Origin of the sequence: Natranaeroarchaeum sulfidigenes (assembly GCF_017094485.1) — an archaeon.
GTDB lineage: Archaea > Halobacteriota > Halobacteria > Halobacteriales > Natronoarchaeaceae > Natranaeroarchaeum > Natranaeroarchaeum sulfidigenes.
The window spans coordinates 1,737,810-2,190,882 of the sequence record NZ_CP064786.1 but is presented as its reverse complement, the minus strand read 5'-3'; the positions used below and the strand labels follow the sequence as shown (position 1 = coordinate 2,190,882).

Annotated in this window: 455 protein-coding genes, 9 tRNA genes, 3 rRNA genes, 1 other RNA gene and 4 pseudogenes (2 of these 472 only partly in view); 220 read left to right on the top strand and 252 right to left on the bottom strand. The window is 60.4% G+C overall.

The genetic code is table 11. The annotated features are described in order from the left end of the window. The 5 genes in view from cobT to AArcS_RS11270 are tightly spaced (at most 1 nt apart) and all read right to left on the bottom strand, a layout consistent with a single transcriptional unit that may run on beyond the window. Positions 1 to 393 carry the 5' end (the start) of a nicotinate mononucleotide-dependent phosphoribosyltransferase CobT gene (gene cobT, locus AArcS_RS11290; RefSeq protein WP_238477519.1) on the bottom strand. Its footprint begins 639 nt before the window's first position, so only the first 393 of its 1,032 coding nucleotides appear in the window; its start codon is at positions 391 to 393; its stop codon lies off the left edge, out of view. Then, positions 390 to 1,034, bottom strand: a complete 645-nt coding sequence (locus AArcS_RS11285) for an NTP transferase domain-containing protein (protein ID WP_238480004.1) — start codon at positions 1,032 to 1,034, stop codon at positions 390 to 392. Before AArcS_RS11285 ends, cobT begins: the two co-directional genes overlap by 4 nt. Then, entirely contained in the window at positions 1,034 to 1,852 is an 819-nt protein-coding gene (cobS, locus tag AArcS_RS11280; RefSeq protein ID WP_238480003.1) for an adenosylcobinamide-GDP ribazoletransferase, read from the bottom strand. The genes AArcS_RS11285 and cobS overlap by 1 nt, the downstream gene beginning before the upstream one ends. Then, positions 1,849 to 2,763, bottom strand: a complete 915-nt coding sequence (cbiB, locus tag AArcS_RS11275; RefSeq protein ID WP_375139607.1) for an adenosylcobinamide-phosphate synthase CbiB — start codon at positions 2,761 to 2,763, stop codon at positions 1,849 to 1,851. Before cbiB ends, cobS begins: the two co-directional genes overlap by 4 nt. Before the next feature lies 1 nt (position 2,764). After that, a complete protein-coding gene (locus tag AArcS_RS11270; RefSeq protein ID WP_238477518.1) occupies positions 2,765 to 3,388 on the bottom strand; it encodes an HAD family hydrolase in 624 nt (207 codons plus the stop codon). Positions 3,389 to 3,495: 107 nt separating this feature from the next. Here AArcS_RS11270 and AArcS_RS11265 point away from each other — a divergent pair, with 107 nt between their 5' ends. The 5 genes from AArcS_RS11265 to msrB all read left to right on the top strand — a co-directional run bounded on the left by AArcS_RS11265 (position 3,496) and on the right by msrB (position 6,777). Beyond that, positions 3,496 to 4,269, top strand: a complete 774-nt coding sequence (locus AArcS_RS11265) for a nucleotide-binding protein (RefSeq protein ID WP_238477517.1) — start codon at positions 3,496 to 3,498, stop codon at positions 4,267 to 4,269. Continuing rightward, on the top strand, positions 4,266 to 4,832 hold the full coding sequence (locus AArcS_RS11260; protein WP_238477516.1) for a DUF8054 family protein: 567 nt from the start codon (positions 4,266 to 4,268) through the stop codon (positions 4,830 to 4,832). The genes AArcS_RS11265 and AArcS_RS11260 overlap by 4 nt, the downstream gene beginning before the upstream one ends. A 63-nt stretch (positions 4,833 to 4,895) precedes the next feature. Further along, positions 4,896 to 5,228 (top strand): DUF7577 domain-containing protein, encoded by a 333-nt coding sequence (locus AArcS_RS11255; protein ID WP_238477515.1) that lies wholly within the window; start codon positions 4,896 to 4,898, stop codon positions 5,226 to 5,228. Between the two features lie 76 nt (positions 5,229 to 5,304). Then, positions 5,305 to 6,279, top strand: a complete 975-nt coding sequence (locus AArcS_RS11250) for a phosphoadenosine phosphosulfate reductase family protein (protein WP_238477514.1) — start codon at positions 5,305 to 5,307, stop codon at positions 6,277 to 6,279. Between the two features lie 81 nt (positions 6,280 to 6,360). After that, entirely contained in the window at positions 6,361 to 6,777 is a 417-nt protein-coding gene (gene msrB / locus AArcS_RS11245) for a peptide-methionine (R)-S-oxide reductase MsrB (protein ID WP_238477513.1), read from the top strand. A gap of 63 nt (positions 6,778 to 6,840) precedes the next feature. On the opposite strand, the gene AArcS_RS11240 is transcribed toward msrB, so the two are convergent. Continuing rightward, positions 6,841 to 7,275 (bottom strand): bis(5'-nucleosyl)-tetraphosphatase, encoded by a 435-nt coding sequence (locus AArcS_RS11240; protein ID WP_238477512.1) that lies wholly within the window; start codon positions 7,273 to 7,275, stop codon positions 6,841 to 6,843. Between the two features lie 168 nt (positions 7,276 to 7,443). On the opposite strand from AArcS_RS11240, the gene AArcS_RS11235 reads away from it, so the two are divergent. The 3 genes from AArcS_RS11235 to AArcS_RS11225 are packed head-to-tail and all read left to right on the top strand — an operon-like array spanning position 7,444 to position 10,205. Further along, positions 7,444 to 7,773: an uS10/mL48 family ribosomal protein gene (locus AArcS_RS11235; protein ID WP_238477511.1), complete on the top strand. Its 330-nt coding sequence runs from the start codon at positions 7,444 to 7,446 to the stop codon at positions 7,771 to 7,773. Positions 7,774 to 7,825: 52 nt separating this feature from the next. After that, entirely contained in the window at positions 7,826 to 9,130 is a 1,305-nt protein-coding gene (locus AArcS_RS11230) for an amidohydrolase (protein ID WP_238477510.1), read from the top strand. Positions 9,131 to 9,155: 25 nt separating this feature from the next. Next, positions 9,156 to 10,205 carry a M48 family metallopeptidase gene (locus AArcS_RS11225; RefSeq protein ID WP_238477509.1) on the top strand — a complete coding sequence of 350 codons (1,050 nt, stop codon included), beginning with the start codon at positions 9,156 to 9,158 and terminating at the stop codon, positions 10,203 to 10,205. A 1-nt stretch (position 10,206) separates the two neighbouring features. Here the strand turns inward: AArcS_RS11225 and AArcS_RS11220 are convergent, their stop codons facing one another. After that, entirely contained in the window at positions 10,207 to 10,698 is a 492-nt protein-coding gene (locus AArcS_RS11220; protein WP_238477508.1) for a cupredoxin domain-containing protein, read from the bottom strand. 367 nt (positions 10,699 to 11,065) lie between these two features. Here AArcS_RS11220 and AArcS_RS11215 point away from each other — a divergent pair, with 367 nt between their 5' ends. The 4 genes from AArcS_RS11215 (at position 11,066) to AArcS_RS11200 (ending at position 14,443) form a co-directional block, all read left to right on the top strand. Then, on the top strand, positions 11,066 to 11,881 hold the full coding sequence (locus AArcS_RS11215; RefSeq protein ID WP_238477507.1) for a lipoate--protein ligase family protein: 816 nt from the start codon (positions 11,066 to 11,068) through the stop codon (positions 11,879 to 11,881). A 56-nt stretch (positions 11,882 to 11,937) separates the two neighbouring features. Further along, the gene (locus tag AArcS_RS11210; RefSeq protein ID WP_238477506.1) at positions 11,938 to 12,765 is read left to right on the top strand and encodes a deoxyribonuclease IV; all 828 of its coding nucleotides are present in this window, start codon (positions 11,938 to 11,940) and stop codon (positions 12,763 to 12,765) included. A gap of 70 nt (positions 12,766 to 12,835) precedes the next feature. Continuing rightward, complete coding sequence (locus tag AArcS_RS11205; RefSeq protein WP_238477505.1) at positions 12,836 to 13,573, top strand: GNAT family N-acetyltransferase; 738 nt, start codon at positions 12,836 to 12,838, stop codon at positions 13,571 to 13,573. 132 nt (positions 13,574 to 13,705) lie between these two features. Beyond that, complete coding sequence (locus AArcS_RS11200) at positions 13,706 to 14,443, top strand: GNAT family N-acetyltransferase (RefSeq protein WP_238477504.1); 738 nt, start codon at positions 13,706 to 13,708, stop codon at positions 14,441 to 14,443. Between the two features lie 13 nt (positions 14,444 to 14,456). Here the strand turns inward: AArcS_RS11200 and AArcS_RS11195 are convergent, their stop codons facing one another. The 5 genes from AArcS_RS11195 to AArcS_RS11175 are packed head-to-tail and all read right to left on the bottom strand — an operon-like array spanning position 14,457 to position 19,841. Beyond that, positions 14,457 to 17,426 carry a DUF7286 family protein gene (locus AArcS_RS11195; RefSeq protein WP_238477503.1) on the bottom strand — a complete coding sequence of 990 codons (2,970 nt, stop codon included), beginning with the start codon at positions 17,424 to 17,426 and terminating at the stop codon, positions 14,457 to 14,459. Further along, a complete protein-coding gene (locus AArcS_RS11190; protein WP_238477502.1) occupies positions 17,423 to 18,388 on the bottom strand; it encodes a DUF7284 family protein in 966 nt (321 codons plus the stop codon). Before AArcS_RS11190 ends, AArcS_RS11195 begins: the two co-directional genes overlap by 4 nt. Then, entirely contained in the window at positions 18,385 to 18,843 is a 459-nt protein-coding gene (locus tag AArcS_RS11185; protein ID WP_238477501.1) for a DUF7285 family protein, read from the bottom strand. The genes AArcS_RS11190 and AArcS_RS11185 overlap by 4 nt, the downstream gene beginning before the upstream one ends. Further along, positions 18,821 to 19,330 (bottom strand): DUF7283 family protein, encoded by a 510-nt coding sequence (locus tag AArcS_RS11180; protein ID WP_238477500.1) that lies wholly within the window; start codon positions 19,328 to 19,330, stop codon positions 18,821 to 18,823. Before AArcS_RS11180 ends, AArcS_RS11185 begins: the two co-directional genes overlap by 23 nt. A gap of 46 nt (positions 19,331 to 19,376) precedes the next feature. After that, positions 19,377 to 19,841, bottom strand: coding sequence for a DUF7311 family protein (locus tag AArcS_RS11175; protein WP_238477499.1), 465 nt, complete (start codon positions 19,839 to 19,841; stop codon positions 19,377 to 19,379). A gap of 331 nt (positions 19,842 to 20,172) precedes the next feature. Here AArcS_RS11175 and AArcS_RS11170 point away from each other — a divergent pair, with 331 nt between their 5' ends. Further along, the gene (locus tag AArcS_RS11170) at positions 20,173 to 21,351 is read left to right on the top strand and encodes a redox-regulated ATPase YchF (RefSeq protein ID WP_238477498.1); all 1,179 of its coding nucleotides are present in this window, start codon (positions 20,173 to 20,175) and stop codon (positions 21,349 to 21,351) included. A 15-nt stretch (positions 21,352 to 21,366) separates the two neighbouring features. Here the strand turns inward: AArcS_RS11170 and AArcS_RS11165 are convergent, their stop codons facing one another. Next, the gene (locus AArcS_RS11165) at positions 21,367 to 21,507 is read right to left on the bottom strand and encodes a hypothetical protein (RefSeq protein ID WP_238477497.1); all 141 of its coding nucleotides are present in this window, start codon (positions 21,505 to 21,507) and stop codon (positions 21,367 to 21,369) included. Between the two features lie 25 nt (positions 21,508 to 21,532). Then, positions 21,533 to 22,021: a type II toxin-antitoxin system death-on-curing family toxin gene (locus tag AArcS_RS11160; protein WP_238477496.1), complete on the bottom strand. Its 489-nt coding sequence runs from the start codon at positions 22,019 to 22,021 to the stop codon at positions 21,533 to 21,535. A 198-nt stretch (positions 22,022 to 22,219) separates the two neighbouring features. On the opposite strand from AArcS_RS11160, the gene AArcS_RS11155 reads away from it, so the two are divergent. Together AArcS_RS11155 and AArcS_RS11150 are read left to right on the top strand one after the other, a co-directional pair. After that, positions 22,220 to 22,486 carry a hypothetical protein gene (locus AArcS_RS11155; protein ID WP_238477495.1) on the top strand — a complete coding sequence of 89 codons (267 nt, stop codon included), beginning with the start codon at positions 22,220 to 22,222 and terminating at the stop codon, positions 22,484 to 22,486. A 304-nt stretch (positions 22,487 to 22,790) separates the two neighbouring features. Next, a complete protein-coding gene (locus AArcS_RS11150; RefSeq protein ID WP_238477494.1) occupies positions 22,791 to 23,204 on the top strand; it encodes a hypothetical protein in 414 nt (137 codons plus the stop codon). Between the two features lie 19 nt (positions 23,205 to 23,223). Here the strand turns inward: AArcS_RS11150 and AArcS_RS11145 are convergent, their stop codons facing one another. The 4 genes from AArcS_RS11145 to AArcS_RS11130 form a co-directional block, all read right to left on the bottom strand. Further along, positions 23,224 to 24,075, bottom strand: coding sequence for a UbiA family prenyltransferase (locus AArcS_RS11145; protein WP_238477493.1), 852 nt, complete (start codon positions 24,073 to 24,075; stop codon positions 23,224 to 23,226). A gap of 64 nt (positions 24,076 to 24,139) precedes the next feature. After that, positions 24,140 to 25,261, bottom strand: coding sequence for a pyridoxal phosphate-dependent aminotransferase (locus tag AArcS_RS11140; RefSeq protein WP_238477492.1), 1,122 nt, complete (start codon positions 25,259 to 25,261; stop codon positions 24,140 to 24,142). A gap of 65 nt (positions 25,262 to 25,326) precedes the next feature. Continuing rightward, positions 25,327 to 26,394 (bottom strand): type 2 isopentenyl-diphosphate Delta-isomerase, encoded by a 1,068-nt coding sequence (gene fni / locus AArcS_RS11135; RefSeq protein WP_238477491.1) that lies wholly within the window; start codon positions 26,392 to 26,394, stop codon positions 25,327 to 25,329. 52 nt (positions 26,395 to 26,446) lie between these two features. Further along, on the bottom strand, positions 26,447 to 27,190 hold the full coding sequence (locus AArcS_RS11130) for a proteasome assembly chaperone family protein (protein ID WP_238477490.1): 744 nt from the start codon (positions 27,188 to 27,190) through the stop codon (positions 26,447 to 26,449). 136 nt (positions 27,191 to 27,326) lie between these two features. On the opposite strand from AArcS_RS11130, the gene AArcS_RS11125 reads away from it, so the two are divergent. Together AArcS_RS11125 and AArcS_RS11120 are read left to right on the top strand one after the other, a co-directional pair. Further along, positions 27,327 to 28,259 carry an RsmB/NOP family class I SAM-dependent RNA methyltransferase gene (locus AArcS_RS11125; RefSeq protein WP_238477489.1) on the top strand — a complete coding sequence of 311 codons (933 nt, stop codon included), beginning with the start codon at positions 27,327 to 27,329 and terminating at the stop codon, positions 28,257 to 28,259. Beyond that, entirely contained in the window at positions 28,256 to 28,759 is a 504-nt protein-coding gene (locus tag AArcS_RS11120) for a DUF7122 family protein (RefSeq protein WP_238477488.1), read from the top strand. The genes AArcS_RS11125 and AArcS_RS11120 overlap by 4 nt, the downstream gene beginning before the upstream one ends. A gap of 21 nt (positions 28,760 to 28,780) precedes the next feature. On the opposite strand, the gene AArcS_RS11115 is transcribed toward AArcS_RS11120, so the two are convergent. The 9 genes and pseudogenes from AArcS_RS11115 to AArcS_RS11080 form a co-directional block, all read right to left on the bottom strand. After that, positions 28,781 to 29,578 carry a beta-alanine-activating enzyme beta-propeller domain-containing protein gene (locus AArcS_RS11115; protein WP_445668775.1) on the bottom strand — a complete coding sequence of 266 codons (798 nt, stop codon included), beginning with the start codon at positions 29,576 to 29,578 and terminating at the stop codon, positions 28,781 to 28,783. 12 nt (positions 29,579 to 29,590) lie between these two features. Beyond that, positions 29,591 to 29,914: pseudogene (locus AArcS_RS16010) on the bottom strand (outer membrane protein assembly factor BamB family protein); the annotation flags it as partial. A gap of 43 nt (positions 29,915 to 29,957) precedes the next feature. Then, on the bottom strand, positions 29,958 to 31,133 hold the full coding sequence (locus AArcS_RS11110; protein ID WP_238477486.1) for an MFS transporter: 1,176 nt from the start codon (positions 31,131 to 31,133) through the stop codon (positions 29,958 to 29,960). Positions 31,134 to 31,201: 68 nt separating this feature from the next. Beyond that, positions 31,202 to 32,308 (bottom strand): aminotransferase class V-fold PLP-dependent enzyme, encoded by a 1,107-nt coding sequence (locus tag AArcS_RS11105; protein ID WP_238477485.1) that lies wholly within the window; start codon positions 32,306 to 32,308, stop codon positions 31,202 to 31,204. A gap of 95 nt (positions 32,309 to 32,403) precedes the next feature. Further along, on the bottom strand, positions 32,404 to 32,763 hold the full coding sequence (gene trxA, locus AArcS_RS11100; protein ID WP_238477484.1) for a thioredoxin: 360 nt from the start codon (positions 32,761 to 32,763) through the stop codon (positions 32,404 to 32,406). 116 nt (positions 32,764 to 32,879) lie between these two features. Continuing rightward, positions 32,880 to 33,287, bottom strand: coding sequence for a helix-turn-helix domain-containing protein (locus AArcS_RS11095; RefSeq protein ID WP_238477483.1), 408 nt, complete (start codon positions 33,285 to 33,287; stop codon positions 32,880 to 32,882). Between the two features lie 86 nt (positions 33,288 to 33,373). Beyond that, a complete protein-coding gene (locus AArcS_RS11090; protein WP_238477482.1) occupies positions 33,374 to 35,230 on the bottom strand; it encodes a cation:proton antiporter domain-containing protein in 1,857 nt (618 codons plus the stop codon). 91 nt (positions 35,231 to 35,321) lie between these two features. Further along, on the bottom strand, positions 35,322 to 36,344 hold the full coding sequence (locus tag AArcS_RS11085; RefSeq protein WP_238477481.1) for a sulfite exporter TauE/SafE family protein: 1,023 nt from the start codon (positions 36,342 to 36,344) through the stop codon (positions 35,322 to 35,324). Positions 36,345 to 36,347: 3 nt separating this feature from the next. After that, a complete protein-coding gene (locus AArcS_RS11080; RefSeq protein ID WP_238477480.1) occupies positions 36,348 to 36,497 on the bottom strand; it encodes a DUF7512 family protein in 150 nt (49 codons plus the stop codon). A 331-nt stretch (positions 36,498 to 36,828) separates the two neighbouring features. Between AArcS_RS11080 and AArcS_RS11075 the strand changes: the two genes are divergently transcribed. The 3 genes from AArcS_RS11075 (at position 36,829) to AArcS_RS11065 (ending at position 38,998) form a co-directional block, all read left to right on the top strand. After that, complete coding sequence (locus tag AArcS_RS11075) at positions 36,829 to 37,674, top strand: universal stress protein (protein WP_238477479.1); 846 nt, start codon at positions 36,829 to 36,831, stop codon at positions 37,672 to 37,674. An 86-nt stretch (positions 37,675 to 37,760) separates the two neighbouring features. Continuing rightward, a complete protein-coding gene (locus AArcS_RS11070) occupies positions 37,761 to 38,513 on the top strand; it encodes an SDR family NAD(P)-dependent oxidoreductase (RefSeq protein WP_238477478.1) in 753 nt (250 codons plus the stop codon). A 65-nt stretch (positions 38,514 to 38,578) separates the two neighbouring features. Continuing rightward, positions 38,579 to 38,998, top strand: coding sequence for an OsmC family protein (locus AArcS_RS11065; RefSeq protein WP_238477477.1), 420 nt, complete (start codon positions 38,579 to 38,581; stop codon positions 38,996 to 38,998). Between the two features lie 36 nt (positions 38,999 to 39,034). On the opposite strand, the gene AArcS_RS11060 is transcribed toward AArcS_RS11065, so the two are convergent. From AArcS_RS11060 to AArcS_RS11050, 3 genes are read right to left on the bottom strand one after another with little or no spacing between them, the layout of a single operon-like run. Continuing rightward, positions 39,035 to 39,496, bottom strand: coding sequence for a YeeE/YedE family protein (locus AArcS_RS11060; protein WP_238477476.1), 462 nt, complete (start codon positions 39,494 to 39,496; stop codon positions 39,035 to 39,037). Then, positions 39,497 to 40,054, bottom strand: coding sequence for a YeeE/YedE family protein (locus AArcS_RS11055; RefSeq protein ID WP_238477475.1), 558 nt, complete (start codon positions 40,052 to 40,054; stop codon positions 39,497 to 39,499). A gap of 6 nt (positions 40,055 to 40,060) precedes the next feature. Further along, entirely contained in the window at positions 40,061 to 41,254 is a 1,194-nt protein-coding gene (locus AArcS_RS11050) for an MBL fold metallo-hydrolase (protein ID WP_238477474.1), read from the bottom strand. A 239-nt stretch (positions 41,255 to 41,493) separates the two neighbouring features. On the opposite strand from AArcS_RS11050, the gene AArcS_RS11045 reads away from it, so the two are divergent. Both AArcS_RS11045 and AArcS_RS11040 read left to right on the top strand, forming a co-directional pair. Next, a complete protein-coding gene (locus AArcS_RS11045; protein WP_238477473.1) occupies positions 41,494 to 41,739 on the top strand; it encodes a sulfurtransferase TusA family protein in 246 nt (81 codons plus the stop codon). Then, positions 41,736 to 42,320 (top strand): DsrE/DsrF/DrsH-like family protein, encoded by a 585-nt coding sequence (locus AArcS_RS11040; protein ID WP_238477472.1) that lies wholly within the window; start codon positions 41,736 to 41,738, stop codon positions 42,318 to 42,320. The genes AArcS_RS11045 and AArcS_RS11040 overlap by 4 nt, the downstream gene beginning before the upstream one ends. Here the strand turns inward: AArcS_RS11040 and AArcS_RS11035 are convergent. From AArcS_RS11035 to AArcS_RS11020, 4 genes are all read right to left on the bottom strand, one after another. Then, on the bottom strand, positions 42,309 to 42,764 hold the full coding sequence (locus AArcS_RS11035) for a universal stress protein (protein ID WP_238477471.1): 456 nt from the start codon (positions 42,762 to 42,764) through the stop codon (positions 42,309 to 42,311). The two genes, AArcS_RS11040 and AArcS_RS11035, sit on opposite strands and share 12 nt — an antisense overlap. A 154-nt stretch (positions 42,765 to 42,918) precedes the next feature. Continuing rightward, the gene (locus tag AArcS_RS11030) at positions 42,919 to 44,421 is read right to left on the bottom strand and encodes a DUF790 family protein (RefSeq protein ID WP_238477470.1); all 1,503 of its coding nucleotides are present in this window, start codon (positions 44,419 to 44,421) and stop codon (positions 42,919 to 42,921) included. A 53-nt stretch (positions 44,422 to 44,474) separates the two neighbouring features. Next, positions 44,475 to 45,353: an alpha/beta fold hydrolase gene (locus tag AArcS_RS11025; RefSeq protein WP_238477469.1), complete on the bottom strand. Its 879-nt coding sequence runs from the start codon at positions 45,351 to 45,353 to the stop codon at positions 44,475 to 44,477. 48 nt (positions 45,354 to 45,401) lie between these two features. Continuing rightward, positions 45,402 to 46,745, bottom strand: coding sequence for a DEAD/DEAH box helicase (locus AArcS_RS11020; RefSeq protein WP_238477468.1), 1,344 nt, complete (start codon positions 46,743 to 46,745; stop codon positions 45,402 to 45,404). A gap of 99 nt (positions 46,746 to 46,844) precedes the next feature. Between AArcS_RS11020 and AArcS_RS11015 the strand changes: the two genes are divergently transcribed. The 3 genes from AArcS_RS11015 (at position 46,845) to gfcR (ending at position 50,805) form a co-directional block, all read left to right on the top strand. Beyond that, positions 46,845 to 47,930: a nucleotide exchange factor GrpE gene (locus AArcS_RS11015; protein WP_238477467.1), complete on the top strand. Its 1,086-nt coding sequence runs from the start codon at positions 46,845 to 46,847 to the stop codon at positions 47,928 to 47,930. Between the two features lie 185 nt (positions 47,931 to 48,115). Further along, a complete protein-coding gene (dnaK, locus tag AArcS_RS11010) occupies positions 48,116 to 50,008 on the top strand; it encodes a molecular chaperone DnaK (protein WP_238477466.1) in 1,893 nt (630 codons plus the stop codon). A gap of 152 nt (positions 50,009 to 50,160) precedes the next feature. After that, entirely contained in the window at positions 50,161 to 50,805 is a 645-nt protein-coding gene (gfcR, locus tag AArcS_RS11005; RefSeq protein ID WP_238477465.1) for a transcriptional regulator GfcR, read from the top strand. Between the two features lie 4 nt (positions 50,806 to 50,809). On the opposite strand, the gene AArcS_RS11000 is transcribed toward gfcR, so the two are convergent. Together AArcS_RS11000 and AArcS_RS10995 are read right to left on the bottom strand one after the other, a co-directional pair. Continuing rightward, on the bottom strand, positions 50,810 to 51,352 hold the full coding sequence (locus tag AArcS_RS11000; protein ID WP_238477464.1) for an HTH domain-containing protein: 543 nt from the start codon (positions 51,350 to 51,352) through the stop codon (positions 50,810 to 50,812). A 191-nt stretch (positions 51,353 to 51,543) separates the two neighbouring features. Beyond that, on the bottom strand, positions 51,544 to 52,191 hold the full coding sequence (locus tag AArcS_RS10995) for a bifunctional 4-hydroxy-2-oxoglutarate aldolase/2-dehydro-3-deoxy-phosphogluconate aldolase (protein ID WP_238477463.1): 648 nt from the start codon (positions 52,189 to 52,191) through the stop codon (positions 51,544 to 51,546). A 159-nt stretch (positions 52,192 to 52,350) separates the two neighbouring features. Here AArcS_RS10995 and AArcS_RS10990 point away from each other — a divergent pair, with 159 nt between their 5' ends. The 6 genes from AArcS_RS10990 (at position 52,351) to AArcS_RS10970 (ending at position 56,789) form a co-directional block, all read left to right on the top strand. Beyond that, positions 52,351 to 52,938: a DUF7110 family protein gene (locus AArcS_RS10990; RefSeq protein WP_238477462.1), complete on the top strand. Its 588-nt coding sequence runs from the start codon at positions 52,351 to 52,353 to the stop codon at positions 52,936 to 52,938. A gap of 173 nt (positions 52,939 to 53,111) precedes the next feature. Then, entirely contained in the window at positions 53,112 to 53,240 is a 129-nt protein-coding gene (locus tag AArcS_RS15860) for a hypothetical protein (protein WP_259372668.1), read from the top strand. Between the two features lie 118 nt (positions 53,241 to 53,358). Next, a complete protein-coding gene (gene dhaK / locus AArcS_RS10985; protein ID WP_238477461.1) occupies positions 53,359 to 54,360 on the top strand; it encodes a dihydroxyacetone kinase subunit DhaK in 1,002 nt (333 codons plus the stop codon). Positions 54,361 to 54,401: 41 nt separating this feature from the next. Next, positions 54,402 to 55,130 (top strand): dihydroxyacetone kinase subunit DhaL, encoded by a 729-nt coding sequence (gene dhaL, locus AArcS_RS10980; RefSeq protein ID WP_238477460.1) that lies wholly within the window; start codon positions 54,402 to 54,404, stop codon positions 55,128 to 55,130. Continuing rightward, entirely contained in the window at positions 55,127 to 55,507 is a 381-nt protein-coding gene (gene dhaM / locus AArcS_RS10975) for a dihydroxyacetone kinase phosphoryl donor subunit DhaM (protein WP_238477459.1), read from the top strand. The genes dhaL and dhaM overlap by 4 nt, the downstream gene beginning before the upstream one ends. A gap of 76 nt (positions 55,508 to 55,583) precedes the next feature. Beyond that, positions 55,584 to 56,789 carry a GNAT family N-acetyltransferase gene (locus AArcS_RS10970; protein ID WP_238477458.1) on the top strand — a complete coding sequence of 402 codons (1,206 nt, stop codon included), beginning with the start codon at positions 55,584 to 55,586 and terminating at the stop codon, positions 56,787 to 56,789. Positions 56,790 to 56,804: 15 nt separating this feature from the next. On the opposite strand, the gene AArcS_RS10965 is transcribed toward AArcS_RS10970, so the two are convergent. Continuing rightward, positions 56,805 to 57,845 carry a zinc-dependent alcohol dehydrogenase family protein gene (locus tag AArcS_RS10965; RefSeq protein WP_238477457.1) on the bottom strand — a complete coding sequence of 347 codons (1,041 nt, stop codon included), beginning with the start codon at positions 57,843 to 57,845 and terminating at the stop codon, positions 56,805 to 56,807. 121 nt (positions 57,846 to 57,966) lie between these two features. On the opposite strand from AArcS_RS10965, the gene AArcS_RS10960 reads away from it, so the two are divergent. The 4 genes from AArcS_RS10960 (at position 57,967) to AArcS_RS10945 (ending at position 61,323) form a co-directional block, all read left to right on the top strand. Next, positions 57,967 to 58,563 carry a class I SAM-dependent methyltransferase gene (locus AArcS_RS10960; protein ID WP_238477456.1) on the top strand — a complete coding sequence of 199 codons (597 nt, stop codon included), beginning with the start codon at positions 57,967 to 57,969 and terminating at the stop codon, positions 58,561 to 58,563. 70 nt (positions 58,564 to 58,633) lie between these two features. Next, entirely contained in the window at positions 58,634 to 60,067 is a 1,434-nt protein-coding gene (locus tag AArcS_RS10955; protein WP_238477455.1) for a DASH family cryptochrome, read from the top strand. A 155-nt stretch (positions 60,068 to 60,222) separates the two neighbouring features. After that, positions 60,223 to 60,615, top strand: a complete 393-nt coding sequence (locus AArcS_RS10950; protein WP_238477454.1) for a molybdopterin-dependent oxidoreductase — start codon at positions 60,223 to 60,225, stop codon at positions 60,613 to 60,615. Positions 60,616 to 60,657: 42 nt separating this feature from the next. After that, positions 60,658 to 61,323 (top strand): NAD-dependent epimerase/dehydratase family protein, encoded by a 666-nt coding sequence (locus AArcS_RS10945; protein ID WP_238477453.1) that lies wholly within the window; start codon positions 60,658 to 60,660, stop codon positions 61,321 to 61,323. On the opposite strand, the gene AArcS_RS10940 is transcribed toward AArcS_RS10945, so the two are convergent. From AArcS_RS10940 to AArcS_RS10895, 10 genes are all read right to left on the bottom strand, one after another. Then, positions 61,324 to 62,727, bottom strand: a complete 1,404-nt coding sequence (locus tag AArcS_RS10940) for a carotenoid oxygenase family protein (protein WP_238477452.1) — start codon at positions 62,725 to 62,727, stop codon at positions 61,324 to 61,326. It lies immediately after the preceding gene. Beyond that, entirely contained in the window at positions 62,675 to 63,118 is a 444-nt protein-coding gene (locus AArcS_RS10935; RefSeq protein WP_259372685.1) for an SDR family oxidoreductase, read from the bottom strand. The genes AArcS_RS10940 and AArcS_RS10935 overlap by 53 nt, the downstream gene beginning before the upstream one ends. 144 nt (positions 63,119 to 63,262) lie before the next feature. Continuing rightward, the gene (locus AArcS_RS10930) at positions 63,263 to 63,793 is read right to left on the bottom strand and encodes a DUF7261 family protein (RefSeq protein WP_238477450.1); all 531 of its coding nucleotides are present in this window, start codon (positions 63,791 to 63,793) and stop codon (positions 63,263 to 63,265) included. Further along, a complete protein-coding gene (locus AArcS_RS10925; protein WP_238477449.1) occupies positions 63,790 to 64,200 on the bottom strand; it encodes a DUF7262 family protein in 411 nt (136 codons plus the stop codon). Before AArcS_RS10925 ends, AArcS_RS10930 begins: the two co-directional genes overlap by 4 nt. Next, positions 64,193 to 64,888, bottom strand: coding sequence for a DUF7263 family protein (locus AArcS_RS10920; protein ID WP_238477448.1), 696 nt, complete (start codon positions 64,886 to 64,888; stop codon positions 64,193 to 64,195). The genes AArcS_RS10925 and AArcS_RS10920 overlap by 8 nt, the downstream gene beginning before the upstream one ends. Next, a complete protein-coding gene (locus tag AArcS_RS10915) occupies positions 64,888 to 65,337 on the bottom strand; it encodes a DUF7266 family protein (protein WP_238477447.1) in 450 nt (149 codons plus the stop codon). Before AArcS_RS10915 ends, AArcS_RS10920 begins: the two co-directional genes overlap by 1 nt. Next, positions 65,330 to 66,073 carry a DUF7289 family protein gene (locus tag AArcS_RS10910; protein ID WP_238477446.1) on the bottom strand — a complete coding sequence of 248 codons (744 nt, stop codon included), beginning with the start codon at positions 66,071 to 66,073 and terminating at the stop codon, positions 65,330 to 65,332. The genes AArcS_RS10915 and AArcS_RS10910 overlap by 8 nt, the downstream gene beginning before the upstream one ends. Next, positions 66,070 to 67,962 carry a type II secretion system F family protein gene (locus AArcS_RS10905; protein ID WP_375139606.1) on the bottom strand — a complete coding sequence of 631 codons (1,893 nt, stop codon included), beginning with the start codon at positions 67,960 to 67,962 and terminating at the stop codon, positions 66,070 to 66,072. The genes AArcS_RS10910 and AArcS_RS10905 overlap by 4 nt, the downstream gene beginning before the upstream one ends. Continuing rightward, positions 67,955 to 70,303 carry a type II/IV secretion system ATPase subunit gene (locus AArcS_RS10900; protein WP_238477444.1) on the bottom strand — a complete coding sequence of 783 codons (2,349 nt, stop codon included), beginning with the start codon at positions 70,301 to 70,303 and terminating at the stop codon, positions 67,955 to 67,957. The genes AArcS_RS10905 and AArcS_RS10900 overlap by 8 nt, the downstream gene beginning before the upstream one ends. A 1,351-nt stretch (positions 70,304 to 71,654) precedes the next feature. Beyond that, complete coding sequence (locus AArcS_RS10895) at positions 71,655 to 72,437, bottom strand: IclR family transcriptional regulator (RefSeq protein ID WP_238477443.1); 783 nt, start codon at positions 72,435 to 72,437, stop codon at positions 71,655 to 71,657. 407 nt (positions 72,438 to 72,844) lie between these two features. On the opposite strand from AArcS_RS10895, the gene AArcS_RS10890 reads away from it, so the two are divergent. From AArcS_RS10890 to AArcS_RS10870, 5 genes are all read left to right on the top strand, one after another. Next, positions 72,845 to 73,966, top strand: a complete 1,122-nt coding sequence (locus tag AArcS_RS10890; RefSeq protein ID WP_238477442.1) for a sugar ABC transporter substrate-binding protein — start codon at positions 72,845 to 72,847, stop codon at positions 73,964 to 73,966. A gap of 54 nt (positions 73,967 to 74,020) precedes the next feature. Continuing rightward, positions 74,021 to 75,034, top strand: a complete 1,014-nt coding sequence (locus AArcS_RS10885; protein WP_238477441.1) for an ABC transporter permease — start codon at positions 74,021 to 74,023, stop codon at positions 75,032 to 75,034. After that, positions 75,031 to 75,816, top strand: a complete 786-nt coding sequence (locus tag AArcS_RS10880) for an ATP-binding cassette domain-containing protein (RefSeq protein WP_238477440.1) — start codon at positions 75,031 to 75,033, stop codon at positions 75,814 to 75,816. Before AArcS_RS10885 ends, AArcS_RS10880 begins: the two co-directional genes overlap by 4 nt. Before the next feature lie 158 nt (positions 75,817 to 75,974). Further along, positions 75,975 to 76,940: a C-terminal binding protein gene (locus AArcS_RS10875; RefSeq protein ID WP_238477439.1), complete on the top strand. Its 966-nt coding sequence runs from the start codon at positions 75,975 to 75,977 to the stop codon at positions 76,938 to 76,940. Between the two features lie 214 nt (positions 76,941 to 77,154). Continuing rightward, positions 77,155 to 77,946 (top strand): aldo/keto reductase, encoded by a 792-nt coding sequence (locus AArcS_RS10870; RefSeq protein WP_238477438.1) that lies wholly within the window; start codon positions 77,155 to 77,157, stop codon positions 77,944 to 77,946. A 705-nt stretch (positions 77,947 to 78,651) separates the two neighbouring features. Here AArcS_RS10870 and AArcS_RS10865 read toward each other — a convergent pair. Next, a complete protein-coding gene (locus AArcS_RS10865; RefSeq protein ID WP_238477437.1) occupies positions 78,652 to 81,027 on the bottom strand; it encodes a glycosyl hydrolase in 2,376 nt (791 codons plus the stop codon). A 575-nt stretch (positions 81,028 to 81,602) separates the two neighbouring features. Between AArcS_RS10865 and AArcS_RS10860 the strand changes: the two genes are divergently transcribed. Beyond that, on the top strand, positions 81,603 to 82,679 hold the full coding sequence (locus AArcS_RS10860; RefSeq protein WP_238477436.1) for a TrmB family transcriptional regulator: 1,077 nt from the start codon (positions 81,603 to 81,605) through the stop codon (positions 82,677 to 82,679). Between the two features lie 59 nt (positions 82,680 to 82,738). Here AArcS_RS10860 and AArcS_RS10855 read toward each other — a convergent pair whose 3' ends face one another. The 7 genes from AArcS_RS10855 to AArcS_RS10825 form a co-directional block, all read right to left on the bottom strand. Then, the gene (locus AArcS_RS10855) at positions 82,739 to 84,940 is read right to left on the bottom strand and encodes a glycoside hydrolase family 3 N-terminal domain-containing protein (RefSeq protein WP_238477435.1); all 2,202 of its coding nucleotides are present in this window, start codon (positions 84,938 to 84,940) and stop codon (positions 82,739 to 82,741) included. A gap of 94 nt (positions 84,941 to 85,034) precedes the next feature. After that, entirely contained in the window at positions 85,035 to 86,111 is a 1,077-nt protein-coding gene (locus tag AArcS_RS10850; protein WP_238477434.1) for an oligopeptide/dipeptide ABC transporter ATP-binding protein, read from the bottom strand. Further along, entirely contained in the window at positions 86,108 to 87,154 is a 1,047-nt protein-coding gene (locus AArcS_RS10845; RefSeq protein ID WP_238477433.1) for an ABC transporter ATP-binding protein, read from the bottom strand. The genes AArcS_RS10850 and AArcS_RS10845 overlap by 4 nt, the downstream gene beginning before the upstream one ends. Beyond that, on the bottom strand, positions 87,151 to 88,173 hold the full coding sequence (locus AArcS_RS10840) for an ABC transporter permease (RefSeq protein WP_238477432.1): 1,023 nt from the start codon (positions 88,171 to 88,173) through the stop codon (positions 87,151 to 87,153). Before AArcS_RS10840 ends, AArcS_RS10845 begins: the two co-directional genes overlap by 4 nt. Further along, a complete protein-coding gene (locus AArcS_RS10835; RefSeq protein WP_238477431.1) occupies positions 88,170 to 89,192 on the bottom strand; it encodes an ABC transporter permease in 1,023 nt (340 codons plus the stop codon). The genes AArcS_RS10840 and AArcS_RS10835 overlap by 4 nt, the downstream gene beginning before the upstream one ends. 25 nt (positions 89,193 to 89,217) lie before the next feature. Next, positions 89,218 to 90,948, bottom strand: coding sequence for an ABC transporter substrate-binding protein (locus AArcS_RS10830; RefSeq protein WP_238477430.1), 1,731 nt, complete (start codon positions 90,946 to 90,948; stop codon positions 89,218 to 89,220). Between the two features lie 1,463 nt (positions 90,949 to 92,411). Next, on the bottom strand, positions 92,412 to 93,386 hold the full coding sequence (locus AArcS_RS10825) for an aldo/keto reductase (RefSeq protein ID WP_238477429.1): 975 nt from the start codon (positions 93,384 to 93,386) through the stop codon (positions 92,412 to 92,414). A 94-nt stretch (positions 93,387 to 93,480) separates the two neighbouring features. Between AArcS_RS10825 and AArcS_RS10820 the strand changes: the two genes are divergently transcribed. Next, complete coding sequence (locus AArcS_RS10820) at positions 93,481 to 94,371, top strand: NAD-dependent epimerase/dehydratase family protein (RefSeq protein ID WP_238477428.1); 891 nt, start codon at positions 93,481 to 93,483, stop codon at positions 94,369 to 94,371. Positions 94,372 to 94,458: 87 nt separating this feature from the next. After that, positions 94,459 to 95,025: a SprT-like domain-containing protein gene (locus AArcS_RS10815; RefSeq protein ID WP_238477427.1), complete on the top strand. Its 567-nt coding sequence runs from the start codon at positions 94,459 to 94,461 to the stop codon at positions 95,023 to 95,025. 9 nt (positions 95,026 to 95,034) lie between these two features. On the opposite strand, the gene AArcS_RS10810 is transcribed toward AArcS_RS10815, so the two are convergent. Further along, positions 95,035 to 95,985, bottom strand: coding sequence for an AAA family ATPase (locus AArcS_RS10810; protein WP_238477426.1), 951 nt, complete (start codon positions 95,983 to 95,985; stop codon positions 95,035 to 95,037). A 96-nt stretch (positions 95,986 to 96,081) separates the two neighbouring features. On the opposite strand from AArcS_RS10810, the gene AArcS_RS10805 reads away from it, so the two are divergent. The 3 genes from AArcS_RS10805 to AArcS_RS10795 all read left to right on the top strand — a co-directional run bounded on the left by AArcS_RS10805 (position 96,082) and on the right by AArcS_RS10795 (position 97,280). After that, positions 96,082 to 96,166 (top strand) — tRNA-Ser (locus AArcS_RS10805). Between the two features lie 318 nt (positions 96,167 to 96,484). Next, a complete protein-coding gene (locus AArcS_RS10800; RefSeq protein ID WP_238477425.1) occupies positions 96,485 to 96,934 on the top strand; it encodes a DUF7344 domain-containing protein in 450 nt (149 codons plus the stop codon). Beyond that, positions 96,918 to 97,280, top strand: a complete 363-nt coding sequence (locus AArcS_RS10795) for a HalOD1 output domain-containing protein (RefSeq protein ID WP_238477424.1) — start codon at positions 96,918 to 96,920, stop codon at positions 97,278 to 97,280. The genes AArcS_RS10800 and AArcS_RS10795 overlap by 17 nt, the downstream gene beginning before the upstream one ends. Before the next feature lie 9 nt (positions 97,281 to 97,289). Here AArcS_RS10795 and AArcS_RS10790 read toward each other — a convergent pair whose 3' ends face one another. Next, a complete protein-coding gene (locus AArcS_RS10790) occupies positions 97,290 to 98,210 on the bottom strand; it encodes a phosphatase PAP2 family protein (RefSeq protein WP_238477423.1) in 921 nt (306 codons plus the stop codon). 153 nt (positions 98,211 to 98,363) lie between these two features. On the opposite strand from AArcS_RS10790, the gene AArcS_RS10785 reads away from it, so the two are divergent. After that, entirely contained in the window at positions 98,364 to 99,449 is a 1,086-nt protein-coding gene (locus AArcS_RS10785) for a GNAT family N-acetyltransferase (RefSeq protein ID WP_238477422.1), read from the top strand. Here AArcS_RS10785 and AArcS_RS10780 read toward each other — a convergent pair. The 5 genes from AArcS_RS10780 to AArcS_RS10760 form a co-directional block, all read right to left on the bottom strand. Next, the gene (locus AArcS_RS10780) at positions 99,446 to 100,429 is read right to left on the bottom strand and encodes a polysaccharide deacetylase family protein (protein WP_238477421.1); all 984 of its coding nucleotides are present in this window, start codon (positions 100,427 to 100,429) and stop codon (positions 99,446 to 99,448) included. The genes AArcS_RS10785 and AArcS_RS10780 overlap by 4 nt on opposite strands. A 115-nt stretch (positions 100,430 to 100,544) precedes the next feature. Beyond that, complete coding sequence (locus AArcS_RS10775) at positions 100,545 to 102,053, bottom strand: (R)-citramalate synthase (protein ID WP_238480001.1); 1,509 nt, start codon at positions 102,051 to 102,053, stop codon at positions 100,545 to 100,547. 306 nt (positions 102,054 to 102,359) lie between these two features. Further along, positions 102,360 to 102,707 carry a DUF192 domain-containing protein gene (locus AArcS_RS10770; protein WP_238477420.1) on the bottom strand — a complete coding sequence of 116 codons (348 nt, stop codon included), beginning with the start codon at positions 102,705 to 102,707 and terminating at the stop codon, positions 102,360 to 102,362. Positions 102,708 to 102,710: 3 nt separating this feature from the next. Continuing rightward, positions 102,711 to 103,046: a 2Fe-2S iron-sulfur cluster-binding protein gene (locus tag AArcS_RS10765; RefSeq protein ID WP_238477419.1), complete on the bottom strand. Its 336-nt coding sequence runs from the start codon at positions 103,044 to 103,046 to the stop codon at positions 102,711 to 102,713. A 66-nt stretch (positions 103,047 to 103,112) separates the two neighbouring features. Continuing rightward, positions 103,113 to 103,511 carry an acyl-CoA thioesterase gene (locus AArcS_RS10760; RefSeq protein WP_238477418.1) on the bottom strand — a complete coding sequence of 133 codons (399 nt, stop codon included), beginning with the start codon at positions 103,509 to 103,511 and terminating at the stop codon, positions 103,113 to 103,115. Positions 103,512 to 103,616: 105 nt separating this feature from the next. On the opposite strand from AArcS_RS10760, the gene AArcS_RS10755 reads away from it, so the two are divergent. Then, positions 103,617 to 104,987, top strand: a complete 1,371-nt coding sequence (locus tag AArcS_RS10755) for a geranylgeranyl reductase family protein (protein ID WP_238477417.1) — start codon at positions 103,617 to 103,619, stop codon at positions 104,985 to 104,987. Positions 104,988 to 105,188: 201 nt separating this feature from the next. After that, positions 105,189 to 106,097, top strand: a complete 909-nt coding sequence (locus AArcS_RS10750) for a serine/threonine-protein kinase RIO2 (RefSeq protein WP_238477416.1) — start codon at positions 105,189 to 105,191, stop codon at positions 106,095 to 106,097. 208 nt (positions 106,098 to 106,305) lie between these two features. Here the strand turns inward: AArcS_RS10750 and AArcS_RS10745 are convergent, their stop codons facing one another. After that, positions 106,306 to 106,539, bottom strand: coding sequence for a DUF1328 domain-containing protein (locus AArcS_RS10745; protein WP_238477415.1), 234 nt, complete (start codon positions 106,537 to 106,539; stop codon positions 106,306 to 106,308). 272 nt (positions 106,540 to 106,811) lie between these two features. Here AArcS_RS10745 and AArcS_RS10740 point away from each other — a divergent pair, with 272 nt between their 5' ends. Both AArcS_RS10740 and AArcS_RS10735 read left to right on the top strand, forming a co-directional pair. Further along, positions 106,812 to 107,402, top strand: a complete 591-nt coding sequence (locus AArcS_RS10740) for a 50S ribosomal protein L15e (protein ID WP_238477414.1) — start codon at positions 106,812 to 106,814, stop codon at positions 107,400 to 107,402. 151 nt (positions 107,403 to 107,553) lie between these two features. After that, positions 107,554 to 107,676 (top strand): annotated as a pseudogene (locus AArcS_RS10735) (DsbA family oxidoreductase); the annotation flags it as partial. A gap of 20 nt (positions 107,677 to 107,696) precedes the next feature. Here AArcS_RS10735 and AArcS_RS10730 read toward each other — a convergent pair. Beyond that, complete coding sequence (locus AArcS_RS10730; protein ID WP_238477413.1) at positions 107,697 to 108,860, bottom strand: site-2 protease family protein; 1,164 nt, start codon at positions 108,858 to 108,860, stop codon at positions 107,697 to 107,699. A 108-nt stretch (positions 108,861 to 108,968) separates the two neighbouring features. Between AArcS_RS10730 and thiD the strand changes: the two genes are divergently transcribed. Further along, positions 108,969 to 110,246 carry a bifunctional hydroxymethylpyrimidine kinase/phosphomethylpyrimidine kinase gene (gene thiD, locus AArcS_RS10725; protein ID WP_238477412.1) on the top strand — a complete coding sequence of 426 codons (1,278 nt, stop codon included), beginning with the start codon at positions 108,969 to 108,971 and terminating at the stop codon, positions 110,244 to 110,246. Positions 110,247 to 110,264: 18 nt separating this feature from the next. Here thiD and AArcS_RS10720 read toward each other — a convergent pair whose 3' ends face one another. Beyond that, positions 110,265 to 113,162, bottom strand: coding sequence for a methyl-accepting chemotaxis protein (locus AArcS_RS10720; RefSeq protein WP_238477411.1), 2,898 nt, complete (start codon positions 113,160 to 113,162; stop codon positions 110,265 to 110,267). A gap of 201 nt (positions 113,163 to 113,363) precedes the next feature. Between AArcS_RS10720 and mutS the strand changes: the two genes are divergently transcribed. Both mutS and hcp read left to right on the top strand, forming a co-directional pair. Next, a complete protein-coding gene (mutS, locus tag AArcS_RS10715) occupies positions 113,364 to 116,045 on the top strand; it encodes a DNA mismatch repair protein MutS (RefSeq protein WP_238477410.1) in 2,682 nt (893 codons plus the stop codon). 103 nt (positions 116,046 to 116,148) lie between these two features. Next, positions 116,149 to 117,456, top strand: coding sequence for a hydroxylamine reductase (hcp, locus tag AArcS_RS10710; protein WP_238477409.1), 1,308 nt, complete (start codon positions 116,149 to 116,151; stop codon positions 117,454 to 117,456). Positions 117,457 to 117,608: 152 nt separating this feature from the next. Here the strand turns inward: hcp and AArcS_RS10705 are convergent, their stop codons facing one another. Then, a complete protein-coding gene (locus AArcS_RS10705) occupies positions 117,609 to 118,043 on the bottom strand; it encodes a type II toxin-antitoxin system VapC family toxin (protein ID WP_238477408.1) in 435 nt (144 codons plus the stop codon). Then, positions 118,044 to 118,295 (bottom strand): AbrB/MazE/SpoVT family DNA-binding domain-containing protein, encoded by a 252-nt coding sequence (locus AArcS_RS10700; protein WP_238477407.1) that lies wholly within the window; start codon positions 118,293 to 118,295, stop codon positions 118,044 to 118,046. A gap of 176 nt (positions 118,296 to 118,471) precedes the next feature. Between AArcS_RS10700 and mutL the strand changes: the two genes are divergently transcribed. The 3 genes from mutL (at position 118,472) to AArcS_RS10685 (ending at position 123,288) form a co-directional block, all read left to right on the top strand. Then, positions 118,472 to 120,679, top strand: a complete 2,208-nt coding sequence (mutL, locus tag AArcS_RS10695) for a DNA mismatch repair endonuclease MutL (protein ID WP_238477406.1) — start codon at positions 118,472 to 118,474, stop codon at positions 120,677 to 120,679. Between the two features lie 171 nt (positions 120,680 to 120,850). Next, positions 120,851 to 121,804, top strand: a complete 954-nt coding sequence (gene kdgK1, locus AArcS_RS10690) for a bifunctional 2-dehydro-3-deoxygluconokinase/2-dehydro-3-deoxygalactonokinase (RefSeq protein ID WP_238477405.1) — start codon at positions 120,851 to 120,853, stop codon at positions 121,802 to 121,804. 74 nt (positions 121,805 to 121,878) lie between these two features. Further along, entirely contained in the window at positions 121,879 to 123,288 is a 1,410-nt protein-coding gene (locus AArcS_RS10685; protein WP_238477404.1) for a dihydrolipoyl dehydrogenase family protein, read from the top strand. A gap of 7 nt (positions 123,289 to 123,295) precedes the next feature. Here AArcS_RS10685 and AArcS_RS10680 read toward each other — a convergent pair whose 3' ends face one another. Then, positions 123,296 to 124,072: an MOSC domain-containing protein gene (locus AArcS_RS10680; protein ID WP_238477403.1), complete on the bottom strand. Its 777-nt coding sequence runs from the start codon at positions 124,070 to 124,072 to the stop codon at positions 123,296 to 123,298. A gap of 156 nt (positions 124,073 to 124,228) precedes the next feature. Here AArcS_RS10680 and AArcS_RS10675 point away from each other — a divergent pair, with 156 nt between their 5' ends. Genes AArcS_RS10675 through AArcS_RS10660 form a run of 4 tightly spaced genes read left to right on the top strand, consistent with a single transcriptional unit; the run spans position 124,229 to position 127,689 of the window. Beyond that, entirely contained in the window at positions 124,229 to 125,035 is an 807-nt protein-coding gene (locus tag AArcS_RS10675) for a basic amino acid ABC transporter substrate-binding protein (RefSeq protein ID WP_238477402.1), read from the top strand. A 12-nt stretch (positions 125,036 to 125,047) separates the two neighbouring features. After that, positions 125,048 to 125,893, top strand: coding sequence for an amino acid ABC transporter permease (locus AArcS_RS10670; protein ID WP_238477401.1), 846 nt, complete (start codon positions 125,048 to 125,050; stop codon positions 125,891 to 125,893). After that, positions 125,890 to 126,672, top strand: coding sequence for an amino acid ABC transporter ATP-binding protein (locus tag AArcS_RS10665; RefSeq protein ID WP_310736967.1), 783 nt, complete (start codon positions 125,890 to 125,892; stop codon positions 126,670 to 126,672). Before AArcS_RS10670 ends, AArcS_RS10665 begins: the two co-directional genes overlap by 4 nt. A gap of 15 nt (positions 126,673 to 126,687) precedes the next feature. Next, positions 126,688 to 127,689, top strand: coding sequence for an amino acid ABC transporter permease (locus tag AArcS_RS10660; RefSeq protein ID WP_238477400.1), 1,002 nt, complete (start codon positions 126,688 to 126,690; stop codon positions 127,687 to 127,689). A gap of 4 nt (positions 127,690 to 127,693) precedes the next feature. On the opposite strand, the gene AArcS_RS10655 is transcribed toward AArcS_RS10660, so the two are convergent. From AArcS_RS10655 to AArcS_RS10645, 3 genes are all read right to left on the bottom strand, one after another. Next, on the bottom strand, positions 127,694 to 128,086 hold the full coding sequence (locus tag AArcS_RS10655) for a DUF5518 domain-containing protein (protein ID WP_238477399.1): 393 nt from the start codon (positions 128,084 to 128,086) through the stop codon (positions 127,694 to 127,696). Between the two features lie 41 nt (positions 128,087 to 128,127). Beyond that, entirely contained in the window at positions 128,128 to 129,942 is a 1,815-nt protein-coding gene (locus AArcS_RS10650; protein WP_238477398.1) for a MutS-related protein, read from the bottom strand. Positions 129,943 to 130,096: 154 nt separating this feature from the next. Beyond that, positions 130,097 to 130,336 (bottom strand): glutaredoxin family protein, encoded by a 240-nt coding sequence (locus tag AArcS_RS10645; RefSeq protein ID WP_238477397.1) that lies wholly within the window; start codon positions 130,334 to 130,336, stop codon positions 130,097 to 130,099. An 83-nt stretch (positions 130,337 to 130,419) separates the two neighbouring features. Between AArcS_RS10645 and AArcS_RS10640 the strand changes: the two genes are divergently transcribed. From AArcS_RS10640 to gnd, 5 genes are all read left to right on the top strand, one after another. Then, positions 130,420 to 130,971: a metal-dependent hydrolase gene (locus AArcS_RS10640; RefSeq protein WP_238477396.1), complete on the top strand. Its 552-nt coding sequence runs from the start codon at positions 130,420 to 130,422 to the stop codon at positions 130,969 to 130,971. Positions 130,972 to 131,098: 127 nt separating this feature from the next. Beyond that, complete coding sequence (locus AArcS_RS10635; RefSeq protein ID WP_238477395.1) at positions 131,099 to 132,064, top strand: hypothetical protein; 966 nt, start codon at positions 131,099 to 131,101, stop codon at positions 132,062 to 132,064. A 49-nt stretch (positions 132,065 to 132,113) separates the two neighbouring features. After that, entirely contained in the window at positions 132,114 to 132,572 is a 459-nt protein-coding gene (locus tag AArcS_RS10630; protein WP_238477394.1) for a CopD family protein, read from the top strand. A 58-nt stretch (positions 132,573 to 132,630) separates the two neighbouring features. Then, positions 132,631 to 133,071, top strand: a complete 441-nt coding sequence (locus AArcS_RS10625; protein WP_238477393.1) for a hypothetical protein — start codon at positions 132,631 to 132,633, stop codon at positions 133,069 to 133,071. A 105-nt stretch (positions 133,072 to 133,176) separates the two neighbouring features. Then, positions 133,177 to 134,070: a phosphogluconate dehydrogenase (NAD(+)-dependent, decarboxylating) gene (gene gnd, locus AArcS_RS10620; RefSeq protein WP_238477392.1), complete on the top strand. Its 894-nt coding sequence runs from the start codon at positions 133,177 to 133,179 to the stop codon at positions 134,068 to 134,070. 22 nt (positions 134,071 to 134,092) lie between these two features. Here the strand turns inward: gnd and AArcS_RS10615 are convergent, their stop codons facing one another. Next, positions 134,093 to 134,716, bottom strand: coding sequence for a DJ-1/PfpI family protein (locus tag AArcS_RS10615; protein WP_238477391.1), 624 nt, complete (start codon positions 134,714 to 134,716; stop codon positions 134,093 to 134,095). A 98-nt stretch (positions 134,717 to 134,814) separates the two neighbouring features. Between AArcS_RS10615 and AArcS_RS10610 the strand changes: the two genes are divergently transcribed. Next, the gene (locus AArcS_RS10610; RefSeq protein ID WP_238477390.1) at positions 134,815 to 135,393 is read left to right on the top strand and encodes a 2Fe-2S iron-sulfur cluster-binding protein; all 579 of its coding nucleotides are present in this window, start codon (positions 134,815 to 134,817) and stop codon (positions 135,391 to 135,393) included. Positions 135,394 to 135,429: 36 nt separating this feature from the next. On the opposite strand, the gene AArcS_RS10605 is transcribed toward AArcS_RS10610, so the two are convergent. After that, entirely contained in the window at positions 135,430 to 136,245 is an 816-nt protein-coding gene (locus AArcS_RS10605; RefSeq protein WP_238477389.1) for a hypothetical protein, read from the bottom strand. Between the two features lie 37 nt (positions 136,246 to 136,282). Then, on the bottom strand, positions 136,283 to 136,801 hold the full coding sequence (locus AArcS_RS10600) for a hypothetical protein (protein ID WP_238477388.1): 519 nt from the start codon (positions 136,799 to 136,801) through the stop codon (positions 136,283 to 136,285). Positions 136,802 to 136,883: 82 nt separating this feature from the next. Here AArcS_RS10600 and AArcS_RS10595 point away from each other — a divergent pair, with 82 nt between their 5' ends. Continuing rightward, entirely contained in the window at positions 136,884 to 137,447 is a 564-nt protein-coding gene (locus tag AArcS_RS10595) for a DUF7978 family protein (protein WP_238477387.1), read from the top strand. A 1-nt stretch (position 137,448) separates the two neighbouring features. Here AArcS_RS10595 and AArcS_RS10590 read toward each other — a convergent pair whose 3' ends face one another. Beyond that, positions 137,449 to 137,742: a hypothetical protein gene (locus AArcS_RS10590; RefSeq protein ID WP_238477386.1), complete on the bottom strand. Its 294-nt coding sequence runs from the start codon at positions 137,740 to 137,742 to the stop codon at positions 137,449 to 137,451. A gap of 363 nt (positions 137,743 to 138,105) precedes the next feature. On the opposite strand from AArcS_RS10590, the gene AArcS_RS10585 reads away from it, so the two are divergent. Continuing rightward, positions 138,106 to 138,831: an SOS response-associated peptidase gene (locus AArcS_RS10585; protein WP_238477385.1), complete on the top strand. Its 726-nt coding sequence runs from the start codon at positions 138,106 to 138,108 to the stop codon at positions 138,829 to 138,831. 40 nt (positions 138,832 to 138,871) lie between these two features. Next, positions 138,872 to 140,128: a hypothetical protein gene (locus AArcS_RS10580; protein ID WP_238477384.1), complete on the top strand. Its 1,257-nt coding sequence runs from the start codon at positions 138,872 to 138,874 to the stop codon at positions 140,126 to 140,128. 151 nt (positions 140,129 to 140,279) lie between these two features. Here the strand turns inward: AArcS_RS10580 and AArcS_RS10575 are convergent, their stop codons facing one another. The 5 genes from AArcS_RS10575 to AArcS_RS10555 form a co-directional block, all read right to left on the bottom strand. Next, positions 140,280 to 140,987 (bottom strand): 5-formyltetrahydrofolate cyclo-ligase, encoded by a 708-nt coding sequence (locus AArcS_RS10575; protein ID WP_238477383.1) that lies wholly within the window; start codon positions 140,985 to 140,987, stop codon positions 140,280 to 140,282. Positions 140,988 to 141,012: 25 nt separating this feature from the next. Then, positions 141,013 to 141,516, bottom strand: coding sequence for a metallophosphoesterase (locus AArcS_RS10570; RefSeq protein ID WP_238477382.1), 504 nt, complete (start codon positions 141,514 to 141,516; stop codon positions 141,013 to 141,015). 86 nt (positions 141,517 to 141,602) lie between these two features. Next, entirely contained in the window at positions 141,603 to 141,890 is a 288-nt protein-coding gene (locus AArcS_RS10565; protein ID WP_238477381.1) for a hypothetical protein, read from the bottom strand. Between the two features lie 211 nt (positions 141,891 to 142,101). Then, positions 142,102 to 142,563 (bottom strand): deoxyuridine 5'-triphosphate nucleotidohydrolase, encoded by a 462-nt coding sequence (locus AArcS_RS10560; protein ID WP_238477380.1) that lies wholly within the window; start codon positions 142,561 to 142,563, stop codon positions 142,102 to 142,104. A gap of 374 nt (positions 142,564 to 142,937) precedes the next feature. Further along, a tRNA-Met gene (locus AArcS_RS10555) sits at positions 142,938 to 143,087 on the bottom strand. 121 nt (positions 143,088 to 143,208) lie between these two features. Here AArcS_RS10555 and AArcS_RS10550 point away from each other — a divergent pair. Then, positions 143,209 to 144,333 carry a DUF7115 domain-containing protein gene (locus AArcS_RS10550; RefSeq protein ID WP_238477379.1) on the top strand — a complete coding sequence of 375 codons (1,125 nt, stop codon included), beginning with the start codon at positions 143,209 to 143,211 and terminating at the stop codon, positions 144,331 to 144,333. Here the strand turns inward: AArcS_RS10550 and AArcS_RS10545 are convergent. The 6 genes from AArcS_RS10545 to AArcS_RS10520 form a co-directional block, all read right to left on the bottom strand. Further along, on the bottom strand, positions 144,317 to 144,673 hold the full coding sequence (locus AArcS_RS10545) for a DUF5830 family protein (protein ID WP_238477378.1): 357 nt from the start codon (positions 144,671 to 144,673) through the stop codon (positions 144,317 to 144,319). The two genes, AArcS_RS10550 and AArcS_RS10545, sit on opposite strands and share 17 nt — an antisense overlap. A gap of 64 nt (positions 144,674 to 144,737) precedes the next feature. Then, complete coding sequence (locus AArcS_RS10540; protein WP_238477377.1) at positions 144,738 to 145,598, bottom strand: aminotransferase class IV; 861 nt, start codon at positions 145,596 to 145,598, stop codon at positions 144,738 to 144,740. Continuing rightward, positions 145,595 to 146,260: an anthranilate synthase component II gene (locus tag AArcS_RS10535; RefSeq protein WP_375139605.1), complete on the bottom strand. Its 666-nt coding sequence runs from the start codon at positions 146,258 to 146,260 to the stop codon at positions 145,595 to 145,597. Before AArcS_RS10535 ends, AArcS_RS10540 begins: the two co-directional genes overlap by 4 nt. After that, on the bottom strand, positions 146,260 to 147,795 hold the full coding sequence (gene pabB, locus AArcS_RS10530) for an aminodeoxychorismate synthase, component I (protein ID WP_375139604.1): 1,536 nt from the start codon (positions 147,793 to 147,795) through the stop codon (positions 146,260 to 146,262). Before pabB ends, AArcS_RS10535 begins: the two co-directional genes overlap by 1 nt. A 51-nt stretch (positions 147,796 to 147,846) precedes the next feature. Continuing rightward, the gene (locus tag AArcS_RS10525; protein WP_238477375.1) at positions 147,847 to 148,455 is read right to left on the bottom strand and encodes a helix-hairpin-helix domain-containing protein; all 609 of its coding nucleotides are present in this window, start codon (positions 148,453 to 148,455) and stop codon (positions 147,847 to 147,849) included. A gap of 54 nt (positions 148,456 to 148,509) precedes the next feature. Beyond that, the gene (locus AArcS_RS10520) at positions 148,510 to 149,310 is read right to left on the bottom strand and encodes a shikimate dehydrogenase (RefSeq protein ID WP_238477374.1); all 801 of its coding nucleotides are present in this window, start codon (positions 149,308 to 149,310) and stop codon (positions 148,510 to 148,512) included. A gap of 116 nt (positions 149,311 to 149,426) precedes the next feature. Here AArcS_RS10520 and AArcS_RS10515 point away from each other — a divergent pair, with 116 nt between their 5' ends. Genes AArcS_RS10515 through AArcS_RS10500 form a run of 4 tightly spaced genes read left to right on the top strand, consistent with a single transcriptional unit; the run spans position 149,427 to position 152,671 of the window. Next, positions 149,427 to 150,803, top strand: coding sequence for a D-aminoacyl-tRNA deacylase (locus tag AArcS_RS10515; RefSeq protein WP_238477373.1), 1,377 nt, complete (start codon positions 149,427 to 149,429; stop codon positions 150,801 to 150,803). A gap of 48 nt (positions 150,804 to 150,851) precedes the next feature. Beyond that, the gene (locus tag AArcS_RS10510; protein WP_238477372.1) at positions 150,852 to 151,010 is read left to right on the top strand and encodes a DUF7559 family protein; all 159 of its coding nucleotides are present in this window, start codon (positions 150,852 to 150,854) and stop codon (positions 151,008 to 151,010) included. Further along, positions 151,007 to 151,426 carry an Hsp20/alpha crystallin family protein gene (locus AArcS_RS10505; RefSeq protein WP_238477371.1) on the top strand — a complete coding sequence of 140 codons (420 nt, stop codon included), beginning with the start codon at positions 151,007 to 151,009 and terminating at the stop codon, positions 151,424 to 151,426. The genes AArcS_RS10510 and AArcS_RS10505 overlap by 4 nt, the downstream gene beginning before the upstream one ends. A gap of 54 nt (positions 151,427 to 151,480) precedes the next feature. Continuing rightward, positions 151,481 to 152,671 carry a CBS domain-containing protein gene (locus AArcS_RS10500; RefSeq protein ID WP_238477370.1) on the top strand — a complete coding sequence of 397 codons (1,191 nt, stop codon included), beginning with the start codon at positions 151,481 to 151,483 and terminating at the stop codon, positions 152,669 to 152,671. 6 nt (positions 152,672 to 152,677) lie between these two features. On the opposite strand, the gene AArcS_RS10495 is transcribed toward AArcS_RS10500, so the two are convergent. Then, positions 152,678 to 153,820: a PAS domain-containing response regulator gene (locus AArcS_RS10495; protein ID WP_238477369.1), complete on the bottom strand. Its 1,143-nt coding sequence runs from the start codon at positions 153,818 to 153,820 to the stop codon at positions 152,678 to 152,680. 451 nt (positions 153,821 to 154,271) lie between these two features. After that, positions 154,272 to 154,344, bottom strand: a tRNA-His gene (locus tag AArcS_RS10490). 129 nt (positions 154,345 to 154,473) lie between these two features. On the opposite strand from AArcS_RS10490, the gene AArcS_RS10485 reads away from it, so the two are divergent. After that, positions 154,474 to 154,929 carry a DUF5814 domain-containing protein gene (locus AArcS_RS10485; RefSeq protein WP_238477368.1) on the top strand — a complete coding sequence of 152 codons (456 nt, stop codon included), beginning with the start codon at positions 154,474 to 154,476 and terminating at the stop codon, positions 154,927 to 154,929. Here AArcS_RS10485 and AArcS_RS10480 read toward each other — a convergent pair. Further along, complete coding sequence (locus tag AArcS_RS10480) at positions 154,926 to 155,336, bottom strand: DUF8146 domain-containing protein (RefSeq protein WP_238477367.1); 411 nt, start codon at positions 155,334 to 155,336, stop codon at positions 154,926 to 154,928. The genes AArcS_RS10485 and AArcS_RS10480 overlap by 4 nt on opposite strands. Positions 155,337 to 155,475: 139 nt before the next feature. Between AArcS_RS10480 and AArcS_RS10475 the strand changes: the two genes are divergently transcribed. Next, on the top strand, positions 155,476 to 156,108 hold the full coding sequence (locus AArcS_RS10475; RefSeq protein WP_238477366.1) for a DUF2391 domain-containing protein: 633 nt from the start codon (positions 155,476 to 155,478) through the stop codon (positions 156,106 to 156,108). A gap of 27 nt (positions 156,109 to 156,135) precedes the next feature. Here the strand turns inward: AArcS_RS10475 and AArcS_RS10470 are convergent, their stop codons facing one another. The 8 genes from AArcS_RS10470 to AArcS_RS10435 all read right to left on the bottom strand — a co-directional run bounded on the left by AArcS_RS10470 (position 156,136) and on the right by AArcS_RS10435 (position 164,941). Continuing rightward, a complete protein-coding gene (locus tag AArcS_RS10470) occupies positions 156,136 to 156,381 on the bottom strand; it encodes a glycine zipper 2TM domain-containing protein (protein WP_238477365.1) in 246 nt (81 codons plus the stop codon). Between the two features lie 51 nt (positions 156,382 to 156,432). Next, positions 156,433 to 156,945 (bottom strand): hypothetical protein, encoded by a 513-nt coding sequence (locus AArcS_RS10465; protein WP_238477364.1) that lies wholly within the window; start codon positions 156,943 to 156,945, stop codon positions 156,433 to 156,435. A gap of 44 nt (positions 156,946 to 156,989) precedes the next feature. Further along, positions 156,990 to 158,162 carry an MFS transporter gene (locus tag AArcS_RS10460; protein WP_238477363.1) on the bottom strand — a complete coding sequence of 391 codons (1,173 nt, stop codon included), beginning with the start codon at positions 158,160 to 158,162 and terminating at the stop codon, positions 156,990 to 156,992. A 105-nt stretch (positions 158,163 to 158,267) separates the two neighbouring features. Next, complete coding sequence (locus AArcS_RS10455) at positions 158,268 to 159,521, bottom strand: Coenzyme F420 hydrogenase/dehydrogenase, beta subunit C-terminal domain (RefSeq protein WP_238477362.1); 1,254 nt, start codon at positions 159,519 to 159,521, stop codon at positions 158,268 to 158,270. A gap of 1 nt (position 159,522) precedes the next feature. Further along, a complete protein-coding gene (locus AArcS_RS10450; RefSeq protein WP_238477361.1) occupies positions 159,523 to 161,934 on the bottom strand; it encodes a ferredoxin-like domain-containing protein in 2,412 nt (803 codons plus the stop codon). 330 nt (positions 161,935 to 162,264) lie between these two features. After that, positions 162,265 to 163,191: a DUF7260 family protein gene (locus AArcS_RS10445; protein WP_238477360.1), complete on the bottom strand. Its 927-nt coding sequence runs from the start codon at positions 163,189 to 163,191 to the stop codon at positions 162,265 to 162,267. A gap of 94 nt (positions 163,192 to 163,285) precedes the next feature. Continuing rightward, complete coding sequence (locus AArcS_RS10440) at positions 163,286 to 163,588, bottom strand: HalOD1 output domain-containing protein (protein WP_238477359.1); 303 nt, start codon at positions 163,586 to 163,588, stop codon at positions 163,286 to 163,288. Between the two features lie 180 nt (positions 163,589 to 163,768). Continuing rightward, the gene (locus AArcS_RS10435; RefSeq protein ID WP_238477358.1) at positions 163,769 to 164,941 is read right to left on the bottom strand and encodes an NAD-binding protein; all 1,173 of its coding nucleotides are present in this window, start codon (positions 164,939 to 164,941) and stop codon (positions 163,769 to 163,771) included. Positions 164,942 to 165,027: 86 nt separating this feature from the next. Between AArcS_RS10435 and AArcS_RS10430 the strand changes: the two genes are divergently transcribed. Continuing rightward, positions 165,028 to 165,306 carry a ubiquitin-like small modifier protein 1 gene (locus AArcS_RS10430; RefSeq protein ID WP_238477357.1) on the top strand — a complete coding sequence of 93 codons (279 nt, stop codon included), beginning with the start codon at positions 165,028 to 165,030 and terminating at the stop codon, positions 165,304 to 165,306. On the opposite strand, the gene AArcS_RS10425 is transcribed toward AArcS_RS10430, so the two are convergent. From AArcS_RS10425 to gatD, 3 genes are all read right to left on the bottom strand, one after another. Further along, positions 165,307 to 166,068: an enoyl-CoA hydratase/isomerase family protein gene (locus tag AArcS_RS10425; protein WP_238477356.1), complete on the bottom strand. Its 762-nt coding sequence runs from the start codon at positions 166,066 to 166,068 to the stop codon at positions 165,307 to 165,309. A gap of 69 nt (positions 166,069 to 166,137) precedes the next feature. Beyond that, the gene (locus AArcS_RS10420; RefSeq protein ID WP_238477355.1) at positions 166,138 to 167,049 is read right to left on the bottom strand and encodes a GNAT family N-acetyltransferase; all 912 of its coding nucleotides are present in this window, start codon (positions 167,047 to 167,049) and stop codon (positions 166,138 to 166,140) included. Positions 167,050 to 167,053: 4 nt separating this feature from the next. Then, a complete protein-coding gene (gatD, locus tag AArcS_RS10415) occupies positions 167,054 to 168,295 on the bottom strand; it encodes a Glu-tRNA(Gln) amidotransferase subunit GatD (RefSeq protein ID WP_238477354.1) in 1,242 nt (413 codons plus the stop codon). A 113-nt stretch (positions 168,296 to 168,408) separates the two neighbouring features. Here gatD and AArcS_RS10410 point away from each other — a divergent pair, with 113 nt between their 5' ends. Then, positions 168,409 to 168,894, top strand: coding sequence for a DUF8526 domain-containing protein (locus AArcS_RS10410; protein WP_238477353.1), 486 nt, complete (start codon positions 168,409 to 168,411; stop codon positions 168,892 to 168,894). On the opposite strand, the gene AArcS_RS10405 is transcribed toward AArcS_RS10410, so the two are convergent. Beyond that, positions 168,895 to 169,551, bottom strand: a complete 657-nt coding sequence (locus AArcS_RS10405; RefSeq protein ID WP_238477352.1) for an ArsR/SmtB family transcription factor — start codon at positions 169,549 to 169,551, stop codon at positions 168,895 to 168,897. 67 nt (positions 169,552 to 169,618) lie between these two features. After that, positions 169,619 to 170,293: a hypothetical protein gene (locus tag AArcS_RS10400; RefSeq protein ID WP_238477351.1), complete on the bottom strand. Its 675-nt coding sequence runs from the start codon at positions 170,291 to 170,293 to the stop codon at positions 169,619 to 169,621. A 230-nt stretch (positions 170,294 to 170,523) separates the two neighbouring features. Between AArcS_RS10400 and AArcS_RS10395 the strand changes: the two genes are divergently transcribed. Beyond that, positions 170,524 to 170,910 (top strand): DUF5802 family protein, encoded by a 387-nt coding sequence (locus tag AArcS_RS10395; RefSeq protein ID WP_238477350.1) that lies wholly within the window; start codon positions 170,524 to 170,526, stop codon positions 170,908 to 170,910. Positions 170,911 to 170,960: 50 nt separating this feature from the next. Continuing rightward, on the top strand, positions 170,961 to 171,251 hold the full coding sequence (locus AArcS_RS10390; protein WP_238477349.1) for a transcriptional regulator: 291 nt from the start codon (positions 170,961 to 170,963) through the stop codon (positions 171,249 to 171,251). Here AArcS_RS10390 and AArcS_RS10385 read toward each other — a convergent pair. The 6 genes from AArcS_RS10385 to AArcS_RS10360 form a co-directional block, all read right to left on the bottom strand. Then, entirely contained in the window at positions 171,248 to 171,667 is a 420-nt protein-coding gene (locus tag AArcS_RS10385; protein ID WP_238477348.1) for a Rieske (2Fe-2S) protein, read from the bottom strand. The genes AArcS_RS10390 and AArcS_RS10385 overlap by 4 nt on opposite strands. Positions 171,668 to 172,226: 559 nt before the next feature. Continuing rightward, positions 172,227 to 173,021, bottom strand: coding sequence for an SDR family NAD(P)-dependent oxidoreductase (locus AArcS_RS10380; RefSeq protein WP_238477347.1), 795 nt, complete (start codon positions 173,019 to 173,021; stop codon positions 172,227 to 172,229). Positions 173,022 to 173,023: 2 nt separating this feature from the next. After that, positions 173,024 to 174,199: a galactonate dehydratase gene (dgoD, locus tag AArcS_RS10375; RefSeq protein ID WP_238477346.1), complete on the bottom strand. Its 1,176-nt coding sequence runs from the start codon at positions 174,197 to 174,199 to the stop codon at positions 173,024 to 173,026. 63 nt (positions 174,200 to 174,262) lie between these two features. Further along, a complete protein-coding gene (locus AArcS_RS10370) occupies positions 174,263 to 175,141 on the bottom strand; it encodes a carbohydrate ABC transporter permease (RefSeq protein ID WP_238477345.1) in 879 nt (292 codons plus the stop codon). Continuing rightward, positions 175,141 to 176,040, bottom strand: coding sequence for a carbohydrate ABC transporter permease (locus AArcS_RS10365; protein WP_238477344.1), 900 nt, complete (start codon positions 176,038 to 176,040; stop codon positions 175,141 to 175,143). The genes AArcS_RS10370 and AArcS_RS10365 overlap by 1 nt, the downstream gene beginning before the upstream one ends. 83 nt (positions 176,041 to 176,123) lie before the next feature. Then, the gene (locus AArcS_RS10360; RefSeq protein ID WP_238477343.1) at positions 176,124 to 177,428 is read right to left on the bottom strand and encodes a sugar ABC transporter substrate-binding protein; all 1,305 of its coding nucleotides are present in this window, start codon (positions 177,426 to 177,428) and stop codon (positions 176,124 to 176,126) included. Between the two features lie 221 nt (positions 177,429 to 177,649). Between AArcS_RS10360 and AArcS_RS10355 the strand changes: the two genes are divergently transcribed. Beyond that, the gene (locus AArcS_RS10355) at positions 177,650 to 178,957 is read left to right on the top strand and encodes an alpha-glucosidase/alpha-galactosidase (protein WP_238477342.1); all 1,308 of its coding nucleotides are present in this window, start codon (positions 177,650 to 177,652) and stop codon (positions 178,955 to 178,957) included. Positions 178,958 to 179,004: 47 nt separating this feature from the next. Here AArcS_RS10355 and AArcS_RS10350 read toward each other — a convergent pair whose 3' ends face one another. Beyond that, entirely contained in the window at positions 179,005 to 180,138 is a 1,134-nt protein-coding gene (locus AArcS_RS10350) for an ABC transporter ATP-binding protein (protein WP_238477341.1), read from the bottom strand. Between the two features lie 248 nt (positions 180,139 to 180,386). On the opposite strand from AArcS_RS10350, the gene AArcS_RS10345 reads away from it, so the two are divergent. Both AArcS_RS10345 and AArcS_RS10340 read left to right on the top strand, forming a co-directional pair. Continuing rightward, entirely contained in the window at positions 180,387 to 181,175 is a 789-nt protein-coding gene (locus AArcS_RS10345; RefSeq protein ID WP_238477340.1) for an IclR family transcriptional regulator, read from the top strand. 393 nt (positions 181,176 to 181,568) lie between these two features. Further along, on the top strand, positions 181,569 to 182,909 hold the full coding sequence (locus tag AArcS_RS10340; RefSeq protein WP_238477339.1) for a sulfatase family protein: 1,341 nt from the start codon (positions 181,569 to 181,571) through the stop codon (positions 182,907 to 182,909). Between the two features lies 1 nt (position 182,910). On the opposite strand, the gene AArcS_RS10335 is transcribed toward AArcS_RS10340, so the two are convergent. The 9 genes and pseudogenes from AArcS_RS10335 to aroA all read right to left on the bottom strand — a co-directional run bounded on the left by AArcS_RS10335 (position 182,911) and on the right by aroA (position 192,495). Further along, entirely contained in the window at positions 182,911 to 184,938 is a 2,028-nt protein-coding gene (locus tag AArcS_RS10335; protein ID WP_375139662.1) for a beta-galactosidase, read from the bottom strand. A gap of 111 nt (positions 184,939 to 185,049) precedes the next feature. Further along, positions 185,050 to 185,409, bottom strand: a pseudogene (locus tag AArcS_RS10330) (type II toxin-antitoxin system PemK/MazF family toxin). Continuing rightward, positions 185,406 to 185,771 carry a MarR family transcriptional regulator gene (locus AArcS_RS10325; protein ID WP_238477337.1) on the bottom strand — a complete coding sequence of 122 codons (366 nt, stop codon included), beginning with the start codon at positions 185,769 to 185,771 and terminating at the stop codon, positions 185,406 to 185,408. The pseudogene AArcS_RS10330 and the gene AArcS_RS10325 overlap by 4 nt, the downstream one beginning before the upstream one ends. 403 nt (positions 185,772 to 186,174) lie before the next feature. Beyond that, positions 186,175 to 186,663 (bottom strand): annotated as a pseudogene (locus AArcS_RS10320) (Eco57I restriction-modification methylase domain-containing protein); the annotation flags it as partial. A gap of 69 nt (positions 186,664 to 186,732) precedes the next feature. Further along, positions 186,733 to 188,091, bottom strand: a complete 1,359-nt coding sequence (locus AArcS_RS10315; protein WP_238477335.1) for a hypothetical protein — start codon at positions 188,089 to 188,091, stop codon at positions 186,733 to 186,735. Between the two features lie 4 nt (positions 188,092 to 188,095). Further along, complete coding sequence (locus tag AArcS_RS10310) at positions 188,096 to 190,348, bottom strand: AAA family ATPase (RefSeq protein WP_238477334.1); 2,253 nt, start codon at positions 190,346 to 190,348, stop codon at positions 188,096 to 188,098. 215 nt (positions 190,349 to 190,563) lie between these two features. Then, positions 190,564 to 191,013, bottom strand: a complete 450-nt coding sequence (locus tag AArcS_RS10305; protein ID WP_238477333.1) for a hypothetical protein — start codon at positions 191,011 to 191,013, stop codon at positions 190,564 to 190,566. A gap of 58 nt (positions 191,014 to 191,071) precedes the next feature. Next, the gene (locus AArcS_RS15855; RefSeq protein ID WP_259372666.1) at positions 191,072 to 191,194 is read right to left on the bottom strand and encodes a hypothetical protein; all 123 of its coding nucleotides are present in this window, start codon (positions 191,192 to 191,194) and stop codon (positions 191,072 to 191,074) included. A gap of 14 nt (positions 191,195 to 191,208) precedes the next feature. Continuing rightward, on the bottom strand, positions 191,209 to 192,495 hold the full coding sequence (gene aroA, locus AArcS_RS10300) for a 3-phosphoshikimate 1-carboxyvinyltransferase (RefSeq protein WP_238477332.1): 1,287 nt from the start codon (positions 192,493 to 192,495) through the stop codon (positions 191,209 to 191,211). Between the two features lie 82 nt (positions 192,496 to 192,577). On the opposite strand from aroA, the gene AArcS_RS10295 reads away from it, so the two are divergent. Both AArcS_RS10295 and AArcS_RS10290 read left to right on the top strand, forming a co-directional pair. Next, positions 192,578 to 192,784, top strand: a complete 207-nt coding sequence (locus tag AArcS_RS10295; protein WP_238477331.1) for a hypothetical protein — start codon at positions 192,578 to 192,580, stop codon at positions 192,782 to 192,784. Between the two features lie 66 nt (positions 192,785 to 192,850). Then, positions 192,851 to 194,020, top strand: a complete 1,170-nt coding sequence (locus AArcS_RS10290; RefSeq protein WP_238477330.1) for a M24 family metallopeptidase — start codon at positions 192,851 to 192,853, stop codon at positions 194,018 to 194,020. Here the strand turns inward: AArcS_RS10290 and AArcS_RS10285 are convergent. Continuing rightward, positions 194,017 to 194,610: a flagellin gene (locus AArcS_RS10285; RefSeq protein ID WP_238477329.1), complete on the bottom strand. Its 594-nt coding sequence runs from the start codon at positions 194,608 to 194,610 to the stop codon at positions 194,017 to 194,019. The genes AArcS_RS10290 and AArcS_RS10285 overlap by 4 nt on opposite strands. A gap of 62 nt (positions 194,611 to 194,672) precedes the next feature. Next, entirely contained in the window at positions 194,673 to 195,863 is a 1,191-nt protein-coding gene (locus tag AArcS_RS10280; RefSeq protein WP_238477328.1) for an acyl-CoA dehydrogenase family protein, read from the bottom strand. Between the two features lie 100 nt (positions 195,864 to 195,963). Between AArcS_RS10280 and AArcS_RS10275 the strand changes: the two genes are divergently transcribed. Beyond that, positions 195,964 to 196,785, top strand: a complete 822-nt coding sequence (locus AArcS_RS10275; RefSeq protein WP_238477327.1) for an RIO1 family regulatory kinase/ATPase domain-containing protein — start codon at positions 195,964 to 195,966, stop codon at positions 196,783 to 196,785. 87 nt (positions 196,786 to 196,872) lie between these two features. After that, on the top strand, positions 196,873 to 198,381 hold the full coding sequence (locus AArcS_RS10270; protein WP_238477326.1) for an aldehyde dehydrogenase family protein: 1,509 nt from the start codon (positions 196,873 to 196,875) through the stop codon (positions 198,379 to 198,381). 182 nt (positions 198,382 to 198,563) lie between these two features. On the opposite strand, the gene AArcS_RS10265 is transcribed toward AArcS_RS10270, so the two are convergent. The 4 genes from AArcS_RS10265 to AArcS_RS10250 are packed head-to-tail and all read right to left on the bottom strand — an operon-like array spanning position 198,564 to position 200,311. Beyond that, a complete protein-coding gene (locus AArcS_RS10265) occupies positions 198,564 to 199,367 on the bottom strand; it encodes a carbon-nitrogen family hydrolase (protein WP_238477325.1) in 804 nt (267 codons plus the stop codon). Then, positions 199,364 to 199,798, bottom strand: coding sequence for an SRPBCC family protein (locus AArcS_RS10260; protein ID WP_238477324.1), 435 nt, complete (start codon positions 199,796 to 199,798; stop codon positions 199,364 to 199,366). Before AArcS_RS10260 ends, AArcS_RS10265 begins: the two co-directional genes overlap by 4 nt. Positions 199,799 to 199,842: 44 nt before the next feature. After that, the gene (locus AArcS_RS10255) at positions 199,843 to 200,067 is read right to left on the bottom strand and encodes a DUF7123 family protein (protein WP_238477323.1); all 225 of its coding nucleotides are present in this window, start codon (positions 200,065 to 200,067) and stop codon (positions 199,843 to 199,845) included. Between the two features lie 46 nt (positions 200,068 to 200,113). Further along, on the bottom strand, positions 200,114 to 200,311 hold the full coding sequence (locus AArcS_RS10250; protein ID WP_238477322.1) for a DUF7525 family protein: 198 nt from the start codon (positions 200,309 to 200,311) through the stop codon (positions 200,114 to 200,116). Between the two features lie 93 nt (positions 200,312 to 200,404). Here AArcS_RS10250 and AArcS_RS10245 point away from each other — a divergent pair, with 93 nt between their 5' ends. Then, entirely contained in the window at positions 200,405 to 201,385 is a 981-nt protein-coding gene (locus tag AArcS_RS10245) for an LEA/WHy family protein (protein ID WP_238477321.1), read from the top strand. On the opposite strand, the gene AArcS_RS10240 is transcribed toward AArcS_RS10245, so the two are convergent. The 11 genes from AArcS_RS10240 to gatB all read right to left on the bottom strand — a co-directional run bounded on the left by AArcS_RS10240 (position 201,386) and on the right by gatB (position 214,100). After that, on the bottom strand, positions 201,386 to 202,417 hold the full coding sequence (locus AArcS_RS10240) for a phosphate signaling complex PhoU family protein (RefSeq protein WP_238477320.1): 1,032 nt from the start codon (positions 202,415 to 202,417) through the stop codon (positions 201,386 to 201,388). A 107-nt stretch (positions 202,418 to 202,524) separates the two neighbouring features. Then, entirely contained in the window at positions 202,525 to 203,625 is a 1,101-nt protein-coding gene (locus AArcS_RS10235; protein WP_238477319.1) for an ATP-NAD kinase family protein, read from the bottom strand. Between the two features lie 73 nt (positions 203,626 to 203,698). Continuing rightward, the gene (locus AArcS_RS10230; RefSeq protein ID WP_238477318.1) at positions 203,699 to 204,514 is read right to left on the bottom strand and encodes a YihY/virulence factor BrkB family protein; all 816 of its coding nucleotides are present in this window, start codon (positions 204,512 to 204,514) and stop codon (positions 203,699 to 203,701) included. A gap of 202 nt (positions 204,515 to 204,716) precedes the next feature. Further along, on the bottom strand, positions 204,717 to 205,421 hold the full coding sequence (locus tag AArcS_RS10225) for a competence/damage-inducible protein A (protein WP_238477317.1): 705 nt from the start codon (positions 205,419 to 205,421) through the stop codon (positions 204,717 to 204,719). Positions 205,422 to 205,529: 108 nt separating this feature from the next. Beyond that, positions 205,530 to 207,371, bottom strand: coding sequence for an acyl-CoA dehydrogenase family protein (locus AArcS_RS10220; protein ID WP_238477316.1), 1,842 nt, complete (start codon positions 207,369 to 207,371; stop codon positions 205,530 to 205,532). 63 nt (positions 207,372 to 207,434) lie between these two features. Continuing rightward, positions 207,435 to 208,205, bottom strand: a complete 771-nt coding sequence (locus AArcS_RS10215) for a DUF5803 family protein (RefSeq protein WP_238477315.1) — start codon at positions 208,203 to 208,205, stop codon at positions 207,435 to 207,437. Between the two features lie 18 nt (positions 208,206 to 208,223). Then, complete coding sequence (locus AArcS_RS10210; protein ID WP_238477314.1) at positions 208,224 to 208,892, bottom strand: DUF2110 family protein; 669 nt, start codon at positions 208,890 to 208,892, stop codon at positions 208,224 to 208,226. Continuing rightward, a complete protein-coding gene (locus tag AArcS_RS10205) occupies positions 208,892 to 209,422 on the bottom strand; it encodes a transcription factor (protein ID WP_238477313.1) in 531 nt (176 codons plus the stop codon). Before AArcS_RS10205 ends, AArcS_RS10210 begins: the two co-directional genes overlap by 1 nt. 132 nt (positions 209,423 to 209,554) lie before the next feature. Continuing rightward, on the bottom strand, positions 209,555 to 212,074 hold the full coding sequence (locus AArcS_RS10200) for a DNA topoisomerase I (protein WP_238477312.1): 2,520 nt from the start codon (positions 212,072 to 212,074) through the stop codon (positions 209,555 to 209,557). Positions 212,075 to 212,187: 113 nt separating this feature from the next. Then, complete coding sequence (gene ddfA / locus AArcS_RS10195; RefSeq protein WP_238477311.1) at positions 212,188 to 212,511, bottom strand: DdfA family disk-determining factor; 324 nt, start codon at positions 212,509 to 212,511, stop codon at positions 212,188 to 212,190. Between the two features lie 104 nt (positions 212,512 to 212,615). Continuing rightward, positions 212,616 to 214,100, bottom strand: coding sequence for an Asp-tRNA(Asn)/Glu-tRNA(Gln) amidotransferase subunit GatB (gene gatB, locus AArcS_RS10190; protein ID WP_238477310.1), 1,485 nt, complete (start codon positions 214,098 to 214,100; stop codon positions 212,616 to 212,618). 110 nt (positions 214,101 to 214,210) lie between these two features. On the opposite strand from gatB, the gene AArcS_RS10185 reads away from it, so the two are divergent. The 4 genes from AArcS_RS10185 to AArcS_RS10170 all read left to right on the top strand — a co-directional run bounded on the left by AArcS_RS10185 (position 214,211) and on the right by AArcS_RS10170 (position 219,349). Further along, positions 214,211 to 214,429: a hypothetical protein gene (locus AArcS_RS10185; protein ID WP_238477309.1), complete on the top strand. Its 219-nt coding sequence runs from the start codon at positions 214,211 to 214,213 to the stop codon at positions 214,427 to 214,429. A gap of 75 nt (positions 214,430 to 214,504) precedes the next feature. Next, positions 214,505 to 214,813, top strand: coding sequence for a DUF7518 family protein (locus tag AArcS_RS10180; protein ID WP_238477308.1), 309 nt, complete (start codon positions 214,505 to 214,507; stop codon positions 214,811 to 214,813). A 29-nt stretch (positions 214,814 to 214,842) separates the two neighbouring features. Next, positions 214,843 to 218,427, top strand: a complete 3,585-nt coding sequence (smc, locus tag AArcS_RS10175; protein WP_238477307.1) for a chromosome segregation protein SMC — start codon at positions 214,843 to 214,845, stop codon at positions 218,425 to 218,427. Further along, the gene (locus tag AArcS_RS10170; RefSeq protein WP_238477306.1) at positions 218,420 to 219,349 is read left to right on the top strand and encodes a segregation and condensation protein A; all 930 of its coding nucleotides are present in this window, start codon (positions 218,420 to 218,422) and stop codon (positions 219,347 to 219,349) included. Before smc ends, AArcS_RS10170 begins: the two co-directional genes overlap by 8 nt. 5 nt (positions 219,350 to 219,354) lie before the next feature. On the opposite strand, the gene AArcS_RS10165 is transcribed toward AArcS_RS10170, so the two are convergent. Further along, positions 219,355 to 220,062 carry a phosphoribosyltransferase gene (locus tag AArcS_RS10165; RefSeq protein WP_238477305.1) on the bottom strand — a complete coding sequence of 236 codons (708 nt, stop codon included), beginning with the start codon at positions 220,060 to 220,062 and terminating at the stop codon, positions 219,355 to 219,357. Positions 220,063 to 220,204: 142 nt separating this feature from the next. Between AArcS_RS10165 and AArcS_RS10160 the strand changes: the two genes are divergently transcribed. Beyond that, a complete protein-coding gene (locus AArcS_RS10160) occupies positions 220,205 to 221,116 on the top strand; it encodes a PhzF family protein (RefSeq protein WP_238477304.1) in 912 nt (303 codons plus the stop codon). A gap of 19 nt (positions 221,117 to 221,135) precedes the next feature. On the opposite strand, the gene AArcS_RS10155 is transcribed toward AArcS_RS10160, so the two are convergent. Continuing rightward, a complete protein-coding gene (locus tag AArcS_RS10155; RefSeq protein ID WP_238477303.1) occupies positions 221,136 to 221,657 on the bottom strand; it encodes a hypothetical protein in 522 nt (173 codons plus the stop codon). A 144-nt stretch (positions 221,658 to 221,801) separates the two neighbouring features. On the opposite strand from AArcS_RS10155, the gene ppsA reads away from it, so the two are divergent. The 9 genes from ppsA (at position 221,802) to AArcS_RS10110 (ending at position 234,278) form a co-directional block, all read left to right on the top strand. Next, complete coding sequence (gene ppsA, locus AArcS_RS10150) at positions 221,802 to 224,144, top strand: phosphoenolpyruvate synthase (protein ID WP_238477302.1); 2,343 nt, start codon at positions 221,802 to 221,804, stop codon at positions 224,142 to 224,144. 331 nt (positions 224,145 to 224,475) lie between these two features. Further along, positions 224,476 to 225,303: a pantoate kinase gene (locus AArcS_RS10145; protein ID WP_238477301.1), complete on the top strand. Its 828-nt coding sequence runs from the start codon at positions 224,476 to 224,478 to the stop codon at positions 225,301 to 225,303. A gap of 249 nt (positions 225,304 to 225,552) precedes the next feature. Beyond that, entirely contained in the window at positions 225,553 to 229,374 is a 3,822-nt protein-coding gene (locus AArcS_RS15970; protein WP_375139603.1) for an ATPase, T2SS/T4P/T4SS family, read from the top strand. 2 nt (positions 229,375 to 229,376) lie between these two features. Next, positions 229,377 to 231,431 carry a type II secretion system F family protein gene (locus tag AArcS_RS10135; protein WP_238477300.1) on the top strand — a complete coding sequence of 685 codons (2,055 nt, stop codon included), beginning with the start codon at positions 229,377 to 229,379 and terminating at the stop codon, positions 231,429 to 231,431. Position 231,432: 1 nt separating this feature from the next. Next, entirely contained in the window at positions 231,433 to 231,948 is a 516-nt protein-coding gene (locus tag AArcS_RS10130) for a DUF7287 family protein (RefSeq protein ID WP_238477299.1), read from the top strand. Between the two features lie 2 nt (positions 231,949 to 231,950). After that, positions 231,951 to 232,529: a DUF7288 family protein gene (locus AArcS_RS10125; RefSeq protein WP_238477298.1), complete on the top strand. Its 579-nt coding sequence runs from the start codon at positions 231,951 to 231,953 to the stop codon at positions 232,527 to 232,529. A gap of 2 nt (positions 232,530 to 232,531) precedes the next feature. Then, positions 232,532 to 232,984: a DUF7261 family protein gene (locus AArcS_RS10120; protein WP_238477297.1), complete on the top strand. Its 453-nt coding sequence runs from the start codon at positions 232,532 to 232,534 to the stop codon at positions 232,982 to 232,984. Beyond that, positions 232,981 to 233,484: a DUF7266 family protein gene (locus tag AArcS_RS10115; RefSeq protein WP_238477296.1), complete on the top strand. Its 504-nt coding sequence runs from the start codon at positions 232,981 to 232,983 to the stop codon at positions 233,482 to 233,484. The genes AArcS_RS10120 and AArcS_RS10115 overlap by 4 nt, the downstream gene beginning before the upstream one ends. Further along, complete coding sequence (locus AArcS_RS10110) at positions 233,481 to 234,278, top strand: DUF7289 family protein (RefSeq protein WP_238477295.1); 798 nt, start codon at positions 233,481 to 233,483, stop codon at positions 234,276 to 234,278. Before AArcS_RS10115 ends, AArcS_RS10110 begins: the two co-directional genes overlap by 4 nt. Before the next feature lie 198 nt (positions 234,279 to 234,476). Here AArcS_RS10110 and AArcS_RS10105 read toward each other — a convergent pair whose 3' ends face one another. After that, positions 234,477 to 235,709 carry a HEAT repeat domain-containing protein gene (locus AArcS_RS10105; protein ID WP_238477294.1) on the bottom strand — a complete coding sequence of 411 codons (1,233 nt, stop codon included), beginning with the start codon at positions 235,707 to 235,709 and terminating at the stop codon, positions 234,477 to 234,479. A gap of 77 nt (positions 235,710 to 235,786) precedes the next feature. Further along, on the bottom strand, positions 235,787 to 236,500 hold the full coding sequence (locus tag AArcS_RS10100; protein ID WP_238477293.1) for a protein sorting system archaetidylserine synthase: 714 nt from the start codon (positions 236,498 to 236,500) through the stop codon (positions 235,787 to 235,789). Between the two features lie 115 nt (positions 236,501 to 236,615). Between AArcS_RS10100 and AArcS_RS10095 the strand changes: the two genes are divergently transcribed. Further along, on the top strand, positions 236,616 to 237,038 hold the full coding sequence (locus tag AArcS_RS10095) for a cupredoxin domain-containing protein (RefSeq protein ID WP_238477292.1): 423 nt from the start codon (positions 236,616 to 236,618) through the stop codon (positions 237,036 to 237,038). A 38-nt stretch (positions 237,039 to 237,076) separates the two neighbouring features. On the opposite strand, the gene AArcS_RS10090 is transcribed toward AArcS_RS10095, so the two are convergent. The 5 genes from AArcS_RS10090 to AArcS_RS10070 all read right to left on the bottom strand — a co-directional run bounded on the left by AArcS_RS10090 (position 237,077) and on the right by AArcS_RS10070 (position 240,780). Next, positions 237,077 to 237,712 (bottom strand): 30S ribosomal protein S3ae, encoded by a 636-nt coding sequence (locus AArcS_RS10090; RefSeq protein ID WP_238477291.1) that lies wholly within the window; start codon positions 237,710 to 237,712, stop codon positions 237,077 to 237,079. After that, on the bottom strand, positions 237,709 to 237,957 hold the full coding sequence (locus AArcS_RS10085; protein ID WP_238477290.1) for a KEOPS complex subunit Pcc1: 249 nt from the start codon (positions 237,955 to 237,957) through the stop codon (positions 237,709 to 237,711). Before AArcS_RS10085 ends, AArcS_RS10090 begins: the two co-directional genes overlap by 4 nt. Next, positions 237,954 to 239,108: an exonuclease RecJ gene (locus tag AArcS_RS10080; RefSeq protein ID WP_310736965.1), complete on the bottom strand. Its 1,155-nt coding sequence runs from the start codon at positions 239,106 to 239,108 to the stop codon at positions 237,954 to 237,956. The genes AArcS_RS10085 and AArcS_RS10080 overlap by 4 nt, the downstream gene beginning before the upstream one ends. Positions 239,109 to 239,129: 21 nt before the next feature. Beyond that, positions 239,130 to 239,591, bottom strand: a complete 462-nt coding sequence (locus AArcS_RS10075; RefSeq protein WP_238477288.1) for a 30S ribosomal protein S15 — start codon at positions 239,589 to 239,591, stop codon at positions 239,130 to 239,132. Between the two features lie 208 nt (positions 239,592 to 239,799). Continuing rightward, complete coding sequence (locus AArcS_RS10070; protein WP_238477287.1) at positions 239,800 to 240,780, bottom strand: hypothetical protein; 981 nt, start codon at positions 240,778 to 240,780, stop codon at positions 239,800 to 239,802. A 216-nt stretch (positions 240,781 to 240,996) separates the two neighbouring features. Between AArcS_RS10070 and AArcS_RS10065 the strand changes: the two genes are divergently transcribed. Both AArcS_RS10065 and AArcS_RS10060 read left to right on the top strand, forming a co-directional pair. After that, positions 240,997 to 241,068, top strand: a tRNA-Ala gene (locus AArcS_RS10065). Between the two features lie 248 nt (positions 241,069 to 241,316). Then, positions 241,317 to 241,715, top strand: coding sequence for a CBS domain-containing protein (locus tag AArcS_RS10060; RefSeq protein WP_238477286.1), 399 nt, complete (start codon positions 241,317 to 241,319; stop codon positions 241,713 to 241,715). 41 nt (positions 241,716 to 241,756) lie between these two features. Here the strand turns inward: AArcS_RS10060 and pan1 are convergent, their stop codons facing one another. Next, entirely contained in the window at positions 241,757 to 242,971 is a 1,215-nt protein-coding gene (gene pan1, locus AArcS_RS10055; protein ID WP_238477285.1) for a proteasome-activating nucleotidase Pan1, read from the bottom strand. Positions 242,972 to 243,139: 168 nt separating this feature from the next. On the opposite strand from pan1, the gene AArcS_RS10050 reads away from it, so the two are divergent. The 3 genes from AArcS_RS10050 (at position 243,140) to rad50 (ending at position 247,421) form a co-directional block, all read left to right on the top strand. After that, positions 243,140 to 243,409: a MarR family transcriptional regulator gene (locus AArcS_RS10050; RefSeq protein WP_238477284.1), complete on the top strand. Its 270-nt coding sequence runs from the start codon at positions 243,140 to 243,142 to the stop codon at positions 243,407 to 243,409. A gap of 89 nt (positions 243,410 to 243,498) precedes the next feature. After that, on the top strand, positions 243,499 to 244,734 hold the full coding sequence (mre11, locus tag AArcS_RS10045; RefSeq protein WP_238477283.1) for a DNA double-strand break repair protein Mre11: 1,236 nt from the start codon (positions 243,499 to 243,501) through the stop codon (positions 244,732 to 244,734). Beyond that, positions 244,731 to 247,421: a DNA double-strand break repair ATPase Rad50 gene (rad50, locus tag AArcS_RS10040; protein ID WP_238477282.1), complete on the top strand. Its 2,691-nt coding sequence runs from the start codon at positions 244,731 to 244,733 to the stop codon at positions 247,419 to 247,421. The genes mre11 and rad50 overlap by 4 nt, the downstream gene beginning before the upstream one ends. Here the strand turns inward: rad50 and AArcS_RS10035 are convergent. From AArcS_RS10035 to AArcS_RS10025, 3 genes are all read right to left on the bottom strand, one after another. Continuing rightward, positions 247,418 to 247,846: a DUF7346 family protein gene (locus AArcS_RS10035; RefSeq protein WP_238477281.1), complete on the bottom strand. Its 429-nt coding sequence runs from the start codon at positions 247,844 to 247,846 to the stop codon at positions 247,418 to 247,420. The two genes, rad50 and AArcS_RS10035, sit on opposite strands and share 4 nt — an antisense overlap. A gap of 66 nt (positions 247,847 to 247,912) precedes the next feature. Then, the gene (locus AArcS_RS10030; RefSeq protein WP_238477280.1) at positions 247,913 to 248,218 is read right to left on the bottom strand and encodes a DUF7322 domain-containing protein; all 306 of its coding nucleotides are present in this window, start codon (positions 248,216 to 248,218) and stop codon (positions 247,913 to 247,915) included. A gap of 144 nt (positions 248,219 to 248,362) precedes the next feature. Then, positions 248,363 to 248,542 (bottom strand): DUF7331 family protein, encoded by a 180-nt coding sequence (locus tag AArcS_RS10025; protein ID WP_238477279.1) that lies wholly within the window; start codon positions 248,540 to 248,542, stop codon positions 248,363 to 248,365. A gap of 111 nt (positions 248,543 to 248,653) precedes the next feature. Between AArcS_RS10025 and AArcS_RS10020 the strand changes: the two genes are divergently transcribed. Both AArcS_RS10020 and AArcS_RS10015 read left to right on the top strand, forming a co-directional pair. Further along, positions 248,654 to 249,493, top strand: a complete 840-nt coding sequence (locus AArcS_RS10020; RefSeq protein WP_238477278.1) for an HpcH/HpaI aldolase/citrate lyase family protein — start codon at positions 248,654 to 248,656, stop codon at positions 249,491 to 249,493. A 222-nt stretch (positions 249,494 to 249,715) separates the two neighbouring features. Further along, positions 249,716 to 250,972 carry a Glu/Leu/Phe/Val family dehydrogenase gene (locus AArcS_RS10015; protein WP_238477277.1) on the top strand — a complete coding sequence of 419 codons (1,257 nt, stop codon included), beginning with the start codon at positions 249,716 to 249,718 and terminating at the stop codon, positions 250,970 to 250,972. Between the two features lie 8 nt (positions 250,973 to 250,980). Here the strand turns inward: AArcS_RS10015 and AArcS_RS10010 are convergent, their stop codons facing one another. From AArcS_RS10010 to AArcS_RS09940, 15 genes are all read right to left on the bottom strand, one after another. Further along, on the bottom strand, positions 250,981 to 251,778 hold the full coding sequence (locus AArcS_RS10010; RefSeq protein ID WP_238477276.1) for a CBS domain-containing ParB/RepB/Spo0J family partition protein: 798 nt from the start codon (positions 251,776 to 251,778) through the stop codon (positions 250,981 to 250,983). A gap of 43 nt (positions 251,779 to 251,821) precedes the next feature. Next, positions 251,822 to 253,330, bottom strand: a complete 1,509-nt coding sequence (locus AArcS_RS10005) for a DHH family phosphoesterase (RefSeq protein ID WP_238477275.1) — start codon at positions 253,328 to 253,330, stop codon at positions 251,822 to 251,824. Positions 253,331 to 253,424: 94 nt separating this feature from the next. After that, positions 253,425 to 254,927, bottom strand: a complete 1,503-nt coding sequence (locus tag AArcS_RS10000; protein WP_238477274.1) for an NADH-quinone oxidoreductase subunit N — start codon at positions 254,925 to 254,927, stop codon at positions 253,425 to 253,427. Then, positions 254,927 to 256,468 (bottom strand): complex I subunit 4 family protein, encoded by a 1,542-nt coding sequence (locus AArcS_RS09995; RefSeq protein ID WP_238477273.1) that lies wholly within the window; start codon positions 256,466 to 256,468, stop codon positions 254,927 to 254,929. The genes AArcS_RS10000 and AArcS_RS09995 overlap by 1 nt, the downstream gene beginning before the upstream one ends. Further along, the gene (gene nuoL / locus AArcS_RS09990; RefSeq protein ID WP_238477272.1) at positions 256,465 to 258,501 is read right to left on the bottom strand and encodes an NADH-quinone oxidoreductase subunit L; all 2,037 of its coding nucleotides are present in this window, start codon (positions 258,499 to 258,501) and stop codon (positions 256,465 to 256,467) included. The genes AArcS_RS09995 and nuoL overlap by 4 nt, the downstream gene beginning before the upstream one ends. Before the next feature lie 3 nt (positions 258,502 to 258,504). Next, on the bottom strand, positions 258,505 to 258,810 hold the full coding sequence (gene nuoK / locus AArcS_RS09985; RefSeq protein ID WP_238477271.1) for an NADH-quinone oxidoreductase subunit NuoK: 306 nt from the start codon (positions 258,808 to 258,810) through the stop codon (positions 258,505 to 258,507). Continuing rightward, positions 258,807 to 259,148 (bottom strand): proton-conducting membrane transporter, encoded by a 342-nt coding sequence (locus AArcS_RS09980; RefSeq protein WP_238477270.1) that lies wholly within the window; start codon positions 259,146 to 259,148, stop codon positions 258,807 to 258,809. The genes nuoK and AArcS_RS09980 overlap by 4 nt, the downstream gene beginning before the upstream one ends. A gap of 29 nt (positions 259,149 to 259,177) precedes the next feature. Then, positions 259,178 to 259,453 carry an NADH-quinone oxidoreductase subunit J gene (locus AArcS_RS09975; RefSeq protein ID WP_238477269.1) on the bottom strand — a complete coding sequence of 92 codons (276 nt, stop codon included), beginning with the start codon at positions 259,451 to 259,453 and terminating at the stop codon, positions 259,178 to 259,180. A gap of 670 nt (positions 259,454 to 260,123) precedes the next feature. Beyond that, the gene (locus AArcS_RS09970; RefSeq protein ID WP_238477268.1) at positions 260,124 to 260,585 is read right to left on the bottom strand and encodes a NuoI/complex I 23 kDa subunit family protein; all 462 of its coding nucleotides are present in this window, start codon (positions 260,583 to 260,585) and stop codon (positions 260,124 to 260,126) included. Then, positions 260,582 to 261,670, bottom strand: coding sequence for a complex I subunit 1/NuoH family protein (locus tag AArcS_RS09965; protein WP_238477267.1), 1,089 nt, complete (start codon positions 261,668 to 261,670; stop codon positions 260,582 to 260,584). Before AArcS_RS09965 ends, AArcS_RS09970 begins: the two co-directional genes overlap by 4 nt. Next, complete coding sequence (locus tag AArcS_RS09960) at positions 261,667 to 263,349, bottom strand: NADH-quinone oxidoreductase subunit D (protein WP_238477266.1); 1,683 nt, start codon at positions 263,347 to 263,349, stop codon at positions 261,667 to 261,669. Before AArcS_RS09960 ends, AArcS_RS09965 begins: the two co-directional genes overlap by 4 nt. After that, positions 263,346 to 264,053 (bottom strand): NADH-quinone oxidoreductase subunit B, encoded by a 708-nt coding sequence (locus tag AArcS_RS09955; RefSeq protein ID WP_238477265.1) that lies wholly within the window; start codon positions 264,051 to 264,053, stop codon positions 263,346 to 263,348. The genes AArcS_RS09960 and AArcS_RS09955 overlap by 4 nt, the downstream gene beginning before the upstream one ends. Further along, complete coding sequence (locus AArcS_RS09950; RefSeq protein WP_238477264.1) at positions 264,050 to 264,457, bottom strand: NADH-quinone oxidoreductase subunit A; 408 nt, start codon at positions 264,455 to 264,457, stop codon at positions 264,050 to 264,052. The genes AArcS_RS09955 and AArcS_RS09950 overlap by 4 nt, the downstream gene beginning before the upstream one ends. Before the next feature lie 92 nt (positions 264,458 to 264,549). Further along, entirely contained in the window at positions 264,550 to 265,191 is a 642-nt protein-coding gene (locus AArcS_RS09945; protein WP_238477263.1) for an AIR carboxylase family protein, read from the bottom strand. Between the two features lie 83 nt (positions 265,192 to 265,274). Further along, positions 265,275 to 266,459, bottom strand: a complete 1,185-nt coding sequence (locus AArcS_RS09940; protein ID WP_238477262.1) for a 5-(carboxyamino)imidazole ribonucleotide synthase — start codon at positions 266,457 to 266,459, stop codon at positions 265,275 to 265,277. A gap of 116 nt (positions 266,460 to 266,575) precedes the next feature. Here AArcS_RS09940 and AArcS_RS09935 point away from each other — a divergent pair, with 116 nt between their 5' ends. Then, positions 266,576 to 267,559 carry an asparaginase gene (locus AArcS_RS09935; RefSeq protein ID WP_238477261.1) on the top strand — a complete coding sequence of 328 codons (984 nt, stop codon included), beginning with the start codon at positions 266,576 to 266,578 and terminating at the stop codon, positions 267,557 to 267,559. Here AArcS_RS09935 and AArcS_RS09930 read toward each other — a convergent pair. The 8 genes from AArcS_RS09930 to AArcS_RS09895 all read right to left on the bottom strand — a co-directional run bounded on the left by AArcS_RS09930 (position 267,547) and on the right by AArcS_RS09895 (position 276,345). Continuing rightward, a complete protein-coding gene (locus tag AArcS_RS09930) occupies positions 267,547 to 268,356 on the bottom strand; it encodes a CheR family methyltransferase (protein ID WP_238477260.1) in 810 nt (269 codons plus the stop codon). The two genes, AArcS_RS09935 and AArcS_RS09930, sit on opposite strands and share 13 nt — an antisense overlap. Continuing rightward, complete coding sequence (locus tag AArcS_RS09925) at positions 268,353 to 268,877, bottom strand: chemotaxis protein CheD (RefSeq protein ID WP_238477259.1); 525 nt, start codon at positions 268,875 to 268,877, stop codon at positions 268,353 to 268,355. The genes AArcS_RS09930 and AArcS_RS09925 overlap by 4 nt, the downstream gene beginning before the upstream one ends. After that, positions 268,874 to 270,142, bottom strand: coding sequence for a chemotaxis protein CheC (locus tag AArcS_RS09920; RefSeq protein WP_238477258.1), 1,269 nt, complete (start codon positions 270,140 to 270,142; stop codon positions 268,874 to 268,876). Before AArcS_RS09920 ends, AArcS_RS09925 begins: the two co-directional genes overlap by 4 nt. Before the next feature lie 5 nt (positions 270,143 to 270,147). Continuing rightward, positions 270,148 to 270,753 (bottom strand): chemotaxis protein CheC, encoded by a 606-nt coding sequence (locus AArcS_RS09915; RefSeq protein WP_238477257.1) that lies wholly within the window; start codon positions 270,751 to 270,753, stop codon positions 270,148 to 270,150. A gap of 15 nt (positions 270,754 to 270,768) precedes the next feature. After that, on the bottom strand, positions 270,769 to 274,080 hold the full coding sequence (locus AArcS_RS09910; RefSeq protein WP_238477256.1) for a chemotaxis protein CheA: 3,312 nt from the start codon (positions 274,078 to 274,080) through the stop codon (positions 270,769 to 270,771). Next, positions 274,073 to 275,227, bottom strand: coding sequence for a protein-glutamate methylesterase/protein-glutamine glutaminase (locus AArcS_RS09905; RefSeq protein ID WP_238477255.1), 1,155 nt, complete (start codon positions 275,225 to 275,227; stop codon positions 274,073 to 274,075). Before AArcS_RS09905 ends, AArcS_RS09910 begins: the two co-directional genes overlap by 8 nt. After that, positions 275,224 to 275,586, bottom strand: a complete 363-nt coding sequence (gene cheY / locus AArcS_RS09900; RefSeq protein WP_238477254.1) for a chemotaxis protein CheY — start codon at positions 275,584 to 275,586, stop codon at positions 275,224 to 275,226. Before cheY ends, AArcS_RS09905 begins: the two co-directional genes overlap by 4 nt. 195 nt (positions 275,587 to 275,781) lie before the next feature. Continuing rightward, a complete protein-coding gene (locus AArcS_RS09895) occupies positions 275,782 to 276,345 on the bottom strand; it encodes a chemotaxis protein CheW (RefSeq protein ID WP_238477253.1) in 564 nt (187 codons plus the stop codon). 110 nt (positions 276,346 to 276,455) lie between these two features. Between AArcS_RS09895 and AArcS_RS09890 the strand changes: the two genes are divergently transcribed. After that, on the top strand, positions 276,456 to 276,815 hold the full coding sequence (locus AArcS_RS09890) for an ArsR/SmtB family transcription factor (RefSeq protein ID WP_238477252.1): 360 nt from the start codon (positions 276,456 to 276,458) through the stop codon (positions 276,813 to 276,815). A gap of 70 nt (positions 276,816 to 276,885) precedes the next feature. Next, positions 276,886 to 277,614 carry a 7-cyano-7-deazaguanine synthase QueC gene (gene queC, locus AArcS_RS09885; protein WP_238477251.1) on the top strand — a complete coding sequence of 243 codons (729 nt, stop codon included), beginning with the start codon at positions 276,886 to 276,888 and terminating at the stop codon, positions 277,612 to 277,614. Position 277,615: 1 nt separating this feature from the next. On the opposite strand, the gene AArcS_RS09880 is transcribed toward queC, so the two are convergent. The 7 genes from AArcS_RS09880 to AArcS_RS09850 all read right to left on the bottom strand — a co-directional run bounded on the left by AArcS_RS09880 (position 277,616) and on the right by AArcS_RS09850 (position 284,095). Further along, complete coding sequence (locus tag AArcS_RS09880) at positions 277,616 to 278,557, bottom strand: DMT family transporter (RefSeq protein WP_238479998.1); 942 nt, start codon at positions 278,555 to 278,557, stop codon at positions 277,616 to 277,618. A gap of 211 nt (positions 278,558 to 278,768) precedes the next feature. Beyond that, a complete protein-coding gene (locus AArcS_RS09875; protein WP_238477250.1) occupies positions 278,769 to 279,272 on the bottom strand; it encodes an SRPBCC family protein in 504 nt (167 codons plus the stop codon). A gap of 73 nt (positions 279,273 to 279,345) precedes the next feature. Then, positions 279,346 to 279,774, bottom strand: a complete 429-nt coding sequence (gene lrpA1 / locus AArcS_RS09870) for an HTH-type transcriptional regulator LrpA1 (RefSeq protein ID WP_238477249.1) — start codon at positions 279,772 to 279,774, stop codon at positions 279,346 to 279,348. A 108-nt stretch (positions 279,775 to 279,882) separates the two neighbouring features. Beyond that, entirely contained in the window at positions 279,883 to 280,824 is a 942-nt protein-coding gene (locus AArcS_RS09865; protein WP_238477248.1) for a thiamine pyrophosphate-dependent enzyme, read from the bottom strand. 16 nt (positions 280,825 to 280,840) lie between these two features. Continuing rightward, positions 280,841 to 282,736: a 2-oxoacid:acceptor oxidoreductase subunit alpha gene (locus AArcS_RS09860; protein WP_238477247.1), complete on the bottom strand. Its 1,896-nt coding sequence runs from the start codon at positions 282,734 to 282,736 to the stop codon at positions 280,841 to 280,843. Between the two features lie 362 nt (positions 282,737 to 283,098). Beyond that, positions 283,099 to 283,893 (bottom strand): 5'/3'-nucleotidase SurE, encoded by a 795-nt coding sequence (surE, locus tag AArcS_RS09855; RefSeq protein ID WP_238477246.1) that lies wholly within the window; start codon positions 283,891 to 283,893, stop codon positions 283,099 to 283,101. A 61-nt stretch (positions 283,894 to 283,954) separates the two neighbouring features. After that, positions 283,955 to 284,095: a hypothetical protein gene (locus tag AArcS_RS09850; RefSeq protein ID WP_238477245.1), complete on the bottom strand. Its 141-nt coding sequence runs from the start codon at positions 284,093 to 284,095 to the stop codon at positions 283,955 to 283,957. Positions 284,096 to 284,240: 145 nt separating this feature from the next. On the opposite strand from AArcS_RS09850, the gene AArcS_RS09845 reads away from it, so the two are divergent. Then, the gene (locus AArcS_RS09845) at positions 284,241 to 284,792 is read left to right on the top strand and encodes a GMP synthase subunit A (protein WP_238477244.1); all 552 of its coding nucleotides are present in this window, start codon (positions 284,241 to 284,243) and stop codon (positions 284,790 to 284,792) included. Between the two features lie 11 nt (positions 284,793 to 284,803). On the opposite strand, the gene AArcS_RS09840 is transcribed toward AArcS_RS09845, so the two are convergent. From AArcS_RS09840 to pth2, 11 genes are all read right to left on the bottom strand, one after another. Further along, the gene (locus AArcS_RS09840; RefSeq protein WP_259372684.1) at positions 284,804 to 285,151 is read right to left on the bottom strand and encodes a disulfide bond formation protein B; all 348 of its coding nucleotides are present in this window, start codon (positions 285,149 to 285,151) and stop codon (positions 284,804 to 284,806) included. Between the two features lie 74 nt (positions 285,152 to 285,225). Then, positions 285,226 to 285,468 carry a DUF3194 domain-containing protein gene (locus AArcS_RS09835; RefSeq protein ID WP_238477242.1) on the bottom strand — a complete coding sequence of 81 codons (243 nt, stop codon included), beginning with the start codon at positions 285,466 to 285,468 and terminating at the stop codon, positions 285,226 to 285,228. A 7-nt stretch (positions 285,469 to 285,475) separates the two neighbouring features. Further along, the gene (locus tag AArcS_RS09830) at positions 285,476 to 285,859 is read right to left on the bottom strand and encodes a prefoldin subunit beta (protein WP_238477241.1); all 384 of its coding nucleotides are present in this window, start codon (positions 285,857 to 285,859) and stop codon (positions 285,476 to 285,478) included. 135 nt (positions 285,860 to 285,994) lie between these two features. After that, the gene (locus tag AArcS_RS09825; protein ID WP_238477240.1) at positions 285,995 to 286,258 is read right to left on the bottom strand and encodes a KEOPS complex subunit Pcc1; all 264 of its coding nucleotides are present in this window, start codon (positions 286,256 to 286,258) and stop codon (positions 285,995 to 285,997) included. Between the two features lie 10 nt (positions 286,259 to 286,268). Then, complete coding sequence (locus AArcS_RS09820; RefSeq protein WP_066378269.1) at positions 286,269 to 286,403, bottom strand: DNA-directed RNA polymerase subunit P; 135 nt, start codon at positions 286,401 to 286,403, stop codon at positions 286,269 to 286,271. Between the two features lie 2 nt (positions 286,404 to 286,405). Next, positions 286,406 to 286,672: an eL43 family ribosomal protein gene (locus tag AArcS_RS09815; protein WP_238477239.1), complete on the bottom strand. Its 267-nt coding sequence runs from the start codon at positions 286,670 to 286,672 to the stop codon at positions 286,406 to 286,408. A 156-nt stretch (positions 286,673 to 286,828) separates the two neighbouring features. After that, positions 286,829 to 287,038, bottom strand: coding sequence for a hypothetical protein (locus tag AArcS_RS09810; protein ID WP_238477238.1), 210 nt, complete (start codon positions 287,036 to 287,038; stop codon positions 286,829 to 286,831). Positions 287,039 to 287,496: 458 nt separating this feature from the next. Further along, positions 287,497 to 288,708 (bottom strand): orc1/cdc6 family replication initiation protein, encoded by a 1,212-nt coding sequence (locus AArcS_RS09805; RefSeq protein WP_238477237.1) that lies wholly within the window; start codon positions 288,706 to 288,708, stop codon positions 287,497 to 287,499. Between the two features lie 724 nt (positions 288,709 to 289,432). Then, positions 289,433 to 290,155, bottom strand: coding sequence for a DUF2103 domain-containing protein (locus AArcS_RS09800; protein WP_238477236.1), 723 nt, complete (start codon positions 290,153 to 290,155; stop codon positions 289,433 to 289,435). A gap of 112 nt (positions 290,156 to 290,267) precedes the next feature. Continuing rightward, entirely contained in the window at positions 290,268 to 291,623 is a 1,356-nt protein-coding gene (gene truD, locus AArcS_RS09795; RefSeq protein WP_238477235.1) for a tRNA pseudouridine(13) synthase TruD, read from the bottom strand. Continuing rightward, complete coding sequence (gene pth2 / locus AArcS_RS09790) at positions 291,623 to 291,961, bottom strand: peptidyl-tRNA hydrolase Pth2 (RefSeq protein ID WP_238477234.1); 339 nt, start codon at positions 291,959 to 291,961, stop codon at positions 291,623 to 291,625. Before pth2 ends, truD begins: the two co-directional genes overlap by 1 nt. Before the next feature lie 301 nt (positions 291,962 to 292,262). On the opposite strand from pth2, the gene dcd reads away from it, so the two are divergent. The 4 genes from dcd (at position 292,263) to AArcS_RS09770 (ending at position 295,998) form a co-directional block, all read left to right on the top strand. Next, on the top strand, positions 292,263 to 292,850 hold the full coding sequence (dcd, locus tag AArcS_RS09785; protein WP_238477233.1) for a dCTP deaminase: 588 nt from the start codon (positions 292,263 to 292,265) through the stop codon (positions 292,848 to 292,850). A 101-nt stretch (positions 292,851 to 292,951) separates the two neighbouring features. After that, the gene (locus tag AArcS_RS09780) at positions 292,952 to 293,848 is read left to right on the top strand and encodes a thiamine-phosphate synthase family protein (RefSeq protein ID WP_238477232.1); all 897 of its coding nucleotides are present in this window, start codon (positions 292,952 to 292,954) and stop codon (positions 293,846 to 293,848) included. A gap of 64 nt (positions 293,849 to 293,912) precedes the next feature. Next, a complete protein-coding gene (locus AArcS_RS09775) occupies positions 293,913 to 294,647 on the top strand; it encodes a class I SAM-dependent methyltransferase (RefSeq protein ID WP_238477231.1) in 735 nt (244 codons plus the stop codon). A gap of 55 nt (positions 294,648 to 294,702) precedes the next feature. Continuing rightward, positions 294,703 to 295,998 (top strand): hypothetical protein, encoded by a 1,296-nt coding sequence (locus tag AArcS_RS09770; RefSeq protein WP_238477230.1) that lies wholly within the window; start codon positions 294,703 to 294,705, stop codon positions 295,996 to 295,998. Positions 295,999 to 296,005: 7 nt separating this feature from the next. Here AArcS_RS09770 and ahbB read toward each other — a convergent pair whose 3' ends face one another. The 4 genes from ahbB to AArcS_RS09750 all read right to left on the bottom strand — a co-directional run bounded on the left by ahbB (position 296,006) and on the right by AArcS_RS09750 (position 299,976). Then, positions 296,006 to 297,073: a siroheme decarboxylase subunit beta gene (gene ahbB / locus AArcS_RS09765; protein ID WP_238477229.1), complete on the bottom strand. Its 1,068-nt coding sequence runs from the start codon at positions 297,071 to 297,073 to the stop codon at positions 296,006 to 296,008. Continuing rightward, positions 297,070 to 298,197, bottom strand: coding sequence for a radical SAM protein (locus AArcS_RS09760; RefSeq protein WP_238477228.1), 1,128 nt, complete (start codon positions 298,195 to 298,197; stop codon positions 297,070 to 297,072). Before AArcS_RS09760 ends, ahbB begins: the two co-directional genes overlap by 4 nt. A 63-nt stretch (positions 298,198 to 298,260) precedes the next feature. Beyond that, positions 298,261 to 299,031 (bottom strand): DUF7001 family protein, encoded by a 771-nt coding sequence (locus AArcS_RS09755; protein WP_375139602.1) that lies wholly within the window; start codon positions 299,029 to 299,031, stop codon positions 298,261 to 298,263. Between the two features lie 9 nt (positions 299,032 to 299,040). Next, on the bottom strand, positions 299,041 to 299,976 hold the full coding sequence (locus AArcS_RS09750; protein WP_238477227.1) for a sulfide-dependent adenosine diphosphate thiazole synthase: 936 nt from the start codon (positions 299,974 to 299,976) through the stop codon (positions 299,041 to 299,043). Positions 299,977 to 300,165: 189 nt separating this feature from the next. Here AArcS_RS09750 and AArcS_RS09745 point away from each other — a divergent pair, with 189 nt between their 5' ends. After that, positions 300,166 to 300,834, top strand: a complete 669-nt coding sequence (locus AArcS_RS09745) for an AMP-binding protein (protein WP_238477226.1) — start codon at positions 300,166 to 300,168, stop codon at positions 300,832 to 300,834. A 46-nt stretch (positions 300,835 to 300,880) separates the two neighbouring features. Here the strand turns inward: AArcS_RS09745 and AArcS_RS09740 are convergent, their stop codons facing one another. From AArcS_RS09740 to tatA, 4 genes are all read right to left on the bottom strand, one after another. Then, entirely contained in the window at positions 300,881 to 301,630 is a 750-nt protein-coding gene (locus AArcS_RS09740; RefSeq protein ID WP_238477225.1) for a 4-phosphopantoate--beta-alanine ligase, read from the bottom strand. Between the two features lie 47 nt (positions 301,631 to 301,677). Further along, positions 301,678 to 304,482, bottom strand: a complete 2,805-nt coding sequence (locus tag AArcS_RS09735) for a DUF1508 domain-containing protein (protein ID WP_238477224.1) — start codon at positions 304,480 to 304,482, stop codon at positions 301,678 to 301,680. A 505-nt stretch (positions 304,483 to 304,987) separates the two neighbouring features. Then, positions 304,988 to 305,060 (bottom strand) — tRNA-Arg (locus AArcS_RS09730). Between the two features lie 27 nt (positions 305,061 to 305,087). After that, on the bottom strand, positions 305,088 to 305,384 hold the full coding sequence (gene tatA / locus AArcS_RS09725; RefSeq protein WP_238477223.1) for a twin-arginine translocase TatA/TatE family subunit: 297 nt from the start codon (positions 305,382 to 305,384) through the stop codon (positions 305,088 to 305,090). A gap of 138 nt (positions 305,385 to 305,522) precedes the next feature. Here tatA and AArcS_RS09720 point away from each other — a divergent pair, with 138 nt between their 5' ends. Further along, positions 305,523 to 306,014: a redoxin domain-containing protein gene (locus tag AArcS_RS09720; RefSeq protein ID WP_238479996.1), complete on the top strand. Its 492-nt coding sequence runs from the start codon at positions 305,523 to 305,525 to the stop codon at positions 306,012 to 306,014. 47 nt (positions 306,015 to 306,061) lie between these two features. After that, on the top strand, positions 306,062 to 306,862 hold the full coding sequence (locus AArcS_RS09715) for an HD domain-containing protein (protein ID WP_238477222.1): 801 nt from the start codon (positions 306,062 to 306,064) through the stop codon (positions 306,860 to 306,862). A 281-nt stretch (positions 306,863 to 307,143) separates the two neighbouring features. Here AArcS_RS09715 and AArcS_RS09710 read toward each other — a convergent pair whose 3' ends face one another. Together AArcS_RS09710 and AArcS_RS09705 are read right to left on the bottom strand one after the other, a co-directional pair. Next, on the bottom strand, positions 307,144 to 307,386 hold the full coding sequence (locus tag AArcS_RS09710) for a TrmB family transcriptional regulator (protein WP_238477221.1): 243 nt from the start codon (positions 307,384 to 307,386) through the stop codon (positions 307,144 to 307,146). Positions 307,387 to 307,775: 389 nt separating this feature from the next. Further along, positions 307,776 to 307,880, bottom strand: a tRNA-OTHER gene (locus AArcS_RS09705). An 88-nt stretch (positions 307,881 to 307,968) separates the two neighbouring features. On the opposite strand from AArcS_RS09705, the gene AArcS_RS09700 reads away from it, so the two are divergent. Continuing rightward, on the top strand, positions 307,969 to 308,166 hold the full coding sequence (locus AArcS_RS09700; protein WP_238477220.1) for a XapX domain-containing protein: 198 nt from the start codon (positions 307,969 to 307,971) through the stop codon (positions 308,164 to 308,166). A 15-nt stretch (positions 308,167 to 308,181) separates the two neighbouring features. On the opposite strand, the gene AArcS_RS09695 is transcribed toward AArcS_RS09700, so the two are convergent. The 5 genes from AArcS_RS09695 to AArcS_RS09675 all read right to left on the bottom strand — a co-directional run bounded on the left by AArcS_RS09695 (position 308,182) and on the right by AArcS_RS09675 (position 312,389). Beyond that, positions 308,182 to 310,020, bottom strand: coding sequence for an FAD-binding protein (locus AArcS_RS09695; protein WP_238477219.1), 1,839 nt, complete (start codon positions 310,018 to 310,020; stop codon positions 308,182 to 308,184). Positions 310,021 to 310,023: 3 nt separating this feature from the next. Next, positions 310,024 to 310,902 (bottom strand): succinate dehydrogenase/fumarate reductase iron-sulfur subunit, encoded by an 879-nt coding sequence (locus AArcS_RS09690; RefSeq protein ID WP_238477218.1) that lies wholly within the window; start codon positions 310,900 to 310,902, stop codon positions 310,024 to 310,026. Beyond that, entirely contained in the window at positions 310,899 to 311,270 is a 372-nt protein-coding gene (locus AArcS_RS09685; RefSeq protein WP_238477217.1) for a succinate dehydrogenase hydrophobic membrane anchor subunit, read from the bottom strand. The genes AArcS_RS09690 and AArcS_RS09685 overlap by 4 nt, the downstream gene beginning before the upstream one ends. Next, complete coding sequence (sdhC, locus tag AArcS_RS09680; RefSeq protein WP_238477216.1) at positions 311,270 to 311,662, bottom strand: succinate dehydrogenase, cytochrome b556 subunit; 393 nt, start codon at positions 311,660 to 311,662, stop codon at positions 311,270 to 311,272. Before sdhC ends, AArcS_RS09685 begins: the two co-directional genes overlap by 1 nt. 142 nt (positions 311,663 to 311,804) lie before the next feature. Then, positions 311,805 to 312,389, bottom strand: a complete 585-nt coding sequence (locus AArcS_RS09675; protein ID WP_238477215.1) for a transcription initiation factor IIB family protein — start codon at positions 312,387 to 312,389, stop codon at positions 311,805 to 311,807. Between the two features lie 147 nt (positions 312,390 to 312,536). Between AArcS_RS09675 and AArcS_RS09670 the strand changes: the two genes are divergently transcribed. From AArcS_RS09670 to rrf, 5 genes are all read left to right on the top strand, one after another. After that, entirely contained in the window at positions 312,537 to 312,773 is a 237-nt protein-coding gene (locus tag AArcS_RS09670; protein ID WP_238477214.1) for a hypothetical protein, read from the top strand. A 224-nt stretch (positions 312,774 to 312,997) separates the two neighbouring features. Continuing rightward, positions 312,998 to 314,468, top strand: a 16S ribosomal RNA gene (locus AArcS_RS09665). 134 nt (positions 314,469 to 314,602) lie between these two features. After that, positions 314,603 to 314,674: transfer RNA gene (locus AArcS_RS09660), tRNA-Ala, on the top strand. A gap of 236 nt (positions 314,675 to 314,910) precedes the next feature. Then, positions 314,911 to 317,831 (top strand): 23S ribosomal RNA (locus AArcS_RS09655). 151 nt (positions 317,832 to 317,982) lie between these two features. Then, positions 317,983 to 318,104: ribosomal RNA gene (gene rrf / locus AArcS_RS09650) — 5S ribosomal RNA — on the top strand. Together the 16S, 23S and 5S rRNA genes with 1 tRNA gene alongside form the textbook arrangement of a ribosomal RNA operon. Before the next feature lie 41 nt (positions 318,105 to 318,145). On the opposite strand, the gene AArcS_RS09645 is transcribed toward rrf, so the two are convergent. Together AArcS_RS09645 and AArcS_RS09640 are read right to left on the bottom strand one after the other, a co-directional pair. After that, on the bottom strand, positions 318,146 to 318,484 hold the full coding sequence (locus AArcS_RS09645) for a DUF8112 family protein (protein WP_238477213.1): 339 nt from the start codon (positions 318,482 to 318,484) through the stop codon (positions 318,146 to 318,148). A gap of 78 nt (positions 318,485 to 318,562) precedes the next feature. Continuing rightward, the gene (locus AArcS_RS09640; protein ID WP_375139661.1) at positions 318,563 to 319,639 is read right to left on the bottom strand and encodes a succinylglutamate desuccinylase/aspartoacylase family protein; all 1,077 of its coding nucleotides are present in this window, start codon (positions 319,637 to 319,639) and stop codon (positions 318,563 to 318,565) included. A gap of 102 nt (positions 319,640 to 319,741) precedes the next feature. Here AArcS_RS09640 and AArcS_RS09635 point away from each other — a divergent pair, with 102 nt between their 5' ends. Next, complete coding sequence (locus AArcS_RS09635) at positions 319,742 to 321,076, top strand: RimK family alpha-L-glutamate ligase (RefSeq protein WP_238477211.1); 1,335 nt, start codon at positions 319,742 to 319,744, stop codon at positions 321,074 to 321,076. On the opposite strand, the gene AArcS_RS09630 is transcribed toward AArcS_RS09635, so the two are convergent. Both AArcS_RS09630 and AArcS_RS09625 read right to left on the bottom strand, forming a co-directional pair. After that, positions 321,077 to 321,670 (bottom strand): DNA-3-methyladenine glycosylase family protein, encoded by a 594-nt coding sequence (locus AArcS_RS09630; protein ID WP_238477210.1) that lies wholly within the window; start codon positions 321,668 to 321,670, stop codon positions 321,077 to 321,079. A gap of 69 nt (positions 321,671 to 321,739) precedes the next feature. Further along, positions 321,740 to 322,891 (bottom strand): acyl-CoA dehydrogenase family protein, encoded by a 1,152-nt coding sequence (locus AArcS_RS09625; protein ID WP_238477209.1) that lies wholly within the window; start codon positions 322,889 to 322,891, stop codon positions 321,740 to 321,742. Between the two features lie 115 nt (positions 322,892 to 323,006). On the opposite strand from AArcS_RS09625, the gene AArcS_RS09620 reads away from it, so the two are divergent. The 7 genes from AArcS_RS09620 (at position 323,007) to han (ending at position 333,579) form a co-directional block, all read left to right on the top strand. Continuing rightward, positions 323,007 to 324,977: a 3-hydroxyacyl-CoA dehydrogenase/enoyl-CoA hydratase family protein gene (locus AArcS_RS09620; protein ID WP_238477208.1), complete on the top strand. Its 1,971-nt coding sequence runs from the start codon at positions 323,007 to 323,009 to the stop codon at positions 324,975 to 324,977. 48 nt (positions 324,978 to 325,025) lie between these two features. Further along, entirely contained in the window at positions 325,026 to 325,721 is a 696-nt protein-coding gene (locus tag AArcS_RS09615) for a hypothetical protein (RefSeq protein WP_238477207.1), read from the top strand. A gap of 112 nt (positions 325,722 to 325,833) precedes the next feature. Next, positions 325,834 to 326,409, top strand: coding sequence for a HalX domain-containing protein (locus tag AArcS_RS09610; protein WP_238477206.1), 576 nt, complete (start codon positions 325,834 to 325,836; stop codon positions 326,407 to 326,409). A 133-nt stretch (positions 326,410 to 326,542) separates the two neighbouring features. Next, positions 326,543 to 329,488 (top strand): PKD domain-containing protein, encoded by a 2,946-nt coding sequence (locus AArcS_RS09605; RefSeq protein WP_238477205.1) that lies wholly within the window; start codon positions 326,543 to 326,545, stop codon positions 329,486 to 329,488. Between the two features lies 1 nt (position 329,489). Beyond that, entirely contained in the window at positions 329,490 to 330,422 is a 933-nt protein-coding gene (locus AArcS_RS09600; RefSeq protein ID WP_238477204.1) for a hypothetical protein, read from the top strand. A 64-nt stretch (positions 330,423 to 330,486) separates the two neighbouring features. Then, positions 330,487 to 331,599: a DUF7350 domain-containing protein gene (locus tag AArcS_RS09595; RefSeq protein WP_238477203.1), complete on the top strand. Its 1,113-nt coding sequence runs from the start codon at positions 330,487 to 330,489 to the stop codon at positions 331,597 to 331,599. 81 nt (positions 331,600 to 331,680) lie between these two features. Next, positions 331,681 to 333,579 (top strand): Hef-associated nuclease, encoded by a 1,899-nt coding sequence (han, locus tag AArcS_RS09590; protein WP_238477202.1) that lies wholly within the window; start codon positions 331,681 to 331,683, stop codon positions 333,577 to 333,579. A gap of 6 nt (positions 333,580 to 333,585) precedes the next feature. Here han and AArcS_RS09585 read toward each other — a convergent pair whose 3' ends face one another. The 3 genes from AArcS_RS09585 to AArcS_RS09575 all read right to left on the bottom strand — a co-directional run bounded on the left by AArcS_RS09585 (position 333,586) and on the right by AArcS_RS09575 (position 337,855). Further along, the gene (locus tag AArcS_RS09585; protein ID WP_238477201.1) at positions 333,586 to 335,259 is read right to left on the bottom strand and encodes a phospholipase D-like domain-containing protein; all 1,674 of its coding nucleotides are present in this window, start codon (positions 335,257 to 335,259) and stop codon (positions 333,586 to 333,588) included. A gap of 63 nt (positions 335,260 to 335,322) precedes the next feature. After that, entirely contained in the window at positions 335,323 to 336,312 is a 990-nt protein-coding gene (locus AArcS_RS09580) for a glutathione S-transferase family protein (protein WP_238477200.1), read from the bottom strand. 310 nt (positions 336,313 to 336,622) lie between these two features. Then, on the bottom strand, positions 336,623 to 337,855 hold the full coding sequence (locus tag AArcS_RS09575) for a hypothetical protein (RefSeq protein WP_238477199.1): 1,233 nt from the start codon (positions 337,853 to 337,855) through the stop codon (positions 336,623 to 336,625). Positions 337,856 to 337,950: 95 nt separating this feature from the next. Here AArcS_RS09575 and ribH point away from each other — a divergent pair, with 95 nt between their 5' ends. Beyond that, positions 337,951 to 338,361: a 6,7-dimethyl-8-ribityllumazine synthase gene (ribH, locus tag AArcS_RS09570; RefSeq protein WP_238477198.1), complete on the top strand. Its 411-nt coding sequence runs from the start codon at positions 337,951 to 337,953 to the stop codon at positions 338,359 to 338,361. 1 nt (position 338,362) lies between these two features. Then, positions 338,363 to 339,508, top strand: a complete 1,146-nt coding sequence (locus AArcS_RS09565) for a pyridoxal phosphate-dependent aminotransferase (RefSeq protein ID WP_238477197.1) — start codon at positions 338,363 to 338,365, stop codon at positions 339,506 to 339,508. 87 nt (positions 339,509 to 339,595) lie between these two features. On the opposite strand, the gene AArcS_RS09560 is transcribed toward AArcS_RS09565, so the two are convergent. Beyond that, positions 339,596 to 340,000: an ArsR/SmtB family transcription factor gene (locus AArcS_RS09560; protein WP_238477196.1), complete on the bottom strand. Its 405-nt coding sequence runs from the start codon at positions 339,998 to 340,000 to the stop codon at positions 339,596 to 339,598. A 96-nt stretch (positions 340,001 to 340,096) separates the two neighbouring features. On the opposite strand from AArcS_RS09560, the gene AArcS_RS09555 reads away from it, so the two are divergent. Continuing rightward, positions 340,097 to 340,699, top strand: a complete 603-nt coding sequence (locus tag AArcS_RS09555) for a DUF7509 family protein (RefSeq protein ID WP_238477195.1) — start codon at positions 340,097 to 340,099, stop codon at positions 340,697 to 340,699. Positions 340,700 to 340,709: 10 nt separating this feature from the next. Here the strand turns inward: AArcS_RS09555 and AArcS_RS09550 are convergent, their stop codons facing one another. Beyond that, on the bottom strand, positions 340,710 to 341,144 hold the full coding sequence (locus AArcS_RS09550) for an FAD synthase family protein (RefSeq protein ID WP_238477194.1): 435 nt from the start codon (positions 341,142 to 341,144) through the stop codon (positions 340,710 to 340,712). Then, positions 341,138 to 341,662 carry a Mov34/MPN/PAD-1 family protein gene (locus AArcS_RS09545; protein ID WP_238477193.1) on the bottom strand — a complete coding sequence of 175 codons (525 nt, stop codon included), beginning with the start codon at positions 341,660 to 341,662 and terminating at the stop codon, positions 341,138 to 341,140. The genes AArcS_RS09550 and AArcS_RS09545 overlap by 7 nt, the downstream gene beginning before the upstream one ends. 95 nt (positions 341,663 to 341,757) lie before the next feature. On the opposite strand from AArcS_RS09545, the gene AArcS_RS09540 reads away from it, so the two are divergent. Continuing rightward, positions 341,758 to 342,102, top strand: a complete 345-nt coding sequence (locus AArcS_RS09540) for a hypothetical protein (RefSeq protein ID WP_238477192.1) — start codon at positions 341,758 to 341,760, stop codon at positions 342,100 to 342,102. Here the strand turns inward: AArcS_RS09540 and AArcS_RS09535 are convergent. The 3 genes from AArcS_RS09535 to AArcS_RS09525 form a co-directional block, all read right to left on the bottom strand. Continuing rightward, complete coding sequence (locus tag AArcS_RS09535; RefSeq protein WP_238477191.1) at positions 342,099 to 343,259, bottom strand: NAD(P)/FAD-dependent oxidoreductase; 1,161 nt, start codon at positions 343,257 to 343,259, stop codon at positions 342,099 to 342,101. The two genes, AArcS_RS09540 and AArcS_RS09535, sit on opposite strands and share 4 nt — an antisense overlap. Before the next feature lie 71 nt (positions 343,260 to 343,330). Next, the gene (mvaD, locus tag AArcS_RS09530; RefSeq protein ID WP_238477190.1) at positions 343,331 to 344,314 is read right to left on the bottom strand and encodes a phosphomevalonate decarboxylase MvaD; all 984 of its coding nucleotides are present in this window, start codon (positions 344,312 to 344,314) and stop codon (positions 343,331 to 343,333) included. A gap of 194 nt (positions 344,315 to 344,508) precedes the next feature. After that, positions 344,509 to 344,910: a DUF7522 family protein gene (locus tag AArcS_RS09525; RefSeq protein WP_238477189.1), complete on the bottom strand. Its 402-nt coding sequence runs from the start codon at positions 344,908 to 344,910 to the stop codon at positions 344,509 to 344,511. A gap of 126 nt (positions 344,911 to 345,036) precedes the next feature. Between AArcS_RS09525 and nth the strand changes: the two genes are divergently transcribed. The 3 genes from nth (at position 345,037) to AArcS_RS09510 (ending at position 346,609) form a co-directional block, all read left to right on the top strand. Then, on the top strand, positions 345,037 to 345,720 hold the full coding sequence (nth, locus tag AArcS_RS09520) for an endonuclease III (protein WP_238479995.1): 684 nt from the start codon (positions 345,037 to 345,039) through the stop codon (positions 345,718 to 345,720). Between the two features lie 57 nt (positions 345,721 to 345,777). Further along, positions 345,778 to 346,221, top strand: a complete 444-nt coding sequence (locus tag AArcS_RS09515; RefSeq protein ID WP_238477188.1) for a hypothetical protein — start codon at positions 345,778 to 345,780, stop codon at positions 346,219 to 346,221. A gap of 142 nt (positions 346,222 to 346,363) precedes the next feature. Then, positions 346,364 to 346,609 carry a hypothetical protein gene (locus AArcS_RS09510; RefSeq protein WP_238477187.1) on the top strand — a complete coding sequence of 82 codons (246 nt, stop codon included), beginning with the start codon at positions 346,364 to 346,366 and terminating at the stop codon, positions 346,607 to 346,609. A 7-nt stretch (positions 346,610 to 346,616) separates the two neighbouring features. Here the strand turns inward: AArcS_RS09510 and AArcS_RS09505 are convergent, their stop codons facing one another. Continuing rightward, the gene (locus AArcS_RS09505) at positions 346,617 to 347,102 is read right to left on the bottom strand and encodes a DUF7321 family protein (RefSeq protein ID WP_375139660.1); all 486 of its coding nucleotides are present in this window, start codon (positions 347,100 to 347,102) and stop codon (positions 346,617 to 346,619) included. 90 nt (positions 347,103 to 347,192) lie between these two features. Between AArcS_RS09505 and AArcS_RS09500 the strand changes: the two genes are divergently transcribed. The 9 genes from AArcS_RS09500 to AArcS_RS09460 all read left to right on the top strand — a co-directional run bounded on the left by AArcS_RS09500 (position 347,193) and on the right by AArcS_RS09460 (position 353,063). Beyond that, a complete protein-coding gene (locus AArcS_RS09500; protein WP_238477185.1) occupies positions 347,193 to 348,095 on the top strand; it encodes a DUF7319 domain-containing protein in 903 nt (300 codons plus the stop codon). A 62-nt stretch (positions 348,096 to 348,157) separates the two neighbouring features. Continuing rightward, a complete protein-coding gene (locus tag AArcS_RS09495; RefSeq protein WP_238477184.1) occupies positions 348,158 to 348,853 on the top strand; it encodes a plastocyanin/azurin family copper-binding protein in 696 nt (231 codons plus the stop codon). A 3-nt stretch (positions 348,854 to 348,856) separates the two neighbouring features. After that, positions 348,857 to 349,252 carry a DUF7318 family protein gene (locus AArcS_RS09490; RefSeq protein WP_238477183.1) on the top strand — a complete coding sequence of 132 codons (396 nt, stop codon included), beginning with the start codon at positions 348,857 to 348,859 and terminating at the stop codon, positions 349,250 to 349,252. A 3-nt stretch (positions 349,253 to 349,255) separates the two neighbouring features. Further along, the gene (locus tag AArcS_RS09485) at positions 349,256 to 350,119 is read left to right on the top strand and encodes a ubiquinol-cytochrome c reductase iron-sulfur subunit (RefSeq protein WP_238477182.1); all 864 of its coding nucleotides are present in this window, start codon (positions 349,256 to 349,258) and stop codon (positions 350,117 to 350,119) included. A 1-nt stretch (position 350,120) separates the two neighbouring features. Continuing rightward, positions 350,121 to 350,918: a cytochrome b gene (locus AArcS_RS09480; RefSeq protein ID WP_238477181.1), complete on the top strand. Its 798-nt coding sequence runs from the start codon at positions 350,121 to 350,123 to the stop codon at positions 350,916 to 350,918. Positions 350,919 to 350,922: 4 nt separating this feature from the next. Then, a complete protein-coding gene (locus tag AArcS_RS09475) occupies positions 350,923 to 351,696 on the top strand; it encodes a cytochrome b family protein (RefSeq protein ID WP_238477180.1) in 774 nt (257 codons plus the stop codon). A 31-nt stretch (positions 351,697 to 351,727) separates the two neighbouring features. After that, positions 351,728 to 352,042, top strand: coding sequence for a DUF7315 family membrane protein (locus tag AArcS_RS09470; RefSeq protein ID WP_238477179.1), 315 nt, complete (start codon positions 351,728 to 351,730; stop codon positions 352,040 to 352,042). Then, entirely contained in the window at positions 352,035 to 352,304 is a 270-nt protein-coding gene (locus AArcS_RS09465) for a DUF7314 family protein (protein ID WP_238477178.1), read from the top strand. The genes AArcS_RS09470 and AArcS_RS09465 overlap by 8 nt, the downstream gene beginning before the upstream one ends. A 96-nt stretch (positions 352,305 to 352,400) precedes the next feature. After that, complete coding sequence (locus tag AArcS_RS09460) at positions 352,401 to 353,063, top strand: sensor domain-containing protein (protein ID WP_238477177.1); 663 nt, start codon at positions 352,401 to 352,403, stop codon at positions 353,061 to 353,063. Between the two features lie 18 nt (positions 353,064 to 353,081). Here the strand turns inward: AArcS_RS09460 and AArcS_RS09455 are convergent, their stop codons facing one another. Further along, positions 353,082 to 353,516 (bottom strand): DUF7313 family protein, encoded by a 435-nt coding sequence (locus AArcS_RS09455; RefSeq protein ID WP_238477176.1) that lies wholly within the window; start codon positions 353,514 to 353,516, stop codon positions 353,082 to 353,084. Positions 353,517 to 353,589: 73 nt separating this feature from the next. Further along, entirely contained in the window at positions 353,590 to 354,363 is a 774-nt protein-coding gene (locus tag AArcS_RS09450) for an NAD(+)/NADH kinase (protein ID WP_238477175.1), read from the bottom strand. A gap of 92 nt (positions 354,364 to 354,455) precedes the next feature. Here AArcS_RS09450 and AArcS_RS09445 point away from each other — a divergent pair, with 92 nt between their 5' ends. Both AArcS_RS09445 and AArcS_RS09440 read left to right on the top strand, forming a co-directional pair. Further along, positions 354,456 to 355,520, top strand: a complete 1,065-nt coding sequence (locus AArcS_RS09445) for a polyprenyl synthetase family protein (protein WP_238477174.1) — start codon at positions 354,456 to 354,458, stop codon at positions 355,518 to 355,520. 52 nt (positions 355,521 to 355,572) lie between these two features. Next, the gene (locus AArcS_RS09440) at positions 355,573 to 356,253 is read left to right on the top strand and encodes a plastocyanin/azurin family copper-binding protein (protein WP_238477173.1); all 681 of its coding nucleotides are present in this window, start codon (positions 355,573 to 355,575) and stop codon (positions 356,251 to 356,253) included. 1 nt (position 356,254) lies between these two features. On the opposite strand, the gene AArcS_RS09435 is transcribed toward AArcS_RS09440, so the two are convergent. Further along, entirely contained in the window at positions 356,255 to 356,785 is a 531-nt protein-coding gene (locus tag AArcS_RS09435) for a type II toxin-antitoxin system RatA family toxin (RefSeq protein WP_238477172.1), read from the bottom strand. A 138-nt stretch (positions 356,786 to 356,923) separates the two neighbouring features. Between AArcS_RS09435 and AArcS_RS09430 the strand changes: the two genes are divergently transcribed. The 13 genes from AArcS_RS09430 to AArcS_RS09370 all read left to right on the top strand — a co-directional run bounded on the left by AArcS_RS09430 (position 356,924) and on the right by AArcS_RS09370 (position 368,297). Beyond that, the gene (locus AArcS_RS09430) at positions 356,924 to 357,490 is read left to right on the top strand and encodes a response regulator (protein WP_238477171.1); all 567 of its coding nucleotides are present in this window, start codon (positions 356,924 to 356,926) and stop codon (positions 357,488 to 357,490) included. A gap of 76 nt (positions 357,491 to 357,566) precedes the next feature. After that, positions 357,567 to 358,781 carry a bifunctional phosphopantothenoylcysteine decarboxylase/phosphopantothenate--cysteine ligase CoaBC gene (coaBC, locus tag AArcS_RS09425; protein ID WP_238477170.1) on the top strand — a complete coding sequence of 405 codons (1,215 nt, stop codon included), beginning with the start codon at positions 357,567 to 357,569 and terminating at the stop codon, positions 358,779 to 358,781. 349 nt (positions 358,782 to 359,130) lie between these two features. Further along, positions 359,131 to 360,189, top strand: coding sequence for a monovalent cation/H+ antiporter subunit E (locus tag AArcS_RS09420; protein WP_238477169.1), 1,059 nt, complete (start codon positions 359,131 to 359,133; stop codon positions 360,187 to 360,189). Continuing rightward, positions 360,186 to 360,470, top strand: coding sequence for a cation:proton antiporter (locus tag AArcS_RS09415; RefSeq protein WP_238477168.1), 285 nt, complete (start codon positions 360,186 to 360,188; stop codon positions 360,468 to 360,470). The genes AArcS_RS09420 and AArcS_RS09415 overlap by 4 nt, the downstream gene beginning before the upstream one ends. Continuing rightward, the gene (gene mnhG / locus AArcS_RS09410) at positions 360,467 to 360,793 is read left to right on the top strand and encodes a monovalent cation/H(+) antiporter subunit G (protein ID WP_238477167.1); all 327 of its coding nucleotides are present in this window, start codon (positions 360,467 to 360,469) and stop codon (positions 360,791 to 360,793) included. Before AArcS_RS09415 ends, mnhG begins: the two co-directional genes overlap by 4 nt. Next, positions 360,790 to 361,371: a DUF4040 domain-containing protein gene (locus AArcS_RS09405; RefSeq protein WP_238477166.1), complete on the top strand. Its 582-nt coding sequence runs from the start codon at positions 360,790 to 360,792 to the stop codon at positions 361,369 to 361,371. The genes mnhG and AArcS_RS09405 overlap by 4 nt, the downstream gene beginning before the upstream one ends. Next, positions 361,368 to 361,958: an MnhB domain-containing protein gene (locus tag AArcS_RS09400; RefSeq protein WP_238477165.1), complete on the top strand. Its 591-nt coding sequence runs from the start codon at positions 361,368 to 361,370 to the stop codon at positions 361,956 to 361,958. The genes AArcS_RS09405 and AArcS_RS09400 overlap by 4 nt, the downstream gene beginning before the upstream one ends. Further along, positions 361,955 to 362,344, top strand: coding sequence for a cation:proton antiporter subunit C (locus AArcS_RS09395; RefSeq protein ID WP_238477164.1), 390 nt, complete (start codon positions 361,955 to 361,957; stop codon positions 362,342 to 362,344). The genes AArcS_RS09400 and AArcS_RS09395 overlap by 4 nt, the downstream gene beginning before the upstream one ends. Continuing rightward, positions 362,337 to 364,010, top strand: a complete 1,674-nt coding sequence (locus AArcS_RS09390) for a proton-conducting transporter transmembrane domain-containing protein (RefSeq protein ID WP_238477163.1) — start codon at positions 362,337 to 362,339, stop codon at positions 364,008 to 364,010. Before AArcS_RS09395 ends, AArcS_RS09390 begins: the two co-directional genes overlap by 8 nt. Then, the gene (locus AArcS_RS09385; RefSeq protein WP_238477162.1) at positions 364,010 to 365,836 is read left to right on the top strand and encodes a Na(+)/H(+) antiporter subunit D; all 1,827 of its coding nucleotides are present in this window, start codon (positions 364,010 to 364,012) and stop codon (positions 365,834 to 365,836) included. Before AArcS_RS09390 ends, AArcS_RS09385 begins: the two co-directional genes overlap by 1 nt. A 97-nt stretch (positions 365,837 to 365,933) precedes the next feature. After that, positions 365,934 to 367,403, top strand: a complete 1,470-nt coding sequence (locus AArcS_RS09380) for a monovalent cation/H+ antiporter subunit D family protein (RefSeq protein ID WP_238477161.1) — start codon at positions 365,934 to 365,936, stop codon at positions 367,401 to 367,403. A gap of 46 nt (positions 367,404 to 367,449) precedes the next feature. Further along, positions 367,450 to 367,947, top strand: coding sequence for a hypothetical protein (locus AArcS_RS09375; RefSeq protein ID WP_238477160.1), 498 nt, complete (start codon positions 367,450 to 367,452; stop codon positions 367,945 to 367,947). 65 nt (positions 367,948 to 368,012) lie between these two features. Next, entirely contained in the window at positions 368,013 to 368,297 is a 285-nt protein-coding gene (locus tag AArcS_RS09370) for a translation initiation factor eIF-1A (RefSeq protein ID WP_259372665.1), read from the top strand. A 223-nt stretch (positions 368,298 to 368,520) separates the two neighbouring features. On the opposite strand, the gene AArcS_RS16055 is transcribed toward AArcS_RS09370, so the two are convergent. Continuing rightward, a complete protein-coding gene (locus tag AArcS_RS16055) occupies positions 368,521 to 368,826 on the bottom strand; it encodes a DUF8106 domain-containing protein (RefSeq protein WP_510627367.1) in 306 nt (101 codons plus the stop codon). 119 nt (positions 368,827 to 368,945) lie between these two features. On the opposite strand from AArcS_RS16055, the gene hpt reads away from it, so the two are divergent. The 13 genes from hpt to AArcS_RS09305 all read left to right on the top strand — a co-directional run bounded on the left by hpt (position 368,946) and on the right by AArcS_RS09305 (position 384,888). After that, entirely contained in the window at positions 368,946 to 369,515 is a 570-nt protein-coding gene (gene hpt, locus AArcS_RS09365; protein ID WP_238477159.1) for a hypoxanthine/guanine phosphoribosyltransferase, read from the top strand. A gap of 195 nt (positions 369,516 to 369,710) precedes the next feature. After that, complete coding sequence (locus AArcS_RS09360; RefSeq protein ID WP_375139659.1) at positions 369,711 to 371,489, top strand: ABC transporter substrate-binding protein; 1,779 nt, start codon at positions 369,711 to 369,713, stop codon at positions 371,487 to 371,489. A 105-nt stretch (positions 371,490 to 371,594) separates the two neighbouring features. Next, on the top strand, positions 371,595 to 372,638 hold the full coding sequence (locus AArcS_RS09355; RefSeq protein ID WP_238477157.1) for an ABC transporter permease: 1,044 nt from the start codon (positions 371,595 to 371,597) through the stop codon (positions 372,636 to 372,638). After that, positions 372,635 to 374,365: an ABC transporter permease gene (locus AArcS_RS09350; protein ID WP_238477156.1), complete on the top strand. Its 1,731-nt coding sequence runs from the start codon at positions 372,635 to 372,637 to the stop codon at positions 374,363 to 374,365. The genes AArcS_RS09355 and AArcS_RS09350 overlap by 4 nt, the downstream gene beginning before the upstream one ends. After that, positions 374,365 to 375,687 carry an ABC transporter ATP-binding protein gene (locus tag AArcS_RS09345; protein WP_238477155.1) on the top strand — a complete coding sequence of 441 codons (1,323 nt, stop codon included), beginning with the start codon at positions 374,365 to 374,367 and terminating at the stop codon, positions 375,685 to 375,687. Before AArcS_RS09350 ends, AArcS_RS09345 begins: the two co-directional genes overlap by 1 nt. Next, on the top strand, positions 375,687 to 377,024 hold the full coding sequence (locus tag AArcS_RS09340; protein ID WP_238477154.1) for an ABC transporter ATP-binding protein: 1,338 nt from the start codon (positions 375,687 to 375,689) through the stop codon (positions 377,022 to 377,024). Before AArcS_RS09345 ends, AArcS_RS09340 begins: the two co-directional genes overlap by 1 nt. Beyond that, positions 377,024 to 377,452 (top strand): DUF7555 family protein, encoded by a 429-nt coding sequence (locus AArcS_RS09335; protein ID WP_238477153.1) that lies wholly within the window; start codon positions 377,024 to 377,026, stop codon positions 377,450 to 377,452. Before AArcS_RS09340 ends, AArcS_RS09335 begins: the two co-directional genes overlap by 1 nt. Positions 377,453 to 377,497: 45 nt before the next feature. Next, positions 377,498 to 378,019, top strand: a complete 522-nt coding sequence (locus AArcS_RS09330; protein WP_238477152.1) for a DUF7529 family protein — start codon at positions 377,498 to 377,500, stop codon at positions 378,017 to 378,019. Positions 378,020 to 378,303: 284 nt separating this feature from the next. Further along, positions 378,304 to 380,226 carry an ABC transporter substrate-binding protein gene (locus tag AArcS_RS09325; RefSeq protein ID WP_238477151.1) on the top strand — a complete coding sequence of 641 codons (1,923 nt, stop codon included), beginning with the start codon at positions 378,304 to 378,306 and terminating at the stop codon, positions 380,224 to 380,226. Between the two features lie 23 nt (positions 380,227 to 380,249). Continuing rightward, a complete protein-coding gene (locus AArcS_RS09320) occupies positions 380,250 to 381,224 on the top strand; it encodes an ABC transporter permease (protein WP_375139601.1) in 975 nt (324 codons plus the stop codon). A 19-nt stretch (positions 381,225 to 381,243) separates the two neighbouring features. Then, entirely contained in the window at positions 381,244 to 382,470 is a 1,227-nt protein-coding gene (locus AArcS_RS09315; RefSeq protein WP_238477149.1) for an ABC transporter permease, read from the top strand. Then, positions 382,470 to 383,546, top strand: coding sequence for an ABC transporter ATP-binding protein (locus tag AArcS_RS09310; RefSeq protein WP_238477148.1), 1,077 nt, complete (start codon positions 382,470 to 382,472; stop codon positions 383,544 to 383,546). Before AArcS_RS09315 ends, AArcS_RS09310 begins: the two co-directional genes overlap by 1 nt. After that, positions 383,539 to 384,888, top strand: coding sequence for an ABC transporter ATP-binding protein (locus AArcS_RS09305; protein ID WP_238477147.1), 1,350 nt, complete (start codon positions 383,539 to 383,541; stop codon positions 384,886 to 384,888). Before AArcS_RS09310 ends, AArcS_RS09305 begins: the two co-directional genes overlap by 8 nt. Before the next feature lie 77 nt (positions 384,889 to 384,965). On the opposite strand, the gene AArcS_RS09300 is transcribed toward AArcS_RS09305, so the two are convergent. Continuing rightward, a complete protein-coding gene (locus AArcS_RS09300) occupies positions 384,966 to 385,991 on the bottom strand; it encodes a bactofilin family protein (protein WP_238477146.1) in 1,026 nt (341 codons plus the stop codon). Positions 385,992 to 386,105: 114 nt separating this feature from the next. Here AArcS_RS09300 and AArcS_RS09295 point away from each other — a divergent pair, with 114 nt between their 5' ends. Further along, positions 386,106 to 386,840, top strand: coding sequence for a competence/damage-inducible protein A (locus tag AArcS_RS09295; protein ID WP_238477145.1), 735 nt, complete (start codon positions 386,106 to 386,108; stop codon positions 386,838 to 386,840). 192 nt (positions 386,841 to 387,032) lie between these two features. Here the strand turns inward: AArcS_RS09295 and AArcS_RS09290 are convergent. After that, positions 387,033 to 387,107: transfer RNA gene (locus AArcS_RS09290), tRNA-Met, on the bottom strand. Between the two features lie 63 nt (positions 387,108 to 387,170). Then, positions 387,171 to 387,602, bottom strand: a complete 432-nt coding sequence (locus AArcS_RS09285) for a GtrA family protein (RefSeq protein WP_238477144.1) — start codon at positions 387,600 to 387,602, stop codon at positions 387,171 to 387,173. Positions 387,603 to 387,700: 98 nt separating this feature from the next. Here AArcS_RS09285 and AArcS_RS09280 point away from each other — a divergent pair, with 98 nt between their 5' ends. Both AArcS_RS09280 and AArcS_RS09275 read left to right on the top strand, forming a co-directional pair. Continuing rightward, positions 387,701 to 389,890 carry a PAS domain S-box protein gene (locus AArcS_RS09280; RefSeq protein WP_238477143.1) on the top strand — a complete coding sequence of 730 codons (2,190 nt, stop codon included), beginning with the start codon at positions 387,701 to 387,703 and terminating at the stop codon, positions 389,888 to 389,890. Positions 389,891 to 389,914: 24 nt separating this feature from the next. Next, the gene (locus AArcS_RS09275) at positions 389,915 to 390,304 is read left to right on the top strand and encodes a methylglyoxal synthase (protein WP_238477142.1); all 390 of its coding nucleotides are present in this window, start codon (positions 389,915 to 389,917) and stop codon (positions 390,302 to 390,304) included. A gap of 25 nt (positions 390,305 to 390,329) precedes the next feature. Here the strand turns inward: AArcS_RS09275 and AArcS_RS09270 are convergent, their stop codons facing one another. Continuing rightward, positions 390,330 to 390,584, bottom strand: a complete 255-nt coding sequence (locus AArcS_RS09270) for an HAH_0734 family protein (RefSeq protein WP_238477141.1) — start codon at positions 390,582 to 390,584, stop codon at positions 390,330 to 390,332. Between the two features lie 115 nt (positions 390,585 to 390,699). Here AArcS_RS09270 and AArcS_RS09265 point away from each other — a divergent pair, with 115 nt between their 5' ends. The 7 genes from AArcS_RS09265 (at position 390,700) to AArcS_RS09235 (ending at position 396,001) form a co-directional block, all read left to right on the top strand. After that, positions 390,700 to 390,978: a 50S ribosomal protein L44e gene (locus tag AArcS_RS09265; RefSeq protein WP_238477140.1), complete on the top strand. Its 279-nt coding sequence runs from the start codon at positions 390,700 to 390,702 to the stop codon at positions 390,976 to 390,978. Between the two features lie 5 nt (positions 390,979 to 390,983). Further along, complete coding sequence (locus AArcS_RS09260; RefSeq protein ID WP_238477139.1) at positions 390,984 to 391,172, top strand: 30S ribosomal protein S27e; 189 nt, start codon at positions 390,984 to 390,986, stop codon at positions 391,170 to 391,172. A gap of 18 nt (positions 391,173 to 391,190) precedes the next feature. Next, on the top strand, positions 391,191 to 391,991 hold the full coding sequence (locus AArcS_RS09255) for a translation initiation factor IF-2 subunit alpha (protein ID WP_238477138.1): 801 nt from the start codon (positions 391,191 to 391,193) through the stop codon (positions 391,989 to 391,991). After that, the gene (locus AArcS_RS09250; RefSeq protein WP_238477137.1) at positions 391,991 to 392,173 is read left to right on the top strand and encodes an RNA-protein complex protein Nop10; all 183 of its coding nucleotides are present in this window, start codon (positions 391,991 to 391,993) and stop codon (positions 392,171 to 392,173) included. The genes AArcS_RS09255 and AArcS_RS09250 overlap by 1 nt, the downstream gene beginning before the upstream one ends. A 5-nt stretch (positions 392,174 to 392,178) precedes the next feature. Then, positions 392,179 to 392,934, top strand: coding sequence for a proteasome assembly chaperone family protein (locus AArcS_RS09245; RefSeq protein WP_238477136.1), 756 nt, complete (start codon positions 392,179 to 392,181; stop codon positions 392,932 to 392,934). Positions 392,935 to 393,043: 109 nt separating this feature from the next. Beyond that, on the top strand, positions 393,044 to 394,153 hold the full coding sequence (locus tag AArcS_RS09240) for a pyridoxal-phosphate-dependent aminotransferase family protein (RefSeq protein ID WP_238477135.1): 1,110 nt from the start codon (positions 393,044 to 393,046) through the stop codon (positions 394,151 to 394,153). Between the two features lie 183 nt (positions 394,154 to 394,336). Beyond that, positions 394,337 to 396,001, top strand: coding sequence for an HTTM domain-containing protein (locus AArcS_RS09235; RefSeq protein WP_238477134.1), 1,665 nt, complete (start codon positions 394,337 to 394,339; stop codon positions 395,999 to 396,001). Between the two features lie 39 nt (positions 396,002 to 396,040). On the opposite strand, the gene AArcS_RS09230 is transcribed toward AArcS_RS09235, so the two are convergent. The 4 genes from AArcS_RS09230 to AArcS_RS09215 form a co-directional block, all read right to left on the bottom strand. Further along, entirely contained in the window at positions 396,041 to 396,373 is a 333-nt protein-coding gene (locus AArcS_RS09230) for a winged helix-turn-helix transcriptional regulator (RefSeq protein WP_238477133.1), read from the bottom strand. 89 nt (positions 396,374 to 396,462) lie between these two features. Further along, the gene (locus AArcS_RS09225) at positions 396,463 to 398,427 is read right to left on the bottom strand and encodes a PAS domain S-box protein (RefSeq protein WP_238477132.1); all 1,965 of its coding nucleotides are present in this window, start codon (positions 398,425 to 398,427) and stop codon (positions 396,463 to 396,465) included. Positions 398,428 to 398,568: 141 nt separating this feature from the next. Continuing rightward, positions 398,569 to 399,117 carry a DNA starvation/stationary phase protection protein DpsA gene (gene dpsA, locus AArcS_RS09220; RefSeq protein WP_238477131.1) on the bottom strand — a complete coding sequence of 183 codons (549 nt, stop codon included), beginning with the start codon at positions 399,115 to 399,117 and terminating at the stop codon, positions 398,569 to 398,571. Between the two features lie 258 nt (positions 399,118 to 399,375). Beyond that, the gene (locus tag AArcS_RS09215) at positions 399,376 to 399,534 is read right to left on the bottom strand and encodes a hypothetical protein (protein ID WP_238477130.1); all 159 of its coding nucleotides are present in this window, start codon (positions 399,532 to 399,534) and stop codon (positions 399,376 to 399,378) included. Between the two features lie 117 nt (positions 399,535 to 399,651). Here AArcS_RS09215 and AArcS_RS09210 point away from each other — a divergent pair, with 117 nt between their 5' ends. Continuing rightward, a complete protein-coding gene (locus tag AArcS_RS09210; RefSeq protein ID WP_238477129.1) occupies positions 399,652 to 400,836 on the top strand; it encodes a tRNA sulfurtransferase in 1,185 nt (394 codons plus the stop codon). A 60-nt stretch (positions 400,837 to 400,896) separates the two neighbouring features. After that, on the top strand, positions 400,897 to 401,799 hold the full coding sequence (locus AArcS_RS09205) for an acetamidase/formamidase family protein (protein WP_238477128.1): 903 nt from the start codon (positions 400,897 to 400,899) through the stop codon (positions 401,797 to 401,799). Between the two features lie 204 nt (positions 401,800 to 402,003). Here the strand turns inward: AArcS_RS09205 and AArcS_RS09200 are convergent. Next, positions 402,004 to 402,078: transfer RNA gene (locus AArcS_RS09200), tRNA-Arg, on the bottom strand. 133 nt (positions 402,079 to 402,211) lie between these two features. Between AArcS_RS09200 and AArcS_RS09195 the strand changes: the two genes are divergently transcribed. The 3 genes from AArcS_RS09195 (at position 402,212) to AArcS_RS09185 (ending at position 404,262) form a co-directional block, all read left to right on the top strand. Next, a complete protein-coding gene (locus AArcS_RS09195) occupies positions 402,212 to 403,066 on the top strand; it encodes a geranylgeranylglycerol-phosphate geranylgeranyltransferase (RefSeq protein ID WP_238477127.1) in 855 nt (284 codons plus the stop codon). A gap of 132 nt (positions 403,067 to 403,198) precedes the next feature. Next, positions 403,199 to 403,819 (top strand): RAD55 family ATPase, encoded by a 621-nt coding sequence (locus AArcS_RS09190; protein ID WP_238477126.1) that lies wholly within the window; start codon positions 403,199 to 403,201, stop codon positions 403,817 to 403,819. Between the two features lie 41 nt (positions 403,820 to 403,860). After that, complete coding sequence (locus tag AArcS_RS09185; protein ID WP_238477125.1) at positions 403,861 to 404,262, top strand: CoA-binding protein; 402 nt, start codon at positions 403,861 to 403,863, stop codon at positions 404,260 to 404,262. Positions 404,263 to 404,279: 17 nt separating this feature from the next. Here AArcS_RS09185 and AArcS_RS09180 read toward each other — a convergent pair whose 3' ends face one another. After that, the gene (locus AArcS_RS09180) at positions 404,280 to 404,648 is read right to left on the bottom strand and encodes a DUF5798 family protein (protein ID WP_238477124.1); all 369 of its coding nucleotides are present in this window, start codon (positions 404,646 to 404,648) and stop codon (positions 404,280 to 404,282) included. 91 nt (positions 404,649 to 404,739) lie between these two features. Here AArcS_RS09180 and AArcS_RS09175 point away from each other — a divergent pair, with 91 nt between their 5' ends. Together AArcS_RS09175 and ffs are read left to right on the top strand one after the other, a co-directional pair. Next, positions 404,740 to 405,159 carry a DUF7548 family protein gene (locus tag AArcS_RS09175; RefSeq protein WP_238477123.1) on the top strand — a complete coding sequence of 140 codons (420 nt, stop codon included), beginning with the start codon at positions 404,740 to 404,742 and terminating at the stop codon, positions 405,157 to 405,159. Positions 405,160 to 405,246: 87 nt separating this feature from the next. Then, an RNA gene (gene ffs, locus AArcS_RS09170) (signal recognition particle sRNA) lies at positions 405,247 to 405,558 on the top strand. A 314-nt stretch (positions 405,559 to 405,872) separates the two neighbouring features. Here ffs and AArcS_RS09165 read toward each other — a convergent pair. The 3 genes from AArcS_RS09165 to AArcS_RS09155 form a co-directional block, all read right to left on the bottom strand. Beyond that, entirely contained in the window at positions 405,873 to 406,745 is an 873-nt protein-coding gene (locus AArcS_RS09165; RefSeq protein WP_238477122.1) for a mechanosensitive ion channel family protein, read from the bottom strand. Further along, positions 406,745 to 406,990: a YhbY family RNA-binding protein gene (locus AArcS_RS09160; RefSeq protein WP_238477121.1), complete on the bottom strand. Its 246-nt coding sequence runs from the start codon at positions 406,988 to 406,990 to the stop codon at positions 406,745 to 406,747. Before AArcS_RS09160 ends, AArcS_RS09165 begins: the two co-directional genes overlap by 1 nt. 100 nt (positions 406,991 to 407,090) lie before the next feature. Further along, entirely contained in the window at positions 407,091 to 407,363 is a 273-nt protein-coding gene (locus AArcS_RS09155) for a ribonuclease P protein component 4 (RefSeq protein WP_238477120.1), read from the bottom strand. 223 nt (positions 407,364 to 407,586) lie between these two features. Here AArcS_RS09155 and AArcS_RS09150 point away from each other — a divergent pair, with 223 nt between their 5' ends. Beyond that, positions 407,587 to 407,958 carry a DUF7344 domain-containing protein gene (locus tag AArcS_RS09150; RefSeq protein ID WP_238477119.1) on the top strand — a complete coding sequence of 124 codons (372 nt, stop codon included), beginning with the start codon at positions 407,587 to 407,589 and terminating at the stop codon, positions 407,956 to 407,958. A 19-nt stretch (positions 407,959 to 407,977) separates the two neighbouring features. Here AArcS_RS09150 and AArcS_RS09145 read toward each other — a convergent pair whose 3' ends face one another. Genes AArcS_RS09145 through AArcS_RS09125 form a run of 5 tightly spaced genes read right to left on the bottom strand, consistent with a single transcriptional unit; the run spans position 407,978 to position 411,319 of the window. Further along, positions 407,978 to 408,334 (bottom strand): hypothetical protein, encoded by a 357-nt coding sequence (locus AArcS_RS09145; RefSeq protein WP_238477118.1) that lies wholly within the window; start codon positions 408,332 to 408,334, stop codon positions 407,978 to 407,980. A 52-nt stretch (positions 408,335 to 408,386) separates the two neighbouring features. Further along, on the bottom strand, positions 408,387 to 409,148 hold the full coding sequence (locus tag AArcS_RS09140) for a DUF2797 domain-containing protein (protein ID WP_238477117.1): 762 nt from the start codon (positions 409,146 to 409,148) through the stop codon (positions 408,387 to 408,389). A 54-nt stretch (positions 409,149 to 409,202) separates the two neighbouring features. After that, positions 409,203 to 409,982: an HAD-IIA family hydrolase gene (locus AArcS_RS09135; RefSeq protein WP_238477116.1), complete on the bottom strand. Its 780-nt coding sequence runs from the start codon at positions 409,980 to 409,982 to the stop codon at positions 409,203 to 409,205. Between the two features lie 24 nt (positions 409,983 to 410,006). Continuing rightward, entirely contained in the window at positions 410,007 to 410,672 is a 666-nt protein-coding gene (locus tag AArcS_RS09130; RefSeq protein WP_238477115.1) for a hypothetical protein, read from the bottom strand. Beyond that, positions 410,669 to 411,319: a hypothetical protein gene (locus AArcS_RS09125; protein WP_238477114.1), complete on the bottom strand. Its 651-nt coding sequence runs from the start codon at positions 411,317 to 411,319 to the stop codon at positions 410,669 to 410,671. The genes AArcS_RS09130 and AArcS_RS09125 overlap by 4 nt, the downstream gene beginning before the upstream one ends. 141 nt (positions 411,320 to 411,460) lie before the next feature. Between AArcS_RS09125 and AArcS_RS09120 the strand changes: the two genes are divergently transcribed. Both AArcS_RS09120 and AArcS_RS09115 read left to right on the top strand, forming a co-directional pair. Next, positions 411,461 to 414,184 (top strand): oligosaccharyl transferase, archaeosortase A system-associated, encoded by a 2,724-nt coding sequence (locus AArcS_RS09120; protein WP_238477113.1) that lies wholly within the window; start codon positions 411,461 to 411,463, stop codon positions 414,182 to 414,184. Between the two features lie 49 nt (positions 414,185 to 414,233). Then, positions 414,234 to 415,244 carry a DUF368 domain-containing protein gene (locus tag AArcS_RS09115; RefSeq protein WP_238477112.1) on the top strand — a complete coding sequence of 337 codons (1,011 nt, stop codon included), beginning with the start codon at positions 414,234 to 414,236 and terminating at the stop codon, positions 415,242 to 415,244. Positions 415,245 to 415,247: 3 nt separating this feature from the next. Here the strand turns inward: AArcS_RS09115 and AArcS_RS09110 are convergent, their stop codons facing one another. The 4 genes from AArcS_RS09110 to glpA are packed head-to-tail and all read right to left on the bottom strand — an operon-like array spanning position 415,248 to position 420,751. Further along, positions 415,248 to 416,393: a Cdc6/Cdc18 family protein gene (locus AArcS_RS09110; RefSeq protein ID WP_238477111.1), complete on the bottom strand. Its 1,146-nt coding sequence runs from the start codon at positions 416,391 to 416,393 to the stop codon at positions 415,248 to 415,250. 28 nt (positions 416,394 to 416,421) lie between these two features. Further along, positions 416,422 to 417,708 (bottom strand): anaerobic glycerol-3-phosphate dehydrogenase subunit C, encoded by a 1,287-nt coding sequence (locus AArcS_RS09105; RefSeq protein WP_238477110.1) that lies wholly within the window; start codon positions 417,706 to 417,708, stop codon positions 416,422 to 416,424. Positions 417,709 to 417,744: 36 nt separating this feature from the next. Further along, positions 417,745 to 419,022 (bottom strand): glycerol-3-phosphate dehydrogenase subunit GlpB, encoded by a 1,278-nt coding sequence (gene glpB / locus AArcS_RS09100; protein ID WP_238477109.1) that lies wholly within the window; start codon positions 419,020 to 419,022, stop codon positions 417,745 to 417,747. Beyond that, a complete protein-coding gene (gene glpA / locus AArcS_RS09095; RefSeq protein ID WP_238477108.1) occupies positions 419,012 to 420,751 on the bottom strand; it encodes an anaerobic glycerol-3-phosphate dehydrogenase subunit GlpA in 1,740 nt (579 codons plus the stop codon). The genes glpB and glpA overlap by 11 nt, the downstream gene beginning before the upstream one ends. A gap of 263 nt (positions 420,752 to 421,014) precedes the next feature. On the opposite strand from glpA, the gene glpK (AArcS_RS09090) reads away from it, so the two are divergent. Both glpK (AArcS_RS09090) and AArcS_RS09085 read left to right on the top strand, forming a co-directional pair. Then, entirely contained in the window at positions 421,015 to 422,556 is a 1,542-nt protein-coding gene (gene glpK, locus AArcS_RS09090) for a glycerol kinase GlpK (protein ID WP_238477107.1), read from the top strand. Positions 422,557 to 422,558: 2 nt separating this feature from the next. Continuing rightward, a complete protein-coding gene (locus AArcS_RS09085) occupies positions 422,559 to 423,545 on the top strand; it encodes a DUF7973 family transport facilitator (RefSeq protein WP_238477106.1) in 987 nt (328 codons plus the stop codon). A 140-nt stretch (positions 423,546 to 423,685) separates the two neighbouring features. Here AArcS_RS09085 and AArcS_RS09080 read toward each other — a convergent pair whose 3' ends face one another. Next, on the bottom strand, positions 423,686 to 424,231 hold the full coding sequence (locus tag AArcS_RS09080) for a universal stress protein (protein ID WP_238477105.1): 546 nt from the start codon (positions 424,229 to 424,231) through the stop codon (positions 423,686 to 423,688). A gap of 152 nt (positions 424,232 to 424,383) precedes the next feature. Between AArcS_RS09080 and AArcS_RS09075 the strand changes: the two genes are divergently transcribed. The 5 genes from AArcS_RS09075 to AArcS_RS09055 all read left to right on the top strand — a co-directional run bounded on the left by AArcS_RS09075 (position 424,384) and on the right by AArcS_RS09055 (position 429,798). Continuing rightward, positions 424,384 to 424,785: a hypothetical protein gene (locus tag AArcS_RS09075; protein ID WP_238477104.1), complete on the top strand. Its 402-nt coding sequence runs from the start codon at positions 424,384 to 424,386 to the stop codon at positions 424,783 to 424,785. A gap of 6 nt (positions 424,786 to 424,791) precedes the next feature. Continuing rightward, the gene (locus tag AArcS_RS09070; protein ID WP_238477103.1) at positions 424,792 to 425,016 is read left to right on the top strand and encodes a hypothetical protein; all 225 of its coding nucleotides are present in this window, start codon (positions 424,792 to 424,794) and stop codon (positions 425,014 to 425,016) included. 266 nt (positions 425,017 to 425,282) lie between these two features. Beyond that, a complete protein-coding gene (gene glpK, locus AArcS_RS09065; protein WP_238477102.1) occupies positions 425,283 to 426,824 on the top strand; it encodes a glycerol kinase GlpK in 1,542 nt (513 codons plus the stop codon). A gap of 301 nt (positions 426,825 to 427,125) precedes the next feature. Further along, on the top strand, positions 427,126 to 428,658 hold the full coding sequence (gene glpK, locus AArcS_RS09060) for a glycerol kinase GlpK (protein ID WP_238477101.1): 1,533 nt from the start codon (positions 427,126 to 427,128) through the stop codon (positions 428,656 to 428,658). 90 nt (positions 428,659 to 428,748) lie between these two features. Then, on the top strand, positions 428,749 to 429,798 hold the full coding sequence (locus AArcS_RS09055) for a saccharopine dehydrogenase family protein (protein WP_238477100.1): 1,050 nt from the start codon (positions 428,749 to 428,751) through the stop codon (positions 429,796 to 429,798). A gap of 2 nt (positions 429,799 to 429,800) precedes the next feature. Here AArcS_RS09055 and AArcS_RS09050 read toward each other — a convergent pair whose 3' ends face one another. From AArcS_RS09050 to AArcS_RS09040, 3 genes are all read right to left on the bottom strand, one after another. Next, a complete protein-coding gene (locus AArcS_RS09050; RefSeq protein WP_238477099.1) occupies positions 429,801 to 431,330 on the bottom strand; it encodes a cryptochrome/photolyase family protein in 1,530 nt (509 codons plus the stop codon). A gap of 98 nt (positions 431,331 to 431,428) precedes the next feature. Beyond that, positions 431,429 to 432,229, bottom strand: coding sequence for an aldo/keto reductase (locus tag AArcS_RS09045; RefSeq protein ID WP_238477098.1), 801 nt, complete (start codon positions 432,227 to 432,229; stop codon positions 431,429 to 431,431). A 320-nt stretch (positions 432,230 to 432,549) separates the two neighbouring features. Next, on the bottom strand, positions 432,550 to 433,158 hold the full coding sequence (locus AArcS_RS09040; protein ID WP_238477097.1) for a DUF7970 domain-containing protein: 609 nt from the start codon (positions 433,156 to 433,158) through the stop codon (positions 432,550 to 432,552). A gap of 373 nt (positions 433,159 to 433,531) precedes the next feature. Here AArcS_RS09040 and AArcS_RS09035 point away from each other — a divergent pair, with 373 nt between their 5' ends. Continuing rightward, positions 433,532 to 434,497, top strand: a complete 966-nt coding sequence (locus AArcS_RS09035; protein WP_238477096.1) for a transcription initiation factor IIB — start codon at positions 433,532 to 433,534, stop codon at positions 434,495 to 434,497. Here the strand turns inward: AArcS_RS09035 and AArcS_RS09030 are convergent. Beyond that, on the bottom strand, positions 434,485 to 434,772 hold the full coding sequence (locus AArcS_RS09030) for a HalOD1 output domain-containing protein (protein ID WP_238477095.1): 288 nt from the start codon (positions 434,770 to 434,772) through the stop codon (positions 434,485 to 434,487). The genes AArcS_RS09035 and AArcS_RS09030 overlap by 13 nt on opposite strands. A gap of 510 nt (positions 434,773 to 435,282) precedes the next feature. On the opposite strand from AArcS_RS09030, the gene AArcS_RS09025 reads away from it, so the two are divergent. The 5 genes from AArcS_RS09025 to AArcS_RS09005 all read left to right on the top strand — a co-directional run bounded on the left by AArcS_RS09025 (position 435,283) and on the right by AArcS_RS09005 (position 440,267). Further along, positions 435,283 to 435,879, top strand: a complete 597-nt coding sequence (locus AArcS_RS09025; RefSeq protein ID WP_238477094.1) for a DUF7344 domain-containing protein — start codon at positions 435,283 to 435,285, stop codon at positions 435,877 to 435,879. A gap of 264 nt (positions 435,880 to 436,143) precedes the next feature. Continuing rightward, positions 436,144 to 437,979: a glutamine--fructose-6-phosphate transaminase (isomerizing) gene (glmS, locus tag AArcS_RS09020; protein ID WP_238477093.1), complete on the top strand. Its 1,836-nt coding sequence runs from the start codon at positions 436,144 to 436,146 to the stop codon at positions 437,977 to 437,979. Between the two features lie 2 nt (positions 437,980 to 437,981). Then, a complete protein-coding gene (locus AArcS_RS09015; RefSeq protein ID WP_238477092.1) occupies positions 437,982 to 438,224 on the top strand; it encodes a hypothetical protein in 243 nt (80 codons plus the stop codon). Positions 438,225 to 438,321: 97 nt separating this feature from the next. After that, positions 438,322 to 439,107: a polysaccharide deacetylase family protein gene (locus AArcS_RS09010; RefSeq protein ID WP_238477091.1), complete on the top strand. Its 786-nt coding sequence runs from the start codon at positions 438,322 to 438,324 to the stop codon at positions 439,105 to 439,107. Between the two features lie 2 nt (positions 439,108 to 439,109). Next, positions 439,110 to 440,267, top strand: a complete 1,158-nt coding sequence (locus AArcS_RS09005) for a DUF354 domain-containing protein (RefSeq protein WP_238477090.1) — start codon at positions 439,110 to 439,112, stop codon at positions 440,265 to 440,267. 102 nt (positions 440,268 to 440,369) lie between these two features. On the opposite strand, the gene AArcS_RS09000 is transcribed toward AArcS_RS09005, so the two are convergent. From AArcS_RS09000 to AArcS_RS08990, 3 genes are all read right to left on the bottom strand, one after another. Further along, positions 440,370 to 441,935, bottom strand: coding sequence for an alkaline phosphatase family protein (locus AArcS_RS09000; RefSeq protein WP_238477089.1), 1,566 nt, complete (start codon positions 441,933 to 441,935; stop codon positions 440,370 to 440,372). Between the two features lie 88 nt (positions 441,936 to 442,023). Then, positions 442,024 to 443,028, bottom strand: a complete 1,005-nt coding sequence (locus AArcS_RS08995; protein WP_238477088.1) for a GNAT family N-acetyltransferase — start codon at positions 443,026 to 443,028, stop codon at positions 442,024 to 442,026. Continuing rightward, positions 443,025 to 444,632, bottom strand: coding sequence for an alkaline phosphatase family protein (locus AArcS_RS08990; RefSeq protein ID WP_238477087.1), 1,608 nt, complete (start codon positions 444,630 to 444,632; stop codon positions 443,025 to 443,027). Before AArcS_RS08990 ends, AArcS_RS08995 begins: the two co-directional genes overlap by 4 nt. A 342-nt stretch (positions 444,633 to 444,974) precedes the next feature. On the opposite strand from AArcS_RS08990, the gene AArcS_RS08985 reads away from it, so the two are divergent. From AArcS_RS08985 to AArcS_RS08955, 7 genes are all read left to right on the top strand, one after another. Continuing rightward, positions 444,975 to 446,453 (top strand): flippase, encoded by a 1,479-nt coding sequence (locus AArcS_RS08985; protein WP_238477086.1) that lies wholly within the window; start codon positions 444,975 to 444,977, stop codon positions 446,451 to 446,453. Positions 446,454 to 446,926: 473 nt separating this feature from the next. Next, the gene (locus AArcS_RS08980; protein WP_238477085.1) at positions 446,927 to 448,771 is read left to right on the top strand and encodes a hypothetical protein; all 1,845 of its coding nucleotides are present in this window, start codon (positions 446,927 to 446,929) and stop codon (positions 448,769 to 448,771) included. A 75-nt stretch (positions 448,772 to 448,846) separates the two neighbouring features. Continuing rightward, the gene (locus AArcS_RS08975) at positions 448,847 to 449,056 is read left to right on the top strand and encodes a hypothetical protein (protein ID WP_238477084.1); all 210 of its coding nucleotides are present in this window, start codon (positions 448,847 to 448,849) and stop codon (positions 449,054 to 449,056) included. Positions 449,057 to 449,339: 283 nt separating this feature from the next. Then, positions 449,340 to 449,870, top strand: a complete 531-nt coding sequence (locus AArcS_RS08970) for an acyltransferase (protein WP_238479993.1) — start codon at positions 449,340 to 449,342, stop codon at positions 449,868 to 449,870. After that, positions 449,870 to 451,246, top strand: a complete 1,377-nt coding sequence (locus AArcS_RS08965) for a nucleotide sugar dehydrogenase (protein ID WP_238477083.1) — start codon at positions 449,870 to 449,872, stop codon at positions 451,244 to 451,246. Before AArcS_RS08970 ends, AArcS_RS08965 begins: the two co-directional genes overlap by 1 nt. Positions 451,247 to 451,259: 13 nt before the next feature. Continuing rightward, positions 451,260 to 452,213 (top strand): polysaccharide deacetylase family protein, encoded by a 954-nt coding sequence (locus AArcS_RS08960; RefSeq protein WP_238479992.1) that lies wholly within the window; start codon positions 451,260 to 451,262, stop codon positions 452,211 to 452,213. Positions 452,214 to 452,285: 72 nt separating this feature from the next. Continuing rightward, positions 452,286 to 453,073: the 5' portion of a lipid II:glycine glycyltransferase FemX gene (locus AArcS_RS08955; protein WP_238477082.1), read on the top strand. 217 nt of this gene lie beyond the right edge of the window; only the first 788 of its 1,005 coding nucleotides appear in the window; the start codon lies at positions 452,286 to 452,288; the stop codon falls past the right edge of the window.

Genomic DNA, 453,073 nt, shown 5'->3' with positions numbered 1-453,073 from the left:
GACGAACAGTTCGTCATCGGGCAGCGAGCGGCCGAATTTGCGGGCGCGGTGGAACACCGCGTCGGCACGTGGGACGGCATGCTCCTCGCGGATGTCCCGGCCCGGTTGGGCACCGACCGAAACCGTCGGCGCATCGGTCTCGGCGGCGAGACCGGCGTCGATCACCGTCACGTCGAAGCCGACCCGCTCGCGGACGGCCCGTGAGATGACTGCGGGGGTCGGACAGCCGGTCGGACTCACGGGTACCAGATCGCTCGACACGGGCTGGCCGTAGACGAGGATCTCCGCATCGATCGCAGGGGTGTCCGCCATCAGTTCCGGCGTGGCTCCGGCAGCGCTGATTCCCTCGATGGTCGCCGTCCGCGTCGTCCCGGCCGCAAGGACGAACCTCATTCCAGTGCCTCCGCGATCCGTGCGTCTCGCGCTCGATTCACGTTCACCGCCAGTCGCTCGTCGTCTGTCAGGTACATCGTATCAGTCTGCGTCGATGCGCCGACCACGTTCAGGCCGGTCGGCGCGATTCGTTCCGGTTTCACCTCCGCATCACCCCGCCCGTCGAGTAGCTCCGCAGTCAGCGCGTCCGTCTCCATCACGGTATCCGCGGACACGCCGAGCCGAACTTTGCGCGTGGTCGGGACCGCGACTGTCATCGACCCGTCGTCGGTTCCGGTCATCGCGTATACGTCCAGCATTCTGTCAACGACGTCGCCGGTCAACAGCGGCAGATCCGCGGCGACGGTCAGGACAGGCTGGACGATATCGTCGAGCGCCGCCGAGAGGTCTGTGACGTACCCTTCTCCAGGGGTCTCGATCAGCGATACCGGTGTCTCGATCAGCGGACCACGTCCGGTGATGTGCTCGCGCGTTTCGGGTGTGGCGGGCGAAACCACCGCGTGGATTCGATCAATATCGCTGGCGTCGAGCGCGTCTAGCACCCGGTCGACCATCGGCTTGCCGTCGATCGGGTACAGCGGCTTTTCGGGTGCGTCCCCCCTGAGCGAGGCTGCAAGGCGGGTCCCCTCGCCGCCACACATCACGAGAGCGTCCACGCGATCACCTCCGTTACCTCGCCTGTCGGGAGCGTCCCAACGAGTGTCGCGTCACCGGTCCAGAGCGTCCATGCGAGTACGCCAACCAGTAGTCCGGCGAGCCGGCCAAGCTCGGTCGTCGCACCGAGCACGTCCCCGTTGACGCCGCCGAGCGTGGGGCCCGACCAGCGATAGAGTGCGACCGCGACCGCGACCGCCGCGACGACGGCCGCCGTGGCGACGTACGACGGGCGAGCGAGCACGACAGCGGGAAGCGCGATCAGCACGGGTGCGACGAGGCTTCGGGGGCCGTTGACGCCGGTCAGTTGGCTTCCGAGTCCCTCGTGGGGCGCGGTGCCGACACAGACCAGTGCAGCGGTGCCCAGCCGTGCTCCAACCTCCGCAGCGATGACGATGCTCGCCGCAACGGCGATGGGGACTCCCGCGAGTGGAACGGCCACGAGGACGAGACCGACAATGAGCCCGACGAGCGCGAATGTCCCGCCGACGCCGAGCGTGCCGTCTTTGAGCACCTCCCGCCGTCGCTCTGCGTCGCCATGGACCACCGCGGCGTCACCCAGATCGGCGACGCCGTCGGCGTGGTTTATACCTGTGACGGCGTACAGGACGAGGACGTACAGAAACGCCGTGACGGTCGGCGTGGCGGGAACCAGAAAGACGAGCGCGCCGAGCACGCCGACGAGATAGCCGACGGCGGGGAACGTTGCGGGGGTGCGGGTAAACGCTTCCCACCCAGTGTTGTCGTGGCCGATGGGAACGCGAGTGAGAAACCCGACGGCTCCGCGTAGCGCCGCGAAGCTCAGGGCAGCCACGCGATCACCCCCGACAACGCGGCTATGGCGTACGCAAGTACCCCGGCGCGCCCGACGAGCGCAACGCCGCGATGGGCCTGCTCCGTGGTCGGCAGCGAGGCGAGTTCGTTGAGGACGTAGGCGTCGGGCTTTTCGAGGCGGACCTGGAGCGCGCCCGCAGCAGTCGCCATGGGCCATCCGGAGTTGGGTGAGGCGGTCTCGCCACGCCACCGTCGCGCGGTCAATACGGGATCGGGCGAGAGCGCCGCCGCAGAAAGCAGCAGGGCGCTCACGCGGGCGGGAACCCACATCACGAGGTCGTCGAGTCGAGCACTCGCCCAGCCGTGTGGCTTCGAGGGGTAGCCGAGCATCGAATCGAGCGTGTTCACGGCCTTGAGCCACGCCGCCGCAGCGGCACCCAGTGGGAGTGAGACCGGTGCGAGCAGGGCAAAGGCGAGCAGCGGCGCAACCAGCCCATCCGCGAGGTTCTCGCTGGCACTTTCGACCGCGGCGCTGCGTAGCAGGTCGGGCGAAAGGTCAGCCGGATCACGCCCGGCAAGGGCGGGCAACCGCTCGCGGGCCGCGGCCGGATCCGTCGAGCTGGCCTCGATGACGCCTGCAGCCTCCTCTAGCAACATCTGTAAACTGGTCGTCGTGAAGAGGGCGGCTCCAGCGGCGAGGACACCCAGCAGGGGATGAACTGCAACAGCCACAGAGACGACGCCGAAGGCGACGGCTGTGGGGAGCACGGGAAGCGCCAGTGCCACGGCGACGCCAGCGAGCCGTGGCCGGGACCATTCCCTGTCGGCGCGGTCAACGAGGCGTCCGAAGACGACGACTGGGTGGACCCGTGCCGGGAGTTCACGTACAAGTCGGTCGAGGACGGCCGCGAGCACGACCACGAGCGTGAGCTCCACGGCCACGCTACGCCACCTCGTCGAGCAGCGCAGGGACGTCGGCGAGCGAGTGCTCGTCGAGCAGAATGGCGGTCCCACCGACCGCCTCGATGCCAGCATCAGTATCCGGATCATCTCCGACGTGGATCACCGAGCCGACGTCAACACCCAGCCTGGAGGCGAACGACTCGAACGCACGGGGATCTGGTTTGCGCCAGCCACAGCCGGCGCTCGATACGATAACATCGAACGCCGACCGATCGATATCGGACCGAAGCAACGCTCTCGGGACGAGTTCGGGCACGCTACAGTTCGAGAGGACGCCGACGGCGCCGTGCTCGGCCGCGGCCGCGACCGCGTCGACAGCTCCGGGACGCGTCTCGACTGCCGGATCGAACGCCGCGACGACTGCCCGCCGAACGACGTTGTCCGTGGGTGATACGCCACGGCTTCGGAGCGCGGCGGCGACGTGTGCGGGAAGCGGAACTTCCGCGCCCTCGGGAGCATCGATCTGGATCTCCCGGTAATCAGCTACAAACTCCGCTGGCACGTCGACGCCGCGGCTCGCCAGCTCTGTGGCGACAGCGTCGGCTGGGGAGTCCGGCCGATCGACCGACACGAGCGTTCCGAAGAGGTCGAACGATACTGCCATTACCGGTGTATTACTGCAAATGAACTTGAACGCGACGGTCCCTTGACGACCTATATTTCTCAATCGAATGAATAATATTTTTACCAGAGGGGCGCAACGAGTTCCGCATGGTCGAGGCGTTCGCCGTCGCGAGCGGGAAGGGTGGGACGGGCAAGACGACAGCGACGCTCGCGCTCGGCATGGCGCTGGCTGAGGAGCACGACGTGACCATCGTCGACGCGGATACCGGGATGGCGAACCTGCTCTTTCACGCCGGTCTCGAAGACGTTGAAACCACCCTGCACGACCTGCTGATGGCCGAGCGAGACGTGCCGGTCGAGAAAGCGGTTTACGATCGCCACGGACTTTCGGTCGTGCCCTGCGGGACGAGTCTGGCGGATTTCGAGTCGGCCGAACCGGAGCGACTACGCGAGGTTGTCGCAATCCTTGCCGAGAACACGGACGTTCTCCTGCTCGATTCGCCAGCCGCACTTGGTTCGAAAAGCGCCGTGCTGCCGATCGTCCTCGCCGACCGGGTGCTCCCCGTGCTGGCTCCGACCATTCCGGCGCTGAGCGACGGGCTGAAAGTCCAGGAGTACGCGAGTTCGTACGGAACAGGCACGGGAGGCGTCCTCTTCAACAAGGTACGCGAGGAATCACGCATGGACACCGTCGTTGACCGGACCGAACGCTACTTCGATGGACCGGTACTCGGCACTGTGCCGGAGTGTTCCGCACCGCATCAGGCGAGAGCTGCGGGGAAACCGCTACTCTCGTACGCACCCAGCTCACCCGCAGCCGTCGCGTTTACCGAGGCTGCTTCGGAGTTGACGATCGAATCCGGCGATTCAGCGGCTGTCGCGGAGCGTTTCAAAAGCGCGGTCGTCCCCGACAGACCATGAAGGTTCCACGCGGTCGGTTGCTACGCTCGCGGGTCGTGTCGAACCCAGCGACCGCATTTTCTTCCGTCCTTGACGACTCGTTGACCGGCTATCTCGTATTCGAGCCTCAGGACACACTGTTGCTCGACGACCAGGGTCGGGGTGTCATGACCGTTCGGAACGGCGTCCCGGTCCTCGTGTACCATACGGGGACGGACCGTGGTGGCGCCGACGGACTCGCTGATCTGGCCGTTCCTGGCCCCTACAAGGTCGATGTGTTCGAGCTGTCAGACGAGGAAATCGAGCGAATACACGACGCGGACGAGCTTCGAGTCCGACCTGGAGAACCGGCCGAGCGGGTCGCCGGGGCCCCCAATCTGGCGGACCGGACGCGGTCCCGTGCACGCGAACACGGGCTGCTTCCCGACGATGTCGCTGATGTGAGTACGAATGAAGATGCCGTTGTCTCCTTTCTGTCCGACGAGGAGCGAATTGAAGCGATCAAACGGCAGGCTCGCGAGGACGCCAAACGACAGGCAACCGAGTGGGGGCTGAACGACGAGTTCGCTGAGGTAGACAGATGATACTGCCGATGCTGTCACCAACTCTAGCATAGACCTATTTTCGTAGTCTCGCTAGAGACCTCCATGGAGCCGTCGACGCTCACGCTCCTGTGGCGGCTTGCCGTTACCGCGGTCGTCATCGTAGGGCCGACACTGCTGTTTCTCGGTCTGATTAGGGGACTCGAACTCCTCCGGGACGACGAGTTGATAAACAAGATTACCGATGCAGAGCACCTTCGTGTCGACGACACTGATGACTTACTCAGAATCCTCTCGAAGGATACCGTCATAGACAGCGACGTGGAACCGAACCTGGAGCGGCTGATGGACGCTTCGGCACCACGATGTCAGCACTGTGGCGCACCGAACCAGTCGACAGCAACGTACTGTCACGACTGCCTGGAGCAGATCCACTGAACAGCGTCAGTGACGGCGGCGAACGCTGCCGTACCCCCCGAGTATTTTACCTGCTGTAATTATATCTAATTACACGATGAGTCAGAACGAGGTTCCCGACTACGCCGACGTCGACTACGAAGACGGTGCGGACCAGACGTTCGAGGAGTACAGCACCGTACAGGCGAAAATCGAGAAGGCAGTAGAGGTTACCCGACGCGGCCTCGAAGAGTACGAGAACCCCGCCGTCATGTGGACTGGCGGAAAGGACTCGACGCTCACCCTGTATTTCATCAAAGAGGTCGCCGAGCGCTACGACCTCGAGGTTCCGCCCGCGGTCTTCATCGATCATTTCCAGCACTTCGACGAGCTCCACGACTTCGTCGACCGCTGGGCCAACGAGTGGGATCTCGACGTGATCTACGCGCGCAACGAGGACGTGGGTACCTACGTGGAGGAACACGGCCTCGAACCGGGCGACGACATTCCAATCAGTGAGCTCTCCGAGCACAACCAGCACCACGTCCGGGAGATCCTGGAGTACGAGGAGGACACGTTCCCGTTCCTGCTGGACACCTACGTCGGCAACCACTTGCTCAAAACCGTCGCGCTAAACGACGCGCTCGAAGACTACGACATCGACGGCGTCATCTCCGGCGTGCGCTGGGACGAGCAGGAAGCCCGTGCCGACGAGACGTTCTTCAGCCCGCGGCACGATCCGGAAATTTACCCGCCCCACGACCGCATCCAGCCCATCCTCCAGTTCGAGGAGCGCGCGGTCTGGGATACCTTCTGGCACTACGTCGTTCCGGACACCGTCGAGGCGTTCCCGGACGAGGGCTTCGTCCCGGAGAGCGCGGACGACCTTCCGGAGGGCGTTGGGATCGAAGACGTCCCGATCTCACCGAAGTACTTTGCCGGGTTCCGGTCGCTCGGGAGCGAGATCAGCACGGAAAAGACAACCGAGGACCCCGCGTGGCTACAGGATCTGGAAGATACGACCGAGCGCGCCGGGCGGGCCCAGGACAAAGAAGATCTGATGGCTCGTCTGCGCGATCTGGGTTATATGTAAGCCGTTGCAGGTGACCGCATCGAGCCATTGCTTTCCCGGTGCGCCGACAGCCCTTTTGATGCCGGGACCCACGCAGTAGGTATGAGCGACCAGCACGTCGACAACCTGCCGAAAACTGAAGCGGAGTGGCGTGAGCGCCTGACTGATGAGGAATATAAGATGCTTCGCGAAGCGGGGACCGAGCCCCGGTTCAGTGGCGATCTGCTCGATGTCAAAGAGGACGGCGAGTTCGCCTGTGCGGGCTGTGGCCTGACGCTGTTCGACTCCGATACCAAATACGACTCCGGCAGTGGCTGGCCCAGCTTCTACGACATCGTCGACGAGGACAACGTCGAGACGCGGGTCGACAGAAGCCTCGGGATGACGCGGACGGAAGTGGTTTGTGCGCGCTGTGAGGGACATCTCGGCCATCTCTTCGATGATGGGCCGGAACCAACAGGCCAGCGTTACTGCATCAACTCGGCGTGTCTCGACTTCGAGCCCAGTGAGAAAAACTGAGGGTGGAGACGTCGCTACGGGACGCGCGTCCCAGTGTGTGGGCTGCCCTTCCCAGCGCGGGTGTTACTCCTCGTCTTCTTCCCGTTCGTTCAGGAACTCGTGGGCCTGTTCGAGGATCTCCCGGGGACCATCCTGCGTGATCGTGTTGATCGCCTGTTCGTAATCGCGCCACTGCAGGTCACGATGTTCGTGAGACAGCTCGGCACTGGCCTCGAACGACTTGGCGATAAACAGATGGACCGTCTTGTGGATGGTGTTCCCGTCGGCCTCGAAGACGTAGTCGTAGTCCTCGCGAAAGCCATCGAGTAGTCTAAAATCGGCAATACCTGCTTCCTCTTCGACCTCACGGATAGCCGTTTGCTGGAGCTCTTCGGTCCCCTCAACGCCGCCCTTGGGGAACTCCCAGTCCCCGGGTCGGCTTTTGAGGAGCAGATACTCCCGGCGGCCCCGCGTATCCCGAAAGAGGATCGCGCCCGCGCTCGTCGCTTCGACCGTCATTGTCGTTAGGTAAACGGGCACCCGTTAAGAGAATATCGGACGAGCGACCGATCGCGTTGTTCCGACACCGGCGCCCCCCGAGTCCCCTAGTAAGACTCTGACACACGCAAAATCGATAGAGTGGGGTTTTTACCCCCGGAGCGAGCATACACAAGCCAACCCCCAGCCATGACCTTCGTCACCAAACTTACCCTGCAAAGCGGCGATCGGGCGGTCCTCGACAGCGTCGTCGAGGATATCCGCTCGACGACCGAGCGAAAAGGCGTCGAAATGAACGGTCCTCACTCGAAATCCCCCGAACGGCTCCGCGTTCCCCAGCACAAGCGGACGACCGGCGGTGCGGAGTTCTCCTCGTGGGACTACACGGTCTACACTCGCAAGATCGAGATCGTCGGCCACGACGAGATCGCCCGACAGATCGCGGGCAAGGAGTACCCCAGTTCGTTGCACGTCGAAGTCGAGGTCGAGCAGATCAGTCAGGTCGGCTCCGGTTCGTAGACTCGTTTCTTTCGCCGGTAGTAGTTAAGTGATCGCTCCCCAAGGCACGGGCATGAGTCAGACCAGCCGAGACGAGCACCTCGTCTCGCTTCGACGTGACCTGCACAGGCAGCCTGAACCCGCGTGGCGAGAGTTCTACACGACTGCACGGATCATCGAGGAAGTCGAGCGGATCGGCGTCGACGAACTGCACGTCGGCGAGGACGCCCTCTCGGGCGAGGACCGACTGGCAGTCCCGCCGGACGCAGAGATCGACGAGTGGTTCGAGCGCGCCAGAACACTGCTCGCGGAGCGGGAGGGCAGCGACCCCGCAGTTATCGAGCCAATGCGTGGTGGCTACACCGGCGCGGTCGCAGTGCTCGACCGCGGAGAGGGGCCAACGATCGGGCTGCGCGTCGACATCGACGGCCTGCCGCGTCCCGAATCAGAGGACCCCGAACACCATCCGGCGGCGGAGGGCTTCCGTTCGGAGACGGGCGCGATGCACGCCTGCGGCCACGATGCCCACGCGACCATCGGGGTCGGCGTTCTCGAAGCGATCGCTGACAGCGACTTTGCGGGAACGTTCAAACTGTTCTTCCAGCCAGCCGAGGAGGTGATCGGCGGCGGCGCGGCGATGGCAAAGAGCCGTCACATCGAGGACGTCGACTACCTACTTGCGGCCCACATCGGGCTGAACCATCCCACCGGCGAGATCGTCGCCGGAATCGGCGAGTTCCTGGCGGTCACCCAGCTCGAAATCGAGTTCGAGGGCGAATCAGCGCATGCGGGCGCACAGCCCCAGATCGGCAAGAACGCGAATCAGGCACTTGCCGCCGCCGTCCAGAACCTCTATGCCATCCCGCGACACGAGGAGGGCGGCACCCGAGTGAATGCGGGTGTCATCGAGGGCGGCACCGCCTCGAACATCGTTGCCGAGCAGGCCCGGATCGAGGGCGAAGTCCGTGGGGACACGACCGCCCTGCGCGATTACATGCTCGACCGTGCCTACGACGTTGTCGAGGGGGCCGCCACGATGCACGGCTGTGAGGGCCACATCGAGGAAGGTGCAAGCGCGCCGAGCGCGGAGAGTGACGCCGAGATCGCAGACATCGTCGCCGAGGTCGCGACGGGCGTCGAGGCTGTCGACTCGATACTGGAGTACGATGCCCTCGGCGGGAGTGAGGATGCAACCTATCTGATGACGGCAGTACAGGACCGCGGCGGCAAGGCCTGTTACGTCGGGATCGGCACCGACCATCCCGGCGGCCACCACACCGCGACGTTCGACGTCGACGAGGCGAGTTTGCCTATCGGCGTCGACGTCCTCTCGGGGGCGATCACTCGATTGAGTGAAGCGAGTCATCGAACCGATTAAGTCTCAACGACACATCACTTCGTACATGCGACCCTCCATGCTCGATCGCGTCCACCTCAGTCTCTGGCTCCGCATGGCCGCCGCCTGCGGGCTGTTCGCTCTGGTGCTCCTCCCCGTGTTGCTCGCCGGTGCGCTGGTCGCCACCCTGTTCGTCGGGCTCTTCGCCTGGACGTTCGGCACGTGGGGACTCTCCCTCGTGGAGGGGGTTCTCGGTGCGGTCGGCACGTCAGAAACGGTCATCGACGTCGCAACCGCGCTCGTCCTCGGCGGCTACGCGCTCGTCGGCCTGTACCTGCTCGTCCGACTCCGCCGGAGAGTGTCGGATCACGCCCGCTCGTTCGTCGACGATCTCGAAGCCACCGCGGCGATCCGGGACATCGAGACGACCACGGTGCGCGATCTCGGAGAGACCATCGAGATCGCATCGGGGAAAGTGATCGACGTCACCGAACTTGAACACCGGGTTGCCCGCCTCGCCCAGCAGGCGGACGTTCCGCCGCCCGATGTCGAGATAACACGCAGTTGGACGCCGACCGCGGTTACCGTCGGCTATCGGACCGCTGACTCGACGGTCGTGTTCTCGACCGGATTGCTGGACGCGGTCGAGGGTGACGAACTCGACGCGGTCATCGCTCACGAACTCTCCCACGTCAAGCACCGGGACACCGCACTCATGACCGGCCTCTCGGTGGCGACGGCGATGGCTGGGCGCATCGTTGCACAGCTCGGTGTCCACGTCCTGATCGTCGCCGGACTCGTCGCGCTCGCGGTCTGCAAGTGGTGTGTCGCCGTCGTTGCGCGCTGTCGCGAGCGGGCAGCCGACGACGGCGCGGTGGCGATCACTGGCGATCCGGCCGCGCTCGCGAGCGCTCTCGAATCGCTGGACCGCGAGCTGGATATCCGCCCGGCGGCCGATCTCAGGGAGAGCGACTCCGCCGCCGCGCTCTCGATTTTGCCCCCACCGTGGGAGGAACGTGGACGGTTCGACCGGCTCAGACGGTTCGTCCGACGTCGACTCTACGGGACGCATCCCTCGACGGAAGAACGGATCGAGCGCGTCCTCGAAAAGTACTGAACTACTCGACCACGAGGTAGCCGACCATCTCCTCGTGTTCCTCGCAGACGTACCGGTACTCACCCGGCGTCTCGGGGAGGAACTCGATCTCGAACCCAGCCTCCTCGACCTTCTCATGCCCCTCGAATTTGCCCCCATCCGGCAGGTGTGTGGGACTGACCGTGTGCCCCTCGTCCAGCCAGATCCATCGGAGCGTCGTCCCGGTCTCGACCCGGACCGCATCGGGTTCGAACACCGTCTCCCCGCCCGGCCCGACCTCGATTGTAGCCTGTGACTCGTCCGTCCAGTCGACCGGCTCCGGGATATCTAACTCGGTCGGTTCTCCGTCCCCGCGAGTGTCGTCCACATCGTCGTCCGTGGACTCTTCCTTTTCACCGTCGGCGTTTTCCTGCTCTCCGGTTTCGGCGTCCTCGTCGCCCGAACACCCCGACAACCCGGCTATACCGCCCACCGACACAATCGCAAGAACCGCCCGACGAGTACACAGGGTCATCTATCAGGTTGTTTGCAAGCGCGAAGTGAAAAACTCTCGTACGCGTGTGGTGACTCACCCAAGCGATCGAATTGCTCATTGGGCGAGCGAGAACCCGAGTTCGTCCCGTGTTTCGCCAAGCTCGTGGGAGTCTGTCAGACTGAACGACCGTCGGGTATGAGTAACTACTGTGCAGTCAAGAGAGGATGTCAGCGTCGTGGCCGGCACGACGATCGTCTCGACACGGTGCTATTACCGGGGGAGTTGCTCGCGTCTTCGATTACCTGTCTCTTCTCGGGGGTGGATACACCCGAGATACCACCCTCTCCGTTGCGAACCGGTGGTGGACTGCCGACATTATTTTGGCCGCTCCACGTCAACAATAGCTATGACCGAGCTCAGCGGGCGGACGTGGCGTTCGATCCCGGAACAATGCCTGTCCGGCCCGATGGCAATGGCGCTCGACGAAATCGCGGCCAGGACAGCAGTCGAAGACGGCGTACGGACGGTCCGAGTGTATACGTGGGACCCAGCGACGCTGTCACTCGGCTATGGACAGGATTCAGGTTCAGTTGACTGGGACTACTGCCGCCGGGAGGGGATCGACGTGACGCGAAGACAGACCGGCGGCGGAGGGATCTACCACGACACGTTCGGTGACATCTCCTACTCGATCGTCGCCCCCGCCGAGGAGGTACCGGGCGACCTGATGGAGACGTACGAACTCCTCTGCGAACCGATTTTCGATGCGTTCGAGCGCATGGACGTCTCCGCCGCGTTTGCTGACCGGAAGTACCCCGAAATACATCGACCAGCCTGCTATCTCCGGGCGATCGATCCGGCCCACGATATTCTCGTCGATGGCCAGAAGATCAGCGGCAACGCCCAGTATCGACAGCGCGACGCAGTCATCCAGCACGGTTCGCTCTCGTTTGATCTGACGCCCGAGCGCCATCTCGGCGTCTTCTCGAACCCCGATACCACGCATGAACAGTTTAGCGACCGGGTTACTGGGATCCGCGAACACGCCGACATCTCGCGGGAGACGGCAGTCGATTGCCTCGAAGCCGCGCTCCGTGAGTGGGCAGATGCAGACGATGGTGAGTGGTCGGAATCGGAGCTGGAAGACGCGACGGCCCTCGTCGATCGGAAGTATGGCTCCGATATGTGGGTTCACGACCGGGTCGATCCTGAAGAGACGTAGCGACAGTACCGACGCCGTTCGAAGTTACTTTGACACTCGGATCCCTGCATCTGGATATGCAAGTAGGAGCACACGTTTCAGTAGCTGGCGGCGTCGATAACGCCGTCGAACGAGAGCTGGATGTCGGTGGGAACTGTGGACAGATCTTCACGACCTCTCCACAGGTCTGGCAGCACCCTGATATCGGCGACGACGAAGCGGCAGCGTTCCGCGAGGGAACGGCTGCAAAGCTCGACGGGCCGTGGGTCATCCACTCGTCGTATCTGGTCAACCTCTGTACGCCGAAAGACGACCTGCGGCGAAAGTCGATCGAGAGTATGCAGGCAGAGGTCGACGCGGCCGATGCGCTGGATATCGACTACGTCAACGTTCATCTGGGCGCACATACCGGAGCGGGCGTCGACGGGGGGCTCGACAACGCGGCGAGCGCGCTCGATGAACTGGATATCCCCGAGGGCGTTACCGTCCTGATCGAAAGCGACGCCGGGAGTGGCACGAAACTCGGCGGGGAGTTCGAACACCTCGCGGAGGTGATCGACCGGAGCGAGCAGGAACTGGACGTCTGCCTCGATACCGCCCATGCCTTTGCGGCGGGATACGATCTCTCGACGGAAGAGGGTGTCAACGAAACGATTGCTGAATTCGACGACGTGGTCGGGCTCGACCACCTCAAGTGCATCCACCTGAACGACTCGAAGCACGAATGTGGGACGAACAAGGACGAACACGCCCACATCGGCGAAGGGCTGATCGGCGAGAAGGGGATGCGGACACTGATCAACCACGATGACCTCGCGGACGTGCCGCTCGTGCTGGAGACGCCCAACGAGGACGGCAAGGGTTTCGCGTGGAACATCGATCGCGTACAGGAACTGCGAGACTAGCCACACCGGATTTTTTGTCCCCGTCAGTCTCACCGCAACTTTGATACAGTCTGTCGTGGTAACTAATCTCATGCACAGCTCACAGCGCCTGGAGTTCGAACATTCGGACCGAGAAGCGATCTACTCCTACGTCGAACGATCGGGAAGCATCGATAGAGATGAGGCCCAAAAGGAGCTGCTCCCCCACGACCCGGGCGGCTTTCGGCACCACGTTGCAATCCTCAAGCGAAACGGCTACCTCGAGGAGGCCGAGGACGGGACGCTTTCTGTCGCAATCGAGGTGAACGGTGCCGAGGAGTTCAGCGGCGATGAGTTCAGCTTCGAGGTTCGGCCAGCAAACCAGAGCGATCTCTCCGGTATCGTCGGCGCGATCAGGCAGGTAGTCCAGCAGGGACGATATATCGTCGCCGAGTCGGTTGCCCAAGAGCTCGACCATCAGGACGTGTTGCTCAGGCAAAACGAACTGGAGTCACGGATGTTCTTCGTCGCAACGGTCAACGACGAGGTCGTCGGCTGGGTCCATGTCCACTCACCCGAACTGGAGAAACTGAGTCACACAGCCGAGCTTACCGTCGGTGTGATCGACGAATACCGGGGGAACGGTCTCGGCAGCCACCTCCTGGAACGAGGGCTCGAATGGGCGGCCTCAAACGGGTACGAGAAGGTATATCAGAGCGTCCCTGCGACCAACGATGCTGCCGCGGAGTTCCTCGAACAGCACGGCTGGGGGACCGAGGCGATCCGGCGCGATCACTACCGGATCGACGGCGAGTACGTCGACGAGTTGATGATGGCGATCGAGATCTGACAGCGGGTACTGATGAAGTACTGAACTCAGTCGGCAGTTGTCATTGTTGAACCGATTGTCCGATGATCAAGCCGTTTCGAGCACCAGCCTTTGGAAAAGTAGTAAATATTGGCACACCTTACTCCTCTAGATATGGCTTCATCCGATCCAGTGTCGTTCGAACATCGGGACAGACAGCGAATCTACGAGTTCGTCGAACGACACGGAACCGTCGATCCGCAGACGGTACGCTCGGAGCTGTTTCCGTCGGATAGTCGAGGATTCCGTCACCACATTTCCATCCTCCGGCGCGACGGCGTGTTAGCACAGACCGAAAACGGTGATCTGCGCGTCGCTGTCAGGGCGGGCGGGGAAACACGGGTGACCGAAGAAGGTGTCGAGTGTACCATCAGACCGGCACGTCAGGAAGACCTCGCCGGTATCGTCGGCCTGATCAAATCCGTTGCAGCGCCAGGCATTCATATCGTTGCGGAAACCGTTGCCCGGGAAATCGATCGGGACGAGGCATTGCTTCGGCACAATGATGTCGAATCGCGGATGTTCTTCGTCGCGACCGTCGATGAGGAGGTCATCGGCTGGGTCCATCTCAGTGCCCCCGAAATCGCCAAGCTGCGACACACAGCGGAGTTAACGCTTGGCGTACTCGAAGAGTATCGCGATCAGGGGATCGGAAATCATCTGCTAAAACGTGGACTAGACTGGGCTGCAACCCACGAGTACGAAAAGGTCTATCAGAGTATCCCTGCGAGCAACCAGGCAGCGATCGACTTCCTGGAAAACAACGGCTGGGAAGTGGAAGCGATCAGGGAGGGGCACTACAAGATCGACGGTGAGTACATCGACGAAGTGATGCTCGGAATCGAACTGTGATACTCCGCCGCGATCACTTCCCGTCTCTTGCTTGATCCGTCCCTGGCGTTCCGTTGCAGTCGCCTTCGTTCTCATCAAAATCAACGCCTGGGCCGGTATTATCCCACGCCCCCGTGCAGTTGAAGAAGGAACCAGTATCGCCGACACCGGGCGATCCACCCGGAACGACGCCGACGATCACGGTTCGGCTATCGAACCGTATCGGCTCGACACTTCCGATCCGTGTACGCTCGCCGTCAAGCTCCAGGTGAACGCTCCTGTCCTCCCGGATGTACGTCGTCCCGGCCGGGGAATCGGGGGCACCGTCGGCCGCACTGACCTCGAACCGGGCGTACTCGCCGCTCACCTCGACATCCCAGACGCTGAACGAAGCGTACCAGAAACTCGGGAACGGAATCACCGGGATACCCGGATAGCCGATCCAGTTTCCGTAGCGCGCCGTCATCGGTGCGTGTGTCGTCCCCGCTGTATCGAGTGGGGCCGCACCGGCGGGTCGGACGGCAGCGACCTCGTCGCGTTCGACCGGTTCGATCGAGAGGTACGTCGGTGCACCACGAACATCGAATCCCATCTCCTCGGTCAGCGGCGAGCTATCGAGCGCGCCAGCGTTCTCCTCGATATCGCCGTTCAGGGCGTCTTGCCCAATACCCAGCGACGTGTCGAGGACGTTGTTCACCGCGGTCGCGTCCTCACCGAGTTGATCAGCGATGTTGTCTTCTATTCCATCCCGAAGGTCCTCGTGGCTATCGCCCACTGCCTCGATTGCGTCGATCAGACTCTCGATATATGCCAGACGCAGTTCGGCCCGTGCCTTCGCGGGTGCGTTCTCGTAGCCGTCCGGTTCGCCCTCGAACACGATATCGTCCTGGGCCTGGCGGAGTTCGTCGACGTACCCTTTGATCGGGCTATTGTCCGCCGTGATCAGTTCGTGGCGTTCGACTTCGAGCGGGCCGACCTCCGCTTTGACATCTCTGCGCACGTCATCCGTTTCGGCTTCCAGCCACGCTTCGAGGGCATCGTCATCGTCCGGCTCTACCGTAACATCGAGCCAGCTGTCGTCCTCGTAATCGAGCATCGAAACCAGTTGCTCACTGTCGAACACCTCATCTGGTTGAACCCGCTGTTCGAGCCGATCGACGACTGTCTCCGGGTCGGCGCCCGTGTTGAACACCTCTTCGACCGCACTCTCAGGCACGGCCTCGAAATTCCCGACACGTTGACGATCGGGACCTGGTCGTGTCGACCCGCCGGAACGAAACGCGTATTCGATCTCCGGATCGTACCCTGCGGCGTCGACCGCCGCCCCGTGGCTATGTCGCCCGTCGATCTCGACTACCACCTCGAACCGCTTCGTCGAGCGGTCCGTACTCGTGACTGATTCGGTTCGGTTCGTCGTGGCGTTCCCGTCTGTTCCATACGTGGTGTTCCCATCCGTTCCGTTCGCCGCCTCGACTTTCCGTTCCCATGTACGCGTCTGTTCGTACTCATTTGTGAGTGTGATCTCGTAGCTGTACAACGGACGACTCTGTGTCGTATCATCACGCCAGAGGGTCCGGCTATTTACCGTCGTATCGCTACTGTTGACGATCGTCTTGCGATCGTCGTACACCTCGGTCCAGTTCCCCTCCGCGACACGGTCCGGTGGCTCGGCACTCGGTAGATCACCGCTCGTTTCGATCTCGTCCTCGGCACGCACCGACGCTCTGTACACCGAGTCGACGACTCCCGGTATCTCTCCGCTCGCGGTATCAATCAACGTATCAAGGGAGTCCGGCGTGTCCTCCGAGTCAACTTCCTCGATATCCTCGAAGGCCTCGTCGGTCATTGGATCCTCCTCATCCCAGTCGAACTCCTCACCGACTACGTCGAAGTATGCGAGATCTGCTAACTCGTCTACCGGGAGTTCGACCGTCTCCTCGGTGAACTCCGAATCGACGATTTCGTCTTCCGCAAGCTCGGTTAGCGTGGGCGCATCAGGAAGCTCTCCTTCGTGGTCGCCGTAGACGTATTCCAGATCCTCACAGAGCTGTTCGGCATCGTAGCTGTCATCCGCACTCTGGTCGGTGTCAAGCAACTCCTCGCCGATGTCGGCACCCATACACGCCCACGCACCGCGCATCGTTCGTTCGCCGTGCGGGTCGGTCGTCCCGAACGTCGATTCCTGTACCGAGAACGCCGCATGATTGGCCAGAACCTCGGTGTGGTCGTTCGGCGTGACGTTCTCGAAGTCGTCGGGGTTCCGGTACTTGTGTGCGATCTTGAGATAGGACACCGGATAGAGCCGCGCCGCGAGCCGGCGGCCGAACCCATCGTAGCTCGCTCCCTCGTCGAAAATACCGGTATTCAATCGAGATTCGTACTCCGCCGTGTGCTCGTGGAGTTCGTGCAGTGTCGAAGCGATCGTCACAGTCAGATCCTCCTGGCGGTCCGCAACTGTCGTTCCACCCTGCTCCGCCTCGAAAGCGACGTCTTCGACGGAGACGCGTAGTGTTCCGTTCTCGACCCCGTGTTCGCTCGGTGTCGCTATCTCGACACGGTCGAGTGCGGCCTCCACGCTTTCGGTTGTCGGTTCGACCGATGGGAGCGATGCAGTGGTACTCGTCTCGCCGCCGAGGTCCTGCCCGGTATGCTCCAGTCGCTGTTCGGTCTCCAGATAGATCAGGAGCGCAAGATAGGCATCAAGGGGGTCGTCCTCCCGGTCTGCGATCGCTGCACCGACAGTGCTGTTCGGGTCCGGTTGCGTCACCGGCGATCGTGCCGCGTTTTCCGTGGCATCGACGGCAGCGGCCCGAACAGCTGTCTGTGACGCCGCGACAGTCCGATCGAGCGCGACCGCTGAATCGTCGTCGACCGTCGGCTCGGGTCTCGTTTCCAGCGTGGCGACGACCCCGATGCTACTGACCAGCAACAGGACGCCGATCATCGCGAAGGGAACGCGTGCGCGCTCGTCGACGCGGATCGACACGGACCGTCGCTCACTCATGGATCCCACGTCCTGACGACGATCCGAACCTCGCCCGTGGAGAGTAGCTCGTCGGTTGCCCGTGCCACGCGTTCAGCGTCGCTGTGATTCGTCTCGGCCGACGTATCGAGCTCGTCGCCGAGCGCATCCGAAAGTTCCTCGGCGACGATTTCGTCGGCAAGCACGGCCGCGAGCTCGTCGTTTGCCGCTACCGCATCTGCATCCGACCGCCCCGTCTCCTCGTCGATATCGTACTCCTCGATACCGTCGAGCGACCCGACCATCCGTTCGTAGCGGTACGCGGCGAGTTGGCGTTCGATACCCTGACGTTCGAGCGCGAGCTGTGTCGCTTCGGGTGGGAAGAATCCCTCGACGACCACTGCCGAGACAACCTCGACGAACGTAACGTAGTCTTCTTCGTAGGCTTCACGTAACTCGGATTCTGTCGGCTGGTCGATCCCTGAGGAGACGGTCATCGTGGCGCTGCTGACCTCGGCGTCCAAGGGCGGATCCGAGCCAGCCATCGCCTCACCGCGGATCGAAGACCCCTCGTAGGGAACCCAGACCGCAGTGACGTTTGCGTTCCCGTCGATCTCAGTGGTCGTTTCGGACACGGCTCCGTCGAGACCCGCCTCGTACTCCTCGCCACCACGGGAGAGCTGCGCCCCGCCGATCTCTGTGTTCGTCACTGCGGCCGACGCTAGCAATCCGGCGACAGGACCGTGATCGGTGCGCTCGTATGCGCTCTCGGTGTCGATCGGATCGGCGTCAAACTCGTCGTCGACCCGTACCGGCGACATCGAGTACTCCACCGAGGTGGTCGTCGCGCCCAGCAGTTCGGCTGTTCGTTCGGCCCGATCCGGTTCTGGGTCACCAGTGTCCGTTTCAGCTACGAGTGCGATCGTCACCACCGCAGCGCTGACCAGCGCCAGACAGAGCGTAACGTCGACAACAGTACTGACCCCGCGCCGGTTTCTGGTCACTGCCAGACCTCCACGCTGAGCGTGCCGACATCGATCTCGCCCGGTAGGTCCTCGTCGACCACAGGAATCGACCGGCTCGCGGTCCGGGCGTCCTCCGAGGGTGAACCGGGATCGCCGTCGCCGTGTGCATCGATCCGCACGCGATCGACGACGCGCCGGTCACCCCGTGTGTCCTCGACCGAGATGGTGACACGGACGTGATAGCCGTCCGGCAGCGTCTCGCGGGAGAGCGTGTCCAACACGTCGGCGCTCGGGTCGTAGAGCCCATCCTCGCCGAGTTCAGTCCAGACCGTATCGAGGGTGGTCTCCTCGACGGCCCGGTCGCTCGTGCCCGGGAGGGCGTCGGCGGCGTAGCCCGCGTACAGGCTCACGCCGAGGCAGACGGCAGCGACCGCAACGAGCGCCGGGATCGGCTCCGCCTGTCCGCGATCATCAGACAGCGACCAGCGTGGCACGCTCTTCACCCCCGGGAGCAGGGTAGTCAATCGCCCGGACTCGTACCGTTCCCTCTGCTGGTTGCCACTTCTGATCTTCCGCCCGGTCGCGCGCGTCCTCAACGTCCGCGTGGAAAGCTGCCCACGCGTCGCTGTCGGCGTTGTGGTCGTAGACAGCCAGCGGCTCTTCACCGTCGAGGATGGCCCGCAGTTGCTCGTCTTCGCACACTGGGACCATCTGTCCGAACGCGATTCGAGCCGTGCTCTCCGTTCCGTCGGTCCGGAGCCAGAGGCGGTGTTCGCCGATCCGCGCCTCGGTCGCATCGTGGTCGTACTGGCCCGTCGTCTCGTGGGGGCTGGCTGCCGTCTCCTCGATCGTGTTCGCCGCCGCGGTAGCGTCCGGCGCGGGCGTCGAAGGGAGGCAAAGCGCCAGTCCAGCGAGTCCGATGCTGACCGCCGCGACGCCGAGCCAGACATACCAGGCATCGACCGGTGCTTCGGTATCCATGGCCCCAGATCGCCGCGTTCTGGTACTTAAACCGTCGGCCCGGAGCTCACCGTCGAGAGAGTTCGACGACCGGCTTCCCGCCTGTCCGGTCGCGCGTGAGCGTGAGTACGAGGCTTCGCTCGCCGGTCCCGCGAAGTTCGATAGTGTCACTCCCCGGATCGGCGGCGTCGACGATCGGCGCGTCGACGTGCATTGTGTGTACGTGACCACCATCGACGGTGTAGCGGACCACCGAGTGATCGTCACCTACCCGGTGAATCTCGAACCGGTCGACCGGCGCAGTCGTAAACGACTCTCCCGGAAGCGTCAGAGTCAGGCTTCGCCGTGCGCCGTCGACTCCGACGGGTGGCGGGTCCTCGTCGTCGACGAGCGAGGTGGCAGCGGTCTCGATTTCGGCGGCCTCCCGGTCGAGCACCCCCTCGGTGTTGGTAACGCCCCCGCGGTCTATCGCCGGGACGGCGATAGCGAGCAGTGTAGCGGTCAGCAGGACCGCGAGCACGACGCGAATCATGACGAGTCTGGCCCCGGGATCGTTCTTGAACCTGTGGACCGACCCGGCGGTTGCGGTGGCGCGCGCTGACTGGCGCTTGCCGCCAGCCGAAACTGCGTGAGGGACGCCGCAGAACGCAGTGAAGCGGCGAGGCTGGGGAGGACGAGGCTGTGTGGGTGGATCGAACGGGGGATTTCTGGGTTACAGCAGACAAGTAGTCAGCTTGGACTTTAGCCAGCGCGACAGAGGCTTTCACATATATGGCCCGAAATACGGGATCACGGACGTGTAATACCCAAACGGGAAGTGCTAGAACCGAAAGGCAGTTTTCCCCGACCCGAGAAGAGCCTCCATGATCTCGATCGCGCTTGCCGGGAAGCCAAACGCCGGCAAGTCAACGTTCTACACCGCAGCGACGCGGGCGGACGTCGACGTCGCAAACTACCCCTTTACGACCATCGACGCGAACCGGGGCGTCACACACGCACGCACCGAGTGTCCCTGTCTCACTCGCGAGGAGCGCTGTGGGATGAAGAACTGTCACGACGGGAAGCGCTACGTCCCAATCGAACTGCTTGACGTCGCTGGGCTCGTTCCGGGCGCACACGAGGGGAAAGGCCTCGGCAATCAGTTTCTGGACGAACTGACGAACGCCGACGCGATCATCAACGTCGTCGATGCCTCGGGCGGGACGAACGCGAAGGGCGAACCGGTCGAGACGGGCAGCCACGATCCGATCGAGGACATCGACTTTATCGAGGAGGAGATGGACCTCTGGCTGGCGAGTATCGTCGACCGCAACTGGGAGACTGTCGAGCGCCAGTCCCGGTCGCCCGGCTTTGACATCGACGAAGCCCTCGCCGAGATGCTCACCGGCTTTGGCGCAACCGAGGCGGAGGTCGCGGCGAGTCTGCGTGAGGTCGAGTACCCCGAGAACCCGGCGGACTGGACTGACGACCATCGCGAAGCGCTGGCGCGGGACGTCCGCGAGCGCACGAAGCCGATCATCGTCGCGGCGAACAAGATCGACGTCGCCCCCGAGGAGAACGTCGAGAAATTGCTGGAGCTTGAGAAGCCCGTGATTCCCACCACGGCGGAGGGCGAACTCGCCTTGCGAAACGCTGCCGACGCCGGGCTGGTGGACTACGATCCCGGCGACACCGAGTTCGAGATCGGTGAGGGTGTCAGCGACGAGCAACGCGAGGCCCTCGATGGGCTTCGTGCGGCGATGGACCGCTGGGACGGCACCGGCGTGCAGGGCGCGCTCGACTACGCGGTATACGATCTGCTCGAACGGATCACCGCCTATCCCGTGCAGGACGCCACCAAGTGGACCGACGCGAAAGGGAACGTTCTGCCGGATGCCTTTTTGCTCCCGCGCGGTTCGACGCCGGTCGACCTGGCCTACGCCGTCCATTCCGATATCGGGGACGGCTACCTGCACGCCGTCAACGCGAAGACCAACCGGGAGATCGGCGAGAGCTACGAGTTGGCTGAGGGCGATGTCATCAAGATCGTGAGTACGAACTGAAAAAACCGTAGCGCGTTACTCGTTTTCGAGCGCGTTGTAGATGTCTCGATTTTCTTCCCGATCAGCTGCTGCTACCCGCCGGACGAGCTCACCTCGGATATCCTCCATCACTTCATCGAGTGGAGTCTCGGGCTCTGAACTTTCCTTGGTCGCCATAGTTGTCGTATTGTCCCGATTGCCGTTAATCATTCGGGTTGGACGAACCATCGGTCAGTTCGTTCAGTCCGTACTGAATGAGATCGTCACGCCACTGTTCGATCTCTCCCACAAGGTCGATTTCTTCAGTATGAGAATGAAGATATTCGATGGTTTCCGCTTCGTCGACGGTCGCCTGGTCGGTGCCGAACTGTTTGAGGATCGTCCTGATCTCGTTGTCGTACATGAACCGATATCCGTTGAGGAAGTAGAACACGACCGTCGTGTTGAGCGCGGTGCGTTTGTTCGCATCGACGAACGGGTGGTTCGCCACCAACAATCGGATGAGGTGAAACGCTTTCTCGTGAATCGTCTCTGGTGCCGTTCCGAAACTCCCACTCTCGATGTAGTTCAGGGCAAACTCGATATCTCCACGGTTCTGAACGCCAGCGTGCGTGTCAGAATACTCTGATACGATGTCGTCATGGATGGCGAGAACGTCGTCCACTGACGGATACCAGAGCGAGTCTGCCATTCCTTCCTCCGTTTAGATCCCATTCAGTGTAATCCTTCCTATCAACTGCTCATACTCTATTACCCACAGTAGACGTAATCAGACTGGACTGATACGTCGTGTACGGTGTGTGGTCAAAACTACTGATCAAGACGTGAGTACGAACTGAACCACCCCCTGCCCAAGGTTTAATTTCATCGGGACGTGAACGACGGTCCAATGAGCAGCGTCCCCTCCTCCGACGGGAAGCCGCCGTCGGGTATGTCCACTGCGGAAGCCGTCCTCGGACTGATCGCGTTGATCTCCCTGCCCGCAGTCGCTGCGGTCGCCGCGGTCACCTCGTGGATACTATGGTTGGTGCTACCGGTTGTCGCCCTCGCCGTGCTCTACCTGCTCGTGCGGATCCTCCGGATGCTCCACGAGTTACAGGAATCGGTGGATCAGCTCGAACGACGCCTCGACAGATTCGATCGCGATGAACAGTAACAGTCCGTACTCCCCGAGCGCTCGCAGCGACAGCTAGTTCCAATCGGATCGACGGTCCAGTCTCTCTATGGCTACGGATCGCTCAGAGCTTGCGCCGAACGGTCGAGCAGATAGAGGCGACGCTCGACCGCGAACCGTAGACTGGTCGCCATCGAGTCAGTTCAGTTCTGATGTCACAATGTAACGTTGTATACAACGTGACATCGTACACAACGTGGCTCCCCTATGTCGGCAGTCCGAGCATTCACCGGAACAGCTGCCAGTAGTACTTTATACTGTAGTGAGGTCAACAACTAGCCGAGAGATGGCCCTCATAGACTGGTTCCCCGATCGTCCTCCAACGTGGTCAGAAGTTGGATCGGCTGGATTCGGCGTCCTGTCGGTTCTGACAATGATCCCGATGCAACGGCCGATTTCGCCGTCGTGGCTCGTCGTCGGATTCGTTACGGCAACGATCGGTCTCGGACCGGTCGCACAGTCGTCCGCCGGTGCCTGGGTCGGGAACTGGTTCAGAGGTATCGGAGAAGCAGGGCGTGCGGTCGCAATCGTGGTCTTCGTACTGACTCTGTGGGGCACAGTGTTTGCACTGGAGCCACCGATTTCTGTGTTGGCTAGCACGATCGCCGGTGCTGTAGCGGCGTTGGCCCTGTACGTAATCGTGTTCGTGGTTCTTTCAGGGAGCATCGAGGGATGGACGACGCCACAGGACGGGTCGTGACCGAGAACCGCAGTAGGTCTCAGACCAGCGGCTGCCACCATACCGCGGCGACCAGCACGGCGAGGAAGACGTAACAGCCCCGGACGAGCAACATCGTGGCGATTTCAGGGTCGGCACGCCGCGCAAATCCCGCGACGACGGCGAAGGCCAGCACGGCGACGACGGAACTCGGCGGGAACGGGCCGAGCGCTGCCAGCGCAAGCACGAGCATGAGTGCAGTGAGCATCAGCCCGTAGGCAAGCGACATCGCGCGGTCGGGACCGAGCGAAACGGCGACAGTGCGTTTCTCGATCGACAGGTCATACTCGTAATCCTGCATGTCGTCGATGACCTTGACGCCCGAGAGGAGCACGAGAAAGACCGCGCCGAAGGCGAGCGCGACCGGTGCAAACGTCGTTGCCTGCACGTAGAACCCGCCAACGAGGGCGAGGGCGATCCCGGCGGGATAGCCGGTGGTCGTGGTGATCGGGTTCGTGTCCAGTTGGGGAGCGTGATGGTAACCGATCAGCCAGCACGGCAGGGTGACGAGCGCGGCGACGGCGTCGACGAGCAGGGCGAGGGCGACCAGACAGGCGAAAACTATCGTCGTCGAGCCGACCAGCGCGGCGCGACAGCCCCATTCGGACATGGGGTGGTCGTCGTCCTCGCCACGGCTGTAGAAGTCGACGTAGCCATCCTTGACGTGGGCGGTGTACACCGCAGCGAAAATCGCCAACGCGTGAATCCCGGCAAGCCGGGGATCGAACGCACCGGCGAGGACACCCCCAAAGAGCGACGCGGCGATCGGCGGGAGCATGAACACGGGGTGGACCTGGGAGAGCAGGGCGCGCAGATCGGCTTCCAGTCCGGCGTCGTGACGTGCAACCGACATGCTCCACAGTATGCGGGGCGTTATCATATATGCAGCGCACGGCGACCCCACCGTGATCGGCTCGCTACTGAACTCGCGCCGTCACGTCGTCGATGATCGCCAGTGCCTCTTTGAGCTCTTCCATCCCGGTCGCATAGGAGAGACGAGCGTAACCCGCACCGTTCGCACCGAAGGCGTCACCGGGCACCGCGACGACACCGCTGTCGATCAGTTCGTCGACCCAGCCATCGGGCACTTTCGGCATGACGTAGAACGCGCCGCTGGGTTTGGGAACCGACAGACCGGCGTCTTCGAGCCCGTCGAGGACGACGTCGCGGCGCTCCTCGAAGGCAGTGACCATCTCCTCGACGGGCTCTCTGGGGCCAGTCAGGGCGGCCTCGGCCGCGTACTGTGCGGGGGCGCTCGCACAGGCCTGCATGTACTGGTGGACGCGGAGCATCCGCTCGACACGCCTGTTCGAGCCGGTGACCCAGCCGAGTCGCCAGCCCGTCATCGAGTAGGTCTTCGAGCACGCACCGACGACGACGACGTTGTCGCTCTCGGCGTACTCGATTGGCGAGTGGTGTTCGCCCTCGAAGACGATGTGTTCGTAGACCTCATCGGAGATACAGAGCACGTCGTGCTCGTCGGCGATCCGGGCGAACTCGCGGATGTCTGCCTCGCTCTGGACCGCGCCGGTGGGGTTCGCCGGGCTGTTGACGACGAATGCTGCAGTGTCCTCGGTGATGGTCTCTTCGACTGTCGCCGGATCGAGGGTCAGATCCTCGCGCAGTGGGACGGGCTTTGGAACGCCATCTGCCAGCCGTGTGAGTGCGTCGTAGGAGACGAAGCCGGGATCGGGGAAGATCACTTCCTCGCCCGGATCGACGTGGGCTTCGACCGCGAGATGAAGGGCTTCGCTCCCGCCCGACGTAGCGATGACGTTGCCCGGATCGACGTCGATCCCGTGATCGCGATCGTAGGCGTGACTGATCGCCTCGCGCAGGCTCTCGGTTCCCTTGTTCGAGGTGTACGCGTCGACTTGCCCCGACTGGATCGCCTCGACGGCGGCCGATCGAGCGTGTTCGGGCGTCGGGAAATCGGGCTGGCCCAGCCCGAGATTGATCGCGTCCTCTCCTGCCGCCTCGAATACTTCACGGATGCCACTGATCGAGATTCCTTCGACCCGTGCTGCAAACTCCGTCATACCAGTGAGACGGGGGCGGTCGTGGTTAACTGTTGATGTTGCGGGTCGAACAAACCCGAGTGATTCTATCGTCGACTGTCGACGTACTCCGCAGTCGCGCCGCCGATCACGTACTCGGCGTCCTGGAGTGCCTTCACCGAACCGGATCCGGTAACGAACATCGCTGTCCGGAGCTCGGCTTCGATCCCATCGATCATGTCGACAACTGCCTCGCGGCCGTCGATCGCGGGTTCGAGGAACGGCTTCGCCAGCCCTCCGGCTCGCGCGCCCAGCGCGATGGCTTTCGCAATATCTCGGCCGGTGCGGACGCCACCACTGGCGATCACGCAGTCGTGTTCACGAACGCACTCGATCGTGCTCGCGGCGGTCGGAATTCCCCAGTCCCGGAACAGCCGACCGACCTGCTCGTGACGCCGCTCGTTGACGGCGGCTGCACGGTAGGCCTCGATGCCGGACCAGGTCGTACCGCCCTTTCCGGCGACGTCGATCGCATCGACTCCGGCATCGGCGAGTCGTCTCGCCGTCCCCTGTGAGATCCCATTTCCCGTCTCCTTTACGAGCACCGGCACCGACAGCCCTTCGGCAACACGTTCGATCGCTGTCAGGCTCTCCCGTGCATCGACGTCTCCCTCGGGCTGGACGGCTTCCTGCAGATAGTTCAGGTGCACCGCGAGCGCGTCCGCATCGATCATCTCGACCGCGCGTTCGACGGTTCCGAGGTCGTACTCCCGGAGCTGTGCCGCGCCGAGATTTCCGTAGACGAAGGCGTCAGGACCGGCCTCGCGGACGACGGTGTACGACTCCAGCAGCTCCTCGTCGTCGAGTTCAAGACCGGCCCGCTGGCTACCGACACCCATGGCGATTCCCGTCTCTGCGGCCGCGGCCGCCAGCGCACGGTTGATCTCGGTCGTGTTCGGATGGCCACCGGTCATGCTCTCGATGACGATCGGCGCATCGAGCTGGCTTCCTAGGAACTCGGTAGATGTATCGATCTCGTCGTAGTGGAGTTCGGGGAGCGCCTCGTGGACGAGTCGAACGTCCGCAAAGCCCGTCCCGGACGTCTCGACGTCTTCTTCTCTGATGATCCGAACGTGATCGTCTTTCCGGTCTTCAGTTTCCGACGGCTCCGACATTACCAGAAACTGCGAGCGTACTCTCCAAAAACGTGTTGGTCGGTCGATCGTACTACTGGAACATCTGAATGCGCTGTGCCTGTGAGCTCTCTTGCGTGTCGGCCTCCTGCATGCGCTGGGCGAGCTGTTCTCGCTGTTCCCGGATCGAGTCGGCTTGCTCGACCAACCCCCCGACATCGACCTCGATATCCGCAAGCGGCTCGACTCCCTCTGTTAGCAGGACTCGCGCCGCTTCGGGATCCGGAAAGCGGGGGTCGCTCTCGACGACCAGTGCGGTGGCGTCGAGATCGATCTGCGCCGCACGGTTGAGGAGTGCGCCAGCCGGACCGGCGATCGCACCGTTCAGCCTGGGATGACCCACTTCGTGCCGATCGAGTCGGTCGGCAGCCACATCGCTCGTCGCCACGCCGAACAGTTCGGGCGGTGCGTCGGTCTTTTCGGCGGGGAACCCGCTCAGATACAGCGGGTCGACGTCGTTGGCGTCGAGCCACCCGGTCAGACACGCCGCGAACTCGGACGTCGTGTCGACCGCGACTGGGACGTCGCTCCGGAGCGCAAGCAGGTCGCGGCCCTCGTCGGCGTAGAGCCGAACCGGCGGGCGAACCTCACGGCTCCCCTCCTCGTAGACACCGATCGGTGCGAGCCCCTCACAGTGGACGCTCGCGTAGTAGGTCATCTCGAACTCGTCGATCAGGTGGTCGGTCGCGATCTTGCCGACCAGTCCGATTCCGGGCATCCCCTCGACGAGCGTCGGCGAGTCCAGTTCGATTTCGGCGTGCTCTCTGATCTGTGTCATGTGTGGTGTGTTCACTTCCTACGGTAGTAAAGCCGCCGCCGGTCGGTGCGGACGACGTGCGACCGGAATCACGAAGCGGGCCAGTACGACCACCGCTCCGAAACCCCCAAGCGCCCCCCGGGCGAAGGGGGCGGCAATGGAACCACTGGAACGCTATCGACCGCTCATCGACGACTTCGAGGCGTTCATCGAGGCCTGCGAGCGCCCCCTTCCCTCCGCCGTTCGGGTCAACACGATCAAGGCGACGCCCGCACAGGTCGAGCGGGCGTTCGACGAAGCTGATATCGGCTACGAGTCGGCCGACTGGGCCGGGGGGATCTACCGGCTGGAGACGTCATCGCCGGGCACCCTCTGGCCCTCGGTCCACGGCTGGATCCACGGACAGGAGGAGGTCTCTTCGCTCCCAGCGATGGTCCTCGATCCACAGCCGGGCGAACGAGTCTGGGACGCCGCCGCCGCACCGGGGAGCAAGGCGACACAGCTCTCTGCGCTGATGGACGACCGTGGCCTCGTCGTGGCGAACGACAACAACCTCGGGCGGCTCTCCGCGCTCCGGTTTAACGCCGAGCGCCTCGGCGTGACGAACATGGCCGTGACGAATCAGGACGCCAGAAACTTCTCGCTCAAACGCTTCGGTGAGGGCGGCGAGGACGACCGGCGCGTCGACGTCTTCGACCGCGCGCTCGTCGATGCGCCCTGCTCGTGTGAGGGGACGATCCGGAAGAATCCCGACACCTTCGACGAGTGGTCGCTGGGTCACGTCGAGAGCGTCGCCGGGATCCAGCAGGGGATCCTCCGGCGCGCGGTACAGGCCACGAAACCCGGCGGGCGCGTCGTTTACTCGACCTGTACGTTCGCCCCCGAGGAGAACGAGCGGGTGCTCGATCAGGTGCTGGAGAAAGAGGACTGTCGCGTGGTAGAGCAGGAGGTCCCGCTGGAGCACGCACCCGGCGTCACCGAGTTCGAGGACGAGGAGTTCGATCCCAGCGTCGAGAACGCAGCGCGGATCTACCCGCACCATAACGATACGGGCGGCTTTTTCTGTGCGACGCTGGAGGTGGATCGATGACCGAGAACGTCGGCGAGCGCTTCGACCGGCTTCCGGCGACCGCCGCGGAGCGCGAGATCGAGGGGCGAGCGACCCGCGAGGAAGTGATCGACTGGTGGCACGAGCGCTTTGCTATCCCACGCGAGACGTTCGAGAACTACACCTTCTGGGAGAAAGGAGCCGGGAAAATCTGGATCTTCGCGGACGATATTCCGTCACCCATCCGGATCGAGGGGCTGGGCATGACGTTTCTGCGAACCCGTCAGGAGCACTGGAAGCCGACGACCGACGCCGCCCAGCGGTTTGGAAGAGACGCCAGCAAGAACGTGATCGACCTCTCCGAGGGCGAGGCGAAGACCTTCCTCACCGGCGAGGATCAGGAGCTCGACTGGGACGGCGACTGGGGGTATCTGATCGCGGCGCACGACGTTGGCGGTGAGCGAGAACCGCTTGGCGTCGGCCTGTACGTCTACGGCGAACTGCGGTCGATGATGCCGAAGGGGAGACAGCGCGAACTCTAGATCGGCGGGTAGTATCTCCACTCACCGGTCGTGGTGGCCAAGCGTACCCAGTGCAGTGCGGGTCCCCGAACTCGTTCCCTCGATCTCCAGGTCCAGCCCGTAGACGTTCCCGTCGTGGCTTCCGATGAAGGCCGTCCCCTCGACCACTGTCGGTGATGAGAGTACGGAACCATCCGTCTCGAAGCGCCACACAGTTTCTCCGTCATTGGCCCCGAGCGCGTACACGGTATCGTCGACACTGCCGAAGAACACCCGGCCGTCGGCGACCGTCGGCGACGAATATACACGGTGTTCGATTTCTGCAAGCCACTGCAAGTGGCCGTTCGCGGTGTCGATCGCGTAGACATCGCCGTCGTAACTGCCGCCGAAGACGATCCCGTCGACGACCGTCGGTGAGGAGCCGACCTGTGTTCCAACCGGAAACTCCCACTCTCGGTCGCCCGTCGCCGCGTCCAGCGCGTAGACGGTGCCGTCGTGACTGCCGAACAGAACGCACCCATCCCAGACGGTCGGTGACGAGCGCACGGAGGCGTCCGTCTCGAACTGCCATACCTCCTCACCGGTCACCGAATCGAGCGCATAGAGACGCCCGTCGTCGCTGCCGACGAAGACCCGCTCATCGACGACAGTCGGCGAGGACTCGAACGGACCCTCAGACTCGAAGCGCCATTGCTCCGCTCCGCTTTCGGCGTCAATCGCATAGACGTTCTCGTCGTAGCCCCCGACGAACACCGTCTCTTCGGCGACGGTTGGCGAGGCTGGAACGGTCGCCCCGGTCTCGAAACGCCACCGCTCGGTGCCGGACTCGTGTTCCGCCACGTCGTCGACGTCGATCGCGTAGACGTGGTAATCGTCGCTGCCGACAAAGGCCGTTCCCCCGGAAATCGCTGGTGAGGATCGGATGCTACCATCCGTCTGGAACTGCCACTCCTCCTGTCCGTCGTCGATGTCGATCGCATACAGGCTCCCATCCCGACTGCCGACGAGGACCAATCCGTCGAGTACTGTTGGCGAGGAGAGCACGATATCATCCGTCTCGAAGCGCCACCGCTCGGGGACGCTCTCATCGAAGGCGTCGAGACAGCCGGACGCGGTTCCGAGACCGCCAACCGCGAGGCTGAGTTGGAGGAACTCGCGGCGGCCGTGTGGGGGCATAGCTGGGATATAATGGGTATTTCATGTAAACGCTTCGACGTTCTCAGTAGCCCAGATCGAAGCGGAGATTGACCAGCACGAGCACAAGAACGAGTCCCAGCAGGCCGATCAGCGCGCCGAAGGAGACGGCCCAGCCGTACAGATCTGCGAGAAGGCCAACGACGACTGATCCCGATGACGCCACGATCATGTAGACGGTCCGAACCAGCCCGAAGCCGGCCCCCTGTTCGTCGGCGGAGAGGTTGTCCATGAACCGGGGGAACACCGCCGCACCCCAGCCCATCCCAAGTCCGAGCAGGAGGATTCCGGCGACGAGTCCGGCGGGGCCGGGAACGCCAACGAGAAACGCGAGGCCGAGAATCGACGTTCCGAAACACAACGCGATGGCGCGATCCCTGCCATACCGATCTGCCAGCGACCCCACCCAGACCTGCAGGATCCCCTGCACGACGAAGTACGCGGCGAAGGCGACACCGGCCAGAGTCGCCGAGTGGCCGCGGTGGGCGGCGAAGAAGGTAGGAAGAAACGAGGCAAGTCCCTGCCACGTGAAGTCGGCGACGAGCGCGATGACGGCAGTAAAGGCGATCTTCGGCCGGGAGAGGAGTTCGACCATCGCCCCCGGCTCGAGGCGATCTCGCACCCGCTGATCGGGGCGCTGTGGCTCTGTCGGATGGACGTATCGGGCGAAGAGGAGCGTCGCTGGGATCGCTACGAGGGCCGTGATCGCGACGGCGGGTCGCCAGCCATACCGGATCGCGGCCCAGGAGACGACGACGGGTGTGACCAGACCGGCGATGGGCGCGCCCGAGTTGTGGATACCGACTGCGGTACCGAGGTTGTCGTCGTAGGTACGGGAGAGCAAGGTCGTCGCAACCGAGTAGTGTAGTCCGGCCATGACGCCGAGCGAGACAGTCCCGAGGAAGAAGACGCCGAAGGAAGGCGCGGTGACCACCAGAATCGCTGTGAGACCGGTGCCGCCGACCGATACCAGAATGATCGGGCGTTCGCCGTACCGGTCAGCAAGCAGCCCACTGGGAAACTGGGCGAACGCATACGTGAGCCACATCCCGGTCAGTGCCGCGCCCACGAACGCGTTCGATACCTCGAACTCGGCCGTGATTTCGGGGACGACCGGGCTGATCGCCAACCGGCCCACCATCGTGACGAAGAAGGCGAGCGTGACGAGCGCCAGGACGGTCTCGCGGTAGCGCCAGCGCATCGGATACGCACATTTGCTACACCGGCTACACGTACCCTTCGGAATCAATCCCGGATCGGGACTCGAAGCTACAGAACTTCGAGTAGCCTGTTGATTTCCTCACGCGTATTGAACACGTGGACGGATACCCGCAGCGCCTCGGGATACGGGAGGTCACGAACGCGGATCCCGTGCTCGGCCAGCCGTTCGACATCCGCCTCGGGATCCTCGCGAGCGATCGTCACGAAGCCGGACTCGAATTCGCGGGGGCTCAGCAGGTGTTCGTCAGGGAGTTCGGTCTTGAGGTAGTCGGTCAGTCCTTCGATCCGGGCCTCGACCGCGTCGACACCCAGTTCGTGGTGGAGCTCGATCGCCGCTTCGAGCCCCGCGTACAGGGCAGGGCTCGTCGTACCGACCTCGAACCGCCCTGCCCCGGGTTCGTACTCGTAGTCATGGGCGTTCGCCTCCGTGACGCTCCGGTAGCCGATCGCCGAGGGGATCAGGTCGCGCTCCGCGCCGGAACGAACGTAGAGGAACCCGGCACCGAAGGGCCCGAGCAGCCATTTGTGGGCGGCCCCGACGACGAAGTCGGCACCCCATGTCTCGACGTCGACCGCTGTCTGGCCGGGCGACTGGACGGCGTCGACCAGCACCATCGCCCCCGCATCGTGAGCGATGTCGACGATTGCCGAGACTGGAAGCCGAGTGCCGTGGGTCCACGTGATCGAGCTCACGACGAACAGGGTGGCATCTTCGGCCGCCGCCCTGACGTCGTCGAGATCCAGCCGTCCAGCTTCGGTTTCGAGTACTCGCACGCCTACGTCCCGCGTCCGTTCGAGTTTGCGCCACGGTAAAATCCCCGAAGAGTGTTCGAGATCAGTTCTGACGATCACGTCCTCGCTGTCCCAGTCGAGCGCACCCGCAACGCGGTTGATTCCGTCGGTGGTACTCTCGGTGAGCGCGATTTCATCTGGACTTGCACCCAGCAAGTCGGCGATGGCGGTCTTCGTCGACTCGTGGCGGTCGCCCATCGGGCCGTACATCCCGTCACTGACTGGCGTCTCGTACTCGTGGGATTCGAGCGCAGATTCGACAGCATCGACGACACGACGCGGGCTTGGTCCGCCCGCGCCGGTGTTGAAGTAGAGACCGTGGTCGAGAGCGGGGATCTCCGCCCGCAGGGCTTCGTAGTTCATACTATTGGTTTTGTGTTCGCAATCACTCTATCTGTCGAAACGACGGTATTCAGCTCACGTCGGGGTCTTGGGCCCCGGTCGGTCGTGGGCGTCGCTCAGTCGGTGGCGTACTCGTCGACGAGGTCGAACAGCCGGTCCTCGCCCAGCATTCCTACCTGCTGGTCGACCTGCTCACCGTTAGCGAAGACGACGAGCGTCGGGACGCCGCGGACACCGTATGCGCTAGCCAGTTGCTGCAAAGCGTCGACATCGACCTTCGCGACAGTCGCGTCAGATTCCTCTGCGAGTGCCTCGATCGACGGTTCCATCATCTGACAGGGACCACACCAGTCAGCATAGAAGTCGACGAGGACGACACCGCCCTCTGCGACGATTTCGTCGAGGTGGGTCTCGCTTTCGATCTGTACCGGATCGCTCGGCGACGCTGCAGTTTCACTTCGTGTATCAGTTGTCATCACTCACGTATAGGATCCGTAGTCGGATAAGTGTTTGTGTGTTTTGTACAAGACTAACCAGAGCGGTTCGGTCGGCAAAAGGACCGGAAACAAGCGTTCGTAGCGTACCGAGCCGGTTACGGTTCCCCGGTCATCACGGGTTCCTCGGCGGCGTTCTCGTATTTGTCCTCGAACTCCTGGATGAGCTGGCCCATCTTCGCGTACCAGTCGTTGAGCATCCGCTGCATATCGTCGGCGATCTGGTCGGGGTCCGTGGGGTAGTAGACGTGGTAGTAGCCACCGTCGTCGTAGTTGACCTGCTCTTTCTGAATGAAGCCACTCTTGAGCAGGCGCTGGATCGCCCGATACGCTGTCGAGCGCTCCCGGTCGACCTGCTCGCCGACCTCGTCGATCGTCAGCGGTTCCTCGCTCTCCACGAGCACTCTGTAACACTCCTTGTCGAGTTGCTTGAGTCCGTGAATACACTCCAGTAGCCCCTCACACTGCATATCTCGCTGGAGCTGTTCAGCCATCGAGTTAGCCATGTCAGAGGTGAGGGACCGCACGGACATAAGGTTTTGTGAATATTGTGCAATGGCGCTGAGTAGCCGCAGGTTGCGATTTCGCGCCATCAATCATGGGGGTGGAACCGCTTGACTGCGCGGTCGACGGCAGCGACCTGTCCGATGAAGGTAATTCGGTCACCCTCCGCGAGTATGTGATCGCCAGTGGGGACCTCAGCTTTGCCGTCCGAGTGTGTCAATAGCCCGACGATGCAGCCATCCGGTATCTCGGCATTGAGTTCGGCGATAGTTTTCCCGACGAGTCCTTCCGCCGTAACTTCGATCTCCTGAACGTCGCCAGTCCGGCCGATCTCGTTCATCCACGAGGAAAGCGACGGGCGTTCGAGCACGTTCTCCAGCGACCACGCGGTCGCCATCGAGAGATCGATCGCCCGGACTCCCAGCGACTCGAAGGCGTCGACGTTGCTCGGCTGGTTGACGCGCGAGGCGATCTTTTCGACGTCGAAGGTCGTCTTGGCGAGCTGGGAAGCCAGCAGGTTCACGTCGTCGTCGGGCGTCGCGGCGACCAGCGTCTTCGTCCGGTCGATCCCCGCCCGATCGAGCACGTCGGCGTCGGTGCCGTCGCCCTCGATCGTTCGAAAGCCACGTTCGCGTGACTTCTGGACTGCTTCGGGGTCTTTGTCGATGATCAGTACGTTCTCTCCGTCCTGTTCGAGCCGTTCCGCGAGGGACAGGCCGACCCGCCCCGCGCCGATGATGATGGTGCGCATTGGTGATACTTCGAGGTAGTCCGCGATCTGTCGTGCGATACCTGCCTGCAGGATGACTGTGGCGAAAATAATCAGAAAAACGGTGCCAGCGAGCAACTGTGCTTCTTGCGGTCGCCCCAGTGTCTGGAGTTCGACGGCAAAGAGCGTCGCAACACTCGCCGGGATGATCCCCCGCGGGCCGACCGCGCTCAGAAAGAGCCGCTCGTTACGGGTGAACCGTTCGTCCGTCGTCGAGAGGTAGATGACGGCCGGTCGTAACACGAACGTGATCGCGATGACGACGGCGACGCCCGCAACGCCGAGCGCGATGATGTCGCCGAAGTCGATCAGTGCTGCCAGCGCAACGAAGACAAAGGAAAGGACGACGACCGAGAGGTCATCGAGGAAATCGATCACTTCCTCATGGTGGGGCAGGTCGACGTTGCCGAGCACGAAGCCAGCCATTGCCGCGGCGGCGATCCCGGTCTCGCTAGCGATGGTTTCGGCTCCGCCGTACGCGAGAACGATCCCGGCGAGGACGATCAGCCGAGAGTGCAACGCTGCATCGCCGGGCGCGATGTCGCTCCGGGTGAGAAGGAGCCAGATGCCTGCGCCGATGGCCGCGCCGACGCCAAGTCCCAGCGCCAGCCGGAGCGAGAACTCGGCCAGGAACGAGAGCGCCCCGCCGTCGCCGTCGACGAGCACGTTGAACACGACGACGACGAGGATCGCAGCGGTGACGTCGTTGATGACACCTTCACCTTCGAGGACGGCGGCGACGTGGTCCCGGACCGTCACGACGTTGAGGATCGGGCCGATCACGGTCGGGCCAGTCGCGATCAGTAGCGCACCGACGAGCAGCCCCACCTCGATGGTGGTGTCAAGAAAGACGATCACTGCTGCCGCGGTGCCGATCCAGGTGATCAGCGCTCCGATGGTCACGAGGCGGGTCAGCGCGCCGGGCGCTTCCCGGAGCTTCTGGAGATTGAGATGGTAGCCCCCCTCGAAGAGGATAATTGCGACACTGACGCCGACCATCGTGGTGAGCCCACCGCCGAACGTCTCCCGGGAGACGATCCCCAGGAACTCCGGCCCGATGAGGACGCCCGCGAGGATCAGAAAGAGGACGCTGGGAAGACGGAGTCTATCAGCAAGGACACGAGAGCCGACTCCAAGGGCCAAAACGACGGCAACGACACCGAGGAGGTTGCTCATTTCGGACCTCCGGCTGATCGGAACCGGCCCGTGTGGCACCCAGGAAGCCCGTCAGCATACATATCGGCTGTGTGTGAGGAGGCCAGCGGCTTCAATCGTTCCCCTCGGGCGATGTTGCGGCCGGATGAGAACCCGTACGGATCGTCCGTGCACCGTAGTAGAATATCACGACCGTGACGAACGCCGACGAGCCGACGAGCAGGACAAAACTGACGGTATCGAGGATCGGCATCGCGAGCCAGTTTGCGAGCTCGCCGAACGCCACGGCGAGACTTGCCAGCAACAGCATGATGCCGAAGTAGATAGTCACGTCAGCTTCGTTGACGTAGGCCGTGGCCGCGGAACCGATCCGTGCACCGAGTGCGCTGCCGGCGAGTAACGCGGTGACGACGCCGAGGTCGACGACGCCGTCGAGTCCGTACGAAAATGACCCGACCGCCCCGGACATCAGCGCACCGAAGAGGCTCGTCCCCACGGCGGCGGCCAGTGGGACACCGATCAGGTAGTAGATGGCAGGCATCCGAATGAACCCGCCACCGACACCGAGAAACCCGGAGACCACGCCGACGCCACCACCGACGCCCGAAATCGTCCACATAGAGGCCTTGCTTCCGTCGGTGAGCGTCACCATCGGCGGGACGTTGTACGACTTGATCTTCTTGGCGATCTCGGGGATCTCGTCGGGATCGGCGTCAGTGCCGTCATCGGCGGCGTCCTGACGCAGTGCACTGCGAACGAACAGCCCGCCGATTGCGGCGAGCAGCAGGACATAGACGGTGCCGACGACCAGCTCGGCCTGTCCGAGCGCATCGAGTGCCAGCACCCCGTACTTGCCGATCTCGATGCCGACTGCGATACCGACGAACATCAGCGCGCCGAGTTTGTAGTCGACCGACCCAACGTCGTGGTGTTTCATCGTTGCGATGACGGCGGTCCCGAAGACGAACGCCATCGAGGACCCGATCGCGACGGGAGCGGGATAGCCCAGAATCAACAACGCCGGCGTGACGAGGAACGAGCCGCCCATTCCGAAGAAGCCGAAGAAAACCCCGACCATGAAGCCGAAGCCGACGAACAGCACCAGTAACTCGATTCCCAGTCCGAGCACCTCCATGGTTCAGGCTTGCTGGATGTGTTCGATTACGGTTGGAGCGAGGTTCTCCTCTAGTACCCCGTAACCGACGTAAAAGACGACGGCCTCGACCAACACGACGCTCACGAGGATTGCCGCCTGCACGTATCCCGGGAGTGCGAGTACTTCGATCATTGCATCCACCTCTGTGTTCCGCGTGTTTGGGCCATTGTGTTCAATACCCTCTACTCGGAGTGAGTGTATAACGCTTGTGGGACGGCTATACAATATTACAACAGCCTACCTAACACCTAACCAACGCACATATTTCCATAACTTATCTAAATATAGCGGGACGAACAGACCGGAATCAGCCCACTTCTCACTCGCACCTATCCAACGGACGCGGCGGAACCACCAGTGTGACGATACCACTGCACAAAGGTTTCGATCCCTCTGTACGAAGTTGAGATGACGATAATGGATAAACCAAACAATATTATACGATCCCGACGTACCACTTGATATGAAAGCGGTACTTGCGACGGACCTCTCTGCGGCGAGCGAGGCGACAATAGAGAGCGAAACCTGCCTGAACTGTCTCGGCCGGATCGGCGTCGAGGAAATTCACCTCGTTACCGTCATTCCCGCGAACGTCCACGCCGGGATGCCCGGCATCGACTTCGAGAAGCGACGGAAACAGGGCCTGAATCGGTATCGCGACGTGATCGAATCGGCCGGACTGGACGTCGAGACCCACGTCGTGCGGGGGACGCCACACCGGCGAATCAACGGTGTCGCCGAAACTGTCGGGGCAGGACTGACTATCATCGGATCCCGGGGGAAGAGCCCACTTGAGAACCGGGTGATCGGGTCGACGGCCCGGAACCTCGCTCGGACGACAGTCGTTCCACTGGTGGTCAACCGGATCGAACGTGCTGCCGACGATCCCGAGGTAATTCGTGAGCATCTCTTCCAGCGCATGCTGTTTGCCACGGACTTCTCGGCGAACGCCGAGCGTGCCTTCGAGTCGTTTTCCTACCTGCGCCACGCGACCCAGGAGGCGACACTGGTCCACGTCGGGACGCCGAAAGATCCGGGTCTCGGTGAGGGCGAGGATCCGGAAGTGGAACTCGACGCGCTCGCCGCCCGCCTCGAGGACTGGGGGATCGAGACAGAGACGGACGTCAGACAGGGGGACCCGGCCGACGAGATCCTCGCCGCCGAGGCGGAGTTCCGCCCGACGACGATCCTGCTTGGGTCACGGGGTCACAGCCGCCTGCGCCGCTTGCTGCTCGGGAACGTCTCCGAGGATGTGGTCGCCCGCGCCGATGGGAACGTGATGCTCGTGCCGCCGGAACGAACTGCCTGATCGGAGGGGCCGCTCCAGTATCGGACTCCCACCACTGCCGGCACCCCCGTCCGATTATTACTCGATTCGTGGTAGCGTCTCACGCTATGTTCGACTTCGAAAACCGGGTAGTCATGGTAACGGGTGGCGGGCAGGGAATCGGCGCAGCGACTGCAACGCTGTTCGGGGAGCAGGGAGCCAACGTCGTGGTGACGGACGTCGTCGAGGAGCGCGAGGCGGTCGGTGAGGCGGTCGAGGACGCAGGTGGGTCGGCGCTCGTGCGGGAACTCGATGTCACCGACTACGAGCAGGCCCAGTCCGTCGTCAAGGACACCGTCGATGAGTTTGGCCGGGTCGACGTGCTCGTCAACAACGCCGGGATCTTCCCGACGGCCGGGGTCGACGAGATGACTCCCGAAGACTGGCAGCGGGTGATCGATATCAACCTCACAGGGACGTTCAACTGCACGAAGGCAGTCCTGCCGGTGATGCGCGATCAGGAGTACGGCCGCATCGTCAACATATCCTCGGCCTCCGGAGGCAAGATCGGCTGGTCGGGGGAGCTCTCTCACTACGCCGCCAGCAAGGGCGGCGTCGTCGGCTTCACCCGAAGCGCCGCGATCGATCTCGGACCCGATGGGATCACGATGAACGCCATCGTCCCGGGGATGATCGATACCGGCGCAGCCGAGGAGGTCTCGACTGACGAAGAGATTCAGGGAGCGGTGAACATGACGCCGGTCGGCCGACAGGGTGATCCCGATGAACTGGCAGCAGCGATCGTATATCTGGCGTCCGAGCCAGCGGCCTTCGTCACCGGTGAATCACTGGTGGTCGACGGAGGGATCACGCTGGTATAGTCCTATATTGCCTTTATTGCACAAGTCCAGCAAGACTTAAGCCGAGGTCGAACGAACGTCTAGCTATGTCCGACGACCTCTCGACGTACGAAATGACTGGCACGCGAATTAGCCCGAAGCGCATGGAAATCGACACCGGCAATGCGGAGTTCGTTGTCGGCAAGGACGTCAATCCCGTCGAGTACTTTCTCGGCGCGATCCTCGGCTGCCTGAACTCGACCGGAACGATGGTAGCTCGCGACATGGACATCGACATCGAGGAAATGACCGTCGGGATCAGCGGTGGTGTCGACTACTCCCGCTATCGTGGCGAAGAATCGGACGCCCGCCCCGGCCTGCAGGAACTCGACGTCACCATCTCCATCGATGCTGACGCCGACGAGGCGACGCTTGAAGAGTGGCTCGCGGCGGTCAAAGATCGCTGTCCAGTGACCGACAACGTCGAAAACGAGACGTCGCTGGATCTCGCCGTCGAAGCAGTCTGACCGCAGCAGTTTCGGAATTCGTTCTCCTGTATTCGATCAGTCCGCACCGGCCACCGTCGCGTCCGAATCGGCGCGCTGACTGCGCCAGACTCCCTGGAGGTACGCACCAGCGAACATCCCGGCAACTGCCCAGAGGATCGTCACGTTGCCGACGCCGAGGCTGGCGTAGGCCGCGCCGGGACAGATCCCCGAAAGCCCCCAGCCGACGCCGAAGATCGAGCCGCCGATCAGGACGTTCCGGTCGAACGACTTCAGCCGACGACCGTAGGAATCACCGGTCAGCGGTGCGCTGTCGAGTACTCGTGGGACGATCACGAATCCGAGTCCCGTGACGATCGCAGCCCCGAACATCACGAAGACCAGCCCGAAGTCCTCGAACTGGAGGAAGTTCAGCACCACTTCCGGCTGTGCCATATGGCTAAAGCCGAGGCCGAAGCCGAAGATGAGGCCGCCGAGGTAGATCAGCGGCATGAACAGCGGGTGGCGAGTACCACTCATTTACGGGTTCACCCCCAGCGCCATCACCAGTTGTGCGGTCCCAATTGCTACGAGCATGAACGTCAGGACGCCGACGAGCGATGTCTTCGAGGCAGAGCCGACGCCACAGACGCCGTGGCCGGAGGTACAGCCTTTGCCGATCCGGGTCCCGATTCCGACGAGGACGCCGCCGAGGAACAGCCGCCACGGCTGGACGTCGGTGAGCCAGATCGTCACACCGCCGATCTCACGGAGGGTCCCGGTTGTTCCCGGCGTGTACAGTGAGCTCGTGACGAGCCCGGACTGGAACGTGAGCGCGTAGACCGCTGCCCCCGAAATGATTCCGAGGGTGAAAACGATCCGCCAGTCCCGCGAACTCCGGTACTGCTGGAACCGTTGCCGGTCGGAGACGTACGAGAGCGTCGATTCGAGGAACGTGCTTGCACCGGCGCTGATGCCCGTTCCGAGATAGATCACGAGTGCTCCCAGACCGACGAACAGCCCACCGACGGCGTACCGGCTGATCCCCTCGGGAAAGGGCGCTTCGAGAAGCGCCGGGACGACGAGTTCGGGAATCATACCCGATCAGTCATCCGCAAGTGAGTCCTGACTCGCGGCGCAGTTGTTCGGGCCGAGTTCGAGCTCGAAGGCCTCCTCGTCGTCTGCCTCCCGCTGGCCGAGGTTGGTCGCGATGATATCCTCGTAGTTGGCCGGACGCGGGGGCATATCGGAGAGGATCACGTCGACGAACTCCTCTTCGTCCATCCGCAGTGCAGCCATCTCGTCGACGAGTTGACCGATCGGCGCGGTGTAGGTGCCGTCCGCTGCGGGCTCCGCGGCGTCGCTGAAGTGCGCCCCACCGATGAGCGTCTCGTCGGGCAGGGAAAGGACGCGTTCCTGAAGCGACTCGTAGAGCTGGCTTGCGGCTTCGGGTGCCCCCTCGTCGCCCTCTTCGAGGTCCGGTCGTGCGACGCTCTCGATGAAGAGACCGTCGCCGGTCGCGAGCAGCGAGTCGTCGATTAGATACGAGGTCATCCCGGACGTGTGGCCGGGCGTATAGACTGTCTCGATGGTGACGTCGCCGACTGCGAACTCGTCGCCGTCCGCGGCGAGGGTCATGTCCTCGGCATAGGTGATCCCACGGTCGACAGCCGGTTCTGGGATGACGCCCTCGACGCCCTCGTCAGCGAGGTTTCGAACCCCGGAAATGTGGTCCGCGTGGACGTGCGTATCGATTGCATACTGTAGTTCGACGCCGAGTTCTTCGGCATCGTCCAGATACCGGTCGGTAAATTCACGAAGAGGATCGATGACGGCTGCCTCCCCGTCATCGTAGACGAAATAGCCCAGACAGCCGCTAGAGGGGCGCTGGTACTGCAGCAGCGTCCCTGCACCGTCGTACCCGGTCACTTCGAGGGCCTCGTAGACGCGGGCCCAGCCGTTCATGCCCTCTTCGAGGTGGTCAACGTCGTACCCGAGCTCTTTCAGCGAGCCAGCCACGTATTCGCTTGCGCCGCCTTTGGCACACAGGACCGTCAGTTCGCGGTCCTTGGGAATCTGATCGAGCACGTCTTCGGGAATCTCATCGTCGAGAAAGTGGAAGTAGGGGACGTTGATCGAGTCGACGTTCTCGCCGTCGATCTTCCATTCCTCGTAGTCGCCCTCCATACGCGCGTCAAGTAGCGTAACCGGCTCGCCCGCATCGACCTGTGCTTTTAGCTCGTTCGGGTCGATCGATTCGACGTCGACGTCAGGGGTTGGAAAGTCCATGTCGTCCATGTTGTACACCGTAGAATATTGGGTGATCCCTCATAAGAGTTTGCATGGTTTTGCGATTATCATGCAATATACTAACCGCTCAATATTTCCAGATGCGGCCGGGGCAGTGATAGACTGGAAGAGAAGCAATATTTGGTGTGGCTTTGTATGGCGGCTTTTCAATACCACTACAATAATCGGTGGGTTTATGTCCCTTTACCTAATATTGTGTATTAGCTCCAATATAGAGCAGATTAACAATGAGTTCGCAATACGATATTACCGAAACCCTGGATGTAAAAGGACAGTCCTGCCCGATGCCCGTCGTCAAGACCAAACAGGCTGCAGACGAGCTAGCCGAGGGCGATATCCTCGAAGTGGTCGCCACGGACTCGGGCAGTATGAGTGACATCGAGGGCTGGGCCGAGGGAACGTCGGGCGTCGAACTCCTCGAGCAGGTCGAGGGCGACGACGTCTACAGACACTACGTCCAGAAGACGGCATGAGCACCGACAGCTCCATGTCCACGGACGAGGACGCATCACCTGACCCCGCCGAGGTGGCGGCTCTCCGCGAGCGCGTCGACGAGCTAGAGCAATCGCTCGCGGAGCTCGACGACGGCGACGACCAGAAGCGGATGACGATTATCGCCACGAAGGGGACCCTCGACATGGCATACCCGCCGCTGATCCTGGCGAGCACGGCTGCCGCCTTCGGCTGGGACGTCGTCGTCTTCCACACGTTCTGGGGACTAGACATCCTTCACGAAGAGAAATCCGAGAACCTCAAACTGAGCGCCGTCGGCAACCCGAGCATGCCGATGCCCAACGCGGTCGCGGCCCTGCCCGGAATGGACGCGATGGCGACTCGCATGATGCGAAACAAGATCGACGAGAACGGCACCGCGACGATCGGCGAGCTGATCGATCTCTCCCTTGACCAGGGCGTCGACCTGCAGGCCTGCCAGATGACGATCGAGCTGATGGACTACGACGAGGACGACTTTTTCGACGGCGTGACGACAGGTGTCGGAGCCGCAACCGCGCTCAACCACATGGCCGACGCCGACGTGCAGTTACTGATTTGAGTCGGCGTGTCTGACGATGTGAATATCGTATCGTGGATCCTCCGAGAGCGGATTCCCCACGCTGGTCAGCGGCGTCGAGACGCGGCCCGCGTTCTCACTGCCGATGAAGATGATCGACGCCTGTAGCTCGGCGGCGACCTGTCGGATCGTCCGCGTGATGTCGGTCGTGATCGTCGCTCGGTAGTCGGTCTCTTCGGTTTCCTCGCAACGGAACGTCGCCTCGGGAGCCACGTCCTCTTGCTGATGGCGGAGTCGCGTACAGATCATCTTGGCGTCGAACGCCTCGTCGGGAGCCAGCCAGCCACGGTCGCGTGCAAACTCGGTGTCCGGCGGCACGACCGCAAGGGCAACAACCTCCTCCCCAGTGAAGTCCCCGAACTCCCTGGCGCGCTCCAAGGCGGCGGTCGAGAGGTCGGAGCCGTCGAACGGAACCAGCAGTGTCATACGGAGGTTCTCAGTCGCTCGGCAGTTAACGGTTCCGCCGAGCCGCCCGACATCACTTCGAATATTGTAGTATCACACTTCGAAACCTGTAGTAATATACTATAGAAACTATAGCAATGGATCTCGAAGTCTGTATTTTTGCTAGGGTGGCGTTCTACTGTTTTTGCACCGTCCCGCCGCTCAGCCCGTCCCATGCCACCCGATAGCCCAGACGCGAGAGGACGGTGCTGGCATCGTCGATCCCGGCCTCGCTGATCCGCGCTTCGGCATCGGCATAGTCCATCCCGTCTTCGATCGCTTCGGCAAGCGCGTCGAGCACGTCCGGCCGCACCAGCGTCCGACCGATCAGCTCGTGGTCGGGAAAGTCCCTGTCCTCGATCGCGCTTTCGCTCACGCCGTGGCGTTCGGCGAGGTCGGCCAGCGTCAGGACGTCCGCTTCGGGCGCGAGTTCCGCCGGGAGGTCGGCTGCGCTGGCTGATTCCAGATCGGCCTCGTACCGGCGCAGGGCGTCGCGTACGTCCTTGATCCGCACGGAGCCGGAGTACGGGATCGCCCCATGATCCCGGGCCTCGATTGCCTCGCCAGCACCGAGGCTCTCGTCGACGGCGACCAGCAGTTCGACGTCCTCGACGGTATCGAGTTTCGAGAGCTTCGTCTCGACGTACTCGGGCGTCCAGAAGCCCATGATCTCGAAAAAGACGCGAAAGTCGGCAAAGCGGTAGTCGAACGCGAAATCGGGAATCATCACGCTCGCTCCGGCCGCAAGGGGTTCGGGCTCGCGGACGAGTTCCCAGTCGAGATCGAGCGCCTCGAATCGGGCGGCGAAGTCGGCTTCGACGCCGCTGTCGTAGCGGTCCTCGACCAGCGGTTCGACGCCCGGCACGCGTACCGGGTCGTCGTCGGAGAGATGCAGGTCCCGTTCGGTGCCGCGGTCGTCGATCCGCGCGGAGAGTGTCCAGTCATCGGTTTGGGCAACGCTCCGGAGCAGGCGCGCGAACTGCGTTCCGTACCGCCGCGTCGCGCGGAACAGTCCTGTCGGGCCGGTGACGACCAGTTCGCGGCCGTCCGGCGTTTTCTCCACCTCGTAGAGCAGTCCGAGCCGCTTCACTGCCGAGACCAGCCCCTTCGGATCGGAGGACTGCACCCGTATCTCCGTCGCGTCGAACAGCGCGGTCTGGGCCAGCGAGAGGTTGTACTGTGCGATCAGCTCCTCCGGACTCCAGCGAGCGTCGAACGACGTGAGTACCTGTCGATCGTCGAGGTCGGCAAAGAGCGAGGTCTCGATTTCGTCGGGCGAGACCGCAAGTCCGGACGCTGCCCGTCCAAGGGCCTCTTTGCGCTCCTCGGTCGTGACAACGCCCACTGATTCAGCGGCTTCGAACGCGGACCTGCGCGCTCGCTCAGGATCGACCGGTGCGCGCGTCTCAAACGCCGCATCGTTCTCCAGCAGTTTGGCGAATCCCCGAACGAGTTTGAAATCCTCGGCCTCACGTTCGAGTTCGGTCAGCGCGTCGTCGAGGTCGCCCGCAGTATGATCGACGTGGCCCTGATAGGTTCCGATCGCTTTCGCCGCCAGCGGGCGATGCTCGCGTCCGGCGAACTGCGGATGATATCCCCCGCCAGCACGTGAGACGCGGAGCAGGTCCTTTGTCAGCACGGCGGTGACTACGGCTGGACGTGATAAAATCCGTTCGGGACGCTTGCACGGACTTACCTTTCGCCGTCGAGGAAGGAGAGCACCCGTTGGTTGAACACCTCGGTCTGCTCGCGCTGGGGCCAGTGCCCACAGTCCGGTCGGACAGCAAGTGTTGCGTCCGGGATTCGGTCAGCCGCTCGTCGCGACCACTCGACCGGAAAGATCGGGTCTTCGGCACCGTGGACGAGCAGCGTCGGGACGCCGAGGTCGCCGAGGCGGTCCGAGAAGTCGGTTAGATACCCTGAACGGCTGATTTCGTTCGCTCGCCAGCGGCGAAACGCCATCCCAGCGTCAGGACGCTGTAACAGTCGATAGAACTCGTCGACGACCGACCGAGAGAGTGAGTCGACGTCGTGGACGATCCCCTCGAGTGCGAGCTTCGCGATCCGGCGGTTCCGCCTGAGCAGGGAGATCGACAGCTCGTTCAGCTGGGGGAGCCGCGAGAGAATGTAGGTCAGGTAGCCATGTGGCAGCCCTCGACCGAGCCCGTGGCTGCCGACCAGTACGAGCTTTCGGACACGCGACTGATTGTGCAGCGCGTATCTGAGTGCGATACCTCCGCCCATCGAGACGCCGACCAGCGTGACTGGAGAGATGCTGAGCGCGTCGAGAAAGTCTCTGAGGACGTCAGTGTGGTAGGCGGTCGTGTACTCGGCAGTCTCCGGGCTGCTGCTGCTTCCATAGCCCGGCAGATCGAGTGCGATAACGCGGCGCTCGTCGGCAAACGGTGCGATCGAGCCCCCCCACGAGAGCGTCGCCGCGTCGACGATACCGCCGTGCAGGAACACGACAGGAGTCGACCCGCTGCCCGCCGTAATGTAGTGGAGGTGTCGACCGTCCACGTCGATCCACATGTCAAGCGGTTCGAGCGTGTCCGTGTGCTCGGTTGCCATCGTGTTATATCTCCACAGGCTGTGGGAAATAGCTAACAGCGAACTAGCTCATTTTCGCCGGTTGGACACACCTTCCTCTGCAGTATCCCGAGCAACTACCTCGTACAGCAGGGCACGGTCGCTCTCCTCGCTGGGGCGCAGGATCCGGCCGAGGCGCTGGGTGAACTCGCGCTCGCTGCCGCTGCCCGAGAGGACCACAGCGACGCTGGCATCGGGGACGTCGATCCCCTCGTCAAGTACGTTCGACGTGACGACGCGTGTGTACTCGCCCTCGCGGAACCGATCGAGGATCTCACGGCGCTCTCCTGTCGACGTCCGGTGAGTGATGGGTGGAATCAGAAATCGGTCGGCGATCCGGTAGGCAAAGTCGTTGTGGGCGGTAAAGACGATCGTGCGTTCGCCGCGGTGGCGATCGAGAATATCCGCGAGTGCATCGACTTTCGCCTCGCTACTCATCATGATTTCGCGGGCGCGCTGTTTCGCCAGCAAGGCTTCACGCGCCTCCGGATCACGTCCCGAGCGCTTGACGAGCTCCTGATAGTCGCTGCCGCTCCGGAGCTGGATGTTCGAGCGTTTGAGATAGTCCGTAAAGGTTCCCTGCTGGTCATCGTACTCGGCACGTTCGTCGGGCGGGAGCTCGACCGATCGGCGCTTGACCTCGTAGGCTGCGAGGTGCTCGCCAGCCAGATCGTCCGGTTCGAGCGAGTAGACGACCTCGCCCACGAGCGTCTCGACGACCTCGTGAGCGTCGTCCGGGCGCTCGAACGTTGCAGTGAGACCGAGCCGCGCTGGCGCGGCCAGCAGGCGGGCTATCTGTCTGAAGCCCTCCCCGCCGAGGTGGTGCACCTCGTCGAAGACGACCAGCCCGAACCGGCCGCCGATCTCGCCCGCCCGGAGATACGCCGAGTCGTAGGTGGCGACCGTCAGCGGGCCGACCTGCTGGACCCCGCCGCCCAGCTGGCCGAGCCTCACGTCGGGAAACTCCTCGGCGAGTTCGTCACGCCACTGCTCCAGCAGGTCGATCGTCGGCACGACGACGAGCGTCGGCGTCGACAGGGCCGCGATGGCGGCGACGCCGATGACCGTCTTCCCGCTCCCCGTGGGGAGTTCGAGGACGCCGCGGCGATCGGCCCCCTCCCAGGCGTCGAGCGCGTCGCGCTGGTACTCGCGGAGCTGGTAGCTCGACGACAGATCAGGGACGGCTGTGAGGTTCAGCACGTCGTCCTCGACGTCTTCGCCCCGCTCGTCGAGGGCGTCACGGAGCGCCGCGTACCGATGTCCCGGCGCGCGATAGGTCTCCGAGCGCGGGTCGTACTCGACGTCCGGCAGGTTAGCGACGTCCTCGCCGGTCAACTGGATCGTCCCGTCCTCGAAGCCGAGTCTCGTCGTCACGTCCCCGCGTAGACACGGAGGCTACAAAAACGGTCCCGAAAGTGGTCGCGGCGACCGGTTTCCTGAACCCTTATACTTGCCGGACGGCTTGTACCGGCCATGACCGAAGACGAGGGAGCCGAGGCCGTCGCGCCGGATCCGGAGGAGGACGTCGAGTTACAGATCCGGGAGGATCTGGTCGCACAGGTCGCCGACCGGGATCCGGAGCTCGGCCAGGAGGTGAAGTCGCTGGCCGAGATCGCCATCCAGCTCAACGGGGCGGTCGACGAACTAGAGGACGCCCTCGAATCGACACAGGACGAACTGGCCGAAACCGAGGCTGAACTGGAGGACGCTCGGGCGGACCTCGACGAGCGCGAGGCAACGATCGACGATCTGGAGGAGCGCCTCAAACAGAAGCAAGCGGAGTTCCAGAACTACAAGCAGCGTCAGGAGCGAGAGAAAGAACGGATCAAAGAGCGCGCGGCCGAGGATCTCGTCGAGCGGCTGGTCGAGGTGCGGGACAACTTGCTGCGGGCCGCGGATCAGGACCACGACAACGTCGAGAGCATCCGTGAGGGCGTCGAGATGACGCTCAAATCGTTCGATCGGATCCTCGAAGACGAGAACGTCTCGCCGATCGAGCCGGAGCCCGGCGCAGAGGTCGACCCGAACAAACACGAAGTGATGATGCGGGTCGACAGCGACGAGCCAGAGGGGACCGTCTCGGAGCTGTACCGCCCCGGCTACGAGATCGCGGACAAACTGATCCAGTCGGCACAGGTCACCGTCAGCACCGGTGCTGAAGCCGAAGCCGAGGAAACCGATGATACCGATGACGAAGATGCCGAAACGGACACAGAAGACGGGGACGTCGAGGAGCAAGACGCCGAAAGCGCTGGCGACGATGCCGAACCCGAAGATACTGAGTCGGATGCCGAAAGCGAAGGCGCTGAGGCGGAGGGAGCCGAGGACGACGAAAGGCAGGAAACGGACAGCGAAGTAGACGGTGAAGGCGACGACGCAGAACGAGATGAACCAGCGGACGACGCCGAAGAAGACGAAGCCGATGACGATGAAGGTCAGGAGGAGGACGTCGAAGGGGAGGAGGAAGAAAGCGATGAAGACGACGAAGGGGACGAGCCAGAAGAAGACGTCAAGGCGGATCCGGAAACCGGGGAGCCGGACGACGACAACGACGAGTAACGATCTGGCCGTGAGAGGTAATCGGCAGTGTGCTCACCCCGGATGGAGTCCCGAATGCACAATAAAAGAAGAGCTCGAACCGGAATGAAAACCACGGCATCGTGGCCGCTACCGTTGGTTTTAATTCGTTCGCATCTCGGTGTGTAGAAAGGTTTATACGGAACAGCCTACAATCCTCTTGCAAGATGGCCAGTAACAAGATTCTCGGTATCGACCTCGGTACGACGAACAGCGCGTTCGCGGTCATGGAAGGCGGAGATCCCGAGATTATCGTAAACGGGGAGGGGGAACGAACGACGCCCTCTGCGGTCTCCTTCACGGATGACGGCGAGCGACTCGTCGGTAAACCGGCGAAGAATCAGGCGATCCAGAACCCCGACCGGACGATCGAGTCGATCAAGCGCCACATGGGCGAGGAGGACTATACTGTCCAGATCGACGACGAGGAGTATACGCCAGAGCAGGTCTCGGCGATGATCCTCCAGAAGATCAAACACGACGCCGAGGAGTATCTCGGCGACGAGATCGAGAAGGCCGTTATCACTGTCCCGGCGTACTTCAGCGACCGCCAGCGTCAGGCGACCAAGGACGCCGGCGAGATCGCTGGCTTCGAGGTCGAACGCATCGTCAACGAGCCGACCGCCGCGTCGATGGCCTACGGGATCGACGAGGATCGGGATCAGACTGTCCTCGTCTACGACCTCGGTGGCGGAACGTTCGACGTCTCGATTCTCGACCTCGGTGGTGGCGTCTACGAGGTCGTCGCCACTAACGGGGACAACGATCTCGGTGGTGACGACTGGGACCACGCGATCATCGACTGGCTAGCCGAGGAGTTCGAGAACGAACACGGGATCGATCTCACTGAGGACCGACAGGCGCTCCAGCGGCTGAAAGACGCTGCCGAGGAGGCCAAGATCGAGCTCTCCTCGCGCAAAGAAACCGAGATCAATCTCCCGTTCATCACGGCCACCGACAGCGGCCCGGTACACCTAGAGGAGAGTCTTACGCGTGCGAAATTCGAGTCCCTGACTGCCGATCTGGTCGAACGAACTGTTGAGCCGACCGAGCAGGCCCTCGACGACGCTGGCAAATCCAAAGACGATATCGACGAAGTGCTCATGGTTGGTGGCTCCACGCGGATGCCGCAGGTCCAGGAGAAAGTCGAGGAGATGACCGGCAAGGAGCCGAAAAAGAACGTCAATCCCGACGAGGCAGTCGCACTCGGCGCGGCGATCCAGGGTGGTGTGCTCGGAGGCGAGGTCGACGATATCGTCCTGCTCGACGTGACGCCACTCTCGCTCGGTATCGAGGTCAAAGGCGGCCTCTTCGAGCGACTCATCGAGAAGAACACGACGATTCCCACGGAGGAGTCGAAGATATTCACCACGGCCGCTGACAACCAGACATCCGTACAGGTGCGCGTCTTCCAGGGTGAACGCGAGATCGCAAACGAAAACGAGATGCTCGGCGAGTTCCACCTGACAGGGATCCCGCCAGCGCCCGCCGGAACCCCCCAGATCGAGGTCGGCTTCAGCATCGACGAGAACGGTATCGTCAACGTACAGGCCGAGGACAAAGGCTCCGGTAACGCCGAGGAGATCACGATCGAGGGCGGTGCTGGCCTCTCCGACGAGGAAATCGAACGGATGCAACAGGAGGCGGCCCAGCACGCCGAGGAGGACCAGGAACGCCGCGAGCGAATCGAGGCCCGTAACGCCGCCGAGGAGTCCATCCAGCGTGCGAACACCCTTCTCGAAGAGAACGAGGAAGATCTCGACGAGGCGCTGGTCGAGGATATCGAGGCCGAGATAGAGAACGTAGAGGCGGCGCTCGAAGACGAAGACGCCGGCAAAGAGGAGTACGAGGACGCAACCGAGAGTCTGAGCGACGCGCTTCAGGAGATCGGCAAGCAAATGTACCAGCAGGAAGCTCAGGCCGGTGCGGCAGGTCCCGGCGGCATGGGCGGAGCGGCGGGCGGTCCCGGTGGCGCTGCCGGTCCCGGTGCCGACGCCGAGGGCGAGGAGTTCGTTGACGCCGACTTCGAGGATGTTGACGACAGCGACGAGGAGCAATAGGGAGGAGTCCTCTTCGGCCTGGAATCCGAAGAGAACGGAATTATCGCGGATCGAGTGAACTCGCCGCCACCGTTTTTGCCCACGCTGAAACACCCTGGTCGATAGGCTACCCTCTCGCAGTCTTTATAAAAACAGGTCCCGAACGGAGAGGTATGAAAAACGTTGACGATCTCATCGAGAGCTCCGCGGAGCTCGCGGACCGCGGTCTCTCGAAGGGAGAGATTGCGGACGAGTTGAACGTCTCGCGGGAGACGGCGAGCTGGCTGGTCGAGCGGAGCGGCGCAGGATCGGAGACAGCCGACACGACCGCCCCATCACAGGCGGCTGGCGGCCCGGCCGATATTCACGTCGACTGGAGCGCGATCGGGCGTGATAGTAACCGGCTCACCCACATGGGTGCGGTGATGGCTGATATGCTCGCTAAACACGGCGACGACGTCGACCTCACGATCGGTATAGAAAAAGCAGGGGCTCCACTCGCGACGACAGTTGCGGCCGAACTCGATACCGATCTGGGGACGTACGCACCGCGAAAGCACCAGTGGGAAGAGGGCGATATCGAAGATCTCGGTGGAACCTTCTCTAGAAACTTCGCCCAGATTCGAGACCGCGAGTGTTACATCGTCGACGATACCATTACCAGCGGAACCACGATGCGAGAAACTGTCGAGGCGATAGAAGATGAAGGTGGAGAGCCTGTCGCCTGCATCGTACTGGCCGATAAACAGGGGATCGACGAGATCGAAGGGATTCCGGTCTACTCGCTGCTGAAGGTCATAAGCGTCGGCGAAGAGTGAGCCATCACTCAGTGTCCATTTCTTCGATAGATACCATCAGCTTGGTACCAGTACTGTCAGTGCCGGAGAAAGTTCCGGTAAGCCTGAGTCCGGACACGGGCATGGGGCCGACTGTGATCCGATCTCCTCGCTCGAACGTATCGACTTCGCCCGTCACCTGTAGCTCCGCCCGACAGGTGGTCGGATGATAGACGGCAGACATATCGATGCGGATAACGCTTGCATCTTTGACTGGGTCACCGTTCTTGAACACAGGGACGATTGTACCTTTCTCTGGGGATTTCATTCCGAGTATTTCCAGTGTCTTTGTGGTCGGTTCGTAGCCGCCGTCCGGACCTGGTACCCCCTCAACTAGACCAAGACGTTTCAGGCTCTGCATCTGGTTTCTCACCGTTCCTGCACACCGTCCGATCCGTTCCCCGATCTCCTTTCCTTTTACTGGCTCGCCATGCTGGTGATACTGCCGAGCCAGCTCCTGCAGGACAGTCTCTTGGCTCGTCGTGAGTTCAATTGGCCCCGGACTTCGGCTCGAATCAAGTACAGACATGCCACCTTCCTCGACTCGTCATGCGCGGCTCTGTGTAGTCCGGAGGCTGGACAGCATCGTTCGGGTCGGTGGTACCCAATCCGAGTAGTGGGCTCTGTTGCACAATACAGAAATTGCACTGATCGTCAGTGAGGATTGGGGCACATATACTAGCGCTTTATATGCGCTGAACAGGCGCAGTCTTCTGCGGGCTATCGGGCGTCTTCGACTGCAGCAACGAGCGCTTCTGCGTTTTCGGTGAGTACGTCGTACTTGCCAGCTTCTATCGCTTCGGCGTCGATCAGCGACCCGCCAGCACCGACGGCGCAGGCACCGGCCTCGATGAACTCTCCGGCGTTATCCGGCCCGATACCGCCGGTCGGGACGATCGGGATCTGGCCGAGTGGTCCCTTGATACTGCCAAGATAGCTCGCGCCGAGATCCGAGGCGGGGAACAGCTTCACGAGATCCGCGCCAGTTTCGTAGGCTTCGATCGCTTCGGTGGGAGTGGCGACGCCCGGCGCGACGACCGCACCGTAGCGATTGCAGGTCTCGACGACGTCCTCGTGAAAGCTCGGGCAGACGACGAACTCCGCACCGGCGAGCAGGGCGGACCGTGCTGTTTCGGCGTCGAGCACTGTCCCGGCACCGATGAGGACGTCCTCGCGATCCTCGTATGCCGCTGCGAGATCGCCGATCATGTCGATCGCACCCGGCGTGTCGGCGGTAACTTCGAGCGTCGTCACGCCGCCCTCGATCAGGGCTTCGGCTACCTGTTCGACGTCCGCTTCGTCGACGCCGCGCAGCACCGCGATTACTCCGCTATCGACTAGCTGTTGCATGTTCTCGTGCGTGCTCATGGCAGCCAGTTCTCGATCCGGTGGGATAACTGCTTTTCTTTGGTCCGTGCCCGATTGTTCCTTTCGGTAAGGTGCGAAAGAAGGAAACGAAAGGCCATATAAGCCGTGGGGCCGTAGATACAGGTAACCGAGCGGCCGTCGTACCCCCTCGACACAATCATGTCAACAGACAATTCCAGCCACGTTTATCGGCTCCACTCGACACTGGAACTGCCACTCGAAGACGTCCACGACTTCTTCGACGACCCATCACTGCCCGACGGTATCGACGACGTAGATATCACCCGTCGGAACAACACGCTCATTCTGAAAGCGGTGGCGACCGACAAGTCGTTGAGCAAGTACACTCCGACGGCACAGTTGAAAGCGAGCGTAACGGAAAACCGCGTGTACGAAGAACCCGAGGAGGTGCGTCGACGAAAGAGCGGCCCACAGTGGGGTGACGAAGAAGAGGACGAACCCGAGTCCGAACTCGTCGAGTTTGCTGCGTTCAAAGGGGATCGCGAAACCGTTCTGCAGAACACGACCCTGCAGTACGAGATGTTCCAGGTACTCTGTGAGATCGCCAAGGAATCCGAAAAGGGGACGCTCACTGCGATCACCGAACGGGACGGCGACCTCGAAGCGACGCGAATCGTCGACGGCGACCCCCGCCCGAGTTCGATCGAAGTCGTCGAGGGTGCGGGCGACAACGACTCGAACGGCGGTGGCGTCAACTGGCGGGATAACAAGTTTATAAGCGAGTGAGTGTGCGGTAAACCCCGACGCACTCGCCCTGCTCTGCCTGTAAGGCATCGGTATTTCGCGATCGATCTGTGTCTGTTAGGGTCCGTTGAAGCCCAAGATGAGAACCATTCGTTCACTACATGAGCCTATCGAACCGATGAAGTCTTTTTTTTGCTCGACTGTATATCTGTCATATGATAGTTGAACTTGCCCTCAATATCGTGATCGGATTTGTAATTGTTGTTGTCGGATCGTATATCGGGGCGAAAATGGCACTCAACACGTTTTTTGGCCGGGATTTCGATCCTTCCGAGGCAAGCTAATTATCTCCAACAGGTTCTACCTCGGATGACAGGGATCGATACATACAGCTCCTCTATATATCTCCCCAGAACGAGCACGCACATATTTAATCTCTCCGAATAAAGTACACTATGAACTATGAAGAAGCTCATCAACGACCCGGAAGACGTCGTCGACGAGATGCTCGACGGAATGGTAGCGGCGTACCCTGATCGACTCCGGCGGCTCGACGATGCTGAAGTGCTCGTTCGAGCGGACGCGCCTGTCGACGGGAAGGTAGGGATCGTCTCGGGCGGGGGAAGCGGTCACGAACCGACACACGGTGGCTTCATTGGGGACGGAATGCTCGATGGCGCAGCGGCCGGAGAGGTGTTCACGTCGCCGACCGCGGACCAGCTTGGGTCAATGATCGAAGCGTGTGACGGCGGCGAAGGCGTCCTTGCCGTGGTGAAAAACTACGAGGGCGACGTGATGAACTTCGATACCGCTGCGGAGATGGCGGGGATGGAGGGTGTCGATGTCTCGCAAGTCGTCGTCAACGACGATGTTGCCGTCGAGGACTCGCTGTACACGTCCGGTCGGCGCGGCGTCGCCGGGACGATCCTCGTCCACAAGGCGGCTGGTGCGAAGGCGGCCGAGGGTGCCGACCTCGACGAGGTGACGCGTGTCGCAGAGAAGGTCATCGACAACGTCGCCACGATGGGGACGGCGCTGACCTCCTGTATCACCCCTGACAAGGGTGAGCCGACGTTCGATCTGGGGGAGGACGAGATCGAACTCGGAATCGGCATCCACGGCGAGCCGGGTACCGAGCGAACCGACATCATGAGCGCCGACGAGATCACCGAGCATCTCACCGAGAACGTACTGGACGATCTCGACCTGGACGACGGCCAGGAGGTCGTCACGATCGTCAATGGGATGGGTGGTACCCCACTGATGGAACTGTTTGTCGTCAACAAACGTCTGCAGGAGCTGATCGACGACCACGGACTGGAGACCTGGGACGCGTGGGTCGGCGACTACATGACCTCACTAGACATGGACGGCGCGTCGATCACTGTCTGTGCGGTCGATGACGAACTCAAAGAGTTGCTGTCAGCGCCAGCGGACACACCGGGACTGACAGTGACGGAATAGTCGGCGCAAACGCTTTGCGGTCTCCCACCACCTAGTTCAATATGAGTGATACGGAACGACAGCGAGAGGCGGTCGTAGAGGCACTCGAAAACGTTACCGCGCGGCTCGACGAAGAGAAGTCACATCTGACGGACCTGGACTCGGCGATCGGCGATGCCGACCACGGGGCAAACATGACCCGGGGGTTCAGAAAGGCAAACGAGAAAGTACAGGACATGGACGAGGCCGATCCCGCCGAGCTTGTGAAGACGATCGGCGTCACGCTCGTCTCGGAGGTCGGCGGCGCGTCCGGTCCGCTCTACGGCGGCTCGATCATGTCTGCAAGTCAGGCGTTCTCCGAGGAGGGGATCACCGCCGAGACCAGCGTCGCCTTCGCCGAGGCGTATCTGGAGAAGGTTCAGGACCGTGGCGGTGCGGAGATCGGATCGAAGACGATGGTCGACGCGCTTACGCCTGCCGTCCACACCTACAAGAAGTCGATCGAGACTGACGATCTAGAGCCCCTCGAAGCGCTGGCAAAGGCGGTCGACGCCGCCGAGCGGGGCGTCGAGTTCACCACGCCGATCCGGGCGAAAAAGGGACGGGCATCGTATCTAGGTTGGCGATCGGTCGGCCATCAGGACCCCGGCGCGACGTCAACACTGTACATCATGGAGGAACTGCTTGCCACCGCCCAGACGTATCTCAACGGTGAGGTCGAAGCGACTGCCGAGGCTGAAACAGCACCCGAGGAGATGCCCGACGAGGTAGCGGAGGGCGAGGAGGAATGATCGGACTCGTTGTGGTCTCACACAGTGCCCGCGCCGCGGAAGGGGTCTGTGAGGTCGCACAGGAGATGGCTGGTGACGCCCGAATCGAAGCTGCGGGCGGCGAAGACGATGGGCTCGGAACCGACGCGGGACGGATCCGGGAGGCTATCGAGCGCGCCGATGACGGGGACGGAGTCGTCGTCCTCGTCGATCTCGGAAGCGCGGTAATGAACGCCGAGCTGGCGATCGAGATGAGCGACGCGGAGGTACGGATCGCCGACGCACCCGTGCTGGAGGGTGCTGTCAACGCTGGCGTCGAGACGACCAGCGGGAAAGCCACACTCGACTCGGTCGTCGAGCGGGCCGAGGAAGCGCGCGAGTACCGGAAGCTGGACTGACCGCCCCCCGTCGCCGACACGGTGGCCTCGGTCCGGATCGGATACACTGATACGGCTCGGAGAAAAACGGAGCTCCATGACCGACTTTCGCTCACTACCTGCCGAGGATCGCCAGCAGTTCCGTTCAATGCTCCGCTATGCGTTCACCCCCGAACGCGGTCCGCTCGATGCGGCGGAGACCGAGAGTGAGGAGACCGAGTTGTTCGATCGGTACGGCCTGTACGACGACAACACCCTCGTTAGCGGCTGTAAACTGTACACACCGGAGGCCCGCATCCGTGACGAGATCACGACGATCGGCGGACTGGGTGCGGTCGCCACGCTCCCCGAGTTCCGCGGGAAGGGCTACGGACGCCAGTTGTGTCTGCAGGTGCTCTCGGAGTACCGTAAACGAGGGATAGGTCTCGTGGCTCTCTGGCCGTTCTCGACGCCGTTCTACCGACGGATGGGCTGGGGGACGGCCAACAAGGTGACACGGTACGAACTTCCCCCGCGGGCGCTCCCGATGGCCGATACTGCCGGGCGAATGCGACGGATCGACGGCGATGACTGGAAAGAGCTACGAGCGGTCGAGCGCCGTTCCAGCGGGGATCGGTCGCTTGCACTGCGACGCTCCGAGACGTGGTGGCGTGAGCGTACCCTCGCGAACTGGACCGGTGATGGCGCACCGTTCTGTTACGGCTACGAGCGGGACGGACAGCTACAGGGCTATCTGGTCTACACCGTCGGTGACGACGACAAGCGGACGCTCACGGTCAGCGGGTTCGTCGCGGCAGACGAAGAGGCCTATCGTGCCCTGTTCGACTTTCTCTCTGGTCACGGCGCACAGATCGAGCGGATCGTCGGAGAGCGCGCGCTGGGCACAGATCTGCTCTCCCGGGTCGAGGATCCGGCAGCCATCGACTGTACCGTCGAGCCGGGACCGATGGTCCGACTGACCGACGTCGAGGCCCTAGAAGCGATCGAATGGCCAGCCGAAGAGATAGAGTGCACGCTGGCGGTGTCTGATCCGCTCGTCGCGGACAACGAGGGCGTGTTCGAGCTGTCTGTATCGGACGGACGTGCGAGCATCGATCGCGTCGCCGATAGCGTGAACGGTCAGTCCACTGGGACGGCCGACGCAACCATCGGGATCGGGACGCTCTCCCAGCTGGCCGTCGGTACGTACGGGCTCGATGAGGCCAGGCGACTCGGTGACCTGCGAATCCTCGATGAGTCGGTTCGGACGGCGCTCGGAGCCGTCTTCGAGCCCCGAGCGGTCGGATTGCGGGAGTTCTTCTAGCGCGTCGCCTGGCTTTCAGGGCTTGACCAGCACCTTGATCGCCTCGCGTTCGTCCATCGCCCGGTAGCCCTCCGGCACGCCGTCCAGATCAACGGTCTTCGTAAAGATCGGCGACGGATCGAGCGTGCCGCCCAGCACGTCGCTCATCAACTCCTCGGCGTAGGCCCGGACCGGCGCGACGCCACCCCGTAGCGTGATGTTGTCACTGAACATCGAAAACACGTCGAGCCCCTCGTCGTCCACACCGTGGGGGACGCCGACGTAGCCGACAGTTCCACCGGGGCGACAGACCTGGATCGCGGTGTCCATCGCCGATGCCGCGCCGACACATTCCAGTACGTGGTTCGCGCCGCCGTAGGTCATCTCTTTTGCGCGTTCGACGGCCTCGTCCCCGCGGGCGGCGATCGTCTCTGTTGCGCCGAACTCCTCGGCGAGTTCGAGTCGATCCTCGTGGTGGCCCATCGCGACGATGCGTTCCGCGCCGAGTCGGCGGGCCGCGAGGACGCCACAGAGCCCGACCGCGCCGTCGCCGATGACGATGCAGGTATCGCCTGCCTCGACGCCCGCGCTCACCGCGGCGTGATGACCAGTCCCCATCACGTCGGTAAGCGGGAGCAGCGCTTTGAGGGTATCCTCGTCGTTGGCGTGCCGGTCCGGGACCCGTACGAGCGTTCCGTCGGCTTGCGGGACGCGGATCTTCTCCCCCTGACAGCCCCCGTTCTCGCCGCCCCAGGAGTCCCCGTTCGAACAGGAGGTATGCAGGCCTTTTCGACAGAACTCACAGTAGCCACAGCTGATAACGAACGGGGCAAACACCCGGTCGCCGACATCGACCGACGTGACGTCCTCGCCGACCGCCTCGACGATCCCCATCGGTTCGTGGCCGACCCGTGATCCCGCCTCGCGGTCGCTCTCGCCACGGTAGAACCAGAGATCTGAGCCACAGATAGCCGTGTGTGTCACGCGGACGACGGCATCGGTCGACGACTCGACTGTGACGTCCGGTACTTCTTCGACAGTGATCTCGCGAGGGTTCTGGTAGATAGCTGCGCGCATGCTCGGATGTTGGTGCGCCCAGTGAAAACGGTTTGTTCCGGAGCAAGCTACTGGGTCGGGGCGCGGAGCAGTCGGAGACCGCCCGGCAAAGAGTGATGAGCGATCCGACCTTGACTGAGGTATGGATCGCAACGAGATCAGGCGGGCGTGGGACGAAATCGCGGAGACGTACGCGACCCGGCGAAACCCCTCGGGATCGGACGCCCAGCTTATCGACGACCTGCTTGACGGCTGTCCAGACGATCCACTGGTTGTCGATATCGGCTGTGGTGACGGCGCGCGGACGCTTGCGAACCTGCCAGCGGACTCCGTCGGCGTCGACATCTCCCGGGTGGGGCTCGCGCTAGCGACGGGTACGGTCCCGGACGCCCGGCTCGTGCAGGGAGTAATGGAGACGCTCCCGATCGCAAACGGTGTCGCCGACGCGATCACCGCGTATCACGCCGTCTTTCACGTCCCGCGGGAGTCGCATCCCACAGTGTACGAGGAGTTCGCCCGAATCCTCCGACCCGGCGGTCGGCTCCTGATGACGCTTCCGGCTGGTCGCTTCGAGACGGTGCGACGCGGCTGGATGGATGGAACGATGTTTTTCTCCGCGCCGGGACGGACCCGGACGCTCGATCAGCTCCGTGCGGCAGGGTTCGAGAACTTACAGACCACGACTGCCGACGATCCGCTCGGTAGCTCGACGGAGTTCGTCTTCGCGATCCGAGTGTAGCGACGACCGACCCTCCTACCGGTGACCTCTCCGGCAATCGATATTTATCGCTGGCGTCGCTATACGGTGTATGGAAACTGCCGTCGTCTGGTTCCGTGATGACCTGCGCGTCGAGGACAACCCGACGCTTGCGGACGCTGTAGGCGCGGCCGAACACGTCGTGCCGGTGTACGTCTTCGATCCACGTCGTCGCGCAGACAGCCAGTACGGGCCGGCTAAGATGGGGACTCATCGAGCGCAGTTCCGTCGCGCAAGCGTCGAAGACCTCCGCGACTCGCTTCGGGAGCGTGGCGGGGACCTGGCCGTCCGCGAAGGACTCGTCGAGGAGGTCGTCCCGTCGATCGTCCAGGCGCTCGACGCTGACGCCGTCTTCGCCCAGACGAAGCCCGCGACCGAGGAGATCGAACGCGAGCAAGCGGTTCGAGAGACACTTTCAGAGTCAGTCGACTTCCAGCGCCGATTCACTCACACACTCTATCACATCAACGACCTGCCGACGCCTTACGACCGGATCGATGATACGTTTACCCCGTGGCGAAAGGAGGTCGAGGACAACGCAACGGTCCGCGACCCAGTTGCTGCCCCGGAGAGCGTTTCGACGCCCGATCTCGACGCCGGGGCTGTTCCTGCGCTTTCAGAGCTGGGCCTCGACGATCCGCCACGGGATGACCGCTCCGCCCTTTCTTTCGAGGGCGGAGAGACCGCTGGGCAAGAACGGCTCCAGCACTATCTGTGGGACGCCGACCGACTCCGGGATTATAAATCGACGCGCAACGGGCTGCTTGGCCCGGATTACTCCTCGAAGTTCTCCCCGTGGCTCGCTGCAGGCTGTCTCTCGCCACGGTGGATCCACCGCGAGGTGAAGCGGTACGAGGACGAACGGGTTTCGAACGAGGACACCTACTGGCTACTCTTCGAGCTTCGCTGGCGGGACTTCTTCCAGTTTCAGTTCCTCAAACATGGTGAGAGCTTCTTTACTCCGACGGGAATCCGGGATGTGGATAAAACGTGGACACACGACCGGACCGCGTTCCATCAGTGGGCAGCAGGTGAGACCGGTGTACCCTTTGTCGACGCCAACATGCGCGAACTGAACGAGACAGGATACATGTCGAACCGGGGGCGACAGAACGTCGCCTCCTTCCTCGTCGACGCACTGGGTGTCGACTGGCGCTGGGGAGCGGCGTACTTCGAGGAACAGTTGATTGACTACGACGTCGCCTCTAACTGGGGGAACTGGGCGTATCAGGCGGGGGTCGGCAACGACTCGCGTGACGGCTTCTTCAACGTCCTGTCACAGGCCGAACGCTACGATGCCGACGCTGAGTACGTCCAAACCTGGCTTCCGGAACTGCGGGCGTTGCCCGCCGAGTACGCCCACCGACCGTGGCGAATGAATGCCGACGAGGAATCGTCGTACGATGTGGTACTCGGCGTCGACTACCCCGAGCCGATGATCGACGTGGAAGTCCGTTTTTCGGAACTTCAGGCGACGAGATACTGAACAAAATCGTTCACAAGCGGACAGATACGCTCGTTCGTTTCAGTCTACTTTCATAGCGATTTAACAGCCACTTGGCTATGGGTACGTACACAGTGGCTGTACGTACTGACGACGACTCAGGGAGAGTGTTAATTTCTAGCACACGCCAGCTACTCTTGCCGACGGATCCATCGTATCTCGGTGAGTTCGACCTCCAGACCGAACGTCACAGAGTGACCTGTGCTACCGGCGACTACGAGGTGGGACAGTGGCGCGGCGTCCTGATAGAGACGCTGCTCTCACGTGTCGAGGCCGACGACCGATCGACACATCTTCTGGTCACTGGGGAAGACGGCTACCGGGCCTGCATCCCGCTGACCGAAGCCATCGACGCGCTGTTGGCGGTCGCGCGTGAGGATGTGGAAGCGGACGGTCGGCTCCCCAGATTTGTTGGCGATGAGATCGACGGCGCGGAGTCGGTGGCGAGCGTCGAACGTATAGAAACGATCCATCTCGACGCTGACGAAGATGCCAGCGAGTACAGCGGCCCCCCACCGACCGACCGCTGACATCGGCGACGCCGTTTTCCGTTGCCGACACGGATTACACGTGTGCACATACTCGTTACCGGCGGTAACGGTTTCATCGGCCGCCGCGTCTGTGCAAACGCCATCGCTGCAGGCCACGACGTGACGAGCGTCGCACGAAGCGGCCCCCCGACAGACGGTGGGAGTACCGGGTGGGCTGACCGTGTCGACTGGATCGAAGCTGACGTGTTTTCACCTCAGGAGTGGCGCTTTGCCCTCTCTACTGTCGACTGCGTCGTCCACTCGATCGGCACCATCTCGGAGACACCCGAGACGGGCGTGACGTTCGAGCGTCTCAACGGCGATTCCGCGATCGTCGCCGCACTGGAGGCCGAACGGGCTGGCGTTGACCGCTTCGTGTACGTCTCTTCGTCGACGAAGCCGCCGCTGGTCCGGGACGCATACATGACGGCCCGACGCCGTGCCGAGGCCGCCGTCGCCGACCTCGAACTGGACGTCCTGATTCCGCGGTTCGGACCGGTGTACGGTCCGGACCAGCCACACTTTCCGGCGCTCGCGAACTACCTGTTCACCGCGGTCGGTGAGCTGGAACCGATCGCGCGCCGTCTCGGAGAAGACAGACCATTCTCGGTCGAGATGGCCGGCCGGGCAATTTATGAACTCGCAGTCACGGACGACCCACCTGCAAGTCCCATCACCGCCGAGACGCTTGCTGCGCTTGCACGATGATCAGCGTTCAAAGAAGCGGCCGTGGAACCCGAACGGCTCGGGATGTGGAAGGTACGCCCGGGCGAGTTCAGTGAGCACCGTGGCATCGAACACGAGCAGGATCGTTTGCTCGCGCTCGACGTCCAGCGCGGTCGCCAGTACCACGCCGTCATCTTCGGCCTCCGGGTCGGGCTTCTGGATCGGGATCGGCTCCTCGACGAACACGGATCGCTCCCACCACTCCTGTGCAGCCCCGGTTTCGCAGTCGACTTTCACGAGGCCGTTCGCACCATCACGATCGGTTGCCTGTCCGAAGGCGTAGCGATGCTGTCGGCCGATCTTTGGCCGGACGATCCGTGGGAGTTCCATCCCGCCGTCATACAGCCGCGAGCGGTCGATCCGTTCCCGTTCGAGGTCGATCTCGTACCGGAAAAGTCGACCGTCCGGAACCGACGGAAAGCCGACACCGTCGAGTTCCTCCATCGCCATCGCACCGACGATCCTGTCGTCCGAGAACTCCACCAGATCGAGGATGATCGAGCCGTCCTCGACGTAGGCATTGACGTGGTGGAAGGTGAACGCGGCAGCCGTGGTCGGTTCCGCGAGGAGTTCGCCACTTTCCCGGTCGACAACGAGCACCCGCATCGGCCGGTCCGGTTGCCAGTCGAGCATGTCGGTGACACCCTGTGAGAACGGATTCAGCGCGCGCAGGACCGAGATGACGAGCGGCGATTCGACGAGGACGACGTGCTCGCCGGTGACGCTCACGTCGTGGATGTACGCCGGGCCGTTCGCGTCGATCGAGGCGATACGCTCGCGACTGCGACTTCCGGCAGGCACGCGATAGATGTGATACGTCGGACGGCGGCCGAACTCGGTCGTGAATCCGACCAGTTCCTCGCGGTGTGGGTCGTCAACGAGGTGGGCTGCGGTCAGATGCTCCGGAAAATCGTCCTCGAACCGAAACTCCCCACGCGTTTCCAGGGTCTCTGGATCGAACGCGATCCGACGCGGGGCCTCGGTCAACGCGACGTACTCGCCGTCGACCTCTGCAACGTGGACGTTCGCGTTGTCGGTCGGCTCCGGGAGCCCAAGCGATCGGATCGTCTCGACGATACGCCGCCAGCCGCGGGTATCCGTCCCGAACTGGCCAGTAAGCCGTCCGTCCATCGCATCGCCGTAGGCCTCAGTACGCAGAAACCGATTCGAATAGCGCAAGGCTCCGTTCTCGAACGCGTAGCGTCGCAACATGGCGAGCCCATCGAACCAGTGGTTGACGCGATGCTCTCCGATATCGAAGCGGCCCGGTCCGTTTCGGACGAGCGTGCCCGAAAGCCACCCGGGAATCTCACCCTCGATCGTCGGCCGGTGATCATGGAGTTCCGTCGTCAGCGTGCGAAATCCGGGGCCGTACGAGTCTGTCACAGCCTTTTATCCGGGCGCACGGCATATCAATCCAGTGCGCGGAAACTGTCGGGTCACTGACCTCATTGCGCGACCTCCGGCTCACCGCCTGTTTGTCATGTCTCATATACAAGAGCGCTTCCCCGCTGGTGCAACTCGACAGGTCGCTGGCGAGATACAGCGCGATGTCGGCGACGGTACCCGCGACGGTACCCGGTTGTCCGGCACGTCCCAGCGGAATACCCTCGATAAAGTCGTCTTCTGCCTCCGTTCCGAGGATTGCGACGTCTTCCGTCTCCATCTTCGTCTCGATCACTGCCGGATGGATCGCGTTGATCCGGATGTCTTCCGGGCCGAGTTTCGCCGCCAGCGAGTTCGTCATCACCCTACCACATCCTTTGACGTGCAGCATACATATCATGGGAACTACATCCCGAGTCAGGACATCCGCCCAGACTGGCGATGACCCGTGGTGCACTTCGGCCGTCTATCGGATCAGAGTGGCGCTCGATACGACCACGGAGATCGGAATCCGCGCTGAGCGAACCGTCTTTGTCTACTGCCGGCCGGTCGCTCGAACGCTCGTCTCGTGGGCTGTCCGTTCGGATGTCGTCCGGAGCTCGAATGCGACTCCAAGTATGTACGTTTCACCGGCACGCTCTTGCACGACGACGCCGCCGATCACCTCGCAGTCACCGAAGCGTCGATCCGGGTCGCTGGGACAGTCGTTAGCCGCCCACGCAGCCGCGTCACTCTCATCGTACGCAATCTCGTGGACGACTGATTGCTCAAGTTCGGAGACGCGAAGTGTCTGGACGCGAGGTTCGAGGTCGTCCTCAAGTTCCTCGACTGCCAACTCGCGGTCGTCCCAGTCGTACCGGTCCGTCGCCGACGCCGTGGCGTTGTGGACACTCCGATCTAACGCGCTCACAATGCGCTCTGGGGAGCCTTCCTCGCTACTCGGCTCGATATCCGGATGTGAACCGACCTGCAGGTATGCCAGCGCACCGGTCGCCAGCGCAAACGCGATCACGGCCGCGGCCAGCAAGACGAGTTGTCCCCGTGTGTCCGGAGTGCGACCAGTCACGCGTACCACACCCTGATCGTCACGTCGCCGTGTTCGGTCGGTACTGTCGCGCTCCCGTAAGGGACGCCACCGGGGCGTTCCATTCCGGCGATACCGTGATCGGTTTCGATCTGATACAGCACGTTGTCAGGGAGCAACTCGTCGAGCCGCCGGTCAGCGCGTTCATGCTCGCGCTCGAATGCGTCCTCGCTACGGGCGAGTTCGGTGAGACGCGTCGCATCCTGATGACGGGGTGTTTCTCCCGAAAGAACCGCTGCCGTATCCTCCGCGTAGAGATCGAGTTGTGCCTGCTGGGTGTCGGCTCCGGGAACGCCGAGGGCAAACGTCGTGACAACGGCGAATATCAGGATCACACCGAGACCCGCCTCGACGACCGGGGTCGAGAGCTGCCCCCGACCGTCACGCATCAACTGTCACCTCCAGCACAGCGGACCGGGTCCGAACCGGGAAGTACTCGATCCGGACATCGCCCTCAACTACCTCTCCGTCCGCCTCAATCTCGACCTTCGAGGTTTCCAGCGGCGAGACCGCTACCTCGTGTTCGCCCACAAGTCCCGATTCGTTGTGAAGTTCGACCCGTTCATCGATCCGCACGGTGGACACTGTCGTGTCGTCGTCCGGATCGAACGCGAGAACGACTCGATCTGTACGACGCGGCAGCGTTACGGTGGGGTCAGCCGTCCCCGATAGCCCCGGCGTCCGTATGGCCGACTGTCGCTCTTCGACGAGCACGACCCGTCTGATCGTCGTGCCAGCAGTCGTATCTCCAGTCGTTGCGAGGGTCTCGTCGTCCAGTCGTACTGTAACGTCGTAGGCTTCGAGTGCTGTATGGCGGGTATCGAGATCCTGTGACTCGAACACCTCCACAGCGCTCGCGTTCAGGACGTTGTGTCGGGCGGAGAGCGAGGAGTCCGGATGCACCAGCGTCTCGGCAAGGCTCGCTGCGGTCGCCCGTTCGGTCGCGTCCCGCTCCGCGTCGCCGAACGCACCGTTGGCGATCGCGAGCCCGACACCCAGTGCGGCAGTAAGGACGACGATGGCAACCGCCAGTGCCACGAGATTAGCCTGGCCACGCCCTGACGAGTCGGCCCCCATTATCGCTCACCTGTTTCGAGCCGTATCTCGATGGTGTCGTCCGACCGCTCGGCGGTGATGACAGTCTGCTCGTCGCTTCGCCACTCCCCCTCGACCGACGTCACGGATCGAGGCAAGACGATCGGTGCTCGCTCACCGACATCCGAATGAGGGTGTTCGAGTACGAGTGTATCGTTCTGTACCCGGATCCAGTATGTCTCGCCCCGAATCGTAGCAGGGAGATCAACCTGCTGTTCCGTCCGGTTTGTGGCTGTACTTGACGGAACTGCCGTCTGTAGATCACCGCTCACGTCAGCGACAGTCCGATCCGCCACCTCCGTCGCAGCGGCCGTCCGGTGCTCGGGAAGCACCCCTGCATACAGCGTCGTCGTGAGCAGACCGATGTAGATAATCACGATCGAGGCTTCCAGCGCTTTGCCGACGACGGCCGACACCGCTCTGTCAGCCATGACTCACCTCCAGTCGCAGGTCGTGAGTAACCAGGTACGCAGTTCGTTCCCCATCGATTGTGGCAACGACGCTCGTTTCGCGGTCACCGGCGAACTTTCGATCAGTTGTCTCGACCGTCGCTCCGATCTCCTCGAAATACCGTTTCCATGGGCCCGGCGTAGACGTCTCGACCGCGATCCGGTAACTGTCCGTACCGAGGTTGTGGCGCTCATGCGAGACATCCGTTTCCAGTTGTACTGGGCGATTGGAGTTACCACCAATGCCGATGTGGCTCGCATTCAACTGTGCTGCGCTGATCACGACCGGGCCCTCCGATCGTTGATCGATCGTGATCGGTGGTTCGGTCCGGAACCACGCGTTTCCGGGCGACCCGCGCACAACAGCGTCGCTGTGGTACGCCACGCGCGTCTCTCCGGACTCGTAAACCAGTGCGTCGACCGGTACTGTCTCGATCGGACCGGTCTCGTTTAGCACGCGCAACTGTCGGGGCTCGACCCCGACCTGTCCGCTGGTGAACCGTACGTCTCCGGTCCGATGGCCCGTCGTCGATGTCGGCTGGAGGCTATCGTCGAAGCCGTCCGCGACGGTCGTCGCGTCGGCGGCGTCGGCGTTCTCGTCGATAACTGCACCGATCCCGGCAGCCATCCCCCCGATACCGATCACAGTGATCGCAAGCAAGAGCGCGACGCCGATGACGTTGGACTGTCCGCGATCCCCCGGTACTACCGATCTCATGCCATTCCGACCCCCGAAAATACCAGATATGCGATAAACACCAGTGCACCGGAGTGCAACAACGCTTCGTACAGGCCGCGGCTGGCCATTCCAGCGAACCAGCCACACGCGAGCATCGTCGCCTGTGTCACGACGTAAAACCGGAACTGGTCGCGCTCGGGGTCGATCGTCGAGGCGTCCATAGCGACGCCCGTGGTGGGCTCGGAAACTGCGGATAGCTGTGCGAACCCGTCGATAACGTAGCTGTCTACCGCGACCATAATCCCGATAATTAATAACGCCGTCGTCCACCCGACAGTCACGTAAACCAGCATCGCATTGCGGAGTGCTTGCTTCTCGTGATGGAGCCGCCCAACCTCGGTCTGTAGCGTCTCGAAGATATCCTCCGCATCGCCACCGGCTTCCAGTGCGCCAGTCACGAGCCCGATCGTCTGCTCGGCCATCGGTGTCCCGATTCGGGCGACGAACGAGTCGAGCGCGTCCGTTCGAAGGTTTCCATCCCTGGTCGTCAGGTTCGCGTTGAACGCGAGGGTCTTGACGTCGTCGTCGAGCGCGCCGAGGTCGACATCGGCCGCGACGCGCGCGACGGCTTCCGGAAACGGACGACCGAGTTTGACGTGGCCCGAAACCGCGTGTATAAAGTCCTTGATCTCCCGATCTTTCGCCTCGTTACGGCGTGCACGGCGCACTGCAACGATCCCGACCGGGGCGGTCCACGAAACGTAGGTCAACAACACGACATTGATCGGCGCTACGCTGCTCAGATAGAGCGTCGCTCCAACCAGTGCTGCGATGGGAGCACAGACGACTGATGCACTCGCCGGGTTCGATCCTGCAGTAACGAACTGTCCGACAATCTCCGGGGGGCGACTGTAACTGGGTTCGGCGTGGTCGTGGGGACGAACCTGCGACACCAGTGACGCGGCAAGCAGTCCAGTGACGATAACGAAACCAGCACTCCCATAGATGAGGAGCTGCTGGCCCGTGACCGTGACTACAGGAGCGCCGATGGGTTCGGAGAGCCCCGGTGAAAGAACACTCAACACGGTAACGACGATGACGAGGAGTGCCGGTAGTACCAGCAGAACGATGAACAGTTCCGCCAGTAGCTCCAGAAACGATTCGGCGCGGTCCCGTGCTCGGGACTGCTGGTGGGATAGCATCCGACTCTCCATACGGAGATAGCTCGTTAGTTCCTCATCACCCTGCTCGGCGTGCTCCCTGAACTTCAGAACGAACGGGGCGAGGACGTTTCTGGACGGCGTATCGCGAGCGACGATTCGCAGCCCTCGATCAAGGCTTCCGGTCAACGCTGCCCTGTTCAACGCCTTCCGGAAGGCGACTGCCGTTTGCCCGTAGGCCTCCCGGTTCGCGGCGACTTTCCGGAGCATACCACGGCGATTGTCACTCCCGGTCGAGAGAACACGGAGATATCGAACGGCACCAGGTAGCGTGTGATTGATCTCCGCCCGTCGTGAACTCGCGATCCAGCGGAGGTACTGCCCGCCGAGACGGACAACGGCGTACTTTGCGGCTCCTCCGGCGAGGATTCCTAGCCCGACTGCGAGATACGGTTGTGGGATATTCGGTAGTACAGAACTCGCTGGTGGTGATCCGACGATCTCGATGGGGAACGACGAAACCGAGAGAACGACCAGCGTTGCACAAACAGATACGACTACAAATGCGAGCCAAGAGACAGCATATACTCGCGAAAGGTATACGCCGAAGCTCATCCGGATATCGGTCCCGCGATAGTTTCGGCGATCGGCGTTGTGCCGGTGACTATCCGCATGCCGAGAGAACAGTGCGTACAGTCCACTGTCGATTGTCGGAACCGGTCGGGCACTCTGAGACCGGTATTCTGACTCTGCTGCCGAACTACCCATTGGTATTCCCATGGGCGTTGGCACTTGCTCGCTCGACCGTTGCGGCCTCGTTGGTATGGAGATCCGCGAGGAACTCGAACAGTTCGGTGAAATCGTCAACGCCGTCTTCTCGAAGATAGCGGACGTACCGGTGCTTTCGGTGAAACTCCGCCTCGACGGCCGCAACCGGGCGATCGGATCTGTTGGCAATAGAATGGAATATCCGGAGCCCACATTCTCGTGTATCTGCAGTCTCGGAAGACGTTGCACCTCCGAACGTGTCGCCGTCGAATCGTGAGTCGTCAAGGATCGGTTGCTCGCGTGCAGAGCGATGTGACCACTCCTCGGGCGGCTCCTCGTTCATTGTCTCCAGTTTCGGATGTGAATACTCGAAGGTGAACTCCCCCCGTTCGTTTCGACCCCCGATCCGGTTCCAGTGGACTTCCGTACCCTCCTTGTCAATGACGCCACACTCACCGCCGACCTGCTTGTACTCGTCGGGAGACAGAAACTCGATAACGGTACCGACATATCGGTGACCGTCGACGTGTTTCGGAAAGATGACGAGGTCGATCTCGCGAAGTAGATACGGAGGAAGTCCCTGTTCGACTACCCGATTAACGAGCTTTTGGACGTCTTCGGCGTGAGTGGTTCCGATGATCCCGTGACCGGTATTCAACGATTCGGCGAAGGTCTCGAAGCTCGCGGCGGTGTTGATCTCCGCGATCACTTCGACGTCGGGATTGAGATAGTTGCACTCGGTCATCAGGTCCGCCATCGTTACCTGCTTGTACTCGTTTTCGTGGTCTCGCGTGGTTAGCGAGACACCGGTCTCGTGTGGTAATCGGACTTCTCGGGAGCCTTCGTCGATACTGATCGGCCGATCCCGAAAGTCAACGAACGGCATATGTGCGTTCATCAAAGTTGTTTTTCCAACCCCAGTCGGGCCGGAAAAAATAACAACGGAGTGCTGTTCGTACAGCATCCACAGCAATGCGACGAGTTCGGTGGAGATACTGCCCTGCTCTATCAGGTCTATCGGCGTCATCGCCTCGGGGGCCTGTTTACGAACCGAGATATGGGGACCGTCTTCGCTGATCACGCCGAGAGCGACCGCACACCGGATCGTCACGTCATCGTCAACCCCGTCGGGTGAGAGGTTCACTTTCGCGCTGGGGTTCGAGGCGTTTAGCTCCGTTCCGTCCGCGGCCGCCAACTGCGTGACGACATTAATAAAGCTCGTTTCGTTCTCGAATCGGAGGTTAGTCGGGATCCGGTCGCCGTGACCCACGTCAGCCCGGGGGACGACTTTGATCCGTTCGCCCACCCGGTTGGCCTCGATATCTTCGAGATTGCGGTCGCGGATTAGAATCGTGAGTTTCCCCTCGCCGACATAGTCGCGGAGCACGTAGTAGATCAGATCCGAGAGCCTATCGTCGGAGTACCGGCCGTCGACCGGCGGGACTGCGAGGTCGTACTCGGCGAGCGCGCTCCGGGCACGAAAGCGGACGGCGTCAGGCCATGCACGTGTGCGCCGTGCAGCCAGTAATCTGGAGAGGACCCGCCGGGCGCGGTCCCGAACGAACGATTCTCGATCCTCGACGAAGCCGTCGACGTTTGCCTCCCAGATCCGTTCTTTGCACTCCGCGACCAGTGCCTCGTCGTTCGGTAGCAGATCTGGCTCCTGTACGGCGTACTTCGTCGTAAACGAGTCTCGCCCAAGGAGGTTCTCCCGATAAATCACGACTGGTATTTCGAACCCGCTGAACTCGACGTGGTAAGTCGTGAGCCGTTCGCTGACGAACCGATCGATATACTCCGGGTTCGGGGAAAATGTGGTTCTTGCAGGCGCGTAGTTCTCGGTGTGGACGACGAGTTGCTCACCTGAACTGTCGGCCACCTCGATCCGATCATCCAGCGCGAGCGGCGTGAGATCATCCAGACACCGAAGCTCACAGAGTACATAGTAGGAGAGTCGGCGTCGTGCCGGAGTGGAACAGTCGAGCAATCGTTGCAGGACGTCACGATATTTCGGATCGAACCCCTGGTCCATTCGTTCAATCGTTCCTTCCCTTGTCAATGGACGGGCGAGGTTCGCATCCTCGAAATGGGATCGAACGGTTTCGAGCTGTTTCCTGTCGGTCTCTGACAGTAACGGCTCTCGGATCTCGTACGTGAACTCGTTGCTGTGCTCCCGGATCGTTGCAACGACCCCCGGATGGATCTCGTACTGTTCCCGAACGTCCGGGGCGTACCACGCCTCCGGGTCATCGGGCGACAGCGGCGCGGGAATGGTCCCATCCGAGCGAGTCGTTGATCTGGCGGGATCGGTCGTCAACTCCAGCGATGCACCATCGTACATAGATTTTGCAATCTACTCTTGTAATTTAAATTTTTCCGTTTTCATTTTATCCTTAACTAGCTTGGAAGCCACACTCTCAACACTTCTCCCCGTCACCAACACCCAATTATACCACGTGACCGACCCATCCGACGAAGCCAGCAGGGGATCGTCCGTAGACCGACACGATCGAGTGGATCACAGAACGAGACCGCCACTGAATCGTGGATGTCCGTATATAGGACAGCTGTCGGACTCGTCTGATGCTCGTTGTTCGGGACTACTCCGTTAGCGGGCCGGAGATTGATCAGAAGGAATCACCCGTCGGCGGGGAGATCTATAACCGGAAACGTGTGAACTGAAACAAATTCCTCGTGGAACGGAACGACTTTTTCACGACAAGGACCGTGAAACAATCGACAACACCAGACTCCAGATGACTTGCGACGTTGGATTACACACTCACGGCACTTCCTCTCAAATGTTAATTTTATATAATATATTGATTTCAAATATGTGTTGTAATATGACAAGCGTCTTTCTACACAGAATACAACATTCCACTACGGTAGGTCAATCAACAAATCGCAGACTGTGTTGTTGGCCATGAGATCGTAGCGCTGTATAGTGTCTGGTGATTCGAAATTGATGTTGTGTCCGGCTGCAGGAAATTTTGGCTAATTATGTCAAAATCACCGTTTATTATGCAAACTTTATATAGTTCTCGGTTATATCTTGACAATTTAATGTCTTTCTTATGCTGAGATCGCCGAGAGTACATTTGGGAATACGCTTGTGTTCTATATGATCAGCTCACGCCATGGTCTCAGCCGTAGTGATTTCTGGGAGGAATAGTAGGATACCAATAAATATATTATAACTTATAAATTTTGCTTCCAGTAAATATTATTATGTACGCTGGGCGGTGTTGAAACTACGGACTGCTGGCTTCCATATCTCCCATTCACCGTGATTTGTTCCGCCCTCCTAGTAGCACTACAATGGATTTCGTAAAACAATTCGATACTCCATTATATTAGCGGCACAGGAGAATACCTCTGGTCTTGACCTCGGCCAGATCCACCAGGTACAAGCCTAGAGGTGGTAGTCTAACAGATGTCTACTTAGTATCTCCAACGGATTGACCAACGAGCTTGTCGCCCTGTATTTACAATGGTACTGTTGTAAATCTGTGGGACTTCGATTTCAGCGAACCTCCGGGAGACTACCGTACTGTTCCGTTGTGTGGCTTGTAATCTATAGCATCCATTGTATGTAGTTGGTATGGCTGTTGTTACTATTTATTGCTGTTCATAATCGAGTAGTGCTGCATCCAACAATATTGAACTTGTCTGTGGGATGATTGGGATGTTTAATAATGATTGCATCTGAGCTCGATCACATTTGCACTACTTTGAACAGCCGAGATAATCGACTCATCAATGTCACCACTGGATACCAGGCGTTTTTTCGGGCCGGAAACGCATATCGAGCCAAGTACCTCATCCGTACTCCGGTCCAGTATCGGTACACCGACTGCCAATATACCTTCACGACGTTCCTCGTCCTCTATTGAGTATCCTCGAGAATGAGTTTGGGCACATTCCTCGAGCAGCTCGTCCAGATCGGTAATCGTATTCTCAGTTGCACGGGGCAACCCGTGTTGTTCGACTATTGACCGTATCTGGTTGTCTTCAAGCTCAGCAAGAATTGCCTTACCGAGCGCAGTCCAATGGAGGTGTGTCCGTTCCCCCGTCATGGCATTGTCGTACACTGCATCCGACATCTCAAGCTTCTTTATAAGCACGCGTTCACCATTTTCGATAACACCGATGTTGACGGCTTCGTCTGTTTTGTTTGCCAGGTCAACCAATTCGTTCTGAGCCGTCTGGTACACGCTGTAGTGTGATCTGGCGTGTTCTCCGAGTTCAAGAAAGCGGAGTCCCACGCGGTACTCTCCTTCTTGATTGACCACGTAGCCGATTTTCTCCAGGGTCTGGAGATGAACGTGAACGGTGCTTTTTGGAATTCCAAGGTGAGATGAAATGTTTGTCAGGCTTGGATTCCGGAGTTCAACGAGCGATTCAATGATTCTGAATGATTTTTCGACACCTTTTATTGACGTTCCATTTTCGGAGTCGGATGAGTTGGGCATGTATCTACATCCCGCAATGAGTATCTTATAAGTTTGGGATAATTAGGATCCAGAGCAGGACACTTAGTTATACAATAGCGTCCAACATCGTTGAATGGATCGTTACTAACCAGCAACGACCGATAGTAGTGCTCTCTCCCATCTATATGGGACGGACTGACTGGGAATCAACTACCAATATACATTACGTACAATGCTTTCATTGTGGATGATACGATACGGTATACTAACTGGCACGGGACCGGGCCTCCGGCACATATACAGAGTCCGTTGGTCTACAGCGACCTCGTGACGAGTAAACGAGCTTACGCACAATGAATCGCATCGCGCACGTCTCTATAGTGAATAACACTCCAAATCTTAATGAAAAATTTTATTAGTAATGGATCTTTGTGTACAACTGGACCATGGATAGCAATGCCATCGATAGGCGCAAATTCGTGAAGGGAGCAACCGCAGCTGGCCTGGCCGGTATTGCCGGCTGTCTGGGTGACGATGATGAGGGTACAACATACGGGTTCTCAACCTACTATCAAGGCGGAGCGTGGAACACAGCGTTCCTTGAGGCCATCGAGTTTTACGCTGAAGATATGGGGATGGATCTCGACGAGTGGGGCAACGACGAAGATCAAGACGAAGAGTTGCAGAATTTGCAGCAGGGAATCGAAATGGGTGTCGAGGCGATCCTGTTGAACACATGGGGATCAGAGTCGGTCAACCCAGCCATCGAACAGGCTGACGAGGCGGGAATACCAGTATTCACAGTCAATGTCGACGCCACGACTGAGGCAGTAGCCATGTACGTCGCCTTCAGCAACGAGGCTGCCGGGGAGATGGCAGGCGAGGAGCTCATCGAGCGTGCCCGTGAAAACCATCCGGACCAGGACAATTTTGAGGTGCTGGAGGTGTTCGGTGCACCTGAGCAGGAAATTTCGGACCAGCGCTCCGAGCTGTTCGTCGAAACGCTCGAAGCAGAAGACGGCTTCGAGATTGTCGACACGGTTGAAGGGGAGTTTTTGAGAGATTCCACGCTGCAAGCGGTCGAAGAGTGGATCAATGCCAACGGTGCACCCGACGCAATCTATACGTCGCAGGTCGAGATGGGGCTGGGTGCGGTAGCCGCACTTGAGAACCTGGACCTGGATTATCCAAAGGGTGAGGACGACCACATCACCCTCGTAACACTGGATGCCGACGCCGAAGTTATCGAGTATGTCGACGAGGGGATCATCGATGCGGCGGTCGATCAGCCGAATTACTTCTACGGGCCGATCGCGCTCGAATATATGCAGCGGTATGTCGAGGGTGACGGAATGGACGAACTCCCGGAGATCGGAGACACAATCACTGAAGATGACTTAGAGATTCCAAGCTCGGAGCACATGGGAGTCGAATTGTGGGCAGAACCCATCTGGGCACCGGCTGAGATAATCGAGAAAGACGGACACATTCACTTCCAGACCAGCCCAGTCCTCGTCGACGATACAAACGCCAACGAGGACTTCCACTGGGGGAACATTTGGGGATAATCCCAGGTACCTTCAGGATCGAACCACGCCACGTAATTCAAATTATATTTAATCATGAGCACTAGCATCTCTACCATGTTGAATCGTACTGAAATGGACCAACACAAGGCAATGTTGGCAGTTCTCGATCATATGATCTGGCCGATTCTACTAGTCGTCTGTCTTGGGGTATTCTTGTTGGTCCCACAAACGTTCGGCTCGCTCGGGATGATAGAGCTGGTCATCTACGGATCGGCTGCACTGGGCTTTCTCGTCCTTGCGGAGGGTATCTGTCTGCTATCCGGTCACTTCGATTTATCGATTGGTGCGATTGCCGGATTCTCCGCGATGTTCACAGCGATGTTACTATCGCCTGACCAATGGGGCGTGATCCAGAGCCCAGTCCTTGCGGTCGTCATAATTCTCACCGTCGCTACCCTCATCGGCGTTGTAAACGGTGTGATGATCAGCAAAGTTGGTGTTGACCCGTTTCTTCAGACACTCTCGTTCCTGATCATCTTTGAAGGAGCGCAGGTGTGGTTGAGTTCAGTTCCGGTCTCGAATTTACCGGATGGGTTCACCGCAACTGGAGGGAGCTCGGGAGTTTCCATCACGCTAATGATTGCGGCGTTTGCCGTCATGGGGTTGCTGCTCAAGTACACCTCATTCGGACAAGCCGTGTATGCCGTCGGTAGCAACAAGGACTCCGCACGGGCGGTTGGAATCAAAACAGACCAGCTTATTATCACAGTCTACGCGCTGAGTGGGTTTTTGAGCGGTATTGCAGGTCTGATCCTTCTGGGGCGCGTAGGGTCGGTCTCGCCCCAACTGGCGAATGATCTGCTGTTCCCCGCATTTGCAGCGGCCGTGATTGGAGGGATCAGTTTGTTCGGTGGCCGGGGCAAGATTGCAGGAGCACTCGGTGGGGTACTGCTACTGGGTGTGATCCAGTCTGCACTGAATATCAGCGGTATGAGCGTGAATCAGATCCAGACTATCAACGGGATCGTCCTGTTGATTGCTATCCTGCTGTATAACACTCGAACAAACATCCGTGATCGAATCCTTACAAACGAGGTGTCAGGATGAACCCAGAATCCGCACAGTCCCAGGAGAAGATCCGCTTCGAAGAGATCACCAAAAAATTCGGTCGCGTAGTTGCCATCGACGATATTTCCTTTTCGGTGCACGACGGAGAAATCCTTGCTCTGGTCGGTGACAATGGAGCTGGGAAATCAACGCTCATGAACGTACTGTGTGGGATTCATGAGCCGACAAGCGGTAAGTATTTTTACGAAGGCGAAAGCGTTCGGTTTGCCAGTCCAAACGAAGCCCGTGATTGCGGTATCGAAACGGTGTATCAGGACCTCGCGTTGATGGACGACCTGGATGTAGCAACTAATATTTTCCTCGGGAAGTTCCCGATGCGGTTCTCGTTTGGACCCTTCAACATTATCGACTGGGATACTGCATACGCTCAGGCAGCAGAGCTCCTGGAGGGGCAGTTGAACCAGGCCATCGATCCGAAGACCGAAGTAGAGTTCCTCTCGGGCGGGCAGCGACAGCTCGTCGCTATCGCACGGAGCCTTGCGTTCGACCCTGATGTCTTGGTGCTTGACGAACCCACCAGTGCACTCTCGGTAGCGGGTACGGAGCTAGTGTACGACACGATCGAGACGCTTCAGGACAAGGGTCAAACCCAGATCATCGTTAGTCACAATTTTGAGGAAGTGATCTCGGTTGCCGACCGGATTGTCGTATTATACCAGGGGAACGTCGCAGATATTGTCGATGCCGATGCTGTCACACGAGGCGAGCTCTCAGATATGATCAAGACTGGGAAATCTGCAGCAGAATTGAAGGCAGACTGAAGCGACGAATCCCCTTCCTCCTCACGAGATCTGAATGCGACACGTTGCTTGAGAATGATGTGCTGAGAGAGTTTGATATCGTCTGGAGAGTGGCAAGGTCGGGAAGATTGTGGCCCCAATCGATAATTTCTTGAACTGGTCGCGCTATATGTTAATCTATGACTGAGTATAGGGTCGTGGTTACCGACCACGAATTTGAGGACCTCTCGATTGAGCGGGACGAGCTGTCCGATATCGCCGAAGTGCACGACGCAGGAGGCCATCTCGAAAGTGATCCCAGCATCGACGACCAACTGATTTCTGCCGATGCAATTCTCAACCTCCGATACGAAATTGAAGAAGAGTTGATCCGCCGACTCGATGGCTGTCAGGTCATCGCTCGCTATGGTATCGGTGTCGACAATATCGCCACTGACGTAGCCGCCGAACAGGGAATCTACGTGACCAACGCTCCGGAGTACTGCAAAGAGGAGGTCGCGACGCATACGATTGCCCTTCTGCTGTCGCTGTACCGCGGTATTACACGCTACGATACCTCTATGGTCGCAGGTGCGTGGGACCACACCGCCGGAGCACCCGTCCACCGACTCTCGACACAGACTCTTGGAATCGTCGGATTCGGATCAACCGGCCGTGCTGTCGCGGCGCGGGCACGGGCACTCGGGTTCGATATCGTGACGGCTGACCCGTTCATCGACAAGGAGACTGCAGTTGAGAACGGTGCAGAGTTGGTAGAGTTTGCGGAGCTGTTAGAGCGTTCTGATGCCGTTACGATTCATTCGCCGTTGACTGACGGTACGCGTGGAATGTTCGACGACACGACGTTCGAGTCTATGAAAGACTCCGCCTTCCTCGTCAACGTCGCACGCGGCCCTATCGTCGATGGCGATGCCCTTCGAACCGCGCTCAAAGACGGCAAAATCGCAGGTGCCGGACTCGACGTGTTCCCTGATGAACCGCCAGCCGCTGACGACCTGCTCCGGAGGCACGAGCGGGTCGTCGCAACACCACATGTTGCCTGGTACTCCGAAGAAGCGGACCCGGAAAGGCGGCGGACAGCGGCCCAAAACGTCCGAAAGGCGCTCGAAGGCGAAAAGCCGGGAGATAATATCAACGGACTATGACGTTGTGGGGGTATCCGTGTGGTTTCGCGGTGGAAAGATACGGCGCTTTACTGGCCTTCACAAAGTCCGTGACCGGACGTCATTGCGGTGGAAAAACCATATGAACAGAGACTCGTCGTGAAGTCATTATACAGCCGTGTGTTCTGTCTTTGATCGTTTGCTGTCAGAAGAGATAATGTAAGGATTAATAAGACAGTAGCTATAACCTTGATGTATGCAGACGTTGCCAGACATAGGGCTAGGTACGTTCCAGAACACGTATCGTGACGAATGTGTAGAGAGCGTCGTAACTGCACTCGACGAAGGATACCGCCATATCGATACGGCGCAGGTTTACGACACTGAACCGTTCGTCGGTGAAGCCATCGAATCATCGTCAGTTGATCGCGAAGACATCTTTGTTGCAACGAAGATCTGGAACGAGAACCTAGGATATGACGATGTACTGGATTCGTTTGACGAAAGCCTTGATCGGCTTGGACTTGAGGAGGTGGACCTGCTGTACGCCCACTGGCCAGCGGGTGCTTATGACGCCGAAGAAACACTATCGGCGTTCGATGAACTGTACGACGCCGGCAAGATCAGAAACGTTGGTGTGTCTAATTTCACGAAGCCCCTGCTGGATGAGGCAATCGATCAGCTAGACGCACCCCTGTATGCGAATCAAATCGAAGTGCATCCTCTCTGCCAGCAACGCGAGCTCGTCGAATACTGCAAGAGTAACGATATCGAAGTCGTGGCGTACTCACCGCTGGCTCGCGGGCGGGTCATCGATATTCCGGAGCTACGAGATATTGGGGAGACCCGCGAGTGTACAGCGGCGCAAGTGAGCCTCGCCTGGTTGCGGGAGCAGGATATCACCCCGATTCCGATGGCACAGACAAAACGGTTCATCAAGGAGAACTACGAGTCACTGGAGGTGAAATTGACGGACGAAGATCATCAAACAATCGCAACACTGGATGAGGGTCGTCGAACCATCGACCCCGAGTACGCTCCATGGTAGCACCAGACCTGAATTGGAGTTCATATAGTGGTTGAAAGGTATACGGGTGTACAAGGACCACTAAGATGATCTTCGACAACTAGTACTATCAATGAGATGGCTTGATCGGCTTCGGTACCCAGATATCGAATAGCCGCTCTCATCTTCGCCGCCTGGTTGATAATAAAAGTAGCCCTGTTCTATTTGGTTGGCACTGCTCATATCGGGTTTCTACTCATACGAGACTGTCGCCATATCACGACCCCGCGCCGTCTGCGATTGGTATCCCACCGGTACGGAGTTGATTCCAGTCAGGATCCAGATTCCGAGCCACCATCTAAATATGCCTTTTCCATATTATATTAATTTATTATATGATTTGGCAACCCCGCGAGTCCTCACCTCACGGTGACCACGTACAAGGTGATCGCCAGACTGCCTCGTACTGGACCAATAATGCAGTTTTCGGGCTTAAACCCTCTTTTTGGCGGTTGCCTCTGTCTGACCTTCGGTCGACAGCAATAACGTACGTTTCCCTCCTCAACATCACCGTAGCAGCACTCTGCTTGCTTTCTGTCGATTTACGATATTATCCCTGTGATCTTCCCGTCCGGGTCAGATAAACTTATATTGTGTCTGATAATTGTTCAATCGAATACCTATCGTGAGATGAGGATTTGGTAGCCAGCATGCGTACTTGGTACTGGACTGGGTGGGGCTTGCAGCCTATTGTTGGCTGGTTTTCAGTTCGTGTGGACTGACTTCGATTGTCGTTCCGTCCGAAAACGAAACTGTTCTGTCTTCCTGGCCCGCGTTGTACGCGACGTACGTGCGCTCATCGTCCTCGCTGAAGACCGCTGCCAGGGGAGTGTCAGCGGTGACCGTCGGATCGGGTGATCCTATCTCTCCCAGCGTAGCGATCCAGTGGTAGGTCTGGGCCCGTGTGGTGCCGAATTCGGGATCGTACTCGTCCTCATTGGCGTCGAACTGTGCGATTGCATCGTCCGGATCGGAGAGCGCCCGATACTTCCACATCAGGTCTTCCCAGTAGGAAAAACTACCATCGACGGCGTCCTCGACAGTCCGGTAGTTGGCATCAGCGTACGTCGTATTGAGTCCGAGATAGAGTGAGTGACCGCCGATCGGTAACCAGTTGATGCCGTGAATCGGTTCGGGATGATCGGTCCACCACGTCGTGTATGCGACCCCTCGGTCCCAGACTATCGTCGCCTGGTCGAACTGCCAGTCGTCCAGCTCCGGTAAGGAGTCACCGTCCTCGTCGAACCAGTACTCACGAACGCCGGTTACCTCACGAGTATACAGGAAGACACCGAGGTCGCGAAGCTCCTCGTTGTCCGTGTACTCGCCCCACTGAATGATCGCCGCGTATGCATTGATTGCCTCGGAACTCGACTCCTGATTGTTTCCGAAGGCATCGCCGGATGGGCCGCCGGCCCAAGAATGGCCACTGTAGGGATCGAACGTTCGCAAGAACGGGAAAGTATCGTCGTCCCGGTCGGGATTTGCGAAGTCCCGGATCAGGAGGTCGACCATCCCACCCCACTCAGACTCACGAGCCCAGTCAGGGTCATTTCGCGCTATCTCGGCCGCTCCACGGACGTAGTAGCCGTAATGAAAGTGGTGGTCGTTCAATAGTTCTGGCGCTCCGTGGAGGGCCGGATACGCGATCATCGTCCCCCATGTCTCGTTGTAGTAGAAAACGCGAGTGTCGGCAAGCGATCCGTCCTCGTCAGTTGCTTTGAACCAGTCCTCGATATGCTCCCGCATCGCGTCCAGAAGCTGCTGAGACCCCTCCTCGTCGTCGAGGTGCTGTGCGATACCGACTAGATCACTTGTGCGGTTGTAGTTCTTCCCCGCCCAGTAGGCCCCCTGCCCGTCGCCTTCTTGACCGGGTCTGATGATCTCTTTGCTGGTTTCTTCGTCGAGATACGAGGCGAGACGCTCGCTGTCGTGCCCGCCGACATCCGGCAAATGCGGAAGGATCCCATGATACGTATGCGTGACGCGGTACGAGCTGGTTTCGATCGTCTGCATCGTCCCACGTGGCGATTCGTATGTAAAGCCAAGCGACGGTTCGTCGGTGTACTTGTACTGGTGCGGGAACGTGCCCGTGATCGTCCCCGAGACGTCCCCTTCCATCGCTTCTGTTTCGAACTGGTAGGTCGTGTGAACCTCGCTCGCGTCTTCGTCGTACTCCCACTTTAGCTGTGTATCGACGACGTGTGCGTGGGCGTACTCACCAAACGTTTCGAGCGTGTCCTCATTCCCCTCGGGCAGCAACGCGATCGTCAGGTAATCGCCGCCGCCGAGCGAGGAGGTAAACGTTTCGTCCCCGTCGAACGTCCAGTCCGCATCGGAGGGAGCGTACAGCCCGTAGTGGGCGTTGTCGACGCTGATGCCGACTGTTGAATCAGTGTCTGCCCAGACGACCGGCTCGGAATCCGCCTCGTCGAATTCGATCGTGAGATCGTCCCCGTTTGCGCGCAGGTACACGTACGGCGACCCGCGGACTAGGGTGATGTCGATCCGACCCTTCGGACTTTCCATCGCGAACGAGACTGACCAGTCCGTCCAGTCGGTCACGACGGATTCTTCGAACTCCGCGCCCTCGAAGCCGACAGTCCCTGCGAGTTCGATCTGACGCGTCGCGAAGTTCGGACCGGCCGGGCCGTCCCCGACGTGCCAGTCACCCTGACTGCCGAAGACGAACCCCTGCTGGCCCGTTGAGCTCACTAGTGGGTGGCTCCAGAGAAACGCGTCAGTATCGAGCAAATGTCCCTCCCACATGAGCGATCCCCACCAGTTGTTCGTCGGTAGCGGATCCCCTTCGCGGTCCGCACTGACGTACACGTCCGTCGGCGGTTGGTTCCTGTTCTCGGGCTTTGTCGTCCGGTAGCTGGCGTTACCGACCGAGACGATCTCTTCATCAGCTGTATGGGGCTCTTCGTCCGTTTCACCTTCGGACTCCTGCTCATCTGGTTCACTGTCGTCGGTCTCGATGCTCGAACAACCGGCAATCGTACTTATTAGCCCAATAGAACTGGCTCCCAAGAGGTAACGGCGACTAATGGCTCTAAACATCTAATAATATGTTCTAAACAAAACATAATAAAACATTCGGATACTTGACTTTGCAAGGACGAGCGACAGTGAGATGGACCGACAGTATGTGCAGTGCCAGACCGTGGGGGATATTTTATTTACACTCACTCAGTGTAACACAGCGGCCGGTCAGTCACAGTCTGGGCGAAGCGATAAAACGAAATGCCGCTACTCCTAACGCGGTGGTAATGGATACAGCCGACTCATTCGGCGAGCGTTTCTGGAAACACGTCTGTGCCTACAAACCGATCTGGTTTGGGCTCCTCGGGGTAAACGTGATTCTTCTCGCTCTGGCTGCGTTCTCGTTGGTGTTTGGATCCTACGATGAATATACGCGAGGGATTATGATACTCAATCTACTCATTATCGGACCAACAACCGTCCTCTGTTTGTACGTCGTGTATCGGTGCAGTACTCGCGACGTATAGATGTCGTGTAGTATCGGCGGTGAGACTGTGTCTGGATAGTAAACAATCGCCGACCTGAGAGTCATGCGAGAGCGTTTGTATGAAAAAATGCAATAAAACTTTCCCCCACGGAGACAACAGCACGATATGGACCGTGAACGCGTCAGGCAAGCGCTGAAGTATGCCGGACTGACCGAGTATCAGGCGGATGCGTACCTGACACTTCTTGATCTGGGTACGGCACCGGCGGTCGAAATCGCCCGGAAGTGTTCTGTCCCGTCATCTCAAATATACACTGTCCTGCGTGAGCTTGAAGATCGTGAGTATATCGAGACGATGGACCAAGAGAAGCTGTACGCCCAGCCGGAGCCGCCGGAAACGGTGTTTGAGGATCTTACCGCCCGTGGAGAACTGTTGGCTGACGCAGCCGAAGAGATCGAGGAACGATACCGAGAGCCGGATACGGTCGATTATCGAATCAGTGTCACAAAACATCCCAAAAGCGCAGTTGAACAGGCACTCGCCGGAGTCAAAGATGCGGATACAGTCGTCGAGATCGCTGCGACACCGTCCCAACTCCGGAAGTTGTTCCCGGAGCTCAGGGACGCCCGGGATAGAGGTGTCATCGTCAGAACGACACTGTATCTTGAGGATCACAGCGACGTACCGATCGACGACCGGATGCTGGACGGGGCCGTCTCAGAACTGCGCCTGTGTTCGATCCCCGGACCCTTCCTGGTAATTCTCGATCGACACCGGGTCTGTTTCGCACCTAACAGTCGGTCCGACGAGACCTACGGAGTATTGATTCACGATCGCATCCTCCCGTTCATTTTCCACTGGTATTTCTTGACCTGTCTCTGGAACCTGTACCCAACCGTGTATCGAGATGATCCGACGACGATCGCCTACGTGAGCCTCAAGGAGTTCTTGCGCGATTTCTACTCGGTAGTACAGGCCGACGGTTTCGACTTGATAATTCAGGTCAGTGGATCAGAGATTCGCACCAACTCCGAGATCACGATCACTGGACGGGTGGAGTCAATGACGTATCCACAGCAACGGCTCCACGACCCCCAGCCGTCACTCACCGAACTGGCGACCTATGCAACAATGGTCCTCGATACCGGTGACGAGATGGTTAGTGTCGGTGGTTGGGCTGCGGTCTATGAGGATATCAACGCGCGGCGGGTCGATGTCCTCAACATCGAATATACCGGTTGAGAACGATGGGCTCCGTCCGGATCGCTCCACGAAAAACACGAAAACGCCCGTACAAACCGCTATTCGATTTCGAGAGTACGGGCCATCTCACCGCACGTCAGTTCGACACGACCCGGTTCGAGCACTGACGTCCCATCCGGTCTGACCACCGAGAACTGTTCTGCATCTACTTCAAGCGAGGTCGTTCGCTCTTCGCCGGATTCCAGTTCGACACGATCGAACCCGACCAGTTGTTTGGCTGGGGTGACGACCGAACTCACGGGGCGGCTAGCGAAGACGTGGACTGCCGTCGCGCCAGCCCTATCACCGGTGTTGGCGATCGTAACGTTGACCGTAATGGTGCTATCGTTGCTGACGGTCGGGCTGTCAGTCTCAAGCGAGCGGTACTCGAACTCGGTGTACGAGAGACCGTGTCCGAACGGCCACAGCGGGTCGTAAGACGACTCGTGTTCGTCAGCTCCGATTGGTGTTGGACCGGGAAGGTAGTTATGCCGCACTGGAAGATGGCCGGTTGATCGGGGAACCGAAACAGGCAACGAACCGCTCGGGTTGACCTCCCCGAAGACCGTCTCCGCCACTGCACGGCCACCCGCACTACCGGGGTAGTACGCCTGAATGATCGCTGGAACGTTTTCTGCCGCCCACGGGATCGAAAGCGGGCGACCGGCGATAATCACGAGGGCAACTGGCGTTCCCGTCTCGACGACTGTTTCGAGTAGCTCCCGCTGAGCGGACGGTAACGAGAGCGTACTCCGTTTGGGAAACGCATCGGTGGGGCCAGTCACGTCCTGTGGCCCAAACTCGTGCAGATACCAGTTCTCTCCGAGGACGACGACCGCGGCGTCGGCGTCGGACGCAGCGGCCGCGGCCGCCTCGATGTCATCTTCCGCTCGAATCCCGGTGCCGCGCTCGTACGTGACCGTCGTGTCATCGGAGACGATGGATTCGACGCCGTCAAGCACTGTCTCTCCCTCCAGTCCCTCATCTGGCTTGAGACTCCACCCACCGACCTGATGTGCAAGCTCGTCGGCGTTCGGACCGGTTACCAGCACCTCGTCGAGATCCAGCGAGAAGGGTAGTACCTCGTCTTCGTTTCGCAGTAGCGTCATCGACTGTCGGGCGGCTTCGAGGCTGATCTCCTGATGTTCTTCGCATCCGAGCGTGGTCGCAACCTGATCGACATCGACGTACGGGTCCTCGAAGAGGCCAAGATCGTCCTTGAGGGTAAGGATCCGGCGGACGGCCTCGTCGACAAGCGATTCGTCGAGTTCGCCCGATTCGACGAGTTCGACGACCTGTTCAACATGGTCGTCTTCGCCGAGCGAATGGACGTCGACGCCTGCTTCGATCGACTGTCTGATCGATCCGCGAAGATCACTGGAAACGCCATGATGCTCGTGCAGCATGTTCACTCCGTTCCAGTCTGAGGCCACGTAACCGTCGAAATCAAGCTCATCGCGAAGGACGTCACGGAGGAAATGCGAGGATGCGTGGGAGGGGACACCGTTGATCGAGTTGTAACTCGGCATCACCGCATCGATCTCGGCGTCGAGCACGGGCTCGAACGCCCGAAGGAAGTCCCGCCGGATCGAAGACACTGACCTATCGACCGGCGCTGCGTCCTCTCCCCGACTGGGGTCGCCGTATGCCGGGAAGTGTTTTGCCATGGCCGCGACCGGTTCACTTGCTGTGGACACGCCACGAGCTTTTGCCGCGGCAAACTCACCACACAGATATGCCGACTCGCCGAAACTCTCGAACGTTCGGCCCCAGCGTGGATCCAGTGCGACATCACAGGTCGGCCCGTACGTGACTTTTCCACCAGTCGCTGCTACTTCAGTTGCTGTCAGCTCTCCAACCTCACTGGCAAGTTCTACATTTCGTGTCGCGGCCAACCCGGCATTGTGGGGGAGGATCGTCGCCTGCTGGAGATAGGCGTTTCCGTGAATCGCGTCGACCGGTATAGCAAGCGGAATCCCGTGGGAGGTCTCCTCTACAGCGATCCGCTGAAGCCTATTTACGGTTTCGGCTGCCTCGATCGGGTCTCTGATCGGCGAGGCTCCGTAGCCAAATGGTGTTGCGAATCCGAGTCCGTACTCTCTCACCAGCTCGGCGACGTCCTCTACGGTTCGCGTTTCACTCATCGTTCCGACGTACGTTCCCGCAAGCTGTCCGGCCTTTTCTCGGAGGCTGAGCTGATCGAGCTCTTCCTCGATATCGATACTGGTTCGATTCTGTCTGGTCTGGGTATTGGTATTCATTGTGTTTTACCGTATGTAGTGTTCGGAAGGCTGTACGTCGCCTCGGGGGCCACGGATTGTATCCGGCATCCGTCCGACATCCGAAGCGCCGTGATTATCGGTCAAGGCTGGCACCCTCCAGCGGTTCCGCATTCCAGTACTCGCTGTGGTCGTCGACGCGATAGCACGCAGTGCGATGATCCGGAACGTCGGTCGAACGGCTCTCCGGTGTGGAGTCACGGCAGTGTGCGGTCGCGTGCGGACAGCGCGTGTGAAACCGGCAGCCAGAGGGAGGATCTACGGGATCCGGGATGTCGATCGTCCGAACCGGTGGCTCCGTCGCATCCGTGATCTCGAGAGACGGCGTCGCCCACCGCAACACCTTGGTGTAGGGATGCTGTGGGTTCTGCAGTACCTCCTCCGCGGGTCCGAACTCGACGAGTTCGCCGAGATACATTACGCCGAGATACCCGTCCGCGTGCTCGGCCACGTAGCGCGCGTTCGAGAGGTCGTGGCTGATGAACAGGTACGACGTATCGAACGAGTCCTGCAGATCCAGCATGAGATCCATCATCTCTACACGCAAGGACACGTCGAGCGCCGACACTGCCTCGTCGGCCAGGATGAGATCGGGGTTCATCAGCAGGGCCCGGATGAGAGCGACGCGCTGGGTTTCGCCGCCCGACAGCTGGTGTGGGTATCGCTCCGCATAATCGTGTGCGGGCGACATGCCGACCTTTTCGAGCATGGCCAGAATCCGGGCTTCCCTGTCTTCCGGTCCGAGATGCGTTTGCCACTTCTTCAGGGGCTGTTCGAGCGACGATCGAACCGATTTGTGGGGGTTCAACGACGACTCCGGATCCTGATGGATGATCTGGAGCGACCGACGGATCTCGGAAAACGGAATGTCCGGATTCGAGAACCGTTTCTTCGCCTGCCAGATGTCCTGTCCCCGGTAGCTGATCGTTCCGTTCGTCGGTTTCTGGAGCCCGACGGCGGCCTTCCCGAGCGTCGTCTTGCCGCTGCCGGATTCCCCGACGATGGCGATGACGTCGTTTTCGGCGATTTCGAGATCGACGTCGTCGACGGCCCGGACCGTCTGTGAATCTGTGAATGGGTTGAGGCTGCCGCTTTCGGACTCGAAGTGGACGTCCACGCCGGACAGCGAGACTACCGTCTCATCCGAGCTCATTGGTCGACCTCCGTGGTCAGCGGGATCTCGTCGACGTCTTCCCAGTGGTGGCAGGCGACCTCCTGAGTCTCGTTAATCCGCTCGAACGACGGTGGATCGCGTTCACACTTGGAAGTGGCCAGCGGGCACCGCTCGTGGTAGGAACAGCCCGCCGGGACGTTCACCGGATCGGGTGCGGAGCCCTCGATCGGCCGCATCTCTTCGAGCGGCGCATCGAGGTTCGGCGTGGCGTTCAACAGCGCTCGCGTGTACGGATGTGCTGGGTCCCGGAGGATCGATTCCGTATCCGCGAGCTCCACGAGCTCGAAGGCGTACAGGACGCCGATCCGGTCCGCGAGCTTCGTGACCAGCGGCAGATCGTGGGTGATAAACACCATCGTCAGATCGTACTTGTCACGGATCTCCGATAGCAGGCTCACGATCGAGCGTTGCATGAGCAGATCCAGCGCCGCCGTGGGCTCGTCCATCACGAGTACCTCCGGCTCCAGCACGAGCGCCAGCGCGATCAGTGCCCGCTGTTTCATCCCGCCGGACAGCTCGTGTGGATACGAGTCCAGCACTCTGTCCGGATCGAGATACAGATCGCTCAGCACGTCGGCCGCACGCTCCATCCCCGAGTCGACGGCGTACCCGTGCGCTTCGAGGGTCTCCTCGAAGTGCTCGCGCATCGCCATCGTGGGATTGAACGAGGAGAGGGCTCCCTGGAACACCATCGAGATCTGTTCCCAGCGGAACTCCCGGAGCTCCTCCTCGGAGAGGTCGAGCACGTCGACTTCATCACCGTCCGTCGTACGATAGGTCACTTCGCCGGTCGTGACGCCGGGCTCGACGACCGCATCGAGCATCGACGAGGCAAGCATGGACTTCCCGGACCCGGATTCACCGACGATCCCGATGATCTCACCGCGACGGATATCGAGGTCGATATCGTCGATGACCCGCGATGTCCCGCGGTCCATCTCGAACGTTACGTTCAGATTGCGGATCTCCAGAATCGGGTCTGCACCACCAGTCGTCGGATCGAGTTCTTCCTGTGAGCTCATTTGTGATCACCTGCGGGTGCGGACGGCGCACCATCTTCGTCAGCGGTTGTCGTTGAGTGGCGTGCACGGACGCGAGGATTGAACATCCGATCGGTCCCCTGTGAGAACATGATCAACCCGAACGAAAGCAGGGTAATCGTGATCAGCGGGGCGAACAGCCAGTGTGCTGCCGCCATCGACTGTAGCCCGCCGCCCTGATAGGCCAGATCGATCATCACGCCCCAGTTGACGACATCGTCGTATGGGAGCACACCGATGAAGTACAGACCAACGGAGGCGAAGATGACGTTCCGGGCCGCCGTGACGAAGTTGATCAGCACGTACGGCATGATGTTTGGCAGGATGTCACGTCGAGTGATCGACGCCGTCGACATCCCCATCGCTTTCGATGCCTCGACGTACGAGGTTCTACGGATCGTCAGCACCTGTGACCGAATGGCTCGTGCCAGTCCCGCCCACGCATTGATCGTCAGGATCACACCGATGACGATCGGGTTTGTCGGTGTCAGCACCGCTGCCAGAATGACGACTAGAGGTAGTCCCGGTATCGTCATCGCGATGTCGGTAACCGCCATAATGGCTCGATCCGTGCTTCCGCCAAGATAGCCCGAGACCGTCCCGATTACGGTCGCCATCACCGTGACGAACAGTCCACCTGAGAGGATCATCAACAACATGTTAGGTGTGGCGTGGACGATCTGTCCAAGGATATCACGCCCCACTGCGTCAGTTCCCAGCGGATGTGCGAGACTCTGAAACGCTGGTTCGAGACGCTCTCCCTGATTGGTTCGTGGTTGGTCGACGATACGCGGGCCGATCACACCCATCGCGACGAACAGGGAGATGATCAGGATGCCAACGCGAGCCCGGAGATCTGCCCAGACGATCCGAGCAGGGGCCAGAACTCCCCGTTCAATGGTGAGTACCCACCGTTCGCGCCTGTCCAACGTTTCGTCGGCGACCGTTTCGATCGCCTCGGTGCTCTCCAATAGGTCGACTGAGTCAGTCCGATTGCTCACTCTGAATCACCTACACTTGCACGCGGATCGATCAATCCATACGTGAGGTCCGCCACGTACACGCCGAGCGCGACGGTTATCGTAATGATCAGGAACACGCCCATCATCAACGGGTAATCGCGTAGCTCCAATGCTTCGATCATGTAGTAGCCCATTCCCGGATACGAGAACACCTGCTCGATGATGATCGAGCCGCCGAGCAGAAACCCGATCGTGATCAGCATCGACGTGTACATCGGGAGGATGGCGTTTCGGCCGACGTATCGTAACGCGATCCGTCGCCGTGGGAGCCCACGGAGGCGAGCGACCCGGAGATAGTCTTCACCGAGAACCTGAATACTGTTCCCACGCATCCCGAGAGCCCAGCCGCCCCAGGCGACGAATACGATCGCGGTTATCGGCAACGCCGCGTGGTAGAGTGCATCACCGAAGAACGTCAGCGTTTCCACCGGCGCCAACGGACTGACCGTCGGCTCGGTCGCACTAGAGAACCGCCCACCGGTCGGGAAGATGCTCAGTTGGTAGGAGAGCCCCCAGAGGAAGATCAGCCCGTAGATGTAGTCCGGGATGGAGTTCATCAGGATCGCAAGGACGGTCGAGTTGGTGTCGAACCTCGTCCCTTCGCGATAGGCCATGATGGCACCGGCCGAGATCCCGATTACGAACGCGATCAGGACTGCGGTCCCGATCATGAAGATCGTCCAGGGAGCGGCGTTCGCAATTATTTCAGTAACCGGTGTTCCCTGTGAAATCGACTGCCCCATGTCTCCACGGAGCAATGCAGCAACATACGAGATGTACTGCTCGTGGAGCGGCTCGTCGGGCATAACGTTCAGTTGTGCCTCGACTCGTCTGTTGATCTGATCGGTACTCATCTCCGGGTTGTTCTGAATGAGATCGGCCCGTATCGCATCCGCAGGTCCACCCGGGAGTCCCCGAATCAAGAAGAACGTCAGAGACATCACTGCAAAGATGGTGATGACCAGTTGACCGGTGCGTTCCACGAGATATCGTTTCATACGTTACTTGGAGTAGGCTGGATTTTCATTCTTCTCTGGCAACGAGTTTTCCTTGCCGAACGAGGTACGTCGTCGGGAAGTCCACGTGTGCGTCCGGATCATCCGTCGAGGCAGCCATGAACTCATCCGTCGAGATGAACGACTGGTCCTGCTTTTCCATGACCGGTAACATCACGAGGTCCTGGTTGACAACCCAGGCCAGCCGCTGGACGTACTCGCGTTCTGCTTCCTGATCCTCCGCTACGGCGAGGTTCTGTAGATCTTCTTCCGGGACGAACGTTTCAGACCCGCTGTCCTCGCCGACAGGCGGCAGTTCGATCTCGCTGGCATCGTAGTTCCGCACGTTCTCGGTATCCCAGCTATCCAGTAGCCATTCGAGACTGAAGTATGGGTGGCGCTGCACGTTTGCCCACTCGTGGAGTGCGACGTCGAAGCCCTCGTCCCCGTAGATATCCTGCCCCCAGTACGCGGCTTCGTCCCGGGAGATGAACTCCGCCTCGATCCCGAAGTCGTTGAGAGCGTCGTTGAACGTCTGAATCGCGTCGACCCAGTCGCTGTAGCCGGACGGCGCTTTCACGGGGAACTCGAGGACGTCTCCGTCCTCATCGACCCACGTGCCATCCTCTTGCTCGAACCCGGCACTTTCGAGCAGTTCCGCTGCACGGTCGGTGTCCACTTCGTACTGGTTGAACTCATCAGCGTGATCACCGAGCCACTCGTCGGCCGTCCCGTCGTGATTACCCAGAATCCCCGATGGCGTTGTTACCGGCGCTTCCGTGTTGGGGCCGGCGTTCGACGCCACCGTCTCTCGGTCGATGACGTGAGCAATCGCCTGCCGAACCTCCTGCTGGCCGAAGTGTTTATGATCGTGGTCGAACAGGATCCCCATGCCGAAGTTCGCATCGAGCAGGTATTCACGGACGTGGCCCGGGAATCCCTCCACGATATGGGGCGGCGTAAACACCGTATGGAGGCCGTGGATCTCGCCCGCCTCAATTTCTTGCCAGCGTCCCTCGTTCGTATCGAGGAACCGGAAGTGGTAGCCGGAGAAATTGATGTTGTCGGCATCGGGATGGTCCTCGAACCGTTCGAGGTGGAGCTCCTGTTCGACTGTCTGTTCGAAGGCGAACGGCCCGCTTCCGATCGGATCTTCGATCGTGAATTCGCCGAGTGTTTCACCATCGGCGTTCTCCCCCTCGCCGCCGTCCTCAAAGTCCTCCAGGAAGTCCTGGTAGTACTCGGCGGGTGTATCCAGGGTAATCTCCATCAGGAAGTTGAGGAACATCTCCTCGCCGAGCGGTTGCTCAAACTCCATTTCGACCGTGTGATCGTCCACGGCTGCGATCGTCTCCAGGTCGACGAAGTTCCCGAGATTACTGCCGTCGTACAGTTCCAGTTTGAGCTTGCGGACCACGTCCTCGGCTGTGATGTCGGTGCCGTCGTGCCAGGCCATTCCCTCGCGAATCTCCAGCGTGGCGTCGTTCTGGGTGACAGTCCAGTCCGTGACGACGCCCGGCTGGAACGTGTTGTCGAGTTTTTCCTGGTAGACGAAGTCGTCGAACAGCACCAGGCCCGGGCGCCATGGGTAGTTACTGTCGTTGTACGGGTTGAACTGCATGTTCTCCGGCGGGACGACAACGGGTGTCACGAACGCCGTGTCGACGAACTCGGTCTCCGACGGGTCCGGGAGCTCCTCTCCCTCAGTGGATTCGTCGTCACCGTTTCCGAAGCATCCAGCAAGGCTGGAAACGCCCACAAGTCCAGCAGCTTGGAGAATCCTTCTGCGTTTTTTCGATGTAACTGGTCTATCGACTGGCGTACTATGGTCTGACATTGCATGTATACGTACTTATTCATACTATATAATTATTTTTCTCCTCTAAGGCGAGGATTCCGCCAATACATTGGTGCATAAGAATAATACTATTGTCATACTGAATCGTGGCTTGACGGAGTTTTTGAGCGTTTAAATACAGTTGTTGGCAGGAGCAATAAGCAAATCGGTATTTTACTATAGATGTCTAATAACGGCCAACACATATTTTTTTGGACAGTTTACTCGGAGCCATGTCTTGTCTTTTTTGATCAGATTAGGAATGATCTCAAAATCTAGGAACTCATATATAATAATTATCGATAGTGGTTTGGACCAGGGACAGGGTGTACCACTCAACTACCGTCCGAATCATTCGCCTGTTATCCCAACGTATTGGTGCCTACCGCACCAACAGTCCGGGGCAAGGTTTCGACCACACTCCAGATCCTACTATTTCACACGTGCGGCCGTCCATCGAACTGACAAAGACGGGAGACAACGCGACAGATCTGCTGGCCGCAAAGACAGGGACTTTACAAACATATGCGTGTAAACACAGGCCGCGCCCGGTGGTCCGTTCGCCGAGCCACTATTTTACATATGTACATATGTCTTCTCTTCCCGTTACGGTGAGTTTGATACCATCGATCGAGCTCCGGAGGACTCGTGATTCGGCGCAATGATCGGCAAGCTGACGCGCGCTAACACGGAAGGATCACCGGTAGTAAAACGTCAATATAAGTATTAGTCTTTGGAATTCACAATTCTCTATTATGTGGCATGGGCAGGAGCTGAAAGCACAGACAGTTGTATGATTATTGCAATAGTACCAATAGCTACGAGGGTCAAGCTCATACCGAGACGGTTAATCCCCCTCTGAGATAGCGTTGAGACGACACTGGACTCCGAGAGTCACATCGCTAAACAACCCCAATGGTTCGTACCTGAGCGACGAGACAGGTTATTCTTTCCCGTTACTTCGGTGACGATACTATCGCCACACCGCCATACATCTCTGTCCAGAGGCTTATGCCACGACATAGCGAAAGACCCACCATGTGTTGTACGAATACAACAATATAACACCACATTCTCGGTTCGGCCCAGGGTGGCGCACACGAGATCGACCAACCAGCGACCGGATATGTTCGGCACGATTATATTTCGTATTATCGGTTTGAACCACCAGTACAACCCGAGGTACGGATGTCGCTGTACTCGACAACCGTCGTTGTGTCTTTTTTAGTTAATTTCTGTATGCTCACACTTCTTCTACAGGGAGCACACCTACCCTCGACTGGAAAATATAAAAATACAACAATAAAAATAATTCTTATTAATTTGATTCAGAATTGCTCACAGGTACCACTGCTGACTGGGACACAATCAGGGTGTTGGTAGTCTTACTTATGGCCGACGATCGGTTGCGGTTCGTATGGCTCCTCCAGATACTGGACATCGGAGTCCGAGAGGTCGATCTTGAGTGCTTCGACTGCCTGTTCGAGATGTTCGATCGAGGTCGTTCCGACGATGGGGGCGTCCACGTACTCGTTCTGAAACTGCCAGGCAAGACCGATCTGTGCCATCGTTACACCGTATTCGGCGGCGAGCTCCTCGACACGTTCGTTTATCTCTCGGCCGCCACCACGGACGTAGTCTGGCGTCGGGTTGTGGTAGTTGTCGGGATCACCACGGTCGGTCCGTTCGAGCGCCTCGAACGGGCGAGTGAGGAATCCCTGACCGAGAGGTCCCCATGGGATCACCCCGATATCTTCACGGTCGCACAGCGGTAACATCTCCCGTTCCTCCTCGCGGTACGCGAGGTGATAGTGGTTCTGCATCGTCTCAAACTGGACGAGGTCCTCACGCTCGCTGATCCGCAAACGACGTGCGAGCTGGTGTGTCCACATCGATGAGGTACCGACGTGACGGACATCGCCACGTTCTACCGCGTCATCGAGGGCTCGGAGCGTCGTTTTCGGTGGGGTGTTCGGGTCCACACGGTGGGTCTGATAGAGGTCGATCGTCTCCATACCCAGTCGATCGAGACTGGCGTCGAGTTCCTGCTCGATGGTCTTCCGGGACAGCCCGGTGGCGTTCGGGTGCTCATCCCCCGCCGGGAACCTGACCTTCGTCGCGACGACCTGTCGGTCCCGATCATACTCCGCAAGAACATCGCCAAGAAGCTCCTCGGATTCCCCATCGGAGTAGGCGTTGGCGGTATCGAAGAAGTTCACCCCGAGGTCGATCGCCCGTTCGATCAACTCGCGGCTTTCCTCCCGGTCGAGCATCCACGATTCTTCACTGCCGAAGCTCATGCAGCCGAGGCAGATCTTCGAGACTTCCATACCCGTGGAGCCGAGCGTAGTGTACTCCATGAATATCCATTCGTGACCGAAGTACAAAGAATAGAACCAAAGCATGAGCCATATTGAAATGAATGATTATACACATAGAGTACAATAGTCAGGTATGACGGAGACCATCGTTGTTACGGGCGCACTCGGAGGGGCAGGGAAATGGATCGTCGATCGACTCAGAGCCGACTACGAGGTCCTCGCGCTTGATCAGCGACTTCCGACGACCACGGGGATCGAAGACGTGAGTTTTCAGAAGGTGGATCTAACCCAGCAGGGGCCCGTCTGGGAGATGATACTCGACGCCGATCCCTCGACTGTCGTCCACTTTGGAAATATTCCTCATCAGGAGAACCACGCAGGCGGCGAGGTTTACGAGAACAACGCCGTAAGTACGTTCCACGTACTGGAAGCGGCCGGGCGTGCCGGGGCGGATATCGTCTGGGCGTCGAGCGAGACCGTCTATGGAACTCACTGGCCGGAACCGAAACTACCGGAGTATCTCCCCGTAGACGAGGAGCATCCCGTCGCCCCCTGGAACGGCTACGAGACCTCGAAGCTCGCTGGCGAAGCCGCTGCAAAGCGAATTGCGAACGCGTTCGACGTGTCGGTCACGACGATGCGCCCGACATGGATCCAGTATCCGGGTCGCTATCAGATCACGCCGATCAGGAAGTCGTTCGACTTCGAGAGTGCGGGCAGATTCGGTAACCTCTGGTCCTATGTCGACATCCGGGACGTCGTTTCCTTTGTCGAGGCGGCGATCGACGAGGCACCAGCAGGACACGAGGTGTACAACGTATTTGGTCCCGATAACTTCCTCGGGGTCGATACGGCCGATGCGATCGAGGCGGGATACGACTCGCTTCCTGAAGAGTGCTGGCTGGAGGACGACGAGCCCGCGTATACGAACGCGAAGGCGACGGCGACGCTGGGCTGGGAACCAGAACAGTCCTGGAAGACTGCCGAAGACGAGGATATTTCAGCTCCGTCGTTCGACGTCTGAGGGACCGACCCGGATTCCGGTGCACTGGCACCGCGTTTCGTCCCCTGAAACTATACACGGTGAACACCAACCGTAGCTCAAACTCATATGCACTCGGAGACAGACCGGGCTGACCGGTCCGAAGCCGTCTTCCTGGATCGAGCACGGGCGTATGCCCAGGACATCCCCATCGACGTCGATCTCGACGCGATCCAGTGGACGGTCTCTCATCGCGCCAGACGCCGCGCCGGTTCCTGTCGGTACGATAGCGATAGCGGAGCGGTCACGGTCAGGCTCGCGTGGGACGCCTACCGAGAGCACGGCTGGGATGAGATGGCGGCCGTGATCCGCCACGAACTCGTCCACGCCTGGGAGTTCCAGCAGTTCGGCGAGTCCGGTCACGGCGCGCGGTTTCGGGACAAAGCAGACGAAATCGATGCACCGCGACACTGCAGCCCGTTCAGCGAGCCCCGACTGCGACTCGTCTGTACCGCCGAGGACTGTGACTGGTCGGCAGATCGGTTTCGCGCGTCGGTGACGGTAACCGAACCGAACACGCGACGCTGTGGGGTGTGTGGCGCGCGCTATCGCGTCGAACACGTCGCTACCGGTCGGTCGTGGCGGACGAACGAGGGGTACGAACAGGCACGAAAACAGATCGGTGACGAGTGGTAACCCGGTGCGCTATTCGACCGTCGGTACGGGGACGGCGTCGAGCACGTCATCGATGAGTGCACCCTTCGAGACGCCGTCGACTTTCGCCTCGGGCGTCAAGACGAGGCGGTGAGCCAGTACCGGTTTCGCGATTTCGGCCACATCGTCGGGCGTAACGTAGTCACGGCCAACCATCGCGGCGCGAGCGCGTGAGGCCTCGAGCAGACTCTGTGTCCCGCGTGGCGAAACGCCGACCGAGACTTGCCGTAGTGCACGGGTCCGTCCGATGATTTCCACGAGGTAGGAGACGACATCATCGGTTACCTTGACGGTTTCGGGCACCTCTCGGAGTTCCGATACCGCCTCCTCGGAGATCGCACGTTCGACACTCGGAACCTGTTCGACACGCCCGAGGCGGCGGTGCAAGAGCTCTTCTTCGCCAGCTTCGTCGGGATAGCCGATCGAGCTCTTGACGAGGAAGCGGTCGACCTGCGCCTCGGGGAGCGGGAACGTCCCCTCCTGATCGACCGGGTTCTGTGTCGCGATAACGAAAAATGGGTCCGGCAGTTCGTGAGTGTCACCGTCGACGGTGACCTGCCCCTCGCCCATCGCTTCGAGCAGCGCGGCCTGCGTTTTCGGCGGCGCACGGTTGATCTCGTCAGCCAGCACCACGTTGGCGAAGATCGGCCCCTTGCTGAACTCGAAGCTTCCATCCTGCTCGTTGAAAATGTGTGTCCCGGTCACGTCGGTCGGCAGAAGATCGGGGGTGAACTGTACACGGGAAAACGATAGGTCGAGGGCGGACGCGAAACTGTTCGCAGTAAGCGTCTTTCCGGTCCCCGGAACGTCTTCTAACAGCACGTGTCCGCGGGAAACGACGCCCAGCAGTACGGTTTCGAGAAATTCACGATCAGCGATAACGGCCTCGGAGATGGAGTCGAGGACGGCTTCACACTCCTCGCTCGCTTCAGCTACGTCCATGGTTTGGTAGGGACAGTCGTCCCACATATGTGTACCGATGCCATTCGACGCCCGAACCGAAACCGATAAACTGTCCCGCCGGGAATGAACGGATGAGCCGAGGTAGCCTAGCCTGGCCAAGGCGGTTGCTTCGAGAGCAACTGTCCATCCGGACACAGGAGTTCAAATCTCCTCCTCGGCGCTTCTATCGACGCAACGTCTGGTGAGAGACCTCTGTGTCTCTCACCCCGTGTCGATAGAACGTCACTGTGGAGTTTGAACGAGAGAAGACGCAGCACGACCGACGGAAGCGACCGTCTTCGCGTTGTTCAAATCTCCTCCTCGGCGTTTTCACGAAGCAAGACGGCGAGAGACCTTCGTGTCGCTCGCACTCGTGAACGTGAACTCAATAGCTGCTGATACGTAACTTGCTGGCAAGCAAACGCCCGTAAATGACATTATAGGCGCTCTAGCCCAGCTTTAGGAAAAATGTTTTATCTATGTGTCACCTCATTTGCGCATGGCTGGTGAACCAGATCCGAACGAGAAGACGCGGTTCGATACGTCCACATCGCCTGATGGCCGATCACTGCCGTCTGACGTCCTAGAAATCGACCCCGCGTACGAGGCACTGGGCCATCCCCGACGTCGGTATCTCTGCTACACGCTGCTCGAAGATACCGAATGGTCACTGACTGAGCTGGCGACGAAGATCGCGGCGTGGGAGAACGACATCCCCGAAAACGAGGTAAGCGACCGCAAGCGTGAGGCGGTGAGCGTGTCGCTGTACCACGCACACATCCCGAAGCTGGTTGACGAGGGCGTAGTTGCGTTCGACGATGCCAGGGAAACGATCAGACCCGCTGAGCACGCCGAGCAGGTCCTGACCGCGCTCGAAGGGATCGGTGCCAGCCTCGACGCAAATCAGGAAGCGCACGCACGGAGTGAAATGCATGACCAAAGAAATTAGCGGCGGGACGATGAGCGACGACGACCCAGCCACTGAGGGAGCCACTCACTGGTCACAGGTATCACAGCACAACTACAGGCCCGATGGAAACAAAGAACTCACTACCGTAATTATCTACGCGCTCGCGGAAGCCGAAGACCGCCCGCCAGTCGAAATTAAATCGCCTCCGCTGTACGACTTCGTGGACGTACCAGCGATCGAAGCGGCGTTCTTTGGCCCGGACGTGACCGATGATTCGCGTCAGGGTGTCGGCACCGTCGAATTTCAGTATGACGGATATATGATAAAGATACGAAGCGATGGCTGGGTTCAGGTGTACGAACCGGCAGAAGCCGATCTCTCGTAGATGAGTATCTCAATCGTCACCGAGTGGGGTGTCCTCCGCCTCGAACCGGCGTCCCCGGAAGGGAAGCACCCGCTGTAGTCGCTGTACTGTCGGGTGATCCTCGATCCGAATAGCGAACGCGGGAAGCGCAATCGTCATCGCGGTCAACAGGCTGTATCCGACGATTTCGAGACCGACGACGAGCGGACTGAACGCCACATTCGGAGCGGAGAGGCCAAGCAGCTCGGGCAGTAAGCGCAGGAACAGGATGCCGATGAGGGCGAGGGCCCCCACTGTTAGCACTGCCGCACCCGTATCAGTGGTCGGTCTGTCACGCACGTAGTACCAGCCGATGGTGCCGCCAAAGGACGCACCGAGCGTGAGCGAGACGAACTGTCGCGAGCCGAGCAACAGCGCTCCAACCGCAATGCCGGTTGCAAGCACGAACGTGGGCCCGGGGTCGAACACGCCCTCCTGTGCCAACCAGACGCCGACAGCAACGAGCGCGAGACCGAGTGCGACGCCGACGGCGACGTCACCGACGTAGTGGACGCCAATGACGACTCGCGAGAGGGCGATAAGGCCGATGAGGATGCCCGCCAAGACGTACCGGACGCGGCGGCGACCCCACTCCATCGTCACTGCGAGTGCACCGTAAAACGCTGCTGCACCCATTGCGTGGGCGCTCGGGAAGGTGTAGCCCGGGTAGGCTTCGGGCGAGAACGCCAACTCGGGCCGAGGGATCTGGAAGATTCCCTTGAGTCCGGCCGACAGCGCGAGCGCGGCGATACCGACCGCGATCACGAACGCCCGATCCCGGCGATTGTCCGGCGCGCCAAACCAGTAGATGAGAACGCCGAGGACGACAAGCAACGCACCGTCGCCGAGATGCGTGATCAGGTCGAACGCAGACGCTGTTGGCTCGACGGCCTCCCGTGCAATCTCATTCATCGAGTCGTCCCAGAGAGGACTATAGGGTGACATACCGATATGTACTCAAACAACAACGGCTGCGTGAATATAGAACTGGTGGCCTGACCCGGCCAGTCATGGCGGAGCAATCCGCACGAACGCTTTCATTACGGATCGTCGTAGTACAGTATAGTGCAGAGCACAGCCCACGCGATTCGGCGGTACGAGTCACGGGATCTGGTTCCCTTCCTTGACCTGTACGAAACTGTCTTCGATGACGACCGTGACGAGGAGTGGTTTGACTGGAAATACCGACAGAACCCGTACGTCGATCACGTTCCGATGCTAGTTGCGACCGACGACTCGGGGCGGATTATTGGTGCTCGGCCCTTCCTTGCGCTTCCCCTGGCTATCGGGGGACGCCGTGAGCTCGCGTTACAGCCCTGCGATACGATGGTCCATCCGGATCACCGCCGACAGGGGGTGTTCACTCGAATGACCGAACGTGCTATTGAACGATACGCCGACCACGAGGCTGCGCTGTTTTTCAACTTCCCCAACGAGCACTCGCGGGCTGGCTACGAGAAGGTAGGGTGGGAACCGATCGGACAGGTCAGGACACGGTATCGCCTCCACCAACCCTCGGACGAGCTATCAGGGGGATCGACGACTCAGAATATCGCGGGGTCGGTCGCAAACGTCGTACAGCGAGGCTACCTGGGCATTCTCGATAGACTGGCACAGACGCCGAGGGCCATGACAGTCTCGAAGCACGAGAGTTCCCCTCTCGACGAGTTATTGACACTGTACCGAAGCGCCACTCCGTCAGGTGTACACGTACTCAGGGACGACCCGTTCTTTCGATGGCGGTTCGAGAATCCGGACTGGACGTACAGGTACTACCTCGTCCACGAGCGCGGCGAACCGATCGCCGGGGCGATCGTCGGACAGAACGTCAGGGAGGCGGGACATATACGGATCACCGACGTAATTCCGCTCACACCGACAAACGATGCAACAGCGGCCCTGCTCGCTGCGATAATCGACGACAATCAAGATGCCAATGCGATCCTCGCGCCGTCGACGCTTCCGTGGAACGTCTGTACCAGATTCGGATTTCTATCGGACACGCGGCTCCCGCTGTCCGTGGTCAGTTCACCGACGACGCTCGTCGCTCGCCCCGCTACGCGTGACGGTGATGTCTGGCCACCCGGACTCCAACCCGCACGAACACGTTCTAACTGGTCGATCACGTTCGCGGAACGGGATACGAGCTAGGGTTGCTCCGACCCCGGATTCCCCATTGGTGCGGTCGTCGAGACCAGCCCATGTCGGTCCCGCACCCGCTCGTTGAGCGTCGCCATCGGAGCGACGTCGAGTAGGCCCCTGTCAACGAGGTCGCCGAGTCGGCGGAGATAGGCGGCGATGACCTCGAACTGGGCGTCGTTGGCGAGGTCGTACAGGTGACACCACAGATGAAGATGGCCGTCCTCGCCAATCGCACGACCGGTCGCCTGATCGAGCGCGCGAGCGTGAAGCCGCTGGCGCAGGCGCACGGGAAGCGGTCGAAACACCGGATGAGTGGATCGCTGGCCGGACGGGAGCGCCGGAGCCGTCAGCGTCGCTGGCGTCGAACAGTATGTTCTGACGATGCCGTCCTCGATTGTCGGTTCGATCGTCGGCGGTGGCGCAAAGAGCAGTTCCGTCGCTCGCCGGATACCGGTAGTCCCAGTGGGGGCGCTCTCACGGACGATTTCGATCCCAGCCTCCTGCATCACGGTTGCCGAAGGGACGTAATGACGCGGCGGGACGAGTGAGGGCGTTCGCTCGCCGAGGTGCTCCTCGTGCTGGTGCTGTGCGAGCACGAGATCACGGAGGAACTCTGCGTCCGTTGCTTTCGCGGCCGGAAGGTGTGAGAAGGTGTGTGTACAGAGTTCGTGATCGACAGATCGAGACCGGATCGCCTCGATCATGTCGGGGGCGTAAAACAGCGGATCGGCCGCGACGTCGGTCCCGGGATCGGCGTCGAACCAGCCCTCCGGCGCTGGGCCGCCGTGCTCGCCGTTACACGAAGTAGAGAACAGGTGCCCGACCACGTCGAAGGTGATCGGTACGTCGACCTCATCACAGAGGTCGAGCAGTCTGTGGAGATACATGCGTTCCGCTCGGCCGCGATCGCTGAGGTGGTCCCACTCGTCGATATCGTGAACTCCCCAGCCGAGTTCGAGTTCGATGCTGATGGTGAGAGTTGCAGCCATCGTCTCAACAGACGGCTACCCCGATAATAGTAGTCGGCCCCTACGTCGAGGATCGGCCGATCTGATGGACTTCAGTGCCCTGACAATCGAAGAAATCGGAGGTCGGTGCCCGTACTCAGTCGTCGGCCAGTACTTCCGGCTCCTCGCCAGGCACAGTCAGGAGCCGATCCATCGCATCGACCATCGCGCTGACCGAGGCGGAAGTGATGTCAGTATCGCTTTTCGCGACAGTTACCGAGTGATCACCACGGCTCATCTCGACTTCGACCGTGACGACGGCGTCGGTACCGCCGGTGATCGCATCGACTTCGTACGAGTCCAGTGAGACGTTTGCGACCTGACCGATCGCCTCGCGAACCGCCGTCACTGCGGCATCGACCGGCCCGCTGCCGGTGCCCGAGGCGACGCGTTCCTCGTCGTCGACCCGCAGCCGAACGCTCGCTGTTGGGATGCCGCCCCCACTCGCTGCAGTGAGATCGAGCACCTCGACGCGGCGTTCCCGGTCGGTCCCCTTGACGTCTTCCGCGATCGCGAGCAGGTCGGCGTCCGTGACGCGCTTGCCGCGGTCGCCGATCTCCTTGATGCGTTTGACGACGCGCGTCAGTTCCTCGTCGTCGACCTCGACGCCGTGTTCTTCGAGCGCGGCGCGGGCCCCGGCGCGACCGGTGTGTTTGCCGAGCACGATCCGGCGCTCTCGGCCGACCTTCTCCGGTGGATAGGGCTCGTACATCCGGTCGTCCTTGAGCGTCCCGTCGGTGTGGATGCCGCTCTCGTGGGTGAAGGCGTTTTCACCTGTGACCGCCTTGTTCGGCGGGAGCTGGACGCCCGTGGCCTGTGCGACGGCCTGTCCGAGGCTGTACAGCTGCGTCGTGTCAACCGTCTCGATCCCGTAGCTGTGATCGAGCGCGATCGCGACCTCTTCGATGGCGACGTTGCCAGCGCGCTCACCGAGGCCGTTGACGGTGCCGTGGACGAGATCCGCGCCCGCGGCGACGCTCGCCAGCGCGTTCGTCAGGCCCATCCCGAGGTCGTCGTGGGTGTGGGCGCTGACGGGGCCGTACTCGGCCAGCGTGGAAACGATCTCGTAAGATCTCTCCGGCCCGGCGTGACCCACGGTGTCCGCGTAGCAGACGCGGGTCGCCCCGGCGTCGAAGGCCGTCGCCATGAGCTCTTCGAGGAATTCGAGATCGGCGCGACTGCCGTCCTCTCCGATCACCTCGGTCCAGAGGCCGTGATCGCGGGCGTACTCGACCAGTTCGGCCGTGTCGGCGATCACTTCCTCGCGGGTCGTGTTCACCTTCGTCTCGATGTGACGATCGCTTCCCGGCACCACGATCGTGACACCGTCGACATCACAGTCGAGCGCGAGGTCGATGTCGTTTTGCACGCCGCGAGCGAAGCTCGTGATCGTCGCGTCCAGATCGAGGTCGGTTACCTGTTTGATCGTTCGACGCTCGCCCTCGCCGGTACAGGCGCTTCCCGCCTCGATCACGTCGACCCGGGCTCGATCCAGCGCCCGGGCGATGTCGGCTTTCTCGTCGGGCGTCAACGAGATGCCCGGTGCCTGTTCGCCGTCCCGAAGTGTCGTGTCCAGTAGCGATACATCTGTCTCGTCGTCGTACAGCGGATTCGTGGCGGGATCGCCGCCGAAGAAGCCGCGCGAATCTCCAGGGTTCACGTGTTGGTCACTCGTCCCCGAGAATTTCGCGCCCAGCCGGGTTGCCCCGACTTCCTCTATCCTCGGAATCCGACTGAGAGGAGTCCTCTCGTGTCATATCCATCATGAAACAGGCGCACACGGCAAATAAACCTCACGGTTCCACAGCCCCCGGTCGTCTCGACCCATCACGACCGCAGCAGCGGCGAATACGGATAACTTCAATTAGTGAAGTAATACACTTCGAAGACTGTAGTATTGGTCGCTGAATGATTAGTCGGTCACTGAGACCCGATCACCGACGGAGACGTCCTCCCCAGCACCCGCGGGCAACTCGATGACCAGATCTGCCTTCGCTTTTCCGAGGCCGGTCCACGCAGACAGCGTCTCGACACGGGTGACCTCGCCGTCGGCGATCCAGATCGCGTCGATCGGGAAGGGAACGAAAAGCATGTGGAGGCTCCGCGAGGCGACACCGTCGAACTCGAACACCAGCGCGTAGTCGTCGGGGATCGACCAGCGGAACATGAGTCCCCGACCGCGCGAGAGAATGCCAGTAGCCCGCTCGACGTTCGAGGCCAGTATCTCGGAGATGCCATCGTACTCGTGACGAACCTGCACGGTTCAGTCGTCGGCGGCCGCGTCACCCGCGCCCGCCTCGGCGGCCACGTCGTCGTCGATGCTCGGCGGGTACTTCCCGCGATCGAGCTTGACGTCCGACTGCGGGCGAGCCATGCAGGTCAGTGCGTAGTTTTCGGCTTCGGCCTCGGTGAAGCCGCGGGCGGCGGGCTGAGTGACCTCGCCTTCCACGATTTCGGCTGTGCAGGCCAGACACATTCCGACGCGACAGGAGTACTCCTGGGCGATCCCCTCTTCCAGACAGCGGCTGAGAATCGTCTCCGTATCCGATACTGTAATCGACTCGTCCCGGCCCACGAACTCGACGGTGTACTCGGTCATACTTCCATGCTACGAACGAGCCTGATAAAACTCTTTATTCACCTGTTTCGTTGCGGCCGTGTCTGGTCACCCGGCACGGTTCTGCTCGATATCAAACCGCTCCGCCCACTCCTCGGCTACCGGCCGTGGTTCGTCGTCCTCGTCGAGAAGGACTTGCGTCGTCCGGGCAGTCGCAGCGCGTTCGCCGTCGGCGCGGATCTCGTAGTCCAGTGTCACGCTCGTCGTGCCGATCTCGGCGACGCGCACGGCGACGGTTACCTCGTGGTCGACGAGGATCGGCGACTCGTAATCAACCTCGACGTGGGCGATGACCGTTGATATATCTCGGTTACCGATCACGTCTCGGAAAAACTTGATTCGTGCCGATTCGAGATAGGTGACATACACCGCGTTATTGACGTGGCCGTAGGTATCGAAATCGTTGTAGCGTTTTTCGATCGTCGCCGTGTACTCGTAGTCGCTCACGTCTCCGGAGAGGACGGTTCGGAACTAATAGGTTGTCGTCGATGAGCCCGGACGAGTGTATCCGACAAGTAAAACGTTTTGACCGTGGGGATACGACCCGTCTTTATGACCACATCGGAGCACGACGTCGTTGTCGTCGGAGCGGGGACCTCGGGCTGTTACGCCGCGGCCACCGCCGCAAACGCCGGACTCGACGTCGTTATTGTCGACCGAAAAGACGCCGAAGAAGCGGGACACATCGCCTGCGGTGACGCGCTGAAAGGGGCATCAAACTTCCCGGAATCGATCCCGCGCTCGAAGATCGAACCAGCGTTCACAAACACCGATGTCGACCACGGCCGCTTCGAGATTCCACAGGAAGACGAGGTGCTGGAAATTCCCGTACCCGGCGAACTCGCCGTGATCGACCGCTGGGAGTTCGGCCGCCTGCTCATCGAGGGCGCAGAGGAATCCGATGCCGAGGTCCACTACGACACCGTCGTCAAGGACGTCAATCAGGACGACGACGGGCGGGTAACGGGGATTGAAACGATCCGAAAGGGCGAGCCACGAACCTACGAGGCCGAGGTCGTCGTCGATGCTGCAGGTGCGCTGTCGATCCTTCAGGACTTCGCCGAACTAGACGACGCGACTTTCGACACCAACGTCAGATACTCGCAGTTCTGTTCGGCCTACCGCGAGATCGTCCACGTCGATGAGCCGGTTGAGTGGTCGGACGCACTGGTGTTCAAACCGACCGAGCGGGCCGCGGGCTATCTCTGGTACTTCCCACGCACCGAGACCGAGATTAACGCCGGGCTGGGCTTCCAGATGAACGAGGAGCCGATGACACTGGTCGAGGATCTCAAAGACGACCTGGAGAACCGCGAGGAGTTCGAGGGCGCGGAAGTCGAGGACAAACTCGGTGCGTCGCTCCCGACGCGACGCCCGTACGACTCTGCGGTCGCGCCGGGCTACGTCGCAGTCGGCGATGCTGCCGCCCACGTCAATCCGACGACTGGCGGCGGGATCGCCGGTGCCGCATACGCGGGCCAGTACGCGGCCGAAACGATCGTCGATGCCCTCTCGAACGGCGGCCCGACCGAGGATGCACTCTGGGAGTACAACGAACGGGTGATGGACCATTTCGGCGGACGCTACGCCGCACTCGATGTCTACAACATCCATATTACTGGTGGCGAGCTCGACGAGCTAACGAGCCTGCTTGCGGCCCTGCCGGGCGAGCAGATCGCTGAATCCCTGTACTCGGGGTCAACGTCGATCCCGCTGTCCGTGAAGCTCAAGACCGCCTACAAGAGCTTCGGTCACTGGGGAAGCATCTACAAGCTCTATCAGACCAAAGAACTCGCCGACGAGTTACTGGACCACTACGACGATTACCCATCCTCCCCCGATGGCTTCGACGCCTGGCGGGGCCGTCGTGACGAACTGATGGACGAAATATACGAGACGACCGGCGCGGAGCCAAAGTACTGACTGTCGTCTTCGAGACGCTGTCCCCACGCTGCTCGTACCTCACAACTCCAAACCACCTGTTTGATCGAATCACATTTGTAGTTCTTACAGTGTCAGTATCTCCTCAGGGCTCGCACCGATTTTATATCGCAATATGTGGTTTACTAACTGCATATCGACCAACGCATGGTGCTTATACACGCGCAGGCGATACGTGTCCCTATGGTACAGAACGTCGCCGGGATCCTTCCGGAGCTCGACCCCGAGGACTTCTATCTCCTGTCGGGAGTCGAGCAGGGAATGCGATTTTCCGAGTGGGTATCGCGCGAAAAGCTTCCGGACTTTGCGGATCTCACTCCCGAAGAGGTCGAGTACCGACTCGATCGCTGCCTCGACCGCGGATTGATCGAACGGAAGACGATCCAGTATGAGGGGTACACGCTGACCTTCGAGGGGTACGATGCGCTGGCGTTGCGTACGTTCGCCGAGCGGGAGACGATCACCGGGTTCGGCGCGTCGCTCGGTGTCGGCAAAGAAAGCGACGTGTTCGAGGTTCAGTCCTACGAGCCAATGGCACTGAAGTTCCACCGTGAGGGGTATACAAACTTCCGAGAAGTGATGAAAGAACGCGACTACACCTCGGATCGTCAGCACGTCTCCTGGCTCTACACCGCACGGAAGGCAGCGGAGCGCGAGTACGAGGCGCTCGAAACCCTGTATCCGGATGTTTCGGTTCCCCGGCCGATCGATCACAACCGCCACGCAATCGTGATGGAGAAGATCGACGGTGTCGAGCTCTCGCGCACGGGGCTGGAAGACGAACAGGTACTCCCAGTTCTGGATCTCGTCCTCCGCGAGATGCAGACAGCCTACCGCGAGGGGCGAGTTCATGCGGACATGAGCGAGTACAATGTCTTCGTCGGCTCTGAGGGAATCACGATATTCGACTGGCCCCAGGCGATCCCAGCCGACCACGAGAACGCCGAGGAGTTCCTCGAACGGGATGTCGAAAACATTGTAAACTACTTCAGGCGCAAGTATCCCCAGCACGTCGAGGAGTACGACGTTGGGGCAGTCGCCCACTCGATCGAAAAAAACGAGTTCGACCGGGTCGAAGCTCACTCGGTCTGACCTCGCTTACGGACTAACGCAGTGACCGGCGGCCCTAAAGAAGTGATACCGACATCGAGAGGAGAGTAACCTCCATAATAAACTGCATAAAGCTATATCAAAACTGCATGTTGCAGGAGATCGGAATATCGAGTTCTACAAGCTGACAGGCCGAGTACTTCGGGGCTGACCCCGATGCGGTTCACAGATCACAGCTCTTTGTGCGAAATCATAGCAACAGCGAGATAATCGCCAGGACGAGGAAAATCAGGATGAAGATCCGGGCAATCTCCATGGAGACGCCTGCGATGCCGCGTGCACCAACGGCAGCGGCGATGATCGCGAGGACGAAAAACAGGATCGCCCACTGGAGGAAATCACCGGTCAGCTGTACCGGCAGGGACTGAACACTCTCGATTATCGATTCCCAGCCAGTATAGCCGAGCAGATTGGCGTATGACATAGATTCCCGTAAGACGATCGGCCTCTTTGTAATGATACTGCTATTAGCAGTACCGCGAGCTTTCAGTGGCACACTACGGTATTACCCGGCGAAATTTCAACTTACTCGGATCCTGCCAGGAGTCTCGCAGGTGCTTTCGAAGGTCTTAAACTCCGAACAGCGGTATTCCAGAGTAACTCGCTGGACGACGGGCCCCAGCGGGCACCTGTCATCGACAGGACGGAATGTGGCCGGGCTCCCGGCTGAACCACCCAACGCCCGTGGTGAAACATATGGCACGAAGTTTCTACTCACACATCAAGGAAGCCTGGAAGAACCCGGGCGACGGCAAACTTGCCGAACTCCAGTGGCAGCGCAAACAGGACTGGCGGGATCAGGGAGCGATCGAGCGCGTCGATCGACCCACCCGTCTGGATAAAGCACGCGAACTCGGCTACAAGGCCAAGCAGGGCGTCGTCGTCGCCCGCGTGTCGGTCCGCAAAGGATCGGCCCGCAAGGTGCGACACAAGGCCGGTCGCCGAACCAAGCGACAGGGCGTCAACCGCGTCACCCGCCGGAAGAACCTCCAGCGGATCGCCGAGGAGCGCTCCGGCCGCAAGTTCCAGAACCTCCGCGTCCTCAACAGTTACTGGGTCGGGGAGGACGGCAGCCAGAAGTGGTTCGAGGTAATCCTCATCGACCCCAACCACCCCGCCATCCAGAACGACGACGATCTCAACTGGATCTGCGACGATACCCATCAGGGTCGGTCCTACCGTGGCAAGACCAGCGCCGGTCAGCGCGGTCGTGGCCAGCAGGGTCGTGGCAAGGGTACCGAGCACACGAAACCATCGATCAGCGGCGACCGCAACCGCGGCAAGTAGACGCGTTTCGACGTCTATTTTCTTCGACGCAGCGTCCACCAGCAGCCGGTCTACTCTAACATCGGCTTTTTGACCATATTTGCCCAAGCCTACAGCATGACCCGTGTCCTACCACGAGGCGCTCGCCGTGATGGTCTCCGAGCGGGTCGAGGCTGCCCATCGCCGTGGCGTCACCGGCGTCCCGGCTTTCGCACGCGACGGCTACAGCCCACGCGGTGCGGTTCCGCCCGAGCAGCTAGTACACCTGATCGAGGGCGTCTATACCGAGTACTGAACTATCGAGAAGCGGGTCGATCAGGCGTAGCCGTCCGCGTCCAGATCCGTCTTCGAGATGTCGCCCAGCCCCTGTGTCGTCTCCAGGGCAGTCATCAGGTCGCGCTGGGAGATCGTGCCGTACACCTGGCCGTTCTCAGTGACGACGATCCGATCCGTTCGCTCCTTACTGATGAGCATGAGCGCCTCGAAGGCGTCTGCATCGGGACCGATAGTCGGTGGATCCGCACGCATTACGTCCGAGACGCGGCGGCTGTCGCGCTCGTCCGGTTCGACGTCACGTAGCTCCGCCAGCGTGACAAGCCCCACGAGCTCGGTTCCATCGACGACGGGGTAGCCGTTCCGGCGCTCGGTGACGATCCGTTCGAGCAGCGTCTGGACGCTGTCGCCCGCATCGACCGCGTCACCACGGTCGGTGAGGAGGTCCCGAACCGTGATCCCGCGAAGCAGATCACGCACGACCGTCGTCCGCGACTCCGCGGAGGCGGCGACGTAAATGAACATGGCGATCAGGAGGAGCAAGAGTGCCCCGGAGAGGACGGCAACGATCGCCATCACGACAGCAAAGCCCTGCCCGACGGCGGCCGCAGTCCTTGTTGCGGATGCGTAGGGGCGTCGTCTCGCGAGGAGCGCGCGCAGCACCCGCCCCCCGTCCATCGGGAACGCAGGAAGCATGTTGAACACTGCCAGTGAGACGTTCAGAACCGCAAGCAGGCCGACGACGTAGAGGACGAGCGGAGCCGACGCTGGGACGACCTGGAGTGCCGCAAAGAACCCCCCGGCAAGCACGAGGCTCGTGATCGGCCCGGCGATGGCGATCCAGAACTCGACGTTCCAGTCCTCCGGAAGCTCTTCCATGTGGGCCATCCCGCCGAAGATCCACAGCGTGATCGACGTGATCCCGACATCGAAGTAGCGTGCAGTCCATGAGTGACCGAGTTCGTGGACCAGCACGCTAGCGAACAGCCCGACTGCGGCCGTGATGCCGAGCAAGATCGGTGTCTGGCCGCTCGCGAGCGCGTCGGGATCGACGGCATGAGGCGAGACCAGTTCGACGGCAGTCGCGTACGCCGCCAGCTGTTCGGGTCGACTGATCAGATACGCGAGCAACGGCAAGAAAACGACGAGCGTGATGTTCAGACGGATCGGGATCTTCGTGATCGATCCGATCGTGAAGTTTCGCATACGTGATCGTACGTTCGAAGGATAATATTTCGTCCGGACTCAGCCTGTAGGTTGCGACAGCCCCAAAACCCCATCACCCATTTATATCTTGAACTTATATCACACGGCATGAAACCCGCAGCTCCCGAGCACCGTCCTGTGGCGTTGACGATTGCCGGAAGCGACTCCGGCGGCGGCGCAGGCATTCAGGCCGATCTGAAGACGATGGAAGCGACCGGGGCGTTCGCTACCAGCGTGATTACCGCTGTAACGGCCCAGAACACTACCGGATTGACCAGCTCACAGGTCCTCCCGATCGACGAGATCGACGCGCAGTGTGACGCCGTCTTCAACGATTTCGAGGTAGCAGCGATCAAGACGGGGATGCTCGCGAGAGCCGAGGTGATCGAACTCGTCACCGATCGTGTGGCGACTGCGAGCGCCCCTGCTGTCGTCGATCCGGTGATGGTCGCCACCTCCGGCGACCGGCTGCTCGACGCCGACGCCGAGGACGCCTACGAGACATTGATCGGAGAAAGCACGCTCGTTACACCGAACGCCGACGAGGCCGAGGTGTTACTTGATGAAACTATCGAGACCACCGCAGACGCTCGGGCTGCGGGCGAACGGCTCGTCGGTATGGGTGCAGAGGCCGCGCTGGTCAAGGGAGGCCACCTCCACGAGGACGAAGAGACGGTCGTCGACGTACTCGTTACTGGAACGGGAATCGAGGAGTTCGAACATCCGCGAATCGACACGAACGCGACGCACGGCTCGGGCTGTACCCTGTCGAGTGCGATCGCTGCTCGACTTGCGGACGGTGACTCTGTTCTCGACGCTGTCGAGTGGGGGACCGAGTTCATGCACAGCGCAGTCCGCTACCACCACGATGTCGGGCAGGGGCCCGGAGCCGTAAACCATCTGGTCGACCTTCGAAACCGCGCGGATCGACAATATCTCGATCGGCGACTCGAAACGCTTGGGGAGCGAATCCGGAAGATCGGCGTTGATGGGTCGCAGGTGCGTCTCGCCGCCGCCAGTCGGTACGCAGAATCCAAAGCGGACGTCGTAACCGGAACGATGGCGTCCGACAGGGTGAATCGATCGGCGAACACTGCCGACGAGCGAGTCGTCCAGCGGCTCCTCGGCGTCCGGGATGCGGTTCCGACTGTCCGGTTTGCTGTCTCGGTGACGCTCTCCGAGGGTCAGGATTACATACACTCTTCACGGCACACTTACAGCGCAGACACACAGATTCGATCGGCGTGTCGGGACTGTGCAGCAGGGGCTACTGGAGATCCGATTATTCTTGAAGAACGCGGCGAGACCATAGTGTACTCCGTTTGCGGTTCGACAGTGGACGCGGTCGCTGAGAGGATCGGTGAACTCGAACACGAAGAGCAGTAAAATCAGTAGACCGGGTGTTCAGCTATCGTCGGACGGCTTCGTATCCGGACCGGACTCGACGAACGAGAACATATCGTCGCTCGTACTATCCTCGGTTTCCTCGTCGTCCGATTCGGCCGGTGGTTCTTCTTCGTCATCCGCTTCAGTGTCCTGCGCCGGTTCTGCCTCGACGTCCTGTTCCGGCTCCGCTTCGGCGTCCTGCTCGCTTGCCGGCGCTGCCACGGCGTCCTGCGGTGTTGTTTCGGCGAGTGGATCCGCTTGGGTCGGAGATTCACTCACTTGCTCGTCGTCCGCCTCGGAATCATCAGCTCCGAAGTTGATCCCATCGTCCGCCTCGGAATCATCAGCTCCGAAGTTGATCCCATCGTCGGCCGAGGAAGTCCGGTTCAGCGACGCGGGATCCGGGCCGCTATCCTCCTCCGGCTCCGCATCGAACTCCGGTGGTTCCTCAGTAGATTCTAGCGACTCCTCGCCTGCGTCGAGCGGTTCGTCGTCGCCACCGTCGTCCGTGCCGGATTCCTCGGGATCGGACGTCCCATCGTCGCTGGACGGGTCAACGGTCTCGTCGTCGGCGGCCGGGAGCGCGCTCTCACCGTCGTCTCCGAGTCCGCCTTCTGCATCCGCATCGGTCTCGAAGCGATCGAGTGCTTCGGAGAGCTGCGATGCCTGATTCGCAAGATCGGACGCGGATCGGGAAACTTCCGTGAGCGCAGTCGTCTGCTGTTCGGCTGCAGCGGCAACGTTTTCGGATTCTGCGGTCGTCTCCTCGGAGATTGTTGCGGCTTCGTCGACCATCGCGACCACTTCCTGTGTCGACGCTGCCTGTTGCTCGGTTGCCGCGGAGATCTCCTGAACACCAGTGTTGGTTTCCTGTGCGTAGTCCGCAATCTCGCCGAGTGCTTCCGCGGCATCCCTGACCGACTCTGTGTGGTCGGTGATCTCGGAACTGGTCTTCCGGACTTCTTCGGCGGTGTCGTCGGTCTGTGCCTTGATCCGTTCGAGGCGATCCTCGATATCTTCGGCGGCGTCCTTCGTATCGGCCGCCAGCTCTTTGACTTCTTCTGCCACGACGGCAAAGCCTTCACCCGACTCGCCCGACCGAGAGGCCTCGATATTGGCGTTCAGGGCGAGCATGTTCGTCTGCTCTGCGACCTCGGTAATGAACTCCAGCAGCTCGTCGATCTGGGCGACCTCCTTCTGTAGCTGTTCGATCTCCTCGACGGCAACCTCGCTCTCTGCCTCGATCCGGTTCATCCCCTCGATCGCCTCCTGGGCGGCTTCGCGCCCTTCACGACCAGTTTGTGCCGTTCGCTCGGCGATATCGGCGACCTCGTTCGAGGAGGAGGCGATCTCCTCGGTCGTCGTCGAGAGACCGCTCATCTCCTGGCTGACCGACTGTAGCGACTGGTTCTGTCGCTCCGCGCCGTCGGAGATCTCCTGGATCGATTCGGTGACCTGCTCGCTCGCGCTGCGAACCTCCTCACTGGAGGCAGTCACCTCTTCGCTGGCTGTAGCGACCTCGGTCGCGAAGCGTTTGAGCTGTTCGACGGTCGCTTCGATCTCGTCGAGCATGGCGTTGAAGTCCTCGCCGATCCCACGCATCTGCTCGTTGTCGGCGTCGACGGTCGCCCTGACGGAGAGGTCGCCATCTGCTGCCTGACCCATCACTGCACGGTATTCGGCGGCGGACGTTTGCAGGTCCTGATTGATCCGCTCGACGCGTTCGCGTTCTGACTCGGCTTCTTCACGGGCCTGCTGAGACTCGCGTATCTGTTCGCGAAGCGCGTCGCGCATGTTGGCAAAGCCTGCGTAGAGCCGGCCGATGTTGTCGATCCGCTTGGTCTCGAAGTCGACGTCGAGGTTCCCCTGTTCCATCTCCTCGGTTTTGGCCGTCAGACGGTCTATCGCGACGGCCGTGTTTCGACCGAGCGCGAGCCCGATAATACCGATGAGAAGCACACCTCCAGCGGTCGCGAACGCTCCGTACGTCGTCAGCGTGTCAGCGAAGCCGTAGGCCTGACTTTGTGGGGAGTGGACCACGACGATCCAGTCGCTATCGCTAGATGCTGCATAGCCAACGACATGGTCCTCGTCGCCGACACCGGATTTATCGGGTACGAACTGCGAGTCGACTTCCATCGATGCTGCTTCACGACGGTCTAGATCACGTGCCTCATCCAGTACCGGGCTATCGCTCGGATACGTCTCGCCGACATCCTCACCGACGTTGACGTCGTCCATCAGAATCGTATCACGCTCGTCGATGGCAAACGAGTACGAGTTACCGGCTGCACCGCCGATCCGATCCCCGGAGAGAATGTTCGACCCGACTGGCTCCATGTTGTGGACACCGACGACGATACGATCGTCGTCACCCGAAACACTGCGGTAGAACGCCACATACGGATCATCGTCTAGCTCGTACAGTTCTGACACATCGACGTTTCTGTGCTCGAAGTCGGGCTCGTCGAGCCACGGCCGATCCTCGGCGGTGTAGCTCTCACCACGCTCTCCAGGCGAGGACGAGGCGACAATCTCGCCGGTCGAGGTATCGACCAGATGCACATCTGTCAGCGTGTTAGCGCTGGTGTCGGCACCTCGATCTCCCCGGAACTCCTCGAGATAGGTGTTAACGCCATCGTCACTCGTATCAGCCTGAAGACGGTCCTCCCGTGACAGCGAAAGCACCTCTATCGCGCTCTGTTCGAGCCAGTTATCGACGCTCTGTGCGTCGGACTGGGCGGTCGCTTCGAGATCTTCTTTTGCGCTCTGCTCGACCTGATCTGACATTAGCGCCGTGGCGACGCCACCAACGAGAGCCACGGAGATGCCAAGAATGATCACGACGATGGCGAACTTCGCCGCGTAGCTACTGCGTATCCGGTTAGGAACGATTCGGCGGAGTAAATCCAGCATAGTCGGCTACAATTCTCTGAAGTAATATAAAATCATGCATTAGTTACCGACAGGATTCATTCGGGATATATTCGGTAACAACAGGAGTAGTTGTAGGGTCTGTCTCTCCACACCGCACCAAATTTCATAAAAATCGTATGTTTGCGTAACCCCTGCCCTCGGAACCGCAGTATTTTATTCACGAGGGGACGTGCTACGAGCATGACCGGAGCCGAAGGAATCGTCGGCGAGTTCAAGTCGCTGAAAGCCGACAGCGACGCCGACGTGCTCGCGATGCAGGTCGGCGATTTCTACGAGTTCTTCGATGACGACGCCGAACTGGTTGGCGAGGAACTCGATCTCAAGACCTCGAAGAAGTCCTCTGGGGGCGTCAAGTATCCGATGGCAGGGGTGCCTGTATCGGAGCTGACACCGTATCTGAAAGCACTCGTGGAGCGGGGGTACCGGGTCGCAGTGGCGGATCAGCGTGAAACTGAATCCGGACATATCCGTGAGATCAGTCGCGTTGTCACTCCGGGTACCCTGCTCGATGTGACCGACGCTGACGCGCGTTACGTTGCAGCGGTGGTCAAGGACGGCAGCGTGTACGGGCTCGCCTTTGCGGACGTCACTACCGGACAGTTCTCCGTGACGACGGTCAGCGGCGACGACGCTCGCGACGGTACACTCACCGAGCTATATCGATTCGATCCCGTCGAAGTGCTGCCGGGGCCGACCGTTCGTGAGGACGACGACCTGCTCGGGACGATCCGCGAACGAACGGATGCGACGCTCACACTCCACGAGGCGGGCGCGTTCGCGCCGGGGCAGGCCAGGCACGTCCTGAAAGAGCAGTTCGGCGCGACCAGTCTGGAGAGCGTCGACATCGAGGCGGCTGCCACGATCGGGGCTGCGGGAGCGATCGTCGACTACGTCGAGGAAACCGGGACCGGCCTGCTGGCATCGATAACACGACTACAACGGTACGGCGACGCCGAGTTCGCTGAACTCGACTCGACGACACAGCGCAACCTCGAATTGACCGAGACGATGCAGGGCGGGGTCGAGGGATCGCTGTACTCCGTGCTCGATCACACCGTTACCAGCCCCGGCGGGCGACGGCTCAAATCGTGGCTCCAGCGACCTCGGCAATCACGCGATACCCTCGATAAGCGCCTCGCGTCGGTCGACGCGCTGACTGGGGCAGCGCTCGCACGAGAAGAGCTCCGGGAGGTCCTCGGGGACGCCTACGATCTAGAACGCCTGGCAAGCAAGGCAACCTCCGGAAGCGCTGACGCTGGCGACCTGCTGGCGGTACGTGACACGCTCGCCGTGTTGCCCACCGTCGAAGGGATCATCGAGAACGCTCCACGGTTGACTGATTCGCCGTTGAAGGCTATCGCCGATCGACCGAACCGCGAGCGCGCCGCGGAGCTCCACGACGCTCTCGACGACGCACTTGCGGAGGACCCTCCGAAGACGGTACAGGAAGGTGGCCTGCTTACCCGCGGCTACGACGAGGAACTGGACGAGTTGATCGAGCGCCACGAGGAACTGGAACGGTGGTTCGACACGTTGGACGAACGCGAGCGCCGCCAGTACGGACTGCGTCACGTCAGCGTCGGTCGGAACAAGACCGACGGCTACTACATCCAGATCGGCAAGTCGGCGGCCGACGACGCCCCCGATCACTACGAGAACGTCAAGACGCTGAAAAACTCCGAGCGGTTTCGTACCGACGAACTCGCCGAACGGGAACGTGAAATCATGCGGATCGAAGAACGTCGCGGCGAACTGGAGTACGAGCTGTTCTGCGACCTCCGCGAGGAGGTGGCGGATTGTGCGGAAACGCTACAGGACGTCGGGCGGGCGCTCGCCGATATCGACGTCCTGGCGAGTCTCGCGGTCCACGCCGTCGAGAACGACTGGACGCGCCCGACGCTCGCTGCATCGGGTGAGAACATCGAAATCGAGGCGGGCCGACATCCAGTCGTCGAACAAACGACCGACTTCGTGCCCAACGACCTCGTGCTGTCTACGGAGCGATCGTTCCTGATCGTCACAGGCCCCAACATGTCGGGTAAATCAACATATATGCGCCAGACCGCGCTTATCGTCCTGCTGGCCCAGATCGGGAGCTTCGTGCCCGCGAACGCGGCACAGGTCGGGCTGGTCGATGGGATCTACACGCGGGTTGGCGCGCTCGACGAGCTGGCACAGGGGCGCTCAACGTTCATGGTCGAGATGCAGGAGCTCTCGAAGATCCTCCACACCGCGACCGACGATTCGCTGGTGATTCTGGACGAAGTGGGGCGGGGAACCGCGACCTACGACGGCATCTCGATCGCCTGGGCGGCGACCGAGTATCTACACAACGAGGTCCACGCGAAGACGCTCTTTGCCACACACTATCACGAGCTGACGACGCTTGCGGACCACCTCGATCGGGTGGCGAACGTCCACGTCGCCGCCGACGAACGGGACGGCGAGGTAACCTTCCTGCGGACCGTACGAGATGGCCCCACGGATCGAAGCTATGGGATCCACGTCGCAGATCTCGCGGGGGTTCCTGGTCCAGTAGTGGACCGGTCAAACACCGTCCTCCAGCGCCTGCGCGAGGAGAAAGCAATCGAGGCGAAAGGCAGCGGTGGTCGATCGGCAGGGACGAAACAGGTCGTCTTCGACGTCGGTAGCGGGCAGATGACCACGGCATCGGCTGACGGCGGGGACGAAGACGACATGGCGGGGACGAGCATCGGCAACGATCCGGATCCAGTGACCGAGGAATTCGGTGAGGAGGCCGCGGATGTGCTTGACGAACTCGCCGCCGTCGATATCGCCGAGACCTCACCGATCGAGCTGATGAGCGCGGTCCAGGAGTGGCGCGACCGCCTCGACGACTGAGCTGGCCAGCTACCGGTCCGTCTGACGAACATGTTCGGGCCCGTCCCCAGTACGCAGGATCCGGTTTCGCCCTTTAGGATCGTGTAGCGTTGAGCTTCAGGCGATGCACTGTAACCAATGCGAGCAGACCCCTGTTGGGGGCTGTACCACTCGCGGCGTCTGTGGCAAGGAGCCGGATATTCAGGGCCTGCAGGAGCTGATCACCTACGGAATGAAAGGCGTCGCCGCCTACGCCTCCCACGCCCGCGATATGGGCTATCAGGACCCCGAGGTTGATCAGGTGCTTCACGAGGGACTGTACACCTCACTCACCAACGTCAACTTCGACCCCGACTCCCATTTCCACGTGGCGATGGCTGTCGGCGAGGCGGCGGTCGGCGCGATGGAACTGCTTGATGAAGCCCACACCACCGAACTCGGGATTCCCGAACCTGTCGAGGTACCGCAGAACGACGTGGAGGGACACCCGATCCTCGTGACGGGCCACGACCTCTACGCGCTCAAGCAACTGCTTGAACAGTCCGAAGACGAGGACGTCACCGTCTACACGCACTCGGAGATGCTACCGGCCCACGGCTACCCCGAGCTCGCCAAGTACGACCATCTGAAAGGCAACGTCGGGCAAGCGTGGCACGACCAGCGCACCCTCTTTGCCGAGTTTCCCGGCGCGATCCTGGGCACCTCGAACTGCGTCCAGCCGCCCAAAGAGGAGTACGTCGATCGGTTTTACACGAGCGGGATCGCCGGCCTCCCGGGCGTCGAGGAGGTCGATACCGACGACTTCGGCCCAGTCATCGAGACGGCGAAGGAATCCCCCGAAGTGGACTGGGAGGGCGACGGGACGATCTCGACCGGCTTCCACCACGAACCACTGCTCGGCCAGCTCGACGCCATCGTTGACGCCATCGAGGCGGGCAAGCTCCGTCACTTCTTCGTGATCGCTGGCTGTGACGCCCCGACGCCCGGCCGCGAGTACTACCGCGAACTCGCGAAAGCGATCCCAGATGACTGTGTCATCATGACGACCTCGTGTGGGAAGTTCCGGTTCAACGACATCGACTACGGTACTGTGCCCGGCACCGATATCCCACGGTACATCGACTTCGGCCAGTGCAACAACTCCATCTCGACCGTCTCGATGGCGACCGCGCTCGCGGAGGAACTCGACTGCGGGGTCAACGATCTGCCCCTGTCGATCGTGCTCTCGTGGTTCGAGCAGAAGGCCATCGCCATCCTGCTCGGCCTGTTCTCGCTTGGCGTCGAGGACATCTACCTCGGCCCGACCCTGCCCGAGTTCCTCACGCCGACTCTCGTCGAGCAGATCCAGGCCGAGTTCGGGTTGCAGCCGACTGGTGAGCCCGAGGAGGATCTCGCGGCGATGGTCGGCGAGGAGGTCCCGCAGACGGTCTGAAGCGGCCGATAGAGCGCTCTGCTCTTTACTACAATTTTCGAATAATCATACTACAGTAACTGAAGTTTTATGGTACACTTTTCGAAGTAATTGAGGAGGCCCCTGAAGTTGCGTTTGATACAAACCGACCAGCATTGCTATTCGATTCCGCCTCACCGCGGCGAGTACGGGTTGGTGGCCGTATCGAGCCGGTAAACGTCCTCGACTGCATCGAAGTCGTCGTCGAGAGCGTAGAGGTACTCGATATCGGCACTCCCCATGTACGCCACGATGCAGGCGTCGACAAAGGAGAGCTGCTTGTATCGTCGAAAGAGCGCCTTTCCGGCCGCAAAGGCATCCGTGCTGAGCGAGCAGATCTCGAAGTTGGCGTTCTCCTCGATACGATCAAGCAGATCGACGGCGGCCCCGTGACCGGCGTGGGTGGATAGACCGTTCAGCGTCTCGGCGAGCACGTAATCGAGGACCACCGCTTCGGGGAGCGAGCCGTCGTCGACACCTCGCAGTATCGGAAGTGCGGTATCGTGAGCGCTGTCGCGTCGATACGCTGCCCCAAAGAGAACGGTCGTATCGAGCAGTGCCCGGGCCATTTACTCGGGGGCGACCCCCCAGGCGTCGTGGTCGGTCGTCACATCGGTCTCGGTCTCACCGTCGTACCCGTCGAACGACGCGAACGTCCCCGATTGCTGCTGGACGACCTCGACCCGAAGGCTGCCGTCGTCCTCGATCTGCCAGCGTAGCTGGTCGCCATCGTCGATGTCCAGTTCGCGCCGGATCCGGGCAGGAATGTTGGCCTGGTTGCCCGACACCTTGCTTTCCGCGTCGATCCTGTCGCTGCTCATGCTCGTCGATTGGGGCGGGACTGACAAAAACCTAGTGTGACGCCACACTAGAAGTTGGACGAAGCCTTGGCCCATCGTGTGACGCCCTCGATACTGCTGGGACCAACAGGCTTCATGATCCCCCGCTCATAACCAACGTGATAACTGAACGACGCCCTCTCGGCGTCGATGACACCATGACGGACACAGATATCAAGCAGCTAGACGAGCGAACCGTCCAGCGGATCGCCGCGGGCGAGGTGGTCGAGCGACCCGCCTCCGCCGTGAAAGAGCTGGTCGAGAACAGCCTCGACGCCGACGCCTCGCGTATCGACGTCGCGGTCGAAGCGGGCGGCACCGAGTCGATCCGGGTCCGCGATGACGGGCAGGGAATGAACGAGGTCGACGTCCGCGCCGCGGTGCGCGAACACACCACGAGCAAGATCGACGATGTCTCCGACCTCGAAGCGGGCGTCGCCACGCTCGGGTTTCGGGGCGAGGCCCTGCACACGATCGGCGCGGTCGCCCGGCTGACGATCACGACGAAGCCCCGTGGTGCAGAGGGCGCGGGCACGGAACTCGTCTTCGTCGACGGCGAGGTCGAATCGGTCGGTCCAGCGGGCTGCCCCGAGGGAACGACCGTCGAAGTGACGGATCTGTTCTTCAACACGCCGGCGCGGAAGAAGTACCTAAAGACCGAGACGACGGAGTTCACCCACGTCAACCGCGTGGTTACCCAGTACGCGCTGGCGAACCCGGACGTCGCCGTCTCGCTCGAACACGACGGCAGAGAGGTGTTCTCGACGACCGGACAGGGTGATCTCCAGTCGACGATCCTCTCGGTGTACGGCACAGACGTCGCCACGAACATGATCGCAGTCGATGCCGAACCGGCAGTCGGCTCCGAATTCCCGGAGGGCCCCCTCGACGGAATCTCGGGGTACGTCAGCCATCCCGAGACCAACCGGAGTACTCGCGAGTACGTCTCGACGTTCATCAACGGCCGATACGTCACCTCAGGGGCGGCCCGCGAGGCGATCATGGACGCCTACGACGGGCAGTTAGGAAACGGCCGATATCCCTTCGTCGTGCTCGATCTGTCGGTGCCCGCCGACACCGTCGACGTCAACGTCCATCCCCGCAAGATGGAAGTCCGGTTCGACGACGAGGCGGGATTCAAGCGGCAACTCGAAACTGCAGTCGAGGACGCCCTGCTGGAACACGGGCTGGTCCGGTCGTCGGCCCCGCGCGGGCGTTCAGCCCCCGATGAGACGCAGGTAACTCCGAGTACGGAGACGACGCTCTCCAGCACTGGCTCGTCGGATGGCGAATCAGCGTCGGACCCCTCAGTAGAGCGGGAGTCCGGGACGGGAGTCGACGATACGGAGTCTACATCGTCGGCTGGCGGGACTTCGGCATCGACTGGCGGGACTTCGGCGACGACAGGAGGGTCAGATACTAACGGGGGCGACCCGAGCGGTGCGAGAGCGCGCTCGGGATCGGATAGCTCCTCGCGGACGGCGGGATCGGCGACCGAGAGCTCGACCGACGACACCGACACGACTGTGGAACCCGGTCCGACAGCTGATTCGATGCCGACAGACACCGAGACGTCTCACGTCATCGATTCGAAGTCCGGCAGTGTATCGACGGTGGACCCAGATGCTGGGTGCACGGATCGATCGGAACCACGGGACAGCCCTCCGTACCCCTCCGCAAGCACCGACACCACGAAGTTCACCGGCCCGCACGATCAGGAGACGCTATCGGGTGACGTCGCCACCGCCGAGGCGAGCTACGACAGCCTGCCACGACTGCGAGTGCTCGGTCAGTTACACGACACCTACATCGTCGCCGAAACGGAGGACGGGCTGGTATTGATCGACCAGCACGCCGCCGACGAGCGGGTGAACTACGAGCGCCTGCAGGAGGCCTTTGCAGGAGATACGACTGCGCAGTCACTGGCCCAGCCGGTAGAAATCGAATTGACTGCGGGCGAGGCGGCGCTGTTCGACGACTACCGGGAAGCGCTGGCGTCGCTCGGCTTCTATGCGAACCGGGAGGGACACCGGGTCAGCGTGACGACGGTCCCCGCGGTCCTCGACGAGACGCTCGCACCCGAGCGCCTGCGAGACGTACTGTCGTCGGTCATCGACGCCGACGAGAGCGCGGGCGAGCAAGCAGTCGAGTCACTCGCCGACGGCTTTATCGCCGATCTGGCGTGTTATCCCTCGATTACGGGGAATACCTCGCTTCAGGAAGGGTCGGTGATGGACCTGCTCGACCGTCTCGACGAGTGCGAGAACCCTTACGCGTGCCCGCACGGACGACCGGTCGTTATCGAGATCGACAGCGAGGAACTGGAAGATCGGTTCGAGCGGGATTATCCGGGCCACAACGGATAGCTGGCTGTCCTCGACGGCGAAAAGCATATGGCGATTGCCAACGGAAACTGGCGTGCGGCGGTGTCCGCTGCGCCGCATGCGCCCTCCACTGGTTACCTGTCGGGTGGGGGGCCACACCCCCGGATTTCGCAAGTAGGTTAACTTATACTACACGCGACCGTTGGCCGACCCATGAGCGATCTCGTCACTTTTGGCGAAACGATGCTTCGGCTCTCGCCCCCGCAGGGCGATCGCGTCGAGACGGCGCGTGAACTGGAATTTCGCGCCGCGGGCGCGGAGAGCAACGTCGCCGTTACGGCCGAGCGATTGGGCGCGGTCGCGACGTGGCTTTCGAAACTCCCTGACTCGCCGCTGGGTCGGCGGGTCGTCTCGGGGCTTCGCCAGCACGGCATCAATGTCGACGTTGCGTGGAGCGATCAGGGACGACAGGGGACGTACTACCTCGAATACGGCGGCAAGCCACGGGGGACGAACGTCATCTACGACCGGAAAGGTGCGGCAGTCCAGACGACTCGTCCCGAGGAGCTGAATCTCGATGCGGTTCGCACGGCGCGTGTGTTCTATACCAGCGGTATCACTCCTGCACTCTCGAACCGCCTCAGGGAGACGACCGCACAACTGCTCAAAACTGCGAAAGAATCGGGAACGAAAACCGCCTTCGACGTCAACTACCGGTCGAGCCTATGGTCGGAAGAAGAAGCCCGCGAGACGCTCACCCGGCTGTTTCCGGCCGTCGATATTCTCGTCGTTCCGTTCCGCGATGCCCAGCAGGTGCTGAACTTCGAACGCGATCCTCGGCAACTGGCCCATCACCTTGCAGCCGAATACAATCTGCAGACGGTAATCGTCACCAACGGGGAGAAGGGATCGCTCGCGTGGCACAGTAACACCGTCTACGAACAGGACATCTACGAGGCTGACACTCACGACGCCATCGGGACCGGGGACGCGTTCGTCGGGGCATTCCTGGCGCGTCGGCTGTCGGGTGATGATGTCCCCCGAGCGCTCAAGTACGCGGCCGCGACGGCGTCACTCAAACGCACGATCGCGGGCGATATCGCGACCGTGACGAAACAGGAAGTCGAGGCAGTGATCGGCGACGACATGCAGGATATTTCGCGTTGACTGGCGGCTACTGGCTGAGCATAGCATCGCCATATCGGACAAACTACTAAGCCGGTTGGTGCTCGTTTTCGGACATGGTACACGTAGCGATCATCGGCGCGTACGGAAGCGCCGGTGTAGCTGTAGCCGGCGATCTGGTGGACGTAAACGGCGTCGAGTTGACTCTGATAGACGATGGCGAACCTGGTGGTGGGCTCTGCATACTGGAGGGCTGTATGCCTTCAAAGGAGGTGCTATCGGCCGGAGAAGCACGGTTCAAAACACGACACGACGACAGAGTCCAGGGGGTGCCCGAGGTCGACCTCGATCGGGTCGTCGCCACGAAAGACGAGCACACCCTCGGGTTCGCCGAGCACCGCCGCGCTGCGGTCCACGATCTCGCCGAACGCGAGGGCGTCGAGTTCATCCACGATACCGCACGCCTGGTCGACGACCGGACGATCGAGATCGGTGACCGCGTCATCGAACCGGACTACCTCGTGATCGCGACAGGTTCGACTGTCAACGTGCCCGACCTGCCCGGCATCGAGGAGATCGACTACTCGACCAGCGCAGACGTGCTGGACGCCACCGAGTTCCCGGACTCGGGGATCGTCATGGGCTTTGGGTATGTCGGGCTGGAACTGGCCCCCTACATCGCCGAAGCGGGCGGGACCGATCTCACGGTGATCGAACACGACGCCGTCCCACTCGACGAAGCCGATTCCGAGTACGGCGCGGAGCTTCTCGACATCTACGAGGAAAACTTCGATATCGACGTCAGGACGCATACTGACGACCGTAGACTGGAGCCGACCGATGACGGCGGCGTTCGCCTGCACGTCGAGCACGACCCACCGGACGGAGCGTCTTCGACGGAGATCATCGAGGCCGACGAACTGTTCCTCTTTACGGGTCGCACGCCTGCACTCGATGGACTCGGCCTCAAACACACCGCACTCGAACCGGGGCCGGACTGGGTGCGAGAGACGATGCAGGCTCGCGACGACGAGCGCGTGTTCGTCGTCGGGGATGCCAACGGCCACGAGCCGATCCTGCACGTCGCCAAGGAACAGGGGTTCAAAGCCGCCGAGAACATCCTGGCCCACTCACGAGGTGAGCCGATAGAAAAGTACGAAAACGTCCATCATCACGTCGTCTTCTCCGGGCTGGGTGTCTACCCGTACGCCCGAGTGGGCCACTCAGAAGCCAGCGCAACAGCGGCAGGGATCGACCACGTTACGGTAACGCGATCCGCCAGCGACGACGGCGTGTTCAAGACGAAGGCAGTTCCCGAGGGGCGAGCCACGCTTGTCGTTGCCAAGGACGGGACCGTACTCGGGTATCAGGGGCTACACTATCACGCTGATGTGATGGCCAAGACGATGCAGATAGCCGTCGAGATGGGACTGGATGTTCGGGAGATCCCCGACCGGTCGTACCACCCGACGACACCGGAGATCCTCGACGGCCTGTTTCGAGACGCCAGCGCGGAACTGGAGTAGCCTGCCCTCAGTCGAGTACTGCTACCTCGTCGCCGATTCGGAGTGTCGTCCCGGCAGCATCTTCTGTGAGACGTGTATTGACCATCAGCCGGAAGTAATGGTCGTACCAGTCCCGGTGGACCCACTCCGGAAGCGTCGCTTTCCTGCGCTCGATGAATCGCTCCCGGAATCCCTCGGTCTCCTCGCCAGTATCGGGATCGCGGGTCGGCACGACACAGCGCTGGCAGGGGTTGACACCAGCGAGTTCGGCGTCGCCAAGTCGGAACGGAACGACGGAGTCACGATCGGCGTACAGCCGATCCTCCCAGAAAGGCTCGCCAGTCTCGATGACGATGTTTGGGCGGAGCCTGCGACGCATCTCTGTCGCATCGATGCCGTCGAACCAGTCCGCGACAGCGTCGAGTGTCTCCCGGCTGATCACCGTCGGCCCCGACGCATCGGTGTCGTCCGGCATCCCGCCGGGGTCGCGGATCACGCTCACCGGGTAGCCGAAGTACTCCGAGAGCCAGGCGTTCAGGGAACCTCGTTCGGCGTCGAGGCTGAACGTCGCTTCCGCGCGGTCGGGCGCGCCCACCGTCAGTGCTCGCGCGGCCGGATCGAACGTCGATTCGAGGCGGTGGACCGCCCGTTCCCGCTTGCCGTTCACGTACTCGCGGTCCTCGTCGACGATTGCGTACTGTCGGTCGCCATCGAGCGCGCCGCTCTCGCGGAGTCGTGCCGACTCGATTCGGTGGCCATCCAGGGATTTGACGGGGTAAACGAACAGATCGGCGATTGCGGGCATGATTCGGTCTCGCATTCCGAATAGGAAGTAAGTTGGCTTCCGTGCAACTTCAGTATCTGATGAAGCTATGACGAAAGAAAGTGTTGTGTAAATAATAGCAACACATGTAGATATATATCTTAACTCCTAAGACGGACGGCGACGCTGTAACTACACATGACTCAAGAAAATCGGTTCGTTGATCGGAGAAGTTACATGAAACTGGCGGGGGCTGCCAGCATCGCTGGACTCGCTGGCTGTCTCGAAGGCGACGACGAAAACGGCGAGGAAGCCGACGGCGAGAACACCATCGTCGCTGGGACCGCTCCCGGCTTCCCGCCGTTCCAGATGGTCGAGGACGGCGAACTCATCGGCTTCGACATCGATCTGCTCGAAGCTGTCGTCGACGAGACCGAGTACGAACTGGCTGAATGGGAACAGCTGGAGTTCGATTCTCTGATCCCGGCGCTCGAAAACGAGAACATCGACGTCATCGCGGCAGCGATGACCATCAGTGAGGAGCGGCAGGAACAGATCGCGTTCAGCGATCCCTACTACAGCGCGGATCAGTCGATTCTCGTCCAGTCGGGCGGAGACTTCCAGCCGGAGTCGCTGGATGACTTCGATGGACAAACTGTCGGTGCACAGAGCGGGACGACTGGCGAAACCGTCGTTCGCGACGATCTGATCGAGGCCGGGATCGTCGACGAAGATGATTACACGTCCTTCGACAACTACGTGCTCGCCGTCGAGGACCTCGAAAGCGGGTTGATCGACGCGGTCGTACTCGACGAGCCGGTTGCAGCGACGTTCGAGGCCGAGCGAGACGTCGAGGTCGCGTTCGTCTACGAGACTGGCGAGGAGTACGGCTTCGGGATCCGACAGGAGGACGAGGATCTGCAGGCCGCGCTGAGTGACGGTGTCGCTGCAGTCGAGGAAAGCAGCGAGTACGAGGAGATCACCTCGACCTGGTTCGGCGAGTAAACGCACCTATAGATGGATCTGCCAGCGCTGTTTTCGACCGTCCTGTGGGCGATAGCGGGAGACGCATCTCCCCTCGTCGTCGAGACGGTCTGGTCCGTCGTCGAGACGGTCTTGTCGATCGAGGACTGGCAGTTCGTCTTCCGGAACGCCGACTACCTGCTTGGTGGGGTCGTCATCACGATCGTGCTGACCGTCGTCAGCATCCTTCTCGGGTTTGTACTCGGCTTCCCGGCAGGTGCGGTCGAGACCTACGGGGATGGCTATCTCAGAAGTGCCGTTCGGAACGTCGGGATTTTGCTCCGTGGTACGCCGATCCTCGTAATCATGATCTACATGTACTTCGTCATGCCAATCGAGTATCTGCTGGGTCCGATCAACGCGGCATTCGGTGGACTGGACATCCTGCTCGGTCCGACGCCCTTTGCTGCCCCCGACGGGATCGGGACGGCGTTTTTTGCCGCGACGCTCGCCCTCGGTCTCCGGAGTGCGGCCTACCAGTCACAGATCTTCCGTGGTGCGCTCAGCAGTATCGATGACGGGCAGATGGAGGCCGCACGCTCGATCGGCATGAGCCGGTTCGAGGCGATTAGACATGTCGTGGTTCCGCAGGCACTCCGCCGCTCCGTGCCCGGCTTTCAGAACGAGTTCACGATCGTCCTCAAGGACACCTCGATCGCCTTTGCTATCGGTCTCGGCGAACTGCTGAAACGGAGCGACGATCTCTTCGTTCAGCAGACGACCGCCGTACTGGAGGTCTTCCTCTTTGCCAGTCTCATCTACTTCGTGCTGACGTTCGGGACGAACCGCACGCTCGATTACGTCGAGAATTACTTCGCAATCCCAGGTGAATCGTCGTGACAGACTCTCAGACCGACCGATCCAGTCGTACCGCTTCCGAGACAGCTCCACTCCTCCGTATCGAGGACCTCTGGAAATCCTACGGAGACGAAGAGGTGCTCCGTGGTGTCAGTCTCGACATCGAGCGTGGCGACGTCGAGGTACTGGTCGGCCCCAGCGGGAGCGGCAAGTCGACGCTCCTGCGGTGTGTCAACCGACTCACCGAGGTCGACAGCGGCCATATCTATCTGGGCGACGTCGACATCTGTGCCGCGGACACCGACCCCAACGATATCCGCCAGCAGATCGGAATGGTCTTCCAGGATATCAACCTCTTTGCCCACCTCACTGCCCGAAAGAACGTGATGCTCGGACTCCGGCGGGTCAAGGGGATGGACAGGGAGGCCGCTCGCGAGCGAGCGAACGAGGAGCTCGATCGGGTCGGGCTCGGTGATCAGGTCGATTCGTATCCGGCCCAGCTCTCGGGCGGACAGAAACAGCGTGTCGGAATCGCCCGCGCGCTTGCGATGGACCCCGAAGTGATGCTATTCGACGAGCCCACGAGCGCGCTCGACCCGGAACTCTCCAGCGGCGTACTCGAAGTCATGGCCCAGCTCGTCGAGGAGGGAATGACGATGCTGGTCGTCACCCACGAGATGCGCTTTGCGCGCGGCGGGGCGACCGGGATCACGTTTCTGGACGACGGACAGATTGTCGAACGTGGACCACCCGAACAGCTGTTCGAGAACCCCGAAGAGGAGCGAACTGCACAGTTCTTCCAGAGTATCAGCCATGAGTGAACCTGGTGAGATCGGATGAGTGGGGCGGAGACGACAGAGTCACCGACCGGGCGGTTCCGTACAACGTCTGCGGAGCCCGGGCCCGTTCTTGCCGTCCTCGCAGGGGTCGCCTTCTGGGGCTGGCTCGTCACACGCTGGCTCAACGACTGGGTGCTTGCCCGGATCGGCGTGGGGCCAGGGGCCGGAGAGAACTTCGTTCCTCGGGGACCGTTCGATGCCGCGGCGGCGTCAGTCGCCGACGTGTCCGCGGGGCTCGGTGTGGTCGGGCTTCCGATCGAGTGGACGGCGACGCTGCTGTCGACAGTGGCGATCGCCATCGATCTCGCACCAGCACTCGCGGGCGCGGCGTGGTACACGATCGTTCTGACCAGCGTCAGTATCATTCTCGGCTTCTTCATCGCCGTCCCGCTCGCGGTGTTACGCGTCTACGGTGGGCCCCTGAAATGGCTCGCGCTCGCGTACACCGAGTTGATCCGTGGGACGCCGCTGCTTGCACAGCTGTTCGTGCTGTACTACGGGCTGCCGCTTGCGATCTGGCTACAGGATGCGCCGCTTGTCGGCTATGGGTCGATCCCCGAACAGGCGTTCTGGATCGCCATTATCGGCTTTACGATCAATGGCTCGGCCTATCAGGCCGAGTATATCCGCGGCGCGCTCGAAAGCGTTGACGAGGGACAGCTCACCGCGGCGCGCGCGGTCGGACTCTCACAGTATGACGGGATTCGCTACGTCGTCCTGCCACAGACGCTCAGGTACGCGATTCCGGCGTGGACGAACGAGGTCGTCTACCTGATCAAGTATTCCTCGCTGGCGGCGTTCATTACTGTGCCCGAACTCTACTACGTGGCGAGCGATATTGCGGCACAGACATTCGAGTACACGGCGATCTTCGGTCTTCTCGCGGTCGTCTACCTCGGTATCGTGCTGACGGCGACGAAGCTCATGGATCGCGTCGAGTCCCGGGTCGCGGTTCCGGGTATCGGGCGCGCCGAGGGGCGCAAACAGGGCGACGCCTGAGCCTCTACAGTTCCTGCCGAAGATAAATCCCGAGGTAGCCGCCAACAACACTGAGCCCGACCGTATAGAGGGACCCCAGCGCGAGCGCACCGAGAACGACCAGGCCGAACGCCGATTGCGCGGCCATACCAGTCAGGAGCACAGTCACGAACAGAGCCGCAAACAGGTATGGGAGCAGCATGATCAGTCCAGCGGCCAGCCCCATTCGAAGGCCATCACTCGATGTTCCACCCTGAAGGTACGCGGCAACACCACCCCCCAGCAGCGGGGCGAAGGGAATAAACGACAGAAATATTCCGACGACAGCCCCGAGAATCGCGTTCGCGATCGGATTCGAGAAGTCGTCAGTCGACGTGTTGGGCTCCGTGGAGGACGTGTCGAACGGGTCCGAAGACATGTGTGGCGGTACTACCGGATCCCTGATAATATCCCCGGTGCTCACCCGTTCCAGCGTGCGTCCGCAAGCGTCCGCTGAACGACATCGTGGCCGACCGCCTCCGCCAGCGTCTCGAAGCCCGCACGCTCGCTCCGGTCGTCGGCGTTGGCGACCAGCCGCGAGACGATGAACTCCGGCGTCGAGCGTCCCACGGTGCCAAAGCGTGGCTGGTAGTCGACTTCCAGCTCCAGCTCCGGGGAGAGCCCCTCAGCGAAGATACCGTCGGTCCGTGCGGCTTCGGGGAGTGGTTCGAGGTCGTCCGCGAGATGAGTGACGAACGCGCCGAGCGCGCCCCGGTCGACGGTCAGGCGGACGAGTCCGTGTAGCAGGTCGGCGGCGCTGCCCGGTTCGGTGATCGCCTCGAACTCGTCGACCAGCATCAGCGTTCGCTCGTTTGTCGAGAGCGGCGGGACGATGTTCCGCAGAGTGGACTCCAGCACGCCCGCATTGAAACTCGCGTGTCGGCGGTGGAAGACGATGGAGTCGAACGTCGACACCTGCGCGCGACTGGCGGGCACCGGCAGCCCCATCTGGGCCAGCAGAACGATCTGACAGAGCGTCTCCAGTAGCGTCGTCTTCCCACCGCTGTTGGCGCCAGTCACCACGGCGACGCGGTGCTCGGCGGGCGGCGTCCGGTCGTCGGCCCGCGGCGGCACGTCGTCGTACTCCCCGAGCGTATGCTCGCCGATCGCGTAGGTGATCGGCTGTACGGACTCGCTTTCGGCGGCCAGCGAGAGGTTACTGGCGTCGACGACGGCGACCGTCTCGCGGTCGGCAGTGACGAACTCTGGACGACACATTTCGTGGGCCAGCGCGAACCGGGCCAGCGAGAGATAGAAAGCGATATCGTCGACGGTCTCGACGGCGGCGTCGACGTCCTCACGGGCCGCCGCGACGTCGCCGCGGAGGTCGCTGGCGACCAGTTCGCGACGTTCGGAGACGGCGCTCCGGAGGTCGTTCGAGAGCTCCCGCAGGGTCGTCCCGACGAAGTCGGTCGCATCGATGGCATCGTCGGGCATCGCGTCCCGAACCCGATCGTTGGTCACGTCGGCTTCCGATCGGACGTGTTCGACGAACGCCGTCTGGAACTCCTCGGTTCCGCCGACACCGCCGTCTCGGAGTTGCTCGATGACGTCCAGTGCGTTCGCGTCCAGTCGTTCGACGGTGGCCAGCGAGTCCCGGAGCGAGTCCAGTTCGTCGTCGACGCCCTCGATAACGGTTGCGCCATCCAGTCCCGCAAGCGCCGCGCTGGCGTCACCCAGCGCGTCACGGTCGAGGCGCCCGAGCGGTGCGAAAACGTCTTCGCCGTCGCCTGCGGTCGCCTCCTCGCTCGCCGCGACGACCCCCGCGTCGATCAGCGCGAGGGCTGCGTCGACGGCAGCACGCTCGCCTTCCTGGGCCTCGTCGTACGCCGCGAAGGCATCGAGGACGCGCTCGCGGTCGCCCTCGTCGAGCGCCGTCCAGGCGTCCCGTGTCGCCAGCACGGTATCGAGTCGGGCCGTCATCTCGTCGGTATCGAGCAGCGGCGTCAGGACCCGAATCCGGTCGGCTGCACCGTGGGTCACCGCGTGCCTCTGGATCAGATCGAGCAGTTCCCTGTACACGTCCCGGGCGTCGCCAGTGGCGAGCACGTCCATCCCCTCACCGCCGTTGGCCCGGCGGAGGATCCGTGTCGCCCGCCCACGAGAAAGCCCCGCCTCGGTAAGCGCCCGTACGTCGCCGTTCTCGATGGCCCGGACCGCGTCCTCGACGCCGATCGAGTCCATCAGCGCCTCGCGGGTCTTCGGCCCGACGCCCCAGTACTCCTCGAGTTGCATACCTCAAGCTATCACGGGGGTAGTATCAGTGTGGTGTTCCGTCGGCGTGTCGAGACGGCTTCCGTGTCCATCACATAGTGTTGATTCTCGTCGATTACCGGTGATCGGCAGGGTAGTACTGGCGATCACCGGTAACCAGTGCGAGTAAACACTATCAGGCGTACGTCCGGTCGATCAGGTCCAGAATATTCTCCGACTCGGACATCGTGATTCCCTTCTCCTCGTCGACAATCACTGGGACGCCGCGCTGGCCAGAGACGCGCTTTACCTCGTTTCGATCCGAATGCATCGCGTCGACCCAGACCGAGTCGTAGTCGACGCCGACCTCGTCGAGTCGATCGGCGACTTTCTCGCAGAACGGACAGCCATCAAGCTGGTACAGCGTGACACTCATACACCCCTGTTGCGGGGGGAGGATCAAAGAAGTTACTCCACGAGTCACAAGGCATATATCGCCGATCGACATACGCTCGGTCGATGATGGCGACCACCCACGGTTTCGTCGGCCTCGCGATCGCCGCAGCCGTCGCCGTGATCGCTCCCGAGCTCGCCGTCGCCGCGGCGATCGGCGGTATCGCGGGTGGGATCTTCCCCGATCTGGACGTCCTCGCGGAACACCGGCGGACGCTGCACTTTCCGGGCTACTACACGATGGTCGCACTCCCCGCACTGGGGCTCGCGTACGTCGTCACCGATGTCGTTACTGTGGGCGTAGCAACGTTTCTGGTCGCCGCCGCAGTTCACTCCCTCAGCGATGCCCTCGGCGGGACGCCCTCGGCAGCCCCGTGGAAATCGGATCTCGATCACGGGGTCTACTTCCACGCGGCGGATCGGTGGCTTCCGGCGAAACGATGGATTCGATACGACGGCGCACCCGAGGATTTCGCCCTCGGAGCGGTCTTCGCCCTACCGGGACTCGTCGTTTTTGATGGGTCGATCCGATATCTGGCGCTGACCGGGATCGCGGTTTCGCTGGTCTACACCGTCTTTCGCCGACCGATCGGCAACGCTGTCGCTGGGCTTGAGTGAGTGCAAACGAATCGTGGACCGCAACTGCACTGTCGATCCAGTTACGTGTGACCGGACGAGAGGCGACAAAACGCCGGATACACGCGTACGGAAATTTATTTGTACGTGGCGAATCCTGTAATAGTGTATGAAGCGGGACCAGTCTGGAGGGGGCGATCCGTACGTGGAGGCGAGGATACCCCGAGAGCTACATGACCGTGTAGAGCGACTGTTCCGCGAGTATCGGGGCTACGATCCCACTTCTGTCCAGGAGAGTCTAAGCGTCATCTGTGATCTGGCGGAAGCCGAACTCGAACCAGAGGAGGCGGGCGCTGGACCAACCACTGCATCGGCTCGCGAAACGGACGAGACGGCGACCGATGCGATGAAGGACGCCCCATCCGAACCGGAGCCTTCCGCGATGGATTCTCCGGGAACGGTTCGAAACGCAATAGACGACGTGTTTCCGGCCGACTGGGCCACAAACGAAGAGACAGCCGACAGACTATCGCTGGTCGTGCGTCACTATCTCACTGCCGACGGCTCGACCCGCCTCGAACGCGAAAACACCGCTCTATCGGCTGCGGCTACACGACACGGGACGACGCCCGAGCAGCTCAGAACGGAGATCGTCGACGATATCTACGGTGCGGACACGTTGCCGGGCGAGCTGGCATCGGAGTTTTTCAGCGAGGCGCTTGCCAAGGTCGAACAGCGTCTAGAACGTGCGGAGACCGATGTTCTCTCGGCAGTCGAACTCGTCGGTGAGGAGGCCGTTGATGTTGGGCCCTCGGAAACGGACAGCTCCACCAGCCCCGACGAGCCCGAGTCGCCGCTTGACCTCGGTAGCGGGAGCAGCGCGCTTCCCGAGGGGCTGGCCGACGACATGGCGAGCGACGGCGGGGCCGTCCAGAGCGTCGACGAACGCATCGATAACCTGTTTACGGGGCCGAACGGGCTCACCGAAATCGGCATCGAGTCGCTGGTTGACGGCGCGGCGACCGACTGTGAGGTCTGTGGCGAACAGTACTCGGTCGTCGACCTCCAGACGACCACCGAGGCAAGCGACGATCGACGGGTCAATCTGGTGTGTGAGGACTGCCTTCCCGAGTAGCGACTCAGGAAAGCAAGCCTGATAGCCCCCCGATTAATACATCTCGTTCATGACGTTGGTAGACGCGGTATCGATCACTCTTCATCAGGTGTTCGCCGCCGTCTGGGTCGGTAGTGTCGTGTTTATGACCGCTGGCGTGTTACCGCTCGCAAAGGAGGGACATCTCGAACCCGAACCGGTCGAGATGGCGACAGGGACGCTTCGAACTGTCTCCCGAATTAGTGCCGTGATCCTGTTGCTTACCGGCAGTCACATGGCTGCAAGCTTCTATACAGTCGCTGACCTCACCGGAACGCCGAACGGCTGGCTCGTCCTCGCCATGCTTGGACTCTGGCTCGTCCTGATGGGACTGATCGAAGTGAGCGGCAGTCGTCTCGTCGACGGACTGCAGGCGAAGAAGGTTCGCGCACCCGCTCACGAGACGCTTGGCTGGTTCCGTGCCGCGTCGGTGGTTGGGGTCCTCCTGTTGGTCATTGCCGGGCTACTGTCTTCGGGTGCGCTCGTCTGATGAGGAAGGTCAGATAAAGTTAGAAAAATATTTACAACAAACGATCGTAGAGCGCGGTATGTCGTCACACGATCGCGTTACGTCGATTCCATCGGGTATCCGGGGCATCTGTGTGCTGGACGCCTATCTCGTCCTGCTTGGGATGGCGCTTGCAATGCTCGGTATCGCGGACATGGACGGAACGGCGTGGCTGGACTTCAGCCTTGCCGGAGTTGATGGTATCACATGGTTCATTTTCGGAATGTTGGCACTGGTCGCGGTACAGCTGTACGTCATCCAGGGGGTCTGGAACATCGAATCGTGGGCGTGGGGTGCCATGATGGTCGTGCTGGTCGGACAGATCGCAATACTCGCCGGGCTGATCGCATGGGTCCTCATGGGGGAAAGCATGCCCATCAGCTACGCCGACGGCGTCGTTCGGTGGGCGATTCCGCTGATCGTGCTCGCTGGCTCCGCTGTCTACCTGTTCGACAAGCGCGACTGGTTCACTGAGCTGTAGCCCGGTCGTCTTTTTTCTGTTTTGCACACACCGGGACAGTGGGTCCGTCATAGTTCGTCCAATCGAATCGCAACGCATAGGCCCCCCGGCAATGGATCGGGTAGTATGCAACTGGGCGTTATCGGTCTCGGGCGTATGGGGCAGATCGTCGTCGACCGCGTGCTCGATGCGGGCCACGATGTTGTAGCCTTTGATCTGGACGAGGAAGCCGTCGCGACAGCTGTCGACGCGGGCGCGGAACCAGCGGAGTCGGTCGTCGACCTGGCCGAACAGCTCGGCTCGAAAAAGCGGATCTGGTTGATGGTCCCCGCAGGAGCGGCGGTCGACGCCGCGCTCGACGACCTCGAACCGTATCTGGACGCCGACGATATCGTCGTCGACGGCGGGAACTCCTACTTCCAGGATTCCGTGCGCCGCGCCGACTCCACGGAGGTGGCGTATCTCGACTGTGGAACGAGTGGTGGCCCTGCCGGTGCCGAACTGGGATTTTCGCTGATGGTCGGCGGCCCCGAATGGGCATATGAGGAGCTGACACCCGTATTTGACGCCATCGCGACGGGTCCCGCGGGACACGACCGAATGGGGCCCGCCGGAAGCGGCCACTACGTGAAGATGGTTCACAACGGCGTCGAGTACGCGCTCATGCAGGCCTACGGCGAGGGGTTCGAGCTACTGGCGAACGGCCGGTACGATCTGGATCTCGAAGCGGTCGCGAATACCTGGAACAACGGCGCGGTCATCCGCTCGTGGCTGCTTGAACTGTGTGAGGAGGCGTTCCGTGAGGAGGGTAACGAACTGGGCGACGTAGCAGATCACGTCGCTGGTGGGTCGACGGGGACGTGGACGGTACAGGAAGCACTCGAACAGGAAGTACCGACGCCGCTGATCTATCAGGCGCTCGCCGAGCGGTTCGGCAGTCGCTCCGAGCGGTTCTCCCGACGGCTGGCGAACCGGCTCCGGTACGGGTTCGGGCGACACGAAGTGGCACGCGAGGAGTAGCACCTCTACTCGGCTGCTGAGGTCACTCCCGTCCGGTAACGTGAACGTCGTCGCTCCGTTCGTGCTCGATGGTCGTTGCAACCTTGTCAGCGACATCGGCACCACAGAGCTGTTCGACGATCCACAGCGACAGGTCGATCCCGGCGGTCACACCACCTGCAGTCAGGAGGTCGGTGTCGTCGACCACGCGCGCGTGGACCGGCACTGCCCCGTGGTCAGGTAGCTGGCCGTGGGTTGAAGCGTGCGTCGTCGCCGGGCGTCCATCCAGCAGGCCTGCGATTGCCAAGATCATCCCGCCGGTACAGACGGCTGCGATAGTCGTTCCGGCGGCGTGGCGACGTCGAACCGCATCGATCGCTGTCTCGTTCTGAGCGAGTGCCCACGCGCTTGCCTCGCCGCGCGTGTTCCAACCACCGCCGGGAACGACGAGCAGGTCGGGGTCGTCCCCGATCTGGCCATCCGGTTCGATCGTCAGTCCGTGGCTGGCGGTGATCCGCTCGGCCGATGCGAGCGTCACGAGCCGGACGTCGATCGAACATCCGTGATCCGCGGCCGTGGTGAACACCTCAAACGGTCCAATCACGTCGAGTTCGTCGAACCCGTCGTAACAGAGGATCTCGATCGTAGCGGGGCTGTCGACGTCCATATGCTGCCGTAGTTATCAGCCGATATCAAAGTCCGCATCTGGCGGACGATCCGCCAACAATCACAATACAATTAAACCCGCAATCCGAACCCCCTCTCATGTTTAACGAGCTGGGGATCGCGATCGGGTTCAGTCTGACCCTGATCGCCGTGCTCATGCATTTCTCCCGTGGGACGGGATGGACATCGAACGAAGATATCTCCCAGGAAGTTCTCGAACGACGCGCGGAATCGGTACCCGAGACGGACTTCCCCGAGCCGATGAACCGGTCGATCGGCGGCGGCGCACCGACGGGTGCGATCGGTGGTGGCGAGGCCGGTGGCGAACTCGCGGAGGGTGGCGAGGAGGCCGAGGAGGAGAGCGGACCGGGCGATATCCCCGAAGACGAGATCGAGTACTACGAGATCGAGTTCGTCAAGGAAGGGGAGACGATCGAAGTGGCGAACAACGAGACGATCCTCGAAGCGGGCGAGGACGAGGGCTGGGACCTGCCCTACGCTTGCCGTGAAGGCTCGTGTGTCTCGTGTGCGGGCCAGATCGATGGCAACACCAGCGACTTCATCGAGCACGACGACCAGTCGATGCTCGGTGACGCGGAGCTCGAAGACGGCTACACGCTCACCTGTGTCGCGTACCCCCGCGGTGAGTTCTCAATCGAGACCGGCGAGCAGCCCTGATCGGCCTCCCTCTGTTTTCGGTAGTCGCGTCGACGTTCAGTCTGTGATCGAGTCGTTGATCCGTTCGGAAAGCCTTGCCCGGACGCTACCGAGGTGGACACCTTCCTCGACTAGCGACTGATGCTCCTGCCGCAGTAGACGGTCGAACAGGTAATCGAACAGAGCGTCGGACTCGGGAGCATCTCCTTGCTCGGACAGCGTCGTTGCCGCGCGCTCCAGTCTCCCCGGCGTGGCGAACTCGTCTACGACTTCGGCAGGGTCCGCGGTAGTCGGTGGTGTCTCCTCCGGTTCACGGAACTGTTCGGCTTGGATCGCTGCGCGTTTACCGGTTTTCGAGCGAAGTACGACGCCGTAGGCCTGCCCGTCGTACCAGTTCGACCCGGGAACGGTGTACGATTCGGGATCGAAGTCGGTGGCCCGAATCTCCTTTGCGAACGCATTGACTGGGTCGAGGTCGAGCCGCTCGAAGGCCTGCTCGACGGCGTCCGGCGGCAGGAACCGCTCGCCGTCCCAGACGTCGATACCCAGCACCGGCGGCATCCTGTCCCAGTCGTACGGAACAGTCCGCTGGTAGGTCGCGACACTGTAGAAGACGACCCCGTCGAGGTCGGCGCTCAGGGCAGCCTCGTAGTCGAGCGATCGTTCGACGAACTGTGTGGCGTACCGGTACTCCAGCGGGATGTCGTCTGGCGAAAGTACTCGGGACTGATCGCCGAACTGGAGACCACCCGAACTGTCAATCCGGAACCGGAGCAAGTCCCCGTCGATCAGTTCCTGAATCCAGAGGTGTCCATCCTCGAGTAGCTCGTCGGCAGCCGAATCGAGTGACGGGATCGAGAGATACGGATGCATACTGTCGGGGACGTTCTCTCGCGTCTTACGTGCTTGGTCAGTGGAGCGTCCCCTCGCGTTTCTCGACGTCGTAGGCGAACAGCGCATATCCGACCTCTGCAGGCGAGTATCCAGTGTCCGCTGCAATCTCGCGGATCGGGCCGATCATCGTCACGTAGTCGTCGGCATCGAAGGACTCCTTGCGCCCGTCGAGATAGCCAAGCCGGTCGAGCGACGCCCAGACCCGGGTGTCGACCACGGCGTGACGCTCCGGATCGAGCGCAGCGAGGATACAGGAGGCAGTGGGCGCTTTGAAGCCCGAGAGTCCGGTCAGAAGCTGGATCTGTGAGAAGTCGTCGTCGAGTGCCAGAACGTTTGCCGTCACCGTCTCACAGCGCTCTTCCGGGTTTTTCTCGACGTGGTACGCGCTTCGAGTCGAGGATTCGTAGGCGATATCGTACAGCTGGTCACGCGTGAGATATCCCTGCTCGCGGAACTGCTCGCCAACGGCGTCGAGCCGTTCGGGTAGCACACCCTGCGTCTCGGCGTAACGGTCGAGATACGTTTCGACGTCCATAGTCGAGCGTTGTCGGCCCCACGTCACATTGGTTTCGGTCCCGGCCAACAGGTATTTTTATTCGGAACGACCCAGGGTAGATATGTCCCAATCGGACAGCCGCCTCCAGAACGTACCGCTGGTCCAGGGAAGCGTCGCTGGGCTGTTGACATGGGTCCTCGGCTATCTGTTCACGTACCTGATCGCAGGTGACGAGGTACAGGAGTCAGAGATCAACCAGTTCCTCGAGTTCATCGGCGAGGAGCCAGCGACCTACGAGATGGTCGGCTGGGTGTTCTACAACGCCCACTTCGTCGATACCACGTTCCAGAACGTCCCATTCTTCGGGTCCGAAGCATTCATCGGCGGCGAGGATGGGTTCACGATGCTTCTCTACGTAATCCCGCCGCTACTCCTGATCGGTGCTGGACTGGCAGTCGCACGCTACAGCGCAGCACAGAACGCCAACGACGGGGCGATCGCCGGGATAAGTGTGGTCCCCGGATACTTGCTCCTCTCGATCGCTGGCATCTTCCTGTTCGAGGTGACGCTTGGCGACGCGAGCGCAGCACCCGACCTCGTGGCAGGGGTCTTCCTCGCGGGTCTCGTTTTTCCGGTACTGTTCGGGGCTGTCGGCGGCGTGCTGGCTGGAGTAACCGCCGAGTAAGCTATCGGGTGTCGATCCCGGGGAACGACCTGTCGGGATGGCGGGCCGGCAGATCCGATTCCCCGTCGTCTTCGACGATCACGAAATCAGTTTCTCCGATGTCGTCCGGCTCCTCGACGATCACGAAGCCCGTTTCGCCGATCGATTCGACTGGCTGAAGCCCGGGATACCGTGCATCGGCGTCCGGCACGGCAACGAGCCCAGTCTCCTCTTGTTCGTCCTCGAGGAGCACGAAATCGGTCGATTCCTCGCCGTCCACCAGGACAAACCCCGTTTCGGAGTCGTCGGGCACCATACTCTATGCTAGAGGTTCCCAAAACATTAGTCTGCCGGCGATGTCACTATCGTTCCCGAAGCTGCCACCACGTCGCGAACTACAGAGTTTGAAGGAGAGAGCCCACGGCTTTAGCCGTGGGGTGAATCCGACTTTGCTACAGGTCGTCCCATAGATCCATAACGGACCGAAGTGGCGAATAAACTCCCGGTCGCAGCGGGCGACGTTGGCAAGGCGCTTCCGGAGCGGGGAGCTTCGGTCCACATTCAGGATGAGAAGCTCTCAGGCTGCGTCCGAGCGACTCGATAGCTGGTCCACGTCGGGCGTGCCCAGCAACCACCCGTTGGGCGAGGGTTTTCCTTATCCGCAACCGTAGGGTCGTGCATGTGTGGCCGTAGCTCCCTCTTCGCGGCGCCCTCAACGATCGAAGAACGTTTCGAAGTGTCGATATCTGCTGATTTCCAGCCGTCGTACAACATCGCTCCGGAGGACGAGATACCGGTCATCCGGGATGAACTCTCGGGACACGTCAAGCTCTGCTCGTGGGGTTTTGTTCCACATTGGGCCGACGACCCCGGCGAATGGAACGGCCTGATCAACGCGCGCACCGAGACTGTGGACGAGAAACCGGCCTTCCGCGACGCGTTTACCCGGAACGGACAGGCGGACGCGGAGCGCCCGACCGGGGGACACTGTCTCGTGCTTGCGGACGGCTTCTACGAGTGGCAGGAGCGTACCGACGGCAAACAACCGTTCCGGGTCGAACGGGTAGATGGGGAGCCGTTCGCGATGGCCGGTCTCTGGTCACGCTGGAGCGACGGCGATCACTCGACGACCACCGTGACGGTGCTGACGACAACCCCGAACGCGCTCATGGAACCGCTCCACCACCGGATGCCTGTCGTCTTCGACGCCGACGAGGAGCGGACGTGGTTGAGCGAGTCGCCACAGTCGAAAGCGGAACTGCTCGACCCCCACTCGGGTGACGACTTCGAGAGGTACCCGATCTCCGCTGCGGTGAACGATCCCAGAAACGACTCTCCCGGGATCATCGAGCCGGTAGACGCGCCCGAGAGTGACCCCCAGACCGGTCTCGATCAGTTCGGCTAGCCGACAGCTATACTTACCACAGGCCGAAACCGAACACGAGATGCCAGTACGGACTGGCGAGATCGGGCCAACGGAACCCGAAGTACTCGCCCACACGAAACGCGCCCTCTTTCCCGGGGATAATCGGGAGCATGGCTACGCAGTCGTCGACACACAGTTCGCGACCGACCGGTGGCTCGCCGAGCGACGCGTCGACCCCCGAATCACCGAGTCGCTGTCGCCGTTCAACAGGGTCGAAATCGGCACGGGCTATCCCGATCTCGTCGGCGTGGGGTGGCTCGACGACGAATGGGTCTTTGGCGAGCCAACGCGTGACCACCCGCCGCTGATCGCGGTCGAGGCGAAGGGGTATCGTGAGGACGACTACGTCGACATCGAACAGGGAATCGTACAGGCTCACGACCGAATTGCGGAGGCCAATGCCGCCTATCTCGCCGCGCCACAGGACGCGATCAGCGCCGCAGCACAATCCCTTGCGCAGGACCTGAACGTCGGCGTGCTCGGCGTCGCAGCGGGCGGCGACGTCGATGTACTCGAAGCGCCACGGCTCGTCGGTGCGGAGTCACCGACGACCGCCAGCGCGATCCGGTTTCAGACAACTGCACAGGGTGTTGCCGATCAGTCGTTCGGTCTGAACCACCCGAAGAACTACCTCGCATACCCGCTGGCGGTCCATCACGACGGTCCCACCGCGGAGTTGATAGAGAAATACGTTGTCGGAGCAGTCGACAGTGCCCGAACCGGCGCGGGGTTTCTCGGTCTGATCGAGTCAGTTCCTGACGGTGACGTTCACGTCACACCACTCGGGCGTGAAGTCGTTCGATTCGCGCTCGAACGGGCCGATGGATCACTGGGTGACGCCCTGGCTCAGTTCGACGACTGGCGACGGACTCGACAGCGATTCGCCGAGCAGGCGCCAGCGTGGGGTCAGCTCACCCGTCGTGTGCTCTCCGAGTACCCCGCGACGCCCCTGCTGGTCGAGGAGCTACAGTCACTTGCCGACGACGGAATATCCGCCCCATCGCTGCGCCAGTTGGTGGTCCACCTGCACGAACACCATCCAGCCTTCGCGGTCGAGCTGTTCGTTCGCGGGACCGACGACGCCCGCGAGCGAGTGTTCGCCGACGAGAATACGCTCGACCGGGAAGCCCTTGCCGACGGAAACGTCTATCACTCGGCGACGACGTTCCAGCTCAAAGCGTTGCTCTACCACGCGGGGATCCTCGCCGAACGTGGCGCGGAACCCCACCGGATCGATCCGACGACCGACTGCTGGGCGCTGGCGACGCCGTTGTAGCCCCTGACAATCGGCGCACACAGGTATATATATGAAACCGTGGCAATCCCTCGGTATTCCCCGTCAACTCACCCGCTGTGGACTGCAGTAGCGCGACACATCACATCGGGACGCGCTGTGTCGCCTGCTCGCCCAACCGTGGCCACCCCTGCTAGCCGTCCCGGAGCTCCTGCAGGACCGGCATCTCTTCGATCCGGTCGTCGTCGAGCGCCGACCAGTCGATCCCGTCCGATCGATCGTAGCTCGTGTTCGTTTCGATAGCTCGTTCCGGCGTCACGATTAGATCGAGTGGGACGTCGTGTTCGTCGACCGCAACCGCCTCGTCGACGACCTGTAACTCGTGGACGGTCGTAACGACCGGCGTCGTGTCGTCGACGAGCCCGAGCGCATCCAGTAGTGCGTACTCCAGGTCGCTGTATCCCTCACCTTTGCCGATCCGTGCCCCTGCTTCGTTGACGACGACGCTCCCGGAGACGATCAGGTCGACCGACTCGACTGCGTCGGGACCGATCTGGATGCCGAGTTCGCTCGATCCGGCGATCGTCGTCGCCCGATGGTAGTCGTCGATCTCGTCCGGATCGAGTCGGAGAAAACAGTCGGCGTCGCGGAGCCGCGGGACCGCCATGTACAGCGTCTTCCCAGCTTCGAGTGCTCGCTGTCGGACCGGACGCTGAGGCGAGTCGGGATTGATTTTGATGGTTTCGGCGGCGCTCCACTCGGGTCGCTCAGAGAGCCGCTGTGCGGCCTCGTCAGCGCCCGCGAAATTGGGAATCCGGCCATGTGGCGGAAATGGGAACCGCGCGTCGCCACTCTCCTCTAGCTCGTCCCAGATGCACTCGCGGAGGTCCTGTTTGTCCATTGTGTTCGGGATGACACTCAGTGGTTCACTCCTCGACGGCGACGAACTCGACGTCGTCGCTCTCGGTGTCGACGATCGCGATACTGCGGTGTTCGTCCGGCACCGTGGGGAAGTGAGCACCCGGGTTCAGCACCGTGGTCCCGTCGACCTCGCGTTCCTCGGCGACGTGGTGGTGGCCGTAACAGACGTACTCGTACTCGCCCGACGCAGCATGCGCCTCGATGTCGTCCAAGCTCTCACCGTGAAGCACGGCGAACGTCATCCCGTCGAACTCCAGTTCGGTGAACCGCCCGTGGAGTTTGCTTCCGTTCCCGAGCTGACGGAAAGCGGACTCCAGGCCGTCGAGCTCGCCGTCGTTGTTCCCGAGAACGGCGTGGACTTCCAGCCCATCGAAATGGGGAACGACGGGTGGTGCGATCACGTCGCCACAGTGGATGACCGTCTCGACACCTCGTTTCTCGAAGACCGATACCGCGCGGTTTACAGCCGATACGTTGTCGTGCGTGTCCGAGATGACGCCTACAAGCATACTTGTTCGAATCGTAGAGGATGGAGCACTACAGTAGTTCTGGTCACAAAGTGCTCAAACAGTTGGCGAAAAAACGTCCGGGACGGTCAGTTCCGGGACTGAATCAGCTCTTCGATCGTCTCACGAACGTTCCCGGTCGATCCCGCCAGGGGCATCGACTGCAGCTGTTGTTCGATGTCGCGCTGCTTGAAGTGATTCGAGAGCGTCAGTATCGTCGGTGCCCAGAGCCCAACGAAGATCCCCAACTCGCGGTCACCACGCGCAAAATAGGCGTACAGTGCTAGCCCGACCGATACTACCGATGCAATGAGGGCCGTGTCCGCACCGGCCTCCATCGTGGAACCTGTCTCGTCTGACGACATTGTTTGGCTCATATTGTGCCGACGTACGCTATCACCGCAGGCCTATTAATGACGGATAACCGTTCACAGAGATGTCGAACGGATTGTCATTGACTTCTCTCTTTTAAGCAGATTTTTCTTCGAGTGAGTGCCGCGAATGTCAAAGAGTAGCGGACAGTCTAGCTAATCAAAATGTGAGACCGTCCCGAACTGTTCACCCCGAATCGATCCGAGTAAGCACCTCCTACAGGTTCTCTTCTTGATACGATCCGTCATAGGACCCCACGTGTTCAGCACGGGACAGGACGAGCTGGGCGATTCGGGCATCCTGTTGTAGTTCGAGTTCGTAGTTGACATCGAGTAGTCCTTCGCCGCGGCCTGTGTAGCCAGCGTCCCACACCGCAGTGTGCAGCATCGCGGAGTTTCGCATGAGCGACGAGCGTGGCAGGACGAACCCAATGTGTCCCTCGGGGATCGAAATCGTCTCCCCATACCGCGCGATGTAGTGTCCGGGATCGAGGTGATATGCCCCTGCTGACGTGGCTAGCTCTTGTCGCTCGCCGATCGATTTTCCGTCCCGGTCGATCCGTCCTGACTCCGTCTGTTCGAACACGTTCGCAACGGTCAGGTCGACCCCGTTCGGCTGGATTTGCTCGTCGGTAACGGAAGAAAGCTGTTCGGCGACAAACCTGCCTGATCGGAACATACGCTGGAAGGTATACACTGGACAAAAAATCCTTCGGGACGGACGTTCGCCGACGGTTGTGTCGTTCTGGAAGTTCCAGGGGAGGGCTCCAAACGACGAGAAGAGCAGGCGCTTCTCTCCTCTGGACTCGCTTCGCTCGTGCAGATCCTACGGGTTCTCCACCCCGGGATTTCCTGAGTTGTCACTCACACGAGGTTCGTGACAGTTGAAAATGCCCGGGGAGGGCTCCGAACAACCGGGAGAGCTATGCTCTCCCGTACTTTCGATCGTTCGCTGCACTCACTCACGAGAGCCTACGGGTTCTCCGCCCACATGTGGCACTGGCTTTCGGAACTCGTCACTCACTACGTTCGTGACGTCGCGTAGAAAGCCAGTGCCCGGGGAGGGCTCCGAACCCTCGATCTCCGCATGTCCCAGGTTCGAGGCTCGGCAGTCCTCGTGTGGACATGAGAGGCTTCCAAGGTACCGCACCGAATCTCTGAACCCTATGAGTGCGGCGCTATGTCCAGCTAAGCCACCCGGGCTCATCTGCGAGTTGTCCGCTGATTATCTTTAAGCTTCTCATCTACGCCGAGTTCGTGTGTTATTCGTTCACACTACGATCGGAGCCTGCAGTTTTAAGCCATGGGGGAAGAACACACGTGCATGAGCGAACCCGGTGTCGTAGAATCCGCTCTTGACGGAGAGACGGTCGCCGCGTCGGTGCCGTTAGGCGGAGAGGACCAGCTGTATATCACGCCGACCCGAACGCTGATCTACCGGGCCGAGGGCCTGTTGAGCGACGAGTCGGTCGAAGAGTACCCACACGATGCGGAGCGGCTAACTATCTCGGAGGGCCGACGCAAAACGCGGTTCAGTCTCGATTATCCGGTTGATGGAACCCGCGAGTTCACGATTCCATCGAAGTGTGCTGACGACGTGATCCATCCTGTCGTCGCTGGGATCATAAATGCCGCAGGGATCACCGAACCAGGAGAGACAGTCCTGTCGACCTATCGATTCAGCGAGCTGACGCTGATCGTCACGAGCGAGCGGCTAGTCAAACACATCGGCGCAGCCGTCTGGGACACCGATTACGAGGAGTTCCACTACGACGACGTAACTGATCTAACCTTCGAGAAGGGTAGCGTCGCAACACAGGTAGTCCTCGACGTGGACGGCCGCCAGCAGCGGATCAAAGCACCGAACGATCAGGCACGGGACGTCGAGAGCAAACTGTCCGACGCGCTGACCGCGTACCACGGCGTCGACTCGATCGAGGAGCTACGAACCGCGAACGAGTCGGAAGACGAGGAGCCAGCCGAGCAGCCGGGTGCTGGTGGCGTGGCTTTCGGCGAAGGTGTTGATCCGCTTGAAGCCAACCCACCGTCGACCGAGGGTGACGAGGAGCTCTCTGCTGAACAGGTGATCGAGGACTCGGGTGGAACGGAGGCAGTAGAGACAGCGGAGCCATCGAACGATCCTGAGGAGAGCGGAGCGCCTGATACTGACGCGACCGAGTTTGACTCCGAGGGTAGCACAGACCGCTCACAGTCGGTTAACGAGCGGGGACAAACGACTGACGACGAATCGTCACGGAACACAGCCGATGACGACGGGTTCGATTTTGAGGATGTCGGCTTCGAACCGGCAGAGAGCGATCCTGACAGCAAGGCGATCGCCGAAGAACTCGCCGAACTGCGGGCGGTCGTCGAGCATCAGAACGAACGGCTCGACAAACAGCGCGAGGCGATCGAGCGACTAATCGAAGAGCTCAGTCGCGGCCGGTGACCTTCCGGATACAAGAGGAGCCAAAGGGACCCAGTTCGCCCGCATCGTACTTGATGAAGTGCCCAGTCGAGAGCCCCGCCCCACAGCGCTGACACTCGAACTCGCCGTCTTTCTGGACGACCTGACTCTCGTAGCTGACAAACTCGCTGTGTTTCGGGCGGATGATCCCGTCCTTGCGTTCGATAATCCCGCGTTTCTCTGCAGTGTCGAGGATCTCTCTGGTGACTGCGGGATGCGTGGAGACGGTCTCCAGCCTGTCGACGGCATCGGCGACGCTTAGCTCATCGTGTTCCAGCGAGCGCAAGAGGTCGAGGCCGAGCGCTATCCGGTCGTCCTGCATCTATCTCCGAGTGCTCGGCCGAGGGGATTAAACGTTACGCGGCCGGCCGCTTGGATTCCACCCATCACTCGTAGTGATCCCGTTCGACACGCGCGTCAAACCGCCGTGAGAGCAGCGTGGTCACCGGCCCACTGCCAATCTCGATGCCGTCGAGCGTCTCGATCGGCCGGAGCTCCCACGTCGAGTTCGTCAGGAACGCTTCCTTTGCCGAGCGAACGTCGTCGGGTGTGTACTGGCCCGTATAGACCGGAATGTCGGCTTCATCAGCGAGTTCGATGACGACCGATCTCGTGATCCCCGGCAATACCGGCCCATCGAGGCTCGGTGTGTGAAGCCCGTCCTCCCCAACGAAAAATACGTTGCTCGTCGCTCCCTCCGCGACGTAGTCGTCAGTATCACGCAACAGCGCTTCGTCGGCGTCCTCGATCAACTCGGTTCGTGCGAGGATCCCGTTGAGGTAGTTGTGTGTCTTCGCGTCGGCCGGGATCGCGGCGTCCGGAACCCGCCGAGTCATCGTCGTCTGGACGGTCGCGGGACCGTCCCAGACGGGTTCTCCCTCCGTTCCCCCGCGTGGGAGTTCTGCGACGATGACGACAACGGTCGGATCGGTTGTCGGCCCGGGGGTCAGCTTACCGGGCTGGACGCCACGCGAGATGGAGAGTTTGACGTACGCATCGGTCAGGTCGTTGGCCCGGAGCGTTTCGAGTACGCGCTCGTGAAGTTCCTCGTCGTCGATCCCGTGGTCGATCCCGAGTGTCTCACAGGTGTTCGCCAGCCTGTCCGCGTGAGCCTCCCACTCGAAGACGGTGCCGCCGTACGCGCGCACGGTCTCGAACGCAGCATCACCGTACATGAAGCCCCGATCGCGGACGTTCACCGTCGCCTCCGACTCCGGGACGAGCTCGCCATCAACGTGGTACTTCATGATTTGGCTCCCCCGTCGACGCATCTCGCGAACGAACAGAAGTTCTCGATCAGGCGTTTACCGACCGACAGATCGAGGCCGTCCCGATCGTCGTCTCGTGTGACCGTCCCGGTCAGGATGCTCTCGGGATGGAACTGGACGCCGATGTGGGGGCGCTCCCGGTGGCGGACGGCCATCAGTATCGATCGCTCGTCCGCAGTTCGAGCAGTCTCCATGAGCGGGTCCGGGAGATCCTCACGTTCGACTGCCAGTGAGTGATAGCGTCCGACCCGGAACTGTTCGGGCATGTTGTCGAAGATTCCACGCCCATCGTGATCGATCGTTGAGGGCTTCCCGTGGACGACATCGGGCGCATGGACCACTGGCGCACCGTGGGCCGCACACAGCGCCTGATGCCCGAGGCAGACACCGAGCGTCGGATACGTTGTCTCTGCGAATATCGGGATCGAAACGCCCGCGTCCGCCGGCGTGCCGGGGCCCGGCGAGATGACGATACCATCGGGATCGAGCGCCCGGATCCCCGCTACGTCGATCTCATCGTTCCGTCGGACGATAACGCTCTTTTCGTCGGTCGCCCCGGCATCACGCTCTTTCGCCTCGGCCTCCGCGACGAACTGGACGAGGTTGTACGCAAACGAGTCGTAATTGTCGATGACGAGCATCACGACTCACCACCTCCCGTGTCGAGTTCCATCGCCGTCTGATCGCCAAGCGCCTCGTCTACGGCCCTGACGAGTGCACGTGCCTTGTCCAGCGTTTCGGCGTACTCCCGCTCGGGCTCTGAGTCGTGGACGATCCCTGCCCCGACACGGAGGTGGTACTCGTCGGCGTGACGGACGAGCGTTCGAATGACGATATTCAGCGTCGCCCGACTGTCGAAGCCGAGAACGCCGATCGACCCCGTGTAGGGCCCCCGGCGGGTCGCTTCGACCTCGTCGATAAGCTCCATCGTTCGGGGTTTCGGTGCTCCGGTGATCGTCCCGCCGGGGAAGACCGCAGCGATGGCGTCCGCGAGCGTGGCATCTTCCCGCAGTTCGGCCCCGACGCGGGAGACGAGATGCATTACTTCGGAGTACCGGTCGACACGCCGGTATTCGGAGACGTCGACGCTGCCGTATCGGGCAACCTTCCCGAGATCGTTGCGTTCCAGGTCGACCAGCATCGCGTGTTCTGCCCGCTCTTTCTCGTCGCCCGTCAGTTCGGCTTCGAGTGCCTCGTCCTCCGCCTCGGTCGCACCGCGTGGTCGCGTCCCGGCGATCGGTTCGGTCTCGATCCGGTTACCCTCGCGCTCCAGCAGGAGCTCAGGGCTGGCGCTGACCAGATCTACGGACGGAAACTCCAGCAGTGCGGAGTACGGTGCAGGGTTGACCGACCGGAGGGCTGCGTACGTGTCGACCGGGTGGACTGCCGCCGGAGCGGTCAGACGTTGTGAAACGTTCGTCTGAAAGGTATCGCCGTCGCGGATGTACTCTTTGATCGTCCGGACACGGTCGGCGAACGCTTCCTGTCCACAATCGCTCGAAAACTCGGCGGTGTCGCCTGTGACTGGCGGTGCACCCACCGTCGGATCGCCCTCTGTAGCGGCGGTCGCAAGCCCGAGTGCTCGTTCCCGGCCCGTTTCGTAGGCGGTCCCGGGATCGTCGGGGTCCACTCGCGGGCAGGCAGTGATACGAAGGGTCGTCTCACCCGCCCGTGGTTCCGTCCATGCGGCAACCCGGTCGTAGACGCCAATCTGTAGCTGCGGGAGGGATCGATCGTCGACCGCCCTTTCGGGAAGGTCCTCGATCTCCCGGATCAGATCGTAGGAAAGCCAGCCGAAGGCACCGCAGGGGTACGGAACCGAACAGTCCCCTCTCTCGAGTGTCTCGCCGTCGAGCAGGCCTTGCAGAGCGGTAAGCGACGGTGATTCGTGTCCAGAGACGGCGGTTCCTTTTGACCGGTTCGACTCGTCGCAGGGTGTTGCATCAGGGCGGGTGGTCATCATTTCAACCGGATCAACAGCGAAGTACCCCCATCCGGGCTGACCGCCGGTGGTTTCGAGGATGACACCCCCTGATCCTCTCCGCGCCCGCCGATACGCCTCGAACGGGTCCTCGACATCGACGCGGACCTCGACCGGGATTCGTGTGCCCGACGTGACGTCCATGGCCGTCGCTCGAAACTCTTCGCTGGTAGTTACGACCGACGGTGTGTCCATGTCTGCCGGAAGGAACGCGCGGAATAATGATCTTCCGGTTCGAGCAGTCGCTTACCGGACTTTCGCCTGCTCGACCCAGTTTTCGACGCGGGATTCTGCAAGGTCGGATTCGGCCGCGATCGCAGATGGGTCGGCGGCGGCAAGGTCGGCGATCGACTCGACTCCTACATCCGCGAGTCGCTCCGCGTACGCGGGCCCGATTCCCTTGATGTCTTCGAGCTCGCCCTTCTCGGTTGTCGGGTCCTCCGTTGTTTCGTCGTCGTCCTCGTTTGCGTCTTCGCCGTCATCCGCAGCAACGTCTGCATCGTCTTCCGGATCGTGACCTTCCTGGACTACGTCTTCCGACTCGGTGTCCTCGGCGACATCTTCTTCGTCGTCAGGTTCTGCCTCGTCGATCAGTTCGTCTTCATCGACCGATTCGTCCTCCGCGTTGATCTCCTCTTCCGGTTCCCCCGTTGCATCATCGGGTTCCTCGTCGGTGTCTTCTTCGGCGGTGTCTTCGTCCGCTTCCACGTCGGCAGCGCCGCCCGTATCGACGGCGTTTGCGTCTGGGTCGTCTCCACCGACATCTCGTTCGACCGTCACCCCAACGTCCTGACGCTGCCTCTCGTCGGTGCTGTCGAGCCCGAGAAGCGACTTCAGCTTGTCCAACAGTGACATTGCAAGATAGTTGATAGTCGTTCTACTTAAACCCGTCCGACACCGGCTCGATTTTCACAGCGCTGTGCGGAGCGCCTCGTTCATCGCATCGACCGGCGCGTCCCGGCCGGTCCAGCGCTCGAACGCCTCGACGCCCTGATACAGCAGCATCCACGCGCCGTCGATCGTCGTCGCTCCCTGTGCCGCCGCGTCGCGCAGGAGCCGGGTTTCGAGGGGGCGGTAGACCGCGTCGAGAACTGCCAGATCACCGTGGAGGGCCTCGGCCGGAACCGGGGTTGCATCCTCTTCCATGCCGACGCAGGTTGCGTTGACCAGCACCGAGGCGTCCGCCAGCAGTGCCTCCAGTGAATCGAGGCCGTGGCCCGTTGCCCCCGGCACTACTGAAGCGAGTTCGTGCGCACTCGATTCCGTTCGGTTGGCGATAGCGACCGACGCTCCGGCGTCCGCGAGCATGAACGAGATGGCACGGCCAGCCCCGCCTGCACCGACGACCACTGCGTTCTCCCCGTCGAGAGCGACGTCGTGACGCTCGAAGGCCCGTCGCGCGCCCGCCGCGTCCGTGTTGTGTCCGGTCACCATCTCGCCGGTAAAATCGATCGTATTGACCGCGCCGATCCGGGACGCCATCTCGTCGACGTCGACGTGATCCAGTACGTCCTGTTTGAACGGAATCGTGACGTTCAGTCCGGAGATACCGAGTGCCTCCGCGCCATCGATCGCCCGACCGAGTTCTGCGGGCTCGGGTTCGAACGTGACGTATCGGGCGTCGATACCGAGCGCTTCGTAGCCCGCCTCGTGCATGGGCGGGGACAGCGAGTGACCGACCGGGTTGCCGAGGAGTCCGTACACGTCCATGGCCGTGAGAACCCGGTCCTGGTGCATAAGCAGTTCGGAGCGGGCTCGGATTCAGCCGGAGTGCGGCCACAGCAGTAACGACGCGCTTTACTCCCCTCGTCCATTGAGTGCGTATCGTGATTGCGATCGTCGTCAGCAGGGCGGACTCTGCGTCCGAGCACATCTTCGAGCAGCTACTGGCAGCGCGGGACTGGGACAGACGCGTCGACGAGCACCGCGAGGACGGCATGGGTGGCGGCGATGTCTTCCGGATCGATGGCTTCGAGCTTCGAACCTTCGACGACTGGCATCTCGAACTGGACGATGCCGCCGAACCGTTTGACGATCCAGACCTCCTCGTCTTTGCGTCCCGGCATTCTGGGGATACTGGACCCCTGCTGACGGCTCACTTCACCGGGAACTTCGGTCCAGCAGAGTTCGGGGGTGAGGATCGCTCGCTTGCCGCCACCTGTCCGAGCGCCCTCTCGGAAATCCTCTCGGCGTTTGACGAACACGCTCCAGCCGACTACGACACCGGGATCGAGTGTACCCATCACGGCCCGACCGAGGTCGACGTCCCGTCCATGTTCGTCGAACTGGGAAGCGGCGAAGCGGAGTGGGCAGATTCCACGGCCGCAGCCGCCGTCGCGCGTTCGATCCTCGACCTCCGGGACGTGAAGCCACATGCGAAGCGCCTGGATGGTGATACCGAGACACAGAACGGCGAACCCCCGCGGCGACAGCTCGTCGGGATCGGGGGCGGTCATTACGCGCCGCGATTCGAGCGAATCGTCCGCGAGACCGACTGGCACGTCGGCCACGTCGCTGCCGACTGGACGCTCGATGAACTCGGACCTCCGGAGCGACACCGGGACGTCCTTGACGAAGCGTTCCAGCAAAGCGAGGCCGAGTTCGCGCTCGTCGCGGATACGGACCGCGATCTCGACGATGTCAGGCGGGTGCTCTCGGAATCGGGCTACCGGATCGTGAGCGAGACGTGGCTCCGTGAAGTCGACGACGTTCCACTCGCGCTTGCAGACGATCTCGAATCGGCGCTCTCCCCGATCGATGACGGGCTCCGATTCGGGACGGTGCCTGAGGGCTGGGACGACTACACTATCCAGGAGCTCCCGACTGACCTGCTCGACGAGGCTCAGGGGATCGCGTCCGCGACGGTACGGAGTGCAGTCGAGCGGGCGACACTGGCTTTCGAGACTGTCGAGAACGGCAACCGGGTACGCGGACGGGCGGCCGTCTCGAAGACGTCTGACTACGATGCGCTCATCGACGCGCTCGTCGATGTGCTCGACGGGGAGTACGAGACAGTTCGCCGTGAGAACGGGCAAGTCGTCGCACAAACAATGGCATTCGATCCCTCACTCGCCCGCGAGGCTGGCGTCCCCGACGGTCCAGCGTTCGGAAAACTCTCGAACGGCGAACCCGTCTCGGTCGACGGGCGGACGATACACCCTGACGATGTCGAGTCGACGCGGACAGTGACGTTCCCTGTTTGAACCACCGTCGCCGAAAACGGTTTTTCCCTGACGCCCCAAGGAGGTGATATGCCACCAACTCTGGAAGTCGAATGTACGAGCGATGAATGCGAGATCGATATGCTTGAACTGCATTACACCTACGATATGCCAGACGACGTAGGAGTCGACGACTTCGTCTGTCCGTACTGTCAGCGTTCGTCCGTACTCGAGGAGATCGTCGTATGACGCTCCGCGAGATCGGTCGATCGGTCAGTAATACGCTCCTCCGTGGCGTTGGCCGGGTTTCCAGTAACGTACAGGAGAGCAAGTCGATTCCGGTCGACTTGCTCGAAAGCGACGACGCAGTCTTGGCTGTGTTCGACGCACCGGGGACATCTCGGGATGATGTTCAGGTACGGTTCAGCGAGGGGAGTCTCCATATCCGTATCGACCGGTTCCGCGAAGAGCACGACGGGTTCGAGACGGTGTTTCCCGGGCGTGGACTCGCACTCACGGGCGAAGTAGAGCTCCCGGCCGATGTCGAGGTAGACCCGAACGCAGCAACCGCAACGATCACAGGAAACGGCACACTGGAGATCCACGTCCCGAAAGTGGATAGATCCGACGAAACACAGGACGACGGTCTCGATGTCGAGGTGTAGTACCGGTCATGGCGATGGCCGGAGATTCAAGGTCGCGCCACCCCAAGAGAGGGTATGCGAAGTTTCCGGATCGGTACCGCATTCGGTATCCCGATCAAGCTCGATCTCACCTTTCTGTTAGTACTACCGCTGTTCGCGTATCTGATCGGCTCTCAGATCACGGCGACCGCGGAGTTGCTCAACGACGCGATCGCCGCGGGCATTGAAGTGGATGCGATCACCACCGGGCTGACACCTTGGGCCCTCGGACTTGTCGCAGCGATAGGGCTGTTCGTCGGTATTCTGCTGCACGAGCTCGGCCACTCGTTCGTCGCGATGCGATACGGCTACCCGATCGACTCGATCACGCTCTGGATATTCGGCGGTATCGCCGCACTCTCGGAGATGCCCGAAGACTGGCGACAGGAGTTCAATATCGCTATCGCGGGCCCCATCGTCAGCGTCCTCGTCGGCCTCGTCTGTTATGGACTGTTCGTCGGCGTCCTGCTCGTCGAGCCGTTCGAATCGGTCCCCATCGTGACCTTCGGAACACTGTTCGTACTGGGCTATCTCGCCGTCCTGAATATCGTCCTCGCCGTATTCAACATGATACCGGCGTTCCCAATGGACGGGGGCCGGATCCTCCGGGCATTCCTCGCCAGAAACCGGCCGTACGCGCGTGCCACCGAGATGGCCGCCGAGGTCGGAAAGTTCTTCGCCGTGCTCCTGGGGCTGTTCGGCCTGTTTTCGTTCAACATCATCATGATCGGCGTCGCCTTCTTTGTCTACATCGCGGCGTCGACGGAGGCGAAACAGGTGATGATGAAGGCCGCACTCGAAGGTGTAACCGTCGCGGACGTGATGACGCCCGCAGAACGACTTCACACCGTCCCACCGGAAATGACGATATCCGAACTGCTCCAGAAGATGTTCACACAACGTCATACCGGGTACCCCGTAATGTCGAATGGGCGACCGGTCGGTATCGTCACACTTGATGACGCCAGAGAGGTCCAGCCCGTCGAACGGGACGCATACACCGTCGATGATATCATGACGAGAGACCTCCGAACGATTTCGCCCGATGCCGACGCCATGGAGGCGATCACGACCCTCCAGCAGGACGATATCGGCCGACTCCTCGTTGTCGACGGGTTCGGTACCGTTGTCGGGCTGGTCTCACGTACCGACCTGATGACTGCGCTGGATGTCATTCGGTCGTCCGGATCGGAATCACTTGGGGACCAGACTGAGCCGATCCGATGAACCCGATCAGGACCGTTTGACCACGTCCCTGATGACGCTCTGGACAAGTCGCTCGTCCGCCAGTTCGATGACCTGTGCGGAGATCTCGACGGGGATCCGCTCGCCGTCCGCCCGCTCGACGTATATCTGTGAGCCGTCGACGTGACGGTTGACCAGTCCCGACCCGCTATTCAGACGCTCACGGAAGAGAGACTCGTACAGCCCCCTGTCCTCTTCTGGATGGATCTTGCTGTGGTGTTCTCCGGACAACTCTTCGGAAGAGTGGCCGATCAGGCTCTCTGCGGCCTGATTCGCCTCCACGATCTCACCCGTCTCCGCATCAGTTACCAGAATCGCGGTCGGGGCTGTATCAACGAGCGCATGATACCGTTTTCGAGATCGTTCCAGCGACTTCTCGCGTTCCTTTCGCTCCGTGATATCGCGGAAGTAGACGGAAAGCCCGTCGATATCCGGGTAGATCCTCGCTTCTATCCACGCGTCGAGTTGGTCGTAGTGCTCTTCGACCGTGAATGCCTCCTTTTCGGCGAGGACATCCCTCGCCGCATCGTAGAACTCGGTCTCTTCGATTCCCGGGAACACGTCCGCAATGGACTGACCGAGTAGCTCCTCGCGGTCCCTGTCGAGCAACTCGCTCGCGTGGCTGTTCATGTACGTTAGCCGCCACTCCGTATCCAGTGCGACGAACCCGTCATCGATCCGCTCGTAGACACGCCGAATCCGACGATTGCGCGCTTGCTTTGCCGCTTCGGCCCGTCGCTGCTCGACGACGTTCCGGATTCGATGAGCCAGCAGATCGTAGTGTTCGCTCCCGGCTTCCTTCCTGATGTAGTCGGTGACGCCCGCCGTAATCGCTCGGCTGGCGACCGTCTCGTCACCTTTCCCGGTCATCAAGATGAATGGGAGCTCCGGTGAGTGCTCTCGAACGGCCTGTAAAAACTCGATTCCATCGCGTTCGGGCATCTGATAATCACTGACGATACAGTCGATATCGCTTTCGGCTAACAGCCGCTCGCCCTCGTCAGCGCTCGTCGCAGTCGTGACCGCGAAATCGTCGAACTCGTCTTCGAGAAACATCTCCGCCAGCTCGCCGAACCGGGGATTGTCATCGACGATGAGAACTTCGATAGAGGAAGGGGATCCAGTAGCCATTATCCCGTGTCGTCGGGCCGCCAGTATAATCGTTGCGGCGCTGGCGGTGCTTTTCTAACCACAGTACTGGGACTGGGTGTATTGGGTGCGAGAATTGAACCCGACTGCGAGACTCACTCCGTTCGACTCGCGAGGTTCAATTCTCTCCCGGATGGTCTTCTCTCTCACTGGTAGTGTGTTCGCGGTGCTCCTGACCGAGCACACGCTCACTGGGGATCGTTCGAGAGAAGGTCCAGGTGCGAGAATTGAACCCCGGTCGTTCCGCTGCGCTCCACTCCCTGCTTCAATTCTCTTGGCTGGACTTTACGCTGGTCACGTCCGTTCCCAGCGAAAAGGTCCAGGTGCGAGAATTGAACCCGAGCCAGACGTGCTCGCTTCGCTGCGCGCGACTGGCATGATTCAATCTCGCACGTCACACCGTCCGCTCCTCACGTCCGTTCGTCGCAGGAAGGTCCAGGTGCGAGAATTGAACCCGCGTCTCAGCCTCCACAAGGCTGAAGGATAGTCCACTACCCCAACCCGGACACGTACCTCGAAATAGTCCACGCTCCGTTAAAATAGGTTACGCCTCGGGAGCGCTACGCGAGGTATTCACACGGAGCTCTGAAACATCGGGAGTCTTTTGCCCCACACCGGCGTAGAGGAACCTAACTGTGGCGATCACGGACAAGATCTACGTCAAGAACCACCGCCAGCTCAGCTCCCAGCTCGACACCAGCATTCCGAAGGGGGCGTTCAAAGGGGCGACACTCGATATCCTCTTCCAGGGCGGTGGCCTCGAACAACTTGACGAGGCGACCCGGGATCGAGTGCTCGAATTCGCTGAAGACTTTCTGGACTGTGATTGCGACAACAACCCCTACTGTGGCTGTCCCGAACGGAAGTTCATTCGCTATCTGCTCGAACTCCGGGCCGATGGGCTCGGGCCGGACGCCATCGTCGACGTGATGAGTGACGAGTACATGCTGTACGCCTATCCGGGCGACGTCCTGTCCTTTCTCGACCAGAGCGTCCGAACGCTCGAAGCGACCGAGGAGCTGGCAAAGGTCGACGGAAACAGGGAGGCCGAGGAGGCCGCCCGGACGGCAAAACGGGAGCTGTCGCGCTAGCCGAGTCGGACAGTCTCGTCGGACTCGCCGCTCTCGTCATCGAGGTCTTCGAGATAGATCACGTCCTCGGCTTCTTCGTCATCGACCTGCTCGCGGAGATGTGCGACGTAGCCTTTGTACTCGTCCAGCTGTTCGCGGAGGTGCTCGGCTTCGAGCTCCAGCCGCTCGTGTTCCCGAATGAAACTCTTCGGGACGGTGACGGTCGGTGGGAACTCGCCGTCCTCGACGGTCGGGCCCAGTTCGTCCTCGGGGACGACCTGGACCTGCCCGTTGTGGGCAACGAGCTGGTCGACGTAATCCCGGAAGACGGCCGAAAGCGAAATATCCCGCTCCTCGGCGATCTCCCGGAGCGTCTCGAAGGCGTCCTCGTTCACCCGGAACGAGATCGTCTTGTTTTTGTTCCCCATGTTACTGATCTGTTTCCGGTCGACACACTTAATCATTCGTGCCTGTGGCCCAGCAGCCGAATGCGGATCACACCCTGAGTATCGGTGGGATCCCGTCGAGTTCTATCCTTTTTTATAGCACCGATAACTGGTAGCGGATATGAGTTCCGAGGGGAGAGATTCCGGACAATCACCGGCCGATTACGATATCGGCGATGTCCTGCGGCAACTGGACGAACTGGAGGGAACAGTAGATTCTTCGAAAGAGCGCCAGGAAGTCCGTCGAACGCGGCGGATGCTCGAATCAGTGCCGGGTAGTGACCGGATCAGAAAATACACGTCGAGGGATATCGCAGAGGGGTTTGTCGGCGGAATTATCTTTTCGCTCCCGCTCCTCGTCGAGGACGGCGTCTTCGAGATCGCCGAGTGGTTCGTCGAGTTCACCGTGGCGTCCATTCCAGTCTTCTTTGTCATCAACGTCCTGTTCATCGTCGGACTGGTGAGCGGGCTGCTCTATTTCACCGACATCCGCAACGTACAGGTCCGCTTGCTGTTTGGCTTCCTGCCAAAACGACTGGCTGCCGTACTATTGATTTCCCTCTTCGTCGCCGCCGGGACGATGCTCATGTGGGGGCGGCTCACTGCCGAGGGACCGTCGAATTTCGAGATGCTGGCACGGATCACCGTTATCTGGGCAGCCGCAGCGCTGGGGGCGTCGCTGGGTGACATTCTGCCCGGCGAAAGCAGCGGGACGGATATCGCCGATCGCGTCGCCGAGATCGGGGACCGGTAACCCGGCAATTCCGAGAAAACGTCGTGGTTACTCTGCCTCGGGAGTTTCGCTTCCGGAGCCGAGTTCGTAGTCGGACAGAGCATCTTTGAACTGCTCGTACGCCGTCTCGGCACTGACACGCGTCTCGCCGACAACCGCGCCAGCGAGGCCGCCGATCGCGCCGCCGGTACTCGCGCCGTTCTTGCTGATGATCCCACCGACTGCTGCGCCGACCGCCGCACCGATCGCCGCGTACTTCGCTCGATTGAAGATCAGGTTGAGTCGTTCTTTCATACGTATACATCAGTCAGTCGACCTATAAAGCCAACCCTTCGTGCAGTTCTCTCAGTACCGGTGAACCGCGTTGACGATCCCTGCAGTCTGGCCGATATTGACCAGTGTCAGGCAGAATACGGACAGCCAGACGCCCCCACCAATCAGCGGTCCGGCGGCGTACACGGCTGCCCCGGCCAGACTCAGCACCCCACCGATCACGTAGGGCCGAGGGGCTAGCTGAACCTGTCTGCCCGTCGCCACCAGCGCGACACCGGGGACGATCATCCAGCCGATGAGGCTCGCGGTAAACAACAGGGCAGCGAGGCTGTCGACAGCAAACCCGACGATCCCCGCCAGCGTGATGAGGAACCCGACCAGCAGGACGCGTCGCCAGAGCAACAGTACGCCCTCCGTCATCTCGCCCCACGAGAGGAGCGTGAACCCGGCGATAATCGTCGCCATCACGAGGTGAGCGATCAGCAGTGCGTGTTCGCTCGCCAGATCCAGATGGACTGCAGTGACGAACGTCCAGGCGAGCGGCACGAGCAGTGCTGGTCCGTTTTCGCGGGCACGTCGGAACATATACGCAAACACGTTTCCGAGCTATCTTGATCCTGTTGCCCGGTTCACTCCGAGGGGATACCGGCCCTGCCGGAGCCACGTGTCGCGGCCCACGTCACGACCGTCCCGATCAGCAATGCAATAGCGAGACCGAGGGTCAGATACATCGCGGTCTGAATATCCACGAGTTCAGCGACGACGCCGACACCGAGCGGGGCAAGCGCAATTCCCGTGTACGTCCCGCCGGTCGTCATCGCGCTGATCGGACCGCTGTACTCGGGGCTGGCTTCGACTGCAAACGACAGGATGGTCGGAAACAACCCCGAGATCAGAAACCCGGCGAGGAAAACCAACATGAAAAGGGCCCATCCGCCGATGCCGCTGAACGTGACCAGCAGTACGGGGATCGATGCCAGCGTCAATCCGAAGGTCAGGTAGAGATAGTTCACCCGCTCGATGATCCACGTGTTCAGTATGCGACCGGGGATGTACGCCAGCAGGAACGTCGATAGCAGCAGGTTAGCGAGGTCCCGCGGAATGATCGTGCTCGCGTAGTATGGCAGCCACGTGAAGAAGATACCCTCGATCCCGCCGAGAAGTGCCATACAGCCGATAGACCCGAGCACCGCCGGACGCCGCACCAGCGTCCGTAGCGCGTCCAGCGAGAGCGACTGTTCGTTATCAGTGCTGGCCGGGAGCTCGGTTTGCCAGATGAGCAGCCCGATCGGGACGAAAAACAGGCCGAGTATCGCGTAAGTGACGCGCCAGTCAGTTACCGAGAGAACGGCGTTTACCAGCACCGGACCCGTCACCGCACCGAGTGCCCACGCCAGCGAGTACAGCGCGAAGATACGCCCCCGGCGACTCGGATAGAGATGCGAGAGGATCGGGCGGTCGACGCCGCGGAAGGCCCCGGCTGCCGCGCCCTGTCCGACCATCACAGCAAGAAACAGCCAGTAGACTGGAGCGACGCTCATCACGAGCAACGAGACGACCGTGGCTGCGACACCGATTAGCAGTGTCCGCTTGAGATCGATCCGTCCCGAGACGAACCCGATCGCGAGGACCGAAACGACGAACCCAACCGTCCCGGCAGGCGCAACCAGTCCGAGAAGGGCTTCCGAGACACCGAAGGACGACTGAAAGCTCTCCAGAAGTGCGCCCCGTATCTGCGTCGCGACAGCATCGCCCATCACGAACAGAAAGATCGCAACGACCCAGACACGACGCGAGTCCATAGCTAGCCAGTCTCGCGGCCGGCCGTCGAATGGGTTTCGGTCTGTTCCGTCCGTCTTTATTTGAAGCGCTATCCGGCCGATGCGGGAGCGTCACCTGTGCCGCGATTAACACCACTCCTCGTACTGGTGGACGCGTGCCGGATTGAGCGGCTGCGCCTCCCGATCGGTGCCGTCGTAGGCCTCGTGATGGTCAACGTGCGGGATATCGAGGTCTCCTTCCGGGTCGTACTCGCGTGGGATGATCGAGCGAGCGCGCTTCTCGTTCCACGAACGCACCTTGTCGAGAACCGGCTCCTGCTCCAGATCATTGGTCTCCAGCGCGTCACCGGCCTGTTTGACAGCACCCTCGCCGCGATCGGTCCGGGCGATCAGCGTCGTCCTGCCGTCCCCGCTTCCGACGCTGCCCGCGGAGATGTCGGCCGTGCCGCCGACGAAGTCCGCACATTCGTCACAGCCCTTCAGCCCCGCGTGGCCGAACGCATCGACGTCCCGGTCGAACAGGACCTCGCCGTCGGCGTCGTAGGCAAAGAGGGTCCCGCCGTCGACATCGAGTTTGGCCACCGTCTCGGGATCGACGCCCAGCTCCGAGATGGCATCACGGAGCCGCCGCGACTCGAACGCGCGGGTACACATCAGCGAGATCGTCAGGACGACCTCGTCGAGTTCGCCCTCGTAGCCGTATTCGGAGAGCGCCGTTATGCCCTCGATCACGCAGGGCGTCCCGACGACTGCGATTTCGGAGTCCTCGATATCGGCCCCCTCGATCAGTTCCGCGATCCGACCTGCCTGCATCGTCTGGTTGTAGAAGCTCCCGGCAGTTTCGACGAGTTCCTCGCGGGTCGTCGCCAGGTAAGTCTCACCGTGGAGCGGTTCGTCGCTGTCCGTAGCGACGATTGCCCCGTCGATCTCGCCTGCATCGAGCAGTTCGGCGAGCAGCGCCGTAACGACGCCGCCGTCCTGCCCGGCGTCTGCTGCCGCCTCGTCGACGGCGCGGGCGCTGTAGGTCGCCCCGACGTCTTCGGGGACGGCCTCCTGTACCTCCCTGATCAGGCGCTCATAGCGCAGACCGCTGCGCGGGCAGTAATCCCAGCAGCGCGAGCAGCCAGTACACATCTTCACGAGGGTCGGCCGCTCCATCTCGCTATCGATCCCGATGGAATCGGCGGGACAGGCGGCGACACAGGTCCCACACTGCGTACAGCGATCGGATTCGATGACCGCCTCGTCGAGATCGCGGAACCACGTCTTGCCGGGTGGTGCGGCGGATTCGGCGGCCTGCTCGCGGGGATCCCCGCCCTTGCTCGGAACGGATCGATTGCTCGCTGTACTGCTCGGAACGCCGGGGTTGGGTTTCGACATCTCAGTTCACCTCCGTCGTAACGTGGTCGCCGCCCTGTACGATCGTCTCCGGTCCGGCCTCGCCCTCGATCAGCGACCGCAGGTCCGAATCCGGAACGCGCTCGGTCCACTCCGAGAACGCCTCGTCGCCAGCGTCGGTTGCATACGCCGTCACGAGGCGTTTTATCCCCTCGGGGACCTCATCGAGGACGACCGACCCGGCGATCCAGTCGGCAAACGCCCCCCGGCCGAGGTCCCCGCCGAGGCCGACATCCGCGGCATCTTTCGTCCCTTCCGGGGTGCGTTTTGCCTCGCCGCGCATGGCGATATCACCGATCTGGGGCTGAGCACACGAGGCTGAACAGCCGGACATGTGGACTCGGACGGCGTCGGGAAGATCGGACTCGTCGAGGCGGTCGGTCTCCGCGAGCCACGAATCGAGCGTACGGGCCCACTCGATCCCGCGGGATTTAGTTTCGACGACGCCGTACTTGCAGAACTCCGCGCCGGTGCAGGTGACGATCCCGCGGGTGAACGGCCCCGGATCGGGACTGTAGCGCTCCAGCAGCGGCTCGGCCAGCAGGTCGTCGAGCGTCTCCTCGCGGACGCCCGCGACGAGCACGTTCTGGTTCGCGGTCAGCCTGAGCTCGCCGCTCCCGTACCGTTCTGCGAGGTCTGCCAGTTCGACCAGCTCCTCGCCACGCATGCGCCCGGTCGGCAGGTTGAGGCCGACGTAGTAGCCGTCCTCCGTCTGGTGGACGCCGACGTGGTCGCCCCGGTAGCTCGTGGTGAGGTCCTCCCCGGCCTCCTCGAAGTCGAAGTCGACGTACCGCTGTAGCTCCTCGCGGAACCCGTCGATACCGTACTCCTCGACGATGAACTTCAGGCGATTCACTGCCGTGTCGATGTAGCTGCCCTGTTCGATGAACAGGTCGGCAGCTGCGAGGGTCAACGGCTCTACCTGCTCGGGTTCGAGGAAGACGCCGAGGTCTGTCGCGGCTCGTGGACCATCCGAAAGGCCGCCGCCGACCTTGACGTGGAACCCGTCACGACCGTCCTTGACGGCGGGGACAAACCCGAGATCCTGAATCTCGCTGCGGCCGCAGTTCTCGTGACAGCCGCTCAAACTCACCTTGAGTTTGCGCGGAAGGTTCGCATAGCGCTGGTTCCCCTCGAAGGCGTCGGCGATGCCCTCGCCGAGCGCTCTGACATCCGTGACCTCCTCCCCCAGCCCTGACGCGGGACAGGCGACGACGTTCCGGAGCGTGTTCCCACTGGCCTGGATCGTCGTCAGGCCGACCTCGTCGTAGCGGTCCCAGATCTCGGGCATGTCCTCGACGCGGACCCAGTGGGCCTGCAGACCCTGTCTGGTCGTCACGTCGAGAAAACCGTCGCCGAACTCGGCGTTCTGTTCGGTGCCGCCGTACTCGGCGGGTGCGCGGGCGAACTCGTCGACGATCTCGCCATAGGTGCGGGCCTGCGCAGCAGTTAGAACACCGTTTGGAACCTTCGTCCGCAGCATGAAGTAGCCGTCCTGTTTCTGCGTGTACAGACCGATCAGGTGCAGGCGACCGAAGACGTCCTCTCCGAGTTCGCGGGGAAGCGCCTCGAACCCCTGTGGTGCTACCTCGCGAACGCGCTCGTAGAGCCGTTCTGGATCCCAGTCATCTGACTCGGCTCGAACCCAGTCAGTGAGGCTGCCCTCGTAGAAGCTGACGTCCTCGTAGCCGAGCTCTGTCAGTACGGTGAACGTATGGCTGAGCCGTCTGGCAGTGTTACAGTAGAGGACGACCGGCGTCTCGGGGGAAAGTCCCCGCTCGTCGAGAATCGGTTCGATCTCGTCGACCGGACGGAGCCGTCCATCCTCGTCGACGAACGTCTCCCAGCTCAGCTGGACGGCGGTCGGCACATGGGAGTGGTCGTACTCCGCTGCGGTTCGGGTGTCGACGACGAGCGTTTCCTCGTCTTCGACTGCCGCCTCGACGTCCTCGCGGTCCGCGACGAGCTGACCGTCGGGTTCGCTGGCATCGTACACCGCCGGTTCGGGCTCGATCGGGTCGTTCGTGACACCGAATCGTTCCCGGAGCGCCTCGAAACCACCATCGACCAGATAGAGGTTCCCATCATGTCCGTAAACGGCAGCGGTCAGCAGGAATCGTGCGGCATAGACGCCCGCCCCGTCGTCGTAGGCGACGAGCGTCTCGCCGTTCGAGATCCCCGCGTCTCCCAGTAGCTCCTCGAACGCGTCCCGACCCGGCAACATCCCGGTTGCCACGCTTGATGGGTCACGAAAGCTGTCGAACGGGACGCTCACTGCGTCCGTTATGTGTCCGACATCCCGATACTCCCGCCGTTCTCGGACGTCGACGAGCGTCACGTCACTGTGTTTCTCGACCCACGACGGATCGACGAACACCGGGCTATCAAGCGTCATTGCTGTCCCTCCTCACGAGCGATCAGTATCGACCATCGTGTCCGTACGCCAGACCGTAGCTCGTTCATGGCTTGTCATCCGTTTGGTTCCCCTCCGTATAATGCAGCTACTGTAACGGGAAACCCTTCCTCAGCTCCGGGAAAGGCGCACGAATTCGAGCTACTACAGACGAGTGTCTACCCCACCGTATGACCGATCTTTATTACCGATGTCGGTGAGTAATCAGCAGACGTAAACGGGATCACTCTGCTCACCTGTGAACCGTGAGGTGTCGCAGCATCCGGCAATAAATTCCGTGTATTCGCCGCAAAAACGGAGGGGCCGCGACAGCTACACGCGCCGGGTCAGTGATTCCGTGAACTTGCGCTTGGTCGTCCTGATCCGATCGAAGAGCAGTATCCCTTCCGCAAGCGCGGGGTACTCGACTGGTAACGAATCGTAGAGGTATGCACAGAGGCTGTGACCGTCGCCACGCCAGTGTGACGCGCTAACTCCGGAACGGACCTGTCCCTGTCGCCGTTCTAGTACGGACTCACATTCGTCTTCCAGCGCGTCCAGTTCTCGCCAGTGGTGTTCGAGTTCCTCGTAGGACTGCCCGAGGCGTCTACCGTCATCGATATCCCCGACTCGGCGGTCGATGTTTGCCAGCGCGTCGTGTGTCCGCTGGATGGAATCGGATTCCGCCTCAAGGGTTTCCAAAAAGCGTTCTCGACGTGTTTTTGTCTCGGTACCTTTCTGTACGAGGGCCTGTTTGATCTGGGGGGTGAACTCGGATGTCGTATCGAGCGCTGTAGTTACCTCCTCGCCGAGTTCGATCGCCATGTTTTCCCGCAGGGGTTCGCCGTAATCCGCATCGTAGTGAGGGACGTCCATTACGGTAGTTTCGTACAGTTCGTAGACGTCCTGTAGCTGCGTTGACGCTGGCCCGGTGTTGGTCCGGCTCATCGTTGCACCGCCGTTGCTCACCATCTGTGGTTGCATCGTCGACGGCTGCAGTTCGTGAATCCCGTTCACGAAGCGTCCGAACGCTTGCTTTTCGGCCCGAACACGCTCGGTTTCTTCTGAACACTCCCTGCGAGCGCTCGCAAGATAGGTGAACGCGACAAGGGTGATTGTCGCAACCGCTGCGATCGCAACCAGAACTAGGTCCGAAGAAAGAACCTCGCCGACGGTACACTCGATGCCTGAACAGCCCTGCTGTAACTGTGGCTCCCCGATCCGGTAGTGGCCCGCATTTGCCGTCTGTGGAGAAGCCATGCCATTTCCTATCATGCGGGCAGGAACTATAATCGTTGTGTCTGCAACCGTGTCGTGACTACGTTGGGCAGTCGGGTCAGTGCCGCGGACCGGTCTACTTGTCTTCGGACGTTTCGACGAGCTTGATCCGGCCGTCACCCGAGATCGTTACGGCGTACCCTTCGTACTGGAACGATATCCGAAGCGAGCAATCGGTGCTGGTACAGAGTGAGCCGAGTGCTTCCGGATCAACCGTATTGTATAGCGGTTCGAGTGTCGTCTGGTCGACATCACGTAGCGACGCGACAACGTCGATCAGTACAGTTGCCGTCCGCTCTGGCCTGTCGTGGTCGACGACAAACGAGTGTTCGTTTCGTTCGATGCGTAGTTTCTGTTCGTACTGTTGGTCGGCCATCATTGGAATCCCTTAGCCCCGCACACCCCCGTGTGGCGGATCGACTGTAATTCGAGTTCCACGATCCGATAATAAAAAGATGGCCAAACTGTGGCACTGTTGCAACCGGGTTGTACAATCCGATTTACCCCTTCTCCCACACCGTCCGTACGATCCGTGGTCGAGGTTCACATCCGGAACCGGTCACGTCTCACTGCTGTCATCTCCGAGCATGTTCGAGAGTCCAGGGACCGTCGTGTCGCTTCCCCCGAGCGCCGAGTCGACGAGCATCTGCCCGCCGATGGTCGCTGGACTGATTACGGTGTCAGCACCAGCGTGGCGAAGCTTCGAGACGTTTTCGCGATCCGTTGCTGCGGCGACGATCCGGATGTCTGGCTGGAGCTGTCGCGCCGTCAAGATCGCCAGTGCGTCCTGTGCGTCGTCGTTGGTCGCAACCACTAGCGCCCGAGCATTTCCGATTTTTGCGCGACGCATCGGCTCCTCGTCGCTTGGGTTGCCAGTAAACGAGTTGACCCCTCGCTCCGAGAGCGACGAAACGCGCTCTCTGTTGGCCGTGATCACGACGAAATCAGTCTCACTGTCCTGCAGGCCGCTCACGACAGGCGCTGTGAGCTCGCCATCGCCGAGGATGAGGACGTGGTCCTCAAGGAGTTCTAGCTGTGAATCGCTCATCTTTCCAAGTGCCTTGCTGAGTCTGGCTTCGATGGCAGGCCCCAAAAGTGACCCGAGTGCGACCGCAAAACTCGCCGTACCGAACACCACGACCGACATCGCGAAGAGCCGTCCTTCGGGACCGACGGGGTGGGCGTCACCGTACCCGACCGTGGTTGCCGTGACGATGGTGTAATAAAAGGCGTCGAGGATCGTGGTAACATCCTGAAAGTCATCACGGAGAATATAGGTTCCGACCGTTCCGTACGCCTGCGTCCCGATCAGCGCGATAGCCGCGGCGAGTTGCGTGGTCGATAGCGCAAGCTCGCGGTCGAACTGCTGGCGGTGCAGGGCCACCGTCGGCATGGACAGAAGCGAGAGCGCGACCAGCGGCAGCGAAACCGGGCTCGACTGGACCACCCCCTGCAGGGCAGTGAACGGCAGCAGGACGATGACGGCGTACCAGGCGACCCGAAGCCCCCGCTTGAGGCCGTACGCCGCGCCGAGCATGAGGAAGCCGGTAAGTGTTCCGGTAAAGCCCGCGGTTCGCTGGATCGCGTCCGGGATATACGGTTCCAGCGGGATGATCGCCTCGAACGTGACGTTCCCGATATGCAGGATACCGGTCAGCACAGACAGCACTGCGACGAGCGTCGTCAGTCCCACTGCCGCGCGGGCGGCGAGCAGTTTCCGACTCCAGGCCATACTCGATCAGTAACGCGGTTGTCGTATAAACCGGCGTCGGAAGGTGAGGCGCAAGCTACTTGCTCTCGGGGCGGTGACCGCCTCGTATGGAGTGGAAACTGTTCGCGGACCTCGCCGAACACGCGGGCGGCAAGCACGTCGAGGTAGACATCGGGCCGGGAGACACCGTCGGCGACGCACTGGATGCCCTCCTCGCCGAGCACGAGGCGCTGGAGTCGCGGGTACTGACCGACGAAGGAGAGCTCAGAGAGCATATCAACATCCTGCGGAACGGCTCGAACGTAGGTACAAACGGGGACGGGCTCGATGCGACGCTCGACGACGGCGACGAACTGGCGCTGTTTCCACCGGTCAGCGGCGGCTAGCTAGAACTCGGGATCGCGTCCTTCGAGGAACGCCGCGACGCCTTCCTCGTGTTCCGGCGTATCTCGGGCCATCGTCTGCATCGCGTTTTCGTGATCGAGCGCCTCTCGCCAGTGCTTGCTCGCGTTCTCGTGGAGCGCGCGTTTGGTCAGCCCGACGGTCTCGGTCGGGCGGTTCCGGAGCGTCTCCAGTAGCTCCTCGACTCGCCCGTCGAGTTGGTCGTCGGGGACGGCGTCGTTGAGCAGATCGAGGTCGGCCGCTTCGGCCGCCGAAATAAACTCGCCGGTCATTGTTAGTCGCTTCGCAGTTCGGAGTCCGACCAGCTGTGGCAACAGGAAGGTCCCGCCAGTATCGGGGATCAGGCCGACACGGACAAAGGCACAGCTGAGCTGTGCGGATTCGGCGGCGTATGCGAAATCACTGACTGCGGCGAGTGCGAGGCCTGCCCCCACCGCGTCGCCGTTTATTTTAGCGACGACCGGGACGCGAGAGGTGAGTGCGGCCTCGACCACGCGCCCGAACGTCTCGGCGATCCCGTCGAACGTCTCGACTGCGTTCGGCTCGGTATCGACCATCGCTTCGATATCACCGCCTGCACAGAACGCGTCTCCCTCGCCGGTTAGGACTACCGCGTCGTGTGTGTCCGGTCCGACGTCCTCGATCGTTTCGGCGAGTTCCGTCGCCGTCTCCATCGTCAGGGCGTTCATCACGCCGGGGCGGTCGAACGTTATGGTTCGAACTCCGTCGTCGTCACTGATCTCCATGCGTCGAACCGACAGGGTAGACCCTCAAGAAAGTACGGCTCCCGGCGACCATCGAACATTATGTTCCCGTCAGCGCCGCGCAGAGAGGTCGGCTTCCAGCACGAAATCCGGGTCCTCGCTCACCTCACTCCCGACGTGGACGGCATCGGTGACGTGTCGAGGCGTCTCGGGGAGCAAGACGCGGGTCCGATCGGCACCGACACTCGCGCTATCACGTCGGATCGCCGCAAAGAGCGCGCGGGCAGCGGGGACGTCGGCCCACGCGGCGACCCCGTACTCGGCCCAGGTCAGTTCTTCACCGTCCTCGTTCTCCCGGTCGTAGCTCCGGAGCCGGAAGGTAAACGCCTCAGTTCCGTCGTCCTGAACGGCGATTACCCGCTCGGCATCTGTCCCGAGTCGTTCCCGGGTCAGTGTGGCCAGCGCCCACGGTTCGTCGATGTCGAGGGCGAGCCCCGAGAGCGCGGTGTGGGCGTCGCTACGGGTCCAGTACGTCCACGCCGCGTCGGGCGAGTCGACGAGCCGGTAGTCAGTCTCAGCGGTTGCGTCGGCGTCCGGCGTCGGGAGCGCCCACCGGAACTCGGTGCCAGGATCGTAGCCGACCGCCCGGCTGGTACCGAGCCCAGCCATGTTCCATGAAAAGACCATGTTCCGACAGACCATCGCACCCTGCTCGGCGGCCCAGTCGAACAGTCGGTCGTTCATCCGTCGGCTCGCGCCGTGACCGCGGGCGGCGGGCGCGACGCGCATCCCCTGTGCCCACGCCTCGTACGCAGAGAGCATGACGCCCTGCAGCAGTCCGGCGACCTCACCGTCGGCTTCGAGGACGAACGTCCGCTGGTCAGGGCCGTCGCTCTTGACCCATTGCTCGAAGACCCGCGGGATGTAATCGCCGGTTTCCTGATTAGGCCAGGTGTCTCCGGTGAAGCCAACAACTGCCTCGTAGTCCGAGAGCCGTGCCTGACGGACGCTGAACTCGGGCATTGGTTTACTCCCAGGGCACCGATCGCTCGGTAATCTCGCCCGCGAACGGCCGCTGCATCGCCGTCTCGGGATCGTCGCTGTTCGCCAGGGTCCACATCAGTTTGACCTTCGCCGTCCCCGGCAGCATATCCTCGCCCTCGATCACGCCAGCGTCGAGCAGGTCACGGCCCGTGTCGTAGACGCGATCACAGACGCGCCCATCGAGACACTGGCTGGTCATCACGACCGGCGTTCCCGCGTCGACGATCTCGCCGATCCGCTCGATCAGATCGGAGTGGACGTGTCCCAGTCCGGTCCCCTCGATGATGATCCCATCCCTTTCTGTGGCGAGGTCCAGAACGGCGGGATCGAAGCCGGGCGTGAACTTCACCAGCGCGACCTCGGCGTTGAGGTCGGCCGCGATTTCGAGATCCGTCTCGCCGCGCTCGGCGTAGTCGCGCCGCCACTCGATCTCCAGGTCGTCGTAGTCGATCTCGCCGAGGGGCTCCGCGCCGACCGTCTCGAAGGCGTCACGGCGGGACGTGTGGTTTTTTCGAACCCGGGTGCCCCGATGGAGCGCGCACCGATCGTCCGATTCGTCGGCGTGCATACAGACGAGTACTTCCGCACAGTCGCTTTTCGCGGCTTCGACCGCCGAGACGGCGTTCATAACGTTATCCGACGAGGGGCGATCGGCCGAGCGCTGGCTGCCGGTAAAGACGATCGGTACCGGCGTATCGAGCATGAATGAGAGCGCGCTCGCGGAGAACTGCATCGTGTCGGTACCGTGCATCACGACGACGCCGTCGGCTCCGGCCTCGATCTCCTCGTGGACGGCCTCGGCGAGATCGATCCAGACGTCTGGCGTCATGTTCTCGCTGAGGATGTTCGCCACGACGCGCCCGCGGTAGTTCGCGCGGCCAGCCAGATCCGGCACGGCGCGAAGGACGTCCTCGGCGTCGAACTGGGCGGTCACCGCGCCGGTTCGATAGTCGACGGTTGAGGCGATCGTACCGCCGGTCGAGATCAGCGAGATCGTCGGCAGTTCCTCGTCGAACTCGACGGTCGAGCCGCCGTCGTCTCCGGTCTCTTCGATCTCGTGGACATCCGCTTCGATGACTTCGACACTGGCTCCCTCGCGGTCGATGCCGACGTTGTAGCCTCCTTCCAGCTTGACCACCAGATGCTCGGCGGTCGTCGAGGGGAGGAGGACGCCCTCGTAGTACTGTCCATCGCGGTTGATCCGCACGTGATCGCCTGCGTTCATACGCCACCGTTCAGACCGGCGGGACTTGAACCCACCCTTTCGTCCGTTCGTGGCTCCGAGTCGATCGCAGGGCCAACCCAAAAGCCCATGAGCGTCGCGTCCCAGGTGCAAGTATGAGCGAGCGCACCGACCAGCTCTCCAGATCCCGTGATTCGGAGGTCGACGCCGGGAGCTTCGACGAGGGCCTCCTCGACGATTCGACGGAGCGGCGCGAGACAGAGCCGACCGCTGATTCTACCGCGGAGTCACGGATCGCGGAGTATTTCGCTCCGAAGCTGTTTCTGGTCGTCTTTGCCGTCCTCGCCGTCCTGGGCCAGCTCGGCAGCACGTTCGTCCCCCTCGTCGGCGGGCCACTCGGCGTGTTCGTCGGCGCGTTTACGGTCGGCCTCGTGAGCGGTCGGCGACGCTACGGCGAATCCGCCGTCGCCGGTGGACTGGTCGGCGCACTCGGCGTCCTCGTCGGGAACCTCACGCTGGCCACCGTAACTGGTTCGATGCTGACGCTGACTGGAATCGGTGCAGCGGCGGGTGTTATCCTTGCTGTACTCGGCGTCTACTTCGGGCGCGACCTGCGTGTCGGCCTGACACAGGACCTCTGATCATTCGACGAGCGTCCAGCCATCCGTGACGCGGCTGACGAGCCCTTCGTCCGCCATCTCCGCGAGCACCTGCTCGATCATGCCGGGCGGCGCATCGACGGCCTCGCTGATCGAGTCCGTCCCCTTCGGCTCGTCGGCCAGTTCGAGCAACACATCGGCGTACAGTCGGCTGTTCTCGGTCGCGTCGAGTTCGTCCGTGAGCCGGTCGAGCACGTCGGTGAGCCGTCCCTGTACCCAGCGCTGGGCCATCGACAGCTCGTTTTCGAGGCGTTCGAGTTCGCGGAGTTCGGCGGCGAGCGACTGGCTGTCCTCTCCCTCCTCGCTGGCGTGGATATCGAGCGAGAGATAGCGCCACGTCGTCACGTCCAGCGCCCGATTGCGTGGATAGGCGCTTTTCGTCCCGAACTCGTAGGGAGAGACGTTGACTTCGAGACGGAGATTGCGGGAGATATGAAAGTATTTGCGGCGCTGGCTGTCCGTTCGGCTCTCGATGATCCCTGCCTCCTCGAGCTTTCGCAGATGATCGATCACCGCTTTCGGACTGACATCGAGATACTCGCTGATCTCGGTGACATAGCAGGGCTTGTGTGCGAGAAGCCGGAGGATCCGTCGGCGGTTTTCGTTACCGAGGAGATCGAGCAGGGCTGCAGAGTCCATCTACCGTAAGTTGGCTGTCTGTGATCAAAAGCGTGTCTGCTTGGGGACGGGTCTCGCTGCCGGGGCCTCACGGGTCGGCGGGCGGGGCCTCACGGTCGGATTGCCCGGTCTCTGTCGACTCATCGTTCTGTTGATCGTCGGAGCCCTGCTCGTCATCCTCCGCCGGAGTATCGTTTCGTGGCGGTGCGTCGTCTGGTGGACCAACGTCTTCGGGGGCGGGACCACCGGGAGTTGCGTCTGCTGCCGCAGCCACGTCAGGTCCTCGCAGGTCGGCGATGTCCCCTGAGAGGTCATCGAAAGCCGTGCCGGAATGGCCCGCTTGCGTTGCGCGCTCGGCGGAGTTGTTCACTTCGCGGTCGATCGAGTGAATCTGGCTCGCAACGCGGCTCATTCTGATCTCCGTGCTGACATCATCCTCGTCACGCTCTTCGAGCGATTCTTTCTGTTGTTCGAGTGCTGTCAGCCTGGCGTCGAGTCCCGCCGCACGCTCAGCAAGGGCTGCTTCCCGATCATCGGCCCGGTCGTACTCGACATCGAACATCCCCTCGCTCACCGCGCTTTCCGCGCCAGCACTGCTCGATTGCATGAACGACCCGGTCTGCATACCGAGGCTCGCGTTCTCGGCACTTTCGGCTTCAGCCCCCTCGTCGAGTGCCACTGCTGTCGCTCCTGTGAGAGAGACAACAGCGACGATACCGAGGGCGGTAACCGCGGCTAGTACGAGCGCACGACGAGGTCTCATTGATCACTCGTACCATCAGTACTCCTAAAAAAGCGTACTTTTGTTCGTTCCGTTCACTGACCCCAAGAAACGGCCTGATACAGCATATGAGAGTTTAAAACGGGCAGAGATTGCGTAATACTGGGAGTATATGAGCAAAGTGCGCCCAGCTGCCAGAACACCGGGTGCCGCGCAAGCAGTGCTTTTGCCGGAAGGCTTATACCCAGTCGAGATTCTTGTTACCGTATAGCATGTTCGAAGAGTTCTCCAGCGGCTACTACTTCGGTCGATTGTACGTCGAACCGTTCGACGGTGATCGGGCGGTCATGCAGCGAGAGCAACACGAACAGGTGAACGAGGAGCTGTACGCGACCGGTGATGGGGTAGAGCGTCTCGACGCACCGCTGGTGATGAAACTCGACCGACAGCACTTCTCGGTTCACGGCGATTCGGGGATTCCGCCGGATACGATCGCGGTCCCGGAGTCGATCATCGACGGGGCAGGAATCGAGAATCCGCCGACGCTCAGCGAGGTGTTTCTCGCAAAGCGTGACCACGCCCGGAAGTTGCTCGGGATGTTCGGTCAACCGTCCGCACGGACGGATACCCCCGACGGTGGTTCGACGAGTGGCCGGTGATCGACACGACGACCGATAGCGTTTTGCGACGATACGAAAACCAGACACACATGCGCGAAGCAGAGGAAACGACTCGCGAACGGATCGCCCAAACGCTCCGGGATCGCACCGAGACGCCGAGCGGACTGGCAGCCGAGTTCGACGTCTCGGTCGGGAGCGCGCTAACCCACGTTCAGCATCTCGCACGATCGCTGGACGGTAGCGACGAACAGCTCCTCGTCGCACCACCGACCTGTCGGGAGTGTGGTTTCGACGAGTTCGACGACCTGACGAACGTCCCCTCGCGGTGTCCCGAGTGTAAACACGAAGGAATCGAGGAGCCAGCCTTCCGGATCGACTAGAATTCGACGTTCGACGTCGACGTGCGATCGGTATCATCGCCCTCGATACCACCTTCTGAAACGAATTCGTAGTCGTCGTCAGATAGATAGACCGCGCCGTTTTCCGTCGTCACGTCGAGCGCTTCCAGATATGCGCCCTCACAGGGGCCGTGGGTACACAGACCGCTCTCGGATTCGAAGTATGCGCCGTGGTTCGCACAGATGATTTCGCCGTTCCGCATCGGTGCGCCCGAGCCCTTGTCCAGGGCGATGTGGGTGAAGTGCTGACAGTAGTTCAACCATCCAGCGATGCCGTCGTCCAGTTCTGTCAGAATCGCCTCGCGTTTCTCACCCGAGTCGATGTCACGGACAGTCACAAGTACGGTCGTATCGGCCGGGACGTCCTCGACTGTCGTGATCTGTGTTTCCGTACTCATCGTTTCCCGACAGTATGTCCGTCCGGTATAACGTTCCGGTTCGGGCGATCTGGACGACAGCTGATCCCGGAACTATTGAAGTATAATATATGATGGGATATTTATCATATTTATATTAGAGGTTGATGGCGATTAGAAGATAGTGTCTCTAACAATGCGCACTGTTGCTATTTATGGTCTACCAACTGTACCAACTGGTCTATCCCTGTCGAGACCGGTGTATATGGCAAAAACGACGTTATATGGCTGCTAAATCCAATTACCTGTACTTTTTGCGTCACATACCCTGCGACGCAGAAATCTATAATATTTCCTATGAGTCTATAGTATTCTCATTCTATATACTATTCGTGATCCGAATCCATCCGCACAAACTGCCAGTCGAATGTGCACGGGGCAGATCGTACGTACTCGGGGAACGTCGAGTGGCCGATCGGATCGGGCACCGATGCTGTTTCTGCCCGATGACGAGTGTACAATGTGTAGACTGTGTGCACATTCTAATGTTTTAGCAGCTACGGCGCCTGTACAATCGACACGCGAAAAGTCAACAACATTCTCACCTGTTCCGGTAGTCCGGAAGCGTATCGTCCTGCATCGATGCCGTACGGCCGCCGTCGACGAGCAGGTTCGCGCCCGTGATGAAGGCGGCATCATCGCTGGCGAGGAACGTGGCGACGCCAGCGACGTCCTCGGGCGTTCCGATCCGACCTGCTGGATGGATCGACTCGACCTCCTCGATGCGTCCCTCCGGGAGCTCCTCGCGGGTTCGTTCGACCTCGATCCAGCCGGGGCTGATCGTGTTAGCGCGGATCTCCGGGCCGAGATCGAGCGCCATCGTGCGGGTCATTCCGTTGATGCCCGCCTTGACGGCGTTGTAGGGGAAGTGTCTCGGCATCGTCAGCAGGGCGTGGTTCGAGGACATGTTCAGGATAACGCCCTCGTCCATGTACTCGACGGCCTCCTTCGCACACAGCCAGTAGGCCCGGAAATCCGTTTCGAGGACGAACTCCCAGTCCTCCATCGTCGCTTCGGTCACGCTGGTTTCGGTCTGGACACCGGCGTTGTTCACGAGCACATCGATGCCGCCGTACTCCTCCGCAGTGGCTTGCATCAGCGCCGCGATATCGTCCGGTTCGCGCATGTCGGCCTCGACGAACACGGCCTCGCCGCCGTCCTCGCGAATGGATGCGGCGACGTCCTTACCAATCTCCGCGGAGCGCCCAGTAACGACGACCGACGCATCTTCGGCGGCGAACCGCTCTGCGACGCCGCGACCGATCCCGCGCGTCGACCCTGTTACGACGACGACCGAATCGTCGAACCGACCGGATACTGGTTGTTCACCCGGCATTGTCACCACTCGGCGACGCTGCCGTCGTCGTGTTTCCAGATGGGGTTGTGCCAGTTGACGTCCTGTTCGGCGCGCTTGCGAACCGTTTCCTCGTCGATCTCGATACCGAGACCAGGAGCCGTCGGCAGGTCGACGTAGCCATCGTGGTACTCGAAGACGGCGGGATCTTCGAGATAGTCGAGCACGTCGCTTGTCTCATTGTAGTGGATATCGAGGCTCTGTTCCTGAATGAGCGTGTTCGGCGTGCAGGCATCGACCTGGAGACACGAGGCAAGCGCGATGGGGCCGAGTGGGCAGTGCGGTGCGATCGCCACGTCGTAGGCCTCGGCCATGCTGGCGATCTTTTTGACTTCCGTGATTCCGCCCGCGTGGGAGAGATCGGGCTGAATAAGATCGACGACGCCCTGTTCGAACAGCTCCTTGTAATCCCAGCGCGAGTACATCCGTTCGCCCGTCGCAATCGGTGTCGTCGTATGCTGGGCGATCTGGGGGAGTGCATCGTTGTGCTCGGGAAGGACGGGCTCCTCGACGAACATCGGCTCGTAGGGTTCGAGCGCCTCGACGAGGCGTTTGGCCATCGACTTCGAGACACGACCGTGGAAGTCGACGCCGATGTCGATATCGTCGCCGACCGCATCGCGCACTTCCGCGATCCTGTCGCGTGCGGAGTCGATCGCCGCGGGCGTATCGATGTGACGTATTTCTGGAGTGGCGTTCATCTTGAGCGCGGTGAACCCTGCGTCGACCTTCTCGGCAGCCGCTTCCCCTACGTCAGCGGGTCTGTCTCCGCCGATCCACTGGTAGACGCGGATTCGGTCGGCCGTCGCCCCGCCGAGCAGTTCGTGGACGGGCGCGTCGAAGCGTTTGCCCTTGATATCCCAGAGGGCCTGATCGATCCCTGCGATTGCGCTCATCAGGATCGGTCCGCCGCGATAGAAGCCGCCGCGATAGAGTCGTTGCCAGTGGTGTTCGATCCGGTTCGGGTTTTCCCCAAGCAGATAGTTGTCCATCAGTTCCTCGACCGCGCCGCGGACGGTCTTTGCGCGTCCTTCGACGACAGGTTCGCCCCACCCCACAGTGCCGTCGCTCGTCCTGATCTTGAGGAAGAGCCAGCGTGGGGGCACCTCGAACAGTTCGTAATCGACTATCTCGATCGGTTCGCCTTCAATTTCACTCATCGTCATTCGATTTTGTGTCGGTGATAATAAAACGGTGGTACGAGTTCGGCCGTGGAATCAGGGTTACATCCCCTTTCCACCGGTGTTCGACAGCCCTTCGACGAGCCAGCTGTGAACTGCAGCGAACAGGAGTACAACCGGCACCGCGGTGACGACGGCGGCGGCGGTCACCGCCCCCCAGTCGACCTGTTGTGCGGTCTGGAACAGCTGCAGTCCAAGCGGTAGCGTCCGCGTACCGGTCGACTGTGAGAGAACTGAGACGAACAGGTAGTCGTTCCACGAGCCGACGAAGGCATAGAACCCTGCGACGGCGATCCCGGGCAACGAGAGCGGAACGATGATCCGGTACATGATCTGGAGATAGCCACAGCCGTCCATTTTGGCGGCCTCGTCCAGCGCTTCGGGGATCGCATCGAAGTAGCCTTTGAGCAGCCAGACGACGAACGGCAATACACCTACAGAGTGGGCAAAGACGAGTCCGATGCGAGTGTCGACCAGCCCCAACCTGAACATTACGGTGAAGAAGGGGATCAACACCAGCACGAGCGGAAGCATCTGGCTCGAGATGAGCCCCAGAACGACGTAGTCCCGTCCCGGGTAGTCGAACCGGCTGACCGAGTACGCCGCTGGGATCCCGACGCCCAGCGTCAGCAGTGTCACTGCGACCGCGATGACGGTCGAGTTGATGAAGTACAGCCGGAAGGTCTCACTACCGATCACAGTCATGTAGTTCTCGATGGTGAGATGGTTCACCGGAAGCAGGTGAAGCTCCCGTGCACGAAGCATCTCGTCGGTCACGATCGAAGACCGGACCAGCCAGATGATCGGGATCAGCAAGAACGAGTAGTACAGGGCCAACATCGCGTAGACGAACGTCGCTCGACGGACGGTCATCTCGTCGTCGAGGCGTGCGTCGAACTTGTTTACAAGTGTCGTCAACATCAGTCGAAGTCCTCCAGTTTGACGTAAATGACGGTAAACGCCATCATAATCACCAGCATTACGACGCCGATACTGGCCGCGTACCCGAGCGCATACTGCTGGAACGCTTCCCTGTACACGAGTGTCGGCAACACTTCGGTCGTCCGGAGCGGTCCGCCGCCGGTCGAGAGCCAGACGAAGTCGAAGTTGTTGAACGTATACAGGACGTGAAGCACGATCATGATCATCGCGACGTAGGAGATGTTCGGCAGCGTGATGTACCGGAACTGCTGGACTGCCGAGGCACCATCCATCTCAGCGGCTTCGTAGAGTTCATCGGGGATCGACTGCATTGAGGCGAACAGCGCGATCGCGAAGAACGGTGCGTTCTTCCAGACGTGCATCAGGATTATCAGCGGCATCGCCCACGTGGTACTGGAAAACCAGTAGTTCGTCGGCAGCCCGAACCGGTCGAGTATCAGGTTCACGAACCCGTAGCCGGGCTGGACCAGCCAGTTGAAGATGATGACGATCACGATCACCGGGAGTACCCACGAGATCATCGTGATGCTCCGGAAAATCGATATCCCAGGTACCTTCTGTTTGAGTAGCAGCGCCAGTCCAAGCCCCAGCAGGAACTGCAGCGCGACTGATACACCAGTCAGTACCGCGGAGTTCCACAGTGCGGTCCAGAACACTGAGTCCCTGACCAGTGCTGTATAGTTCCCGAGTCCAGTGAACGTCCTAATATCCGGACGCAGGAACGACCGCTCCTGAAAGCTCATCACGATACCATCGAGTATCGGGTAGAAGATAACGACGAACATAAGCAAGGCTGCGGGGAGTAGCAGCCCCCACCCGAGCCACGTCTCGGTCGAGAGTGACGTAAACTCCCGACGATACTTCGATAATCGTTCCATTGGTATGTTCATATATCGCGTTCAGACGGTCCGTACTTCAGCATGTCGTTCGCTACCACTCGAATCGAGAGGTCGCATCCTGCTTACTCCGCCTCGGGATCGAGGGTGACGTCTTCTTCGATCAGTGCTGTTTCCAGTTCTTGTGCGGCGTCGCCTGGTGACTGATCCTCATAGATTACTTCCTCGATCGCATCATAGATCGGATCACGGATGCGACCCCAGGCGACCGGAGCAGGTGCAACGCCGTTCTCGAAGGCGTCGTTGAACGCCATCCACTCTTCGTCTTCGAGTGTCGATTCGACGTCTTCGTGCACAGGAGTCGCGACAGCCCCGGGATCTGCTTCGGCCATCAGTTCGAGAGACTCCGGGCTAGAGAACAGTGATGCGACGACAAGCCCGTCGTCAATACTGTCCGAGTGTGCGTTGATCATGAGCGGCTTCACTTCCATGTAGGTCGCGTCGCTGGTGCCGTCGTGTTTCGGCAGGAGTGAAACAGCCGTCTTTTCGTCGAGGACTTCCTCTTGCTGGTCGGTATCTCGGAAGCCGTCGATCCACGGTCCACAGTGGATCATTGCGTGTTCCTCCTCGGTGTAGCCGACGTCGTTTGTCTCCCACCCGGAACCGCGATAGTCCATGTCGACTGTCGGCTGGTCGCCGTGGAACATCCGGTAGTATATGTCGTCAAGGACCGCCTCGAACATGTCGGCGTCCGCCTGAAGCTCCCACTCGCTCCCGTCCCACTCGTACAGCGGCCCGTCCGTATGCTGGTAGACGTGGGAAGCAAACTCCTGAGTAACCCGCACCTCGCCGCGCTCGGTCGTCAGGTGGAAGCCGTTCATATCGTCGTAGTCGGCATTGATCGTGCCGGCCAGTTCCATGAACTCGTCGATGTCTTCGGGTGGTCCCTCTTCGTAGCCGTACTCTCCTAGCACCTCCTGATTGTAAATGAGTGCGCGGCCATTCCCCGTGTAGGGGAGCGCCCAGAGTTCGTCCTGGAACCGGAACGCGTCGAGCGCGCTGTCGAGGAACCCATCGAAGTGAGGAACCTCGTCGGTGTGATCGGTCAGAGGTTCGAGAAGCTCTGCGGCAACGTAGTCCCCGGGATGCTCGATGACGCCTTCAATGACGTCCGGTGTTCCCTGTCGACCGCCGGTGAGGACGTTCTGACGCAGGTCACTGTAGGCGTACCCCGTCAGTTCGAGGTTACGGTCGGTTTCTTCTTCGACCGACTCTTCGAGCCACTGGTTCAGATCGGCGAACTGCTCGCTTTCACCTTCGATCCACCAGAACGTTAGTTGGTCGTCGTCGCCGCCGAGGCATCCGGCGAGCGAGGCTGCGGTAGCTGCTCCACTGGCTTTGAGGAAGTCTCGCTTACTGAGGTTTGTCATCGCTCTACTGTGCAGATGAGCAACTACCTTAATAAATATTTGGATCTATAATCATAGACATACAATATTGAGTGGTCCTGGGATGGATCTCGTTGCAATTCGATGGCGCGAGTCGGTCCGCTGGATTGCGCCGGTTGCCTCTCAAGCGGACAGGCGGGCGCACCGTCTGGGGCCCCACGGGGCTACGATAATTTTATAACCGTCGACGAAAAGGTCCATACATGCCGAAGATTGCCTTCATCGGAGCCGGTAGTATGGTGTTCGCCAAAAACCTCGTCGGAGATATACTTTCGTTCGAGGAGCTTTCGGACAGCCGGATTACGCTGATGGACATCGACGAACACCGACTCGAACAGACCACCGAGGTCGCAGAAGCGATGGTTGCGAACGGCAACGTTGACGCGACGATCGAATCGACGACGGATCGGAGGGAGGCTCTCGGGGATGCCGACTACGTACTGAACATGATCAACGTGGGCGGGACAGAGCCCTTCGAGAACGAGATCCGGATTCCCGAGAAGTACGGTGTCAAACAGGCGATCGGTGACACGCTCGGGCCCGGAGGAATCTTCCGCGGTCTTCGGACGATTCCCACGATGCTCGATCTCGCCGAGGACATGGAGGAGCTGTGTCCGGACGCGTTGTTGCTCAACTACACGAACCCGATGGCGATCATCTGCTGGGCGCTGTACGAATCGACCGATATCGAAACCGTTGGGCTCTGTCACAGCGTACCACACACTGCCGAGGCGATCGCGGAGTACACCGACATCCCACAGGACGAACTCGACTACTGGGTTGCGGGGATCAACCACATGGCATGGTTCCTCGAGTGCGAGTGGCGGGGCGAGGATGTGTATCCACTGCTTCGTGAGGCGATGACGGACCCCGAAACGTACGAGAAAGACACTGTCCGGTTCGAGTTACTGAAACACTTCGGTGCGTTCGTCACCGAGTCCAGTCATCACAACTCCGAGTACCACCCGTACTTCCGCACCGATGAGGAGCTGATCGCGGAGCTCGGGGGGACGAACTACGCCGAGCGAATGGAGACGGCGACGTACCTCGAAGGCTGGAAAGAACGATCGAACGAACGTGATAACGCTCTCGCGGAGTTCGACGACGAAGAGATCCGAATCGAACGTTCCGAGGAGTACGCTTCCCGATTGATCCACTCAATGGAAACCGACACGCCGCGCCGCCTCAATCTGAACGTCAGTAACGAGAACGGCGCAATCGCCAACCTCGAAAACGACGCCTGCGTCGAGGTTCCCTGTCTGATCGACGGCACTGGTGTCCGACCATGTTCGGTCGGCGAACTCCCACCGCAGCTGGCGGCGCTCAACCGGACACACGTCAACGTTCAGCGGCTCGCTGTCGAGGGCGCACTCGCGGGCGACAGAGAGAGGATTCATCAGGCGATCAAGCTAGATCCGCTTACCGCGGCCGAGCTGACCCTCGACGAGATTCACGAAATGACCGAGGAGCTGATCGAAGCGAATGAGGCGTATATTCCCGACCTGAACTGAACCGCCAGCGCTTTTTATTTCAGAAACGACGCTCGGTCCCGTTCCGCTTACGCCTGAGCGTCGGCCGTCCGTCCGTCAGTGTCGATTGCCGCGTTCTTGACGGCGTCACCCGAATCAGCCTCGAAGAGATGGATCTCCCGTTCGGGGAACGTGATCTGTATCTCGGTGCCCGGATCGTAGTTCGGTGTTCCGTCAATGGATGCCGTGTAGGTCTTGTCGCCGATACTGATGTTGACGTGAGCGACGTCGCCGAGCGGTTCGACGACATTCACTGTCGTTGCAATCGTGTTTTGCTCGTCTCCAGTGGCGATATGAATATCCTCGGGACGGATACCAAGGACGTATCCGGAGCCAGTTGCGTTCAGCGTCTCCGCGACCTCCGGTGAGAGATCGTAGCTGAACTCGTCGTGGACGAGCTGTCCATCCTGGTACCGTACGTCCAGGAAATTCATGCTCGGTGAGCCGATGAACCCGGCGACAAACTCGTTTGCCGGGGTGTGATAACATTCGAGTGGGGTTCCGATCTGCTGGAGTTCACCGTCGTTCAGAATCGCGATCCGATCGCCCATCGTCATCGCTTCAGTCTGGTCGTGTGTGACGTAGATCGTCGTGACGCCGAAGTCGTGTTGCAGGTTCTGGAGCTCGGTCCGCATCTCCGAGCGGAGTTTGGCGTCCAGATTGGAGAGTGGCTCGTCCATGAGGAATACTTCCGGGTCCCGGACGATCGCCCGCCCAAGCGCGACACGCTGTTGTTGCCCGCCAGACAGCTCGCCGGGTTTCTGATCGAGATTCGCTTCGATTCCGGTCATTTCGGCGACCTCCCGAACCCGCTCGTCGATCTCCTCGTCGGGCATGTCCGTCGTCATTTTCAGCCCGAAACTCATGTTCTCTCGGGCGGTCATGTGTGGATAGAGGGCGTAGCTCTGGAACACCATCGCCATGTTCCGATCTTTCGGCTTCGCATGGGTCACGTCCTCACCGTCGAGGATGATCTCCCCGCTGGTCGGTCGTTCGAGCCCTGCGATACACCGGAGTGTCGTCGACTTCCCACAGCCGGATGGTCCGACGAGAACGAGGAACTCTCCGTCCTCGATGGTAAAGTCGAGATCGTCGACGGCGACGAGATCGCCGTCACCCGTGCTGAACACCTTTCTCAGATTCCGAACGTCAATGCGACCCATATCTGGTCAGGTCGCGTTCCTGGTTGTTAAACGTTTGGTCATACCGGTCGACGGCGAGCTGGGCCCGAGGATCGGGGGAATCGCTTCCTGCACATCGTTCATATATGGTGAACAATAATAAACTACTCTCCCGCCCAGCGCGGTATATAATGATGAATCATTTTATTTCTCGCCGATCCGGGCGTACCGGACGAAAGACGTTCGTATATCATGAACAATTATATCCGTGAACGCCCCGAACTCGTCGTATGGTCGCAACCGATATCCCAGCCGGAACGGCGGACAACAACAGGGCAGAGACGACTGTCACGAGTTTTCGGATCATCGAGGCACTGAAAAGCAGGGAGTACGCCGGGGTCACCGAACTGGCCGAGGAACTGGATCTCGCCAAAGGGACGGTCCACAAGCATCTCAATACACTCCGTGAGCTCGATTACGTTATCAAAGAAGACCACGAGTATCGGCTTAGCCTGAGTTTTCTTGGGCTCGGGACAGCCGTCCGTTCACGATTGCCCGTGTATCAGGAGGCCCGGCAACCGCTAGAAAAGCTCACGGCAGCCACCGGCGAAGTGGCGAGCCTCATGATCCCCGAGCACGGATATGGGATCTACGTACTGCGGACCTACGAGGGCGATCATCCAGATGTCAACGTCAACGAGGGCGAGCGCCTGCCACTACACGCTACCGCGGGTGGAAAAGCGATCCTGTCGTACACGCCAGCGGACGAGCGAGAGCGGATTCTCGATGTTCGGGGGTTGCCCCGGCTCACTGAAAACACCATCACCGACAGAGACGCTCTGATCGATGAATTGCGGTTGGTCCGGGACCGCCGAACGTCGTACGACCGTGCGGAGTACCGCGAGAACTGGCACTGTATCGCTCAACCGATTACGAACGAGGAGAACCGTGCCATCGCGGCAGTCACCGTTTCGGGCCCGGCCGAACGAATGGAACAGAAGGACTCGGCGACTGATCTTGCGAGCCTCGTGGGTAGTACAGTCAACTCACTCCAAAATCGGTTCTACGCCGACTATTGAGCAAGTGTTTACAATTGTACGGCTGTAAATGACCTGGCAGAAGCGAACCAGCGACTACCGAACGGCGACCGATTGTCGACAGCACAGTCGTTCATATATTGTGAATACATCTGTCTACTCCGTGCCCCAGAACTGACAATACTAATAACTAATCCAGAAATATATAATATATGTCATTTGTAATACTTAGTATTTATCTTTGAGCAACCAGAATACGTGTTATTCGGGTATATTGTAACAAATCACTGAGTATCCAATAATACAACAAATTCGATCACAGCTGTCGTCGTTTTGGGAAGTGTCACAGCTGGATGAGAGTCTCGCACCCACTCGGGAGGGGTTTGGCCACTCTGGAGATAGTTATAAGTCGTGTCGAACAGTGAGGCGGTAATAATGACGAACAGCGAACGACCGAACGTGCTCGCCGTGGTGACGGACCAGCAGCGGTGGGACACGCTTGGGGCGTACGGCTGTCCCCTCGATCTCACGCCGAACATCGACCGGCTTGCCCGACGTGGGACGATCGTCGAGCAAGCGATCACGCCTCAGCCGCTGTGTGGGCCAGCACGGGCGGCGTTGCAGACGGGCAAGTATCCATCGACAGTCGATGCGTGGAGAAACCCGAAGTCCCTCCCGTCGGAGGAGCGAACCCTCGCACACCGTTTCATGGACGCGGGCTACGATGTCGGCTACGTCGGCAACTGGCACATGAGCGGGTCGTTCGACAAGCCGGTCCCGAAAGCGCGACGTGGCGGATACGATGATTTCTGGCTTGCGGCCGATGTCCCCGAGTTTACCTCGCAACCGTACGAGGGGCATCTGTTCGACGAGGACGGCGACCCGGTGGAGTACGATGGCTACCGGGTAGACGCATTTACCGAGTTTGCGATGGAAGCGATCGAGAGCCTCTCTGAACCGTTTTTTCTCGTCGTCTCCTATCTCGAACCGCACAACCAGAACGACATGTGGACGTTCGTCGCACCGGACGGCTACGCCGAACGATATCGGGAGACACCGTACATCCCCGAGGATCTGGAGAACCGACCGGGCGACTGGTACGACGAGCTCCCGGACTACTACGGGATCGTCGAACGGCTCGACGAGTGTATCGGGGAACTGGTCGGCGATCTCGCGGACCGGGGACTGCTCGATCGAACGATCCTCGGGTACACGTCCGACCACGGCTGTCACTTCCGGACGCGACCGGGCGAGTATAAACGGACGCCCCACGAGTCTGCTGTGCGCGTCCCCGCGATATTCGCCGGACCGGGGTTCGATGACGGGCGGGACGTGAATGGGGTCAGGAGTCTGATCGATCTCCCACCGACCGTGCTCGATGCCGCCGGGCTCGCGGTGCCCGACGGGATGCACGGAGACAGTATGATGCCGATCGTTCGTGGCGACGAATCGAACGACGACGGACAGGCGTTCGTCCAGATCAGCGAGACGCAGGTCGGCCGGGCGCTCAGGACCGACCGATGGAAATACGCCGTGGCGGCCCCCTCTCCGACTGGCTGGCGGGGCGGGAACGCGGAACAGTCGAGTGACGTGTACGTCGAACGGTATCTCTACGACCTGGCGCGGGACCCGGCCGAACAGGTCAACCTCGTCGGGCGTCCCGACTTCCGCACGATTGCGGATGAGCTGCGTGCCAGCCTCATCTCGGAGATCGAACGCGTAGAAAACGAATCGCCCGATATCAAGCCGTACGAAAACGGGTACGAGTCGTTCTAGCCTATTCGACTGTGATATCCGCCCCGTCGTACACCGTGGGGGTTGCACTGTAGGGATCTACTCTCCGGGTCTCCCCGTCGAGGGCGAACGCGACCTCGTCGCCGGTGAAGTTCAACAGCCACGTCGCCTCGGTGCGGCGGGCGACCCGGACGCCATCCGGCAGTCGGTCGGTGTAGGCAACATCGGCGCGATCCAGCAGATCCGTCACTACGGCTTCCGCCAGCTCGGTCTCCGGCCAGACGCCACAGTAGGTAACGCCGCCATCGCCGACCGTGGAGTGGGTGATCGCCGCCCGGTCGGTTGTCCCATCGGTCTGCAACCGTCCGTGGACCACTGTTGTTCCCGACCCGTGCTCGCCGACATCCGTAAGCCACTCTGCCCACGTCCGGTACGCGTATCGATTGCCACGGTACTCGATGTCGAGGTCGACCGAGGACGGGAGCGTCTCGTGCTGGTCGACCGTGACATCGGCCAGCGGGGCGAGCGGTCCCGGCTGCTGGCGCTCCTGTAGTTTGTTGTGCCGGTCCTTGACGCCGCTCCGGATGGTCAACAGGAGCTCGCCACCGGATCGGACGTACTCGTCGAGTCGGCTGGCGAGGTCGTTGTCGACGAGATACGGCGTCGGCGCGACGACGGCATCGTACGTCGACAGCGTGTTGCTCGGCGGGACGATATCGACATCGACACCGCGGGCGCGCAGGGCACGATAGTACGCGAGCAGGTGCTCCCAGTAGTCGAAGTCCGCGGCGTGGGGCTGGATCCCGGTCGCCCAGAGGTTCTCGTAATCGTGGAGAAGCGCGGCCTGTGTCTCGACCGGGTTTGGGGCATCCGCGACAGCAGTCGTCCCGGTTCCGTCGAGCACCTCGTCCAGTTCCGTCGCGGCGCGTGTTGCCTCGTGATAGCCCCTGTCGGGCGAGCCGTCCTGCTTTCGCAGCCCGGCGTGGTACTGCTCTTGCCCCTCGCGGCAGCGCCGCCAGCGGAAATAGAGGACGTTGCTCGCGCCGTGGGCGACCGCGTGGTGGGCCCACAGCGTCATCGCGCCCTCGCCCGGCTGTGGGGCGTGTGCGGCCCAGTTGACGTCGCCCGGCTGCTGTTCCATCACCCAGAACGGCCGATCCAGCGCACTCCGGTAGATATCGTGATTCAGTGCGACCTGGTCCGGATCGCCAGCGCGCAACTCGTCGAGACCTGGCTCGCCGGTCTGTCGGTCCTGCACGAAGCCGTTCGGATAGTTGTCCCACGAGACCAGATCCAGCTGGTCGCTGGCGTCGTAGGCGTCAAGCGAGCCGAACTGGCCCATGAAGTTGTGGGTGATCCACCAGTCGTCGTTCACCTCGCGCAGCAGGTCGGCCTGAAACTCGTTGTACGCGACGGCGCTGTCGCTCGAAAACCGATAGTAATCGAGCAGGCGCGAGGGGTGGTGTTCGGCGGCGGTATGACGCGGCGGGTCCACTTCCGCGAACTCGGTGTGATGCTGGCTCCAGAACGTCGTGCCCCACGCCTCGTTGAGCGCGTCGACGTCGCCGTAGCGCTCTTCGAGCCACTCGCGGAACGCCCCGGCACAGTCCTCGCAGTAACACCGGATCGTTCCGTGGACGCCGAACTCGTTGTCGGTCTGCCAGCCGACCACGCGCGGGTCGTCGCGGAACCGCTCGGCCACGATCCGGACGATCCGCTCGGTCTCCTCGCGGTAGGCCTCGCTGTTGAAACAGTAGTGGCGACGGCTCCCGAACTCGCGGGTAGTGCCGTCGGCTTCTTCCTGCAGGATCGAGGGATCCTCGTCGACGAGCCACTTCGGCGGGGTCGCCGTCGGGGTACACAACACGACGTCGATGTCGTGCTCGCCGAGCAGGTCGATCGCCTCGGCCAGCCAGTCGAGGTCGATCTCGCCGCGCTCGGGCTCGATCCGGGACCACGCGAACTCGCCCATCCGGACGGTGTCGATCCCCGCCGCGGCCATCTCCTCGACGTCTCGCTCCCACTCCTCGCTCGGCCAGTGTTCGGGGAAGTAACAGACGCCGATCGTCATCGTTCGGTCCTCCAGCTCTGGCAAACTGTCTGCTGTCTCATGGTCATCTACATACACCGTCTCACCCCGCTGTCTTTGTTCTTGTGGACGGCATCGGCTGTGCCGTTCTGGTCACGTGCCAGCCTGTAACTCCGTGACCAGCGCCTCTATCGCGTCGGCGACCAGAGAGCGCTCGATCGTACCTTGTCAGTAATCGATCTCCGCACTACTGATCGACTGTACTCCCCATGGAACGATCCGACTCTTCGAGGGTGTTCCCCCACGAACCCAATCGGAGTCATCGATCGTGATGAGACCGTCCATCCACGTCCTGGTGGTCAAGGTGACGACAATATACTGGTCGCCATGAAATGGCCGCCCGTCATGATTCGAGAGCACGAGCCAGGGGCGGGCTGATTCGTCGCCCCTGAACGGGTCGGCTCCAAAAACAATATCGCCGGGTTCGTAGATCGGCTTCCCAGTATCGCTCACTGTTGTTCACTGGGATGTGGCCGGTCAGGTGCGTGGTCTTTCCACTCGTCCGGGTCCTCCGTACCCAGTTGGTCATTAAACAGCTCGGTTGCGCGGGCGTAGCCATCGTAGTTCGACAGTCGCCTGTCGTCCTCCGTGATCGCCCAGTAGGGACCCTTGTGTTCGACGAGCGATCGGTTCTTCAGCCTCGACAGTGCTGTGCTCACGGCCCCCTGATCGATATCGATCCGTCGAGCGATTTCACTTGCCCTGAACGCAGTCGCATCGTTTGCCGCGAGGAACCCCAGCACCTGATCGGTCGCCGAGAGCTCGGACAGCTCCTCCTCGCTCGACCGCTCGAACGTGTCCCGATCGATTGACATGGCTGAAACTACTGTGAGGAATGTAATGAGTGTTATGGGTGAAACCCCCGGCGCGCGCTGGCGAGTCGTCTATGACGAGCCAGCGCCGTGCGAGGGAAGACGAGCGAGCCCTGCGAGCGAGGAATCGGCTGGGGAGGGTGTGGCTGCGGTGGGAGGGATCGAAAGGGGCCGTGGCGGTCGGGGAGTCCGCAGCCAGTAGCACCGCAACGTATGTGAGGAGCGCACGGCTGCAGACGACCCGAGCGCCGCGGGGGCTTTCTGGCTGTAGTGTGACCAACTGAGTCCGACCCGAGCGCCGCGGGGGCTTTCTGGCTGTAGTGTGACCAACTGAGCCCGACCCGAGCGCCGCGGGGGCTTTCTGGTTGCCGGTGTCCCGCTCGGCTACCCACTCTCTGTTCGCGGACTACTCCCCAACAGCCTCCTCTACAATCTCGATCTCGTCCTCGGTGAGCCCGTACAGCTCGTAGACGATCTCGTCGATCAGCTCGTCGGTCCGCTCGATCTTCTCTTCCAGCTCCTCGGCGCGCGCTTTCGTCTCGATGTAACTCTCCAGCCCGGCCTCCACGTCCACCACCCGCGGCAGGGTCAGCTTCCGCAGCCGATCCACCAGCGAGTTGGTCTTGGTCGCCGTCTCCCGAAAGCCCGCGAAGCCGCCCGCCTCGTCGACGGCCATCGGCACGAACTGCTCGATCAGGTCCGCTTCCAGTGCCGTGAGGTCGGTGATCCGCAACGCGGCCATCGGGTGCGTCTCGGTGTAGCCCCACTGGTCGGTCTCGTGGTCCGCTTCGTCATCGGGCTTGTACCGCGCCGTCAGCCGAATCTCGACAGTCGACTCGGACTCCCGCCTGACGCTCGCCTCGCCGACGCGCAGGTTCGGGCGCTCCGACGCCGTCTGCTGGGAACAAAATGGAATTATAAATATAATGGAATATAAATCAATCCTATAATACCTCCCTATGAACTACTCATTCACTACCTCTTTAAGAATATTCTCCAGCTCTGAATTCAATTCGGAAACCTGGAGGATATTCACCTCATTTTCTGACTGTTCTTTAATAGATGTAGTCTTTTTGTTTAAGTCTTGAACTACAAGCAGCCCATTATGTCCATTTCCAAAGTAGTTTTCCTCCTCATCACCATGCCCACCAAAGACAAAGTCGTCGTTGACACGAAGAAATGCCAGGTATTCAAGTGTCTCTTTGATTCCTTGGCGTATAGTATCTGTGCGCGTGCTGTTTTTTGTCTCAACAACTAGATAATCGTACTCATTATTCTTTTCTGAAAAAACTTCAAGGACGATAACATCAGGCCGACTAGTATGATTGTGGAAGTCACGCTGGAAATAATCACTCGCAATTTCCTGTGCAGTTATTGGAACCTTCTCGGTTCGGGAAAGGGCCTTATTTTCTTCTGGAACAACTCTAAACGATAACTTGCGATCCCGACCGGAGTTGTCATGATACAGGACAACTTCTCGATCACCCTGTAAACGGGCGACTTCTTGTCGGCCAGTAGCGATCGTGCTAAACGTTGCTGGTTGGTCTTTTATTTCCTCAAGCACTGCCACAAATCGGAATAGGACGTATAACTCAAATAGAACGTTCTCGTCGTCTGGAGTGATTGCCGTCTCATCAATTAAATCACGTATTGAGTCTGGGTTGCCATCCAATAGCTCATTCCTTGTTTTAAGTAGTTCTGCGGCGTCTCGATAGAGCTCCTTTCGTGAAGAGGTAGCTTTGGTGAGCATCCGTTCCGTGGGTTCGTATGCGTCCGGTTGGCGAATGCGACGAACGTGGACGTTTCGTTCGACAAGCTGCTGTAATTCCTCTATAAGGTCTTCATTGCCTTTCCACGTTTCTTGAACCCATTTATATTCGTCACGCAGATACTCTTCTGCCTCCATCAGTGTAGTATATATCACTGAAATCAGCTTCTTGAGAACGATGTTTTCGTCAATATCGTAGTCCTCTGATCGGTTCTCACAAACAAATATTGAGTGATCCTTGGGATACTCAGCGTATCGCTTTTTGTATGTATCTCCCCAGTTTATTCTTCCATCAACTTCTCCACGACAGGTTCGAGAGATGTTCTTTGTCTCTGTCCGTATTCCCCTAACTCGCTGAGGCAACCTTTTCACGAAGGAGACGACTTCCGGTTTTAAAATAAAATGAAAGTCTAGAAGTAGCTCATATTCTTCGAAGCGATCATCAAGTTGCTTTGGCTTGATCGTTTGAGCTAGTTCACGCTCCGGGAATGACCCGTTCATGACGTATGCTACTACGTCTTCAGTTAGTTGATCTACTATTTCGTCTCTATCCATCTTTCTATAGTGAGATTTGTAGCATATCTACAGAAGCCTCTTCGAGAGCTTCCTCATCTATTTCGGATATCTTTGCAATATTTCGGACAATTTTCTTTCGTTTCGGTACTCCTTCTAATTGAGGAAAAATGTAGCTTATTACTGATTGCGTGAGACGATATTCGATATTTTCTTGCGGATGGTGACATATATAGCTCAAAATATCCTTAATTATTGCAGGGCCGATGGCTCGGTTCTCTACGGCATGGTTTGTCTCTCTCCAAACCCGGCCGACTCCTATCGCTTCTTTGCGCTCAGGATGTAAGTCCCAAGTATTGGCATAATCGAAGACGATCTGTTCTAGCTTTTCTTCATCATCTCGAGAAGTACCTGTCGGTAAGTCTGGTGCTGGAATCCGAATAAAAGTAAACCGACGCATAAATGCATAACTCATCTCGTAGAGCGATGTTTTGTCGTATGTATTCATTGTCGCAAATATACGCCACGACTGGGGGACAACGTATTGATGTAGCTCTGTCGAGCCGATTCTTTCCCGCGCAGGAATTAATTCTATTTCCTGACTATTTTTCGTATACGGGAGTGTCACCGACTGGCCAGAGAGCAAGGTAAATAACTGCCCAAACGCCTTGTCGATGTCTGCCCGGTTGAGCTCATCAATAATGATGGGCTCGTTTTGCTGTTGGCCGCTCTTTCGGTTCTTGAACCTGTTGAGAATTATCCCCGGTGAAAACTCTAGATCGTCCGATGCGCCGTTCCCTGCTCCTGGCATATATCCTCCGATCGTGTCGAATGTCGACCAATCTGCTGTAGCGGTGGTCAACCCGTCACCAGTGAACAAATTAGGGTGGTTTTCGCTTAAATATGTAGACACTCGACTAGCAACCTCGGTTTTCCCTGTTCCGGGGGGGCCAGTGAACACGATATGTTTTCCAGATTTCAGTGCAGCAGTGATATCCATCGCCAATCCGGAGGCAGATTTGGTATCTTGAGAACTCTGGCTGGGGAAATGCAGCCCATCAAACACGGAAGCAGGTATTTGCTCCTCAAACTCTCGACAATATGCGATTGGTGGGTACTCCGTTAGGGCAGGCACTAACTGAGAGAGTAATTTTTGCCCGTTGCTGGACTCATCTGTTGCGTCCATTTCAACGACATATCCGCGATCAAACAGATTTCCATCACTCTCATTGAGGGATTTTTTAATAGATTCTTTAGAAAGGCTCGCTTTGAGTAGTGCAGTTATTTCGCGCTCCCTCGCATTTACTGACCGCTCTTTGAGAGGAGTCGTGCAATCGATTGCAGAGGGGTCTCCCGACAGAAATAGTCGATCAAAAGACAAGAAAGACGATGGATGTGTTGCAGAGTCCGAACCTTGCTCCTTCCAAGTCCACGGGGATTCTTTTGTACCGCGATCACCGACCACGGCTACTCCGAAAAGTGCATCCTTCGAGGGGGAAAGCTGACCATCCATCGGCGTTCCCGAGGAGTGGAACAGGAGGACATCTCCCCGTTCGACATCCCCAAGTCGGGCATACGTCTCGTCGATCGGGAAACCTCGGTATTCGACCACCGACAGCCAGAGATCCGGTGGTGCTGCCACTCTGAAGATTGCTGGTTCGACTGCTGAGGAGAGATGGTTAAAGATCGGATGATCCGGTGGTGAATCACCAGATGCCTTGTCATCGGTATCTGATTTACCGGTGGAGTCATTATTGCCAAACGTATCGAATGTCGTCACCGTTCGAGATTCAATATATTCCTCAATACTTCCAAACTCTTCACGAATCCTCTGGTGGCCTCGATCGTTGGCAGGACGAAAACGCATCGTAAACTGTTTGTCCTCATCAAGCAGCTCACCTTGCAGTTCTTCGCTATCGATGTCAACTTCACGAGGTTCTGTGAGATACACGATATACTCCCACGGATCAGCTTGATCGTCCCCACCTGCTGATCCATCGGCGTATGCGGGCCAGAGTTCCTTGGCCAGTTGCGGGTTGTGCTCCGTTCCCGCAACCTCTGCCACATATTTGTATTGCTTGTTCCCCCAATAAAATACAACGAAATCACCAACAGAGAGCTTCTCCCAGGTGCTTTTTAGATTCGGAACCAATCCCCAGATTCCGATGGATTCGCCAAAGTCACTCCGAGTATACTGCTGATAAAATTCGTCTGGAACACCGTCTCGTACTGTCCGTTGGAAATGGTCCTGAGGACGAGAACTCGCACAAGGTGCGAGAAATAGTTTGCTGGTAGACATACAAGCTATATGTTCACTGGAGGGCATTTACTTAAATCACAGATTCTCGGCAAGCACGTTCGGATCATTGCTCTCACAACTGGACGCCGGTAGTATCAATGTGGGGGTCCTGACAGTTGCCCATCGCCCGTTCGTCACACGATACCACGATATGTTACATTGTATACAATGTTACACACCCTCCCGGCGGACGGGAGGACGCGGGGGACCGCGATCTAGACGTCCAGCAGCGTCGACCCGACGAGGTAGATCACGAGCGTCGCCGCGATGGCAGCCCCTGCGCCGATCAGCGGGTCCGGTTCGGCAAGCGAGAGACCGACCCCGATCGCGACGATCGAGCCGACTTCGAGCCCCGCCCCGAGCACGCCCAGCTGCGCGCTCGCGGGCACGTGACGGCTCGCTTCCGTAAATCCGATCTCCTCCTCGACCTGTTCCTGTACCGCCGAAATCCCCATGAACCACGGCAAGAACAGATACGAGCCGACACTACCGAAGACCCCGGCGATCACGCCGTAGGCGACACTCTCCAGCGCGAGATAGCCGACCGCACTGAACGCGACGAGGTTCATCACTGCCCCTGCCGCCCCGATCAGTGTGAACATGCGCTCGTTGATTTCGATGCCCGATTCCGAATCGTCCTCGAACTGCACTGCGGCATCTTCCATACGCCACAGTGACAGATGTTGGACAAAAAGTATATCGGAGATCGGTCGTGTCGACGCGTTACTCGTTTGCTAACTTCTCGTACAACTCGTCGTACTCCGCACGGAACCGACGAGCGAACAGGCGGACACGCTCAGGACGCCCGGTAGCCTCGTCTTCGTCGGTGATTGGTGACTCGGTCATCCCTACCAACCCGCCTACACTTGCTGTACGCCACCACCGAGCCCCGCCAGCACGTCGAAGAAGTCGGGGAACGAGACGTCGACGTGCTCTGCGCCAGTAACCGTCGTCTGGCCGTCAGCCACGAGTCCTGCCACGGCAAGCGACATGATGATCCGGTGGTCGTCACAGCCGTCGACCGTCGCGCCGGAGAGGTCGGTCTCGCCGCCGTGGATCGTCAGCACGTCGTGTTCTTCCGTCACCGCTGCGCCCATCTTTCCGAGTTCCTCGGCCATTGCGCTCACGCGATCGGTCTCCTTGTACCGGACGTGCTCGCAGTTCTCGATTCGGGTATCACCATCCGCAATCGCACCCAGGGTCGCGATCGTCGGCAGGAGATCGGGCGTGTCGCCGACATCGACCGTGGTCCCGGCAAGATCGCTTCGCTCGACAGTGATGACGCCCCCGTCCTGATCCCAGTCGATCGCCGCGCCCATATCCTCAAGAATCCCGACGATGGCGCTGTCACCCTGCGCGCTCGGCTGTGCGCCCTGTACCTCGACGGCGTCCTCGCCAGCCACTGCGCCCATCGCAAGGAGATAGGACATCGACGAGAAGTCGCCGGGCACCGAGTACTCGCCGCCCGCGGGGGCGTAGGACTGCCCCCCAGCGACGGAGAATCCCGTGTCAGTCCGCTCGGCGTCGACGCCGTACGCCGCCATCAGCTCGGTGGTAATATCGACGTAGGGCGAGGATTTGAGTTCGGTTTCGAGCTCGATATCGATCCCCTCGTCGGTCACCGCACCGGCAAACAGCAGCGCGGAGATGAACTGCGAGGAGACGTCGCCCGGAATCGAGACGGTCCCGCCCGAAACTGGCCCCTCGATGACGAGCGGGGCCTGCCCGTTCCCACGGGTGCTGCGTGCGCTGCCTCCCAGTTGACCAATCGCGTCGAGCAGCGGACCGTGGGGGCGAGATCTAAGGGACGCGTCGCCCGTGAGCACGGTGATGCCATCCGCGAGTGCCGCGGTCGCGGTGACGAGCCGCGTCGTCGTCCCGCTGTTTCCGCAGTCGATCACGTCGTCGGGCACCTCGGGCCGACCGTCGAACCCCACCACGTCGAGTGTTCCATCGGTCTCGGTCACGTCACCACCGAACGCCTCGACGGCACGACGGGTCGCCCGGATATCGGCGCTATCGAGCGGGTCGTGGACCAGCGCGCCGTCGGCGTACCCGGCGGCCAGCACTGCACGGTGTGTGTAGCTCTTCGACGGTGGTGCCTTCGCCCGCCCGCTGACGGTCGAGGGCGTGATTTCGACGTTCATACCCGCCCCCACGAACGGGAGCGGTATCACAGTACCGGAAGGCATCCGAACATCGAAGTTGATCGCAGCCACAGACGTGAGTATGGGACTACTCGATCGACTGCGATCGTGGTTCGGTAGCGGCTCCGACCCCGACGAGCTATCGGAGACGGCAGAGGACGCCGGAAAGGCCTCGAAGCCGAGCGGTCTCGATCCGGAGAACGTCACGGAGGTGCGAACGGAAGGGAGCGACGACGCCGCCGCAAAGCTCCGGGAGCTGTCGGAGCGTACCGAGGAGAGAGACGAGTAAAAAAACGGTCCGACTGGCTCCGGTGAGTCCCCGAGTTATATACTCACCGGGTCCCGACCGTACCGTATGGAACCCGATCTCTCAGAACTCGCAGACACCATCGACGACCGCGGCGCTGACGGCTACCTCTTCGATGGCCACGATGACTCCGACCAGACGTACGTCTGTGGCTTCGACGCACCGGATCCCTACATTGCCCTGTACGATGGGGCCGGTGCACACCTGCTCGTCTCGGGGCTGGAGTACGGCCGTGCCGTCTCCGAGAGCCGCGCGGAGTCGGTTGCCCGCCTCGCCGACTTCGACTATCAGGAGCGCGCTGCCGAGGATGGCCCACGAGCGGCCCGGCTGGCGACGATTGCCGCCTTCCTCGCCGATCACGACGTCGAGTCGGTGCTCGTCCCCGAGCGGTTCCCGACCGGGACCGCCGACGGTCTGCGCGACCACGGCATCGACGTCTCCGTCGAGTCCGAGGGCGTAATTACCGAGATTCGCTCGGTCAAGACCGACGAGGAGATCGAACACGTCCGGGCGGCCCAGCGCTCCAACGAGGCCGCGATGGCCCGCGCCGAGGAGCTGATCCGCGGCGCGACGATAGAGGACGGCGATCTGGTCCACGACGGTGACGTGCTGACGGGCGAGCGCGTCAAGGAGGCGATCGAGATCGAGCTACTGCGGCAGGGCTGTGCCCTCGACGAGACTATCGTCGCCTGCGGCGCTGACGGCGCAGATCCCCACGACCGCGGGAGCGGGCCGCTCGAAACGGACGAAGCGATCGTGATCGACATCTTCCCGCGAGACAAGGAGAGCGGCTATCACGCCGACATGACCCGCACGTTCGTTCGTGGGACTGCAAGCGACGAACTCCGCGCACGCTACGAGATCACGCACGAAGCCCATCAGGCCGCGCTCGACGCCGTCGAAGCCGGGGCGACTGGCGCGGATGTCCACGATGCGGTCTGTGACGTCTACGAGGACGCGGGCTACGCGACGCTCAGGGACGATCCATCCACGGAGACGGGCTTCATCCACGGGACCGGCCACGGGATCGGACTGGACGTCCACGAGCTCCCACGGCTGAACCCGACGGGCGGCGAGCTACAGGCTGGCCAGATCATCACCATCGAACCCGGTCTCTACGATCCCGACGTCGGCGGGATCCGCATCGAGGATCTCGTCGTCGTCACCGAGGACGGCCACGAGAACCTTACCGACTACCCCAAAGAGCTAGAACTCTAGAGTTCGACGACGTCCCCATCGTCGGCCCGGTCCAGCGAGTGGGGCGCGGTGACGATCCAGGTCGTCTCCGCACCCGACGCGCCCACGATCCGCAGGGTCGCGCTCTCGCCCGTCGCCAGCGTGGTATCGCGGTCACCGGCATCCAGATCGAACGCGATCGTGTACCGGTCGTCTCTGGACGTGAGTACCGGCGCAGTTCCGTCCGGATCCGCCGTTGCGATCACCTCGAAGGAGTCGCCGTAGGCGGCCTCGTAGCTGTAGTTCCGGACGCCGTTGCTCCCGATATACTCGACCGAGGCCCCCGATAGATCGATCTCACTCGCCCCCGGTGCGGGCATCACGCTCAGTTGGACCCGGTCGATGCGTGGCTCGGCCGTGCTCGTATCGACCCTGCCGGTTGCACTCAGTATCAGTAGCTGGTTGGTCACCTGATCCTGCGAGTCCTGACTGCTGGTTTCGGCGGTGCTCTGCAGGGAGCTAACCGTCGTGATCATCATCGTGGCGGCGATGGCGGCGACGAGGATCATCGCGATGAAGACGATCAGGGTCTCGACGCCGACCTGCCCGCGCTGGTCGGTGGCTGCGTTCACTCCGCTCTCTGAAGACGCTACATCCCCGCAGGCCTAAAGATAGAAACCTAATCAAAGAGGTACTACAGTCCAAGCTCCCGACCGATCACCAGTTCCTGTATCTCGCTCGTCCCCTCGCCGATCTCCATCAGTTTGGCGTCGCGATAGAACCGCTGGGGCGCGAAATCGCTGGTGTAGCCGTAGCCGCCGAGGGTCTGGACGGCCTCCTCGGCGACCTCGCGGGCCGTCTCGCTGGCGTCGAGTTTCGCCAGCGAACTCGCCTTCGTCACGTCTTCGCCCTGGTCGTACATCCAGGCCGCTTTGTGGGTCAGGAGTCGCGACCGCTCGATATTCCGGTCCATCGCAACGAGCTTGTTCCGGATCGCGTCGAACTTCGAGATGGGCTGGCCGAACTGCTCGCGCTCTTTCGCGTACGATTTCGCGGCCTCGTACGCTCCCTGTGCCAGCCCGACCGAGAGCGCCGCGATGGAGATGCGCCCACCGTCGAGCGTGGCTTTCGTTTGCTCCCAGCCCTCGCCCGGCTCGCCGAGCAAGCGATCAGCCGGCAGGCGCACGTCGTCGAGCTGAATCTCGCAGGTCGGCGAGGCGTTCAGCCCCATCTTGTCCCAGACCGCCGTTACCTCGAACCCTTCGTCGTTCTCGGGATCGACGATGAACGTCGAGATGCCGTCGTAGCCGGCGTCTGGCTCGGTGACCGCTTTGACCAGGATCGATCCGGCGACGTTGGCGTTCGTGATGAACTGCTTGGTGCCGTTTAACACCCATTCGTCGCCGTTCTGCGTCGCTTCCGGCGCAGAGCTCGCCGAGCCTTGCTCGGCGGTGTCCGTCTCGGCGGTCGTCTCCATATCGCTCGCGTCGCTTCCGCTCGACGGTTCGGTGAGCGCCCATCCACCCATATGCTCGCCTTCAGCCAGCGGGCGGAGCCACCGTTCTTTCTGCTCGTCCGTTCCGAACGCCTCGATAGGCTTCGAGGCGAGGCTGACGTGGGCCGCATAGGAGAGGCCCACTGCACCCGACACCCGACCCAGTTCCTCGACGATCAGCGCGTACATGAGCTGATCCCCACCGAGCCCGCCGTACTCCTCGCTCACCGGGACCCCCATGACGTCGAGCGCGGCCAGTTCGTCGAAGACCTCCGTGGGAAACCGATGCTCGTCCTCGATCTCCTGGGCGATCGGCTCGATCTCGGCCTCGCAAACGTCCCGGACGGCCTCGCGCATCATCCGGTGTTCGTCGGGGATCCGAAAGTCCATACCACGAGGTAGAGCGGGATGGGGCATAAATACGACGAACGATCATGTACGAATCCGTTCGCCGGGAGAATTTTAAGCATCGCCGACCTTGCCAGCAATAATGGATCTGCGTGGTCTCGTCCGGGGAACGGTCGACTGGTCTGATCTGGAGGGTGTCGGCCGTGAACTCGCCGATCGCGCCGACGAGGAGTCGGTGCGTATCGAGTTTCTGGAGGCGGATAACTGGCTGTCGACGCCGCTGATCGTCGACGAGCAGTGGTTCGTGAAGATCATCACGCCACAGAACGCGTTCGTCCACGCCGTGCTGACCGGCGCGCGCAACATCGGCGCGTTCTCCAGCGGGACGGCGGGCTTTTTCGAGCGATTTGACGGCCCCGTCGAGATGGGTCGTCACGAACTCGACGCCAACGAGCGGATGGGAGAGATCGGACTCAACACGCCCGAGCCGGTTGGTGTCTTCGAGTACGAGCAGTTCGGCGTTGTCGTGCTGGAGTATCTCGATGACTTCCGAACGCTCGGTGATCTCTCGCCCATGGAGAAGCTTTCCTACACCGACGAGCTGTTCGAGGCCCTCGCCCGGATGCACGACCACGGGTTGGCACACGGCGACCTACGAGCCGAGAACGTGCTCGTCGTCGACGGCGAACTCTACTTCATCGACGCGACCAGCGTGCGCGAGGACGGGATGGACGGCGCACGTGCCTACGATCTGGCCTGCGCGCTGGCAGTCCTCGCGCCAGCTATCGACGCCGAGGCCGCAGTCGAGCACGCGCTTTCGCACAACTCCGTCGAGGACCTGCTTGCCGCCCGGGAGTTCCTCGATTTCGTCAAACTGCGCCCCGATCACGACTTCGACGCCATGCAGGTAAAAGGCGAGATCGAGAAAGCGGCTGACGCACCGAGAACCACGACCGGGCAGTAAAGCCGCATATTCTCATACACACGTCTAACTACTCTCCGCAGAGATGGTTTTTTCACGGTTGACGATCAACTTCAATCAGGTTCGACCATGACATATGGCCACTACATCGGCGGCGAATGGATCGACGGGAACGGATCAGAGACCTTCGAGAGTACCGATCCCGCAACCGGCGACACCCTCGCCGAGTTCTACCGCGGGACCGGGCGAGAAGTCGATGAGGCCGTCGCCGCGGCCGACGACGCGTTCGAGGAGTGGCGCGCGCTCTCCTACGTCGACCGTGCCGAGTACCTCTGGGAGATCTATCACGAGTTGCGCGAGCGCACCGACGAACTCGGCGAAATCGTCACCCGGGAGTGTGGCAAAGAGATCAGCGAGGGGCGAGCAGACGTCGTCGAGGCCGCACACATGGTCGAGTGGGCGGCGGGCAACGCCCGACATCCACACGGAGACGTAGTACCGAGCGAGATCGGCTCGAAGGACGCCTACATGCGGCGCAAGCCGCGGGGCGTCGTCGGCTGTATCACACCGTGGAACTTCCCGGTCGCGATCCCCTTCTGGCACATGGCCGTGACGCTCGTGGAGGGCAATACCGTCGTCTGGAAGCCCGCCGAACAGACCCCGTGGTGTGGACAGATCATCGCGGAGATGGTCGAGGACAGCGGGATTCCCGAGGGCGTATTCAACATGGTCCAGGGCTTCGGTGACGCTGGCGCGGCGATCGTCGATGACGACCGCGTGAACACCGTGCTGTTCACCGGATCGGCGGAGGTTGGCCACGAGATTTCGGATCAGGTCGGCGGCGAGCCGGGGAAGACGGCGGCCTGCGAGATGGGTGGGAAAAACGCCATCGTGATCACCGATCAGGCAGACCTCGAAATCGCGGTCCACAGTGCTGTCATGTCGAGTTTCAAGACGACCGGGCAGCGCTGTGTCTCCAGCGAACGCCTGATCGTTCATACCGACGTCTACGACGAGTTCAGGTCGAGATTCGTGGAACTCGCCGAGGATGTCACTGTCGGGGATCCCCTCGACGAATCGACCTTCATGGGGCCACTCGTGGACGACGAGCAGGTCGAGAAGTTCGCCCGGTATAACGAGCTGGCCCGCGAGGAGGGCGCGACAGTCCTCGTCGACCGGGCCGAACTGGACGCCGATGCGGTGCCCGACACGGACGGCCACTGGGTCGGGCCGTTCGTCTACGAGATCGGATACAGTCCGGACCACCGGTGTCTTCGCGAGGAAGTGTTCGGCCCGCACGTCGCCCTGATCGAGTACGAGGGCGACATCGAGCGCGCACTGGAGATCCACAACGAAGTGCCCTACGGACTCGCCGGAGCGATCGTCTCTGAGGACTACCGAGAGCTAAACTACTACCGGGATCGAGCGGAAGTCGGGCTTGCGTACGCCAACCTTCCATGTATCGGCGCGGAGGTCCAGCTCCCCTTCGGCGGGGTAAAGAAGTCGGGCACGGGATCACCGAGCGCCCGCGAGGTGATCGAGTCGGTGACCGATCGGACTGCATGGACGCTGAACAATAGCAAAGGGATCGAGATGGCACAGGGGCTCTCGGCGGACATCAAAACGAGCGAGGAGTAGCCGGGGCTGGCGGTCTCGAAAGTGAGAGGGGTGGAGTCGAGGCCGTAGTACCGGAGCCACCTAGGATGGCCCCGGCGTGGACGGGTCGAGCGCGACGAGCGTTGATTGCTGGCGCGACGTGAAAAGCGTCGTGCTGCCAGCAACAGTCTTTTGGGTCAACGCCGTATAAATCTACGGTTCCGTCACTGGCGTCGATCCCGGAGGGCGGGGAACTCCTCCCGCACGCGCTCGACGGTACTCGGGTCGAGCTCGGCGATTACCAGCGCGGGATCATCATCAGAGGACGCAAGCGTCGTTCCCCACGGATCGTACACCGTCGAGCGACCGAGAAGCGTCGCATCGTCGAAGGAGCCCGCGCCGTTGATCGTGGCGATGTACTGCTGGTTTTCGATCGCACGGGCACGCGAGAGCGTCTCCCAGTGTTCCACTCGCGGATACGGCCACGCGCTGGGCACGACCACGAGCGTCGCGCCCGCCTCGGTGAGCCGCCGGAACTGTTCGGGAAACCGCAGGTCATAACAGGTCGTCATCCCGACGCTAAATCCCTTGAACTCGACAACGGTGTCACGCTCCCCGGGCACCAGGAGATCGGCCTCCGCGGAGTCGTAGCCAAAGAGGTGGCGTTTGCGATAGATCCCCTGCCGTTCGCCCTCCTGGTCGAAGAACACGGTCGTGTTGGCGAGCCCGGACTCGGCTGGCGTCGATGCCGTCTCGGTCGCTGCCAGATCCTCGACGATACTTCCAGCGATCACGGCAATCCCGTGATCGACCGCCATGTCGGCGATCCGTGTCAGCGTTTCCCCACCGAGCGGCTCCGCGTACCGTTCGTAGACGTCGAACGCGAAGTACCCCACGTTGAAAATCTCGGGTAGCGCCACGAGATCGGCACCCTGGCTCGCCGCCCGTTCGATGGCGCTTTCGGCACGACGGCGGTTCCCCTCGATGGCCGCGGCTTCGATCTCGATCTGAGCCAGCGCGAGCTTCATGGGCTGGTTGTCGTGTCGGCACGGATCGCCGCTTCCAGATTGGCGAGCTCGTCGTCGAGGTTCGCCTCGAAGTAGCGCTCGACACCGGGTAGCCGTCCGTCGACGACGAAGCGATTGGTGAGCCGACTTCCCGTCTCGGTCGCCTCTATTTCGTGTTCACCCGTGACCCGCATGAGTTTCGAGCGACCGACGAACTTCACGTACGCGGGCGGATCACGGTGGACATCCTCGGTATCGACGCTCGCCGTCCGGTTCACGAGCGGGATCGGCAGGTCGACTTTCCACGTCGCTTTCCGGCCGTCTTCGTCGTCGAGCGCGAAATCCGAGACGACGCTTATCGAGCGGGCTCGTTGCTCCGGGTCGACGATGAACTCCCAGACGCGTTCCGGCGGTACGGGCAACTCGAACGTTCGCTCCACCCGGACAGTCATGTACTACCCTGACGACTACGCGGGTAAAAATCCGCTGGAACGGTTTAACTGAGCGTCACTTTCCACGTCGTCGAGCGCGAGCGTCCCCACTTCTCGATGTCTACCTCATCTGCCTTTTCGGCCAGCGTGGGAAGCCGTGCACCGACCTGTTTTGCCGTCAGTCCTAGCGATTCAGCGACCTCTTTCGCTCGAAAATACCCCTCTCCTCCGGAGGCGCTCTCCCGCAAGTATGCGACGATACGTCGCTCTTCCTCCGTATATTCGGTCATCCTGTCGCGCGGTAGGGAGCCTACGCGCTTAACTGTTTTCGAGGCACTAGCTGTAGACGTGAAGCGCGAGGATCGCCAGCGCGCCGAAAACGAGTACCGAGGCGAACCCGACAGCCCCGACCATCTGGGGAGCGAGCGAGGTCGCTCCGACGTACATCACTGCTGCGCTGATCGTTGCGAGCACGCCGAACAGTACCGCATATCCGGTTCCCTTGTCCGTCGGCTGGGCCGACTGTGTAGTCATATACCGAGGTTTTTCCGGGGGAAACTTAGCTCTTGCCAGACGCCACAGCACCACGACGGATTTTTATGCGTCGCTGCCGAGGCTGGCAGATAGATGTCACTCGGCGCGCTCAAAGCAATCTTCCTCGGCAGCAAGCTGAAAATAGCGGGAGTCGTGCTGGTGGGCTTCGTCGGAACAGTCGGTCTCGCAGCGGGACTGGGAGTCATCGGTGTCCCCGGAATCGCCGAGGTAAACAACCAGTTCGGCGCGGTCGACGACTCGACCACGGAGATCGAAACGGAGCTGATAATCGACAACCCGAACCCGGTCGGAATCAGCTTCGGCGACGCGACGGTCGCGTACACCGTCTCGATGAACGACGTCGAACTCGCAGAAGGCGAGCGCGAGGGCGTCGAGGTCGGAACCGGGAACACGACCGTCGATCTGACGACGGAGATGGACAACCAGGCGATTCCGCCGTGGTGGGCGAGCCACATCGACCGTGGCGAGCGAAGCGAGATGGTCGTCGACACCGATATCACCCACGACCGGTTCAGCCGCACCGCGTCGTATCAGTACGATCGGGAAGTCGAAACTGATCTGATCGACGAGTTCGACTCCGAGGAACCCCAGCCGGTGAGCCCGGACGACGACGCGGAACTGGGACTGCTCACGGAGGTCTCCGATCCCCTGTTCTATATCAACGAGACGAGCGGTGAGTGGGGCGACGTCTCCGAGAAGGCGACGCCGATGGAGCTCGATTTTGTCGCGTACAACCCCCAGCCCGTACCTCTGACCGTCACACAGCTAGAGTATGAGATCACGATGAACGACGTGGTGGTCGGGGGTGGCTCGACAGAGCGCGAGTACGTCATTGCACCCGACGCCGAGGAGACCGTCGAGACAGTCACCGCGATCGACAACGACAGCCTCGACGAGTGGTGGGTGACACATCTGGAGAACGAACAGACGACCGAGCTGGAGATGCAGTTCTGGCTCACCGTCGAGGTGGGCGGGGAGACGTTCCGGGTGCCCGTGGAAGCGCTCGATCACGAGGAGACCATCGAAACGGATATTTTCGGCAGCGAGGAGTAGCTATTTGATCGTCGTGTGCTCGGACTCCTCGTTGAGCGCGAGGTTCGCTGCGATCTCGGCGTTTCGCATCGCGTGTTCGGCGGTCTGTTTCAGACTGACGAGCACTTCCCGGACCTGCAGGAGGTCCTCGTTGTCCATCTCGGGAAGGTCGGAGAGGATCTCCTGTTCGCGGTCGCCGATCTCGTGGAAGCGCTTGCGTGCCTCGATCGTCTTGTCGTAATCGCGTTCGACCGCGCTTTCGACGGCGAGTTTGGTTAGCTCGTCGACGTCGTCGGTGAACTCGCGGATCCGCCGGACGGTATCGCTGTCAACGTGCAGCGAGTGGTCGTCGGTCTCCATGACGATCTCCGCGATGTCCTCGGCGTTGTCCGCGGTCAGTTCGAGGTTCTTCGCGATCGACCGGTAGCCGATCAGCGGGAAGCCATCACTGAGGCCAACGGCCCTGGCAAGGTTGGGGTTCTGATACGAGGTGAAGATCAGGCGAAGGAGGAGGACGAAGATCTTGTTCGCCTGCCGCTCGCGGTTCAGCGCACGCTGGGCGAGGTCCGGGTTGCCATGAGCGAGCGCCTTCACGGCCTCACCGCGCATGGTCGAGCCGGTCGATTCGAGCCGTTCCAGCAGGTTATCGAGCGTGAAGTCCTCGGGATCGACCGAACACCGGATCGCGATACTCTCGGGCGTTTCCTCGATCACGCCAAGGCCCATCAGCTGCGTTTCGGCACGATACACGGCGTTGATGTGGTCGCTCGACAGCGCGCCCTCGGTCTGATCGATCCGGATGACGCGTCGGCCGAGTACGTACTGGGCCACGATCGCGCGTTCGACGGCGTCGGCGTCGAGATCGTCGGCTCTGATGATCGCCTCCGAGTCGTCGGTATTCGCCGACTCCGAGAGCACTGTCAACGTTCCTTTCCCGCTCATCCGCAGGGACACCTCGTCACCCTTCTCGACGTCGTGGGCGGACGCCCACTCGGCGGGCAGGGTCATCGCGAGCGTGGACGGCCCGAGCCGCTGGACTTTTCGTGTTTCCATGCCCCCATGTAACGTGGTGAGTACCTTAGTCTTATCCATATTCTGGTCTCCTGAGAACAACCCCTAATATTCAACCGCGAGTCATTATATTGTCCCGGGTGCCATGCTCACCGAATCCGCATCATCCGCTGCTCGAACCGTCCCACGCGGACCTTCGTCCACCCGCTGAGGGTCTCGTCCGTCTCCTCGTCACCCGTATCGATACGGAGGACGTCCAGTTCGTCCAGTTTTGCCTTTGAGGCCACGATTTCGACGTCACACCGTTCGAGGACGGCGGGCGAGATCTGATCGTTGCCACGGCCGAACACGAACCCCTGACCGCCGATCGGGGAGACGACAGCAACGTTTTGTTCGCCCAGCGCCTCGAGGATCTCGGCTTCGCTTGCGTCCGCAACCAGCAACTCCCCCGCAGGGCCGTCCTCGGTCGCCGTTGCCCGCCAGACGTCGACGCCAAGTGGGGATCCCGCAAAACCCAGCTCCCGCTTGATCGCGCCGACCGTACTCCCGGGGCCGAGAACGTAGGTAGTCCCGGGCGTGACCGAGTCCGCAAACCCGGCTGCAAGTGTTTCGACGCTGCCCCCGCCGATCTGTTTGCTCGCCTGCAGTTCGTCGGCGACTGGCACGGGTCGCACAGCGCGTAACTCGGTTTCGACCTCGCCGCCCCGGTAGGCGTCCTCGTCGATGTCGTTTATTTCTCGCTCCTCGACGCGGTCGAACGTCGCCGCTATTCGACCCGCGTCGCGCGGCGTCACGCCGAACACCGACGAGTAGACCTTGACGCCCGCGGGGACGCCGAGCATGGGCGTCTCGACGTCTGCCTCGTCGAGGGCGTTCGCCACGTCGACTGCGGTGCCGTCGCCGCCGACGAACAGCACGAGGTCGACCTCCCGGTCGACGAACGCTCGAACCGCTTCGTGGGTGTCTTCGGCGCTCGTCTCTCCGGGAGCGCTTCCCGCCGGATCGGTCACAACGACCGGTTCGAGCCCTACCTCACTTACCGCGTCGACCCCCATCACACCGCCTGCGGCGAGCAGTTCGACTGCCGGGTCGTGACGTGCGAGCGCGTCGAGCGCCGTGACTGCCCGATCGAACGCCCGCGGCTCGGCTCCGCGTCCGATTGCTACCTCGACTTTTCCGTCGGTTCCCTTGAGTCCGACCCGACCACCCATCCCGGCAACCGGATTCACGACGACGCCGATACGACGCATATCCCGACATAGCGTGGCGACCAATAAAAGGACGGCTGTCGGGTGTCCCGGACAGCTATCAACCAGCTATCGGTCACTCGGCGACTGCTGCGGACTCAGTCTCGACCGTTGGCATCGCCTTTTCGCCGAGGACAGCGTTCACGATCGCACCAAGCAGAATCAGGATCGCCCCGAAGTACAGCCACGTCAGGAAGAGCAAGACGCCGCCGAGCAGCCCGTAGGCCTCGAAGTTCGCGGCATAGGCAGTGTAGATCTGGAAACCGATCTGCAGGCCGATCCAGCCGACGGCAGCCACGACAGTGCCGGGCAGTGCCCGCCGGACGGTCATCTCTGTGGGCGGCATCACGTAGTACAGCGGCAGAAAGACGACTATCAGGCCGAGAATCAGGGTGAGCCAGCCGAATACGTCGATGAACGGAAGATCGACGACAGTCGGCCGACGGATGAGCGTCCCCACGCCGACCATGATGACGACCCCCAGCCCGACCAGCAGGAGGACTGTTATCCCGTTCCGGATCTGGCGCGGCAGGGAGGTCATCACGTCCGGTTCGTAGATCCGGTCGAACGCCATATCGACCGCGCGGATCACCTTGATCGCCGACCAGGTCAGCCCGAGCAGGCCGACGATCGACGCCCCTGCCCGACCCTGTGGGTTCGCGACGGCATCGCTGACGAGTTCTTCGCCAGACGAGGAGAGATGCTGCTCGACCACCGCGACGATCCGCTCGGCGAAGGCCTCGCCACCGACGAGTGAACCGATCGAGAGCGTCAACAGCAGTAACGGGACGATCGAAAAGAAGGCGTAATAGGCGATACTGGCGGCCAGAAACGTGACGTTGTCCTCGCTCACACGATCGATCACGGTCCGTGCGGTCGCCTGCGCGTTCATAGGTCCCGTACGTGCTCATCGCATAGTAAACTAAAGGCCGCAGAACGCTTCTCAAAGTTTAAGAGACCACGCTGGAAACACGAGCCTATGAACCTGATGCCTCTCGAAACCGCACTGCCAATGTGGGAAGTCAGTCTCGTCGTCCTCGGCGGAAGTATCCTGCTCACGCTCGCGTGGCTGTTCTTCCTGTATCGGTAGCTCGCTACTCGGTTTCTTCGACTCGAACGTCGACGCGCTCGCGGAGCCACCCGGCCGCCGACTCGACTGCAGCGATGTCGGTGCCCGTCAGCTTGATCCGGACGTACTCGCCGGGGTAGACGCCGACACCGACGTCGAATCGCTCGCGTAGCTCCTCGATCCGATCGAGCAGGGCGCTTTCGGGTTCGTCGATCGGGACGGTCTCGGCGTACCGGTCCTCGCCGACGAACTCGGCGGCGATGGACTCGAACATCCCCTTCATCTCCGCGGGGACGCCCGGCAGGACGTACACCTCGTCGTCGACGACACAGCCCGGTGCCACACCGACTTCGTTGTGAAGCGGGCGCGCTCCTGCGGGGATATGGCTCGTCCCCTCGGTGAGGTCGTCGCGGGCGTAGCCCCCCTCCTCGACGATCCATTCCAGTGCTTCCTCGCTGGACTCCACGTCCCGGCCGTAGGCCGCGGCAACGGCCTCCATCGTCATGTCGTCGTGAGTCGGTCCGAGCCCCCCAGTGACGATGACTGCGTCGTACTCGACGCGGTACTCGTTGACCACGCGAGCGATCTCGCCGACCCGATCCGGGACGACGGTTATCCGCTCGACGTCGACGCCGCGCTCGTTGAGACGCGCGCAGATCCAGGTGGCGTTCGTGTTCGTCGTATCACCTGTCAGTATCTCATCGCCGACGTTGACCAGCGCGACGTGCATACCGACGTGTTACGGCGTCGAGAATAAAAACGCGCCGGGAGTCGTTCGGAGTTGACCGGAAGGGCACAATACTTCGAATACTGTAGTGAAATACTATACTATTTGAAATTAGTCGTCGGCCGCTGTCTGTGGCTCTGTCCCCGGTCCAATGTCCGTCGGATCGACAGTCTCGAAACGAACAATCGGCTCGAACTGCTCGACTGCGAACCGGTCACCGTTCGTAATCCCACGGGCCTCCCGTGGCGTCAGCTTTCGGTCGACGAACCGTCGAGCGACTAGCGCCAGACGGCCATCACCCGATTCGATCTCGTTCTGGGCTTCCGCGAGGAGCAGACTCGCGGTGAACACATCGAAGACATAGTGGGCGAATCGTTTGGCCGAGAGCTCTGCGTACTCGGCGTCCTCCGTGGCGAGCGTGGCTGCCGCCGCGGTGAGGTCGTGGAACTCGTCGGTCACCGCCTCGACGGCCTCGGCAAGTGCCGGATGGGTGACGCTGTCGAGGCGCTCCTGGACGGCCACGGCGAAGGGATCGAGCGCGTCTTCCCGATCCAACGCGCGCAGGACGTCCAGCGAGAGTATGTTCTCGGTCCCCTCCCAGATCGGCAGGACCTGCGCGTCCCGGAGCAGTCGGTGGGTGACGAACTCGTTGACGTAGCCGTTGCCGCCCTGGATTTCCATCCCGTAGGAGGCTGTGTCGACCGCCATCCGGCCGGTTCGGAGCTTTGCGATCGGCGTCAGCAGACGCATGAGCCGGTAGGCGTCGTCGGCCGACTCACCCGCCCGCTCCGCGGCGACGTGTTCCGAGAACAGCCGCGCCGTCTCGAACGTAAACGCGGTCGCCGCCTCGTGATCGACAGCCATGTCGACGAGATCCTCGCGCATCAGCGGGTACTGGTCGATCGTCTCGCCAAAGGCCTCGCGGTTCGCCGCCTTCACTTTGCTCTCTAACAGGACACGGCCCATGATCCCGCAGGCCGCCGCGGCGTTCGAGAGCCGTTCGAGGTTGAGCATCTGTACCATCTGCTTGAACCCGTTTTCAGCCTCGCCCACGAGATACGCCTTCGTGTCCTCGAACTCGACCTCACCCGTCGGTACGCTGATCGTACCGAGCTTGTCCTTCAATCGCCGGTAGCGCTGGTCGTTCAGCCCGTCGTCGACTGTGGCGTCCGACCTCTCGGCGCGGCGCTCCTTGGTCAGGACGCCCTCGTCGGGGTCGCCGTGCGGGACGAGAAACATCGAAAGTCCCGCCGTCCCCTCGGGTGCGTCCTCGGTGCGAGCGAGCGCGAGCGTCCCCTCGGCGTCGATGTTGGAACAGAACCACTTCTCGCCGGTGAGCCGCCAGCAGTCAGCCCGGTCGTCGTATGTGGCCGTCGTCTCGGTCGCCCCAACATCACTGCCGCCCTGTTCCTCCGTGAGAAACATAGCTCCCTCGATCAGTTCGTCGTACTCGCGGCTGGTCAGCGCCGCGAAGTACTCGTCGAGCTCGCCGTCGTCGAACCGTTCGAGCACCAGCGCCGCGCCGCCGGTCATCGCGACCGGACAGGCGAGCCCTGGATCGCTGTAGGAGAGGAGATAGAGCAGACCGAGGTTGTGGCTCATCGGCATCGGATCGGAGCGGCCCGGCGGAGCGCGGAAGACGTCGGCGACGACACCCGATCCGTATGCCAGTCGCTCGTTCTCGAACTGCTCTGTGACGTACTCGACGCGATTGCACAGGCTGCCGTACCTGTCGTGGGTGCGCAGTTCCGGGCCGTGGTTGTCGACGTAGTCCGCGGTATCCGCGATGACGTGACCCGATGCCGCGCCAAAGCCGGAGAGCCGGGGTTCGGCCCACTCGAACTCGTTGTCCTCGTAGACGCGCGCCAGTTCACGCCGAAGCGTCCGGTCGAGTTGCCAGTAGTTGACACCACGCCCCCGGTCGTACTCGCTGTAATCGTATCCGTCGGTCATGCGCCAGTATTGTTAACGAACGATAATAACAGTGTCCGACGTGGTGGCCGTGGGGGGGTCGCGCTATCCCATCCCCGGCGGCGGCTCGTCGTCGTCGAACTCGTCGGGCTGTTCGACGTTTAAGCCCATCTCCTCGCGTTTCTCCTGTATCGCCTCTATCTGGCGTTTCCAGTAGACGTAGCCCCCGAGCGCGACCAGCGAAAATGCGGCGGCTCCTCCCCAGAAGAAGAGCTGGTTACGTTCGAGATAGAACTGCACCGAGATCGAAGAGGAGACGGAATCCCAGACGATGTGGGTACGTCCGTCGATCTCCTGGCTCTCACCGCTCCGTGGACTGATATGGCCGAGCAGGAAGTCACTCGCCGCGTAGCCCTCGGGGAGGATGACACGGTAGGACCCCTCGACGTAGGCGGGCTGGCTCAGCTGCTTCGACTGGGTGCTGGACGAGAAGGCGAGCTGTCCCTCACCATCGTCCGGAAGGTGGACGACGGTGCTGTCGTCGCCGTACTCCACGTCGAGTTCGGAGCCGTTGATGAACTCACCGTCGGCCGATCGGTACTGGACCGCGCGGATCTGGACCGGGCTATCGGTCGTGATACCGCGCTGGTACAGCGTCAGGCGATCCTGCCCGGTGACGTTGTAAACCGCGCGATACTCGGTGTCGCTGATGAAGCCGCCGGGCTCGTAGATATCGATCACGACGTCTTCCTCGGTCTCCCAGTCGTATTCCGCCTCTTCGTCGAGCTGTTCGTCGGAGATGCCGCCGCCGAGACACCCGGCGGTAACGGCGAGGACGGCGACGGCCACGGTGGCGACGAGCAGACGCGTGTTCATGTGGTGGAAGGCGGGCGGTCAGGGGACGACGGCCCGGATTTCGGCGGGCAGATAACTCCCGATGCTTGCGACCAGTCCCGGCGGGTCCGTCGATTCGGGACAGACGATGCTCTGTTCGAGCAGCCCCAGTCGTTCGACGGTGATGATGTCCTGTGCGTGTCCCGCGCGGTTGACCGTCGCCCGGACTTCGGCGCGGGTCGCGCTGTTGACGGTGACGCGGCCGTCGCCTCGGGTCCACTCGTAGAGGCGGTCGATCTCTTCGTCGGCGAGCCGCGGTGACGACTCGTCGTAGACAAAGCGCATGGGGATGTGCTGGACGACGCCGAAGCGCTCGACGATCTGTGCGGGGTTGCCGGGCCCGAGGCCGAGTTCCGACGCCGGGACCAGAATCTCACGGCCAGCGTCGAGGACGAACCCCTCCTCTGACCAGCCTTCGAGGGTGCCGACGTAGGTCTCCCCGGACTCGAACTGGTCGGTGATCGCTCCCCACTCCTCGGAGAGGACGTTCCGGGCCGCCACGGCGTCCGGTCCCTCGATCGTAACCGAGGGGAAGTCGTCGTGGCGGATCCCGATGTCGAACTCGACGTCGAGATCGCCGATATCGTTGTTCACGAGCGAGCGCAGCGAGTCCTGTGCGCGGTCGCGCGCGTCGCCGCCGATGTACAGTTTCGTTGCGAGGACGACCATCAGGCCTCGACCTCGCTGTCGAGATTCAGTTCGTCCCGCAGGTTCTCCAGTCGCCGGTCCATCGCGTCGACGAGGTGGGTGTTCTCCATCGCCTCGACAGGCGAGCCACACTCGGGACACTCGAAGCCAAAGTCCATTGCTTCACCGAACTCGAAGCGGATCGAACAGACCTCACAGAGGTAGAACTCGTGGTTGCGCTCGTACTCCCGCCGCTCGTCCAGCGCCTCGTACAACCGGTGCATCTCCTCTTCTAGATTCTCGGGGATCTTGTCGTACTCGAAGGTCCATAGATAGGTTAGCCAGCCGGAATCCTCATCACGGAGTCGTCGATACGTCGCCAGGTCGTTCTCGTAGAGGATGAACAGCGCCCGGCGGACGTCGTTGAGTTCCATGTCGAGTTCCTCGGCCAGTTCCTCGTCGGTTACCTCGCCGTCCGGAGGGGCCGCCGCGACCGGCATTCCCTTCGGACCGACGAGCTCGTGTAGGTACTTCTGGATGACGGGATCCTCGAGGAGCTCCTCAAAAGCCATTGTTGTCGGTGAAAGGTGCCGTGCGTTTAAAAGTGCTGTCCTCGGCGGCTCATAGCGTGTACTCTCACTGTGGACCGGTGCTCGCCCGTAACGGGTCCGGCGAGCACCGGTAATTGGCGAGAGTACACACTATCAGGCTTCGGCCTGCCACTTCCGGATCCGATCCGCGCTGACGCCGTCGACGTCGCCCGCCACGTCGTCGGCCTCCGCGCCGGTCAGGTCGTCGATGCTCTCGATACCCGCTGCGGCGAGCTTCTCTGCGGTCTTCGCGCCGAGGCCATCGAGCGCTTCCAGATCGGTTCCAGAGTCGCTCTCGCGGGCCTGATACTCGCGGTAGTTGCAGATCGGACAGCCCAGCTCCCAGGGCTCGTCGTCGTTGTGGACGAGCAACTCGGGCAGGTCGTGTTCGTCACAGCGCTCGTCGGTTACCTCGATCTCGCCCCGCCGGGGGAGCGGTAACGAGTAGTCACAGTCGGGATAGCGGGTACAGCCGACGAGCCGGGAGCCGTTTCGGAGCTGCTTGATGACGAGTTCGCCGTCGTGTTCGTCATTGCAATCCGGACATGCCCCGATCGCCGGCCCTTCGCCCGCCTCGTCGGCCTTGCACCGGGGACAGCCGTGGACGAACGTACTGCGTCCGGCGAGCATCTTGACGTGGTTCAGGTCGTGGTCCTCACAGACGTCTTCGAGGATGAGCGGCTTGCCCGTGCTCGGCAGTGGTAGCGTGTACTCACACTCGGGATAGCCGTCACACCCGATGAATGAAGAGCCACCGCGGCTCCGGCGCAAGAGCAGGTCCTTGCCACATTCGGGACAGGGGCCGAGTCGCTTGTCGGCCTTCAGAGACTGCTGGAGGTGGTCGCCGATCTCCTCACGCGAGTCAGTGAGATCCTCGAAAACGCGTTCGAGCATCTCGCGCGATTCAGCGGTCACCTCGTCGAGCGTCGCCTCGCCCTCCGCGATGGCGGTCATGTCGGCTTCGAGCTCGCTCGTCATCTCCTTGCTGACGACGCGGTCTGCGTACTCCTCGGCAGCCTCGACGACCGCCATCGCGAGCTGTGTCGGTCGCGGCGGATCGTTCTCGATATAGCCGCGATCGTACAGCTTTTCGATCGTATGGTGGCGGGTCGATTTCGTACCGACCCCAAGCCCCTGCATGGTCTCGATGAGCCGTGACTGGCCGTACCGCCGCGGGGGCTGGGTTTCCTTTTCTTCGATGCGAGTATCGACGATCGACAGCTGTTCGCCCTCGTCAACGTCGGGGACGTAGTTCTCGTTCGTGCTGAAGTACGGGTAGACGTCGTGATACCCGGCTTCGAGCAGGCGTTTGCCGTTGGCCTTGAACGTCACTGCTTCGGTGTCATGGGGCAGTGAGACGTCGACTGCACCGTCGAGTTCGGAGACGACCTTCAGGTGCTCCCACGTCGCATCCTCGGCAAGCGTGGCGAAAAAGCGCCGGACAACCAGTTCGTAGATCTCCCACTCGTCCTCGGAGAGATCGGCTCGTTTCGGGAGTTCGTCGGTCGGGTGGATCGGCGGGTGGTCCGTGGTCTCCTCGTCGCCCTCGGTTGGTTCGAGTCCGTCGAGATCGAGCAGCGATTCGGCATCCTCGCCGAAGGTCTGGTGGCCAACGAAGGAATCGAGCAGGTCCTCGGGATCGAGATCGTCGGGGTAGACGGTGTTGTCCGTTCGCGGGTAGGTCATGTAGCCCGCGGTATAGAGGTCCTCGGCGATACTCATTGCCCGCTGTGCGGAGTAGCCAAGCGACCCCGCCGCACGGATGAACTGGGTCGTATCGAACGGCGCAGGTGGCGTGTCGGTACGGGTACGTCGGGAAACGCTGTCTATCGTAACCTCCCCGTCCTCGCGGGCGATTCGATCGTAGATCGCCTCTGCGACCGGCTCGTCCCAGACGCGTTCGGCCTCGTTGCCGTCCTCGTCGCGATAGAAGTACTGGGACTCGAAGGCCGAGCCGTCCTTGTCGAGATCAGCGAAGATCTCCCAGTAGGTGTCGGGATCGAACGCCTGAATCTCGCGCTCGCGGTCGACGATCAACTTCAGGGTCGGCGACTGAACGCGGCCGACCGAGATGAAATCCTGCCCGAGCTGGCGGGCGGACAGCGAGAGAAACCGGGTGAGCGCTGCCCCCCACATCAGATCGATGACCTGCCGGGCCTCGCCGGCAGCGGCCAGATCGAAATCGAGCTCTTCGGGCTCGGCAAAGGCGTTCTGCACCTCATTGTCCGTAATCGAGGAAAAGCGCACGCGGTCGATCGACACGGACTCGTTGACCTCGCGGACGAGTTCGTAGGCCTCCTTGCCGATCAGCTCGCCCTCGCGGTCGTAGTCAGTGGCGATCGTGACGCGGTCTGCCTGCCGGGCGAGCGAGCGCAACGAGGCGACGATCGACTCCTGTGTCGGCCGTTTCTCGACCTCGGCGTCGATCAATTCAACGGGCTCGACATCGCGCCAGTCGCTGTACTCCTCGGGGAAGTCGACCCCAACGACGTGGCCGGAGAGGCCGATACATCGCTTTCCTCCCCACTCATAGACGTTTACTCCGTTCTGGCGTGACGACGAGGCGGAGCCCCCGCTGAGGATATCGGCGATTCGACGCGCTGCGTTGTCCTTTTCGGTAATGATCAGTTCCAAGCAAACCACCCCCGACAGTGCGTGTCGGTCGTTGTCAGCAGTAGAGCCAGACCGCTGGTAAAGCTTTCGGGGTCAAGAACCACAAGAGAACGTCGGGCTTCCGCGAGTGGTGGCTACTCGTCGTCGAGCAGGTGAACGATCCCAGTCCCCTCGACGAGGACCGTATAGCCCGCATATTCGAAGGAGACTCGCAGTTCGGAGTCGCTAGTTCGTGCACAGAGCCTGTCGAGCGCTTCCGGGTCGACTGCATCGTACAGAGGTGGCAGCTCGAGCGGATCGCGGTCACCGGTTTCCGCGACGAGCGAAACGACCGCTTCGGCGGTCGATCCACTGCCATCCGGTTCGAAAATAGCCTTTGGCCCCTCGGCCGCGAGCGATGTCCCGTCCAGTGTCGCACTGGATTCCGTAGACAGGTCGTGAAAACTCTCCTTGTCCATACTCCCCCTCCGGTACCCATCAACTTGAATCCTCACCCCTCATTATTTTCTGCAGACATGTGTGTTCAGCATCAGGAGTGCCCATCCTGGCGTCCCGGACGGGCCTAGTCCGCCAGCTGCTCGCGGAGTAACTGGTTGACCGTCCCCGGATCCGCGCTCCCGCCGGTCGCGGCCATCACCTGTCCCACGAGGAAGTTCAGCGCGTCGTCCTGTCCGTCGTGGTAGTCCTCGACTGCGTCGGGATTTTCGTCGATGGCGTCTGCGACGGCCGACGCGACGGCATCCCCACCTGTCTTCTCCAGCCCCTCGCGTTCGACGACGGTGTCCGGGTCCTCGCCCTCGTCGAGCATCTCCCGGAGCACGATTTCCTCGGCGTTTTTGACCGTAATTTCGTCCTCGTCGACGAGTTCGACCAGCCGGGTGAACTCGTCGAGGCGATCAGCAACGTCCGTGATCGCCATGTCCCGGTAGTTGAGTTCGCCCAGCAGGTTGTCGGCGACCCACGTCGCGGCGAGGTCCGGGTCGAACGCCTCGGCAACGTCCTCGTAGAAGTCAGCGACCTGTTTCGTCGACGTGAGCTTGCTCGCCGCTTCCTCGCCGAGGCCGTACTCCTCGCGGAACCGTTCGCGGCGGGCGGCAGGAAGCTCGGGGATGTCGATTCGCTCTTTCCAGTCGGCAACCTGCAGCGGCGGGAGGTCGGCCTCCTCGAAGTACCGGTAATCCTTCTCTTCTTCCTTCGAGCGCATCGAGACGGTGATCCCCCTGGACTCGTCCCAGTGGCGGGTCTCCTGTTCGACGCCGCGGCCACGCTGGATCGCGTTGCGCTGGCGGGTGACCTCGTAGGCGAGTGCCTTCTCGGCCCCCTTGTGACTGGAGATGTTCTTGACCTCGGTGCGGTTTGCGGCTGCAAGCGCCTCCTCGCCCAGTTCGCCGTCGCGCTTGTCTGCCTCGATCAGCGAGATGTTGGCGTCAACGCGCAGGCTGCCGTCCCGCGTGCTGTCGAAGACGCCGAGATACTCCAGTACTTCCTCCATCTTGGCGAGGAACGCCCGCACCTCGTCGGGACTGCGAAAGTCCGGCTTCGTGACGATTTCGAGCAGTGGAACGCCAGCACGGTTGTAGTTGACAAGCGTGTAATCAGCCGTGTCGATCGAGCCGCCGACGTGCTGGAGGCTCCCCGGATCCTCTTCGAGATGGGCGCGCTCGATGCCGATCCCGCGCCGGTCGCCCTCGACGGTAACCTCCAGCTCGCCACCCTGACAGATCGGTTCGTCGTACTGGGTGATCTGGAAGTTCTTCGGCAAGTCAGGATAAAAGTAATTCTTCCGGTGAAACCGGGTCTCCTCGGGGATCTCCGAATCCAGCGCCTTGCCGACCTTGACGGCGGCCTCGACGGCCCCCTCGTTCAACACGGGGAGTGCGCCGGGGAGCCCCAGACAGACGGGACAGGTGTTCGTGTTCGGCTCGCTCTCGTCGGCGTCGGTCGAACAGCCACAGAAGATCTTCGTCTCGGTTTCTAACTGGACGTGGACCTCCAGCCCGATTACGACGGTGAGGTCTGCGTCCTGCTGGGTCGCCTGTGCACTCATTGGAAGTCGGTTCGGGGGCCGACCGCTAAAGGCTAACGACAGCGATACGCTCCGAATCGGGGCAACCGGGATCCACAACCTATTTGCAACGACAGCCGATCCGTACTGATATGTCCGACTCGAACCCGTCCGACATCCCCTTCGGCCTGTCGCCGGTACAGCTCCAGTCGCTCGGTCTACTGTTGTTCGGTATCGGATTCTTCTCGCTCGTGCTGTACTTCGCCGAGGACGTCACACTCGATCACGCTCTCTGGATCGTCCTGTTCGTGTTCACCGGCGGGATCATGATCGGCTACGGCTCGGCAAAGCACAATGCCGACGGCTGGTAGCGCGACAGAATCACATCAGAAAGCCATACATTGTCTGACGTGGATTTATGAGGACAGAGCGTTCGTGTCATAGATATGTCGAACGACCGCGTCGAAGAACTCGAAGCGACGGTATCGGAACTGGAGTCGACGATCCGCGGCCTGACCGAGGAGCTGGTCGAGACCAAAGAGCGCGTCCGAATGCTGGAAAACGAAGTCGATCCCGAACCGGCCGCAACGGTGGGCTCCGGGCGTTCGGGGGAGAGCACGTCAGCGAAATCAGATGGGGAAGCCGCGCCCGAGGACGTACAGGAGGCCGCAGCCGAAGCCGATAAGGACGAGGGGGACAACGCTGAGGACGAACCGGACGACTCCGGGCTGGGCGACGACATCATCGTTGCCTAATTCGGACCGTCACGTCCGCGTCACTCACCATGCATATCAAAGAGATCGTTCTTGACAACTTCAAGAGCTTCGGACGGAAGACGCGGATCCCCTTCTACCAGGACTTTACGACCGTTAGCGGACCGAACGGCAGCGGCAAGTCAAATATCATCGATGCCGTGCTCTTCGCGCTCGGATTGGCTCGTGCACGCGGCATCCGCGCACAGAAGCTGACGGATCTCATCTACAACCCCGGGTACGACGACGGCGACGCCGCGGCCGGGCCGAAGGAGGCGAGCGTCGAGGTCGTCCTCGACAACTCCGACGGTACCCTCGATCGCGGACAGGTGGTAAACGCCGCAGGATCTGAGGACGTCGGCGATATCGAGGAGATCACGATTCGCCGCCGCGTCAAGGAGACCGAGGACAACTACTACTCCTATTACTACCTGAACGGTCGCTCGGTCAACCTCTCGGACATTCAGGACCTGCTCGCGCAGGCTGGCGTCACGCCGGAGGGGTACAACGTCGTCATGCAGGGCGACGTAACCGAGATCATCAACATGACGCCCCACCAGCGCCGGGAGATCATCGACCAGATCGCGGGCGTCGCCGAGTTCGACGCCAAAAAAGAGGACGCCTTCGAGGAGCTCGAAGCCGTCGAGGACCAGATCGACGAGATACAGCTTCGGATCGATGAGAAGGAAGCGCGCCTCGTACAGCTAAGCGACGAGCGGGAGACTGCCCTGGAGTACCAGTCACTTCGCGAGGAAAAAGAGGAGTTCGAGGGGTATCTCAAGGCCGCCGAACTGGAGGACAAACGCGCGGACCTCGATGGCGTCGCGGAGGATATCGAGGAGCTAGAGGACGAACTCGAGGAACTCGAACGCGAACTCGACGAGCGTCAGGGCCGCGTCGTCCGCCTCGAAGAGGACCTCGAAGATTTGAACGCCGAGATCCAGCGCAAAGGCGAGGACGAACAGCTGGAGATCAAAAGCGAGATCGAGGGGATCAAAGGCGACATCGCCCGGCTGGAAGACAAGATCGAGGCGACCGCGGAGCAACGTGAGGAAGCGGAGAACCGTCGACGCGAGGCCTTTGTCAAGATCGACCGTAAGCAAGAGGAGATCGATGATCTGGAAGCCAAGATCCGCGAGACGAAAGTCACGAAATCCTCCATCGCCGCGGACATTCAGAGCAAGGAGTCCGAGCTTGCAGAGGTCGAGGCCGAGATCGACGCGATCGATACCGAGTTCGACGAACTGAAAGAACAGCTGGCCGAGCGCAAGGAGGACCGGGAGTCGATCAAAGAAAAACGGAACGACCTCCAGCGCGAGAAGGATCGGCTGTTAGACGAGGCGCGTCGACGCTCGAACGAGATCGCCGACCTCGAACGCGAACTCGACGATGCCGAAGAGCGGATTCCGGAGCTCGAATCCGAAATCGCGGATCTGGACGCCGAACTCCAGAAGGCAACGGCGAACCGTGAGAACATCCAGGAGGTCGTCGACGATCTACGACGCGAGAAACGCTCCACACAGGAGCAGCTCTCCGATCTCGACGAGGAGATCCAGGCCAAACAACAGGAGTACGCGGAACTTGACGCTCGTGCGGATGAGAGCGGTGACTCCTCGTACGGTCGGGCGGTCTCGACCATCCTCAACGGGAATCTCGATGGCGTTCACGGTACCGTCGGGCAGCTCGGTGGGGTAGCCAAGGAGTACGCGACAGCCTGTGAAACCGCGGCGGGCGGCAGACTCGCAAACGTAGTTGTCGACGATGACGGCGTCGGGCAGGACTGTATCGACTACCTGAAATCGCGCAACGCCGGCCGGGCGACGTTTCTGCCGATGACCGAGATGCATAGTCGGAGCCTCCCCTCGAAACCATCCGATCCCGGCGTCGTCGACTTCGCGTACAATCTCGTCGATTTCGATTCGTCGTACGCGGGGATCTTCTCGTACGTGCTCGGTGACACGCTCGTGGTCGAGGACATCGAGACGGCCCGCCAGTACATGGGCGAGTACCGGATGGTGACGCTGTCGGGCGAACTGGTCGAGAAAAGCGGCGCGATGACCGGTGGATCAACGAGCGGGTCGCGATACTCCTTCTCGAAGAGTGGGAAAGGCCAGCTCGAACGGGTGGCCGAGGAGATAAACGAGTTGCAAGACGAGCGCGCCTCGCTCAAGGAAGACCTGCAGTCCGTCGAGGAGCGCCTCGACGACGCGCGCGACCGCCAGACGAAAGCGGCCGAGCAGGTCCAGTCGATCGAGTCGAAAATCGAGTCCACGGAGGGCGAGATCGAGGAGATCCGTGCGGAGATCGAGCGCAAGGAAGGGCGTCTCGACGAACTGCGCGGCGAACGCGAGGACGTCGACGGGCGGATGACCGAACTGGACGAAAAGATCGACAGCAAGGAGTCGACACTCGCCGACATCGACGCCGATATCGAGGAGCTAGAGTCCGAACTCGTGGACTCGCGGATCCCGGAACTCACGGCGAAAATCGAGGAGATCGAGGGCGAAATCGACGACCTCGAAGATCAGCAGGACGACCTCGACGCCGATCTCAACGAACACCAGCTCGAAAAGGGCTACGCCGAGGACGCGATCGAGGAGCTTCAGGAGACCGTCGAATCGGCACAGAACCGCAAAGCGGAGTGCGAAGAAGAGATCGCGGAGTACGAAGAACGGATCGAGGAAAAGGAAGCGGAGCTCGAAGAGAAGCGCCAGGAAGTCCTCGATCTCGAAGACGAACTGGCCGAACTCAAAGACGAGCGCGAGGCGCTCAAAGACGAGCTTCGCGAGGCCAAATCCGCCCGCGACGAGCGGGCCGACGACGTGAGCCGCGTCGAGAGCAAGCTCTCGGGGAAGCGAGAGACAGCAGAGCGTCTGGAGTGGGAGATCGACGAACTCGAAAGCGCGGTCGGCGAGTACGATCCCGAGGAGATCCCCGATCACGATGAGGTGACCGAGACCGTCGAACGCCTCGAGTCGGAGATGGAGGAACTGGAGCCGGTCAACATGCTGGCGATCGAGGAGTACGACGACGTCGAGGCCGAACTCGACGAGCTAACCGAGGGCAAGGAGACCCTCGTCGCGGAGCGCAACGGCATCGAAGAGCGGATCGACTCCTACGAGGCCCAGAAGAAAGCAACCTTTATGGACGCCTACGAGGCGATCGACGCGGAGTTTCAGGATATCTTCGGCCGGCTCTCGAACGGGACCGGGAACCTGTATCTCGAAGACGAGGCCGATCCCTTCGAGGGCGGGATGACGATGAAGGCCGAACCGGCCGACAAGCCGATCCAGCGTCTCGACTCGATGTCCGGCGGGGAGAAGTCGCTGACCGCGCTCGCCTTTATTTTCGCTATCCAGCGGTACAATCCCGCGCCCTTCTACGCGCTCGACGAGGTGGACGCCTTCCTCGACGCCGCGAACGCCGAGCGCGTCGGCGAGATGGTCGACGAACTCGCGGGCGACGCGCAGTTTATCGTCGTCTCGCACCGCTCGGCGATGCTTGACCGGTCCGAGCGCGCGATTGGCGTTACGATGCAGGATGACAACGTCAGCGCGGTAACGGGGATCCAGCTCGGCGAGCTGGAGGGTGAGGCCGAGGTGAGCGCGGATGACTGAGGATAATATCCCGCTGGATATCACGGGACACGACTCGCGGTCCGACGAGTCGCCACTGCCCGACGAGTTCGTTGGCGATGCGGGGGATGGTGCGGAAGTGGACAACGCGGACGACGCGGACGACGCGGACGACGACGGGGAAGTCGAACCGGTCGAACTACTCGTCGGGATGGCTGAAGACGGCGAGATCGACCCGTGGGATATCGATATCGTCTCCGTCACCGACGCGTATCTCGACCTGCTCGACGAGGCCGATCTCCGGACATCGGGGCGAGCCCTGTTCTACGCGAGCGTCCTGTTGCGGATGAAAGGCGACCAGCTGCTTGCGGGGCCCGACGAGTCCGACCCGGAGCCGGAGCCGTGGGAAACCGCGTTCGAGGAGGCACCGGCGGACGATCCGGGGGGGATCGACCCCGTCGCAGGGCTGGAAGCCGAGATGGAGCGCCGACTCGACCGCAAGAGCGCGCGTGGGAATCCCGAAACGCTCGATGAACTGGTCCGGGAACTTCGAGAGGCCGAGCGGGATTCGTGGTGGAAAGAATCCCGCGAGTACGACACCAGCGGCTCGCCACAGGGGTTCCAGCGCGGCACACAGACGCTGGATTACCACTCGGGTGACGATTTCCGGGCCGACGAGGAGCCAACCGAAGCCGAGGTGACCTGTAATACGCACGGCGAAGATATCGAAACGGTGATTGAGGACGTTCACGCCACGCTCCGCGAGCAGTACGAGGCGGGCCGTGCGGAGGTGCTTTACGCCGAGATCTCGACCGCAGGAGGGAGTCGCGTGATGACGTATCTCTCCTTGCTCTTTCTGGCGAATCGCGGGCACGTCCGGCTCGAACAGGACGAACTGTTCGGCGACCTGTGGGTACGGGATCCGAACGCGGTGACGGGTAGTGAAGAGGCAGTGGCAGACTGAGTGGGTCAGGCGAGCCGCCAGCAGTCCTCACCCGCGTCGGTGGTTCCGGCGTACTCGATCTCCTCGCGGCGTTCCATCTCGGTGAGCACCTCCTCCATCCGGCCGGGCTGTGCGATCTCCATCTCGATGCGCTGGACATCGTGGAATCTGGCGAGGTGGTGTCGCAGCGCCTCCTCGTCGAAGGTCTCCTGATCGGCTTTCTCCATGACACCCGTGAAGAGATCGATCATGTCCTCGATGAAATTCCAGGGATAGACGATCCACGCCCACTCGTCGAGTCGCTCCCCGACGAAGTCGGGCTGGAACTCGCTGGTGCCGAGTAACTGAAGGGTCGCGGTTCGGACCTCGCCGGGGTTTCGCTCCTCGACGTACTCCTCGGCGCGTTTGATCGAGCCGCCGGTATCGGCGATGTCGTCGATGATCAACACGTCTTTGCCCTCGACGCTTCCCTCGGGCATCGGATAGCGGACCTGTGGCTCGTCGGCTTTCTGTCCGGTACCGACGTAGTGTTCCATCTTCAGGCTCGCCAGGTCGTCGAGTCCGAGGAAGTCACAGAGACAGCGCCCCGCGAACCAGCCCCCGCGGGCCAGCGCGACGACGACGTCCGGCTCGAACTCGGCGGTCTTGATGTCGTCGCTGACCTCGCGACAGAGCCCGTAAATGTACTCCCAGTCGGTGATCGTGCAGTTGAAGTCGTCCGGAAGGTCGGACATCGGTATCACTCGGTAGGTCACACCGCAGTCTCTAAAGCAGTTGGGTTTGCGCTCGGTTGCTGGTCGCCGCTGCGGTATCGAGAGCGCGGTCAACGTCCCCGCGGTCGTCACCACTAATGCTATGGTCCCCGTGTGTCCGGGCATGAACGACGAGGAGACGATAGAGGTCAGTCTGGTGGACGCGTTCACCGAGGAGCCCCTTTCCGGTAACGCCGCCGGAGTTGTCACCGGAGCCGACAACCTCGCTGACGGGCAGATGCAGGCCATCGCCCGGGAGCTATCGGTGAGTGAAACGGCGTTCGTGACCGAGAGCGAGGAAGCGGATCGGGCGATCCGATACTTTACGCCACAGGAGGAGGTCGATCTCTGCGGCCACGCGACCGTCGCCACACACGCCCACCTGACCGAAACTGGTGCGATCGGGCCAGGTACCCACACGCTCGCGACGAACGTCGGTGTCATCGAAATCGAGGGTACCGACGACGGCGTCGTCTGGATGGGTGGGGACTCACCGACGGTGCGACCGGTCGAAGTCGAGTACGGACGACTTGCTGACGCACTCGGCATCGACGAGATCGCGCTCAGCGAACCGGGGGTCGAGCTGTCGCCCGCTGTCGCTTCGACCGGCGAGCCGTTCCTGATCGTGCCGGTCACGTATCTCCAGGCGTTGCTCAACGCCGCACCGGATGACGCCGCGATCGACGAACTCTGTGCCGAGGTTGACGCCAGTGGGATCTACGCGTTTACGTTCGACGCGCTCGACCCCGACTCGACACTGCACGCCCGGGCGTTCGCCTCGCCGGTCGGCGTATCGGAAGATCCCGTAACGGGGACGGCCAGCGCGGCGGCCGGAGCATACCTCCGAGAGATGAACGCCTTCGGTGGCGAGCTACCCGAGGAGATGCTGTTCGAGCAAGGGCACGTGCTGGATCGCCCGGGGACAGTTCGCGTTCAGGTCGGTGAGGGGATTCGGGTGGGCGGCCACGCGGTTACTGCTCTGGAGGGTACACTGGTAGTTCCGGCGGTCGAGGACGACGGGATCGTCGAGGTGTAGTTGGTACCGGTCGCTCCCGTTACTGGTTGTCTGGCGGCGTGTTCGTCGGCTGGTCGGGCGTCGGTCGATCGTCGTTAGTATCCGGTTCGGGCGTTGTGTCAGCGCGGTCCTTTAGATCGGTCGTCAGTGACTCTGCGTGCTCGTCCACACCGAGGCGTCCGACCTGTTGGCGCGTCGTCTCGACATCGGCATGGATATCTGCAAGCCTGTCGTCCAGCACTTCGAGGATCTCGCTTTTGACCGTCTGTGAGTCAAACCGATCGGCCATTTCTGACTCCGTGGCTTCGGTAAGCGTCATGTAAAACGCTGCAGTCTTACCGATCTGCCAGACTGTGAATCCGAACAGGATCAACAGGGATCCGAGGACGATGTTCGTGATTTCAATCGATCCCCCACCGTCTTGGCCCGGGATCTGACTCATGACGAGTTCGATGAAACCGAACCACACTCCTGTCACGGCGAGCGCGAGGCCGAGAAGAAATGACACGAGGGCGATGCCACGGTAGTAGATAGTCCAACGTAACGCTTCTGTCAGTTGCATTGCCGGAGACCATTCGCTCTGACATAATAAACGTTGGTTGAAAGATTCACTCGGACCTGTAGAAGAGCTACTCGCGGCCGAGTAGTAATTATCATGGTCGTCCCGGTAAATTCATGTTTTCGCTCGTAATTCCTCCGAGTACAGATGCCAGTATATTGGCTGGATGAGATCGGGGGAGACGATGTGGACATTGTCGGTGGTAAGGGAGCATCGCTCGGTGAAATGACCGGGGCGGGCCTCCCGGTTCCGCCCGGGTTCGTGGTTAGTGCCGGAACGTATCGGCTGTTTATCGAAGAGGCAGGTATCGACGACGAACTGTTCTCTGCCGTCGATGTCGACGTAGAAGAGTCAGATGCGCTGGCCGATGCAGCGGAGCGAGCGCAAACACTGATCGTCGAGACGGAGTTCCCCGAGGACGTCCGGACGGAGATACTCGAGGCGTATCGTTCGATCGGAGTCAGCGATGGAGATGAGCAGACGGAGCCGTTCGTCGCCGTCCGATCGAGTGCAACAGCAGAGGACCTGCCGGACGCGAGTTTCGCTGGGCAACAGGAGACGTTTCTCAATATTCAGGAGGATGGTCTGCTCGAACGGATCCGGGAGTGCTGGGCGTCGCTGTTCACACAGCGGGCGATCTACTACCGGCAGAAACAGGGGTTCGACCACAGGAGCGTTAACATCGCGGTCGTTGTCCAGCGAATGGTGGATGCGGATCGAAGCGGTGTGCTCTTTACGAGCCACCCCTCGACAGGGGATTCAAGAATGATCGTCGAGGCGGCGTGGGGACTGGGCGAAGCGGTCGTCTCCGGTGCCGTCTCACCGGACAACTACGTGATCGATCGAGCCGACGGGGACGTCCTCACCGCGACGGTCGCGGACAAGAAGGTCATGTACGTCAGAGACGCAGAGACCGGTGAGACTGTCGAGAGTCCAGTTCCCGAACAACGGCGCAAGCAACGGGTCCTCTCGGATGAGGAGCTCCACGAACTGGTCGCGCTCGGCGAGCGTGTCGAATCACACTACGGAAGCCCACAGGACGTCGAGTGGGCGATCGTGGACGGGGAACTATTTCTGCTTCAGTCTCGTCCCATCACGACGATTGGCGGGGGAGATGATCGGGAGGGGTTAACAGCGTCGATGACCGACGAACTCGTTGCAGGCACACCAGACAGTGGTACGACCGATGGGAGCGGGATGGTGTCGGATGAGACGGGTGAAGGCGACGAGCTTATTAACGGACTCGGTGCAAGTCCGGGAACGGTCACCGGTCCGGTGCGGATCGTCGACAAGCTCGACGAACTCGACAGGGTCAGTGAGGGCGACATAATCGTGACCGAGATGACGACGCCTGACATGGTCCCTGCGATGAAACGGGCTGCGGGAATCGTCACCGACGAGGGCGGGATGACAAGCCATGCGGCTATTATCTCCCGGGAGCTGGGCGTACCCGCCGTGGTCGGGACACAGAGTGCGACGGTCCAGCTTGATGACGGGCAGGTAGTCACCCTCGACGGCAAGCGAGGGGCCATCACGAGTGGAACCACCGTGAATAGTTCGGAGTCCACACCAGATGTCGAGGCGAGGCCCTCGACGACAAAGCCGATGACCGCGACCGAAGTAAAAGTCAACCTCTCGATCCCGGATGCTGCGGAACGTGCGGCCGCGCTGGGAGCGGACGGGGTCGGGCTGCTACGGATCGAACATATGGTGCTGTCGCTCGACAAGACGCCCGAGCGCTACGTCGCTGACCACGGTGCCGACGCGTACGTTGACGAACTGATCGACGGGATTCGAACGGTCGCAGATGCGTTTTACCCTCGATCCGTCCGGGTCCGGACGCTCGATGCGCCGACAGACGAGTTCCGCGAGCTACAGGGTGGCGATAACGAACCGCACGAACACAATCCGATGCTCGGTTACCGGGGGATCAGGCGGAGCCTCGACCGACCTGATCTGTTCCGCCACGAGCTGGGGGCTGTCCAGCGCCTGTACGACATGGGATACGACAACATCGAACTGATGTTCCCGCTCGTCACCGACGCCGCCGACGTGCGCCGGGCTCGCTCCGAGATGGTCTCGGCCGGAATTAATCCGGACAAACGTAGCTGGGGTGTGATGATCGAAACGCCCGCAAGCGCGCTCCGGATCGAAGAAATAACCGACGCAGGGGTCGATTTCGCCTCGTTCGGAACGAACGATCTCACCCAGTACACGCTTGCTGTCGACCGCAACAATGAGGTCGTCGCGGATCGGTTCGACGAACTCCATCCGGCAGTGCTCGAACTGATCGAGTCGACGATCGAAACCTGTCGCAACCACGGCGTCGAAACCAGCATCTGTGGGCAGGCTGGATCGAAACCGGACATGATCGAGTTTCTCGTCAAAGCGGGCGTCTCCTCGATCAGTGCGAACATCGATGCGGTGCGGGATGTCCAGCAGGAGATAAAACGGGTCGAGCAGCGGCTGCTCCTCGACTCCGTCCGATAACCGGACCGAATAGATCACACGAGGGAATAGAAGCAGCGGACGGAGGGACCGACCGTGCAGGCACTGGAACGGGGGTTCCACAGCAGCGACTGGCAGACGCTACAACCGTCATCGGCGACCACGAACGGCGGAATACTCCGGGCAAATGAAAAGAAGCACACGACCGTGACGAACTCGGTATGTATGCCGACCAGCAGCCGGATGGACGTGTACAGCTGGCCGAGTAGCTGTCCCGTTTCGAATCGTTTCGCGTCGTCGAAACTGTACGCTTATTGGGATCGGCACGAAAGACGGCGGGCATGAGCGACGCGGATGTACGAGGGTCGAGTCGATGACTGACGAAGCGACGGTCTTCGTCCCGGGACACATTACGGGATTTTTCACCATTTCGGAGGACGACGATCCGACGAAAGCCGGGTCACAGGGCGCTGGGCTGGCACTCTCCGATGGCGTTACCGTCACCGTGCAGGCGGCCGACGAGCGTGCCGTGTATCTCGACGATACCAGTATCGAGGTCGAATCGGTCGAGCGCGTCCTCGACGCCCTGAACGCGAACGTGCTCGTCGATGCAGAGAGCGACCTGCCGCTGGGAGCCGGGTTTGGTGTTTCGGGGGCACTTGCGCTGGGGGCGGCGATTGCGACCAATCGAGTCCTGGGCAGGGCGCTGTCGGAGAACGAACTGATCACTATCGCACACGGAGCAGAGGTGCAGGCGGGGACTGGCCTCGGTGATGTCGTCGCACAGGCGAAAGGAGGGATCCCGATCAGACTCGAACCGGGCGGCCCTCAGCACAACACGCTTGATGCGGTTCCGTCGCGCGCCCGCGTGGAATATCTGAACTATGATGAGCTATCGACGGAATCGGTACTCGACGAGCGTGGCGAGCAGCTCAATAGCGCCGGAGAAAAGGCACTCTCGCTGCTCGTACAGGAACCGACCCTTTCGAGTTTCATCTACGCCTCGCGTGGGTTCGCACGGGAGGCCGAGTTACTGACGCCACGGGTCGCCACAGTCATCGACGATGTCAGCGATACCGGTGGACAGGCCTCGATGGCGATGCTTGGTGAAACGGTGTTCGCATTGGGGACAGGACTCTCCGATGCGGGCTACGAGCCGGAAAGTTGTAGTACGTATCCGGCTGGCGTGGTGTTCCAGTGACCTTCAGGTACCAAACTGGCTGTGAGGACACCTGAACTTTTTAATCGGCCAATCACAGATATCCTTCAGTAATACCGGGTTTTATACAAAAATTTGAACTAATAAAAACTTTCGGAACTATACATGTAAACTACTCCACATGGCGACTGGAACCGAGTCGATCGTGAAACTTCGGTCGTCGCGCCGCCAGTTATCATTAATAATAATTGCCGGAAGGTTTTTTGATTGATCAGGTAAAGGAGGTAGCGAATGGCTATTGATGACGCCGACCAGTCGGGGTCACGTGGATTCGAATCCGCCGATGAGTCGGCCGCTCCCACCGAGGACGAGCAAGAGTCGTCCTCGGATACTGTGCGTGTCGGGGAGTACACCTGGGCCGATTTTATGGAGGAGTTTGGCTACGGTGATGAGGTCGACGATCTGTATCCGGATCCGCCCGAGGAAGAACTCGGTCTGGACAGTGGTGACGACGAGGAGCTGGAGCCTCCGAAGCCGACTGGCGAGGACTGGCAGAATACGTCGCTCGATCCAGCCGCGTATCTCGGGTTCCAGCCGGACGGCTTTGCCGATGTCGTCAGCGACTTTGCCGCACCGTGGGCGAAAGACTGGGACCGGACGCTCTGGTCGTATATCGACCCGATGCAGACGTCCGCGGTCAAAGACGAGTACGAGTGGGAACACTTCAAGCAGGAGTTCTACTACGAGGGCCGGGGAACGGATGTACAGGCACCCAGAGACTCGAATGGCGAACCGATCCCCTGGGAGCCCTCGGAGTATCTGGGATTCGATCCGGAGACTATAGGGGGTCGGCTGCATGCCGGTGGCGACCGGGCAAAGATACTCTCCGATCTCATCGATGAGCGAACGGTCAACGTTCGCGAGGAGGTCGACGAAGACGAGTTTTTCAGCACCGACAGTGGCTACACAACGGTCGTCAATCGGTACGACCTCGAAAAGGCCGTACCCATGGCCAAAAAGCTCCACTTCCGTGAGGAGAACCGCTACTGGGTCAACAAACCCTACGCGTTCGTCATTCTCTTTCATTCCGAAAAAGAAAACGAGAAAAAGTACTATCTGATCGAACCGTATCAAAACGAAATCGAGGACAACCTCCGGGAGTTCCTCACTGGGAAACTCCGGACGGCGATCAAGTACGCTGACGACGAGATAGCGACCGCCGGTGATGAGGAAAGTCGAAAGGACGTCCTTGATCGAGAGACAAAGCGGCTCCTCAGACGATACGATCTGTTCAGCGCTACCGCGGACCAGGAAAGTGGTATCGTCGACGAGATCAAGAAGCTGATGGGGAAAGACGTCGAAGACGACGATGAGGAGCGGCAAATCGATGGGATCGAGGTCCGCCCGGAACCTGCGGTCCTAGCTGACGATCCGGAAGATCTAACAGAGTATCAGGTCGAGAAGCTTCTCTATCTGCTGAAACGTGACTTCATCGGCTACGAGCGGATCGACGGTATCAAACACGACATCAACGTCGAGGATATCTCCTGTGACGGCTACAACTCGCCCGTCTTCGTGTATCATACCGACTACGAGCAGATCATCTCGAACGTCTACCACGGAAAGGAGGAACTCGACGACTTCGTCGTAAAACTGGCCCAGCGTTCCGGGAAGGGTATCAGCAAGCGACGTCCACAGGTCGACGCCACGCTGCCCGATGGCTCGCGATCACAGCTAACGCTCGGCCGGGAGGTGTCCGACCACGGGACGAACTACACGATCCGGCAGTTCAAAGACGTCCCCTTTACCCCGATCGATCTGATCAACTGGAACACCTTCAGCCTCGACGAGATGGCCTTTCTGTGGCTCTGTATCGAGAACCACAAGAGCCTGATCTTCGCGGGAGGTACCGCATCCGGGAAGACGACCAGCCTGAATGCAGTGTCACTGTTTATTCCCTCGAACACGAAGATAGTCTCTATCGAGGACACCCGCGAGGTCGAGTTGCCACAGCGAAACTGGATCGCCAGTATCACCCGACCATCCTTCTCTGACGACGACGAGGGGGATGTCGACGAGTTCGATCTGCTGGAGGCCGCACTGCGACAGCGCCCGGATTACATCGTCATGGGTGAGATCCGTGGTGAAGAGGGTCGGACGCTTTTTCAGGTTATGTCTACCGGCCACACCACCTACACGACGTTCCACGCAGACAGCGTCGGTGAGGTGCTCAAACGGTTCACCACCGAGCCGATCAACGTCTCGAAGACGATGTTCACGGCGCTGGATCTGGTTTCCATCCAGACTCAGACACGCGTGCAGGGCCACAAGGTCCGTCGAAACAAAGAGCTGACAGAGGTCAACCACTACGACGCCGAAAACGACGAAATCAACGTCCAGGACGTCTACCAGTGGCAGGCTGAAACTGACGAGTTCCTCAAGATGGGCGAGTCCAACACCTTAGAAGAGATTAAATTCGATCGAGGGTGGGGCCAAGAACGCCTCGACCGTGAACTCGAGGAACGTCGGACCATCCTCGCGTACCTCATCAAAAACGACCTCAGCGAATACAGCAAGGTCGCCGCGACGATCCAGGCGTACATCAATGATCCGGACACGATTCTGACGTTGATTGCCAACGGCCAACTCGAAGAGAGTCTCGAAGACCTCCGTGAGATGGAAAGCGTTCTGATCGATGTCGACCCCGAAAAAGAGGCGCTTGTGCCGCGACCATCCGCGGACGAGGAGGGAATGAACGAGGCCACGGACGTTCTCGAACGCGCACAGGAGTCGATCTTCGAGGAGTATCGTGGCAAGACGCCGAGCGGACTCTCTGCCACATTGGACGACATGGCCGAGTCGGCAGACACGGAAGCCACCAGCGATACCGACGAGTTCGACGTGACGGACGACGCGTTCGGCGTGGATGAAGACAGCTTCGATTTCGGCATGGATGATGTCGACGATCCCGACTGGCTCTCGGAGGAGGACGGATTCTTCTTCGGCAGCGACGATTCGACAGGGGAAGCGAATGCGGACGCGGGTGGAACCGATACGGTTGCAACGGACGCACGGGATGCGATCGAGAACCTTTCGGCAGGAGGTGCTGACGTCGAAGGGACTACCGACTCCCGCTCAGACCTACCGGCGAGTGTTCCTGACGACGAGGCCGCATCAGCGACCGCCCCGGAGGCATCGGAAACCACCACCTCGCCAAACGCCGGATCCACAGCAGGCTCGGACGCCGACCCAGCGGAAGCGCGTAGCGACGCCACAGCCGAGTCCTCGACCGATATCCCACAGTCCCCCGAAACGGAGACAGACAGTGAGCCGGGGGGCGATAGCGCGAGCGCTCCCATCCCGGACGATATGCCAGAACAGGATACGGAAGCGCAAGCTCCTGTGGACACCGACGAGCCGGTTACTCCCGCGTGGGACGATGGCACCGGAAGCGATTCCGATACCGAAGAGAGCGGCAAGTCCGAGGAGGAACCGATCGATGACACCGGGAGCGTCTTTGGGGAGACGCCGGAATCCAGCGTATTCAGTGAGTACGAGGGGCCGGACGACGGGTCTCTGTTCGATGATCGTGACGAAAAACCGTTCGGCGAGGATGCAGGACCGGTCGAGACTGACGTCGATCAACGTGGCGCACCCTCCCGAGTAGAATCCGATGGTGAGTCCGACGTGGGTGGGGATCAGTCGACGGCCGCCGAGTCAGAACCGGAGATTACGATCGAAGTACCTGACGAGGAAGGGGCGACGACAGACGCAGACAACGCGTCAGACAGTACCGAAACCGAAGTTACGGAGACCGAGAAAACCGACGAACCGGAGATCGAACCCTCTGCAGAGAGTCCGAGACACGTCGAACCGGACACCGAGTCCCACGATGCGACCGGCCCTGACGAACAGGCTTCACAGCCGGATCAGCCCGAGGCGGATGGTGACGATGGGGGGACGGTCTTCGACGAGATCGATAGCGACGAGGACGGAACCGTCTTCGACGAGATCGATAGCGACGAGGACGAAGAGCGCGACGGTGACATCGTCGACGAGCGGATAGAAGGGTTCGAGTACGTCGAGTTCGACGCGGAGGACGGTGAAGACTGACTATGAGCCTCGACAGGACTGGGGGCTCCGGTGGCGGCGTTGGCTCCGGTGACGGTCTCGGTGATGCGTTCTACCCGCTGTACGAGCGACTGTTCGCCGACGATAGCGATTTCGTCGCCGACGTCGAGCAGAAACTGGCTGAGGCCCGGATGCCGTCGACGGTCGAGATGTACATTTCACGGGCGCTCGCGATTGGCGTCATCAGTGGCGTCATTCTGTGGGCACTGGGAACGCTGCTTGGCTACTCACTGGTCGCTATGGGGTTGTTCGGGCAGGACCCACTCCTTGGCATCCCCATCGGGAACGAGGCGCTGCTAGAGCTGGTCATCAGCCTGCGTGTCCCGCTGGTTATCGCCGTTACTGGACTCGTCTTCGGGACGATCGGGTTTGCAGTCGGCTTTGGAGCACTCGTTGCGGTCCCGTACTCCCGGTCGTCCGCACGGAAACGCGAGATCAACATGCTGTTGCCCGATGCAGTCTCGTTCATGTACGCCCTCTCGGTGGGCGGGCTGAATCAACTTGAGATCCTCGAAGCGATGGCCAATGCGGAGGATACCTACGGCGAAGTCGCTCGCGAGTTCCAGACGATCGTCCAGGAGACCGAGTATTTCGATACCGACTACCGGAGCGCGATCCGCAACCAGGCAATGAGCTCGCCCAGCGACGAGTTGAGCCAGTTTCTGACGGACATGCTCTCGATCGTCAATAGCGGCGGGGACATGCAGAGCTTCCTCGACGACAAGAAAGAAAAGCACATGCGAACCGCCAAACAGCAACAGGAGATGACCCTCGAAACCCTGGAGCTGTTCGGGGAGATGTACATGACGCTGTCGCTGTTTCCGCTGTTGCTCATCATCATCCTCGTCATCATGGAGATGATGGGGCAGGACCAGACGATGATGCTGTACGGAACCGTCTACGCGCTGGTTCCCCTGACCGGCCTCGGATTTCTGGTGCTTATCTCCACCGTCAAAGAGGACGAACCGGGTGACGGCTATCTCAATCCGGAAGGATCGAGCCAGTGGGTGAAAGTCGATACAGATACTGGGATTCTCAATCTCGGGTTGATCGAGGAGTACACCGGCGAGTTCGGCGTCTTCGACCGGATGAAAGACCGGGAGGGCACCTACGAGACGCTGAAGATCATCCGCCGACCACACATCTTCTTCAGGGATAATCCGCTGATGACGCTGGCACTGACTGTGCCCGTTGCACTCGTCGTCGTCGTCACTGCTCTGGCATCCGGCTCAGTGCCGACCTCGTGGGAGGGGATGCAGGAGAACGCGGTCTGGGGAACGTTCGCCTACGTCTACCTGCCGCTGTACATCATACTCGTACCGCTGACCATCTTCTACGAGTGGAACGTCAGACACCGAAAGAAGGTGCTCAGCGATATGTCCGACAGTCTCCGAAAGCTCTCCAGTGCGAACGACACCGGGATGACGCTCCTGGAGTCGTTTAGCACGGTCTCGGATACCTCGTCGGGTAAACTCGCCACCGAGTTCGAGACGATGTACGCGAAGGTCAACTACGGAATGAGCCTCCGGGATGCCCTCGTCGAGTTCAACAACAAGTACCACATGCCGCGGATGGCCCGGACGATCAAACTCATCAGCAAGGCCCAGGAGGCCTCCAGTCAGATCACGGACGTGCTCACCACCGCTGCACAGGCCAGCGAGAACCAGGACGATATCGAGCGCGAGCGCCGGTCCAGGACCCTGATGCAGGTCGTCATCATCATCATGACGTATCTGACGCTGCTGGCTGTGATGGCGATCCTCCAGACGCAGTTCCTCGACGTGATGTCCGGCCTGACAGAGGGCGCGGCGGGTGCCGACGAACTCGAAGGCGCGGGCGGTGGGGGCGGTCCCGAAGCGCTCGGCTCGGACGTCGACACCCAGCTCATGTCGATGCTGTTCCTGCATGCGGTGACCATGCAGGCGATCCTCTCGGGGATGATCAGCGGCTATATCCGTGACGCCGAGATCCTCAGTGGGATGAAGTTCGTGATCGTGCTGATGACGATCGCACTGGTGACCTGGATGTTGATCACCTAACATGGCGGGAACCACAAAATTCTGGACCGAAGAGCGCGCCCAGACCGCCCAGGACTTCGCGATAGGTATCAGCATCTTCCTGCTGGTCGTCGGCGCGGTGTTTGCGTACTTCCCGACGCTGTTTACTCCCTACGGCCAGGCGATTCAGGGTGAGGATACCAGTGCGCAGGCTGAGCGTGTTGGGATGTTGATCGTAGACGGTGAGGGAGAACGGAATACGATCACGCAGGAGGACTACGATGAGTGGTTCGACGAGAAGGACGGTGAGGACCTACAGGAACAGGCGGGGCTCGCATCGACCTCGCAGGTCAACGTGACGATCACGCCGTTGAGCCCCGATGAGAGTGGTGAGGACGTGCCGATGAGTGGACACACCTACGAGGATCAGGATGCCTCGTCGGTTTCGCGGATAGTGAAGACTGACGGAGACTGGACCGAGGACTACGGCGACATTGAGGAAACCACTGATGAGGATTCAGACTCTCCAGCGTACCGACTCACAGTGAGGGTGTGGTAACCATGGCCGACACACGAGGACAGGCGTTCACGCTCGAAGGCGTCATCGGCGCGATGATTCTCCTGACTGCCGTTCTCTTCGCGCTGAACTCCGCCGTGTTGCTCCCCTCGACTGGCGAGACCGGAAATCAGGCACAGATCGAACAGGAGGCAAAGGATGTGATGGAGGTCGCTGGTCAGGAAGACCTCTCGGAAATCGTTCGATGTTACGATCCGGACAACGAGGAGTGGTTCGGCGACGAAGATACGGAACCGGAGACAGGACTCCCAGGAGACACGGACCTCCATACACTTATTAACGGCACGTTCGCAGACCGGGATCGGTCGGTGAATATTGAAGTAGTACCTGCCGACGGTACTGAGGGTAGAATCGTCTACCAAGGAGCGTCGACTCGGGACGGCGTGACGGTCAGCCGGACGGTGACGCTGTACGAGGACGACCCGCTGATGGAGGGTTCCGGCTGTGGGAGTCCACAGAACGGTGAGGAAGTCACAAACGATAACTATCCAGTAGATGAGGCCGAGGAGGGCGACCCTGAGCACATATACAACGTTGTCGAGGTGCGATTGACGATCCGATAACCATGACAGAACATACTGACAACCGCGGCCAGCTCATCCTCGCCGGAGCAGTCGTCTTCTCGCTTGTACTGATCGGTATCGTCGTGGTCTTTTCGACGACGCTTTTCACCGCGAACATGGCGTCAAGCTCGGCGAACGCGGGGGTGTCTGATGCGGGGGCGTTGGAGTCTGACGTAGAGCAGACCATCCATGAGTACGCCGACCGAGTGAACGACGATGAGGAGTACGAAGAGTACGATGTGGATGGCTTCGCGGACGATATCGAAGACGAGTATCCAGAGCTACTTGCCGAACGGTACGCCGAGTCCGGACCTACCATTGTTGACATTGTTGATGTGAATGTTGAAACAGGATCAGAGGGAGAGGAAATTGAGAGCGTCACCGTCGACTTGGTCTACGAAACACGATCGACCACGGTCGATCGAGAGATTGAGTTGGAGGACCTCAACGAATGAGCCGAAAACAATCCTTCCCAGCTGACCGACGCGCTGTCTCGGTGACGATCACGCACGTCCTCACGATCGGGATCACGACGATCCTGATTTCGGGGCTGCTGATCGGGACCGGGACGCTTCTGGATAGCCAGAAGGATCGCGCGACTTACGACGAGAAATCGACGATCGGTGATCGGCTCGCAAGCGAAATTACGGCGGTCGAGCAGTCCGCACTGCGGGCCGACGAGGACGAGGATGTGGATGTGGTCGTCCGGACCGAGCATCCACGCCAACTCTCTGGTGGCCAGTACTTTGTGACCTTGAGCGACGACTGTGACGTGTGGGAACGGGACTACTGCCTCGAACTAGATTCTGGACAGACAGACACTGTTGAAATACCGCTCCACCTCGAAGAGGACCCAGACGAGGACGATCTTAACGAACCGGTTCAGGGCGGAGAGATCTGGATCCAGTCCGACGGTGACAGCATCACACTATCTCAGGAGCGACCAGACACATGATCGGACCGGAACACCACGACGAGACCCCATCAGCACGAGACCGCGCAGTCAGTGATCTCCTCGCCTTCGTCCTCGTCTTTGGCATCATCATCACCTCGGTCGGCGTCGTCTACATCTTCGGCCTCGGCGCGCTCGGCGACACGCAGGCGGCACAGCAGGACCGAAACGCCGAACGCGCCTTCTCCTCGATGGGCGCGTCGTTCAACGACCTGCAGACGAATCGCGGTCAGGAGCGACTGGCCGAGTTGAACCCACGGGGAGCGCGGATGAGCATCGATGAGTCTTCTCCAACAATCTCGGTTGACGGAATAAGTGAACTGAACGATCAAGATATGGGTGCGATGCACTATGACAACGATAACACCCGCATTTCGTACGAACTCGGGGCTGTATTCCGCTCTGACGACGAAAACAGCGTAATGATCCGTGAGCCGGAGTTCGTTTGTCGGGAACTGGACTCAGATGAGACTCGTGCGATCGTCTCTTTTGTTGACGCCAGTATCGAAGGAGACGGTCCTACGGCGGTCGGCAGCGAGAGCACGATGCAAATAGGGGCGATACAGGATAGGCAGGACCTGCACTACCAAGAGTCGGGTGACGAAGCTGAATCGATTACTGTCGAAATAACAGGGTCGGATCATGCAGAGGCGTGGGAGCGCTACTTCGAAGAAAACGGTTGGGACCCCGTTGATGTCGAATCGGGCGATACGGTAACCGCTACCTGTGAGGATCCCGACAACGCCGTCGTTCGCAGTACTGACATCGAACTCAGCCTGGAACGTGGCGAGAGCTAAGAAAGTATCATAGGACGTCAATCACGTTTCTGTCTGATGATTTCGGATCGCTTCGACACTAAGTGGTTACTCTGCGTACACAATGTAACATTGTAACATTATTTATAAAGTTACCAGTCGACCGAGTCCCAAACCGATCTCTAAAATATATTCTCACGAGCGAAGCGAACGGGTAGCTACAAGAGAAAAGGAACCGCTTCAGACCGCCTTTTCAGCTTCTGCCTGCACCAGATACGCCCGGTCGTCGCTGTACTGGCTGACCTCTTCGAGTGCTTCCTCGGTGCCGATCTGGTTGAGCGCCCACGCCGCGCTGGCCCGAACGGTATCGGAGTCGTCATCGGCGAGCGTGTCGGCGAGCGGTTCGATCGCGCGGGTGTCGCCGATCAGACCGAGGGCACGCGCGCCGCGACTGCGGAGCTCCTCGGTGTCGGAGTCGAGCTTCTGGGCGACGGCTTCGGTCGCGTCTTCGGAGCCAATCTCGCCGAGCGCCTTGATGACGACCTTCTGGAGGCCGGGGTTGCCGTCACCCTCGATGTACTCGACGAGCATCTCGACAGGCTCCTCGGAGCCGGTCTTGCCGAGAATTCGGATGGCGTCCTGATCGCGCTTCTGGGCGCGCTCCATCATGGGCTCGACGGCCTCCTCGCGGCCCATCCGTTCGAGGGCTTCGAGGCAGTGTTCTTCCATGAAATCCGAATCGAGCAGGTCGAGCGCGATGAGGATCTTCTCGACGTCGCCGCGTTTCTCGAAAACCTTCAGCGAGTGCCACTCCGGCGGGTAGTCCTTGCGATGGTCCAGCACGTCGTAGAAGCCGTGGTGGTCGAGCTTTTCTCGCACCGAAAGGTCGCTCCACGTCTCGGCGGCGTCGAGGTCCTCGACGAGCGTTTCGGCCGCTTCGAGCAGCGTCCCGATTGCTTCCTCGTCGGCGTCGGCGTCCAGCCCGGCCGACTCGATGGCGTCGGCAGCGTCTTCGAGCCCCGCGACGAAGTCCTCGATCTCCGGTTCGACATCGAGTTCGAGCGTCGTGTCGAGCTCGTCGTTAACTTCGTCAAGGAACTGTTCGACCGCGGCTGCAACCTCATCGAGACCCGTTTCTGTCCATTCGGCGCTCTCGATCTCATCGATCGCAGCGTCGATCTCCTCGATGACGTCCTCGTCGTACGGACCACGGGCCTCCTCAAGCTGGTCTTCGAGCTCCGCTTTCTCGTCTTCGAGTTCCTCCGCCGGAGGTTCCTCGTCTTCGTCGTCCGGCTCGGGGAGATCAGCCGTTTCGAGATCGGTTTCGAGCGCGTTCAGTTCGCTCTCTATCTCGTCGAGATCGATTTCGGTTTCTGCCTCGTCGAGTTGTTCCTCGATCGCCGAGAGCCGTTCCCGGAGCTGTTCGATCGTGACCTCTGCCTCGCCGTCGCCGCCGGTGTCATCGTCACTCATGTAGACCCCTCCATGCCCTGCCCGCTACGTCGGAGCGTGACCGGACTCATATAGCTCTATATCTTGGCGTAGGCCTTCTAAGCGTTTCCGTTTGTGCCCGACACATCGTCACGCCAGTAGAAACGCGGTCCAAGCGTTAGATACGCCAGTCCGAGGATCAACAGGGCGTACGGGAAGGTGCGTCCGGCCCACGTCGGGATCAGGATCGCGAGCCCGTGAGTAACCCCCATTATAAACGCATCACGGGCGAGTAGATCCGGATACTCGATCGGCGCGACCATGAGATAACAGAACAGTGCCGTTGCCCCGAGCAGATAGTACGGGTCACCGAGCCCAGCGAGAATCGCTGCACCGATGATCGTCGCAGCAAGCGTCGTCTGTACGCCCTCTGTGTAGGAATCGCGCGTATCGTAGGCGGTGTACATCCCGAGCCGGAGCACAGCCATGGCAACGAACAGGGCTGGCAGTCCGAATACCAGCGCTGCTTCCGTAGTCAGTGCAGGACCGTCAACGCCCAGCCCATCCCGGGCAACCACGAAGACGATGACTGCGGGGGCGACAGAGAACGATGCAACGTCTGCGAGCGAGTCGAGATACTCGCCAGCCGGTGAGCTGCCATACGCGCGTGCAACGACGCCGTCGAGCCCGTCTGCGATCGCAGCCAACAGGAGCAGTCGTGCCGCAGTCATCGGGTCAGAAAAGGCGACTACGACGGCCAGAAATCCCAGTGCAGCGTTCGAGATAGTTACTGCGTCGGCGAGACTCATTCGGCCGACGAAACGTGGCTGCATATGCCCGTGAAATGCCCAGACTGAACTTACGTTTTTATATTCTACTCGAAGGGGAGTGACGAACGGATCCCGATAGATCGGGCGACCTATATTCGTCAAGTTCCAATCTGTGAGTATGGAGCGCCGGACCTATCTCGCCACGCTTGGCGCTGGGGCACTCGCCGGGCTCGCTGGCTGTACAGCCTTCGGCAACGCCGAATACGATATCGGGATGACTGCTAACGGATTCACGCCAGAGACCTATGAGGCGTCGGTCGGCGAGACGGTCGTCTGGCGAAACACGAGTTCGCGCGGCCATACCGTAACCGCCTACGAAAACGCGATTCCCGACGACGCCGAGTACTTCGCATCGGGTGGGTACGAGACCGAGGAGGCTGCACGCGATGCCTGGCACAATGACTTTGGCGGCAACATCGACGTTCAGGATACGTATCAGCACACCTTCGAGGTCGCCGGTGAGTACAACTACGTCTGTATTCCACACGAACGTGGCGGGATGGTCGGGGTCGTGGTCGTCACTGACGACCGAACGTCGTGACTCTCGGTTGCGTCTATAAAAAACTACGAGCGTCGCTACTAGACGCTGACGTCGTCTTCGTCCACGTCGACGGAGGTCTCTTCTTCAGCTGCGACCTCTTCGGGACGGGCTTCGAGTCGAGTCTTCTGGATCTCGACGCGACGGACCGGGTAGATGGTCTTTGCCTCGCCGTAGATCGCACTGGAGAGTCGACCTTCGACGATGCTGTCGAGGAGCTCCTCGAAGGAGCGCTCTGCGCCAGCTTCTTCGACGATGTCGATCATTTCGCGGCGGATCGCCTGCTCCTGGCTGGCATCAGCCTTCTTGGTCGTAAACGCGACGGGCTGGACCTGCACGCGGTAGTCGTCGGTCGTTAGGACCGTGACGTAGGCCTCGATCTTCGAGGCACCGCGCCGGACCAGCGAACGCAGGTAGTCCCGCGTGAGTTCGTGTTTGATGAACTCGGTGTACGCGGCGTCGCTACCGACGTCGTTGATCTTGAAGGTCAGTTTGGTGTTGTTCTCGCTGGCGTCGTTACGGAGTTCGCCCAGCGTTGTTTCGATGTTGCGGCCGAGAACCTTCTCGGGTTCGTCGGCGGGTGTTTCACCGAGCTCCTCACGGTCGAACTGTTCGGGAGCGTGGACGGTGTACCACCGCTTTTCCTGTGCTTGCTTGGATACGGATCGTTCACTCATGGTTGTGTGTTGGTATGTTGGTTTGCGTGCTCTACGACCTGTGTTGCGACGTCTACATTGACGACGTAATCGTCGACGTTCGTCTGGAGTCCACCAGTCGTTTCGCGCTCGATGGTTGTGCGGACACGGTCGGCGTCGTCGGCGTTCTCTACGTGAGTCACCATCTCGTCCGTGTTGTCCGGCCGGATCGCTCGTGCGATCGTTTCGGCGTGTTCGGACCTCGTTCGGATGGTTGCGCGTTTCATAGTGTCCCTCTGAACGCGGCAATGAAAGCCTTTGTCTCGCCGTCGAATCTGGCGTAGCCCCGTCGGTCCGTACCGGCGAACTCGCCGCCTGTCGTTTCGATAGCACTCGCGAGTGCTTCATCGACGGCAGCAACGCCTGCTTCGTCCGCGGCAGCGACACCCGCTTCGTCGTCGGAGACAGCCAGTGCAATCGGTTCCGGCGAGCGATATCCCAGCAGGAGCCGTGCTGTCGTCCGGACTGGCCCGTCCTCGACGCGTGCGACGAACAGACCGTCGTACCGGCCGGTCGTCCCGTTCCGTAGTCCGTCGTGGACCGCAGCGGCGTGGGTACGCCACGCAGACAGCGCGTCCAAACGGGCGTCGTGGCCGAGTGCCAGCGCGATACCGGTCCCCGGCGCGTCACTCGCAACGGCCGAGAGCACGTCAGCGTACCCCTCGACAGTCGCAAACGGGCCGTCCGGAACCGTGTACGGTGACAGTGCACCTTCGATCGCTTCGGCGGCGCGGGACTGCCCTTCGTCGACATCTGTGGCGTCCAGCGCGACCATCGAGGCGATACGTCGATGCGCATCGGCGTCCAGTTCGGCTGGCAACGCGAGTTCTGCGAGCGTCGCCTGCACCGCCTCGGGGCGTCCCGAGTAGGGGGCGTGAAACAACGTCGAATGAGCGAGTCCGTCCGACAGGTCGTCGATCGGGAGTCCTACACCGGGGCGCTGTTCGACGCCACGTTCAACGGCGGCGTCCAGTACTCCGGCCGTATCGTCTGCACCGGCGGCTGCTCCACTCGCGATCGCGCCCGCGAGCGCGAGCACAGCATCGGGGGTTACTCCGAGGTCGCGTGCAATCTCGAACGCAGTCACGCTCGTCGGGCGATCCGTTGGTTGAATCGCTGATAGCACCGACTCGTCAGTCCGACGAGAGTCGATGCCGATCGGAACGATGACGGCTTCGTCGACTCGCTTGCTGCGGTTGACGTACTCCTCACGGGTCTCGACGACGCTCACCTGAAACGGCAAGCCGAGTTCGTTGAGCGCCCGGGCGAGGACACCGCTGGCTGCAAGCGAATCGCCGTCAGCGTGTGCGAACAGCCGGACGAATCCGGCCTCACGTAGCTGGGCAGCGATGTTACTTGTCGCGTCAGCGTCGGTCATTGCTCGCCCGGTAGTAGACATCTATATGAGCTCGACGGCGTTCTCGTAGGTGTACTGGAAGTCCTCGTCGATCGCGTCGCCGCGGTAGTAGTCCGCGAGGCGACGAACCTTCGACTCGGTGTTCTGCAGTGCGCGCTTGTTCTGGTGGTCCTGTGGGTTCTCCTCGACGTGCTCGTACAGTCGAACTGCACGGACGAGCAGGTTGTACAGGTCGTCGGGGAGTTCGGGATCAGCGTCGTTCTCTTCGAGGATCTCGGATACTTTCTTGCCCGTCGCGAGCTTGACGTTCGGAATCGGCGTCCCCTTGACACCCTCATCGCGCAGGATCAGTCCGATCTCGCTCGCGCTGTGTCCCTGTTCTGCCAGCTCGACGACGCGCGCTTCGATCTCGTCGGCGTCGACGTCGCTCCACTCCGGTGGTTCGTCTGCCGCCGGGTGATCGGAACCGGCCGATCCACGGCGACTGGTATGCATTCGTGCCATAGTTTGAGGATAGGAACCGCACAGACCGCTACACGATAGACCGGCCACCTGGCCGGGTTCACTTCCGCAATCCCAAGCCGCCCGAACGGACGGCGAGTCAGATTTGCGGCCGTGTTGTTCCCATTTGTATCTTGCTCGTGGTGCTCAAAAGCGTTGCGACCTCCACTCGAACGCTCACTACTGCTCACGGAACGATCGACACAGGCCCTCAGGCGGGGGCTGGGGTGTCTCCCTGTGTCGGATCGTCCCCGACTGTCGTGGTATCTTCTGTCTCTGCTTTCCCCTGTAGCTCCCGGAACTTCTCGGAGCGGTCCTCGAGCCACTCGCGAGTCTCCGCATCCGGCGTCTCTCCCTCGGACTCGATCAGGAACGTCGTGATCACGATCGTCTTGATGTACGGCTTGATGATCCCCGAGTAGATCGCGAGGGTCACTCCACCGACGACGATCCAGCCGAACAGCTCGAAGGCGAGCGACAGTCCACTCAGCACCGCGGCCAGTGGCGTCAACATGAGGAAGAGTGTGACACCGAGGGCGTACAGTGCACCCACGACCACCAGCGTCGTTGCAAGCACCGGCTTCCACGTCTTCGCGTAGATCACCAGTCCATCGGCGGCAGACTTCCAGCGGTTCCCCTCGGGATTCAGGAACATGTACGCGATGACCGCTTCGTCGATGTACGACGCCGCGATCTCGATTCCCTTTCCGACGAACCGGATCAGCTGGGCCAGCGCGGGAACGAACGACACCAGTTCCGAGAACGAAACGACAGCTTTGTTGAACTGCTTGAGCACGCCTTTGACGACGAGGTCGACACCGAACAACGCCGTCGCCTGCATGAACTGATCGGTGACCTTGTTCGTGCCGTACCGGATCTGGTTCGAGGGGACTTCTCCCGTGTCAACTGCCTCCGCAATGACAGCGATGTGACCGGCCTTGACCAGGTAGAGGACGTACTTGACGAGCCATCGCCACACTTTATAGAACAGCAAGATCGCGATCCCGAGTCCAGCGAGTCCGATCAGGAACGACGCGGAGCCAAGGTCCACGTAGTTGAACAGTACGTACCCGACCACCCCGAAGTACAGTATCGACAGCCCTCCGAGCAGGATACCGATTGCGAATCGCAACAGTACGAACGGTGCCGTCTTGACGAATACGCTTGTTGCCGTCTTGAAGTTGGATAGCATTTGCTGACAGAATAGTTTATGCCGTCACTGTATTTAATGTTGTATATCTACTCTATAATATAATGTCCTAAATCGGATTACAAAATGGCGACACCATGTTCCAGTTCCGCAGCGATAGTTCCGACCGAGCGAATCTGGTTATCGGCCGGCCGTGGCGGTGCTGGTCTAATTCGAGAGGTTTATTTGTGCCCCCACGGAATTCCTTGTTGTCGACGCGGGCTCGTAGATCAGCGGTAGATCATCCCCCTGGCACGGGGAAGGCCTCGGGTTCAAATCCCGACGAGTCCACTATCCTTGCGCGGCTCACTCCCACTTGAGACGAGCAAATAGTCGTCAAAGGCGGGATTTGAGGCGCTCGAAGCAAGTTTCCACGAGCGAGACGGGACCTGTCGGGTGTACAACTCACTTTGAAAGAGTCGAGTCCGATTCTAACGGAGTCTACAGCTATTGAGGAGCCGCAATTCTAGATCCCATTCTTTTTATTCAGTCTACTTTAGGTGCTAAGAACTAATACCTAGCCCAACGTAGTCCGACATATGCAAGTGAAAGACTGTATGACCTCGCCGGTAGTGACCGTTTCACCAACCGACACAGTCCACGATGCAATGGGAACGATGCTTGCGGAGCACGTGGGAAGTGTCGTCGTAATGGATGGAGAACCAGTAGGGATTCTCACCCGCTCTGATGTCCTGCGGGACATCTATCGGAACGGTGCGGACGTCGCGGAAACGCGAGTGCAAGACATCATGAGTACTGAGCTTGTCACCATTTCTCCATGTGACTCGGTTGACAAAGCGCTTCACGAGATGGAGCTCCACGGGATCAAGAAACTACCAGTTGTCGGTCAGGGACTGGTCGGTATCGTGACACTCGCGGATATCGGCCGAAATCGGTCGGAACGGGTTATCAAAGTCCAGAACGCCCGCACCGACTGAATGCTCTAGAGGGGCGAAGTTCGAGCCAAAAAAGCCCCGACTCAGGCGAACGTCTTCGAGACGTCGTCGTCCTCGCTTTCCTTCTGGATCTTCTCCCAGGCGTTTCGGAAGTCGGCCATCCGAATGTCCGTGCGATCCTCGCGGATGGCGAACATTCCGGCTTCGGTACAGATGGCTTTGACGTCCGCGCCGCTCGCCTCGTGAGCCATCTCGGCGAGTTCGGCGAAGTCGACGTCGTCCGCAACGTTCATATCCCGAGTATGGATCTGGAAGATGATCTCCCGGCCGGTGCGGTCGGGTTTCGGCACCTCGATAAGTCGGTCGAAGCGGCCGGGGCGGAGGATCGCACGATCGAGCATATCGAAGCGGTTCGTCGCTGCGATGATCCGGATGTCGCCGCGGTCCTCGAAGCCGTCCATCTCCGAGAGCAGTTGCATCATCGTCCGCTGAACCTCTGCGTCGCCGGAGGTTTTGGACTCCGTTCGCTTGGAGGCGATGGCGTCGATCTCGTCGATGAAGAGGACTGCGGGCTGGTTCTCGCGGGCGACCTCGAAGAGGTCACGGACGAGCTTTGCGCCCTCGCCGATGAACTTGTGAACGAGTTCGGAGCCGGCCATTTTGATGAAGGTGGCGTCGGTCTGGTTGGCCACCGCTTTGGCGAGCATCGTCTTGCCGGTCCCCGGCGGGCCATAGAGCAGGACGCCGCTTGGGGGTTCGATCCCGACATCGTCGAATGCATCGGGCTTTTTCAGCGGCATCTCGACGGTTTCCCGGACCTCGTTGATCTGCTCCTCGATACCGCCGATATCCTCATAGGTGACGTCAGGGGATTCGTCGACTTCCATCACGCGGGCGCGCACGTCGGTCTCGCTGTCGAGTTTCTTGACAATCGACAGGGAGTTGTTCACCGCGACGCGGTCGTCGGGCTCCAGATCCGTACGCATCTCCTGGGTAACCTCGGTGAGCGCCTCCTGATTGTTGCCGTGCTGTTTGATGATGGCACCCTCCTCGGAGAGCTCCTGGACCGTCGCCACGAACAGCGGTGACTGTTTGAGTTTCTTGTTCTCGTGAGTGAGCCGTTCGAGCTTCTGCTGGTACTTGTTGTTCTCCGCGTTCGCATCGAGTAGCTTGTCCCGCATCTCCTCGTTCTGTGATTCGAGGACTTCGAGGCGTTCCCGAAGTGCCTCGATTTTCTCCCGCTGTGACGCCTCCTCCTCGTCGTAGGGAAGGTCGACGTCCTCCACAGTGTCGGTCATTGTCGGTGTTAGGGCGTTGGCTCATAAGAGGCTTCGGGTCGGGAGAATCCGGGGCGGCAAAGACGTCCGAGGACGCAAAGGTCATATATCCTAGCCACATATTATTTTCCATAGTAATAATCATAAAGGGACAATATTATTACCCTGTATGTCCAAGCGTGGAGTAGAATGAGTGCACCAGAGCCTGTTCAGATCGATACTCCCGAATCCGAAGCGAGCTGGGACGACGTTCGTGACCTGCCACCGAGCGCCAAACTCGTCGCGAAAGTTCTAGAGTACAACGGGACGCTCACCCAGAGCCAGCTGGCAGAGGAGACGTTACTCCCTGCCCGCACTGTCCGATATGCGCTGAACCGACTCGAAGAGCGCGGCGTTGTCGACTCGCGGTTTTCCTTTTCGGACGCGCGAAAGCGGATCTACACGCTCGATATCGAGTAATCACCGCCTCCGATCCGTAGCTGTCCTCGTCGTTTCAGTTTCACTACGGTCGCGGAACCGTCTTAAGACCGCCAGTACAATGACCGTGCATGACACGGGTGATCCACACCGGCGACACCCACATCGGGTATCGGCAGTACCACTCGCCGGAGCGCCGTCAGGATTTTCTTGATGCGTTCCGGCAGGTCGTCGAGGACGCTATCGCCGACGATGTCGATGCAGTCGTCCACGCGGGTGATCTCTTTCACGACCGGCGCCCTGATCTCCCCGACATACAGGGAACGGTGGCCGCGCTGCGCGAACTCGACGACGCCGATATTCCGTTTCTCGCTGTCGTCGGGAACCACGAGACGAAACGCGACGGACAGTGGCTCGACCTCTTCGAGGATCTGGGGCTGACGATCCGACTCGGGGCGACGCCGGAAGTCGTCGGGGATATTGCATTCTATGGCCTCGATTTCGTTCCCGAATCACAGCGTGACGGACTCGACTACGAGTTCGAAGGGACCGATGAAGTCGACCACGCGATGCTGGTGAGTCACGGCCTTTTCGAGCCCTTTGCCCACGCCGACTGGGACACCGAACGCGTCCTGACTGACGCCGCGATCGAGTTCGACGCACTGCTGCTCGGCGACAACCATGCGCCCGGAAAACGGGAGCTACTGGATACCTGGGTGACCTACTGTGGCTCGACCGAACGGGCGAGTGCGTCCGAACGGGACGAGCGAGGCTACAACATCGTCACGGCCGGCGAAGACGGTGTCTCGATTACTAGACGCGCCGTTGCCGACACCCGCGACTTTCGCTTCGTGGACGTGGAGCTGGCTGAGGGAGAGGGGACCGACAGGGTCCGCGAGCGCGTCCGCCAGCACGATGTCGAGGATGCGGTCGTCATCGTCACGGTCGAGGGTGAGGGAGAACCGGTGACGCCCGCGAGTGTCGAAGAACTCGCGCTGGATAACGGCGCGTTGATCGCCAGAGTCAACGACCGCCGTGAGATCGATCAGGGGACGGACGTTAGCGTCAGCTTCGCGGATCCCGACGACGCCGTACGGGAGCGACTGGGTGAGCTGGGTCTGAGTCCCGCGGCCCGAGATATCGACGAAACGGTTCGCGAGAGCAAGGTCGCCGACTCGAACGTCCGGGAGCGTGTCGAGTCGCTCGTTCGTGAGCGCGTGAACGAGGGACTCGATGCCTTCGAGAGCGCCGGTAGTGATGGTGCTGACGATACACCTGATCAACCGGATGATGACGTATCCGACCAGAGGGACACAGACAACGCCCGAGACACGAACTCACAGCGATCCATGGAGGAGTATCTATGAGATTTCGACGGGTCCGCATGGAGAACTTCAAATGTTATGCTGACGCCGACCTCGATCTCGATACCGGCGTCACTGTGATCCATGGGGTCAACGGGAGCGGCAAGTCCTCGCTGCTGGAGGCGTGTTTCTTCGCCCTCTACGGGTCGAAGGCGCTTGACGACCGGACGCTCGATGACGTGATCACGAACGGCGCGGAGGAGGCCGAAATCGAACTCGTCTTCGACCACGCGGGCGAGTCCTACCGGATCGAGCGGCGTCTACGACTGAGCGGCGAGCGCGCCCAGACGGCAAAGTGTGTGCTGGAGACGCCAGAGAGCAACGTCGACGGGGCACGCGCTGTGCGCGAGTACGTTACCGAACTGTTGCGGATGGACGCCGAGGCGTTCGTCAACTGCGCGTACGTCCGGCAGGGCGAGGTGAACAAACTGATCCACGCTTCGCCGAGCGATCGCCAGGACATGATCGATGATCTACTCCAGCTCGGGAAGCTGGAAGAGTATCGCGAGCGAGCGAGCGAGGCACGGTTGGCGGTCAAAACAGTTCTCGATGGACAGCGGGACGTGATCGAGAGCCTCGACTCCCAGATCGAGGACAAGGAACAAAAGGAGTTACACGCACAACTGAACGAGCTGGAGACCGAGCTGGAGGAGAGCAACGCCGAGATCGAGCGGCTCGAAACCCAGATCGAGTCCGCACGTGAGACCAAAGCCGACGCTGAGTCGGTGCTTGAGGAGTACGAGGAGAAACGCGAGCGGATCGACGAACTCGGAACCGATATCGAGGAGCTCCGCGACAAAATAAACGACACTGAGGATGAACGGGACCGTCTCAAATCTGAGATCAGCGAGTATCGCGACCGACTCGACGAGCTGCAGGACCGGCGGGAAGAGCTGCTGGCCGACGCGAACGTCGGCGATGAGGCGGACACCACGGCAGTCGAATCGGCTCTCGCCGACCTCGAAGCACGGGATGACGAACTCCGCGACGACCTCGAAACCATCCGGGGTGAGATCGGCGAATATACTACTACGGCCGAGAATGCACGCGAGCGCGCAGACGACCTCGAAGCGGAGGCCGAGCAGGCTCGTGAGGATGCCACCGATCTGAAAGCCGAACTCGACGAGGACGAGACCAAACTCGACGAGCGCCGGGACAAACTCGACGAGATCGACGACGAGATCGAGGCGGCGAAAGAAGTCTTTCAGGACGCACCGGTCGAGTTCGGTAAGGCGACTGACCACGCCGACACGCTCGAGGCCGAATACGAGGAGCTACGCGAGGAACTCACGGACGTCCGGACGAAGCTCGAATCCGCCAGAGCGTCGGTCGAGGAGGCCGAAGCCCTGCTGGAAGAAGGGAAGTGTCCCGAGTGCGGCCAGCCCGTCGACGATTCGCCACACGTCGACGCACTCGCCGACGATCGCGACCGCGTGGCGGAGCTCGAATCGAGGCGCGAGGAGCTGGCCGAGGAGTGCTCGGCGGTCCGCGAGCGCCGCGAGGCGGCCGAAGAGCTCGTCGAAGCGCAACGGCGTGTAACAGAACTTCGTACGAACCGCCAGAACGTCGAACAACTGATCGAGGAACGGGAGGCGACGCTATCGGACAAACGCGAGCGGATCGACGACCTCGAAGAGCGTGCAGAAACGCTCGACGAGCGCGCGGACGAAAAGCTGGCGGCTGCGTCCGAGGCTACGGAAGAAGCCGAAGAACTTCGCGGTGAGATCGCCGATATCAATGCCGAACGTGGGGAGATCAGGGAGCGCCGCGAGCGGCTCGAATCGCTCGAAGAAACCCTCGACGAGATCGAGGAGCTACGAGCCGCCATCGAGGAGCACCGTGAGCGCCGTACCGAAAAGGACGAGTTGAACGACGAACGACGCGAGCGGCTGGCCGAAAAGCACGAGCGCAAAACGGAACTGCAGTCGGCGTTCGACGACGACCGCATCGAGAAGGCCCGTGAGGACAGTGAACGTGCCGATCAGTATCTTGCGCAGGCAGAACCGGCTGTCGAAGAAGAACGCGAACGTCGCGACGACCTGCTCGACCGGATCGGTGGCATCAAAAACGAGCTGGGCGAGCTCGAATCCCTGCGCGAGAAACGCGAGAGCGTTGCTGCGCGACAGACTGCCCTCGAATCGTTATACGACGAGGCCCAACAGTTACAGGAGACCTACGGCGACCTGCGGGCTGAACTCCGCCAGCAGAACGTCGAGACGCTCGAACGGATGCTCAACGAGACATTCGATCTGGTCTATCAGAACGACTCCTATTCGCACATCGAACTCGACGGGGAGTACGAGCTAACTGTCTACCAGAAGGACGGCGCACGCCTGGCCCCTGACCAGCTATCGGGCGGTGAGCGCGCGTTATTCAACCTCAGCCTCCGGTGTGCGATCTACCGTCTACTCGCCGAGGGGATCGATGGGGCCGCGCCGATGCCGCCGCTTATCCTCGACGAACCGACCGTCTTCCTCGATTCGGGACACGTCTCACAGCTCGTCGAACTGATCGGTTCGATGCGTGATCTCGGCGTCGAACAGATTATCGTCGTGAGCCACGACGATGAGCTGGTAGGTGCAGCCGACAGGGTGGTCGAAGTGCGGAAGGATCCGACGTCGAACCGATCGTCCGTGGAGCGCCGCGAAGAGGTCGGGGTGAGGCCGCTTGCGGAGCAAGTGGACGATTAGTCGTTCGCCCGGAGGGTCGCAAGCGCCTCAACAGTACGGGCCGTAGCATCGTACCCGCGCTCATCGGCTATCCGACATTCTTCGACTAGCCCCGCCGCTCGCAACTCGGCCAGACGGCCGTAGAGATCCGACTCGCACAGATCGTACTCGCGCATCATGTCCCGAACCGGAGTTGGCCCGCGATCGCTCAGCTCCGCGAGCAACCCGAGGTCGGTGTCGTCGTGGACCCCTCGGAGAAGCTGTCGTACAGGGGTAGAAACGCCACTTGCTGCCGCTTCGAGCGGCGATACGCCGTTTACCGGTTCGAGCCGATCGTTGTCGACGTAGCGTTCGTTCCCGTCCTCGGGATCACGAACCAAACTGCTGTCCGCCGAGGACTTCACCACGATGTACTGTTTCCCCGAGCTGTCACGGACTGTTCGCATGGCACTGTGTAGTCGATGAACAATGATAACCACGGCGATTCGCCAACCGCACGAACTCGGTCAACCCTATTTTGCCCGTTGATACTTCACGTACGCGTGAACAAGCGAGAACAGACCGATTACAAACAACACAGCGCCAACCTGCCTGTAGGGTGTAAGTACGAGGAGGAGCGCGCCTATGCTACCGGACGTGATACCGATCTTCACCAGCAAAAACACACTCCAGAACGCTTTCTTGATCTCGGACGGGGCGTTCGACCCGTCCGGAATCTCGGGTGTCAGATTCTCCTCGGCATCCAGGACATCGAAATCCAGTTCGTCCTCGGGGTTGGCATCGTTGGGCTCGATTTCAAGCGGGTCGTCGAGGTTCACTGCCAACAGGTTGGAGATACAAAGTAAAAAAGTCGCCGTCCGAGACCGCCGGCGGATGGAGGGTTAGCTGAATTGAGGCGCTAAGCCCCTTCCTCAGCGAGCGCCGACCGAATGGGAGGCGCGAGCAGGGAGGGGATACAGCGTTCACACCTGGTTGTCGAGTTTGACTGTTCGTGTCGCCTCTACCCACGCGAGCGGATTGTCGGCATCGAAGAAAACGACGCCCTCGTCCGTCTCGTAGCGCTCGACCGTTTCGACACCACCCGCTCGTTCCGTCGTGCTATCCTGCCAGCCGGTTGTTGCGTGGTCGGAGACGTTCTTCATCTCTACAACCTTGTTATGTGTTACCACGTTATATGCTTTGTTGCTGCGGCCATACTGGCTCCGGACGATACCACCGACCGTATTTTAATAGTTCAGACAGCAAGTACTGGTATGACACGACGGAGCGTGCTGTTCTCGCCGGGTGATCGGCCCGAGATGCTTTGGACGGCAGCGAACTCGGCCGCCGATGTCATCGTATTCGATCTGGAAGATGCCGTCCCGCCGGATCGAAAAGCCGCCGCCAGAGAAACCGTCGTCGATATCCTTACTGATCCGGAGTTTGATCCGGCATGTGAAGTTCTCGTTCGGGTAAACGAACTACCGGGGGGCGAAGACGATCTCGATACTATTCTGATCGAGAACATACGTCTCGACGGACTGGTTCTCCCGAAAGTCAACGAGGTAGAGGATGTTGACGGGTTTGTGAGCGCAATCCGGGCTCACGGGAGCGAGTTACCAGTGTTCGCGCTCGTCGAGACGGCTGCTGGTGTCTTACACGCTGAGTCTATCGCCACAGTCGAGGCGACCGACGCTCTCGTGTTTGGGGCGGAAGACCTGACGGCGGATATCGGTGCAACACGAACCAGTTCCGGTGACGAAATTATGTATGCACGTCAGCACGTCGTCCTTGCAGCCCGCACAGCAGGTATCGACGCGATCGATACACTCTGTACCGCAGTCGACGACGAGGACCGCATTCGTGCGGACGCAAACCACGGTGCAACGCTTGGATACGACGGGAAGTTAGCGATCCATCCCACCCAGATCGATCCGATTCACGAGGCGTTCGTTCCGGGCGATGACGAGATTAAATGGGCGCGTCGCGTCCTTGCAGCCAGTGAACATCACGACGGTGTCTTCAAGGTCGATGGAGAGATGATCGACCAGCCGTTGATTCGTCGTGCCGAACGGATCAAGGACCGTGCCGGACGGCACTTCCACGAACAGTGACTACACTGACCGTTCGTTCGATTCGTAGCTTGAAACGTCCTCTATCGTCTATGCACTGTGGTCATGCGTGAACTAGTACTGAGCAGGATTCATTTTGCGTTCACTTTTACGACATCTATCACGTTCTATATTTACGTTTAAACAGTCATTGGACTTGTTTAATGCCTTTCAGTCTCTTTGAATATCGCTACACTTAAACTACCGGTGAGAAAAAGCTCGGGTATGTCTGATGGTGTCAATCCGTTCGAAAGCCTGCAAGAACAGATCGATGATGCTGGAGCGTTCATCGATATCGATGACGACGTCCTTGCACGGCTCAAACAGCCCGAGCGTGTACTGGAGACGAACCTTTCCGTCGAGATGGACGACGGTTCCATCGAGACGTTCACTGCGTTTCGCTCCCAGTTCAACGGCGACCGTGGGCCGTACAAAGGCGGTATTCGATACCATCCAAACGTCACCCGGGACGAGGTCAAGGCGCTCTCCGGGTGGATGGTGTACAAGTGTGCGACCGTTGGAATACCATTCGGTGGCGGTAAAGGCGGCATTATCATCGATCCGTCAGAGTACTCCGAATCCGAACTCGAGCGGATCACGCGGTCGTTCGCCCGCGAACTCCGACCGATGATCGGGGAGGATCTGGATATCCCCGCACCGGACGTCAACACCGGTCAGCGGGAGATGAACTGGATCAAAGACACCTACGAGACGCTCGAAAACACGACCGAACCCGGCGTCATCACCGGCAAGGACATCTCCAGCGGCGGGAGTGAAGGGCGCGTCGAGGCGACCGGTCGATCGACCGTCGTCGCGGCCCGTGAGGCGTTTGACTATCTGGACAAGGACCTCGACGGCGCTACCGTCGCCGTGCAAGGCTACGGAAACGCCGGCTGGATCGCCGCAAAACTCATCGACGAGATGGGCGCATCTGTCGTCGCCGTCAGCGACTCCAGTGGCGGTATCTACAACGCCGAGGGCTTCGATCCCGTCGCCGCAAAGGACCACAAAAACGAGACCGGTAGCGTTGTCGGGTTCGGGGACGCCGATGAAGAGCTCACGAACGACGAGCTCCTGACGCTCGATGTCGACTTGCTGATTCCAGCCGCGCTGGAAAACGCCATCGACGAATCCATCGCCCGAGATATCAAAGCGGATGTCATCTCCGAAGCAGCGAACGGCCCCATCACTCCACAGGGCGATGCCGTTCTCGAAAACAAAGACGTCATCGTAGTCCCGGACATTCTGGCGAACGCTGGTGGCGTCACCGTCAGCTACTTCGAGTGGGTCCAGAACCGCCAGCGATTCTACTGGTCCGAAGAGCGCGTCAACGAGCAGCTAGATGAGATCATCGTCGACTCGTTCGACACGCTCATCGAGGCATACGAGGACCACGACCTGCCAAGCCTTCGCGTTGCGGCCTATGTCGTCTCGATCCAGCGCGTCGCTACCGCCTTCGAGGAAGGCGGCGTCTGGCCCTGAGAAAGGATCTATTGTAGGCGCTCTACCGTTTCTACGAGTGGATGTCGTGCGTAATCGACCACTTCGACATCGTCGAGTCCATCGAGCTCATCGTTCTCCGCTGTCTGTTGCATACCCAGGTCGAGCATCTGATCGATGACGATAACGTAGGCGTCCATCTCTTCGACCCCGAGTTGATCGGCTGCAAGGACGCGGTGATGCCCGTCTGCCAGTAGATACTCTCCACCATTGTCGATGACGACCAGCGGTTCCGCCAGCCCGTGTTCCAGTTCGTACTGTCGTCCTTTTAGCTCGTCTGCATAGACCTTCGATTGGGTTGGCATGAGGTTTCCCAACGGGACCGTCCGTCGTTCTTGACGGAGTTTGACACCATGAATGTTCTCCAGGGTTCTGAGCAACTTGCCGACCTTCTCGGGAGTCGCTCGTTCGATCTGGCTGCGAATCACATCCGTATTACTGATAATTCCGACGAGATGTCCCGCGTCGTCGACGACCGGCAACTTCTGAATCCCCGATCGCAAGATTACGCGAGCGGCATCCGTGACCTTCATGTCCGGGTGGGCGACGATCAGGTCGGTCGTCATCACCTGAAAGATCGGCGTGGAGTCCTCTACCAACAACAGGTCACGCGCGCTAACAAAGCCCTCAACACGTCTGCGTTCACAGACCGGGAACCCATTATGCTCGTCAGTGCCGGCTATCTTCCGGGCCACTTCCGCGACGGTATCGTCCGGTGCAACCGTCTCCACGTCCCGGGTCATGTACTCTCTGACCTGTGCCGATCCACTGACTCCGCTCACGTCCATACTACACTATGGAGTCACGAGCGACAAAAACTCTGTCTTGGAACTACCGGTCCCCGGTCGGGGAGGTGCTATTAGCGGAAAGCAGCGGAAACTCGAACTCCGAGACCTCGTCAACGTACTCGTCGGGCAGGTCGAAGGGGCGCTCGTGTAAGGCCTCGAAAAAACGGTCTCTGACGACGTCCTCGACGACTGACTCTCTCGTCTCGTCGGTATCTTCGACGGCCCCGAGTACGCCAATTGGAATCTGGGCTCCCGCCATATCCGAATGGCCCCCGGCGCTGCCAATTCGGTTGAACGCCTGTCGCAAGGTCTCACCGAGATCAAGTCCGCCGCCGCGTGATCGGGCCGAGACGTAAATCGTATCATCGATAACCCCCCAGACAAGCGTCGCGGAGACGCCGTCCATCTCGAGCAACTGATCTGACGCCTGGGCAAGTGAGTCACGATCCGATATTTCGCCGACGCTCGTCGTCAGTATCGATCCGTCGATTTGCCGGTTCTCGATGGCCCGTGCAACGGTATCAAGTGTCTCTCCGGACACGCTTGGCGATTCGACTCGTTCGAGCAGGGACGTATTGGCGTGTTCGATCAACTCACTTGCCGCCCGGAAGTCGAGGTCTGATACTTCACGCTCGAAGTCGTCGGTATCGATGCGAATGCCATACAGCAATGCGCTTGCAACTGTCTCGTCGAGATCCAGATCGAACTGCGAAAAATAATCGGCCAGCAAGGTACACGTTGCCCCAGCATCGCTACGAATATCGACGAATCGGCCGTCGACCGGACCTCGAGGTGGATGATGATCGATGACAATATCGATCGCCAGTTCTTTCGGAAGCTGATCGTTGATACCCGGCCTGCTGTGATCGACGAGTGCGAATCCCGAAAACTCGCCCAGTTCCCCCGGATCGTCGGGGTCTAGCTGGCGAAGGTCGATATCGAGCAAGTTCACCATCGCCTGGTTTTCCTGGTGGTTTATACTACCATAATGACATGGGACGGCATCGACCCCGACATGCTCCGCCAGGCGAGTGAGCGCTACTGCACTCCCGATCGCGTCCGGATCCGGATTGTCGTGGGTGATCACGGCGAGTCGCCCGTCGATGCTCTGTAACGTCGATCGCAATCGACGCGAGCGCGTCGCTTCCGGACCCGTAACGAACCTGAGCACGTGACCTGCGAGTTCTGTGCTCGGCTCTATCAGACGGTCCGTGAGTTCACGCAGCGTCGACAGTTCGCCCTCGGTTGGACCTGTTCCGGAATACGCGAGGAAAAAGGCATTGGGATAGACGTCGCGTGCTGTCTTCGCCATCTGGACGTTGCGCTTTGGGTCGTCATCGGCAATGATGACAACGTCGGCAGTCGCTTTTACCTCCGCGAGCAACTCGGGGTCCGTCGGATCTCCTTCCGTCACACTTCTATCCGAATCCCGAAGCGCATCGATGCGATCTGGATCGTCCGCGATTACCTGTAGACAGCCATCCTTCCCGGCGATACGGCTGGCCAGTGTCTGGCCGACCGTCCCACAGCCCAGCAGTAGCCGGGAAACCATACCGATCTATACCGATCCGTCGGAGTAAAAGCTACCGTCTTCGATCCGTGGAAACAACGTCAGACGCGGGCGGAGAACGCCCGAGTTGCCGATCTCAGGCCAACAGCGACGCGGCGGCGTTGACGGCCGTGTCAGCGACGGGACCGAAAGCCGCAAGCAGCGCAACCGTGACGACGGCCGCGGTGATGATAGCGACGTACAGCCCAGTTGGCGTGTCCGGGAGCGAAAGGTCGTCGGCCGGCTTTTCGAGCCACATGGCCTTCATCAGCTTTGCGTAGTAGTACAGCGAGAGCGCGCTGGCGGCCGCACCGATCGCGGCGAGCCAGACGAAGCCGTTGTTCACTGCACCCGCAAAGAGGACGTACTTGCTCCAGAAGCCACCGCCGAGGGGCAATCCAGCGAGGTTCACAAGGAACACCGACATCGCGACCGAGGCGATCGGTGCCTGCGTCGCGAGGCCGTTGAAATCCTCGAAGGTGCGTCCGATCTCCCAGTGCTCGGTCATCGCCAGGAACAGGAACGCGCCGGTGTTCATGAAGCCGTAGACGAACAGGTGCATCATCGCACCGCCGAGCACGAGTTCGTTCGCGCCACCGGTGTTCGACAGCGCCGCGAGTCCGATCAGCGCGTAGCCAGCGTGTCCGATCGAAGAGTACGCCAGCATTCGCTTGACGTTGTTCTGGACTGCAGCGGCGAGGTTACCGAGGATCATCGTTACCACGGCCAGCACCTGGAAGACAATCATCCACTCGATACCCAGATCGACCATCGCCGCGATCGGGAACGCATCGACGAAGATGCGGAACGCGATCACGAACCCTGCGGCTTTCGACGCTGACGAGAGGAACGCGCTGATCGGTGCCGGTGCGCCCTCGTACGCTTCGGGTGCCCAGAAGTGGAACGGGACGGAGGCCGTCTTGTAGGCAACACCACCGATCATCAGCAGGATACCGATGCCGAGGATTCCCTCGTCGAGAACGTTGTCGAGTGAGCCCGCGATTTCGGGGATCAGCAGCGAGCCCGTTGCGGCGTAGACGAGGCTGATACCGTACAGGAAGATCGCCGAGGAGACCGCACCGATCAGGAAGTACTTCAGCCCCGCCTCGACGCTACTGCGGTTGTGCTTGAGGTACGCGACCAGCGCGTACGACGGCAGGCTCGCGAGCTCGAGCGCGATGAAGACGGTGACGAGGCTGTTTGCCATCGCCATCGTGACCATCCCGGTCGCCGCGAGCAACACCAGCGAGTAGTACTCGCCACGGTGGTGCAGATCGTCGACGTAATCGTAACTACCGATCAGCACCAGAGAAGTGACGCTGAGGACCACGAAGGTGATAAACAGCGCCATCTCGTCGACGACGAGCGCAGACTCGAACAGCAGGAACTGCGTCTCGCCGACGCCGTCGAGCAGATACCACGCAGTGAACGCGAGCGCGACCAAGGTCCCGCCCACCGCGGTCCCCGCAATCAACTCGTGACTCGTCGAGTCGGGATCGATACTATCGATTACGAACGCCAGTAACGCCGTTGCTGCGAGGATCAGTAGCGGTGCGAGCGCCTCGTAGGTAGTCACGTCGAGTACGCCGAATTCAGCCATTAGCTATCACCTCCGGGAAGGATCGGGTCGACCGCATCGGTGATCATCTCGAAGATCAGGTCCGGCGCGACGCCGAGCAGGATGATCAGGCCGAGCAGGACGAACAGCGGCAGGACATCGTGGATCGGTGCACGCTCGACCTCGTACTCCGTATCGAGGTGGTACGGTCCAAAGAGCGTGCGCTGCATGGCGTACAGCAGGTAGCCCGCAACGATGACGATCCCGAACATCGCCAGCGCCGTGAACAGCGGCGCGAGCGAGCCGATAGCGTCGACCGCGCCAAAGGAGCCGAGGAAGATGAAGAACTCGGCTGCAAAGCCGCTCATCAGCGGTAGCCCCATGTAGCCGAACGCACCGGCGATGAAGATACCGACGACGACCGGCATCTTATCAGCCATACCGGACATGTCGGTGACCATCCGCGTGTGCGTAGCGTTGTAGATGACGCCGACCGCCATGAACATCAGCCCGGAGATCAGCCCGTGGCTGATCATCTGGAAGGTCGCGCCACCGACACCGTAGACGGTGTACGCGATCAGGCCGAGGATCACATAGCCCATCGAGGACACCGAGGAGTACGCGACGATACGCTTGAGGTCCTGCTGGGCGAGCGCGAGCATCGCGCCGTAGATCACCGAGACCACGGCGAAGACCGCGATCAGGACCGCGAAGTCAGTCGCGACGTCCGGTAGCATCGTGAAGTTGAACCGGAGCAGGGCGTAGGTGCCCATCTTCAGCAGGACGCCAGCCAGCAGCACCGACACCGGCGTCGGCGCTTCGACGTGAGCGTCGGGCAGCCACGTGTGGACCGGAACGACGGGCACCTTCACCGCGAACCCGGCGAACATTGCGAAGAATGCGAAGACCTTCAGGGTGTTCGCATCGATCCACGGCGCGGCGTCGGGTTCAGCGCCGTCCAGTACGAGCGCCTGTGCGGTATCGGCGAGGTTGAACGTGTCCAGCCCGAGGCCGAAGACGAGCGCCACGAAGCCGATGAACATCACCAGCGACGCGACGTTGGTGTAGATGAACATCTTGATCGCGGCGTACTTGCGGCGGGAGCCGCCCCAGACGCCGATCAGGAAGTACATCGGGATCAGTACGGCCTCCCAGAAGACGAACCAGAGGAAGAAATCGAGCGCAGCGAAGACGCCGATCAACGCCGCCTCCAGGAACAGGACGAGCCCGTAGAACTGGGACTGACGTTCGTCGATCGGCGTCCACGCGCTGACGATGGCGAGCGATGTCAGGATCGTCGTCAGGACGACCAGCGGTAGGCTGATCCCGTCCAGGCCGACGTGCCAGTCGATCGTGTAGAGTCCACCGAGCTCGATCCACGTCTCACGCGTGTAGAAGGCGATGTCCGCGGGATCGGCCAGCAGGGCGTTGCCGCTCGCATCGAACGCGCTGTACATCCAGAGGCTCCCGACAACCGGCAACAGACTGACGCCGAAGGCCAGTTTACCAGCGTACTTGTTCGGGGCCGCGAGCACGGCCAGCGAGCCGATCAGACAGACTGCAATGAGCGCTTCAATCATCATAGTAACCACCCTCCGTGGAGTCCGAAGGCAACGAGAAGCAAGACGAGTGCCAGAGCAAGCATCGCTGCGTACTCAGTGACGACACCGGTCTGGACGCGCCGGATGCGGTCGCCGCCGAAGAGACTTACGCTCCCCGAACTGTTGACGACTCCGTCGATGACGCTCTGGTCGAACGTGTTTGCAGCACGGGCGACGGGCATGGTCACACGCTCGGCAAGTGCGACCTGGAACTCGTCGAGGTAGTAGTTGCTGTACAGGACGTCGCGTACCGATCCGAGGTTCTCGACGTGAGGTTCGGGCCGGGGGACGTTGTACAGGTAGTAGGCGAGTCCGGCACCGGCGAGCGCGAGACCGAGCGCGAGCGCACCGGCGATCAGGACGGTGACCTGCTCGGAGTCTGCAATGAGCGTCGTATCGAGGTCTGCGGCTGCGGTGTAGGCGTCGTATGTCAGCGCCTCGAAGCCGCCGATCGAACTGCCTTCGGTGCCCCCGTTGAGCCAGTCGGCGAGGAACGTCGTGTTGTCGACACCCGGGACTAGCTTCTCGACCGGTGCGAGGTTGGCGACGCCAGCGACTGTTGCCAGTCCACCGAGCGTGATCAACGGCATCTTGACGCTCCAGCCAACCGGATGGGGATCCTCCGCGTGGTCCGAGCGTGGTTCACCGTGGAAGGTGAGGAAGACCATCCGGAAGGTGTAGAAGCCGGTAAAGAACACTGCCGTCAACCCCATCGCGTACGCAAGCAGGAAGACGGGGTCGTTCAGGCCGAGAATGACCGCATCGTAGAGGATCTCGTCCTTCGACCAGAAGCCCGAGAACGGGATGATCCCTGCGAGCGCGAGCGCGCCCGCGAGGAACGTATAGTAGGTGACGGGCGCTTTGTCTTTGAGACCGCCCATCTTCCACATATCCTGTTCGTGATGCATCAGAATGATGACTGCACCCGCACCGAGGAACAGCAGCGCCTTGAAGAAGGCGTGGTTCATCAGGTGGAAGACGCCAGCGACGTACCCGCCAACGCCCAGCCCGAGCATCATGTACCCGTACTGGCTGATCGTCGAGTACGCAAGTACCTGCTTGACGTCGTTTTTCACACAGCCCATCGTCGCCGCGAACAGGGCTGTAAAGGCCCCGACGAAGGCGACGATTCCGAGCGCGGTTGGACTGAGCGCGTAGAAGCCGAACATCCGTGCAACGAGGTAGACACCGGCTGCGACCATCGTCGCGGCGTGGATGAGCGCGGATACCGTTGTCGGACCTTCCATTGCGTCAGGCAACCAGGTGTGCAGCGGGAACTGTGCGGACTTGCCGATCACACCACCGAGCACAAGCAGTGCAAGCCCGGTGATCCACTGGCTCTCGCTGAGTCCACCAGGGGTCCAGAAGTCGCCCGCTTCCGCGACTGAGACAAATGACTCCATGCCGCCTGCGGAGACGAACTGTGAGGTGCCGAAGGTCGCGATGATCCCGACCACACCGATGAGGAAGAAGTAGTCCCCAAAGCGGGTCACCAGGAACGCCTTCTTGGCGGCGCTTGGCGCGCTCTCGGTACGGAACCAGAAGCCGATCAGCAGATACGAACAGAGACCGACGAGCTCGAAGAACATAAACGCCATCAGCAAGTTGTCCGCGTAGACGAACGCGAGCATGCTGAATGTAAAGAGGCCGAGCTCGGCGTAGTACCGAGGTAGGCCGGTCTCGCCCTCGGCGTTCATGTAGCCGAGACTGAAGATATGAACGAGGAAGGCGACCAGCGACACGATCACGAGCATCAGGGCCGAGAGGGGATCGATCAGGATCCCGAAGGTCAACTCGACCGGCGCGGAGTCGGTCCACACCCAGTACGTTTCCTGATGCTGTTGCCCGCCAGCGACAGCGACCAGCGCCCAGATCGACAGGAGCAAGGAGCCTCCGGTGGCGACGATTCCACCGATCGCACCCTTCTTGGGCATATACTTGCCCGCGGTGAGCGCGAGCAGGAACGATACGAGGGGAAGCAACGCGATCGCCGGTGAAAGTTCGAATATCGCCATCTATTACCACCTCATCGTTGTTGCGTTCTCGACGTCCAGATCGCCGTAGTTCCGGACCAGTACCAGGATAATTCCGATTCCGATCGCGACTTCGGCGGCCGCCAGCCCGATCGCGAACAGTGCGAACACCTGCCCGGTGACGTTCCCGTAAAAGAATGCGAACGCAATGAGGTTGATGTTCGCTGCATTAAGCATGAGCTCGACGGAGATGAGAAACATGATCGCGTTCCGGCGAGTCAGGACGCCGAACAGTCCGATACAGAACATCCCTGCCGAGAGGAGGAGATAGAACTCGATTGGGACCGTCATTCGTCACCACCTTTTCGTCGGTCGTTCCCGTCGGGACGGAGATCCGCCATGTCCTCGTCTTCACGACGGGCCAGCATGATCGATCCATCGAGTGCCGCGTCGAGTGCGAACGCGATCAGAATGAACGCCGCGAGGAATCCTTCGGTTGGTACCGTTCCATTAGCATCCGTGATATCCAGTAGGGAAAAGCCGATGCTTTCGATCACCGATGCATCCCCGAACCCAGCCGGTTCGCCGATCGATGCAGTGAGGAAGACGGCAGCCATCACGCCAAACAGTGCGACGGCGATGACGCCCGGCAGCAGATGCCGGCCGATACGGAAGCTTGAGCTACTCATGAATGCCCCCCGTAACCGTGTTCCGGCGCTCAGCTACCATGCTGAGTCACCCCCTCAGTTCTTTCGTCGCCACGTGTCAGCATCACGCCGAACGTGATGAGGACCAGAACCCCGCCGATGTAGACGAGTATCTGGATCACTGCAAGGAACTCCGCTTGCAGCATCACGTAGTGCGCCGCGACGCTGGTCAGCGCGACGCCGAGCAGAAGTGCGGCGTGCCAGACGTCCCGTGCCAGCACGGCCCCGGCGCTGCTCGCCAGCGTAACGAATGCAAACAGCGCGAACGCGATGTATTCAAGTGCCATTAGTATCCCTTCTACGTGGATACCCTTTGAAGATTTCGAGACTGTTCCGTCAGAGCGACGTATTTGCCGACTGGTTTATATACGACAGATCAATACGTGGGATGGGTTACCATGACACTACTCTCGGAACGCTTACAACCGCGCTGGATATGTAGGGGATCTAGCAGTAGATTGACAATACTCGCACGGTGTGTAAACTCCGACGCTCGTTGCTGTCGGAGATCATTACTCCGCAGAGAACTGTGTTGGCTCACCAGCAACCACCCGCGCTGACGAGGATACCGAGTTCGCCGTGACGACAAACGGGCCAGGCGTAGATTCCGACCATCGATGAGTGGCCGCTCGCAGACGAGTCCTATCGGAGCATCACTGCCCGCGACGGTTGCCTTGGACCACACCAACAATACGGTAATCATATCGCGCTCGGCCGGCGGCCACTCACCCAACATCGGTCGTGCTTCGCAAAGCAAGGCTCGGAAGGCTTTTTTCCGGTCGGGCAAAGACTCACCGCTCACTTCCCTCGTGGCCGGTCAGCTACCGCTACTCCGCTTCGCTTTCACCTTCCGACCACCACCTTTTCTCGCTTCGTGATGGCTTTGCTTCGCTCAGCCACCACTCAGCCACAAGATCTGGGCAAAAAAACCGACTCGCGCCGCTGGCGCTCGTCGTCTTACTGGTAGTCCGCTTCGCCTTCGCCCTCACCGATCCATGCGTCCCGGTCAGGCTCGCGGGAGGCGAGTGGGTCGATATCCTTGTACCACGGAACGGACTTCAACTGTTCTTTGTTGTACACGAGGTCGTCTTTCGTGTCGCCGGTGAACTCGAAGTTCTGTGTCAGCAGGATGGCGTCGACGGGACAGACTTCCTCACAGAGACGGCAGTAGATACACTGGCCGATGTGGAGGTTGTACTGTTCGCCCTGACGCTGTTCGTCGGTGACGATCTGAATCGTGTCGTTCGGACAGACGTTCTCACACTGTCGACACCAGATACACCGCTCCTGGCTGAACTTGTGAACGCCGCGGAATCGCGGACTCACTTCGGGAGCTTCGTCGGGATACTCGACGGTGAACGTGTTGCCGTCGAGCGCGTGTTTCATCGTCGTCGCCATTGATTTCATGATTCCGATCATAGTGCTAGCACCCCCACGATGACCGCAGTGAGGATCAGGTTAGCAAAGGAAAGGACGAGAAGTCCCTTCCAGCCGATCTCGATCAGCTGATCGATCCGAACGCGCGGGATCGCCGAGCGTGCCCACTGGGTGAACAGGAACACGGCCCACATCTTGATGAGCATCCAGAAGAGCCCGGGCAACACCGGACCGTCTGGACCACCGAGGAAGACCACCGCGACGATCGCACCGCCGAGGAAGATGTGAACGAACTCGCCGAGGTAGATTAGCACGAAGTACACCGACGAGTACTCGGTCTGGTACCCAGCAACGATCTCGGTCGGGGCCTCCGGCGTATCGAAGGGGTTCCGACCCACTTCTGCGAGATTCGCCACGAGGAACAGGACGAATGCGAATGGGTTGACGAACGCAAACCACGTCGGGATCGCGAACCCGGCCACTGTCACGAGCGTCTCCTGCTGTGCGGCGACGATCTCGGACAGCTGGAGCGTCCCTGCAAAGATCACGACGGACATCGCTGTGACGATCAGCGGAATCTCGTAGGCGAGGTTCTGTGCAACTGCGCGCAGCCCACCGAGCATCGAGTACTTGTTGTCCGAAGCGTAACCACACATCACCAGCCCGAGGCTGGCTATCGAGGCGACCGCGAACACGTAGACTAGCCCGATCTCCGGGTCAGCAAGCTGGAAGTTCAGTGGGCCAAGCGATCCCATCGGGATCACCGCAAAGCCACCGAGCGCGGATAACACGACCAGCAGTGGGCCGATATCGTACGCTGGACGATCTGCGCCTTCCGGAATAATGAGCTCCTTCGAGAGCAGACGAACGGAGTCAGCGATGATGATGAACAGTCCAAACGGCCCGACCCGGTTTACCGCGATCCGGTCGGTGAACGCGGCGGTGATCTTTCGCTTCGCCCACGGCCCGGCGAGCGCGGCGTTGGCCAGCATGATCGACGCGATTACTACTGCACCGATCAGTGCACCGACGAAGTCACCAGCGACACCCAGCGCGTCGAGCCCAAGCAGGTCGACGAGCTGGTCTGGCATCAACGGGACTTCAGTCTGCAGCAGAACCGAGTTCATCGATCCACCTCCCCGAGGACGATATCGAGGCTACCAAGCGTCGCTACGAGATCCGCGATGTAACCACCCTCGGACATCTCCGGAAGCGCCTGGAGATTGGAGAAACACGGACTCCGGATCTTGAACCGGCCGGGTTTGTCCGTCCCATCGGCGCGAATGTAGATTCCGAGCTCGCCTTTTGCCCCCTCGACCGCGCGGTAGATCTCGGTGTCAGGGTCGGGCTTGAGCGTGCGCGGTACGTTACTCTGGATCGTCCGATCCTCCTCAGGCCAGTCTTCGAGCAAGTCGACGCACTGGTCGATGATCTTTGCGGACTCCTCGACCTCCTGCATCCTGACTAGCAGTCGAGCGAAGTTGTCACAGCCGTCCTCCGTGATGACGTCCCACTCGAGCTCATCGTAGTAGCCGTACGGGTCGTCACGGCGGATATCGTAGTCGATGCCCGATCCCCGGGCGACTGGGCCTGTCACACCGTACTGCTTTGCAACATCCGGGTTGAGAACACCGGTCTCGATCGTTCGGGACTGAAGAACTTCGTTGTTAGTCAGTAGGTTGTGATACTCGGCGACGGATTCCGGTAGCCCGTCGAGGAAGTCGCGGGTCTTCTCAAAGAACTCCTCACGCGGTTCCGGAAGGTCCCACGCGACGCCACCCAGTCGGAAATAGTTGAACATCAGACGCTGGCCGGTCAGGTCTTCGAGCAGGTTCTGGACCTGCTCGCGATCCTGAATCGCGTACATGAACGTGGCCGTGAAATCACCGTTGATGTCCAGTGCAAAGGTCGCCAACGCGAGCATGTGCGAGGCGATCCGGCACATCTCCGCACCCATCGTGCGGATGATCTGTGCGTATTCGGGGACCTCCAGGTCCGCCAGATCCTCGGCAGCACGTGCGTACGCCCATTCGTTGAGGAGGCCAGAGGAGATGTAGTCCCACCGGTCGGGATAGGGCATGATCTGATGACGATACGTTCCCTGCTGGCACATCTGTTCCTCACAGCGATGGAGATAGCCGATGTCGGGCTCGACATCTGCGACCTGCTCGCCGTCGAGAACAGTTTTCAGGTGAAGTACGCCGTGGGTTGCTGGGTGGTGCGGACCGATGTTGAGAAACATTGTGTCGGCCTGCTCGCCATCGCCACGGTGGTCATCCTGCAGCGGGTTGGCGTGTTCGGAGAGCGGGACGATCTGTGGCTTGTCCTGATCGTAGCTCTCCCGGAGTGGATGCCCCTGCCACGTTTCTGGAAGGAGAATACGTCGGAGGTCGGGATGGCCCTCGTACTCGATTCCTACAAGATCGTAGGCTTCGCGTTCGTGCCACGCCGCCGTCCGGTAGACTGGTTCTGCGGTCTGGCTGACCGGGTTGTCGGTGGTCGTCGGCACGACGACGTTGACCTCCTGGGTGGGGTCGTCGAACTTTTTGAGATGATAGATAGACTCGAAGCGATCGTCGTACTCCTGTGCGGTGACACAAGAGAGGTGATCGAAGTCGGCCTCATCACGCAGGCGGAACAGCGCATCCTGTACTTCGTCGGGGCGGACGACGAACCCTTCGGCGTTTATATGTTCCTCCCGGTCGAGTACGAGATCGCCGAGCAGCGCTTCGAGTTCGTCGTAGTCGACACCGCCAGCGTCGTCGACGCCGATGTCAGCGGGCACTGGTTTTTCCTGCTTGCTCATGGCGAATCAGCCCAGTTGTATCGCATGACGAGATCGTCTTCGTCGATCTGGTCGGCCAGCTTGTCGACGACCTCGTCGCGCGGGAGGTCGTCGAACTGCTGGAGCTCGTATGGTTTGACCGTCACCGGTGCAGTCTCGCCGTTGGCGACGCGCTCCTGTAGCTTGACGACGCCGTAGACGAGTGCCTCCGGGCGGGGCGGACAGCCAGGGATGTGAATATCGACCGGGATGACCTCCTCCGCACCCTTGACGACGTTGTATCCTTCCTGGAACGGGCCGCCGGAGATCGTACACGAGCCCATCCCGACCACGAACTTCGGTTCCGGCATCTGGTCATAGACGCGTTTCATCCGCGGGGCGAACTTCGAGACGATCGTCCCGGGAACGATGATAACGTCCGCCTGACGTGGCGAAGCACGCGGAACGCCGGAGCCGAACCGATCGAGGTCGTGTTTGACCGCATAGGTGTGCATCATCTCGATGCTACAGCACGCGATCCCGAACTGGAGCATGAACATCGAGGAGCCACGCACCCAGTTCATGAACTTGTCGAACTTCGTGAGAATGAACGGCGATGCGCCAAAGGCCTCGCGGAGCTTCGAGTTGAACCGATCGTCAGCGCCCGGACCGGTTCGGGCCTCGCGCGTCTCTGTTACCGGCGCTGTACTCTCCGCAATCGCGTCCCGTGGGTTATCGCTACTCATTGTTCTATCCGTTTGGTCCGTTCTTGTACGCGTGGGCTCCGTGCCCACTCAACTACGCCACTGCGCCACGCCCACGCGAGTCCGACGACGAGGATGCCGACGAAGACGAGCATCGGAACCAGCGCGTGTGCCAGCCCGACAAGCTCGATGGCATCCGTGTACACAACAGCCCAGGGGAACAGAAGCACGGTCTCGACGTCAAAGACGACAAACAGGAGTGCGACCATGTAGTACTGGATGTTGAATCGGATGCGTGTCCCACCCGTCGGAACCTCACCGCTCTCGTAGGTGGCGCGTTTACTGTCTTCTGGCACGCTGGGTCGCAGCAACCAGGATGCCGCCATCATCACGAGCGGAATCCCGATTGCGACCAACGCCAGCGCACCGACTGCGATCCATGACATACCGTATTCTCCGTAACGTGCTGGGGTTGGGAACCCACCCATATAAGGGTTGATTCTTGCGGTTCTACCGCGGTATTGCCGCTCTCACCGGGCTACTCCCACCGTTCACGAAATCCGGGGGTACCGAGTTCGTGGAGGTCTCGGGAGACTTCCCCGACGTCCGCCTGTAGTCGCTCGTGATACTCGACAAGGCGGTCGCGAAGTTCTTCGTGTTCACGCGAGAGAATCTGTGCTGCCGAGAGAGCGGCGTTAAAGGACTTCCCTGCGTCGACGGCGACCAGCGGCGCACCAGTCGGCATCCCGATCACCGAGTCGACGGATTTCTCCTGAACGGGCACCCCGATCACCGGGAGCGGGTACGCGATCGACGCCGTCATGTTCGGCAGGTCCGCGGATTTCCCCCCAGCACCGGCGATGATGACGTCGATCCCGCGGTCGGCCGCGGTCTCGGCGTACGCGTACATCAACTCGGGTGTTCTATGAGCCGAGACGACGAACGTCTCGAACGTATACCGGCTTTCCGGCGGATTCTCGTAGTCGGTCTGCTCCTCGAAGCCGAGTTCCTCGACGAAGGCGTCGTACGCGCCCGCCCGCCCCTCCTCGCTCCCGGCCATCACGTCGAGATCCGAGTCACTTCCCATGACGATGCCGACGTCCGGCGTCGTTTCTGGGTCGCCGTCCTGTTCAGCCTGTGCCTCCAGTTGCTCGATCAACGCGTCGACTTCGTCCACCATTACCTACTGCGACGGAGAAGGGACCAATGTGTGTTTTGGATCAGTGTGGCTGCTCAACGGTACGGTGAACTGGGTTGTCCGAATCAGCCCTCGGTGAATGTCACGGCGTCCCGCAGGTCACGGGCGCGTGCGAGTAACTGGTCTGGACTGCCCGCCGGCTCGTCAGGATCGACACCCGAGTCAGTTAGCGTGAGGTGGCCCATCTTCCGGAGCGGGCGAACATCCCGTTTGCCGTACCAGTGCAGTGCCGCCCGCGGGGTCGAAAGTATCTCGTCGAGTCCGTGGAGTTCGGCAGGCTGAGTCTCGTCGACATCGCCCAGAATATTGGTCATCACCGTGGGATCACGCTGTTCGGTCGAGCCGAGGGGCCGACCGGTGACCGCCCGGACGTGCTGTTCGAACTGGGAGGTAACCGCGCCCTCGATAGTCCAGTGGCCGGAGTTGTGCGGGCGCGGCGCGATCTCATTGACGAGAATCTCACCCTCCTCCGTTTCAAAGAGTTCGATTCCGTAGACGCCCCGGCCGTCCATCAGGCCGAGAACATCCCGGGCAACCGACCGCGCGCGCTCCAGTACGTCCTCGGACGCGCGAGCGGGGACGATCGTCTCCCGCAGGATCTCCTCGCGGTGGACGTTCTCGCCGGTCGTGAACGTCGCTACTTCCTCGTCCCCTTTGACGCCGATCACGGATAGTTCGCGCTCGAAATCGACGAACTTCTCGACCATCGCGGGCCCGGCGATGGAGTCGAGCACGGATTCTGCGTCGTCGGGGGACTCGATGGGGACGTTACCACGGCCGTCGTAGCCCCCCTCACGGGCTTTCACCATCGCGGGCGTCCCGAACTCGTCGAGGGCCGCACGCAGTTCCGCGGCATCGTCGACTGGACGATACTCGGGGACAGGAATCCCAGCCTCGGTCAGCGTGTCCTTCTGGACGAGCTTGTCCTGGATCGTCCGAAGCGTGTCGGGAGACGGGTGGACCGGGACGTCCGCGGCCGTCTCGAGGCGTTCGAGCAGGTCCGGATCGGCGAGTTCGATCTCGAAGGTGAGATAGTCCGACCGATCAGCGAGCTCTCTGACTGCCTCCTCGTCGTCGAACTCGCCGACGATCTGGTCCCTGACGACCGGTGAGGCAGGACACTCGGGCGTCGGATCCAGGACGATCAGTTCGATCCCCAGCGGCCCGGCAGCCTCGCCGAGCATCCTGCCGAGCTGTCCTCCTCCGACGACGCCAAGCGTTGGGCCGGGCGTCGAGAGCGGTGGTGTCATCTTGCCTCGAAATTCTGTTTGCCGGTGGTTAAGCGTTACCAACTCCGGCATCTCCGGGTGAACTCGGCCGTACACCGATCGACAAAGACTAACATAGTCGGCTGCCATTCCATTGTATGACCCCACGGATCCGTGTGCTGGCGACGGGCGGCACGATCGCGTCGACCACGGGAGACGGTGGTGCCACGCCGTCGCTGACCGGCGACGACCTCGTCGACGCTGTCGGCGATATCGAGGCGTACGCCGACATCGAGGTCGAACGTGTCTGCGACGAGTTGAGCTTTCACCTCGGCTTCGATCAGGTCGCCGACCTCGCACGAGCCGTCGAACGTGCGGCTGCGGACGGAATCGACGGCATCGTCGTTACCCACGGTACCGATACGATGGAAGAATCGGCGTACTATCTGGATCTCGTGCTTGATGTGGACGTGCCGGTCGTCTTCACCGGTGCACAGCGCCCAGCTGATGCCGTAAGCGCTGATGGCCCGGCGAATCTGCTAGCTGCGATTCGGACCGCCGGGGACGACCGGTTCGAGCGGGGCGTCTACGTCGCCTTCGGCGATCGTATCCACGCTGCCCGGTGGGTGACGAAATCGCACGCCAGCGCACCAGACGCATACACGTCGCCCGGGGCAGGCCCGGTCGGCGAACTGACTTCGAGCGGGATCTCGCTTCGTCGATCCCCTCGGAGCGAGTCGGTCACGCTCCCGGCAATGGAGTTTACGACTACGGTGAAGATGCTCCAGAGCGGTCTCGATGTCGAGGACACGTTGCTCAGGCACGCGATCGTCGACGGCGTCGATGGCGTGGTCCTCGCGGCCAGCGGGATCGGCAATACATCCCGTCGGGTCGGGGATACAATCGACGAGGCTATCGAACGAGGGCTGACGATCGCGCTGGCGACACGGTGCTACCGGGGTGAAGTTGCACCGAAGTACGGTGGCTCTGGTGGAAGTTACACGCTTCACGATCACGGTGTCATTCCGGCGGGTGGTCTCCCCCCATGGAAAGCCCGGATCAAACTCGGGCTCGCCCTATCGGTGTTTGACGACGAGAAAGATGTCCGAGAGGTGTTTCGAGGATCCGATCACGACTTCTGATAGATCCGCATTCGGCCGTCGAGAATCGTAAAGTCGGATTTTAGATCCGGCGGGATCGTCTCGGCTTTCCCGATAACGAGATAGCCACCGGGTCGGAGTGATTCGGAGATCGTCTCTAGCATCTCCTCCTTGTAGCCGTTGTCGATGTAAATGAAGAGGTTGCGGCAGACCACCAGATCGAAGCCGGATTTCGCGCCGTCGTTGATCAGATCGTGGTGTTCGAACGTTACCATGCGCCGCACCGGCTCACGGATCTCGAAGCGGTCGCCCGACTGGTCGACGTACCGATGGTAGTTCGAGAGGAAGGTGAGCTGATCGCCGATATCGATCGTTTTGCTGCTTTCGTAGACGCCCTCCCGGGCAGTTTCGAGCGCCGGCTCGCTGATATCGGTCGCGAGAATGGAGAGCTGGTCTCCTGCCGTTCGTGGATCGTCGAGTCCGAGCATCGCCATCGAGTAAGGTTCGCGTCCATCAGCACAGGCAGTACTCCAGACGTGAATCCGCTCTTGCTCGTCGCTCAGGGTCCGAAGCACCGATCTGATACCCTCCCAGACGTCCGGATTGCGAAAGAATCCGGTGACATTGATCGAAAGCGCGTCAAGTAATGCTACCTGCTCGTCTGGGTCCTCACGGACCAGCTTCAGGTACCCCTCGAAGTCATCGGAACGGGTCCGACGCAGACGAGAGGAGAACCGCCGGTTCAGGTAGCTATCGTTGTAGTGGCTCGTCGCGAAATCGAGCTCCTCTTCGACGAACCTCGTCAGTGCCTCAAAACCCGGCGCGTGCTCACTGCTCACAGTTCCTCAACTGTCCCCTCCCCGTCGGCAGTCCGGATCGAGAGGATACCGGTTGCAGTGTCAAACTCGACGGTTCGGCCCTCCTGCCCGCCGACTTCCTCGGCGACAATCGGTACGCCAAGCTTGTCGAGTTCCTCCTGTGCCGCGATGACGTTTCGCTGCCCGACGCCGTCGCCGAAGCTCTCGAACTCGAACATGTCGCCGCCGCCAGCGAGTTTCGCTTCTACGTCAGTGTAGCTGGCCCCGGTTTCGACCATCTGGCGAAGCATTGCTCGGATGGCTGTATCGGCGAACTTGCCGGGTTTTCGCTCGCTCATATCGTGGTTCTCATCACCGTTTGGCAACATCACGTGTGCAAGCCCACCGACCTGCGACTGGTCGTCGTACAGTGCGACCGCAACACAGGAGCCCAGTCCGTAGGACTTGAGACACTGACCGGTATCGCTGACCTCGAACTCGGAGATGCCAACTCTGACTGGATCCGGCTCGGGTGCGCCCGGTTCACTTCCGTAGGTCTTCATTGGTCGGTCTCGACCTCTTCGAGGGTTGCCTTTGTGGGTACTTCTTCGATCCGGTCCATCGGCAGGTCGTTGATCGCCCGTTCCAGATCCGACTCGTCGGGCACCGCGTAGATGTTACAGTCGAACTCACGATCGGCTGCCTGTACGGAGGTATCGAACACGAACGCGTACTCCTGTTCTTCGCCGAGCTGAATGACGACCGGATCGATCACGGCAGCGCCCATATCGTGGGTGTACTCCGGCGGGGAGTGATCGATCGTCGTGTCGAGTACGTTCGCCCAGCCGTCAAGGAAGCCACTGGCCATGATGTTTCCGAGCTCTTTGATCGCACTCTGTCCCATCTCGTCGAACTCGTCATCCGGTGCCATCGGGAGCATTGCGTTGACGATCTCCCGGGCGGAGGATTCATCGAACAGGAAGACGAGATAGCCGCTTGGCATCCCGTCGAACTCGAACGCGACACCGATCAGCATCTCGTCGTTGATCTCTTCGGGAAGCACCTCCAGTGGCACGAAGTTGAGCCGCCGGATTTCCACGTCGGTCTCGATCCCGGTCATCGTGGTGACGTTCGAGGCGACCTCGTCCGCACCGCGCTGTGCGAGGCGGTCGAACCCGGCCAGCTTGTCGTATTCGATCCCGTCGTCGCTCGATACACCCTGCTGGGTCAGGACCTCCTCCATCGAGTCGTGATCGGGGAAGAGGTAGTACCGAAACTGGATCTCGGTGTCGATCGCTTCGATCTGGCTCTGGAAGAGCAGTGCCAGGTCGTCCGCGCCGGGTGCCGTATCGACCCCTGCGAGGAACGGCTCCGCGGAGTCCCCGTCGACGTATTCGGGCGTCGAAACGTCGATCGCAGTACCGAGGACGTCCGCCCAGCCATCGATAAAGCCGCTGTGCATTATCTGTCCGACCTCGGTGATCGCGCTCCTGTTCATCTCGTCGAACTCCTCGTCTGGGCTGTCGGGAAGCGTCTCCTCCGGGTCGACAGATGGCTGTAACGTCCGGACGAGATGCGTTGCGCTTTCCCAGTCGAAGACCAGTACAGCGTGACCGTCAAGGGCGCCAGTCAGTTCGACCCGAATCCCGACTTTCCGAACGTCGTCTCCGAGTTCCGCGCGAATATCCGATCCGCGCATGAAGTTCAATTTCGTCACGCCGACGCGCGTGTCGACGTCGGTCATCCGTGTGAGCCGACCTGCCGCGAGACCGGCCCCCTCTTGGGCCATCTGATAGAACGTTCCGAGTGCAGTGACATCGAGTTTCATATGGATTACTCGTAGGTGGTTTCGATGCTGTTGACCATCTCGACGAACTCCTGGAGGTCAGGGAAGGCGTAGATCTCGGCTTCGATCTCGTAGCTTGGGACGTTGAGACTGGAGTCGAAGAACAGTGCGAGGTCCTCCTCGCCGAGGCTCGCCGTCCGGCCGACGATCTCGGCTGCTGGCGCGTACACCAGCTGAGGCGTCGCGATATCGATCGTTGTGCCGAGTACGTCGGCCCAGCCGTCGATGAAGCCACTCGCCATCATATTGCCAAGCTCCTCGACAGCGCTCCGGGCCATCTCGCCCGACACCGAGGACATATCGTCCACCATATCGTTCAGCATGAGCGCCGTGATCTTCTTTGCGCTCTCTTCGGGGAAAAGAATGAGGATGTGTCCGTGGGGCGGCTCCATAAGCCGAACCCGAACCCCGACACGCTTGCCGTCGTCGAGCTGGGCGGTGAGATCCTCGACGTCGATGAAGTTGGTTTTCGTCACCTCCATCTTGGCGTCCTCGCCCGTCAGCTTGCCCATGTTGTCGGCCACCCCATTGGTACCGACCTTCGCCATCTCGTTAATGAAGCTCAACTTCCGAATGTCGACCATTAGACTCATAGTATCACCTGTATCTCATAGCGTCTCGATGTCGAGAATGTTCACCACGTCACCTTCCCCGAGCACGGTTGCCCCGCTGAGCCCAGGGATGTTGCCGATGAACCCCTCGAACGGTTTGACAACGACTTCCTGTTGTCCACGGACGCGGTCACAGTGAACCGCAACTGGACGAACATCGTCGCGTACCTGTACCAACATCCCGTCACCGTTTTGCCCGCGCTCGGGCGTGTCGAGCGCCTCGTCCAGACGGATCAGGGGAACAGACGACTCGCCCCGGTCGACGACCTCACGGCCGTCCTCGACGGTGATCGCACCCGACGGTCCGATCTCGCTGACGACCCGGGTGGGGATGCCGTACTCTTCCCCGCCGGATTCGACGAACAGCACGTCGGCGATCGCCAAGGAGATCGGAACCTCGATTCGGACTGTCGTCCCCTCGCCCGTCTCGCTTTCGATGTCGACGGAGCCATCGAGCTCGTCGACCGTCCGGGCGACGACGTCCATCCCGACGCCACGACCGCTGACGTCGGTTACCTCCTCGCTCGTCGAGAAGCCCGGGTGGAAGACGAGTTCGTAGACCGCTTCGTCGTCCATGGTCAGCAGTTCGTCGCGCTCGACGATCCCCTCCGCGACTGCAGCATCACCGAGGTCGTCGACATCGATCCCGCGCCCGTCGTCCTCGACTTCGATGACGACAGTGTCGCGCTCTCGATGTGCTCGAAGTTCGATCGACCCGCTGGGGTCTTTCCCGGCTTCCTCACGTTCTTCCGGCGGTTCGATCCCGTGGTCGATCGCGTTCCGGACCAGATGCATCAGTGGATCGCCGATCTCATCGAGGATCGACCGATCGACCTCGACGTCTTCGCCGTCCATGTCGAGGGTTACCTTTTTGTCCTGATCGCGGGAGATATCCCGCACCAGCCGTGGGAGCTTGTTGACGACGTTTCGCAGGGGGACGAGGCGAACGTCCATCACCGTATCCTGCAGTTCGGCGGTGAGCGCGTCGAGTTCGTCGACCTCGTTGTCGATGACCCGCCGTGGCTCGTCAGCCTCGACCGCCCGGCGCAAGCGCGCGCGAGTCGAGACGAGCCCCTCGACGAGACTCATCAGCTGATCGATCTGCTCAGTATCGACCCGAATGGACTGGATCGTCTCCGTATCCACACCCGTTCCGGCTGCGGCTGACGGGCGCTCGTTATCGACGTCCGGTGTCTCCGTTCCCGACTCTAGATTCACCGATTCGACCGACGCCTCGACGGCCTCATCGGACGGCTCGTCGTCCGGTCTCACGTTCCCGCCGGTCGCTCCGGGAGCAGGTTCATGGAGCGTACCGCTGGGATCGGTGTCTTCGAGCGTCTCGTCGGGATGCGTTTCGAACGTCTCGTCGGAATCAGTGTCCGCGAGCGTCGAGTCTGCATCTGCTTCAGGCGTCGAGTCGGTATCTCCGCCCGATACACTCCCTTCGGGACTCTCGCTCTCATCACCCCCCGCTTCGAGATCCATCGACAGGTCCAGTTCGTCCGCCGAGCCGAATCCGCCATCATCGAGTTCTCCCGGCTCAGCTTCGGGGTCCGCAGGATCGCCGAAGTCGATGTCGGAGAATGCGCCCGCTTCGCTGATCGATGATTCGTTCGGGGCGTCATCAGTGTCCTCGAGGCTCTCACCGTCCTCAGCAGTGGCGGTATCCACGTCTAACTCGTCGGTCGACTCCGAATCGGCAAAGGGATCTTCGAGATCGAGCTCCGGACTCTCATCGGCGTCGTCGACGTCATGGATTTCCGCGTCATCCAGATCGAGGGTTCCCGGAGATTCTCCCGCGGGAACGTCTTCGATCGCGTCGTCTCCGAACAGATCGTCGTTCCCGGCAGGGAAGTCTAGGTCCTCGGCCTCGGGAGCCGGCTCTGTGCTGGCGGTCGTATCGGCGGTCCCCGTTTCTTCGTCGTCCGCTTCGACAGCAGGGGCGGTAGTCGGCTCATCGGATTCGATATCCGGCTCGTCGGGAGTGATGACGTCTCGTTCGGCCTCACCAGCTTCGACGTCTGAGTTATCCGGTTCGCCTTCCTCAGCCTCGTCGAGCAGTTCGTCGACACCGGGTTCCTCGCCCTCGTCGCCAGCGCCAAACGGGTCGTCATCGGTGAACTCACCGGAAGCGAACGGATCGTCACCGCCGAGTTCGTCCTCTTCGAGCAGTTCGTCGAAGCCGACCTCGTCGTCGTCGTCGAGTTCCTCGAATTCCAGTTCGTCGAGTTCGGCCTGTAGCTCGTCGAAGCCGACCGGATCGACTTCCTGTTGTAGCTGTTTGAACGTATCCGAGGCATCCTCGATCTCGTCGTCATCAGCCAGTTCAGCGCCTGCCTCGACGGCGTCGTCGTCCGCTTCTGCTGTTTCGACTGTCTCCTCGTCGACGGGGTCGATGTCTCCGACCTCGATATCGTCGAACGATCCTGCGTCGCCGAGATCGTCGAATCCTTCCACATCGTCGACCTGCTCGACCATTTCGTCCAGATCGTCGTACTCGCTGAACTCGTCGAGCAGTTCGTCGACTTCCATCTCCTCGGGGTCCTGTCCCGATTCCACTTCGACATCTGTCGTCCCACCATCTTCGTCGGTTGGAGTCGAGACTTCCCTGTCGGTCACCTCCTCGATGAGTGCCTCCTCGACAGCATCGACGGGATCGAGTGCGGCCGCGATCGACTCCTCTCCGACAGCGCTCGCGAACACGGCGTCGAAGTTGCCGCCGTACTCACCCTCGCTGATCTCCGATTCCGGTGGGGAGGTCCCGAGGAGATCGAACGCGTCCTCGAGCGCCTCGACGACGAGCATCCCGTGTTGTTCCCGTTCCTCGGCCACGTTCAGCCGGACGTGAAACCGGTTGTGACGATCGTCCGCTGGCTCGTCAGCCGAAGCCAGTAACTCGTCGATCTCCGCATCCGTCGGCGTTGAGATAGCTTCGGCCGCTTCGAGCTCCTCGCGAAGCATCTCGATCGTTTCGTCGGGGTCCGTTTGCGGTGAGCCGTGTTCGGGGATCTCCTCGATCATCGCCTCTAGCTGATCGACAGCATCGAAGAACCGGTCCATCAGCTGGGCCGATACCTCGACCTCGCCGCGCCGAACGGCATCGAGCAGGTCTTCGAGCGCGTGCGCGAGCGCTTCCGCACGATCGAACCCCATCGCACCGGAGTTGCCCTTGAGGGTGTGTGCGGTACGGAAGATCAGATCCATCGCCTCGTCGTCGTCAGGGTTTTGCTCCAGCGTGAGCAATGCGTTGTTCAACTCCGTGATCCCTTCCTCGCTTTCCTGTACGAACTCCCGTACGTACTCATCCATGAGTTGTCACCTCCGTCGATAGCTGATCGAGCACGCCATCCGTAATCCCCGCTGCAGGAAGCACGTGGTCGACCGCACCAGTCGCAATCGCCTGTCTGGGGATACCGAACACGGGACTCGTCGCCTCATCCTGTGCGATCGTCGTCCCGCCGGCGTCTTTGATCGCGCGGATACCTGCCGCGCCGTCTTTCCCCATCCCCGTAAGTGCGATGCCGACAACCGGCTGTTCGACGGTCTCCGCGACCGATTCCATCGTAACATCGATCGACGGTCTGACACCGTTGACGGGATCGTCGTCAGTAAGCCGCACTTTCGATCGCCCGGCAACCGAGTGGGCAACAACCATGTGCCGGTCACCGTGGGCGACCAGCACCTCCCCGCCTGAAATCCTGTCGCCGTCTTCCGCTTCTTTCACATGGTACGAACAGAGCTCGTCGAGGCGCTTGGCGAGTCGAGCCGTGAACTCGGGAGGCATGTGCTGGACAACAAGTACTCGGGCGTCCAGATCGAGCGGCAACGAACAGAGCAGTCGCTCGATGACTTTCGGCCCGCCGGTCGACGCCCCGATGACGATCGTGGGGTGCTCCATATACGTCCGATCCTCATCGGCGGTGACATCGCTCCACGTGCTGTCTCTCCGGTCGTCCCGCATACTGGCGGGATTCACAGATCGCGAGGACGCTCCCGTCGAGGTCCGTACACCAGCAGCGACACGTCGTGCCGATGCGGCCGTTCGTGAGCGTGCCAGCGAAGCGACATCGGCATCTTCGACAGCGGTGATCGCCTCGATCAGCCGATCCTCGAGTCCGGCGATATCCGTCGAGACTTCCCCGCCAGGTTTTTCCAGGAAATCGATCGCGCCGGATGCGAGAGCGCGAAGCGTCGCATCAGCACCATCCTCGGTATGCGCACTGAGCATTAGTATGCGGGTCGGATACTCGGACATGATACGTTCGACGGCCTCGATCCCGTCCATTTCCGGCATCTGGACGTCCATTGTCACGATATCCGGACTGTGCTCTCGGACGGCCTCAATCGCCCGCTCGCCGTTACTCGCACGGTATACCTCGTAGCCGTGATCGGCGAGGATGTTGCCGATGACTGTCCGCATGAACTGCGAGTCATCGACAACGAGCACGCTCGTCATGCCGGAATAACGTCCCTGAGCGCCTTTCTGACGCTCGGTTCCTCGAACGGTTTCGTCACATAGCCGTCCGCACCGGCTTTGACGGCCAGTTTCATCTTCTCGCGCTGTCCCACGCTCGTACACATGATAACGCGGGAGTCGGGATCGAGCTTCTTGATCGCCGCGGTAGCCTTGATCCCGTTACATTTGGGCATCACGATATCCATCATCACGATGTCCGGCTCCTGTTCTTTGTACAACTTGACCGCTTCAGCACCGTTGGACGCCTCTCCCACTATGTCGTAGTCTTCTTCCAGAATCTGTCTGAGTAGATTCCGCATAAAATGAGAGTCGTCCACGATGAGCACCCCTGTCGACATTCAGTTAATACACCACGCACGGCTTGGCGAACTACCAACATAAATGCTGTTCTTATATTATCATATCTGATATTCACAGTCTCGTCGGGCCATGTTCGGGAACGTTACCGGTGACATACGGTCGCAAGGACAGAGATTGGAGTCGGTATACGCGAGGGGGTGAGTGTGTCTGTTCGGGAGGCCTGACGGACCGGATCAGGCGTTCCCGGCCGCCTGCACCAGTCCGCCGAGATCGATCACTGAGACCTGTCTGTCACTGTTTTCGTCCTCCGGTCTGACAACCGCACGGACCAGGGCGTGAGAGAGGGCGCTCGGGTCGATATCCTGCTTTGGTGACGGTTTGTGGAAGATGCTGCTCACGGGGACGGACTCGACGCCGAGCACCTCGTCGACTTTGAGACCAATATCCTGCTGATCGGCCGGTCTGTCCAGGACGACGACCCGCTGCTCATCGGGCGAATCGTCGTGGCGACTGGTCCCGAGGTAGCTCTGGGGATCGATCACCGCCGTGATTGCCCCACGGAGATCCATCAGCCCTTCGATCGCGTCCGAGCTCCGGGGGAGTCGTGTGTATTCGGTCTCTTCGACAACGCTGAGCACCTGATCGACTTCCAGTCCGTACTCCGTATCTCCGATGCGGAAGACGACGAAGCGCTCCCGTTCTTCTGTTTCCTCGTCGTCGCCGTCAGGATCGGGGTCCCGGTCGTCAGTCCCCTGTCCATCGATATTCAGTAGCTTATCCGGCAGTTCCGTCGACATTCCTTACCCGATATCTACACCGGAGCAACAAAAACATTGACCACGGTTACCCGTTGACTGCCCGTACGTGCCACAAGCTTCAAATCTGATAACGAGATACTGTTCAGAATATGCTCTCAACGGAGACAGTCGACGGATCTTCAGTTCCGACGGAGACACTCCTTTCGGCACTCGGTGGGAAGTACAGCGCGGAGATACTGAACGAGACACGGACGCCGACCTCTGCACAGGAGTTGAGCGACCGGATCGAGATCCCGATCGCAACCTGCTACCGCCGGATCGAAGAACTCGAAGACGCCGGGTTGCTTCGTTGCGAGGGGCGACAGCTCTCGGAAGAAGGTCGACGCACCAACGTGTACCGGCGGACGGTCGATACCGTAACGTTCGATTTTACCGGTCAGGCCCCGAGCATCGAGTCCAAAAAACGCTCAGAGGCGAAAAACCAGCTGCAGGACCAGCTAGATGAGTGATCGAAGACGGTTTTTATTTTACCCCCGTAATTCACGGCGACCGCTGGAACGACGCCCCTGAAACCTGATCATGACCGACCAATCCGAATCGACCGTCCCCGACAAATCGCCCCCCGGAGCCGTCGTCCTGGCCTCCGGCGGTATGGACAGCGCAACTGCTGCGTACGAGGCGCGCGAGCAGGGCTACAAACTGTTCCTGTTGCACACCTCTTACGGCCAGCGGACCGAAGACCGTGAACTGGAGTGCGCTCGTCGGCTCGCAGACGATATCGATGCCGCCGGCTTCCTCGCTGTCGAAACCAGCCACCTCGAACGTATCGGCGCATCGAGTTTGACGGACGAAGGTCTCGATGTCGAGGACGCCGGTGACACTCCCGACGACGAGATCCCCGACACGTACGTCCCGTTCCGGAACGCGAACTTGCTCTCGATGGCGGTGTCTTACGCCGAGGCGAACGAGTGTGAAGCCGTGTTTATCGGCGCACATAGCGAGGACTTCTCCGGATATCCGGACTGTCGCCCGGCCTTTTTCGAGGCATTCCAGTCAGTCGTCGAGACCGGGACGAAACCCGACACCGATCTCTCGATCGAAGCGCCGTTCGTCGAGTGGTCCAAGACCGATATCGCCGAACGCGGCGTCGAACTCGACGTCCCCTACGAACACACGTGGAGCTGTTACCGGGAGAACACCCCTGCCTGTGGCACCTGCGATGCCTGTAAGTTCAGGCTCGAAGCGTTCCAGCGGATTGGGGTCCGCGACCCCATCGAGTACGAACAGCGACCGGAGTACGCGGAGTAGGTCAGTCGATTTTCGCCGCTACGTCGCTGTCGCGATTACTTCCTTCCTCGCGGTCGCCGCCACTGCCCTCTTCTCGGTCGCCGCCACTGCTCCGGGACGTGCTCGCTAGGTAGATCCCGCCGAGGACAATCACTCCGCCAAGGACAGTTCCCGTTCCCGGAACCTCGGCGAGCAGGAGAACCGCCAGGATCGTGGCCCCGACCGGCTCGCCGAGCATCGTGATACCGACGACGGTCGAACGAACGTGTTCGAGCGCCCAGTTGATCACCGTATGGCCCAGCAGTCCCGGACCGGCTGCGAGCGCAACGAAAAGCACCCACTCACGCGGCGGATAGCCCAGTAGTGCAGCGTCCTGCGCCCCGACGACCGCAAGGAGCGTGAGCGCACAGCTCGCGTAGACGACCGTCACGTAGGGGAACACCGACACACGCTGGCGGATCGAGCGCCCGGCAAGGACGTACGCACCGGCGGCAACGGCACCGACGAGCGCGAGCGTGTTTCCGAATCGGGCGTCGCCCTCGACCGCGATCGCCGCGCCGGGATCAGCGAGCGTCATCGCGGCAGCACCACAGACCGTCAGGACGATACCGCCGACGATCCGCCGGTCGATCCGCTCGTCAAGCAGGAGATACGCACCGATCGCGACGAAGACGGGCTGGGTCTGGACGAGCGTAACCGAGGCGGCGACGCTCGTCCACGCCAGGCTCTCGAACCACGCGGCAAAGTGGATTCCAAGCGCGATCCCGGCCGCTGTCGCCGACAGCAGGTCGCGTCGGGACAGCGTTCTGAACTCCGAGCGGCGCTCGCCGAGCACGAATGGGACGACGAGCGCGAGCGTGAACAGGACGCGATAGAACGCGACGACGCTTGACGGCGCGGCGCTCCAGCGGATCAGGATCGACGCGGTACTCATCGCGACCACGGCACCGGCGAGTGCTAACATCGGCGAGACGTGCTCGTTTCCCCATTCCCGCAGGCTCCGTGACACGCTCGAAGTGGTGGTGTCGAGTGGCTTACCGATTTCGGCTCCGACTGTTCCCTTCGAGGAACCGTCTCAGTATCGGCTTCAGCGATGATTGGCCAATACTATAATTATTGTAGTAAAACGGTTCGAAAATTGTAGCGTCGGTGGTTTCAGACGACAGTTGGCTCGCCTACCGCTGCCGCCGCCAGCTACCGCTCTCCAGTAGCTCCGTTGTTACCTGATGGCGTTTACGAAACATCGGCGCGAACCCGATCCCCGAGAGCGGTGCGACGGCCCGGCCCAGCGCGCCGAAGGGGAGTTCGTACTCGACCCGGTCGCGGAGCAGCGTCGTCTCTCCGTCGGCGTAAAACGAGTGAGTGTGCTCCCACGCCGAGAAGGGTCCGTCTTCCATCACGTCGGTGAACCACGCGACGCCGTCTCGCTCCTCGCGTTCGGTGATTACCGAGGTCCACGACTGGCGCGGCCCGACACCGAACGGTCGGACCGACATCTGGAGTTTCGAGCCCGCTTCGAGCACGGTGGGATCAGGCTCGCCGTCCGGTCCGATCACGGACTCGACCTCAAGGCCCATCCAGTCGGGGGTCAGCGCTTCGAGGCCCTGTTCGGTCGAGTGAAACTCCCAGACATCTTCGAGGGGGGCGTGGATCCGCGTCGCACGTCGATACTCTGCCATACCCATGGTTTGGCGTCCGACGGCAAAACAGCCGTGGTCGACACAGTAATCCTCGAAGCCAGTGACCTGTTCCCTATTTCAATCGCTCCTGCAGGAAGGACGGATGCGCTGCGGTGACTCCATCGATCTCGACCAGTTTGTCGCTGATGATTTCCGCGAGGTCGTCGCCGTCGGCTGCCCGTACCTCCGCCATCAGCATATGGTCGCCGCTCGAGCTGTACAGTGATTCGACCTCCTCGAGCTCTTTGATCTCCCGGGTCGCCTTGACGTACTCATCGCTGGCAACATCGAGGCCGACGAGCGCGATGGACTTGCTCGCTAGCTTTTTGGGGTCTACGTCGGCGGAGTATCCGATAATGACGCCGTCCTCTTCGAGCTGTTCGATGTACTTGCGGACGGTGGGCTTCGAGACGTCCGCCCGCTCCGCGATCTCCGCGTAGGACGCTTTGGCGTCCTCTTCGAGAACAGAGAGAATGCGATTTGCCGTCGATTCGCTACTCATACATACTAATTTTGCGGCAGAGGGAAAATATCTTTTGAATCAGTTAATCTCGATTATCGGACAATAGCTACCGCGTTTCCAAGAAGAAATACGACGTCGGCTACCCGCTCAGACGTGTCGGTCGAGCAGGTCGTAGGAGCGCTTCTGGTCCCAGTCGTAGTCGTCGGCGAAGTACCGCTCTGCAAGCGGTTCCTCGGGCATTTCGCCGATTGCCTTCTTTTCTTCCTGGTAGGACGGTCGGTCCTCGTCGACGTAGAAGCGTCCGGTGAGGACGGTTCCCTCGTGGAGGGCGTCCTCGGCTTCGTACATCATCTCGCTCGCCTCGCGGCGATCCGTGACGTCGAAGTCGTAGTCGTCGCTGTCCTGGATGTCGACGTATGGGACGTACTGCTTGGCGTCCTTGTTCCAGGTCGGACACTGAGTCAGGAAGTCCACGTGGGCAAAGCCGTCGTGCTCGATGGCCTCGATAAGGATCTCCTTGGCCTGGTTCGGGTTGACCGCGGCCGTTCGGGCGACGTAGGACGCCCCCGATGTCAGCGAGAGGCTGAGCGGTCGGATCGGCGTCTTCGCGCTGCCCGAAGGCTGGGTCTTGGACTTGTGGCCCTTGGGGCTGGTCGGGGACGTCTGTCCCTTCGTCAGTCCGAAGATCTCGTTATTGAACACGATATACGTCATATCGTGGTTCTCCCGGGCCGTATGCATGAAGTGGTTCCCGCCGATACCGTAGCCGTCGCCGTCACCGCCGGCGGCGATAACTTCGAGGCCGGGGTTCGCCAGCTTTGCCGCACGGGCGACCGGGAGCGATCGGCCGTGGATCGTGTGGAAGCCGTACGTGTCCAGATAGCTGTTCAGTTTACCGGAACAGCCGATTCCTGTACAGAGTAGCGTCTCCTCGGGCGTTCGGCCGACTTCCGGAAGCGCCTGTTTCAGCGCCTTGAGGACGCCGAAGTCACCACAGCCAGGACACCACGTCGGCTGTGGCTCAATGCCGGGTGTGTACTCGTCTCGGTCGATATCGCGTTCTTCACCGATTGCGTTGAATGCACTCATGTGTGAATCTCCTCGATTAGTCCCCCGCGGCAGGGCGAATCTCGGTTCGGGTTACCGGCGATTCGTCCGCGCCGTTGATCTGTGCTTCGAAGGCCTCGACGACCTCCTCGGGCTCGAACGGGTTCCCGTCGTACTTGAGGAAGCTGGTCAGTTTCTCGCCGAACTGGCCGAGCTCCTTCTGGGTGAGCCCGCGGAACTGTGCGGTGGCGTTCATCTCGACGATCATGGCTTCCTCGACGCTTTCGAGGAACTCGGTCATCTCCTGTTCGGGGTACGGCATCAGATCGCTGACGCCGATCGACTTGACGGAGACGCCTCTTTCGTTGAGTCGATCGACCGCTTCCTCGACGGTCCCCTGCTGGGACCCCCAGGTGATGAGACCGTACTCCGCGTCCTCCGGACCGCGATAGGACTGCTGGGACTCGTGCTCTTCGTCGAGTTCCTCGCGGATCGAGACGAGTTTTTCCATGCGTCGGCTCATCTGTGCCACGCGATTGTCCGGATCTTCGTCGATGTGACCAGCCTTGTTGTGCTCGTTACCGGTTGCCAGATAGCGTCCATCCTTCTGTCCGGGGAGCGAGCGCGGCGCGACGCCGTTGTCAGTCTCGTGGATGAACCGCTCGAACTTGCCGGACTCGTCGTGTGGCGCCTCAGCGAGTTCTTCCTCGGTGAGGACGCTGCCGGGGTCGGCATCGACGGGTCGGTCAAAGAAGCTCTTGGGTACGTTGCGGTTCTCCCCGGAGAGCTTCTGGTCGATGATGACGATGGCCGGAATCTGGTAATCGTAGGCCAGTTTGAACGCCATCCGCGTCTGGTCGTACGCCTCGGCGGGATCCGCCGGTGCGAAGACGACACGGTTGGAGTCACCCTGACTGGAGTACAGGATCGATTCGAGGTCGCCCTGTTCGGGTTTGGTCGGTAGACCCGTCGAGGGGCCTGCTCGCATCGCTTCGATCAGCACGATCGGCGTCTCTGTCATCTCCGCGAGACCGAGTGGCTCGCCCATCAACGCGAAGCCACCGCCGGAGGAGCCGGACATCGCTTTGACGCCCGCGTGGCTCGCACCGACTGCGAGCGCCGCCGCCGCGATCTCGTCCTCGACCTGCTCGGCGATGCCGCCGAACTCGGGCAGGTTCTGGGACATGATCGCGAAGACGTCCGTCCATGGCGTCATCGGATAGCCCGCAATGAAGCGACAACCAGCGTCGAGGGCCCCGTACGCGACACCGTTCGAGCCGGAGACGAGTACCTGCTCTTCGTCGTGCTCGCCCGTCGGGACCGTAAGGTCGTGCTCGAACTCGTACTCCTCGTTGGTCATCTCGTAGGCGTCGTGGAGCACGTTCAGGTTGGCTTCGAGCATATCGCCGCCCATGGCGTCCTCCATGAGGTTCTCGATCTCGTCGAGTTCCATGTCGAGCAGCGCCGCGGTAACACCGACACCGGCGGTGTTACGCATGATCTCGCGGCCGTGCTCTTTGGCGATCTCACGGAGGTTGATATCGAAGACGTGCCAGTCGTTCTCCTCGACGCGCTCGTCGAAGTTCGGGATGTCGTCCGTGTCGAGCATTCCCGAGTCGTAGACGATAATTCCGCCTTCGCGGAGTTCATCGAGGTTTTCATAGAGGGGCTTGATCTCCTCCTCGCCGTAGTAGGCGTTCTCCTTCGGATTCCGGGCGAAGGAGTCACCAAGGGCAAGCAGGAAATTATAGCCGTCCCCACGTGATTTGACATCGTCTTCTGTTGCGCGAATCTCCACGTACGTGTGGCCACCACGGATCCGCGACGGGTAATGTCGATGCGTGAATACGTTCAGCCCCGACCGCATCAGGGCCTTTGCGAAGTTCTGACTCGTCGAGTCGATTCCGTCACCGGAACCTCCTGCGATTCGCCAGATGAGTTCGTCATCAGTCATAATTTATTCCCGGCCCAGCGTGGGCCAGCAGTATCTGAAAGTTTGGTGTGACCCGAACTAAAGCCTTTGCTATCCTTTGCCAAGAAACTATTATGAAGATTTCCTTAAACACCTATTTTCTTAATAATTGTCCATACTCGATTGGGCGAGAGGGGTGCCCGACTGGATCCGAGCCGGCTCGAACGATCTGGTATGCACTAGCTCCTCGGACAGCTATTCGATTCTTTGCTAAAGGCTACTACTCGCTCCGATGGCCCCTCCCCCGGCCATCGTCTGATCTACCAAGGAAGTCGGGGTTTCAATCTACTTACAAATTCCCGGACTGTGCCGACGTTGAGGGATCGACTTATCGCGGCTCGAACTCAGCAATTTTCGTAGTCGCCGACGAGCGTATCCAGCGCGTCGTGGTGTTCGGTCGTATGTGGTGCCGTCAGCGGTGAGACGCTAATGTTCCCCTCAACAACGGCGCGTCGATCCGTCCCCTCGGGGTCGTCGATATTGGCCTCTGCCATCCGCTCCCAGATCCGATCGTGGAGTGTAATCGAGTCCCCGTTGTGAGTCGCATCCATGTCGTAGACGTGTGAGGGGCTGGTAATCGTCATCCCCGCCGGCTCGTTGTCCGGGACCGGCGCGTTGACGTTGAGATAGTCGGCGTCCTCGAACACCCCCTCGCTGATTGCCCGCTCTGCAAGATACTCGGTTGCTCTGACGGCTTCCGCGTAGTCCTCGCGCGTCACCTCTATTTCGTGAAACGCGAGATCACCGGTCGGTACGTACAGCGAGACGGCGATCGCCGGGACGCCAAAAAACGCCGCTTCGACCGCCGCACTCACCGTCCCCGATCGTCCGAGGACGTACTGACCCAGATTTGCACCGCGATTACAGCCCGAAACGACGAGATCGGGATACGGGCCGATCGCCTCCAGTCCTGCAACGACACAGTCGGATGGGGTTCCCTGAATCGCATAGCCCAGCGCATGTTCTTCGATCTCGACCTCGGTCGAAATCGCCCGCCCAACCGCGCTCTGATCGTCCGCTGGTGCGACGACTGTGACGTTACCGACCTCGGCCAGCGCGTCGTGTAGGGCTCGAATTCCGACACTGCCGATCCCGTCGTCGTTCGTCAGGAGGATTTCGAGGTCCTCAGTCTCGTCCATGCACCACCGTCGAACGCGGAAGCGAAAAACACACCGATACCGACTGGATCGTCTCGCTTCGTCACAGCAGTGTCACAGCGAGATATGGGACTGCGAACAGGGCGACGAATACCACTGCGAGAATGATCCCCCACGCTATGAGCGTGCTGACAGCAGTGATCCATGCCGGATGATCGAACCGGGAGAGACGCTCGGTTACCATATGCGGATGAATGAGTGGTATCGTGTTAATTCTATGCACACGAGGATCAACTGGCATATCGTTTTCGTGTCCCACGATCGCGCATTTCCCGCCATACTGGGCGCATTCGGACGGCTTTTATTCGCCGCGTGAGTAGCGCCTGCCAATGACGAAGATCGACGTGGTCGACAACCACGGCCAGTTCACGCATCTGGAGCAGCGCGCGCTCCGGGACATGGGCATCGACACGGAACTGATCGACAACGAGACGCCACCAGAGGAGATTGACGCTGACGGGCTCGTCCTTTCGGGCGGGCCGGATATCGACGATATCGGTCGCTGCGGGGAGTATCTCGATCTCGATATTCCGGTGCTGGGTATCTGTCTCGGGATGCAGATCATCGCCGACGAACTCGGCGGGCGCGTCGGCGGCGGCGAGTACGGCGGCTACGCCGACGTTACAGTCGAACTGCTTGAAGAAGACGATCCGCTGACTGGCTCACTGTATCCCGAAACGCGCGTGTGGGCGAGCCACGCCGATGAGGTGAAGGAACTGCCAGCAGGATTCGAGCTGACCGGCAAAAGCGATGTCTGCGGCGTCGAGTCGATGAGTAACACAGGTCGCGACCTCTACGGCGTCCAGTGGCATCCCGAAGTTGCCCATACCGAGGAAGGCGAGGAACTGTTCGAGAACTTCCGCGCGATCTGCGAGGAGTAACTCGACAGACGTTACCTGTTCAACTGGCCGTCCAGGACGCCCACGATCGCTATTCCGATGAACAACAGAAACCCGATCAGCGCCATGTTCGGGATACTGAGCCCGAGCAGTTCGTACTGAACGGTGGTACACCCGCCGCCGACAGTGCAGGAGCCGACCCCGACGGTCGCGTACTGAATGTGGGGGTGAGACGCCGCCAGCAGTGCGCCCGAAACCGAGAGCGAGAGGAGGATCAGCGCGGGCCTGTCGTTGTTCTGGTACGCCCCGATACCCAGGATCACGACCAGCGGATACATGAAAATCCGCTGGCACCAGCAGAGATCACAGGGCGTCGATCCCATCCCGAGACTGAAATACAGGCTACCAGCTGATACGCGAAACCGGTCACTTGTGGTGTCTATTGCAGGTAAAAAGAGGCGGGCGCGTCAGCGCGTTACGACGCGTCCTCGAACAGGTCGTCGACAGCGGACTGGGCCGCGAGTGCGGCGTCGTCGGCGACCACCTGCTCGTCCTCGTCGGCCTCGGGTGCGTTGAGGTAGACGTCGACATCGAGCACGCCGTCCTCAAAGGTGACTGTCACGTCGACATCCTCGACGTTCGAGTTCTTCACTCGCGAGAGGATCAACCCCTCAGCGGCTTCAGCGGCCGTCTGAACCACTTCCTCGTCGTCTGGCATCGTGTCTTTATGCGCCGCCGGGACCGCCCATCGGCGCGCCGCCGGGGCCGCCGCCAAGCAGTTCTTCGAGATCGCCCTGCAGGTCCTCGAACTGCTCTTGCACGCGCTCTTCCTGTTTGGTCAGCGTCTCGACGCGGATTTCGAGGCTGTCGACCTTCTCTTCGAGATCCTCGCTCGCTGTCTCGTAGTCCGTCTCGACGAGCAGTTCGCCGACCTCTTGATACATGACGGTGTCCTCGTCGATATCTTCGAGCTCGTCGAGCGCCAGTTCGGCCTCGTTGAGCTGCGTTTCGGCCTCGTTCTTCTGGGTTGCGACCTGCTGTGCGGTCTCCTGAAGATCCTGAAGCTGTTCGAGTTTCTCCTGTGCTTCCGGCGGTAGGTTGCCTTGCATACTTCTCAGGTGGAGGTCCGGACGGAAAAACCCCGTCATTATGGTTGCAACTCAAATTCGTTGGTCGTCACGTGACCTTCGATAGCCGACAGTGCCACTACGTGTCCGCAGATCGGATCCGCCGATCGGCCGGAGTCAGCGACATGCTCTGCCGCGGTCGGCGAGGGACTCGGCCACGTCGACCAGCGTCAACCAGGTGTTCGAGGCTGCCCGGAGTGCGACCAGATCAGTCGCTTCGACGGTGATTTCTATCGTTGAGTCCGAGCGAGAGAGGGAGACCTTCGAGCGCTCGTCGTCAATATCGCCGACCTCTGGGCGGATGCTCCGCTCGATTATCGTTGCAACAGTAGCCGAGTCGTACGCAAACGTGTAGGTCGCTCCGTGTACGAACGCGTCCATACGGAGGCGTCTACTCGACGTCGACTTCCTTTACGTCCCGGCTCCGTTCTTTGAGAAGTACACGGTGCCCGCAGTAGGGACAGCGCACGCCCCCGTACTCGTCGAGTTCGACGTCACGCTTGCAGCGCGAGCACTTGTACGACATCGTTACTCGTCCTCGGAGAGTGCGGCGCGGATCGATCGTTTGACGCTACGTCCGGCAGGTGTGTCCGGTCGGTATGCGCCACCAGCGAACTTCTCGCCGGTCTCCTCGTTAATCCAGATCCCGGTGCCGACGCGTTTGACATCGTCACCGTCGACGGTTGCGTTTTGCATGTCACTCTCGATCTCGGAGACGCGTTTTCGTGCGACGCGACCGTAGCGAGCCCCGAAGCGGCCCGAACTTCCGGTCTGTCGTCGTTTGCCTTCGGCCATAGTACCGATTGGTAGTTCGAGCGACTTCATAAACCCTTTGAGTTGGGCCGATACGGGTGTATCGAAAGTCTCCGTATCAGGTGTTGACTGTCCCGATCGGGTGTTGACTGTCTCCATGTGGCGTATTGTCGTTATCTACGTTTTTCGGGTCGACAATCAGTAGTGTTCAACGGGTGGTTGGATGAACACCTCGTGGCACACGACCAGCACGGCAGCAGACAGCCCAGCGAGCACCAGCGGGAGCTCCGGGAGTCCGACGTGTATTCCGAGTACCGCCGTGAACAGTGAATTGAGGTACTGAACGACGATACCACTGACCGCCAGAGCTGGCAGTGCAGCGAGTACGATGTCGTGTCGTGAGGTCACGTTCTAATTATATGTAATTACGGCGTGGCAGGTAAACGTCGGGGGTTCCCTCAGGGAACAGAGTCACCCCACTATGTCGAGTGTTCGCACTTCGACGGGAGTGTTGGGGAACGGGACCCACCCACCCCACTGTGTCCAGTGTTCCTTCGGGGAGGTGGGTGGGGGCCTGAAACTGGACAGTTGGTAGTTGTGTATCTGGGTTTGTATCGGCTGTTCGACTCCCTGTGAATCCTCCTCTATTTGGTTAGCCCCTCCACCTGACGTAGGCTGGTACGTTCAGGTCGGCGAATAGTGGTTGTGGATGACCTGACACCCTCACCCCACCCTGTCGAGTGTTCTTGGAGAATACTGTGGGTGTGGGGTAGCTACAGCTGTTTCCAGATGGGAGAGCGCCAGGAGAGGGAAGCGATCGCAGGAAGTACCGCACAGGAATCAGTGAAGTACCGTACAGGTACGGGTCACGGAGTATGACGCAACACGTCGGGCGGAAGATCGACGGTCTCCAGGTCTTCTATCACGTCAAGCACCATGTCGACGGCAACGTCGAGGTCGTAGACGTAGTACTTTCCTCCGGCACGGCCCTCGTTGCGAGTGTTTCGTGAGAGGATCCCCTGCATGGCAAGGTCCGAAAGGTGGTCGTGCATCCGCCGGCGGACGAGTGGGTTCGTCCCCACGTACTCTGCAGCCGAGCGATATCGTGGATAGATCTCGCGGACACGTGCGGGCGTCTCTTCTTCGAGGGCGAGACTCAACACGGCGACCAGCGACAGATGGCCGTGCTGGGTGAGATCAACCATTCCCTGTTTGATCCGTCCCCGTTCGAGCGCACGCTGTGCTTCCCTGACGTGTTTCTCTTCAACGCCTTCGACGTCCTGTGACCGGGCAAGGTCGCCCGCCTTGTACAGCAGGTCGAGGGCCTGTCGTGCGCTTCCAGTGTCCTGCGCTGCGAGGGCTGCACAGAGCGGCAGGACGCCAGCGGCGAGGACGTCTTCGTGGAGCGCGTTCTGGGCACGCTGCTGAAGGATCGATTCGAGTTCGTTTGCGACGTACGGCGAGAAGTGTATCTCCTCCTCACAGAGCGTGTCCTTGACCTTGGGCGACAGTCCGCTTCGGAAACTAAAATCGTTGCTGATACCGATAATCCCGGGTTTTCCCTGCGAGAGGTAACCGTTCGCCCGAGCACGTGGGAGTTCGTATAGCAGGTCGTCGTCGTCGCCGATGTGATCGATCTCGTCCAGTACGATCAGCACGGTTTCCCCGAGCGAGTCCAGCTCGTCGTACAGCATGTCGAAGATAGTCTGCTGTGGATACCCAGTCGTGCTAATCTGTTCGTTCGGTCCGCGGAGCTCGTTGACGAGGTGGGCCGCAACCTGATATGATGATGTGAGATTATTGCAGTTCAACCAGACGATCGAGAGATCGACGTCGTCGTATTCGGCGACATCCCGCTGTAGATGGTCGAGCAGATAGCGGGTTGCGACGGTTTTCCCCACGCCTGTCTTCCCGTACAGGAAGATGTTCCTCGGCTGGGCACCGTTTACTACCGGCTGGAGCGCCGTCTTGTACGCGTCGAGTTCTTCCTCTCGCTCCTGGATCGACTCGGGTTGATAGTCCTCCCGGAGGACGTCCTCGTCCTGAAAGATAGTCGTATCCCGATCGAAAAGCGGCATTTGAGTAACCATAGAACAGGCCCCATATAAAACCACCGTGTCGAGTGCGTCGTCTGTTTTAGATATTATATAAACCAACACCCCCAGTCTGTCCACTGTTCCGTGCGATTGTTCCCTGTGACTGGGTGTGGTGGCGTCGGGAGGGGTGATGCTCTGAAGTGGTATGGTATTACGAGCGCATATCGTCTGACACCACTCCGTCAGGTGTTCTACTCCGGGCGTGTTTAATAAACAGGTTTCGATGTATCTGTAACAAAACAGTATCTGAATCACAACTACCACGAACTACGGGAAGTCCGTTATCTCGCGTGACTGGGTTGCATTTCGTGACAGGATGTTCAATTACGAGAGGGGATTTAAAACTACTCGTGCTGGACGGAGAACTAGTGTTCCTCGGTACATAGAATATCCCAGCAACACTCGACAGAGTGGGGTGGGAGAGGTGGCGGAACATCCGGACCCATAGAGGTGGCGGAACATCCGGACGCATCCCTATGATATCATTCGACGTACTGGTGTACGTCTCCGTTTTACTCACCCTTTCCCCACCCTATCGACCCACCCTTCCCCCTCCCCCCACTCCTCCAAGCAGTAACACTCGACACAGTGGGGTGGGGGAGGGACTGTCTCGGAACCTCTGGGACACAATTATCGCATACCACGAGAAATACTCGTGTTTCGCCACAGGGAACGGGAGACTGGACTCCGGAAGTCGTGTACCACATTAGTACAGTCCTTCCTCGTCCAGCGCGTCATTGAGGTCCTCCCTGACGAACTCGCCGCCATCGATATCGCGTGCTGTCGTGACGATCCGGTTTTCCTGAACACTCGATCCGTCCCGCAGGAGCAGTCTCACGTTGCCGTTCGTATCGGCTCGGGTCACCTTCGCACGGAGCCCCGACTGTGACCCCACTCCGCCGGCATCAATCGGTCCCGGAATTACCTTCTTGACGTGAGGATGCCCAGCGACGGTCTGGATCGCCCGTCGCCCGTCTCGACCTCCGATCAGGGTCGTGTGTGATCCACCCAGTTTCTCCTCGGGGGCAAGATCGACGACGTCGAGTGCCCGTTCTCCCCGCCGTTCGATCACGGCCTCGACAGGACGACCGTCGCTATTGATCCGATAGAAATCGTAGTGTAACTGTGCTCGTGCCGACCGCAACACCTCTCTGTTGCCCGTCGCGTACACCTCGTCAGGACGTTTTCGTCGCACCTCGTCGGCGATCTTGCCACCGAAGTTGCGCAGTTCCACGACTTCCTCCTCATCGCCGTCCTCGGGTCTTGTCGTCACTGTCGTTTCCCCGAGCACGTCGTCGTCGTCGAGAATCGTCACGGTCGCACGGTCCCGATCCAGATCGAGCACCACAGTGTCGGCGTTGGCAGTGTGACAGACCAGACAGTAATCGCCCGGCCGGTCCAGTGGACTCGCACAGCGCCGACACTCCATACTCGCACTTACTGTGCGGCGTGTAAAACAGGCGTGTTTCTCCGTCGGTGAGTGTCCATCCGATCCGTATCGAATCGTCTGCTATTGTCCGCGACTTCACTGATCCTGCCAGTCAACCCATCTCGATTGGGTCCGCTTTCAGGAACTCCCGCAACACGACGGTCGCATAGCTTCCTTTCGGCAGCCCAAACTCGAATGTCGCTCTCTCGTCCCCCGTCGTGACGTCCATTTCGGTCCGGAGGAGGATCGCCCGACGGGTTCCCGTGGAGTCGAACTCACCCGGTAGATCGAAATCCTCCGGTTCCAGCCCCAGTTCGTCCAGCACCGACCGCTCGATGTCACCTTGCTCACCGTCAGCAAGCTCGGTCTCGGTGCCGACCAGTGGTGCGGTGACGAACGCACGCCCACGCGAACAATGGCGTTCCATCGTATCAACACGATCCGGCGTCACGCGCTGGAGTCGGTCGATGTCCGGCACGACGAGTTCGGCTGGTCCCCCCCGATCCGAAAAGCAGGCAACATCGCCAGCAACAGGTCGATCGAAGGGGAGGCCCCGCTCCAGGCGCTCGCTCAGCATCAGATTGAACGCGTACGACTGGGCGGCGTGCACGAACAGTCGCTGGAGATTGCTCGGGACCGTCTCCAGAGCCTCCCGGAAATCAGCGGGCGTCTCCCCGCCGTTCTCCGCGAGAGTGTGGAGCATCGAGCGCTCGTACCGGAGCCGCCGCGGATACTCTTCCAGTACGCCAGCCCAGTCCCGATCACCCTTTGCCGCCTCATCCGCCCGTTCTCGTGCCCGGCGCGTTCCCTCGGACTCCGCCTCAAACGGGTTGCCGACGTACGACAGCACCGCCTTTTCCCACTCCCCGCCGGCGACGTGCAGGCCGACCTCGTGGGTGACGGGTCGCTGGCTGCCGAAGCGTTGCTGTCCGAACCAGTTCGGGATGCCGATCGCGTCTCCCTCCGCTCCCTCACCGCCGAACTCCCGTAGCTCTCGGAGAACGTCCTCGGCCCGTCCGGGTGTCGACGCCTCGCTGACCACGACCTCGAACTCGTTGCCCACCAGATCACCGAATTCGATCGGCCGCCCGGCACGGCCCACAAATTCCACGTCCGTCCGTGAAATCTCGGGGAACTGATCGGGATCGACGCCACGGACGCTGAACAGCTGTGTCGTGACGGCGTGTTTGTCCTTCGTTCCCGCCCACGAGAGCCGTTCGCGGCTGATCCCGAGTTCGTTCGAGAGCCGCGAGACGAAGTCGTTGGTGTCCCAGCCCCGGAGCGTCGTCCGGAAGACGACGTCCGGGTACGCGTCGGGACTTGCATCGAGCGGCTGCGTCTCGAAATGCTCGATCTCGCGCACCCGAAAGTCCTCGTCGCGCCCGCGAAGCACGCCACCGATCCCCTCGCTCTCGCTGACGTACCACTCTATCCCGACTTCCCGTTCGGTCGGATGTGCTCGCTGCATCAGTACAGCGAGAGGTCGCCGGTCACTTCATCGACGACTCGCTCGTCGCCGGGGCCGACTGCGAGCGCCGTCACGGTTCCCGGATCAAGCTGCGTGTGACCAGCGTCACGAATGATCGCAGTAGGGAGTCCCTTCCGTTCCGCAATATCGGCCAGCTCGAACAGCGTTTGCTCGCCGTCCGCTTTCAGCACGACCTTCTTCTGTCCGCCGCCTTTCCACTCTCGGCGCTCCGGCCCCGCCGTATCTTCGTAGGCCGACAGCGAGGCGTGTGCCACCTGTGCGGCGAGTTTTCCCTTTCCCATTCCGATATCCGTCCGTGCGACGATGGCCTGTTTCATACGCCAACGTGCGTGCCCGCCCGCTTAACCGCTGTCGTTCGTCCGGCATCCGAGGCCGTTCGTCCCACATCCGATCGCTCCTTGTCCCTGCTGGCGATGTAACCTTGTCCCTGCTGGCGATGTAACATTGTCCCTGCTGGCGATGTAACATTGTTACATCGTTTACAATGTAACACCTGACCGCTGTCAGACGTCACGACGGGACAGGCATCGGATGCCCCTGGGTGCTCTTCCACAAACGCGGATCACCACGGCCGGACGAAGAATAAGTTTTAGGCACCCGCCCGGTTTCGTACTGGGTATGATACTCTCGGATACGGATATCCTCAAGCGCCTCGAAGCGGGCGACCTCGTGATCGACCCGCTCGACGACCTCGACATCCAGATCCAGCCGGCCAGCGTCGACCTCCGGTTGGGCCGTGAGTTTCTGGAGTTCCAGCGCACCAACATCCCCTGTATTCATCCCGACAGCGAGCAGGAACTCGAAGAGTACGTCGACGAGACGGTCGTCGAACCGGACGACGAGTTCATCCTTCATCCCGGTGATTTCGTGCTCGGAACGACAGAGGAGCGCGTCGAGATCCCGGCCGATCTGATCGCTCACGTCGAGGGGCGATCCTCGCTCGGGCGACTTGCGATCGTGGTCCACGCCACGGCGGGTCTGTGCGATCCCGGCTACAAGGGACAGATCACACTCGAACTGTCGAATCTCGGTGCTGCGCCGGTCGCACTCGAACCCGGAATGCGGATCTCACAGCTCACGTTCACCGAACTCTCTTCTCCTGCAGAGCGTCCCTACGGCGCGGAACGCGGCTCGAAGTATCAGGATCAGTCCGGCCCACAGGCGTCGAAGATCGGCGGCGACCGCGAGTTCGGCGGCGATCAGTGAGGTGTCTCGCGGCAGGCTCGTGACGACCTCGTAACCTGGTGAAACCCTGTACCGACAGAGCCGCAGAGTTATTTCCCTGCCGACCGAACAGACCTGCAAGAATGCAATTTATCGAGGAGATCGTCGTCGAGGAGTTTCTGCCGACCTTTCGGTCAATGCTCGCGGAGGAACTCCGCGAACGGGACCTGACACAGAACGAGGTCGCAACCGTCCTTGGGATCAGTCAGAGTGCCGTCTCGAAGTACGTCCACGGCGACGTGAGCCGGAACGAGCGTATCGAGACTGACGAACGTGTAATCGATCTCATCGAGGAGATCGCGGACGGGTTGACCACTGGAGATATGCGTCCCGTACAGGCGCTCGTCGAGGCCGAGGTGCTGATCCGCCAGCTGGAGGACGGCGATATACTTGCCAAACTCCATCAGGAGGCGGTTCCCGAACTCGCGGAGTACGACACCACCATACGGATCCACGACCCGGAGAACGATCTCCGATCGGCCGAGCGCGTCCTCACCTCTGTTCGACGCGGGCTCCGGATGCTCGAAAACGCAAGCGGCTTCGCGGGGCTGATCCCAAACGTCGGCTCGAACCTCGTCGTCTGCCTGCCGGAGGCCGACAGCGTGGACGACGTGGCGGGTGTCCCCGGTCGGATCTTCGACGTCAAGGGAAAAGCGACGATTCCCGGTGACCCCGAGTTCGGCGTCAGCGAGCACGTGGCTTCTATTCTCCTCGCGACACGCCAGCACGGCGGTACGGCTCGTGCCGCGGTCAATCTCCGGTACGATCCCCATCTTGTCGAGCGGTTCGCCGGGGCAGGCTACGAGACGGTCGAGTTCGACGCCGAAGCCGAAACGAGCGAGGCGATCCGCGAGTCGATGGCCGACGCGGACGATCCGACGATTCTCTACCAGACCGGCGGCTACGGCATCGAACCGATCGTGTACGTGCTCGGTGAGGACGCCGAGACTGTCGCCGGTATCGTTCGTGAGATACTATAGATGGGATACGACCTGCAGACCAACGAGTATAGATGACACCTGGCCCGCCGACCGTTGAGGATAGATGACGTCCGACTCGCCGACCACGGAAGATACGGCTGGCACGTCGACGAGTGATGCACAGGCCTTCTACGGTCAGTGGGCACGTCTCTACGATGCGCTTGCCCGGTATACACCCGGGATCGCCCGGCTTCGGACGCGCGCCGCAACCGCCCTCTGCCTCGAACCGGGTGATACGGTCGTCGAGATGGGCTGTGGGACGGGCGCGAACCTCCCCTATCTCCGCGAGCGCGTCGGCCCCGAGGGAACGGTAATCGGCATCGACTACACCCGCGGGATGCTCGATGTGGCCGACGAACTCGTGGGCACGTACGACAATGTTCATCTGATTCACGGTGACGCGACTGCACCGCCACTCTCAGCGGTCGGGGCGGGCACTCCCGACAGTCACGGTGTCGATGCCGTCCTCGCCACGTTCGTCGTCGGGATGCTTGACGATCCTGCAACCGGGATCGAGGACTGGTGCGATCTTCTCACCGCCGGGGGCCATCTCGTTCTGGTAAATGCAGCGAGGAGCGAGCGCTGGTACGGTGCTCCGCTAAATGCCCTGTTCCGTGCGGTCGTCGTGCTCTCGACCCCACCAACCACGAAGCTCCGATACGACACGGACCCGCATGGAACGCTCGACAGGCGAATCGCTACCGGACACGATGCGCTCCGCGAACGCGCGAATGAGACGACAGAGGCGACGTTCGCAGGGGGAATCGTTCGATTGACAGGCGGACGGATCCGCCGCTGATCACCGAAACCCCCTTCGAATGCATTTATTTCGATGGAGTTCTTCCTACAGTAACATGGTGTCCCGTCGAGTTGCGCTCACAGCAGTCCTGGCCGCCCTCCTCTTGCTTGCTGGCTGTACTGCTCCCACCCCGCCGCCCGACGTGGCGAACGGCGGGGAGATCGAGGGCGAGGAAGCGCCTGCTGGCGACGATTCTACGACTAGCGCGGATCGAGATGATGCTGATACTGAATCCCACCGGGACCTCGACCTCGATGAGGATGCCGTCTGGGACGAGGTCGCGACGATGATGGACTCGGATGCACAACAGCCGGACCTGTTCGTCGACGAGATGCCCGCCGGTGCCGACCAGGCGTTCGAGCCACAGCAGTCGGAGTTTCAGGACGCACTGAACGCCACTGAAAGCTCGCCCAGCGGTAGCGGCACAAGCGGGCTGGCGATGCCCGGCAGCGTCTATGTATTCCCGGACGGGCCCGACGAGGAAGTCGAGCAGGTGCTGGTCCACGAGTACGCTCACGCGATCCAGTTCGCCGACGGGATGTTCGCAAGCTGGCTTCGCAGTGCTCCGGGGACGACCGATGAGGAGCTTCTCCAGACATCGCTGATCGAAGGGGGTGCGGTCTACGTCGCCGACGAATACACTGAGGAGAACTTCCCTGAGTTCCCCGCCCAGTCCGAGCAGATGGCGGCGTCCTACGAGGCGGCCCCGGCCGGTGACCGACTCCTGCTCGCCCCGTATCATTACGGTGCCGAATACGTACACGCCGAGATCGACAGTGCCGACGAACTCCCGGAGGTGTATCGCTCGCATCCAGTTACTACCGCTGAGATGCTGGATCCGGACGGCCACCCCCCGGCGACTGATCTCGACGTCGACGTCGAGACCAGCAACTCCGACTGGTCCGTCCAGCGAACGGATCGGAAAGGAGAACTGTACACCCGAATCGTACTCGATACCGAACTGTCGCACGACGAGGCCACCGATGCGGCAGCGGGCTGGAGCGACGACGAACTCGTCGCATTCGAGGACGTGGATGGGCAGGAGGCTTTCGTCTGGACTACTCACTGGGAGAGCGAGGATAACGCCGATGCGTTCGCCGCCGCCTTCGACTCGAAGCTCGATTCCCGCACCGACGACTGGGCTGATCGGACCGTCGTCGAGCGAGTCGACGACCGAACGGTGTCCGTACTGATCGGCCCTGACGAGTTCCGGTCTGCAGTCGATACCACGGCGACGAACGGAACGATCGACATCGATCTCGGGTCGACGACGGCTGCGCCAGCACTGACGACCCCGGCGCAGTCAACCCCCACTTCGGCCACCGGTGCTGACGCGACGGTCAGCTCGTGATCCCGGCTCAAGAATCCAGCAGATCACTGTACTGCGTCCCGGTCTGTTTTAATCGTTCGACCGTCTCCAGTTTGACCCCCGGGTACTGCACGATGTCGTTGGCCAGTTCGTTGATCCACTCCGACACGGCGGACTCCTCACGACCGTGTAGCATCGTAAACAGCGAGTAGCTCCAGTCACGGTCGGGCCGGTCAACCCGGCGATAACATTTGGTCACGTACGGCTGGTTGCTCGCCCGCTCGCCAACCTCGTCTATTTCCTCGGAAGGGACCCGCCAGGCGAGCATACAGTTGCTTGTGAACCCTGCAGCGTGGTGATTAATAACGATCCCCACTCGCTTTACGAAGCCGTCGTCCAGCAACCGACGGATCGTCGAGAGCACGGTCGTCACGTCGACATCCAGCGCCGATGCGACCGTTCGGTACGGCATCTCGCTGATCGCGAACCCGTCCTGTATCCGTTCGAGGACTTCGCACTCCTGTGGGGTCAGTTGGCGGTCGGTATTCCGACGCTCCGACGGTGTGGTTGCCCCCTCCGATTTTGCTGGCCCGGCACTCGCCGTTTTTCCCGACCCGGTACTCTCCATCTCCGTCATCCCCTCCGTCCGGTCGGCGACGACCGGGAACTGAAGATCGAGACAGTACTGGCGGAGCTTGGGCAAACTGAGCGGATCGTAGCCCGTCCGACGCTCGATGTCCGTGAGGACGTCGTTCAACCGGTTCGATGAGGAGGCAGTTACCACGAACCACATGTTCCACTCGTTGTCCCGCCGGTAGTTGTGAGTCACCTCCGGAAACTCGTTGACGACGTCGGCGACCTCCGCAAACGCCTCCTCGTGGACTCGGAGGGCCGCGAGCGTCGACGCACCGATCGCAGACGGGTCGAGAACCGGGCCGATTCGGCGGACGAGACCGGAGTCCACGTGGCTCTGCAGACGCTCGAACAATACGTCTGCGGAGTACGGCGTTTCACGCGCGATGACCTCGAAAGGGCGTTCCTCGACCGGGAAGCCGCTCTGATATCTATCGAGCAGGAGCGCGTCGATCTCGTCGAGCTCTCTGGTCGCGTCAGTCATCCTTCCTCCGTGGCCCATGGACAGAGCGGATCGCTCCCGGTCGGGGTTCCGGTTGCGGCGAACGCACGTGATCGCGATCCGCCACACTCTGCAGTCACCACGCAGTCGCCACAGGGTCCGTCGAACGATTCTCGGGCACGGAGCTGCTCCATGAGACCGTCGTTCCGGTACAACTCGGGAAGCGGAGTCTCGCGGACGTTACCCGCTGATTCCGGCAGGAAGCCCGAGGGATACACTTCGCCAGTATGGCTCACGAAGACGAATCCGTTGCCCGCACCGGTCGTCCCGACGGCCCCGGCAGAAGACCCCGCCTCGCTCTGTAACTCCCGAGCAACCCGTCGATAGAACGGCGCTTCTACCGTGATGATCCGAAACGGGGCGTCGGTGCCGCGCCGGTACAGCCACTCCATTACCTCACGGGCACGTCCGGGCGTGATCTGTTCGAGCGCCGCTCCTCGACCCAGCGGGACGAGAAAGAACACCTCCCACATGGCTGCACCGAGATCCTCGACACGGTCAGCGATTGCGGGCAGTTCGTCGACAGTCGAAGCTGTGACTGTCGTGTTGATCTGGATCGACAGTCCCAGGTCGGCAGCGTGTTCCGCCGCTTCGATCGCGGTCTCGAAGGTGCCGGACTCGCCACGGAACTGGTCGTGACTCTCGGCGGTCGCGCCGTCGAGACTCAGCGCCATCCGGTTGACGCCGATATCTGCGAACCGCTCGATTGCCTGCCTGTCCAGTTGTGGGGTCGTCGCCGGGGTAATCGAAGGCGTTACACCGACGTCGACTGCACGTTCCAGCAGGTCGAAGACATCGGGTCGCTGTAGTGGATCACCCCCAGTGAACACGAAGAACGGCTGCGGATCGAACGTGGCGACCTGCCGGAAGAGCTCGGTCGCCTCGTCGAGACTCAACTCTTCTGGGTGCCGCTCGGGCTTTGCTGATGCACGACAGTGGTCGCAGGCCAGTTCACAGGCCTGTGTCACCTCCCAGGTGACGACCAGCGGCGTCTTCGAGTAGTCACGCGCATGCGGATGCGCTCCGGCCGAGTCCGACCGATCCCTCTCATGGTTCTCATGTGGGTGTCCCCCTCCGTGGGATGGGCGGTTCGAAGACGAGTGCATTGGTTAGGACTCGGGGAAGTGGACAGATGAATGGCCGGCGTCGAACGACGGTGGTTTTTTGGCTCAGCTGAGACCGTACTGCTCACGGTGCAGCTCGCAAAACTCCGACCCGTGTAACTGCGCTTCGACCACACCTTCCTGATAGTGGGCGTTGAACAGCCGACATTCCTCACTTTCACAGAAGGGCTCGCCGGTGTCCAGATAGTGGACCGCTTGCAGGACGTATCCCTTCAGAGCCTCAGTCGTTCGTGGGTCGTTCTCGACGAGGAACTCACCCTCGACCTGATTCTCCAGCACTTCTCTCGGCGGCGCGTCGCCCGAGAGCATCGCGTGTTTTTGCTTTTCTCTGTAGTAGCTCTCGGGTTTCGCGGGAGCCTCGTACAGGCCCGGAACCGAGACCAGCGCGGGCTGGCCGAGCACGTTGACGCGCTTGTGCCAGCGCCCGTCGTGACCGCCCCACGTCCCCAGTGCTCGATTGATCAGTGCGACGTGTGCGTGATCAAGCGACGTCTCACTCTCGGGCAACACGTCGTTGAGCGCGCGCTGTACTGCGAGACCGTCGTAGAGGACGCCGCCCTCACGCGCCGGATTCTCCAGCGCTCGTTCCTCGTACCGGACGATCCCCAGCATCGTGTTACCGGTCTCACGGTTGTACGGATCCAGCACACGTGCACTGGCGAACTGCTCGGGGAGGGCCTCGGTCTGCCAGCGGGCGAGGAAGCGTTCGCGAACACTCACCTCGGCGTCGATCCGGGAACGCAGCCACTCGGCGATTTCGTCGGCGTCTGCGACCGACGAATCGGGCGGGCGATACAACGATACTTGCTCCACCATCGTCCCGGATCAGTCGTCTGCAGGTGTCGCCGACCGCGACGTGACGTCGACCGGCTCGGCGTCGACGCCCAGTTCGTCGAGGGCGATCTGTGCGGCGCGCTTGCCCGAGACGAGCATGGCACCGAACGTCGGACCCATCCTCGGCAGGCCATAGGTCGTTGCGGTCGCCATCCCGGTGGCGATCAGGCCGTCGTGGACGAGCCCGGTGTGCTCGACGACGGCGTCCTCGCTCTTGCCGACCCACATCGAATCGTGGCCCGGCGAGTCGTGGCCCGGTGCGCCGTAGGAGTCGTCGCCCGTCTGGTCCATGCCCGTCGCCGATTCTTCCGCGTCGCCGATCCCCGGGGCATCGAGGACGCCGCGCTCGTCGAGTTTCTTGACCGCCATGGCGTCGTGGCCGGTCGCATCGATGACCAGGTCTGCCTCGACGGCGATCGGATCGACGCAGGTGATCTCGCGGGGCAGGGCGTGGACGGGCGTCCAGTTCATGACGATCCCGCCGACGCGGTGGTTCTCACGGATCACGATGTCCGTGAACTCGGTCATGTTCTGCATTTTCGCGCCCGCGTCACAGGCAGCCTTGATGAGGCCGGAACAGGCCTCGGGACCGTTTGCGATGTACAGCCCTTCGCTGTCCTCGGACTGTTTGTGCGAAACGTCCAGTTCATCGAGGATCTGTTGGGCTGGGTCACGGACCGTGACCTTGTTCATCAGGAACCCGCCCAGCCAGAAACCGCCGCCGAGATAGTTGTTCTTCTCGACGACCATCGTCTTCACGCCACGCTCGCTCAACTCTTTCGCCGCCGTCAGTCCGGAGGGGCCGCCACCGACGATGATCACGTCCGAATCCGAGAAATCCATGAACTCCTCGGTCCACTCCTGTCCGATCGCTCGCGTTACGTCCGCTTCGCCGACATCGCTGAATTTCTCAAAGTTGTCGCTCATACCACTAGGTGTTACCACTAGATAGTTAATATGGGTTATGGTCTTGATAGACGAAGCACCGGCCCAAATCCCACTGGATACTGTTTGAATGGTCAGTATTTTACCACATCACAGCACAATTACGCCAATATTATTGGTAAGTTCATACCTACCCAACCAACTTATACCAAAGTGGCGTTTCGTCATTCGATGAGCAACATCGTGAACGTGCTACAGTTGGCCGCAATGGACAATCAGGATACGACCGCCATCGACGCCGACCCAGAACTGTCGTTTTCACGGCTCTGGTCGCTAACCGACCGGTTCGCTGGTGGGCTCCGTGCTCACGAGATCGGCAAAGGCGACTCGGTCGGGATCTGTCTCACCGATCCGGCAACCTTGCTGGTTGCTATCTACGGCACGCTTCGAAACGGCTCTGTTCCAGTTGTGTTCTCGCCTGACCTGTTCGATTCGGAGGTTGCTGACGGACTTGATGAAGTGGGCTCCACTGCACTCGTTGTTGACGACCGCTCGCCCGTATCGCTTATTTCACTGTCATCTTCGATGCAATTCATCATCACTGTCGATATCGATTCGTACTTCGGGATGAGCTATGAGGAGTTCCTCGACAACAGTGGAATCAACCCATCAGGCGCTCGTACCGGTCGAAACCTGATAGAACGTGCTGAGGATGACGATGCCGTACTCACATACGGCCCAACCGATGGGGACGGTGCCCCCCGTACGTACACTCACGGGGATCTTCAAGAAGCGGCGAGTGAAGCCGAGCCCTCCCGTCAGAAGCCGATTGTGGCTCTTGGCCCGGTTTACGAGGAGATCCAGCCCGACTCCGCGAGTTTAAGCCCGAACCCATGTTGACGGTGGGAACCTCCGGTTCGTTTATTTGACTCCGGCAAGTACTGTATCAGTTATCGCTCTCCCGGATTGTCCGTTCTGCCTCCCGCAGTGCTGTGTCGGCATCGAACTCCTCGATAATCGAGTGTAGTCCCGGCTCCGATCGGCTTTTGAGGTCGTGAGCGTGTTCTGTAATGTTCGGTATGGCCCGGACGACGTTGTCGATAATCGGGATCGATGCGACCTGTGGTGACCGCGAGAGCGGATTCAGATCGATCACGATCTCGGTCTTGTCCATCTCGCCGAGCGCTTCGGCACGGTCACCGTCCTCCAGTGGGACAACCACCACGTCGGCGCTGTAAATCCCGTCAGAATCAACTTTCGCACGCTCGTGGTCGATGCCGGGGATCCGGGCGTCCGCGGTTAATCCTTTGACCTCCTCCGCACCGTGTGCTCCGAGATGATCGGCGATCCGCTCGATTCGCTTTTCGGTCCGATTGAACAGGTTCACCTCGATATCCGCGTCAACCGCATTGGCAAGCGCAACCGTCTCCTCAGGGACCAGTGCGGCTACGTTACCATTGACCGAGAGAACCGGCTTGTCTGCCCGCAGCAGTGCAGCCGCGGCTGTCCGTGCTGCCCGATCCGCACTCGGAATCGTTTCTTCCCCGAGCAGGTAATCGAACGCCTCGCCACGACCCTGGGCGATTAGCCCCTGCTGGCTTGTGATTCCCGTTTCAACGCCAGCCTCGATCCGATGTCTTGTCAGTAATGAATGATACCTCGGATGACTTTCCGGAACATCCACCTCGTCGCTCATTATGAGAGTATCGCCTATCCCGAGTAAAAACGGCGTCGGCTTCGTCGCTATCCGGCGACCGACAGTGAGCCGTCCGGGGCCTGCTCTTTGAGCGTATTCATCCGCTCACGAGCCGCCGAGCGAGTTGGATAGCTTTCGGCACTTTCGGCGAGACCGATCCCGTTCTCGTCGACGAGTCGCCAGATCCAGCCGCCCTCCTGTTGGTGCAACTCGAAGGTCGGATCGTCTATCTCCAGGATGCTCGCACTGACCAGTAGGTCTCTGATGTCATCGATAGCATCGATGAGCGCGGATCGTTCCTCGTAGACGGTTGCGCTCGCCGCGACGACGTCCTCGTCGCCGTTCAGGAGTTGCCAGCGCCAGCCGTCGTCAGCTTCGACGATTTCGATACCAGCCGTTTCAAATTCGAGGAACTCCGCATCCGGGGCGAGCACCTGTAGCTCCTCGATAGTGTCCAGCACCACCTCCCGTGTGTCGTACTGTCCACCACTCCGGGCATACACAGTACGGTCACGGTCGATCAGTTCCCAGCTCCAGCCGCTCTCCGATTGCTGGAGCCTGATTGCTGCGTCCTCTATCGTGAACGTCGTCGCGTCACCGGCGTTAGCTTTCAGCTCCTCGATCGCTGATTCGGCAGCTTCGGCCTCCTCGTAGCTGCGTCCACCGACCACAACCGTCTCGCGCTGCTGATCGAGCACGTCCCACCGATACTCCGAATCCGGATCGATCTCGAACGCCAGCCCCTCGATCGTATGAATCGCTGCACTCGTGGCGTTCGGTTTGACGCGCTCGATAGCTCCTTCCGCATCGTCTCGGGTCGCGTATCCCTCTGGACTCTCGGCAATGATGGTGTTGTCCTCGTAGAGACAGCGCCATTGCCAGTCGTCGCTCCCCTCACTGAAGACCTCGAAGATCGCTCCGTCGATCGATTCTACATCCGCACCGGGTGAGTTGTCCACGAGGTAGTCCATGGCCTCTCGCGCGCCTTGCTTTGTCGCATGGCTCTTTGCGCCCTCCGCGACCAGCCGACCACCCTCGTCGATCAGCCGCCAGCCCCAGCTATCGTTGTCGTTCTGGAACAGCTCGAACGCCGCGGTTTCGATCTCTAGCAGTTCTGCGTCCGGCGCTTTCTCTTTTAGCGTCACCATAGCATTGCCCGCGTCGTCTTTGGAGTCATAGGCCTGCCCGCTATCGGCGAGCACTGCGCCGTCCTCGTCGATCAGCCGCCAGCGCCAGTCGCCGGTGACGGTCTGGTACTGCTGGAACGCTGCCGTCTCGAACTCCAACAGGTCGGCCTCGCTGGCCTGTTCTCTGACACGTTCAATCGCCTCTTCGGCGTCCTCGATGGTCTCGTATCCCTGCGTGTGGTCGGCGATGACCTCACGCTCGTCGGTGACAAACCGCCAGTTCCATCCCTCGTTTGCACGGTAGATCTCGTACTCCGCACCGTCAAACTGAACGGTCTTTGCGTCAGCAGCCTCCGCACACAGCCGCTCTGCTCCCTGCTGTACGTCCGACCGATCGCCGGCTCCACCCGGGCTTCTTGCAACCGTCTCGTCGTCATCATCCAGTAGCCGCCATTGCCAGTCCGATCCGGACTGATACACTTCGATCCCTGGCTGGCCGCTATGCAGGACGGTCGCTGATCCGAACTGATCGAGTACCTCGTCGGCACCCGTCTCTGCGTTGCGCCGCGAGTCGAACCCGACAGCACTGCGTGCGACCTCTTCATCAGCTGTATCCAGTAGACGCCAGCACCACTCTCCGCCATCCTCGAACAGTTCGACGCCGAACGAGTCGAATGCCAGCACTCGAGCATCTCCGATACGGTCCGTTACAGATGCGATAGCGTCCTCCGCGCTTGCCTCGTCGGCGTGTCGGTTCGGACTCTCGGCCATCACCGTCCGTTCCTCATCGAGGAGTCGCCAGCGCCAGTCATCGCCGTCACGATAGACGTCGAAGGCTGCCCCCTCGATATCCAGCAACGGTGCATCGGGTCCCCGATCCTTCGTGAAACTGACTGCGTCTTCGGCCTCGTCACGGCTATCGTACTGATCGACGCTCTCCGCAATGACGCTCCCGTCGTCCCGCATCAGCACCCACCGCCAGACCCCCTGTTCGTTCTCGTATAGCCGAAACGCTGCTGTCGTTATCTCGAGCAACCGCGCCGAGTTGACTTTCGCTTTCAGGGTATCAACTGCGTCCTTTGCGGCCGTTCGGCTCTCCAGCGAGTCTATCCCGGTAGCGAGTGCACTTTGCTGGACGGCTCGCCACGTCCACTCCGATCCGGGGCGGCGGAACACGCTGAACAGGGTTCCGTGGTCCTTCTGGCCGACCAGCACAGGTGGGTGTGCGTCGAGCCCCTGCATCTCGTCTTCCACGAGCATCCCCTCTTTCCCGGTGAGGATCGGCACCAGTACGATCACCCCCGCGACGATGGCCAGTCCCACGGAATAAATCGCGACGACAACACCACTGTAGTCGGCCGCGGAGTCAACCCACCAGTTACTGGGATAAGCGAGATTGAATGCGATCACACCAATAAACGTGACACCCAGTCCGACGAGTGTGGCGTGGATACCTCGTTCGCGCACTGGCAGGAGTAACACGATCCCGAACATCGCGAGCGGCAACCCACCCGCCGCGAGTGAGACACCCGCGCCACGCAGGAACCAGTTCGGATCGCCCGCCTGCCAGAGTTCGGTGACGAACAACAGGATCCCCGCGAACCCGAGCACGTACCCGATAATGAACAGCCAGTAGCCGTATACCTGCTTTTTCGATTTCGGTTCTCCGATATACTGCTCGTACAGCGAGAACAGGATTCCACCCCGTATGTTAGCGTTCGACATTGTAACGAACAAAACGATGAAACAATCTACAATAAAGCTGCCTCTGAATGTAATGTCTTACACATGTCTAAAATCATAAATGAAATATCCAGTTCACACTGTCAGAACAGCGTTCACTCACTGGGCTATGGCTCGCTCTGACGTCGTTGCACGAGACGGGCGTGGCATGGATCCGAGCGGAGACAATCGTGCTCGTACGCTTCACCTATTGTGCGGGCTGTGTCTCTCGGGGTCGAGTCCCGAGGTGTCGTCATTACTACTCGCTATAACTCGCAGTCGATGACGGGCGTGACGGGATTCGAACCACATGAAGACGTCCTCGCTTCGCTGCGCGTGACCTCCCTGATTCGAATCCCTGCGGTTCGTTCTCGACCTCACTAGCGCTCGGTACGAGAACGGGCGTGACGGGATTCGAACCACCGGAACGTCAGTCGCTCCGCCCCCTCGATCCGTACTTCGAATCCCTGCGGTTCGTTCTCGACCTCACTAGCGCTCGGTACGAGAACGGGCGTGACGGGATTCGAACCCGCGATCGAAAGGTTAGGAACCTTTCGCCCTATCCGCTAGGCCACACGCCCAGGCAACATGACTCGATAAAAAGGCGACTAGTTATTCGTCTCGGTTTCAGTTTCGGTGTCGGTGCTCGACGGGGTCGTGTCAGTGTCGAGGTCGGTGTCGATATCCGTATCGATGTCCGTGTCGACATCGGCTCCTTCTCGAATTTCCTGTAGTTCCTGTTCCACTTCTTCTCGGCCCTTCTGGAACTCCCCCATCGCTTCGCCGGTCGACCGAGCAAGTTTCGGGATCTTGTTTGCACCGAACAAAAGCACTGCGATGAGCAAGACCACCACTAGCTCCATCCCGCCGGGCACAGCGAACAGCGGTGTGATTTCAACTGCCATCTCTATACGTTGCTTGCTCGCTCGCGATTATAGGCTTTTTGCATGGGATTTCAGAGACACGATACCGGATCGCCGCTCCTCCATGCGTTCTCCCCCAAACGGAACTGATTTGACGGAAACCCGACAACGCACGGCGTGATAGTTAATACGGGCGAAGACGCACTCTATTTTACTGCACCGATTGCAACCGGTGACATCGAGTCGGTAACGCTCTCGGAGGAGCTCGACAGTGGTCCAATCGCACCTGTGTTCTTCTCGGGCGCGTTCACGAGTATCTGTACCGACGAGATGTGTGGATCCCAGGACCAGCTCGCGTCATTTGAGGACGTGGGAGCGACGCTGTACGGCATCAGCCGGGATACTCCATTTGCGCTCAACGAGTTCCGCAGTCAGAACGACCTCGAGTTCGGACTCGTGAGCGATCTGAACCAAGAGATTCTCGACGACCACGGTGTCTCGAATGACTTTACCGACACAGAGGTCAATGGCGTCGCCAAGCGATCGGTGTTCATCGTCGACGGCGATGGACGAATCACCTACAAATGGAGCGGTGACAACCCTGGCGTCGAACCCGACTACGACGCAGCTGTTCGGGCTGGTGCGGCCGTGGAGAACCGAATCGTGTTCTGAACAGTGCACTCGGAGGACTTTTTCCCGTTCCCACACTCAGTACCGGTATGTCCGACTCCGACCATCGCGTGTACTCGCCCGCGGACGATCATGCCTTCCCCGACGAGCGAGTCAACGATGTCCTCGAACGAATCCACCAGGATACGGAGATACAGACCTATCTCGAGGCCCAAAACGTCAATCCCGTCGATCGAATGCGGTACAACGATCATGGAGCGAAACACATCGAGATCGTCCAGCATCGCGCGCTTTGTCTTTACGATCTCCTGAAATCCGCTGGTGTCGAATTCAACGGCGCCCGACAGCAAGGCCTCGACGAAGCCGACGAACCGGTGATTATCGCTCTCGCTGCAACGCTTCACGATATCGGTCACGTCATCCATCGCGACGATCACGCATACTACTCGCTCCCGCTGGCCGCGGATATCCTCGATCGTCTCCTCGACGAGTTCTACGACCTGTCAGACGCCATCCGGATCAAAGGCGAAGTACTTCACGCCATCCTCTGTCATCACAGCTCCGAGACGCCACTGACGACCGAGGCTGGCGTGATTCGCGTCGCCGACGCGCTTGATATGGAACGGGGGCGCTCACGCGTTCCGTACGAGGATGGTGGGCGCGGAATCAATACGATCTCCAGTCGGGCGATCGACACCGTCTCGCTCCGACCCGGTGAGGAGCGGTCCGTCCTCGTGGAGATCAGGATGACCAATGCCGCTGGCGTCTACCAAGTAGATAACCTGCTCAAACGGAAACTAAAAAACTCTCGGCTTGAAGACCACATTCGAATCGTCGCTATCAACGCCCGCGAAGACGAAGACAGGCTGGTCGAACGGATCGAACTCTGAGCCGTGAGTTCTGACGCCGATGGTTCGTGGTCGGATTCACGTCAAGAATTGAGGATCCCTGGCGGATCGGCGTTTCCGCCATGATTTCTGGTCTGCTGCTGGTTGCGTTCCGTGAACAACTTGTGGCGGTCTGACCACTCACCGGAGGGAACCGTACGGCCAGTGGTCCAAACTCGTCCTGTTACACCTTTTCGGGATGGTTGCCCTTCCCGAGGCTATCGGTTCTCCAATCGCTGACCGATTCTGCGACCGGTATACGTTTGCGTCCAGAAAAGGGGCACTCAGTCGCTTCGCACAGGGTAGTAACATCCGTCCTCGCATCGAACATATCCCTTGCCGGAGAGTGACCGCAACAGGCTGTGCAGCGCGAGCTTGGTAATGCCGACCTGTGATTGGATCTGATCGACCGTCGCACCGTTCTCGAACTGTCGCAGGCAGAGATACACGAGCTTCGCCTGTGCAGACTCTAATTCCTCGGGAAGCGGTTCGACCTCCGCTTCCGCACTCCGGGACGTGACTGTCATCACTCACCGGTTACCCTTCGACAATAATAAAACCACTCTACAACGATTGTCGAACCCGGTTCCCTCTCCGGATTACTGGGCTCACAGCGTGATCTGTGAGGACGATCCTCGACATTTGAAGCCGTTATCACAGATCTCAGGCAGGTTCTTTCGACTCCTGTCGAGTATGTATTCTGTCACCTATTAGCACAGATCTGCTCCATTCAGGGCTCCGATTCCCGGAGCGGTATCTCGTTCTGGCCCGTTGTGGTCTCCGTTTTTGCCGAGGGTACGATCGCGGAAGGGGCGGGATTTGAACTCGCTCAGACGTGCTCGCTTCGCTGCGCGCGACTGATCTGCTCAAATCCCTCAGTGTACGCTTTGCTCCTCGTGTCTACTCGTCGCAAAAGCGGAAGGGGCGGGATTTGAACCACGCGAAGCCTTTGAGTATTCACCGCGTCGGCAAGGGAAACCCCTCACCGGACGGTGGCGCTCTACCACTGAGCTACCCTTCCTCACACTCAGCTATGCTACGCCGACTTATAAATCTCGCTCCGATGGTCGGGTAACTGTTTTGTCTGCTCCCCCTCGAAGTAGGGACAAATGAACGTTACACTGACAGCGCTTGCGATGCTTACCGGACTCCTCGCGGGCGCACTATTTAGCTACCTCCAGATTCCGATCCCCGCCCCGCCGGAACTTCCCGGCCTGATGGGTATCGTCGGAATCTACGCGGGGTACAAACTGATCCAGTGGCTCGGTATCGGCTTCGATCTACTCGCCGCACTCGGTCTCGAATAATAAAAAGGGAACCGATCAGTAACTACGCTCTTTCGGCTCGTACGTCTTGTTTTCGCCCTCCAGAAGCACCGGTTTGTACCAGATGTCTGGCGATCCGTCTTCCCACGAAATCAGCGTGTGCTTGAGCCACTTGTCGTCTTTGCGCTCCTGATGTTCCTGTCGCCAGTGCGCACCGCGGAACTCGTCACGTGCGAGTGCACCGAGCGTAATCGTTTCGGCGAGATCAATGAGGTTACGCGTCTCGATCGTCTGCTGGAGATCGGTGTTGAACGTCCGCGAAGGATCGTCAACGTAGACATCCTGATAGTCCTCACGCGCCTTTCGAATCTCGCGGAGTGCGGTCCGTAGTCCCTCCTCGTTCCGGAAGACGTTGACGTTCTCCGTCATCGCCTTCTGAAGCCGTTCGCGGATCTCGGCGTGCTGGATTCCATCGTCTTTTTCGAGCAGATACTCCACACGATCACGCTGTCGTTCGACAGCCGTCTCGACAATCGTGTCGGGATCGGCGATCGTTCCGGTGCCGCCGTCGGCGACCGCACTGCCATCCGCTGGATCGATCGCACCCGGTTCGACCGGGGTATCGACCTCACCGTCCTCCGCGTCGTCCGTTCGCCCGGTTGGGATCTCTGCCTCGCCAAGGTCCGCTCCGGCAGCATGCTTCCCGGCGCGTTTGCCGAACACGATTAGCTCCGGCAGCGCGTTCCCACCGAGGCGGTTCGCGCCGTGAACCGACGCACAGGCACATTCGCCTGCCGCGTAGAGGCCCTCGATACACGTTTCGCCGTTCTCGTCGGTCTCGATCCCGCCCATTGCATAGTGCTGCCCGGGCTTGACCGGCATCGGCTCTTTCATCCCGTCGACGCCCTCGAAGTCCTCCGCGAGGTGGAGGATGTTTTCAAGTCGATCGTTGATTCGTTCCTCCCCAAGGTGGCGCATATCGAGATGCACGTACTCGTCGTTGATACCACGCCCCTCGTTTATTTCTGTCAACTCGGCGCGGGACACGACGTCCCGCGATGCGAGTTCCCCCTCGTTGTTCGCGTAGCCACGCTCGAACATGAATCGCTCCCCGTCGGCGTTGTAGAGGATTCCACCCTCTCCGCGGACTCCTTCGGAGATCAACACTCCTGTGGACGGGAGCGTTGTCGGGTGGAACTGGACGAATTCCATGTCCTCCATCGGGACGCCAGCACGGTAGGCCATCGCCTGCCCATCGCCCGTACAGGAGACCGCATTCGTGGTATGATCGAACACCTGTCCGGGACCACCAGTCGCAAGAATCACGCCGTCGTTCGCTTTGAACCCGGCAATCTCGCCGGACTGGACGTCGTACCCGACGACGCCGTGACAGGTCCGGTCCTCCGGGTCCTCCTCACCGGAGATCGCAAGATCCGCGACGAACCACTCGTCGTACACTTGCACGCCGTGCTTGACGACCTGCTCGTACATCGTGTGTAGCAGGTGGTGTCCTGTTTCCGCGCCCGCGTACGTCGTGCGCGGGAACGAGAGCCCACCGAACGGTCGCTGGGAGACTGTACCGTCCTCCTCACGAGAGAAGGGCATTCCCCAGTGTTCGAGCTTGATGACGTCCTCGGGGGCGTCCTGTGCCAGCGTCTCGATTGCTGGGGCGTCGCCGAGATAGTCCGACCCCTTCATCGTGTCGTAGGCGTGTAGCTCCCAGTCGTCACCCTCACGGAGCGCGGCGTTGATTCCTCCTTCTGCCGCACCGGTATGGCTCCGGACCGGGTGGAGTTTCGTCACGATGGCCGTGTCTGCGCCAGCGTTCTGTGCGGCGATCGCCGCGCGAAGGCCCGCGCCTCCCGCGCCGACCACGATTACGTCGTGTTCGTACATTGTTTACCAGAACTTCAGGTTGTTTTTGACAGCTTCCCGCTTGAGCTCCTGAATGTGCTCGGTCAGCGGGATATCTTTCGGACACACCTCGGTACAGGAGAACTGGGTCTGACAGCGCCAGACACCGTGTTCCTGTTCGAGGATGTTGAGTCGGTGCTGTTTGAGCTCCTCTTCTTCCCGGTCGTCCATCGCGAACTTGTAGGCCTTGTTGATGGCTGCCGGGCCGAGGTAGTCGTTGTCGCCTGCCGCGATGTTACACGAGGACATACACGCGGCACACCAGATACACCGTGAGGACATCTTGATTTTCTCCCGGTTCTCTCTGGTCTGGCGCTGTTCTTCCAGTTCGCTCGAATCGGGCGTATCCTCGCTCTGGAAGTACGGCTCGACGGCGTGCATCTGGTCGTAGAAGTGATCCATGTCGACGACTAGATCCTTCACGACATCCTGATGGGGTAGAGGCTCGATCCGGACCGGCTCCTCCAAGTCGCCGAGCTGTGTCTTGCAGGCCAACTGTTGTCGGCCATTAATGAAGAAGGCGTCCGAGCCACAGACGGCCTGTCGACAGGAGTGCCGGAAAGTCAGCGACGAGTCGTAGTGATCACGTGCATAGATCACCGCGTCAAGCACCGTCATCCCCTTCTCGTAGGGGACGTGGAAGTCGTCAAAGCGCGGCTCTTGCTTTGCGGCGACTTCGGGATCGTACCGAAACACCTTGATCTGGACGGCGTTCTCCTCGAAGTCGGCCTTCTCGTCGGCTTTTACCTTTTCAGCGCGCTCTTTTGCTTTCGCGCGTTTCTTTTCCAGTCTCCGTTCGGCCGACGGTTTCTCCTCTGTTTCGGCCTGCTCTTCGGTCTCGACTTTCGCTTTCTGTGTGCTCATACGATCGAAACACCTGCCATTGCGTTTGCAACGCGGATTCCCTGCACGACCAGTACGATACCTGCGAGAGTCAGCCCCCACTTGAGGGCCGTTCGCTTCGTCCCCTCGATACCCTGATTGACCAGTGCGTTGTAGACGCCGTTGATCCCGTGGAACGCCCCAGCGATCAGGAACAACACCATTGTCGTGTAGTACGCCGGATTCTGCATCCGTGCCTGTGTTCCCGCAAATTCGATTTCGTACGCGTGTGTTACGAAGTGTAGTTGGAAGAAGTGGAAAGAGAGCACGCCGATCAGGAACACGGCCGTAACTCGCTGCAGGAGCCAGGATGTCCCTCCGGGGGCGAACGAGGAGTATCGCTCCGCCATCAGAGTCCACCTCCGAGGAACGTCGGAACGCTCGCGACGACGATCAGTGCCGTCACGAACAGGGACGCATAGAAGCTCTTGTCCTGTGACTCCAGTCCGATGCCGAGGTCGACGAGCAGCAGTCGGATGCCGTTGAGGATGTGAAAGACCGCGACGGCGAGCAGCCCGACCTCGAGGATTCGGATCATCAACAGCCCCTCTAGCCCCTGAATTGTCGCATTATACGTCGCTTCACCTTCGATTGCCGTGCTCAGGACCGCGATGTGGGTGAACAGGTACCCGATCAGTACCCATCCGGTAAATTTGTGGAAAATCCAGGCCCACATTCCGGCCGAGAACTCCCGCCACCGCCCGAAGTCCTCGACGAGCCCGCGATTGTAAGACTGACTCATACTCTCGTATTGAACCTTGAACCGCGGTGGTATAGAAGTTACTAACGACGGTACGTTCTGTGACTCATCACGGATTTCTCATGTGTGTCTCAATGTGCGTGATCACGGGCGTCCTTGTCCGCGCGCACGCGTTAACAACAAACTATCGAGTTACGTCACCGACGACTTCCGCCTGCTCCTGATATCGGTTTCTGATGGTGATCTTGCTGACACCAGATGCCTCGTGAACATCGTCCTGGGTACAGGTTTCGTCTCGAAGTTTTGCGGCATAGTAGATGGCAGCCGCCGCAAATCCGGACGGAGACTTTCCAGACGCAACACCCTCCTCAGTCGCCACAGTGACGACGTTTCGTGCGAGTTCACGCGTCTCGTCGCTCAGTCCGAGAGTATTGGCGTACTCGTCGACGAACGGTTTCGGGTTGAACGTATCGACTGGTGTTCCGATCTCCGTCTGCACCCACTTCGACCGTCGTAGCAGATGTGAGTGTTCGATATCCGCTGCGTCCGCGATTGCGCTCGATGTCACGGGCGCACCTTCCTGTTTGCACGCGACGTACAGCGCTGCAGCCGCGACCGTGGTCAGTGAGCGTCCCTGCTGTGTCTCTTCTGTATACACTCTGGTGAAGATAGCTCCTGCAGTTTCTACGACGGCGTCACGTACGTCAAGCGTCGCTCCGAACTCTCCGATCCGCTCGCGTCCACGTTCATGTAAAGCTTCGATGTCCATCTCTGCCGGTCGTCTCCTGAATACCCTACATTCTCGTCGGATCTCCCATGTACTTTGTGCCAATTTTCCTTGCCACGTAGTTCGTTGTCCTTTCTCAATGTACTCGCGAGACGACGCTCTTTTATATCCCCGTGCCATCCGAACGTAATGCGAAGAACGATACGACGTGGTCGCGGGACGTTCGATCCGTCCCGTGATCTCAGACCTGACAAACGAGTCGGTCTCGGTGAATCCGAGACGATGGGTTTATATGTCCCACTCGACTTCGTTTTGATCCGAACGGTCGTCGGCGGCTCGCCGCCGACACCACGGGTCGAAACGAACGAGATTGGATCGGACGGCTCCGATCCGAAGGGGTTATATGCCCAACTCTCGTTTGTTTAGGTCCGAAAGAGATGAGGATTCCACCCCTGCGGTCCGCCGTACACGATGGAATCTGATGTTAGCTCTGGTAGTTCGGCGACATCCGGGCGCTCGTGCCTGGTCGTCGCCGGATTACGGACTCATGCAATGTTACAAACGCGATCTCGTTCCCACTACGGGAACGAATGGTGACGCCATCCCTCTGGGATGGCATCCCGCCTAACCGCCTCCCACCAGGGAGGCACATTCCGGTTGATCCTGCCGGAGGCCATTGCTATGGGGATCCGATTTAGCCATGCTAGTCGCACGAGTTCAGACTCGTGGCGGAAAGCTCAGTAACACGTGGCCAAACTACCCTCTGGACGAGCATACTCTCGGGAAACTGAGGCTAATACTCGATACCGTTCCGCTGCTGGAACTGCACGGAACCGCAAACGCTCCGGCGCCAGAGGCTGTGGCTGCGGCCGATTAGGTAGACGGTGGGGTAACGGCCCACCGTGCCAGTAATCGGTACGGGTTGTGAGAGCAAGAGCCCGGAGACGGTATCTGAGACAAGATACCGGGCCCTACGGGGCGCAGCAGGCGCGAAACCTTTACACTGCACGACAGTGCGATAAGGGGATCCCCAGTGCGAGGGCATATAGTCCTCGCTTTTCACCACCGTAGGGAGGTGGTGGAACAAGAGCTGGGCAAGACCGGTGCCAGCCGCCGCGGTAATACCGGCAGCTCAAGTGATGGCCGCGATTATTGGGCCTAAAGCGTCCGTAGCCCGCCAGGTAAGTTTATCGGGAAATCTACGTGCTCAACGCGTAGGCGGCCGGTGAAACCTGCCTGGCTTGGGACTGGACGGCTCGAGGGGTACGACCGGGGTAGGAGTGAAATCCTATAATCCTGGTCGGACCACCGGTGGCGAAAGCGCCTCGAGAGGACAGATCCGACGGTGAGGGACGAAAGCCAAGGTCACGAACCGGATTAGATACCCGGGTAGTCTTGGCCGTAAACGATGCCCGTTAGGTGTGGCACAGGCTACGAGCCTGTGCTGTGCCGCAGTGAAGACGATAAACGGGCCGCCTGGGAAGTACGTCCGCAAGGATGAAACTTAAAGGAATTGGCGGGGGAGCACTACAACCGGAGGAGCCTGCGGTTTAATTGGACTCAACGCCGGACATCTCACCAGCATCGACAACAGGAGTGACGATCAGTGTGATGAGCTTATCAGACCTGTTGAGAGGAGGTGCATGGCCGCCGTCAGCTCGTACCGTGAGGCGTCCTGTTAAGTCAGGCAACGAGCGAGACCCGCATCCTTAATTGCCAGCACTGGCTCGCGCCAGGTGGGTACATTAGGGAGACTGCCGTGGCTAACACGGAGGAAGGAACGGGCAACGGTAGGTCAGTATGCCCCGAATGTGCTGGGCGACACGCGGGCTACAATGGTCGAGACAGTGGGATGCAACCCCGAAAGGGGACGCTAATCTCCGAAACTCGATCGTAGTTCGGATTGAGGGCTGAAACTCGCCCTCATGAAGCTGGATTCGGTAGTAATCGCCGCTCAGAAGGCGGCGGTGAATACGTCCCTGCTCCTTGCACACACCGCCCGTCAAAGCACCCGAGTGGGGTCCGGATGAGGCCGCTTTCGGCGGTCGAATCTGGGCTCCGCAAGGGGGCTTAAGTCGTAACAAGGTAGCCGTAGGGGAATCTGCGGCTGGATCACCTCCACTGACCGGGATCGGGGCGACGCCCCGACCCACCTACATATTCATAGTCCGCATGCCGGCGACGCCACCACGAGCGTCCGGACGCTAACGAACTACCAGAGCTAACACTATACACCATCTCCCCGGAAGGGGAGTGGGCCCATAGCTCAGTGGTAGAGTGCCTCCTTTGCAAGGAGGATGCCCAGGGTTCGAATCCCTGTGGGTCCATGGCTCGTGCTCGAATCGAGAACCGTTGCCCTTATACGGCAATGGGCGCTCGATTGGAGTACGACGAAACTGATGCACCATCCCGTGCAAGCGCGGATGGGAAGGGTTGAACATTCGGCTAGACCACCCCGAATGTGAGGAAACCATGTGTACGTGCGATCCAGACGTCCACTGGACCAGTTCCGCAGACAGCGAGTCTGCTCTGACGTGGTCCAACACAGACGACACACGAATTATTTGCGTGGCTACAACGCTGACTGGTGAATAGCTCGGCTCGAGAGCCGACGACGGACGTGCCAAGCTGCGAAAAGCCCGAGGGAGCCGCACGGAGGCGAAGAACTCGGGGTTTCCGAATAGGAATCCTCTTTGCAATTGCTTTGCGCAATGGGGAACGCCGAGAACTGAAACATCTCAGTATCGGCAGGAACAGAAAGCAATCCGCGATATCGTTAGTAACCGCGAGTGAACGCGACACAGTCCAAACCGAAGCCCTCACGGGCAATGTGGTGTTCGGACTGACTCTCACTTCTGGACCGTCTACGAGAAGTCTCCTGGAATGGAGCGTGAAACAGGGTGACAACCCCGTACCGTAGACCAGTACAGAACGCGTCAGCTCCAGAGTAACAGGGGTTGGATATCCCTTGTGAATATCTCAGGCATCGACTGAGAAGACTAAACACTCCTCGAGACCGATAGCGAACAAGTAGCGTGAGCGAACACTGAAAAGTATTCCATAACGGATGGTGAAATAGGGCTTGAACTCAGTCAGCCACTGAGCGACGGGGCACAGAAGGTCCCATGAAAAACGAGGTATCCGCGAGGATACAGTAGGAATCATGGGAAGCCGGTGTTCCGTCGTGCGTTTTGAAAAACGAGCCAGAGAGTGTGTCTGAATGGCGAGTCTAACCCGAGCATCGGGGAAGGCACAGGGAAACCAATACGGCCGCAGTCTTACGACGAGGGCCACCGTGTTCAAGCGCGGGGAGCCATTCGGACACGACCCGAATCCGGACGATCTATGCGTGGGCAAGGTGAAGCATGGCGAAAGCCATGTGGAGGCCTGCTAGAGTTGGTGTTTTACAATACCCTCTCGTGACCCACGTATAGGGGTGAAAGGCCCATCGAGTCCGGCAACAGCTGGTTCCAACCGAAACATGTCGAAGCATGACCTGCGCCGAGGTAGTTCGTGGGGTAGAGCAACCGATTGATGACCCCGCCTCCGAGAGGAGTCGGCTCATCTGTCAAACTCCGAACCTACGAACGCTGTTGACGCGTGGAATCCGGTGCGCGGGGTAAGCCTGCGTACCGTAAGGGAGACAACCCAGCGCCGGGTTAAGGTCCCAAACTGTGGATTAAGTGCGATCGAAGGTGGTCCCGAGCCCCAGACAGCCGGGAGGTGAGCTTAGAAGCAGCTACCCTCTAAGAAAAGCGTAACAGCTTACCGGCCGAGGTTCGGGGCGCCCAAAATGATCGGGGCTCAAATCCACGACCGAGACCTGGCCGCACCCCTGACAGGGTGATCGAGTAGGTTGGCGCTCCAGTTGGGTGGAAGCACGGGTGAGAACTCGTGTGGACCGACTGGTGACGACAATTCTGGCCATAGTAGCAGCGATAGTCGGGTTAGACCCCCGACGGCCTAATGGATAAGGGTTCCTCGGCAATGCTGATCAGCCGAGGGTTAGCCGGTCCTAAGATCTCTCGTAACTCGCGGAGATCGAAGCAGGGTAACGGATTAATATTTCCGTGCCACCATACACTCAAAGGAGACGTTTCGGGGTCGCCCAGGCTGGGCTCGCGCCCAGTGTAACCGTCTAACTCCGTGGAAGCCGTAATGGCACGAAGCGGACGAACGGCGGGATGCCGCAAGCTGGGTCAACCTGGAACCCGTGAAAATCCGAGTATGGTGTCCGTACCGAGAACCGACACAGGTATCCATGGCGGCGAAAGCCAAGGCCTGTCGGGAGCAACCGACGTTAGGGAATTCGGCAAGTTAGTCCCGTACGTTCGCAAGAAGGGATGCCTGCTCTCTATGGAGCAGGTCGCAGTGTCTCGGACGCTCCGACTGTCTAGTAACAACACAGGTGACTGCAAATCCGCAAGGACTCGTACAGTCACTGAATCCTGCCCAGTGCGGGTATCTGAACACCCAGTACAATGGGACGAAGGACCCGTTAACGGCGGGGGTAACTATGACCCTCTTAAGGTAGCGTAGTACCTTGCCGCTTCAGTAGCGGCTTGCACGAATGGATGAACGAGAGCGTCACTGTCCCAACGTTGGGCCCGGTGAACTGTACATTCCAGTGCGGAGTCTGGAGCCCCCCAAGGGGAAGCGAAGACCCTATGGAGCTTTACTGCAGGCTGTCGCTGAGACACGGTCGCTAGTGTGCAGGATAGGTAGGAGCCGTTACACAGGTACCCGCGCTAGCGGGCCACCGAGGCACACGTGAAATACTACCCACTAGTGACTGTGACTCTCACTCCTGGCGGAGGACACCGGTAGCCGGGCAGTTTGACTGGGGCGGTACGCGCTTGAGAGAAGATCGAGCGCGCCCCATGATTATCTCAGCCGGGTCAGAAATCCGGCGCAGAGTGCAAGAGCACAAGATAGTCTGACAGTGTCCAGCCTAACGATGGACGCTGACGCGAAAGCGGGGTCTAGCGAACCAATCATGGTCCTCAATGGGCCAGATTGATGACAGAAAAGCTACCCTAGGGATAACAGAGTCGTCACCCGCAAGAGCACATATCGACCGGGTGGCTTGCTACCTCGATGTCGGTTCCCTCCATCCTGCCCGTGCAGAAGCGGGCAAGGGTGAGGTTGTTCGCCTATTAAAGGAGGTCGTGAGCTGGGTTTAGACCGTCGTGAGACAGGTCGGCTGCTATCTATTGGGGGTGTTTGAGTACCTGACGGGAACGAGCATATAGTACGAGAGGAACTGTGCTTGGGTGCCACTGGTGTACCGGTTGTCCGCAAGGGCACGTGCCGGGCAGCTACGCACCACGGGGTAAGAGCTGAACGCATCTAAGCTCGAAACCCACCTGGATACGAGGTACTCCTGAGGTTACTCGTAGAAGAGGAGTTCGATAGACTCGGGATGTTAGCGTCGAGGCAACGAGACGTTGAGTCCGCGAGCACTAACAAACCAAGCCAATCACTCATAACGAGTGTTCATCTGCACTGGTCCACGAACAGAGCGTATTCGCGCTGTGTGAACTGGTCCAGGCGTAAACTGGATCGCACGTACACAAGAGTGGTCACCGACCAACGCAGGTTGTTGGAACTGTGGTTCGAGTCCACAGGTTGGGATTAAGGCGGCCAGAGCGGCAGGGCAACTCCCGTACCCATCCCGAACACGGAAGATAAGCCTGCCCGCGTTACGGCAAGTACTGGAGTGGGAGACCCTCTGGGAACACCGGATCGCCGCCTGTCAGTCATATCGCGCCTCCATGCATCGAGCATGGAGGCGTTTTTCATTTCGAACCGGGCGAGAGCCAGTACGGATAGACGGTTATCGGCTCCGGTTCGAGGAGTACAAGCCACGACGATTGTGTCTGTGTATCACGAACGGTTCCGAGTCGTCCCGCAACGAGCGCGGTTCCGGGTGTATTTAGTGACTCCTGATACCCACAGCGTTCACAGTGCAACCGACAGGGCGTCCACTCTTCGACCAGCGACTGCTGCTCGATCCGACTGCGTACCGGATGGCCTTCTTCGAGCTGTTGCTGACAGTTGTCACAGGTTGTTGTCGTCCCTTCTGCAACACGGACCCCGTCAATAACCTGTGAGAGCGGCGCAATCGTCGGGATCATCGCAGGCCCCTTGATGTGGTATGTGGCGGTGCAACCATGACCCGGCGTTGCCCCGTAATCGGTTGAAAAGGTGTGGAACTACAGGAAGGATTCCCGGGTGGGATCGTACTGCTGCTGGCGTTCGACTGCACGGAGCGTGTCGGCGTCTAGCTCAACGAGGTGACAGAGGGGATTACCGGGATACACGACAGGGTTTTCGAGGACCCCGACGAGAATGCCAGTAAATGGTGCTTCGACCGTTTCGGTGTTGGTTTTGAACGGATTCGAGATAGTGCAGACTCGATCGCCTTCGTAGACAAGCGCACCTCGGTCGTGTTCCATATCGACGATACCGCCCACATCGGCCCGGAGCCAGGTCTTCTCGCTGTCCTCGCTGATGACTGTTCGCCAGCCGGGCCAGTGGACCGTACTCTCTTCGGAGAGACCGTATTCCGCGAGTACGCTGACGACACCGTTCAGAGCGCGGTCGATCAGGGGGCGCTGGAACCGGTGGGCTTCCCCCATCTCCACTGTGATCGTCGGCACGCCGGCTTCACTCGCTTCGCGCCGGAGTGTGCCGCCTGGCCCTTCTGAGTCGAGGATAACGTTCGTGCTGAACGCGCGAGCAAGTCGTGCGACATCTTCGTCAGTCATGTCAGCGCGGGCGTGGAGCATGTTGGTTCGGCCTCGCGTGGAGGTATGGAAGTCGAGGCCGAGGTCACAGGGCTCGATAAAGTGATCGAAGATCCGTGCGGCGATGCGTCGACCGCCGCTTCCCGTACGGCTTCCGGGAAACGACCGGTTGAGATCTCGGTCGTATATCGGGAGATATCGCTGTTGCGCGAGGAAGCCGGGAACGTTGAGGACGGGAAGGCAGACGAGTGTGCCGTTGAGCTTTGAGTGATCCCAGTCGTGAGCGACTTCACGGACGACCGCGATACCGTTGAGCTCGTCGCCGTGAGCGGCCGCAGTGAGAAAGACCGTTGGGCCAGCAGCTGGACCATTGATAACCGTCACGGGAATGTTGACGGGATCGCCGAGATACGTCTGGCTAACCTCGTGGTACAGATAGGCTCGCTCTCCGGGTTTGACGCGCCCGTCGGGATAGACGAACGGGTCGCCAGCTTCCTCGGCGGCATCGGCGAACCGCTCGAGTACTGTTCCGTCGTCAGTGATCATGCCCATACCAGTCCGTACAGGAATATAAACGGCGCCCCCGGATTCCGTCGACGGAGTGATACCGGATAACGTTTTTACGCGGCTTCCGTACTCTGTGGCATGAACGATGATCTAACTGTCGGCGTATTGAGTCTCCACAACAGCAAGGAGACGAAGGCAATTCTCAACGCAGTGGACGATCTGGGGTACGGCACCGAGTGGCTGCGGGCGGAGAACACATCTGTCAGTATCGACGGGGGTGCAGTGTCGATCGAACCGGATGTCGACGTTGTCACGAACCGGCTGTTGCTCTCGAACACTCCACAGCCCTGCGAGGAGCTTGGTATTGCGAACGTCTTCGAGGGAACTCGACCGATGCTGAACACGCCGGAGGCGACGATGACGGCGATGCACAAGTTCGCTGCTGCGACGACGCTCGCTGATGCTGGCGTTCCAGTACCTGATGCGTTACTGGCACTGGGGAGTGATACACTCACACGACGACGGGAGGAGTTCGGTTCGGAGGCCGTGTACAAGACGTCGATCGGCACCCACGGGGGCGGGACGTGGAAAGTGGGCCCTGATGAGGCGGTCAACGCGATGGTCGGCAACCGGTACGCGTTCCTGCAGGATCTGATCGAGCGGGACGGCGAGAAACACCGGGATCTGCGTGTGTACGTCGTCGGCGATGATCTCATCGGTGCGATGCACCGGTACGCCCCCGATGGTGACTGGCGGACGAACGTCTCGCTCGGCGGCGATGTCAGGGACGCAACGGAGCAACTGACCGACGAGATTCGTGACATCGTCCGGGATGCGACTGACGCCATCGGTCTGGATTACGCGGGGGTGGACCTGATCGAAGGTGAGGATGGGTGGTACGTACTGGAAGTGAATCCGACGGCGGGATTCAAAGGGTTCTTCGAGGCAACTGGAACCAGCCCAGCCCCGTACATCGCGAAACTGGCGATCGAGCGGGCAGGAGGGACTATCGACGATGACCTCGTCAAGTCGATTGCGCGCACACTCGACGATTCGGTCCCCGCCGCCAGACCACAGCCGTCCCACACGAGCGAACAGGAGATCGTGCCAATCGGCTACACCGAGGAAGTGCTGGTCAGCGGCACGAGCGACTCGAAGACCGTCTACGCGAAGTCGGACACGGGTGCGACCCGAACGAGTATCGACACGAGCCTCGCCGCGGAGATCGGGGCGGGCCCGATCAAGAGCAAGATGCGGGTAAAATCTGGAAGCTCGAAGCGCTCGAAAGTCAGACCGATCGTCGATATCGTCGTCGGGGTCGGCGGCCGTCGCCATACCGTCGCGGCGAACGTGGAGGACCGCAGTCATATGGAGTATCCCCTCCTACTGGGTCGGGATATTCTCGAACACTATCACGTCGACGTTGCGCGGCGTGCGGATGCGGAAGACGACGAGGTCGAACTCGAGGAGTAATCAGTCGGATTCGTAGGCTCGCCATACGTATTCTGTCCCATAGCTTCGGTAGGGTCGCCAGCGGTCCGCAACCGCACGCATCTCTTCACGAGTCATACTCCCCGTCCCGTCGCCGTACAGCGCATCGATCCCGTTGCGGATCGCGAGGTCTCCGAGCGGAAGGACGTCTTTCCGCCCGAGCACGAAGATGAGGTACATCCGGGCGGTCCACTTACCGACCCCTCGGATTTCGGTGAGCCGCTCGACGACAGTTTCATCGGAGTCTTCCTTGAGTCCGGATCGAGTGTAGTCCTTACGGCGGAACGCCTCAGCAGTGTTGCGCAAGTACTCTACTTTCTGTCGACTTACTCCTGCCTCGCGTAGCGCATTCTCCTCGACGGTGAGCATCGCATTCGGCGTGATCGGTTCGTCGAACAGTTCGAAGACACGCTCTTGCACGGCGTTTGCGGAGGCGGTCGAGAGCTGCTGGTTGATGATCGAGACGGCGAGACGCTGGTACTCGTGATCGGCAGGGCTTATCTCGACCGGGCCGTGTTCGTCGATCAGACGAGCCATTACTGGGTCGTCTCGCAGTGTCTCCAGTGGGTCCCCCATACTCATCCTGGTCGTTCGTCGAGTATAGGCCTCACGACAAAGCGACCGGAAACCGGGGAGGTGGCCGCTTCAGAACCCTTTGCCGAGCAGCTCGCGCGCGATAATGTTCTTCTGAATCTCCGAGGTGCCCTCGTAGATCTGTGTGATCTTGGCGTCACGGTAGAGTCGTTCGACGTCGAAATCGTTGACAAAGCCTGCGCCGCCGTGGATCTGAACTGCTTCGTCGGCGACGTCGACCGCGACCCGTGAGGAGTACTCCTTTGCCATCGACGCCAGCGCGGTCAGGTCGTCGTCCTCGTTGGTGACACTCCAGGCGGATTTGTACGTGAGCTGGCGTGCGGCTTCGGTCTTCGTGTGCATATCGGCGAGTTTGTGCTGGATCGCCTGGAACTCGCTGATGGACTTGCCGAACTGCTCGCGGTCCTGTGCGTACTCCAGGGCCCGCTCGCAGGCGCCCTTGGCGATACCGACGCCCTGTGCTGCGACCATGGTTCGAGTCTCGTCGAAGAACTGCATCAGTTGCAGGAAGCCGGCTCCACGAGTTCCGATGAGGTTCTCTTCGGGTACGCGCACGTCATCGAGGATCAACTCGGCCGTGTCGGACGAGCGAATACCCAGTTTTCCGGTGATCTTGTCTGCCTCGAAGCCGTCGCGGTCGGACTCGACGAGAATCTGTGAGAACCCGGAGTAGCGGTCGTCGACGTCGTCAGTCTTGCACATCACGACGAAGTAGTCTCCGACGGTACCGTTGGTGATCCACATCTTGTTGCCGTTGATCACCCAGTCGTCGCCGTCCTTTTCCGCTCGCGTCGAGACACTGGAAACGTCAGAGCCGGTATCAGGTTCGCTGATCGCGGCGCCCATGATCGCCTCACCCTGTGCGATCGGTTCGAGATAGCGTTCTTTCTGGTCTTCTGTCCCGTACTCCATGATTGAGTCGGCCCCGAACGCGGCGCTCGTGATACAGAGTCCGATCCCCGGATCGACGGCGAACAACTCTTCGGTGATGATCGACATTTCGAGTGGCGTGTAGGCGGCCCCGCCGTACTCGACCGGAATATGTGCGCCGGTCAGTCCCATCTTCGCGGCTTCGTCCATCACCTCGTGTGGGAACGTCTCCTCGACGTCGTGTTCTTTTGCAACCGGTGCGACCTCGTTTTCGGCGAACTTCCGCACCTCCTCGCGGATCGCTCGCTGTTCGTCTGAGAGTCCGAAGTCCATAGCTGATACATCTATCGTTATCAATAAGTATCTTTGTAACCTGAGATGAACTCAAATCTAGTTTATCAATATCTATAGGGAAACGTTAAACCCACTGGATGTAGACGTTCTGTTCATGGAGACTGACGATATCAACAGTATCACAGTTCTGGGTGCGGGTAACATGGGTCATGGAATTGCCGAGGTTGCGGCGCTGGCTGGCTACGACGTTCGAATGCGCGATATCAACCAGGAGTTCGTCCAGAGCGGCTACGACGATATCGAGTGGAGTTTGAACAAACTCGCGGAAAAAGATCAGATCAGTCAGGAGGACGCCGACGCCGCGCTTGACCGTGTCACTCCGCTCGTCGACATAGAGGAATCGGTAAGCGACACGGACGTTATCATCGAAGCAGTGCCCGAAAAGATGGAAATCAAAGAGGACGTCTACGCGGAAGTATCCGAGCACGCCCCAGATCAGGCGATTTTCGCGACCAATACGTCCTCGCTGTCGATTACCGACCTCTCCGAGTTCACCGACCACCCGGAGCAGTTCTGCGGGATGCACTTTTTCAACCCACCGGTCCGGATGCAGCTGGTCGAAGTGATCTCCGGCGAACACACTGACGAGGCGACACTCGATGTAATTGAGGAGCTAGCCGAGGAGTTCGGCAAGACGCCCGTGCGGGTCCACAGGGACAGCCCCGGGTTCATCGTCAATCGTATTCTCGTCCCGCTGATGAACGAGGCCTGCTGGCTCGTCCATGAGGGCGAGGCGACGATCGAAGAAGTCGACAGCACGACCAAGTACGGTATGGGGCTACCGATGGGGAGTTTCGAGCTGGGCGATCAGGTCGGCAACGACGTGAGCTATCACGTCCTCGAATACATGCACGACGTGCTCGGTGACGCCTACGAGCCCTGTCCGCTCCTCGCCGAAAAGGTCGAGAACGAAGAGCTCGGCAAGAAGACCGGGAAGGGATTCTACGACTACGAGAACGGCGGTGCCGACGTCCCGTCCGATCAGGTCAGTGAGTCGGTCAGCGATCGACTGACTGCAGTAATGGCGAACGAAGTCGCGAATCTGATCGGTGGCGATGTCGCCGAGGCCGATGCCATCGATGAGGCGGTCATGCTCGGCGCTGGCTTCCCGAATGGCCCGGCAAAGCTCGCTGACGATGTCGGTCTCGACCACTTGCTTGAGACACTCGAAGACGCGTACGAAGAGACGGGTGCTGCCAGGTACAAACCCGCGGACTACTTCGCCGAGGCCGCCGATCAGGGCGGGTTCCACGGCGGCAACGAAGACGACGACTCGTACGAGTTTGACACGATCAGTATCGAGACATCCGACGATCGCGTCGGGACGATCACGCTCGATCGGCCCCACCGGATGAACACCATCAGCGGGGAGTTGCTCGACGAACTCGGCGAGGCAATCGAGCTGCTCGAAGCCGACGAAGCGGTGCGTTCAATCCTTCTTGTCGGAGCGGGTGAGAAGGCGTTCTCTGCCGGGGCAGACGTCCAGAGTATGGCCGGAAGCGGTGCGGATCCGATCGAAGCGGTCGAGCTCTCCCGGAAGGGACAGCAGACCTTCGGGAAACTGGAGGACAGCGATCTCCCTGTCGTCGCCGGAATCGACGGCTACTGTCTCGGCGGGGGGATGGAACTCGCAACGTGTGCAGATCTTCGCGTCGCGAGCGAACGGTCACAACTGGGACAGCCAGAGCACAACCTCGGACTGCTTCCGGGGTGGGGCGGAACCCAGCGACTCCAGCAGATCGTCGGCGAGGGGCGGGCCAAAGAGATCATTTTCACGGCCGAGCGCTACGACCCGGAGACGATGGCCGACTACGGCTTCGTCAACGAGGTCGTCGGAAACGATGAGCTCCGAGACGCGGCCTACGACCTCGCGGCGGATCTCGCTGCCGGGCCGCCGATCGCTCAGCGCTACACCAAACGCGCAATGAAGAAGGGCTGGGAAGACGCCGAGGCGGGTCTCGAAATCGAAGCACAGGCCTTCGGTCACCTGATGGCAACTGACGATCTGATGGAAGGCGTCACTGCATTCATGAGCGACCGCGACCCCGAGTTCGAAGGAAAATAGATCGCTGTTTCGGTGGCTCTTTGAACGATCGGTGAAAACTGGTTTTCGATGGCTTCCCAGGACCCGGTGACTGCTCTCGACTTCTTTGGCTCGATCAAGCCGTGGGGGCGGTTGGTCTACGATCAGATCATTATCGTCTCAGTTGTCAGCTTACTTGGCGCGCTGTTCATGTTTCCGGTTCTAACGATTGGTCCCGTCTGCCTTGCGGCGGTGATCACCATCTCTCGCTCGGTCCACCACCGCACGGAGATGGATTCGATATCCGACCGAAAACTTACCCGGATGTTCCTCAGCGAAATACGGGCCAACTTCCGCCGAGGGCTTTTGTTTTCGGGGCTCATTATACTCAGCCTCACAGTTACAGTCGTGTATTTTACACTGGCGATCGCCAGCGACTCGTTCGTTTTCTGGGTCGGTACTGCGTTCGGTTTCTACACATTCTTGGCAATCGTTCTGCTCATGTTCCGAACCGGGTACGTTCTGTCACGTACCACCGATGATCTAACTATTATCGACGCTATACTGGAGGGCGCTGCAGTCGCAAAACACGCCCCCGGGTACAGCGCGATCCAGTATCTCTTCAGTGGCCTCGTGCTGATCATCATGGCTGTGCTCCCGATCTTCGGTATGGTGCTTCTGGTGGGATCTCTCGCAGTGCTCGAGATCACTGCATATGAAACCATCGAGAACGATGGTGTGGGGACGTTCCTCGATGTTGAGAGTGACGTCGAAACGGATGAATAATATATTCATTTATATAAATCATAACCTACATACAGCCACGGCATTTATCACCCATTACCGCCATTCCCATACTGTGCACGAACACCGAACGTACCCCTAACCAAAATTGACTATGCCCGACCAACCTGTTGACATCCTCGTCGTAGACGACGAATCACGACTCGCCGATCTCTTTGCAGCCTGGCTGAAACCCGACTGGAACGTCGAAACGGCGTATGACGGCGAGAGCGCTCTGGAAAAGATGCAAGACTCGGTAAAGATCGTTCTTCTCGATCGCCGGATGCCGGGTCTATCCGGTGACGAGGTCCTCGCCGAGATACGGGACCGGGGATCCGATTGTCGCGTCGTCATGGTAACGGCTGTCGATCCCGACTTCGATATTATCGAAATGGGCTTCGATGACTATCTCGTCAAACCGGTCTCCAAGGACGAATTGATCGATGTTGTCGACCGCGTCCAGACTCGTTCGAGTTACGAGGCAGATATCCAGCGGTACTACTCGCTTGTCTCGAAAAAGTCCCTGCTCGAAACTGAAAAATCGGACCGTGAACTCGAAGCAAGCGAGGAATATGCCGAACTCTGTGAACAGGTCGATGAACTCCGGGGGAGTGTTGACGAAACAGTTGCCGATCTTTCCGATCACAACGATTTCGTTGGCGCGTTTCAGGATCTCCCCGGCGAGAACTGACTAGCTATCTGGACATCGTTTTTCCTCTGTACTCACCATTGCTCAGCGTATTCCATACCTTTTTATTCTATGCAGGTATTAAATCCTGCAAGAATAAATGAAATATACGCGTCTCGGAGTCGTCGTCCTCTGTATGCTCGTGATTGTGTGCGGCGGAATCGTCCATATTGCTGCCGGTAATTCGGGCGACGATGTCGATCCATTCGCGGAGGCAGGACTCGATCAAGAAGCCGAAGTCGGGCAGACTGTCCTTCTTGATGGGACCGGTTCCTGGGCCCCTGCAGGAGATATCGAGGAGTACAGGTGGGTGATCGAAACACCCGACGGAGCGACCTCGGCACCCACATGTTCGGACTGTGACCGGACAGAGTTCGTTCCCGAACAGACGGGAGAATACGCTGTCGAAGTAATCGTTACTGACGAGCACGGGAACACCGATACGGACACGATGTACGTCACGGTTGGAAGCGAATCGACCTTTAATGTCACCATCTCCGGGGATAGGACACCTACAGTCGGCGAACAGGCATCATATACTGGAACTGTCGAGGCTCCCCAGACCTCGGTTGATTCCGTCGAGTGGCGTCTCGATGGGGACGTCATCACCCCTGACGGAGACGCGGACGACGATCTCAAGATGACCGAGACGTTTCGCTCATCAGGAGATTACGAACTCGAACTCGTGGTTACTGACGACACTGGTCAGGTGACTGAGGATGAACTCGCGGTTCGTGCCCGAAACGATTCCCAGTCCGGCTCGGCGGTTTCCGTTGACGGCGATCAGTTGGTCACAGGTGAGCGTCCGCTCGAAGGGGAGTATCAGCTTGCTGGAGCCGATCCTGAGGAAGTCGATTCGGTCCGTTGGTATGCTGGCGACGAGGTGATTGGTACCGGCACTGAAACCACTGTGGAGTGGGAGCCGGGCATACACGAGTTCTACGCCACGGTCGAGCACGATGGGGAGTCCCACCGTGCAACTTTCCCTGATGGGGAGGAAGTGGTCGCTGATCCTGCCCCCGAAATTGAACTCGACGTCGAGCGCAACGGAACCCACATCAGCGGAACTGCAGTAGCAGCAGACGAATTTGGATCGCTGGATACTGTGTCAGTGTATATCGGGGACGATGAGATAGCCTTGACGACACTCGATCAGGGGGTCGACCGGACACAGCACGAGGAGACGTTTTCGGCAACGCTCCCTGATGATGGTTCTGAAACGCCCATTCGTGCAGTAGCCATGGATGATCGTGAGCAGGTGGGGACCGATTCCACGCAGCAGGGACAACCGGAGTTGGTCAGTGCAGAGTTCGTAAATACGCCGGTTGATTCGTATCACGAGCGGATCGACGAGGACCGATATACAGCCGAGCACGAGCTGGTGATTGATTTGAATGGGGCGGATCCGGATGACGTGAGAAAACAACTATCTCTTGATCACAATGCCGATGTAATGTTATTAGAAACTATGTCGTCGGAGTATTTTGCTGTGAATGATCAGCTTGTTGTCGACACTCTCTGGGCTGGTGAGGAACCTGGAAATTCCCTCATCACAATCGATGCACCGTTTATCACTGAGCAGACTGACAGCTTCCGGGTTGAACACAGCCCACCAGAGGTCCACGTAAATATTATCGACCCAGGGCAGGATTCTCATGACCGAGGATATAAACTTCGTGTCGATCCGAGTGGTTCGTTCGACCCTGATGGTTCAGAGCTCAATTTTCGAGTAGGTGACCGCGATCGATTGTACCATGATACTGATGAGATTGGTATAGAATTCAACGATGCACCGAAGTTAGTTGCTACTGATCAGGATGGCTACTCGACATCATACGAACTCGATCTGTATGATTTCTACGCCCCGGAAATCGAAGACGTGTCTGAAGTCTCAGAGGGCCCGTACACATCCGGTGACCACGTCGTATTCGATGTTCAAACCGAGGAGTATCAAATAGCTGCCCCGGAATACGACCTGAATACGGATCTAAAAATCGAGAACGGTCAGGGATCCGTTCAATTCTGGCGTGTCGTTGATCCTGAACCTTCTGCAAATGACACTAATGATGTCGCACGACAGGACGCCGTAAAATATTACACCGGCCAGGTAGCGGTCGAGATTGACTCGTTTGCGGACGGTGAGCATCCAGGGTTGAGAGTCTCAAATACCGCAAGCTCGGATGGCCGCTCCCTGAGACACTCACTTCCAGAGATTGATGGAATCATGCCTACCCCCAGAAACGTCGATGTGACGGATGTCGAATACACTGTTAATGGATTCGAGAGAGAACGAACCGCGACCTCACCTAACGAACGAGTTTCCCTGGAGCGGTCCGGATATCAGGTGGTGGATTCTTCGACAGAAACTGAAGCTGTTGAACTAGAAAAACGACAGGTGGACACAACCTACTCAACCGAGACACGGACATTTGATCGGCAATCGGACCGCGATGGGTTTGTTTCGACACGCAACAGCTGGAGTGACGGCGGGACGGACACGACATCCAGGACGGTTCGAGAAACCGAGTGGGTGGAGTCTATGGGCGACTCGTCAGGCCGTTATACTGGCGAAACACGTCAGGTGACAAAATATCCACCACAGGTGTCCTCGCCCACCACGGTAACGGAGTACAAATTCGCGGTCACGGCTCAAGAGACGGTTGATCAGTACATAGCGGAACAAGAAATCGAAGAAACGACTACCAGCTGGGAATCGATTGGTAGCACTGACGAGGTTGGATCCGCGTATCGCAGGGCAAACTCGAACCACGATATTCGAGTGGGGTCGACTACCGAGGAAAGCACGTGGGAACTCTCGAAGTTCGTCTATGAAACAAAAACCGTGGAGTCTTACGATGATCCAGCGCGTGTGCAGTCGACTAACGCTACGGTGTCAGGTAATATAGCTGAGAAGCTGCCAGTGAGCAATGCTCGCACTATGCGGTATTCGAAGATTGACGAGTTCTCGGTCGAGGCTTCCGTCTCCGGACTACGATCAGAGTCAGAATTGATTGAGGCCGCTACTGACCCAGAAAGTGAGCTTGACCCTGGTTGTAGCTCTGAATACGAGGAGGTTTGTTGATATGCTCCGATTTAATTGGAATATGCTGCTCGTAATGCTAGTGCTATTTATTATCCTGGCTGGTGTTAGTGGAATCGCTTCAGCAGATGATTGTGATCGAGTATACGATGACGCAAGTAATACTGAACAATTGGAGACTACTGAAGATGAAATTGAATATTTTATTTTAATTGACAAGGATCAAGAGTGTGGTACAATCCGTTTGTATAATACAGGTGATGACTTTCGGATCGTACTAGTCTCTATTTTCGCCGATGAAAAGGACATTCTGAGCCCGTCCCCCGAACTAGAACCGGGAGAGAACTGGAGCACTACTTGGGATTTTAGCCAGAAGTACGATGTTACCAATGAAACACATTCGGTCAGGGTATCCACAACTGGCCCTGATCTCGAAGCCAATATTGAGAAGGACTTCGATCTGTCAGAGCCTGACATCCCGGCTCAGCAGATCACCGATGTCCATCTGAATGAGGAAATAGATGAAGAAGGTGATCGTATTGCAAAAGCGGCTGTAACGTTCGAGAACCCTTCTCCACATGCCAATCCTGGACATGTATTCGTCCATACGACTGAAACTCACGGCGAAAGTGACCTTGCACTCGTTCCGAGGAATGAAGAATCCGCTACGAGTTATATTGAATTAGATGACGATCCGGATGGCACGATTGAGGGGGAGATCCGATATACTACTGAGCTAATCCACGAAGACGCGGGCGTTCGAGATCAGGTCTGGTTCCGTGGCGAAGTCGACGGAAACGTAACGGTTCAACGTCAGGAATTCGAGCCGGTCGCGCACCCAACTGCGGACGACCCGTATCGATATGACACCAATGAGTCGGTCTCGGAGCACATCCCACCGTCGGAACAACTCGTCGCAGGGCTTCTCATCGGCGGCGTTCTCGTAATCGTCATCGGGCGGCGATACTGGAACTGAAACTCTGTCGCCGTTCGTCATACGGACCAGAAGTCGTAATAGTTCCTGTCCCCTCCGCTGAGGTATGAATCGACGGACGCTACTGCAATCGGGAGCCGCGATCAGTGGTGCCGTTCTCGCTGGCTGTCTGGACACCTTCGAGACCGAGTCCGTCTGGCAGAGTGTTCCCGTCGTCGAGGACCGCCCGGATGCCGTGTATATACCCGCGGGTGTCGAAGAGATGGCGACGTACGGCATTGCCCATAGTGGTGACTACGGTTTTGCGCTTCATTACACGTTCCCGCATCGCTTCTACAACGTCACCTCGAGCGGTATGGATCGCGTTGATGTTCAGGAATCGGATGCTATGCACCTGATGGTTACCGTCTGGGATCGTGAAACCGAGACGGTACTGCCGACCGAGCTTCAGCTGGACCTGTACTCGGAGGGGGCACTTGAGACGTCGCTCCGGCCGTGGGCGATGATCTCGCAGCGGATGGGCTTCCATTACGGCGACAATGTCCAACTCGATAGCGAGGGGGGATACACTGCTGAGATTCAGGCAGCACCGATCGAGGCCCAGCCGGTCGGGGAGCTAGAGGGACTATTTCAGGATGGTACGACCGTGGAAATCGACTTCGAGTACACTGTCGATGATATCTACGACCTTTCGTTCGAGGAGTTCGATGAGGACGAGAGAGGACGCCGCGCTGCCGTACCGTTGATGCAACACGACGATCATGGTGACCACGATGGGCATGACGAGCACGACGGACACGATATGCAAGTGCCCGTATCGACCGTTCCCGAGCCTGAATCGCTCCCCGGCCGTTTGTTGGGGACCGAGTCCAGCGGTGATGCCGATATTGTGGTGAGCCTCATCGAGTCGAGCTCACGGTTCCACGAGGGGGCGTATCTCCTCGTCTCGCCGCGTACACCGTACAATCGGATACCACTCCCCGAGATGTCGATTACGGCGACAGGATATCAAGACGGTGAGGCGGCCTTCTCCGATGAGCCGCTGGCGGCGGCACTCGACCACGATGTCGACTACCACTACGGATTGGCGGTCGATTCCCTCGATACAATTGAAACGCTCCAACTCGACATCGCGTCAGATCCCCGTGTGTCACGTCACGACGGCTATGAAACTGCATTTTTGGATATGGGATCGGTCGAGTTTTCGGTCCCTGAATAAATCCGAATCGTCTGCTGAGTGGACTGGCATCTACACGAGTTGCAAAGCGTTTTACACGGTCGTTGCCATTCTTCGATAACGATGACTGACGATGAGCCAACCAGTACGGGTGATATGGAGTCACCCGTGGTCTACGATCTCGACCCGGAGTGTACGCTCGACGAGGTGACGGAGGACGGTCTGTATCTTGCGACGGTCAACGGTGTCGTCGAATACGGTGTCTTTGTCGACCTTTCCGAGTTCGTCTCCGGACTCGTACACGAATCGAAACTCGATGGAGAGTACGAGATCGGCGATCAGCTGGTCGTCGATCTCGAAGACGTACGAGAGAACGGTGATGTTTCGTTCCGATCTGTCGATATCGAGAACTACGAACTCGAAAGTGTCGCTCACGAGTACGATATTACGCCGGTCGATAAGCTAGAGGACGCCGTCGGAAGTACGGTCTATCTCGCGGGACAGGTCGTTCAGATCAAACAGACGGGCGGTCCCACCCTGTTTCACGTGCGAGACGAATCAGGTATCGTCCCCTGTGCAATTTTCGAGTCCGCTGGTGTACGTGCCTATCCGGAAATTTCGGTCGAGGATTACGTCCGCGTCAGCGGAACCCCCGAGCATCGGGAAGGCGCAATCCAGATCGAAGCCGACTCCCTGACCGCTCTGGACGACGAGGAGGCAACCGAGATTGAAGCCCGCCTCGACGCCGCGGTAGAGGAGCGTGCAGCCCCTGCAGACGTCGACCCGCTCATCGAGTGGGAGGCGTTCGAGAAACTCCGACCGGATATCGAATCGGTCGCTAAATTGCTTCGCCGTACCGTTCTCGAAGGGCGTCCGATCCGAATCCGTCATCACGCCGACGGCGACGGAATGTGTGCGAGTATTCCGGTCGAACTGGCGCTCGAGCGGTTCATCGAGGGGGTTCATGAGGATCCCGAAGCCAAACGTCACCTGTTCAAGCGGCTACCGAGCAAGGCACCATTCTACGAGATGGAGGACGCGACGCGTGACCTCAACTTCGCCCTCGAGGACCGGGAGCGCCACGGACAGAAGCTCCCGCTCCTGCTTATGCTGGACAACGGGAGCACCGAGGAGGACACGCCAGCCTACGAAACGCTTCGACACTACGACATCCCGATCGTCGTCCTCGACCATCACCACCCCGACCCGGAGGCCGTCGAACCGCTCCTGACAGAGCACGTCAACCCGTATCTCTACGACGAGGATTACCGGATTACGACGGGTATGATGTGTGTCGAACTCGCCCGGATGATCGATCCGGAGATGACGGACGAACTCCGACACGTCCCCGCTGTTGCAGGGATTTCCGATCGCTCGGCCGCCGACGCGATGGACGACTATCTCGAACTGGCTTCGGAAGTCGGTTACGACCCCGATGAACTGGAGGACGTGGGCGAGGCGCTGGATTATGCCGCACACTGGCTTCGCTACGACTCCGGTCGACATCTCGTCAACGACGCGCTGAACGTCGGCTGTGAGGACGAGGAGCGACACCACGAGTTGGTGGACTTCCTGGCAGAGAAGTCTCGCAACGAGATCGACGATCAGCTAGAAGCGGCGTTACCGCACGTCGAGCACGAGCGACTCGATAACGGTGCTCATCTCTACCGCGTCGACGTCGAGAACGATACGCACCGGTTTACGTATCCTGCGCCCGGAAAGACGACCGGCGCGATTCACGATCACAAGGTCGAGGAAACTGGTGACCCAGTGATCACGATCGGTTACGGCCCTGACTTCTCCGTGCTCCGAAGCGACGGTGTCAGGCTGGACATCCCCCGGATGGTCACCGAACTCGACGAGGAGATCGTCGGCGGTGGCGTCAGCGGCGGCGGCCATCTGGTCGTCGGCTCGATCAAGTTCGTCAAAGGGCGGCGTGAGGAAGTGCTCGATGCGCTCGTCGAGAAGATGGCCGAGGCCGAGATCGACGAAGCGCTCAGCAGTACGAAATCATCGGTTTGAGGCCCGTTACGCGAACTCGACTCTTCTGTGTGCGATTATAACTGCACCGGTTGTTCCTGCTACCAGCACTGCCCCGAGTCCGACTGGGAAGCGCCAGACGATCCCAGCCCAGTCCGAGTTGAACACACGGGTGTAATATTCCGCGACCTCGTCACCCTCGAGTACCAGCGCAAGTTCCCTGTTCTCACGGAGTGAATGAGTGTTCCAGTTGATACTCCCAAGAATCACCGTTTCGTCGTCGATGATAACTCCTTTCGTATGGAGTCTTTCGTACCTGTCTCCGGGATCAGCGACCTGGACTTCTATATCGATATCCTCCGTATCAGCAAGCTCGTTGAGCCATTCCTGTAGTTCCGCGTTTTCGTCGTCGGTATACCACGCGCTGGAGAGGAGAATGCGGAGCTCGACTCCGCGATGTGCGGCCTCGATGGCCTCCTGCAGTAGCGGGTCATCATGTCCACCGATCGAAACCTGTGTGAGCAAGATCGACTCATCCGCGTCCTCGATTTCCCTCCGGATTTCGGGCTCGGCGTTGTCCGGCGCTGTGAGCACTGTCGTCTCTTCGACAGCGAGCCGCGAGGAGTCAAACTCCGCAGGATACCGCCCCTCCGTCTTCGGTTCCTCGACTGGATCGACAGTCTCGCCGTACTCATCCCACTGTAGCGAGTCGCTGGCATCGAGGTCCGCCTCGAACACATCTGCGATCGCGTTTGCAGTCTCCGCGTCGTGTGTGACGACGCCCCAGCCACGGTTTGCCTGCCCACCAGCACCGGATGGTTTCCAGTTTTCGGTCATGACGAGCGCCTCGTCGTCGGCGACCGCAAACTTCCCGTGATGGAACCGATATCTCGCGTGGTCACCACCGAACGCGACCACGTCGACTCCCGCCGCGGTCAGTTCGTCAAGCTGATCAACCGAACGTTCACCTGTTCCCCCTACGGGGGATGCTTCGACTGCCACCCGAGTATCGACGCCGCGTTCGTGTGCCGCGATCAGTGCGTCTGTCACACGTGCATCGGAGTAGGTGTATGCAGCGAGCATAATCCGTTCGTCGGCACGCTCGATCAACTCGACCGACGCTTCGGGAGCGTCCGGCAACACGAACGCCGTAGCGTCCGTGTTTTTCGTCGTTGCCGGTGCGATATCGGTCGCTTCGATTGGCGACCAGGACCCCGTACCATCCTCCGTTCGCTCCCAGAGCTCTGCTTCGGCCGCACGGTCGTAGGTAACGCTGTCAACGACGCTTCCGTTGCGTTTGAGCGTTACCGTCTCTCCGTCTTCGGCGAACTGTATGTGTCCGTCGAGCGGATAGACGTCATGGTCCGTGTGCTGTCGCGTTTCCGCCGGCTCGTGGCTCAATGCGACAGTTCCTTCCAGGGCATCGCTCGGCAGATGCGCTGTCTGTCGACCGTCATCGTGGAGCGTCCAGCCGTTTGGCTCAGTCTCTGTTGGGAACTCGATCGTGACGAACTCGCCGACGTTGCCGTGGGCGACCGGACTGGGATAGAGTTCGATGATACGTGGTTCTCCGGATTCGGTAGTGTTTCCAGTGTGGGATGGTTCGTGCGGATCGAGGTCGCTAGCTGCCGATACGGTCGTGATACCGAGGGTTCCTCCAATCAGTAGCAGGGCTACGAGCGTGGCGGCCAGCGTATACCGGCGGCGCTCCGTTGTCGACACACGCGCTTTCGCCGCGCTACCGTACAAGAACGTATGGGATGTATCACGCGTATCGTGTTGATCTTACCGCAGCGCGTCCGGCGGGCCACCTGGCAGTTCGTCACGGTCGTGCGGTGCCTCGAAGTCGGGGTCCGGACCCACCGGTACGAGTCTGGTGGGGTTGATATCGTCGTGGGTAACGTAGTAGTGCTGTTTGATGTGGTCCATATTCACAGTCTCGGCGACGCCCGGAAGCTGATAGAGTTCGCGAAGGTAGCCCCAGAGGTTCTCGTAATCGGTGATCCGGGCGACGTTACACTTGAAGTGGGTATGATACACTTCGTCGAACCGGACCAGCGTTGTGAACATCGCGATATCGGCCTCGGTGAGGACGTCGCCAGCGAGGTAGCGCTGATCAGCCAGCACGTCGTCCCAGTGATCGAGCGCGTCGAATAGTTCTGCGATGGCCTGCTGGTGGGCTTCCTGTGATCTGGCGAACCCGGCGCGGTAGACACCGTTGTTGATCGGGTCGTAGATCGCTTCCATCACACGGTCGACCTCGTCACGGTATCCGTCGGGATACAGATCTACGTCACGCTCGCCGAGATCGTGGAACGCCGTGTCGAGCATCCGCATGATTTCGGCGGACTCGTTGTTGACGATCGTTTCGCGCTCTCTGTCCCAGAGCACTGGGACTGTCACGCGCCCGGTAAAGCTGTCGTCGGCAGCCGTGTAGACGTCACGAAGGTAGTCTGTTCCGTTGACTGTATCGTGGGTGCAGTCGTCCTTTTCGGGCCTGAATCGCCACCCGTCCACGATTCGGATCGGGTCGACAACGTCGACCGAGACGACGTCTTCGAGTCCCTTGAGCGCCCGCGTAATCAGAGTTCGATGCGCCCAGGGACAGGCCTTGCTTACGTAGAGATGGTACCGCCCCTGCTCTGCAGGGAACTCCGCATCCGAGTTCGCGGAGACGTGCTCACGAAACGATGTCTTCTGGCGCTGGAAGGCGCCGGAGTCGTCGGTCGCTTTGAACGCTGTTCGTGTCCACTTCCCGTCGAGAAGCATATGCATACCTTTCGAGAGGGGTTCCCGTGGCTAATACCCATCGTCGTCACCCGTCGATTTCCGGCTCCGATGTCTGACACTCCCTCCTGATACCTGGTTGCTTGAAAAACCAGACGATGGGTAATAATACATCTCCTATTTAGATAAATTGCTCAATATCAAAACAAATAAAAAGACTCGTTGTAATGTGTAAATATGGGCGCGTTTAGTGCATCGCTGAAGGTGGCACAGGTCGTCGGAATCAAAACACTTCTTGGGGTCATACTGATGCTGACTCCGATGCTGCTACTGCTGTATTTCGGCGCGTTGTGACCGACTACTGGTCTGTCGACCAGTTCCCCTGAAACATCGTTCGCAAGCCGGCTTTTCTGCCGAGCGCCTCTATTGTCTCCCGCGCAGTCGCCAGTGAACGTGTCGTATCCAGTTGCCAGCCGTTTTGGAGTACTACCGAGGGTCCATCGAGTTCGTGATCGAGTACGATTTGACCGTCGTGTGGTCCCCAGGGCAGTGTGATACTGCCTCCGAGTGCCCGCTGTTCCAGCAAATATTCGATCGCAAGTCGAGTCGCCGCTGCTGCGTTACGGTGTCCAACAGCGCCGACTGAGCTTCGATCATCGAAAAACCGAACGACGAACTGCTCGTCGTGGTCGATATCCGAGAGTAGTGTTTGTTCGGACTCGTCCCCGATTTCCGGTGTGACAGGTTCGTCGATCGTATCGGTGGCTGCCCTGCTGACTCCCTGCTCTGGCCCGTGATCCGCCCCCTCTATCTGCCGCTCGTCCCCTTGCTGTTTCCGGACCTCAGTCGTCTCCGGTGCTCCGCCAGCATGCTCCCGTGTCTCGTGGCTGGCTTCTCCTCTGTCCGTATCAGCGACGGCCGGTCTGGTTGCAGTCTCGCCGCGCGTCCGAAACGTCTCGTACAGGCTATCGAGAAACTCGTCCACGGCATCGTCGACCGTATCGGCGACATCTTTTCCAGCCGTCGCAACGACGCGCTCGGTGAGGTCCGCATGTATCGCCTCGCGGTCATTGTCCAGTTGCCGTGTCGCGACAGTAAACCGCTCCTGACGGTGCGCGGCTCGTCGTGACGCCGCCGCCTCGGTGTACCGTTCGACGACATCCACCCGGTCCGGCAACGCAGCCAGTTCAATCCCACGACGGTCCACTGCGCCAGTGTCGTCGACACCGGCAAAGACGAACTGTCGGCCGTTCGTGAGGATCCCCCAGTCGATGCCAGTATCGAGTAGAAGCCGTCCCAGCGCTTCGGCGTCCTGTTCTGAGAGATCCGTACTGCAGGCACACGTCTGAACGAAAATCTCGGGCGCGTCCTCGACGAGGAGTGCGAAGTCGACCGGACCATAGTCCGGAACCTCGTACTCGGCGACGATTTCGTCGAGCGACCAGCCCAGCGTCGTCAGGAACGGTTGTACAAGCCGGAGCTGAGTGTTCCGTTTCGAGAGTGAGTCGGTCGACGCAATGCGCTGTTGTGCCTCGGTGACGTACGCCTGAAGCGCCTCGACGTCCATCGTCCCACTGTTTCGGTTCCACACTACTAACTGCTCGGGTGGCTTCTCTGGTGCGCTCCGTTCCCACGATCCGACACTGGAACGGTAGTTCTTTTAGGAGCCGAAACTACCCGCACCATATGGTAACGCTCGGTCTGGTGGTCGCGACATTCAACGCGCCGGTCACCGAGAAGATGGCTGCGTCGGCACGGTCGGCCGCCGAGGATGCAGGGGTCGACATCGCTGCTGAGATCGAAGTTCCCGGCGCGTACGATACGCCGCTGGCTGCGGATCGGCTGGCACGTCGGGACGATATCGATGCCGTCGCCGTCGTCGGCGCGATTATCACCGGTGACACCGATCACGACGACGTGATCGGCACCGCGGCGGCCCAGAAGCTCACCGAGGTGAGTCTGGAGCGGGATACGCCCGTTGCGATGGGGATTACCGGTCCCGGACAGAGCGCCGACGAGGCCCGAGCGCGTACCGACTACGGTGCACGAGCGGTCGAAAGCGCGATCGATCTCGCAACCGAACTGGAGGACCTATAATATGGATTTCGCAGACAGAGTCGAACGTGTCGAACCGAGCGCGACGCTCGCGATCAGCGACCTCGCGTCCAAACTCGAAGCCGAGGGCGCAGACGTCGTCGATCTGAGCGTCGGCGAACCGGACTTCCCGACCCCCGAGAACATCGTCGAGGCGGCCAAAGACGCGATGGATGCAGGCCACACTGGCTACGCACCCTCGAACGGCGTTCCCGAACTCAAAGACGCCATCGCCGAGAAGCTCCACGATGACGGGCTTGACCAGTACGGAACCGAAAATATCATCGTGACGCCCGGCGCGAAGATGGCGCTATACGAGACCATTCAGGCGTTGATCGAGGATGGCCAGGAAGTCGTCCTGCTCGATCCTGCGTGGGTCTCCTATGAGGCGATGGTGAAGATGGCTGGCGGCTCGCTCAACCGGGTCGACACCTCGAAGTACGACTTCGATCTCGAACCGGCCCTCGACGAGCTCGCCGAGGCCGTCTCGGACGAGACCGAACTCATGGTCCTGAACTCGCCAGGGAACCCGACCGGCGCGGTCTACTCCGACGCGGCGCTGGAAGGCGTCCGTGATCTCGCGGTCGAACACGACTTTACCGTCATTTCCGATGAGATCTACAAGGAGATCACTTACGGCGTCGAGCAGACGAGCCTCGGGACGCTGGAGGGGATGGAAGACCGAACGGTCACGATCAACGGCTTCTCGAAGGCGTACTCGATGACAGGTTGGCGACTCGGTTACGTCGCCGCCCCCCGGGAGCTGATCGGGCAGGCTGGCAAGCTCCACTCCCACTCGGTTTCCTCTGCGGTCAACTTCGTCCAGCACGCCGGGATCGAGGCACTCGAGAACACTGACGACGCCGTTGCCGAGATGGTCGAGGCGTTTGCCGAGCGCCGCGAGTTCCTGGTCGACCTGCTCGCCGAACGTGACGTCGATGTCGCCGTGCCCGACGGGGCCTTCTACATGATGGTCCCCGTTGATGAGGACGACCAGGCGTGGTGTGAGGGCGCGATCGAGGACGCACACGTCGCAACTGTCCCCGGGAGCGCATTCGGGACACCCGGGTACGCGCGGATCTCCTACGCGAATAGTAAAGAGCGGATCGAGGAAGCGGTCGAGCGACTCGACGCTGAAGGCTACTTCTAGCGGTTTCGCCGGCCGTCAGTTGCTCTACGCGTTTTGATTCGATTGGTCGGCCCTGAGAGAGCATTTAGCAGCGAGTGACAGCTGCCTTCAGAAATCACTGTCGTAGGCGTCGCGATACTCCCACTCCATCCTCATCAACTCCTCGACGCCGTGTTCGAGGATTGCTCCTCCGAGTGCGGTGGCCCTGTAGTACGAGTAGAGCCCGTCACTGTCGGCAGTTCGCTGCTTTCGGTTTTGTACCAGCCCGACATCGACGAGTTCGTCAAGGTGGTAATGAAGATTGTTTGCCGCGAGTCCTAGCCTTGCTTCGAGCTCGCTCGCACTCAGATCGCCGTCGCGTTTTAGCGCGTAGAGGATCCGAAAGCGCGAGGGGTTCCCGATCGCTCGCTGCATGTCGAGGTACTCCTCAAAGCTCAGCACGCTCCGCTCGGGGAGTAGCTCTTCCGGGTCCTCGGGTGGAGTCCGCTCGTCGATCGGATCACTCGTTGCCATCACTTCAAATCTCTTTCTCTGAGGACTTAACAGTTATTGACTCAAGATATACTGAAAACACCATCTTTTATGAATTGTCCGCACTCAGTCCGCAATATGCGTAGTCGGATCGTCGAGAATCTCGGAGACGTTCCGTACGACGAGTTCCTCGTGTATCTGATGGGGCCGTACAAATCCTTCTCCATCGAGGAACTGGTTCCTGATGATGTTGAATTCGATACGGCCAATGGACTCTTGCAGTCGTGGGACGAGACGGACGGAACGTACGATCATGACGATGTCGTTGCGACGCTTCGGCAGGTACAGGGAGCATTGCGGACTGCTCCGGGACTGAATGCGTTTCTGGCGGTCGATATAGGAATTGATCTCGACGAGCTAGACGCCGCAACACAGACAATCGAGTTCGCCCGTGCCAGCAACGTCGTCGTGTTCGTTGTTCCAGCGGTTGGAAAGAATCTCGGTGTCGGTATCGAGGCCGGTTCCGTGCTTGCCGACCTGAATGATGCTGAACGCGAACGTGTGGTTTTCGTTCACGAGGAGGGCGTTCGTAGCGCGATGATCCAGGGGATTGCCAGACGCTGGGATGCAGCAGTGTACAGTTACGGTGATGAGTCGGAGCTTGTCGACTGTATCCGAGCGTTCAGTTCCGATATCATGTACCGGGAGCTACGTGACGATCTGGATCCGAAACACCGGTGAAGAACCCACTCTATCGCCCACGCCGCTCGATAATCCGGTCGATAATCAGACCGGTCGAGAGCAACTCTTCCTCTGAGTCCGGCTCACGCGCCGAGGCGCGTTCGACCGCACAGTCGATTCCGCGCCGCTCCAGCTCTGCCTGAATCGCCTCACTGTCGTGGTGCTGGTCGTGACCCAGCGCGATGACGTCCGGATCGAGGTCCTCGATCGGTGTGAAAATATCGTCGGGATGTCCCAGAAGCGCCCGGTCTACCGGCTCCAGCGCTTCGATCATCGCGACGCGCTGGGAATTCGGCAGGATTGGTGGCTGCTTGTGGGTGACGTTCTCCCCGCGGGCTACAATAACGACGAGCTCGTCGCCCATCGCCGCGGCGTCCCGGAGGTAGTGAACGTGGCCGGGATGGAGGATATCGAAGGTACCCTGTGCGACAACTCTTTTTACCATCGTCGCCCCCGGTCGAACTCGTCCTCACGCAGTTCGGCGTCGATATCGTGCTGGTCGAAGTGGAAGAACTCCTCGTCGTCGGGCAGGTCGACATCGAGAACGTTTAGCTCGGTCGGCTGGCCGTCCGAGTCAAAGGCCTTCCAGTCGCCCCAGTCGTACGGTGCACCGATAATGATGTGGACATCGCCACGAGTAAACGTCGCCAGATCAGCTTTGCTTGGCCGGAGTGCGCCGTTCGGGTGGGAGTGGACCGAGCCGAGCGACTTGTTGTCGTTCGGGATCATGTTCGTTTTGACTGTCGCACTAACGCTGTTCGATTCCGTGCCGGGGATCACGAGGACGTCCGTGATGACGAGCCCGTCCCGGTCGAGGCCGACCTCCCGCGCTTCCGTCCCCCGCAACATTCCCATGTACTCGTCGGGGTGTGTCTGTTCTGACGCTTGCAGGGCGAACTCGAGCGTCTCCCGGGCGATCCCGAGGACTTCGCTCGACCGGAACAGGGAATCGAACAGGCCCATACTGGGTACTCACCGTCTGTGGATGCTAAACGTTCCGGAACGCAGGCCGGTCTCGATATGCGGATGTTTAACAGGTGCGAGATAGAACTACCAGTATGGTCGTCGGATCACTCGTTACGTTCCTCGTTAGCCTGTTGATCGGTGGTATCGGCATCTACGTCGGTGCGAGAGTCGTCGCCGACGTAGAGGACTACTCGTACGCGCTGATCACGGCGTTGATCGGCGGTATTCTGTGGGGTATCGTGGAGTTCATCGTCCCATTCATCGGTGGGCTGGTAGCGTTCGTCGCGTACCTCTGGCTTATCAATCGCCGCTATCCCGGCGGCTGGATCGACGCCATTCTGATTACGCTGATCGCCTGGATTGCGATCTTCGTCACGCTTGTGATCCTTTCGACGGTCGGACTGGGTGGCTTCGGGGCCTACGGCGTGCCCGGCTAGGGTTTCGGCTCCGGGCCCAGTTCGCTGTCGACTAGCTTGACCGCATCCCGAACTCTCCCAATCGTCGACAGATACGACGCACCGACCGTCGCTTTTGCCGCCGCGGCAGCGCGCCCAGTGACGACTGCCGGGCCGAGTTGTGCGACTGCATCGTCGCCTACGCTGACGACCCAACCGGGCGAATCGAACGTGAACCGCTCGGGGCGTGGATCGAACAGCCCGCCGCCGTTCCGTCTGTGGTCGATCGATCGGACAATGGTGTCCGCGACGGGTTTTGCCTCGCGGACGGCTACCTGCGCGCTCGCCGGGACGGCCTCCCCGTCGTCGTCGACGACCCGTGCGGCATCTCCAAGCACGAAGGTCCCATCGCCGAACTTGAGTGTACTCCTTGTCTCCGGTCGCGTTCCGTCGAGTGCGGCCGGACCGCGGAGGCCGCCAGTCCAGACGAGCAGGTCATAGTCGATGGTGTCCCCGTCGGCGAGCGTAATAGCGTCGTCGCTCACACGAGCGACCGTCGCGCCCGTCCGCACCTGTACACCCTGTTCGTCGAGGGATCGAGCGATCGCGGCCGAAAAGGACTCGCTGAACCCGGGCGCGACCCGTTCTCGCATCTCCAGTAACTGGATCTCGGGGTCCTCGTTCAGGGTCTCGTTTTCCTCTCGGGCCAGCTCGGCGAGCTCGCCGGCGACTTGGATCCCGGAAAGGCCTGCCCCACCGACGATCACTCGTCCGCCGGTGGCGTCGAGGACGTCAAGGAACCGATCCCGGATCCGCTCTGCGTCCGGTACTCGCTTAACGGGATAGCTGTTCGCTTCGAGGCCGGGAATGTCGTAGTAGGCAGTCTCCGCACCGAGAGCCACGGCTGCGTAATCGTATTCGATCGTCCGCCCGCGGTCGAGTTCAACCCTCTTCGCGTCAACGTCGATGCCGGTAACTGTGGCCGTTTCGACTGCCGCACGGTCGACGAGTTCCTCCAGTGGGATCGTGATTTCGTCGGCCAGCTTCGGCTTCCGGATCACCCGATGGAGCTCCTGCTGGACCAGATGGTCGCCGGTATCGTCGATCAGGCGAACGTCGACGTCGCGTGGCAGCCGGTCTTCGAGCCGCTGTGTGAGGGCAACGCCAGCGTAGCCGCCGCCGAGAACGAGTACGTTCATACCAGCCCTATCGATTGTGGATAGTAAAACCTGTCTGCGATCACGGACAGCGCCGATCGGGGTCGGAAGAGTCAGAACAGCGCTTCGGACTCGTCGAGAACCCGCGCGGGGCCGCCGACCTGCCAGATAGCGGCTGTAACACCACAGTCTTCGAGGGTTTCTTTGACCCGTTCGGCGTGCTCGTCGGTCGTGTTGACGTAGACGCTCGCACCTGTGTCGGTCGAGAAGTACGCCGGAATGTTCTCCTCGGAGCGCAGCTCCCGGACGGCGTTGAACACGCGCAGGGTCGCTGGCTGCCAGTATACCCACCCGGCAGGACCTGTCATCGTCGTCGCGGCCAGCGAGAGTGAATCGTGCTCCGCGAGTTCGAAGGTGCGATCGAACTCGCCCTCGCGCAACGCATCGCGTGCCTCCGCGATCTGTTCGTGAATGTGGGCCATCCGGGCCTGGAACATGTGGCTGTCGGCGGCCTCCTTGTGGGCTTGCTCGGTCTCCTTGTAGGATGGGACGAGCCCGATTACGATCCGGAGATCCCCTTCGAGATCGGTCTCGATCCGCTCGGATCGACAGTCCTCGTCGTTGAGACCGTCGTAGAGGTGAGAGAACCCGCCGGTGACCGCCCGCGCCGCGGACGCGGAGCCGCGCCGTGCGATCGTCGAGATCTCCGGACGGGACCACTCCAGTTCGGCCGCCTTTGCGAGTGCCATCGCGGCCGCCGCAAAGCCGGAGGCCGAGGATCCCAGTCCGACGTTCGTCGGGAAGGAGTTCTCGCTTTCCAGTTTGACGCCGTAGACGGCGTGTGGTGCGTCGGAGGTTTTACGGACGTAGTCGACGACATCGTCGACGCGCTCTTTCGCGCGGCCCTCCAGTTCCTCACCGTCGACGATGTAGGTGTCTTCCTCGCGCTCGAAGTCGAACTCGACGGTCGTTTTAGTGTGACTCGGCGCGGTGCAGACGCTGATGCTGTCGTGATAGGGCATCCGTAGCTGCTCGTCTCGCATGCCGTGGTACTTCACTATCCCCTGGATGGGGTGTGCCTTCGCGGTGGCTTTCATACCATCATGGCGTCGTGATACCTGTATAAAGGTTCGGCTTGGGCGTCGATCCGCAGGAGATCTATCTTTGACCGGCCGCGCTCGCGGTCGACCATGTTCCACATGCATCCTCCTGATTCCACATGCATCCTCCTGATGTCATGTTACAGCCCGAGTCTACACTAACTTCAAAAAATGTAGTTTAATACTACAATTTATGAAGTCGATTCTGTTTTAGCTTCCTCGTACGACGACAGTACACTCCGGATCGAGACGGTTAGCTCATCGAACCGATCGATCGACATGTCGTCGGTCGTCACCCAGACGCCGTGACCGTCGTAGACGACTCGTGTGAGGTAGCCCTGCTCGAACATCCGTATCGTCGCCTCGTACTCCCCGAGCTCGGTGTTCTGGTAGACGTCCTGTGATCTGAACCCGAGCCGTTCGTGCTCTGCAAACCCCTCCAGATCTGCATCCCGATCGAGGTCCGATCGAAGATACAACTGGTCGACGTCGTCGTGTGTGAAGTAGGTGATACTCCGCAGCTCGTCGCCGACAGCGGTCCGGCAGACGCTCAGCAGTTCGTCTCTGATCCCGAAGGCGTCGTGGTTTCCCATACGTGACTGTTGAACGGCGAAGACGATCAATATCGTGGTTGCCAGTTTGTTACCGCGTTGACGTCCTGGCTGGACGTCGGGACGCGAAACCGAACCGCTGAAACCGCTGCGCTCGAACCCGAACGCATGGGAACGCCGCTCGAACCGCGTGACGCGCAGGCCGAAGAAGTCGTCGACCGCCTCATGGAGGAGTACCCCGACAGCACAATCTCGCTTCGGTACTCGAACCGGCTCGAACTGCTGATCGCCGTCATTCTCTCGGCACAGTGTACTGACGAGCGCGTGAACAAGGAGACTGCACACCTCTTCGCCAAGTACGACGGCCCCGAGGACTACGCGACCGTCGACGAAGAGGAACTCGCCGAGGACCTGAACTCGATCACCTACTACAACAGCAAGGCAGGGTACATCAAAAGCTCGGCACAGGACATCATCGAGAAACACGACGGTGACGTTCCCGATACGATGGACGAACTCACCGAACTCTCCGGCGTCGGGCGTAAGACGGCCAACGTCGTCCTCCAGCACGGCCACGACGTCGTCGAGGGCATCGTCGTCGACACGCACGTCCAGCGTATCTCGCGACGGCTCGGGCTGACCGAGCAAAAACGTCCGGACGCGATCGAGCCGGATCTGATGGAGGTCGTCCCCGAGGACGTCTGGCAGCAGTACACGCATCTCCTGATCGATCACGGGCGCGCTGTCTGTACTGCGCGCAATCCGGACTGTAGCGACTGTGTGCTCGCCGATATCTGTCCCTCGGAGAAAGGCGACAGCGACGTGGACCTCGCCAGCGGCGAGGCGTGGTGAGTGGTACAACTCTCCGAGTGGATTTTATGGGACAGCAGGGTGACAGTTCGACCATAGATGCCACCCGACGGTCTTGACTCGTCAACTCGACGCTCACTTCTGGCAGCTACCACCTCGCTTTCGATCGCGCCTGCGGGCTGTCTGGACACGATCACGGATGATGATGACCTGACGCTGTTGTGCCGTGCAACACTCAGTAATCACACCGAAACGACGGTCGAAGCGGAGCTGGAAATCGTCGAAGGCGAGACGACCCTCGTCGAGATGTCCGATGAGGTTGATCCTCCTGCGGATCAGCAACTCGATGGGATCTACGTCTCGGACGAGAGCTTACCGACTGAACCTGGCCGATATCGTGTCAGAATGCGCGTCGCGGGCCAGGAGTGGGCGGAATACTATACGCCGGATACGGAGGCCGATCAGGTCTCCGTTGTTGGGGAGATCAGAAGCGAAACCGAACCACCGGTGCTCCTTACGAGTACGAACCCGAACACGTGTTGATGATGGCGGTCCTAGCCGATTCTGCATCGCGTTGCTGTAGATGTCGCCGGAGCCGCGTCCCCCCTGCGTGAACGACTCCGGTCAATCGAGCTCCGCCCAAGCCATTTACGGCTCGGTGTGGGAGCACTGAACGGGGGAGACAATGACTGACGACGATATCGCTGATGACCGTCGCACGGAGACGAATACAGGGGAGGAAGATCGTGGTGAGCCGCCAGAAGACGAGCAGCCCGACGAGGACCTCACCGAAGAAGAGAAAGAGGCGCGTCGGCGCGCGGCAGAGGAACGAGCGGAACAGGAACGTGAAGACTCGGAAGAGCGCGCACAGGACGCGAAACAACAGGAGAATGCGGACGCCCACCGCGACGACCCGCCATTCAACAGCTAACCGGGCGTCACCACAGGAACGTAAATCGCAGGACGAACCGGAACAGACCGATCAGGTACGCGATGATCCAGCAGCCGACGTAGCCGAAGACGCCGATCCGGAGCCGCCAGCGCCACGCGCCCATGTTTTCGTGTAACTCGCCGATATCGACATCGCCGCTCGTGTCGTGATAGAGGTTGTGCTGGCGCTTGACCTGAAAGATCCGGACGATCCCGGTTAGCGCAACGAGCAAGAGTGCGTACGCCTGCAGCCCGAAGAACATGTGGACGGCCAGCAGCGGGGAGAACTGATTGAAAGCGTTGGGAACCATCCAGACGAGCATCGGTACGGTCGTCAGTACTAACCCCGCGGTGACGTACTTGAGGTGGCGAATCAGGAGGTTCCATGTGACAACTTCCTCCTGGATGATGATCCACGCACCGTAGAGATACAGGGGAAAGCTAAGCGTCACGAGCAGCGTGACTACTGTCGCGACGACGTACTCCGACATCAGGCGATCTAAGGAGGACACGGTGTTAAATGGCGCGAAAGGTCCGAAAGCGATGGCGGAAAACGTATGTCTCGGGCCACCCAAATACGAGCAATGGCAGACTCATCGACGTCTCCCGACACCGAGGAGGATCCAGATCGGTCCGATACTGGGGGGTCGGCGGGCGCCGAAGAGATCGAGACCGATAGTGACGTGGACACCACCAGCAATGCGGCACCCGAAGGCGACGAACCGACCGAAGAGGAACTCCTCGCCGAAATCGAATCCCAGTACGACTTCGACGATTTCGGTCCCTCCGATATGGCAGAAATGTCGGTCGACGAGTGGGAGGCAGCGTTCGATCCGGACTCCTGGATCACGGGCGCGGAGCTGATCGACCGCATCGAACAGGAGCTGCTCGCGCGGATCGCACAGCGTGAGGTGTTTGCCGTACTTGAACGCGTCGACGCGGGCGATGGCGACGAGCTCCTGCTTGCGTACTCCGATCAGGATTACGCACTGATCTATCCGGATGGCACTGTCGAAGGGACCGGTACGGTTCTGCGTGACGTCAAGCCAAGTATCGCGCTGTGCTCGATGGAGGAGTACGAACCGCAGGTCCCGCCGGAGGGCGACTTCCTGCTTCCACACCCCGACGAAGTGCCCGAACAGAGCAGCGAGATCGGCAATCTGATGATCCAGCTGGTCGCTGGCGCACAGTTGCTCGCTGCTGTAGGGCTGATCGGTGTGTCGCTGTACTTCGGAGTCACCGGTGGCGGCGGGCAGGGGACAGCGCTGATCACTGGTGTCGCGGGGGTGGCGTTCGGCGTTATCGCGCTCTTTCTGTTCGTCACCGTGGCCAACGCGAGACTTTCCGACCGATTTCGATCAGAGGAGTACAGGGGCCGGCTTCGTTCGATTGGGCTCGAAGACGGTGAACGGCCGGAGTTCTTGCCGGTCGAGGATCCCGATACACAGTTGCGGCCCGTTCGAGAACGGAACCGAAACCGTGATTAAACCCCTCGCTTTGGCGGATTCATCGGTGGGTTTAAGCGAACCCAATACTGAAGTTTGCGTGTATGAACAGGCGGGACTTTCTGAGGACGGCCACCGGCGCGTCGGCTGGCGCGGCCGCTGTTAGCGCAGTGGGTACAACAGCCGCAGCCGACGGCCACGATGCGTACTCCGCCGTGTCTTCGCTGCAGGAGGAGGACGACGAGGAGAACGGCGAGGAAGAGAACGGCGAGGAAGAGAACGGCGAGGAAGAGAACGGCGAAGAAAACGGTGCGGCCGACAACGGAGACGACGATGGTGCAACGGAGACGGTAATCGTCGGGCCGGATGGTGAAAACGTCTTCGAGCCGGACGATCTGACGATCGAACCGGGAACGACCGTGGAGTTTATCTGGGAGTCGGATACGCACAATCTGGCGCTGGAAAGCGGTCCTGACGGCGGCTGGGAGGGGTACGACCCGATCGAGGATACGGGCTTCGAGTACGAACACACCTTCGAAGTCGAGGGGACCTACGAGTATGTCTGTGATCCCCACGTCGCCGCGGGGATGGACGCGGTCATCACCGTTACGGAAGACGCGGGAGACGCGGCGGCGGAGGGGCCGACCGAGGTCGATCCGCACGCGATCGGCGTCCCCGTACAGAAACACTTCATCGGAGCGGCGACGTTCGCCGCAATCTTCGTGACGTTCGTGTTCACGTTCTACGTGCTCAAGTACGGCGAGTCGGCAAACACGAGCTATCCAAACAAAAAGGAGTAACAAATGTCATCAACAGGAAGTTCCTACGGCGACATTCACCGCTACGAGCAGCCCCGCGAGAGCACGGCTGCTGCACTTGCGATCGTCCTGCTGACGATCATCGAGATCATCTTTGTCGGTATCTTCACGTACGGACTCATCGAAGGATGGGCACGGGGTGCCAATCCTGATCCCGGTAACATGTTCCTCGGAACGATTCTGGCGCTGATCTTCATCGATCTCGCGTTCATCCTTGCACTCTATCGCAAGGAGTTCCTACCGGACGTGATGATCGTCAAGAAGCGACGCCGCAAGTGGGAGGACCTCTACATCAACGAGGAAGACGCCGACGGTCAGGAACTCGGCGACGGCGCGGTCGAGCAGTTCAAACGAGCAGTCTACCCATACTACAAGAGATAGACCATGCCAGATAGTGATAAATATCCGGTTGAATCCGGTCGCCGCCGTTTCGTCAAGGGCGTTGTCGGGAGCGCTGCGCTCTCGGGCATCGGCGTCACCACCGCGGTGAGCGTCGACTCCATGACGTCCGAGACAGGTGAAGGAGGCGGCCCAACGGTGTACAGAGGAAACGAACTGGTGAGCGGCCCTGCACCACGTGGGATGCCTCAGGTTCCGCTCGAAGTCGACGACGAAGGATACGTCCGCGGGATCTGGCCCGAAGCCGAGGAAGCCGAAGGGCCGGACGACGTGGCGACCGCAGAACAGGAGATCGGCGGCGTCACCTACTCGACGACGTGGTTCCAGTACTGTGGATCGCAGACGAGCCCTGCGGTCGACCCGCAAGAGGACCGGGATAACTACTTCCGGTATGTCGGTGCCAGTCAGATCGACTGGCAGAACGAAGAGGTCGAAGGTGGCGACCGCGTCCACATCGACGACTTCGCCGATTACGAGGACTACGATACTGTTGTCGGAGATGCTGGTGTCGGCAAGCCCGCACTCGTAAACTGGCGGTCCGAAGAGCTCTCCCCGGCCGACCGATTACCGGTGCTGCTGATCAGAAGCACCAACGTTGAGGAAGCAGCGCAGGATAACGAGTGGCTCGACGGCTCGACTGATCAAGGGTTCATTGCCAACCTCAACCAGTGTACACACTACTGCTGTGTCCCCGGGTTCCGGGTACTCGGCGAGGCCCGCCAGTTCGACGCCGAGAACATGATCTACTGTAACTGTCATCAGTCGGTGTACGACCCGTTCAGCATTACGGAGCAACAGTACGTTGCGCTACCAAGACCGGGTGACTCGGTACTGCCGGGTGATAACTAACATGAGTCTACAGAAGAAAGACGACTTCGATCATGGCGCGTGGCTCGACAAAAAAGAGCTCTCGCTGATCGAGAAAACGTATCTGTTCACCCTGATGTGGCTCGACAAACGGCTTCGCATCGTGGACTATCTTGAGCTACTAGAAGACCAGTACTACAAGATGAACATGCAGATGCCAAAGAGCCACACCGAACAATACAACCTCGACAACAAGTTCTGGTACTGGTATCCGCTGTACTCGTTAGGATCGTTATCGATCATCGCGTATGTTGTTCTGGCGATCACGGGAGCGCTGCTCGGATTCTACTACGCCCCCGCGACTGCGGGTGAAGAAGCGTCGGTTGCGTACAACCAGATGCTGTTCATTATGGCCGAGCTGAACTTCGGGTACATGCTCCGGAGTATCCACCGCTGGGCAGCGCAGTTCATGATTGCTGCAGTGTTCCTGCACATGCTGCGTGTTTACTTCACGGGCGCGTACAAGGAGCCCCGCGAAGTCAACTGGATCATCGGCGTCATCCTGATCCTCCTGTTGCTCCTGTTCGGCTTCAGTGGCTACGTACTGCCGTGGAACCAGCTCTCGCTGTGGGCCGGACAGATCGGAGTTGAGATGGCGATGTCAGTGCCGCTCGTCGGCGAGTGGGCGGCGCTGCTTATCTTCGGTGGGTTCGAGATGGGTCAACCGACCTTAATGAGAATGTACATTATGCACGTGTTCATCCTGCCATTTGTCGTTACGGCGCTGATCGCGCTACACGTCGCCATCGTCTGGATGCAGGGAATCGCGGAGCCACACTAAAACAATGTCAGAGGATCAAGAAACACGAGCGGACGGAAGCGGAACCGGCATCGTGCCGCCGGACGACGAGACGCCCACGTGGCGCGAGCGCAAGGAGCGTACGCAGGGGCTCTCCCGGCTGACCTACGAGTACTTCGAGCGGGCACGCCGCGAGGATCAGGATCTCCGACAGGAGTCCGACTACGTCGAGCGTGACGTGCTTGGGTTCCCGGCGTGGCCGCACGAGACCATTCGGAACCTGGCGATCACGAGTTTCTTTATCGGGATTATCATCTTCCTGTCGGCGACCATGCCACCCCACTTCGGCGATCCAGCGGACCCGAGTACGACGCCGGCGATCATCCTGCCGGACTGGTATCTCTACTGGTCGTTCGGTCTGCTTCAGACCGACCCGCTCAATCCCGAGCTGGCGATTCTGGGCGGGGAGCGCCTGATGCAGTCGGATACGTTCGGCGTGCTCGTTCACGCGCCGATCATCGGGCTCATCTTCCTCGTTCCGTTCCTGAACAAGGGCAGTGCTCGCCGTCCCGTCGAGGAGCCGTTCTGGGCAGGGCTTGGCGTGACCGGCGTGATGTTCGCGTTCACCTGGAGCCTGCTCGCGATCGACAACATCATCGCGGAGCGTGTCCCGATGATGACCGCGACCCTGCTGTTCGACCTGGTACACATCGTGCCTATCGTCGCAGGGGTGGTCACCTACTCGGTGTTGAAGGCGATGCAGGAGGGGTATATGTACAACCTGAACCGTCGGTACTACCGACTCCGCCCGCCAAGATAACCCTTTTCTCGCTCCGGACTACCTACTAAATATGGCCGACTCGAACGCGCCGGACGACCGCGCGTCGCTGCAGCGTGATGTCTTCGTTCCTATGGAGATCTACAAGGTAGTAACGGTGTTCTCGATGCTCATTGCGATCGGGCTCGTTGTCGGTGGATTTCTGGTACTCGATAGCGCCACTGACCAGGCGACCGCCGAAACGGAGGACGTCAACGTGATCACGGCACTGCTTGGTATCGGCCTGATCGCTTTCGGCGGTGTCGTCTACGTATTCTCGACTCGCTTTCGGCCCGAAGCAATGGGAAACGCTAAAGACGACACCAACCAAGGTACAGATAATGGCTGACGAGTTCATCAAGGGGCTGGCGACGTTCAGTGGCGCCGCCATGCTGTGGATGATCCTCGCGGGCTGGTACCGGACCTCTAGCTTCGAGGGACCGCAGTTTACCGAGGCTGCCCCGACGGATCCGAGCACGTTCGACGCGATGGGTATCATGCTGATGGACGGAATGTTCTGGTTTATGATCCTCGGAACGCTGGCGTTCTGGGTTGTCATCCCGGCCTACAAAGAGCTGACCGCGGCAGTCGAAGAGCGAAACGCCAACTGAACCGCTTTCTCCTCCTGACGGACTCGCGTTGATCGACAGCCCTGTTCAGGCATCCTGTGGGAAATACCTATGTCTGACGAGTGACACGTATACGGTATGTCCCCCGCCGATAGCCCGACTCCCTCCGACAGTGGCTGGCTTACCAGAACCGTTGGTATCGTCTTCGACCGCCGGACGTATCGCCATCTACTGTATCTGCTGTTGGCGTTTCCGCTCGGACTGATCTACTATCTGTTTGTCGGCTTCGGTCTCACGTTCGGACTGGTACTTTCCGTTGTGGTTGTCGGCGTCGTCGTGCTGGCAGCGACGATCGGTCTCGTCCGGTTATTTGCCGAACTCGAACGGCGGCTGGCCAACGTGCTGTTGTCGACGACGCTCGGGCCTGCAGAAGACGTCGACAGCACTGGTAGTGGTATACTCGCGATAGTGACTCGCTACGTTGACGCTCCGTCGACGTGGCGGGGACTGAGCTTCGTGACGATGAAACTCTGGACCGGAATCGTCGGACTGGTGTTGATCGTCGCGTTGATCAGTGCCATCCAGATAGCGACTGCTCCGCTTCACTATCCCCATCGGGTCGAGTTCGGTACCCTCAACGGCGAGCCGATAGCGTGGACGATCCAAACCCTTCCCGAGGCAGCACTTGCGGTTCCGATCGGCGGACTACTCGTACTTGTTTGCCTCCACGTCACGAACGCCGTCGCGTATGTCTGTGCCCGGATCGCGGAGGCGTTGCTCGGATCGGGCGAACATTTATAAAAACTGGAACGAGCGCCTCTAGACGATGCTTTCCCAGATCGGCTGAACGACGAAAAAGAGGCTTCGGTAGGAGACGTACAGGAAGAGGAGTCCCCACGCTGTCAGCGCACCTTTGGGAAGTTCCATCTCCGCCTCGCGCCGGGCCTCGGCGAGCCGGGCCTCAAACTCAAAGAAGTCGGTGAAAAAGAGCGTGATTACGAAGATGGTCAGCAAGACGCCCGCGTGGAAGGTAACTGTCAGGTAGTAGAATGCTGCGAACAACAGGAGGACGTTTGAGGCAGTATGAACGGGGTGGCGAACGATTGCCTCAGCTCCCCCTTCCTCGTACTGCGATTTGTACTGTCGCTGGGCGACGAGTCTCGTCAGTCCATTGACCAGTACCAGTACCAGTAGCACCTCCTCTATGTACGGCAACAGCAGATCCACCGGGCCGAGCAACGAATTCGGGTCCATATCTCACACACAGTGGTTAACCCATTAGAGTTTTTCCAATCTACTCCCATCAATCGACCCGATTTGATACGTACTACTGATCGTTACCCCAGTAGGGTTCGCTTTCAGTGACGACTGCCAGTTGGAGTGGCATCGCTGGAGTCAGTGTGACGTCTACGCCGGGCTCGACGATTCCGCATCGTCGGTTATCGACGAGTAGTTCCACCGGGCCGTCGTCGCGCTCTACCCGGAGGGTGACTGGTTCACCCGTGCCGAGTACCCAGCTGTCCCGATCTGTGGCGAACTGTGCGATCGGGACGGCTACGACGCCGGTTCCTGGAGCGAGCATCGGGCCTCTTGCGGCGGCCGCATAGCCGTGTGAGCCAGCTGGGGTGGCAATCACGACGCCGTCAGCGCGGAACTGTGTCACTCGGTTGTCCTTCGTGTGGATGCTGTACTCCGAGATCCGGGCTGGCTCCTCGGTGACGAGCATGGCATCCGAGACGGCGACACCGGTGTCAGTTTCACCGACTGTAACGGTGTACCGACACTGTTCGGCCGTCTTGAAACGCCCTGAAACCAGTTCGTCAATCGCACTATCGAGTGAGTCCTCCGAAACTGATCGAACACCCGGTCCTGCGTCGATCGGGAGTATCGGAACAGTCGTTCCTGTCCGGCCGAGATCAAGCACCGCACGGTTACCGTGAGCAATGATACGGTCCGGATCGGCTTCCAGCAGTTCCGTGGCAGCTCCGCTGATCGGCGATCCTCCGACATCCTGAACGGCCCCAGTGAGCCGATCAACGAGGCTATCGGTCTCACCCTGATCGACGATCCCGATCACACTGCCACCCTGACCGCAATCCATACTCCGACTTCGGCGTGCGTGACAAAAGGCTGCGTGTTTTGTTGCTCCCGTGTAACTCAACCTTTTTACAGTGTGGTTGCAACCCATGGAGTATGCGGGAGACGCTCGCCGAGTGGCAGCCGGTGGTCGACGAAGCGATAGAGGAGGTGATCCCACGACGGATCGACGAGGAGTACCTGACGGAATTTTTCGGTCCGGCAACCTACGAGTACGATCCGGAAACGCTCCAGCGCGCACTGTCAGATCCCGTCTGGGAACTACTCGATCGCGGGGGGAAACGATGGCGAGCAATCGTCTTTCTGTTGCTCGTCAAGGGTTTTGGTGAGGACCACGAACCGTACTTGCCCTATGCAACGATTCCTGAGATACTCCACACAGGGACGATCATCGTCGACGATGTCGAGGACGGGGCTGCAATGCGTCGCGGCGATCAAGCACTGCACGATGTCTACGGGACCGACGTGGCGCTCAACGCTGGAAACGCGCTGTATTTCATACCACTGAAGGTTATCACACAGAACCCTGCTGACCTCGATGACGGGACACGGCTAGCTCTCTACGAGATGTTGATGGCAGAGCTCAACCGGACCCATCTGGGACAGGGGACCGACATCTGCTGGCACAACGACGGCGGTATCGAGGTCGGGCGGGAGCAGTATCTGGAGATGTGTGCGTGCAAGACCGGCTGTCTGGGACGGATCGTTGCCCGGTTGGCCGCGATCGTCACGGGCCAGTCCGACGAGCGGGAGCGAGCAGTGGCCCGCTATGCGGAGTCGATGTCAGTTGCCTTTCAGATCGGCGACGATATCCTCGATATCGAGAACTCACTGGGCGAGGCGGGCGAATTCGGTAAGGAGTTCGGGAACGACATCCGAGAAGGCAAAAAGACGTTGCTCGTGATCCACGCGCTGGAAACGGCGAGCGAGGAACGGGCGGAACGGCTCCGGACGATCCTCAATGCAGAGGAGAACACCGACGAGGAGATACTGGAGGCGATCGATATCCTCCAGCAAACTGACAGTATCGAGTTTGCACGCGAGCGCGCTCTCTCACTCGCCGCCGAAGCGCGGGACCAGCTCGCGGACGCGGACCTCGCGGAACCCGAAGCATCGATGCTCGCAGAGTTCACCCGATTCGTCGTCGAGCGAGAGCAGTGAGTTTCCGGCGCGAACCAAAGTATTCAGTACGCCTCAATTCTAAGGGTCGGGTATGACTGGTACCGACGGACGTGGTGATCTCTCCCGGCGCTCGTTCATGTGGGCAACTGCCGGATCGGCCGCTGCCGCTGCTGGTGGGGCTGGAACCGTTAGTGCGCAGGAAGAGAATGGCGAAGAGAACGGCGAAGAAAATGGCGAGGAAGAGAACGGCGAAGAAAATGGCGAGGAAGAAAATGGCGAGGAAGAGAACGGCGACGAGGAGAACGGCGCGGCCGACAACGGCGATGAGGATGGTGCTACGGAGACGGTAATCGTCGGGCCGGATGGTGAAAACGTCTTCGAGCCGGACGATCTGGCGATCGAACCGGGGACGACAGTCGAGTTCATCTGGGAGTCGGATACGCACAATCTGGCGCTGGAAAGCGGTCCTGACGGCGGCTGGGAGGGGTACGACCCGATCGAGGATACGGGCTTCGAGTACGAACACACCTTCGAAGTCGAGGGGACCTACGAGTACGTCTGTGATCCCCACGTCGCCGCGGGGATGGACGCGGTTATCACGGTTGAAGAGGGTGCAGGTGGCGCCGCTGGGGGCGACGCAGCGGCCGCAACCCCCACGATCCCTGACAGCGCCATGAGCCTCGCCGTCGGGACTGCTGGCGCGATGGCCTCGACACTCGCACTTGCGTACTTCTTCATGAAGTACGGTGGCTACGACGAGGAACTCGAATAGCTCAGACCGACGACGGGCGATCGTGAATCGTCAGCTCGACCGGCCTTGGCTCCCCTTCTATATCCCTGACGATCCGTTCGACGATCCGTTCGGCCTCCTCGAGAATCAGGGGCTTTACCTTATCGATTACCCAGCTAACAGAGACGAATCTTGGTACGTCGAGTGCGCCCGATCTGGCCGTGTCCGTATCGAATTCGACGACAAAATGAACTCGACAGGCGTGATCCCGCTCCGCTCGCTCCGATTCGTCGAGCGGGTCGATCCGCCAGAACCCGTGTGCGTGGATATCTTTGATCACTTCCCAGTCGATTCGCGTCGGCGGATCGGTGTCAGTAACCTCAGAATGAGCAGTGTAGTTCAGCTTCCACCAGGCAAATCGTAGTGCATACCGAGTGCCTTCCTGGCCTTCGCCATGCGTTCTCACTTCCTGTAGATACTCGGAGTAGTTCGCGTACCGGGGGAAGTCCTCGAGGAACTCGTAGATCTCTTCTGGGGGTAGATAGACGACTGTGCTTACCTCTACTCGATCCACGTTCGTCAGTATGGTGGATACAACGTAAATGTTGTGCGGGCGTTTTGTGTCGGGCCGCCTGGCCTGAGTTCTCAGGGGTTGTATGAGCACGTACTCGCCCGAAACTATTACGACGACAGACGACGCATCTATGAGTGGATGGCTGAAGCTCACGGCTGTGTGCTGGTCGTCGACGACGATCCACGGGTGGCACGCGTCTACGCCGAGCAACTGCGCAACGCCCACACTGTCAGAGTCGCGTACAGCGGCACGGAAGCACTGGATAGTCTCGACGATGATGTCGACATCGTCCTGCTGGACCGACGGATGCCCGGGCTGACCGGTGATCAGGTACTCGAACGGATTCGCGAGCAGGACTTGAACTGTCAGGTTGCGATGGTGACTGCGGTCGAACCCGACTTTGAGATCATCGATATGGAGTTCGACGAGTACCTGTTCAAACCAGTTACTGGCGATCAGCTGCTCACGACGGTCGATCACCTGCTCCACCGAGCCACGGTCGATAGCTCTTTGCAGGAGTTTTTCCGCCTCGCGTCGAAACGCGCCGCGCTCGAAGCCGAAAAATCACAGACTGAACTCGAACACAGCGACGAATTTTCCGAACTGACGTCGCAGTTCGAGCTACTCAGAGATGAGCTGAGAGACTCGCTTGACGAACTGGGTGATGACGAAGCGTTCGAGTTGGCCCTTTCGAGATGGGACTGACATCGTGGTGTCCCGATAACCTGTTTCTGACGTACGACGACAGTATTTAGATACCGTAGCGTGAACTCCCGATCGAATGCTGGAGGACGTAAACGTCGCGCTCGGAGTGACTGGAAGCATCGCCGCGGTCAAAACCGTCGAGCTAGCCCACGAGCTCCGTCGCCGCGGCGCATCGGTGCGAGCCGTGATGAGCTCTGGCGCGCGCGGGATCGTCCACCCATGGGCAGTCGAGTTCGCAACTGATCGACCGGTAGTCACGGAGATCACCGGCGACGTCGAACACGTCGAACTCTGCGGTCGCGAGGGCTGGGCCGACGTGTTGTTGATCGCCCCGGCAACGGCAAACACCGTCGGCAAGGTAGCCAGCGCGATCGACGATACGCCCGTCACGACGTGTGCGACGACTGCGCTCGGGGCCGACGTACCGGTCGTGATCGCCCCCGCGATGCACGAACCGATGTACGATCATCCCGGCGTACTGGACGCCATAGAGCGCGTCGAGGAGTGGGGAGTCGAGTTTGCCGACCCACGCATCGAGGAGGGGAAGGCGAAGGTCGCTACGGAGGACGCGATCTGTCTGGCTGTTGCTCGCGCCGTCTTCGCCGATCGGAACGAGGCCGCTCTTTCGGATGAATCGGTCGTGGTGACTGCCGGCGCGACCGCGGAGGAGATCGATCCGGTCCGGGTGCTGACCAACCGCTCGTCGGGCCGGATGGGGCGGGCCGTCGCGCGCGCCTGCTACGTCAGAGGTGCCGACGTGACGCTGATACACGGCCCCGTCGGTCCGCACCCGCCCACCTCGTTGGGACTGAATCCGAAGGCTGACGATCCGGCCGTACCCTACGCGGAGCTTCACGAGGTGTCGGACTCGGCGGCGATGCTCGCGGCGGTCGAGGGCGCCATCGAGGACGCCGATGCGCTCGTCTCCGTCGCCGCGGTGGGGGATTACACCACGGACGAACACGCCGACAAACTCCGGTCCGGTCAGGATCTGTCGCTGGATCTCCGCCCGACGCCGAAGATAATCGATCGAGCCCGCGAAACCCAGCCGGAGCTGCCCATTGTCGGTTTCAAAACGGAAACCAGTGGCGATGACGGAGCGATGGTCGATGCAGCACGCGATATTCTGGATCGTGCGGGGCTCTCCTTTGTCGTTGCCAACGACGCGAGCGTGATGGGTGCAAAGGAGACACGCGCGCTATTTGTATCTGAAGAGAACGTCGACGAGGTTGTCGGATCGAAAGAAACAGTTGGGGGCGTGGTCGCGGACAGAGTCGCCACGCTTGGGTAGCAAGACAGCTCGGGCAATCCGTGGCCGCCAGTGCTGCGACGAGTTTTTCCAGCAGGATCCCATTTTGCTCGGTTCGATATCCAGTCAAGTTCGAAATGGTTTTTGGGACGCCAAATTATCGTTCTGGTAACGACAATGTACAGACGTTACGCCGACTGGAGGTGTACGGATGTCGGGTGACCGAACGTTCACTATCTCCCCTCATTTCTCGATAAACGTCCCGTTCGAGGGAGGCCTCGGTCCCTCGGAGTCCGCACCGGAGCAGTTCGGTGTCGGTCGTGGACCACTCGGTTCCGAAACGGAGCCGGAGAGGGAACCATGTGGACAGTCGGGAGTGAGGTAACCCATCATGACCAACAGTGGTGGGATTCTGGTCCCGGTTGGACCGTCACGCACACTCGAAGAGACTGTGGCACACGCCGTGGAGCTGGTTGATACGGAGGGTGGAGATATCCACCTAATCAAAACCGTCCCCGGCCACCACGTCGAGCGAGACGAAGTGTCGCCGGACCAGCGAGTCCTCGACCGGGCCGAGCGGTTTGCCAACAAATACTCGACTGGAGCGATCTCCGTGCGGACGGCCCTGCTTGGCACTGAAGAGTATATTGCTGGCCCGGCCGAACACGTCGAGTTTTACCTCGAATACATGAACGAACACGAACTCGATCGGATTCTGGTCGATCCCGGGTTCTCGTTCGACGCGACGGCACCGACGTTGCAGTCGCTCGAGGAGCTGCTCGACGAACTCGGGATCGAGTACGAACTGGCGGACGTCGGCGACCCGGACTGGAAACCGACGCGGGGGGAACTGATCCGTGGTGGTGTGATCGGTGCTGCCGCGTTCGGGTTCTACGTTGCCCTTGGCGGACCGACCTACTGGTTTGCGATCTGGTCGGGTGTTGTGACGGCACTCATCTCCGGGATACTTCTACGCAACGTCGTCTTCGAGACGACACCACGACTGCGACAAGGTGTGCGGGTGTTCGCCAGGCTCGGGATCTTCGTTCCCTCGTTGTTGTGGGAGATCGCGAAAGCGAACGTCCAGTTCGCGTACGTGGTCTTACATCCACGGCTGCCGATCGACCCGCACCTCGACCGGGTCGAGGGGGCAGTCGGCGATGGAAAGTCGGTGATGGTGTTCGCCAACAGTATCACCCTGACACCGGGAACGATGGCGGTCGATGCGGACGGCCACCACCTGCTGATCCACTCGCTCAACCGGAGTGCACGTGAGGATATGCTCGACGGCGTTCACGAGTCTGCCGTCAGAAAACTGTTCTACGGCTCCGGCCGTCAACGAATGGAGGGCCCGGGGCCACGCGAGGACTTCGAGCCGCTTTATGGCTCCAGTATCCGGGATCGAGACGGACGAGGATCAGACGACTCCAAACAGGAGGATACACAATGAGTGATATACTGAGTACCGCACTGCTAGCCGCCGCGGGCTTCATCGTCCTCATCTCGGCCGCAGTGCTCTATCGTGTGATCGCCGGTCCGACGACGCACGATCGAGTGATGGCGGTCAACATCATCGGAACGAGTATCGTGGTGATACTGGCGTTGATCGCTGCCGGTCTGGACCAGCCGTCGTATCTCGATATCGCGATCGTCTACGCCCTGCTCAACTTCGTTTTGAGCCTGATCGTCGGACGGGCGACCTACGACCCCGAGGGGGTGGAGTGGCGATGAGGCCGACGGATGTAGTCGTGTTGTTGTTCGTCGCGATCGGAATCTTCTTTATTTTCGTCGCGGCGGTCGGAATCCTCCGTCTTCCGGACGTGTACTCGCGAGCACACGCTGCGACGAAGGCGGACACGTTCGGTGCGGGGTTTACAGTCGTCGGCGTGGCGCTGTACTTCGGCACCCCCGGCGAGGCTCTCCGGGCCGGCCTGCTGCTGGTGTTTATTTATTATACGAACCCCACGGCGGCTCATGCGATCACTCGGGCTGCTTACAGCCGCGGAATCGATGTTTGGACTGCCGATGACGACAGCACGGAGGAGTCAGGATGATACTGCTCGAACTATCGTTGATCGCGTTCGTGATCGTCGGTGCACTGTTCGTCGCGTTCGCAAACGACACCGTTGGCGCGATCGTTACGTTCGCTGCTTTGACGCTCGGTATCGCCGTGATCTGGGTGCTGCTGGCCGCACCGGACGTGGCCCTCATCGAAGCGGCGATCGGTGCTGGAGTCATCTCCGTCCTGTTCGTCATTGCCGTGGTTCGGACCGTCGGCATGTCCGGCGGGGAAGGACGTGCCGAAGGGGGACTTCGATCACTGCGTCCCGTCAACGTCCCTGCTGTCGTTGTGGTGGGCGCACTCGCGGTTCCGCTCGCGTACACGTTCGTATCCCTGCCCGAGATCGGCGCAGCGAACGCACCTGCGGTGTCCGAAACGTACTTCGGTGGCGAGGATCGGACGCCGTACGGGTACTACATCCAGGAGACGGTAGAGGACACCGGATTTACCAACGCGGTCGTCGCCGTGCTGGTCGTGTACCGTGGACTCGATACGCTGGGGGAGCTCATCGTCGCCTTCGCGGCGGCCGTTAGCATCCTCGTCGTTCTTGAACGGGGTGATCTGCTATGAGCGACGATACCTCCGATACCGAGGAGCCTGCGGACGAAATTCACGGTTATTCGATCGAACGGGCGGCAGGTGAAGAGCCCGAAGAGGTCGAGTCGGCCATCGCCGGGCGGATGGCTCCGATTGGGCCAGAACACAGCATAACCGACCTCAAGCGTACGACCGACGTGATCGGGAGTCCGGTGATCAGAACTGCGTCACGAACACTTACTCCCTTCGTCGTCGCGTTCGGGATTTATCTGACGCTGTTCGGTACCGATCGGCCAGGTGGTGCGTTTCAGGGCGGCGTCGTGATGGCGTCCGCAATCGTCCTCATCGCAATCTCGTTCGGGTTCAGAAACACCCAGGAGTGGCTCGACGCCCGCGCACTTGCGGGGATGTTCCTCCTCGGTGCCGGTATTTTCGGTGCGGTGGCGTTCGGCGCGCTCGTGTACGGCGGGGCCGTGCTCGAACTGTTCGTCTTCCCGCTATCGGTCGAGAACATGGTCAAGCTTGTCGAAGTCGCGATCGCAGCGCTGGTAACCGGTGTAATAATCGGGCTCATGTTCTGGATCGCGACCGGGTTTCAGTCGGGAGGTGAGGATGCATGATCGAGATCGGTGCCTATCACTACTACTTCACGTCGTTCGCGCTGTTCCTGATCGGGCTGTACATGATGATCGACAACCGAAATCTCATCAAAAAAGTGATCGGGCTGAACTTCACACAGATCTCGGTCTACCTGATGTTGGTTACGATCGGCTATGTCGATGGGGCGACGCCACCGATCCTTGGCCTCGAAGAACCACACTCGAATCCGCTGGTGCATGTGCTTGTACTGACTGCTATCGTCGTTGGCGTCGCACTGACCGCACTGGCACTGGCGCTCGTGATCCGGTTGTACACTGAGTTCGGGACGCTCGATGCAAAGGAGATCGAGGCCCAAATCGCGGCCGACGACAGGACCGCGTCCAACCGGGGTGGGAACGATGAGTAGCCTCGCTGCCGCGGCCGTTCCGGCAACCGCGACGACGGAGGTCTGGTCGCTCCGACCGGCCGCGGTGCTGGCCATTCCGATCGTCGCCATTTCGCTCATCTTCCTCTCGAAGGACCGGCCGAACGTTCGGGAAGGGTGGTCGCTGCTGGCAGCAGTCTCGATGTTCGCCATCGTCGCGAGCATGGTCCCGCCGGTGCTCGATGGACAGGTGTTGTACACCGATCTCGGGACGTTCGTCAGCGATATCGAGCTTCAAATCCGTGCGGACGCGCTTGGGATGGTCTTTGCACTCGTCTCCAGCGGACTCTACGTTGTGACTGTCCTGTACAGCATCGGCTACATGCGGGGTCATCACGAACCGTTCCAGACCCGGTTCTTCGCGATGCTGTGTACCAGCGTGGGTGCGGCCCTGGGTGTCGCGTTCGCCGCGAACCTGTTCGTCCTGCTGATCTTCTATGAGATCCTGACGCTGGCGACGTATCCGCTCGTGGCACACGACGAGTCGCGCGAGGCACGTGTCTCCGGGTTCAAATATCTCGCCTACGCGCTCTCGGGCGGGATCGCGATTTTCGGCGGTATGATCGTCGTGTTCGCCCTCACTGGTGATATCTCCTTTACCCGTGGTGGAATCGAGGGAATGGCGGCGATCGCCGAGGAGAACACCTGGGCGGCCCGTGGTGCCTTCGCCCTGCTCGCCGGTGGGTTCGCGGTGAAGGCCGGGCTGATGCCGGTTCACGCCTGGCTCCCGAGTGCTATGGTCGCGCCGACACCCGTCTCCGGGCTGTTGCACGCGGTCGCAGTCGTCAAGGCCGGGGCATTCGGCATCGCCCGGACCGTTATCGATGTCTTCGGTCCGGCGACGGTCGGGGATCTCGGGATGGGAGTCCCGCTTGCGATCCTCGCGGCCACGACGATACTGGTTGCGAGTCTGTTCGCGCTCCGTCAGGATAATCTCAAGGCCCGGCTCGCCTACTCCACGATCGCGCAACTGTCTTACATCGTCCTCGGACTCTCGTTGCTGACCTCGCTGGGACTGATGGGCGGGCTGTTACACATCCCGGCCCACGCGTTCGCGAAGCTGACGCTGTTCCTCTGTGCGGGTGCCCTGTACATAGAACTAGACGTCAAGTACATCAGCGAGATGGCTGGCGTCGGCAAACGGATGCCGATCACGATGGGTGCGTTCGGGCTCGCCAGCTTTAGCATGGCTGGCATCCCGGTACTCGCCGGCTTCGTCAGCAAGTGGCACATTATGGCTGGTGGTGTCGACGCGGGCTATCTGCTCGTGGTGCCCGTGCTGGTGCTGTCGGGGGCGCTCAATATCGCGTACTTCTGGCCGATCGTGTACACGGCGTTCTTCGAGGACGAAGAGGCGGCCGGACAGAAGCCGGTCGTCGAGCACCGGTTCGGCGGCGAAACCGATCACGCCGCGATTCGGCCCGACGGCGGGACCAGCGCGGATGATCATCACGGCCACGAACAGCTTCCACCGGCCGACGGCTGGGATCGTGCCAGCCTGCGCGTCGAGGAAACGACAGTGTTGATGCTCGTACCACTGATGACGACAGCGACCCTCATGCTGCTGTTCGGTATCGCTCCAGATCGAATGGTGTTCCTGGAACTAATCCAGTTGATCGTCGACGGTGCAATGGAGGTGAGCGCGTGATGGAGGCGTTGTCCTCACTCCAGCCTGCACTGCTGGTCCTGTTCGCAGCACTGCTCGTCCCTGTCCTCTCCCGCCGACTAGCTCACGCGGTCGGCGTCGTCTCACTACTCGGGGTCGTCGTCTGGGCGGTGCTCGTCCCCGACGGTATCGGCCCGACCTACACGTTCATGGGGTTCGAGCTGATCCTTCTGTCAGTCGACGACTTCACCCGACTGATGGCGATTATCTTCGGTGGCTTCGGTGCTGCAGCCGTCGCCTACGCCTACTACGCCGACACCGATCGACGACATCTCATGTGGGGGCTCGCGTACGTGGGCCCGTCCATCTGGACGGTCACGGTCGGCGACTGGCTTGCACTCCTGATCGGCTGGGAAGTGATGGCCATCGCCAGCACGGTGTTCGTCTGGCTCTCCGGTGGTGCTGCGATCCGTGCAGGCTACCGCTACGCGATCGCACACGGAATCGGTGGGAGCCTCCTGCTCGGCGGCGTCGTGCTCTATCTGGTGTCGGCAGGGGCGGATCCGACGGCACTGCACTTCGACGGCACCGGCATCACCGGCTTCGAGACGGCGATCGCCGGGACGACGGTCTCGCTGGCCGCGCTGCTGGCCGGACTCGGAATCGGTGTCAACACGGCGATGGTCGGGCTACACACCTGGCTTCCCGACACCTACCCCCGCCCGAACGTGGCCACGTCGGTGTTCCTCGCGTGTTATACCACGAAGTCGGCGGTCTACGCCGCCTACCGCGCGTTTCCCGACGGGAACGTCTTGTTGGCGTTTATGGGTGCTTCGATGGCGATCTACGGGGCCAGTTACGCGCTGGCTCAGAAGGACATGCGCAGACTGCTGTCCTATCACATCCAGTCACAGGTCGGCTTCATGCTCGCCGGGATCGGCATCGGGACCTCCCTCGGGATCGCAGGCGGGTTCGCACACCTGTTCAACCACATCCTCTACAAGGGACTGTTGTTCATGGCCGCCGGGATCCTGATCCTCCAGCTTCGCAAGGAGAAACTGAACGAGTTCGGAGCGATCGGGACATCTGCACCGATCGCACTGGGCCTGTTCCTCGTCGGTGCACTCTCCATTACGGGCGTTCCGGGGTTCAACGGGTTCATCAGCAAGGGCATGGTGATGGACGCGGCCGACTACCAGTTCGTGGCACCGGGAGCGCTTCCCGCCGACACGCTGCTGTGGATGCTGTACGTCGGTAGCGTCGGAACCTTCGCCTCGTTTATCAAGTTCGGATACTACGCGTTCCTCGACGGTGAGCCCATCGAGAGCACCGACGCAAATCTTGGACACGCCCTCGTCGGGGGGGTCGTCGCCGCGGGCTGTATCGTCTACGGCGTGTACTATCAGGGCCTGTTCGCCATCCTCCCGGAGATCGGAAACGTTGGCATGGAACTGGACCCGTACTCCACGTCGCACCTGCTCAAGGCCGTCGGACTGGCAGCAGGTGGACTCGTCGTGTTCGCCGTGCTGAAACGTCCGGTGCTGGATTCACTCCACGGTGGGACTGACGTCGACCGTATCTACGATCCGGTGGCGTTCTTCGGGACGCGCTCGCTCTCGGGCGGTATCGGCGGCCTATACAACCGAGTCGACGACGCCGTCGTCAGAACGGGCTGGTCGCTGGTCGGGACTGCCCACGATCCGAGTCGTCGAATCCGCGCGCTTCTCCCGGAGCACTGGCGTGAACGCTATGACCAACGGGTCGAACGGACGCCGGGGAAGACCGGCGGTAAACTCGGTATCGGGCATACGATCTACGTTGCGACGGGCGTGTTGATGCTGGCGCTCGGACTGGCGCTGTTCATATAACAATGATGGAAACTATACACTATGGCCGGCCGGAACGTCGAGACGAGCACTGCACCGACCTGCCTTGTGACGGCGTTACTCCGGGGGTGAGCTATTCGTGACGGATCTTCAGTGGCTCGTCGCAGCGATCGTACTCGTCCCCCTGCTGACGGCGACACTACCGGTAGCAGCGAGCTTGCGGTGGGACAACGTCGGCTGGGGGATCGCCGCGACGATCCTCTCGCTGACCTTCGTCACTGCAGTGATGACCACCGTGTCAATCTACCGCGAGGGGCCGATCCGGTACATGCTCGGGGGGATCGAGTGGCCCTACGGGATCGAGCTCTTCGCCGACGAGTTCTCGATGCTGGTCGTTTTGCTCGTCCTCTCGATCTGTCTGGGAGTACTGGTGTACACCAGAATCGCCGGGCCCCGTGGGAACTACTTCTATGCGGCGTTCATGTTGCTGACTGGTGGGATGCTCGGGGTCGTCCTTACTGGCGACGTGTTCAACCTCTACGTGTTCCTCGAGATCATGGCGATCGCCTCGTACGCCCTTGTGTCGGCCTCGAAGTACCGCTGGTCGACCTACGCGGCGTTCAAGTATCTGCTGGTCGGAACCGTCGGTGCCTCGTTCTATCTGCTGGGCGTTGCCCTCATTCTGGCGGCGACGGGGACGCTGAACATGCACGACCTGTCGATCCGCCTCGCCGAGGCGGGCTACACCGAACCGGTCGTGATCGCGGCGTTCGTGCTGATGGGGATCGGTCTCGCGATCAAGATAGCCCTCTTCCCGCTCCACACCTGGCTGGCGGACGCCCATGCCTCCGCGCCCGACGGTATCAGCGCCGTCATCTCCGCACTGATGCCTGCAGTAGCGGTCTACGCGTTTGCACGGATCCTCTTTACCGTCTACACACCAGCATTTCTGGAGGCAAACCCGATTATCGGACAGCTCGTGCTGGTCGGAGCACTGTTTAGCCTCTTTGCTGGGAGCCTCTTTGCACTCTTACAGGACCATATCAAGCTCGTTCTTGCCTACTCGACGGTCTCGCAATTCGGGCTGATTCTCATCGGCATCGCCGTCGCAAACGATACGGCGCTGTTCGGTGCCATGCTGCAGATCTTCGGTCACGGCATCGTCAAAGCGTCGCTGTTCTTGCTTGCTGGAATGTTCGCCCTCCGGTTCGGGGGCATTCGCACGGTCGAGGAGTACTCCGGACTCGCGAAACGCGCTCCGGTGATGGCCGGAGCGTTCGCCCTGCTCGGCATCGCGATGATCGGGCTGCCGCCAACGGTCGGGTTCGTCGGCAAGTGGTACATCGCGGTGGGTGCCTTCGAGGAAGGGCTCTGGATCGTCTCCGCGCTCGTCCTCGGTAGTACGCTCCTCTCTGCGGGCTACATCCTGCCGTTTCTCAACCGGATCTATTTCTATCCGTTCGACGGTGAGGACGACGGCAGCGACTCGATCACCGCCGGGATGCTTGCGATCATCGTCGTTGGTGCAACGATCGGACTTCTGCTCGGGTTTGCCGCAGCGGATCTCCAGGCTGTTCTGCTGAGTGCCGTCGAACAATTGCTAGAGTGAGCCCCGACCGTAGCGGTTAACACCGGTCAACCCCTGATTCCGGTGAATGTCCCGATCCGATCCCCCACCCGTCGAAGAGACGTGGCGGCCACCGCGGCGTGCGACACTTCTGCTCGTGGTGGCGATCATCGTCGTCGGAACGCTCCTCGGTCTCGGCGCGTTCTATCTCGTCGGTAACGCCGAGGAAGCTCCTGACACCAGTTTCGATATCGAACAGTACGGGGAGGATGGACAACAACTCAGGCTCGGAAACCTCTCGGGTGAGAAGATCGACGACCCCGAGACAATTGTCGTCTTTGTCGACGGTGAACGCGTTGCTACTGGCTCCGACTGGGCGAACAGCGAGAATGGCCTCGACGAGGATAGCGCGCTGTACGTCGCCGAGGATTCCAGCGGCGAGGTTGTCGTGGCTGACGACCCCGACCACGATTCGTTCGACCGGGGGCTGATCGCCACCACTGGCGTGGAGATACTCTGGGCCAGCTCTTCGACCGATAGCACCGCCGCACTGGCCACGCACGAAGTCGAATTCGTCGATACGTGACCTGCTGTGACTCACGTTACCACGTGCATCAAATCCTTTAAACGTAGTTCGGACGTAGGTATGGTGTGAGCGAAGAATCTGGGCGTCGAAACCTTCGAATGCCCGACGACAATGAGGTATTTGCAGTCGTCACCGAACACCTCGGTGGCAACCACGTACGACTCCGCTGTGCTGACGGCGAGGAGCGGCTCGGCCGAATCCCCGGGCGGATGAAATACCGGACATGGATCAACGAGGACGACGTCGTCCTCGCCGAGCCGTGGGACTGGCAGGACGAGAAAGCCAACATCGAATGGCGCTACGACGGTCAGGCCGCGGATCAGCTGCGCCGTGAAGGCCACATTCAGTGACGTTCATCCGCGACTCCGAGTAGATTCTCCCGTCCGAACCACGGTCGCAGGCGGTATCTCGGCCGATCGAATAGCGATAGCGTTCTCCGGTTGTTGTCAAAAGAACACACAAGCTTCGAGGGCGACACCTAATACGTTGGCAAGTGCTCCGGAACAGACAGACGGTCTGACACACGACCGATAGGCGACGCCGAACTGCACCGTCGTTCGGATCCTGAATCCGTTATCGTCCGGTGAGCCGACGTGTCTGTGCAATGCAGAACTCTTGCCATGCCTCGGCCATCCGTGAGATCTTTGTCTGGAAAGTCACAGGCGACGGGTAGGGTGTCCGATCCGACGAACGATCGAACGTGGGTCGGCGCTCGACGACCGTTTCACAATCAGGGCAGCGACGGATCTCCGTTCCATCCTCGGTCTTCAGTTTCCAGTCGCCAACCGGTGGGCTCGTGTGATCACAGGAGGGACAGATGAGGGTGCATTTTTGCTGGCTATCGGGCGGTACTCGCAATCTGTTGGTGGAGGAACTCATTGGGAACCGGTAGGGGCTCGACGGAAGTAAACCCCGCGACAGCGTCGAAACGACCGTGAACGATCATTGGCAACCAACTGTTTCCGTCATCTTTACTTTCCGGGTGGAGTAGTCCCAACATGGACCAGTTGAAGCGGTCGCTCCTCGACGCGCCGATTATCGAAAAGAACGGCTATCATTACTTCGTCCACCCCATCAGTGATGGGGTCCCGATGCTCGAACCCGAACTCCTCCGGGAGATCGTTATTCGCATCATCCGCAAGGCGGATCTCGAAGACGTCGACAAGATCGTTACACCCGCCGCGATGGGGATCCACATCTCCACAGCGGTCTCGCTGATGACCGACATCCCGCTGGTCGTCATCCGCAAACGCCAGTACGGGCTAGATGGCGAGGTCGCGCTCTTTCAGGAGACCGGGTACTCCGAGTCCGAGATGTACATCAACGACGTCTACGAGGGCGACCGCGTGCTCGTGCTCGACGACGTGCTCTCGACCGGTGGGACGCTAAAGGCCATTCTCGGCTCGCTCGAAGATATCGGCGCGGACGTCGTCGACCTCGTCGCTGTAATCAAAAAAGTCGGCGGCGAGAACGCGCTCGAGGACGCGGCGTACGACGCGAAGACGCTTATCAACGTTGACGTGGTGGACGAAGAAGTCGTCATCGTTGACGAGAACGGCGACGATTGACACTGGATCACAAACCACTCAGGATAATCAGAACATATAACCCGTGGTTTTTGAAAGTTTGTTAAATATTCGGCACTGAATAAACATCTGTGCTGTGTCCCATTATTCGTCGGTAACTTTTTAGTGATCACCAAGCAATTGATGGATATGCCACGTTCCAACGAACGGCACAGTATTGACGATAATCGGCGAACCATGCTCGGCCTTCTGGGCGGAACCGCGACGGTCGGACTCGCCGGCTGTTCTGCGATCCTCGACGACGATGAGGAAGCGGAGAACGGTGACGAGAACGGTGACGAGAACGGTGAGGAAGAGACGGGGACGGAAGCCGACAAGGCACAGCGTGCCTGGGAGCGGGTCGTCGAAAATCCCGATCCAGAAGACGAAGACATCCGCAACGAAGCCTATCTGGAGATCGAGGAGGCTGTTCGAGATTCGGTGATCGCACTCCCGCTGTTTCACAACCTCGAAGAGCGGTTCTGGTACGATTGGGTGGATGTTCCGGAAACTGGCCTCCTCGGTGCTCACCACCAGCAGTACAATACTACGACCCTCGACGATGGTTCCGACGAACTCAACTTGATCAATGCGACGTTCGACGAGTTCGATCCGATCATGTCGACGGACACGGCGTCCAGTGCGGTGATAAACAACGTCTACGAGACACTCACCAGCTATCCAAACGGTGTTGCAGAACTCGAAAACCAACTCCTCGAAGAGTTCGAGGTGTCCGACGACAGCCTGACGTGGACGTTCACGATCAAGGACGACGTCGAATTCCACGGTGGCGAGGAGCTAACAGCCGACGACTTCGTTTACTCGTGGCGTCGTCTCATCGAGTCCGAGAACAGCGAGCGGGCCAACTTTGCACTGAACACGCCCGACGGTGTCGGTATTGAGCACGATGAAGAGGATGGTCCCGCCATCGAAGCACTTGACGACCACACCTTCGAAATCGAGCTCACGGGACCGACTCCCGGTGTGCTCGATATTGTGAGCTACAGCGGCTTCGCCGTGATTCCGGAAGGGCTCGTCGGCGACATCGACGGATACGACGGGGAGGTCGACCACGACGAGTTCCGTACCGAGATGGCCAACGGGACTGGTCCGTTCGAGTACGACGAGTTCACTCTTAACGAAGAGGTCCGGCTGACCCGAAACGACGACTATCACGGGGAAGTTGCCGACCTCGAAGCAGTGCACTGGGAGATCATCGAAGACGATGATGCGGCCTACACCTATGCGATGGAGGAGAACGCTGACATCTTCGGGATTCCGACAGCCCAGTACGACCCCGACCTCATCGATGCCGAGGAGGACGACCGTGGCCGGGAGATCGGCGAGTATGGACCACTCGAAAACGATGAGACGGCAAACTACCTCGCAGTTCCGGAACTCAGCACGTTCTACTTCGGGTTCAACGCCGACAGGGTTCCACAGGAAGTCAGACAGGCAGTTGCCTACGTCACTGACCACGAAGAGCTAGTCCAAGACGTCTTCGCGGGACGTGGTGTCGAGGCGTTCAGCTTCCTCCCACCCGCGTTAATGCCGATGGACGCCGAGGGATACGACGAGTGGGTCGACAACTGGCCGTACTCGCCCAACGAGACCGATGTCCAGTCCGCAGAACAGGTGCTGCAGGATGCGGGTTACAGTGACACCGACCCGTTCTCGTTCACTATAACGACCTACGAGGGCGACGAACCGTTCGCTGAAGCCGCCGAACAGACCCGTGATGCGCTCGCTGGGAGCCCAGTCGACATCGACCTCGAACAGGCACCGTTCGCAACGATCCAGAGCCGCGGTGAAGACGGGGATCTTGAAATGTTCTCCCTTGGCTGGATCTGGAGCTGGGAGGACCCTGCCTACGGTCACTTCGGCTTCGAGCCGAAAAACACCGATACGGAACTTCTCCCAACGGACGCGACGGGATATTACCTCGACTGGCAGGTCGAACTGGAAGAAGAAGCCTAACTAACCACTCGCTGTTATTTTATTGGATGGAAAAAGCTAAACCATACGGATAGAATAAACTAAAGCTATGCACTTGGTCCACATAGGGTCGGTGAGTAACACGCCATGAGTCGCTGGGAATACTTCCTCAAGCGGCTGTTGCTCACGATCCCCGTCCTCTTTCTGGTCATCACGTTCCTGTTTATAATGCTTCGTATGGGGCCGATCGACCCGGTCGCTGCCCGACTCGGCCCCGAGGCGACTGGTGCAGAGGCGAACCGGATGCGAGAGCGGCTTGGATTGAACGATCCGCTCTGGGAGCAGTATCTCCAGTTTGCCAGGGACCTGATTCTGCTCGAGGGGCAGTCCTGGGTTGTACAGGGAGATCGCGCCGTCACAGCAGTGCTTAGAGATACAGCACCACCAACGCTATGGCTTGGCTTCTGGGCGATCATGCTCCCGCTGTTTATCGGTCTGCCGCTCGGATTCTATGCGGGACTCCATCCCAACAGCTGGGGTGATTACATCGCGTCAGTCAGTGGTATTCTCTGGCAGGCGATGCCGAACTTCTGGCTGTGCGTGATGCTTCTGGCTGTGCTCAGACAGACACAGGGCGGGGGCTGGTTCGGATTTGACTGGTACGCGTTCGGTCCGAGTTTTTACGAGGCGGGACAGAGTATCACAGGGACGCCCAACCTCAACTGGTTCGCCGACAGTACGTCGTACATCGACTGGGGAGCACTGGCAGTCGATATTAAATTAATCCTCCCCCCGGCACTCGTTCTCGGGTCCGCGTCGATGGCTGCCGAACTGCGAATCGGACGAACCGCCGTTCTCGAAACGATCAACTCCAACTATATTCAGACCGCACGAGCGAAGGGACTGACCAGCCGCGTCATCGTCTGGAAACATATGTTCCGGAACGCTCTCATCCCGCTCGTCCCGGTGATTACCAACGAGGCGTTCTTGTTGATCGGCGGATCGGTCATCGTCGAACAGATCTTCAACATCAACGGATTGGGGAGAACCTTCTTCCAGGCAGTTATTCAGGGCGATCTTCCGCTTGCTGGTTCCCTGTTGTTCGTGTTCACAGTGATAATCCTGTTTTTGAACATCTTGCAGGACTTCCTGTACACGATTATCGATCCACGAGTGGGGTATGACAAATGAGTAGTGATTACGACGAGGCGCTTGACGACGAAGTATCGATTCGAGAACGAGTCGAAACGAACCCACGTCCTGCCCTGTTCTGGCTTCTCGGTGCAGGTATACTGTTCGCTCTGGAGTTCAGTCGATATCTTGGCTGGCTGGTCGAACTCGGTTCGGCGGCAAAATTCGTTTTCGACGGGGTCGCGGCGCTACCCGGTTGGATCGGTGGTAACGTAGCTTCTACCCTTGGACGGTTCGCCGGTGCGCTTGCGAGCGACTTGACTGCATTAGTGATGCTCTTTGTCGTTTCAATGATCCTCGTGGCGCTGGTACTGCCCGGGCGGCTGATAGATCGGTTCGACGTCGATCTGACTCGGCGCGGTGAGTTCTACGCGGAGAGTGCGCTGGTTACTGTGATCCTCGCTATCGTAGCCAGTATCCTCGCTTTCACACCGCTTGGCTCGCTCGTGTCGCACGAAATTAGCTTTACGGCACGCCTGCTTGAATCGATCGCTGCGGCGGTCCCACATATCACCAGCCCGGACCTGATCCCGAATATGGGACACCGTACTCCGGACGGTGGCTGGGCCGGGACGTTCATGGGCCTCTCGCCAGCGGTTGCGTGGGGTATTCGAGTCACCATAGTGTTCGCTTACGTTGGTGCGTGCGTGGCGTGGGCCTGGCGTGGATACAATGTGTACCGGGACGAGTACCGCCAAGCCGACTGGACGCCGCGGGATGATACCATCCGTCGGTTCCGCAATCATTACTGGGGACTGTTTGGTCTCGCCATCGTCCTGCTGTTCGTTGTAATGGCGCTCTGGGCGTCTGCGATCAGTCCTGTCCCCGTCGAAGAGAACGTGTACGAGCCGTATAATCACGAGTTTGACTATCTGACAGAGGACGGCGAAATCGAATCGACTACCCACGGTAGTGCAAACGTTCACACCCGTTCTGACGGACAGAACACTGTCTCCCCATTGAGTTACGATCAGTACGATCGGTGGGCGCCATTGGGGACGACACCGAGAGGGCAAGACCTGTTAACAAACCTCACCTATGGTGCCCAGACGTCGCTCGTGATCGGACTCACTGCGATCGGACTTGGTGCACTTATCGCGGTGATTCTATCGTTGATCACTGCATACTACAAAGGACTGGCTGATATGCTGACTGTGATCGCAAGCGACACCATCATCGCGATTCCAGCGTTCCTCCTGGTTATGCTCATGTCCGTGTTGTTTACCGAGGCAAATCATCCCGTTGCCCAACCACTGGATGGAGGCATACTGCTGGCGCTGATCTTTGCGTTTGCCTACTGGCCCGGGATGTGGCGTGCAATACGTGGCCCGTCATTACAGGTCGCAGAGCAGGACTGGGTCGACGCCGCGAAAAGCTACGGGCAGTCGCCACTCCGTATCATGCAAAAACACATGTCTCCGTACATCGCTGGCTACATCATGATCTACGCATCGCTACTGCTGGGTGGTGTCATTATCGCCACCGCCGCACTGACATTCCTCGGGCTCGGCATCAGTGCACCGACTCCGGAGTGGGGGCGGCTGATCGATCAGGGTCAGCCATACGTCGCTACGTCGTCGTATCACGTTGCCACGATTTCGGGGATAATGATCGTTCTCGTCGTGACGGCGTTTAACGCGCTCGGCGATGGAATCCGCGACGCAATCGATCCCGAGGCGGATGTCGGCGAGGGTGCTGACTCCGGTGCCGCGGGGGGTGGTGCCTGATGGCTTCCGAACGTGCTCCCCCGATGCTCAAAGTGCAGAACCTCCAGACTGCGTTCTTCACCGATAAGGAAACGATCCGTGCAGTCGATGGGATTTCCTTCGATATTCGTCTCGGGGAGACCGTCGGGATCGTCGGCGAAAGCGGGTCGGGAAAGAGTGTGACAGCCCGGTCACTGATGGGCCTGGTTGAATCTCCGGGTCGCGTTCTTGACGGTAGCAGCATCCAGTTCCACGAGCCCGATACCGTGCGTCAGTACGCCTCGGATTTTTCAAGTCGAGTCGTTGACGTCCCGGATCTAGAGGAGAGATATGACGTTGCCGAACTGTTCGACCGTGAGGAACTCGCCGCCACGCCTGAGACGTTCGGCTACGATAACCGACATGAGGTTCCACTGGTCGACGTGCTGGCCGCCTACGGCCCCGAACTCGACCTCATCGATGACAAGGACTGCGTCTTCGTCACTCGGCGCAACGGGGATGGCCCGTCAGGTATCTCTGACGGTTTCGTCGAAATCACACAGCTCGAAGGGGAATCCCTCCGGCGGATGCGTGGCGACCACATTGCGATGGTGTTTCAGGATCCGTTGACGAGCCTCAACCCAGTGTACACAGTTGGTAATCAGATCAAGGAAGCGCTCTCCCTCCATCAGGGAATCACCGGGAGAGATGCAACACGAGAGGCTGCTCGGCTGCTCGAAGCCGTCGGTATTCCGGATGCCAGACGTCGTATCAAGGAGTATCCCCACCAGTTCTCGGGAGGGATGCGCCAGCGTGCCGTCATCGCGATGGCACTGGCCTGTGACCCGGAGATGCTGATCTGTGACGAACCCACGACGGCACTGGACGTGACGATTCAGGCCCAGATCCTCGACCTGCTTGACGAACTTCAGGACACACGGGATCTCTCGATCATGTTCATCACACACGATATGGGTGTTATTGCCGAAACGTCCGACCGCGTCAACGTGATGTATGCTGGCGAAATCGTCGAAAGCGCTGGTGTCAAATCGCTGTTCGCGAATCCGAAACATCCCTATACCGAAGGACTGTTGGGGTCGATTCCTGGACAGCAGACCGGCGACCGTCTCAATACGATCGAAGGGAACGTCCCGACGCCAAATGAACCGGCGACGTACTGTCGGTTCGCACCGCGCTGTCCAAAGGCGTTCGACGAGTGTTCAGCAGTACATCCCCGGGCGGTCGATATCGAGTCGACGGATGCCGAGGATCACACCGCGGCATGTCTCCTCTACCCTGAAGAACTATCCGAACAGCAACGCATCGACTACCACGAACTGTCAACTGACATGGAGAAATACTGATGAGCGAGCACGTACAGGCGACTGACAGCGAGGCACCGACCCAGGAGAGAGAAGATACGATCATTGAGGTTGACGGGCTCAAAACGCACTACGAGTCGGGTGGACTGTTCGGTGGCGTGCCGGTCAAGGCTGTCGACGGCGTTTCATTCGATATATACCGTGGTGAAACGCTAGGTCTTGTCGGCGAGTCCGGCTGTGGGAAGACGACGCTTGGCCGGACTCTGGTCCAGCTAGAAGATGCCACTGCGGGAGAGGTCAGATTCGATGGGACCGATATCACGACGCTCAGTCGTGATGAACTGCACGAGTGGCGACGCGACGCGCAGATGGTGTTTCAGGATCCGGAGTCGAGTCTCAACGATCGAATGACGATCGGCGAAATCATCCAGGAACCACTCGACGTTCACGAGTGGAAATCGCCGCGCGAGCGTCGCCGCCACGTCAAATCGCTGCTCGACACCGTTGGGCTTCGCAAAGAGCACTACTATCGGTATCCTCACCAGTTCTCCGGTGGTCAGCGTCAGCGGATCGGTATCGCCCGGACGCTCGCGCTCGAACCCGACTTCATCGTCCTCGACGAGCCGGTTTCCGCACTTGACGTCTCCGTTCAGGCCGAAATCATCAATTTGCTGGACGACCTTCAGGATGAGTTCGGGCTAACGTATCTGTTTATTGCCCACGATCTCTCAGTTGTTCGCCATATCTGTGATCGAGTCGCCGTGATGTATCTCGGTAACATCATGGAGGTTGGCCCCACGGAGGAGATATTCGAGAACCCCTCAAACCCCTACACACACTCCTTGCTTTCGGCGATCCCGGAGCCTGATCCCACGATTGATCGAGAACGGATAATCCTTCACGGGACGCCACCGAACCCCCGATACCCACCATCCGGCTGTCCGTTCAGCACACGTTGTCCGGCTCGCATCCGTCCGGATGGCTTCCCCGATTTGGATGATGAACTGTGGGCCGAGCTGAACAAACTGCGAGAGATTCTTCGAGAACGGAAGCGTGCCGAACGATCGATTCGAGAACGACTCCGTGAACGCTTTGGCGGGGAAACGCGCTTTGCGACCGTCGAGGAAACCTACGAGGAGCTATTTGGCGATCAGGAGGTCCCAAAGGATGTAGAGGTTGTTCTGAATCGGATTGCAGATCACGCCGAAGACAACGAAGAGGCAGAAGCATTAGCCGTCTTCTCGGAGGAGTTCGGCAGCGTTTGTGAGTCAGAGCCACCGGAATATCATTCAACGTCAACTTCCGATCACAAGAGCTACTGCCACCGTCACGAGTCGACATATCGCGACCCGGCACAGGTTCTCAACGAACGGTACTGATGTCGGCTCCGGAGCCCCCTGAAACCCGCATCGGTCGGTTTGCCCGTCGCTGGATTGACACGGCTGCGTATGCGTTGGTCGTCGCTATACTGTGTATTGTGGGTGCGCTCGTCGTCTCTGTAGCTACTGGCGGCGAACTCGCTCGAGCAAACGCTTTGCTGTTCGTCACCGGCTGGTGTTTGCTTGCCTACGCAACGTTTCTCATGTGGCCCTCGTCGCCGGACGATCTCGACGAACAGGCGCCGTCAGGGGAGACTGTAGCGGGTTCGACGCGGATTCAGTCCATAGCAAGATCGCTCCCACCGCTTCGGTGGATCGGTCTCCCCGACCCGCACCATCGAATGCCGGTCCGTCGGCAACTGTTCGTTGCGTCTATACTCGTTCTGACGCTGTCGTTTGTCGCCGAGAGATGGCTCGGAATTGGCTGATTCGGGCGGAAAAGAGTTAACCGCCTCCCACAACGAAGGGTCTGTATGTCCGAAAACTCCGATGTGCCAGATGCGCGTACTCAACGACGGAGGGATCCAACTGGGGCCAAAACGGAGGCCTGGAAACAGACACTCGACGACATGGACGTGATCGCAGAGGAGCGTCGTGCCGACGGCTGGGACGTCCGTACACTCTTTTCGGTCCATACGGACACCGTCAGCATTGATATGGGTGATCACGACGACTTCGGTCTCTTTCATATCGTCCCGAACAATCAGACCGATGCGTTCGAGGAGTGGTTCGATCCCGAGGAGTTCACGGAATACCTGGTGTATGGCACCGATGTCGAGGGATTCATGTATGCTGTGATCGAGTTTATCGATTCGGAAACTAAACGGTCCATCCTTCTCGCCAGCCGATACGATATGACCCGTGCGAAGGGTATGGTCCAGTCTGCACACGAGGAAGGGGTGCTTTACTCACGCGTGAAGACCGTCGATGGGACGGTTCTCGGTGTGTTCGAACACGAGGAGTTTACTCCCCTCATTACAAAACCTACGGAGTAGTCTGATCGCTGGGTCGACAGTCTCGAATCACGTTCTCACTTGTAGGAGTAGACCCGGACACTGGAACGTATTCTGTCTACTTGTCTTTTACAAATTAGTTATCTATAATTATCATACGTGTGTGTTCCGGCGAGAAAATCTGACTATTTGAACATCTATCTGGGGAAATTCACCAAAGATCAACTATTCAAACGCGTATAAGGCATATATATGTGGGGTGAGCTGGCTGCTAACCAGCACGGACCTACAAAAGATTTTTAATCTAGCTTAACTTTGTCATGCGTATGCCACACAACGTGGATCGTATTCAGTCGGATGGACCATATATTAATCGCCGCCAGTGGCTTTCGATGCTCGGAGTTGGTGGGGCTGCCGCGCTCGCAGGATGTACCGGTGGTGGCGATGATGACGAAGATCCCGGTGCCGAAAACGGAGGAGATGATGATGCAGGAGTCGATCCTGACGCCGAAATTCCGGATGTGAGTGGTCAGTACGACGATGTCCAGGCATCCGGCTTCGATACGTTGAACCCAATCACAAACACCGAGGATGGTGCTGGAACTGCCATCGGATACGCCCTCGATATGGGCTATACGTTCAATCCCGATAACGAACTAGTCCCACTGCTGTACGATGTGACGACGGACGATGGGGGCGAAACATGGACGATCGATATTCGAGAGGGACTTGAGTTTAGCGATCCGTACGGCGAGTTCACCGCCGACGACTTCGTCTTCTACGTTGAGGAAATTCATCAGGCAGAATGGGCCCCGAGTGCAAACTCGCCCGACTGGGAGGGTGTCGAGGTCGAAGAGGTCGGCGACTACGAGGTCGAGTGCACGCTGGAGAACCCGAACCTGCTATGGCCGGAGACTTTCAACCCGCTAGAGTATCCGATCCCGCGGGACCTCATCGAACCGTATGTGGAAGACGAAGACGCTGAAGGACTGCAAGAAGACACGGAGCTAATCGAGCTCGAATTCACCGGCAACATGGGCGCGTTTACCCTCGACGAGTGGGTCCGTGATGGCGGTACCAGCTACACACGCAACGACGAGTACTACCTGCGGGATGTTGCCGAAGAAGACGACGACTATCGCCTCTTTGCCGAGGCACCGTACTTCGAGACGCTCGAATTGCAGATCATCGAAGAGGAATCCTCCCGGATCAGTTCCCTCGAAACCGGTGCAGTCGATCACGTTACCCTGCCCCCGGACCGTGGTGAGCAGTTCATGGACGACGATGACACCCGAGTCGTGCTCGCGGACACTCCGTTCAATAACATCCTCTCGGTGAACCAGCGTGATAACGGCTGGACGGCTGGCCCTGGCAACCTCTTCCAGGTCAAGGAGTTCCGGCAGGCACTTGCTGCAGCCATCGACAAACCACAGCTCATCGAGGGTGTGTATCGTGGCTTCCACGACGAACACTACACCTGGCAGCCCGAGTTCTCCGAGTGGTTCCCGGGAACCGACGAACTGACACTGTGGGGGCATCCAGAGGATGGTGTCTATGGCGACGAGGCACGTGACCTCGCTGAACAGGCCCTCGACCAGATAGACGAGGATTACACCTACGACGGCGATACGTTGCTTACGCCAGATGGTGACCAGGTCGAACTCCAGCTATACTACAACGCTGCGTCCGAAACGCAAGAGCTCGCTGCTGGCTTCTTCGAGCAAGAGTTCGAGGAACATCTCGGTTTCACTCTCGAACTCAACTCCATCGACGGTACGCGATTCAGTGAGGAGTACTGGGATGGAAGCGATATTGCAGAACCAGGAACCACAGTCGAACACGACGGGAGGGAGTTTACCTGGGATGCTCCGAACCCCAGCAACCCCGGTCCCCGTGAGTATACCTCCAACGAGGCGTGGGACTTCGGCACCATCTTCGGGCTGAACACCTACCCACGGAATCCGCTCACGAACGATGCGTTCTTCGATGGCCCGGGTAATTTCTACAATCCTGTCGGGTACTACCCCGAATTCGACGCGGAGGGACTCTTCGATGAGGCCCGTAGCGCCGAAGACAGAGACGAACTCCAGGAGGTGTTCAACGAGTTATTCGTGAACCTCAATGAGGAACAGCCCTACATAATGTTGACATTCGGTGTCGACATCGAAGGATACAATCCGGATCTTGTCGGCCCAATCGGCGACTTCGCAAACGGGTACGACTTCCCGACGTGGTACTTCGACGAATAACTACTCTCATCTAGTATATTTATATGGGTTTTACACGGTACGTTGGAGCGCGTGTACTCTGGTCAGGAATAGTCTCGCTTATCATCGTCACAATCACGTTTCTGCTGTTGGCATTTGCGCCGAACCCATCGATTTCGGAGGCAGCCACACAGGCAGCACTACAGGGCGGTGATCCGACTGCAGCAGCCGAACGTGAACGACAGCTACGTGGCCTCGACGAACCACTATACGTGCGGTATCTCGACTTCCTGCACGGCGTGTATACGCTTGACTGGGGCTGGTCGGATCATCGAGCCCAGCCGGTGACCGAGGCAATCTGGCAGAGCCTCTATTACACTGCACAGTACTCGATCCCGTGGACGATCCTTACGCTGATTCTGGGCCCACTCATCGGTATCTACTCGGCAGCGAACATGTACTCGTGGAAAGATCACGTCGCGACCGGGTTCGCGTTCTTCGGCTGGGCAATCCCGAACTACTTCTTCGGGATCGTCCTGCTCGTGATCTTTGGTGTCTGGATGGAGTGGGTGCCGATCCAGTACAATACTTCGGTTCCCGTCTTCAGCCTTGAGAACGCACGCCAACTCGTCTTGCCGGTGTTCGTACTGGTCACCGGTTCGATCGGTGCGGTGATGCGCGTGTCGAGAAACGAATCTGCCGAGTTCCAGAATGCGGAGTTCATGAAAACGGCCAAAGCAAAGGGTGTGTCACCAACACGTGCGTATGCGTATCACGTCCTGCGCCCGACGATGGTGCCACTGTCGACGACGATCGTCGGGCAGTTGCTGGTTATCTTCCTGGGCTCCTCACTGCTGGTCGAGATCGTGTTCGGCATTCCCGGACTCGGACGAATGACGTTCAACGCGCTCATCGCACAGGACACGAGTCTGGTGCTGGGAACTACACTGTTGTTCACATTCATCGCAGTCATCGGTAACCTGATCGAAGATATCGTCTTCACACTAATGGATCCGCGAATCAGCTACGACGACCGCTAAGCATGTACAGTAACTAACTATGGCCACAGAGAAACCACCACAGTTCGACGATGTTGACTGGGATAACCTCTCCAGAGCCGGGTTTTTCGATCTATCCATCAACACGAAGTTAATGTTGTTAACCGGCGTTCCGGTCCTGTTGCTCGGGCTATACGATCACTTCTTTGTAAGTGCTCGGGACGCAACGTTCGTACAGCTCGGCCAGGATCTCGGGCTCGCCTCACAGTTCGAGATGCTGGGGCTGAATCACGACCCAACGAGCGTAGACATCCTGTTTGTCTTCACTCTCTGTTTGTTTGCGTGGTATATGCTCCTGCCACTGTACCAGAATCCGCGAATGACCCGGTACTACTGGAAGGAGTTCAAACGCAACCGGCCAGCAGTAGTCAGTCTCATCTGGCTGGCCATCGTGTTTGTCGGCGGCATTCTTGGACCACTGTTTGTCAGTGCCCCTCAGCAGGATTTACTGCTTGGTAATCAGCCGCCGGTGTTCTGGGATATCGACGCCACCCACGTCTCACAATGCGCTGGGACTATCGAAAACGGTCAGTGTCATGGTACCTGGGAGTATCCGCTTGGAACCGATCGTGCTGGGCAAGATATCCTCTCCTCGATTATCTATGGCATGACGATCAGCATGCAAATCGCGTTCATAACGACGACGATCGTCGCCGCCATCGGTGTCAGCGTTGGAACCGTGAGTGCGTACAGTGCTGGCTGGATCGACGAGATCCTGATGCGGACTGTCGACATCGTGCTCTCGTTCCCGACGCTCCTGTTTTTCCTTCTTATTCTCTATATATACGGAGCTGGACTGGGAATGTTCATCCTGGTGTTCGCGCTGTTTGGCTGGGGTAGTACTGCCAGATACGTCCGCAGCAAGGCGCTGTCAGTCTCCGAAGAGGAGTTCATCAAAGCAACCAAAATCAGTGGTGCCAGCACCTACAAGATCGTTCGCAGACACGTCGTTCCGAACACCGCGAGTAGTATCATTACCCAGTTGACGCTGCTGATTCCGGGATTCCTGTTGGCGGAGGCCCAGCTGGCGTACCTTGGGATCGGTGACAGTGATATCCCGTCGTGGGGACAGCTAATCGCGTCTGGCCGGGAACTGATCGATATCGCACCGTGGATCATGCTTGCTCCGGGGATAGCTCTCTTTTTGACCATCCTCGCGTTCAATTTCCTCGGTGATGCACTGCTCGATGCACTCAATCCCGAAGCCGAAGCGGAGAATGAAAAATAATGATGGGCGATAGCGAATTCGAAACAGGCACGGACGACGAACTGCTCGTCGAGGTCCGAAACCTCAGAACGAAGTTCAAAACCGATAACGGTACTCTCGTCGCTGTCGACGATATCGACTTCTCGGTCCGTGAAGGCGAGACAGTCTGTATCGTGGGGGAGTCGGGGTCCGGAAAAACCGTTGCGACGGAATCGATCACTGGGTTGATCAAACAGCCCCCCGGGAAGATCGAGGGATCGGTCGAGTTCAGGGGGCAGAACCTGTCAGAGATGACAGAACAGGAACTGCGGCAAATCCGTGGAAACGGAATCGCACACATTTTCCAGAACCCCCAGGAGGCAATGAACCACTGCTACAGCATCGGGTGGCAGATCGTCGAAGCGATTCAGATCCACGACGACAGCGTCTCCGACACGCAAGCGAGAGCGCGTGCGGTCGATCTACTGGACCGTGTCGGTATCGCGAACGCCAGCGCACGGTTTGACGACTACCCTCACGAGTTCTCGGGCGGGCAAAAACAGCGAGTAATGATCGCGATGGCGCTGGTTGGAAACCCTGATCTCCTCATCGCAGACGAGCCGACGACAGCACTCGACGTAACAGTGCAGGGGCAGATCCTCGATCTCCTGAACGAGCTACAGGAGGAGTTCGGTATGGGTATCCTTTTTGTTACGCACGATCTCGGTGTCGTCGCCGAAATCGCTGACAGGATCGTTGTTATGTACTCCGGCAAGGTGATGGAACGGGGTGACGTGTTCGATATCTTCGATCGACCCGCCCACCCGTATACTCAGGAGCTCCTGAAATGTCTTCCCGGACACGGTAAGGGACTTGGTGGGATCCCGGGGTCGCTTCCCGACCCGACCGATCCCCCGGATGGGTGTCGGTTCGCAGACCGGTGTCAGCATGCGGTTGCTGCCTGCAGGACGGGAGAGCAACCTGACGAAATCGAGATCGAGTCTGATCATCACGTCTCCTGTGTGCATTACGGCCCTGGCTATGATAGCACCGTCCTCAGGGATCCTGAGCTAGAGACCGCTGCCGAAGACACCCGGGAGGGGATCGTCGATGACTGATAAACCGCTTCTCTCCGTCCGGAATCTGAAAAAGCATTATCCGATAAAAAAAGGACTGCTTTCCAGAAAAGTCGGTGCGGCGAAAGCCGTTGATGGTATTAGCTTCGACCTTGATCCGGGTGAGACACTGGGTATCGTCGGGGAGTCTGGGTGTGGAAAGTCCACGGCTGCGTCCTCGATCATCCGTCTCGAAGAGCCAACAGAGGGCGAGGTCATCTTCAATGGCGGATCCCGTGCAGCGACCGCTGGTGAGGGCTCGAGCGCGAACGACGTGACGAAGTTCAACAAAAAAGAGCTCAAAGCGTTCCGTCGCGACGCGCAGATGATCTTTCAGGACCCGTCTTCGAGCTTCGATCCCCGGATGACGGTCGGCTCCTCCGCCGCCGAACTGTTACAGGTTCACGGTATGTCCGACCGTCAGCGACGCCGGGCGATCGTGGAGAACCTGCTCGAACGCGTCGGGATGTCCGCTTCGGATTACGATCGGTATCCACACGAGTTTTCGGGGGGACAGAAACAACGAATCGCCATCGCCCGTGCGCTGGTGCTGGATCCGGATCTGATTATCGCCGACGAGCCGGTTTCTGCACTCGATGTCTCCGTCCAGGCCGAAGTACTCTCTCTCATCAACGATCTGCAGCAGGAGTTCGGTCTCTCCCTTCTGCTCATTAGCCACGATATGGGGGTGATTCAGCAGATCTGTGATCGCGTCGCGGTGATGTATCTCGGAAAGATAGTCGAGATCGGTTCAACTGAGCAGTTGTTCTCGAACCCTCAGCATCCCTACACTGAGGCGCTCGTGTCTGCTATACCGACGCCCGATCCCCACGCGCGTGGAGAGGGGATCAAACTCACTGGAACAGTACCGAGTCCCACGGACCCACCAAGTGGCTGTTCATTTCATACACGTTGTCACAAGGTCGTGCAACCTGATGGGATTGATCTCGAACAGTCGAACTGGCGGAACCTGTTGAATCTTCGTGATCAGGTCACTGACGGGGAGATAGATGTCGGAAAGCTACGCGAGAATGCACTGGGTGAGTCGGATTCGAGTGACAGAGCAGATGTCTCCGACGCGAGGATAAAATCACAGATACGGACCGAGTTTGACCTACCAGATACGCTTTCGGATAGTGGAGCTGAGACTACGCTCGATACTGGTCTCGATTTGCTCGTCGCCGATGATCTCGAATCGGCTGCCGAGTTCTTTTCCGCGGAGTTCGTTACGCCCTGTGAAGAGATCACGCCGGAGTTCACAGACCACGGGGACACTCATCAGTCGTCCTGTATCCGCCATCAGGAGGCGAGACAGTCGGTTGAACTCTCGGCGAACGACGACTGAATCCGTCGCCCCAGTCGCTTTTGTATCATTTTTGTCCTGGAGCAGGATTTTGCCGCCACTTGTGCGTCATAGGAGCTCTATTCCGATAGCTCACCAGTAGCTTTCGCGTCTCGCAACGCCAGAGTCACTGCACCAACTCCCACGAGTGTCACGAGTCCTGCGATCAAGCTCCCAACGTACGGCAGTTGCGCTACGAGTGCGACCAGCGGGAGGCCGATGATCAACCCGAGCCACCGGTTCCGCGCGGACGCAACCGAGAGTAGCCACATGCCGACCGCGAATCGCCCGTAGACGGTCGCAATCCATAGAAAGACGGCGAACAACAGGAACCCAACCAGAGCAATCGGGATCCCCAGGACACTCAGTACAAGGAGCCCGAGTACGATCGGCACCACGATGATGGCCAGCAGTCCAACACCAGCACTGGACAGTGTAGATTCCCTGAACCGGTCACTTACCGCCAGTGAGAATCGCGGGCCGAGAGCGAGCAGTATCGCTCCTAGCAGCATGTTCAACAGCAGTGCGTACGCCGCAATGGCCCACTCAAGCCCCTCGGGATACTCCGCCGGCCCGATCGCGGTGCCGGGATCACGTGTCGTCTCGCCGCCGACTTCCGCTCCGGGCTGGGTGTCGAGTTCGCCAGCGTAAGAAAGATCCCCATCGATTACCGCGCTCGATCCGAGCGTGATCGTTCCCGATCCCGCCTCGACGTCACCCTGAACCGTCCCGTCAATCGTCACTGATCCGGCGGCGATCGACACCGACCCCCCGACGGTCGCCGTCTCGCCGATCCAGACGTTTCCACCGATGACCTGTAGATCGCCGCTCACGTCGCCGGTAATCCGGACATCGCCCCCGAGTACCGAGACATCCTCGGCGTCGCCATCGATCGTTACCGTCCCCCCGATGACTCGGAGTTCTCCCTCGACGGTTCCATCAATGACGACCGTCCCGCCAGCGACGGTCAGATCTTCGGCGGTCTCTCCCTCCTCGACGACGACTGTGCCACCAGTTCGAGTCTCGTCTGCCGCGACGACCGCGGGACCGACTGCGAGGATACTGACGAGTGCCAACACCGCGAGAACGACGAACGAACGTCTCATTCAGATGTACATTCACCGAAGCGAGACAAGTAGTTAGTTCAGAAACAGTTTCCAGTTGACTCGCTCTACTTCCTGGCGAGTAGCCTTTTGCCCACCGAGCACGTTCTTCAATCGATGAAAACGGCTATCCTCACCGTGGGGGACGAAGTGCTCGCTGGCGACACGCCGAACACGAACGCCACCTGGCTCGCCGAGCAGATCACCGCTCATGGGTCGACGGTCGCCCGGATCCTCACCCTGCCGGACGACCGCCAACTTATCGTCGAGACGGTCGACGACTGGAACGACCGCTTCGACGCCGTCGTGATCACCGGCGGCCTCGGTGGGACCCACGACGACGTCACAGTCGATGCCCTCGCCGACGTGTTCGATCGCGAACTGGTCGTCGATCCGGCGGTGCGTGAGGACGTCCTCGAAACCGCAGCGGCCTACCGAGATGCCAATCCCGACCTCGTCGCCGAACACGATCTCGATCTTGACCTCAACGCGTGGGCGTCACTGCCCGAGGGCGCTCGCGCGATCATCAATCCCGAGGGACTGTGCCCCGGCTGCGTGCTGGGGACCGTCTACGCCTTCCCTGGCGCCCCCGCCGAGATGCAGGCTCTCTTCGAGACCGTTGCCCACGAGTTCGACGGTGATGTCACGTCGCGGACGCTGTACACGCCCCAGCCCGAAGGCTCGATGGTCGACGTCCTTGCGGGCGTGCGCGAGAAGTTTGATGTGCAGGTGGGGAGCTATCCGGATACGGGTGGACTGAACCGACTGAAAGTAAGCGGCGAAGACGGTAATGCCGTCAAAAGGGCTGTAGAGTGGCTGGAAATCAGAGTTACAGTCGACAGAGTGGTGTGAGGGACGACGTACTACAATATTTGTAGTGTATACTTCGAAAACTGTAGTGTTCGGAGAGGTAGATTTGAACCACGCCAACTTCGGTCGCAGTGCTCCCTCGTTGTCTACTTCAAATCTACTCGTCGTACTTCTGAGAACTCAGGTATCGCTCGCCGATAAAACGGCTCGCTGGGTAGTTGAGTTCTCAAAAAGTAGCGGGAGGTAGATTTGAACTACCGATCTGCGGGTTATGAGCCCGCCGGAATCTCCTGGCTATCCCATCCCGCTACCAGTTCGTACCGCCGTCCGCTAGTTAAGGGTTGTGTTTCACCTGTCCCATGTGGGTTCTCCTCATTCGTGGACGCTCCAGGTGAAGTAGCTCTCCGCCAGAAAGTTGACGACGAAACCACAGGCAATACCCACGGCGTTGGCCAGCAGGTACGGCACGCCGAACACTCGAACCAGTACGGAGAGGACGACAGTAGCGACGGTGAGTCCGCCGAGACGGACGGCGTTCGAGGTGGCGAGGCGTCGCAGGAGGGACCGATAGCCGTCGTTCCCCCACTGCGAGAACGTCCAGCGGTCGTTCAGGACGAACATGACGAGTATCGCAGCCTCGACGGCGATAACCTTGGCGAGTTCAAGCGGGAATTCCCAGCGTTCGACGAGCGTGATCAGGACGGCGAAATCGATCGTGGTACCGACGAGGCCGACGGTAGCGAACCGGACGAGTCGGCCACCGGATACCAGTGATCGAAGCCGTGCCCGCACGACGTCAAGCATTCCTGATCGTCGTATGTCTCTTCTGTGAGCAGTGAAAAGCCATGCGACTCTGTCGTGAGGTTTAATTACTTTACTTGTGACGTATATCAGGAGAACGTGTGTTCGATAGTGACTCTCCCGATGAACTGGAACAACATCTGATACGGTTCATCGATAACCTCCCTGGTCTCGCGTACCGGTGCGAGCCACAGCCACCGTGGGAGATGACGTTTCTACGCGGACAGGTTGAGTCGCTCACCGGGTACCCGGTACAGCTGTTCGAAGACAACGAAGTGACCTTCGGGGAGTTAATCTGCGACGGTACGTCCACAACCCTGACTGAGGACATCGACACTGCAATCGAGAACCGCTCGCAGTTCAGCGTCACCTACGATATCAGGACGAGTAATGGAGAGATCAAACACGTCTTCGAGCGCGGTCTCCCGATCGTCGAGAACGACGCAGTCGTTGCACTCGAAGGAGTCATCGTCGAGATAACCCAGCAAAAGGAGTACGAACGGCGTCTGCGACAACAGAACGACCTATTCGCTCGGACACAGGAAATGGCCAACGTGGGAGGGTGGGAACTGGATCTCCAGACCGATACCCTCCACTGGACCGATCAGGTACATCGGATCCACGGGCTGTCCCTGGACTATGAACCGAGCGTCGTGGATGCTCTGGAGTTCTACCACGAGGCCGACCGGACAGTGCTGCGAGAATCGCTGTTGAACGCAATTGAGGAGGGCGAGCCGTTCGATCATGAACTTCGAATAATTACATATCACGGCGAACAGCGTTGGGTTCGTACGAGAGGTGTTCCACAGGTCGAGGACGATGAGACGGTTCGCGTTCGGGGGGCGATGCAGGACGTAACAGAACGACGTGAACGCGAGCGCTCGCTTCGGGAGGAGAAAGCGCTAACCAAAAGCATCTTCGAGGCGCTTCCGGACATCCTCTATGTCTTCGATGAGGAGGGGCAGTTCACACGGTGGAACGATCGGTTCCGGAGTGTGACTGGCTACTCCGACGACGAGATCGTCGATATGGGTCCGGAAGAATTCATTGCAACGGAGGATCGGGACGCTGTCAGATCGAAAATACGGACTGTCCTTGAAGACGAAGAATCGACGACTGTCAAAGCGCAACTAAGGACGAAATCGGGCGAACAGATCCCCTACGAGTTCACGAGTGCGCCGCTCTCGAACAGCGATCGCGGAAAGAGGGAACTCGTCGGGCTCGGTCGTGATATCTCGGGGCGGCTAGAACAGCAGCGACGGTTCGAGGCGGTGTTTAACAACACCTACCAGTTCACAGGGTTGCTAGATCCCGAGGGAACGCTCATCGAGGTGAACGATGCCGGACTCGCGTTCACGAATCTGAGCCGAAACGACGTGATCGGGTTGCAACTGTGGGAGGCTCTGGAGCTCTGCACCGACGACGCTCAGCGGTCGCTTCGCCGTGGCTTCGAGCAGGCGCTGTCCGGCGACTGGTACCGGGACGAGCTCCGTGTTCGAGCCAAGGGGCAAGATACTATCATCGACTTTTCGATCAGGCCGATCACTGACGACAGTGGTGAGGTCGTCTTTCTGGTCCCGGAAGGGCGTGATATCACCGAGTTCAAGGAACGAGAGCAGCTACTGCGGGTCCTCAATCGGCTCTTGCGGCATAATATCCGAAACGACCTGACCGCGATTCGGGGCTACGCCGGAACGCTCGCGGACTCGATCTCAGATCCGGAACTGATCGAGTACGCCGGACAGATCGACACTGCGGCGGATAATCTGCTCTCTACCAGTGAAAAAGCAAAGGAGATGGTCGACCTGATTCTCGCCCCGGTCAGGGATACTGCCAACCTGGATGTCGAGCCGGTGGTGAAAACGGTGTCACGAGCGCTCGAGCGTGAGTACCCGGCGGCTACGGTGAACGTGGCGATAGATGGGTCGGTCGTTGCCGAGTGTGACGAGCGACTCGGAATCGTCCTCGAACAGCTGATCGAAAACGGAATCGAGCATAACACGGACGATCACCCACAGGTTGACGTTCGTGTGTCCGGGCGCGGTGATACTGCGCGGATCGAAATAGCCGATACTGGTCCAGGGATTCCCGAGGACGAGTGGTCGATGATCAACGAGGAGGTCCGGGATGCACCAACCCAGCTTCGGCACGGGAAGGGCATCGGCCTGATACTGACACAGTGGATCGTCGACGAGTTCGGCGGCTCCGTCCAGTACAGCGAGCGCCCCGAGACAGGGAGTCGCGTCATCGTCCGTCTCCCTTCAGCGTCGGCTGCCGAGCAAAACGCCTAACCTCTCTCCGTGAGAGGTAGGAGTATGACACGTGTTGCACTGATCGCACACGACGACAAGAAACCGGAAATGATCGACCTCGCACAGGAACACGAGGAGCTTCTGGAGCAGTACGACCTCATCGCGACGGGGACGACCGGCAAGCGCCTGATGGAAGAAACCGATCTCGAGATCGAGCGCAAGGAATCCGGCCCGCTCGGTGGGGACATGATGATCGGTGCGGAAGTCGCCGAGGGTATCCTCGATGGGATCGTGTTCCTGCGTGACCCACTCCGTGCACAGGCCCACGAACCTGACATCTCAGCACTGTTACGGATCTGTGACGTTCACGACACGGCGCTGGCGACGAACCTCGCCTCGGCGGAGTACCTGCTGAAGGGACTCGCGGATCGACCGGTCCATCAGGACGAATAGAAGCGGTCGAATTTTTGACGTTGCGCTATCCTGCTCGTTCGATAACGGTGACCTCTCCGGCGTCGAGCCGGTCGACGTCGAGGAAGTGCGGGATGTACTCGCGTTTGTCGTAGCTCTCGCGCTCGTCTTCGGTTCCGGCGACACACCACAGCTGGACCTCGTCGGGGCCGTGCCAGTCTCCGTTGCGATTGATCTGGAACAGTGTCAGTTCCTCGCCACCGTGCTCGATGACGGCGTTGCGACGAACCCCCGGATCCCCGCTGATGATGAGGCGTTTCATGTGTCTCCGTTCGTCCGACCGTCAATTAAGCGCTTCGAGACCGAGTCGTGGGCCGTCCCGAACCAAACGGGTTTTAAGCGCCCGTGGATTATCACACTCCAAGAGGCCGATATCTATGGAAATGCCACGCCGATTTAACACGTACTGCCCGCACTGCAACGAGCACTACGAACACGAGGTCGAGAAGGTTCGGACCGGTCGAACTACCGGAATGAAGTGGATCGACCGGCAGGAGCGACGTAACAAGGGAATCGGGAACGACGGCAAGTTCTCGAAGGTGCCCGGTGGCGACAAGCCCACCAAGAAGACAGACCTCAAATACCGCTGTGGCGAGTGCGGCAAGGCCCACCTCCGTCAGGGCTGGCGTGCCGGTCGCCTGACGTTCCAGGAGTGATTACGATGGCAGGAAATTTCTACAACGTGCAGTGTCCGGACTGTGAGAACGAACAGGTCGTCTTCGGCAAAGCTTCCACAGAGGTCTCGTGTGCGGTCTGTGGCGTCACGCTCGCCACACCCACCGGTGGAAAGGCGGAGTTCGAGGGCGAGGTCCTCGACGTCGTCGAGAACCGTACCGTCGAGGCGGAGTGAGCGTCGAGGTGATCGACGATGAAATTTAGCGGCTGGCCAGAGTCCGGCGAGCTCGTCGTCGGCGAGGTCGACGAGATCGAGGACTTCGGCGTCTTCGTCGATCTCAAGGAGTACGAGGACAAACGCGGACTGACACACGTCAGCGAGGTCGCTTCCGGCTGGATCAAGAACGTCCGCGATCACGTCCGGGAAGGACAGACGGTCGTCTGCAAGGTCCTCGACGTAGATGAGGACGCCCAGCAGATCGATCTCTCGATCAAAGACGTCAACGACCACCAGCGCTCCGAGAAGATCCAGGAGTGGAAAAACGAGCAGAAAGCGGACAACTGGATGCTACTCGCATTCGGTGAGGACGTCGACGACGAAACATACACCCGCGTCGCCAACGAGATCCTCGCGGAGTTCGGCAGCCTCTACGACGGCTTCGAGGAGGCCGCCATCCACGGTCACGAAGCGCTCGAAGGAACCGATCTCGACGACGATGATCTCGACGCGCTCGTCGAGACGGCTCGCGAGAACGTTTCGGTTCCCTACGTCAACGTCACCGGCTACGTTGACCTCGAATGTCCCACCGCCGAGGGGGTCGATTCGATCAAGGAAGCGCTGAAAGCCGCAGAGGGCAACGGTGAGGTGCCCGACGAGGTCGACCTCGAAGTGACCTACGTCGGCTCGCCGGAGTATCGGATCAGGGTGCAAGCGCCGAATTACAAGACCGCCGAAAGCGAACTCGAAACGAGCGCCAACCGCGCCATCGATATGATCGAGGGGATCGGCGGGACCGGCGAGTTCCACCGCGAACGCCGTACCGACGACGAGTAATGAAATCTGACATCCGGATCTGTTCGGCGTGGCGCGATGCGCACGAACGTCCGGTGTATACCCTTTCTTCGAACTGTCCCGAATGCGGAGCCGACGCGATAAACAGTGCTCCCGCACCGTTCAACCCCGAGGATCCGTACGGCGAGTACCGACGCGCACTTAAGCGACGCGCACACGAGTAAGCGGTATGAACGAAGTCGATGTCGAAACCATCGAAGACGTCGAGCTACAGGATCCGGTGCTCGTCGAAGGACTTCCGGGCGTCGGACACGTCGGGAAACTCGCTGCCGAACACTTGCTCGACGAGCTGGATGGGACGCTCGTCAGACGAGTGTACTCGGATCAGTTCCCGCCGCAAGTTGAAGTCGGTGATGATGGGGTCGCAGAACTCACGTGTGCGGAGTTCCATGCCATCGAGACGGTGGGACGTGACCTGCTCATTCTCTCTGGGGATCATCAGGCGCAGAGCAACGAGGGCCACTACGAACTCACCGACACGTTCCTCGACGTCGCCGAGGAGTTCGGCGTAACCGAGGTGTACGCGCTCGGTGGTGTCCCGACCGGCGAACTGATCGAGGAGTACGACGTGCTTGGAGCGGCCTCCGACGAGGACGTCGTCGAGCGACTGACCGACGCTGGTGTCGAGTTCCGTGAATCCGAGCCCGCGGGCGGTATCGTCGGAGTGAGCGGCCTGCTGCTCGGCCTCGGTGGACGACGCGGCCACGAGGCCGCCTGTCTGATGGGTCAGACGAGCGGCTATCTCGTCGATCCAAAGAGCGCACAGGCCGTTCTGGAGATCCTGCAGGAGGTCCTGAGCTTCGAGGTTGACTTCGGCAGTCTCGAAGAACGTGCCGACGAGATGGAGGAAGTCATCGGGAAGATTCAGGAGATGGAACAGCAACAGAACGTTCCGAGCGACGACGACCTGCGGTATATCGGCTAGCGGCCTCCTTTCTCACCAACGAGATTCGCTCCGTATTTCAGATACGCAGAAACGGATCAAAACATCCATGTCCGCGCGAGTGGGACTGTCATACAGATAGGTGGCTCCTGTGACAGAAAAACGCGAATACCGCGACGACTACACCGACAAGAAACTGTATATTCCCGGTCCGACCGAAGTCCGCGAGGACGTCATCGACGCAATGGCCCAGCCGATGTTCGGCCATCGAATGGACCGGATGACCGACCTCTACACGACGATCGTCGAGGACACAAAAGAGTTCCTCGGCACCGAGAACGACGTCATTATCCTCACCGGGTCAGGTACGGAGTTCTGGGAAGCGTCGACGCTCAACCTCGTCGACGAGAACATCCTCGTGGCGACCTGTGGAAGCTTCAGTGAACGCCACGCCAACGTTGCCGAGCGACTGGGCAAGAACGTCGACACGATCGATTACGAGTGGGGCAACGCGGTCAAGCCTGAGGACATCCGCGAGGCGCTCGAAACGAGCGACAAGCACTACGACGTGGTCGCCGTCGTCAAAAACGAGAGCTCGACCGGCGTCCGGAACCCGATCGAGGAGATCGGTGATGTCGTCGACGAGTACGAGGACACATACTTCGTCGTCGACGCGGTCTCCTCACTGGGCGGTGACTACATTGATATTGATGCACACGGCATTGACGTCCTCTTTGCGTCCTCACAGAAGGCGTTCGCGATGCCGCCGGGACTTGCGATCTGTGTCGTCAGCGACGAGGCCTACGAGCGCGAACTCGAAAAGGACGAGGCGTCGTGGTACGGCGGCTTCCAGCGCTGTCTGGACTACTACGACCGGAAGGGCCAGACCCACTCGACGCCCGCGATCCCGATCATGCTGGCCTACCGCAAGCAGATGAAACACATGCTCGAGGAAGGTCACGAAGCGCGAGACGAGCGCCACCGGGAGATGGCCGAGTACACCCGCGAATGGGCCCGCGAGCACTTCGCCATGTTCCCCGAGGAGGGCTACGAGTCCCAGACGGTCTCCTGTATCGAGAACACGCAGGGGATAGATGTCGCCGAGACCGTGGCCGAGGTCAACGAGAAGTACGATCTGGCCTTCTCCAGTGGCTACGGCGACCTCAGCGAGGAGTCGTTCCGCATCGGCCACATGGGAGAACACGACGTCGAGAGTATCAAGGAACTCACCGACGCGATCGAAGACGTCGCGGATCTGTAGTCGCCCCTACTGGCCGCATCCGGTGACTGTTCTTCCGATATCCTCTCCGGACCGAGGATCCCTGATAACGAACGAGCGGGTTTGACGGCTGTCACTCTCTTGCTGGTGACCGTTGCATGATCGGGATCTGATAGCTACTCTCCCCCACAAGGAATATCATTCGTCCCCGTGTGTCATTGATAGATGTCGTCCCGTGGATTCGGCGGATCGCCGTCCCTGTTTGCCCGGCTGCAAACTGCCTTCACGCGCCGGATCCGAATCGACAGCCGGTCGCTCGCGGCGTTTCGCATACTGGCCGGGCTGCTCGTCATCGCCGACCTGCTGCTCAGATCTCGCAATTTCGGATTCTTCTACACTGAAGCCGGCGTGGTTCCCCGCTCGCTCGCGCGCGAACTGTCAGCTGAATATGCGGTCTCGATCTATCATCTTACGACAGATCCGACACTGATCGGCGCGCTGTTCGTTCTTCAGGGAATCATTGCGCTACAGTTGATCGTGGGCTACAAAACCCGCCTCGCTACGGTGTTAACGTTCCTTTTTGTTGTCTCACTGGATCATCACAACCCGCTCGTGCTGAGCTACGCCGATACGCTGTTTCGTTTCCTGTTGTTCTGGGCGATGTTTCTCCCACTCGGCGAGCGGTGGTCGGTTGACGCCGTCCACCGGGACCGAGCACCGCGGGCGTCGGTGGCGAGCGCCGCAACCGCACTGGTGCTCGTGCAGGTAGTCTATGTCTACTTTACAAACGGGCTCACGAAGTCGCTGTCCGAGGAGTGGGTCGGCGGAACCGCCGGGACGCTTGTCTTTGGCATCGACGAAATGACCTTCTTGCTGGGGGATCTCCTACGGGAGGTTCCAACCTTGCTCGGGATCGGTGGCTTCGTCTGGTACCTTATGTTACTCGGCTCGTGGCTCCTGCTGGCCCTTGTCGGGCGAGGACGACTGGCACTCGTGGGTCTGTTCGTCGCCGGACACCTTTCCTTTGCGGTGACGGTCCGGATCGGCGCGTTCCCGTACGTCTCGATTGCCGGACTGTTGCTGTTCCTTCCACCGGTCTTCTGGCAGCAGGTGCGAACCCTGCTCGATCGAGTGGGAGTCGATGTCGATGGGATCCGGGCGTCCGTGGGGAATCTGGCGATGCTCGTCCCGGCGTCACCGCTTATCGGCGACATCGAACGGTTTGGCGTCCCAGCCGGCCGGATACAGCGCCTCCGGAGTGGGGTCTACACCGTCACGCTCGGTATCGTGGTCGTGACGATCGTGCTGGTTTCGGCGGTTTTTCTATTCCAGATCGGGACAGCGGTTGCAGCTACTGACCACCAGCCGACCGAAGAGACGATCGACGACGTCCTCGTCGACGGGCTGGACGGGGTCACGGGACTTCGGCACGTCGAGACAGTCGCCGAAAGCGCCGGAGTCGACCAGCCGGTTGCCTGGGGGATCTTCGCCCAGCCACGGACCGAGGACCGATACTACGTCTTCCCGGCACGCACCGCCGAGGGAGACCTCGTCGACGCATACAACGCACGAGAAGTGACCTACGACCGCCCGTACGACCGATTACAGCGACAGCACGGGACGTATCGTGAACGCTTCTACATGAACAGCGTCCGCCGCGGCGGCCAGTACGGAAACGATGTTCCCCGCTATCTCGCCGAACACATCTGCGAGCAGTGGGCCGACGAGCACGGGACGGAACTCACACACGTCAACATGTACATGGTACGCGAAGAGATTACGCGAGAAACGATAGACAGGCCGTCCGACCGTGACCGGACGTATCTGGAGATCTACCGCCATGGCTGTGAGGACTATGATCCAACCGTGATTCAGCCACCTGACGGATAATACGAGGTGGAGCAGCTTCGCGAGTCCGTCAGCGGCCCGTTACAGCCACTCGTCCGCCCAGGATTCGATCTCATCGAAAACGGGACAGAGCGACACTCCCTTCTCGGTGAGGTCGTAGTAGGTCGCGACCGGCGCGTCCTCTTCGAGTCGACGCGTCACGAAGCCCGTCTCCTGAAGATCATCGAGGACACGCGAGAGCGTTCGAGAGCTGGCTCCGGTCGAGCGTTTGAGTTCGTTGAACCGCTTTTCGCCGTCCTGCAGGTCGTTGAGAACGATCAACCGCCACTGGGAACCGATCTGTTCGAGCGAGTCGACGACCGAACAGACGTCCTCACCGTGGTGTTTCTCTTCCTGTGGGGTACCCGTCGACATATGACGAAGTAGGCGGGTCCCGTATTTAGGTTCTTTGACGAACCAGATTTCATAATGTAACCTGTGTGTATGGATGTCAACTTCGAGACTCACTCGGGATGTGCTCGTACGTCATGGAACTCGAACCGTGCGCCGCCGCTGTCGCTTTCAGTCACGTTCACCGTCCACCCGTGGGCCGAAGCGATCTCCCTGACGACCCATAGCCCGATTCCGAGCCCCTCGTCGGAGGTCGTAAACGACGAGTCGAAAGCGTTCTCTCGGATCTCTTCGGGCATCCCCGGTCCGTCATCCTCGACGTAAAACCCGGTTGATCGTCCGGACTCTCCGGAGACGCCCCCACCAACATCGGAGAGCATGCCGACACGGATCGTCACGTCCGCTCTCCCGTGCTGGATACTGTTCCGGAACAGGTTCTCGAACGAGCGAAGAAGTCGGGAGCGGTCGGCCGCGATCGGTTCGGACGTTTCGATTTCGATCCGTGCCTGCTGTGTCGCGACGTTCGACCAGGCGTCGCTGGCGACATCGTCGAGATGGAGCTGCTCGGTCTCGGTCACGGTCTGGCCGTGCCGAGCCAGTGCGAGCACGTCGCCGATTATATCTTCCATCCGATCGAGCCCTGCACGGACGTTGTCGAGTGATTCCAGTTCGCCGACCTGTTCTGTCGCGAGGTCAACGTAGCCCTGGGCAACGGAGAGAGGATTGCGGAGATCGTGGCTGACGATACGTGCGAACGCTTCGAGGCGTTCATTCTGGCGCTCTAGCTCGCGTTCGCGCTTCTTGCGTTCGGTGATATCGCGGAGCACACCCACAGTGCCCCGGTGGGAGTCACAACGGGGTAATAGCGCGATCTGATTCTCGCAGGGAATAGTGGCTCCGTCCTTGCAGTTGATCGTGATTTCGATCGCTTCTTTTTCCTGATCGGCAGTTCCTTCGAGGCGAGCGACCGTCTCGCGGCGACGTTCGATGTCGTCCTCGTCCAGTAGTATTGAGACATGTTCTCCGAGTAATCCCTCACGGGAGTATCCCGTCATCTCCAGCAGGCCGTTGTTTACCGTCATGAAGTGTCCGCCGGCATCGAGCGCGTACATACCGTCCCCGACGGTTTCGACCAGTCGCTCGTACCGTTCTAACACTCGCTGTTGCTGGTCGATCTCTCCCCGGACAGCAATCGAATCGAGAACGTGAGCAGTCGTCCCGGCGATCTCTTCGAGGACGTCTAGCTCGATATCACTAAAACCGTCGCTGGATTCGGTATAGACCCCGAGCACACCGTGTAAGTCATTGTTTTCGACCAGCGGGAAGAACGCAGCGGCGTGACAGCCCTGTTCCAGAGCCGCCGAGCGCCACGGGAAGCTAGCGGGACAGGAGTCGATATCAGTAACGATCTTGCTCTGTCGTCTCCGGAGAAGTTCGTCGAGTACGTTTTCCGGGGCGTTAGGACCGACGCTGAAGGTCCGCGATGTTGGCCATCCGTCGGGTGCAGTACTCATCACCCAGGGGACGACCTGTCGCTCCCCCGCATCGTACTCGCCGACCCACGCGAAGGTGTATCTTCCGCCGTCAGTGAGCTGGTTACAGACAGCATGTTCGATATCCATCGGCGAACTCGCATCCACGAGCAGCCGCTTGATGTCGTGGACCATGTCCTCGGGTGAGGAGCCCACCGGACGCGCGGTAGAACCGGGGCCTCGAACGACTGCATTTGCAACCCACCCGGCGAGGGCTGTCTTGTCACTTTCCTCGTCGAGATCGAGAAAATCGACGACTTCGGAGACGACACTATTACCGTCAAGATCGGTGGAGGAAACCACTATCAACGGTATAGACGGGTACTGCTCACGGATCGCCCCGAGCACTTCGGATTCCGTTTCTATCGTCATCTGATCGGCAATGACACAGTCGACCGTTCCGGATTCGATTTCGGCACCCGCCTCGTCCAGCCGGGTCGTCGCACAGACGGATATCCGGGGATGCGACCAGCGAAGTGGACTGGCGAACCGTTCGACGACATCGGCGTCTCTGGACAGACACAGAACCGTGTTCTCGGAGTTCATGTTCTCTTTCGATAGAGTGGGACGGATTGTCCCACGTTCGCAGCACCGTGGTACACGGTTCCACTGCGTGCGTTCGTCAGTAATGTTTTTCGGTTATACAAAAAGGCAACAACAGGCGATCGATCCGAACCAGCGGATCGATTACTCCATCGAACTCTCAGTGACCAGCGTGTCGTCCTCGAGGTAGTGTTCGAGGTGGTGGCCGTGCTCTTCGATGTCGATCAGGATCCCTCGAAGGAGCTCGGCAGTCGCGGGATCTCCGAGGTTGCGGGCGAGCTGCTCGTGCTCGCGGAGCTGCTCGGTAATGTCACCGAAGATTTCGAGGTCGTTTTCGAGCGACGTTCGGATATCGTACACGTCCTTGTCTTCAGGCGTTACTGGGGCACGCTCCTCGTAGTTCGCACCGCCGGAGAGCGGGACGCCGCCGAGCGCCTGCGCTCGTTCTGCGAGGATATCAGCACCCTCTTCCAGGTCGGCCGCGACCTCGCCGAGGTAGACGTGTAGGTCGCGGAACTCCGCACCTTCGACGATCCAGTGGTGCTTTTTGACCTGGTGATACAGGACGTACGTCGCGGCGAGGTCGGTGTTGAGCGCCTCGACGAGCTGTTCGGCTTTGTCTTCGGGAATCCGAAGGGCTTCGCTCTCGTGGATGTCACCGAAGGACTGACGGGCGTGTTTCTGTGAGCTCATTGCATCTCAACATTGTATGGCTACGCACTTAAAGATTCACACTCGCTAAAAGAGTTTTATAGATTCATAAAATAATATTGTCCCTAAGTTAATCAGTAGGCAAGGTATGCCGGCTTGACTCCGATGCGGTTCACACCACTGGCTACACAATTTACTGTTTACCCTCGTCATCTACCACCGACCGCCGGACCCGGTGCGGACGACCACCGGTAACCAGTGAGAGTCAACACTACAGGCAAGCGGCGAAATGATGCTGCCCTACCGAGAAAGGGAGACCGTCAGATCCGTCGCGATCCAGCCATCGCTATTACCATCTTCTGTGAAGACAACGCGTCCGGGAGTAGTCTCACAGACTGCGACAGTTGGAACCTCGTTATCTGCCGACTCTCCCTTGTCAGGATCGACCGTGGCGCTCATTGCAGATTATTAGGCAGGCCTAAATCTAAAAGGGTTTTGGTTAGCCTAAGAATCTGAGAACCGTCGCGTTCGTACGACTCCAAAGGGTGTATATTTGGCTACGGTCTATTCGGGGGCATGCATCCCCCGGGGGCGGACACCGTACTGCTCCGTCACGGCGAGGTAAACACCAAGAGTCGGCAGGTGCAACTCGCAATGGAGCGGCGGCTCGTCGAGAACGTCCGGGCCATACTGGCCGACCGTGGAGTCGATGGCGACGTCGAGCGCAGATGGACCCGACCGCTGATCCATGTCGCCGAGGAGGACGTTGAAGCAGCGACAGCAGCTGCAAGCGACGTATTCGGTGTCGTTTCTGCCAGCCCTGCGCTCGTCGTTGATGCAGATAGGGCCGCGATCAAATCTGCACTGGTCCGGACGGCGAAGGCGTGTTACACCGGTGGTAGCTTCGCCATCGATGCCCGCCGCGCTGGGGATACAACGCCGTTCGATAGCGAGGACATCGGCGAGTTCGGTGGCAGCGCCGTCTGGGACGCCGTCTCCGAGCGGTTCGATCCTGAAGTCGACCTCGACGATCCAGACCTGACCTTCTACGTCGAGTGTCGCAAAGCGGAGGCGTTCGTGTTCGTCGAGAAGCGCGAAGGGCCGAGGGGACTCCCCATTGGCACCCAGGAGCCCCTCGTTACGCTGATCAGTGGCGGCATCGACTCACCTGTCGCTGCCTATGAAGTTATGCGCCGTGGGGCTCCGATCATTCCAGTCTATCTCGATCTGGGCGACTACGGAGGAGTCGATCACCGCGAACGTGCGATCGAGTCCGTACGAACCCTCGCGAGGTACTCCCCGAACCACTCCTTCGATCTCCGGATCGTCGACGCCGGAGCGACGGTGTCCCACCTCGCCGAGACCATCCAGGAAGGGCGAATGCTCACCTTTCGTCGCTACATGTATCAGGTCGGGGAAACCATCGCGAAAGACCGCGGGGCAATGGGTATCGTCACCGGCGAGGCTATCGGCCAGAAGTCGAGCCAGACAACCGCGAATATGGGCGTGACCAGTCAGGCTGTCGACCTTCCGGTCCACCGCCCTCTGCTGATCATGGACAAAGAAAAGATCGTCGAGCGCGCGCGGACAATTAACACGTTCGATACCGCGACAATTTCGGCTGGCTGTAACCGTTTTGCCCCGGAGCAGGCCGAAACACACGGATCAATCGACCAGATCCGTCGACTGGAGCCCGACGACCTTTTGGAACGCGCCCAGCGTGATGCCCGGGCGGCCGATCTGCTAGAGCTCGGCCGGTGATACGGTATCTGTCCGTGATATGGCATACATTTTAGGTAATCGCGCTCCGCAGTATCGACCATGTCACGCGAGTCAGTAACACACGAACAGGGTGCGATCTACGAGTTTGCACCGGAGATGGACCCGATCGTGACCGTCGAACCGGGGACAGCGCTGACAATCGAAACGCGGGATAGCCTCGATGGTGCCGTCCAGGCGGATTCCGACGTCATCGAGGAGATCCCCGAGGAGGTCAACGCTGCCACGGGACCGATCGCGGTCGACGGTACAAGCCCGGGGGACGTGCTTGAAATCGAGATCGAGGAGATTCGCGTCGTCGAACCTGCCGGACGGATCATTACGATCGACGGCTTTGGTCTTCTCGACGGACAGCAGGGGATTGAAGCCCCGGAAAGCCGGATGACGCCGATCGAGGACGGGCGGCTGTCCTTCGAGGGTATTGATGTCCCGATCGACCCGGTGATCGGGACGATCGGCGTCGCTCCGGCCGGAGAGTCTTACACCACACTCGTTCCCCACGACCACGGCGGAAACCTCGATACGACCGACATGAGCGCCGGAAACACCGCATACTTCCCCGTCTTTCAGGAGCGCGCGCTCTTTGCGATGGGCGACTGCAAGGCTGCGATGGCCGACGGCGAGATGTGTGGCACCGGTAGCGAGGTCGCCACCGAGATCGACCTGACTGTCGACGTGGTCGAAACCGATGTCCAACTGGAGCGCCCGCTCGTCGAGACGCCGGAGGCGTGGAAGACGATCGCGAGTGCGGAGACGATGGAAACCGCCTGCGAACTCGCAAATGGGGACGTGATCGAACTACTCGCTACCGAACACGACCTCTCGACGACCGAGGCCTACATGCTCTCCAGCCTCGTCGGTGGACTCGAAATCAGTCAAGTGGTTGATCCACTGGTCACCGTTCGGAACGCGGTCCCGAAGGAGTACCTCTCGGACCCACTGTAAGGCGTCACAGTTCTGCCAGGGGTTAGACCATCGATCGGTCGAGAACGATTTCGGAGAGTGCAAACCTGATCGACTCACTGGACGGACCCGGACACTCGTGATAATCACACACCCGAGCAACCATTGAACGAATGCACTGGCATTTCGTTCGGGCAGCATCTCGACCCGCTGCTGTATGGTGATTACAACCCCGGAAATCGGCCATGGGCGCTGCAGGATTTGAACCCGCGACATCTTGGTCCGAAGCCAAGTGCTCTGTCCAAGCTGAGCTAAGCGCCCGCACGCATAGATCCGGGAAGGGTGAAGTTAAACCCACTGATTTCTCGGGCAGTGGTATCCATGTGGACATAACTCACGTTCCAGGTATTCCGTTTCGCGTCTTTTATTTCGAGTGGCTTAGAGAGTAGTGTGTATGGACGTCCAGGCGAAGGTTCGAGGGTACGTCGAGTTAACGCGGCCGATGAACTCGGTCGCAGCTGGAGTGTTGACCTTCATCGGTGCGTTCGTCGCCGGCGCTTCCACCGAGTCCGCCGCGCTGGTCGTCGCTGCGGTTGCCGCGACGTCGCTGGCAACCGGAGCCGGGAACGCGATCAACGACTATTTCGACAGAGAGATCGACCGTATCAATCAGCCGGACCGGCCGATCCCGCGTGGTGCGGTAAGCGAGCGCGGGGCGCTGTGGTTCAGCGTCGTACTGTTCGGGATCGCGACGGCACTTGCTCTGACGCTCCCGCCACTAGCGATCGGTATCGCGGCGTTCAACCTCATTGCACTGGTCGCATACACCGAGTTCTTCAAGGGCTTGCCGGGATTTGGAAACGCGCTGGTTGCGTATCTCGGCGGGAGTACGTTTCTGTTCGGTGGAGCAGCCGTCGGTGACGTGAGCGCTGCAGGGGTCCTCTTCGTGCTGGCGGCACTCTCGACGTTGACCAGAGAGATAATCAAGGATGTCGAGGATATCGACGGAGATCGTGAGGAGGGGCTGAACACGCTCCCGATCGCAATCGGAGAGCGTCAGGCATTGCACGTCGGTACCGTCCTGTTGCTCGTTGCGGTTCTTGTCAGTCCTGTTCCGTATCTTCAGGGATCGTTCGGAATCGCGTACGTCCTAGTCGTTGCTCCCGCGGTAGTAGTAATGCTATTTGCAATGATGCGAAGTTACGATCACCCACGAGCTGGCCAGCAGTATCTCAAATACGGCATGTTTCTCGCAGCACTCGCGTTTATCATTGGGCAGATGAGCGTCGTCTTATCGTTGGCGGTGTGATCGGAAATGGTTGATGGTCATTCTTGTCCGATAACAATGGCGATCAAAAGTACTATATGTGGCTCTCGGTATATTTACACTATAACTCTCACCGGCCACAGCGCAAAGCTGTCCAGCATATGAGGACATATCATGTATGATCTGGCAGACGTCCTACCGGACGCCGAACTCGAGTCAGGCACGAACCTCCTGATCACGGGGCCGCCCCTCTCGGGAAAACGTCGTCTGGCGCTCGATATACTCGCTGACGGCACCCGGAAGGAGGAGGGTGCGATCGTAGTTACGACCAAGGACAGCGGCGACAAAATCCTCAGCGAGTACAGAAAGCGCATCGACGATGTCGAAAACAGACCGCTCGGCGTTGTCGACTGTGTCACAAAACAGCGCGGGGTCGGCAGCGCCGAAGACGGGCCACAGCTAAAATACGCATCATCTCCGGTAGATATGACCGGGATCGGCATCAAACTCTCCGAGTTCTTGCAGGATTTCTACGAACGTAGGGGGCTCCAGCAGAACCGTGTACTAATGCATTCGGTCTCGACGCTGTTGATGTATTCCGATCTCCAGACTGTCTTCAGGTTCCTCCACGTCTTTACCGGGCGCGTTCAGAGCGCAAATGGGCTCGGGTTGTACGTAATTGACTCCACGGCCCACGATGATCAGACGATGAACACGCTCACACAGCTGTTCGACGGTGTTGTCGAACTATCGGAAAACGACGCGGAGCCCCCGCGTCTTCGGACAGCACAGTAGGGAGTCAACTGCTTTTGTGCGTTGGTCGCATATACGCCCATATGGATGCCGACGAACTGATCACTGCTGCACTGGAAAGCGAGACGATTGCCGTCATCGGCTGTTCGTCGACTCCGGGTAAAGACGCACACGACGTGCCGAGCTACCTCGATTCGAACGGGTACGGCGTGATTCCGGTCAATCCGTACGCAGACGAGATTCTGGGGCGCACGGCGTATGATTCGCTCACCGATGTCCCACACGAAGTCGACCTCGTCGACGTTTTCCGTCCGTCAGAGGAAGTATCGGGCATCGTCGACAGCGTCCTCGAACGGGACGATGTGGGAGTTCTCTGGCTGCAACTCGGCATCAGTGACGACGAGGCCGCCGCCCGGGCACGTGAGGCCGGGATTGATGTCGTTCAGGATCGCTGTCTCAAAATCGAACACAGCCGACGGCAGTAAGGAGTCGATAAACCCTGTCAGTTTTCGATGGTGTCTTCGACGGGGTCTTCCTCGTCAGTTTCGCCCGTCGGCTCGGCCGTTTCAGCCCCTCTTTCGTCCGCTGATGGTTCGTCGTCCTCCGATACTTCGTTCTCGCTTTCTGCTTCCTGTATCGCGGCTTCTGCGAGCACCTCGTCTGCGTCGATTCCCTGTTCGCGAGCGATAGCTTTCAGCAGCACGAGCTGTTTCTCCGAGTCGTTTTCCAGCTCATTGACCCGTCCATTGGTCTCTTCGATCCCTTCTTCGAGTTCGATGACTCGCTCGCGGACGTCTTTGAGCTGTGCGATCAGATGTTCGGCACGGTCGGCGAGCGTCTGGATCTTTTTTGCGGTGTCTCCGAAACCCATATCGTTCGGTTCGTACCGGTGACTTGTGGGTTTTCCGATCCATCCCTCGGCAAACGTCGTATTTATACTGTCGGATGCGTGAGTCTCGGTTGTGACACAGCCCCGAACTCCGCCGACACTCGGTATCGTTGCATGTGTGTTGATTCTCGTGGTCGTAGCGCTGCCGTACCTGTTGCTGTCGGAGGCCGGTGCTGGGGGTATCGCGGCCTACTACGATCACGGTGGAGTCGGTCCACTGGTCATCACTGTGCTGACGATCGTTGCGCTTGTCGCTTTCGCCGCGGGCCGACAGGGGCGTTCCGATCCAGTGATGATGGCCGGGGCGACGCTCGTTTTCGGACTCTTTATTCTTGGCTCCGCGCTGGTCTGGGCGCTGTCCGTTCCGACGGCGTTCGTCCAGCAACTCGGGACCGAAACGTGGCTGGGCTATCATCGGTGGGCACTCGCTGGAGTGTCGGCGCTTGTTCCCATCGCCGGTGTCTGGTACGCAGCGGCGCTGGACGTCCTCTAGGTTCGCCTATTCCGCAGTGGATCGCAGGAAGGGACGACAGTCCTCTGCGAAAGTCGAAAGGCCCTTAAGAGGTCGAAAGGTAATAAGAGGTGGACTAGGTCGGGCAGTTAGGCCCTGCTCACAACCCGCACTATGGTCTTTAGCGGGGACCGAACCCCGGACGCGTCCGGACAGACCCGTTCGGGCCCCGGAAGCCGACGTGGAAACCTCGTCCCTCGGGGGCCACGGTTCGCGGCGTCCGCCCGCAGGGGCGTCACGTCGCGATTCGCCGGCGGCAGTTCGTCAGGCGCGGAAGCGAGCAGCGAACCGCTGGACGATGGTCGCTCGAGGGGTCGCGGGGCGGAGGAGGCAACCGGGCTTCCCCGGCCGGGAACGCCGGGCAACGCCGGGCGTCCGTTCATTCATATCGTATTCGAGTGCAAAGCGGTAGCTGTGTTCTCATCGTAGCAGTTGCGGTGGTACGGGCGCTTGTGCCGCACCAGCATTGCGTGAGGCCCCTGTGAGGAGACCGAACAGAGCCTCGAAAGAGGGGCAATCCGACAGTTCCAGAGCGCTGCTCTGCCGATCTGCAACCTTGTAAATAATGTTACAATGTTACATTGTATACGCATGCGTACTCGTCGGCTGATTCGGACAGGTAAACACCACCTCTGTGACTCGCTCTATAACACGATTTCGTCGTTTCAAAAAAGACTGCTTGAACGGAGTCGCCGTCAGTCGTCCGCGCCGAGCGCCGCACGGTTGGTGAGCTCGAAATCGCCCTCCAGTTCGCGCTGTGGGTACGGGATGTCGATCCCTTCCTCGTCGAAGCGGGCTTTCACGTTCGTGATGAACTCGCCACGAGTCTTGACGAAGTCCGCTCGGCTCGGGTCGGCGATCCAGACGCGGGACTGCAGCCCAACGTCCGAGTCGTTCAGCTCCGTCAGACGGACCGACGGCGCGGGATCGTCCATGATCCCGTCCAGCTTTTCGGCCTCCTCGACGATGATCTCCGTCGCTTTCTCGATGTCGTCGTCGTAGCCGATGCCGAAGACGAACTTCAGCCGGAGCTTCTCCTTTGCGACCGGGTTCTTGACGACGTTCGCAGTCAGATCGGAGTTGGGCACTGTCAGAATCTCGTTGTCGAACGTCCGGACGCGTGTGACACGAAGGCTGATGTCCTCGACAACACCGGAGTTTCCGTCCCACTCGATCCAGTCGCCGATGCGGAACGGCTTGTCGGCGTAGATGAACACGCCGGAGACGAAGTTACTGATGATGTTTTGCGTCGCCAGACCGATTGCCAGTGCGAGAGCAGCGGCGATCGTCGCGAGCGACGACAGGAAGTTCCCGAAGCCGGCGAAGCCGAAGGCGACGGCGACTGCGACGAAGACGACGCCAAAGGAGGCGAGCTTTACCAGCGGCTTTCGTGCGTGATCGTCCAGATCTCGCCGCTCAAGCGCTCTGTCAGTGACCGGAAGCACAGTCCGTTTCCCGATCACGTAGATGGCGATAAAGGCAATTACGAACAGTGCGGCCGACTCGATCGTCCCGGCGATTCCCGCACCCAGACCCAGATCGACCAACAGCTCCTGAATCGCACCCATCAGTGCATCACCGCCGTGTGGCCCCGGCTCTGCACGACGTCAGCGTTTACTTTCTCGGCCAGTTCCTCGGCCAGTTCCTCGGCAGTAGCGTGTCCTCGCGCCGCTCGTAGGAACTTGACTTTCACCAGATTTCGGTCGTCGAGCTGATCCGCGAGCTCGTCTGTCACTGCCTCGATCCCACTTTTCCCGACCCACACTGTTACGTCTAGGTCGTGAATCTCTCGCTGTAATGCCTCTGAAGTCATACATCATCCATTCTAAGCCCACGTGTTTTACTCTTTTGGGCGCTCTGCGGTCGAACCCCGGAAAAAGCGACGATCCGGTATCGATAATTTCGATCCGGCGTCAGTACGGATAGCGCGAGTGATGGCCACAGTCACACGTGATAACTACGTGTCCGTCCTGTATCCGTACACGTGCGTTAGTTCCCGGCCGGAGATACGTATCACAGCTGTCACAGGTGAACCGCTTGAACGATTCCGGGAGCGATCTCCGCTTTCGCTCGGCGACACGCCGCGCCAATCGGACGTATTCACGTGCTAGCCCCGGTTCATCGTCTTCGACAGCATCTGCGGCCAGCTCCTGTAGACGCTCGATGCGCTCGTCGGCGATAGTCATTGGAAAGTGGGGGGAGTGGGGGATTCCGGGGCAGTACGGACAAGGAGAGAGGACGTCCAGTAGTGCCCCAATCGTTATCTGGGCAAGAGAGGGACAAGTATTTTTTGCTTTTCCTTACCGGCACCTCGAAATGCGGGACTGCGCGTACTTGCACTCGTGAAGCTATAGTTCACCAAACAACGAACCACAATACGTATCACTGCGAACGCGGAATTTACGGACAATGACCGAGGACAGTTCTCGTGTGGATTCCGAATCTGCGGCAGACGAGTACGAGCCGGCTCTTCCCACGAGTCGGTCGTTCGAGCTTCTCTCTACCCGTCGCCGTCGGGAGGCACTCGGTCTCCTCCGCGAACACGGTCACGTTACACTGCCGGATATCGCTGAGGCGGTGGCGGTCCGCCAGCTTGGGAAAGACATCACCGAGATCGATCCCGAGGAGGTCACGGACACGTACATGATGCTGTATCACTCGGACATCCCGAAACTCGAAGACGAGGATGTCGTCGTCTACGATCAGGAGCAAGATATCGTTGCGACTGGCGAGAACTTCGATACGATAGCAGAACTCCTCGCTCAAACGAGCGAAAACTGATTGCTACCCCCGGGATGTCCTACTGGTCTTCGAGCGCGTCGGCGATCCGCTGAAGCTGTCGGGTCACGTCGCGGACCTCGTCGCGGAGCTGTCTGATTTCTCGTGTCAGTTCTTCATTACCGCCTTCGGATGCGCCGCCTGGACGGCCGGGACCGGCCCCTCCCGGACCGCCGCCCATCATGCCACCCATCATCTGTGCGAAGGGGTTGCCACCGCCCATGCCGCCGGGACCGCCGCCCATCATCTCGTCCATGGCTTCTTCCGGCGGGTGCTCTCGATCCTCACCCTCCTCGGCGCGTTTCTCGCGGATCTCCTCGACGCGTTCGCGGAACGATTTCTCCTCGTCACCGTCGTCTTGCTGGTCCTCGTCTGCCATGAATACCCGTTCAATCGCTGTGCCGAAAAGGGTTTTCGTCGAGTGCGCCGACTCACTCGAATGCGGCAAAGCTCGACTGGAGTCGCCGATCGCTCTTTGCTCTATGTAGCTCGTAGCCGACGAGCTCCCGAAGATCGACTGCATACGGCGTATTCCCGTTTTCGACGACTGCGATGCGTCCCTTGACTCCCAGAACCGTCCCCGATGCAACCGTCTCCCGCACCGGCTGGCGCTCCAGTTCGAGTCCATGATCGAGATTCATCGTCGATATCGGCTCGTACTGGTCGAGTATCCCGTGCCAGGCGGCCACGTCGATGTCCTGCTCGAGCCCCGCGATCTTTGTGGGAACCCGTACCCGGTCGGTGAGCTGCTCGGCGATTTCGGCTTCGAGTTCGCGGGCTATCCGGCCGTTCGAGACGGTATGAAGGTGTGCGCCCCGGTCGGCTCCCTGTTCGTAGAGTCGTGTTTCGAGCCGCCACGAACGGGTGACGCCGACTTTGAACGTCGACGGGGCGAACGCGGCGAGATAGACCGCGTGCTCCTCGTAGCAATCCATCTCGTCTTTCAGGCAGGTGCCCGTACAGCGTGCACAGATCCACGTCCGATCGTGCGCGTCGCAGTAGGGCGCTGTCGGTGCGTTACATCGACTGTGTTCGTCGGCATCGATCGTTCCCGCACAGTGTCGGTCTCCGAGCCGAAAATCAAGGGCAGTGCCGGAGCTCAACTCGCGTCGCTCGATCTCGCCGTCCGCCGCGAGGAAGAGTGCGCCGCTCGCTCGCGGTTCCGACGCCGCTTCGTAGCCGACGACCTGCATCGACTCCCGCTAGGCATGGCGCGATTAAATGTATACTGCTGTCGCGGCGACCGATCAGAGTAACTCGTCGACGTCAGCGATGGAGGGTAGGATGTGGTCGGGAGTGGATTCCGCCTCGTCGATGTCACTCCGATCAGTGATCCCTGACAGGACGACCGCGGTCGTCATTCCGGCCCGCCGGCCGAGTTCGATGTCGGTATCGAGTCGATCACCGATCACGAGGACATCCTCGGCGGGCACGCCAAGCCGGTCGAGCGCCGCGTCGGCTGCGGTGCGCGAGGGTTTTCCCAGGATCCGATCCGGCTGCCGATCGGTCACACCGCCGAGCGCGTGCAAGATCGCACCCGTCCCCGGTTCAGCCCGCTCCGCGGTCGGAATCGTCATGTCCGGATCGGTCCCGAGAAAGGTCGTCCCATCATCGAGCGCCCACATCGCCCGGGTCATCGTCCCGTAATCGAACGATCGGTCCATCGACCCCAGAACGACGTCCGCCTCGGCTGGCGTCGCGTCGACGTTCAGTCCGCGGTCGCGCAGTCCATCCAGCAATCCGGGGGACCCGATCACGAACAGGTCGTCGTCCGGATGCTCGTCCGCGAGATATTCGCCAGTCACTGACGCCGCGGTGAGAGTTCGGTCCGGATCGACGTCGATCCCGAGTGGCGTCAACCGACCGACGTACTGCTCCCGGCGTTTTGTCGGGTTGTTCGAGAGAAAGAGGAGGTCGAGACCGGCATCTCGGAGCCGTTGCACCCCGTCTGGCGCACCCGGAATCGGATCGTCACCGAGGACCACTGTGCCGTCGACGTCGACGATAACCGCACGAAAATCGCTCATAGTCACAGTACGGGGCCACTACTGTTAACTCCCGCGCTCACTCGCTGCCGCCCAGCGGTACCAGTAGTAGCCGAGTGCAACGACCGTCACCGCAAGCGCTGGCTGGACGAGTGTGATCGTCGTAAACTCCGCCGTCGTCGTCGTGACGAACCGCCAGAGTGCGACCATGCCGATCACGGTGACGCTAGACGTGAATAACAGTCCGTCCTCGACGCCCTCGAACCGGGACGGACGGGCTGTTCCGGTTGTTCGGTAGCCGGTTACGTAGAGCGCGATGGTCGCAGCGATCGCCCCACAGGAAAGCGCCAGCGTCGCGTCGACGCCGAGCGCCCAGTGGCCCCGTGTGGCAAGACCGGAAAGGATCGGTGAGACGGCAATCAGGTACGTCGTCACGACGCCGCCGTTGAACAGAGCGTAGCCAACCGCGATCACGAACGTCGAGAGGACGGCGACGACGATAGTCAGCCAGCGTACCAGGTCGACGGCTTCAGCGAGGAGCCAGAACGAAACGCCACTTGCAAGCAGTCGTACGAACAGTTCACCAATAGCTACGATCGAAAGGAACGCGACGACGATCGAGAGGCCGACAAGCGTTCGGCGAAACGAGGCACCGAATACTGCGTGATTGAGCCCTCGATACAGTCGTCTCGGAACTTCCGGAGTGGTCCCGGATCTGCCTGTTTCCGTCACGGTGAGATCACCGTCACCCGGCCGTCGTGGTCCGGATCCTGGTCATTACCGAACTCCAGCTCTGCCGAAGCGACGGACCAGCCTCGGACGCCGTAGAGCTGCTCGATGAATGTTCGGGTGCTCTCGTAGGACTCGATCGTGTGTCTCGGGAATCCCGGGGAATCCTCGTGGGCCTGCATCGAAACGGTGTTTCCGAACTGCCAGCATCGGACGTGATGTCTGCCGACGTTGCCAAAGAGAGTCTCGGCGGCGGTCGCGTGCTGAACCTCGAACCGGTCCTCGTAGTAGTTCCAGGCATATCTGGTATACTCCTCGGGCGAGCGGTACCAGCCAATGTCGTCGAGCACCGACATGACGTCCTCTATGTCCGAATCGGTCCCGTCCAGCGTAAAGACGACGTTGATCGGGGCCGTCGCCCGGAACCCCGAGCGTTCGTGTTTGTAGTGCCAGACGGCGAACGCTGTCGTTTCTTCTTCGATCGGTGTCGCACCGTCGCTGGCAAGTTCCGGGAGGGTTTCGGGGTGTGGGAAATCGTTGTCGGGGGCCTGCACACGCGGTGTTCGGGAGGGCAGTGCTGCAAGGCCGACGACGGTTCCGGTACCGTACAGGCCTGCTTTTTTCAGGAGGCGGCGGCGGTTGGTGGGCATTGTATCAGTCGCTCGTTCGAACCGCGTTAATGTTTATAAGCAAACAGAATGCAGATAAAACTAATGGTGGTGAGCCCGTCGAGTTTCCGCTCGCACGCCAGATAACAAGGTTTATTCTTCGGTTCGGACTGGTCGTTGACAATGAGTCTCGACACCGATCGGTTCAATCTCGGCGATTCGGGGTCGGTCGAGGAGCTTCTCCAGCAGTGGTATCACGTCCCGGCGTTGGGAGTGTTGATGCTGTTCATGTTCCTGGTCCGCGTACAACCGTACGGGAACTTCGTCCGCGACGAGCAGGTCTATTTCAGCGGTAACGACGCGTACTACCACTTCCGGGAGACGATGTACGTCGTCGAAAACTATCCGATGACGATGCCGTTTGACCCGTGGACACGGTTCCCGTTCGGGACGAGCGCGGATCAGTTCGGGACGCTGTTTGACCAGTTGATCGCTACTGCGATCCTGATCGTCGGTCTCGGAAGTCCGACCGAGCGTCAGGCGGGCATCGTCTTCGTGCTTGCACCTGCTGTCTTCGGCGTCCTCTGTGCGCTGCCGACGTATTTCATCGCCAAACGCCTTTCAGGACGTCTCGGTGGGGTATTTGCTGTTCTTATCCTCGCGTTACTCCCCGGCATGTTCCTCACGCGGAGCACCGTGGGCTTTACCGATCATCACGTCGCGGAAGTCCTGTTTCAGGCGACGACTGTCCTCGCGATGATGATCGCGTTGACGGTCGCCGAGCGAGAGAAACCGGTCTACGAGCAGTTCCTGGATCGGGACTGGAACGGGCTCGATACCACACTCAAATGGAGTGGTCTGGCCGGGGTCTCTCTGGCGGTGTATCTCTGGACCTGGCCCCCTGCGGTTATCTTGATCGGTATTCTTGGAGCGTTTTTCGCGATTGCACTGTGTGTCGAGTACGTGCAGGGTCGTAGCCCCGAACACCTCGCGGTCGTCGGCGCGGTGAGTCTCACTGTGGGTGCTGTTCTCTCCCTCCCGGCGGTCGACGAGTTCGCGATCACGAGCCCGTCGACCATGTCGTTGCTGCAGCCACTCGTTGCACTGTCTGTTGCCGCAGGCTGTGTCTTCATGGCGTGGCTCGCCCGGCAGTGGGAGACACGCGATATCAGTACGACGGGCTACCCCATCACGGTGGGAGGGCTGGTCGTTCTCGCGGTCGCAGTGGTCGCTATCGCACTGCCGGGGCTGTTCGACACCGTCTGGAGCCAGGTCCAGAGCCAGCTGCTGCTCGGTCAGTCCGAGACCGCGATGACGATCAGCGAGGCCCAGCCGACCGCGGAACAGCCCGGTGGTGCGAGTACGTATCTGATCAACAACTACGCTTTCACCTATATTTTCGCCGTCATCGCACTCGTCTGGATGGTCTGGCGACTGCTGGATGCGAGTCGATTCCGTGCGGAGGTTCTCCTCGTCGTGGTCTGGACGATCTTCCTGACACTGATGGCGTTGACTCAGATCCGCTATCACTACTACCTCGCCGTCGCCGTCGCCGTCCTGAACGGCTGGATTCTGGTGCAGGCGTTCAGACTCCTTGAAATGCCGTCGATCGATCAGCTCTCCGATGTCGAAACCTACCAGGTTATTGCGATCGTTACCGTCGTACTCGTAATCGTCTTTCCGCTTGCCACGGGCGTACTCGGGCTCTCGGCAGTGGGGCAGGCGAATCAACAACATCCCGGCGCGGTCGAGTACTGGGACGATACGTTCGACTGGATGGAGGGCGACACGCCCGAGCCGGGGACCTTCGGAGACGCCGACGAGGCGATGGAGTACTACGGCTCCTACGAACGCACCGACGACTTCGAGTACCCGGACGGTGCGTACGGCGTGATGTCGTGGTGGGACTACGGCCACTGGATCACTGTCGAGGGCGAGCGGATACCGACCGCGAACCCGTTCCAGCAGGGGACTGATACCGCCAGTGGCTTCTTCCAGGCACAGTCCGAGGAGCGTGCGGACCTGCTGGTCGAGTCGCTGCCCGCCTCCGAGCGTCACGACGGGACGATCGCCGAGATGGACGACGATGAACTCAGCGATATTCGGGACGACCGAACTGACCAGGAAACTGGCGAGGAGGTCCGGTACGTTACGATCGACGACCAGATGGCGGGTAGCAAGTTCGGTGCGATCACCCAGTGGGCATCGGTACCCGACGTGGACGGCGGAAGCGTACAGGCCGCCAGCGACGAGTATTACGACTCGATGCTCGGGTCGCTGTACTACGACGATGCACAGGGGATGGAGGGCTACCGACTCGTCCACGAAAGCGAGTCGTTCTCGGTTGTCGGTGAAGTCCCCGACGATGAGGATGGAACTGTGTGGGCTGAGATTCCGGTGGTAACGAACAGCTGGGAACAGGTACCTGACGTCGAAGAACAGCTCACACAGCTCGGTCTCGATGTCGGAGAGAACACACACGTCGTCTCCTCGGTCAAAACATACGAGCGCGTGGAGGGGGCAACGATCACCGGAGAGGCAGAACCTGACGAGACGGTCGTCGTGGCAGTGCCACTGGAGGCGAACAGTGACCGCCCATTTACCTACGTTCAGTCCGCCGAGACTGACGAGGACGGCTCGTTCGAGGTCACCGTCCCCTATGCGACGGACAATCAGTTCGACACGGAGGATGGATACACCGACACCGCGGTGACGGCGACCGACGAGTACACCGTGCTCGCGGGTGAGGACGTCTCCGCCGAGGCGGTTGCCGAGGCGCCGATCGACGGTGGACAGATCGATCTGTCGGCGTTCGACGAGGACGTTCGCACGACCGGCAGCACTGACGTGCCCGAACCCGCAATCTACGACGGCGACGAGCGCCCGGTCGAGTTCGAGCAGAGCTGAACACCACGACGCCAACCGTTTTTACGCCACCCCCTCTTGCTAGGAGTAGATGCGCGAGTGGCTATCTATCTACTTCAAGGGAGTTGCGATGGGTGTTGCGGATATGGTGCCAGGTGTCTCGGGCGGGACAATCGCGTTAATTACAGGGATTTACGAACGGCTCGTCACCGCGATTACGACGCTCGACCCACGGCTGGTTACCCACGCGGTCCGCCCTCACGACCCAGCAGCGCGCGAATCGCTCGCCGACGGAATCGACCGGATGGATCTCGGCTTTCTGCTGGCGCTCGGCGCGGGAATCGGAACCGCCGTCCTCACCGTCTCGCGTGTCGTGGGGACGGTCGCCGAGACATATCCCGCGGCGACGGCAGCGTTTTTCTTCGGCCTGATCGGCGCTTCAGCGGTCGTCCTTGCCGATCAGATCCGCCTCCCTCGCCGTCGATCCATCCCGATCATGACCGCGGGTATCTTGATCGCTGGCGGCGTGACTCTCGTCACTGCTGGCTCAGTCTCTCATGCGCTTCCGGTCGTCTTCGTCGCCGGCGCGATCGCCGTCAGCGCGATGGTGTTGCCCGGTGTGTCTGGAGCCTTTTTTCTGCTCGTGCTCGGCCAATACTACTTCATGCTTGACGCGCTCAACGCGTTCGTCGACGCGCTGGTTGGCGTGCTTTCGGGGGGCAGTATCGCGGAAGTGCTTGCGACAGGGACGGTTGTCGTCACCTTCCTGACCGGCGCAGTCGTCGGCCTACTTACCGTTGCCCACCTCGTCAAGCGCGCCCTTGAACGCCATCGGGCCGAAACGCTTGCCTTTCTCGTTGCACTCATGGTCGGCGGGCTGTTGCTTCCGGCCCAGCAGGTCACAGCAAACGTTTCTGTAACCGTCACGACAGAGTCGCTCACAGCAAACGTTCTCGAACCACTCTTGCCGATACTCTTCGCTATGGTTCTCGGTGCGGCAGCAGTGATCGCACTGGATAGATTTACTGATGATCTGAACTACGTGGAGGGCACATCTGACAAACCGGATGTTATCGGTGAACCGACTGCTGACGGAGAGTAATAGCTACCGCTTGGTTTCGAGTCGCTGGAACACGAGTGTTGGAAATCGTGGGACGACAGTGGTTGGACGCCGTCCGTCGGAACTGCTCCTGTTGATGACGGTGCGTTCGAGAATTCCCGTCTCGGCCAGTTCGTAGACGAACCGCTGGACGGTGTTCGGCGAGAGATCCGTCCGGCGGCCGATCTCCGCAGAAACTTCGCTGATCGTCGCCGCTTCCGGTCCGACCGAAAGCAGTTCGAGCAGTACGTTCCGGCGGTTATCCGGCAGTGCGAGCACGCGTCCGATCTGGATGCAGTCTTCCGGCACTGCCCCCATACCGACGGCAACGTCCTCGGACGTGATATGTTCGTGCTCACTCTCCTGAGCGTGAATCGCAGCACCAAATAGCGCGGCGAGGGCGTCGTGTGCATCCCCGTCTGCCCAGCTTGCGACCTCGCGGGCGACTTCGTGAGAGACCGTACCACTCGCCAGCCCGTAGGAAGCCCGTTCGGCGAGGAGGTCGACGAGTGCGTGTGTCTGGTACCGTGGGACCTCAACGACCTTTCCCGACCAGTCGCCGACTCCGCCGTTACGAATGGCAAGTAGGCACACTGATGACTCGACCGGTTCGAGAAGGTCGGTTGCATCGTCGATCGATATCCCCCCGTCCTCAATGTGGTCGACCGCGATGACGACCGGCCGGGTGCCCTGTATCGTCGCCTCGAGGCGCTTTGCGAGTTCGTCGGTTCCGATTCCGCGCCGGGGAACTGGTTCCGACGAAACCGTGTCAAGGATTGCATGATAGAACTGAAACGCACTGTCGATCTGTCTGGTGTTCACATATGCGAACTGGGCAGTCGGGACAGCAGAGCCGGACCGGGTCGTCGTTCCGATCGATCCGCTCGTTTCGGTGAAGCTATCGTTCAGATGTGAAAACAGTGAGGTGACAATTGCCGATTTACCCGCACCACCTGGACCACATACTGCGATGTTCTCAGGGAGCGCCCCCTCGAAGACGGGTCCGAGTGCGTCCAGCAATCGCTCCAGTATTGCTCCACGACCGATCGGCTCCGGGAGGTGTACGGCTGGATTCAGCGCACTCTCCTGGGTAATAACCGATTGGGCCGCGTTAGTCTGCTGGCGACGAGCGATCCGTTCGCTCAGGTCCATCCACTGTCACCTAACTGTAGGGTGTTCATTACTCTTCCGAGACCAGCGCGGCTTCGAGCACCTCCAGGGGATGTTTGATCTCGTATCCCGTGCCGTGTTCCATCTGCATCGCACAGGTCGGACACTCGGTCATCCCGACATCGCCTTCGGCGTGTTCCATGTGCTCGAACATCTCCTCGCCGATCTCCATCGACACATCGTAGTGTTCCGTTTTCCAGCCGTAGGTGCCGGAGATACCTGAGCAGGAGTCACCAACGTCTTCGGCCATCACGCCGTCGATGTTTTCGATCAACTCGAGTGCTTGCCCGTCGAGACCTTGATTTCGTGAGTGACACGGTGCGTGGTATGCCAGATCGGGGAAGTCGACTTCCGCTCCCTCGAGTTCGGCTTCGAGATCCTCGTAGATTCGCAGGTACTCCAGCGCGTCGTAGGTATGATTCGAGACGTCTTCGATCCCGTCGATGTCGAAGAGCTCCGGGTACTCCTGTCGGAGCGCCAGCGAACAGGAGGTACAGGAGGCGATAATGTCCGCTCCGTCCTCGATCGCTGCTGTCAGGTTCTCCACGTTCGTCTCCGCGTGCCGTCGTGCATCGCTCAACATCCCGTTCGCGAACATCGGCGTCCCCGAGCACTTCTGTTCGGGAACCATGATCTCGTAGCCCAGCTCCTCGTACACGTGCACCAGTGCTTTCGCGACTTCCGGGGTATTGTAGTTAGAGTAACAGCCATGGAAGTACGCGACGCGCTTGTCGGGGTTTTGCACCTGTGCACCGCCGCGTTGTTTCCACCACTGACGGAAGGTCGTGGTCGCGAATTCGGGGAAATCCCGTTCGCTCGGGATTCCAAGCCCCTTTTCCATGACCCACCGGACCGGACCGAAGTTCATCACGAAGGTCGCCGTTCGGGGGAAGAGACTCGCAAGATAGGCGGAGGTCCGGTAGTTCGACAGGATCCGGTTCCTGATATACTCCACCGAGAGCTTGCTCATCTGGTTGTCGACGTACTGACTCCGGGCAGTGTTGTGCATCTGACTCAACGGGACCTCGGATGGACAGGACGTATCACACCGAAGACAGTTCGAACAGTCCGTGATCGAGTCGTCGATATCGTAATCGTCCTTTCGTTTGAGCCGCCACTGTTCGGGACCCTGGAACTTGGGGCCGGGGAAATCGTCGTCGACTTCCGCGACCGGACAGTTCGTATCGCAGGTCGAGCACTTGTAACAGTCGTCGGAGCCGGGACGGAGATCCATACCGTCCGTCTCCGCGAACACATCTACCGGTTCGAAATCACTGGGTTGCTGGGAATCACTCATTGGAACTCACCTCGTCGTCAGGATCGCACACGTCATTCATACTCGATCACCTGCCAGTTCACCTGCCGCGTATCCGGTTGCCAGCGAGACGCCGGAGCCTGATTTCTCGCTTGGGAAGTCATAGCCCCCGAGGACACTGCCCGCCGCCCGAAGGTTCTCGAATTCGGGTACGTTGTCTGCATCGAGCGGCCGGAGTTCGGTATCGACCGGGACGCCGAAACGGGCGAACTCGTGATCGTCGAACGCACCGTCCTCGAACCAGTCGTATCGATCGGCTGGATGTGGGACGTGACAGTCAAAGACGGGTTCGTACACACCCTCCCGATCCGAGTCGATGCCTTTCCCGACCAGGCCACCCGTCGCGAGGATATACTGCTGGGCCTTGTACGGTACCTCCCGACCGGTATGGTCGCCGACGACACGATCGATCTCGCCGTTGGCCTGTTCGACGTCGACGATCGGGTTGCCAGTCGAGACGCGAACGCCGATCTCGTGAAGGTACTCGTACAGCCGGTCTTCGAGTCGGAGTCCGGGAAGGCTCGGTGGTCCCATCGGTACCTCGAAGACTGACGCACCGAGTTTGTCTGCCAGCTCGGCACGAACCTCGGCCGCGTTATCGTCGCCAAGTACCGCGGGAAATCCGACCCGATCGTGGCCGTCGATGTGTTCTTTCACACGCTCTGCGAGGGCGGTCCGAACTGGCATCGTCGTGCCGTCGACAGCGACCTCGTCGTCGCGATCGAGTAGATGGGCAAAGCGAGTCACCTTGGCGTCGTCACGAAGGTTGCCGGGGAACTCGATGGTGGCGCCGTCGGTCTCGTACGGGACGCCCGTCGCCGCGAGATGGTCGGCGGCGACCGGGGCGTCGAACTCGATCATCGAGTCGAATCCGACAAACAGCGTATCACCGTGCGCGCTTGCGATCCCGGGCGCTGCACTGTCCGGATACCGTGCAGTCGGCTTGATCGCTCCGCCGTGGGTCGGGACGAGCGCGTTCTTGTCGGTATGACTGCCAGCGTACATCTCCCCAGTGGCGTCGTCGAACATGTCCATGGCTGCTCTGACGGCGTCGAGTCCGGCCCGCTCGTAGGGGTGGCCCTCGGGTAACTCCTCGATCGCCTCGAACGGATCGACGACCGGTCCATCGCCGTTCGGTGTGTAGCCGAGCAGGTCGATCAGTCCGCTGGCCTGTCGCATCGTGGACTGCTTGTGCGAGACCAGCCGGACCCGTGCACCCTGTTCGTGTGCGCCGACCGCGGCGGCAATGCCGGCGAGTCCGCCGCCGATCACGAGCACGTCGTCTTCAATTGCCATCGTGTCCTCCGTCAGTCGCAACGGCGTCAGCTCCGCGCTCTGTACGTTCGACGCTGTCGAATTCACCGCCATCGAACGCCGCGAAATCGACGTCCTGACCGAGCCGCGCTGGATCTGCATCGGCGTTGAGCGTCGTCGCGTGCAGCGCGTAGTTCAGCATCGCCTGCGAGAGCTGTTCACCCCAGAGTGCGTGACGCTCGCCTTTCCAGCGCTCCTGGAACAGTTCGTCGTACGCCTCTCGGGCGATCGCTTCCTCGTACTCGGGGTGTAACAGGTCAGCCATCGCACGCGAACAGAAGCCGCCCTGACAGTTCCCCATCGATGCCCGTGTTCGGAGCCGAACCGCATTGAGATCCGTGCCCGACTGATCGATCGCATCCTCGAGTTCCGCACGGGTGACTCCTTCACACTGGCAGACGACGGGGTTCGGCCCGTCCACATCGAGTACCTCCTCGGCACGACTGCCAAGCCGCTGTTTGCTCCGCCGGGCGATCGGCGACCGGAGACCGAACCGGTCCATCGCATCGTCGAGTACCTCCGTATTCTCGCTGCCGGGAAGCGGAACCTCAGCGGTTCGGCATTCGGCATCGATCCCGAGCCGCTCACACACGTGGTCCGAGAGCTGCTCTGCCATCATCCGGTAGGTAGTAAACTTCCCGCCGACGATCGTCGTCATTCCCGTGAGATCGTCGCGATCCTCGTGGTCGAGCAGGAAGAACTGTCGCGTGATATCGGTTGCGTCTTCGGTCCCCGTGTCCGGCGGCTCGTACAGCGGACGGACGCCCCAGAACGAACGGAGCGTTCGCGACTCATCCAAAATCGGAACGAGCTCTTTGAGCTCTTCGATCATCAGGTCGACCTCCCACTGTTCTTCGGCGTAGTCCTCGGGATCTTCCACCTCTTCATCCGTCGTGCCGAGGATAGCGGCCGTCTCGTGTGGGACGATAATATCCGCGTCACCTTTCGGCTTACAGCGGTTGATGACCGTATCCACCTGCCGTGCATTCATTACGGTCATTACCCCTTTGGAGGGCCGTACCTCGATATCGACGCCTGCCATGTCGCCGATCCGACCAGTCCACGCTCCGGCGGCGTTGACGACGTGGTCCGCGTAGATCTTCTCCTTCTGTCCTTCTTTTCCGTGCACGCGCTTGCCCGGACCACTCTCGTGGGTCACCTCGACACCGACGACTTCCCCATCTTCGAGGAGTACATCGGTGACCGGTGCGTGTGTCTCGATACGCCCCCCGTGATTTTCGGTACTGACCGCGTTGGCGACACACAGCCGGAACGGATCGATCGCACCGTCGGGCACCTTGATCGCGCGCTCGATGTCTTCGGCCAGATACGGCTCGACTTCTCTGGCCTCTTCGGGCGAAAGTACTTCCGCAGGGATATCACACTCACGACAGCCCTCCAGCTTCTTCTGGAAGTACTCGTCCGAGTCCTGTGGACGCTGGACGAATAGACCGCCCGTCATTTCGACGCAGTGGCTTGCGATGTCCCGAAGGACCCTGTTCTCGATGATACACTCCTTGGCACTTTCCTGATCCGAGACGGCGTACCGTCCGCCGCTGTGGAGCAGGCCGTGCATCCGGCCCGTCGTTCCGTGTGTAAGGTTCCCCTTCTCGACGAGTGTGACGTCGACACCCCGCATCGCGAGGTCGCGCGCGATGCCGGTGCCGGTCGACCCACCGCCGATGACGAGGACCCCGGTACTGGATTCCATCTGTCTTCTGAATCGTGGTACTGTTATTACTTTACTTTACCGCTGTTTTCCAACCTCCGATAAAAAACATGTGAACACCCCCTTCATCACAGATATTACGGGTTTATTTGTGTGAAACACCCCTATTCACGACGGTTAGTAACGTTGAGTGGAAACATTTATAATGAATGTACTTGTTGTTTACTGATATCACGGCGCCACGAGTAAAGTGCCGTGTATGGACACCGTATACGACCAACTCTGGACACAAACCAACCGAAACCATGACAGACAACACCTACGTCGGCGCAGTCGATCAGGGAACGACAGGCACGCGCTTCATGGTGTTCGACCACAGCGGGCAGGTTGTGGCGAACGCCTACGAGAAGCACGAACAGATCTATCCGGAGCCCGGCTGGGTCGAGCACGACCCCCGCGAGATCTGGGAGAACACGAAACAGGTTATTCAGGACGCACTCAACGATGCCGGCCTGACCCCGGACCAGCTGGAAGCGATCGGCGTGACGAACCAGCGCGAGACGACGCTGCTGTGGGACGCCGATACGGGCCGGCCGCTCCACAACGCGCTGGTCTGGCAGGACCGCCGGACGACCGACCGAATCGAGACGCTCCAGGAGGAAGGCAAAGCCGACGACGTACAGGCCAAGACCGGTCTGGAACCCGACGCGTACTTCTCGGCGACGAAGGCCGAGTGGCTGCTCGACAACGCGGATCCGATCAAAACCCAGCGCGCCCGTCCCGCCGACGTTCGCGAACGCGCCGCAGAGGGCGACGTGCTCTTTGGCACGATCGACACGTGGGTCATCTACAACCTGACGGGCAACCACATCACCGATGTCTCGAACGCGTCGCGGACGATGCTGTTTGACATCCACGAGATGGAGTGGGACGACGAACTCTGTGAGGAGTTCCGCGTGCCCAAAGAGATGCTGCCCGAGGTCCGACCCTCCAGCGACGAGAAGACGTACGGCTCGACCGACCCCGATGGGTTCCTGAACGCGGAAGTCCCTGTCGCCGGTGCGCTCGGGGACCAGCAGGCGGCCCTGTTCGGCCAGACGTGTTTCGAGGCTGGCGATGCAAAGAACACCTACGGAACTGGGAGCTTCTTCCTGATGAACACGGGCAACGAGGCCGTCACCAGCGAAAACGGCCTGTTGACGACTGTTGGTTTCCAGCGCTCGGGTGAGGAGGTCCAGTACGCGCTCGAAGGATCGATCTTCATCACTGGCGCGGCGATCGAGTGGCTCAACGATATGGATCTCATCGAGGACGCCGCCGAGACCGAGGAGCTCGCGCGCAGCGTCGACTCGACGGACGGCGTCTACTTCGTTCCCGCGTTTACTGGACTCGGTGCGCCACACTGGGACCAGCGCGCACGCGGAACCATTGTTGGCATGACGCGTGGGACCCGACGCGAACACATCGTGCGGGCAACCCTCGAATCCATCGCGTACCAGACGCGCGACGTAGCAGAGGCAATGGAGGCCGACAGCGGGATCGACATGCAGACGCTGCGTGTCGACGGCGGTGCGGTCAAGAACAACTACCTCTGTCAGCTCCAGTCCGACATCATCGACACGGATATTGCACGTCCGGAGGTCGACGAGACGACGGCGCTTGGCTCGGCCTACGCGGCCGGTCTCGCGGTCGGCTACTGGTCGGATCTGGACGAACTCACCGCGAACTGGCAGATCGACCGCGAGTTCGAGCCCGAGATGTCGAACGAGGAAGCAGACGAGATGTACAGTCGCTGGTCCGACGCCGTCGATCGCTCCCGCGACTGGGCCCGCGACGGTGGTGACTGAACGTGGTACTCGAAGCAACGCTACTGGGGGATCCGGTCTTCTGGATGGCGGCGTTCGCAGGCGGTGCCTTCGCAGCCTCGATCGGTGCCCTTCCGGCATTCGTCTTCACCGGCTTCATGGTGATTGCGGGTGAGGCTGCTGTGTATGCTGGTGCGGAAGGTGCGATCACTGGATCGATCGGATTCGGTCCGGTGTTCGGTCCCCACATCTCGTTCGCAGCGGGTGCCGCTGCGGCCGCGTACGCGGCGAAGCAGGGCTACCTCGACGACGGGAAGAATATCGTTGACGGGTTAGGAACACATAACGTCGACGTGTTGCTCGTCGGTGGTATCTTCGGTATCATCGGTCTTGTCGGCGAACAGATGTTGAACTACGTCGGCTCGCCGACGGATAACATCGCGCTGATGGTGTTTCTCTCCGCGCTGATCCACCGTGTCGTCTTCGGCTACAGCATCATCGGTGAGATTACCGGAGATAGCATCTTCGACATGAGCCCCGCCGAACGGGACGAAGAGGAAGCACCCGGCATCTGGCTGCCGCACATGTACAAGTGGAGCGGCGTCACGATGATCGGTCTCGTCGGTGGTCTCGTCGGTGGGTTCGTCTACCTCGAAACCGGTAGCGTCGTGCTCGTCTTCGGTATCAGCGCTGCCAGTCTGGTCCTCCTGAACACTGGTGTTCCCGACTTCCCAGTCACACACCACATCACACTTCCGGGTGCAGTCGGTGCATTCGGGGTCTCTGCTGGTGGACTGGCTGGTCCGGAAGTCGCCATGCTCGCGGCGCTTGGCTTCGGTATCTTCGGCGCGCTCATGGGCGAAGTCTGTAACCGTGTCTTCTACGCACACGGTAAGACCCACGTTGACCCGCCAGCGTTCGGGATCTTTATGTCCGGACTGCTCGCGACGGTTCTGGCACTCGCTATCGGTGACTTCGCCGCGTTCTGGGCGTTCCCCGAGTCGATCCTCGGACTGGAACTCGGCGCATAACTACGCCCGAATTCTCGTTCTTTTCACTGAGAACGGCCCGTAGCAGTTCATTTTTGTGTCTACTGCACGAGTGGCGATACTGTCGCCAACCTCGACGCCGGGATGGCGTCGGGTCGGCCCACCAAAAAAGAGACCATCGATCAGTCGTCTGCGCTGTCCCGCCTGACGGTGACGACTGGAGCATCCGACGTTCGGAGTACTTTTTCTGTCACGCTACCGAGCAGGTACCGATCGACACCCGTTCGGCCGTGTGTCCCCATGACGACAAGGTCGATATCGTTGTTGTTCGCGTACCCGACGATCACCTGATGTGGCTTCCCGACGCGCACTATCGATTCGACATCTAGCCCTTCAAACTGTGCTACTGTATCGGCAACAAGCTTCTCACACCGCTCCCGGTGGGCCTCACGGAGCTCCGATGGATCGGTGCCAGCCATTGCGGTCCGTGCCTGCTTTTTTCCCGCAGATTCCGTCTTTGTACCGGCCATCCCCGAGTCCGATCTGGCATCCTTGCGGCCGATCGTTCCTCTCGGCCCGTCCTCGCTCTCGTAGCCGAGATACGAGGAGTTAGCGACGTGAAGCACATGGACCGTCGCGCTGTAGGTTTCAGCCAGAGTACGGACGTGGCTAACTGCGGCACTCGCGCCTTCACTCCCATCTACTGGATACAGGATTGTGTTGTACATGATCTCTCCCGAAGCTGTACTCGGGCAACTGTAGATTTATTCTAAACCACCATATTCTTGGGGGCATGCTGGCAGTGCTCATGGCCACCATGCTGCGGGGTAGCTGACGATACTCAGATATAGTTATATGCGTTCGTGAGCAATGACGGCACATGTCGGAATACGAGTTCTCGAACCGGGTCAAAACTGCCGACAAGTGGAGCTGGATCGTCTCGACACTGGTCACCGTAGTGTTCTTTACAGCAAGTCTCCTGATTACGATGCACGCGGAGTTCAGTGCAGTCGTCGCCGCGGGGGTCGGTATCGGCGTCCAGTTTCTGTTGCCCTACTATGCGAGTATCTCTGTCCCTGCCGAGCAGCGCCAGTCGCTGGCGGACCACCCGACCGCTGACAACTTTCATCACGGTGCGGTCGGCGGTGGGTTGCTTCTCGGATCAATTGCTGGATTCGTGACGATGGTTGTGACGACAGACCACAACATTAGCCTGCTTACCGGCTGTTTTCTCGCGTTCGTCGGATTCTTCGCGCTCCGGGGAACACTCCCTCGTCGGTGAGTCGTAATGGATGAGTACTTTTCAGGGGTTGGCAAATCCGTCGGTATCGAACGCCGTGATGTTCGAAATCTGGCGTTCACTGTCGGTATCATGTCACTCGTGCTCTTCGCATACGTTCAGGGTCCGCTGATCGATCGCATGTTTACTGCAGTTGTCGGGGGCGCCATTTCGGGGATCGTCTTCCTCGTTGTGACACTTGTCATCAATCAAATCAAGCCGGATCACTGGTAGTGCCGCTTTCCCGAAACGGCTGATCGCTTTGATTGGTCCGTTCCACACAGCGCTATGACTACACCTGTCATATTTCATCTGTAACAGCAGCAATCTTGCACTGTGGCGCCACGGCGCATCTGACGGTATTCGAGTGCAACAGTGGCCAGTCTGATCTGTGTGGTACATTTATGAGGGATACTGTGGTCGTTTATTATCAGGGGCTCACCGGCAGCAATCAGCAACATGACCTGCACAACAGGTGATAACCACCTATAGACTCATCTATGACAGACAACACCTACGTCGGCGCAGTCGACCAGGGAACGACAGGAACACGGTTCATCGTATTCGACCACAGCGGACAGATCGTGGCCAACGCCTACGAGAAACACGAACAGATCTATCCGGAGCCGGGCTGGGTTGAGCACGACCCCCGGGAAATCTGGGAGAACACCAAAGACGTCACGCTACAGGCGCTCTCGGACGCGAACATCACCGCGGACCAGCTCGAAGCCATCGGTGTAACGAACCAGCGCGAGACGACGCTGCTGTGGGACGCCGATACGGGCCGGCCGCTCCACAACGCGCTGGTCTGGCAGGACCGCCGGACGACCGACCGAATCGAGACGCTCCAGGAGGACGGCAAAGCCGACGACGTGCAGGCCAAAACCGGCCTCGAACCCGACGCGTACTTCTCGGCGACGAAGGCCGAGTGGCTGCTCGATAATGCCGACCCGATCAAAACCCAGCGCGCCCGTCCCGCCGATGTCCAGGAGCGCGCCGCTGAAGGGGATGTCCTCTTTGGCACGATCGACACCTGGGTCATCTACAACCTGACTGGCAATCATATCACGGATGTCTCGAACGCATCACGAACGATGCTGTTCGACATCCACGAGATGGAGTGGGACGACGAACTCTGTGAGGAGTTCCGCGTTCCGAAGGAGATGCTACCGGAGGTTCGTCCCTCCAGCGACGAGGAGACCTACGGCAGCACCGACCCGGACGGCTTCCTCGGTGCCGAGGTTCCGGTCGCGGGGGCGCTTGGCGACCAGCAGGCCGCGCTATTCGGCCAGACGTGTTTCGAGGCTGGCGACGCGAAAAACACCTACGGGACGGGCAGTTTCTTCCTGATGAACACCGGCGATGAGGCGGTCACGAGCGAACATGGCCTGCTGACGACGGTTGGCTTCCAGCGCTCGGGCGAAGAGGTCCAGTACGCGCTGGAAGGGTCGATCTTTATTACTGGTGCGGCGATCGAGTGGCTCGAGGACATGCAACTCATCGAGGACGCCGCCGAGACCGAGGAGCTCGCACGGAGCGTTGACTCGACGGACGGCGTTTACTTCGTTCCCGCGTTCACCGGCCTCGGTGCGCCCCACTGGGATCAGCGCGCACGCGGTACAATCGTCGGCATGACGCGTGGGACTCGACGCGAACACATCGTGCGGGCAACGCTGGAATCGATCGCGTATCAGACACGCGACGTGGCCGAGGCAATGGAGGCAGACAGTGGCATCGACATGCAGACGCTGCGTGTCGACGGCGGTGCGGTCAAGAACAACTACCTCTGTCAACTCCAGTCCGACATCATCGACACGGACATCGCACGACCAGAAGTCGACGAGACGACGGCGCTTGGTTCGGCGTACGCCGCCGGCCTCGCCGTCGGCTACTGGTCCGATCTCGACGAACTCACCGCGAACTGGCAGATCGACCGCGAGTTCGAGCCCGACATGTCGAACGAGGTGGCGGACAAACTGTACAGTCGCTGGTCCGATGCCGTCGATCGCTCCCGTGACTGGGCCCGCGATTCCGACCAGTAATCCTCCACGATCTTGTTTTTGCTCGGAGCATACCGGGACGAGAGCCCTTCGAGACCGTGGATCCGATGAAGGGTGGCGCTCCACAGAGCAATAGCGTCGTCTCATCGTCCGCAAAGTATCGGTTCTCTGCCTCGACGATATCGTCAGCTCGTAGCCTCTGTGGGTGCCTTTACTGGCAACGTATCTGGGACTCGGGGGAACATTTATCACTGATACTGGAAATTTTCTAGCAAGGAATCGCTGGCGGCTGACCGTATTTGACCTCGCTATCCGAACTGGGGGGATCCCGGAACACGAAACCATGACAGACAACACCTATGTTGGCGCAGTCGACCAGGGAACGACAGGAACACGCTTTATGGTGTTCGATCACAGCGGGCAGGTTGTTGCGAACGCCTACGAGAAACATGTACAGCAGTATCCGCAACCGGGCTGGGTCGAGCACGATCCCCACGAGATCTGGGAGAACACGAAAGCGGTTACCGAACGGGCCCTCGACGCTGCAAACCTCTCCGCGGACCAGCTGGAAGCGATCGGCGTGACGAACCAGCGCGAGACGACGCTGCTGTGGGACGCCGACACCGGGCGACCGCTCCACAACGCACTGGTCTGGCAGGACCGCCGGACGACCGATCGCGTCGAGAGGCTCCGGAACGAGGGAAAAGCCGATGACGTACAGGCCAAGACCGGTCTGGAACCCGACGCGTACTTCTCGGCGACGAAGGCCGAGTGGCTGCTCGACAACGCCGACCCGATCACAACCCGGCGCGCACGTCCCGTCGACGTTCGCGAGCGTGCGAGTGCGGGAGAGGTACTGTTTGGAACGATCGACACCTGGCTGATCTACAATCTGACGGGCAATCACGTCACGGATGTGACGAACGCCTCCCGGACGATGCTGTTCGATATCCACGAGATGGAGTGGGACGACGAACTCTGTGAGGAGTTCCGCGTGCCAAAGGAGGTGCTACCGGAAGTGCGTCCCTCCAGCGACGAGAACTACTACGGCTACACCGACCCAGACGGCTTCCTCGGGGAGGAGATTCCGGTCGCGGGCGCACTTGGCGACCAGCAGGCCGCGCTGTTCGGGCAGACCTGCTTCGATGCGGGTGATGCGAAAAATACCTACGGGACGGGTAGTTTCTTCCTGATGAACACGGGCAACGAAGCCGTCACCAGCGACAACGGTCTGCTGACGACGGTTGGCTTCCAGCGCTCGGGCGAACCCGTCCAGTACGCGCTGGAAGGGTCGATCTTCATCACCGGCGCGGCGATCGAGTGGCTCGAAGATATGACGATTATCGACGCCCCTGCCGAGACTGAAAAGCTCGCACGGAGCGTCGACTCGACTGACGGTGTCTACTTCGTCCCCGCTTTTACTGGTCTCGGCGCGCCCCACTGGGACCAGCGTGCGCGCGGAACGCTTGTCGGACTAACCAGAGGGACGCGACGTGAGCACATCGTGCGGGCGACGCTCGAATCCATCGCGTATCAGACGCGTGACGTGGCCGAAGCGATGGAAGCCGACAGCGGCATCGACATGGGTGCGCTACGTGTCGACGGCGGGGCTGTCAAAAACAACTTCCTCTGTCAGCTCCAGTCCGATATCATCGGTTCGGGAATCGTCCGACCACAGGTCGACGAGACGACGGCACTGGGGTCGGCATACGCGGCCGGTCTCGCCGTCGGCTACTGGTCTGACCTTGACGAACTCACCGCGAACTGGCAGGTTGACCGACAGTTCGAGCCCGAGATGGAGGCCGAACGTGCAGACCGTCGGTACGAGCAGTGGTCGGATGCGGTCGAGCGTTCACTTGACTGGTCAGGGGAGTGACTACCAGTCCGGGCCGCTGATATACGCGTTGACCCACGGGAAACGGGGTTCGTCACCCAACTTTTTGTCCGTCTGTCGCCACGTTCGACTATGAGCGCTGACCTCCTCGTCTACGGTTCGTACGGCTACACCGGATCGCTGGTCGTCGACCACGCTCTCGCCAGCGGACTCGATCCGATCCTCGCCGGCCGTCGGGCCGAGCCGGTCGAGCAACAGACAGCGGAACTGGGCTGTCGCCATCGCGTGTTCAGCCTCGAACACCCGACTGTCGTCGCCGACCAGCTGGCCGATATCGATGTCCTGGTGAACTGTGCGGGGCCGTTCTCCGCGACGGCGGATCCACTCGTCTCGGCGTGTCTGGCGACCGAAACACACTACCTCGATGTCACGGGCGAGTACCAGGTTATCGACCGAATCGCCGACCGAGATCGGGACGCCGAGCAGGCGGGCGTCACGCTGCTTCCGGCGGTCGGCTTCGATGTCGTTCCGACTGACTGTCTGGCCGCGAGTCTGGCGAGCGACCTGCCCGATGCGACGCGGCTCGAACTCGCCATCGACGGCGGGACGACCATCTCACAGGGTACTGCAAAATCGCTTGTCGAGGGGCTCGGCTCGCCCGGCGCGGTCCGGCGCGATGGACGACTCGAAGACGTCCCTGCGGCGTGGGATTCCCGCGAGATCGACTTCGGTAACGGTCCCGAATCGGCGGTGACGATCCCGTGGGGCGATGTCGTCACCGCGTTCCACTCGACCGGAATCGGCGACATTGAGGTGTACACCGCGGTGCCCGAGACAGGGATTACCGCGATGCAGCGGACGCGTCCGCTCGGTGCCCTGCTCCGGACGGAGCCTGTCCAGCGGCTCCTCAAGGGGCTGGTTGAACTGTCGATCTCCGGTCCGTCGCCGGAACAGCGGGCCGAGAACGTCTGTCGGGTCTGGGGGCGGGTCACGAACGATGCGGGCGAGAGCACTACCGGGCGGCTCCGAACGCCAGACCCGTACGAGACGACGAAGCTGACGACAGTCGAGGCGGCGAGACGTCTCCTCGAAGACGACGTTTCGAGCGGCTTTCAGACCCCGTCGACGGCCTTCGGGGCCGGATTTGCGACCGAGTTCGAGGGCATCGAGCGCGTAGAGTAGGGTTACAGCTTCCCCGACGCCGCGAGTTCTTTTACCTTCGTCGCGCGTTCCCGTATCGTCGCCAGCTCCTCCTCGTCTTTGTTGTCCAGATGACTGTACACTAGCCCCATCCGGTGGTTGCTGCGCAGATCGTCCTCGTTTCGATCGAGAAAGTCCCAGTAGAGCGCGTTGAACGGACAGGCTCCCTCGCCCGTCGTTCTGGTGTGGTAGTACGGGCAGTTCCCGCAGTAGTCGCTCATCCTGTTGATGTAGTTCGCCGAAGATGCGTACGGCTTCGTGGCGAAGACGCCGCTCCCGAACAGCCCCATCTCGACGACGTTCGGGGTCGTTACCCAGTGGAAGGCGTCGACAAAGCCTGCGTGGAACCAGCGGTTCAGCTGTGTGGGTTCGACGCCGTAGAGCAGGCCGAAGTTCGAGAGGACCATCAGTCGCTGGATGTGATGGGCGTAGCCCCGCTCGCGGACGCTCCCGACGGTATCGTCGAGACAGCGCATGTCGGTCTCGCCGGTCCAGTACGCGGGCGGTAAATCCTCATCGGCATCCAGCTGGTTGGCCCCTGCGAGTTCGGGCATCTCGCGTCGGTAGACGTGACGGACGAACTCGCGCCAGCCGATCACCTGCCGGACAAACCCCTCAACGCTGTTCAGCGGCACGTCCTCACGCTCGCCTGCCTCGATGACACGCTCGACGACCTCCGCTGGATGGAGCAGGCCGAGGTTGATCGCGGGCGAGAGCAGGGCGTGGTACATTCCCCACTCGTCATCGACCATCGCGTCCTGATAGGGGCCGAACTTCGGGAGCCGATCCTCACAGAATGACTCCAGCGCGTCGAGAGCATCCTCGCGGGTCACGGGCCAGCGAAACGGCTCCGGATCGGCCCAGTCGCCGCCGTAGGGCGGCCCGTCGTAGCTCCCCTCGAACGTCTCGGTGACCCACTCGATGACTCGGGCTGTCGTCTCGTCGGGCCGGTAGGCTGGTGGGTCCGGCGGATCGACGTCCTCTCCCGGCGTCTCCCGGTTCTGGTCGTCGTAGTTCCACTCCCCGCCGACCGGCTCGTCGCCGTCCATCAGGTAGCCCGTCTTCCGGCGCATGAACCGATAGAACTCCTCGTGGCGGTAGCCGTCGCGCTCGCCAGCCCACTGGTCGAACTCGTCGGGTGAACAGAGGAAGGTCTCGTTTTCGACGAACTCGATCGACCCGCCGTGTGCCGTGATCAGGTCGTCGAGACGGTCTGCAGCGTTCGCGCTTGCCGGTCGCATCGCCACCAGTTCGTCGCCAGGATGCGCCGCAAAGTGTCGGGCCAGCCCCTCCTCGAAGCTTTCGGCCTGCTGGTAGTGTACCGTACGGCCCTGTTCCCGGAGGTCGTCGCGGAACTGGCGCATCGCGCTAAACACGAGCACGAGCTTGTGTGGGTGATACGGGAGTTTGCGGGCGAACGACTCCGCTTCGAGTAACAGGACTGGCTCGTCGGGTCGCCGGGCGACCGGTCCCCGCTCATGGGTCAGCCCATCGCCAAGCACGAGTACGGTCATCGTCGGTTCGCCGTTCCGATGGCGTCTGTCGTGATCATTCGATTCCGGTTACGGCGGTATCGACAAAACCCTTCGGCCTACCACCGTGGGTACAGTCCCTACCACGGGGTCCAGTCCCCGTCGACCACTCGATACTCGCGGTCGATCCCGTCGATCGTGCGGACGTCCTCTGGATCGAGCGAGATGTCAAGCGCGCCGTAGTTCTCCCGGATGTGGGCGGGCGTCGCCGACTTCGGGATCGCGGCAACGCTCTCTTTGTCCAGGAGCCACGCGAGGCTGACCTGTGCCGGAGTCGCGTTGTGTTTCTCGGCGATATCGACGATCTCGGGCACGTCGAACACCTCGCCGCGCGCGATCGGCGAGTACGCGACCAGCCAGTGGTCGTCCTCGCGGGCGTACGAGCGCAGCTCTTCCTGGGGGTGGAGCGGATGACACTCGACCTGGTGGGCGAACAGATCGACGCCCCGGTCGTCCAGTCCCTCTATGGCCTCCTCAAGCAGTTCCGGCGTGAAGTTCGAGAGTCCGACGTGATCGACTAGTCCCTCCTCGACGATGGCGGCGAGCCCGTCCAGCGTTGCTTCCGAATCGTAGGTATCGAGCGGCCAGTGGACGTACTGCAGATCGATCCGGTCGACACCGAGACGCTCCGCGCTCTCGCGGGTCGTCTCGACCACGTCGTCGTACGCGAGGTTCCCGGGATCGAGTTTCGTCGCGACGAAGACGTCCGCACGGTCGACGTCCGAGTCGGCCAGCGCCTCGCCGACGTACGTCTCGTTGTCGTAGCCCTGTGCGGTGTCGAGGTGCCGGTAACCGGTGTCGAGGGCGGTGGTCACGGCGTCGATACACTCCGATCGATCGGTCATCTGGTAGGTTCCAAAGCCGAGTCGGTGGAAGCTCATGTATCAACAGTTTATGCCTGACCGTATAATATTCTGGAAAACGGCAGCGTGCGATCTCTTTCCCCTCGACCCGTGATCCATCGAAGGGACGACCACGAACTTATTATTGCGAGAACCATAACCATTATCTGTGAATATCCATCGGCTGAAATGCAGGTTCGGGTTGCACGACTGGGTGTACTCCCGTCACCGATTCGACGACATCGTTCTCGTCGAAAAGCGATGTCTGTGGTGCTCAGCGGAAACGACTGCTGCGAGCTATCCGGTGGAGGGCCGTGGGGAGACGGAGAGCTCCGTCCGTGCCCACTGACCCAGTTCCTTTACTCTCCGCCCGTTCGTTCCGAGAGAACGGCAGCGAGTAGCTCCTCTTCGTGGTTCGCGGCGACGCGAACGACCGCGTCGTAGAACTCGCTTCCAGTCAGGTTCCGGACATCGTGGTCGGTTCGCAATCGTGCGTCGACAAGCGCTTCGAGGTCTTCTAACTCTCGTAGGCTGGACGGCCGGACGTAGATCGTTTGCTGGACCGTCTCCTCGAACTCGAACGCTGGAGTTTCTATGTTCTCTCCCGCTCTGTTACCCACCCCATCAATCACGTCCTCGACTGTCTCCGCGATGGTGGAGACCGACGCCTCGACGGCCTCTGGGTCGACCGTGTCTCTGGCCTCCGTGACGACCTCTTCGAACGATTCGCTGCTGATCGTCTCCTCGTCGGACTCGTCGGCTGCCCGCTCTCCGGATCGTCCGGGCGTATCAGGGGTCCGGTCGGTCATCCGCTCCGCCCCGCGTTCGATAGCGTCCTGTTCGTCCGTTCGGTACTCCGACCTTTCGGAATGCCAGCGGTTGCGTTCGGTTCCATCATGATACAATGTGTGAACCTTGTTATCCGTTTCGAGGTCCTTGCTATGTTCTTCTGCACCGCGTGACATCATATATGTTACGTCTAACTTCCCGGCAGTCACTGTGTATGTGGTGTTTTCGATGACAGCAGGGAGTTGTCGATAGGGACAAATTCTACAATGTTTAGGACGTTTGGGTCGCAGTAACCGGATAACTGCAGGCGCGTGGGATGGTATATGGGCGTCACCTGCCCGGGACCCCTGTACGCCCGGTATACGACCCTGTACTCGGTCGTTAGCTCGGAGTATGAGGCCGTAAAGCCCCCGATGTTCTCCACTAGACACTCTATAACTAAGCCCGAAACACTCCGTTTTCGAGACGAACGACAGTGACGATTAAATACCAGTGGCTGACGGCATCCAGTATAAACCTAGCCGTCGGCGGTTCACCAGATCCATGTCCAACATGAACACATACAGCAGTACACGACGCCGGAGCGAAGAGACGAAAGAAGATTCCAGAGAGGGCTCCACCTGTGGGGAGTGCGAGAGCGGGACGCTCGTGCACAACTCGGATCGCCACGAACTCGTCTGCAACGAGTGTGGACTCGTCGTCGAGGAAGAGTCGATCGACTACGGCCCCGAATGGCGTGCGTTCAATCACAGTGAGCGCCAGTCACGCTCGCGTGTGGGCGCACCCACGACGGAGCTAATGCACGATCGGGGGCTCACCACGAAGATCGACTGGCGGGACAAAGACGCAAACGGACGGACGATTCAGCCCGAGCAGCGAAGCCGGATGCAACGACTCCGCAAGTGGCAACAGCGAATCCGAACGGGTGACGCTGGTGAGCGAAACCTCAAGCAGGCGCTCTCGGAGATCTCCCGGATGTCAAGCGCCCTCGGTGTTCCCCATTCGGTTCGTGAAGTAGCGAGCGTGATCTACCAGAAAGCGCTCGATGCTGACCTGATCCGCGGACGGTCCATCGAGGGCGTCGCGACGGCGTCGTTGTACGCCGCCTGCCGTCAAGAGAACATCCCGCGAAGTCTCGACGAACTCGCCGAGGTATCCCGGGTCGACCGCAAAGAGATCGGGCGGACCTATCGGCATATCTCTCAGGAGCTTGATCTCGTGATGAAACCGGTCGACCCGACACAGTACCTCCCGCGGTTTTGTTCCCAGCTTGACGTCGACGGCGAAATCAGACAGCTGGCAAAGGAGATACTCGAGACGACTGTCGCAAGCGGTGTCCACTCGGGGAAATCCCCAACCGGGTGTGCGGCGGCCGCCATCTATCTCGCCGCACAGCGCTGTAACAGGGAGATCACACAACGGGATGTCGCAGATGTCGCACAGGTCACTGTCGTCACGATCAGAAACCGATATCAAGAGCAGGTCGAGGTCGTCGACGAAGGACTTCAGTCTGCGTGAACGAGAATGGTACCGTCGCTCCGGACGACGACCTGGTGATCTCCGTAGAAGAACGAGACGGTGGCATCCGGATTTCTCCGAGAGTCAGTAAATAGCGCGTCGATCGCGTCGGGGCTCACGTACGTTCCGAGCGGATCCAGATCCAGGGGATCACAGCCAGCGGTCTCGGCGACGGCTTCGATCACCGCGGTGCTCGTTTCCGTGTCGCCGTCCAGTTCGTACCGATCTGCTGACTCGGGGTCGAACTCGTTTTGGGGGTGGTGTGTGTCTGTCATCGTTGCAGGGGTCTATCATCCAATCCGTGGGGCGGTCACTGGTTTCTGCTAGCAAGGACCAGTTAATACGATGTTGTTGGACCTTTGAAGATATAAATATTTTCCCGAGATATGAATGTGTATTGATTAGATATGGTGTAGCGCTACGGCGATCCGCCTTCAAACACGGCGAGTGACTGGCTCGATTTTCACTCAATTGACGTATGAAAACGCAATACGAAGCCGTACCCGTAACGAGTCGAACCGCGACCGTGCTATGCCGATAATATCCAACTTACCGATTGGTGTGCCCGTATGACCACTCTATACACACAGTAAGCCATGCCAAGAGTTCACGGGGAAAAGCATCATTTTTGTTTGATTAACTTTACAATGCAAGCCGTTGACTACTCAGATAGACAGAACGAAAATCGGTGCGAAAGGGGCTGTACTGCATTAACAAATGAATGGGGGAGATTATGCACGGACGATACACTTGGACGAACGACGGACAACGGATTGGGGGAGAGTATGACAGGCAGTAATATGAGTGCGACGGCAACGGAGGAACCGAATCTGTCATCGGAACCACCGGCCGAGGGGGAGTCGGAAGCGGAGGTGGAAGCCGAACCGTCCCAGCTACCACTCGATATCGTTTTCGAGATACTGAAAAACAGACGGCGGCGGCGGGTCCTGCACCACCTCAAAGAACAGGAGGACGGGTCTATCGATCTCGGAAGCCTCGCCGAGCACGTCGCGGCACTGGAAAACGACAAATCCGTTGCGGCACTGACCTCGGGGGAACGAAAGCGCGTCTACGTCGGTCTGTACCAGTGTCATCTTCCGAAGATGAACGACGCTGGTGTCGTCGATTTCGACCGCAATCGCGGGACGATCGAACTCGGCGAAACCGCCGACCAGCTAGACGAGTATCTCGGGATCGATACCGAGGAGCGGCGGCCATGGCCACAGTACTACCTCGGGATCACACTCGTCGGTGCTGGACTCTTCCTGATCGGCCAGGCCGGGTTTTATCCGGCCGACTGGCTCACCTCCGCTATCGTCCTCGTAATGGTTGCCGCGCTTGCAGGCTGTGCGGTGGCCCACGCCAGAGTAGAGCGCGACTGAACGTTCCGTTTGCCGGTTCGAGAGCCGTCGTATACGCTTCTTATCCGAACTAAGCAGTGGCTGCCGATTGGGCACCTGATCTATAACAAAGGTGGGTGATGCGGTCGGTGGCTGTATCCGCTTCCCGGCGTCGCCGGGGGTATCTACAATGACCGCACAGCACACCTCCACGGACCTATCGTATCGCTCCGATGACCACCCGTACAGTACTGTCCGCGTCCGTTCACGGCTCGAACCGCGTTCACTCTTGGGGAGGGATCAATAATGTGTGGGATCACCGCGCGGGTCGGCGGCGGAGACGCGCTCGAGGAACTCCTGACCGGCCTCACAAATCTCGAATATCGCGGCTACGACTCGGCCGGAATTGCCCTCAGGAACGGTAGCGGCCTCTCCGTTCACAAGCACGAGGGGAAGATCGCCCGGCTCGAATCACAGGTTCGAGAGGTTCGTCCCGCTGGTGAGATCGGGATCGGACACACTCGCTGGAGCACCCACGGGGCGCCGACCGACGCGAACGCTCACCCCCACACCGACTGTACCGGTTCCATCGCTGTCGTCCACAACGGGATCATCGAGAACTACGACGAACTCAAAGCCGATCTGATCGACCGCGGTCACGAGTTCGAAAGCGAGACCGATACCGAGGTGATCCCGCATTTGCTCGAAGAGGAGGTTGCGGCGGGCCACTCGATGCAGGACGCCTTCCGGCGTGTCACAGCCCAGCTCGACGGTAGTTACGCGATCGCGGCCGTCTCGGCGGAGACGGACGCCGTCTACGCGACCCGGCGCGGCTCGCCACTGATTCTCGGCCTCGGCGAGACGACACAGTACCTCGCGAGCGACGTACCGGCGTTCCTGGAGTTCACGGATCAGGTTATCTACCTCGAAGACGGGGACGTCGTTACCCTCACTCGGGACGACTACGAGATCACCGACACCGACGGTTATCCGGTTACCAGAGAGGTTCGAACGATCGACTGGATGCCCGAGGATGCAGAGAAGGGGCGCTACGACCACTTCATGCGCAAGGAGATCAGCGAACAGCCCACCTCGCTGGCCCAGACCATCGAGGGGCGCATCGTCGAGGAATCTGGCGGGGAGGGTTCGGCCCGACGTGTCTGTCTGGATGAATTTCCACCCGGGGCGTTCGCGGACGTTTCCGAGATTCAGTTCGTTGCCTGTGGAACGAGCTACCACGCCGCGCTGTACGGGCAGGCGATGCTCGCCCGGCGCGGTATCGGCTCGCAGACGTTCCGTGCGGGCGAGTACGCGATGCTTCCAGCCCCGGTCGACGAGGACACCCTCGTGATCGGCGTAACGCAGAGTGGGGAGACGGCGGACACGCTGGAATCCCTCCGCCGTGCGTCCGAAGGCGGTGCCCAAACGCTCGCGCTGACGAACGTCGTTGGATCGACCGCCGCCCGCGAGTGCGACGATGCGATGTTCATCAGGGCTGGTCCCGAGATCGGTGTCGCGGCAACCAAAACGTTCTCTTCACAGGTCGCATCGCTGGCGCTGCTGGCCGAGCGCCTCTGTGAGGACCGTACCGGGGAATCATCGCCGTATCAGGGTGAGCTTCTGTCGGGCCTTTCGGCGTTACCCGGACTCGTCGAGTGCGTCCTGGACGACGGGCGAGCGAACGACGTGATCGACAGGTACCGTGGGATGGACTCGTACTTTTTCATCGGGCGAGGGATTGCCCACCCGGTGGCGTTGGAGGGGGCACTCAAGTTCAAGGAGATAACCTACGAGCACGCCGAGGGCTTTGCCGCGGGCGGACTCAAACACGGCCCGCTCGCACTCGTCACGCCGCGAACGCCTGTCTTTGCCGTCTTCACCGGGCGATACACCGACAAGATGCTCAGCAACGTCGAGGAAGTGCAGGCTCGCGGCGCACCGGTGATCGGTATCGTGAGCGAGGACAACAGCCGGGTGATCGAGACAGTCGATGACGCCATTACGATCCCGGACTGTCATCCTGACATCGCGGGACTGCTGGCAAACGTCCAGCTCCAGCTGGTGGCCTATCACGTCGCGGACTATCTGGATCGCCCGATCGACAAACCACGCAACCTCGCAAAGAGCGTCACGGTGGAGTAGTCATGTCACGCATCGACCCCGAGACCGTCCATGTCGACTGGTATCAGAACGGCGAGGACGAGCAGGTGCTGATCGGGTTCGACGGCGACGATGTCAAGGTCGCGGTCGCGTTCACCCCGGATACCTCGAAACGCGAACTTCGGGAGGTCTTTGCCGCCCGTGACAGGGAACTGAGCCATTACTTCGAGTCACTGGCGCGATGCCGCTCGTCGGGAGGCCCACAGCGACAGCGATCCCGAGAGTAGTACCGCCATTTCCGGGGATAACAGTCGCTTACCCCACCGTTTGGCCCGATAGGCGTCTGGTTACTTTACCCGGATAGGTCGACCGTTCAGATACGATATGCCCAGCGACTTCACCTTCGAGATATACGCCGACCTCCTCGATGCGGGTCTGGAGGCTGGATACGAGTTCATCACAGTCCGGGAGTACCTCGCGAGCGATCCACTCCCCCAGCAGTTCGTGATCCTGCGTCACGACGTCGACCGCAAGGCCGAGAACGCCCTCGATATGGCCCGACTGGAGGCCGACCACGGCGTCTCCAGCACCTATTATTTCAGGACGATCGAGAAGACGTTCCGCCCGGAGATGATCCGGACGATCGAACGACTCGGCCACGAGATCGGCTACCACTACGAGGATATGGATCGCACCGATGGCGACGTCGGGGCGGCCCACGACTCCTTCGAGACGGAACTCGCACGACTGCGCGAGCACGCCACGGTCGATACCGTCTGTATGCACGGGAACCCCCTCACCGATACCGACAACCGAGATATGTGGGACCACTCGGCGACGTCCGATGATCAGTTTGCCGCCTACGGCCTCCTCGGTGAGGCCTACCTCTCGATGGACTTCGAGGACGTGACGTACTTCTCTGACACCGGTCGAACCTGGCGGGACGGCGACCTGAAGATCAAAGACCACACGATGGGCGAGGGCGACAAGGAGATTCAGGTGGGGACGACCGAGGAGCTGATCGCACTGTTGCGATCCCGGCGGATTCCACGGCCCTGTCTCCTTTCGCATCCGAACCGCTGGGCGCGAACGCGCCGCGAGCTCGTCATCGAGTCGGCCAAAGACCACGCGATTAACGTGGCCAAGCGGGGACTGGTCGCCGTCTCGTGACGATGTCGGGATCGACAACTGACGACCCGCTGTCGGAGCTACCACCGCTGGATAGCGACGCTCTCGCGCCACAGTCGGACGGCGGGGCGCTCGATATCGTGATTACGATACAGCACCCGGCACACGTCCACTTCTTCCGGAACGCAATCGACGATCTCGAAGATCGGGGCCACCACGTACACGTCTTCGCCCGCGAGAAAGATATCGCGCTGGACCTGCTCGATGCCTACGAGATCGACCATGAGGTACTCGCCGGAGCGGCAGGGGGACTCGTGGGGAAGGCAGCTGTGCAACTGGCCTACGAGTGGCGGCTGTTCCGTCGGGCCCGCCGGATCGATCCGGACGTCATGGTGGCGATCGGCGAGCCGGGCGTCGTCCACGTCGCGGCGCTGCTGGGAAGCCGTAGCATCGTCTTCACCGATACCGAACATGCTACCTACCGCAAGCGGTTCGTCTATCCGATGGCCGATCAGGTCTGTAGCCCCGAGTACTACAGCGATCACATCGGGGACAACCACATCAAGTACCCGGGGTATCACGAACTCGCCTACCTCCACCCGGATCGGTTCACGCCCGATCCCGCGCCGGTGCGGGAGATGGGGATCGATCCCGAGGACCGACTGGTCGTGCTTCGTCTCGTCTCGTGGGAGGCTGCCCACGACATCGGCGACTCGGGGATCGATGACGTCACCGACGTGGTCGAACAGCTCGAAGCCGCGGGCGCGACGGTCGTGATCACCGCCGAAGGCGAGCTCCCGCCTGCCCTCGCACCCTACGAGATCACGGCTCCGCCGGAACGGATCCACGATCTGTTGTATCATGCCGACCTCTTCATCGGCGAAAGTGCAACCATGGCGACCGAGAGCGCCATCCTCGGGACGCCTGCGATCCTCGTCACGACGATCCGCGGGATGGGGAATATTCGGGAGCTTCGCGACGAGTACGAACTCGTTTTTAGCTACGCCGACGCGACCAGACATGCCGACGCAATCGAGCGCGCGGTCGAGATTCTGGAGTCCGAAACCGACGACCGCTGGGAGCAGCGTCGACAGCGACTGCTTTCCGAGAAGATCGATACGACGACCTTTCTCACGACGCTGGCCGAGGACGGTCAGGTTGGCGCGGCCGTCTTCGAAGATCCGCCGGCGATGGGTTTCTGACTGCGAAAAGCTGACTGGACTCGATTTCGACGTCCCGCCCATTTTCGTTCACTGTACAACCGCCTCACGCTATACTGAGTCACTGCCTCACGTTCCAGTGGGTCATTCCATATAGCCGAGACCGCGGAGCCTGTCCTCGACGTCCTGAAAATCGTCGTCCGTCTCGGCATCCGATCGCTCCATGGACGGGTTCAGTTCTCGGTGCTCCGGCGAGCCATCGATTGTCAGTATCTCTTCGAGAACCGTCCCGTCGATCTCCTCGGGAATCGGCTCCCCGATGCTGTGCAGGAGGGTCGGTGCGACGTCGTACACGGTCGCGTCCTCTGTTCGTGTGTTCGCCGCGATTGAGGGACCAAGCGCAAAGATGATCCCCTCGTGATCGTGTGTCGCTTCCATGGCTCCGGTATCGGTTACGAACGTGTCACTCAGTGCTGACTGGACCAGATACCCCTCCCGCCCCTGCACGATGAAGTCGGGCGACCGGTCGTCCCGTGGGAACAGGCTGTCGCCATCGACCAGGTCGAACAGGCGCTCGCCAGTCTCCGGATCGGTAGCAGATTCGAAGGTCTCCCGTAGCTCTCGTTTGACCGTCTCGACCTCGTCAGACCGAACCGTTCCCCGATCAAACCGGCCCTTCCTGTTAACGTACAGATGGCTGGTACCGTGGAAAAAGGCGGTCGTGGCGTCGAAATCAACGTCGTACAGTGGGTGATCGCCAGGGACCTGTCTGGCGACGGTGTCGGTAATCCGATTCGGAAGTGCGTCGACGAGTTTGGCCTCGTCGACACCGACCCCATCTAGCACGCGTTCGAGTGACGCCTTCGTGATGCCGAGTTTCTCCAGCACCCCCCGGCCGTTGTCGTCGTTCGTCCGGGCAAGAAATCCCTCGCGTTCCAGCAGCCGGTTCGGATACGCGACCCTCGATATCGGCCCGAACCCGTGATCGGAGACGACAAAGAGGTTGGCGTTCTGGGCTCTCGTATACTCGATCACTTCACCCAGGATCTCGTCGAGGTATCGATAGTGTTCGAGGATGACGTCCTCGTCCCAGTTGAGATGCTGGAGCCGATCCGGCGCGGTGTACACGAAAAAGAACAGTTGCCAGTCGTCGGTGTCCATCAGCAGTCGCATGAGTTCGCGGCGGCTCTCGACGTTTGACTGCAGGTCCTCGACGAGTGCTGCCGGCTCGTCCGCGTACTCGGTCCACTTGAGACCGATCTCGTATTCCGGGATCTTTCGTTCGATCTCGTCTCGTAGTTCCGGGGGATGGGTGAACCCCTCGTTTTGCTCCGGCGTCATCATTCCGGTTACCATCTGACCGTCGATCGCGCTGGCGGGATACGTCATCGGAACGTTCCCAACCACAGCCGGCGAGAGGTAGTCCCAGAGTGCGGTTCCGCCCCGGTCCGCGCTCGTTGCCATCCGGTGTGTGTAGTTATCGTGGAGGTTCTGGAAGTCGTAGATTCCGTGCGTGTCGGCGCGAACGCCGGTTGCGATAGAGGGCCAGGCCAGAGCAGTCTGTGGCGGTATCGTGCTTTCAAGTGGGCCTGACGCACCCTCCTCGAACAGCGTCGAGAAGTGTTCGAGTTCCCCATCCTTCGCCCATCGTTCGACGAGATTCCACGGAACGCCATCGAGTCCCAGCACGAACGCTTTGGTAGTCTGCATGGTTTACCTACAACTCACTGCCCCGGCTACCCGGTTTGTAATGTCCGTCTTAGCCCACGCAGGGACCGGATATCTCTGCGCTAGACGCTCACCGTATCTGCTTATATAGCCCCGAGATCAACCCCATCCCGTGTGTGCTGTGCTGGATGCTGTAGTAGGTGTAGAGATCCGGTGCGAACTTCGCCTTGTAGCCACAGAGTCGCTGGTTGTTCGCGCCCACGAGATCGTATCGATCGAGTCCTCGATCCATCGCATCCGTCATGATCCGCCAGTCGAGTCGGTCGTTGATCGGCACGTCGGTCTCCGGTTTCGCGCCGCCCTGCCACCGGTAAACAGTCCTGTCGTCCTCGACCGTCACGACGCCGCCGACGAACGCGCCATCGACGGTACAGACGTACGGCCGGACCCGGTCCCTGCCCAGCCGACCGTACAATCTGGTAACGGTTTCGGGCGTCAGCTTGTAGCTTTCGCCCTGATGTGCGTGGCGCTCGATCACCTGTGTGATGATCCGCTTGACTGCGCGTCGATCTCCGACCGTTATCTCGACATCGGCGTCGACTTCGTCAGTCGCGTTTTTCCGCGCATCGCTGCTGAACGACGCCAGTAGCGTCTCCCGGTCGGGCGTGAGATCGACCACGTAGGTATAGGCAGGGTCGACGTCGAACTCGTTCCAGGCGAACGGCCGGGGATCCTCGTACCACGGACCGGTCCGTAGCTGTGTGAAGTTTGGATTCCACGCGGCGTCAAGGTAGTCGACGCAGGCATCGACAAAGCTGTCGTGTCGCCGTTCTGCCTTTCGCTGTTTGAGTTTCTCGAAGTTGAGCAAAGCGGGGCCCAGATAGCTCACTTTCAGGTCGGGTGGTGGTGAGAACGCCGCAGTGATCGGGCCCAGTGAGAGGCCGAACAGCGGAAGGATGCCCACCGGCTCCTGTCCCTTGAATCCGACTAACGGATGCAGATCAGAGCCGGAGTCCTCCGCGAGCACCTCCAGTGCTTCGTACCGGTGAAACGGGGTCGCCTGTGGCGAACGTTCGACGAGCCGGTTCCAACGATCCCGCTCATCGCTACCGAACCGCTCTATTTCGATACTCATTCGAGGTACCCCAGGTCGGCGAGTTGCTGCTCGACGTGAGCGTCGTCGGTACGTGTCGTCTCGTCCCGATCGTACTCCGGATACGCCTCCGATCCGGCCGGTTCCACACAGGGCATCGCGGAGCCATCCATCCGATCGCTCGCCGGCACGCCCATCGTCGAGAGGACGGTCGGCGCAACGTCGAACAGATGGGCAGTTGCAGTGCCTGGCTCTCTGACCGCCGCACCGGAGACCACGAAGCTACCGTCGATCTTGTGGTTCCAGGGCTCCTGTGGCGGACCGAACTGATCGCCGCGGAGCGACGCCGTCAGGAAGTGATCGAACTCGGAGGGTATCGTCACGATGTCTGGGGCGTTCTCGACGTTATCGCCGTGGAACAACGCTTCGCGGCGTTCGACCACCTCGAACACTGGATCGCCGTCCGGCGTCTCGACGGCTCCGAGCGCGTCAATAAGCTGGCTCCGAACAGTCTCGTACTGGCTCGGCTCGACGACGCCGGACGGCTCCCGTCCCGCAAGATTGATCCGGACGCCGAGCTCGATCCGGGATCGCATGTACGCGGTCGAAGCCTCGAAATCCACCTGTTCGGCAGCTGCACGTGCGATGTCGCCGGGAACGCGTTTCGCAACGGTCTCTTTTAGTCCCACCCGATCGAGCGCGTCGGCGATCCGCTGGCTCGTCACCCCGACACTTGCGGCAGCCGACAGCGATCGCTCGATCATCGAGCGTTCCTCGGTCGCTCCCGTTTTCCCCTCGCGGAGTTCGGAGTCGGCGATCGAGGACCACGAGGGCATCCCGCTTTCCCCGGCAGTCCGTTCGACGAATCCCTCGTCGGCGAGGAATTCGTTGACGCGGAACTCGTACCCGTCGTACTCCCCGATCCCGTGATCACTGACGATCATCACGGTGTCGGGGTCGTGCTCTTCGATCGTGGCCCGTACCTGCTCGTCGACGGCCCTGTAGATCCGTTCGACGACGTCCCAGTGGCCGGGATACTCGTGAAACACGGTGTCGGTCTGCTGGAACTGCAGGAAGCCGAAGTCGGGGTCAAACCGATCCGCGAGATAGCGAAATGCTTCGCCGCGGCTTCGTGTCATCGCACAGTATTCTTCGATCTTGGCCTCGGTCGGCGACTCTCCGGTCGGCCGTCCGCCGTAGATGCGGTACTCACCGATCTCCTCTTTGATGTCTTCGAGCAACCCCTCGGGATGACAGCGTGGCTCTTCCGGAGCGGTGTAACCGGGGACGATCGCGCCCTCAATCTCGTCCGGGGGCGTGGTGACTGGGACGTTAACGACAACGCTGGAATATCCTTTGTGATCCAGCAGCTCCCAGATGGCGAACTCGTCGACGTCGGTTCTGTTGAGGACGTCCCAATCGTACCCATCGAACGTGAGGAAGCTGAAGACGCCGTGTTTGCCCGGGTTGACCCCCGTGTAGATGGAGGGCCAGGCGCTCGGAGTCCACGGTGGGATCTGTGATTCGAGGTCGCCGGAGACGCCCGACTCGAACAGTGATTCAAGCGTCGGCGTCGCCCCAGCCTCGAACAGCGGGTCCAGAACCCGCTTGCAGGCTGCATCGATACCGACAAGCAGTGTTTGCATGTACGATAGCGTGGTGGGAGCAACTCTTTGTTATGGATCTCTTTCACCGGACGGTACGGACCCACTATCGTCGGCTCTGGGTCCATTTGTGGCCACCTCAATTGCGGTCCTGGTTAGTGTTGCCAACAGCTCTGTTCTCCGTGCTCCAGTCCCTTACGCACGGTTAGCTTTGGTTCTGCTGGGGTTTCGTTGGGATTATCCGGTTGGTTCGGATCGACGTCCGTTCTCTGCTTCGGGGTAGTAACGGCATAACAAAGCACGTGAACACCGCCGATATCGTAGAACGAACTCCCGTCGTAGGGTGGACAACCAGTCGGCAGTCGCGGTCAGATTAACAGCTCAATGTCCCTTTCACAACGTATCTCCCGTGGTCTGAAAGCCACGCTGCTCTCGCGGATCGTTCGGGCAGTTGCTAACGCCGCGATGATCATCGTCCTTGCCCGCTATCTGCTCGGCCCTGACGGGTACGGACTGTTGTACTTTGCGTTGTCCGTCATTGGCGTGGTCGCAATCTTTGCCTCGGCCGGTCTCCCGAAATCGACGGCGCGGTATGTCAACACGTATCTCGAAGACGATTCCTCGCAGGTTCCGTTGATACTCCGACGCTCGGCGCTGTACATCCTCGTGCTCTCCGGTCTGGTCGGAATCGGATTGTTCTTTGCAAACGACTGGCTCGCTGCGTTCCTCGACGAACCGGCGCTGGCACCGTTCCTACTTGTCGGGATTGCCTATGTGTTCTTTCGGGCGTTCAACCAGTACTGCATGCTCGCATTCCAGGGGTTCAACCGCGTCGACTGGAGTGCGGTGATGGGAATCATCGAAAACGTCGCGCGGCTGGTCTGTGTTATCGCCCTGGTCGTGTTGGGATACGGAGCGATCGGGGCCTTTACCGGCTACGTTCTTGGTTACGTTGCATCCGTAGGATTCGGACTGGTCGGACTATACGTGTTCTTTTACAGGGATCTGGACCGGGCCTCCGGATTCGAACCCGGGCTCCCACGCCGGATTCTTGAGTACAGCGTCCCGTTGACTGCTACCCGAGGTGCGAACGTGCTCGACAAACGGGTCGATACCGTTCTCGTCGGCGTACTCTTGAGCGCAACCGCGGTGAGTTTTTATACCATCGCTCGACAGGTTGCAGAGTTCGCGGCGGTTCCGGTCCGGTCGCTCGGTTTTACGATCTCCCCCGCGCTTGGTGAACAGAAGTTCGCGGACCAACCGGATGTGGCGGCACGGCTCTACCAGGAGTCGTTCCGGCACGTCTCCATGTTGTACATTCCCGGTGCCGTCGGGCTGATGCTTGTCGCCGACCCACTGATCCGATACGTCATCGGAGTGGAGTATCTTGGCGCTGTTCCCGTGTTGCAGGTGCTCAGTCTCTTCGTCCTCGTCAACGCGATCAACCTGATCACGACGGATAGTCTCGATTATTTGGGCCGGGCACGGATCCGTGCCATCGCAAAAGGCGTCACCGCCATTGCGAACTTTATTTTGAACCTCCTGTTGCTCCCGCTGATCGGCGTCGTCGGGGCAGCGCTTGCTACGGTTATTACCTTCTCTACGTACACAGCGATCAACGTGTACGTGATCCACCAGGAACTGGGGCTCGATTTCGTCTCGCTCGCACGAAGCGCTACCGTCATTACCGGTATTTCGATCGTTATGGGAACGATCGTCGTACTGTCGCTCCCGTACGTTTCCGGACTACTCACGCTGGCCGGTGTCATCGCGGCAGGTGTCTCCGTCTGGGCGATCCTGTCGGTCGCCATTGGCCTGATCGATCCTGACGAGGCCGTCGCGTTCTTTGCGGAACGGAACTGAAATTTCCGGGGTTCCCGTGACTGTGGCCGGGGAAGGGGGACACCCCGTGTGGCTCGGTAGCTTTGCCATCCGGGCCTCCAGATACTGATTTTGAAGCTTCTGACGCGAACATCACGATTATCAGCATCGGGTTTGTTTCGGTAGGATGGTCTTTACAGGTGGTTCAGAGGGCAACTCCAGTATCTACCATGGGGTAGTTTCTACTCACGGATGAGCGCCGCGCGGAGTCCCACAGCCTGCTTCGGTAAGCTGTACATCCTTCGGTAAGCTGTACAAAATTAACGGTAATTCGGTACTAGTCGCGGGCCAGCAATGCGACACGCCGAGTAAGTGCTTCTTATCTTTGTCTGTAAGTATCTGGTATGAAAACATCTGTATAGCTATCAATTTAATATGTACTCCTCGCAACTCTGGGGGTATTGTTGCTCAAACCCGTCATAACCGTTATTATAGTAGCTTGTTCCTACCGGGATATGCGCGATGACCGACCGACGACCGATGACCGGACGCGACTGAACAGACGATCGTATCTGCGGACTGCCGGAACAGTGGGTGCTGCCCTCGGTACGGGTAGCTTACTCTCCGGAATCGCTACTGCTACCGAGATACATCTCGGCGAGGAAGGACTTCAGGATGGAGATGACGCTGGCGAATACCTCGCCAATCATATCGGCGACAACAGGGAGATCGTCATCCCCGCCGGGACCTACCAGTATTCGACGAGAGCGTTTACCCGCGGACACAGCTCGGGCTACGCTGATCTCGTCGTTCGTGGCGAGGGCGAGTTCGGTGACGTCGTTTTCGAGCATCCCGACGGCTATAGCTTTTCGGAGGTAATCGCTGCTAACGGGGGTGATGTCCTCGTCGATAACATCGTCTGGCGTGGCGTCGCTGGCGGTAATGGGAACGTAACCATCCGAGCGCACGGCGGTGACGAGGTGACGCTTCGGCGGATCGCGCGCCCGGACGGGAGCAACGACCACGGGGAAGGTGTATACGTCCGGCCGGAGCACGCGGGCGTAGCTAACTTCGAACACTGCTGGCTGGAGAACTTCACTGACAACGGTCTGTACGGCAGTGCACCCGCTGGCTCGCACGGCAATGACGGCGCGGTCAACGTAACCGGTGGTCTCTACAAGAACAACAACATCGCGAATATCCGTATCGGTGGCTCGAACTCGACGATTGAGGGGGCAACGGTCGTTCTGACGGATGAACAACGGGGTCTATGGGGATCCAGTCGGGCGGTTAACATGCGCGGGATCTGGGTGCGCGAAGGAACCGGAAGTAACGGTCACGACATCACGATCCGGGACTGTGATGTTTACAACGAACTCCCCTACGCTCCGATCGAGATCCACCCCCGGAGCGGGGGCGGTAGCGGCGTCGTCGAGGATACACGGGTGTACAACGAGGGAGGGGCTGCCTCGATCCGCCACCGTGGCGGGGACTGGTCGGGACAGGACAACCACGCGACAGGCTCCGGAAACCTACGGATAGAGACCGGGACCAACAACTGTGAGGGACCGCGATGTGACATCGCTTCGGATACTCCGAGAGTACCGATCGGCGACCGTGAAGGGGGTCCGGCGACGGCCGAACTTCCCGACATGGATCCCCACCTCGTGACGTTCATAACCGCCGAGGACTCCCCGGTTTCGGAGTACCGATTCGTCGCCGATGGCCCGATTGACGCCCTCTCGGACACGCCGTACGACAGTCCGAGCGGAAACGCTGTCCGCGCAACAAGCAACTACGAGATCACGCGCGAGGACGACGAGCACGTCGCGGAAGGAAGCTCTGCAAACGGCTACGGTGACGCCTTCGAGGTGTACGGTGCGATCAGCGAGGCCTCCGTGGACTCCGAAGACATGGTGATCGAACTCGATGGTGACCGCGTCGACGCGGACGAACTCGTCGAGCGAACCCAACCAGAGGAAGCAGACGATGACGAGACCGGGGGAAATTACGACGAGACGGACGGTAGCGACGATACCGATGGGGACCCGTCACCGGCCGACGATGAGCAATCCGACAGCGACGACGACTCGCTGTCAAACGTCATCGTCGTGGATGGTTCCGCAAGCGACGACGTGAGTCAGTACGTGCTCACGGTCTCCGGCGAACTCGAACGCAGCGAGGCCCATACCTCAATCGTCAACGAGGGGCTTGCGTGGGATGCGTTGCCATCCAACGTCTCCGAAGACAGGGCGATCGGCGTGGTCGGAGAAGGTGCGGACGGCTATCGCTACACCGGTAACGTCATCAGCGTGGAAGTCCGGGGCAATGCTGCGCTTCGTATCGATCGGGAGGGATAGCATGAACGGAACACCTACCCCTTCGACGGGACCGGCTCTCGATCCCTGCACGGATCACACAGGGGGTGCCTGACCGTGGCCTCGAACGAGTGGGAGACCGTCCCGATGGATCCCGATCCCGAATCGGATCTCGGCTACGATCCGATCGATTGGGAAGTCGTCTCCACCGATACTGGCGGGCGCGAACAATTGCTCTTTCTCCCCGCTGACGAGGACGCCCTGCGGTCGGATGCCTTCATCGTCGCCGAACGGTCGGCTGTGACCGACATGGTTGAGAACCGCTGACGACCTGTGGCCTGTGATTCGGTTGCCTCCAGCCCGTGGAACCGGTGTACGAGAACACGGTAATCCCGGCTTACCCGTCGAAACACGGCTATAACAAAGCGACGCCATCGCCTCTCGCCGATAACGCCTCGGCGGGCGTGTGACCACGCATGGATTCACCTGATACTCACGCGACGACCAGCGACGAACAGCGGACACCACCGAGTCGGCGTTTACTACCCCAGGGGGTGACCGGATGACCGGCGCACAGTACGGCCCGGGCATCGACGTTCAGCCCAACGTCATGATCGGGACACCCGGCGAGGAGGGCGACCCACCCGCTTTCGGCACTGACGCGACGATCCGATCCGGGACGATCATCTATTCGGGCGTCCAGATCGGCGACCGGTTCCAGACCGGACACAACGCCGTCGTGAGGGAGCGGACGGCGATCGGCGACGACGTGACCGTTGGCACGAACGCGGTAATCGACGGGAAAACGACGATCGGTTCCTCGGTCAGTCTGCAAACTGGGGTCTACGTCCCGCCGTACACCGATATCGGCGATCAGGTATTTCTCGGCCCCCACGCCGTCTGTACGAACGATCCGTACCCGGTTCGGCGTGACGACGGGCTCGTCGGGCCGACGCTCGAAGATCACGTCTCGATCGGTGCGAACGCCGTACTGCTCCCCGGCGTCACGATCGGCGAGGGCTCCTTCGTCGCCGCAGGTGCGGTCGTCACGGAGGACGTCCCGCCCGAGACGCTGGCGGTTGGCGCGCCCGCCGTTCACAGGGAGTTGCCGGAGCCACTCGACGGAGGGAACCTGATCTAATGAGCCGAACGATGCCCGGACAGCTGTACGACCCCGCCCACGGGGACCGACCGACAGAGGAACAGCGCCGCGCGTTTCGGTCCGGCGAGATACCGGTCGCCGTCTACGGGCTTGGCAAAATGGGACTCCCGCTCGCGAGCGTGTACGCAGAGACCTGTGGGAACGTGATCGGAGCCGATATCGACGAGGACGTCGTGGCAGGAATCAACGACGGTGAGAGCCATATCAAGCGCGAGCCGGGTCTTGACGAACTCGTGGCAGAACTCGTTGGCGAGGGGGCGTTTCGAGCCGTCGCGGAGCCGAGTGAAGCCGCCCGCGAGGCCACGGTCCACGTAATCATTATTCCCACACTGTTGACCGACGATCACGTCCCCGACCTCTCGATCCTGCGGAGCGTCGTCGATGATGTCGCATCCGGGCTCTCCCCGGGCGATCTCGTCGTTGTCGAATCGACGGTCCCGCCCCGGACCTGCTCGGAGATGGTCTATCCACGGCTGCAGCGAGAGAGCGGGCTGACGGCTGGCGAGTTCGGCCTCGCTTTCTGCCCGGAACGTACCGCGAGCGGGCGGGCGCTCGAAGACATCCGCGGAGCGTACCCGAAAGTCGTCGGCGGAATCGACGCTGAGAGTACCCGTGTTGCAGGACTCATCTACGAGGAGATCAACGAACGGGGGACGATTCCCGTCTCCGATACGACCACTGCGGAGGCGGTCAAGGTGTTCGAGGGCGTCTACCGGGACGTCAACATCGCGCTGGCGAACGAACTCGCCCGGATGACGGACGAACTGGAGATCGACGTCCGCGAGGCGATCGAGGTTGCGAACACCCAGCCGTACTGTGATATCCACGATCCCGGTCCGGGCGTCGGCGGGCACTGTATCCCCTACTATCCGTACTTCCTGATCGAGGGGCTAGAGACCAGAAACCGCCTGCTCAGGACTGCCCGCGAGATCAACGACGAGATGCCCGCGTTCACAGTGAGAAAGCTCGCCGAGGAACTGGCGAGCGAGGGGAAGAACGTGGCGGACGCTCGGGTCGCCGTGCTCGGACTCACCTACCGTCCGGGCGTCGAGGAAACTCGCGCGAGCCCGGCGATCCCGATCACTCACCGGCTTGCAGACCTCGGTGCGGACGTCCTGACGATCGATCCCATGCTCGATAACACGGGCGAGTTCGCTGGCGAGCAGGTCCCCCTCGAAACGCTGTACGACCACGACCTCGATGCCGTGGTTCTCGTCACTCCTCACGATGAGTTCGACGCGATCGACTGGACTGCGTTCGAGCGCCCGCTCGTCGTGATCGATGGCCACGCCACGCTCGATCTTGCTGGGACCGATCACCGTCGCTACGCGATCGGGACGGGGCGGCCGCGATGAGGGGACGACTGCAATGATCGACGACCACCCGTTCGCGCTCTGTCTCACGCACGACGTGGACCGACCGTACAAAACGTACCAGTCGGTCTACTACGCGCTTGCCGATCGGGACCCACGACAGCTGCAAAGCCTGTTTCCGGGCCGAAACCCGTACTGGCAGTTCGAGCGGCTGATGGAGATCGAGGACTCGCTCGGCGTCCGGTCGGCGTTTTACTTTCTCGACGAGCAACACCTGCTGCGGGACCGTCCCGTCCGCGACTGGTTCGAGCCCGACAACTGGATGCGATATATGGGCCGGTACTCGCTCGACGACCCGGCGATCGTCGACGTCATCCACGAACTCGATGAGGGGGGATGGGAGGTCGGACTGCACGGCTCCTACGAGTCCTACGACGACCGCGAGCGGCTTCGCCGGGAGAAAGCCCGCGTCGAATCGGTACTTGGGAAGCCGGTTCGGGGTGGTCGCCAGCACTATCTCAACCTCGACGTCCCCGAGACGTGGCGACATCAGCGGGCAGTCGGTCTCAAGTACGATACCAGTCTCGGCTCCAGTCAGAGCTACGGGTTCCAGTACGGCGACTCGATCCAGCGCCCCTTCGACGACGAGTTCGTCGTCTTCCCGCTGACGATCATGGAGGTGGCTCTCCCGGATCCCACGAAGCACTTCGAGGAGGCGTGGGCCGAATGCGAGCGTCTCCTCGCGGAAGCAGCCGACCGCGGCGCAGTGATGACGATCCTCTGGCACCCGCGGTACTTCAGCCGACGTGATTTTCCCGGCTGGGGTGCACTCTATCGGCGTATCATCGAGAACGCGCTGGATCGCGGGGCGTGGGTCGGCCCCCCTGTCGAGCTGTACGACCAGCTCGACCATCCGACCGACGACCGATTCGACGAGCCCACCGGTGACCGACTCGACGAACAGGTCGACGCGGAACCCGAATCAACCGTCCACGAATCGGCGGAGTAGTCGCCGCAGCTTCCGCGGTAAGAACGCGATAACAAAGGATAGCTGTGGTCGATCATAGACAGAATCAGCAGTATGCAAATTGAGGAGCTTACTCTCGATGACTGGAGTGGTGCCCTTCCCAAGGAGGGGATCGAAGTTTTTCACACGCCGAGCGCGCTGTCGGTAGTTGCCGACCACGCGCCGGGCGAACTACGACTGTACGGCGGGTTCAAGGGCGAACAGCCGGTTGGGCTCTTCCCCGTGGTCGTGCAGGATCGTCCGGTCGGGCGCGCCGTCTTCTCTCCCCCGCCGGGAATGGGTATCCCGCGGCTGGGCCCGATCGTCATGCCGACCAGCCCGAAACAGCGAAAACGGGAACGAGTCAACCGCCGGTTTACCGAGGCGGTACTGGAGGAGATCGAGGTCGACGACTCGCTGACACTGTTTCGGTCGATCTGTACCGCCGAGTACACCGATCCGCGACCCTACCGGTGGGCAGACATGGATGTCGAGACGAAGTTCACCTACGTGCTCGACCTCGATGACCGCTCGCCGGAGGATGTCCGCCGGTCGTTCAGCAAGAGTCTGCGCCGCGAGATCGGCGATGGTGAGGAACTCGACCTCCGAATCGAGCGCGAAGGGGTCGAGGGTGCTCGATCCGTGTACGACGCGACCCGACGTCGCTACGAGGAGCAGGGCCGCGAGCTCTCGCTCGACTGGGACTACGTCCGCGACCTCGTGACCCAGCTCGAAGACCGAGCGCGCGTCTACGTCGCCCGGACGCCCGAGGGGCGATTCCTCGCCGGAATCACAGTATTATACTCGAACGACGCGGGCTACTTCTGGCAGGGCGGGACGCGAACGACCTACCAGGGCGTCGA

Coding starts and splice junctions, on each gene's coding strand:
- AArcS_RS11060 (WP_238477476.1), bottom strand. CDS start 39,496: ATGAGTGGTACTCGCCACCCGCTGTTCATGCCGCTGATCTACCTCGGC.
- AArcS_RS10370 (WP_238477345.1), bottom strand. CDS start 175,141: ATGTTGACGACACTTGTAAACAAGTTCGACGCACGCCTCGACGACGAG.
- AArcS_RS16055 (WP_510627367.1), bottom strand. CDS start 368,826: ATGAGTTCCTCCACCAACAGATTGCGAGTACCGCCCGATAGCCAGCAA.
- AArcS_RS10365 (WP_238477344.1), bottom strand. CDS start 176,040: ATGGAACGATTATCGAAGTATCGTCGGGAGTTTACGTCACTCTCGACC.
- thiD (WP_238477412.1), top strand. CDS start 108,969: ATGAAACCCGCAGCTCCCGAGCACCGTCCTGTGGCGTTGACGATTGCC.
- AArcS_RS09355 (WP_238477157.1), top strand. CDS start 371,595: ATGAGTCGCTGGGAATACTTCCTCAAGCGGCTGTTGCTCACGATCCCC.
- AArcS_RS11215 (WP_238477507.1), top strand. CDS start 11,066: ATGACCGAGCTCAGCGGGCGGACGTGGCGTTCGATCCCGGAACAATGC.
- AArcS_RS10250 (WP_238477322.1), bottom strand. CDS start 200,311: ATGACTACACAGTCGGCCCAGCCGACGGACAAGGGAACCGGATATGCG.
- AArcS_RS10115 (WP_238477296.1), top strand. CDS start 232,981: ATGAGCCGAAAACAATCCTTCCCAGCTGACCGACGCGCTGTCTCGGTG.
- AArcS_RS10400 (WP_238477351.1), bottom strand. CDS start 170,293: ATGAGACCTCGTCGTGCGCTCGTACTAGCCGCGGTTACCGCCCTCGGT.
- AArcS_RS10435 (WP_238477358.1), bottom strand. CDS start 164,941: ATGGCCTGGAGTCGGAAACTGCTCGCCGCCCGCGCGGCAGTGGGACTG.
- AArcS_RS11095 (WP_238477483.1), bottom strand. CDS start 33,287: ATGGCTAACTCGATGGCTGAACAGCTCCAGCGAGATATGCAGTGTGAG.
- AArcS_RS10750 (WP_238477416.1), top strand. CDS start 105,189: ATGGTACAGAACGTCGCCGGGATCCTTCCGGAGCTCGACCCCGAGGAC.
- AArcS_RS09695 (WP_238477219.1), bottom strand. CDS start 310,020: ATGTACGAACACGACGTAATCGTGGTCGGCGCGGGAGGCGCGGGCCTT.
- AArcS_RS09690 (WP_238477218.1), bottom strand. CDS start 310,902: ATGAGCACACAGAAAGCGAAAGTCGAGACCGAAGAGCAGGCCGAAACA.
- AArcS_RS09510 (WP_238477187.1), top strand. CDS start 346,364: ATGACTGACGACGATATCGCTGATGACCGTCGCACGGAGACGAATACA.
- ribH (WP_238477198.1), top strand. CDS start 337,951: ATGGTAACGCTCGGTCTGGTGGTCGCGACATTCAACGCGCCGGTCACC.
- AArcS_RS09780 (WP_238477232.1), top strand. CDS start 292,952: ATGCAATTTATCGAGGAGATCGTCGTCGAGGAGTTTCTGCCGACCTTT.
- AArcS_RS10565 (WP_238477381.1), bottom strand. CDS start 141,890: ATGAGCCAAACAATGTCGTCAGACGAGACAGGTTCCACGATGGAGGCC.
- AArcS_RS09755 (WP_375139602.1), bottom strand. CDS start 299,031: ATGGTGGAGCAAGTATCGTTGTATCGCCCGCCCGATTCGTCGGTCGCA.
- AArcS_RS09685 (WP_238477217.1), bottom strand. CDS start 311,270: ATGGCGGAGCGATACTCCTCGTTCGCCCCCGGAGGGACATCCTGGCTC.
- AArcS_RS10470 (WP_238477365.1), bottom strand. CDS start 156,381: ATGAAAGAACGACTCAACCTGATCTTCAATCGAGCGAAGTACGCGGCG.
- AArcS_RS09005 (WP_238477090.1), top strand. CDS start 439,110: ATGTCGGGATCGACAACTGACGACCCGCTGTCGGAGCTACCACCGCTG.
- nuoK (WP_238477271.1), bottom strand. CDS start 258,810: ATGACGGTCCCAATCGAGTTCTATCTCCTCCTCTCGGCAGGGATGTTC.
- ppsA (WP_238477302.1), top strand. CDS start 221,802: ATGCCAGTATATTGGCTGGATGAGATCGGGGGAGACGATGTGGACATT.
- AArcS_RS09105 (WP_238477110.1), bottom strand. CDS start 417,708: ATGAGTGATTCCCAGCAACCCAGTGATTTCGAACCGGTAGATGTGTTC.
- AArcS_RS10215 (WP_238477315.1), bottom strand. CDS start 208,205: ATGAACACGCGTCTGCTCGTCGCCACCGTGGCCGTCGCCGTCCTCGCC.
- dgoD (WP_238477346.1), bottom strand. CDS start 174,199: ATGAGTGAAATTGAAGGCGAACCGATCGAGATAGTCGATTACGAACTG.
- AArcS_RS11165 (WP_238477497.1), bottom strand. CDS start 21,507: ATGGCGACCAAGGAAAGTTCAGAGCCCGAGACTCCACTCGATGAAGTG.
- AArcS_RS09310 (WP_238477148.1), top strand. CDS start 382,470: ATGATGGGCGATAGCGAATTCGAAACAGGCACGGACGACGAACTGCTC.
- AArcS_RS11225 (WP_238477509.1), top strand. CDS start 9,156: ATGCGACCCTCCATGCTCGATCGCGTCCACCTCAGTCTCTGGCTCCGC.
- AArcS_RS10595 (WP_238477387.1), top strand. CDS start 136,884: ATGTCCCAATCGGACAGCCGCCTCCAGAACGTACCGCTGGTCCAGGGA.
- AArcS_RS10260 (WP_238477324.1), bottom strand. CDS start 199,798: ATGACTGTCCGGGTGGAGCGAACGTTCGAGTTGCCCGTACCGCCGGAA.
- AArcS_RS10835 (WP_238477431.1), bottom strand. CDS start 89,192: ATGAAACGATATCTCGTGGAACGCACCGGTCAACTGGTCATCACCATC.
- AArcS_RS09820 (WP_066378269.1), bottom strand. CDS start 286,403: ATGTCGTACAAGTGCTCGCGCTGCAAGCGTGACGTCGAACTCGACGAG.
- AArcS_RS09455 (WP_238477176.1), bottom strand. CDS start 353,516: ATGGACCCGAATTCGTTGCTCGGCCCGGTGGATCTGCTGTTGCCGTAC.
- AArcS_RS11025 (WP_238477469.1), bottom strand. CDS start 45,353: ATGGCAACCGAGCACACGGACACGCTCGAACCGCTTGACATGTGGATC.
- AArcS_RS09210 (WP_238477129.1), top strand. CDS start 399,652: ATGCATCCCCCGGGGGCGGACACCGTACTGCTCCGTCACGGCGAGGTA.
- AArcS_RS11250 (WP_238477514.1), top strand. CDS start 5,305: ATGAGTCAGAACGAGGTTCCCGACTACGCCGACGTCGACTACGAAGAC.
- AArcS_RS09315 (WP_238477149.1), top strand. CDS start 381,244: ATGGCCACAGAGAAACCACCACAGTTCGACGATGTTGACTGGGATAAC.
- AArcS_RS09475 (WP_238477180.1), top strand. CDS start 350,923: ATGTCAGAGGATCAAGAAACACGAGCGGACGGAAGCGGAACCGGCATC.
- AArcS_RS09815 (WP_238477239.1), bottom strand. CDS start 286,672: ATGGCCGAAGGCAAACGACGACAGACCGGAAGTTCGGGCCGCTTCGGG.
- mre11 (WP_238477283.1), top strand. CDS start 243,499: ATGACACGGGTGATCCACACCGGCGACACCCACATCGGGTATCGGCAG.
- mvaD (WP_238477190.1), bottom strand. CDS start 344,314: ATGAAAGCCACCGCGAAGGCACACCCCATCCAGGGGATAGTGAAGTAC.
- AArcS_RS09825 (WP_238477240.1), bottom strand. CDS start 286,258: ATGGACGCGTTCGTACACGGAGCGACCTACACGTTTGCGTACGACTCG.
- AArcS_RS10335 (WP_375139662.1), bottom strand. CDS start 184,938: ATGACGATCGGCGTCTGTTACTTCCCCGAACACTGGCCGAGCGAGGAG.
- AArcS_RS11180 (WP_238477500.1), bottom strand. CDS start 19,330: ATGGATACCGAAGCACCGGTCGATGCCTGGTATGTCTGGCTCGGCGTC.
- queC (WP_238477251.1), top strand. CDS start 276,886: ATGACCGACCAATCCGAATCGACCGTCCCCGACAAATCGCCCCCCGGA.
- AArcS_RS09500 (WP_238477185.1), top strand. CDS start 347,193: ATGGCAGACTCATCGACGTCTCCCGACACCGAGGAGGATCCAGATCGG.
- AArcS_RS10680 (WP_238477403.1), bottom strand. CDS start 124,072: ATGCCCGCAATCGCCGATCTGTTCGTTTACCCCGTCAAATCCCTGGAT.
- AArcS_RS10800 (WP_238477425.1), top strand. CDS start 96,485: ATGGCTGGTGAACCAGATCCGAACGAGAAGACGCGGTTCGATACGTCC.
- AArcS_RS11065 (WP_238477477.1), top strand. CDS start 38,579: ATGTCCGACGACCTCTCGACGTACGAAATGACTGGCACGCGAATTAGC.
- AArcS_RS09320 (WP_375139601.1), top strand. CDS start 380,250: ATGGGTTTTACACGGTACGTTGGAGCGCGTGTACTCTGGTCAGGAATA.
- AArcS_RS10410 (WP_238477353.1), top strand. CDS start 168,409: ATGAGCGAGCGCACCGACCAGCTCTCCAGATCCCGTGATTCGGAGGTC.
- AArcS_RS09040 (WP_238477097.1), bottom strand. CDS start 433,158: ATGATGTCACGCGGTGCAGAAGAACATAGCAAGGACCTCGAAACGGAT.
- AArcS_RS10605 (WP_238477389.1), bottom strand. CDS start 136,245: ATGCATCCGTATCTCTCGATCCCGTCACTCGATTCGGCTGCCGACGAG.
- AArcS_RS11045 (WP_238477473.1), top strand. CDS start 41,494: ATGAGTTCGCAATACGATATTACCGAAACCCTGGATGTAAAAGGACAG.
- AArcS_RS09745 (WP_238477226.1), top strand. CDS start 300,166: ATGAGCAACATCGTGAACGTGCTACAGTTGGCCGCAATGGACAATCAG.
- AArcS_RS09350 (WP_238477156.1), top strand. CDS start 372,635: ATGAGTAGTGATTACGACGAGGCGCTTGACGACGAAGTATCGATTCGA.
- AArcS_RS09845 (WP_238477244.1), top strand. CDS start 284,241: ATGACGAAGATCGACGTGGTCGACAACCACGGCCAGTTCACGCATCTG.
- hcp (WP_238477409.1), top strand. CDS start 116,149: ATGCACTGTAACCAATGCGAGCAGACCCCTGTTGGGGGCTGTACCACT.
- mutL (WP_238477406.1), top strand. CDS start 118,472: ATGACGGACACAGATATCAAGCAGCTAGACGAGCGAACCGTCCAGCGG.
- AArcS_RS09345 (WP_238477155.1), top strand. CDS start 374,365: ATGGCTTCCGAACGTGCTCCCCCGATGCTCAAAGTGCAGAACCTCCAG.
- AArcS_RS09890 (WP_238477252.1), top strand. CDS start 276,456: ATGCTCTCAACGGAGACAGTCGACGGATCTTCAGTTCCGACGGAGACA.
- rad50 (WP_238477282.1), top strand. CDS start 244,731: ATGAGATTTCGACGGGTCCGCATGGAGAACTTCAAATGTTATGCTGAC.
- AArcS_RS11265 (WP_238477517.1), top strand. CDS start 3,496: ATGGTCGAGGCGTTCGCCGTCGCGAGCGGGAAGGGTGGGACGGGCAAG.
- AArcS_RS10990 (WP_238477462.1), top strand. CDS start 52,351: ATGTCAACAGACAATTCCAGCCACGTTTATCGGCTCCACTCGACACTG.
- AArcS_RS10440 (WP_238477359.1), bottom strand. CDS start 163,588: ATGATGGCCGACCAACAGTACGAACAGAAACTACGCATCGAACGAAAC.
- AArcS_RS09525 (WP_238477189.1), bottom strand. CDS start 344,910: ATGGGAAACCACGACGCCTTCGGGATCAGAGACGAACTGCTGAGCGTC.
- kdgK1 (WP_238477405.1), top strand. CDS start 120,851: ATGAGCGATCTCGTCACTTTTGGCGAAACGATGCTTCGGCTCTCGCCC.
- AArcS_RS10615 (WP_238477391.1), bottom strand. CDS start 134,716: ATGGACGTCGACAGCCCCGCTACGATCGAGATCCTCTGTTACGACGGG.
- pabB (WP_375139604.1), bottom strand. CDS start 147,795: ATGGACACACCGTCGGTCGTAACTACCAGCGAAGAGTTTCGAGCGACG.
- AArcS_RS09025 (WP_238477094.1), top strand. CDS start 435,283: ATGACAGGCAGTAATATGAGTGCGACGGCAACGGAGGAACCGAATCTG.
- AArcS_RS09205 (WP_238477128.1), top strand. CDS start 400,897: ATGTCACGCGAGTCAGTAACACACGAACAGGGTGCGATCTACGAGTTT.
- AArcS_RS11080 (WP_238477480.1), bottom strand. CDS start 36,497: ATGATCGAAGTACTCGCACTCCCGGGATACGTGCAGGCGGCAATCCTC.
- AArcS_RS10655 (WP_238477399.1), bottom strand. CDS start 128,086: ATGTCTTCGGACCCGTTCGACACGTCCTCCACGGAGCCCAACACGTCG.
- AArcS_RS08960 (WP_238479992.1), top strand. CDS start 451,260: ATGATCGACGACCACCCGTTCGCGCTCTGTCTCACGCACGACGTGGAC.
- AArcS_RS10405 (WP_238477352.1), bottom strand. CDS start 169,551: ATGGACTCTGCAGCCCTGCTCGATCTCCTCGGTAACGAAAACCGCCGA.
- AArcS_RS09055 (WP_238477100.1), top strand. CDS start 428,749: ATGAGCGCTGACCTCCTCGTCTACGGTTCGTACGGCTACACCGGATCG.
- AArcS_RS10130 (WP_238477299.1), top strand. CDS start 231,433: ATGGCGGGAACCACAAAATTCTGGACCGAAGAGCGCGCCCAGACCGCC.
- AArcS_RS09010 (WP_238477091.1), top strand. CDS start 438,322: ATGCCCAGCGACTTCACCTTCGAGATATACGCCGACCTCCTCGATGCG.
- AArcS_RS09670 (WP_238477214.1), top strand. CDS start 312,537: ATGCGAAGAACGATACGACGTGGTCGCGGGACGTTCGATCCGTCCCGT.
- AArcS_RS10075 (WP_238477288.1), bottom strand. CDS start 239,591: ATGGCACGAATGCATACCAGTCGCCGTGGATCGGCCGGTTCCGATCAC.
- AArcS_RS10120 (WP_238477297.1), top strand. CDS start 232,532: ATGACAGAACATACTGACAACCGCGGCCAGCTCATCCTCGCCGGAGCA.
- dpsA (WP_238477131.1), bottom strand. CDS start 399,117: ATGAGCTCACAGAAACACGCCCGTCAGTCCTTCGGTGACATCCACGAG.
- AArcS_RS10700 (WP_238477407.1), bottom strand. CDS start 118,295: ATGAGCAGCGACAGGATCGACGCGGAAAGCAAGGTGTCGGGCAACCAG.
- AArcS_RS10820 (WP_238477428.1), top strand. CDS start 93,481: ATGACGGAGACCATCGTTGTTACGGGCGCACTCGGAGGGGCAGGGAAA.
- dhaL (WP_238477460.1), top strand. CDS start 54,402: ATGAGTGATACGGAACGACAGCGAGAGGCGGTCGTAGAGGCACTCGAA.
- AArcS_RS09135 (WP_238477116.1), bottom strand. CDS start 409,982: ATGAGCGATTTTCGTGCGGTTATCGTCGACGTCGACGGCACAGTGGTC.
- AArcS_RS09215 (WP_238477130.1), bottom strand. CDS start 399,534: ATGAGCGCCACGGTCGATCCTGACAAGGGAGAGTCGGCAGATAACGAG.
- AArcS_RS09185 (WP_238477125.1), top strand. CDS start 403,861: ATGGATGCCGACGAACTGATCACTGCTGCACTGGAAAGCGAGACGATT.
- AArcS_RS10270 (WP_238477326.1), top strand. CDS start 196,873: ATGACATATGGCCACTACATCGGCGGCGAATGGATCGACGGGAACGGA.
- AArcS_RS09305 (WP_238477147.1), top strand. CDS start 383,539: ATGACTGATAAACCGCTTCTCTCCGTCCGGAATCTGAAAAAGCATTAT.
- AArcS_RS09485 (WP_238477182.1), top strand. CDS start 349,256: ATGCCAGATAGTGATAAATATCCGGTTGAATCCGGTCGCCGCCGTTTC.
- AArcS_RS11200 (WP_238477504.1), top strand. CDS start 13,706: ATGGCTTCATCCGATCCAGTGTCGTTCGAACATCGGGACAGACAGCGA.
- AArcS_RS10310 (WP_238477334.1), bottom strand. CDS start 190,348: ATGTCTACCAGCAAACTATTTCTCGCACCTTGTGCGAGTTCTCGTCCT.
- AArcS_RS09555 (WP_238477195.1), top strand. CDS start 340,097: ATGCGTAGTCGGATCGTCGAGAATCTCGGAGACGTTCCGTACGACGAG.
- AArcS_RS10640 (WP_238477396.1), top strand. CDS start 130,420: ATGATGGCGACCACCCACGGTTTCGTCGGCCTCGCGATCGCCGCAGCC.
- AArcS_RS15860 (WP_259372668.1), top strand. CDS start 53,112: ATGATAGTTGAACTTGCCCTCAATATCGTGATCGGATTTGTAATTGTT.
- AArcS_RS11055 (WP_238477475.1), bottom strand. CDS start 40,054: ATGATTCCCGAACTCGTCGTCCCGGCGCTTCTCGAAGCGCCCTTTCCC.
- fni (WP_238477491.1), bottom strand. CDS start 26,394: ATGTCGGAGCCGTCGGAAACTGAAGACCGGAAAGACGATCACGTTCGG.
- AArcS_RS10220 (WP_238477316.1), bottom strand. CDS start 207,371: ATGACCGACGGATACGATTACAGCGAGTACGACCGGGGGCGTGGTGTC.
- AArcS_RS09445 (WP_238477174.1), top strand. CDS start 354,456: ATGCGGGAGACGCTCGCCGAGTGGCAGCCGGTGGTCGACGAAGCGATA.
- AArcS_RS10575 (WP_238477383.1), bottom strand. CDS start 140,987: ATGGACAAACAGGACCTCCGCGAGTGCATCTGGGACGAGCTAGAGGAG.
- AArcS_RS10455 (WP_238477362.1), bottom strand. CDS start 159,521: ATGTCGAAACCCAACCCCGGCGTTCCGAGCAGTACAGCGAGCAATCGA.
- AArcS_RS10145 (WP_238477301.1), top strand. CDS start 224,476: ATGACTGACGAAGCGACGGTCTTCGTCCCGGGACACATTACGGGATTT.
- AArcS_RS09465 (WP_238477178.1), top strand. CDS start 352,035: ATGGCTGACGAGTTCATCAAGGGGCTGGCGACGTTCAGTGGCGCCGCC.
- AArcS_RS11120 (WP_238477488.1), top strand. CDS start 28,256: ATGACCGAGAACGTCGGCGAGCGCTTCGACCGGCTTCCGGCGACCGCC.
- AArcS_RS10380 (WP_238477347.1), bottom strand. CDS start 173,021: ATGCCGGGTGAACAACCAGTATCCGGTCGGTTCGACGATTCGGTCGTC.
- AArcS_RS09075 (WP_238477104.1), top strand. CDS start 424,384: ATGTCGGAATACGAGTTCTCGAACCGGGTCAAAACTGCCGACAAGTGG.
- AArcS_RS10730 (WP_238477413.1), bottom strand. CDS start 108,860: ATGCGAAACTTCACGATCGGATCGATCACGAAGATCCCGATCCGTCTG.
- AArcS_RS10390 (WP_238477349.1), top strand. CDS start 170,961: ATGCGCGAAGCAGAGGAAACGACTCGCGAACGGATCGCCCAAACGCTC.
- AArcS_RS09995 (WP_238477273.1), bottom strand. CDS start 256,468: ATGATGATTGAAGCGCTCATTGCAGTCTGTCTGATCGGCTCGCTGGCC.
- AArcS_RS09700 (WP_238477220.1), top strand. CDS start 307,969: ATGAACGTTACACTGACAGCGCTTGCGATGCTTACCGGACTCCTCGCG.
- AArcS_RS09030 (WP_238477095.1), bottom strand. CDS start 434,772: ATGACAGACACACACCACCCCCAAAACGAGTTCGACCCCGAGTCAGCA.
- glmS (WP_238477093.1), top strand. CDS start 436,144: ATGTGTGGGATCACCGCGCGGGTCGGCGGCGGAGACGCGCTCGAGGAA.
- AArcS_RS09420 (WP_238477169.1), top strand. CDS start 359,131: ATGACCAACAGTGGTGGGATTCTGGTCCCGGTTGGACCGTCACGCACA.
- AArcS_RS11175 (WP_238477499.1), bottom strand. CDS start 19,841: ATGATTCGCGTCGTGCTCGCGGTCCTGCTGACCGCTACACTGCTCGCT.
- dhaK (WP_238477461.1), top strand. CDS start 53,359: ATGAAGAAGCTCATCAACGACCCGGAAGACGTCGTCGACGAGATGCTC.
- AArcS_RS10535 (WP_375139605.1), bottom strand. CDS start 146,260: ATGCTCGTCATCGACAATTACGACTCGTTTGCGTACAACCTCGTCCAG.
- AArcS_RS09000 (WP_238477089.1), bottom strand. CDS start 441,935: ATGCAGACTACCAAAGCGTTCGTGCTGGGACTCGATGGCGTTCCGTGG.
- AArcS_RS10460 (WP_238477363.1), bottom strand. CDS start 158,162: ATGGACTCGCGTCGTGTCTGGGTCGTTGCGATCTTTCTGTTCGTGATG.
- AArcS_RS10900 (WP_238477444.1), bottom strand. CDS start 70,303: ATGTACGATGGTGCATCGCTGGAGTTGACGACCGATCCCGCCAGATCA.
- AArcS_RS09415 (WP_238477168.1), top strand. CDS start 360,186: ATGAGTGATATACTGAGTACCGCACTGCTAGCCGCCGCGGGCTTCATC.
- AArcS_RS09490 (WP_238477183.1), top strand. CDS start 348,857: ATGTCATCAACAGGAAGTTCCTACGGCGACATTCACCGCTACGAGCAG.
- AArcS_RS10570 (WP_238477382.1), bottom strand. CDS start 141,516: ATGCTTGTAGGCGTCATCTCGGACACGCACGACAACGTATCGGCTGTA.
- AArcS_RS09645 (WP_238477213.1), bottom strand. CDS start 318,484: ATGATCCCGACGATTGCGCCGCTCTCACAGGTTATTGACGGGGTCCGT.
- AArcS_RS09230 (WP_238477133.1), bottom strand. CDS start 396,373: ATGTCGACGGGTACCCCACAGGAAGAGAAACACCACGGTGAGGACGTC.
- AArcS_RS10255 (WP_238477323.1), bottom strand. CDS start 200,067: ATGACCGAATATACGGAGGAAGAGCGACGTATCGTCGCATACTTGCGG.
- AArcS_RS10425 (WP_238477356.1), bottom strand. CDS start 166,068: ATGGAGATCAGTGACGACGACGGAGTTCGAACCATAACGTTCGACCGC.
- AArcS_RS10355 (WP_238477342.1), top strand. CDS start 177,650: ATGCCGAAGATTGCCTTCATCGGAGCCGGTAGTATGGTGTTCGCCAAA.
- AArcS_RS10905 (WP_375139606.1), bottom strand. CDS start 67,962: ATGGGTAGTTCGGCAGCAGAGTCAGAATACCGGTCTCAGAGTGCCCGA.
- AArcS_RS09385 (WP_238477162.1), top strand. CDS start 364,010: ATGGAGGCGTTGTCCTCACTCCAGCCTGCACTGCTGGTCCTGTTCGCA.
- AArcS_RS10035 (WP_238477281.1), bottom strand. CDS start 247,846: ATGCGAACAGTCCGTGACAGCTCGGGGAAACAGTACATCGTGGTGAAG.
- AArcS_RS11085 (WP_238477481.1), bottom strand. CDS start 36,344: ATGGAGGTGCTCGGACTGGGAATCGAGTTACTGGTGCTGTTCGTCGGC.
- truD (WP_238477235.1), bottom strand. CDS start 291,623: ATGCAGCGAGCACATCCGACCGAACGGGAAGTCGGGATAGAGTGGTAC.
- nuoL (WP_238477272.1), bottom strand. CDS start 258,501: ATGGCGATATTCGAACTTTCACCGGCGATCGCGTTGCTTCCCCTCGTA.
- dnaK (WP_238477466.1), top strand. CDS start 48,116: ATGGCCAGTAACAAGATTCTCGGTATCGACCTCGGTACGACGAACAGC.
- AArcS_RS10420 (WP_238477355.1), bottom strand. CDS start 167,049: ATGCCCGAGTTCAGCGTCCGTCAGGCACGGCTCTCGGACTACGAGGCA.
- AArcS_RS09625 (WP_238477209.1), bottom strand. CDS start 322,891: ATGGACTTCGGACTCTCAGACGAACAGCGAGCGATCCGCGAGGAGGTG.
- AArcS_RS10165 (WP_238477305.1), bottom strand. CDS start 220,062: ATGTCCGACCTTCCGGACGACTTCAACTGCACGATCACCGACTGGGAG.
- AArcS_RS09180 (WP_238477124.1), bottom strand. CDS start 404,648: ATGGGTTTCGGAGACACCGCAAAAAAGATCCAGACGCTCGCCGACCGT.
- AArcS_RS10155 (WP_238477303.1), bottom strand. CDS start 221,657: ATGCAACTGACAGAAGCGTTACGTTGGACTATCTACTACCGTGGCATC.
- AArcS_RS09120 (WP_238477113.1), top strand. CDS start 411,461: ATGAGTCTCGACACCGATCGGTTCAATCTCGGCGATTCGGGGTCGGTC.
- AArcS_RS10445 (WP_238477360.1), bottom strand. CDS start 163,191: ATGGCTTCTCCACAGACGGCAAATGCGGGCCACTACCGGATCGGGGAG.
- AArcS_RS09470 (WP_238477179.1), top strand. CDS start 351,728: ATGGCCGACTCGAACGCGCCGGACGACCGCGCGTCGCTGCAGCGTGAT.
- AArcS_RS09450 (WP_238477175.1), bottom strand. CDS start 354,363: ATGGATTGCGGTCAGGGTGGCAGTGTGATCGGGATCGTCGATCAGGGT.
- AArcS_RS09390 (WP_238477163.1), top strand. CDS start 362,337: ATGAGTAGCCTCGCTGCCGCGGCCGTTCCGGCAACCGCGACGACGGAG.
- AArcS_RS10795 (WP_238477424.1), top strand. CDS start 96,918: ATGACCAAAGAAATTAGCGGCGGGACGATGAGCGACGACGACCCAGCC.
- glpK (WP_238477102.1), top strand. CDS start 425,283: ATGACAGACAACACCTACGTCGGCGCAGTCGACCAGGGAACGACAGGA.
- AArcS_RS09830 (WP_238477241.1), bottom strand. CDS start 285,859: ATGCAAGGCAACCTACCGCCGGAAGCACAGGAGAAACTCGAACAGCTT.
- AArcS_RS10580 (WP_238477384.1), top strand. CDS start 138,872: ATGCCAGTACGGACTGGCGAGATCGGGCCAACGGAACCCGAAGTACTC.
- AArcS_RS09035 (WP_238477096.1), top strand. CDS start 433,532: ATGAACACATACAGCAGTACACGACGCCGGAGCGAAGAGACGAAAGAA.
- AArcS_RS09285 (WP_238477144.1), bottom strand. CDS start 387,602: ATGCTTGACGTCGTGCGGGCACGGCTTCGATCACTGGTATCCGGTGGC.
- AArcS_RS09495 (WP_238477184.1), top strand. CDS start 348,158: ATGAACAGGCGGGACTTTCTGAGGACGGCCACCGGCGCGTCGGCTGGC.
- AArcS_RS09920 (WP_238477258.1), bottom strand. CDS start 270,142: ATGAAACTCGATGTCACTGCACTCGGAACGTTCTATCAGATGGCCCAA.
- AArcS_RS10865 (WP_238477437.1), bottom strand. CDS start 81,027: ATGTTTAGAGCCATTAGTCGCCGTTACCTCTTGGGAGCCAGTTCTATT.
- AArcS_RS09515 (WP_238477188.1), top strand. CDS start 345,778: ATGCCACCCGACGGTCTTGACTCGTCAACTCGACGCTCACTTCTGGCA.
- AArcS_RS11000 (WP_238477464.1), bottom strand. CDS start 51,352: ATGTCTGTACTTGATTCGAGCCGAAGTCCGGGGCCAATTGAACTCACG.
- AArcS_RS10050 (WP_238477284.1), top strand. CDS start 243,140: ATGAGTGCACCAGAGCCTGTTCAGATCGATACTCCCGAATCCGAAGCG.
- AArcS_RS10080 (WP_310736965.1), bottom strand. CDS start 239,108: ATGACCGACGCTGACGCGACAAGTAACATCGCTGCCCAGCTACGTGAG.
- AArcS_RS09935 (WP_238477261.1), top strand. CDS start 266,576: ATGACCCCACGGATCCGTGTGCTGGCGACGGGCGGCACGATCGCGTCG.
- smc (WP_238477307.1), top strand. CDS start 214,843: ATGCATATCAAAGAGATCGTTCTTGACAACTTCAAGAGCTTCGGACGG.
- AArcS_RS10910 (WP_238477446.1), bottom strand. CDS start 66,073: ATGAGATCGGTAGTACCGGGGGATCGCGGACAGTCCAACGTCATCGGC.
- glpA (WP_238477108.1), bottom strand. CDS start 420,751: ATGGAATCCAGTACCGGGGTCCTCGTCATCGGCGGTGGGTCGACCGGC.
- AArcS_RS10870 (WP_238477438.1), top strand. CDS start 77,155: ATGCAGACGTTGCCAGACATAGGGCTAGGTACGTTCCAGAACACGTAT.
- AArcS_RS10245 (WP_238477321.1), top strand. CDS start 200,405: ATGTCACTCGGCGCGCTCAAAGCAATCTTCCTCGGCAGCAAGCTGAAA.
- AArcS_RS09760 (WP_238477228.1), bottom strand. CDS start 298,197: ATGCACTCGTCTTCGAACCGCCCATCCCACGGAGGGGGACACCCACAT.
- AArcS_RS10185 (WP_238477309.1), top strand. CDS start 214,211: ATGTCCGACTCGAACCCGTCCGACATCCCCTTCGGCCTGTCGCCGGTA.
- AArcS_RS11285 (WP_238480004.1), bottom strand. CDS start 1,034: ATGTGTGGCGGCGAGGGGACCCGCCTTGCAGCCTCGCTCAGGGGGGAC.
- AArcS_RS09295 (WP_238477145.1), top strand. CDS start 386,106: ATGAAAACGGCTATCCTCACCGTGGGGGACGAAGTGCTCGCTGGCGAC.
- AArcS_RS09300 (WP_238477146.1), bottom strand. CDS start 385,991: ATGAGACGTTCGTTCGTCGTTCTCGCGGTGTTGGCACTCGTCAGTATC.
- AArcS_RS09735 (WP_238477224.1), bottom strand. CDS start 304,482: ATGTCGAACGCTAACATACGGGGTGGAATCCTGTTCTCGCTGTACGAG.
- AArcS_RS09560 (WP_238477196.1), bottom strand. CDS start 340,000: ATGGCAACGAGTGATCCGATCGACGAGCGGACTCCACCCGAGGACCCG.
- AArcS_RS10810 (WP_238477426.1), bottom strand. CDS start 95,985: ATGGACGTAGCTGAAGCGAGCGAGGAGTGTGAAGCCGTCCTCGACTCC.
- mutS (WP_238477410.1), top strand. CDS start 113,364: ATGACCGGAGCCGAAGGAATCGTCGGCGAGTTCAAGTCGCTGAAAGCC.
- AArcS_RS10230 (WP_238477318.1), bottom strand. CDS start 204,514: ATGAACGCGCAGGCGACCGCACGGACCGTGATCGATCGTGTGAGCGAG.
- nth (WP_238479995.1), top strand. CDS start 345,037: ATGGGAACGCCGCTCGAACCGCGTGACGCGCAGGCCGAAGAAGTCGTC.
- AArcS_RS10970 (WP_238477458.1), top strand. CDS start 55,584: ATGACCGACTTTCGCTCACTACCTGCCGAGGATCGCCAGCAGTTCCGT.
- AArcS_RS10825 (WP_238477429.1), bottom strand. CDS start 93,386: ATGGAGTACACTACGCTCGGCTCCACGGGTATGGAAGTCTCGAAGATC.
- AArcS_RS10815 (WP_238477427.1), top strand. CDS start 94,459: ATGCACTCGGAGACAGACCGGGCTGACCGGTCCGAAGCCGTCTTCCTG.
- AArcS_RS10430 (WP_238477357.1), top strand. CDS start 165,028: ATGGAGTGGAAACTGTTCGCGGACCTCGCCGAACACGCGGGCGGCAAG.
- AArcS_RS11270 (WP_238477518.1), bottom strand. CDS start 3,388: ATGGCAGTATCGTTCGACCTCTTCGGAACGCTCGTGTCGGTCGATCGG.
- AArcS_RS10505 (WP_238477371.1), top strand. CDS start 151,007: ATGACGCTCCGCGAGATCGGTCGATCGGTCAGTAATACGCTCCTCCGT.
- AArcS_RS09245 (WP_238477136.1), top strand. CDS start 392,179: ATGAACGAAGTCGATGTCGAAACCATCGAAGACGTCGAGCTACAGGAT.
- AArcS_RS11125 (WP_238477489.1), top strand. CDS start 27,327: ATGGAACCACTGGAACGCTATCGACCGCTCATCGACGACTTCGAGGCG.
- AArcS_RS10100 (WP_238477293.1), bottom strand. CDS start 236,500: ATGCAGCCACGTTTCGTCGGCCGAATGAGTCTCGCCGACGCAGTAACT.
- AArcS_RS10450 (WP_238477361.1), bottom strand. CDS start 161,934: ATGACGCTTGATAGCCCGGTGTTCGTCGATCCGTCGTGGGTCGAGAAA.
- AArcS_RS09950 (WP_238477264.1), bottom strand. CDS start 264,457: ATGTCATGGATCGCAGTCGGTGCGCTGGCGTTGGTCGCAATCGGGATT.
- sdhC (WP_238477216.1), bottom strand. CDS start 311,662: ATGAGTCAGTCTTACAATCGCGGGCTCGTCGAGGACTTCGGGCGGTGG.
- AArcS_RS09255 (WP_238477138.1), top strand. CDS start 391,191: ATGAAATTTAGCGGCTGGCCAGAGTCCGGCGAGCTCGTCGTCGGCGAG.
- AArcS_RS10295 (WP_238477331.1), top strand. CDS start 192,578: ATGGGACTACTCGATCGACTGCGATCGTGGTTCGGTAGCGGCTCCGAC.
- aroA (WP_238477332.1), bottom strand. CDS start 192,495: ATGAACGTCGAAATCACGCCCTCGACCGTCAGCGGGCGGGCGAAGGCA.
- AArcS_RS10880 (WP_238477440.1), top strand. CDS start 75,031: ATGAACCCAGAATCCGCACAGTCCCAGGAGAAGATCCGCTTCGAAGAG.
- tatA (WP_238477223.1), bottom strand. CDS start 305,384: ATGGCAGTTGAAATCACACCGCTGTTCGCTGTGCCCGGCGGGATGGAG.
- AArcS_RS11090 (WP_238477482.1), bottom strand. CDS start 35,230: ATGAGCAACCTCCTCGGTGTCGTTGCCGTCGTTTTGGCCCTTGGAGTC.
- AArcS_RS09275 (WP_238477142.1), top strand. CDS start 389,915: ATGACACGTGTTGCACTGATCGCACACGACGACAAGAAACCGGAAATG.
- AArcS_RS08995 (WP_238477088.1), bottom strand. CDS start 443,028: ATGAGTATCGAAATAGAGCGGTTCGGTAGCGATGAGCGGGATCGTTGG.
- AArcS_RS09615 (WP_238477207.1), top strand. CDS start 325,026: ATGGCTTCCCAGGACCCGGTGACTGCTCTCGACTTCTTTGGCTCGATC.
- AArcS_RS09165 (WP_238477122.1), bottom strand. CDS start 406,745: ATGGGTGCGATTCAGGAGCTGTTGGTCGATCTGGGTCTGGGTGCGGGA.
- AArcS_RS10540 (WP_238477377.1), bottom strand. CDS start 145,598: ATGAAGTACCACGTTGATGGCGAGCTCGTCCCGGAGTCGGAGGCGACG.
- AArcS_RS09860 (WP_238477247.1), bottom strand. CDS start 282,736: ATGACTGATGACGAACTCATCTGGCGAATCGCAGGAGGTTCCGGTGAC.
- AArcS_RS09395 (WP_238477164.1), top strand. CDS start 361,955: ATGATCGAGATCGGTGCCTATCACTACTACTTCACGTCGTTCGCGCTG.
- AArcS_RS10290 (WP_238477330.1), top strand. CDS start 192,851: ATGGAACCCGATCTCTCAGAACTCGCAGACACCATCGACGACCGCGGC.
- AArcS_RS11075 (WP_238477479.1), top strand. CDS start 36,829: ATGAAAGCGGTACTTGCGACGGACCTCTCTGCGGCGAGCGAGGCGACA.
- AArcS_RS10125 (WP_238477298.1), top strand. CDS start 231,951: ATGGCCGACACACGAGGACAGGCGTTCACGCTCGAAGGCGTCATCGGC.
- AArcS_RS08985 (WP_238477086.1), top strand. CDS start 444,975: ATGTCCCTTTCACAACGTATCTCCCGTGGTCTGAAAGCCACGCTGCTC.
- AArcS_RS09925 (WP_238477259.1), bottom strand. CDS start 268,877: ATGAAGACCTACGGAAGTGAACCGGGCGCACCCGAGCCGGATCCAGTC.
- AArcS_RS10085 (WP_238477290.1), bottom strand. CDS start 237,957: ATGAAACGCGCAACCATCCGAACGAGGTCCGAACACGCCGAAACGATC.
- AArcS_RS11230 (WP_238477510.1), top strand. CDS start 7,826: ATGAGTCAGACCAGCCGAGACGAGCACCTCGTCTCGCTTCGACGTGAC.
- AArcS_RS09750 (WP_238477227.1), bottom strand. CDS start 299,976: ATGAGCGACAACTTTGAGAAATTCAGCGATGTCGGCGAAGCGGACGTA.
- AArcS_RS09155 (WP_238477120.1), bottom strand. CDS start 407,363: ATGACTATCGCCGACGAGCGCATCGAGCGTCTACAGGAGCTGGCCGCA.
- AArcS_RS09800 (WP_238477236.1), bottom strand. CDS start 290,155: ATGGAGTGTCGGCGCTGTGCGAGTCCACTGGACCGGCCGGGCGATTAC.
- AArcS_RS09150 (WP_238477119.1), top strand. CDS start 407,587: ATGACCGAGGACAGTTCTCGTGTGGATTCCGAATCTGCGGCAGACGAG.
- AArcS_RS09635 (WP_238477211.1), top strand. CDS start 319,742: ATGAACGATGATCTAACTGTCGGCGTATTGAGTCTCCACAACAGCAAG.
- AArcS_RS09895 (WP_238477253.1), bottom strand. CDS start 276,345: ATGTCGACGGAACTGCCGGATAAGCTACTGAATATCGATGGACAGGGG.
- coaBC (WP_238477170.1), top strand. CDS start 357,567: ATGCTGGAGGACGTAAACGTCGCGCTCGGAGTGACTGGAAGCATCGCC.
- AArcS_RS10360 (WP_238477343.1), bottom strand. CDS start 177,428: ATGACAAACCTCAGTAAGCGAGACTTCCTCAAAGCCAGTGGAGCAGCT.
- han (WP_238477202.1), top strand. CDS start 331,681: ATGACTGACGATGAGCCAACCAGTACGGGTGATATGGAGTCACCCGTG.
- AArcS_RS09910 (WP_238477256.1), bottom strand. CDS start 274,080: ATGGATGAGTACGTACGGGAGTTCGTACAGGAAAGCGAGGAAGGGATC.
- glpB (WP_238477109.1), bottom strand. CDS start 419,022: ATGGCAATTGAAGACGACGTGCTCGTGATCGGCGGCGGACTCGCCGGC.
- gfcR (WP_238477465.1), top strand. CDS start 50,161: ATGAAAAACGTTGACGATCTCATCGAGAGCTCCGCGGAGCTCGCGGAC.
- AArcS_RS10095 (WP_238477292.1), top strand. CDS start 236,616: ATGGAGCGCCGGACCTATCTCGCCACGCTTGGCGCTGGGGCACTCGCC.
- AArcS_RS15970 (WP_375139603.1), top strand. CDS start 225,553: ATGGCTATTGATGACGCCGACCAGTCGGGGTCACGTGGATTCGAATCC.
- AArcS_RS11150 (WP_238477494.1), top strand. CDS start 22,791: ATGGCCCTCATAGACTGGTTCCCCGATCGTCCTCCAACGTGGTCAGAA.
- AArcS_RS11240 (WP_238477512.1), bottom strand. CDS start 7,275: ATGACGGTCGAAGCGACGAGCGCGGGCGCGATCCTCTTTCGGGATACG.
- AArcS_RS11070 (WP_238477478.1), top strand. CDS start 37,761: ATGTTCGACTTCGAAAACCGGGTAGTCATGGTAACGGGTGGCGGGCAG.
- AArcS_RS09550 (WP_238477194.1), bottom strand. CDS start 341,144: ATGGTAAAAAGAGTTGTCGCACAGGGTACCTTCGATATCCTCCATCCC.
- AArcS_RS09960 (WP_238477266.1), bottom strand. CDS start 263,349: ATGAGCAAGCAGGAAAAACCAGTGCCCGCTGACATCGGCGTCGACGAC.
- AArcS_RS08970 (WP_238479993.1), top strand. CDS start 449,340: ATGATCGGGACACCCGGCGAGGAGGGCGACCCACCCGCTTTCGGCACT.
- AArcS_RS11210 (WP_238477506.1), top strand. CDS start 11,938: ATGCAAGTAGGAGCACACGTTTCAGTAGCTGGCGGCGTCGATAACGCC.
- AArcS_RS10160 (WP_238477304.1), top strand. CDS start 220,205: ATGAACGACGAGGAGACGATAGAGGTCAGTCTGGTGGACGCGTTCACC.
- AArcS_RS10550 (WP_238477379.1), top strand. CDS start 143,209: ATGAGCGAACCCGGTGTCGTAGAATCCGCTCTTGACGGAGAGACGGTC.
- AArcS_RS11040 (WP_238477472.1), top strand. CDS start 41,736: ATGAGCACCGACAGCTCCATGTCCACGGACGAGGACGCATCACCTGAC.
- hpt (WP_238477159.1), top strand. CDS start 368,946: ATGGACCAGTTGAAGCGGTCGCTCCTCGACGCGCCGATTATCGAAAAG.
- AArcS_RS10590 (WP_238477386.1), bottom strand. CDS start 137,742: ATGGTGCCCGACGACTCCGAAACGGGGTTTGTCCTGGTGGACGGCGAG.
- AArcS_RS09015 (WP_238477092.1), top strand. CDS start 437,982: ATGTCACGCATCGACCCCGAGACCGTCCATGTCGACTGGTATCAGAAC.
- AArcS_RS10480 (WP_238477367.1), bottom strand. CDS start 155,336: ATGGGGAACAAAAACAAGACGATCTCGTTCCGGGTGAACGAGGACGCC.
- AArcS_RS09710 (WP_238477221.1), bottom strand. CDS start 307,386: ATGACAGTCACGTCCCGGAGTGCGGAAGCGGAGGTCGAACCGCTTCCC.
- AArcS_RS11255 (WP_238477515.1), top strand. CDS start 4,896: ATGGAGCCGTCGACGCTCACGCTCCTGTGGCGGCTTGCCGTTACCGCG.
- AArcS_RS09325 (WP_238477151.1), top strand. CDS start 378,304: ATGCCACACAACGTGGATCGTATTCAGTCGGATGGACCATATATTAAT.
- AArcS_RS10705 (WP_238477408.1), bottom strand. CDS start 118,043: ATGGCCCGGGCACTGCTCGATACGACCGTTCTCTTTGGGGCAGCGTAT.
- AArcS_RS09565 (WP_238477197.1), top strand. CDS start 338,363: ATGGATTTCGCAGACAGAGTCGAACGTGTCGAACCGAGCGCGACGCTC.
- AArcS_RS10935 (WP_259372685.1), bottom strand. CDS start 63,118: ATGCTGCACGTCAAAGGATGTGGTAGGGTGATGACGAACTCGCTGGCG.
- AArcS_RS10755 (WP_238477417.1), top strand. CDS start 103,617: ATGACCACATCGGAGCACGACGTCGTTGTCGTCGGAGCGGGGACCTCG.
- AArcS_RS08990 (WP_238477087.1), bottom strand. CDS start 444,632: ATGCAAACACTGCTTGTCGGTATCGATGCAGCCTGCAAGCGGGTTCTG.
- AArcS_RS10895 (WP_238477443.1), bottom strand. CDS start 72,437: ATGCCCAACTCATCCGACTCCGAAAATGGAACGTCAATAAAAGGTGTC.
- AArcS_RS10275 (WP_238477327.1), top strand. CDS start 195,964: ATGGATCTGCGTGGTCTCGTCCGGGGAACGGTCGACTGGTCTGATCTG.
- dhaM (WP_238477459.1), top strand. CDS start 55,127: ATGATCGGACTCGTTGTGGTCTCACACAGTGCCCGCGCCGCGGAAGGG.
- AArcS_RS09480 (WP_238477181.1), top strand. CDS start 350,121: ATGAGTCTACAGAAGAAAGACGACTTCGATCATGGCGCGTGGCTCGAC.
- AArcS_RS10925 (WP_238477449.1), bottom strand. CDS start 64,200: ATGCGTGACGGTCGGGGGCAGCTCTCGACCCCGGTCGTCGAGGCGGGT.
- AArcS_RS09715 (WP_238477222.1), top strand. CDS start 306,062: ATGTCCGACTCCGACCATCGCGTGTACTCGCCCGCGGACGATCATGCC.
- AArcS_RS11170 (WP_238477498.1), top strand. CDS start 20,173: ATGATCTCGATCGCGCTTGCCGGGAAGCCAAACGCCGGCAAGTCAACG.
- AArcS_RS09045 (WP_238477098.1), bottom strand. CDS start 432,229: ATGAGCTTCCACCGACTCGGCTTTGGAACCTACCAGATGACCGATCGA.
- AArcS_RS10510 (WP_238477372.1), top strand. CDS start 150,852: ATGCCACCAACTCTGGAAGTCGAATGTACGAGCGATGAATGCGAGATC.
- AArcS_RS09940 (WP_238477262.1), bottom strand. CDS start 266,459: ATGACACCACCGCTCTCGACGCCCGGCCCAACGCTTGGCGTCGTCGGA.
- AArcS_RS10070 (WP_238477287.1), bottom strand. CDS start 240,780: ATGCTATCCAACTTCAAGACGGCAACAAGCGTATTCGTCAAGACGGCA.
- AArcS_RS08965 (WP_238477083.1), top strand. CDS start 449,870: ATGAGCCGAACGATGCCCGGACAGCTGTACGACCCCGCCCACGGGGAC.
- AArcS_RS09260 (WP_238477139.1), top strand. CDS start 390,984: ATGGCAGGAAATTTCTACAACGTGCAGTGTCCGGACTGTGAGAACGAA.
- AArcS_RS09955 (WP_238477265.1), bottom strand. CDS start 264,053: ATGAGTAGCGATAACCCACGGGACGCGATTGCGGAGAGTACAGCGCCG.
- AArcS_RS10675 (WP_238477402.1), top strand. CDS start 124,229: ATGACTCAAGAAAATCGGTTCGTTGATCGGAGAAGTTACATGAAACTG.
- AArcS_RS10060 (WP_238477286.1), top strand. CDS start 241,317: ATGCAAGTGAAAGACTGTATGACCTCGCCGGTAGTGACCGTTTCACCA.
- AArcS_RS11160 (WP_238477496.1), bottom strand. CDS start 22,021: ATGGCAGACTCGCTCTGGTATCCGTCAGTGGACGACGTTCTCGCCATC.
- AArcS_RS10170 (WP_238477306.1), top strand. CDS start 218,420: ATGACTGAGGATAATATCCCGCTGGATATCACGGGACACGACTCGCGG.
- AArcS_RS09610 (WP_238477206.1), top strand. CDS start 325,834: ATGCCCGACCAACCTGTTGACATCCTCGTCGTAGACGACGAATCACGA.
- AArcS_RS09915 (WP_238477257.1), bottom strand. CDS start 270,753: ATGAGTCTAATGGTCGACATTCGGAAGTTGAGCTTCATTAACGAGATG.
- lrpA1 (WP_238477249.1), bottom strand. CDS start 279,774: ATGAGTAGCGAATCGACGGCAAATCGCATTCTCTCTGTTCTCGAAGAG.
- glpK (WP_238477107.1), top strand. CDS start 421,015: ATGACAGACAACACCTACGTCGGCGCAGTCGATCAGGGAACGACAGGC.
- AArcS_RS09430 (WP_238477171.1), top strand. CDS start 356,924: ATGGCTGAAGCTCACGGCTGTGTGCTGGTCGTCGACGACGATCCACGG.
- glpK (WP_238477101.1), top strand. CDS start 427,126: ATGACAGACAACACCTATGTTGGCGCAGTCGACCAGGGAACGACAGGA.
- AArcS_RS10000 (WP_238477274.1), bottom strand. CDS start 254,927: ATGGCTGAATTCGGCGTACTCGACGTGACTACCTACGAGGCGCTCGCA.
- AArcS_RS10240 (WP_238477320.1), bottom strand. CDS start 202,417: ATGGAAACACGAAAAGTCCAGCGGCTCGGGCCGTCCACGCTCGCGATG.
- AArcS_RS10325 (WP_238477337.1), bottom strand. CDS start 185,771: ATGTCAATCGATCGGGACACGTTCGAGCGGTCGAGCGAGGAGGAGCTG.
- AArcS_RS10005 (WP_238477275.1), bottom strand. CDS start 253,330: ATGGTTTCCCGGCTACTGCTGGGCTGTGGGACGGTCGGCCAGACACTG.
- AArcS_RS09440 (WP_238477173.1), top strand. CDS start 355,573: ATGACTGGTACCGACGGACGTGGTGATCTCTCCCGGCGCTCGTTCATG.
- AArcS_RS10225 (WP_238477317.1), bottom strand. CDS start 205,421: ATGCACGTCGCGCTGGTCAACGTCGGCGATGAGATACTGACAGGTGAT.
- cheY (WP_238477254.1), bottom strand. CDS start 275,586: ATGTCGACAGGGGTGCTCATCGTGGACGACTCTCATTTTATGCGGAAT.
- gatD (WP_238477354.1), bottom strand. CDS start 168,295: ATGAACGCAGGCGATCACGTGCGGATCAACCGCGATGGACAGTACTAC.
- AArcS_RS10090 (WP_238477291.1), bottom strand. CDS start 237,712: ATGAGTGAACGATCCGTATCCAAGCAAGCACAGGAAAAGCGGTGGTAC.
- AArcS_RS09770 (WP_238477230.1), top strand. CDS start 294,703: ATGGTGTCCCGTCGAGTTGCGCTCACAGCAGTCCTGGCCGCCCTCCTC.
- AArcS_RS09580 (WP_238477200.1), bottom strand. CDS start 336,312: ATGCATATGCTTCTCGACGGGAAGTGGACACGAACAGCGTTCAAAGCG.
- AArcS_RS09540 (WP_238477192.1), top strand. CDS start 341,758: ATGGTCGTCGGATCACTCGTTACGTTCCTCGTTAGCCTGTTGATCGGT.
- AArcS_RS10350 (WP_238477341.1), bottom strand. CDS start 180,138: ATGGGTCGCATTGACGTTCGGAATCTGAGAAAGGTGTTCAGCACGGGT.
- AArcS_RS09335 (WP_238477153.1), top strand. CDS start 377,024: ATGTCGGCTCCGGAGCCCCCTGAAACCCGCATCGGTCGGTTTGCCCGT.
- AArcS_RS09875 (WP_238477250.1), bottom strand. CDS start 279,272: ATGGCAGAGTATCGACGTGCGACGCGGATCCACGCCCCCCTCGAAGAT.
- AArcS_RS10890 (WP_238477442.1), top strand. CDS start 72,845: ATGGATAGCAATGCCATCGATAGGCGCAAATTCGTGAAGGGAGCAACC.
- AArcS_RS08980 (WP_238477085.1), top strand. CDS start 446,927: ATGCGCGATGACCGACCGACGACCGATGACCGGACGCGACTGAACAGA.
- AArcS_RS09145 (WP_238477118.1), bottom strand. CDS start 408,334: ATGGCAGACGAGGACCAGCAAGACGACGGTGACGAGGAGAAATCGTTC.
- AArcS_RS10965 (WP_238477457.1), bottom strand. CDS start 57,845: ATGCGCGCAGCTATCTACCAGAACCCTCGCGAGATCACTGTCGAAGAA.
- AArcS_RS10560 (WP_238477380.1), bottom strand. CDS start 142,563: ATGTTCCGATCAGGCAGGTTTGTCGCCGAACAGCTTTCTTCCGTTACC.
- AArcS_RS10600 (WP_238477388.1), bottom strand. CDS start 136,801: ATGGACGTCGAAACGTATCTCGACCGTTACGCCGAGACGCAGGGTGTG.
- AArcS_RS10885 (WP_238477441.1), top strand. CDS start 74,021: ATGAGCACTAGCATCTCTACCATGTTGAATCGTACTGAAATGGACCAA.
- surE (WP_238477246.1), bottom strand. CDS start 283,893: ATGGACGAGACTGAGGACCTCGAAATCCTCCTGACGAACGACGACGGG.
- AArcS_RS10475 (WP_238477366.1), top strand. CDS start 155,476: ATGAGTTCCGAGGGGAGAGATTCCGGACAATCACCGGCCGATTACGAT.
- AArcS_RS10265 (WP_238477325.1), bottom strand. CDS start 199,367: ATGAAGCTCGCGCTGGCTCAGATCGAGATCGAAGCCGCGGCCATCGAG.
- AArcS_RS10105 (WP_238477294.1), bottom strand. CDS start 235,709: ATGAGTGACGATGACACCGGCGGCGACGGCGAGGCAGAGGTCACGATC.
- AArcS_RS09080 (WP_238477105.1), bottom strand. CDS start 424,231: ATGTACAACACAATCCTGTATCCAGTAGATGGGAGTGAAGGCGCGAGT.
- AArcS_RS10855 (WP_238477435.1), bottom strand. CDS start 84,940: ATGAATACCAATACCCAGACCAGACAGAATCGAACCAGTATCGATATC.
- pan1 (WP_238477285.1), bottom strand. CDS start 242,971: ATGACCGACACTGTGGAGGACGTCGACCTTCCCTACGACGAGGAGGAG.
- AArcS_RS11110 (WP_238477486.1), bottom strand. CDS start 31,133: ATGCGCTGGCGCTACCGCGAGACCGTCCTGGCGCTCGTCACGCTCGCC.
- AArcS_RS10025 (WP_238477279.1), bottom strand. CDS start 248,542: ATGAAGAACGTCTCCGACCACGCAACAACCGGCTGGCAGGATAGCACG.
- AArcS_RS10765 (WP_238477419.1), bottom strand. CDS start 103,046: ATGACCGAGTACACCGTCGAGTTCGTGGGCCGGGACGAGTCGATTACA.
- AArcS_RS10585 (WP_238477385.1), top strand. CDS start 138,106: ATGTGTGGCCGTAGCTCCCTCTTCGCGGCGCCCTCAACGATCGAAGAA.
- gnd (WP_238477392.1), top strand. CDS start 133,177: ATGCAACTGGGCGTTATCGGTCTCGGGCGTATGGGGCAGATCGTCGTC.
- AArcS_RS10780 (WP_238477421.1), bottom strand. CDS start 100,429: ATGGCTGCAACTCTCACCATCAGCATCGAACTCGAACTCGGCTGGGGA.
- AArcS_RS09070 (WP_238477103.1), top strand. CDS start 424,792: ATGGATGAGTACTTTTCAGGGGTTGGCAAATCCGTCGGTATCGAACGC.
- AArcS_RS09400 (WP_238477165.1), top strand. CDS start 361,368: ATGAGCGACGATACCTCCGATACCGAGGAGCCTGCGGACGAAATTCAC.
- AArcS_RS10660 (WP_238477400.1), top strand. CDS start 126,688: ATGAGTGGGGCGGAGACGACAGAGTCACCGACCGGGCGGTTCCGTACA.
- AArcS_RS10520 (WP_238477374.1), bottom strand. CDS start 149,310: ATGGACGTGTACGGACTCCTCGGCAACCCGGTCGGTCACTCGCTGTCC.
- AArcS_RS10625 (WP_238477393.1), top strand. CDS start 132,631: ATGTCGTCACACGATCGCGTTACGTCGATTCCATCGGGTATCCGGGGC.
- AArcS_RS10645 (WP_238477397.1), bottom strand. CDS start 130,336: ATGAGTGTCACGCTGTACCAGCTTGATGGCTGTCCGTTCTGCGAGAAA.
- AArcS_RS09115 (WP_238477112.1), top strand. CDS start 414,234: ATGCGCGAGTGGCTATCTATCTACTTCAAGGGAGTTGCGATGGGTGTT.
- AArcS_RS09375 (WP_238477160.1), top strand. CDS start 367,450: ATGTCCCGATCCGATCCCCCACCCGTCGAAGAGACGTGGCGGCCACCG.
- AArcS_RS10500 (WP_238477370.1), top strand. CDS start 151,481: ATGCGAAGTTTCCGGATCGGTACCGCATTCGGTATCCCGATCAAGCTC.
- AArcS_RS09125 (WP_238477114.1), bottom strand. CDS start 411,319: ATGCCCACCAACCGCCGCCGCCTCCTGAAAAAAGCAGGCCTGTACGGT.
- AArcS_RS09945 (WP_238477263.1), bottom strand. CDS start 265,191: ATGGTGGACGAAGTCGACGCGTTGATCGAGCAACTGGAGGCACAGGCT.
- AArcS_RS09880 (WP_238479998.1), bottom strand. CDS start 278,557: ATGTTAGCACTCGCCGGTGCCGTGGTCGCGATGAGTACCGCGTCGATC.
- AArcS_RS09600 (WP_238477204.1), top strand. CDS start 329,490: ATGCTCCGATTTAATTGGAATATGCTGCTCGTAATGCTAGTGCTATTT.
- AArcS_RS10685 (WP_238477404.1), top strand. CDS start 121,879: ATGGTACACGTAGCGATCATCGGCGCGTACGGAAGCGCCGGTGTAGCT.
- AArcS_RS09050 (WP_238477099.1), bottom strand. CDS start 431,330: ATGACCGTACTCGTGCTTGGCGATGGGCTGACCCATGAGCGGGGACCG.
- AArcS_RS09905 (WP_238477255.1), bottom strand. CDS start 275,227: ATGACGAGCGTGCTCGTTGTCGATGACTCGCAGTTCATGCGGACAGTC.
- AArcS_RS09160 (WP_238477121.1), bottom strand. CDS start 406,990: ATGACTTCAGAGGCATTACAGCGAGAGATTCACGACCTAGACGTAACA.
- AArcS_RS10345 (WP_238477340.1), top strand. CDS start 180,387: ATGGTCGCAACCGATATCCCAGCCGGAACGGCGGACAACAACAGGGCA.
- AArcS_RS10235 (WP_238477319.1), bottom strand. CDS start 203,625: ATGCGTCGTATCGGCGTCGTCGTGAATCCGGTTGCCGGGATGGGTGGT.
- AArcS_RS09195 (WP_238477127.1), top strand. CDS start 402,212: ATGGACGTCCAGGCGAAGGTTCGAGGGTACGTCGAGTTAACGCGGCCG.
- AArcS_RS09805 (WP_238477237.1), bottom strand. CDS start 288,708: ATGCCGCTTTTCGATCGGGATACGACTATCTTTCAGGACGAGGACGTC.
- AArcS_RS09630 (WP_238477210.1), bottom strand. CDS start 321,670: ATGGGGGACCCACTGGAGACACTGCGAGACGACCCAGTAATGGCTCGT.
- AArcS_RS10670 (WP_238477401.1), top strand. CDS start 125,048: ATGGATCTGCCAGCGCTGTTTTCGACCGTCCTGTGGGCGATAGCGGGA.
- dcd (WP_238477233.1), top strand. CDS start 292,263: ATGATACTCTCGGATACGGATATCCTCAAGCGCCTCGAAGCGGGCGAC.
- AArcS_RS11145 (WP_238477493.1), bottom strand. CDS start 24,075: ATGTCGGTTGCACGTCACGACGCCGGACTGGAAGCCGATCTGCGCGCC.
- AArcS_RS09405 (WP_238477166.1), top strand. CDS start 360,790: ATGATACTGCTCGAACTATCGTTGATCGCGTTCGTGATCGTCGGTGCA.
- AArcS_RS09850 (WP_238477245.1), bottom strand. CDS start 284,095: ATGGTAACCGAGCGTCTCTCCCGGTTCGATCATCCGGCATGGATCACT.
- AArcS_RS11140 (WP_238477492.1), bottom strand. CDS start 25,261: ATGACGGAGTTTGCAGCACGGGTCGAAGGAATCTCGATCAGTGGCATC.
- AArcS_RS09865 (WP_238477248.1), bottom strand. CDS start 280,824: ATGAGTGCATTCAACGCAATCGGTGAAGAACGCGATATCGACCGAGAC.
- AArcS_RS11205 (WP_238477505.1), top strand. CDS start 12,836: ATGCACAGCTCACAGCGCCTGGAGTTCGAACATTCGGACCGAGAAGCG.
- AArcS_RS10720 (WP_238477411.1), bottom strand. CDS start 113,162: ATGCTGGATTTACTCCGCCGAATCGTTCCTAACCGGATACGCAGTAGC.
- AArcS_RS10650 (WP_238477398.1), bottom strand. CDS start 129,942: ATGCAACTCGAGGAGTACTGGGGCGTCGGGCCGAAGACCCGCGAGGCG.
- AArcS_RS11220 (WP_238477508.1), bottom strand. CDS start 10,698: ATGACCCTGTGTACTCGTCGGGCGGTTCTTGCGATTGTGTCGGTGGGC.
- AArcS_RS09270 (WP_238477141.1), bottom strand. CDS start 390,584: ATGAAACGCCTCATCATCAGCGGGGATCCGGGGGTTCGTCGCAACGCC.
- AArcS_RS09460 (WP_238477177.1), top strand. CDS start 352,401: ATGTCCCCCGCCGATAGCCCGACTCCCTCCGACAGTGGCTGGCTTACC.
- AArcS_RS09360 (WP_375139659.1), top strand. CDS start 369,711: ATGCTCGGCCTTCTGGGCGGAACCGCGACGGTCGGACTCGCCGGCTGT.
- AArcS_RS10875 (WP_238477439.1), top strand. CDS start 75,975: ATGACTGAGTATAGGGTCGTGGTTACCGACCACGAATTTGAGGACCTC.
- AArcS_RS09235 (WP_238477134.1), top strand. CDS start 394,337: ATGTCGTCCCGTGGATTCGGCGGATCGCCGTCCCTGTTTGCCCGGCTG.
- AArcS_RS10340 (WP_238477339.1), top strand. CDS start 181,569: ATGACGAACAGCGAACGACCGAACGTGCTCGCCGTGGTGACGGACCAG.
- AArcS_RS11050 (WP_238477474.1), bottom strand. CDS start 41,254: ATGGACGACATGGACTTTCCAACCCCTGACGTCGACGTCGAATCGATC.
- AArcS_RS10495 (WP_238477369.1), bottom strand. CDS start 153,820: ATGGCTACTGGATCCCCTTCCTCTATCGAAGTTCTCATCGTCGATGAC.
- AArcS_RS10790 (WP_238477423.1), bottom strand. CDS start 98,210: ATGAATGAGATTGCACGGGAGGCCGTCGAGCCAACAGCGTCTGCGTTC.
- AArcS_RS09110 (WP_238477111.1), bottom strand. CDS start 416,393: ATGGACCTGAGCGAACGGATCGCTCGTCGCCAGCAGACTAACGCGGCC.
- AArcS_RS10385 (WP_238477348.1), bottom strand. CDS start 171,667: ATGAGTACGGAAACACAGATCACGACAGTCGAGGACGTCCCGGCCGAT.
- AArcS_RS10860 (WP_238477436.1), top strand. CDS start 81,603: ATGGACCGTGAACGCGTCAGGCAAGCGCTGAAGTATGCCGGACTGACC.
- AArcS_RS09250 (WP_238477137.1), top strand. CDS start 391,991: ATGAAATCTGACATCCGGATCTGTTCGGCGTGGCGCGATGCGCACGAA.
- AArcS_RS10915 (WP_238477447.1), bottom strand. CDS start 65,337: ATGGCTGACAGAGCGGTGTCGGCCGTCGTCGGCAAAGCGCTGGAAGCC.
- AArcS_RS09605 (WP_238477205.1), top strand. CDS start 326,543: ATGCTCGTGATTGTGTGCGGCGGAATCGTCCATATTGCTGCCGGTAAT.
- mnhG (WP_238477167.1), top strand. CDS start 360,467: ATGAGGCCGACGGATGTAGTCGTGTTGTTGTTCGTCGCGATCGGAATC.
- AArcS_RS10610 (WP_238477390.1), top strand. CDS start 134,815: ATGTTTAACGAGCTGGGGATCGCGATCGGGTTCAGTCTGACCCTGATC.
- AArcS_RS11035 (WP_238477471.1), bottom strand. CDS start 42,764: ATGACACTGCTGGTTCCGTTCGACGGCTCCGACCTCTCGACCGCCGCC.
- AArcS_RS11155 (WP_238477495.1), top strand. CDS start 22,220: ATGAGCAGCGTCCCCTCCTCCGACGGGAAGCCGCCGTCGGGTATGTCC.
- AArcS_RS10110 (WP_238477295.1), top strand. CDS start 233,481: ATGATCGGACCGGAACACCACGACGAGACCCCATCAGCACGAGACCGC.
- AArcS_RS10280 (WP_238477328.1), bottom strand. CDS start 195,863: ATGGACTTTCGGATCCCCGACGAACACCGGATGATGCGCGAGGCCGTC.
- AArcS_RS09265 (WP_238477140.1), top strand. CDS start 390,700: ATGGAAATGCCACGCCGATTTAACACGTACTGCCCGCACTGCAACGAG.
- AArcS_RS09340 (WP_238477154.1), top strand. CDS start 375,687: ATGAGCGAGCACGTACAGGCGACTGACAGCGAGGCACCGACCCAGGAG.
- AArcS_RS10850 (WP_238477434.1), bottom strand. CDS start 86,111: ATGAGCTCGGATGAGACGGTAGTCTCGCTGTCCGGCGTGGACGTCCAC.
- AArcS_RS11015 (WP_238477467.1), top strand. CDS start 46,845: ATGACCGAAGACGAGGGAGCCGAGGCCGTCGCGCCGGATCCGGAGGAG.
- AArcS_RS10305 (WP_238477333.1), bottom strand. CDS start 191,013: ATGGAAGATGCCGCAGTGCAGTTCGAGGACGATTCGGAATCGGGCATC.
- AArcS_RS09620 (WP_238477208.1), top strand. CDS start 323,007: ATGGAGACTGACGATATCAACAGTATCACAGTTCTGGGTGCGGGTAAC.
- AArcS_RS10740 (WP_238477414.1), top strand. CDS start 106,812: ATGGCACGAAGTTTCTACTCACACATCAAGGAAGCCTGGAAGAACCCG.
- AArcS_RS10465 (WP_238477364.1), bottom strand. CDS start 156,945: ATGTTCCGACGTGCCCGCGAAAACGGACCAGCACTGCTCGTGCCGCTC.
- AArcS_RS10630 (WP_238477394.1), top strand. CDS start 132,114: ATGACGTTGGTAGACGCGGTATCGATCACTCTTCATCAGGTGTTCGCC.
- msrB (WP_238477513.1), top strand. CDS start 6,361: ATGAGCGACCAGCACGTCGACAACCTGCCGAAAACTGAAGCGGAGTGG.
- AArcS_RS09970 (WP_238477268.1), bottom strand. CDS start 260,585: ATGATCGGAATCATGAAATCAATGGCGACGACGATGAAACACGCGCTC.
- AArcS_RS10210 (WP_238477314.1), bottom strand. CDS start 208,892: ATGGTCGTCCTCGCAACGAAACTGTACATCGGCGGCGACGCGCGCGAC.
- AArcS_RS10315 (WP_238477335.1), bottom strand. CDS start 188,091: ATGGATAGAGACGAAATAGTAGATCAACTAACTGAAGACGTAGTAGCA.
- AArcS_RS11105 (WP_238477485.1), bottom strand. CDS start 32,308: ATGAACTACGAAGCCCTGCGGGCGGAGATCCCCGCTCTCGACCACGGT.
- AArcS_RS10525 (WP_238477375.1), bottom strand. CDS start 148,455: ATGTCACTGTTGGACAAGCTGAAGTCGCTTCTCGGGCTCGACAGCACC.
- AArcS_RS09675 (WP_238477215.1), bottom strand. CDS start 312,389: ATGGACATCGAAGCTTTACATGAACGTGGACGCGAGCGGATCGGAGAG.
- AArcS_RS10635 (WP_238477395.1), top strand. CDS start 131,099: ATGAAGCGGGACCAGTCTGGAGGGGGCGATCCGTACGTGGAGGCGAGG.
- AArcS_RS10845 (WP_238477433.1), bottom strand. CDS start 87,154: ATGAGCTCACAGGAAGAACTCGATCCGACGACTGGTGGTGCAGACCCG.
- AArcS_RS09545 (WP_238477193.1), bottom strand. CDS start 341,662: ATGGGCCTGTTCGATTCCCTGTTCCGGTCGAGCGAAGTCCTCGGGATC.
- trxA (WP_238477484.1), bottom strand. CDS start 32,763: ATGACAACTGATACACGAAGTGAAACTGCAGCGTCGCCGAGCGATCCG.
- ddfA (WP_238477311.1), bottom strand. CDS start 212,511: ATGGACAAGGAGAGTTTTCACGACCTGTCTACGGAATCCAGTGCGACA.
- AArcS_RS15855 (WP_259372666.1), bottom strand. CDS start 191,194: ATGACCGAGTCACCAATCACCGACGAAGACGAGGCTACCGGGCGTCCT.
- AArcS_RS11195 (WP_238477503.1), bottom strand. CDS start 17,426: ATGAGTGAGCGACGGTCCGTGTCGATCCGCGTCGACGAGCGCGCACGC.
- AArcS_RS09980 (WP_238477270.1), bottom strand. CDS start 259,148: ATGAGTAGCTCAAGCTTCCGTATCGGCCGGCATCTGCTGCCGGGCGTC.
- AArcS_RS10745 (WP_238477415.1), bottom strand. CDS start 106,539: ATGTCATACGCCAATCTGCTCGGCTATACTGGCTGGGAATCGATAATC.
- AArcS_RS09140 (WP_238477117.1), bottom strand. CDS start 409,148: ATGCAGGTCGTCGGCTACGAAGCGGCGTCGGAACCGCGAGCGAGCGGC.
- AArcS_RS10395 (WP_238477350.1), top strand. CDS start 170,524: ATGTTCGAAGAGTTCTCCAGCGGCTACTACTTCGGTCGATTGTACGTC.
- AArcS_RS10545 (WP_238477378.1), bottom strand. CDS start 144,673: ATGCAGGACGACCGGATAGCGCTCGGCCTCGACCTCTTGCGCTCGCTG.
- AArcS_RS09595 (WP_238477203.1), top strand. CDS start 330,487: ATGAATCGACGGACGCTACTGCAATCGGGAGCCGCGATCAGTGGTGCC.
- AArcS_RS10995 (WP_238477463.1), bottom strand. CDS start 52,191: ATGAGCACGCACGAGAACATGCAACAGCTAGTCGATAGCGGAGTAATC.
- AArcS_RS10020 (WP_238477278.1), top strand. CDS start 248,654: ATGACACGACGGAGCGTGCTGTTCTCGCCGGGTGATCGGCCCGAGATG.
- AArcS_RS09330 (WP_238477152.1), top strand. CDS start 377,498: ATGTCCGAAAACTCCGATGTGCCAGATGCGCGTACTCAACGACGGAGG.
- AArcS_RS10920 (WP_238477448.1), bottom strand. CDS start 64,888: ATGGGGGCCGACTCGTCAGGGCGTGGCCAGGCTAATCTCGTGGCACTG.
- AArcS_RS09975 (WP_238477269.1), bottom strand. CDS start 259,453: ATGGCACTTGAATACATCGCGTTCGCGCTGTTTGCATTCGTTACGCTG.
- AArcS_RS09835 (WP_238477242.1), bottom strand. CDS start 285,468: ATGCCAGACGACGAGGAAGTGGTTCAGACGGCCGCTGAAGCCGCTGAG.
- AArcS_RS09740 (WP_238477225.1), bottom strand. CDS start 301,630: ATGAGCGACGAGGTGGATGTTCCGGAAAGTCATCCGAGGTATCATTCA.
- AArcS_RS10135 (WP_238477300.1), top strand. CDS start 229,377: ATGAGCCTCGACAGGACTGGGGGCTCCGGTGGCGGCGTTGGCTCCGGT.
- AArcS_RS09775 (WP_238477231.1), top strand. CDS start 293,913: ATGACGTCCGACTCGCCGACCACGGAAGATACGGCTGGCACGTCGACG.
- pth2 (WP_238477234.1), bottom strand. CDS start 291,961: ATGAAACAGGCCATCGTCGCACGGACGGATATCGGAATGGGAAAGGGA.
- AArcS_RS11235 (WP_238477511.1), top strand. CDS start 7,444: ATGACCTTCGTCACCAAACTTACCCTGCAAAGCGGCGATCGGGCGGTC.
- AArcS_RS10010 (WP_238477276.1), bottom strand. CDS start 251,778: ATGGACGTGAGCGGAGTCAGTGGATCGGCACAGGTCAGAGAGTACATG.
- AArcS_RS09190 (WP_238477126.1), top strand. CDS start 403,199: ATGTATGATCTGGCAGACGTCCTACCGGACGCCGAACTCGAGTCAGGC.
- AArcS_RS10015 (WP_238477277.1), top strand. CDS start 249,716: ATGTCTGATGGTGTCAATCCGTTCGAAAGCCTGCAAGAACAGATCGAT.
- AArcS_RS10180 (WP_238477308.1), top strand. CDS start 214,505: ATGTCGAACGACCGCGTCGAAGAACTCGAAGCGACGGTATCGGAACTG.
- AArcS_RS09965 (WP_238477267.1), bottom strand. CDS start 261,670: ATGAACTCGGTTCTGCTGCAGACTGAAGTCCCGTTGATGCCAGACCAG.
- AArcS_RS09225 (WP_238477132.1), bottom strand. CDS start 398,427: ATGAACTCCGAGAACACGGTTCTGTGTCTGTCCAGAGACGCCGATGTC.
- ahbB (WP_238477229.1), bottom strand. CDS start 297,073: ATGACTGACGCGACCAGAGAGCTCGACGAGATCGACGCGCTCCTGCTC.
- gatB (WP_238477310.1), bottom strand. CDS start 214,100: ATGAGTGCACAGGCGACCCAGCAGGACGCAGACCTCACCGTCGTAATC.
- AArcS_RS10955 (WP_238477455.1), top strand. CDS start 58,634: ATGGAAACTGCCGTCGTCTGGTTCCGTGATGACCTGCGCGTCGAGGAC.
- AArcS_RS09535 (WP_238477191.1), bottom strand. CDS start 343,259: ATGAACGTACTCGTTCTCGGCGGCGGCTACGCTGGCGTTGCCCTCACA.
- AArcS_RS11130 (WP_238477490.1), bottom strand. CDS start 27,190: ATGACACAGATCAGAGAGCACGCCGAAATCGAACTGGACTCGCCGACG.
- AArcS_RS11260 (WP_238477516.1), top strand. CDS start 4,266: ATGAAGGTTCCACGCGGTCGGTTGCTACGCTCGCGGGTCGTGTCGAAC.
- AArcS_RS10205 (WP_238477313.1), bottom strand. CDS start 209,422: ATGGCTTTTGAGGAGCTCCTCGAGGATCCCGTCATCCAGAAGTACCTA.
- AArcS_RS10960 (WP_238477456.1), top strand. CDS start 57,967: ATGGATCGCAACGAGATCAGGCGGGCGTGGGACGAAATCGCGGAGACG.